Source organism: Roseateles oligotrophus (assembly GCF_025717515.1).
GTDB classification, from domain to species: Bacteria; Pseudomonadota; Gammaproteobacteria; order Burkholderiales; family Burkholderiaceae_C; genus Paucibacter_A; species Paucibacter_A oligotrophus.
The window spans coordinates 1-461,373 of record NZ_JAJIRN010000002.1 but is presented as its reverse complement, the minus strand read 5'-3'; the positions used below and the strand labels follow the sequence as shown (position 1 = coordinate 461,373).

Below are 461,373 nucleotides of genomic sequence, written 5' to 3'. Positions count from 1 at the left end.
AGCAAGAACGGCGAATACAGGTATCAGCGGTAATTTCATTCAAGGGCTCCTGGGATTGGCTTCTTGTGTGCACAGGCCCAAAGCCAAGGCGGCGTCGGTGCAGGTGCCAATATTGGGTTGCTTCAAATCAAGGCCCTCGCCGACGCCGCTGCGCGTGCGCGGTCGGCTGCCATAGGGCTCCGTCACCGAGTTGGCGGCGGCGGCTGCGGCAGCCGCTGCCGCCGCGGCCTCGCGCCTGGAGATGGCTTTGCCGGCGCCGGGCGGCGTCAACTTGGCGATCGACGCGGCGAAGGCGGGCGAGGCGGGTGTAGTGACCGCCTCCTTTGCTTGCGCCAAGGCGGGGTCATTTGGGGTCGCGCTGGCGGGTTCTTCCCGGACCGGCAATGGTGCGGCGGAGGCGGCGGGCTCGGCCGCGAGCACAACCGCAGCCGTCTCGACGTTGGCGGGCTTTGTGGGCGCCGGCACTTCGCTTTGCGCCAGCTTGTTTGGCCCGGCCTCGGGCGCTGGGCGCAAGCCGAAATAGGCGGCCGCCGCGACGCCAAGCAGGGCCATGGCGATCAGCGGCGCCCGGCTCGTCTTGGCTTGACCAAAGGGTTCGGCGTGTTGCAAGAGCGGTGGCGCGGACTCAATATTCCCCGCTGTCTGTGGCGGCGCATTGGTGGGCGTGGTTTCGACAACCGCCTCGGTAGCGCCGGCCGCCTCGACGCCGGCCGCTTCGCTGAAACCGAGATCACCGTTGCAGCGTGAGCATTGCTCGCTCAGCGTAATGTCGTTGACCGAGCCGCAATGCGGGCAAGGCCGCAGGTGCAACGCGGCCCCGCAGTCATTACAGAATTTGGAGCCGGCCGGACTCACATGGTCACAGTACGGGCATAGAGCGTTTGATCTGGCTATGGGCATGAATTGTTTGAATCCGAAGCTCAAGCTACAAGCTGATGGTTCAGTGTATTGCCCTTATGGACCAGTTTTGTCGCGGAGGAATGGCAATATTGCTGTTCCCCCTTACTTGAAGTCGCCGGCAAAAATCAACGTGAAGTTCGGCAGACTGAAATAACGCCGCAGCGCAGCGTTGACCTGCTCCGGGCTGAGCTTGTCCAAGGCATCGTCGAGGGACTGTATCTTGGCCATCGTGCGCCCAAGCTCGGCGTTACTGGCCAATTGAGCGCCGAGCTGTTCGTCTTGCGCCAGGGCCAGTCTGCGATCATTCAGCAGCGCCTGCTTGGCTTGCTTGACTTCACGCGGGCTGAAGCCGTCTTTGAGTGCGCGGGCGACTTCCTCGCGCAAGGCCTTTTCCAGCTTGGCGCGATTCTCCGGCGCGAAGATGGCATAGATCCATAGCTCCGCCAGCGGGTCGCGGGCATCAAAGCGCAGTTCTGAACCCACGCCATAGGACAGGCCTTCCTGCTCGCGGACGCGCACCCAAAGACGCGAACTGCTGGAGCCGCCGAGCAAATAGTTGGCCATCGTCAAGGCGGGGCGGTCGGCATGCTCGTCCGTCATCGGCAGTTGCAGCTTGCCCAGCAGGGTTGCGTTAGGCTTGTCCGGCGTGGCCAGCAACTGCAGCGAGCCGGGCCGGCCCGCTACGCTTTGTGCGATGTATTGGCTGGGGTCGACGCTGTGCCAGTCACCCAGCAACTGAGCCGCTGCCGCCGCGACCGCGCCGGCATCGAAGTCGCCGACCATGGCCAAATTTGCCTGTTGCCCACCGTACAGCGAAGCATGCAAGGCCCGCACATCGGCCAGCGTCACCGCCTTCAGATCGGCCAGCTCCTCGTCGAAGCTGCGGGCATGGCGCGGGTCGCCCGCCGGGTAGTGATCCAAGGCAGCGGCGAGCGCGCGGCCGGCCACGCCTTGCGGGTCATCGCGCTGCGCTTGCACGGCGGCCAAGGCCTGGCTGCGCACCTCCTCCAGCACGCTTGCCTCCAAGCGTGGCCGGCGCAGCATGTCGGCGACCAAGGCCAGCGAGCGCACGGCATGCTCGCGCTTGCTGCTCCAGCTCACTGTGACTCGGTCGGCCCCGGGCGCCGCGACGGCGAGTTCCACGCGGGCGGCGTCCAGCGCGTCACGCAGGGCCTCGCGGTCCAGTTGCTCGGTGCCCTTGCTGAGCATGGCGGCGCTCAGCTGAGCCACGCTTTGCTTGCCGAACAGCGCCTGCTCGCTGCCCAGGCGCAAGGTGATGACGGCCTGGAAGGCCTGACCCCGGCTGGGCTTGGCCAGCAGGGCCAGTCGCATGCCATTGGCCAATTGGTTGGATCGGGTTTGTGCGTCGATATGCGCCGGCGTGGCATTGAAGGCCGGCACGGCCGCATCCGCCGTGGTCGCTTGAGGCTTGAATCCCTGCATTTGTGCGGCCAAGTCGAGCGCGGCCGGCGCCGGCGCACGCTGTACCTTGGCGGTCGGGATGTACTGTGCTTGCGTGCGGTTGGCCGCCAGGAAACGCTCCTCGGCCACACGCTGCAGGTCCTCCAGCGTGAGCGCCTTGACGCGGTCACGCAGCAGAAAGAACAAACGCCAGTCGCCCTGCGCGATCGTCTCCGACAGCGTTACGCCGACCTCCTCGGGGCTTGCGAAGCTGTGATCCCAGCGGTTCAGCCAGCGCGTCTGGGCGCGGCGCAATTCCTCGGCGGTGATGGGCAAGGCCGCAAAACCCTCCACCACGGCGACCAATTGACGGTTCAACTCGTCTTGCGAAGCGCCCGGCGCGGCCTCGGCGATCAGCATCGAGAACCCGGGCTCGGCCAGTGCGAGGCCGAAGTTATGTACCGAGGTGGCCAGCTTGCTTTCTTCGACCAGACGCTTGTGCAGGCGCCCGCTGGGAGCCTCGCTGAGGATCAAACTCAGCAACTCGATGGCGGCGTAATCAGGGTGCCCGCCGGGCGGCACATGATAGGCGGCGATGGCGAGCGGATTGCCGCCGACGCGGCGAACCGTCAGCATGCGCTCGCCGTCCTGGCTGGGATCCAGCGTGTATTGCCTGGGGCGCGGCTGCCTGGATTTGGGCAGCTTGCCGAAGCTCTGCTCCACCCAGCCCAAGACCTGCTCGGGTTTGAACTTGCCGGTCACGGTCAGCGTCGCGTTGTCGGGTTGGTAGTACAGGCGGTAGAAGGATTGCAGGCGCTTGATATCGACGTTCTCGACATCGGCGCGCGCGCCAATCGTGTCCTTGCCGTAGTTATGCCATTGGTACATGGCCGCCAGCACCCGCTGCGTCGTCACGCTTTCGGCATCGTTCTCGCCTTTTTCCATCTCGTTGCGCACCACCGTCATCTCGGTGTCCAGATGGCGGCGAGCGATGAAGCTGTTCACCATCGCGTCGGCCTGCCACTGCAAATACCATTTCAAATTCTCGTCATTGGCGGCAAAGGCGGCGAAGTAGTTGGTGCGGTCAAACCAGGTTGATCCGTTGGCCTGCAGGCCGCGCCGGCTGAACTCGCCCCATGGGTCGGGCGTCTTAGGGCTGCCCTTGAAGATCAGATGCTCCAGCAGATGCGCCATGCCGGTCTCACCGTAGTTCTCATGCTTGGAGCCGACCCGGTAAGTCATGTTGACGGTGGTGCTGGGTTTGGAATCATCCGGCGCCAACAGCAATTGCAGCCCATTCGGGAGCCGGTATTCGGTGATGCCCTCGACCGTCGTGACGGGTTTGAGGCCGTGGGCCTGGGCCGTTAGAATCCCGCTGGACAAGAGCAGGGCGAGGCAGAGGTCGCGTATCGAAGTCATGTCATCTCCAGGGCCATTTTTCGGGCAGATTAACAGCCCGGCAAAACAGGGGCTTAACGGTGGGCGACGCTCCACTCCGCGTCATTGCGCGGCAGGCCGGGGTCGGGCGTCATCATGGCAGCGATGGCCTCGGTCAAGGCGTCCAGTTCGCGCACGGCGCTGCCGGAACTTGCCGCACAAATGGCGCGCGAGTCCTGCATATTGCCGAGCAATTGGGTCAGCGAGGCCGTCATTGCTGCGTTCATCGCCGGCAGTTCGGCCAAGCTTGCCGGCTCAAAACCGGCGCAGCCATCGCGCAAGGCAAACGCAATCAGGTTATAGCTGTCGGGCGAGCGGCAGCACCAGACGCGCGCATCAAAGCGCGCTCGCAGCCGCTGCAAGGCGGCCGCCAGTTGTCGGCGCTTGCCCCACATATTGACCACCAAGACACCGTCGGGGCTGAGCGCTTGGTGGCAGGCGGCAAAGAACTCGCTCGTCGCCAATTCCTCGACCATGCCGACAGCGTCAAAGCCGTCCAGCAGCAAGGCATCGACTTGCAAGGGCTGGGCGTTCAGGTAGTCGATCGCATCGCAGTGGATGATGCTCAGCCGCTCGTCATCGACGGGAATCATGAATTGATCGCGCAAGGCGATCACATCGGCGTCGATCTCCAGCACGGTGATGTGGCTGTCGGGCAGCAGGCTGCGGCAAAATTTGAGCAAAGAACCCCCGCCCAGCCCGACCATCAAGATCCGCTTCGGCGCCGGCTTGACCCACAAGAACGCCATCATCGCGACCGTGTAGCCGCACAGCAACTCATTCGGCGCGTCCAGCTTCATTGCACTCTGGATCGCTCGCTGATTGAAGTACATAAAGCGCAAATTGCCCTCATCAAACACAAAGGGTCGGCCTTGGTGCTGTAGCAGCAAGTCTGCAAGTTGCGCGCTGCCGATCCGGTCCGTCGAGGGCGCCGGCCTGGCGACGCGCTGCAGCAGCCAGCGCCCTGCCTTGTTCAAAAAATGGCTCATGGGGCCAGCGTAGCAGGGCCGAAATATTTGGAAGCGCAAGACGGGCAAATTCGCGCTTGCTTCCAAAGCGCGGCTCGAATCGGCTACTCTTGCGGCTTCGCCATTGATGACTCTCGAATGAATGCCGCCTCCTTGTTGTCGCTCTGCCTGCCTTTGCTGTGGGCGAGTAGCGTTAGCGCCGCTGCACTCAGCTGGCCCGAAGCCGTGCAGTTGGTGCAGCAAAACTCCGATCAGTTGGCCGGAGCGCGCGCGGCGGTGGCGCAGCGCCAGGCCCAGGCCGAGGGTATCGCCAATGCGGGCGGCCCCATCATCAGCGTCTACGGCGCGGCCTATAGCTACAAGGCCAGCGTCGATCTGAATCTCGATCCGCTCAATCAGGGGCTGGGCAATGTGATCAGTTTGCTGCCGCCCGGTCTTGCCGGCCAGTTGCCGCCTTTGCCGCCGCTGCCCCACAACGCCACGCTTTCGCGCAGCAATGCCAATCAGGCCGCGCTGCTGAATGCCGTCTGGCCGATTTACCTGGGCGGCGCCACCGATGCGATACGCGGCATGGCCGCGGCGCAAAGCGCCGAGGCGCAGGCCGAGTTGAACCACAGCGAGGAAGAGGCGCTGTCCCTGCTGGCGCAACGTTATTTTCAGACCCAGATGGCGCGCCGCGCGGCCAGTCTGCGCGAGGCCGCCGCCGCCGGCGTGGCCGAGCATGACGCTGCGGCCGAGAAGATGCTGTTGGCCGGGGTCGCCTCCAAACTGGAGCGCCTGCAGGCGCGCGCCGCCTTGCAAGACGCTCAGCATCAGGCCCGCAAGGCGCGCAGCGATGCCGAATTGATCGCCATCGCCTTGGCCCGAACCGTCAAAATGGATGGTGCACCGACGCCGAGCACGCCGCTGGCGCTGAGCTCCCAGCCGCTGCCGCCGCTGCAAGACTTCCTCACCACCGCGCTGACCTTGCACCCGGGCCTGGCCAAGGTGGCGGCCAAACGCTCGCAGGCCGAACAATTGAAAGCCGGCTCCAAAGCACTTGAGCGGCCGCAGGTGTTTGCCTTCGGCCAGCGTTCCTTGACCCATAACGGCGACTGGCTGGCCGGGGTCGGCATACGTGTCAATCTTTGGGACTCGCTGGATCACGACGCGTTGAATCGCTCCCACCTCAATCAGCTTGCCCAGGTCGACGCGGCCGAAGCGCAGGCCCGCAGCGACATCACCCTGTTGGTCGAGCGCCAATGGCGCAGCGCCGAACAAGCGCGCTCGCAATACCTGAGCCTGGCCGCGCAGGATGAGTTAGGGCTGGAGCTCTTGCATCTGCGCCGGGTTGGCCTGAAGCAGGGTACCAGCACCGCTTTGGATTTGATCGACGCCGAGCTGAACCTGGCCAAGCTGCGCACCGAACGCGCGCAGGTTGCCTACGAGCATGTGATGGCCTTGGTCGGCCTGCTGCAGGCCAGCGGGCAGATCGAGAGCCTGGGCGATTACCTGGCCCGCGCCGATCTGCGAGTTGAATAGAAGAAGACGAGATAGCCGATGAACTTGCCTAAATTTCTAGTGCCCGCAATTGCCGTGACGGTGCTGGGCGTCGGTGTCTATGCCATGCTGCAGCACAACCCTCCCGCACCCGAACAACTGCAGGGCATGATGGAAGCGCGCGAGACCGACATCGCGCCCAAGCTGACCGGCCGCGTGATCGAACTGCTGGTGCAAGAAGGCCAGCGCATAGAAAAAGGCGGGTTGATTCTGCGTATCGACAGCCCCGAGGTGGCGGCCAAGATGACGCAGGCCAGCAATGCCGCGGCGGCGGCTGCAGCGGTCGCGCAAAAAGCCAAGAACGGCGCCCGGCCGGAAGAGATCCGGATGGCGCAAGCTAATTTTGAGCGCGCACAGGTCGGGGTCGACCTGGCGCGCAAGAGTTTCGAGCGGGTTGACGGTCTTTACAAAGAAGGCTTGGTGGCGGCCCAAAAGCGCGACGAGGCCGAGGCCAATTGGCGCTCAGCCCAAGGCCTGGCGAATGCCGCCCGTGCCCAGGCCGATATGGCCAGGGCTGGCGCGCGCAGCGAAGACCAGGCCGCCGCTAACGCTCAAGCCGCTCAGGTGGCCGGTGCCGTTCAAGAGGTGGAAGCGGCCCGTGCCGAGACCGAGCTGAAGAGCCCGGTGGCCGGCGAGGTGGCCAAGCTCTTGGCCAAGGTGGGCGAGTTGTCGCCGGCCGGCGTGCCGGTGATCACCGTGGTGGATCTGGCCGATCAATGGATGCTGCTGAACGTGCGCGAAGATCAGCTCAAGCGCTTTGCTGTCGGACAGGAGTTCGATGCCACGCTGCCGGCGCTTTCCTATCAAGCGGTGCGCTTCAAGGTTGTCGGCTCGCAGGCCTTGCCCGACTTTGCCACCTGGCGCGCCACCCGCAACAACCAGGGCTATGACCTGCGCACCTTCGAGGTCAAGGCGCAGCCGCTGAAGCCCATCGCCGGTGCGCGGCCGGGCATGAGCGTGTTGGTCAAGTAAATGGAAGTCTTGGGCAGGGAATGGGCGCGGCTGCGCGCCAGCCCTTTCGATCTGGCCATGCTGTCATGGCTGCCGCTCTTGATGGGCCTGCTTTTGATCTGGACCTTTGCCGCCGGCCTGCCGACGCGCTTGCCGATCGGCATCCTGGACGGCGACCACAGCGCGTTGTCGCGTCAGTTGAGCCGCATGCTGGACGCAGCCCCCGGCCTGCAGATCGCGGCGCAATTCAGTGACGAAGGCGAGATGCAAAGGGCGTTGCGCGCCGGCCGAGTTTATGGCGCGCTGGTAATGCCGGCCGGCTTCAGCGACGAGATCAAGCAGGGCAGAGCGGCCAAGCTGGCTCTGCTGCATAACGCCCAATTCGCGACCCACTCGGGGCTGATTCAGAAAGATGTGCGCACGGTGGTCGGCACGCTGTCGGCCGGCATCGAAATCATTGCGCGCGAGAAGCGCGGTCAAAGCGCGCTGGCCGCGCACGAGGGCTTCGAGCCGCTGCGTGCCAATCTGCAGGCGATCTACAACCCGACGCTGAACTACCAGCAGTTTCTCGCCGCCGCGCTGCTGCCGGCGCTGCTGCATATGTTGGCGATGGTGGCCGGCGCCTGGGCCGTGGGAGTCGAGTTGCGCGATGCAACGGCGCCGCAATGGCTGGCCGCCGGGCAGGGGCAGGTCTTGCCTGCGGTGCTGCTCAAGCTGCTGCCGGCCACGCTGCTGCTGAATGGGGTCAACCTGATCTTGTGGTTGCTGATGTGGCAACTGGGCTTGGTGCAGCGGGATGCGCTGGCCGTCTTGCTGGGCTTGCATGCGCTGATGCTGGCGCTGTACTGGGGCTTGGGTGCGTTTGTGGCCCTGGCCAGCAGAAGCTTGCGCACGGCGCTGTCGGCCGCAGGCTTCATTACCGCGCCGGCCTTTGCGTTCTCGGGCCTGGCCTTCCCTTTGATGGCCATGCCCGGCGGTGCCCGGCAATGGGCCGAGGCCTTGCCGCTGGCCTGGGTACTGGAGGCGCAGGTCGGCCTGCTGCAGCAGGGCCGCGCGGCGGCCGCGCTCTTGCCATTGGCGGGTTGGCTGAGCCTGGTCACAGCGCTGCTGTTGCTGGCCAGCGCCGCCCTGCTCAAACGTGCGGCGGTGACGCCGGCTTGCTGGGGCAAGCGCTGATGTGGGCCTGGTTCAAAACCATCGGTGAGACCTGGCGCAGCGCCTTGACGGACAAGGGCTGTTTGCTGATGTTCATCGTCGCCCCGATCATTTATGCCTTCTTCTACCCCTGGCCTTATCTGACGCAGGAGTTGCGGCGCGTGCCGGTGGCCATCGTCGACCAGGACCACAGCAATATCGCGCGTCAGATCGGCCGCTTCACGCAGGCCAGCCCGCGCTTGGACTTGCGCTTTGTCACCAGCAGCGAGGCGGAAGCCAAAGCGGCGCTGGCCCGGCGGGAGATTGAGGCTTATGTCTTGTTGCCCAGGGATATGAAGCGTGATGTCCTGCATGGCCAGGGGGTGGTGCTGCCGGTCTTGGCCGACGGCGCGTATTTCCTGATCAACAAGGTCGTGTTGAGTGGTTTTGGCGAGGTCATAGGCACGGTCTCGGCCGGCGCCGAGTTGCGGCAAATGCAGGCCAAGGGCGCGTCGCCGCTGGCGGCCGCAGCGAGCCGCAGCCCTTTGAACTTGAGCTTGGTGGCGCTCTACAACCCGACCCAGGGTTATGGCAGTTATGTGGTGCCCGCCGTGTCGGTGCTGATCATTCAGCAGCTGATGTTGATCGGCACTGCGATGTGGGTCGGCACCTGGTTTGAACGCCGGCCGGCGGCCGATTCGCTCGCTACCTGGGCCGCGCGGACGGCTGCCTTTGCCGGTTTTGGCTTGCTGTCCGCTGCTTGGTTCTTCGGCCCGGTTTTCCGGTTTTTCGACTATGGTCACGGCGGAAATCTGTTGGGCGCGGCCTTGCTGCTCTTGCCCTATTGCTGGGCCATCGCGGCCCTAGGCGTGGCTTTGGGGGCCTTGCTGGCCGACCGTGAACGCAGCATGCAAGCACTCTTGTGCACCTCGCTGCCGATCGCTTTTTTGAGCGGCTTTTCCTGGCCGCGCGAGGCCTTGCCGGCGCCGCTATTTGCGCTGGGTGATTTGATCCCGGCGGTGGTCGGTATTCAAACCTTTGTGCGCCTGAACCAGATGGGTGCGACGCTGGCCGAAGTCAAACCTTTTGCCGAAATATTGCTCTGGCAAGCGCTGGGTTTCAGTTTGCTGGCGGTATGGGCACTGCGGCGGCATAAGTTGAAGGTTTGATGGGGCCTCACCAACTTCCGACGCTCTTGCTGCCTGCAGGGCAACGACTGCTCCGGGCACACTGCCGCCGCCCCTACTGCGCATCCGAACGACAGGAATTGGCCTGGAGCGTCAGTATGCGAAAGTGCCCGGCAGTTGCCCCCCCCAGGTGCACCAAAACTCCCTGACCAGCGGCTACCGACGGCAAAATCCGCGACCGGGCTGTCTCGACTGAGGCTGTGTAAGAACACCTCCGCAGGGAGTTTTCAAGCACGATGATCCGCGCTGTTCGAAGCCAACAGCAGTTGGATGCTATTGCGTATCGGGCGGTTCTTTGTCCCGTTTCGGCAAACGAGCCGCAACTTGTTCTGTCGCCCACGCCAGCCCTCTCTTCGCCGCATCGGCCGCCCGCTCGGCGGCCAAGCCCGCGACTTCGGCCGCTTGCGTCTTCACATGCTCCGCACTCGGCAACCGCTCGCGCGTCGATGCCGTAACCTTGCGGGCCGCGGCGAGCGCCTGCGCGGCCGCTTCACCCGCGACTACTTTCACCTGATCGCCGCTCGGCAGGTGATCCTGGGTCCAGTTTGCCGCTTGCCGTGCAGCAACATAGGCCCGCGTTGCAGCTTCACTCGCGCCGGCCTTTACTTGTTCGCTGGGCAAGCGCTCCAGTGCCCAGCCGGTCGCATCGGTCAGCACGGTCTTCACCTGCCCGGCGGCGCCGCCGGCGAGCGTCATGGCCTGCGACCAGGCCTTGGCCATCTCGCCCGGTGGCGCGGTGGCGATCAGTTGCAGAGTGCTGGCAAGAGCCTCCTCTTCGGCATCGCTCAGCGGCCCACAGGTCTCCAGCATCGCGCGCAGGAAAACGCCCAAATCCTTGGCGATGGCCTGGTGCTTGCAATCCGGGTTCAGATGCAAGAACTCGGCAGCCTCCGCCGCCATCGATTCGATGGAGCCCTCTGTCAGCCGCGGCTCGATTGCTGCCACCGCCTGCTCAACGAAGCTGCGATTCATGCCCCAGTCGTCCACGAGATGGCGGATCAGGAAGGCGCGTTCCGCAGCCTCGATTTCGCCATCGACCGCAGCCAGCCGAAGCGAGAGTGGCGCGATCAGGTCGAAGATCGCCAAGCCCAAGGTGTCCAGCGGCGTATTGAGGTACTTGGGGATCTCGATGACCCGCTCACCCTTGGTGTTACCCAGCAGCCGGTACATCCCGTAGCAGGCGCCACCGGAGGCCAGTGCCGCCAGCGCCACCCATCCGATCGGCGTAGCCGATGCGCCCAGCATTCCCGCAACCATGCCAGTCTTGGCCACCGCCGCGCCTGCGCCGGCAGCGCCCAGCACATCCCACATCTCGCGGGTGCGGCTGATCATGCGCAGCGAGGTGTAAGCGTCCTCGCCGATGGCCAGCCGGGCTTTGAAGCGCAAAGGCTCGGCGACGACCTGTTCGACTTCGTCTAAAGATGGTGCGCAAAGCAGGGGCGGAGTGTCCATGGGTTGGTGTCGATCGCCGGTAGGGGGTGAAAGGAAACCGAGAGGTCCAGTCTAGCGACATCCCTGCGCGAGGTAATACCGGCCATGAGTGGACGTTTGGCGACGGCCGGTCCGCAGACGCTCAGCTCAAGACCGAATGTAGTTCTCAAGGTGGGAGATCGTGGCCTCATGCTCGGCAATGATGAGTTCCATCAGGTCGCGGATCGAGATCATGCCCAACACGGTGTCGCCGTCCACCACCGGCAGGTGGCGGATGCGCTTGTCTCTCATCAGGGACATGCATGCGTGTGTGCGTGTGCTCGGCGTGACGGAGATGACGTTGGTCGTCATGATCTCGGCGACCGTAGTGTCCTTGGAGCCGCGGCCTTGCAGCGCGATCTTGCGCGTGTAGTCGCGCTCACTGAATATTCCCACTAGGCGCCCGCCTTCCATGACCATGAGCGCGCCCACGTCATAGCGTGCCAACAATTCCAGCGCTGCGTACACCGAGTCTTCGCGGCGCAACTGCCACAAAGTACCATCGCGTGGTTTCAATAGTTCGGACACAGGTTTCATGGGTAGCTCCTCGGGGAATTCAAGTTTATAGACTAACCGAACTGTGGCGGCCGCGCAGGCCGCGCGGCTCGCCTCCAGTCAGCTTCTTGCACATAGCCGCAACGGCGGCATGGGGTGCGCCAAGTGCCTTTGGCCTGGTGGCCAAGCGGCGCTCTTGGTGGTAGTGCTCCTGCATGCTGCTCTCGCGCAAGTACCGCGAAGCCTTGCCTCCGAACCCGTGGTTGCGAGCTCGGGCAAGCTGGCAGTTCCTGGCGCACCGGCGGCAGATCGATGGCCTTGTCGTATTCGTCGTCTTCCTCATTGGGTGACCGGTGGATCAGTTGATCGAGTCGACAAGCAATTGCGGGCGCCGATGTACCGCTTCGGAGGCACTGCGCGCGCCGTTGTTTGCCACTCACGCCAACGTTGAGCAGCAGCCTTGCGGCGTTGTGGTTCGCTGTTCTTTGGACAGCCGTGGGTCGATAGCGGTCATCAAATCCATAGCGGCAGGTGCACATGAGCGTCTGCCCGCAGCCGCGAGATGGTTCAGGCTTGTGTTCGCCAGGCGTCAGGCCCGGCTGTAGATAGAAGTCAGCAAGCCCAGTTCGCGTTGCGGCCAGTGGCGCGTCGCTTTGAGACTCTGCCAGGCGCGGCGTGATAGGTGGCGTCATGTGGACTCGGCGATAGAGGACTGCTCGCGGGTCTTCCACAACGACACCAGCACACCACCGGCAATCAGCCCGAAGGTCACGCTCAGCGAGATCACCGCCGGTATCTTGCCGATGATGCCTACCAGGAAGATCTTGCTGCCGATGAACACCAGCACCAAAGCCAGGGCGTACTTCAGGTATTTGAAGCGGTGGATCATTGCGGCCAGCGCGAAGTACAGCGCGCGCAGGCCGAGGATCGCGAAGATATTGCTGGTGTAGACGATGAAGGGGTCGGTGGTGATGGCGAAGATCGCCGGCACCGAATCGACCGCGAACACGAGATCGACGAACTCGACCAGCACCAGAGCCAGGAACAAGGGCGTCGCAAAACGCTCCACTTTGCCCGTCTTCGGGTCGGTCTCGCGCACCCAGAAGGCATTGCCGCGCAGGCCCTCGGTCACGCGTATATGCCGTTTCAGGAACTTCAGCAGCGGGTTGTTCGCGATGTCGGGCATGTGGTGGGCAATGATCCACATCTTGATGCCGGTGAAGATCAGGAAGGCACCGAACAGGTAGAGCACCCAGCTGAACTGGCTCACCAGCGTCGCACCCAAGCCGATCATGATCGCGCGCAGCACGATCACACCCAAGATGCCCCAGAACAGCACCCGGTGCTGATACTGGCGCGGGATGGCGAAGAAGCTGAAGATCAGTGCGATGACGAAGACGTTGTCCATCGACAGCGACTTCTCGATCATGAAGCCGGTGTAGTAGTCCATACCGCTTTGCGCGCCCAGATACCACCAGATCCAGGCCCCGAAGAGCAAGGCCACGCTGATATAGCCGGCCGAGAGCAGCAGGCTTTCTTGCACGCCGATCTCGTGGTCATCCCTGTGCAGGACGCCCAGGTCGAAGGCCAGCAGCGCGATGACGACGCCGACGAAGCTGAGCCAGATCCAGGTGGGCGTGCCCAGGAAGTCGGCCATGAGGAAGGGGAGTAGAAAGTCCATGCCTTGCTTTCAGATTTGCAGAACCGCCGAATCAGCCTGCCGCGAACGACGGGCCAACTTTCGGGCCGGCTCCGCTGCGGCGCAGCAGCGCGATGAGCAGGTGCAGCCCAGCACCCAAGAGCACGAGCAGCACGCTGCCGATGCCCCAGATCACCCAGGTCGCCACCGTCAAGCCACCCGCCAGTGCGGGTGCTGCCTGCAGCAGGCTGTCAATGAAAGGCGCAAGGCCTCCCAAAAGGGAGCTGGCCCACTGTGCCACTTCCGGCGGCACCCAGGGTGCCAGCCAGTCCGGCAGGGCCATGCTGCCGGTGCCCGAGGTAGCGTCGGTGAGCGCGCCGGCGTTCGAGACCGTCCAGACCGCCACTGCATGCAGCGCCCAGGCCGTCAGCGACCACAGCGCCAGCAGAGCGATGACGAAGAACCAGCTGAGGGCGTAGAACATGACAGGACTTTCTTTGGTGAACGAATGACCCGGAGTGTGGAGATTTATCAGCTTCGAACAAACCAGATTGAAACGCACTTAAACTTCGGTTTTCCCGCACTGGAGAGCGCATGCTGAACTATCGCCATCTTCATTACTTCTGGGTTGTCACCAAGGAAGGCGGGTTTGCTCGCGCTGCCGAACGACTGGACATGGCAGTGCAGACCATCAGCGCGCAGGTGCGCGAGCTGGAGAAGTCGCTGGGCCACCAGCTCCTCAAGCCCTCGGGCCGGGGCGTGGCCCTCACCGAGGCAGGCCAGGCCGCCTTCGCACGCGCCGAGGAGATTTTTCAGCTCGGCCAGGGCATCCCCGACGAGGTGCGCGAAGCGGCCAGCGGCAAGGTGGCCCGCCTGGCGGTCGGGCTCTCCGATGGCATCTCCAAGCTCGCCGCCTATGCCTTGCTGGAGCCGGTGCTGAGCACGCCCAATCTTCGGCTCGTCTGCCACGAGGGCGAGTTCGAGCAGTTGCTCAGCGAGCTGGCGTTGCATCACCTGGACCTGGTGCTGGCCGGCCAGGCGGCGCCGCGCAACCCGAATCTTCGTCTTAGCAGCGAGCGGCTCGTCGATTCGCCGGTCGAGTGGTACGGGCCCGCCCGGCTGGTCGGCAAGACCGAGCGCGACCGGTTTCCGCAAAGCCTGAACGACCTGCCGGTATTGCTGCCCACCGGGCACTCGGCCCTGCGCTCGGCGCTGGACCGCTGGTTCGAGACGCAGGGCCTGCGACCTCGTATCGTCGGCGAGTTCGAAGACAGTGCGCTGCTGGCGGTGTTCGGGGCCCGCGGGCTGGGCGTGTTCCCGGTCAGCCGGCTGGGCGCAGGAGACGTCGGCTTGATGCGCGGCCTGCGCTTGCTGGGCAGCAGCGATGGCGTCAAAGAAGAGATCCATGCCATCCGCTCACGCCGCGGCCAGCACCACCCCTTGGTGATGCAGCTGATGGCTGCGTCACAGCCTTGATCGCGGATTGAAGATGGCCGCTCAGGCGTCGCGGCGGCGGGCCGGCTTGACGGCGCTCGGCTCCTCGCCATCGACGAGCTTCCAATGGTGCCGGGCGGCCTCCAGCACCAAGGTTTCGCCATCGGCCAAGTGACCATCGGCCCGCGCCGCGGCCAGGGATAGACGCAGCACCTTTCTTTGCAGCGCCGGATCCGAGATCTCGGCCATCAATGACGCCAGCGCGGCGTCATCGACATGGGCCATCAGCGAGCCTGTCGCGTAGCCACCGGCCAACAGTTCCTCACACAAGGTGTGAACGATGTGCGGCAGCAGATCGGGATCGAGCCCAAGTTCGCGCTCCGCGCCCAGTTGCTTGAGGACATCGAACTCGGAACTGCACACATGACCGTCGGAGATCAGCACCAAGGCGACGATGCGCGCGGCGGCTTCTGGGCTGTTATGGGGGTAGTTGCGCACGATGGATTTTCTTTGCAGGAGCTCAGTTTGAGGTGAACGACAGAGATGCCGAACGCTGCAATGTGCACCCGAATCAACTTCGGAAGAAGCGGCTCTTTCGTGACTTGGGCTCAGGAAAATACGAAGCTGGCTTGGCGACCTAGTACAGCGTCCCGCAAGTAGAGACACAAAATGAAAGTGATGGATTCGCCCACAGGGCAAGGCGCAAACCGCAGCGATACCGGGGGTATCGAGAGGATTTGCAACGCCGCCATGCGGGTGAAGGCGCGCTTTCATGTGTCGATACTGACGGGACGCTGTACTCGTTAGGCCCTGGCCGGCCGGACCTCGGTGACCTTGGCGCGCAAGAAGGCTTGGATGTCAGCCGAGAAGTCCCATTGCTCGATCCGGCAGCACCCAGGCGCCGAGTCTGCGCCCCAGCGCAGCAGGTTCACCGAGTTGGGCACGCCCCTGCGCAGCCGAGACGAGACGGCCGTGCCCGCCTGCACGGCCCACAGAGGACGCGCCAGGCCTTGCAGCGGCATCACGTAAGGCAGGTGGATGTGCCCGCCCATGATGAGGTCGGCCCCGGCCGCTGCCCAGCGCTCGAGCGCGGCCGCATGACCGCGCAGAAGGTTGGATAGATCCTCGTCACGCGTCACGGCCACGGGCTGGTGCACGACCACCACCCGCAGCTGGGCAGCTTCGGCGCCCTCCAAAAGTTGGGCCACATGTTCTATCTGCGGCCCGGAGAGCTCGCCATGCTTGTGGCGCCAGGGCCGCGTGGTGTTGACGCACACGACCATCAGCTCGGGCGAGCGGTGCACCGGTTCGAGTTCCGCGCCGAAGGCAGCGCTGTAGCGGGCATAGGGGCGGCGCAAGCGCGCCCACAGGTCGAGCAGCGCGATGTCGTGGTTGCCTGGAACGGCCAGCACCGGCGCGCCGAGGCGGTCCACAAATGCACGTGCGGCCCGGAACTGCGCCGGGCGGGCGCGCTGAGTGATGTCGCCGGACAGCACGACCAGATCGGGCCGCTGCTGCCGGGCCAGCGCGGCCAGCGCTTCGACGACCGGCGCCTGCTCGGTGCCGAAATGCGTGTCGGAGATCTGCAGCAGGATGCTCATCCGCCTGCCTCTTCGGTGCGGGATGCGGCGTCTATGGCGGCCGCCTTGCGATGCGGCCTCAGCAGGTACAGGGGTTTGGCGAGCACGCGGAAGTCGAGTGGCGCGCGCATCATCGTCACCTCGCCGTCGAAGGCCACCTTCACCCCGCGACGACCCTGCGGCAGCGTGGGCTTGACCACCAAATGCTCGAACTCGAAGCGCTCCACGCCGGCAGCCTCACCCAGCCTGCCCATCGCGCCATGCAGCATCAAGCCCATCATCGACAGTGCTCCGATCGGCCGCAGCACCAGCGCGGCCATGCTGCCGTCGCCGGGCGTACCGGCCAGGGTATCTTCCGGCTCCGCACCGAACTGCTGCAGTTGCAGCCGGTTGTTGCCCACGAAAAGCGTCAAGGTTTGCAGGTCGCGAACCGTGCCACCAGTCTCGATATGCAGTCGCAGCCGGCGCTGTGCCCGCAGCAGCGTCGCGCAGGCCGCCACGAACGCCACCCAGCGGCTACGGCCGAAGCGGGCTTTGTAGGCTTCTCGGTCTTCCAGCAGGTCGGGATAGAGCCCCAGGCTGGCGTTGACCAGGAACACGCGCTCGTTGATGCCGGCCACCTGAACCGGCACCGGCGCTGCATGCAGCAACAGGCGGACCGCTTCGGCCGGGTCGGCGGGAATGCCGTGGGTGCGGGCAAAGTAGTTGAACGTGCCCTGCGGCACCACCCCCATGGCGCAGCCCGCCGCATGAGCGGCCTGCGCGACGGTGTTGAGCGTGCCGTCACCGCCGACGGCGACCACGGCCGTGCGGGTCGACAGGGCCCGCTGCGCCGACTCACGCGCCACGCCGGCCAATTGGCCGGGTGTGCAGAAGTGCAAGTCGCCGCACCTGCCTTCTGCCCGCAGCACCGACTCGATGACTTCGCGCTTCATGTCCGCATCGCTGCTGCCCGCAGCCGCATTGATCACGAATTGAATCGGCGCAAAAGGATCGAGTTCGGGAGCATCTGCCATGATTGATTGAGACAACTTGCGGTGAACGCCCTCAATCGTGGCGCAGCAGGTCGCCGAAGACGGCGTGCTCGCCGTCCTTGCGATCGGCACCCGGCGCGTCGTACAGGACGAGCCAGCTTGCCTTGCCTCCGGACAAGGCCGGCGGCAGATCGCAAATCGCCTCGGCGCGGTTGCTGCCGCGACCGTGCGGCAAGGGAACCGACTCGGTCAACGCCTGCTCGAAACGCACGGGCTCGCGGTTGGCGGCCAGCAGGGTGCGTGCGCCGGGCCATTTGAAGACGCGGATGTCACCGTTCAGCACCATCGTCGGGCCGGCCAGAATGTAGAGGTCATCGCCCGAGAAATGCAGGTCGCGAACGCCCAAGCCGTCGAGCTGCAGGAAATGTTTGCGGATCAGCGTGCCGCTGTCGTCCAGTGGCAGCAGTCGCAGTTGCTCACCGCGGGCTTCAACCGAGATTTCCAGCAGCGCCGACCAGCCGCGCAGCACCGGCCCGCGCAGGCCCAGCAGCAAGCGGCGGCCGTCGACGGCCAGGCCTTCGATGTCAAAGCCGTTGTCCTTGCCCGGGATCGCCATATAAGGACCGAAATGGGGGTCACCAGCCAGCGCACGAGTGAGCAGGTTCGATTGGGCATCCCCTTTCAGTCGCAGCGCCTTGCGGCCATCCTGGGCCTGTCGCACCAGGCAGGGTTCGCCCTGGGCATCGGGCTCGATCGGCAGACAGGCCAGCAAGCGCCGGTTGCCGTCGAGCGCGAGCTTGGCCAGCCGCTTGGCGTTGTCGGCATGGTCCCGGTCCGGCTTGACGTTCTTGCGCTTCAGGCCATGCGAGCCGACCACCCAGAGGTAGCCGTCGGCCACGGCCATGCCTTCCAGATCGGCCTCTTCCTCGGCCGTGCCGGGCAAGTCCAGCAGATCGGCGAGCGGGAAATCGCGCGCCTCGCCAAAGCGCAAGGCCTCGCGCCCGACGGGTTCGAGCCGGCGCAGCCGGTCCAGGCCACAGGCTTCGTCACCCGCCACCCAGAGCCAGTCGCCGGTGAAGGCGGCGCCCGACAGGTTGGATTGAACCAGGGAGCCAGCAGCGAACTCCAGACGGACGGCATTGGCGGTTCGAGTGTTGGGCATTGGATGGTGCTCCAGAGGGTGAGGTACCAAGAAGGTTTGGGCGCTGCAACTCTTGCTCGCTGCGCCCGCGAAAGGCTGAAGTGTGAGCTCAAAAGCCCGCCTCTTGTTCAGGTTTATCCGATGTTCGAATTCCTGAAAAACTGCTTTTTCGGAAGCAATGGGTGCCCGACATTGCAGCCGTGACCCAAGCCCATCAACCATCAAACAGGACTCCCTATGCGCCACTATCCCGTCAACAGCCCACAGGCCGCAGCCCGCATCGTCGCGCTGACGGTGGTCGCCGACGGCGACATCGCGGAGGCTGAGATCGAGTGTCTCGATCGTCTCGCCGTGCATGAGCAGCTCGGCCTGACAAGGCATGAATTGCTTGCGCTGCTGGACACTTTCTGCGAAGACTTGCTGTCGAGCGGTCAGTTGAACTGGGCCGATACCTGCCCGGTGGATGAGCGCACGCTGGCGGACCTGATGGGTGAGATCCAGGATCCCGCGCTGCGGCTGAAGGTGCTGCGCATCTGTGTCGAACTTGCCGAAGTCGATGCCCAGGTCGACGACGGCGAATCGAACGTACTTATCGCCGCCGTCGAACATTGGGGCTTGCACCACGAGATGTTCCGGTCATCGACCCGGAACTGATCGGCTCGCCCGGCCCTTGCGTGCTGCGGGTCGGTGGGGTGGCGGATCGGCATGCGGGGTGCAAATCCCCAACGGGAGTACATCATTGCCTTGTAGTCTCGGGACCAGCTGTACGCTATAGAAACACAAACGCGATGACTCTTCATGACCGGCAAGGGACATGCGTTCACTGCCGCTGAGCGGCTTTGGGCACTGACTTGCCACGCGGTCAGTGCCCTCGAAATGTCCCGGTCTGCGCCAGGCCTACAGTTCGAACAAGCGCCGTATAGCTGACGCTCGGTTCGCCGACCGTTTTGGTCAACGGCGGCTTAATGAAGATGATGCGGCCTCACGGTCCCGGCCAGTTCTTATCATTCAAATGGGTAGCGGCGGCGGCAGGGCGCCCCAAGCTGAACTTCACTGGCAGTTGCGTTGGGAGGAGAGAATAGATTGATGAACTAGTCGAAAAATGACTCGCAAACAGTCGCCACCTCCGGCGACTGCCGGCATTAGGTGACCGTCGCGCAGGGGCGCCGCCTGTCGCACACGATGGCGGGGCGCGCCTCTGATGTCCTTACCGCCCTCGGTCATCGTTATTGCAAGCACTTGCGCCGAAGTTGACGCCAGGGCACCGCCCTCATGGTGGCAGGCCCGAAAGCCGGGGCCGCACTCGCGGCTCAACAGGGGCTAAGCGCTATTCCTGGTGCGGGACGACGCGGATGGCCTGCGAACAGAGGGATACGGCCGACTGTTTTGCGCCCCGGACGGCATGCTCTCAGACCAGCCAAGATAGACCGCAACGCCTGGGATGCGTTTACACCTTGCGTCATGCGCTTTCAGCCCGAGCCCCCCTGCTATGGCGCCGCAGGTGCCCGCACGACGAGTACTGCGCCGTGGAAGTTATGGATGACCTGCTGCGCGACGGAGCCGAGCAACAGACCGTCGAAGGCCGAAAGCCCGCGCGCGCCGATCACGATGCCGCGAGCACCGAGCAACTCGCTCTGCTCGATAAGGCGTTGTGCGGGCTCCCCCATGAGTGCATGTAGCCGCCATGCAAAACCCCGCGAGTCGAGCAAGGCACGCGCATCCGCACTCGTGGCCAAACCACGGACCGCAAGTTCCGTCTCGGCGGCTTCGGTGCTCAGCCAATGATGCACGGTGGCGATGTCGAGCGTGTTGGCACCGCTCTCGGTCGCCAATTGCATGGCCTGGGTCAGCGCATGCATCGAATGTGCTGAGCCGTCGATGGCAACGCACCAGCAATTCGCAGGTGGAGCGACAGGCCGCACGCGGGTGGATTCAAAGGTCAGCGCGATGCGCCGGCCATGCTCGTCACGCCGCTCGCCGGTGGGCGCAGCATGAGCATCCGCATCGGACAGGGGTCCTGCGGTGCTTGATAGGGTTGACATGGCAAAGGTCCTTTTCATTGTGGAAATTGTCTTTACGGTCATTGTGTCGTCCCTCAATGCATCAAACAACTCGAATATGGTTCTGTGATTGTTCGGAAAAACGGATGCCTCGAACAAACGATCCTGGGGTTTCACTGCGAGCAACTGCGGCGGGCAATCAAGGAGTCCACAACGGAGCGCAAGATTGGCTTTGGGCGCCGCTTTGCCGTCCGGTTAGCACACAAGCGGGTGCTCATGTGCAAGTGATGCTCGCCATTTGTCATATCGTCGCGCCAAGCTCGCATGGCGCCGGATGAGACGCCAACATGCGCACGCCTGTATTGACTCAATCAACGACGCGAGGAGGAAGCCATGCAAGCATCCAAGCAGAAACTTCAGACCTGGGGCGCAGGGGCCGCCCTGTTTGAGGCGCAGGCCTATATCGTCGGCTTCGGCGCCATTGCCACCTAGCTCAAGCCGGAGAACGCCGAGGGCTGGGACGCGGCTCGCAAACTGGCCTTTGCGCTGAAGCGCCAAACCGCCTTTCAAACCGTCAATCTGCTCGTCTATGTGGCTTTCGGACTGGCATTGGTGCTGCTCACCACGGCGTTGCACGAGCGCTTTCGTACCGGCAACGAAGATCTGATGCGCGTCGCCACGCTGCACGGCAAAGATCCCGCGCTGGCCTTGACCGTTTGGCATGTGCTGACCATCATCCAAAGCAGCCTGGGCGGTGTGTGGGTGCTGTTGCTGGCCATCACCGGGCTGCGCCTGTCGCGCAAGTCCGCACTGGCCTGGCTGGGCGTGTTGGTTGGCAGTTGTGGCGTGCTGACGCTATTGCCGCCTTTGCGCGATCTCGGCGCCGTTTTCGGGATCACCCAGATCCTGTGGTTCGCCGCGGTCGGTATCAGCATGCTGAGCACAGGCAAAAGCGCCTGAACCCGCCAGCGCTCATGGAGGCTCATGCTGCCAGCGCTGGACCTGGCTCATGGCACAGACCGCTCCGAGGCTGACAAGAAGAGGATGGCCCGCCCCGACATTTCTTGACCCCCTTGGGGGCGGACGACTTAGGTCTTCGGTCAGGCATAGGTCCGAGTACAGCACCAGGGAGTGAGCGTTTGACACATGTTGAGGTGCGGTCGTTTAGCCGTTCGGCGTTACTCGGATTGCAAGGCCCGGGTTGCCGGTCTGAAAGCGGACGTTGTTCAATGACGGCCTACTGCCAAGGCTCAGGATGGAAGAGGCTCAGTCGGACGACTGCTCCGGGCACTTTGCAGTCGCCCACAGCCGCAGCCCGCAAGCTTCACAGTGCCAACTGGAAATACCAGCGCACCGAATGAAAGAACACCGGCGCGGCGAAGCAAAGCACCGCAATGCGGTCCAACAAACCGACCGCGCCGGTGATCGAGCTGAGGTTGCCCCAGTTGTGCACCCCCGCGTCGCGCTTCAATGCTTGCATGATCAAGCCGCCGAAGCTGCCGGCGCCCGAAGCAACGAAGGCCATCAACATCGCTTGCCCGGCCTTGAATGGGGTGATCCAGAACAGCGCTGCGCCCACCATGCCGGCGGTCAAGGCGCCGACCCACCAGGCGCGCATGGAAAAGTCACGGCTGATCTGACGCGCCAGCGGCCGCCGGCGCAGGCGTCGGCTGGCGGCCAGTTGGGCCGATTGGCCGCAAGCCACCACGGCGACCAAGAAGAACAGCAAGAAGGCGCCGCTGCCCAGGTAGCCCGGAAACTCCAGGAGCAGCAAGGCCGGCGCATGCGAGAGGCCATACACGCAGACCATGATGCCCCAGTGGATTTTGGCGTTACGTTCAAGGAATCTCGCCGGGTCGCCGGCCAAGGCGCTGACGACCGGAATCGCCAAAAAGCTGTAGACCGGGATCAGCACCGAGAATAAATCGAAGTAACGCCCACCCGTCAAGGCGTACTGCACCGGCAGGATCACAAAGAAGGCCAGAAGCAGGCTGCGGTGGTCAGCGCGCCGCGTGTGCAAGAGCGTGATGTATTCGCGCAGTGCCAAAAATGACAAGATGCCGAATAGCAGCGTCGCGCCGACAGCCCCGGCCACCCAGGCCAACCAGAAGACGCTCGAACCGAGCCAGGCGAGCCGCAATTCATGTGCGAAGCGCTGACGGCGTTGCCCGATTTGCAGGGCGGCGGCGCTGCCGTCCAACTCGCGCAGGCCGCTCAGGAAGCTGCCAATGCTGGTCAGCAGCAGCACCCCGAACAAGATCACGAACAGCAGCCCGACTTGTTGCGACGGTGTCCATGAGCTCAACGGGTTAGGTGCACTCAGCCAGGCCCAGTTCATGCGCGACCTCCGTCCGGGCGTTGCGCGAGCACGGCGGCACGGGCGCGCTCCAGAAAGGCCCGTTTGTCTTCTTGTGGCTGCAGCTGAATCGGCGCGCCGAAGGTGACGGTGCACAAAATCGGCACCGGCACCACTTCGCCTTTGGGCATCACGCGCTGCACATTGTCGATCCAGGTCGGGATCAGCTTGACCTGCGGGAACTGCTCGGCGAGGTGGAATAGACCGGCCTTGAAGGCCTGCGGCTCGCCCTTGTTGGAGCGCGTGCCCTCGGGGAAGATGACCACCGAGTCGCCTTTGTTGAGCGCTTCGATCAGCGGCTCCAAAGGGTCTTCATCCGGCGTGGCGCGGGTGCGCGACACATAGATCGCGTTGAACACGGCGCTGGTGATCCAGGCCTTCAACGGGCTGCTGGTCCAGTAGTCGCGCGCGGCGATAGGCCGGGTTTGCGCGCGCAAATCGCCCGGCAGCGCGGCCCAGATCAGCACCCAATCGAAATGACTTTGATGATTGGCGAAATAGATGCGCTGCTCGGCCATAGGCGGGCAGCCCTTCCAATGACCTTGGGCGCCGGTGATCAGGCGTGCGATGCCGGCAAGGGCCAGACCCGTGAATTGAGCTAACGACATGAGGCCATGGTAGCGAAGTTTGGTCGGGGCCTGATTGACATCGCAATACCCAAGCTCTCCCGCCCAGCCTCGCGTCCGGCGTCGAATTTCAAGTATGGGCTTGATGCCCGAGCCGAATCAGCAGCTTGGGGTGGCGCGCCGCCAGCGCTTTCAAGGCCTGCAAGCTCCGCAAGTTGAGTGCCTGGTCGGCGGTGTAGTCGCCCGGTTCGACGCCGTGCTGCCAGCCCCAATCGGTGTGTGAGGTGTCGCCGACCAAGAGCACCGGGCCTGCGGCGGTGCGGGCGAGATAGGCGGTGCTGCCGGGGGTGTGGCCGGGCACATGGATGGCAAACAGCGAGCCATCGCCGAACACATCCAAGACGCTGGCCAATGAGCTCGCGGCGCTACCGACGGGACCAGCGGGGCCGGCGGGCGCCGTGAAGCCCCATTCGCGCAAGCTCAGCGTGGCCGGCATCAGCCCGTCGCTGGCGCCGCGTACAAACATGTTTTGGAACGAGGGGGTGCTGGATTCACCCTTGCCCACATAGACCGGCACGCTGCTGGCAATGTCGGGCATGCCGGCGATATGGTCGATATGCATATGGGTCAGAAACACGCCCCGCAGCGGCCCCGGCAGTTGCCGCAGGATCTCCTCGGTCGACTGCTTGATCTTGATCTTGTCCAGCGGCATGAACTGCCGGATCAGCCAGTTAACGCCATATTTTGACGGCTCGTCGAGCAAGCGGCGCGAGACCCCGGTGTCGATCAAGAATGCGCCCTGGCTCGGGTGTAGCAGCACATGCGTGTAAATCTGGATCGGCTCGTCATGATCCTGCAACTGCGCGGAGCGTGCGGCCGCTGACTTCAGATTGAGCAGGCCGCTCAAGGGGACCTGCCAGTCTGCGCTATTGATGCTTTGCAGGCTCAAGGGGCCGGGCTGGTCCATCAGCGCTTCCATTTTTGCCAGGCTGGAGCTTTGGCCGAGTGGGCTCGCCGGTGCGGGCCGATGCGAACTCAGGCTGCAGGCTTGGCAGAGTATTGCGAGGCACAGAACCAAAGGGCGCAATGCGCCGATGGCTCGGTTGCGATTCGACGAGGGGAGCGCATACATGAGGATTCAGTCTTTCGTTTCGGGGCGGATGCCTTATCGTAGTCATTCATATACTGGCGGTAAATCCGCTGAAAACCGATGTGTCTATCCATTTTCGGATGACTAGAGCCGGCGGACGGAAGGGCGAGATGCAGCTGAGTTGGGAAGATTTACGCTTGTTTTTGGCCGTCTACGAGGCCGGCAGCCTGAGTGCGGCGGCACGCGCGCTTGGGTTGGGGCAGGCGACCCTGAGTCGACGCATGTCCGAGATGGAGTCCGCTGTGGGCGAGCCACTGTTCGTGCGGGGGGCGCAGGGTGTGCGCTTGACCGCGGTGGCTCAGCGTCTGCTGCCCTCGACCCAGCGTATGGCCGAATGGGCAAGCGAGGCGAGCCTGAGCCTTTGCGCGCCGGCCGATCGTCCGGCCGGGCGGGTGCGGATTGCCGCTCCGCCCGGTTTGGCGCAGAGTTTTCTGGCGCCTTTTGCCGCCCGGCTTCAGCAGCAATATCCCGAGCTGCGGCTGGAGGTGCTGGCCGGCGAGGCTGTCTTGAACTTGTCGCGTGGCGAGGCCGATCTGTCCATGCGGGTGATGCCGCCGAGCGACCCCGAGCTGATCTGCCTGGATCAGATCTCGGGGCCGATTCGCGTCTTTGCGGCGCCCAGTTACGCCAGCAGCTTGCGGCGCCCCTATGGTCTGGCCGATTTGCGCTGGATCAGCTGGGCCGCGCCGTTCGAGGGTTTGCGCATGCATCAGGCCTTGGTCGAGGCGATTCCAGGCTTCACGCCGAGCTTCAGCGCCGATGACTACAACGTCCAGTACGCAGCCTGCGTGGCCGGTGTTGGCGCGCTGCTGGTGGCGGACATACGCCACCGTTACTCGCAATTCGAGCGGCTGCTTGATCTGGGCCTGGACCTCGGGCCAACGGCCGTCGGCACCATGTATCTGGTCTGCCATCGACGCCAGCGCCAGTTGCCCAAGGTGCAGGCGGTGATAGACGCCTTGCGAGAGGAGCTGGAGTGGGCGCGGCAGGCCAGCGCAAATTGAGGGCGCAATCGAAGTAGACTTAAACCATGACTCGCCTCAAAACCGCCGCAGGGCTGCGTTGGCGATTCATCAAAAACATGGCCTCTATGCTCAAGATCTTTGCCTGTGTTTTGCTGAGCGGTCTGGCTTTCGGTGTCGCCGAGGCTGCTGCACCTGAGACCCCAGCCGCCGAGATTCGGCTCGGCAGCTCGGCCGCGCTGAGTGGCCCGGCCGCATTGCTGGGTGGCCGCTTTCACGCCGGCGCCCGAGCCGCTTTCGCCCAAGCCAACCAACATGGCGGCGTCCATGGCAGCAAGCTCACCGTCGATTTGCTTGACGATGCTTATGAGCAAACCAGGGCCGAGGCAAATACCAGTCGTCTGGTCGATGATGAACGCGTGTTGGCATTGTTCGGCTATGTGGGAACCCCCACCAGTTGGGCCGCGCTGCCCTATGTAAAACGCAGCCGCATTGCCTTTGTCGGCGCCTATACCGGGGCCGAAATCCTGCGCGACCCCGCCAATCATCATGTGTTCAACGTCAGGGCCAGCTATGTAGATGAGTCGAATAAATTGGCGCAGGCCATGCAGGCGGCCGGGGTCAAGACGCTCAATGTGCTGTACCAGGCCGACATCTTCGGGCGCAGCGGTTTGGAGGCGATCAAGGCCGCCGCCGCGCCCTTGGGGCTGCAGATCAAGGCCGTCGTGACGGTGAAGCGCAATACCGCCCAGGTCGCCAATGAAGTTCGTGCCTTGGTCAAGGATGGCAAGGCCGATGCCGTCTTCATGGTCAGCACTTATGGCACCTGTGCGGCCTTCATCAAGGCGGCGCGCTTGGCCGGCTACAACGGGCATTTCTACACCCTGTCATTTGCCGGCCGGGAGCCGCTGTGGGAGGCCCTGGGCAAGAGCTTGCGAGGCGTGACGATTGCGCAGATCGTGCCCGACCCGCAGGACTCGGCCGTCCCGGTCGTGGGCGCTTACCAGCAGGCGATGCGGGAAACCGGCGAGAAGAGTTTTGATTCCATCAGCCTTGAGGGCTATATCGCTGCGAGGGTGATGGTGGAAGGCTTGCTGCGCAGCAAGCCGCCGTTGACACGCGAGGGAATCAGGGCCGGTCTGGCATCGCTGGGCAAGCTCGATCTGGGCGGCTTCCCGCTTGAATACGGGCCCAATACGCGCGGCGGTTCGAGCTATGTGGAGCTCAAGGAAAAACCCTGATCGTTTGTGCCCCGCTGCAGGTGCATCCAGCGCACCCGGTGGGAGCGCCAGATGCTACTTTGGCCGGTTTGATTGCGCCGCTTAAACGTGACTGCCAGACTGCTCGGCAAGTAGCGAGTTTTCGCTGCTGCACTCCCACCGAGGCCAGTCCCATGACGCGCTCAACGCCATCGATTCGATTCGTCAACGACCTTCATTCCAAGCTCAACTGCACGCCCGTTGGCTGCATCTCCATGGTGCGCAGCGTGGCCGACATTCGCAGCGATCTGGCCGAGGCCAAACGTCGCGGCATGGCGGTGGCGGTGGCGGGCGGGCGGCATGCGATGGGCGGCCAGCAGTTTGTGTCCGGCGGCATGCTGCTGGATACGCGGGAGTTTTCTCGCCTGCTTGGCTTTGATGCGCAGCGCGGCCTGGTGACCGTTGAGGCCGGCATGCAGTGGCCGGAGTTGATCGCTCATTTGCAGCGCTTGCAGCCGAGAGCCGCGGGCGATGTTAGCCCCGCTTGGTCAATCGCTCAGAAGCAAACCGGCGCCGATCGCTTCAGCATAGGCGGCAGCCTGGCGGCCAATGTGCACGGGCGCGGCCTGACGATGAAGCCCATCATTGCCGACGTCGAGAGCTTTGATTTGATCACGGCTGACGGTGAACAACATCATTGCAGCCGGGCCGAAAATCCTGATTTGTTTGGTCTGGCAATTGGCGGTTATGGCCTGTTCGGCATCATCAGCGCGGTGACGCTGCGCCTAGTGCCGAAGCGCAAGTTGCTGCGGGCAGTTGAACTCGCCTCGGTCGAAGGTCTGTGCGCCAAATTCGATGCCTGCATCGCGGCGGGAGCGCAGTACGGCGACTTTCAATTTGCGATCGACCCCGCCAGCGACGACTTCTTGTCGCTGGGCGTGCTGTCCTGCTATTTGCCTATGCCGGACGACACGCCGATACCGGCCGATCAGCTCGCTTTGGCGCCGGCCGACTGGATGGCCTTGCTTGAGTTGGCGCACACCAATAAGAGCGAGGCGTTTCGGCGTTATGCCGATTTCTATCTGGCCAGTGCCGGGCAGATTTACGACTCCGACACCCAGCAACTTTCTTTCTACCGCGAGGACTATCACCTGGTGCTGGATGAAAAGCTGGGCCATGTGGGTTCGGAAGTCATCAGCGAGCTTTACGTGCCACGCCATTGCTTGAGCGAATTCATGCGCGCAGCAGCAGCCGACCTGCGTGCTCACGATGTGGATGTGATCTACGGCACCGTGCGTTTGATTCGGCGCGACGATGAGTCGTTTCTCCCCTGGGCGCAACAAGATTCGGCCTGCGTTATCTTCAATCTTCATGTCCAGCACAGCGCCGGAGGTTTGGCGGCGGCGGGGGAGGCTTTTCGGCGCCTGATCGACTTGGCGGCCTTGTTGGGCGGCTCGTATTACCTAACCTATCATCGGCATGCCACGGCGCGCCAGTTGCGCAAATGCCATCCGAACTTCGAGGCCTTCCTGGCGCTCAAACTCGAGCATGATCCCGAGCAGCGCTTTCAAAGCGACTGGTATCGGCATTGCAAGGCCTTGCTGGCCGGCGATGGAGCGAGCCAAACTGGAGCGAGTCAAACTGGAGCGAGCCAAACAGCGGCCGCAATGGGACTGGGTGCGTGAGGGCGCAGCGGGCCAGTTCGACCGCGCTGGTGATTGCGGCAGCCCAAGTGCTGGCCCGCAACGACCGCCGCTCGGCGGCCTTGGTCAGCGAGCAGGCTGAGCGTTATTGCCGGGCTTGTCTGCGGGCGGCGTCGTCGCCTTGGCGGCGCTTGGAGAGCCAGGTTGGGCGCGCCAGCGTGCGCTGGTTGCTGAAGCTTGTGGAGCGGCTGACGCTGCCTGGCATTGTCGATCACTACCTTTATCGCAAGCGTTTGTTGCGTCGCTGGGCCGATGCGGCCGTTGGCTGCGGCTGCCAACAGTTGGTGGTGCTGGGCGCCGGCTTTGACACGCTGGCCTTGGAATTGGCTCATTTGCATCCTGCGCTGCGCTGCATAGAAATCGACCACCCGGCCACACAGGCCGTCAAGTTGCGGGCCTTGCGTCGGCTCGGCGAGTCGACCGCGCTGGCCTGTGCGGGCAGCGATTTGGCCCATCAGCAGTTGGCGGCGGCGCTGGCCGCGGCCGGCTTCGAGGCTCGGCGTTCAACGCTATTTGTCGCCGAGGGGTTGAGCATGTATCTGCCTTTGGAGCGGGTGCTGGCGCTGCTGGATTTGTTGCGCGCCAGCTGCCCGCAGGCCAGCATTGCGTTCAGCTTCATGGAGCCGGATGCCAAGGGGCGGGCCCGTTTCGCCGGTGCGCGGCCGTGGCTGCAGGCCTGGTTGGGGCTGGTCGGTGAACCCTTCCGCTGGAGCGCAAGTCGCCTCGAAGTGGCGGCCTGCCTGGCGCAAAGAGCAGTGACGGTGCAGCAGGTGGTGGCCAACTCCGACCTGCTGCGCGAGCATGCACCGTTGATGCGCAGCGATTCGTGCGAAGGCGAGGTCTATGTGCTCGGCCGCTGGGGTGACTGGCCGGGCCCGATAACCACCCCGGAACAGCCCTCAACAGGCGCGCCGCAGCGTCAGATTGATACGCCGTCGGCCCAATAGGGGGTGGTCACCGTCGGCCAGTGGCAGCACGCCATGAAACCGCAGTCTTGACGGGCCGCCCCAGACCAGCACATCACCATGGCGCAGCGTCAGGCGGGCCGGTTTGTCCGCGCGCGTCAGCCCGCCGAACAGGAATACGGCCGGCAGACCGAGTGAAATCGATACGATCGGTTGACTCAAATCCTGCTCGTCAAGGTCTTGATGCAGGCTCAGGCGATTGCCCGGCAGATAGCGATTGATCAAGCAGGCATCGGGCCGGAAGTCGGCAAAGCCGGCTCGCTGTGCGGCCTCGGCGGCCAAGTCCTTGATCAATGCGGGCATCGCCGGCCAGTGGCGATCGGAGTTAGGGTCGAGCGCTTGATAGCGGTAACCTCGGGCATCCGAGACCCAGCCCAAGTCGCCGCAGTTGCTCATCGCTACCTGCATCAATTGGCCGCCGGGTGTGTGCAATTGGCGCAGCGGCGCCTCGGCGGTCACAGCGGTGATGGTGTCCAGCAGCGCGGCTGCTTTGCTCAAGGCGAAACCCGGCAGCAGCAGCGCGCCCGGCGCAAAAGCTTGCTCGTCTTCGCTGGGGAAGAGTTCGGCGTTCATCAGGGTGAATGGGCAGAGTTGGAGGGATTACGCCATGAGTATGGCGCGGCCCGCGAATTCGAACCGGCGGCCAAGTAGACTGCGCCTAGTTGAGGCTTTAGCTCGGTTCGCATTGTTCATCCAGTCATCCCCTCGTTCGGCGCCGGCATGGCCGCCTCAGATCGCTGCCAAAGGCCAGCCGGGCCAGCTGCGTCAATGCTTTGCACTGGCCCTGCTGCTGCATATCTGGCTGGTGCTGATGTTTGGCAACGCGACCGGCACGGCGCGGCCCGGCGCAGGTGTGTGGGGCCGGCTCAATGTGACCTTGGCGGGCGAACAATCAGCATCGGGCAGCCTTGCCCCTCAGCCGCTGTCAGCGCTGCCGAATGGGCCGGTCGGGCCGGCCAAGCAGCAGCGTTTTGGCGGCACGGTCAGGCCGCTCGAGGATCAGTCGAAAAAGACCATGAGGCCGATGACGCCTGGTGCCGCCGAGCTTGGCGCCTGGAGCGAGCGGCGCAGTGATCAGCGCGCTGCGCCGCCGGTTAACGCGGAGCCGCCGCCGGCCGAACAAAGCCAAGCCAGCCCGGCACTGATGATGGCCGCCCCTGCTGCTCAGACGCAAGTCAAGCGAACGCTGCAGACGCCCGTGGCCGGCCTGCTTGCCAGCCCCAGTCAGGCGCCGACGCCGTTGGATCAAACGCCGCTGCCCCAGTCGCGCGTCATGGTGATGGAGGCGGCACCCGCTGCCACCCTGAGTCGCAGCAAGCCAGCGCCAATGGGCCGCGTCGGCGATGAGCTGCGCGGCTTGAGTCAGCAGCCGATCACGCCCGGCCCGCTGCCGAGCTTGCCACAGTTCAAGCCGGTCGCTCCACCAGCACCCAAGCCGTCAGCGCCCTTGCCGGTGCCCGTCGAGACCATGGCGATGGCTGCGCCGGCGCCGACAGAAGAGGCCGTACCCGTGGCCGTACCCGCCGAGCCGCCGAAACAGCTGGCCGCGCCACTCGAACTGAACCGGCAGGCACTCCGCGAGGTGACGGCCTTGGCGCCGGCGTCGGCCATACAGCCACAGGCTGCGGCGGCGCCTTTGGCCGCATTGGCCGCCTCGGCGGTGGCCGCACCGAGCCCGCCCGCGCCCGCGCCCGCGCCCGTGCCAGCACAGGCGAGCAGAACAATGCCGCCCGACGCCAACGCGGCCCTGGCAACGCCGGGATCGATGCAGGCCGCCAAGCCCGGTATGGTGCCGGCGCTGCCGCAGCCGGGGGCGCCCGAGGCCGGCCCGCGTTTGGGTGTCGATGTGGCCACACCGGCGTCGACGCCGGCGAATCAGCCACGGCTGAATTTGAATCTGCCGCGTCCGCGTGGTGGCGAGCTGTCGAGTCGGGGTTCGAGCGGGGTTTTGCAATTGCTGCCGGCGCCGCCCGAGCGCAAGTCCAAGTTGACCGAAGACCTGGAGAAGGCCGCCAAGGACGACTGCCGCAAGGCTTATGGCGAGAAACTTGGCCTCTTGGCGGTGGTGCCCTTGGCGCTGGATGCGGCCCAAGCCAATAAGGGCTGCCGTTGGTAGCGCAGACCGGTCAAACCCTAACCCCCTAAGCCAGGGATTCAGGGCCACCGGCTTGCATTTGCAGTCGGCGGGGCGGGCACAATAGAGTGATGACGGCGCCCGACGGTTTTGACCCCAATTCGATTCTTCAGGAATTTACTGAAAAGCTGCGCGAGCGCGACAAGCCGGTAGACCTCTCCATCTCGCAGGCGACGCTGAACGCCAATAGCGCGGCGAAGTCGGGGTCCGGCGCCCCGCATGCGGCCTTTGCCGGCCAGGCTTCGGCCTACGCCTCGGCCAAGCGCTCGGGCCCGCATGGCGGGGCGGGGCGCTGGGATATGCGGGACGTTACCGACGTTGAAGATTTACGTGAACGGCGGCCGGCCTTGAGCGGGCCCAGCCTGCCGGCGGCGGCCGTTGAAATCGAGCTTGTGGACGAGTTGCCAGTCGAGATTGAAGCCGATCCCGAGCAGGACGAATTGGGCGAATTGGCCGAATTGGCCGAGCTGGAACGCATGGCCGCCGCCGCCGCGCAGGCAGCAAAAATGGCCGCCGAGCGCCTCGCCGAGGGGCGCAAAAAACGCGCCGCTGCGGAGCAACAGGCGGCCGAGGCCAGAGCTGCCGAAGAGCGGGCCGCTGAAGAACGAGCTGCCCAACTGCGGGCCGAGCAGCAGGCTCAAGCCGAGCGGGCTGCGGCAGCGGAACAGGCGGAGATTGTTCGTCTAGCCGCCGAGCGCGAGGCGGCCGAGAAGCTGGCCCAGGAGCGCTTGCTTGCCGAGCGTTTGCTTGCCGAGAGTTCGGCCCAGTTGGCCGAGGCCGAGGCCGAGCAAGCCAGATTGGCGGTCGAGAAAGAACGTGCCGCCCAGGCTGCCGTCGTCGCCGGCAAGCAGGCGGCCCTTGAGGCCGCAGCCCGGGCAAAGCAAGAAGCTGCGGAGCGCAAGGCGGCAGAAAAGGCCGCCAAAGAGCAGGCAGCGGCCGAAGCCAAGGCGATCAAGAAACAAGCCGAGTTGGCGGCCAAGGCGGAGCGCGCAGCTCGGCTCGCCGCCGACAAGGCCGAAGCCCAGCAGCGCCGGGCCGAAGCCGCCGCCGAAAAGGCACTGCAACTGGCGCAGCAAGCCGCCACCCGCGATGCTGCAGCGGCCAAAAAAGCCGATGCGGCCAAGCTTGCTCAGGAGCGCAAGGCGGCCGAACGAGCCGCCGCCGAACAAGCCGCTGCGAGGGCGGAACAATTGGCCATTGAGCGGCAGGCACAACTTGAGCGAGAGGCCGCACTGGACCGGGCTAGCGCAGCACAGCAAGCGCAACAACAAGCAGAACAACAAGCAGAACAACAAGCAGAGCGCGAGCGCGCCGAGGCTGCGGCACAAGCAAAAGCGGCCGCAGCAGAAGCAGCAGCGGATGCCGCAGCAGCAGCGGAGCGTGCGGCCGCCTTGGCACAGGCACAGGCACAGGCCGAAGAAGAAGCGTTGCGCGAGCGAGCCAGCGCCTTGGCGCAGGCCAAACTGGCGCAGGCCGCTGCGGAAGAAGCATTGCGGCTAGAGCGGCTGGCGGAGCAAGCCGCAAAGTTGGCGGCAAAGCAAGCCGCAGAACTAGCCGCGAAGCAAGCCGCAGAACAAGCGGCCAGTGAAGCAAATGCCTTGGCGGAGGCCCAAGCCCAAGCGCGGGCCGAGGCTAAAGCAAAGGCCGAGGCGCAAGCCAGGCTGGACGCAGCGCCCTATTTGCGCGTCGAGTTGCCGCGCGCGGCTGCTCGGGCCGACCTGGACTTGGCCAGCATCAGTCTGCCCAAGGTGGCGCCCGCAGCGGCTAGCCAGAGCAGCGGTCTATTGGACCTGGGGGGCTTGCTGGCTCAGGTCGCCGGTACGGCGCGCCAGGCGGCCAAGACCGATGCCGAGTGGCAGCCGGGTGCGGCACTGCGCGAGGCGCTCGATGTGCAGCGCCGCCCGCGTGAGCAGGACGATCTGGACCTCGGCTCTTTCGGCAGCAAGCCCGGCAAGCCTTGATTTTCTCGCCTGGCTTGGCCCCACAATGCCAGGGCTTCAGCATCGCATCAAAGCACACTTGGCCGCGCGACAGCCGCCAATCAGGGATAAATAACTAGATGACAACAACGATCACGCCGGGGCTGCTGGTCCTGCATGGCAACCGCGCCGAGCTGCTCGGCGAGGCGGTGTTCGAGTGGCTGCGCCGCCAGCCCTTGGGGCCGCTGGAGGAAGAGATATTCCTGGTGCAAAGCAATGGCGTGGCCGAGTGGTTGAAGATGACGCTGGCCGAACAGAACGGTATTTGCGCCGCCACCCGGGTCGAGTTGCCGGGGCGATTTCTCTGGCGTTCCTACCGGCAGATGCTGGGTCGCGAGGCCGTGCCGGCGCAGTCGCGGCTGGATAAGTTACCGCTGACTTGGGGGCTTGTGCGCCTGCTGCCCGAACTGCTTGACCGCCCCGGCTTCGAGCCTTTGGCGGGCTTCTTGCGGCTCGGCGGCATGGAGCGGCGGCTGCAACTGGCGTCGGCCTTGGCCGACTTGTTCGACCAATACCAGGTCTACCGCAGCGACTGGCTGGAGGCCTGGGCAGCCGAGCGGGACATATTGCCTCGGTTGGCCTTCTCCGATGCAACCGAGGCAATGGCATTGCCACCCGACCAGCGCTGGCAAGCCGCCTTGTGGCGCGAGCTGCAAGCGCCCTTGAGCCCGAGCGAACGCTGCGGCTCGCGGCCGCAATTGCATCAGCGCTTTGTGGCAGCGGTGCAGGCCGGCCAAGCGCCGGTCAGCCCGCTGGCAAGGCGTGTCGTCCTGTTCGGCATGACCCATGTGCCCATGCAGACACTGCAAGCGCTGGCCGCCTTGTCCGAGCATTGCCAGGTCGTGTTGGCGATTCCGAATCCTTGCCGCTATCACTGGGCCGACATCATTGATGGCCGCGAGTTGCTGCGTGCCGAGCGGCGCCGTCAGCCCTTGCGGCAAGGGCTGGATCTGGCGGCCTTGTCGCTCGAACAGATGCATGCCCATGCCCATCCCTTGCTCGCCAGTTGGGGCCGCCAGGGCCGCGACTTTGTGCGCCAGCTGGATGCCTTTGATGATGTGGTGCAGGCGCAAGAACGTTTCAATGTCAGCAAGGTCGACCTGTTCGATGAGGCCCCCGGCGACACGCTGTTGACACAGGTGCAAGCGCATATCCGCGACTTGCTGCCCTTGGCCGAGCACCCGCGCCCGGCCTTGGCGGGCGATGATCGGTCGATCGTCTTTCACATCGCCCACAGCGCGCAGCGTGAGGTCGAGATCCTGCATGACCAGTTGCTGGATCTGCTCGCCCAGGCCGCTCCCGACGCCGGGCAAGCCCTGACCCCAAGAGATATCGTCGTGATGGTGCCGGACATCGAAACCTTCGCGCCGGCCATTCGTTCCGTCTTCGGTCAATACGCGCGCAGCGCCGACAAACGTTTCATCCCCTATGACATTGCCGACCTGAAGGAGCGCGCCAACAACCCCTTGGCCGTGGCGCTGGAGTGGCTGCTGCGGCTGCCGCAGCAGCGCTGCCGCTTGAGCGAGGTGCAGGCCTTGTTGGAGGTGCCCGCGATTGCCGCTCGCTTCGGTTTGACGGCCGAAGACCTGCCGCGCCTGCATCAATGGATGGAGGGCGCCGGCATTCGCTGGGGGCTGAATGCCGAGCAGCGCGCCGAGATGGGTTTGGCCGCTTGCGGCGAGCAGAACAGCCTGGCCTTTGGACTGCGCCGCATGCTGCTCGGTTATGGCGCCGGTGAGGGGCCGGAGTTTCAGGGCATTCAGCCCTACCCGGAAGTCGGCGGTCTGGATGCTGCGCTGGCCGGCTCGCTGGCGGATTTGTTGGCGGCGCTGGAGGCCTGGTGGCGCTTGGTGGCCGCGCCGGCGGCGCCTGCCGAATGGGCCGAGCGCGGGCGCCAATTGATGGCCGATTTTTTTGCGGCCTGCGATGAGACCGAAGGCCTGACCCTGGCGGCCTTGCAGTCGGCCATCAGCGCCTGGCTGGACGTCTGCGCCTTGGCCGGGTTTGAGGAAGAGATTGAGCTGGCGGTCGCACGCGAGGCCTGGCTGGAGGGCTTGGATGCGCCGACGCTGAACCGCCGCTTCAAGGCCGGCGGCGTGACCTTCTGCAGCCTGATGCCAATGCGGGCCGTGCCCTTTGAAGTGGTTTGCCTCATGGGCATGAACGACGGTGACTACCCGCGCCGCGCCAGCCGCAATGACTTTGATCTGATGGGCCTGCCCGGACTGGCGCGCCCCGGCGACCGCTCGCGCCGCGATGACGACAGGCAGCTGATTCTGGAGGCCTTGCTGTCGGCGCGGCGCAAGCTCTACATCAGCTGGAGCGGCCGCAGCGTGCGTGACAACAGCGAGCAGCCGCCGTCGGTGCTGATCTCGCAGCTGCGCGACTATTTGCGCTCCGGTTGGGGCGAGGCGGTGCTGCATCCGCTGAGCACCGAGCACCCCTTGCAGCCCTTCAGCCGGCGCTATTTTGAGGGCGCACAAGCCGCACTGTTTACCCACGCTCGCGAGTGGCGCGATGCCCATGCGGATCAGCAGTTAGCGACACCGGATGATGCAGGCGCAGGCATCTCCGCTGCCAACCGGCTTGAAGCAGGCGAGGCGCCGCAGGTGTTGACGGTTGCTGAACTGACGGCCTTTTTGAAAAATCCGGTCAAGGCTTTCTTCAAACAACGGCTGCTGGTGCAGTTCAGTCAGCAGGCCTTGGCGGCCGAGGACGATGAGGTCTTTGCCGTCGCGGGCTTGCTGGAATATTCAATGCTGCGGGAGCTGATGGACGAGTTGCTGGTGGGGCTGGACGGCGAACAAGATCTGGCCATGCGAGTCGCGGCCTATGCCGCCCGCCTGCGCCGGGCCGGCCGCTTGCCTATGGCCGAGCAGGGTCGGCGGGTGGAGAGCAGATTGATCGCAACCCTAACGCCAATGTTGCAGGCCTACCTGGAGCTGCGTGCGCTTTATCCGCTGGCCGCGCCCAAAGAGTTGCTGCGCTTCCCGTTTGAAAGCGAGGCTGAGGGCGAGGGCCCGACATTTGAAGACTGGCTGGCCGATCTGCAATGCCAGCAATTGGGCGGGCAGCGGGTCTGGTTGGAGCTTGTGCCGAGCCGGCTGTGCCTGAATGAGAAGAGCTTGACGGCGCGCCCCGATCGCTTGCTTGAGGCCTGGCTGCGCCTGCTGGCGGCGAGTGCTTGCGGTGTGCCGCTGCGTGGCGTGCTGCTGGGACAAGACGCCACGGTGACGCTGGAGCCCTTGCCGCGCGAGTGCGCGCAAGCGTTGTTGGGCGAGCTCTTGATGGCCTGGCAAGAAGGCATGGTTGCGCCGCTGCCGCTGGCGCTGAAGACCGGCTTGGCGCAGGTCAGTGGCAAGAACGAGATGAGTCTGGTTTTTGAAGGCGGCCCTTACCGCAGCGCCGCCGAGGGTGACGAACCCTGCCTGGCACGCCTGTTCCCCGACTTTGCCGCGCTCAGTGCCGATGGTCGCTTTGAGGCCTTGGCGCAGCGGCTTTATGGGCCGCTATATGAATGGGCGCAGGGCAGCGCCAAGCTGACATTGCATCCGGCGATGGCGGCGCCGGCGGCGCTCACGGAGATGTCAGCATGAGCCGAAACAAGCTTCTGGATGCAGCCAGCTTCCCTCTCTGGGGCAGCCGTTTGATTGAGGCCAGCGCCGGCACCGGCAAGACCTGGACGATTGCTGCGCTTTACCTGCGCCTGGTGTTGGGCCATGGCAACCAGCAGGGTGCCGAGCAGGGCTTCGGGCGGCCGCTGCTGCCGGCCGAAATTTTGGTGATGACCTTCACCCGCGCCGCCACGCGGGAGTTGTCGGACCGCATTCGGGCGCGTTTGCTGGAGGCCGCCAAATGCTTTCGCGGCGAGGCGCAAGTCGCCGACGGCGATGCTTTGCTGGCGGCTTTGCTGACCGACTATCCGGACGGTGCCCAACGCAGCGCGGCCGCCTGGCGCCTGAGCCTGGCGGCCGAAAGCATGGACGACGCGGCCGTTCACACCATCGATGCCTGGTGCCAACGCATGCTGCGTGAGCATGCGTTTGACAGCGGCTGCCTGTTTGATGAAGAGTTGATTGGCGACGAGCAGGCGCTGCTGCAGGAGGCAACGCAGGATTACTGGCGCGCCCAGCTCTATCCTCTGGGCGCGGCGGGTTTGGATCAGGCGCTGGCAGTATTTCGCGATGTCGAGGCCTTGGGGCAGGATGCGCGTCAACTGCTCGGCCAGGGCTTGCCTGCCGAGGCCCAGCAACTCGCGCAGCTGCCGCTGGCCGAGCTGATCGAGCGGGTCGCCGCCGAGCGTGCGGCCGCCTTGCTCGCTTTGAAGCAAGGCTGGGGCGAGCGTGCGGCCGCCATGCAGGCCTGGCTGGACGCCCAGATGGCGGCAGACAAAGCCTGCCCCTTCAATAAGAGCAAGCTCCGTGCTAACTACTACGAGCCCTGGTTGAAGGCCTTGGCCGAGTGGAGCCTAGACGCAGATCTGGCCGAGATCGAAATGTCGGACAAGGCGCAGTTCCGCTTGACGCCGGCCGGCCTGCAGGACGCGTTGAAGGCCGACGCCGCGCCGCCCGCCTTGCCCGAGCAGTTCGCCGCTTTCGAGACCTTGTTGGCCGGCTTGGCCGGCGTGCCCGCCCTGGCGCCGCCGCTGCGTTTGCATGCGGCCAGCCGCATCGAACAGCGCTTGACTGCCTTGAAGGCCCAGTCGGGCTTGTTCGGCTTTGCCGATATGTTGACCCGCCTTGACCGTGCGCTGGACACTAGCCTGGGCGCCAGCGCCGAGCGACTGCGCGCGCGCATGCTGGCGCAATACCCGGTCGCGCTGATCGATGAGTTTCAGGACACTTCGCCCCTCCAGGCCCGCATCTTTGACCGGCTCTACCGGATCGAGGACAACTCGCCGGCCAGCACCTTGCTGTTGATCGGTGACCCCAAGCAGTCGATCTACGGTTTTCGTGGCGCCGACATTTACAGTTACCTCGACGTGCGCGCCAAGACCGCCGGCCGCCACTATGTGCTGGGCACCAACCACCGCTCGACGGCGGACCTGGTGGCGGCCGTGAACCAGGTATTCGAGTTTGCCGAAAGCCGGGCGGGCGAAGGTGCGTTCAGGTTTCGCCCGCTTGACCCGCAGGCCGAGAATCCGCTGCCTTTTGCGCCGGTGGCGGCGCGTGGCCGGGCGGAGGGTTTCGTCAACGCAGATGGCGTGCTGCCGGCGATCGGTCTGGTCGTCGATGACAGCCTGCTCGACGCCGGCAGCAGCCAGCGTTTGTTTGCGGCGCGTTGTGCCGAGCAGATGGTGAGTTATCTGAATGACCCCAAGGCCGGCTTTCTGAACGCCGCCAGCGGCGAATTCAGGCGTCTGGCGCCGGCCGATATGGCGGTGCTGGTGCGCACCGGCCGGGAGGCTGCCGCCGTGCGGCGTGAGCTGCGCCGGCGCGGTGTGGCGTCGGTCTATTTGTCGGACAAGGATTCGGTCTTCGCCAGCGCCGAGGCGAGCGATCTCCTGCGCTGGCTGCAGGCGGTCGCCGCACCGCTGGATATGCGCCTGGTGCGGGCGGCCCTGGCCACCCGCATGCTCGGGCTGAGCCTGGCCGAGCTGGGTGTTTTGGCCGCCGACGACGAGGCCTTCGATGCGCGCAGCGACGAGCTGAAAGCGCTGCAAGGCATTTGGCAAAGCCAGGGTGTCTTGGCGATGCTGCGTCAGACGCTCCATCGCCTGGGCTTGCCGGCTCGCTGGCTGAGGCAAGCCGACGCGGGCGAGGGCGAGCGTCGGCTGACCAACTACCTGCATCTGGCCGAGTTGCTGCAGGCGGCCAGTGCGCATCAAAGTGGCGAGGCCGGTTTGATGCGCTGGTTGGCCGCGCAGATCGAGCAGAGCAATGCGGCGGGAGCCGGTGCCGCCGAAGATGCCGTGCTGCGGCTGGAGAGTGATGCCGATCTGGTCAAGGTGGTGACGGTGCATAAATCAAAGGGGCTGGAATACCCGCTGGTGTTCTTGCCCTTTGCTACCGGCTTTCGCGGCGTCGACAAGGCGCGCACCCGCCATGTCAAGCAGCTTGACGATGACGGCCTGCCACATCTGTATCTGCAGCCCTCGGACGAGCAGATCGCGCAGGCCGACAAGGAGCGCCAGCGCGAGGACTTGCGGCTCTTGTACGTGGCGCTGACGCGGGCCCGCCATGCGTTGTGGGTGGGGCTGGCTGCGCTCAAGGTTGGTCAGGGCAAAGATTGCGTTAGCCACCGCAGCGCATTCGGCTATGTGCTGGGCGGGGCGGAACCGTTCGAGGCGGATCGCCTGCCCTTGCTGGCGCAAGAACTGGCAGGCGCTAACCCGCAAATTGCGCTGTTGAAGGCGGCGCGAGCGCCGGCCCTGGGGCCCACCCAGGCCCTGCCGCGCGGCGCGCCACCGCCCTTGCTGGATGCCCCGGCTTATCAGGCCGAATTCGAACGGCGCTGGGGCATCGGCAGCTTCTCGGCCTTGGTGCGGGCCTTGCCAAGCCAGACTTTGTTGTCGCATGCCGCCGCGCGTCTGGATGAGCCAAGCGACGCGGCCTTGGTGCTTGAGCAGGCCGGGGCTGAGCCTTGGCACAGCTTCCCGCGCGGCGCGATGCCGGGCAACTTCTTGCATGATCAGTTGGAATGGCTGTCCGAAGAAGGCTTTCACAGGCTGGCCGAATCGGCGGACTTGCAGGCCCAACTGCTGCGCCGCTGTGAGCGCCAGAGTTGGGGGCATCACGCCGAGGCGGTGCTGGCCTGGATGCTGCAGGCGCTTGCCACAACGCTGCCGCCGGTCGGGGTGGGCTTGAATGAGATCCGCCGGCCTTTGGCCGAGATGGAATTCTGGTTCCCTTCAAATCAGCTGCAGTCGCAGGCCTTGGACGCCTTGTGCCGACGCCACTTGCTGCCCGGCCTGGCGCGTCCGACGCTGCCGCAGCGGCAGATGCATGGGCTCTTGATGGGTTTTGCCGATCTGGTGTTCGAACATCAGGGGCGCTTTTTTGTGCTGGACTACAAGTCCAACTATCTGGGCCCCTCGGATGCCGATTATGGCGAGCCGGCGCTCGCCGCTGCCATGGCGGAACACCGTTATGACGTGCAGGCCGCGCTCTATTTGCTGGCGCTGCATCGGCTGCTGCGCGCCCGCCTGGGTGTGGCCTACGAGCCGGAGCGCCAACTCGGCGGCGCGGTCTATTATTTTTTGCGCGGCATGCGGGCCACCAGCCATGGCTGCTTTCTTGTCAAACCCCAGATGCAGATGTTGGAAGAACTCGACTTGATCTTGCAAGCCGAAGAGGCCTTGCCGCCGCTGACCGAGGGCGCGCCATGACGGCCGGACCGGGGTTTCAAAATGGCGCTGCGGCCACGCTGGCGAGCTTGAAGCAATGGAGTGAGCAGGGTTGGATCCGTCGACTGGACGCCGCTTTTGCGCGCTTTGTCGACGAGCAGCAAATCGGCGCACCGGCGCCGCTGCTGCTGGCGGCGGCCTTGGTCGCGCATATGGAAGGGCGTGGCCATAGTTGCGTGGACCTGGATCTTTTGCTGCAAGACAGCGATGCCGTCCTTGGCTGGAAGTCAGAAGCGGCGGACGCCCTGCGCCAATTGATGGCCAGCGCCATGCCGCTTGAGCTAGGGGTTTGGCTGGACGCGGTGGGCAGCAGCTCGCTGGTCTGGGTCGAACGCGTGGATACCGCTTCGCAAGGCGGCAGCGAGCCATTGGTCTTGAGCGGAGCCAAGCTCTACCTGCGCCGCATGTGGGCTTGTGAACAGCGGGTGGCGGCTCAGGTCTTGCTGCGTGTGGATGTGGCGGCGGCTTGCCGGCCTGAGCCGCTTGAAGTGCGGCGCTGGCTGGACATGCTCTTCCCGGCAAGCAGCGCCGAGTCGTCACTGGACTGGCAGAGGCTGGCCTGCGGCATTGCCTTGAATGGCCGCTTGGGCCTCATTACCGGCGGGCCTGGCACCGGCAAGACCTACACGGTCGCGCGTCTGCTGGCCTTGCTGTTTGCAGTGGACGAAGATCCGCTGCGGCTGAGGGTTGGCTTGGCCGCGCCGACCGGCAAGGCGGCTGCGCGCTTGAAGCAGTCGATCGATTCGGCGCTGGGGGACTTGCAAACGCAGCTGGGCGCCAAGCTGGAGCTGCAGCAATTGGCGGCGCAGATCGGCCCGGCTCGCACCCTGCATTCGCTCTTGGGTGCAAGGCCCGACACGCGCAAGTTCAAGGCCGATGCGGCCCACCCCTTGGCGCTAGATGTGCTGATCGTCGATGAGGCCTCGATGATTCATCTGGAGATGATGGCGGCGCTCTTGGATGCGTTGCCCGCCAGTACCCGCCTGATCTTGCTGGGCGACAAGGATCAACTGGCCTCGGTCGAAGCCGGCGCCGTGCTCGGGGATCTTTGCACTGACGCCGAATTGGGCCGTTACTTGCCGGCCACGGCGGCCTATGCCGAAGCGGTCTGCGGGCAGGCGATAGCGGACGAATTCCTGGCGGTCGAAGCCTCCAGGCTGGCGCAGCAAACCGTCATGCTGCGCAAGAGCCATCGTTTTGGCGGCCCGATCGGGCAGCTGGCGCTGGCGGTCAATTGCGGCGATGCACGCGCCGCGACCGAGCTGCTGCGCCAGGGCGAGCGGCAGATCCTGCATGAGTTGCAGGCACCGACTCTGGCGGCCTTGTTGCAGTTGGCGGTCAATGGCAGGGCCGGCGCCTTGGGCGGCTACCGGGCCTATCTGGAGTTGGTGAAACAGCGCCCAAGGGAGACCGGGGGGGAGTGCGACCGGGCCAGCTTTGAAGCTTGGGTCGGCGCGGTGCTGTGCGCCTTCGAGCGTTTCCGATTGCTTTGCGCGGTGCGTGAGGGTCTGTTCGGCGCGGCGAGCTTGAATCTGGCGGTCGAACAAGCCTTGGTCGAGCAGCGGCTTTTGCTCAAGCGCGGCGAATGGTATGAGGGGCGGCCGGTGATGGTGACGCGCAACGATGTGAGCCTGGGCGTCTTCAACGGCGACATCGGCATCGTCTTGCGGCCGTTCAGCCAAGCCAGCCAAGCCAGCCAGGCCAGCCAGGCCGCCGCCGGCGAGGGGAATGGCGTTCGGCTGCGGGCCTATTTTTCCGATGGCGGCAGTTTGCGCTCGGTGGCCGTGAGTCGCCTGGCCGATGTGGAAACCGCCTTTGCGATGACGGTGCACAAGTCCCAGGGTTCGGAGTTCGAGCACACCGTGCTGGTGCTGCCGACCGAGCCCAGCCGGGTGCTGACGCGCGAGTTGGTCTACACCGGCATTACGCGCGCGCGCAAGGCCTTCACCCTGGTCAGTGGCTGGCCAGCTGGCTTTTCCAAAGCGCTGGCGCAGCGCACACGGCGTGCCAGCGGGTTGCTGGAACGCCTGACCGACGAAACTAATAAAGCCACATGATCAAGTTCATCCACACCGCCGACATCCATCTCGACAGCCCTTTGTGCGGCCTGGCCAGCTATCAGAATGCACCGACGCAGCAGCTGCGCGGCGCCAGTCGGGAGGCCTTCACGCGGCTGATCGATGCGGCGATCGACGAGGCGGTCGACTTCATGGTGATCGCGGGCGACCTCTATGACGGTAACTGGCGCGACTACAACACCGGACACTTCTTTGTGCGTGAAATGGGCCGGCTGAATCAGGCCGGCATACCGGTCTTTCTGCTTTATGGCAATCACGATGCCGAGAGCGAAATGACCCGCCGCCTGACGCTGCCGGCGAACGTGCATCTGTTCGACAGTCGCAAGCCAATGACGCATCGGATCGAGGCCTTGAGGGTTGCCTTGCATGGGCGCAGCTTCAAAGATGCCGCCACCACCGAGAACCTGGCTGCTGGCTACCCAGACCCATTGCCCGGCTGGCTCAATATCGGCGTCTTGCACACCGCCTTGGAGGGCTACGCTGCGCATGCCCGTTATGCGCCTTGTTCCTTGGCCGAGCTACAGGCCAAGGGCTATGACTATTGGGCGCTCGGCCATGTGCATGAATATGCGATGTTGAGCGAATCGCCCTGGGTGGTTTTTCCCGGCAATCTGCAGGGCCGCCACATACGCGAGGCCGGCCCGCGCGGAGCGGTGCTGGTGACGGCGAGCGAGGCCGGCGTCCAAGGCGTAGAACGCCTGATCGTCGATGTGTTGCGCTGGGAGCGGCTGCAGGTGGACGTCAGTGAGGCCGCCGATCTGCCGGCGGTGCTGGCGCTGGCGGGCCGTGCCTTGGAGCTGCTGTTGCTGGCGCAGACCGGCTCTTGGCCGCTGGCGGTGCGAGTCAATATTTGTGGCCGCACGCCCGCGCATGGGGCTTTGTTCGGCCTTGAGGCGCAACTGCGAGAGGAAATTCTCGCGCTGGCTTCCGCCCTGGGCGGCGAGCGGCTGTGGATTGAAAAACTCAAGCTCGAGACCACTGCGGCCTTGGGCGCCGAACAGATTGGCGCGCGTGCCGGAGCAATTGCCGATCTGCAGGCTTTGTTGGCCGAGGTGCCGCAGGACGCCGACTTCATGCGCGGCCTGGCCGAGGATCTGCAGCAATTGACCGCCAAGGCGCCGCTGGAGTTGATTGAGGCGCTGCCCGAGTTCAAAGCCATTCGCGTCGGCGATGTTGCGGCTATCGTGGCGACCGTGGCGCCCGCCTTATTGGCGCAGTTGGCGCACGCGGAGCAGGGCCAGCCCTGACGAGCTCGCCGGCATGCGCCGCTTGCTTTGGCCGTTCTGATACAGAATCAGGTGGCCTTGACCTGGATAGTTATGTCACTACACTAGATTCGATAGAGGAGTCTTCCAATGCGTAAATTCAATATTGGCAGTGCGGTGCTGTTGTCTTTGGTGATCTGGGCGGCGCCCTTGCATGCGGGCGCGGCAGGAAAAATCTTCACCAAGGAACTCATCAGTCATGATGGCTTGGAACAGATCAAATCCAAAGATGCCGATCTGGTCTATGCGCGACCGGGCGCATCCTTGGCCGGCTACACAAAAGTGATGCTGGGGCCGGTCGATGTGGCCTTCTCCAAGAACTGGGACCCCAAACGCCCAGGCAGCCATTTCAAGATCAGCAGCGAAGAACGCGAAGAAATCCGCAGCGGTGTGGCCAACTTGGTCCGGGATGAATTCTTCAAGACCCTGCAGGCCAAGGATGGCTATCAAGTGGTCGATGTCGCGGGGCCGGACGTGCTCAAGCTCAAGGTCAGCATCATCGAGCTCTATGTCAATGCCCCCGATGTGGCTACGGCCGGACGGAGCAAAACCTATGTCACGTCCGCCGGCGAGATGACGCTTTTTTTGGAGGCCTTTGACTCCGAAACGGGGCAGGTCTTGGCACGGGTGGTCGACCGCCAGGAGTCGAATATGCGCGGCGGCCAGCTGACTTGGAGCAACCGCGTGATGAACCAAAGCGAGGGTGAGTTGATCGCTTCGGGATGGGCCCGCAAGCTGCGCAAGGCGCTCGACAAAGCGCATGGTCTTGGCAAGAAGTAAAGTAGCGCCCAATTCAATCGCAAGGAGCAGTTCATGGCCACACAATCCCCCGCCCAAAAAATCGACATCAAGGCCATTGCGTCGGACAGCGGTGTCGCCGTTGAGGCCTATGACACCTATGACACCGATGAGGAAACGCTGGCAGCGGCACACCGATTCGCTGCCGGCATCCTGAACCGGGTGGCCCTTATCTGCGAGCAAAGCCCAGGCAAGACCTTGGACGCTGCCGCGCTGCGCAAGCTGGCGCAGGGTTTGCTGGGTTGACAGCGAATGCGCCTACCAGGGCCAAGGCCTGATCGGCTTCGGTTGATCAGCAATACGCGCACCATGCAGGGAGTCCGCCCCGGCGGGCGATCTTCTTTCTTGTCCGCGCAAGAGTGAAGGTAGACAAAGTGCCCCAGTGAAGCCGCCCGGCGTTGCGCGCCGGCTTCCTTGTGATGATCGAAGCCTGCGCCGCGCCCAAACACTGCGCTCCTGCGGCCGCTACGGCCTGGGAAGTTTTGGAACGAGTTTGAGCGGGGTTGAAGACTGCGCCGAACAAGGGCGCCTGACGTAAGTCTTGGCGCCTATCAGGTCTGGTCCGGACAAACTTGTGTCGAACTTAGATCTTGCTTGCAGGTGCAGGCTTCGCCGGCACAATTGCAACGCGCGCAGCCTGTACTTCGACGCCTTGTGCGGTCGGGCGCAAAACCCAGAAGGCCGAGAACTCGACCAAGGCGTTCATGCTGCCATCGTCCTTGATGCGCCCGATGACGGCGCGGCTGTCCATGGTGCAGAAGTTGCCCATGCTCTTGACACGGCTGACCCGCATCTTGTGCTTCAAGTCCGCCGGCAGGGTCTGAAAGGAGTGGGTGAAATAGGCTTGTACTTGCTTTCGGTCGCTCAGGTGCAAGTTGTCGGCGGCGACGGCAAAGCTGGCATCGCTCGCGTACAGGGCGGCCAGCGCGCTGGCGTCGCGGGCGTTCCAATAGATGTCAACTTTTTCGGCGAAGGCTTGCAAGGCAGCCTCTGAAACGTCGGCAGCGCAGCCCGCGAAGGCATCAACGGGCGGAACATCTGCGGCCAACACAGGGGTGCTGAGTGCGCTTGAAAGCAGGGTCGACAGTAGGAGGGTGCGAGCGAGTGACATGAGTAGACCTTTGGAAAATCGCCGTGGCGAAGTGGAAGAGGCCTAACGGTACTGTTTCACGGTCTTGGCCGGCAAACGCCTTGCGACGAAGCAATGGAATTGCAACCCGAAGGGCAGCGGGGCGGCGCGACTAACGTTTCCTCGTGCCTATTGCCTATTGCCTATTGCCTATTGCCAACTTGGCCAACTTCAGCTCCGCGCACCTGCAGTCGCTCAAAACCACGGGCAGACCGGCGGCACAAGCCGGTCCGCAAGTCGGCCCGCTTATTAATTCACCAGATCTTGATCCGCTCGGACTCGGGCTTATGCATCTTGTCACCCGGCTTGGTGTCAAAGGCTTGATGGAAACCATCGTGGTTGATCGCCGTGCCATTGGCGCGGAACTCGCCCGGTGAGTGGGGGTCGGTGGTCAGCATCTGCAGCGCACGTTCCTCACGCGCCTTCTCACGCCAGACCTGCGAGAAGCCGAGGAAGAAACGCTGCTCGCCGCTGTAGCCGCCGATCACCGCCGCCGGCTTGCCCGCCAGCGAGCGCTGGTAGGCCTTGTAGGCGATTTGCAGGCCCGACAGGTCGGCGATGTTCTCGCCCAATGTCAGCTTGCCGTTGAGCTGCTTGCCGGCGATGGGCTCGTAGGCCGCGAATTGCGCCACCAGGCGGTCGGCGATTGCATCGAAGGCCTTGCGGTCGGCCGGCGTCCACCAGTTGCGCAGCACGCCGTCACCGTCGAACTGGCTGCCCTTGTCATCAAAACCATGGCTGATCTCGTGGCCGATGACCGCGCCGATGGCACCGTAATTGACCGCATCATCGGCATTCATATCGAAGAAGGGCGGCTGCAGAATGGCGGCCGGGAAGACGATCTCGTTGTTCTGGGCGCTGTAATAGGCGTTCACCGTCTGCGGGGTCAACCACCATTCGGCGCGGTCCACCGGTTTGCCGGCCTTGGCAATCATGCGCTCCCACTGGAAGCGCCCGGCCCGCTCGTTATTGCCGAAGGCATCGCCGGCGCGCACTTCAAGCTTGCCGTAATCGCGCCATTTGTCGGGGTAGCCGATCTTGGTCACGTACTTGGACAGCTTGTCCTGCGCCTCGGCCTTGGTCGCAGCACTCATCCAGTCGAGGCCGTTGATCGAGTCCTTGTAGGCGGCCATCAAATTGCCGACCAGCGTCTGCATGCGGGCCTTGTAGGCGGGCGGAAAGTGGCGCGCCACATAAAGCTCGCCAATCGCTTCGCCGAGTGCCTGGTTGACATCGTTGGTGGCTTTTTGCCAGCGCGGCAACTCGGTCTTGGCGCCCGTCAGCGCCTCGCCGCGGAACTTGAACTCGGCCTCCCGCAGCGCTTGTGGCAAGACCTCGGCATGGGCATTCAGCGTGTGCAGGGTCAGGTATTGCTGCCAGTCGGCCAAGGGGACCTCGCTCAGCAAGCCGGCGATGGCGGTCATCGCGCTCGGCTGCGTGACGGTGATGCGGGCGTCTGCGCCCAATCCGCCCAAACCGGCGCCGCGCAGATAGCCCGCCCAATCAAAGCCGGGGGCCTTGGCGCTGAGCTCGGCCAAGGTCATCGGGTTATAGGTTTTGACCGGATCACGGTTTTCGACCTTGTCCCATTGCACGGCGGCGATGCGTTGCTCCAGCGCCATCACGCGCTCGGCCGCTGCGGCCGGGTCTTTGCGGTCGCCGCTGAGCGTGGCCAGCGTCGTCAGATAGGCGCGGTAGGCGTCGCGCGCCTTGATCATGCGCGCGTCATCTTTCTTCAGGTAGTAGTCGCGGTCGGGCAGGCCCAGACCGCTTTGCACCATGCGCACGCTGTTGAGCAGCGGCTGCTTGGCATCGGCCATCACGTAGACACGTACCGGCGAGCTTGCCCGCATCTGCTTGGCGCCCAACCAGGCGGCCAGATCCGCGCGGGTCTTCAGCGCGGCAATCTCGTCCAGCAAGGGCTTGATGGGAGCCAGGCCCAGCTTTTCGATGGCCGCGGTGTCGAGAAAGGCCTTGTAGTAGTCGGCGATTTTTTGCGCCTTGCTGCCGGAGGCTTGCGGCTGGGCGCTGAGCTCGTCGATCAGCTTGCGCACATCGGCATCGGACTGGTCACGCAGCAGCTCGAAGCTGCCGAAGCGGGACTTGTCGGCCGGGATCTCGGTGGCCTTGATCCAGCCGCCATTGACGGCCTTGAACAAGTCGTCTTGCGTGCGCACGCTTTTGTCAAAGCCGGCCGTGTCCAGACCCGCGCTGGGTGCGGCGGCGGGGGCGCTGGCAGCAAAGCTGGCGCAGGCCAGCTGGGTCAACAGGGCCAGCGTGCAGAGTTTGAGTTTTTGCATATTGCTATGAGGTTTTAGCGAAGGTGAAGGGCAAGCTTGTGGCTCACCAGATGCGGATGCGCTCGGTCGTTGGTTTGAACAGCTTGTCGCCCGGCTTGGTGCCGAAGGCCTGGTGGAAGGCGTCGTGGTTGACGACGCCACCATTGGCGCGGAAGGCGCCCGGTGAGTGCGGGTCAGCCGTTAGCTGCTGGAGCATCTGCTGCTCGCGCACCTTCTCGCGCCAGATCTGCGAGAAGCCGAGGAAGAAGCGCTGCTCCCCGCTGAAGCCCGCCAACACGGGTGCTGCCTTGCCGCCCAGCGAGCGCAGATAGGCCTTGTAGGCGATCTGCAGGCCGGACAGGTCGGCGATGTTTTCACCCAGGGTCAGGCGGCCGTTGACCTTTTTTCCGGGCAGGGCCTGGTAGGCGTCGTACTGAGCGGCCAAGCGCGAGCCCAGCGCATCAAAGGCCTTGGCGTCGGCCTCGGTCCACCAATTGCGCAGCATGCCGTCGCCGTCGTACTGGGCGCCTTGGTCATCAAAGCCGTGGCTGATTTCATGGCCGATGACGGCGCCGATACCGCCGTAATTGACCGCATCATCGGCATTCAGATCGAAGAAGGGCGGCTGCAGAATGGCGGCCGGGAAGACGATCTCGTTGACGGTTTCGTCGTAATAGGCATTGACGGTTTGCGGCGTCATGCCCCATTCCGTACGGTCGACCGCTTGGCCGGCTTTCGCGGCCTCGCGGGCCCAGGCGAACTGCGCGGCGCGCTGGCGATTCAGCAAGGCCTCACCGGCCGTCACTTGCAGCGCGCTGTAGTCGCGCCATTTCGTCGGGTGGCCGATCTTGACCGTGTATTTGGACAGTTTGTCCTGCGCGGCCGCTTGGGTCTGCGGGCTCATCCAGCTCAGACCCTTGATGGACTCGGAGAATTCCGCCATCAGGTTATCGACCAGGCTTTTCATGCGGGCCGCGTGGGCGGGGGTGTAATGCCGCTCGACATAGAGCTTGCCGACCGCTTCGCCGAGCGCCTCATTGACCTCGGCCGAGCCCTCCATCCAGCGCGGTAGCGGCGCCTTGCTGCCCTTCATGGCCCGGCCATGGAAGGCAAACGAGGCCTCGCGGAAGGCCTTGGGCAAGACCTCGGCATAGGTGTTCAAGCTGTGCAGCTTGGCGTAGAGCTGCCAGTCGGCCAGCGGCGCCTCGTTCAGCAGCTTGGCGATGCCGATGACGGCACTGGGCTGGGTGACCGAGAGCCGGTCGATAGGGTTCAGCTGTGCGGCGCCGAAAAAGGCCGGCCAGTCAAGGCCCGGCGCCTTGGCGGCCAGCTCGGCCGGCGTCATCGGATTGAAGGTTTTTTGCACATCCCGGTTGGCAACCGCGTCCCAGTGCAGCTCGGCAATCTGGGTCTCCAAGGCCAAGACGCGGCGCGCGGCGTCGGCGGGTTGAGCCTCGCCGCTCAAACGCGCCAGGCTTTGCAAATAGCTCAGATAGTCGGCGCGGGCGCGCGCCATGCGCTTGTCGGTCCGGTTGAGCAGATAGTCGCGCTCGGGCAGGCCCAGGCCGCCTTGGCTTGCCCGCAGCCGGTTGACTAGCGGCTCCTTGGCATCGGGCCCGACGCTCAGCTGAATCGGGGTGTTGACCATGCCTTGCGCGCGGCCCAACCATTGCGCCAGTTGCTGGCGGTTGCCAATCGCATCGATCTCGGCCAGCAGCGGCTTGATCTTGCTCAGGCCGGCGTGGTCGATGGCGCCGGTGTCCATGAAGCTGGCGTAGAAGGCACCGATCTTCGCCTCGTCGCTGCCGGCGGCCAAGGCCTCGACGATGGCGCGTACCTGCGCGTCCGACTGCTCGCGCAGAATCTCGAAACTGCCATGCGAGCCCTTGGCGGCCGGGATCACCGTCCGCTTGATCCAGCCGCCGTTGACGGCTTGGAATAGGTCGTCCTGCACGCGCACCTTGGCATCGAAGCCGGCGAGGTCGAGGCCGCTATTGCTGGCGGCGACAGGGCTGCTGACGCTGGTCGGGTTGATGATGCTGTTATTGGCGGCATGGGTCAGGCCGGCCAGCGGCAATAACAACAGGGTCAGCGCGCGGAGTTTGAACAGAGATTGCATGGCAAAAAGGGGGCTAAATATGACTTTGGGGGCCATGCCGGCCTTGCTGGGCGATCTCCAAGTGATAGCGGCAAGGCAGGCAGAACAAGGGCGAAAGCCTAATCGCTGCTCACCAGAATGACGAAAGTCAGCGCTCAGGGCTTTCCCGGGGGGCTCTCATCTGCATTCCTTCCGATTGTTTTGGCTTGCTCGGTTTGAATATCCAGCGCATGCCCTGCAAGGCCGCCGGGGTGATAGAGGCTCGTATGCGTTTCGTCGGACATCTGGACGAATTTCCAGGGCAGGGAAGGCGCCGCCGTCTGTTGCAGGATTTCGGCAAATTGGAGCGCCGGCGGGCCGATCACGTCATCGTTGCCGATGGTCATGATCAGCGGCTTGGCTTGGCCCGCGCTGACCTTGCTCTGCGGGATCAATTCCGCGCGCAGCAATTCTCGGAACTTGGCCGAGCCGCCAATGCGGGGCCCGGTGCCTTGCTCACGCTCGACCTCGGCCACTCCCTGTCGGGTTGATAGGGCGCCGGCAAGCCTAGCGCAGGATTCTCCAGATTGGCGGGCGGTGCGTAGACATTCGATTCGGCGGAACAAAGACAAGGGGTGATAGTTAACCGAAGGCTGGGCTTGGTGAGGCCCTCGGCATCGCTTCTGGCTTGTGTTGCCGGCTCAGCGCATAGTGAAGCATTGCTGCCTTGGGTAGCCACTCACAGCTATTTCCGGAAAACAAGGTATATATTCACAATCCTTTCCGCCCCCGGAAGCTGCCCATGTCAAGCCTGTCACGTCGCGCCTTGTGTTTGGGAATGGGCCTCCTGCTGCTGACCGGCTTGGGCCGGGCAGATCCCTTGCGAATCGGCTCCTGGAATCGCAAGACGGATTCACTGGTCAGGGTCAGCGAAGCGGTGTTGACACAGGCCTATGCCGAGCTTCATCAGCCGGTCGAGTTTGTCGAGTTGCCGGTTCGTCGCGCGATGCAGATGATGCTGAGTCGCGAGTTGGACGGCAATGTCTACCGCGTCGCCGACGTGGCCTTGTCTCAGCCGGCGCTGTACAGAGTGGCGACACCGATTGGGGATGCCGAAGTGCGTGCCTATGCGATTGATTCGAACCTCAAGACCGTGAGTTGGTCCGACTTGGCGGGGCTGCGAGTGGCCTATATGCGCGGAACGCTGCTGGTCGAGAAGAATCTGCCGGCGGGCAGCCGCCCAATAGAGGCTAGCTCTCAGGCAGAAATGTTCCGTATGGTCAAGCGAGGCATGACCGATGTGTTGCTGTTCGTCGAGCCGGCGCAAGCCGAACCCAACCCGCTCGCCACCGACGCGGGTGTTCGCAGGTTGGAGTCAGCGCTGGAGCGCCTGCCTGTGTTTCACTACTTGAGCGGCCGGCACCAAGAACTCGGCAAGCGCCTGGACGCCGTGCTCAGTCGCATGGAAGCCAGCGGTGAGTCGCAGGCCATCCGGATCAAGACCCTGGATTTGATGAACCAAGACTGAGCCTGGTTCACATGCATCAATGCGCCTGCAAATTGACCGGCGTGCCTTGACGGTTGAAGGGGATGAAGCCGGCGATCCGGCCGGCCTTGATGGACTCCACCATTGCCTGCAAGGCCTTGTCAGCCTGCTCAGGGCCGGGGGCCTGACCGGGGCTGCCCGACAGGCTGGCGATGAAGACGATCTGCCAACGCTGTTCGGTGCTGAGCAGTTGATCGGCTTCCTGCGTCAGCGCTTCGAAGCTGCCGAGTTCCTGCGGCAGCTTATCCACACAGATCAGCGGCGCAAGTTCGCCGCCCTGGCCGGCCTCGAACTCGGCTTTTTGCTGGGCCGATGCGTCGGCCGGCAGCGTGGCGCCGGCAAACACCATCAGCAGCCGTTGAGCATCGGACTGCATGGCGGCTGCGTTGAGCAGGTCCTGGAAATTGGCAATTTGCATGGTGATGGAGGCGATCAAACAAAGGTGGGATTGCCGCTACTGTAGTTGGTAGCTGGCCAGACCTTGGGTGTTGAGGATGCAAATATCGCGGCGGTCAATCTTGATCAGCCCTTCGGCTTCCAACTCATGCAGCACACGCGAGAAGTACTCCGGCGTCAGCGACAGGCGCGAGGCAATGGTGGCCTTGCTGACCGGCAAGGAAATGGTGATGGCCCGGCTTGCCAGCTTGTCTTCGACCCCATCATTCAACAGATGGTCGCGCAGCAAGTAACCGATTACCCGCTGGATGCCGCTGTGCAGGCAGTAGGACTCGACATCACTGATCATCCCGTGCAGGCGCTTGGAGACGCCGGCCAGCATGCGCAGCGAGAAGCGCGGGTCACGGGCGATTTCTTCCATCACCGCCTCCTTGGCGATGGTCAGCAAAAAGGTCTCGCTGAGCGCCTGCGCATTGACGATATGGGCCTTGCCGGAGAACATCGGCGCTTCGCCAAAACTGTTGCCGGGGCCGATCAACTCGATCACTTTCTCGGCACCGCTGCTTGAAATGGCGAACAGCTTGACCTGGCCGGTGACCACCACATGGAACTCGTCGCAGCTCTCGCCGACCCGAAAAATCGCATCGCCCCGGCTCAAACGCTGCATGCGGCAACCGCTGGCCGCCAAACGTTGCAACTCGCCGGTCTGCATGTCGGCAAACAGGGGCAGCACGGACAGATAACGGGGCAGGTCGAAGGCGACTGACATTGCAAATTCTCCATGTGAGGCCTGGTGGGGCCTGTTGGAGCGCGATTTTGCGCAGCGAACGCGTGCAGAACTTGTGTTAGATCAAGTCCGACCGGTGCCTAGTTCTTTAGAACGATGGCAGCGCGGTGGCCTCTGTGGCGCGCTAGTTCTTGCGGACGAGGCCCGAACAGCGCTTGTTCAGACTTTTTTCAGGCACGAGTGAGACTTGCGTAGAGCTTGGGCAGCCGAGACAGCAAGTCCTGCGGCCGATGCACCAAGGCGTAGCCCTGCGCGCCGAAGAGATAGGGCAGGTAGTCATGGGCGCTGGTATCGATGGTGACGCAGAACGGCGTCAGCCCGGCCTGGCGCGCCGCTTGCACCGCATGCCTGGTGTCCTCCAGGCCGAAGCGACCCTCGTAATGGTCGAGATCATTCGGCTTGCCGTCGGTCAAAAGCAGCAGCAGGCGCTGGCGCTCGGGCCGCTGGCTCAGCCGCGCCGTGGCGTGGCGGATCGCCGCGCCCATGCGCGTGTAATAGCCGGGTTTGATCGCGCCGACGCGCGCCTTGGGCGCTTGCCCCCAGGCCTCGTCGAAACCCTTCAGGTGCTGGATGCGTATGTTTTGACGGCGCACCGAGGAGAAGCCCAGCATCTCGAACGGGTCGCCGCTGCCGTCCAAGGCCTCACCAAAGACAAACAAGGCCTCGCGGATGACGTCGATGATTCTTGAGTTGTTGTTTGCGTAGGCGTCGGTGGACAGACTCAGGTCGGCCATCAGCAAGGATGCCAGGCTTCGTTCTGTTTTGGCGGCGCGGGCATAGACGGACGGGCTATCGCTGATATTGCCTTTGCTGCCTTCGGCGGCATAGCGCACCCAGGCGTCAAGGTCGATTTCTTCGCCGCTGTCCATGCCGCGCTGCCAACTCGGTGCGGCGCGCAGCGTCTCCAGGCGCCGGCGCATACGCCTGGCGGTCTGGCGCAGCGCTGGGCTGGCGGCAAAGGGCGGCGCCTCGGCGTTGACAAAGCGCTGCACCGAGCAATGCTCCGGCAGCAGCAGGCGCTGCCGCCAGTCCCATTCCGGCAGACGCTCGCCGGGCCCGAGCGGGCGGTCGTCGGCGGCGGCGCTGGGCAGGTCGAGGTCGAACTTGACCCGGGCCGCCAGCGTCTGGCCGCCGTCGGTGACGGTCAGCGTTTGCATATCGTTGGCGGCGGCGACGGCATTGCCGTCCTCATCGTCATCGCTGGCCCGGTTGACCTTCACATATTCCGACCAGCTCAGCAGCGACTCGGTGCGAAAGAACATCAGCAAACCGTCTTGGCGGCTGTGCTCGCTCTGCTTTTTGGCCTGCCTGCGGGTCTTGTCCTGCTCGCCGGGTTTGGCGCCCAGTCTGGCTTCATTGGCCGCCTCGCCGCGCGCTGTCGCAGCGCTGAGCTTGCCCGCGCCGGGCAGTAACCACAGCCAGACCGGGGCCAGGTCTTGCGGCAAAACCTGACCCCCTGGGAGAGGGAACAGCTCGCCCGTCAAAGCCGCCCGCAATGCTGCCTCGGCAGTCGCGGCCGGCCCTTTCAAGCTGCTCAGGGCCGGGCGTTGCGCCAGATGGGCTTGCAGCAATTGTTGGTAGCGCAGCTGCAGGCCGGGGAAGACGGTCAAGGCACGCAGGGTGGCGGCGCGGTTGTCTGCCAACCAATCGCCGCTGTCGATATAGACCGCGGACAAGGCGGCCAGCCAGAGATAAAGCGCGCGGTTCAGTTCGGGCTCGGCGAAGACGGCAATCTGCGCCGGCAGTGACAACACATCCGGCTCCAGCCGGGCCAGATGCTCGCGGCCGTCGACGCCGCCGAGGCGCTGCAGCCAGCCGCGCGGCCCTCCCGTTTGGGTGGCCGACGCCTCGCCCAGCCTGACGGCCGCATCGCCGCCAGCCGCGCGGAACAGCATGCCTATGCTGCGCCGCATGTCCGTCAATTGCACGGCAGCGTCCAGATGGCGTTGATCCGCCGCGCGGGTGACGAAACGGTGCCAGACTTGGCCTATCCATTCTTCCATGTCATTGCGGCCTGTCTTGGCGGGTTTGTTGATCAAGTTTCTTTTGCCGCAGCGTCTCGCGCACCGCGTCCAGCCCGACCTGCCATTCCAGCAGTTGGCCGCGGCCCTGCTGGCCTTGGGATTTGTCACAGGCCTCAATGCACTGGCCGCATTGCACGCAGGAGAACATCATGCGTTTGATATTGCGCGGGTGCAGGCGCATCGGGCAGACGCTGTCGCAGGCCGAACCGCGCGGTTCGTCGCAGCTGCGGCAATCGCGCGCCTTGTCGCGGTCAAAGGCGACCACCATGCCTTTCGGATTGGCCATCCAGGCCAGGCTTTGGAACAGGCCGACGGCACAGCCGAAGCGGCAGAACAGATGGCGGGCGAAGGCGAATTCGGCCGTGAAGATCAAGGTGGCGATGCCCAAGAAGCGGGCCTGATTGGCGGTCAAGCCGCCGTTCAATAAATTGCCCCAGATCTCTGCCGGTGGCAGCAGGTAACTGAGCAGGGTGACGGCCCAGAGCGCGCCCATCAGCAAGCAAGCCAGGCCAAATACCGGCCACCAGCGCCGATCCGGCTCGCGCCCTTGGCGCTTGATGCGGACACGGTCCCAGAGGCTGAACTTGGCCGTAGCCCGGTGCAGCAAGTCATTCAGCAACTCGACACCGGCGAAATGCGGGCAGAGCCAGCCGCAATAGAGCCGCCCATAGCGCCAGGCGATGAATAGAAAGCCGGCAATCAAGAGGATGGCCGGCAGAAAGGCGCGGGTAAAGATATTGATCGCGGTCTGCGCGGCCGTGGTTTCGCCGGCCTTGAAGGCGTCCAGACCCAGCGACCAGCGCTGGCCCAGGAACCAGAGTTGCGTTTCGTTCAGATCAAAGCGCAGCAAATTCAGCGCCGGCGCCAGCACGAAGAGGGCGAAGAAGCCTAGTTGGAGCGAGCGCCTGAGGGTTTGGCGCTGGGCTTGATTAAGCGCCGTCACCGCAGACCGCCCGCACCAACTCGCTCAAGGCGGCGGCGGTGTCGGCGTCGTCGGTCAGCGCGTCAACAATCGCCGCTTGCACCGCTTGGCGCAGCGACAGCCCCGAGCCCACCAGGCGCGCCGCCACCACCAGCAAACGCGTGCTGACGGTTTCTTCCAGATCATGGTCGGTCAGGCGGCGTAGCGCCGTGGCCAGTTCCACCAATTGGGCCGCCAAGGCCGGCGGCACCTGAGCCTCGGCCTCGATGATGGCCTGCTCGATAGCTGCGTTAGGGTAGTCCATGCACAGCGCCACGAAACGCTGGCGTGTGCTGGGTTTCAGACTCTTGAGCAGGTTTTGATAGCCGGGGTTGTAGGAGATCACCAGCATGAAACCGGGTGCCGCCTGCAACTGCTCGCCGGTGCGCTCGATGGCCAACATGCGCCTGTCATCGGCCAGCGGGTGCAAGACGACCGTGGTGTCGCGTCTGGCCTCCACCACCTCGTCCAGATAGCAGATCGCCCCCTGGCGCACCGCCCGTGTGAGCGGGCCGTCCGACCATTGGGTATTGCCGCCGCTGATCAAAAAGCGGCCGACCAGGTCGGACGCGCTCAGATCATCGTGGCAGCTGACGGTGATCAGCGGCCGGCCCAGTCTGGCCGCCATATGCTCGACCAGCCGGGTCTTGCCGCAACCGGTCGGGCCCTTGATCAGCAAGGGCAGGGCGCTGGCATGCGCATGTTGAAAAAGCCGGCATTCATCGCCCTGCGGGGCGTAAAAAGGGATTTCCCGCCGAATCTCCCACAGTTGCTGGGCGCTGTGCATTTCCACTTCGCTTGCTCCCGCTCAGGCGCCGCGCAGGGCCTGCGTTAGGTGGCCGGCATTGTCGGCCCCGCTGCGCTCCACCACCGGCTCGCCACCGATGAAGAAGCTGCTCAGATAGGTGAGCAAGCCGGCCAGGAACATCACACCGCCTGCCATCCGCGTCCAGTAGAAGAAGCGCAGCTGATCCTGCGTGGCCATGAAGCCCATCGCGTTCTCGGTCGGCATGCGCTGCAGCCATACCTGCAGAATGCCCGCACCGGTCAGCGCCAACACCATCACGCCCATGCCTATGGTCATGATCCAGAAGCTCCACATTTCGGCGTTCTGAGCACGCTGGCTGTTGGCGATGCGGCCGCGCAGCGTTGGCATTGCATAGCTGATCATCGCCAGCACCACCAGCACATAGGCGCCGTAGAAGGCCAAATGACCATGGGCGGCGGTGACTTGCGTGCCGTGGGTGTAGTAGTTGACCGAGCTCAGCGTATGGATGAAGCCCCACAGTCCCGCACCCAGGAAGCCCACCACCGAGGTGCCGACGGCCCACAGCAAGGCGGCCTGGTTCGGATGCTCACGGCGGCGGCGCTGCACCATATTGAAGGCGAACACCGTCATCATGAAGAAGGGAATCGGCTCCATCGCGGAGAACACGCTGCCGACCCAATGCCAGTAGCCGGGCAGACCGATGAAGTAGAAATGGTGGCCGGTGCCGAGGATGCCCGTCATCAAGGCGAAGGCGATGATCACGTACAGCCATTTGTCGATCACCTCGCGGTCGACGCCGGTGGTCTTGATCAAGACGAAGGCCAACAATGCGCCGAGGATCAACTCCCAAGTGCCTTCCACCCAGAGGTGAACGACGAACCACCAGTACATCTTGTCGCGCACCAGATTGTGCGGGTTGACGAAGCTGAACAAGAACATAATCGTCAGGCCCCACAGGCCCAGCAGCAGCACCAGCGAGATGCTGGTCTTGCGGCCCTTCAACATCGTCATCGAGATATTGAACATAAAACCCAGCGCCACCACGACGATGCCGAGCTTGGTCGGCAACGGCTGCTCGAGGAACTCGCGCCCCATCGTTTGCAGCAGATCATTGCCGGTCAATTCGGCCAGCTTGGCATAGGGCACGACCAAGTAGCCGACGATGGTCAAGGCGCCCGCAGCCAGGAAGATCCAGAACAGCGCCAGCGCCAGCTTGGGGCTGTACAGCTCGGTCTCGGCCTCTTCCGGCACCAGGTAATAGGCCGAACCCATGAAGCCGAACAGCAGCCACACGATCAGCAAGTTTGTGTGCACCATGCGGGCCTGGTTGAAGGGGATGTAGGGGAACAAGAAGTCCCCGACCACATATTGCAGGCCCAGACCCAGGCCGAACAAAATTTGCGCGGTGAACAGGGCCAGCGCGGCGATGAAGTAGTACTTCGCGACCGCCTGTGATTTGTATTTGAGTGTTGTTGTAGTCATCTGCTGTGCTCCTATCAGCCTTCGATGTTCGGTGGCCAGTTTTCGGTGTTGATCTCGCCGGTCCATTTCAGGAACTCGACCAGATCACCGAGTTGCTGCTCGTTCAGATCGAACTGCGGCATCTGGCGGCGGCCGGGCGTGTGGGTCGGCTGAATCTTCATCCAGGCCTTGATGAACTCGCCGCCGCGGCGCTTGTAGACATTGCCGAGTTCGGGCGCGAAGTAGGCGCCTTCGCCGAGCAGCGTGTGGCAACCGATGCAGTTGCGCGTCTCCCAGATTTTTTTGCCCGCGACCACGGCAGGCGTGATGTTTTGTGCGTTGGAGCGCGCCGGTATGCGCTGCTCGGTATCGAAAATGATGGCGGCAAAGACCAGAACGAAGAACATCGTTCCGCCCCAGAAAATATTGCGCGCCATTTGCTTGGTAAAACCCACTCCCTTGCCCATATGACTCCTTAACCTTGGTTCCTTCAACGAGATGCTCGCTAGCCTAAAAGAAGGGGCAAAAATAAACCTTGAACGGGTTCAAGAAGGGCTGCGATGTGAGGTTTGGACAGACTCATTCGCGGCTATGCTGGCAGCCAAGGTCACAAGGTGAGCGTGGAAACGATGGCGGAGGCCGAATCAGCGGAGCAAGACAGCGCAGCGGCCACGCCGAGGATCGAGCATCAGCCGCTGGAAAGCGGGCCCGGCTTGGCGCGCCTCCAGGGGGACTGGAGTTTGCTGCCCTTGCGCGGAAACTTTGAAACTTTGAGTGCGCAAGCCGCCGGACTTTGGCGTGAAGGTACGGCTTGGGATCTCCGCTCTTTGCGGCGACTGGACAACGCCGGCGCGATGATGCTCTGGGATGCCTGGGGGCAGCGCCTGCCGGCCCAAATCGACTGGCTGCCCGAGCATCAAGCCATGTTCGCCAAGCTGGACCTGCCCAAACTGCCGGTGCCAAGGCGCGGCCGCATGCCGGCCGGTGTGACCGCCTTTGGTCGTGACCTGTTGTTGATGGCCGAACACTTGGTCGGGGCTACCCGTCTGCTGGGCCAGTTGGCGATCGACTGTTGGCAAATGCTGCGCCGCCCCGGTCTGATCTCCTGGCGTGATATTTCAATCAATATCTACCGCACCGGCGCGCAGGCGATGGGCATCACCGCGCTGGTGGGCTTCTTGGTCGGCGTCACCTTGTCCTATTTGACTTCGCGCCAGTTGCGCTTGTTCGGGGCGGATATCTATGTCATCAATATTCTGGGCTTGAGCGTCTGGCGCGAGCTCGGGCCCTTGCTGGCCGCGATCCTGGTGGCCGGGCGCAGCGGCTCGGCGATGACGGCCCAACTGGGCGTTATGCGGGTGACCCAAGAACTCGACGCCTTGTCGGTGATGGGGATATCGCACACCATACGTTTGGTTTTGCCGAAGATCTTTGCCCTCGGGGTTGCGATGCCCTTGGTGGCCTTGTGGACCAGCTGCATGGTCTTGGCCGGTGGCATGGTGGCCGCGCGCGCCACCCTGGGGCTCGACTATGTGCAGTTCTTGCAGGGGATACCGGCGGCGGTGCCCGAAGCAAATTTGTGGTTGGGCCTGGGCAAGGCCCATGTGTTTGGTCTGTTGATCGCCTTCGTGGCCTGCCATTTCGGCCTGCGCATCAAGCCCAATAGCGAAAGTCTGGCCATCGGCACGACCAGCTCGGTCGTTAGCTCGATCACCGTGGTGATCATCGCCGATGCGGCCTTTGCGATCATTTTTCAGGGATTGGGCATTTAGATGGCGAGTCAGCAAGCGGCCCCGCCGCCCGTCCCGGTGATCGAGGTGGCGGCTGTCACGACGATGCTGGGCCGCGCGGTGATCCACCGTGACCTGAGCCTGAACGTGCTGACCGGCGAGGTGTTGGCCATTATTGGTGGCTCGGGCAGTGGCAAAACCACCTTGCTGCGCCTGATGCTGGGCCTGCAGCGGCCGGCGGCCGGGACCGTCAGCATCTTCGGCCATCAACTGAGAAATTGCGATGCATCGGACCTGGCGCAGGTGCGCAATCGCTGGGGCGTGCTGTTCCAGCAGGGCGCGCTGTTTTCGGCGCTGAATGTGTTCGAGAACATCGCCTTGCCCTTGCGTGAGTTGAAGGATATCCCTAAGCGTTTGATCACCGAGTTGGTGTTGCTGAAACTCGGCCAAGTCGGCCTGAGTCCGGCCGATGCCTTCAAGAAACCGGCCGAACTATCTGGCGGCATGATCAAGCGGGTGGCGCTGGCCAGGGCGTTGATTCTTGATCCGGCGCTATTGTTTCTGGATGAGCCGACCGCCGGCTTGGACCCGGCCAGCAGCAAGCGTTTCGTTCGCTTGATCGAAGACCTGCGCAGCGAGATGAGTCTGACCGTGGTGATGGTCACGCATGATGTGGATACCTTGTTTGCGCTGGCCGATCGGGTGGCGGTGCTGGCCGATCGCTGCTTGGTGGCCATCGCGCCCTTGAGCGAGGTCGTGAAACAGCCGCATCCCTTCATTCAGGAATTCTTTCTCGGCCACGCGGCGGAATGCAATGAAGACTACATTCAAAGCTATCGCAGCAGCTTGCGCCAAGCCTCGGGGGCAGCCCCGGTCGCAGCAAAATCGATGGAGCTATAGGCGAAATGGAAAACCGTGCACATGCCTTGGCGACAGGCATCTTTATACTTTTCTTGGGCGGCGTGCTGGCCTTGGTCGCGGCCTGGTTCCAGGGGGATCAGGGGGAGAAGATCGACTTTACGATCGTCTCGCGCAGCGGCGTGTCGGGCTTGAATGTCAAGGCGCCTGTGAAGTTGCGAGGCGTTTTGATCGGCAAGGTCGAGTCGATCGGCTTTGATAGCGCCGACGCGGCGCGGATTCTGATCGGTATTCGGGTAGCCAAGACGGCGCCCTTGACCGAGGCCACGGTGGCCAGGCTCGGTTATCAGGGCATCACCGGGCTGAGCTATATCGATCTGTCCGATCCCGTCGAGGGGAAAGCCGCGGCGCCCTTGTTGAAGGCTGGGGCCGCGCCGATCGAGCTGCAAGCGTCGATGCTGGACCGGCTCAGCAGTTCCGGGCCGCAATTGCTGGAGCGCTTCAGCGAGGTGGCGGTGCGGCTCAATACCTTGCTTGGCGAGGGCAATCAGCAGGCTTTCAGTCGCAGTTTGAGCAACTTCAACGAAGCCGCGACGCAGGTTGCCGCTCTCGGCAAGGCGCTGGGGCCCACGGCAGCGGCCCTGCCGCCCTTGACCGCACAGACCCGCCAATTGATGGCGGGTGCCGGGGCTTCGTTGCAGCGCATCGACAGCCTCACCACCGAGTCCACCTTGTTGGCGCAGGAGCTGCGTCAGCGTGCCGAGTTACTTGATCGCATTGGCCTAGCGTCCACGCAGGTGCAAATGACGGCGCAGCGCTTGGACGCGGCCTTGGTGGGCGGCAAGGGCTTGCGCAGTCAACCCCTGGTCGATGTCTGGAGCCAGAGCGGGCGGGCGGTCGAGCGGGTGGCGAATCAAATTGGCGAGCAACCACAGAGTGTTCTGTTTGGCCCTCAGCCCGCGCCGGCGGGCCCGGGTGAGGCCGGCTTCGATGCCGAGACAAGGAAGGTAAGCAAATGAGGCTGGGTCTAGCGAGGGTCATGCTATATGCAGGCGCGGCTGCGCTGCTTCTCGGGGCCTGTGCCTTGGGTGGCAAAACGACGGCGGCTCCGGCCGTCTTCGACTTGGGGCCTGCGTTGGCTGCCGAAAGGACGCAAGCGCCGCTGGTCGATCTGCAATTGACCGAAATGAGCGCGCCGCCCTGGCTGGCCACGCCGGGCATTGCCTATCGTTTGGTCTACCTGAATGAATTCCAGGCCCAGTTCTATCGTGACAGTCGTTGGCTAGCACCGCCGGCCGCTCTGCTGAGTGAGCGCCTGCGGCAAAAGGTGGCACAGGGGGGGCGCAATGCGGCCGGTAGAACCGTCGCACTGCGGCTTGAGTTGGTCGAGTTCGAGCAACGCTTCAGCTCGCCCACGCAGTCGGAAGTCAGAGTTAGCCTGCGAGCCCGCTTGGGCGAAGGGGCAGGCTTGACGCAGGTCTTTGAGCTTGTGAAGCCCAGCCCTAGCGCGGATGCGGCTGGTGCGGTGCGGGCCTTCAGCGAGGCCAGTGATCAGCTACTGACTCAGGTTTTGACCTGGACGGCTCTCAATGGCAAGCCCTGAGCCGCTTTAGTTGGTGCCGGCCGCCGCTCCCATGCGCTCGATGCGGCGGTGCAAGAAGGCTTGCGCCAAGCCCGACAGAGGCTGCAGGCGCTGGCCGATATACAACTCTTGGCGACGCTCCCCAATCTGGCTGCGCAGTCGATTGGCCATCACGCTCAATGGGTCAAGGCCTTTGACTTCGGCCTGCGCGATGGCCAGCCAAAGCCGGTGCATCGGATGCACCGTCAACAGCGCCATATGAGCTTGCACGACCCGCAAGCGACCCTGCACCAATTGCTCACAGCGGCTCAGCCAGTTGCGCAGCGCATCGGCATTGCCGCCGGTGACCCTCACCGGATCTTCGCCGGCGGCCAGCAGTAGCACCTCAAGTTGCGCGCGGTTGGAGGCCGCGTAGGCCTCGTTGACCAGCATCATGTTTTGCTCGCGGGCCCGCCGGTCGGTTTCGTTGCCGGCAAAGTCGGGGTGCAAGCGCATTGCCGCGCGACGGTAGAGTGTCTTCAGCGTCGGCGGTGCCATTTCGACCTGGCCGCTCTGAGGCTCGGGTGGCAGGCTTGCTCCGACCGGGAGTTGTGGCAACACGGGCAGCGCGGTGGCCTGTGGCGCCAAAGGTGAACGAACATCGATGCCGCTGTTGCGCAGCGCTTCGGCCAAGCCATTGGTGGCGCTATGCAATTGCGACTCCAGCGCATCCAGCTCAAGATAAGACTCGCCCAAAGCGGCCACATAGCGCCCGACAAAGCCTTGTACCTGCGCGCGCAGGTCGTCAAATTCTTGCTCTTGTGCTTGCAAGTAGCGGCGCAAATCGTTCAATTGCGAGCGCCGCCGTTCCAGTCCGTGCCGTGAGATCGCTGTGTTCGTCATGGCTGTTTGAGAGTCCCTGTGCTTGAGCGCTATTGTGTCGCGGCTTCGGCCGTGCTCAAAGCAAAAACAGCCTGCAAGCAGGCTGCTTTATCCTTGGGCCGAGCCTTGCGGCAGCAGCGGCTTGGTTCGCATTGGCTCGGCCTTAGTTTCCTTTGCGCATGTAGTCGGCCGCGTTCGTCGCGGACATCGCGTCAACCTCTCGTTTGACGTCTTCTTTATTGACCGACTTCGCATTGGAGGCCGGCGGGCCGCGGCGGCCCAAGTTGGAACCGGTGGTGTAGTTCAGTGGTTCGTAATCTTCTTTAGGAGCCTCTGTAGTCGGCGTGGCGGCGCAACCGCTCAAAGCCAGCAAGCCGCTGGCGATCAATAGTCCAATCCAGCTAGATGTCGTGGTTTTCATTTTTTCTCCCCTTTTCGGTTGTTTGGCACCGGCCAACAGAGCAAGGAATCGCGCTCCGTTTTGGTGCACCGGAATTTTGCCGAAAAGCGCCACAGTGTTGGCTGGGGATTACCCGCTGAAATAGGGTGAAAAGGACCTAAGTCGGATTGATAAGTCCCAAAAAAACAGCCCGCGCATGGCGGGCTGTCAGGGTTTGAGCGTGGCCTTTGAGGTCCGCTCTATCAGGGTTGCGAGGCGGCCTTCATCGGCTCGGACGCGGCCAAGGCGCTAAGGTCTGACGCGGCCGGCATCGCCACGGGCGCCGTTGCTGCGGCAGTCGCATGCTGGGTTGCGGCGGCCGTCGCCGGGGTCACTTGCATCGGCAGCAAAGGCACGATCAAGAGCGCGACGATATTGATGATCTTGATCAGCGGGTTGACGGCCGGGCCGGCGGTGTCTTTGTAAGGGTCGCCGACGGTGTCGCCGGTGACGGCCGCCTTGTGGGCTTCGCTGCCCTTGCCGCCGTGATGGCCGTCTTCGATGTATTTCTTGGCGTTATCCCAGGCGCCGCCGCCGGTACACATCGAGATCGCCACGAACAGACCGGTCACGATGGTGCCCATCAGCAAGCCACCCAAGGCTGCGGGGCCTAACAACAAGCCCACCAGCACCGGCACGATCACCGGCAGCAGCGAAGGGATGATCATTTCCTTGATCGCGGCGCTGGTCAGCATGTCGACGGCGGCGCTGTAGTCGGGCTTGCGTTTGCCGGACATGATCAGACCATCGGCGAATTGGCGGCGCACTTCCACCACCACGGAGCCGGCCGCGCGGCCTACGGCTTCCATCGCCATCGCGCCGAACAGATAGGGGATCAGGCCACCGATGAAGAGGCCGACGATCACCTTGGGGTCGCTCAGATCAAACGACACATGCATGCCGCGCGCTTCGAGCGAATGGGTGTAGTCGGCGAACAAGACCAGCGCCGCCAGACCGGCCGAGCCGATCGCATAGCCCTTGGTGACCGCCTTGGTGGTGTTGCCGACGGCGTCCAGCGGGTCGGTCACATCGCGCACGCTGGCGGGCAGTTCGGCCATTTCGGCGATGCCGCCGGCGTTGTCGGTGATCGGACCATAGGCGTCGAGCGCAACCACGATGCCGGCCATGCTCAACATCGAGGTGGCAGCGGTGGCGATGCCGTAGAGACCGCCCAGTTGGTAGGAAGCCAAGATCGCCAGGCAGACGAACAGCACCGGCCAGGCGGTCGAGCGCATGGACACGCCCAGGCCCGCGATGATGTTGGTGCCATGGCCGGTGGTCGAGGCTTGGGCAATATGCTTGACCGGCGAGTACTGGGTGCCGGTGTAGAACTCGGTCACCCAGACCAGCGCGGCGGTCAGCACCAAGCCGACGGCACAGGCGCCGAACAGGCGCATGCGAGTACCAGCGCCCAGCGCGTCATCCGGCATCACCGCGTTGGTGACGAAGTAGAAGGCGATCAGCGACAGCACGCCGGCCACGGCCAAGCCCTTGTAGAGCGCCGGCATAACGTTCTTCATGCCCGGCGAGGCCTTGACGAAGTAGCAGCCGATGATGGAGGCAATGATGGACACGCCGCCCAGCATCAGCGGATAGAGGATGGCGGCCATCGGGGCGGCCGTCACGACCAAGGCGCCCAGCGCCATGGTGGCGATCAGCGTCACCGCGTAGGTCTCGAACAGGTCGGCGGCCATGCCGGCGCAGTCGCCGACGTTGTCACCGACGTTGTCGGCAATAACTGCCGGGTTGCGCGGGTCATCCTCGGGGATGCCGGCTTCCACCTTGCCGACCAGGTCGGCGCCGACGTCCGCACCTTTGGTGAAGATGCCGCCGCCGAGCCGCGCGAAGATCGAAATCAGCGAGGAGCCGAAAGCGAAGCCGAGCAGCGGTTTGAGCGTGGCGGCGTCAATCTTCTCGCCACCGCTCAAGAACCAGAAGAACAGGCTGACACCCAAGAGTCCCAAGCCGACCACCAGCATGCCGGTGATGGCGCCGCCCTTGAAGGCAACGTCCAGTGCCGGGCCAATGCCCTTGGTGGCGGCCTGCGCGGTGCGCACATTGGCGCGCACCGACACATTCATGCCGATGAAGCCGCAAGCGCCCGAGAGCACCGCGCCGAGCACGAAGCCGACGGCCGACATAGGGTCCAGAAAGACCGCGATCAAAATCGCCAGCAGCAGACCTACGGCCGCAATCGTCTTGTACTGACGGGCCAAATAAGCGGCAGCTCCTTGTTGGATAGCGGAGGCGATCTCCTGCATGCGGGCATTGCCCGCGTCTTGACTCAAGATCCAGCTTCTTTGTATGAAGCCGTACAACACAGCCGCTAGGCCACAGGCCAGAGCGAAATACAGCGCCAAACTCGTCGACATGTAGATGTCTCCTATCGTTCTATCTGCAGTTGGAGGAAAAACTTAGGCCCGGCACCTCTGAACATGAGTCGAACATGAGGGTCAGGTCGCCCGAATTGATGCTACGAGAAGGTGAGGGCGTGAGCCTTGGGTGTTTACCCAAGGTTTGCGGGTAAACGATGGGGGTGTGTTGATGCGGGCGCCGTCAGCCAGCGGCAAGGCCTGCCCTTAGAATGCGGGTTTCCCCTTGTCGACTTACGGATAATCATGAGCCTGCACAACGTCACCCCCGGCGCCAAAGCGCCCGAACAGTTCAACGTCATCATCGAAATTCCGATGAATGCGGATCCGATCAAGTACGAGGTGGACAAGGAAACCGGCGCGATGTTTGTCGACCGTTTCATGACGACCGCGATGCACTATCCCTGCAACTACGGCTACATCCCGCAAACGCTGTCGGATGACGGTGACCCGGTCGATGTGCTGGTCGTAACGCCGTTCCCACTGACACCCGGCGTGGTGGTGACTTGCCGCGCGGTCGGCGTCTTGAAGATGGAAGACGAAGCCGGCGGCGACGCCAAGCTGCTGGCCGTGCCTATCGACAAGATTCTGCCGATGTACCAGCATTGGCAAAAGCCCGAGGACGTCAACAAGATGCGCCTCAACGCGATCCAGCATTTCTTTGAGCACTACAAGGATCTGGAGCCGAACAAATGGGTCAAGGTGCAAGGCTGGGAAGGCCCGGACGCCGCCAAGGCCGAAATCGTGGCCGGCATCGAGGCTTACAAAAAGGCGTCGCAGGGCTGATCTCGGCGTTGTTTGACCGCATAAAGCGCCCCGCCGGGCGCTTTTTTATTGGGGGCAGGCCTTGAAGGGCTGGTGCTCTTCCAACTCGTTCACATAGCCACGCATGGCCTGACCCTCCTGGGCCAGGAAGTCGGCCACCGCCTGGCTGAAGTCTGGATGCGCTAACCAATGGCTGGAATGGGTGGACACGGGCAGCAGGCCGCGTGCCATCTTGTGCTCACCCTGCGCGCCGCCCTCGAAGCGGCTGTACCCATTGGCAATGCACCAGGCCAGCGGCTGGTAGTAGCAGGCATCGAAATGCAGGCATGACACGCTCTCGACCGCACCCCAGTAGCGGCCATAGGCGTGACCCTGCACGGGGTCGAGTGCGACCAAGGAGGTGGCGATGGCCTCAGGCCCACGTTTGGCGGTGAAGAGCAGCCAGTTCTCGGTCATGTCGCGGCTCATCAAGCGGAAGAACTCGCGCGTCAGATAGGGCGTGCTGCGGTGGGCGCGGTAGGTCAGCTGATAGCAGTGGTAGAAAAAGTCCCAGTCACGCTCGCTAATTTGTGAGCCTTGGCGGACTTCGAAATGAATCTCTGCCTCACGCACCTTGCGTTGTTCTTGTTGAATTTTCTTGCGCTTTTCCCGCTGCATCGAAGCGAGAAATTCCTCGAAGGTGGCGTACCGCAGGGGTGATCGGTTTTGCCAATGAAACTGCACACCTTGGCGCTGCATCCAGGCTTGGCCCTGCGCGGCCGACAGGTCGGCCGAGTCGCCGAACAAGAGGTGGGCCGAACTCAGGCCAAGCTTTGCCGCCATGGCCTGCAAACCGTGCATCAAGAGTTGGCGCGCCTCGGCATTGATGGCCAGCAGGCGGCTGCCCGGCACCGGCGTGAAGGGCACGGCCACCAGCAGCTTGGGGTAATAGCTGAGGCCATGCCGCTGGTAGGCATCGGCCCAGGCCCAGTCGAACACATATTCACCATAGGAATGGCTCTTGAGGTAGGCCGGACAGCAGGCCAGCAGTTGTCCCTGCCGCCAGAGGCTGGCGAACCGGGCCTGCCAACCGGTGGCGGTGGTGGCGCTGCCGGATTCATGCAGGGCGCTGAGGTATTCGAGCCGCATGAAGGGCGTCGGCTGTTGCTGGGCGGACAGCAAGGCATTCCATTCGGCCAGCGGCAACTGGCCAGGGCTGTCATGCACCCGGATGACATAATCGCCCAACCCTGTTGGCCCTATTCCCATCTGTATTTCATCGGTGAAATCCATGTCTGTGATCGTCGCGCTCGCGCAAATAAATGTCACCGTGGGTGATCTTGAAGGCAATGCAAAAAAGATCGTCGAATATGGGCGGCGCGCCCATGCCGCCGGTGCAAAACTGCTGCTGACGCCCGAGCTGAGCCTGTGCGGCTACCCGCCCGAAGACTTGCTTTTGCGCCCCGCTTTTATGCAGGCCGCAACTGCCGCCTTGCAAAGCATTGCTCAGGAATTGGCCGACTGTGAGGGCTTGAGCGTGGTGGTTGGCCATCCCTTTCAGCAGCCCTCGCAGCGCGATCTTAGGTCCAAGAGCTGGGCCGTGCCGGCGCGCTTCAATGCGGCCTCTGTTTTGCAAGGGGGGCAGGTCTTGCTGACCTATTGCAAGCGCGAGTTGCCCAATTACCAGGTCTTTGATGAGCGGCGCTATTTTGTCTCGGGCCGCGATGCCGGCGAGCCAGCGGCGGTGTTCGAGGTCGGCGGCCTGCGCTTCGGTTTGAATATCTGCGAAGACGCCTGGTTTGACGAGCCCGCGCGGGCGGCCAAGGCGGCCGGCGCGCAGGTGCTGTGCGTGTTGAACGCCTCGCCCTTCCACGTCGGCAAGGCCGAGGAGCGCGAGCAACGCATGGCCGAGCGGGCACGCGATGTCGGCTTGCCGCTGCTGTACTCCCATCTGGTCGGCGGGCAGGACGAGGTGGTGTTTGACGGCGCCTCGTTTGCACTCAATGCGGATGGCGACTTGGCCGCGCGCGCGCCTATCTTCGAGGAGGCGCTGACGCTGCTCGAGATCAATGCGTCGGGGCAGGTCAAGGGCCAAGTCTTGCCATTGCCGAGTCTGGAGGCACAGGTCTGGGCCGCCCTGGTCACCGGTGTGCGCGACTATGTCGGCAAGAACGGTTTCCCCGGCGTCTTGCTGGGCCTGTCCGGCGGCATCGACTCCGCCTTGGTTTTGGCGGTCGCGGTCGACGCCTTGGGTGCCGACAAGGTGCGCACCGTGATGATGCCTTCGCCCTACACGGCCGATATCTCCTGGATTGATGCGCGTGACATGGCCGAGCGGCTCGGCGTGCGCTATGACGAAAAGTCGATCTCGCCGATGTTTGATGCGTTCAATGAGACTTTGGCCGATGAGTTCAAGGGCTTGGCTCTGGATGCGACCGAGGAGAACATTCAGGCGCGTATCCGCGGCACCTTGCTGATGGCCTTGTCGAACAAGTTCGGCGCCATCGTGCTGACCACCGGCAACAAGAGCGAAATGGCAACCGGTTATTGCACGCTTTACGGCGATATGGCGGGCGGCTTTGCGGTGATCAAGGATGTGGCGAAGACGCTGGTGTTCCGGCTGGCGCGCTGGCGTAACGAGCAAGCTACCTTGCGACCCGATGGATCGGTGTTGACGGCGGCGCCCATCATCCCCGAGCGCATCATCACGCGCCCACCATCGGCCGAGCTGCGGCCCGATCAGAAAGACCAGGACAGCTTGCCGCCCTATGAGGTCTTGGACGCGATCCTGGCCCGCTATATGGAAGAAGACCAGTCTGTGGCTGAGATCGTGGAGGCCGGCTTCGACGTGGCCGATGTCGAGCGTGTCACAAGGCTGATCAAGATCAATGAATACAAGCGCCGCCAAGCGCCGATCGGGATACGCATTACGCACCGCGCCTTCGGGCGCGACTGGCGCTATCCGATTACATCGAAGTTCCGTGCTTAAATTAAGTCAATCCCACCTGTTTTGGAGTCAGAAACCATGAAACAAATCACCGCCATCATCAAGCCCTTCAAGCTGGACGAAGTCCGCGAGTCTCTGGCCGAGGTGGGTGCGTCGGGTCTGACGGTGACCGAGGTGAAGGGTTTTGGCCGCCAAAAAGGCCATACCGAGCTTTACCGTGGTGCCGAATATGTGGTCGACTTTTTGCCCAAGGTGAAGGTCGAGGTGGTGGTCAAGGACGAAGACGTCGAGCGCTGCATCGACGCGATTTTGAAAGCCGCCAAAACCGGCAAGATCGGTGACGGCAAGATCTTTGTCACGCCGGTCGAGCAGGTCGTACGAATTCGTACCGGCGAGACCGACGAAGAGGCGGTCTGAGCTAGTAATTCAGCCGGCAAGGCGCTGCCATAGCGCCGCGCCCCAGATGCCGGCGCTGAGCAGTAGCGACAGCAGCACTGCCGCGCTGGCCAGGTCTTTGGCTCGCTTGGACAGGTCGTGCAACTCGAACGAGACCCGGTCAATCGCCGCCTCGATGCCTGAGTTCAGCAGTTCGACAATCAGCACGAGCATCAGCGAGCCGAGCAGCAGCGCGGTCTGCACCCAGCCTTGGCCCAGCCAGAAGGCCAGCGGCGTGGCGACGATCAGCAGCCACACCTCTTGGCGGAAGGCGCTTTCGCCGGTATAAGCGGCGCGCAGCCCGGCCAAGGAATAGCCGGTCGCGTGAAGTATGCGGTTCAGGCCGGTTTTGCCTTTGTAGGGGTTGCTCATCGTTTGATGGGTTTTTGAGTAATCAGTTGAGTGCCGCAAATCACATCGTGCAGGAATTGCCCGCTGGGGTGCAGTCGACTTAACAAGGCATAGGCGGCGACACCCGCTATCAGCGTGCTGAACATGGCGCCGGTATTGCGGAGCTCAAGCAGCCACACGCTCAGCAGGGCCGGCGCAAACCAGAGCCAACTCAGGCAGTAACGCGCCAAGGCGCGCATCCGATTCAGAGGCTGGCCTTGCAGGTCAACGAGTCGGATATGCCATGCCTTCATCGCCACGGTTTGTCCGCCGCGCGTCCAAAACCATCCGAAATAGATACCGAGCACGATGAACAAGACGGCTTGCAGGCTGTGTTGGCCATGCAGGGCGTGACGTTGCTGCGTCAAGATGCCGAATAAAAAAGCAGTGGCAAACACGACGCCAAACAGAACCACGCCCTCATAGACAAAAGCGGCCATGCGCCGCTTCAGGCTTGGCAGCGCCTCGTTTTCAATTGTCATGGGGCCGATGCGCTGTGCTGAGGACGTTTGGGCAGCAAGGTCTTGCTGTCGACCAAATCTGGGTTGGCCAGTACCTTGGTGTGGCCGGCCTTTTGATGAGTGGGCACCAATTTATCCTGGGTCATCAGCACCGTGGTGGCGCCCGGTTTGGCTTGCAGCAAGGATGGTGCGACCGCTTTGAGTGCCTGGTTAGATACTGCTGTGGGCACCAAATTTGACTTCGCCAGCGGCGCAATGCGGGCCTTGTCGGCACTGCTATCCAGCGCAGCCTTGCTGGCTTGCGTTGCGAGTTTCTTCGCCGCTTTGTCGGCCAGTTGTTGGCGTTGCTCCTGGGGAAGCGCTTGATAGGCCTCCCACTTGGCTTGGCGTTCCTCGGCGGTGATCTTTTTTGCGCCTTGAAAACTGATCCGAGCTTGTTGGCGCTCGGCCGGGCTTAACCTGGCCCATTCACGCATGCGCTCTTGCGCACGTGCCTGCTCCTCGGCCGACAGCGCCGAAAAACGTGTCGCCACTTCCAACCACTGACTCTTGCGAGCGGCGTCGAGCGAGTCCCAGTCTTGCTCCAGCGGCAGCAAAATTGCCTTTTGCGCGGAATTCAGCCGAACCCAAGTCGGTGCGGGCAACATGGCATTGGGGGCGGCAATCTTGCTCGGGGCAAGGCGCTGCAGTGGTTCTGCAGCGACCGGCGCCGATGCTGGAGGGCTAGCCACCAGGGGCGCGCTGCTGGCCGCGCCGTCTGCGGGCAGAGGGGTTTGCGCAGAGGTGACCTGACTCGCCAATAGAGTCAGCGCCGCCAGCAGCAAGTCAAGTCGCTGTGAATTGCGGCGCTTTGAACTCCGGCAGTCGTCCAATCTCGTCATCGGCATGAAGTCATTGCTCTTCTGGCTCATCACTCAAATATTCTTTGAATCCGGGGTCGCCATAGGCTGCCGGCGGCAATTTATCCGACAGCAGACCGGTGTCAACTTCAGCTGCGGCCAAAATCTGCTCATACCATTGGCTGTGTTGAATCAGCATCAAGCCCAGCACCAACAAGATCAAAGGCAGCAAGGAGGTCAGCTTCAGCCAACGCGGCGAGTCGCCGCCGCGCCCCAAGCTCAAAGCAGAACCCGAGCGCATGACCGCCGCCGCAGGGGCCGCCTGGGCCTGGCTTGCGCGGGCGCTGCGGGCCTTCAGCAACGCTTGTTCGCGCGCAAAGCTCAGGCGTTCGGCGACATTGGCGGGCAAGGTCTGCGCTTGCTCGTTCAAACCGGCCGCCACGCGCAGGCCGAAGCGGGCGACGCGAGCGTCCTCATTGGACGCTTGATCCATTCCAAATTGCGACTTGTTCATAAGGTAATCCCCTTGGCCTTCAGCGACTTTGCCAATGCATGCGTGGCGCGGGAGCAATGCGTTTTCACGCTGCCTTCCGAGCATCCCATGACGATCGCGGTTTCAGCGACATCCATTTCCTCCCAATAACGCAGCAGGAAGGCTTCCCGTTGACGTGCCGGCAATTCAGCCACTTCGGCGTCGATGGCTTGCAAGATTTGGCCCCTGGAAACCTCATCGGCGGCACTCAGCGCGCCCAGCGTGCCTTCCTGCGCTTCAAGGACCTCAAGTAGATTGAAGTCGCCATCCGGATCGCTGGACTCAAAGTCCGACATATTTTGCATGACGGCATTGCGAGTCTTCTTGCGGCGGAAGAAATCCATCGTCGCGTTCGACAAGATGCGTTGAAACAACAGCGGCAACTCGGCGGCGGGGCGATCGAAGTACTTTTCCGCCAGCTTGATCATGGCGTCTTGCACGATGTCCAGCGCCGAATCGTCATCGCGCACCATATAAGCGGTGCGCTTGAACGCTCGCCGGTCGACGGCGCGCAGAAAATCGTTGAGTTCTTTGTCGGTGGCCAAGGAGAGGGGAGGGGCATGAGCCCGATGCTGGCAAAACAGCGGCGAGTATCGCATTACGGCAGACATCACTTGCTATTTTGGCCGGGGCAGCGAAAGTCCAGTGCATAATGCTGCTTCGCACAATGAAATTTTTGGTCTTCAGCTGACAGCCCGACCGGGGCACCAGTTCTTTGATCGCGCAGGTTCCGAGTCCGCCTCACGAGGGCACGAGTAGGAACACCAATGGTTTTTCGTTAGAGAAATTCACAAAGGTTCTAAATGGATATGTCAAGCGCGGATGTCAAGCGTGCCGGTTCGGCAGCGCTAAATTCCCAAACACAAAATTCTTCCTCCGAGCTCAACGGCTCCGAGATTCTGGTTCGCTGCCTGCAGGCCGAAGGTGTCCAATACCTTTGGGGCTATCCGGGTGGCGCGGTGCTCTACATTTACGACGCACTGTACAAACAAGAGACCATTCAGCATGTGCTGGTGCGTCACGAGCAGGCCGCCGTGCATGCCGCCGACGGCTATGCCCGCGCCACCGGTGATGTAGGCGTCGCCCTCGTCACTTCCGGCCCCGGTGTCACCAATGCCGTTACGGGTATCGCCACCGCGTACATGGACTCGATCCCGATGGTGATCGTGACCGGCCAGGTGCCTACGCCCGCGATCGGCCTCGACGCTTTCCAGGAATGCGACACCGTCGGCATCACCCGTCCCATCGTCAAGCACAACTTCCTGGTCAAGGATGTGCGCGATCTGGCGATGACGATGAAAAAGGCCTTCCACATCGCCCGCACCGGCCGCCCCGGCCCGGTGGTGGTGGACATCCCCAAGGATGTCTCGATGGCCAAGCTGGGCGCACCTTTCGAATACCCCAAGCATGTGGAGATGCGCAGCTACAACCCGGCGCGCAAGGGTCACACCGGCCAGATCCGCAAGGCGGTGCAACTGCTTTTGCAGGCCAAGCGGCCTTATATCTATTCGGGCGGTGGCGTCATCTTGGGCGAGGCCTCGGCCGAGCTGCGCGAGTTGACCAATCTGCTCGGCTATCCCTGCACCAACACCTTGATGGGTCTGGGCGCGATTGCCGCCAGCGACCCCAAGTTCCTCGGCATGCTGGGCATGCACGGCACTTACGAAGCGAATATGACCATGCAGCACTGCGATGTGCTGCTGGCCGTGGGCGCGCGTTTTGATGACCGCGTGATCGGCAATCCCAAACATTTCGCCCAGGTCGAGCGCAAGATCATCCATGTGGACATCGACCCTTCGTCGATCTCCAAGCGGGTGCGGGTCGACATCCCCATCGTCGGTGATGTGAAGGACGTGCTGCAGGAGTTGATCTTCCAGATCAAGGAAGCGCAGGCCAAGCCGGACTCTGCTTCGATCAATGCTTGGTGGAGCCAGATCAATGAATGGCGCCGCCGCGAATGCCTGGTCTACAAGACCTCAAGCGAGGTGATCAAGCCGCAGATGGTGGTCGAAACCCTGTGGAATCTGACCAAGGACAGCGACGCCTACATCACCTCGGACGTCGGCCAGCATCAAATGTGGGCGGCGCAGTTCTACCGCTTTGAGCAGCCGCGCCGCTGGATCAACTCCGGCGGCTTGGGCACCATGGGCGTGGGCCTGCCCTACGCGATGGGCATCAAGATGGCGCGGCCCAAGGCGGATGTGTTCTGCATCACCGGCGACGGCTCGATCCAGATGAATATCCAGGAGCTCTCGACCTGCAAGCAGTACGAGACGCCGGTGAAGATCTTGTCGCTGAACAACCGCTATCTCGGCATGGTGCGGCAGTGGCAGGAGCTGGACTATGGCAAGCGCTACTCGCACAGCTATATGGAAGCGCTGCCCGACTTCGTCAAGCTGGCCGAGGCTTATGGCCATATCGGTCTGGTGGTCGAGAAGCCCGGCGATGTCGAGGGCGCGCTGCGCGAAGCGATTCGCCTGAAGGACCGCACGGTCTTTCTGGACATCCGCACCGATCCGACCGAGAACGTCTGGCCCATGGTGCAGACGGGCAAGGGCATCTCGGAAATGCGCCTCGGGTCCGAAGACCTTTGAGTTGAGCGAGCAGGGCCGGGGCTGTTGCGTTACCGCGCGCGGTCAGTGGCCTTGTGAAGTCAGCAAGAAGTTGGACCCACTCCCTTAAATCGAATAGCGTGGCCAAGAACCGTCAGTTACCGCTGCCGGTTTGAAGAGCGCGAAGGACGAGAAAATGAAGCACATCATTGCATTGCTGATCGAGAACGAGCCGGGCGCGCTGTCGCGCGTGGTGGCGCTGTTCTCGGCGCGTGGCTACAACATCGAGAGCCTGACCGTGGCGCCGACCGAGGACCCCTCGCTGTCGCGCATGACCATCGTCACCACCGGCTCGGACGAGGTGATCGAGCAGATCACCAAGCATCTGAATCGCCTGATCGAGGTGGTCAAGGTGGTCGATCTGACCGAAGGCAATTACACCGAGCGCGAACTGATGCTGATCAAGGTTCGCGCGGTCGGCAAGGAGCGCGAAGAAATGAAGCGCACAGCCGATATTTTCCGCGGCCGCATCATCGATGTGACCGAGAAGACCTACACGATCGAGTTGACAGGAGATTCGTCCAAGCTGGACGCCTTCATCGATTCGATCGACCGGGCTTCTATCTTGGAGACGGTGCGCACCGGCACCAGCGGCATCGGCCGCGGCGAGCGAATCCTCAGAGTCTGATCTTTCTTCCCCACACCACCCTTTTTTCGAATTTTTCCTGGAGCACGATATGAACGTTTTTTATGACAAGGACGCTGACCTGAGCCTGATCAAGGGCAAGAACGTCACCATCATCGGCTACGGCTCACAAGGCCATGCCCACGCATTGAACCTGAACGACAGCGGCTGCAAAGTGACCGTCGGTCTGCGCCGCAGCGGTGCGTCCTGGGCCAAGGCCGAGAACGCCGGCCTGAAGGTTGCCGAGATCGCCGACGCCGTCAAGGCCGCCGACGTGGTGATGATCTTGCTGCCCGACGAGCAGATCGCTGAGGTCTACAAGAACGAAGTCGAGCCGAACATCAAGCAAGGCGCTTCGCTGGCCTTCGCTCACGGCTTCAACGTCCATTACGGCCAAGTCACGCCGCGTGCCGACCTCGACGTCTGGATGGTCGCGCCCAAGGCCCCTGGCCACACCGTGCGCGGCACTTACGCCCAGGGCGGCGGCGTGCCTCACCTGATCGCCGTCTACGCGGACAAGTCGGGCAAGGCGCGTGATCTGGCCCTGAGCTACGCTTCGGCCAATGGCGGCGGCAAGGCCGGCATCATTGAAACCAATTTCCGGGAAGAAACCGAAACCGACTTGTTCGGCGAGCAGGCCGTCTTGTGCGGCGGTGCGGTGGAACTGATCAAGGCCGGCTTCGAGACGCTGACCGAAGCCGGTTACGCGCCCGAAATGGCTTACTTCGAGTGTTTGCATGAGTTGAAGCTGATTGTTGATCTGATCTATGAGGGCGGCATCGCCAACATGAATTACTCGATCTCCAATAACGCCGAGTATGGTGAGTATGTGACCGGCCCCAAGGTCGTCACTTCCGCCACCAAGGACGCGATGCGCCAATGCCTGAAGGACATCCAGACCGGCGAATACGCGAAGAGCTTCATCCTTGAGAACAAGGCCGGCGCGCCCACGCTGCTGAGCCGCCGCCGCCTGACCGCCGAGCATCCGATCGAGCAAGTCGGCGAGAAGCTGCGCGCGATGATGCCTTGGATCAAGGCCAACCGTCTGGTCGATCAGTCGAAAAACTGATTGTTGTAGGTGTCAGTGAAAGCCGCGTTGCCGACAGGTTGCGCGGCTTTTTCTCTGGCGCCATGTTGTATCCTCCCGACCCATGACCGATCTCAAGAAAAAGACCCAGGCCGAATTGCCCGACGATGATGACGAAGCGGTGCCGCACCAGCCTCGGCCACGCCGCAAGGGCATCTATGTGCTGCCGAATGCAATCACGCTGGCGGCATTGTTCTCGGGCTTCTATGCCATCGTGATGGCGATGAATGGCCGTTTCGAGGTCGCTTGCATCGCGATTTTCTGCTCCGCTGTGCTCGACAGCCTGGACGGCCGCGTGGCCCGCATGACCAACGCCCAAAGCGCCTTTGGCGAGCAAATGGACAGCCTCTCGGACATGGTCAGCTTTGGCGCCGCACCGGCGCTGATCGTCTATATCTGGGCCTTCAAGGACATGGGCAAGCTGGGTTGGATCCCAAGCTTTGTCTATATCGCCGGAGCGGCGCTGCGCCTGGCGCGCTTCAACGTCAATATCGGCGTGGTCGACAAGCGCTTTTTCCAGGGCCTGCCCAGCCCGGCGGCGGCGGCCATCGTGATCGGCATGATCTGGGCCTTTGATGACTATGGTTTTCAGCGGGTGACGAATCTGCCTTGGGTGGTCTGGACTGCTTTTGGCATGACCTTGTTTGCCGGGCTGTCGATGGTGACGAATGCGCCTTTCTACAGTTTCAAGGTTGTCGGTGCGCGGCGCACCGTGCCCTTTGTGGTGCTGGTCGCGATCGCTTTGGCCATTGTGCTGATCAGCCAGAACCCGCCGCTGGGCCTGTTCGCGATCTTCTGTGCCTACGGTCTGTCGGGTTATGTGATTTACTTTTGGCGCAAGGCCAAGGGTCGGCCGGTCAGCATGATCGCCACCTCGACCGATGATCCCGATGAGCAGGGCCTGCACCGCTGATTTGGCGTGCTATATTGGCCTTCATGAACATTGCAAATGCGATCAGCTTGCTACTACTAGGAACCTCTCGGGTTCGCTGATCGCTAACGTCAAAAGCTTTCCGCATCAAAGCCCGCCAAGCAAACGCTTCGCGGGCTTTTGGTTTTTTTAGTTCTGTATTTTGGAGTTCACCGTGGCTGACCAACTGATCATCTTTGACACCACCTTGCGTGACGGCGAACAAAGCCCCGGCGCTTCGATGACCAAGGACGAAAAACTGCGCATCGCGCGCCAGTTGGAGCGCCTGCGCGTGGATGTGATCGAGGCCGGCTTTGCTGCGTCGAGCAATGGTGATTTCGAGGCCGTCAAGGCCATCGCCGACGCGGTCCGTGAAAGCACGATCTGCTCGCTGGCGCGCGCCAATGACCGCGACATCGCCCGCGCCGCCGAGGCGCTCAAGGGCGCGGCGCGTTCGCGCATCCACACCTTCATCGCAACCAGCGAGTTGCATATGGAGAAAAAGCTGCGCATGACGCGCGAGCAGGTGCTGGAGCAAGCGATTCAAGCCGTGCGCTTTGCGCGTAACTTGAGCGGTGACATCGAGTTCTCGCCCGAGGACGGCTACCGCTCGGACCCGGACTTTCTGGCCCGCGTGGTCGAGGCCGTGATCAAAGAAGGCGCCCGCACCATCAATATCCCCGACACGGTCGGTTACGCGATCCCCGAGCTGTACGGTAACTTCATCAAGACCCTGCGTGAGCGCGTGCCCAACTCCGATCAGGCAATCTGGTCGGTGCATTGCCACAACGACCTGGGCATGGCGGTGGCCAACTCGCTGGCCGGCGTGCAGATTGGCGGCGCGCGCCAGATCGAGTGCACGATCAATGGTCTTGGCGAGCGGGCCGGCAATTGCTCCTTGGAAGAGGTGGTGATGGCGGTCAAGACGCGGCGGGACTATTTCGGGCTCGATGTGAATATCGACGCCACACAGATTCTGTCGGCCTCCCGGCTGGTCTCGCAGACTACCGGTTTCGTCGTGCAGCCGAACAAGGCGGTGGTGGGGGCCAATGCCTTCGCCCATGCCTCGGGCATTCATCAGGACGGCGTGCTGAAGGCGCGTGACACCTACGAAATCATGCGCGCCGAAGATGTGGGCTGGAGCGCCAACAAGATCGTGCTGGGCAAGCTCAGTGGACGTAACGCGTTCAAGCAGCGGCTGCAGGAGTTGGGCATCTCCTTGGAGTCCGAGGCCGAGGTGAACGCGGCCTTTGTGCGCTTCAAGGACCTGGCCGACCGCAAGAATGAAATCTTCGATGAAGACATCATTGCTTTGGTGATGGACGAGTCGGTCACGTCCGAGCATGAGCATTACCGTTTGATCGCCTTGGCGCAGCGTTCCGAAATGGGCGAGCGGCCGCATGCCAGCGTGGTGTTCGCGGCAGGCACCGTCGAGCACCGGATGGAGAGCGACGGCAACGGTCCCGTCGATGCGGTGCTCAGAGCGATCGAGTTGGCGGCGCAAAGTGGCGCCGAGATGTTGCTCTATTCTGTCAATGCCATCACCAGCGGCAGCACAGAATCGCAAGGCGAGGTGACGGTTCGGCTGCAATTTGCGGGTCGTGTCGTCAACGGTGTTGGGTCCGACCCCGATATCGTCGTTGCTTCGGCCAAGGCATATTTGAGTGCCTTGAACAAATTGCAAAGCAAGATCGAACGAGTGGCGGCCCAGGGTTGACCTCGGGGCGCCATTTTTTAACGCAATGCGGAGCTTGAAGAGCCGCGTCTAAGCTTTTGATCTTGCTAGTATTTTTCCTTTCACCTAAACTGCCTGTCAGTAGCTGGGGCCCGGATTGAAGAATTTTTCGAAATATTTGACAAGCATCACATCGCGCATGACCTTGAGCGCCTTCGCTGTGTGCTGTTTGGCAATGCCGGTTCAAAAGGCTGAGGCAGCGTCGGCGCCGGTCAAGAAGGCGGCGCAGAAGCAAGTGGCGAAAGATGTGCGCAAAGCCAAACCGGCCACGCGCACGCCTCGCAAAGCCGTCGCTTCGATTACCGCGGTGGCGGCCAAGCCGACCTTTGGTCAGCTCTATGGCTTGCATGACGCGGCCGACCCCTTGGATCTGAAATCCAGCGTGGCGCTGGTGATGGATCAAGACACCAATGAAGTCTTGTTCGCGAAGAATTCGCAGGCGGTGCTGCCGATTGCGTCTATCACCAAGTTGATGACGGCCTTGGTGGTTGTCGAAGCCGGTCAGTCCTTGGACGAAAAGCTGACCATCAGCGACGAAGATATCGATACCGAAAAACGTACCCATTCACGTTTGGTGGTGGGCACCACCTTGACGCGCGGCGAGATGATGCATCTGGCCTTGATGTCGTCGGAAAATCGTGCCGCCAATGCCCTGGGGCGCCATTACCCGGGCGGCTTGGAAACCTTTGTTGCGGCGATGAATCAAAAAGCCCAGGCCTTGGGCATGGTCGATACGCATTATGTTGAGCCGACCGGCTTGTCGAGCCGCAACCAGTCCAGCGCCAGGGATTTGGCAGCCCTGGTCAAGGTCGCGCATGAGTTCCCCTTGTTGCGCGAATTGTCGACCTCGCGCGAGCATCAAGTGGCCTTGGGCCGCCGCCAAGTGCAGTTTCACAGCACCAATGGGTTGCTGAGCAGCAAGTCTTGGGATATCGGGTTGCAGAAGACCGGGTTCATCAATGAGGCGGGCCGTTGTTTGGTGATGCAAGCTCGTATGGCTGGACGCAAGGTCATCATGGTCTTGCTTGATTCAACCGGCAAATATTCGCGAATTGGCGACGCCGAGCGAGTGCGTAAATGGGTACTCAGCAACCCGGCGGTTTTGAGTCAGCCCTTGAAGGCCGTGCTCTAGAGATTCCTCTCCAGCAGAAGAAAAAAAGGCGCTCATTGAGCGCCTTTTTTGTGGCTCAAGCAAAGCAGCGTTTCAGCCTCGATAGCCGAGTGCCAGCGAGATCTGCGCCACCGTGTCTTTGAGCCGCTGCAGCCATGACTCTTCCAGCCGGTCGGCCGGTGCCGAGATCGACAGGCCGGCGATCAGTTTGGCCTGATCATCGTAGATGCCCGCCGCCATGCAGCGCACGCCCAATTCCAATTCCTCGTCATCACGTGACACCCCCCGTTGGCGTACCAGCGCCAGCTCGCGCTCAAGCGCCGTGATGTCCGTCAGGCTGTTGCGGGTGTGACCGGCCAGCCCTGTCCGAGTGGCATAAGCGCGCACCCGCTGCGGATCATCGCTGGCCAAAAACAGCTTGCCGACCGAAGTCAGGTGCAAGGGCGCACGCCCGCCCACCGCACGCACGACCTGCATGCCCGAGCGTTCGCTATAGGTGCGTTCGATGTAGACAATCTCATCGCCCTGGCGTACCGATAAATTGACCGGTTGCAGCGTAAATTTATGCAACTCCCGCATCGGGCCCAGCGCTGCGTCGCGCACATCCAGCCTTGCCTTGACCAAATTCCCCAGTTCCAACATGCGCATACCCAAGCGGTAGCTGCCGGCTTCCGGGCGATCAACGAAACGACCGAGCGTCAAGTCGTTGAGAATACGGTGCGCGGTGGAAGGATGCAGACCGGTGCTGGCGCTGATTTCCTTCAGCGAGACCGGATCCTGATGGCTGGCGAGCACGTCCAGCAGCGAAAACATTCGCTCCAAGACCTGAATCGCCGGCGTTTGATCCTCTTTGTTTTTCATGCCTTGATTGTGCTGGAGATTGACTTGTTTTGCATTGCGAAAATTAGATTCACCCGTCGAAACGGTTTCGGCCGCGCAACAGCTTGGGCGATAGGCGTGCTTGGCTCGGTGGTTTTGCGCGCTGGTCTATCTATCGCCTTGCTGCTGGCATTGCCGATAAGGGCCGAGGAGGCTGGTGCGGCGTTGGCGGCTTCGGCGCCTCAACCAGCGGCAACGGCTGTTGCTTCGGCTCCGGAGGCGCCGGCTTGGCTGCGCGTGCCGCGCCTGCAAGGCCGGCTGACCGCGGCCGATCTTGGCTTGCTGATCAATACGGCCGATCCCTATTCGGTCGCGGTCGGGGCTTATTACGCGAGTCAGCGCGGCATCCCTGAGGCCAATATTGCGCGCCTGGTTTTGCCGATGAAAGCGAGTTTGAGCGCCGCGGAATTTGCGGCCTTGCAGGCGCAAGTGCAAGAACGCCTGGGCCCGCAGGTGCAGGCCTTGGCCTTGGCGTGGCGAGTGCCTTACGCGGTTGAATGCAATTCCATCACCAGCGCTTTGGCGATGGGTTTCCAGCCTGAAATTTGCCAAAACTCCTGCGGGCCGAGCAAGGTCAGCCCCTACTTTTCTTATATCGGTGCGCGGCCATTCACTGACCTGGGCATGCGGCCGGCGATGATGCTGGCCTCGCACAGCGTTGAAACCGCGCAGGCCTTGATCGCGCGCGGCATCGAGGCCGATCAAAGCCTGCCCTCGTTCGCCAGCAGCAATGCCTTCTTTGTCAACACCCCCGATGCGGCGCGCAATGTGCGGGCGACGCTGTTTCCTCCAGCGACCTTCCTGAAGCCCTGGGGTGTGGACGTTAGGCGCGAGTCCAGCCAAGCGCTGCCGGCCATGCAGCGAACGCTGTTGTATACGACCGGACTGCTGCGGGTTGAGGGCTTGGCCTCGGTGGATTGGTTGCCCGGTGCCTTGGCCGATCACCTGACCTCGTTCGGCGGCCAATTGGACGCCGTGTCGCCGAGCGGACAGATGAATGTGCTGGATTGGCTGCAGTCAGGGGCCACGGCCAGTTATGGCACCGTCAGCGAGCCCTGTAATCACAGGCAGAAGTTCCCGCATCCGCAGTTGCTGCTGCTGTTCTATCTGCAGGGCGTGACGGCGCTGGAGGCCTATTGGCACAGCGTGGCATGGCCGGGGCAGGGCGTGTTTGTGGGTGAGCCGCTGGCGGCGCCGTTCGCGCCCAAATTCTTGCCTCGTTAAATCGGCGGCAGATTTGCAGCCGCGTTGAAACCCGCTCGAACCGCACCTTCCAAGGTCGCCGGGTAGGGCCCGTCCACATAGTCACCCGCCGCCCATAGCCCTGGCTTGATACTGGTGGGTGGGCGCTGCAGGCCCGGTATGCAGGCAAAGGTGGCGCGTTTTTCAGCCAGCACGCGGTGGATTTGCGGCGGGTTGTGCCAAGTGAATTGGGCCAAGGCCTGCTGCAAGGTGGCCTCGCCGCTTGCGGCCAAACCTCGCTCAACCCAGTTGGCCGCACCGCTGATCACGAAGGCAAACAAGCCCGGGTCATGGCCGAGCTGCCCCAGATCGAAGGCAAATTGAGCCGGTGCTTCGGCGCTCTCCTGCAAGGCCACCATGGCTGCGGGTAACTGCGAGCCGGCGCTGCGCAGATAGACGGTCATGATCGGTTGGTATTGCAGCGCGCCTGCTTGACTTGCCCATGCGGGGGCGATCTCGGCACACAGAATTGCCGCTTGGGCCGAGGTGCAGGCCAGAATCACTTGCTCAAAAGCTTGGCCGTCGACGCTCCAGCCTGCTGGACATTGGGTCAGCGCTTGAACTCTTGTGTTCAGGTGAATTTTGACCCCGCGTGCGCTTAGCCAAGTGGCCGCCGGCTCGGCCAGCAAGGCGCTCAAGGGCAGCTTGGGCAGCAGCAAATCGGCGCTGCCTCGTCCGCTGAAGAGCGCGTCTCGCAGCACGCGCAAAAACACTTGCGCGCTTGCTTGGTCTGCCGGCGTGTTGAGCGCGGCCACGCAGAGCGGCTCAATCAGCTCTTGCCGCACGATGGCTGGCAGGCCGGCGCTCAGCGCTGCGACATTGAGCATTGGCGCGCATTCAAAGCGCCGCAGCAGCCAGCCGGTGGCGGTCAGCAGCAAACTCAGGCGAGCCGCCAAGGGCCAGGCGCGATAGGCAAGGATGCCGCGCACAAAGCTGATCAGCGCAGGACCCGGCGGCAAACACAAGCCTTCATGCCGGGGGTAGCGCAGGCGCAGAGGCTGGCGCAGAAAACCCTGCTTCAGGTCTACGCCGACGGCTTCCAGAAGGCTGAGGCTGGCTTGGTAGGCGCCAATCAGAATATGTTGGCCGTTGTCCAGCCTCGGGCCCGCATCGGGCGCGCCTAAGCTGCGCGCCCGGCCGCCCAAATGCTGGGCCATTTCAAACAAGGTAACTTGGTAGCCCAACTGACTCGCCTTGACGGCGGCGGCCAAGCCGGCCCAGCCACCGCCGACAATGGCCACCCGTTTTGCCGTCAACGCCCGGCCCAGTTGGTGCGCATGGCGATCCAGAGCTTTCTGACCGGGGTCAAGGCAATGCGCTGCTCCAGCACGCGGAAGTTTTCGGCCTCGATTTCCCGCAGCAAGGCGCGGTAAATATTGGCCATCATCAGGCCGGGTTTTTGCGCACGGCGGTCGGCCTCGGGCAGCAGCGCGAAGGCCTCGTCGTAAAGCTGGTGCGCCCGCTGCGCTTGGAACTTCATCAAGGCGGTGAAGCGCTCGCTATAGCCCCAGGGGCTTTTGCGCTGCAGGATTTCATGCGCCTTGACGTCGAACTGCTGCAGCTCGGAGATCGGTAGATAGATGCGGCCGCGTCGCGCGTCGTCACCGACGTCGCGGATGATGTTGGTCAACTGCATCGCCAGCCCCAGCTTGTGGGCATAGGCGATGCTATCGGCATGAGTGCGGCCAAAAATTCCCGAGGCCACCTCGCCCACCACGCCGGCGACCAAATGGCAGTAGCGCTGCAGACCGGGGTAGTCGAGGAAGCGGGTTTGCTCCAGGTCCATCTGGCAGCCGTCGATCACCGCCGTCAGATGTTCGAGGCGGATGTCATAAGCTCCGCAATGCGGCATCAAGGCCTTCATCACCGGGTGCTGAGGCTGGCCGGCGAAGGCGCTGCTGGCCTCTTTGCGCCACCAGGCCAGTTTGGTCGCCGCAACGCTGGGGTCGCTGATCTCGTCCACCACGTCATCGACCTCGCGGCAAAAGGCGTAAAAGGCGGTGATGGCGGCGCGGCGCGGCGCCGGCAGAAATAGGAAGGCGTAATAAAAGCTGGAGCCGCTTTTGGCCGCCTTGTCCTGCACATACTGCTCGGGACTCACAAACTCTCCTCTTGCTGGACTATCGGTTTCTTGCCACTTTGGCTCATGCGCAGCGCGCCCCATAACAGCGCCGGGGCATCCAGGCTGTGCAGGGCGGGGCGGTGGATAAGGCTTGCGTAATGCATGGTCTTGATTTTCGCAAGAATTCGCAGGCCGCCTTGTACCACCAGACGCAATTCCCAGCCGGCACGGCCCGGTATTTGATGCACCAGTGGCGCACCCTCCAGCATCAAGCGTTCGGCCCATTCGCACAGGTTCTTGATCAGGGCGCGGGCGGCGGGGCTGTCGCGGCAGGCCAGCAGGTCTGCAGCGTTGACGCCGTGGCGCTGCAGGTCGGTCAAAGGGGCGTAGACCCGACCGAGCGGCCCGTCGCGGCTGAAGTCCTGCCAGAAATTGATCAATTGCAAGCTGCTGCAGATCGCGTCGGAGCGCTGCAAGGCCAAGGGATCATCAATGCCGTAAAGATGCAGCAGCAAGCGACCAACCGGATTGGCCGAGCGACTGCAGTAGTCAAGCAGTTCGGGGCGGTCGTAGTAGTCGTTTTTCTGCAAATCCTGCTCGAAAGCGCTGATCAAATCATTCAGCAATGGGAGTGGCAGTCGATATTGACGCAGGACAGCGGCCAGCGGAGTGAAGACGGTCGCCGCCCAGCGAACTGAGGGCTGCCGTCCGGCGGCAGTAGCCAGCATGTCCTCGCGGTAGGCCTGCAAGTCGGCTTGTCTTTGAACGGGGCCAGCGTCGCCTTCATCGGCTAAGTCGTCGGCAGTACGCGCAAAGTGATAGATGGCAGCAACAGCCGGCCGCAAATGTTTCGGACACAGCCAAGAGGCGACGGGGAAGTTTTCGTAGTGTTCTATGCTCACAAAGTTGATTGTCTGTCCTTTGGCTACGTCGGCAGGCTTCGCAGGCAATTTCGGCCGGCCAGTAGGCCCTGCGTTTGACAGCTGGCGAGGCCTTGACTACATTACTGACCAATTGGTCAGTAATTTGACGGTAAATCGGTTCCTCCGCGCTTCGCAGCGAAGGCCGATCGCCATTGGTATCGATTTTTCAGGGTTTCTCATGCCTAAAAGCCTTTCCCGAGCTTCGCTCCTGTTGCCCTTGTTTGCCATTTTGGCCGCCTGTGGCAGACAAGAACCGCCGCCTGAGCCGGTGCGCGCGGTGCGCACGCTGGTTTTGAGCGCCGATTCGGCCGGCATGAGTCATGAGTACGCGGGCGAGATCAAGGCCAGAACCGAGTCTCGTTTGTCTTTTCGGGTGGGCGGCAAGGTCTTGGCTCGCAAGGTCAATCTTGGAGACGCGGTGCGGCCTGGGCAGCTCTTGGCTCAGTTGGACCCGCAGGATTTGATCTTGGGCCAAGAGGCCGCGCGCGCGGGCGTATTGGCGGCGCGGGCAAACCGCGATCAATTGGGTGCTGACTTCAAGCGTTTTATCGAATTGCGCGAGCAGGGTTTCATCAGTGCAGCCGAACTGGAGCGACGCGACAACGCGTTCAAGGCCTCGCAGGCGCAGTTGGATCAAAGCAAGGCCCAAGCCAACTCCCAGGGAAACCAGTCCTCTTACGCCCAACTGCAGTCCGATGTGGCCGGTGTTGTGACCGGTGTGGAGGCCGAACCTGGGATGGTGGTCGGAGCGGGTACGCCTATCGTGCGCATCGCCCACGACGGACCTCGGGATGTGGTGTTCTCGGTGCCCGAAGATCAACTCGGGCCCTTGCAAGCGCATGCGGCCAAACCCGGCGCCCTGACCGTCAGGCTTTGGGGGGCGGCGGCGGGTCAGGTCGGTTTGCCCGCAAAATTGCGTGAGATCTCGGCCTCGGCCGACCCGGTCACGCGCACCTTTTTGGTCAAGGCCGAAGTTGTTGGTCTGGATGCCAAGCTTGGCCAAACCGCGACGGTCAGAATTGAAGCGCCACGTCAGACACAAATCATCAAACTGCCATTGGCGGCGGTGTTGCAGCAGCGAGGGCAGTCCTCGGTTTGGCTGCTTGATCCGGCGCAGATGACGCTGAAGGCGCAGCCGGTCCAGATCGCCGGGGCCGATGGCAATGAGGTCGTGATTGCTGCGGGTTTGAGCCCCGGTCAAGAGGTGGTGGTGGCGGGCGTGCATGTGCTGCAGTCGGGTCAAAAGGTGCTGCGTTATCAGCCAAGCCCGGCCCTTGTCAAAGCCGCACCTGCCGCTCCGGCAGCCTCCCGTTGAGCCTGGAGCCGCACGCATGAGTCTCAACAAGCCTTCGCCGTCTTCTAAACCGCATATCGGCAGCCGTTTCAACATTTCTCGCTGGGCTCTTGAACACCCGGCGCTGACCCGTTACTTGATGGTGGTGTTGATGCTGATGGGCTTTGCAGCCTATTTTCAACTCGGCCAGGATGAAGACCCTCCATTTACCTTTCGCTTGATGGTGGTGCAGGCCTTTTGGCCGGGCGCTACCGCTCAGCAAATGGCCGAGCAGGTTACCGACAAGATCGAGAAAACGCTGCAGGAGGTGCCCTATTCGGACAAGATCCGCAGTTCCACCAAGCCGGGTGAGTCGCTGACGATCTTCCAACTGAAGGACAACACGCCGGCCAAGGAGGTGGGTGAGGTCTGGTATCAGGTGCGTAAGCGCGTTGGTGATATGCGGCAGACCCTGCCTCAAGGCGTCATTGGTCCGATCTTCAATGACCAATTCGGCGATGTCTATGGGTCGATTTTTGCGCTCTCAGCAGACGGTTTCAGCCGCGAAGAGTTGCGTGAACACAGCGAGCGTGCGCGCTCCGTCTTGCTGAAATTACCCGATGTCGCCAAGGTCGAGGTTTTTGGCGCACAGGCGGAAAAGCTCTTCATTGAAATCTCACAAAAGCGCCTGGCCAACTTGGGTCTGGACTTTGGCCAAGTGATCAACCAGCTCGGCGCACAGAACGCGGTCGAGGGTGCCGGCGTGATGAATGCCGGCAGTGGTAATTTGCAGGTGCGGGTGCAGGGTCAGTTCAACTCGGTGCAGGCCTTGAAGGACTTCCCGATTCGGGCCGTCAATTCCGTCAACGGGTTGGCGAGTTCCCTGCGTCTATCGGACATCGCCGAGATCAAACGCGACTATGTCGATCCACCCTCCATCATGGTACGTCACCAGGGCAAGGACGTGATTGCGTTGGGCGTATCGATGACCAAAGGAGGCGATATTGTTGCGATGGGTAAATCGCTGCAGAAGGCCGTCACGCTGATTCGGCGCGACTTGCCGGCCGGCATTGAATTGGCTCAGATCCAGGATCAACCGCAGGCGGTGACGCGCTCCGTCAACGAATTTGTGCAGGTCTTGATCGAGGCGATCGTGATCGTGCTGCTGGTCAGCTTCATCGCCTTGGGTTTGCATACAAGGCCGCTGCGACTGGATATTTGGCCGGGTTTGGTCGTGGGTATCACCATCCCACTGGTGCTGGCGATTACTTTTGTGACGATGTTCTATTGGGGCGTCGGGCTGCACAAAATATCGCTCGGCTCGCTCATCATTGCCTTGGGTCTGCTGGTTGATGACGCCATCATTGCCGTCGAGATGATGGTGCGCAAATTGGAGGAGGGCTACGACAAGATGCACGCCGCCACTTTTGCTTATGACGCGACGGCAATGCCGATGTTGACCGGCACCTTGATCACCGCGGTGGGGTTCTTGCCGATCGGCATGGCCAAGTCGGCGACCGGCGAATACACCTTTGCAATTTTCGCGGTGACGGCCGCAGCCTTGATGATCTCCTGGGTTGTCTCGGTCTATTTCGTGCCCTATCTGGGCTCGCTTTTGTTGCGCACTCACCCGGCCAACGAAGGTGAGGCGCATGAGATGTTCGACACGCCGTTCTACAACCGTTTCCGCATTCTTGTGCGCTGGTGTGTGGAGAATCGGTGGAAGACCATCGCAATGACCCTGCTGGTGTTTGCTCTGGGCTTGTTTGGCATGGGGCGCGTTCAGCAGCAATTTTTCCCCGACTCGAGTCGGCCCGAAATTTTGGTGGATTTTTGGCTGCCCGAAGGCGCAACCTTTGAGCAAAGCGCCGAGGTGGCTAAACGCTTCGAGGCTCGCATGATGATCGAACCCGGGGTGGCCACGGTCAGCACCTGGATCGGTAGTGGTGTGCCGCGGTTCTATCTGCCAATGGATGTGGTTTTTCCTCAGCCAGGAGTTAGTCAGGCGATTGTGTTGCCAAAGAATTTGACTGAGCGTGAGGCTTTGCGCAAGCGCTTGCCTGCCATGTTGGCGGCCGAGTTCCCCGAGGCTCGGGCGCGGATCAAGTTGCTGCCAAACGGGCCGCCGGTAGCCTACCCGGTGCAATTCCGGGTGGCCGGCGAGAAGCCCGAGGAAGTACGGAAGTGGGCCGATCAGGCAAGGGCGATTCTGACCGCCAACCCGAATATTCGCGGCGTCAACGACAACTGGAATGAGCCTATCAAGGTGCTCAAGCTCGAGGTCGATCAGGATAAGGCGCGCGCCTTGGGTGTCAGCAGCCAGAGCTTGGCGCAGGCCTCGCGCACCTTGCTTTCGGGCAGTACGATCGGGCAGTACCGCGAGGCCGACAAATTGGTCGACATCGTGTTGCGTCAACCGCTGGACGAACGCAATGCCATCACCGACATCGGCAGCGCTTATGTGAGCACATCGACCGGCCGTTCGGTGCCTTTGACGCAAGTGGCCAAGGTCACTTTCGACTGGGAACCGGGCGTGCTATGGCGTGAAGGGCGCGCCTATGCGGTCACCGTGCAGGGTGATGTGGCTGAGGGTCTGCAAGGTGCAACCGTGACGGCACAGGTGTGGCCGAAGTTGCAAGAGTTGCAGGCCAAGATGCCGGCCGGCTATTCGATTTCGGTGGCCGGTGCGGTCGAGGAAAGCAGCAAAGGCCAGGGCTCGATCGCTGCCGGCCTGCCGATGATGTTGTTCATTACATTCACCTTGCTGATGCTGCAGTTGCAGAGCTTCTCGCGCGCGATGTTGGTCTTCCTGACCGGGCCGCTGGGCATCGCCGGAGTGGCCGGGGCCTTGATGCTGATGAACAAACCGTTTGGCTTTGTGGCCTTGCTGGGCGTGGTCGCGTTGATGGGCATGATCATGCGTAATTCGGTCATTTTGATCGATCAGATCGAGCAAGACCGTGCGCGTGGCGTGCCGACCTGGGTTGCAATTGTCGAATCCGCAGTGCGGCGCTTCAGGCCCATCGTGCTGACCGCTGCGGCCGCCGTGCTGGCGATGGTGCCTCTGTCTCGCAGCGTGTTCTGGGGGCCGATGGCGGTGGCCATCATGGGCGGCTTGATCGTAGCCACGGCCTTGACCTTGTTGGCCCTGCCGGCGATGTACGCGGCTTGGTTCCGCGTCAAGCGGCCGGAAGGGCAATCGCGGTTCTGAGGTTCTGATCTTGACCCGAGCCGCAAGCATTTAGAATGCACGGGCGGACATTGAATCTGACCTGGGGTTTTCCTTCTTTTTGGATTTTCTGCCTTGCAAGTGGCTACAATCCACGGTTCACCTAATTACCACGGGCTTGAATGGCGTTGATTCTTTGGAATCCAGCCAAACAGGCCTGATCCACTTAGCGCGGGTGGCGAAATTGGTAGACGCACCAGGTTTAGGTCCTGACGCCTTCACCGGCGTGCCGGTTCGAGTCCGGCCCCGCGCACCAGATAACTTTGTATTGAGTCAAAAATGGCTGTCACCGTCGAAACCCTAGAAAAGCTCGAACGCCGCATCACGCTCACGCTGGCGGCCGCTGACATCAACAGCGAAGTCGAGACACGTCTCAAGAAATTGGCCCGTACCGTCAAGGCCGATGGCTTCCGCCCGGGCAAAGTGCCGATGAGCGTTGTCGCTCAGCGTTATGCCTATTCGGTCCAGTACGACGTCATGAACGACAAGTTGGGCGAAGCTTTTTCCAGCGCCGCCAACGAAGCGAAATTGCGCGTCGCCGGTGCCCCGAAGATCGCTCAGAAGGACGAGTCCCCCGAAGGCCAAATGGCTTTTGACGCGACCTTCGAGATTTACCCCGATGTCAAAATTGGCGACCTGTCGGCCGCTGATGTCGAGCGCGTCGCCAGCGATGTGACCGATGTTGCCATCGACAAGACGGTTGAAATCCTGCGGAAGCAGCGTCGCAGTTTCGCGCAGCGCGCGGCCAACGAAGTGGCCGCCGATGACGACCGCGTGACGATCGATTTCGAAGGCAAGTTGGACGGCGAGCCCTTCCAGGGTGGCAAGGCCGACGGCTTCCAGTTCATCATCGGCGAAGGCCAGATGCTCGAAGCGTTCGAGAAGGCCGTGCGCGGCATGAAGGCCGGCGACTCCAAGACCTTCCCGCTGGCATTCCCTGAGGATTACCACGGCAAGGATGTGGCCGGCAAGGAAGCCGACTTCCTGGTGACGCTGAAAAAGATCGAAGCTCAGCATCTGCCTGAAGTGAACGAGGCATTTGCCAAGTCCTTGGGTATTCCTGATGCCAGCATCGACGCGCTGCGCGCCGACATCAAGAAGAACCTCGAGCGTGAAGTCAAGTTCCGCGTCTTGGCTCGCAACAAGGGCGCCGTGATGGATGCGCTGGTTGCTAACGCCGAGTTGGATGTGCCTACGGCCCTGGTCGAAGGCGAGTCCGAGCGCATGATCGCTGCAGCCCGTGAAGACTTGAAGAAGCGTGGCGTCAAGGATGCCGACAAGGCGCCTATCCCGGCCGAAATCTTCAAGCCACAAGCCGAGCGTCGCGTGCGTCTGGGCCTAGTGGTGGCGGAGTTGGTTCGCGCCAACAATCTGCAAGCCAAGCCCGAGCAGTTGCAGGCTCATATCGAAGAGCTGGCACAGAGCTACGAGAAGCCGGCCGAAGTGGTGCGTTGGTACTTGAGCGACCGTGCGCGCTTGGCCGAGGTTGAGGCCGTTGTGGTCGAAAACAACGTCACCGACTTCGTCTTGGCCCAGGCCAAGGTGAGCGAAAAGGCCTTGCCTTTCGATGAGTTGATGGCTACAGCCAGCTGATCCACAGTGCCGCTGTGAGTCAAGGGCGCCGTGCCGCAAGGTCGGCGCCTTTTCTATTTAGATGTCACGGGCTTGACACGCCATAATCAGCCCCCATACCTAAAGGCTGTAGCGAGGAATCGTTGCAGCAATAGCTGTGTAAGACTGGCTGGCAAAATAGGTCTGCGATAGGAGTGGCGCTGGTGCTGCTCTTTTGGCGGGTTAGCGAATTTATTCAGAGGATTCTTCATGAGCGCGCTGGAAATCAACAATCTGGGCATGGTGCCCATCGTCATTGAGCAGTCGGGTCGCGGTGAGCGCGCCTACGACATCTACAGCCGCTTGTTGCGTGAGCGGATCGTTTTCCTAGTCGGCCCGGTCAATGATGCGGTAGCCAATCTGGTGGTGGCTCAGTTGCTGTTCTTGGAGAGCGAAAATCCTGACAAGGACATCCACCTCTATATCAATTCTCCCGGCGGCAGCGTGTCGGCTGGCATGTCGATTTTTGACACCATGCAGTTCATCAAGCCGCAGGTATCTACTGTGTGCATGGGCATGGCTGCCAGCATGGGGGCTTTTTTGTTGGCAGCTGGCGAGAAGGGCAAGCGCTATGCTTTGCCTAACGCCAAGATCATGATTCACCAACCGCTGGGCGGTACCCAGGGGCAAGCCACAGACATTGAGATTCACGCGCGTGAAATCCTCAAGACACGTGAGCAGTTGAATCGAATTTTGGCCGAGCGTTGCGGGCAGAGCATGGAAAAGATTCAGCTCGATACCGAGCGCGATTACTACATGTCGGCCGCTGAAGCGCAGGCTTACGGCCTGATTGACCAAGTGCACGAGAAGCGGGCTTAAGTACTGCCGCCGTGTGCTGACCGCCAAAGCCAAGGCGGCTGAGCCCAACAGGGCGCGGAACGGGGCCCTTATTCACCGAAGGGCCTCTTGTGCGTTTGAACTATCATCCCAGTAGGCATTAACGCCTGAACCGACAAGCAGATCCATGGCCGAGAAAAAAGGCAATTCCAGCGAAAAAGTTTTGTATTGCTCCTTTTGCGGCAAGAGCCAGCATGAGGTCAAGAAGCTGATCGCTGGCCCATCCGTTTTCATTTGCGATGAGTGCATTGAACTCTGCAATGACATCGTGCGCGATGAAGTGCCCGCCGATACGCCGCAAGGGCGAGCCAGCAAGTCCGACTTGCCGGTGCCGAGCGAAATTAAGGCCAGTCTTGATCAGTATGTGATCGGCCAAGACGTTGCCAAGCGGACCCTGGCGGTGGCGGTGTACAACCACTACAAGCGCCTGCGCCACATGGCTGGCACCAAGGATACGGTTGAGTTGTCGAAGAGCAATATTTTGCTGATCGGCCCGACCGGCTCCGGCAAGACGCTGCTGGCGCAGACATTGGCGCGCTTGTTGAACGTGCCATTTGTGATTGCCGACGCCACCACCTTGACCGAAGCTGGTTATGTGGGTGAGGACGTCGAGAACATCATTCAAAAGCTGCTGCAGAACTGTAACTACGATGTTGAGCGCGCTCAGCGCGGCATCGTCTACATCGATGAAATCGACAAGATTTCACGCAAGGCTGACAACCCGTCGATCACCCGTGACGTGTCGGGCGAAGGCGTTCAGCAGGCCTTGCTGAAGTTGGTCGAAGGCACGATGGCCTCGGTGCCGCCGCAGGGCGGGCGCAAGCATCCGAATCAGGATTTCTTGCAGATCGATACGACCAATATCTTGTTCATCTGCGGCGGCGCGTTTGACGGTTTGGAGAAGGTCATTCAAAACCGTTCGGAGAAGTCCGGTATTGGTTTTGGCGCGACCGTGAAGACCAAGTCCGAACGCCGTGTATCCGAGATTTTCCGCGAAGTCGAACCCGATGATTTGATCAAGTTCGGCATCATCCCCGAGTTGGTCGGCCGCTTGCCGGTTGTGGCTACGCTGGGCGAATTGACCGAGGATGCCCTGGTCCAAATCCTCACCGAGCCGAAGAACGCCTTGCTGAAGCAATATCAGCAGCTGTTTGCGATGGACGGTGTGGAGTTGGAAGTTCGTCCGTCGGCCTTGTTGGCGATAGCCCGCAAGGCGCTGGCACGCAAGATTGGCGCGCGCGGATTGCGCTCGATCATGGAGTTGTCCCTGATCGACACCATGTTCGAATTGCCCGCGCTAGAAGGCGTGGCCAAGGTCGTGCTTGACGAGCACAACATCGATGACAACGCCAAGCCCCTGCTGGTGTATCGCGAGCAGGCCAAGGCTAGCGCCTGATTTGTTTTAATGGGCCGGTGTTTGCCGGCTGATTGAATCATTGCGGCGTCTTGCATTTACCCCCTCAGGCCACATTTGGGTCTGAGAAAGAGAGGTTTTCATGTCCGGTCATCCTGTTTTGCCTGCAGAACTCATCACCTTGCCGCTGCTGCCGCTGCGTGATGTGGTTGTATTCCCGCATATGGTGATCCCGCTGTTTGTGGGTCGCCCCAAGTCCATCAAGGCGCTGGAAGCCGCGATGGAAGCCGGCCGTCAAATCATGTTGGTGGCGCAAAAAGCCGCCGGCAAAGATGAGCCCAAGTCGGACGATATGTTTGAGGTGGGCTGCGTTTCGAGCATTTTGCAAATGCTCAAGCTGCCCGACGGTACCGTCAAGGTCTTGGTCGAAGGCCTGCAGCGCGCCACCACGCACAGCATCACCGATGGTGAGGAGCATTTTGTCGCCGAGGTTATGCCCATCCCTCCCGAGGCCGATGCCAAGCCCGAAGTCGAGGCGCTACGCCGCGCGGTGACTCAGCAGTTTGACCAGTACGTCAAGCTGAACAAAAAGATCCCGCCTGAAATCCTGACCTCGATTGCCGGCATTGATGATGCGGGTCGCTTGGCCGACACCATTGCTGCTCATCTGCCATTGAAGCTCGACGCCAAGCAGTCGGTGCTCAATTTGTCCGAGATTGGCAAGCGCCTGGAAACTCTGCTCGATTTGCTCGAGCATGAAGTCGACATCCTGCAAGTGGAAAAGCGCATCCGTGGCCGTGTCAAACGGCAGATGGAGAAGAGCCAGCGCGAGTACTACCTGAACGAACAAGTCAAGGCCATCCAGAAGGAGTTGGGTGACGGCGAGGAGGGTGCTGACCTCGAAGAGCTGGACAAGAAGATCCAAGCCGCACGCATGCCCAAGGAGGCCAAGAAGAAGGCCGACGGTGAGTTGAAGAAGCTCAAGCTGATGTCGCCGATGTCGGCCGAGGCGACCGTGGTGCGCAACTATATTGAGACCTTGGTCAATCTGCCCTGGAGCAAAAAGACCAAGATCAAGTTTGATCTGGCCAACGCCGTTGATGTCTTGAACGAAGACCATTACGGCTTGGACAAGGTCAAGGACCGCATCGTCGAGTACCTCGCGGTGCAGCAGCGTGTGGACAAGGTCAAGGCGCCAATTCTTTGTTTGGTCGGCCCTCCGGGCGTTGGCAAAACTTCGCTGGGTCAATCGGTGGCGCGGGCCACCGGGCGCAAGTTTGTGCGCATGGCCCTGGGTGGTGTGCGTGACGAGGCCGAGATCCGTGGCCACCGTCGCACCTATATCGGCTCGATGCCGGGCAAGGTTTTGCAGAGCTTGTCCAAGGTGGGGACGCGCAATCCTCTGTTCCTGCTGGACGAGATCGACAAGCTCGGCATGGATTTCCGTGGCGATCCTTCGTCGGCCTTGCTGGAAGTGCTGGATCCCGAGCAAAACCACACTTTTGGTGACCACTATGTCGAGGTCGATTTCGACCTGTCCGACGTGATGTTCATCGCCACATCGAATTCGATGAATATTCCGCCGGCGCTGCTGGACCGGATGGAAGTGATTCGCCTGTCGGGTTACACCGAGGACGAAAAGGTCAATATCGCCCAGCGCTATCTCTTGCCCAAACAGTGCAAGAACAATGGCGTCAAGGAAGAGGAGATGGAAGTCCTCGAATCAGCGATTCGCGGCATCATCCGTTACTACACCCGTGAAGCCGGCGTTCGCTCGTTGGAACGTGAAATCTCGAAGATTTGCCGCAAGGTCGTCAAGGGTCTCGCCCTGAAGACGTTTGAAGGCAAGGCCGTGATCAACGAAGAAAACCTCAATGACTTCCTGGGCGTGCGCAAGTACGATTTCGGGCGCGCCGAGAAGAAGAACCAGGTGGGTCAGGTCGTGGGTCTGGCTTGGACCGAGGTGGGCGGCGATCTGTTGACCATCGAGGCCACGGCCATGCCGGGCAAGGGCAATATCATCCGCACCGGCTCGCTCGGCGATGTGATGAAGGAGTCGGTCGAGGCGGCTCGTACCGTGGTGCGTTCGCGCGCTCGCATGCTGGGCATCAAGGACGAATTGTTCGAGAAGCGCGATGTGCACGTTCACGTGCCGGATGGCGCCACGCCCAAGGACGGCCCGAGTGCGGGTGCCGCAATGACGACCGCTTTCGTGTCGGCGCTGACGGGCATTCCAGTACGCGCCGATGTCGCGATGACCGGTGAAATCACCCTGCGTGGAGAGGTCACGGCAATTGGTGGTTTGAAGGAAAAGTTGCTGGCGGCACATCGGGGCGGCATCAAGACCGTGATGATCCCCGAGGACAACGTCAAGGACTTGCAGGACATCCCGGAAAACGTCAAGAACCAGTTGGAGATCGTTCCGGTTCGTTGGATCGATCGCGTGCTGGAGGTGGCCTTGGAGTCGATGCCGGTGCCGCTGCCAGAGGACGAGCCGGTGGTTGCCGCCAAGGCCGAAGTACTGCCTGCTCAGCCCGCAACTCACTAGGGACATCTCTGTTGAGTTCTATGCAAGTCGCTGTGTTTGCGCACAGGACTTGCAAAGTGTCTGAAAATTAGTATAGAATCGCTGCTTCGATGCAGGCACAAAAGCTTTTGAACGCTTCGGCTTTCATGAGTTTTAGGGCGGTGTTGAAACCATGCGGGAATAGCTCAGTTGGTAGAGCGCGACCTTGCCAAGGTCGAGGTCGAGAGTTCGAGCCTCTTTTCCCGCTCCAAATTAAAAGGGAAGCCCCGGCTTCCCTTTTCCGTCAGTGCCCCGAGTATGGAGGTGGTGGCGGGTGGATTACGGCGCGATAGCAAATCGGTTATGCCCCGGATTGCAAATCCGGTTAGGCCAGTTCGACTCTGGCTCGCGCCTCCAACTCAGTAGTTGGGCCATGATGGTGAATACCAGTGCGGCTCGGTCTCCTAAAGTTGGTTTGCTTAAGAATTTTTCTTGGGCAAAGAAAATTGTTCGAAACACCTTGCGTGTGAGAAGAATTTAAGTATAGAATAGTGGTCTTCGTTGAATGGCTCTTCGCAATACTGGGTGGCACCGGTTAAATGCGAGAAGTTGCTTAACTTGCCAGAATATGGCGTAGTTAAATCAGCGAAGAAAGGGTCAGTTTTAGTGGGCATATTCTTGGTAACAAGAGTTAGTTTGTTGAAGCTGATACTAACGGCTCGTTTGAGTTTTGCAGAATTTGCAGAAGTCATTGAAAGCGAGTTGCTGGTAACTGAAGACATATGCGGGAATAGCTCAGTTGGTAGAGCGCGACCTTGCCAAGGTCGAGGTCGAGAGTTCGAGCCTCTTTTCCCGCTCCAATATGTCGGAACCCTTGCCAAGCTAGGTATAGATGAATAATCTGATACCAAGCAATGCGGGAATAGCTCAGTTGGTAGAGCGCGACCTTGCCAAGGTCGAGGTCGAGAGTTCGAGCCTCTTTTCCCGCTCCAAATTTAATAGAAGGGAAGCCCATAGGCTTCCCTTTCTTGTTTGTGCGTTGATGAACCGACGCCATGAGCGGTAGATAATGCGCTCGCGATGATTTGCCGCCCGGGTGGTGGAATTGGTAGACGCAGCGGACTTAAAATCCGCCGACTTCACGGTCGTACGGGTTCAAGTCCCGTCCTGGGCACCAAATTGGCAATTCACAAGGCATCACGACATATCAAGCCCCTAAGCAAATCAACAGCTTAGGGGCTTTTTCTTTGTCGGGTTGCCTCACGTTGGGGCTGTACAGCGCAACATAAATCGGGGAACAATGCGGGGAACAGATCGGGGTAGCGGTGAAATTGTTCCCCGGTTTGCTCTGTTCCCCGACATTTCCACCTATGGAGCGTGCCATGCTGACGAATGCCGACTGCCTGAATGCCACCTGCCCGCCTGACCTGAAGCGGCGGCGCTTTACCGATGGCGCGGGCCTTTATCTGGAGGTGTCGCCCAACGGGGCCAAACGCTGGTTCTGGAAGTTCTACCCGGACGGCAAAGAATCCCGGCTCGCGTTAGGCAGGTACCCCGATGTGAGTCTGAAGGCGGCTCGGCTGGCGCGTGACGATGCACGCAAGACCCGGCAGAGCGGGGTGAACCCGGTGCAAAAGAAGATGGCAGACAAGCTCGCCAGTTCGACCAGCAGCGAAGCTACCTTTGAAGCAGTGGCGCGGGAGTTCCAGAAAAAGCAGGCCATAGGCTGGAGCGATGCCCACGCTTCCCGCTGGCTGAGTATGTGTAAGCGGCACCTATTCGGCCATATAGGTTCCCTGCCGCTGGACACCATCACCGTGCCGGTGTTGCTGGCGACCTTGCAGAAGGTGGAGGCCAAGGGCATTTTGAGCACGGCGCACGACCTGCGCGAGATTGCGGGGCAGGTGTTCCGCTACGGCGCACAGACCGGCAAGAGCAAGGGCAACCCAGCGGCAGACCTGCGCGGGGCACTCCAACCTATCACCGTCACGCACCGGGCCGCGATTCTTGACCCTATGCAAGCGGGCGACCTGCTGCGGGCCATCGACGGCTACCAAGGGCAACCGACCACGCGGGCGGCAATGCAACTCTCTGCGCTGCTGTTTCAGCGCCCTGGCAACGTGCGGGCGATGGAATGGACGGAGCTTGACCTGGGCGGAGAACAGACCGGGGAACAAGTGGCGGGGCTGTGGTCAATCCCGGCTGAAAAGATGAAGCGCACCAAAACCCAAAAGATCAACGGTAGGCCGCATCTTGTCCCCTTGGCGCGGCAGGCGGTAGAAGTGCTGCGGGCGCTGCGGCCACTGACCGGCGACCGGCGCTATGTGTTCCCGTCCTTGCTCAAAGGCGACCGTTGCATGAGCGACAACACAATCAACACGGCGTTGAGGCGCATGGGGTTTGAGAAAGAAGAAATGACTTCGCACGGCTTCCGCTCAATGGCCCGAACGATCATGGCCGAGCGCTTGTCTAGCGTTCCGCATGATGTGGTGGAGGCGCAATTGGCGCACGGCAAAAGCGGCCCGCTGGGTATGGCCTACGACCGAGCCGATTACATGGAGCAACGCAAACAGATGATGCAAACGTGGGCCGACTATCTCGACCAGTTGCGTGCCGGTGCGCAGATTATCCAGATCAAGGCGGCATGACCTTCGGAAGACATGTAGCCAACGCCTTTCCAACACCATCGTGAACGAGTGAATCGGCATCAAGTCATTGATTGAAATGATGGTGTGCGGAGCTTTGGAAACCAGCCAAAAACGGGCCTTTTTAATGGCGGAGGATGCGTCTCACCTTAACTCCGTAGGACGCATATGAACGCACCACTGACCCAGGACAATCACGGCAAATCAAGCCAACCCCTGCACGTTCTTCAGTTGCAAGACGCGCTGCTGAAAATGCAGACTGTCACCCAGGCGGCGGGCATATCCCCGGCGACCGTCTATCGCGGTGTTGCGGCGGGCACTTTCCCTCAACCCGTTCGCATGGGCAAACGCTGCACCCGCTGGCGTGCTGCTGACGTTCGCGCATGGATTCAAGCGCAGGTGGCCTGAATATGGGCATCCTTGCCAAGACGCTCAAGAAGCACATAGCCGACGATGGCTATTGGGCTGAATCGCGTGGATCAGTGCTTGGGCACAAGACACTGGAACGAATGCTCGCCAAACCGGATCAGGGTAGTCGGCTTCAAGTCCTTGAATCCGCGCTCACCCAACTCACCTACGGCCCGAAAAAGCGACGAGTGAGAGCGGGCTTTGCACTCGCCCTGGTTAACGCCCTAGAGAAAGGCTTGGGGCTGGAGGGCGGGGGATGAATGGCCTGCAACACACTCGCGCCGCGAAAGCGGCAGGCTGCATTCTTCTCATTGACAAACTGAATCGCAAAGAGGATGGCGACCAAATTGTTAGGAAGTCAGCGAAGCATAACCGGCGTGAAATAGTGGCCGAAAACAAGGCCGGGACAAAGTTCGACCCCAAACGATCCCACTTGAACAGCACCATTCGCGGGCCAAGCAATGCAGACGGCGTGGCTGCCCTAGCAAAACAAATGATGAAAGAAGCAGGGGTTACGCCGCGCAAAGACGCCGTGCTAGGCATCGAGTTGGTATTCAGCCTGTCGCTAGGTCATGGGCTAGAAGTGTGTCAGTTCTTCACCAGTTGTACCGAGTGGGCGGGCGGCTACTTCGGCGGCGAACAGAACATACTCAGTTCAGACATTCATCTCGATGAAGAGATGCCTCACTGCCATGTCCTGATATTGCCGCTGAAGGATGGCAAGCTTGCCGCATCAAAGATGGTCGGGGGCATACAACAACTGGCCGCTATGCAAGGGCGTTTTTTTGAGGCCGTGGGAAAGCCCTACGGCCTTACAAAGCCAACTGCGGGGCCGTCATGGGTCGAAAAATCCACGATGGCGGATGCTGTCTTGAATCGCATGCGAGAAGGCGGTGACCCGGCAATGCTTAGCCCCGTATGGGGCGCAATTCAAAAAGGGATTGAGCGTGATCCGGGACCGTATTTTTTGAAACTAGGCATTGATCCAGCCAGCATGCTTACCGCACGCAAGGCGACAAAGCCAAAGGAGTTGGACAAAAAATTCATCAAAATCATGACAGGCAAGGGCCGCGCCACTTCCGAGGATAAACGCCCTATAGAGAGATTAGAGCCGGGAAAGGCAATGCTCTATAGCGTGACGGCCGTCGAAAAGAGCAACGTTCTATCTTGTGTAGAGAGTTTGCAAAAACCAGTCATCCAATCTCAGCCACCAGCGCCAGCAAAGTCTGCGCCGGAAGTTTGCACGGAGCAGGATGGGTGGAAGCGAGAAAGGGACGGGGATCGCCCTGCCTCAGCCTTTGACAGCACGACTGGCGACTTTATTGAGGCACCAGCAAAGCCCCGTCGAATGAAGGACGCGGTGCTGGAGTCGGTGGACGAGATGCTTAGAAGGACGGGGTGATGACGGTGGCACCACTATGCCGACCAAAGACGGGGCCCACCCATCTTTGGCATGAGGCTGGTCCATTGACGCCAGCAAAGGGGCCTTGCTGGCGCTGCTGGCCGCTCCGGCAGGCCCAACTACTTAAGCAGGAAAACTGAACCATGGATGAAGACAACGATGTTTATCTGACCGTGACGCCCTTCGGCAAATGTCGATGTGGTGTTTGGCCCCGAGGAAGACCCGTTCACCCGCTATGAGGGCGACCCGAATGTGATTGCTTGGCTGAAGGATCACATCAATCAATGCACGAATGGTACGGGCGCCAGCATTGACGCCGACACAGTTGATCCGCTGGACTTCGCGGGCTTCTGCCAGTCTGACAAGGTGATGATCTTCCCGCCATTCAGCGCATTGCAGGGTCTAGCCGTGGAGTGGCCGTAAGTCCCTCAAGAAGGCTGCGCCCGAATGAACCGGGAAAGACTGCCAGAAATTCATTCAAGAACCAACCACCAACCAAGCGCCCCGAGGGAGGGGCCAGATAACCATGAATCATGCTGTAAACACAGAACAGACCATTTCACCTTGGGCCGCAACGGCTTTGGCATGAGCGGGCCAGACCGGCTCGCTATGCGTATCGGGCAGCTAGATGCGTATTCCGATCAATTTAGCCACCGGTTCCGATTCAAAGTAGCCGGGCATTCCGATTCAAGCAGGCCACCCCTTTCGATGTGACTACGCGGGCCGAAAGCTGGTGCCGGCGATCTGGTTTCAACGGTTTTGAGCGACTCCAACGTGCCCAAACCGGAAATTCGGTGATCCCTACACAACCGTCCAAGGTGTCGATGTCATTTCATTTCCCCTGTTTCAGTAATTGATCAATGTTCAAGTTGTTAAGAATCTGAGTTTTATCTTTTGGCCAGCATGAGGTTTCTCCATCCAGACCAAGGCCATGACGCATCAAGAAACCGCCTTCTGTGTGAAATCCTTTATAGGTTAAAAACGGTTGTTTCGTATCGGCATCAATGAATTCAACTCGTTGAACACTGATCGGAATAACGTAGCCATCTATTTGAGTGATCGCGTCATCGTTGTCTTGCGCCCGCTTCACCCTCTCCCAGTCCGGCCTCAACGTCACCACAGCCTCCCGCTCGCACAACCGATTGAATTGCCAACTCCCAATCAATTCATCTGCAATGGGGGCTGTGAGCAACAGCGGAAACAACAACAAGCTGGCAACTGTGGCGTGCTTCTTGATCCCCATCCAGCGCGGTATGCGTTTGCTGAGCAAGACGGCGGCCACCAACCATATTGCAATAACGATAAGAAACAGAATTCCGATCATGCTGCAGTCCTCCTGCTGACTTGGTTTTCCCTACTCCCTGGCTGTTCTTGTGCAATTGCACAAACAGCACTTGCCGGCATCGCGGCAACGGCGCTGACCCCTCGATTCATCATTGTCATTTTCTTTGCGGCGCCTTTTGGGACCCCGCTGCGTTCCTGGACGACGGCAGTATCCAGAAAATATATGTCAGCGGGTCACGCTCTTTTTTTGGGGGGGGGAATCGAACTCTGAGTTGCGTAAACCGTAATCAAAGTCACGCCAGCGAGACGGGGCATCAACAGCATCGGGCAGAACTGTGGGGCGCAATGTTGACAAAACTGTTGGCTGCTAACCGATATCGAAGCCGCAAATACTTTGGAGGAAAATACTGCTATGTGGCCCGGAGCGTGATTTCGGCTCTCGGCCGCTAAAGACAGCAGCCTCAACTGCGGTGATCCTCAGCCTTGAAGGTGAACTTCCGCAATGGGCACATTGCAGCCCTGGGGGCCTACCCGACCTGTGCTGATTGAACCGGCTTCGGCTGGCCATCGCGAATCGGAATAGGTGGCAACATTCAATCGGAACAGGCGGCTTTTTGGGTTCGGAATATGCAGCTAGACGCCCTGCTGAGTCTCATTACCAGCAGCACGATACCGGAGGAAGGATTCCAAAGCTGCAATGGGGAAATTCAGCGAACAGCGCTTGAGCTTGCCTCCAGCCTTGCGACCGAGGCGAACGACTTGCAAGAATCATTACTTGTTGCTCAAATGAGTCACGGCCGCATCGCGCTGCAAGAAGTAGCGAAAGGTATAGCCTTAGCGGGGTAGCAAGATACAAATCGGGGAACAAATCGGGGAACAAATCGGCCCAACATCAATCGATGCTCAGTATCCATGGGATTTCTGCGGTGTTATTGGCTTCCCGTCCTGGCACCAAGGCAAATCAACTGCCGCGCAGCTCTACGAGAAGGCAGCCAGCATTCGCTCCAGCACGACCATGAACGGGGTCTGCATCAGTGGCAGCGTGGCAACCATGCCGATCAGGCCGATGCTGATGGTGAGCGGGAAGCCCACCGAAAACACATTGATTTGAGACGCTACGCGGGAAATGACGCCCATCACCAGGTTGACGAACATCAACATCGTGATCAGCGGCAGTGCAATCCACAGGCCCATTTTGAATATCTCTGCCCCCCAGGTTTGAGGCTTGGCGGCACGTAAGAAATGGAAGGGCTCGTCGCCAATCGGGAAGGCATGAAAGCTCTGGATCAAGGCATTGATCAGCAATAGATGGCCGTTGATGGCGATGAACAGAAAGGCCACCATGCTGCCGAAAAACCTCGCGGTTGCGGTGCCTTGGCTGCCGGTCGCAGGGTCAAAAAAACCGGCAAAGTTCAGGCCCATCTGAAGCCCGATCAACTCCCCGGCAAACTCCAGCGAGGCGAACACCAAGCGCACCGCAAAGCCCATCGAAAGCCCGATCAGCAACTGCTGGGCCAGCAGCAGCAAGAGCATGGGGAGCGAGTCCAGCGGTGCCAGAGGCATGGTCGGCAAGCTCGGCTGTGCCGCCATGGAAATGAAGAGCGCCAGCCCGACGCGGACACGCATCGGCACATTGCGCTGACTGAAGATGGGCATGCCGGCGAACAGTGCCAGCGTGCGGATAAACGGCCACAACAGCGGATTCAGCCAGGACAGCAGCTGCGCCTCGGTGACCGCAAACATCAGCCAACCACTTGAGGAATGGACATCAGGGTGCGGCGAATGTAGTCCACCAAGGTGCTTACCATCCAGGGGCCGGTGATTGACAGGACCAGGACGGCCGCGATCACCTTGGGCACAAAGCTCAGCGTGGCCTCATTGATCTGAGTGGCCGCTTGGAACACGCTGACCAGTACACCCACCACCAGCACGGTGATCAGCGTTGGTGCTGCCACCAGCATCAGAATGTAGAGGCCTTGTTGGCCAAAAGTGAAAACTTGTTGTGCGTCCATGGGGTATCTCGTCAGGTCACAAAGCTGGCGGCCAGCGAACCGAGTAGCAAATTCCAGCCGTCGGCCAACACAAACAACATCAGCTTGAAGGGCAGCGCCACCAGCACCGGTGAGAGCATCATCATGCCCAAGCTCATCAAGACGCTGCTGACGATCATGTCGATGACCAAAAATGGAATGAAGATCAAGAAGGCGATTTGGAATGCGCTCTTCAACTCGCTCGTCACAAAGGAGGGCACCAACACCTTGAAGGGCACGTCTTCTGGCTTGATGCTGGCATCCAACTTGGCCAGACGCGAAAACAAGGCAACGTCGGCCTGGCGGGTCTGCTTCAGCATAAAGCTGCGCATCGGCGGCTCGGCCCGTTTGATCGCTTCTTCGAATGCGATCTGGCCGCTGCTATAGGGCATCCAAGCGTCGGCATAGACCTTGTCCAGGGTGGGGCTCATCACAAAGAAGGTCAGAAAGAGCGAGAGCCCAATAATGACCTGATTGGGCGGGGCGGCCTGAGTGCCCAGGGCTTGGCGCATCAGCGAAAGCACGATGACGATACGGGTGAAGCCGGTCATCATCAGGAGCACCGCAGGTAGAAATCCGAGTGCGGTAAAGAACAGCAGGGTTTGAATCGGCACCGAAAAGCTATTGCCGCCGGGCCCTTGGCCAAGCAGCAAAGGCAAGGTGGCTGGTGGTGCATTCTGTGCTACAGCCGCCAAAGAAACAGTCGATATCAAGGATAAGGCGAGGATCGATTTGGCACTTGTTTTGAGTCGCAAAAAAAGTCGAAAAAGTTGACCGCAAAAAGGCAATCGAGCCGACGGCGATGATGGATTCAGCTCAGATTGCACGATGTTCCCCGGTCTTGTCCGCGTCTGTCGCGGTGTCTATGCCCTGACCCCGCAAACGCGCTCCCAACATCTGTGCGAAGGCCGGGGCTGCCTTGCTGGCAGCCGTTTCGACTTGCGGAGGCATTACATGCAAAGTCGTGATCTGTTGCCCGGTCACGCCGAGCACGAGCCAGCGTTTATCGTCGCCTTGACCCACTTCAACCGTCAATAGACGTTGATTGGGGGCAACCGACATTTGGGCCACAACCCGCATCAGACCGCCTCCGCTCGAGGCGCCGATTGGCGTGCGCTTGAGTAACCATAGAACCAAAGGGATCAAGCACAGGACGGCCAAGAACCAAAGCAGGGGCAAAAGGGGCGTATTCATGTCGATGATTGTCGCCCGAGCTGGAGCAGGTGTCAGGTCTTGCTGCGTCGAGTTGTAGCGTCAGCCTTTGCTGAGCCTGCGCATGCGCTCGGATGGTGTGACGATATCGGTCAATCGAATACCAAACTTGTCATTCACCACCACCACTTCGCCCTGTGCGATCAAGTAGCCATTGACCAGCACATCCATGGGCTCGCCCGCCAAAGCATCTAACTCCACCACCGAACCTTGCGCCAGTTGTAGGATGTTCTTGATTGGAATGCGGGTACGGCCTAACTCCACAGTCAACTGGACCGGAATGTCCAGAATCATATTGATGTCGCCGCCCGGCATATTATTCGGCGTGGGCGAGAAGTTGGCAAAGCTGGCCGGAGCTACCTGCTCCGAGACGGAATGCACCTCTTCGGCAACTTCGGCGGGCTGACTTTCTGCAAGTGCTGCGGCCCATTCGGCCGCCATTGCGTCTTGTTCGTCTGAGGATGGGGTATCAGGTGACATTGCGGGCTCCCAGCCAACCCTGGTCGGGGCTGGTCAGCATTTGTTCAACTTTGATGGCGTATTTGCCATTGGATGTGCCGTAGTGGCAGTCGTAGACGGGAACCCCGTCAATCTTGGCTTTGATCATCGCTTCTAGGTCTAACTCTATGAAGTCTCCCGGCTTGAAGGCCAGTAGTTGTTCGACCGTGGCCGGTGCGGTGCCAAGTTCGGCCACAAGTTCGACCTTGGCATCCTGAATCTGGTGCTTGAGCAGATTGACCCAGCGCCGATCCGGTTCGGTCGAATCTCCGACGGTGGTCGAATAGAGTACATCGCGAATCGGCTCCAAAGTGGCATAGGGAATGCAAAAGTAGACCGTGCCGCTGGTTTCGCCAATCTCTAGCGTGAACGAGGTCGAAACAACGATTTCGCTGGGCGTGGCGATATTGGCGAATTGCGGCTGCATCTCCGAGCGCTGGAACTCAAGCTCGAGCGGATAGATGCCTTTCCATGCCTTGTGATATTCGGCCGTAATGACTTCAACCAAACGCAAGATCACACGCTGTTCGGTGGCCGAGAAATCCCGTCCCTCAATGCGGGCGTGGAATTTTCCAATACCGCCAAATAAGGAATCGATAACGGCAAAAACCAGCGTCGGGTCGCAAACGATCAGGCCCGAGCCGCGCAGAGGCTTGACCGAGACGATGTTGAAGTTGGTCGGCACAACGATTTCGCGCAGGAAGGCGCTGTACTTTTGTACCTTGATGCCGCCAATGGCGACTTCCGGGCTCTTGCGAATGAAATTGAACAAGCCGACGCGGATGTTGCGTGCAAACCGTTCGTTAATGATCTCCATCGTAGGCATACGCCCACGAACAATCCGCTCCTGGCTGGCCAGGTTGTAGTCGCGTATGCCGCCTACTTGTTCTTCTTCGGCATCAAGTTTCTGGCTTTCGCCGGTGATGCCTTGCAGCAGGGCATCGACTTCGTCTTGCGAGAGGATTTGTTGATTCATGCTGACTCACCGTTGCGGGGCAGCGGGCTCACTGGACGATGAAAGTCGAGAACAAAACTTTGGTGACCGGGCTCACCACAGGCGGAGCCTTTTTCTTTTTCTTTTTCTTTTTCTTCGGAGTGTCGGCCTCCGAATCTTCCGGTTCGGCCTCTTCGTCCGGTTCGAGTTCGATACCCATAGGGCGGACCGACTCACGCAACACTTCCTTGGATAACTTCTCTTTACCCTCGCGGGACAGCAATTCGGCTGAGGTCTTGTGCGACAGCACCATCAACACATTGCTTCGAATGGCGGGTAGGTAGGCCTTGATTAGATCGGCGGTGTGTGCGTCCATCACTTCTAAAGTGATGCCAATTTGCGCGAATCGGTCAACATCTTTATCCGACAGGTTGACCGTGAAGGGATCCAAGGGCACGAAGACCGGGGGCGTACCGGGTTTGGCTTGCGCGTGGGTGGGCGCGGACTCGTGTGAGGTCTCAGCGCCGTCTTCTTCTCCGTCGACCGGGGCTTTCTTTTTCAACAGTAACAAGGCCGCGCCACCGCCGCCCAGGACCAAAACCAGGACTGCGGCAATGATGATGATGAGCTTCTTCTTGCCGCCGCCTTTGGGGGCTTCGGCTGCGGCAGCGGGTGCTGGTGTTGACATTCGAACTCCTGTAGTCATTGGCCCGAGTTGAAGCGACGCCTGTGCGCCACAGTCGTCAACCCTAAAGAGCCATTCTGGATTCGATTATTGACCCTGCACTCGCCGTTCAAGCCATGAAAAGCAGGCACGAGGCTTGGCTATTCAGAACTGAACTTCAGGCGTAAAGGTCGACCACGCCCTGGCTTTGCCTGATCAGCATCGGCTTCGATTCGTTAACTGCGCTCAATTGCGCTTTGCCGAGTCTGTCAGACCCCGGCGCAGCCTTGGAATCTGTCTCGTTTTGCGAGGATCTATTTTGACCTTCGGCCTGCTGGAAGACGCCGCCGCCACTCAGGGTTAGGCCGGAATCCCGCAAAGCTGCGGCCAAGTCCGGCAGGCTTTGTTCCAGGACATGGCGGGTCTGTTCATGTTCGGCATGAAACGCAATTTGGGCCTGATGACCTTCAACGATGATTTGCACCGAAACCGGTCCCATTTCAGCCGGATTCAAATGCAGGCGAGCCTCTTGAATGCCGTCAGCCGCCAGCACGCTCAAGCGTGCCGCCATCTCAGGGGCGAAGCCGGGTTCAGTCAAGGGATGGCTGAGGGTGACTTCACGGCTTGCCAATACTTCGCTCTTGATCTCGGCAGAAGAGGGGGCAGCAACTCCGGCTGCTGCCAGCAAGCCTTCGAATCCGGAACCTTCGACCTTAGGCGCTTGCGCCTCGCCGCTCGAGTTGGCCGAGTTGCCCGGCGCGCTTAGCATTTCCAGGTTGAAATTGCGGGCGTTGTGTTGAGTCAGTTCAGCTGAGAGCCCGGCGACTATTTGCTTGGCTTGAAGTGTCGCAGAGGGAGTATTTGGCTGGGCGTGAAGCGACGGGCGACCTGGGCTTGCGATGGCCGAAGTTGCCCCAGGGTACGCTGGTGCTTCGCTCTGTTCTGCTTTGGCGGCATTTGTGAATTCATGCGCATTTGCGCTCCCTGCGGTAGCGAGTTGCGATGCAAGACTGACGCCTCTGCTTGCGCTATCGGCCTTGCCTTGTTCCTCCAGGTTTGACCCTGCGGAGCTATTCGGCGCGGCAGCGCCCGCGAGGTCGGGCAGTGAAGCTCCGTTGGAGGCCTGTTGAGCGGCGGCAATCGCAGCGGCTGCATTTGCATCGCTGACCTCCGAGCCCTCGCTTGAGTCGCTGGTTTTTGCCTTTAGGTGTTTTGCTTGCTCCACAGCGTCGGGTGAGGTCGTGCTTGAGCTGATATTCGAGGGCGCAGCCTGACGTTTTTCGGACTCCCCTTTGAGCGTCGCCGCCGCGCTGCCTTTTTGAGCTTGGCCGACAGCCGTTGCGCGGGGTCTTGCGTCCTCACTCTGGCTCGTCTTCTTTTGAGCGAGCTTCTGCTCCTGGCGCTGCGTCTCCGTTTTTCCTTCGGGCGGTCGAGCTACGGCGGGCGGCGGCGAGGGTTTGGCGAGCTTGTCAGTCATTGGTGCCTGCTGGCTCGCTTCCGGCTTAGAAAGCGAGGTCTGAGCGCCGCCATAGCTCTTCATCAATTGAGCGAAATGGGCATTGCTTTCAGCGCTGGGCTTGCTGCCACGCATCAGACCGGGCGCGGTCCCCTCTACGCGAGTTGTTTGGGCGAACGAGGCGCTATTGAGCAAATTGGAGGAGGTCGAACTCATGATGATCGTTGGCTCGTCTGTATTGCAAGAGCACTTCAGGCGGACAAGCGCATAAAGGGGTTGAAGGCGCTGAGCGAGGCTCGAGCGGCTTGCTCGTCGGTGGCCTTTTGCTCTTGGCGTTGGCCGGCGCGGCTGATCTCCAGGCGCCGGCGCTCCATCAACTTGGCGATCGAGGCAACACGCATCTCCAACTCTTGCAGGCGAGCTCTTGCTTGTTCGAGCCTTTGATCCGCATAGTCCGCCACTTGAGTCTGGCTGGTGATGGCTTGATCAAGCCGGCCGCCGAAGGTCTGGTAGCAGACCACGATATCCATCGTGCCGCGGTCGGCGAACTGCTGTCCCCAGCGCTGCTGGTAGTCATTGCGGTATTGGGCCAGATCGCCATGTTGCGCTCGGGCATGGGTGGCGCGTGCTTGCGCTTCTTGCATCTGCTTGCGACCTTCGTCGCGTTCGCTTTCGGCGCGTTCGAGCAAAATGCTCAGTACCTGTAGATTGTTAGCGTTCATACAGCGCACTCCATTTCAGAATCTGGTGAGTCGGCGCGAATTCGGGTCGCCGACCCTAGGTCTATCGGCAGCTTTCAGGCGTCCTTGATGACGCTTGCGAGTTGTTTGAGGCTTTCTTCCAGCACAGCAGGGCTGTGCATGTCTTGTTGCAACAAACGGTTGATATCCGGATGCAGGCGTACGGCCTGGTCCAGCTCGGCGTCGTGGCCCGGGGCATAGGCGCCCAGCTGAATCAGATCGCGCGCTTTGTTGTATTTCGCGAGCAGTTGGCGGCAGCGCCGTGCGGCTTCGATATGAGGCTGCTTGGCGACATTGGTCATCACCCGGCTGATCGACCGTTCAATATCAATCGCGGGGTAATGGCCGGCCTCGGCCAACTCGCGGCTCAGGACGATGTGGCCGTCCAAGATGCCGCGCGCCGCATCGGCAATCGGATCTTGCTGGTCATCGCCTTCACTCAGCACTGTGTAGAACGCGGTGATCGAGCCTTCGCCCGGCAGGCCGTTACCGCTGCGCTCCACCAATTGGGGTAGCTTGGCAAAGCAGCTCGGTGGATAGCCCTTGGTGGCCGGTGGCTCGCCGATGGCCAATGCAATCTCGCGCTGCGCCATCGCGTAGCGGGTCAGCGAGTCCATCAGCAGCAGCACATGCTGGCCGCGATCGCGGAAGTTCTCGGCTATTGCGGTCGCGTAATGCGCGCCTTGCATGCGTACCAGCGGGGGAGCATCGGCCGGGGCAGCGACGACGACCGAACGTTGCAGGCCATCCTCGCCGAGGATGTCTTCGATGAATTCCTTGACTTCGCGGCCGCGCTCGCCAATCAAGCCGACGACGATCACGTCTGCTTGCGTGTAGCGCGCCATCATGCCCAGCAGCACCGACTTGCCGACGCCGGTACCGGCGAACAGGCCAAGACGCTGGCCACGGCCCACCGTCAGCATCGCGTTGATGGCTCTAACGCCGGTGTCCAGCGGTGTGCGGACCGGGTCGCGATCCATCGCGTTGATGGGGCGGCGCACCATCGGTTCGGCATGCGTCATTTGCAGCGGGCCACGGCGATCAAGCGGATTGCCGTGCGAATCAACCACCCGGCCCAGCAGGCCATCGCCCATGGGCAGATGCAGGCCACGGTCTTCGTCGCGCCGCCAGCGTTGCATCGGCTTGCCCAACATCGGTGCCATCAAGGGCAGGGCGCGCGGGATCACCATCGCACCGCTCGACAAACCTTGAATCTCGTCGGTAGGCATCAGGTAAGCCCGGTCGCCCGAAAAACCCACCACTTCGGCATTGACCGGCCGCAGGCCGCGTTGCGGGTTCGAATTGGAGCTGGGCATGTGGATTTCACAGACCGAGCCGACCGGTACCTTGACACCAGTGGCCTCAAGCACCAAACCAGCGACACGAACCAGCTTGCCCTGCGATTCCAGCGGCACGGCTGTACTGGCAAAAGCTTGCAGATCCTCAAGATACTGCTGCCAACGCCCTTGGCGGGTGTCGGCACGGGCTTGTTCCGTCGCTGAGGCGCCGATGTCCATCATGATTGCTCCTCCGGACCCTTGGCCATTGCACTTGCGGCCGCACTGGCTTCGGCCGCATTGCTGCGGCGGTCTTCCCACAGTGAGGCTTGGCCCATCGAGGCCACCGCTTGCTGCCAACGTGTGGCCAAGCTGGCGTCTACGCTGCTGATGTCGGAATCGACCCGGCAGCCGCCGCGCGGCACATCGGCGTCGGGCAGCACCTGCGCTTCACGTGCGCGCATTTCTTCCCCGGCACCGTCCATCACCAGGGGGTAATCGCTCGGGTTGACGCGCACACGCACATGGCGGGCCGACAGTTGCAGCGCCTCGACCGCGTCATGCGCAACCTTGGCAATGTGCTCCGGCCGCTGCTTGATTTCGCTGCGCACGACTTGGCGGGCCAACTCCACCGCGCTGCGTGCCAAGGCCTTTGCCATCTCGCCTTCAAGTGCCCGGAAGTCGGCGTCGAAGTTGCGCACCAGCGTGCCGAGTTGAGCGCTCATCTGCTGCGCGAAGCTTTGCTTGAAGGCGTCAAGTGCCGACAAACCGTCGCGGTAGCCATCTTGATAGCCGGCTTGGCGGGCCGCGTGGAGTTGCTCCTGCAGGCTTGGTTCGGGTTCCGGTGCTGGGGCAGGAGCGCTCTGCTTGGCTTGCGCTGCGGCTGCGGCTGAATTTGTAGCGGGCGAGGGCGCACTGATCGGTGGCCGCTGAGCCGTCGACGCACCTTGCAGCGAATCCGGGTTCCAGGCCGCAAAGCCTTGCAGCTCTTCACGTGGAATGAAACGGCTATAGCTGCTGGTGCGCGGTGCACCGTCCTCGCGGGTGGGGGGCGGCACTTGACGGGGAGGACGTGGACTCATGATGTTAGGCACCTGGAGTTACACGAACTGATCGTCGCCGCCACCGGCCATCACGATCGTGCCTTCGTCGACCAGACGGCGCACGATCTTGAGCATTTCCTTCTGCTCGCCCTCGACCTCGGACAGCCGCACCGGGCCGCGCGAATCCAGGTCCTCGCGCAGCGTCTCGGCGGCACGGGTCGACATATTGCGCAGAATCTTTTCGCGCAGTTCGGCACTCGCGCCTTTCAGAGCCACCACCAAAGATTCGGACTGCACTTCCTTCAGCACGGCCTGGATGCCCTTGTCGTCGATCTTGTCCAGATCGTCGAAGGTGAACATGTTGTCCATGATCTTCTGGGCCAGATCGGCGTCGGCTTCGCGGATGTAGTCGAGCACCGAAGCCTCGACGCTGGAGCCCAGCATATTGATGATCTCGGCCGCTGTCTTGACGCCGCCCAGGCTGCTCTTGCGCATGCGCTCACCGCCGGCCAGCACCTGACTCATCACCTCGTTGAGGTCTTTCAAAGCCATAGGCTGGATGCCGTCCAGCGTGGCGATACGTACCAGCACCTCGTTGCGCTGGCGCTCGGTGAAGACGCGCAGCACCGAGCTGGTCTGATCAAAGTCCAGATGGGCCAGGATGGCGGCAATGATTTGCGGGTGTTCGTTGCGCAGCAACTCGGCCACCGAGGCCGCGTCCATCCACTTCAGACTCTCGATACTGGAGACGTCGCTGCCTTGCAGAATGCGATCGAGCAGCAGGTTAGCCTTGTCTTCGCCGAGTGCCTTGCGCAGCACCTGGCGGACATATTCATCCGTGTCCGAGACCAGGGTGCTCTGCGTTTCAGCGACCAGATCAAAGCGTGTAAGAACTTGTTCGACCTTGTCGCGGCCGACCACCTTCAACTTGGCGATCGTCTCGCCGAGCCGCTGCACTTCTTTCGGCGCCAGATGCTTGAACACTTCGGACGCCTCCTCCTCGCCGAGTGACATCAGCAGAATCGCAGCGTCTTCAACACCTTTGTCGTCCATGATTTTCTGGTCTCTAGATGAGCTGTCGGGTGGTCGGGATCAACCGACTTCGCCGGCGATCCAGCCGCGCATGATGTTGGCGACGGCGATCGGGTTTTCGCGTGCCAGCAGGCGCGCACGCTCCAATTTCTCGTTGACCAGCGGGCCGGCCAGGGCGGGCAGTCCGCCGGGGCCGAGCACCACGGGCAATTCGTTTTCGTCGTCAACGACGGCGTTCAGCTGTGAGTTGGCCTCGGGCTCGGTCGGTGGCAGCGCACGGGCGGCGAGAATGGCCGGGCGCACCATGCCGAAGACGGCAATCATGGCGATGGCGACCAGCGCCAAAGGCAGGGCGGCGGCGCGCACCATGTCGAGTACGAAGGGTTGCTTCCACAGCGGCAGTTCAACCGTGCTTTGCTTGTCAACCATGAAGGGCGCGCTGATGATCTTCAGCGAGTCGCCGCGCTCTTGGCTGAAGCCCATGGTTTCTTTGACCAGGGCTGTCAGCTTGTCCAACTCTTCTTGCGAGACCGGCAGCGTCGTCGTTTTGCCCTTGGGGTCGGTCGTCGTGCGGTGATTGACCACCACGGCGGCATTCAAACGCCGCACAGCGCCCGTGGCGTTGCGCGTGACGCGCACGGTCTTGTCCAACTCGAAGTTGGTTACGGCCTCACGTCTCGTGCTGCTGTTCGGGTTGCCGCCGGCGGCTTGCAGCGGGGCGGCTTGGCCATTGATGGGGGCGGTGGCGGGCGTCGGAGGCTGGTTGGAGGCCGCACCAGGCACGCCAGTCGCTTGCGCCGGAGTGCTGTTGATCGCTTCATTGGTCTGCGAACTGCGCACCGAGGCGCTGGCATTCTGACCCTGGTTGGGCTTGAACTCTTCGGCGGTGCTCTCCACCTGTGAAAAGTCGACTTCGGCGGTCACGCTGGCGCGCAGGTTTTCGCGGCCCACTACCGGCTCAAGCAATTCATAGATGCGTTTGTTGAAGTTGGCTTCGATCTGCTGCTTGTACTGAAGTTGCTGGCTGTCCAGGCCGCTGCCGCCGAGGCTGTCGTTGGATGAGTTGGACAGCAGGGCGCCGGTCTGGTCCAGCACGCTGACGGCCTTGGGCGACAACTCAGGCACGCTGGCCGAAACCAGATGAACGATGCCGGCGATCTGGGCGCGGTCCAGCGTGCGGCCGCCGCGCAGCGTCAACATCACCGAGGCACTGGGCTTTTGCTGCTCACGGAAGAAGCCGTTTTGTTGCGGGATCGCGAGGTGGATGCGTGCATCGGCCACATCGGCCAGGGCGGTGATGGTGCGGGTCAATTCGCCTTCCAGGCCGCGCTGGAAGCTCAGACGTTCGTTGAATTGGGTTTGGCCGATCGAGCTTTTGTCCATCAACTCAAAGCCAACCGTGCCGCCTTTGGGCAGACCGGCCGAGGCCAGCTTCATGCGCACGTCATAAACCTGGGCGGCAGGGACCAAGATGGTGCCGCCCGCTTCGTGGCGGTAGGGCACATTCAAGGTGGTCAACTGGTTGATCACCGAGCCACCGTCTTTGTCAGACAGGCCGGTGAAGAGCGGACGGAAGTCACCTTGGTTGCTCCACAAGGTGATTGCCAAGACGGCGCCGGCCAAGATCGCCAGCCCAGCGCCCAGCATGAATTTGCTGCGCACCGGCATGGCTGCCAGGCGACTGCCAAAGCCCGCATCGGCGCTATTTGTTGCGACCGGCAGGGGGGTAATGGCGGGGCTGATTGCGTTATCCATGGGAGAAGGCCGGGTTGGCTGTGAGCTAAATCACGGAAGCACCAATGGATGCACCACAAGCCTTCCGATGCCTTGAATTATTCTGTTTTGGCCCCTCAAGAAAGCTGCGAACAGGCCGAGGAAGGGCCCGCAGTTCCTGTCTTCATAAACGTTGCTCAAGACTTAGGATTCATCCCATCGCGCCCCACTGACGCGGTGATGGAGTAGTGATGGACCTGAAGCTCAAACCGTTTGATTTCGCCCAAGCCGCCGCCCGCGCCGGTTTGGGTGTCAATGGTCAGCCGCTGGGCAAGACCCGAGCGGTTGAGGGCGCCAGCTTTGGCGATGCGATGGCGCAGGCGATGAAGGGTGTCAGCGCCTCGCAGAACGAGGCGACTCGTCTACAGAGAGAAGTGCAGCTCGACAATCCCAATGTCAGCCTTGAAGAAACGATGGTGGCCATGCAAAAAGCCCAGATCGGCTTTCAAGCCACCTTGCAAGTGCGCAACCGCCTGGTGTCGGCCTATTCTGAAATCATGAATATGCAGGTTTGAGCCTTGGCTCAGGCCGCCGGTTTGTTGCGCAGCATGCGGCTCAGGATCTGTGTCTGATCGATATAGCGCTGTAGGAACAGTGTCGCTTCAGCATCAAGCTGCGTAAACGTCCAGCCCAGCTGGGTATTGCCCAGGGCATCGATAGGCCGCGCATTTTTCAGGCGCAAGCCGGTGTTGAAGCGGATATCGCGGGCCAAATTCACTTGCGCCGATGCCAGCTCACAGCCAGGCGGAAACGGCTCAACTTCGGCCGGCAAAAGCAGCGCTACGCCACCCAAGCTCAGATCCAGAATACGTAAACTCAAATGCAAGTCAGGGTGCAAGGGGTGCACCAAGCGCACCTGCGGCGTACGCAAGCTGTTTTGAACACGAAAGGTCTGGCGGCGCTGAAACCTGTACATCACGATGGGGCTGTTGCAGCGCAATGCGGCATTGATCAACACCGGGTCTTCGAGCTCGAACTGCAGGCGAATTTGGTCCAGATAGGCCACCGCAGTGATCTCGTCTGCACTCAACAAGGCCTGCAGTTGTTCGTTGGCGGGGGCGATGTCAAAGCTCAGTGAGGCCCGCTCCGTGTCGATGTCGATCAGGCTGCAGCTCAAGCTGGCGCCGTTAGGGGTGCTCAAGCTGACCCGCGTCTTTTGAGTTTGCAGCGTGCGCAGCAAGCTCAAAATTTCGCTGGGGGCCTGCACGCGAAAGTCGCTGGTTTCGGCCGTCTCTTGCTGAGCTTCGGAGGTTGCTTGGGCTTTGGTAGACATGTGGGCAAGCCAGGCTGCAAGGTTTCAAACTCAAGATGCGGGACCGGCCGTTCGCTGTATGCAGCGCGCGGCCGGTCGGAGTGGGTGCAGGGTTTAGTGCAGTGTTTTGCTCTTGCCCGTCAGGACCTGATCCAAGTCATCCAGCCAAGGCTCGGCCAGATGGCGGATCTCGGCATCATTGACCAAGATGCGTTGCATGATGCGCGTCTTCAGTTTGCTCTCATCGGGAGCCAGTTTCTCGTTGGAGGCGGCGTGCTTCAGCTGCGAGATCAGCAGCACGCAAGCGCCCTCAAGTTTGACGACTTCGTCCCAATTGCCTGTGCGTGCGGCGCACAACATATCGGCGCTGGCTTGTTCGATGGCTTCGTAATAACTCAGGAGATGGGTGTTCATAGCGAGTTCCGCCGGAGACTGAGGGGTGGATGGGCTGATGCTTGGCTGTGGGTTTTTACGTGGCTTCATGCTGCGCGTAGGACCTCGGGTGATTGGGCGATCGCCGTCCAGGCTTCTCGCACGGGCGTCAGAATGCGTTGGCATTCTTCGATGGCGCTGATGTCTCCGTGCAGATTGGCCTTGGTCAGGCGCATGCACAGATAAGCGTAAAGGTCGTTCAGGTCGTTGGCCAAAGGGCCGGCTTGCAAATTCAGGCTGGCCTTCAGGCCTTCATCCAAAATCCGCACGGCGCGGCTCAAGGATCGATTCTTCAGCTCGGTATTGCCGTTTTCGATTCCAGCGCGAGCCTGATTCATGGCGTCGAAGACGCCGTCAAACAACATACCGACCAAACGGTGAGGGCTGGCGCCTTGTACATCGGTCTCCAGGCCCACTTTGCGGTACATCGAGGCGCGCTGTGTTCGCGATGCAAAGGGTGATGAGGCGTTGCCGTACATATGATTCTTTCCGAATGTGCCGTGTTGAATTGTTTTCGACCCTCGGGCGCTTAACTTGAGTGATCCAAGCCTGCAGAAAACCCTGCAGTGCCGGGTACGAGCATGTCGGCGCTTGTGGCGTGAATTAGTTCCGCTGGCAGAAAGCAAAAAGGCGAACTCGATGGAGTTCGCCTTTGATTTCTTGCCTCGATCGGCCGCGCCGACCGAGGAGGATCTCGCTTTATTTGACCAAGTTGTTCAATTGTTGGGTCACATAGGTTGACAGACCGTTGAGCTTGCCCATCTGGACGTCCAAAGCGGTGTAGCGGGCGCGCAATCGCGTCTCGGTAAGACTGACCTTGGTCTCAAGGCGCTCCGCGCTCTTGCCGTCGTTGTCGATCGCTTTTTGCAGGCCGGTCTGTCGATTGGTGATGCGACCGTTGAAACCAAGCGCCTGGTCAGCAAAAGACTGGAGTTGCTTGGCCAAACCGACATTGTTTGAATTGCTGCTGTCTGCGCCCATGAAGAGCGTCTTCAGGCTGGCCAGATCGCCGAGCGCCGTGTCCAACTTGCTGGTGTTGGTTTTGAATACGCCGCCTGAACTGGGGTCCAGGCCGATCTCGGAAAATCTGGAGAATTTTCCTCCCACGGCGGAAGTCCCACCTGCCAGGCCGCGCATTTCAAACTGAATTCCGACCACCGATGAGTCGCCCTGCAGCGTGGCACCTTTTTTGTTGGCGGCGTCATACTTGGTCTGCTCGGCCATCAAGGTCGCCACAGCGTTGTAGGCGGTGGCGAAGTCGGTGACCGCCTTTTTGATCGAATCCTTGTCCGGCCCTATCGTCAGGTTGATCTCGGTCGTGCTGGCCTTGAGCAAATTGATCGTCATGCCGTCGATGGAGTCCTTCAGCGTATTCGATTCAGAATCAACCGGTAGACCATTGAGCAGGACGTCTGCATTAGCTGCCGATTGGTTCCGCGTCATAAAGGACAAAGGCAAGCCGGGGTCGTAGGACAAGGCCGACAAGCCTTGGTCATCGCTTTGGCCGTCGGCGTCTGCGACACCGACGCGAAAGCCATTTGTGGCGCCGGTTTCGCTCGACCGCATTACCAAGCGAGTGCCGCTGTTGTCGGTGACGATGGAGGCTTGTATGACGCCGGCTGCCTTTAAATTGATCTGGTCACGTATTTGTGCGAGCTGGTCGGTGCCCTCGCCGATATCGATGGTGATCGTGCTGCTCCCGGCCTTTTTGGTAAATGAGGGCAGGTCAGGGGCGGTGGCATCGCCCCACTTTCCCAACTCGATGGTGATCGTGCCTTGGCCGATGGACTCGCCGAGCGGCAGCGTCTTGCTGGCGATGGACTGTGCCGATGCCAGCCGGTTGACGGTCACCGCGACATTCCCGGTCGGCGCCGATGCACCCGGGCTGACCGTCACGGCCGTCGCATCGCTCGAACTGCCCATGCTGGCGGCCCAAGTGTCAGGTTTGGTCAATTTCGCGGCGGCGTCCCGCATGGCGGCTAGCGCGCTCTGGATCTTTCCGTAGGCCGAAAGCTGTGTCTTCAGACCGTCGGTATGCGTCTTCAGTTGATTGATGGGGGTTCGTTCAACTGCGACCAGCTTGCCGATCAAAGACTCGATGTCGAGGCCGCTGCCGATGCCGGCTGAGGTGATGCTGGGCATGTGGATGCTCCATGAAACGCCTGGTGAAGGGCGCTCTTAAAATGACCAATGGTCGATAGGCATCTGCACTATCGACCATATTGGTGACTTCTTGAGAGTCAATGAGACCCTGTTACGGGTCTCATCTCGACGCTTAGCCACCTCTGAGCAGGCTCAATACCTGCTGTGGCAATTGGTTGGCCTGAGCCACCATCGCATTGCCCGCCTGTTGCAGGATCTGAGTCCGACTCAGATTCGATGTTTCCGCAGCGTAGTCGGCATCCATGATGCGGCTTCGCGCCGCGCTTTGGTTTTCCACCGAGACCTGCAGGTTTGAAATCACCGCCTCAAATCGGTTCTGAGAGGCGCCCAATGTGGCGCGCTGACTGCTGACGGTATTGAGCGCCACATCAAGGTTTTCGATCACGAGCGCCAAGTCGGCCGTCGTCGAGGCGTTGCTGATGGAAGATCCAGTCACCGTCGTGATGGTGGCGTCGGCCGTGAGGTCTGAGGTGGCCACCGTGATGGTGTCTTCCGCGCCGGTATTGGGTCCGACCTGGAATTCTTGCGGCAGAGTCGCGTCGACACCCAGAATCTTTTTGCCGTTGAACGTTGTACCGGCCAGCACGCGCGTTATTTCCTGGGCCAACTCGCTGTATTCCGCACCGATCGAGTCAAGGTCGGTGGTGGTGTTGGTGGCATTGCGCGATTGCACCGAAAGCTCGCGCATTCGTTGCAAGGTGTCGCCGACCTTGGACAGCGCACCTTCAGCCGTTTGCGCCAGCGAGATGCCGTCGTTCGCGTTGCGAATCGCCACATTCATGCCGCGTACCTGGGCGTTCATGCGTTCCGCAATCGCCAGGCCGGCCGCGTCATCCTTGGCGGAGTTCACGCGCATACCCGACGACAGACGTTGCATGGACACCGCCAGCGAACCCTGCGACATATTGAGATTGCGCTGCGCATTGAGCGAGGCAATATTGGTGTTAATGGTCTGGGGCATTTGAGCACTCCTACAAAATTCGCTAACTTCCGGTCAAGCCGGCGTCCTGTGGTGGCTGCGAACCCAAGGTTCTTCAGTCGCCATCTCCGCCCGGCCATTTCAAGCTTTATGCCATCAAGGGCCGCCGCTTGTTCCGAACGCCGGGTCGGCAATAAATCCAACCCGATGAACGAATTTTCTGAGTGCTTAGTTGTTTCAAAGCTCCGAAAAAGGGGCGAAACATCGCCCATAAAAAAGGCTCCCGGCCCGACGCTGGGTCGGGGCGGGAGCCATTTTTTGAAAAATCAGGTGAAACCTGGCACCGTCTCTCTATCAGCCGCCACGCAGCAGCGACAACACTTGTTGCGGCATCTGGTTGGCTTGCGAAATCATCGCTGAGCCTGCCTGCTGCAAAATCTGCGCACGACTCAAGTTGGCCGTCTCCGACGCATAGTCGGCATCCATGATGCGACTGCGCGCTGAACTCTGATTCTCGACCGAGACCATCAGATTGGAGATCACTGCCTCAAAGCGATTCTGGGCAGCACCCAGTGTGGCTCGGTTGGAGCTGACGGTGTTGATGGCTACGTCGATGTTGTCGATGGTGGTCTTCAAGTCGGCCGCCGTCTTGGTGTTATCGATGGTATCCGTCGTCACTGCGGTGATATCAGCGTCGGTCGTCATATTTACGGTGGTGACCGTGACCGCATCGTTGTTGGTTGTATTGGCGCCGATTTGGAACAATTGAGCACCTGCTTCGGAGCCCAGAACGGCTTTGCCGTTGAAGGTTGTGCCGGCCAGGACGCGCTGGATTTCGGCGCCCAACTCGGTGAACTCCTTGCCGATCGAGTCCAAATCGGTGGTGGTGTTCGTGGCGTTACGGGCTTGCACCCCCAGCTCACGCATGCGCTGCAAGGAGTCCCCCACTTTTGATAAGGCGCCTTCAGCCGTTTGCGACAAGGAGATGCCGTCATTGGCGTTGCGGACTGCAACGTTCATGCCTCTGATTTGCGAACCCATTCGTTCTGCAATCGCCAAGCCGGCCGCATCATCCTTGGATGAATTGACCCGCATGCCCGAAGACAGGCGTTGCATTGAGGTGGCCAAAGAAAGCTGTGTGCCTGCGGTGTTGCGTTGAGCGTTCAGCGAGCCAATATTGGTATTGATGATGGAGGGCATTTTCAATCCTTTCGGTGTCTAAGACTTGCCGGAAACCCGGTCTCACGGTTCGATAACTAGGCTGCTTGAGGAGGCAGCTTTGCCAGCAATGCACACGGATAATTCCGCTGCTTTGCACCGTCCGCCGCCTGTCCTGTTAACCCCCGGAATTGGAGGTCTGTACAGGGCCGGTTAACCGGACCACGTAGTCCATTCACTTCCTCGGACCCGTTGACTTGTTATCGGAGACACCTTGGATTGACTTGAATAGTTTCTTTCAAAAAAACGCCACCCATCGCTGGGATGCTGCTCAAAGGCGGCATTATGGGTGGCGTCAAGGGGCTTGTGCTGGAGGGGTGAGGCTATCCGTTCCTGCTCCGACGGGTGAACTCAGGGCCAGCTGGGCTGGCCCGGGGTCATCGAAGCAAGGAGAGCACGTTCTGTGGCATCTGATTGGCTTGTGCAATCATGGCCGTACCGGCTTGCTGCAGGATCTGCGATCGACTCAGATTGGCCGTCTCGGTTGCGTAGTCTGTGTCCAGAATCCGGCTGCGCGATGCAGTTTGGTTTTCCACCGACACCATCAGGTTCGAGATCACCGCGTCAAAGCGATTTTGCGAGGCACCCAACGAGGCGCGTTCTGAGCTGACCGTACTGATGGCCGTATCAATATTGTCAATGGTGGTTTTCAGGTCGGCCGCCGTTTTTGTGTTGTCGATCACATCGGAGGTCACCGCTGTGATGTCGGCGTTGCCGGCCATGTTCGTGGTCGTCACCGTGACCGAGTCGTTGGTCGTTGTGTTCGCCCCAATTTGGAATAGCTGAGCCCCCGCTCCTGCGCCGATGATTGCTTTGCCGTTGAAGGTGGTGCCGGACGCGACGCGCTGAATTTCCGCGCCAAGTTCGGAGAATTCCTTGCCGATCGAGTCCAAGTCGGTGGTGGTGTTCGTCGCGTTACGGGCCTGTACACCCAATTCACGCATACGCTGCAGCGAATCGCCGATTTTGCCTAAGGCGCCTTCAGCGGTTTGCGACAAAGAGATACCGTCATTGGCGTTTCGAACCGCGACGTTCATGCCGCGTACTTGAGCGGTCATCCGTTCGGCGATCGACAGACCGGCGGCATCGTCTTTGGCGGAGTTGACTCGCAGTCCAGAGGACAAGCGCTGCATGGCGACAGCCAGCGAGTTCTGCGAAGTTGCAACATTGCGTTGCGCGTTCAGTGAGGCAATATTGGAATTGATGATTGCGGGCATGATGTGCTCCTGTTTCAGCTACGAAGATTCCCGGCTAAGCGCCGACGTGATTCGGTCATTCGGGTGAATTTCCGAGATTAGGGTCTTCGGTCTTGCGACCTTGACCCGCCTCGCCCGGCGCCAGGTAACCGTTGCTGCTCCGTGCTCCATCAGATGAAGTACTCAACTTGGCGGCCTACCTACCGGACCACGCATCTGTTTCCAGACCCGTTAAGTTGGTATCGGCCTGCGCAAAGGCGAACTTAAGCGCTTTTGTCAAGAGGCTTGATCTGTTGATAAGCGCCGGGGTTCTGGCCCTGTTCTTGGATTCGCTGCCGCCGACCTGGTTTGGAGGGGGGCGCGAAGCTGCTGGGGCAGGTCGGCGCTGGTTTTGCTCGGGCTTTACGGTTCTTGCGGGATCCTTGAAATCTAGGTGATTCTGAGTAGCTGAAAGAGGGCAAGAGAGAATGAGCTTCTTGTCTTGCGCGCCCTGACTTGTTTTCGGCTGGCTCGGCCAGGTAGAGGTTTTGATAAGCGCCAGCTTCGGCGCGCTTATTCGTCGAATGGCTTTCGTGCTCCACCCTAAAGTCCCCCACATTGCCGTCGAGACGTGCGCGCAGGCGCACCTCTCAATCTGCAAGCTGTTTGGCGCTAACGTGCGACTGCATGGATTGGGACCAAACTGATTTTGATCTTTATTGGAACGCTGGGCTCCGCCTATCCTCTTTGGCAAAACTTGCCGCTTGGATCGGCAGATGGCGCAGGCGATGACTGGACTTAACCTCTCGGAGATTCACATGCATGCAATGACGCAAGCGATGACGAAAGCCCCCCAGCAAGCCATGGCGCTGAAGCCTGAAGCTAGGGAAATCAGCGCCGAGGCCGCTTGGCTGCTGGCGCAGGCACGTAATGCCGCCTACGCCGAGGCTGCCCACGGGCGGGTCGGAGAGGGTTTGATGGTATTGATGGATGCGCTTGAGCAAGAGCCTATGGCTCATGAGTTGCTCAGTGATATGGCTGCCCTGCTGCTGAGTGCCGGCGAACTTAAGCATGCCGAGTCCTATGCTAGGCAGGCTCTGGCGATTTCCGCAGAGCATGGCGCCAGCCTATACACGCTGGCATTCGCTCAAAGCGGCCAGGGCTCGGCCCTGCTGGCCAGGCAAACGCTGCGTCAGCTTTTGCAAGGTGAAGCCCTGTTGAGCTTGATGAGTGAAGCTCCGGATCTGTACCCGGTGGCACAAACCGAGCTGGCCAGGCTCGATAAGTTGTTGGGATGATTGGCCGTGCGCTGACATGGCGCGCTCCGGGGCAGCGCCTGCATTTGCGAGCAGCCCTGTAGGAACTTACCTGACAAGGCTCTGGGAAGAAGCCGGACTCAAGGGCTGGATTTAGGCTGATGTTGCTGCCTTGTTTGAGTCTTCACAATCCGTATCAAGTTGTTACGAATCGTGAAGACAAAAACCGGAGCCTCAAATGAACGCAGACCAAATCCTCGCCGAAATCCGTGAAGCCAATCTGTCCTACCTGATGTTGGCGCAGAACTTGATTCGCGCCGACCGCGAGCAGGCTCTCTATCGTTTGGGAGTGTCCGAGGACACGGCGACGCTGATCGCCACGCTGAGCCCGGCTCAGTTGATGAAGATCGCCTCCGGCAATACCTTGCTGTGCCGCTTCCGCATGGATGACGATCTGGTCTGGGGCTTGCTGACCAGCCATAGCAAGACCGCGTCGAATGACGGTGTCTCACGCTTGCATGCCAGCATTTTGATGGCCGGTCGCCATCAAGAAGCGGCTTGATTTCAATCCCCCAGTCAATTAGAAAACCGAGACTCCATCATGCGCGCAAAAAGCATCCTCACCGAAGCAGTTCAGATCAACCGTGCCGTTACTTTGATCAACCTGGGTGCACGCCTGCAGGTGCTGGAGTCGGAGACAGACATGTCCTACGAGCGTTTGTTGCGCTTGTACAAAGAGGTCTCGGGCAAGAGTCCGTCCAAGGGCCAACTGCCGTTCTCGACCGATTGGTTCATGACTTGGCAGCCGAACATCCATGCTTCGTTGTTCTTGAATGTGCACGAGTATCTGAACAAGGTGTCGGAGCTGGACGAAATCGACGCCGTCATCAAGGCCTACCAGCTCTACCAGGAGCAGACACAGGCCCAAGGCTTGGAGGCGATGCTGTCGGTGACGCGCGCTTGGCGCTTGGTGAAGTTCATTGATAACGGCATGTTGACGATGACCAAGTGCTCGGAATGTGGTGGCCAATTCGTCACTCATCCGCACGAAATCGCTCGCCACTATGTTTGCGGTATGTGCAAGCCACCGGCCCGCGCCGGCAAGGGTCGCTCCCAGGGCTCGATTCAGATGCATTGAGCGAGAGAGGCGGTGATGGTCTGCCCTGCCGCTGCTGCGACGCGAACCTGCCTGGTGGTGATCGCGCGTGATGAGGCCGCCCGCATCGAGCGCTTGCTGAACAGCGTGCGGCCCTGGGTCGATCAGATGCTGGTGCTGGACACCGGTTCGGTCGATGCGACACCGGCCTTGGCTGCGGCATGCGGTGCCCGCGTTGAACGCTTTCATTGGTGCGACGACTTTGCCGCCGCACGCAATGCCGCCGTCGCCGCAGCGGATGCCGATTGGCATCTGCTGCTTGACGCCGATGAATGGTTGATCTCGGGCGGGGAGGTGTTGGCCTCCTTGCGTCAAACGCCGCCCGACTTTGTCGGCACCATCGACTTGCTGGACCAATTCATGGACGGCGAACTCCGCCATGCGCATTCGAGACTGTCGCGCGTGTTGCCCGGAGCGCTGCGCTACCGCGGGCGCATTCATGAGCAGCCGGTCCATGCCTTGCCGATTCGTGCCTTGAACATCAGCGTCGGGCATGACGGCTATTTGCCCGAGTTGCTGCAATCCAAGCGTGGGCGCAATCAGCGACTGTTGATGCAGGAGTTGCAGGCGTATCCCGAGCAAGCCTATCTTTGGTACCAGCTCGGCAAAGACTGTGCCGTCTATGACGAACATGCGCATGCCGAACAATACTTCGAGAAAGCCGCGACGCTGCCGCATCCCGAACAGGGGTGGTGGTTTGATTTGGTTGCGCGCCGACTGTTTGCGCTCAAACAACTGAAGAAACATGAGGTGGGTGTGCAGTTCGCACAAACGCAATTGGAGATTTGCGCAGCGTCGCCGGATTTTTTCTTCGCCTTGGGCGATCTGCTGCTGGACTTTGCCGCCGATACGCCTGAACAAGCGTCGCAACTGCTGCCGATGATTGAGGATGCTTGGCGGCGTTGCCTGGAGTTGGGTGAACGGCCTGATTTGACCGGAGCCGTGGCAGGGCGGGGCAGTCATCTGGCTGCGCACAACTTGGCTTTGGTGCTGGAAGGCACCGGGCGTGAGCAAGAGGCAAGCGATTTGCGCCAGGCCTTTCCAGCTTGACAAGCCACGCAACCGGCGGCAGCCCTGCTGACGCTCATCAAATGGTGCGGATGCGGGTTTCCCGGGCCTGCCGAGTTCTACCGTGGGTTAGGCTCACCGCCGTCATCTTGTTTTGACTTGAGGTTCACACCGATGGGTAAATTCAGTCCGGTCGCTCAGGCACCGCGCTATCTGCGGAGTTTTCAATGCATTGGGGCCGCTTGCATTGAAAACTGCTGTACCGGTTGGCGCGTTTCCATCGATAAGCCGACTTATCAGAAGTACCAATCGATCAAGGGCGAACCGCTGGCGAGCCTGATGCGGCAGCATGTGCAGAAAAATACCGGCTCGATCTCGGTGGGCAAGAGCTACGCGTCAATCGCGTTGAACGGCGAGCAGGCATGCCCCTTTTTGGATGAGGCCAAGCTCTGCCAGATTCATGCCGGTTTGGGTGCCCAGGCTTTGTCCAATACCTGCAGCCAGTACCCTCGCATCTACACCCTGGAGGGAGAGCAAATTGGCGTGGCTGCCAGCCTGAGTTGCCCGGAAGCAGCGCGCTTGGCCTTGGCCTCGGCCGACGCTGTGGAAATGGAAGGCCTCGCCTTGCCATTCGCCAATGCCAGTCTGGTGCCCATCAACCGGCGCCTGGGCCCCGTTGCGGCCGGTGAGCCCGACTTGGTGCGCCGCCATGCTCGTCTCTTGCGTGAGGCCTTGACAGTGGTGATCAAGCATCCCGATCTGAGCGCTGCGCAGGCCTTGGTCGTGAGCGGGCTTTTGTTGCGCCAGGTTGCCAAGGTGGCGGCCGATGTTGCGACTGATGTTGCGGCCCAGTCCGCAAAGCCGGACGCTGCTGCAGCGCTTGCGGATCAGGGTCTGTCCGATGCCTTTGCACAGTATCTGGATCCAGACTTCTTGGCCCATGCCGGTGCTCATGTGCAGGGCCTGAATATTCCCCAGCAGGTGCAGGCCTCGCTGCTGATGGGGGCCACGCAGAAGTTCTTGACTGACCATGGGGGGCGCCCCTCGTTTCGGGCCTTGATCGCTGAAGTGCGGGAGGGCCTGCAAGGCGAGGCGCCCCGGGGTGCTACTCGGTTGAAAGAATTCGACGCAGCGCACCCCTATGCTTTGAAGAACTATTTACTCAATAGTCTGGTCATCACCATGTTCCCACGCAATGACACCGCCGCACTGGAGTCCGACTTCATGGCGCTGGCGGTTCGCTTTGCGCTGATCAAGTTCTATTTGCAGGCTCTCGCAGCGCGCCCTGAGCATCCATTTGGTCTGGACGAGTGCGTCCAAGTGACCTATGTCGTGGCGCGCAATATCGAACACAACCATCGCTTTATGCCGATGGTTCTGCAGTCCTTGAAGGACAACGATGCCTTGCGCATGGAAGTGCTGGCGACGCTGGTTGGCTGACAGCTTTTGCCCTACAAGGACAAGATCCTCCTGGGAGACTCGCCAAAACAGAGTCGCCCGTGTAGGAAGTTACCTGACAGAGCCAAGGGAAGAAAAGGGACTCAAGCGCTGGATTTAGGCTGATGTTGCCGGCTTGTTCAAGTCTTCACAATTCGTATCAAGTTGTTACGAGTTGTGCAGCCAAACAAACTGGAGCCCGAACATGAACGCAGACCAAATCCTCGCCGAAATCCGTGAAGCCAATCTGTCCTACTTGATGTTGGCGCAGAACCTGATTCGCGCCGACCGCGAGCAAGCGCTGTACCGTTTGGGCGTGTCCGAGGACACGGCGACCCTGATCTCGACCCTGAGCCCGGCGCAGTTGATGAAGATTGCCTCCGGCAACACCTTGCTGTGCCGCTTCCGCATGGATGACGACTTGGTCTGGGGTCTGCTGACCAGTCATGGCAAGACCGCAGCCAACGACGGCGTGTCGAGACTTCACGCCAGCATCCTGATGGCCGGCCGTCACCAAGAAGCTGCCTGATCCCTTTCCCCGCACAAGACAAAGAATCGAGACTCCATCATGCGCAACAAAAGCATCCTCACCGAAGCCCTGCAGATCAGCCGTGCCGTTACCCTGATCAATCTGGGTGCGCGCCTGCAAGTGTTGGAGTCGGAGACCGATCTGTCCTATGAGCGCCTGCTGCGCCTGTACAAAGAGGTCTCGGGCAAGAGCCCGTCCAAAGGCCAACTGCCGTTCTCGACCGATTGGTTCATGACATGGCAACCCAATATTCATGCGTCGCTGTTCTTGAATGTGCATGAATATCTGAACAAGGTGTCGGAACTGGATGAAATCGATGCCGTCATCAAGGCCTATCAGCTCTACCAAGAGCAGACACAGGCGCAGGGACTGGAAGCGATGCTGTCGATCACCCGTGCATGGCGCCTGGTGAAATTCATCGATAACGGCATGTTGACGATGACCAAATGCTCGGATTGCGGTGGCCACTTTGTCACCCATCCGCATGAAATTGCCCGCCACTATGTCTGCGGCATGTGCAATCCGCCGGCCCGTGCCGGCAAGGGTCGGGCTCAAGGCTCGATCCAGATGCACTAAAGGACGCCTCGCTTCAACGCCCATCCGTCCGCTCGCGCCGCCGTAAATGCACTTGCTGCGTTGGCCATTGCCCGCTTTATTGAGTTGGGCTGTCGCGTGGGTGGCCTTTACGGGCTTGACGGCGACGGGATTCGCGCTCGGCCCGGCTGTGTTTGCCGCGGCTCTCTTGGGTGGCGGCTTGGCTCTGCTGCATCAGGCACGATGGCGGCGTCTGATCGTTGCCCTTGGTTTCCCTTTGTCGATGCTGGTGGTTCTGCGCGCAGCGGCCTTGCCGGCTTGGGCTTGGCTGTTGCCGTTGGCGTTGTTGGCCCTGGCCTACCCGCGCCGTACTTGGACCGATGCGCCTTGGTTCCCTACACCGCAGGGGGCCCTGTCGGCGCTGCGTGGCTGGGCGCCCTTGCCAAGCGGTGCTCGGCTGCTCGACGCCGGCTGCGGCCTGGGCCATGGTCTGCGGGAGTTGCGCCTGGCCTACCCCGACGCGTGTATAGAGGGTATCGAATGGAGTGGTTTGTTGGCGCGCATGGCGGCTTGGCGCTGCCCTTGGGCAAAGATCCATCGGGGCGATATGTGGACGCAAGACTGGGCGCCGTTTGCGCTCGTCTATGTGTTTCAGCGCCCCGAGACGATGGAAAGGGTTTGGGCCAAGGCCAGCCTTGAGATGGCGGCCGGGGCATGGCTGATCAGCCTTGACTTCGAGATTGCCGGTCAGGTGGCACACACCACGCTGCCTTTGAGTCGAGGACACAGTTTGTGGGTCTATCGTCTACCAGTGTCTGAGCATGCTCGGCATGGGGCAATAGGCTCGATTGAACCGTCAAAACCGGTTTGATGCGCAGACCGCCCGCAAAAACTGTTGCCACACTCAAGGCCTCAACTATCCCGCCGATAAGGGCAGGAAACCCTCAAAAGAAAGCATTATGTTTGTCTTCATCGGTTGGGCCGTCGCGATGGTTTGCATCTTCGGCGTCTACATATTCCACGGCGGCAATATCATGGTGATCTTGCACGCGCTGCCGTTCGAGATGATCACCATTTTTGGTGCCGCCATCGGGGCGTTTCTGGCCAACAATCAGATGAAGGTCGTGAAGGGCACCTTGGCCGGTTTGGGCCGCTGCTTCAAGGGCAGCAAGTTCAGCAAGGCTCGTTATATGGAGCTGCTGGCGCTGATGTACGACATCTTGCAAAAAGCCCGTAAAGAAGGTCTGATGTCAATTGAAAAGGACGTTGAAGATCCGCATAGCTCAGCGCTGTTTCAAAAATATCCGACCGTGGGCAACGACCACCATGTCACCGAATTCATCACCGACTACCTTCGTATGATGGTGTCGGGCAACCTCAATGCACATGAGATTGAATCCTTGATGGACAACGAGATCGACACGCATCATGCCGAAGAGCATGCCGCTGTGGCCGCGATTCAGCGCATTGCCGGCGGTCTGCCGGCATTCGGCATCGTGGCGGCGGTGCTGGGTGTGGTGAATACCATGGGCTCGGTGGGGCAGCCCCCAGCCGTGTTGGGCGGCATGATCGGTTCGGCGCTGGTCGGAACCTTCCTCGGCATTTTGCTGGCCTATGCCTTTGCCGAACCTTTGGCTGGTCTGCTGGAACAAAAAGTCGAAGATGCGGGCAAGGAATTGCAGTGCATCAAGACCACCTTGCTGGCTAGCATGCAGGGCTATGCCCCGCAGGTGGCGATCGAGTTTGGCCGCAAGGTACTCTTCTCCGGCGACCGCCCGACCTTCGGCGAACTGGAAGCCCATGTGAAGGGCAAGAAGTGATGGCCGAGCCTCTGATAGAAGTGACGGCCATGGGGGGCTACAAGTCCGCTGCCGGGCCGCTCCCAAAGCGGACGGCACCCCAGGGCCATGAAATGGACCTGTTCCGGTCCATGGGGGCAGGAACCGTACTTGACGACGGTGGGGCAAACAGAATCAAGTTCGCTGCCGGGCCGCTCCCAAAGCGGACGGCACCCCCTCGGGGGGCAGGAGCCGTAACCGGCGACGTGGGGGCTCCATATGGCCGGTGACGCAAAAAAGCTCCAACCCATCATCATCAAGCGCGTCAAGAAGGGCGGGCACCCGAGTCATGGTGGCGCCTGGAAGATTGCCTACGCCGACTTTGTGACCGCGATGATGGCGTTCTTTCTATTGATGTGGTTGCTCGGTTCTACCACCGAGGGTGACAAAAAAGGTATTGCCGACTTCTTCGGCTCGCCGCTCAAGGTGGCGATGCAGGGCGGCTCCGGCTCGGGCGACTCCTCCCACGTGGTCAAGGGCGGCGGCAAGGACTTGAGTCGCGAAACCGGGCAGGTCAAGTCAGGTGACGTCGATGCGCAAAAGCGCACCTTCAATCTGCGTGCGCTGAAAGAAGAGCAACGAAAAGCCGAGCGTGCTCGGCTTGAGGAATTGAAGGATAAAGTCGAAAAGGTCTTGGCCAATAATCCACAGCTGAGCTCTCTCGGCGGTCAGATCAAACTTGATATGACACTGGAAGGTTTGCGGATTCAGATCGCGGATGAAGAGGGCCGGCCGATGTTCGATAGCGGCAGCGCCGTCGTAAAACCTTATATGAAGCAATTGCTGCGCGAATTGGGCGGCGTGTTGTCTGAAGTGCCCAATCGCTTGACGCTGGAGGGGCATACCGATGCGCAGCCCTTCTCTGCGGGCGACCGGGGCTATAGCAATTGGGAGTTGTCGGCCGACCGGGCCAATGCTTCGCGCCGGGAATTAAGTGCAGGCGGTCTACCGGAAGCGCGTACGCTGAGGGTGCAGGGCTTGGCGGCGAGCAAATTGCTTGACCCCAAACAGCCCGAAAGTCCGATCAATCGACGCATTAGCATTATTGTGATGAACCGCGATGCCGAGGATGCTGTGTTGAAGAATTTGCCTCAAGAAGAATCAACCCCGGCTCCTGCGGAAGCCGGAGTTGAAAATAGTCCCTCAAGTTCCGCCACCAAGCCCCGATAAAACTCTCTAGCCCTGCGAGGAAAGCCATGAGCACAGACATGAAATTTTTGGTTGTTGACGATTTCTCTACGATGCGGCGCATTGTGCGCGGCCTGTTAAAGGAGATTGGCTATAACAACTGCGATGAAGCCGAAGATGGTGTTGAGGCCCTCAGCATGCTCAAGGTGGCCAAGTACGACTTTGTCGTCAGCGACATCAATATGCCTAATATGACCGGCTTCGAATTGCTCAAGGCGATCAAGGAAGATCCCAATTTGAAGCATCTGCCGGTGCTGATGGTGACCGCCGAAGCGCGCAAGGAAGACATTGTGCTGGCGGCGCAGTCGGGCGCGGCGGGCTATATCGTCAAGCCCTTCACCAAGGCGACCCTGGAAGAAAAGGTCCTGAAGATCATGCAAAAACTGGCCGCAGCGGCCTGATTCCGAGGGAGATACAACATGTCTATTGAAGCATTGAGCAAATTGCATACGGGCACCGATCCGCTGTCGGTCTCGCCCGAGGTTTTTCAGCAGATCGGTACTATCACGCGGGTGTTGCACGACACCATGCAGCAACTCGGTGTGATGCCCAAGTTGCAGGTGGCAACCGACGGCTTGCCTGATGCGCGCAGTCGCCTCAGCTACATCGCCACCAAGACGGCGGCGGCGGCCAATAAAGTGTTGAATTCCGTCGATGAGGCCAAGGTCGACCATGCCTACATCACCAACGCGACCAACGAAATTGCAGCGGCCCTGGTGGCCGATCCGGTCAAGGCGGTGGCCAGTGGAGCGGTGCTGAACTTCGTCAAGGAAGTCGAGGCCCGCACGGCGCGCATCGACGGCCATCTGACCGACATCATGATGGCGCAGGACTTTCATGACCTGACCGGCCAGGTGGTTGCCAAGGTGGTGACGCTGGCGAATGATCTGGAAGACAGCTTGGTCAAGTTGCTGGTGTCCATCGTGCCGCCCGAGCAGCGCGAAAAGGTCGATCCCAATATTCTGCAAGGCCCGGTCGTCAACCCAGAAGGTCGTACCGACATCGTGGCCGACCAGGGCGAAGTTGATGATTTGTTGGCGAGTCTGGGCTTTTAAGTTCTCAGACCGCAAGACAAGAACCCGCGACAGGCGGGTTTTTTTACGTCTGCTGTTTTCTTTCGCCGGATGACCTCTGTTTTTACCGAGCTTATCCGCCTTAAGTTTTTGGTCGGCCCGCCAACAATGGCTGCACGAGCTTCGCCCCTGCTCGTTCAACCTGATCCATCATGGCCGACCAAGACGCACAAGACAGAAATTTACCGGCCTCAGCCAAAAAGATCGAGAGATCTCGGGCCGAGGGCCAGCTGCCGCGTTCGCGTGATTTGCCTCATTTCGCAATGATGGTGGCCGGGGCCGCGGTAGTGAGTGTCGGCGGGCCCGTCATTGCCGAGTCATTGCAGGACATGCTCGGTTTTGCGCTGCGCTTTGACGCGCGCATGTTGGCTCAGCCTAACTTTATGGCTGAGCGGCTATGGGACTTGTCGCTGCGGTTTTTGATGGTGATGCTGCCTGTCAGCGGTTTTTTGATGCTGGTGGCGATTGCCAGCAATATCGCCTCGGGTGGTTGGAACTGGACCATGAAGCCGCTGACGCCGAAGTTCTCGAATCTCAACCCACTCACCGGTCTGGGACGGCTCGTGTCCGGCCAGGGCGTTGGCCAGGCGCTGAAGGCGGTTGCCTTGGCCTTGATCTTGGGGGTCATCGGGGCCGTAGTCTTGAAGGACAGGATGACCACCTTCGTCGGCATCATGTCGGTGCCGTTGCCCGCCGCGCTGGTCTATGCCGGTCAGCAGTTGATGGGCGGACTGACCTTGCTCGGCGTGGCGCTGGCCTTGTTTGCGGCCATTGATGTGCCATTGCAGCAGCAGCTTTACAACCGACGCATGCGCATGACGCGTGAAGAGGCCAAGCAGGAAATGAAAGAGGCCGAGGGCAATCAGGAGATCAAGGCCAAGATCCGCGCCAAGATGCGCGAGATTGGCCGTCGGCGCATGCTCGCCGCTGTGCCCACGGCCGACTTGATCGTGATGAATCCAACCCACTATGCGGTGGCCTTGAAATACGACGATGCCAGCATGGCCGCGCCGCGTGTGGTGGCCAAGGGTGCGGACTTGTTGGCGATGAAGATTCGTGACCTGGCGACCGAATGCAAGGTGCCGGTTTTGCAGTCGCCGGTGTTGGCGCGAGCCTTGTATGCCCATGCCGAGATTGACCGCGAAATCCCGGTCGAGTTGTTCTCGGCCGTGGCGCAAGTGCTGGCCTATGTGTATCAGTTGAAGGCTGCCATCAAGAACCGCAGCGCCAAGCCCGCCATGCCCAATCCGCCGGTTCCGCCGGAACTGGATCCGCACAACAAGCCGGTCCCGACGGACAGCGATCTGGAGGATGAAGCCCTATGAATGCCCTGATCGCTCAACTGCAGGCCCTGCTGGGGCCACGTGCCGCCGTGCTGGGTGCCTTGGGTGCTCCGGTGGCGGTCATCATGGTGCTGGCCATGATGGTGTTGCCGCTGCCGCCCTTCATGCTGGACTTGATGTTCACCTTCAATATCGCGATGGCGGTGATGGTGATGATGGTGGCCGCGCACATGATCAAGCCGCTGGACTTTGCGGCCTTCCCGACCGTGCTGCTCTTGACCACCTTGCTGCGCCTGTCGCTGAACGTCGCGTCGACCCGCGTGGTCTTGATGGAAGGCCATACCGGCACGGGGGCGGCCGGCAAGGTGATCGAGGCCTTCGGGCATTTTCTGATCGGCGGCAACTTTGCCGTCGGTCTGATTGTTTTTGCAATTCTGGTGGTGATCAACTTCATCGTGGTGACCAAGGGTGCGGAGCGTATCGCCGAGGTCGGCGCGCGGTTCTCCTTGGACGCGATGCCGGGCAAGCAGATGGCGGTCGATGCCGATCTGAATGCGGGTCTGATCGACGAGAAAGAAGCCAAACGCCGGCGCGCCGAGTTGGGTGACGAGGCCGACTTCTTCGGTTCCATGGACGGTGCCAGCAAGTTTGTGCGCGGCGACGCGGTGGCCGGCATGTTGATCCTGTTCATCAATATCATCGGCGGCTTCATCATCGGCATGGTCCAGCATGGCCTGAGCGCGGGCCAGGCGGCCGATTCCTACATCTTGCTGGCGGTCGGCGATGCGCTGGTCGCGCAGGTGCCTGCCTTGCTGATTTCGGTCGCGGCGGCGATGGTGGTGTCACGCGTTGGTACCGACAAAGACATTGGCAGCCAGATCGGCCGCCAGGTCTTTGGATCGGCCAAGTCTTTGGCCGTCACCTCGGGGGTGATCGGTCTGCTGGGCTTGATTCCCGGCATGCCGCACCTGGTGTTCTTGTTCATCGCCGGGGCCCTGGGCTATCTGGCCTGGTGGCTGCGAGTCAAAGATCAGCAGCAGGAGCGCGAGGCCAAGACCAACCAGGCGATCACGGCTTTGGCGCCGACCGAGCCGAATTCAGAAGCGACCTGGGACGATTTGATCCCGGTCGATACCTTGGGCCTGGAGGTCGGTTACCGGTTGATCAGCCTGGTCGACAAGACCCGCGAGGGCGACCTGCTCAGTCGCATCAAAGGCGTGCGGCGCAAGTTCGCGCAAGAGGTCGGTTTCTTGCCGCCGTCGGTGCATATCCGTGACAACCTGGAGCTGCGGCCCAGCCAGTACCGTTTGTCGCTGCGCGGCGCGGTGGTGGGTGAGGCGGAGGCTTTCCCCGGCATGTGGTTGGCGATCAACCCGGGTCATGCGACCCAAAAGCTGATCGGTACCCAGACCACCGACCCCGCTTTTGGCCTGCCGGCGGTCTGGATCGACGACCGGCAAAAGGAAATGGCGCAAATGGCCGGATTTACCGTGGTTGATTGTTCGACCGTGGTGGCCACACATCTTTCACACTTGATGCAGGTCCACGCAGCCAAGTTGCTGGGCCGAGTAGAGACCCAGGCGCTGGTTGAACATCTGACCAAACAAGCACCTCAACTGATTGAAGACGTGATACCCAAAATGATCGGCATTGCCACCTTGCAAAGAATTCTCCAGCTGCTGCTGGAAGAGGGTGTGCACATCCGTGACATGCGTTCCATCGTTGAGAGCCTGGCCGAAAATTCCACCGTGACCGATCCGGGCGAACTGGCCCGGCGCATCCGCACCCATATCTCACCGGCCATCGTGCAGCAAATCTACGGCCCGGTGAAAGAGCTGGATGTGATCGCTTTGGAGCCGGAGTTGGAGCGTCTGGTGACCCAGGCCTTGAATTCGCCGCATGGCGCCGCGCTGGATCCCGGAGTGGCCGACACGCTGGCCCGCAGTGCGGCCGAGACGGCGCAGGCGCAAGAAGACCGCGGTGTGCCTGCCTGCTTGCTGGTGCCCGACCTGATCCGCGCACCGATGGCCCGCTTGCTCAAACGTGCCGCTCCGCGCCTGAAGGTGCTCGGTCACAGCGAAATTCCTGAAACCCATTCCATCCGTATTGGTTCCATCATTGGAGGCACGGCATGAACGTCAAACGCTTTACCGCTAAAACCTCCCGTGAGGCGATGGCCCTGGTGCGCCGCGCCTTCGGCAATGACGCAGTCGTCTTGTCCAACAAGCCATGTGCCGAGGGTGTCGAGGTGCTGGCGATGGCCCCGGAAGGTATGTCGCAGATCGAACGCGTGGCGGCCACCGCTCCGCGCGTTGCTGCACCAAGCCGCTTGCAAGCTCGCCCGGCCGCCGGCCAAATCGATCCGGCAGCAGCCAATCCACGCAGCTTCGCGGCGCGTACAGGCCAGCGCAATGAGCCGAGCTTTGGCTATGCCGATCCAGCGGACGATGTGGCGGGCGATGTACAAACCTTGGCGATGAGCACCTTGTCGTTCCAAGACTATGTGCGCGAGCGAGTGCTCAAACGCCGCCAAGCCGAGTTGGATGGCGTGCCCGATCCCTTGGCCCCGCAAATGGCCATGGAGCGACATCAAGATGCCGTCGGCGTCAGTTCTTTGAATGCGGCGCGTCAACAGCGCGCCCAGAACGCATTGCAAGCGATGCAGCCACGCCGGGCCGAACCGGTTGCGCAGCCGCCAGCCCCGGCACAGCGTCGTGCACCGCCGGTACTGCGCGACGAGATTCGTGTGCCCGCGATGCAGCGTGAAATGGCCGACCTGTCCGGTCTTGGCAATTCGAACGAGCTGAACGACTTGCCGGGCCGCGGCCGCCGCGATCAGCAAGACATGATGAACGAGTTGCGCTCGATGAAGGGCATGATCGAAGAGCGTTTCGGCGCCCTGGCCTTCATGGAGAAATTGCAGCGCCAGCCGATTCAAGCCCGTCTGACCCAGAAGTTACTCGAGATCGGCTTTTCGCCCGCCTTGGTGCGCAAGCTGGTTGAAGGCTGCCCGGCCGAGTTCAAGGGTGGCCCCGGCGAGGCCGCCGACGAAACCACTTGGGCCGCCAATGTGCTGTCGCGCAATCTGCTGACCGACGAACACAGCCCGGCGCTGGAAGAGCAGGGCGGCGTGTTCGCGCTGATCGGCTCCACCGGTGTCGGCAAGACCACCACCACCGCCAAATTGGCCGCAGCCTTTGCTACCCGCCATGGTGCCGCACATCTGGGCCTGATCACGCTGGATGCCTACCGGGTCGGCGCGCACGAGCAGCTGCGCGCTTATGGTCGCATCCTCGGCGTGCCGGTGCATACCGCGCATGACAAGGCCTCGCTGGAAGACCTGCTCGAGTTGCTGTCGAGCAAGAAGATGGTCTTGATCGACACCGCCGGCATGGCTCAGCGCGATAGCCGGACCAACGAGTTGCTGGACATGCTGGCCCACCGCAGCGTGCGCAAGATTCTGGTCATCAATGCCGCTCAGCAGGGCGAGACGATTGAGGATGTGGTCAGCGCCTGGCGTGCCAGCGATTGCCACGGTGTGGTGCTGTCCAAGATCGACGAGGCCGTCAAGCTGGCCCCGGCGCTGGACACCTTGATTCGCCACAAGCTGAAGGTGCTGGGCGTCACCAACGGTCAGCGGGTGCCGGAAGACTGGCACCGTCTGTCCAGCCAGGCCTTGGTACAACGCGCGCTGCGTGCGGCCGCGGCCGGCGCCTGGCGCATGGACAGCGCCGATGTGAATTTGATCTTTGCCGGGGGGCCCGCGCTTGGCCTCAAGCATCCCGCAGCCATGGGTGCTTTTTAGTCCCCACTTCAAAAGAGATACAGGACAACATCATGCGCGACGCTCACCCTACTTACTCTCCGCAAGACCAGGCCGATGGCCTGCGTCGGCTCTTCGCCAGTTCACGGGTTCGTTTCATTCCGGTGGTCAGCAACCCTCATGTGATGGGTGGCGGCGTGCTGCTGGAAGGGCTATGCGCGGCCTTTGCCGAACTCGGCCTGCATACGCTGGTGGTCGATGCCGGCGAGAGCGCGCCGCTACCCTCTGAGCTGGCTTCGGTCGATTTGGGTTCTTGCGTCGAGCGCTTGTCCAAAGATGTGTCCTATCTTGCGGCGCGCGGGCTGCCGATGCGCTATATCAACGCCAACGGTTCCGCCGCCCAGTTCCTGGAAGTCGTCAGCGACGCGGCACCGTTTGCCGATGTGGTTTTGCTGCATGCCAGCGCTGCCGAGTTGGCCCGTGTGGTGGCGCTGCGCGAGGTGCGGCCGGTCTTGCTGGCCGATACCGACAGCATGAGCGTGACCCATGCTTATGCCGGCATGAAGTGGCTGGCCAGTCGGGCCGGCCTGATGGTCTACAGCCTGCTTCTGGCCTGTTCGCCGCAGCTGCGCTTGTCCGACCGCATTGCCCAACAAATCAGCAGCTGCGCCGATGGTTTCCTCGGGGCGGTGCTGCGCGATTGGGCCTGCATGGATCCCAAGAGTCCGTCCAGCGCGCCCATCTCGGCTGAAATCCGCCATTTGGCGCGCGAACTTCTGATGGCTGCACCTCCCGGCGCAGCGCTGGAGGCTTCGGTCAATGCCAGTCCTCTGCGTCCGCCTGTGCGGGCCCAGATGCGTAATGCTGTTGCCACTGTTTGATTACCGCTGGAGCTGATGATGTATACCGCCAAAGGCCGCCTCGATAATTCCTCCCTGATTCGGCAATACAGCCCTCTGGTCCGCCGCTTGGCGCATCAGATGATTGCCAAATTGCCCGCCAACATCGAAATCGATGATCTCATCCAGGTCGGTTTGATCGGCCTGACGGACGCCTTGAGCCGCTTCGACATTGGCCAAGGCGTGCAGTTTGAAACCTTCGCCACCCAGCGCATTCGCGGCGCCATGCTGGACGAATTGCGCGGCGGCGACTGGATGAGCCGAGGCTCGCGCCGCCAACAGCGGGAGATCGAGAGTGCGGTGCGCAAGCTCGAGCAAAAGCTCGGCCGTGCGCCGCTGGAAAGCGAGATCGCCATTGAGATGGGCGTGCCACTGGAAGAATATCAAGAACTGCTGGGCAAGGTGCGCGGCACCCAGTTGGTGTATCTGGAGGATATGTCGGGCGACGAGGGTGATGAGGATTTCCTTGATCGTCATGTCGCCGACAACAGCAATAACCCGATGCTCAAACTGCAGGACCACCGCATGCGCGAAGCGTTGGTGGGGGCGATCAAAAATCTGCCCGAGCGCGAGCAATACATGATGAGCATGTATTACGAGCACGATATGAACTTGAAGGAAATTGCGGTGGTGCTCAAGGTCACCGAGTCGCGCGTGTGCCAGCTGCACAGCCAAGCGATTGCGCGTTTGCGGGTCAAGCTGCGCGACTGGTAGACCATTTGCCAAGCCTTTTGCGAATGGATTTGGAGAGCCAATGTCATTTTTCGGGTGGAAGCGACAAGAAAATAGTTCTGGCGTGACGACGCCGGTCGGATCAAGAGCCTCAACGGGCTCGCCAAGCTCGGGGGCGGAAGCCTTGATGGAGCTGATACGCAAGGTGGCCCGGTCGGTTTCCAGCGTGGGAAAAGATGCTGCCGAAGTCCGGGGGGTGCTCGAAGATACTCAAAAAATCGTCGTCGCGCAGTGCCAGGCGATGGGCGCTTTGTCCAGCGACTTGGCTCAGGTGCGCATCGCGCAGCAGGCGATCAGCCATTCGACCGAGCGGTCGAGCAGCGCGGTCAGCCGGGCCGCACAAGCTTTGGAAGGGGTGGGCAACGAGGTTGGTGGGATAGTGCAGACGCTGCGGCTGGTCTCCGACGCCGCCTCCGAAATCACCAAAATCGCCTTGCAGACTCGTTTGGTAGCCTTCAACGCTTCGGTCGAAGCGGGTCGAGCCGGTGAGGCGGGCCTTGGTTTCGGCGTGGTGGCCGATGCCGTCAAGGCCTTGGCGGGCCAGGTCGAAAATTCATCCAAGTCGATCATGGGCACGGTGGCGACCTTGGACGCACGCATCGAGACCTTCAGCCGCGAGTTGCGCAACGATCCTGCGCAGGCCAAGAAGAGCTTGATCCATCAAGCTTTCGCCGATGTGCAGGCCAATGTCGGGCGGATTGCCGAGTCGGCGTCGCAAAGTGCGCTGACCATAGATTCCTTGTCCACACGCGCCGGCGAGTTGGAAAGCGAGGTTCAGCAGGCGATGATCAGCCTGGATGCGGCGTTTGTTTGCAGCGACCGTTTCCTGAAGCTGTCCGAGCAGTTGATCGAGCAGATAGCGGGTTCGGGTGTCGAGGTGGATGACGCGCCCTATATTCGCGCGGCGCAATCTGCGGCGCTTGAAATCTCGACGATTCTGGAGGCGTCTTTGAAGAGTGGCGCGGTCAAGCCGGCGCAACTGTTCGATGACAACTACCGTGCTGTCGCCGGCTCCAATCCGCCTCAACATCTGACCGGTTTTGTTGATTTGGCAGACCGCCATTTTCCCGCCGTGCAGGAGAAATTACTGAGCTTGAGCGACAAGGTGGTCTATTGCATTGCCGTAGATCGCAATGGTTATGTGGCGACGCACAATAAAAAGTACTGCCAGCCTCAGCGCAGCGGCGATGTGGTCTGGAACACCGCCAACAGCCGTTACCGGCGTATCTTCAATGACCGTACCGGCCTGGCCTCGGCCCGCAATCAGCGGCCATTCCTGTTGCAAACCTACCGCCGCGATATGGGCGGCGGCCGTTTCGTGTTGTTGAAGGAAGTCTCGGCGCCCATCGTGGTCAATGGCAAGCATTGGGGCGGCTTGCGGCTGGCGTTTAATTTTTAGAATTTGCGGGTTGGACCTTGTTGTACCCGACAAGCTCCGACCCCAATCGGTTGAGCTCTCAGGGCGCCACGCAAGCCCGGTTCTTGCCGGTGTGCTTGGCCTCGTACAAGGCCAGATCGGCGCGGTCGAGCGCGGCTTCCAAGGTTTCACCCAGCCTGTAATGGGTGACTCCGGCCGAGAAGGTGACGAAAACGTCTTTGCCTTCATGCATGAACAAACTCGCGGACAAGGCCCGCTGCAAGCGCTGTAACACCGCCTGAGCTTCGTCCAACGGTGTGTTGGGCAGCATCAAAACAAACTCCTCGCCGCCGTAGCGGGCGACCAGATCGCCGGGCCGCAACTCGTTGGAGACGCGTTCGGCCAGTGACTTCAGGGCGATGTCACCGGCGCCGTGGCCCAGCGTGTCATTCAGGCGTTTGAAGTTATCGATGTCGAGCAGAGCGAGCGCGATCTTGGCACTTTCGGCGCCCGCAACATTGTCTTCCCCGCTGACGCGCTCCAACTTGGCCTGTTCGGTCGCAAAAGCCGCCAATAGGCCACGCCGGTTGGCGATTTGCGTCAGTTGATCGGTCTGCACCTCGTTTGACATACGGCGCAACTCGCCCTCCAACTCCTCAACCTTCTGGCTCAGGCTGCTGGCCCGGTCATGTTCCAGGCTCAAACGGTCTTGGGTCTGGCGCACCAGTGACTGCACGCTGCGGCTTTCCTCCACCATCTCGCGCACGACGCCGGCCAGGCTTTCCAGCGAATCGGCCTTTTCAATCACCTCGGCATAGCGACCAATGCTGTTTTGGAATCGGTCGGTGTGCTGACCCAACTCGCCCAACTCGGCCAGCATTTGGTGTATCAAAGATTTCAGCGAATCGCGGGCCCGGCTGCGTTCATCGCGCAGCAGGCGCTGGCGTTCGCGGGTGCCGCCTAGCATCTCGGTGACCGAGCGCACGCCGCGGCCGCTAAGCCCTTGTTCCAGCGTGTCGTTCATCGCCTCGCATTGCCCGCGCGCCCATGAGTCGTCCTCGGCCAGATCGACCAGGCTGGCGCTCAGTTCGCGGCAAAGTTCACCCAGTTCGCCGAACATATGCTGGCGATGGTCGAGCATGTGGCGGGCGCGTTTGCACAGCGCTTCGATTTTCGCGGCAGCCTCGGGCGTCGCGCCGCCACTCGAGAGCTCGCGGTGGGCGAGGTCGAGTTCGGCCATCAATTCATCGGCATAGCCTTCCGGGCTCTTCAGCGCATGCTGAACCGTGTCGTGCAGCGAAGCTCCGACCCTGGGCCAGGCGTTTGGGCCGGCTGCCGGCGCCGCCGTGATCGATGCCGTCGCAACAGGCTTGGGTTCTTCGGCTTGATCGAATTGGCTGGCTGCAAAGTCATCGCTCATGAAGAACTGGCTCGGCGAGCCGCCGTCTTCTTCGCTGGTGTCGATGCTGGCATCGGCGATGTCTGAATCCCAACTGCTGACCAGTTGCCCCATCCGTTTAAGCAGGCGCTGCGTATCGCTGCGGTTGCCTTCGAGCACGCGCTGCAGACCATCTTTCTTTTTCGCCAGCGTCCATTGGCGGCCGCCACGCTCGAGCCCACGCACCAGCCGCTCAATCACTTGTGCCAGCGCCTCGGCCTGTGCGGCCGGGCCTTCTTTTTGCTGCAAATCTTCAACCTGGCGGATCGCATCCGCCCAACGCAACTCGCGAATGCAGGTCTGCAAGTCCACTCGAGTCTGGCTGCTGCTAACGCCTAAGGCAAGCAGCTTGCTGAGCAGGGTTTGGGTGGCTTCCGGTAGGGCCGCAGGCGCGGCCTCGGTGCCCGATTCGACCGCATAGGCGCGAGCGTAATTCTCCGGCGTGGGTTCGAGTTGCGCTTGCCCGAGGCGAACCAAGGCGGCCTTGGCAATCTGTGCCGCAGGCACGCGGGCCGAATTGGGGCGGCGCTCATCCATCACTAACTCCTATCGAATACCGCCGGTGGGGCGATGGGCGTCGGACGGGTTGAATTCAATGCCTGCGTTGATGTCGACGTTGGCTCGCGCGATCCAGGGTGCCTTGCGCGGCAGCACCGTTTGCGCCAACCACAACTCAACTTCTTCGGGTGGCAAGGGCTTGCTGAACAAGAATCCCTGCATCAAGCTGCATCCCAGGCGGTGCAATACATCCATCTGCCGCATGGTCTCAACCCCCTCGGCAATAACGCGCAAACCCATTGCACGGGCCAAGGCAATGATGGCGGTGACGACGGCCGAACTCTGCGGCGTGATTCCGAGATCACGCACAAAAGTACGGTCAATCTTGACCTCTGAAATAGGCAGCGTGGTCAGGTAGGCCAGCGAGGAATAGCCGGTGCCGAAGTCATCGATGGAGATCTCCACCCCCACTTCATTCAGGCGGTGCAAAGACGGGATGACGTTCTGCAAGTCCTTCATCAAATTGTTTTCGGTGATCTCCAATTGAATCGCCCGGTGCGGCACGCCATAAGCGCTGACACATTGATGAATATGCTCGACCAGATCGGAGCGCTCGAACATGCGGCTCGGCAAATTGACCGCGATCGAGTCGGAGAAGCCAAAGTTGAGCTGCCACACCTTGGCCTGCCTGGCGGCTTCTTTCAATGCCCATTCAGACAGTGGGACGATCAGGCCGGTCTCTTCGGCGAGAGGAATGAAGTCGCCGGGCGGAATCAACTTGTCGCCACGTTTCCAGCGCATCAATGCCTCGGCGCCCACCATGCGTGCGCCTCGAACATCCACCTTGGGTTGGTAATGCAGGACGATCTCACCGCGTTCCAGCGCCTTGTGCAAGGCGCTCTCCAGTTCGAGCTTTTCCCGCCCCCGGCCGGCCAATTGCGGGGTGTAGAGCGCCGAGGAATTGCGCCCTTGAGACTTGACCGCGTACATGGCGACGTCGGAGTTGCGCAGCAAGTCGGCCATGGTTTCACCGTCGCGCGGAAAGATCGCGATGCCGATGCTGGCGGTGACAAAGCACTCCTGGCCGGACAGGAAAATAGGTTCCCGCAAGGCTGCCAACACACGTTCGGCGACGCGTTCGGCGTCACTGTCGTCCGCCACCTCGGGCAATAGCGCCACGAATTCATCGCCGCCAAGTCGGCCAACCGCTTCCAGCGTTCGATGCGAGCGCCCGCCAATGGTCTCGAGCATGCCCTCCATTACCTGATCGGAATGTCTGACGCAGCCGCGCAGGCGTCGCCCCACCTCCACCAACAACTCGTCGCCGGCGGCATGACCCAAGGTGTCGTTGATGATTTTGAAACGGTCCAAATCAATCAGCAGCAGGCCAACTTCATGGCCGCCTCGCCTCGCCTGTTCGATCGCCCGTTCGACTCGCCAGATCAGCTGACGCCGATTGGGCAGGCCGGTCAAGGCGTCGAAATGAGCCAGTTGGCGAATCCGGTCCTCGGCATGGCGGCGGTCGGTGACGTCCTGCATCACGCCGGTGTAACCATTGGCATTGCCGAGTTCATTGAATTCGGGTTCCGCTTCGATGTGTACCACGCGCTGGCGCCCATCCAGCAGCGTCACGGTGAGGTCGGTCACCAGCACCGAGTTGTGCGCAATCACATCGCGCAGCAAGCGCAGGAACAAGGCGCGCTCCTCATGCGGCACCATGCGCATCACGCCGATGAAGTCCAGCCCTTCATGCGGGCCGCGACCAAAAACCCGTAAAGCTTCGGTGGCCAAAGTGAATCCGCCACCCGCGTGCCACTCGAAACTGCCCATGCGGGCGAGGTCTTGAGCACGCGCCAGGCGCGCCTTGCTGCGCTCCAACTCGATTCTCGTGCGTGATGAACGCAGCAGATAGCGCAGTCGGCCGGCCAGCAAGCTCCACTGCGTTGACTTGACGAAAAAATCGGTAGCGCCGACTTGGTAGGCATGGTTGATCGAGGCGTCGTCATCAAGGCCGGTCAACATCAACACCGGCGTTGACTCGAAACCGGGCTTTTCGCGCAGCAGCTTGCAGGTCTCGAAGCCATCAAGTTCCGGCATCATCGCGTCCAGCACGATCATGTCCGGCGACATCTCGGCCATCAAGGCCAGTGCTTCGCCGCCGCTGCGTGCCTCGGCAATCGCAAAGCCACGCCCGCGCAGGGCCACGGCAGTCAGCAGCAAATTGACTTCATCATCATCGACGAGCAACACCTTGGGTTGCTCAGGCAGATCGTCTTCGAGGTGGGGCGGGGCGGCGTTCATGGAGTATTGGGTAGCAGGCTCAACAATGCATGCCTGACTTGGATCACTTCCAAGAGCATACCGTCTAGCAAGGTCTCCATGCCGTCTGTTTGCCCAATCCTTGCCATTGTTTCTATCTGGGCGCAGCGCTCACTCAGGCTGAGCGCGCCAAGGCTGGCCGATGATGACTTCAAAGTATGGCTGACATGGCGCACCACGTTCAAATCCAAGTTGTCCCCCCGTGCATTTTCAAGGTCAGGCAATAGCCTCTCGAGTGACTTCACGTAGGCAGCAATGACCCGCTCGATCAATTTGTTGCTGCCATTGGGGTCGAGTTCTTGCAAGCGAGCCAATGCTTGCGCGTCGAGGCAGGTGCTTTCAGCGGGATTGATGACTGGAGTCGGTGTTAAGGGCATAGGGCTTCCAACTGGGCTGGTGCACTTGAATTTGTCAAAGCGCTTGTGCGCAGAGTGATTGTCGTTGTTTGGTGGTTTTGGCGGTTTCGGTTCGGGCTGCCCAGCATATCTGGCATGTTTGACACTCCGTGCCTGTGCAAGTCAAGTTAGGGCGCTGTCCGCACCGATTGTTGATCGAGTGGCACAGGGATGAAGCGGAACCCCATCAGGTTCGATTTTTTTACGGCTTTGAGTTTTCCCTGGAGAGAGGATCCCGACGCTGGAATCCCCGGCACGCAAACGGCTTGGCCGACCGACCAAACAGTTAAATCTGTTTCGGGTATCGGCGGCCCATCGGTGAACTTGAGTTGGGTTCTAGCGCTTGGTCAACTGCCAATATTCAAAGACGAAAAAAGCGTGCACCCCGTCTCTACAATGCTCGGCATGAATAGCCTTAGCGAAGTGCGCATCAGTAGCCACCGGTTGCCCGGTTGGGGTGCTGTGCTATGGCTGGGGCTCGGCTTGGCGGTGGGGGTTTTATGCCTGCTGGCGCTGCTGCTGCTTTCTCGGCCGGCCGCTGGGGTCGGCCTGTTGACAGTGCTTCTGACGGCGCTTTGCACGGTCTTGATTTTGCTGGGTGTGGCGGGGCTGGGTTGGCATATCGGTGTGCGCTTGACTCGCCAGCAGCTTGGTGATGCCTTGAGGGAATCGCGCATGCAAGCGCAGATGCTGGCGCAAATGCAGCCGCATTGCCAATGGGCGAGCGATGCCAATCATCGTCTTGTGCGGTGGCAGTCCCCGCGGGCCCTGTTGACATCCCTTTGGTCGGGCGCCGCCGCCCCGCAAACGATGTGGGAGAGATTCGAGCTAGTTGACGGGGGCGCTGATGGCCTGCGCAAGCAACTCGAAAGTGGCGCCGCCAACTTTGACCTGAGTGTTTCAGCCAGAGACGGAGGTGAGCGTTGGCGATTGCGTGGCGTAGCCTGTTTGGACGGGCAAGGGCGCTTCAGCGGTTATTACGGCATGGCCGAAGCGCTGCCCGATGAATTACCCGCTGTTGCGCCTTGCGTGCCGGTTGGAGTCCCCAATACCCAATGGATGGAGGCGCTGCCAGGTCCGGCTTGGCTATTGAGTGAAGAAATCGGCAAGGCTGATGCCAACGGTGCGACGGTGCTGGCGGTGAATAGCCAGGCTGCGGCTTTGGCTTGCGCTGAAGAGCAGATTGGCGTGAACTGGGCCAACTGCATGGCTCGTTTGCCGGCGCCGTTGGCCGAGGCCTTGGCGGCTCAAGCCGTGCGCAGCTTTGTGGCCGACAGCGGCAATTGCGGCTTGGTCGGCTTGTGGCGGCAAGCAAACCCGGTGCTTGGTTCGGCGCAGGCGGATAGCTCGGCCCCGTCGCGGCAAACGCAGCAAATGGCGAATGAGCATGAGTCCTTCAGCTACACCGTTTCGCATGATTTGCGAGCGCCGTTGCGGGTGGTCGAGGGCTTCACCCGGATTTTGAAGGAAGACTACGGTCGTCTGCTGGACCGTATCGGCAATGATCATCTGGACCGTGTGATGGGCGCTGCGGCACGCATGAACAGCATGATCGACTCTTTGCTTTCGCTGGCGCAATTGTCGGCTCAGCCGCTGGCGCGGCAGCCGGTCAATCTTTCGCAGTTGGCCGGGTTTGTGGTCGAGGAGTTGGCGCGAGCGACACCCGAGCGCAAGGTCAATGTGCATATCCAGCCGCATATGCTGGTGCAGGGTGACCCCACACTTTTGCGCATGGTGCTGGAGAACTTGCTCGGCAATGCTTGGAAGTACAGCGGCAAGTGCATGCAGCCGCTGATTCGCTTTGAAGCCCAGCAAGAGTCGGGTCACTGGATCTACCGCGTCAGTGATAACGGCGCGGGTTTTGACATGCGCTTTGCCGATCGCTTATTTGGCGTGTTCCAACGCTTGCACAGTGCCAGTGAGTTTCAGGGCACCGGGGTCGGCTTGGCTTCGGTGCGTCGCATCGTGCGACGCCATGGTGGCGAGATCTGGGCCGAGGCGGTGGTGGGCGAGGGCGCGCAGTTCTATTTCACACTGGCGGGTTGAGCCAACATCTCGACCGCCTCAACCAGCAGCCGAGCTTGTTGCGCCAGGTCGCGATTCTCGACCACGGCCAGTTTTTGCAAGCGTTCCAGTGCATCTTGGCGTGACAGCGAATAACGGTGCATCAGCACCCCCACCGCCACCGGCACCAGTTCGCCCAAGACCGGGGCAACTGTCTCGATCACACGCGGCGCATTGACTTGAGCTTGCTGGCTGCTTTGCTGACTGTTGGCAAATGCCGCCTCGACAGCCGGGACAATTTGATGAATGTCCAGCGGCTTGACCAGATAGGCCACGGCCCCCAATTCCTTGACCTTTGCGACGGTTTCTTCGTCGGCGAAGGCGGACAAGAACATGAAGGGGATGTGCAAATATTCGCGCAAATAGGCGGCAACATCAAAGCCGCTCAAGCCCTCCATGCGGATATCCAGCAAGGCCAGTTCCGGCTTATGTTCCCGCGCCAGCAGAATAGCGTCGTCGCCGTTGTCGGCGTCGATGACCTCAAAACCGGCTTGCGCCAAACCATAGGTCAGCGTGGCCAGCACCAGCCGGTCATCGTCTACTACGAGAATCTTGCCCTTGTTGCTCACCGTTGGAGGCCCCCCGCTGTGCCATGTCATGGCGGGCTGCTAGCCCCCCTTGTTTGTGCCATTGTCGCCCAAACGGTGTCGGGCGCTGAAGTACAGGCCGTTCTTGTCCTCAGTCCTCGCTCAGCAGGCTGACACTGGGGGCCAGCAACTCAACCCGGCACACCACAAATTCATCGCGCTGAACGAGCGTCAGCATGGCGCTGCGGCGTGGCAAGAGTGCTCGCACCAGCCCCAGACCGGAGACACCGCCGGGCACTTGAATCAAATTGAAGTCAGGGGGCAAATGCCCCGGATTGACGATTTCAACCGCCACGCTATTGCTCCCGCAGAGCAAGGTGCAGGTCACCATGCCGTCAAGGCTGTGCTTGATAGCATTGCTCAACAACTCATTCAAGGTCAAGGCGACGGGGATGGACTCCGCCTCGGGCAGCGCCCATTGGTTGACTCGATCGGCGCTTTCGCCTTCGATATGGGTGGCGATGCTGCGCCCCGACATGCGTTGCACCGAGCCAATGATGGCGTCCATCACCCTGCGTATGCGCAAGGGCCCGGAACCTCCGACCTGCAAACCATAGACCTGGGCGATGGCATGAACCTGGCCGACCGCTTCATTGATGACCCCGGCCACCTCGGGCCGACGCGCCGCGATTTGTTGCAGCAGGCCCGCCACCCCTTGCAGATTGTTCTTGATTCGGTGGTGCACCTCGCGCACCAGCAACTCCCGCTGAGAGATCGCCGCGTTGAGGCGTGCCTCCTCGGCGGCACGGTGCTCGGTCACATCACTGGCGACCAATAAGAGCTGTTCGGGCGCGCCGACTTCCGCCGACTCCGAGCCTTCGCTGGTGCCCGCCAAGTGCAAGAAGCGGGCATCCCAGACCCGCATTTGCTCGCCGCTGCCCAGTCTGTATTCGCGCTGTGTCACCGCGCTCGCCTGTAGCGCCTCCAACATATCGCGACGAATCAATTCACCCTGCTCGCGGCCGAACAGATCCTCTGGGCTGGCGCCCATCAACTCCGCTTCACTGCGGCCGGCCAGTGTGGCGGCTGCCTGGTTGATCTGCTCGACTCGCAAGGTCTTCGCGTCATGCAAGCTGATCGCCAGTGGCGCAGCCTCAATGATTCGGCTCAGGCTGGCCTGAGCTTGCTGGGTTTGCGCCTCGGCTTGGCGGCGCCGGTCGATGTCCAGCAAGGCGTAGGTCAGCTGGCGACCGGTGGCCCTTGCCCCGGTCACGACGGCATTGCCGACGACCCAGAACTCACGCCCGTCACAGGCCTTCAGCCGGCATTCGAAGGCCTCGGTCTGGCCTTCGGTCAACTCATCCAGGTAATGGCTTTGGCGAAACGGGTGGTCGGACGCGGGCGTGGCGACGATGCTCATCGGTTGACCGGCGAACTCGCTCAGGTCGCCGCCGAACATGCGCCGCGCCGAGCGGTTCATCCACTCGATGCCGCCGCGCCCGACCGTCACGATGCCGACCAAGACGGAGTCCAGCACCGCCCGCTCGCGTTCGGTCTGCAGCATCAATGATTGCTGGGCACGCCAACGGTCATCCACATTGACATAGGTGGCGATCATCCCTTCGTCGGGCGCGCCCTGGCGCATCACGCGCTTGCTGACCTGCATCCACAGGCCGCTGCCGTCTTGTCGCCGTACGCGGCGCTCGCCGCGCCATAGCCCTTGCGTGCGCAGCGCGGATTCAACCGCCTCGTTCTGGTTGTCAAAGTCCAGCGAGTTGTCGAACAATTCCTGATGATCCAGGCCACTCAGTTCGTGAATGCGATAGCCGGTCAGGTGCGCCAGCGCATCATTCGCACGCGTCACTCGTCCGTTGCGCAAGATCGCAATGCCGACATCAGAGAGGCTGAACATCAATTCCCGGTCCTGTACCAAGGCCTCCAACTCGGCTTGTTGTGCCTTCAGTCGGCTGATGTCGCTGATGACGGCAATGCTCTCCTTGACCCCATTCGAGTCGGCGATTTCGCCTTGGTCGCCCGGCGGCGTGACGCGGCGCAAGCTCAGTGACAGCCAGCGAGGCTGCCTCTCCTCGCTGCCGACCTGCAAGAACTCGGCCTCGAAAGTCTGTTGGTTTTCCAAGTTAGGTAATGCAGCCAGAACCTGGCCGGCAAGCTCCGGCAGCGCAGCGAACAAGCTGCTGACGGCCGTGCCGGCTGATTGTGGGTCGGTCAGCCCCAGCATCTGTTCGAAGCCGCGGTTGCAGCGCAGCAGTTGATCGCCGCGCAGATAGGCTAGGCCCAGGCTGGCGCTGTCCATGATGGTGGTGAGCTCGTGCAGCAGCTGTTCACTGCGGTCCTCGGCCTGCGCCTGTGCCGTTACATCCAGGGTGACCACCGAGGTGGTGCGTTGGCCGGACTTGAGCTGCCCCGGTTCAACCCGGGTGAGCAACCAGCGCCGACCCAGTTCGGGGTGGCGCACCGCGTATCTGACCTCGATTCGGTCGCCTTTTTTCAGCGCCTTTTGCAGGCGCTCAAACTCGGGCAAGGAGGCCGCTTCGACGATGTCGCGGCCAATCCCTTGCAAGCTGGCCAAAGGATTACGTGTGGCGTTGCCCACGCTGGCGCTGGATCGGGATGCGCGTGGGCGCAGCCAGCCGGCGTCTTGCTGAAACGTGGCGAGGCCAACCCCGGCGGTATCCATCAAGGCATCGAGTTGCTGATGTGCAAGGTCTCGTTCTTGCTCGAAGGTGCGATCTTCCAATACCGCAAGAAAGCGCCTGGGCAGCTTGCTCTGGGTGCTGCTATTGCTTCCGCTGAAGGCTTGCAGCCGACCTTGCATCCAATGCGTGCGCCCATTGCCCCCGAGCAAACTGGCCTGCGTGAGCAGCGAGGCCTCGGGTTCGGTCAGCGCCTGCAATTCATCCGTCAAGCGTCCGCTGTGCCAAGCCAGCAGTTGTTGCAAGCCCGGCTCGGCTTCATGCAAGGTGGACGGCAATTGCAGGCAAAGGGCCGCAAAGGCCGCGTTGCTCTTCAATAACAAACCTTGGGCGTCGAACAAGACCATGGGCAAGGGGCATAGCTTGAACCATTGCGCCAACTCGGCGTGTTCGCGCGCGCTAACTTCACTACTGCAGGCCTGTTGCAGTGCGGCACTGGATGACTGCTCCAGCGCTGCGGCCGGCACTGCGGTCGGAGCTGTCAGGCTGGCCGCGATCTTGGCGCGTGGTTTGTCTTCTGCTTTTGCATGCAGCAGCCAGCGCGCCAGATCGGTTTGATCCTGGGGCGGCAAGGCCACCAAGGTCAGTAGGGCGCGTTGGCCGCTGCCGAGTTTGATGCTGGGGGCCGGCGGGCCGCGCCGGCCGTCAATCAAGGCCCGGCTTGCCAGGCGCAGCCAGTCGCCCAAGCGCCCTCCGTGGCTGGTTTGTAAACCGTGCAGACCCTTGGCCGAGCCCTGGCCTGGCGCCTGTTCCAGTAGCCCCAAGGCGCTAGGGTTGGCCTCCAGCAGTTCAAGTGACTCGCCCAACAACATCAAGGGGTCGTTGATCAAACCAAACAGGCCGCGCAGGGCGGCCAAGTCTTGGGGCAGGAGTGAAAGCTGTTCTGACATTGGCTCCGAGTTTACGGGCCAGCCGAGCTTGGGTGTGTTCACTCCAGTTGCGCTGCCTTGCTCAGGGCGCGCAGTACGCACATATTGATTTCTTCCGCCCCCAGCATCAGCTGTTCGGCGGCGCTGCGGTAGTCATACACCGAGGAATGCTCAACCGCGCGCACCAACTCCAAAAAGGGCTGATAGGGCCCGGTCTCATCGACCAAGGCTTGGCGCACCCGTTCGGGCATAGGAATTGATTGCAGCAGCTTGCTGAACGGCTGTTTCAGCATATGGTCCAGCAGCGAAAACAGGCCGCAGATGAACATTTCGTCGCGAGACTCTGCGTCGCTGGTGTCCTTGGCCAGTTCTTCCATCAACAGGCCCCGGCGCAAGGCCGCAAACATGATCGGGCGCATGCTGTGGTCCTTGCTGGCCGTCGTCAGCAGCAGGGCCAGCCAGCGCTTCATTCGGGCATAACCGAGCAACATGATGGCGTGGCGGAACGAGGCAACTTCGACCGGCAAGCCGAACGCGGCCGAGTTCAGATAACGCAATAATTTGAACGCCAGGCTGGGGTCGCGCTTGAGTGTTTGCTCCAGTCGTTCGACGTCTTCGCCTTGGTCGATGCGCGACATCAATTCAACAATGACCTGCAAATCAGCCTGCACCTCGGTCTTGCCGGGTACCGCCGGTGCCTCGTAAACACCTTGCATGGGCCAGCCAATCACCCCGGTGGCGCCGCGCTTGAAACTGGCGTCGATGTCGGCCGCGCTGCGCAGACCCGATTGCAGCTTGGGCAAACCGGTGTCGGCGCCGCCGCGACTCTCGTCGTCCAAGTCGAGCACCACGTACTTGAAGCAGGCCTTGATGTCGGCCGCCAAGGCCGCACTCGGCAAGCCCTTCAGCAGCAAGGGCGTGGCGCGTTTTTTCAGCGCCAGCAAGAGTTCGCTGCGCGAAGCGTCTGCGGCCATAAACGCCGGCACCTCGATCATCAAGTTGGCCGAGGGCTCGGTCCGCAACAGGCCCTCCAGCAAGTCTTCACTCAAGACATTGAGGATCACCGTGCCGCCGCCGGCGGGCCAAACCTCGGCCACGGCAGCCAACAGTTCGGTGGCCTCCAGCTTGGCATCGGGGCGCAGCGGAATCACGGTCAGGCGGGTCGCCGTGACCATGCGGTGTTGGTCAATCAAGGGGGTGTAACCCAGCGCAACAGCGCCCAGAATCTGATGGTTCATTGAGTTTGGCGGGTCGGGTGGTTCGGATGGAGAAGCGCGACCAGGAGTCAGGAGTTAATGTATTGGAAGAGCGACATGCGTTGCACCATGGCATAGGTCTTCAAGGCAGTGTCATAGCCATTTTGCTGGTTTTGAAAATCGGAGATGCCTTGCACCATATCGAGATCCTCGGCGGCCGAGCGCTCGGCTTGGTTGTACTGCTTCAAGGCCGCCATACGTCCCTCGGTGCCGTCCAGATTATTCAGCCGCTCGCCCAGTTGGCTGCGAACGTTTTGCAAGTTGACCATTACCGCATCGATGTCACGCACCCGGCCGGAGTTGGATTGGGTAATTTCGGCACCGGCACGCAAGGGCATGCGCAATTCGGCCACCGTGCGGTCAAGCACGTCAAAGAGCTTCAGTGAGTTGGTCGAAGGCGTCAAGTCAAATTGATCGCCGTCGGCCAAGGCGCCGGTCAGCGTCACCGCCATGCCGTCGAAGGTGATGGCCTTGCCGGTGAGGTAGGGGCCTGATTGAACCGAGCCGCCCGAATTGAGGTCGATCACGTCATAGGTCGTAGCAGGCGCGCTGCCGCTGATGTTGATCTGGTAGCTGTGACCGGTCAGCAGGGCCGGGTCGGCAACTCGACCGGCGTCGATCCAGCCCTTGGGCGGCCCGCCCGTGAATTGGTTTGGCTTCGGGATGGTCTCAAAGGTGCCGTTGCCGCTGCGCGCTTGCTCAAAAGCCATTCGGCCATCGACGGTCAAGGGAAAGCTGTCGATATTGCCGGTCTGGATGCTGCCGGAGATGCCGTTGAAGCGCACGCCGCCGGCCTGGTCGAGAAAGGGCGGGTCGCTGGAGCCCTGGCCCGAGAACAGAAAGCCCCCGGCGCCATCGCCGCGGTTGGCAATCGCCAGCAATTGATCCCGCAGTCCTGAAATCTTGTTGGCCAAACCTACGCGTTCGGAGTCGCTATAGCTGGCATTGCCTGCCGAAACCATGGTTTCGCGCATTTGTTGCAGCAGCTCATTGGCGTCGCCCAGTGCCGCTTCACCCAAGTTTGTGCCGTTGCGACTGGCTTCCAAAGCGCGCTGATTGGCATCCACCCGGCTGATGGTCGCCATCGCTCGTTCGGCACGCGCAGCGCCGGTCGGATCGTCGCTGGCCAGGGCGATTTTTTTGCCCGAAGTCAGCTGAACTTGGGAGTTCTGCATTTGCTGCTGGCGGCGCTGCAGGGTGGCGATACTGGTGTCGAAAATATTGGCGGTGGACAAGCGCATGATTAAAAGCTCCTTGGCTGATCTGATTTAGCGGGCTGCGATCCGCATCAGCTCATCAAAAATGGATTGGGCCGCCTGCAGCACTTTTGCAGCCGCTTGATAGCCCTGCTGGTACTGCATCAGGCGCGAGGCCTCTTCATCGATATTGACGCCGGCTTGGCCGGCCCGGCTGGCCTCGGCATCGGCCGCCACGCTGACCGATACGCCGGACAGGTAGGTAGCGCCTTGCACGCGCGAACCGATCTCGCTCATTGAAGAAGCGTAGGACTCATTGATCGTCGATCCGACCGCCAGGCTGCCGTCCGGTTGGAGCCGTTGGCCGATGAACTTCTCGCCTTGAATGTTCAAAAATGCCTTGGCATTGCCATTGTTGGTGGCGGGGTATTTGGTGACCTCGATCGAAATCGTGTCGTCTTTTCGGGGCACACCGTTCAGACTCAGCTCGAAGCCAAGGTCTATGGGCGGCACCGCATTGGGTTCATTGCCGATACGCTGGCCGGCCGACCAAGTGCCGTTCAGCACCGATCCATCGGCCAGAGTCAGCGTGTATTGCAGTTTGGCGGGGTCGACCGGGTCGGGGTCGCCGAAGGTGATGGTCATCGGGGCCAGCGTCTTGTCCAACTTGTCGTTGACGGCATACATCGAGTTGACCGTGGTCGAACCCTTGTTGTCGATAATGGTGGAGGCGGTCAACGGGGACGCGGCGGCGATGCCGGAGGTCTGATCCAGCACCCTGCGCATATCAAGCGCGGCTTGCCCGACCGGCTCAAGGATGAAGCTGTCGCCATTGCCCGGAGGGCCCGCGGTGAAATCGAATTTGAAGCCATCGACGGTGTCCCCGTCAAAGACAATGCGCTGGTCGCCATCGCTCAAGCGGGTCAGTTGGTAACCCCCGGCTACACCGGATGGGTCGGCTTGCAGCTTGTAAGCACTGGCCTGCAACTGGTTGGCATTGGTGATGGTGAGTTTGATGTCGGTCAAAAAACGCCCCGTGGCATCGCGCCCATTGGTGGCCGCAGGCAGGCTGCGTGCCGCGCCAACGGCAAACAATGGGACACCCTTGCCTGCGGGCACCGAGAGGTCCAGGCCGAGTGCTTGCTGGCTGTTGACTCGGTTCGACAGCGCCGCAGCCATTTGGCCCATCAGATTGCGAGCGTCCTGCAAGTCCTTGTTCTGAAATCTCAGCAATGCGGTCAATGATCCGCCGGTCATCACGCTGTCGTCCAGCGTGCGACCGTTGACGGCGCCGCCAATACTCAGCGTGCCGCGTTTGTCGTCATAAGGGTCAACCGTGACGGACAGAGTCTCCGCGTTGGCGCCCAGCACCAGATTTTGGCCTCCACCAATAAAGACCCCGACGGAGCCATCGTTCGCCGCCAGCGTCGAAACCTGGACGAATTCGCTGAGCTTGGAGATCAACTGCTCGCGTTTGTCCAGCAGGTCATTGGGCGTGTGGCCGGTTCCGATCGCGCCGGATATTTCCCGATTGGCCATGGCAATTTGCTCGGCCAACTGATTCACGACATCCACATTGGTGCGCATATCGCTGACGACACCGGCTTGCAGTTCGCTCAGTTGTTGGCCGGCGCTGGAGAAGCGGGACGCCAACTCGGTGGCCTTGCCCATCACAACCTGCCGCGCCGATGGGTCGGACGGCCGACTGGTGACGTCGACCATCGCGCTCAGGAATTGCCCTGCGGAGGCGCCAATGCCGGTCTCGCCCGGGGGGAAAACTTTTTCCAGCTGGGACATTTTGTCCATGCGGGTGGAGTCCATATGGGCAAGCGCTTTCGAGTTCACGGCCCGACTGGTCAAGAACTCGTTGTGAGCCCGTTCCACCGTTTGGATATTGACGCCGCGGCCGAAAAACCCGCCACCGCTGAATTGGCCGTTAGGCGTGGTCAAGACCACCGATTGGCGTGAATAGCCCGGTGTGTTGGCATTGGCAATGTTCTGACCCACCGTTTGAATGGCGGCCTGGTTGGCCATCATCGCGCGGATGCCGATCGAAAGCAGCGATCCCATGCTCAGTGCTCCTCAGCTCTGGCTCTCACGCCAGCGCGCGTTGCACACGCACGGTGGTGTTGATCACGCGGGCGAGCTTTTGCGCGTATTCGGGGTCGGTTGCGTAGCCGGCCTTTTGCAGGCCGCGCGCAAAGCCCTCGGCGCCGCCGCTCTGCGCTTGGGCCAACACCTTGCTGTAGCGCTCGTTCGAGCCAATCAGCTTGGCATAGTCTTTGAAGCCCTCTTCGTAGCTTGCGTAGGCACGGAATTTGGCCATCACTTTTTGCGGCTTGCCGTCGATGAACTCGGTGGTTTGTACCTCGGTCACCCGACCGGTCCAGCTTGATGTCGCTTTGATGCCGAAGACGTTGAAGGAGGGGGTGCCGTCCGCCCCGGTGATCTCGCGCTTGCCCCAACCCGACTCATGCGCGGCCTGCGCCAACATGAAGCTGGCCGGGATGCCGGTCTGTGTCTCGGCGGCACGGGCGGCGTTGTCATGCTTTTGAATGAAGCTCTGGACATGGGGCGCGATGCCCTTTTTTGCCATCGCAGGCAATGGCTGCAGCGCGGCTTTCTCGCCGGGCTTTTCACTGATGCCCATTTGGCGCTGCAAATGGCGTTCGATCGCGCCCGACAAGCCGCCGGGCAGGCCTGTCATCTTGCCGGCGAACTGGGTGTCCAGCATCTCGGTACCCAGCTGGGTGGCCGAGTTGTCCATCATGCCTGTGGACATGGTCGAGGCACGCATGCTCTTCATGACCTCTTGCATGAAGAGTGATTCGAATTGCTTGGCGGTTTCACGGATGCTTGACTTGGGGTCGCGGGCCGCCGATCCGCGCAGCGATTCGATCGAGCGGAAGTCGTTGCCGCCCGAGTTGAGTGTGGTGGGAGACAGGGCCATTTCAAATCACCTCCAACTCGGCATTCAAGGCGCCCGAGCTCTTCATCGCTTGCAGAATCGCCAGCAGGTCTTGCGGTGTGGCGCCCAACGAGTTGAGCGCCTTCACCACATCGGCCAGCTTGGCTCCGGCCGGCAATTGGATCAGGGCGCCGGGTTCCTGTTTGATCGCGATATCGGTCTTCTCGGCGACCACGGTCTGGCCGCCGGAGAGTGCATTGGGTTGACTGATCACGGGGGTCGAGCTGATCGTCACCGACAAGCTGCCATGCGCCACCGCACAAGCCGCCAAAGTAACGGCTTGATTGATCACCACCGAGCCGGTGCGCGCATTGATGATGATGCGGGCCGCGGGTTCGGAGAGTTCCAGCGTCAGGTTCTCCATATCGGCCATGAAGTTGACGCGTTCGTCGGGGTCCATGGGGGCGCGCACACGCACCACTCGGCCGTCCACCGCCTGCGCGACGCCGGCCCCTTTGGCCTTGTTGATGGCTCTGGCCACCGCGCGAGCGGTGGTGAAGTCGATCGAATTCAAATCGAGCTGAATGAAATCGCCTGTTTGGAGTGCTGTGGCCACACTGCGTTCGACCAAGGCGCCCGACGGTATCCGGCCGGCGCTGAGATGATTGATCGTGACCTTGGATCCGCCCGCAGCGGCGCCGGCACCGGCGATGATCAAATTGCCCTGCGCCATCGCGTAGACCTGACCGTCCGCGCCGCGCAGAGGGGTGGAGATCAAGGTGCCACCGCGCAGGCTCTTGGAGTTGCCGATCGAGGCAACGGTGATGTCGATCTGTTGACCGGGCTGTGCGAAGGCGGGCAATTGGGCGGTCACCATGACGGCGGCAACATTCTTGGGCTGAATCGTGACGCCCGGCGGCAGGGTCACGCCAAACTGTTGCAGCATCGCGGACAGGCTTTGTCCGGTGTAGGGCGCTTGGGTGGTTTGGTCACCGGTGCCGTCCAGACCCACCACCAGTCCATAGCCGGTCAAGGCATTGCTGCGAACTCCCTGGACGGAGGCGACCTCCTTGATGCGGGCCGCCTCGGCTGCATGTGGCCACCAAAGCAGGGCGCTGAGCAGCAGCAGGGCCGGGAGGAGCTGGCTGATCGAGCTGCGGAAGGTGGTTTTTGAGGAGGTTTGCATGATGGTCGTGAAGGGGGACTTCTACGACCGATTCTGCGCAAACTTAAATCGGCGAAAGGTTCAAAAAGAAGCGTGAGAACCAGCCAATTCCATGGGCATCGGAGATCGATCCACGACCCTTTTGTTCGATCCGCACGTTCGCGACCGAGGCCGAGGGAATGATGTTGCCCTGGGTAATCATGTGGGGGTCAACCTGGCCCGAAAAACGCAGAACATCAACGTTATGGTTGACGCCGATCTGCTTTTCGCCGCTGATCAATAGATGCCCGTTGGGCAGCACGGCCGTGACCACTGCGGTGATGCTGCCGGAGAAGTTGTTGGAGTTCTCGTTGCTGCCCTTGCCGGCTGCGGTGGTGGCCGAGGTGCCGGCGGTCGAGGCGCGGGCAAAAGCTTTGGGGCTGATGAAGGGCGCGGCCGTGACCTCCGCGCTGATGGTTCCGCTCTTGTTCAAAGCGCTGGTCGAACTTTGGCTGGCGCTGATCTTCTCGACGATCTGGACGATCAAGGTGTCGCCGGCAATGCGTGCGCGGTGATCCTCAAACAGCGGCCGGTAGTTGCCGGCCTGGTAGATGGCGCCGTTGCTGGGGCTGTTCTGCGGCAAGGACGGCAAGTTCACAACCGGGCCCGGTTGCAGGTCGACCTGGGGTTCTTTGTAGAGCGTGCTGCAGCCGCACATAAGGAAGCTCAGACCGAGCGAGAAGCTCAGTGTGAACAAACGCTTAGGGGATGGTTTTGGCATCATGATGGGCCTCAAATCTGAGCGAGTTTTTGCAGCATTTGGTCCGAGGTCTGTATCGCCTTGGAGTTCATTTCATAGGCGCGCTGGGTTTGAATCATCGCCACCAGTTCCTCCACCACATTGACGTTGGAGGTCTCGACATAACCTTGCTGCAACACGCCCAAGCCGTCCGATGTCGGCGAGCCGCTGGTGGGCGTGCCTGAGGAGGCTGTTTCGGTAAAGAGGTTCTGGCCCTTGGGGTCCAAACCGGCCGGATTGATGAAGTTGGCCAATTGGATTTGACCCACCGTCTGCGGCGTCGGCGACCCCGGCACCGTGATGCTGACCGTACCGTCATTGCCGACCGTTACGCTTTGCGCATTATTGGGTATGGTGATGCCGGGGAGCAGCGTGTAGCCATTGTTATTGACCATTTGGCCGCTGGGGTTGAGTTGGAACGAACCATCGCGCGTGTAGGCCGTGGTGCCATCCGGTTGCTGAATCTGGAAGAAGCCATTGCCCTTGATGGCGATGTCCAGATTGTTGGTGGTTTGTTGCAGATTGCCCTGGCTGTAGATTCGCGCTGTGGCGACCGGGCGCACGCCCAGACCGATTTGCAAACCGGTCGGCAACTGGGTTTGCTCGGTCGTGTTGGCTCCGCTTTGGCGCAGGTTTTGATACATCAAGTCCTCAAAAATCGCGTGCGAACGCTTGTAGCCATTGGTCGAGACGTTGGCCAGATTCTGCGAGATGGTGTCCAGCTGAGTCTGCTGGGCCTCCATGCCGGTCTTGGAGATGTAGAGGGAGCGAATCATGATGCCTATCCTTTCGGGGTGGCTTTAAGTGGAGCCCAGCAATTTGGACGACTGCTGGCCCTGAGTCTGGGCAATCTGCAACAGTTTCATTTGCTGTTCGAACTGGCGAGCGGCGGCAATCATGCCGACCATGGTTTCGACCGGGCTGACGTTGGAGCCCTCAAGTGCGCCGTCCTGCAAACGCGCAGTCTCATTCGCGGACAGGTCTCCTTCGGCGGCTCTGAACAGGCCATCGGCACCGCGCGTCATCGGCGCCTCGGGGGTGACGAGCTTGAGCTTGCCGACCGTGCTGCTTTTGCCTTTGCTGTCCTTGGCGCTGATGGTGCCGTCAGTACCAATGGCGATTTCGGTGTTCTGCGGCACGGTAATAGGGCCGCCGTCTCCAATGACTTGCAAGCCATTGCGCAGCACCAGCAAGCCCTCCGCATTGACGTCAAGCGAGCCGGCGCGGGTGTAGGCCTCGGTACCGTCCAGACCTTGCACGGCCAGCCAGGCGTTGTTCTTCATGGCGACATCCAGATTGCGCCCGGTGGCCTGCACCGGGCCACCCTCGGGGTTGTAGCCGGTGGTGGTTTCGAGCGCATAGGCGCGCGTACTGGCGCCGTCGCCATTCACCGGCACCGACCGAAAGGCCTGCAACTCGGCTCGAAAACCATTGGTCGACACGTTGGCCAGATTGTTGGCGAGCACATCCTGGCGCTGCATCGAGGCCTTGGCTCCGGCCATCGAGAGGTAAATCATGCGGTCCATGGCGGCTGTCCTTCAATCCGAATTGCTTAGGCTTGCCGCTGCATCAGCGCAGGTTGACGATGGTCTGCAAAACCTGATCCTGCGTTTTGATGGTCTGCGCGCTGGCTTGGTAGGCGCGCTGCGCTGTCACCATATTGACCAATTCCGCTGTCAGGTCGATATTGGATTCCTCCAATGCGCCGGCCTGTATGCGACCCAGATTGCCATCGCCGGCAACTCCGACGACCGCTTCACCCGAGGTCAGCGTGCGCGCCCAGCGGTTGCCGCCCAAGGGTTGCAGGCCTTGCGGGTTGATGAAGTTGGCCAACTCAACCTGCCCCGCCGGCTTGGATTGACCATTGGAATAGCGCGCAGTGACGGTGCCCGTGCCTTCGATCACGATGCCCGTCAATTGAGCGGGGGCGTAGCCGTCTTGAGTCAAATTCGTCACACCAAAGCCGGAGCCGTTTTCACTCGCGCCCAGCATATTCAAGGAGGCGCCAACGATCTCCAGGGTGTTGCCGGTCGCCGGGATATAGAGCGGCAACTCCTTGGTTGGAACAATCGGTTTGCCGCCTTTGGGGTCAAACTCGAGCGTGGTGTAGGGCGAAACCATTCTCGCCACGGTCGGGGGAACGGCTGCTGGGTCGGCCGGCGTTATGGTGGAAGGGTTGCCGTCTGCACCTTTGGTGAAGAACTCACCGTTGGCGGTCGCGAACACATTCCACTTGGTGGTTTCGAGCGGATCCAAAGGGATGGTCGGATCGCTGGACAGAGGGCCGGTCAGTGGCTGAGCCTTCTGGAAGTAGAAGGTGACGGCAACGCTCTGGCCCTTGGCGTCGTATGCGGTCATCGACGTGGCATTGTTATAGGTCTTTGCGTCCTTCAAGTTGATGCCTGGGTCAGCGGTCTTGCCGGAGAAGCTGGCCCGGGAGTCAAGATTGAATTCCATCTTGACCGCGGTGGTCGGTTGCGGTGAGATGCCGCTGGTCGGCAGGCGCAGGGTTTGGGCCAGTCCCGGTTGAATGACGCCGGCCGTGTCGGCAGGGTAGCCGAGCAACTTGAGCCCTTCGCCATTGACGATGTAGCCCTCCTGGCTGACTTTGAATTGCCCATTGCGCGTATACGACACCGGGTTCTTGCCGTCGCCGACTTGGAAAAAGCCGCCACCATTGATGGCCAAATCCATCGGGTTGTCGGTTGCGGTGACATTGCCCTGAGTGAATTGCTGGGCGACCGTTGACAGCGTTACGCCGATGCCGATGGGGCTGCCTTGGCCACCGCCCAAGGCCCCCGCATAGACCTCCTTGAATTCGGCCCGCGAGGACTTGGCGCCGTAGGTGCCGGCATTGGCGATATTGTTACCAATAACGTCGAGATTTTTGGCTGCGGCATTGAGACCGGATAGACCTTGTTGGAAGCTCATGATGGTTCCTTGTTCTGTATAGCGAGAGGAGAAAGATCAATCGATCGTCTTGATGCTGCCGTAGTCAACCAGGCCGGCGTTTTGCAGTTGCAGTTGCAACTTGGACCCGCTTGTATTGACTGCGATCACTTTGTCGAAGCTATAGGGGATGCTGGCCACGGCGGCAGTTCCCTGCGTGGCGGTGATGCGGAAGTTGTACTTTGCGGCCGGATCGCTTTTGTCGCCGGACCATTCGAAGTTGTGCCTGCCGGACCCTTGCGCCCCTAGCTGAACCGTATCGATGACGTTGCCACCGGGGCTAAGTACCTCCAGCTTGACGGCATCGGCGGGCGATCCAAGCTCGAAGACGCCGGTGCCGATGCCGTTTTCCATGTCGAGGCGATTGCCTTCGACGGAAACGTCACGCCCGACCAGTGAAACGCTTTGCAGCGCTTGCATCTGTACGAACTGTGATGACAGTGACTTGATGCTGGTGTCCAGCGTGCTGACCCCGGTGACCGTTTGGATCTGCGCCATCTGGCTGGTGACTTGCGCGTTGTCCATCGGATTCATCGGGTCCTGATTCTTCATTTGAGCGATCAGTAACTTCATGAACCGGTCTTGCGTATCGGCCGCGGTTTTGGTCGCGGTCTTTTCTACCGGACTAGTGATCGTCGTGTTGGTGACTGAGCTGACTGTCATGATGTGCTTTCTGTTTCAGCCCTTAGGACTGACCGAGTTGCAGGGTTTTGAGCAGCAGACTCTTGGCCGTACTCATCACTTCGATATTGTTCTGATAAGAGCGCGAGGCCGAAATCATGTTGACCATCTCTTCGACCGTGTTGACATTGCTATAGGTCACATAGCCCTCGGCATCTGCCTTGGGGTGCTTGGGGTCATGCACGCGGCGCCCGGGTGTCTGGTCTTCACTGATGGTGCTGACCCGTACGCCGGCACTCGCCGGGTCGTTGCCGGCTCCCACCAAGGCGGTCTGGAACACCACTTGCCGTGCCTTGTAGGCTTGGCCGTCGGGGCCGGCCACGGTCTCGGCGTTAGCGAGATTGCTGGCCACCACATTGAGGCGTTGGCTCTGCGCGCTGACTGCGCTGCCGGCGACATTGAATATTTGGAACATTGACATGGGGTACTCCTGTTCTCAATGACGGGATCAGGCGGCGTTATGAGACTTCATCGCATCCAGCGCGGTGCGCACCGAACCGCTGATAAAGCGCAGCGTCGCCTCGTACTTGACCGAGTTGTCGGCGAAGTTGGCGCGCTCGCGATCCATGTCCACCGTGTTGCTGTCCATATTGGTTTGGGCTGCGGTGGAGTAGAGTTTTTGTGACTCACTGCGCGCCCCGGGCGGCGGCGCCATATGACCGCTTTGCGTCGTTCTGAGGGCGCCTGCTTGGGCGTTCTCGGAGCTGGCTTCACGCAATGCGCGGGCAAAGTCCATGTCTTTGGCTTGAAAACCCGGTGTGTCGGCATTGGCGATATTGCTGGCCAGCAAGCGCTGCCGCTCCGACCGCAGGGTCAGCGCCTGGGTTTGGAAGTTCAAGGCATCGGTAAGTCGGTTCAGCATGATGAATACCCCTTTGTCGCTGCCGGCTCAAGGTGAGCACTTGGCGGTCTATTCCTTGCTCCGGACGAAGGTCGGACGGGGGAATAGGCGATGTGAACGGATTGTGTTGGCCGGCTTCTAAAAACATTAGCGGGAATAGCAAGGGCTTTGCTGCGCAATTCGGCGCACGTCGATCGCTAGGCAGGGTCTAAAGTTCAGACATGTTCCAGATTCGCCCACCTTCCCCCAGAAGCACCTGCCTCGTGGCCCGTGTTTTGGGTCTTGCTTTGGGCACTCTAGGGGCAGCCGTTCAGGCGCAGGACCTGGGCAGCTTGAACACCGAGTTGACCTCGGAGGTTCAGAAAATCGCGCTGGCCGGTGCTCGCGTCGGCATGCCGGAGCAGGCAAGAGTTGAAGTGCAGATAGGGCGGCTTGACCCAAGACTCAAACTCGCCCCCTGTGCGCAAGTGCAACCCTACCTACCGCCCGGTTTGCCGATGTGGGGGCGGACCCGTATCGGATTACGCTGCCTTTCGGGCTCGGTACGCTGGAATGTCAGCCTGCCCGTGACAGTAAAGGTCTATGCTCGCGCGCTGGTGGCCGCCGATGCCCTGCCGGCCGGGTCCTTGCTCACTCAAGCTCTGCTCGGTTCGGCCGAAATAGATATAGCGGCCGAGACTGGTGCGGTATTTTCGGATGCCAACAGTCTGGTCGGACGTACGCTCAGCCGCCCTTTGGCGGCCGGGGAAGCGGTGCGCAGCAGTAGTTTGAAGGTGCGGCAATGGTTCGCCGCTGGCGATACCGTGATGGTGCGGGCCGTAGGCTCGGGCTATGCGGTTGCCAGGGAAGGCCAGGCATTGACGGCGGGACTGGAAGGACAAAGCGTCAAAGTTCGTTTTGAGAATGGCCGGATCATCTCCGGTCGGGTGGTTGGTGATCGGGTTGTGGAGATGCTGCTATGAAAGCAGATCTTTTAGGCCGGTCGCCGGTACACAGGCAGTCTTGTCGCCATGGCTCGGTCGCCATGACGCAGGGGTGGTTTTTTGTCGAAAGTTCTAAAGTTTTCTTTTCCCGTGTCGATACACCAAGAAAACAGGTCGGTCTTGTAAGAAGGCCGAGCTGGTTTGAGCAAAACCTGGAAAGATTTGGGCCCCTGCCAAGTCTATGGAGAACACCATGAAGATCGGTAACAGCCCTGAAGTCGCGTCAGCCCCGGTGGGGGTAGACAAACCCGCTGCGGGCCAAACGGGGCGGGCATCAGCCAATGGCGGCAGCGCTCCGGTCGGGAACAAAAAAGCTCCCGAAGCGAGCGCCAAGCTTGAGTTGTCCAGTAATGCCACCCAGCTACTGCAAGGCGTGCCAGAAGACGGCAGCTTTGATGCAGCGAAGGTGGGCCGCATATCTCAGGCCATCACCGAAGGCAAGTTCACCGTTAATGCCAACGTGATTGCCGAGAAATTGATTGCCAATGCACAGGAAATGCTCGGTCGAATGACGCCGCATTGAGGCGAGGCCATGGCTTTGGCCATGGTGGTATCGATTGAGTCTGTTTTCTCTTGGACCTGAACGCGGACCCTGCGCGTTCTCAACGCCTTATGGCGGGGATTGTCATGCAAGCTTTGCCCACCTCAGATCCAAACGCCGCGGCGGTCAGCCTGCAGCTTGAGCAGCCTTTGTTGGAGGTGGAAAGCTGTTTGAATTTGCTCGGCGATGCTTTGCTGCGTCGTGACACCGGCGCCATCGAGCAATATGCAGGCAAACTGCACCAGGCCTTGGCGCAAGCCATCAGCCGCTTCAGCGACGCGGCACGCAGCGGCTCCGTCCCGCCTAATTTGCGTCATCGTTTGGCGCTGGCCGGCGGTCGTGTGGCTGCGCAGCGTGAGTCACTGGCGCGCGCCACGGCCGCCCTGGATCGTGCCATTGATGTGCTGATGCCGGGCGAGAACACTGGCCTCTATTCGGCCTCTGGCAAGAACGAGCGCAAGACCTTGGGCGGCTCTATCCAAGCCTGAGCGAACAAACGCCCTGCTCAAAAAGCCAAGCAAAAAAGCCACGCCCTAGCGCGTGGCTTTTTTGCTTACACAGTCAAGATAAAGGTGCCCATCCGGCGGCAAGCCACTGCGCTGCGATGCCCAGATCATTTCACCCAGGCAGTCCATCGCGACATGATGGGCTTCGTGCAAAGAGTTGCGTTTCGCGGCCAGCAGCTCGATCGCTTGTCGAACTCCATGCGGCTGGTCGATTGATTGCTGCTCGCTGATGGTCAGATGCATCGATAGGTGCAAAAACGGATTGGTGCGCCCCTCCTCGACGCTGTAGACGGCAGCCAAGGCCGCTGCCTCATCCGCGAGCTCGGCGTGATATTCCGGGTGTTGGTCTATCCATTCGGCGGCAATCGCCTCCATGGGGATCAAGGGCAGCTTGTCGCGCAGCTTGCGATAAGTGGCGCAAAAAAAGCGCCGGACGTCGAGTTGGGATGGGGCAAACATGAGTAATTGTCGCAGCGCCGACGCGCGTTTGACGCTTGACGCGCCCGCGGTGCAAATGGGCGGCTAATATGGCCTGCCCCAACGCTAAGCAAGGAGTTGTTGTCATGCCTGTGATCCTGATCGCCAATCCCAAGGGCGGGGTGGGCAAAAGCACGGTCGCTACCAATACCGCCGGCTATCTGGCTCGGCGCGGTCATGCGGTGATGTTGGGCGATGTGGACAAGCAGCAGTCGGCACGCCGTTGGCTGGCACTTCGCCCGGCCGACCTGCCCTTGATCCAGGGCTGGGACTTTGACGGTGAGCAGACCGTCAAACCGCCCAAGGGCGTCAGCCATGTGGTGATGGACAGCCCGGCCGGTTTGAGCGGCAAGAAATTGCGGGCTTTGTATAAATTGGCAGACCAAATTCTGATTCCGCTCCAACCTAGCTTGTTCGATATTCAAGCCACCTTTGATTTCGTTCAAAAGCTGCAAGAACTCCGTGCCGAAAACGGTGGCAATGACAAGCGGCCGCAATTGGCCATTGTTGGCATGCGGGCCAAAGAGGGCACCTTGTCGGTGCAGCAATTGCAGGACTTCTTGCGCGAGTTGGGGGTGCCGGTGTTGGGCCTGCTGCGCGACACGCAGAACTATGTGCAATTGGCGGCGCGCGGCTTGACGCTCTGGGATGTGGCTCAGAGTCGGGTCGAGCGGGATTTGGCGCAGTGGCAGCCGCTGACGGCATGGTTGGAAGGCCGGCATGCGTAAGTTCGAACGTCTTCTCGACTTGGCCGAATTGCGAGGGCAGGAGATTGGCTGCAGCGAGTGGATTCTGGTGGATCAAGCCCGTATTCAGCGCTTCGCCGATGCAAGCGATGACCAACAATGGATTCATACCGATCCGCTACGGGCGGCTGCCGGCCCCTTCGGAGGCTGTATCGCGCATGGGTTTTTGACGCTGAGTCTGATTCCGCGGTTTTTTGAAACCGCCTTCAGGGTGAGCGAGAGTCGTATGGGGCTGAACTACGGGCTCAATCGGGTGCGTTTTCCAGCGCCGGTGCCGGTCGGCAGCCTATTGCGTGGGCGCTTCAAGCTTTTGGACTGTGAGCCCATCGAAGGCGGCATGCAGTTGAACATCGAGGTCAGCGTCGAGAGAGAAGGCGCCGTCAAGCCGGTGTGCGTTGCCGAGGCACTGGTCCGGCACTACAGATAAGTGTGAGCCTTGGCGCAGATTGCCCAAGTGGGCAAAGCGCAACGCACCCAACCTGACCTATCATTTGGACCTATATGAAGACATTGGCAAAAAGCAAGAAAGGGCGAGCATGAAGGTCTTGCTCATCGACGATCACCCGCTGATCTTGTCGGCGCTGAAAACTGTCATTGAAGGTCTGGATGAAAGCGTCGAGGTGATCGGTGCCGATAGCGCCGCCGCCGCTCGCTTGGAGCTCGGTAAACATAGCGATTTCGATCTGGTTTTGCTTGATTTGCAGCTCGGCGATGCCAGCGGCTTCGATGTTCTGGACGAGTTTCGGGCCGCCTATCCGGCCTTGCCGGTGGTGGTCATCTCGGCTTCGGACCGGTCCAGTGATGTGATCAGAGCGATTGATCAGGGTGCGATGGGTTTTGTGCCCAAACGTGCCGGTACCGAGTTGCTGTCGCAAGCCTTGAAGCTGGTGATGGCGGGGGGGATTTACGTGCCACCGATGGATTTGGGCGCGGAAACAAGCCCAAGTTTGAGTGGCAAGGCTTTGTCAAAGCAAGCCAAGTTGGTGCAGATTCAGCAACAGGCGATGTCTTCGAACTATCAGGTTTCGACCGGGCTGGAGAGCTTGGCTTTGACCCCGCGTCAAACCGATGTCTTGGCGCTGCTTTTGCAAGGCAAGCCGAACAAGATCATTGCCCGCGAACTGGGTATCACCGTTGAGACGGTCAAGGATCATGTCGCGGCAGTTTTGAAAGCACTCGGCGTGGGCTCCCGAACTCAGGCGGTACTGGCGGTCGGTCAGATGGTGCAACACCAGCCGGAAACGCTTTTTTCAACCTGGCGCGGGGCCACCACGCCATAAGTTGCGGCGCAATTCAGCTGGGGCTGTAGGCCAAACGCACATAGATGGGAGCGAAGGCCTCGGCCTGCGTAATTTCCAACAGCCGTTCGCGCGCCAATTCCAGCATCGCGATAAAGGTCACGACCAGCACCGCTTGGCCGCGGCTGACGTCAAACAGATGCTCGAACTCCAGAAAACGCTGACCCTGCAGGCGCCGCAGCACAATGCTCATGTGCTCGCGCACCGACAACTGTTCGCGGGTGATCTTGTGATGCTGATTGAGCTTAGCGCGGCGCAGGATGTCGGCCCAGGCATCGCGCAAGTCGTTCGCATCAACGTCCGGAAAACGTGGCTGCAGCGACTGCTCGATATGAACTTGAGCGAGCTGAAAGTCGCGCCCGGCGACCGGCAGCGCCCCTAGGCGAGCCGCGGCCAGTTTGATCTGCTCGTATTCGAGCAAACGCCGCACCAACTCCGCGCGCGGGTCTTCGGGCTCGGAGCCGTCTTCGGTCTTCTTGGGCGGCAGCAGCATGCGAGATTTGATCTCGATCAGCATCGCCGCCATCAGCAAATATTCGCTCGCCAACTCCAGATTATGCTTGCGCAGTTGGTCGACATAACTCAGATATTGCCGCGTCACGTCGGCCAGCGGGATATCCAGGATATTGAAATTCTGGCGCCGGATCAGGTAGATCAGCAGATCCAGCGGCCCTTGAAAGGCCTCCAAGAAAAGCTCTAAAGCGTCCGGCGGGATGTACAGATCCAGCGGCATCTGGAACAGCGGCTCGCCGTATAGCCGAGCGACCGCCACGCTGTCGACCGTCTCGGGCAGGCCCGGCAAGGCGGGCACCGAGGGATCCAGCACCGGCAGGCTCAATGGCGCGGTGCTTTCCGGTAAAGCGCTCATCCAGCTGCTTGGCTGCGCCGATATCTACTTGGTCTGATAGACGTAGGGCTGCTGGGCCACGCGGGCGGCGCGAAAATCGGCCTGCTCGGCGCGGTCAACCGGCTTTTCCCACAGCAAGGCGCGCCCGTCGCGTTGCTCTTGCTCGAGCGTCGGCTTCTTGGCCTTCAATGCATCGATGAAGTTGCTGACTTCGGACTTGTAAGGCTTCCAGAACAATGGCATGGCGTAAGGTCAAAAGCGTGAAAGGGGGGAGTTTACAGGCCGGACGGCCTTAAGGAGGCCAGTCCGGCCTGCAAATCGGCATGAATACCATCGGCGCCCAAGGCATCGGCCAAGCCGCCGCGGCGAACCAGGCTGGCCACTTGATCTTGCAAGCCGCAAAGCAGCAGGCGGCGCTGTTGGCGGGCGAGAGCGCGCTGCAGCTGCAGCAAGGCGTCCAGCCCCGAGGTGTCTATGGAAATCAGCAAATGCATGTCCAGCAGCAGGACGCGGCAATCGGCGCTCAATTGCTCGGCCAGATCCTCGACCTTGCCGACCGCGCCGAAGAACAGCGAGCCGTACAGCTTCATGCATTGGGTGTCGGCAGGCTGCTCGGGCATCTGTATGGGCTCGACGCGAAAGAGTTGGCTCATGCGGTAAATGAAGAACAGACAGGCCAGCAGCAGCCCGACCTCAACGGCGACGGTCAAATCAAACACCACGGTCAACACAAAGGTACCGAGCAAGATTGTTCGGTAAGGCAGGCTGAATTGACGCAGGCGGGCGAATTCATGCCACTCGCCCATATTCCAGGCCACCACCAACAAGATACCCGCCAGTGCCGCCAAGGGGATATGGGCCGCCAGCGGCGCCGCCAGCAAGATGATGAGCAAGAGGCTCAGCGCATGCACCATGCCGGCGACCGGGCTGGTGGCGCCGGCGCGCACATTGGTGACGGTGCGGGCGATGGTGCCTGTGGCCGGGATACCGCCGAAGAAAGGCGTCACGATATTGGCGATGCCCTGAGCCATCAGCTCCTGATTCGGATCATGGCGTGGTTGTTCGCTGAGGTTGTCGGCCACGCGCGCGCAGAGCAGGGATTCGATCGCACCGAGCATGGCAATCGTCAGCGTCGGGATCAGCAGCAGCTTGACCGTCGCCCAACTGAATTCGGGCAGGGCGAAGACGGGCAGCGCCTGCGGGATGCCGCCAAAGCGGCTGCCTATGGTCTCGATCGGCAAAGAGAACCAGTAAGTGGCGGCAGTGGCGCCGACCAGTGCAATCACGGTGCCGGGCAGTTGTGACATCCAGCGCTGCGTACGCGCGCGCAAGGACGGGTTGTCGCGCTGCATCTCGTAGGTCTTGGGCCACAGCATGACGATGCCGATGCAGGCCAGCCCTACGAGCGGAGCCCAGGCCTCGGCCTCGCGCCAATGCGCGCTGAGCACGGTAATCTGGCTGAAGAAGTCGGCCGGCATTTGGGCGATCTTGAGGCCGAAAAAGTCCTTCAGCTGCGACAGCCCAATCAGAATTGCGATGCCATTGGTGAAGCCGATCACGATGCTGACCGGGATGTAGCGCACCAGGACGCCCAGCCTCAAAGCCCCCATCAGAACGAGCAAGCCACCCGACAAGATCGTCGCAATCAGCAAGTTGGCCAGGCCGTAGCGCTGCACGATGCCGTAGATGATGACGATGAAGGCCCCGGCCGGGCCGCCGATCTGAACGCTGGAGCCGCCCAAAGCCGAGATCAAGAAACCGGCAATGATGGCGGTGAAGATGCCTTGCTCGGGCTTGACGCCCGATGCAATCGCAAACGCAATCGCCAAGGGCAGGGCGACGATGCCGACCGTCAAACCGGCGCCGATATCGCCAATTAGGCGCTGCTTTGAATAACTCTGCAGCAGCGCCAGGGAGCGCGGGCGGAAGCGATGCAAACGACCCGGCTTGATTGGCATTGGTCGCCGTTTCAGCGCACCCGCATGCCGGGTTGCGCGCCTGGGAAGGGCTCCAGCACGAAGATGCCGGGGTGCCTCTTCTCGTCGGCGTGAGAGGCCGCCAGCACCATGCCTTCGCTGATGCCGAACTTCATCTTGCGCGGTGCCAGATTGGCCACCAGCACGGTCAACTTGCCTTCCAACTGCTCCGGCTTGTAGGCGCTCTTGATGCCGCTGAAGACATTGCGCAAGCGGCCCTCGCCGGCGTCCAAGGTCAGGCGCAAGAGCTTGTCCGAACCTTCGACGGATTCCGCTTTGACGATCTTGGCAATGCGCAGATCGACCTTGGAGAAATCATCGATCTTGATTTCCGGTGCCAAATCCTCGCCACCCGGGATCACCTTGGGTGCCTCGGGCGCTTCGAACAAGGCCTCCAGCAACTTGGCGTCGACGCGCTGCATCAGATGCTGATAGACGCCGATCTGGTGCGGGCCCATCGCGCGCGCGGCATCGGCAAACTGCAAGGGCTCGATGCGCAGGAAGGCCTCGACCTTGGCCGCCAACTCGGGCAAGACCGGCTTCAGGTAGATCGTGAGCAGGCGGAAGGCCTCGATGCAGACGCTGCAGACGTCATGCAGCACGGCGTCCATGCCTTCCTTCTTGGCCAGATCCCAGGGCTTGTTCTGGTCCACATATTCATTGACCCGGTCGGCCAGCAACATGATCTCGCGCAGCGCCTTGCCGAACTCGCGTTCCTCATATAACTCGGCAATCGCGGCCGCTTGGGCGCGCAGGCCGTCCAGCAGCGTGCGGCCCTCGACGCCCAAGTCGCCGGACAAATGGCCGTCAAAACGCTTGGCCAGGAAGCCGGCCGCGCGCGAGGCGATATTGATGTATTTGCCGACCAGATCGCTGTTGATGCGGGCGCAGAAGTCTTCCGGATTGAAGTCGATGTCTTCGACCTTGGCGTTCAGCTTGGCCGCGATGTAGTAGCGCAGCCATTCGGCGTTCAAGCCCAGGCCCAGGTACTTCAAGGGGTCGAGGCCGGTGCCGCGGCTCTTGCTCATCTTCTCGCCGTTGTTGACGGTCATGAAGCCATGCACATAGACATGGTTGGGCGTCTTGCGGCCGCTGAAATGCAGCATCGCCGGCCAGAACAGCGTGTGGAAATAGGTGATGTCCTTGCCGATGAAGTGAATCTGCTCCACCGTCTCGTCGGCCATATAGGCATCAAAGTCGCCGCCGGTCTTGGCGAAATAATTCTTCAGCGAGGCCAGATAGCCGATCGGCGCGTCCAGCCAGACGTAGAAATACTTGCCCGGCGCGTCCGGAATCTCGATGCCGAAATAGGGCGCGTCGCGGCTGATGTCCCAGTCTCCGAGGCCGCCCTTGCCCTCTTCATCCTTGGCGAACCATTCCTTGATCTTGTTGAACACCTCGGGCTGCAAGCGCCCCGGAGTCTGCGTCCACTCTTCCAGGAAGGCGACACAGCGCGGGTCGCTGAGTTTGAAGAAGTAATGCTCGGAACTCTTCATCACCGGCGTCGCACCGGACAGCACCGAGAACGGATTCTTCACCTCGGTCGGCGTGTAGACCGCGCCGCAGACCTCGCAGGAGTCACCGTACTGATCCTTGGCGCCGCATTTCGGGCATTCGCCCTTGATGAACCGGTCGGGCAGGAACATCTGCTTTTCGGGGTCAAAGAACTGATCGATGGTCTTCACGTCGATCAACTCATTGCGGCGCAGCGCGCGGTAGACGTCGCGGCTCAGTTCGTGGTTTTCCGGCCCATCGGTCGAATGCCAGTTGTCGAAGCTGATGTGGAAACCGTCGATATAGGTCTTGCGCCCGGCGGCGATATTGGCGACGAAAGCTTGCGGCGTGATGCCGGCTTTTTCGGCCGCGATCATGATGGGCGCGCCATGCGCGTCGTCGGCGCAGACGAAGTTCACATGCTGGCCCCGCATGCGTTGGAAGCGCACCCAGATATCGGCCTGGGTCCATTCCATGATGTGGCCAATATGGCAGTTGCCGTTGGCGTAGGGTAGGGCGGTCGTGACGAAGAGCTTACGTGTCATGGTGTGTTTGCGGGCCTGGCAACAGTGCCTGGCAGCAGTGCCGGGCAGGCCGGCATTTTAGGGCCTGCGCTGGCGCAAACCTTGGGCCGATTCGCAAAACACCCGGCCGACCCAGCGCCGGCCAGCGCTCGGGCGGTGCGGGTCCGACTCTGAAGTCAGACTTCAGGCGGCAGTCGGAGGGGTGCCGTCGCCGCCGTCCGGCTCAGCCGATGGGCCGCCGTCGGGGCTCTCTCCGGCCTCGCCGCCTTCGGTCGGTTGACCGTCGCCGTCAACCTTGCTGACCTTGCGTTGGCGCTTTTCTTCGACCTTGCGCTTCTTGGCCAATTCACGTTGGCGTTTTTCGTATGAGTAGTTGGGTGTGGCCAATGCCGTGCTCCTGCAAGAGTCCGCGAGGCGCGGATTTGCCTTCACTGTAACCGCTGCGCGGCTTTTTGCCCTCGGCCGATGCGCGCAGGCAATGTCTTTTCCTTCTGTTCGAGTTAGCGCGGAATGCTCTATTCGAGTTTAGGCATGACGGGTAAGTCCATGATTTTTAACGGCTTGAAAGACTATCCACCTTTGCTGTGGATAACTTTGTGGACAAGGCCGCCGGGCTGGCGCTAAGCCCTTGAAGCGCGGCGCTTGGGCTTAGCCTGCCTCTTTTCGAAGCACTGAGGCGAGCCTTATATAAATCAATGACTTAGCGTGATGGCCGGGTGTCTTTGCAGGTCCTTACAAAATCTCTGCCATTGCACTTGACCCTGGCGTGAAATGGGGATAAGTCAAGCCTGCAGTGGCATATGTCACGAAAATCGATGGCAAACGAGCCGCCTTGGCGTCAGTTTTTTCCACATTGGCTGTGGATATCCATGTGGGTCGCCTTAGCAAAGCGTGTTTAAGTGCTTGATTGCGCTGGAATTTTGTTGGTTTGCCTGAATTTGTTGCAGTCTGTTTGAGCGACTTGGGGGCAATGCCTAGGGCCGGTGTCGCGCGGCACGGCTAAAATCGCGCCCTTTGCACAACAGCGGCTCTCGATGTCTCAGGCACAGCAAGGTAAGACGGCGTCAAAAATCGCCGATGTATTCGAGTTGAAGAGCGCCTCTTTGAGCCTGCTCTCCTTGGTCTTGAAGTCGGCCGATTTGTCGGCGCTGGCGACGGCGCTGCACGAGCGTCTGGGTGATACGCCGGATCTGTTCAACCACGAGCCGCTGCTGATCGATTTGACCCATCTGAATCGCAGCGCGCCGAGGCTTGGTGTTGACGGATCCGAGCCGGCGCAGATGAGCTTGGAGGACGAAGCGGCGACGGAACTGGATTTTGCGCCCTTGCTGCTGCTGTTGCGACGCTACAACATGCAGCCGGTGGCCGTGTTGGGTGCGACGGCGGCCGAATTGGCTCAGGCCTTGTCGCTGGGCTTGGCCGAATCGCCCGAACCCGATATGGCGCATGGCCATCAAACGCAAGCGGCGGCCGTCCAGATTCAGGTTCAGGAAGTCGTCAAAGAGGTGCGTGTCGAGGTCGTCCGTGAAGTTGCGGTGCCCGTCGAGGCGGCCAAGACCATGATCATCGACAAGCCTTTGCGCTCGGGCCAGCAGATCTATGCCAAGGGCGGCGATCTGGTCGTGCTGGCCTTGGTCAATCATGGTGCCGAGGTGATCGCAGATGGCAGCATCCATGTCTATGCACCGCTGCGTGGCAAGGCCATTGCAGGCGCCAAGGGCAACACCGAAGCGCGGATTTTCGCCACCAGCATGGAGGCCGAGTTGATCGCCATCGCGGGCACCTACCGCACGACCGAGAATCCGCTGCCCGACACGGTATTCGGCAAAGCGGCGCAAATACGCTTGGAAGGCGAAAAGCTGGTGATGGAGCCGCTCAAGCTTTGAAATGAATGCAATCGAGGCAGCGAATTCTTCGCGGTCTCAGTGGACTGTCTTTTTTAGGGAATTGATTCGATGACAAAAATCGTCGTGGTGACTTCGGGCAAGGGCGGCGTCGGCAAGACCACCACCAGTGCCAGCTTCGCAACCGGCTTGGCCTTGCGGGGACACAAGACCTGCGTGATCGACTTCGACGTCGGCCTGCGCAATCTGGATCTGATCATGGGCTGCGAGCGCCGCGTGGTCTATGACCTGATCAACGTCATCAACGACGAGATCAAGCTGAGCCAAGCGCTGATCAAGGACAAGCAACTGGACAAGCTCTTCATCCTGGCCGCATCGCAAACGCGCGACAAAGACGCGCTGTCGGTTGAAGGCGTCGAGCGGGTGCTGGAAGAACTCAAGGCGATGGATTTCGAGTTCATCATCTGTGACTCGCCGGCCGGTATCGAAACCGGTGCCTTGATGGCCATGCATTTCGCCGACGAAGCGATTGTCGTGACCAACCCGGAAGTCTCGTCGGTGCGCGACTCCGATCGCATCCTGGGCATGCTCAATAGCAAGACCAAGCGGGCCATCGAGGGCAAGGAGCCGATCAAGGAGCATCTGCTGATCACGCGCTACAACCCGAACCGGGTTGAGGGCGGCCACATGCTGTCACTGGAAGATATTCACGAGATTCTGCGCACGCCCTTGATCGGCGTGATCCCGGAGTCCGAGATCGTCTTGCAAGCCTCCAACCAGGGCTCGCCGGCCATCCATATGCAGGGCAGCGATGTGTCCGAGGCCTATAAGGATGTGGTCCGCCGCTTCCTGGGTGAGGAGCGGCCGATGCGCTTTGTCGAGGCGATCAAGCCGAGCTTGTTCAAGCGCCTGTTCGGCGGCAAGTGAGGAGGCAGTTATGGGATTTCTGAAATATTTCCTGGGCGAGAAGAAGACCACCGCCAACGTCGCCAAAGAGCGCCTGCAGCTGATCCTCGCGCATGAGCGCAATGGCCGCGCCGCCAGCCCGGACTACCTGCCTCAGCTCAAGAACGAGCTGTTGGTGGTAATCTCCAAATACATGAAGATCGATCCGGACGACATCAAGGTTAGCCTCGAGCATCAGGGCGATCTGGATGTGTTGGAGCTGAAGATCGAAATGCCCGACGGGCGTTGATTTTTAGTTGCGCTGCCCGCGTGTTTGTTCGCGAGACTGCTCGCGAGATTGTTCGCGCAGCATGAATAAGTACAAGCTCTCCACCTTGGTGCGCGCCCAAGGTGTCTTGCGCAAGAACTTCAGGCTTGAGGCCACGCTGGGGTCGATCACAAAGGATCGAATCTCTATCCTTTGCCCCAGCTCCTCCCAGCCGAAATAGTCGACCAGGGCGGTCACGATGGCTTCCAGCGTTAGGCCGTGCAGCGGGTCTTTCGGTTTGACTTGTTTTTGTTCGCTCATTTGTTCGCTTATGGCGGGCTTATTGGTGATCGAACTGTTGCCAGTTCTTGCCTTTGAATTGCGCGTAAAAGGCCTTGATGGCCAGCATATCGGCATCGATATCGCCGCTAGGTTTGAACACCGGCCCGAGGCCACTGAGCTTGCGCGGATAGTCCATATAAGCCATCACGATGGGCACTTGCGCGGTGTGGGCGATCCAGTAAAAACCGGTTTTCCAGTAGCGCGTCTTGCTGCGCGTGCCTTCCGGCGGCACGATCAATTGCACCGGGCCATCGGCCGCCAGCAGCGCCTCAGCGGACGCGGCGACCAGATTGGTGGACTGCTCCCGGTTCACCGAGATGCCGCCCAACCAGCGCATCAGGCCGCCAAAAGGCCAGCGGAAAATCTGGCTCTTGCCCATCCAGTAGGGCGTTAGCCGCAGGGCAAAGGCAACCATCAGCGTGTACGGAAGATCCCAGTTGCTGGTGTGTGGTGCGGCGATCAGCACGCATTTGGTTTGGCCGGGCGGCAGGCTGCCATCGATCTTCCAGCCCTTGAGCTTGAGGAAGGCCAGCGAGCCAGCGCGCAGCAAGCTGTTGATGACAGGCGTGGTGAAAATGGTTCGGTGCATGAAGCGAGCCTGTTGGCAATCAGATCAGCGCGGCCTAGAAAAACTTCTTTGGCCACGCAACAGGCTGGGATTATCCAGCGCCCACCGGGGCCACTGCCCGCTTTTCGGGCGCAGCAAGAAAGATTGACGGTTTTCAAGCATTTGTGGGCGCAAGCGCCATGAAAGCATGAATTGCTCAATGCGCCCCTGCTTCCTCCGCGATTGCGGTCCGCCAATTTCGTGCACACTGCGGCATCGCCACGGAGTGTTCGCGTGCAAGCAGCGGTCGTCGCAACAAAACTAGCCAATGTGTGGGCGGGACTGAGTGGCAAGACCTGCCCCTTTGTGGCGGCGCCTTGCCTGCCCAGCCTGCGGCCCGATGACGCCTGTTTCTCCTTGCCGATTGCCGACTGCATCACCGGCTTCTCCAGCCATCCGCATGCTTTGGTCTTGCTGATGCTGGGGGCTGCCGACGCGCAGGCACTTGCCGCGGCCATGTTCGGCTGCCCCCGCGAGCAACTGCAGCCGGCTGATGTGCAAGACGCCGGCATGGAGCTGTGCAACATCCTCAGTGCTTGCTTGCTGCAATGCCTGGAGGACAACAGCCTGACCAGCCTCGGCTTGCCTGAAATGCTCAGCCAGCCGCAGTGGCAAGTTTCCAGCCGTACGGGTGAGCCGCGCGCGCTTTTCGTTTCCGCCGACCAGACGCAACGTCTGGCGGTGATGCTGACCGATATCCATGCCCAAGCCGATGAGGCCATGCCTGGCGATGCGAGGCATCCGGGCGGCCTTTCTAGCGAGAATTGAACCTATGCAAACAGCCACACATGCGCCGCTACGCGTTTTGATTGTTGATGACAGCCGGGCTATTCAAGCCATCATCCAGCGGGTCTTGCAGACCGCGGGGCTTGGGCCTTTGCTGGTCGAGTTGGCGATGGACGGCGAGCAGGCGCTGCGCTTGGTGTCGTCGTTTGAGCCTGATCTGGTGATCTCCGATTGGCATATGCCCAAGGTCGGCGGCCTGGAAATGCTGCAGACCTTGCGGCAGATCGGCAGACATGAGATCAAGGTCGGTTTTGTCACCACCGAAACCGCCGCTCGCCATCTTGACCAGGCGCGCAGCAATGGCGCGCTGTTTGTGATCAACAAGCCCTTCAAGGACGAGGACTTGCTGCGCGAGGTACAAAAGGCCCTGGCGGAGCGGCTGGCCGAATTGCAAGCGCCACCCGGCCCGCCGCCGGCGCTGCAGTCGGTCGAGGCGCTGAGTCACCTGATCAAGTCGTTCTTGCATGACATCCCGTTTCGCTTGATTGCAGCGCCGGGTCAGCAACTGAGCGAGCTGAAGCTGCCGCACAACCTGGCCATGTATGTGGCTGCCGGCCATAAGTCGCCGCACGCGCTGGGAGTGCTGGATGTCAACTGCTGCTGCATCCTGGGCGGCGGCGGGGCGCAAATGCAGCCCGCTCCGGTGCGCGCGGCCATGCAGGCGGGCGTGCCGACGGCCGAGATGATGAAGTTTGCCGATCAGTTCATGCATTCCGCCGCCGGCCTTTTATTGAAGTCAAAGGACTCGCCCGAGGTGGCGCTCAAGGTGGCCAATTTGATGAGCAAGCCGTTTGAAAAAATGAGCGTGTTGATGGAGCGCGGCAATGGACGCAGCGACTATCGGCTCTCGGTGCCGGGTTACGGCGAGGGCCGACTCGCCTTCGTGCGGGTTTAGGAGCTTGACGGTATGAACTTGACGCTCGAAAGCCTGGCGGCGCTGTCGCTGTTTTTGGCCAATGTGATCGTGATCATCGTGGTCATCGCGACCTACTGGCGGATGACCCGCTACGAGGAAAGCAACCATATCCATATCGTCAATGCGCTGCGGGAAACCCGCGAGGCGGGGCGAGCGATGAAGTCGGCGTCGAATGAACTGATGCGGGTGGCCGAACGCGGCCTCGGCGCCGGTGGTGGCGTGGCCGCGGGCAATCTGTCGCCGGCCGATGTGCGCGGTTTGACCGAGCTGCCCTTGCTGATGCGCCAATTGCTCAATACCTTCGGCATGGAGGCCGGCAGTACTGCCGCGCAGCAAGAGTCCGAACGCCTGCCTTGGCCCGAACATGCCAGCGACATGAATGAGGAGAGCCTTGAAGCACTCAAGCGCAGCCATCGCAATGAGGTCGAGCGCATGGTGGCGCAGCGCCGCCGTGTGCAGGTCGAGTTGGCCCAGGCCCGTGAGCGCCTTGAAGAAAGCTCGCGGCTGCTGAATTCCTTTCGGTCCCGGACCAGTCAAACGCTCAACGATCAGGCCGAGATCAACGCAGCCCGCCAGCGCGCCGAACAAGCGCGCACGCAGATGCAGCAGTGGCAGGAGAAGCATGGCATGGCCGAGACCCGCGCCGAGCGGGCCGAACGCACCGCCGCCCGCCTGCAGCGCGAGTTGGAGACCCTGGCCTTGAATCCGGACACTGTCGCGGTGTCCGCCGGCGAGGCTGCTGCTGCCGACCCAGGGGCGCTGAAGAAACTCGAACGCGAGGCCAAGGCCCAGCGCGAGCAACTGGCCGAGGCGGGCGAGACGATTGAAAAACTGCGCCGCGATCTGGCAGTGCTGTCGGCCGATCCGCCGCAACATGACGATGCCGAAGCGGCCCATCCAAGCGATCTCGACGAAGCCCGCTCGCGGCTTGAAAAAGAGATTGAGCAGTTGAACGGTCGGGTCGAGGAGTTGGAGGACTCACTGCACCGCAACTTGGTCGAAAAGAATTTCATAGAAGAGCATTACCTGGCCGAAACCCGCAAGCAGCGCGAGGACGCCGCGGCGCTTGAGCAGGGCTTGGGGGAAGCTGCGCCGCCTCCAATCCCGGCTCTGACTCCTTCATCCGATAAAACCGCTTGAATAATCCCGCCTAATCTTCTGCGGGCCTCAGCAGGAGCAGATTGCTGCGCGGCTGGGCGACGCAGGGCAGTATCCAGCCCTCGGCCTTTTCCTCGGCGCTCAGGCCTGGCCATTCAATCAGATAGCTGATTTCGCCCTCCAGCAGCCGGCAGCGGCAAGCACGGCAAGTGCCGCTGCGGCAGGAACTCAGCAGCCCGCCGCCGCCTCGCAAGGACGCTCGCAAGATCGTCAGCTCGGGCTCGGCCCAGAAACTGATAGCTTCGCCCGCAAGCGTGATTTGAAAACGTTTCGCCATGGCGGGAATCATCCCAGAAAAGCCATGCAAAGCCTGCAGGCGCTATGCTCTCGGCCCTTGCAGACTCCACAAGAGCATTGTTTCATGCAATCAGCGCGCGATTTTTTTCATCATTTGAACCTTGAGTACAACCGGGTCCACAAGACCAAAGAGGATTTGTTCTGGGCCACCTATATGGCCACAAGCGCGGACCAAGCCGGCTTTGCCAGCGCCGAAGGCGCTTACAAGGATTTCATTTCCGACCCCATCAAGCTGAGCGACACGCGCGCCCACATCGCGCAGTTGCAGGCGCTGCCGGCGGCCGAGCAAGATGCATCGCTGCTGCATGGCCTGAAGGGTTGGCTGGCGCTGTTTGAGGCCAATATCATCGACAACGACATCGCCCGTGCCTTGATGAGCGACATCATCCAGGCCGAGGCGACGCTGTTCGCCAAGAAGCGCGAGTTGCAGCCGCGACACCTGAATCAGCATGGCGAGTCGGAGGTCGCGACCTTGTCCATGCTGGCGACCAATCTGGCAACCAACCCGCTCGAAGCTTGCCGCCGCAGCTCCTTCGCGGCGTTTCAGGAGATCGAGCATTGGGTGCTGGCCAATGGCTTCCTGGATCTGGTCAAGCTGCGCAACCGCTTTGCACGTGCCTTGGGCTTTGCCAATTATTTTGAGCTGAAGCTGCGCAAGAACGAGCGCATGACGCCCGAGCAGTTGAAAGCCATCTTGGACGATTTTGTTGCCCGCACCGACGCGGCGCATGCCCGCAGCTTGGCCGATCTGCAGGCCAGCCATGGAGCCGAGGTGCTGGCACCCTGGAATCTGCGCTTTCGCTCCAGCGGAGATGTGGTGCGGCGCATGGACGAGTACATGCCTTTTGGCCCGGCGCTGCGCCGCTGGGTCGAATCGTTCCGCCGGCTCGGTATTCAGTACCGCGGTGCCACCATGCAGCTAGACCTGCTGGAGCGCGAGGGCAAGTACCAGAACGGCTTCTGCCATGGGCCCATCCCGAGCTATGTGAACGAGCAGGGCGAGTGGGTGCCGGGCCAGATCAATTTCACCGCCGAGGCCAAGCCCGATCAGGTCGGCAGCGGCCTGCGCGCGATCAATACCTTGTTCCATGAGGGCGGCCATGCCGCGCATTTCGCCAATGTGGCGCAGAACTCGCCTTGCTTTTCGCAGGAGTTCGCGCCGACCTCGATGGCCTATGCCGAGACGCAGTCGATGTTCTGCGACAGCCTGCTCGGCGATGCCGATTGGCTCAAACGTTATGCCAAGAATGCCGCCGGCGAGGCGATGCCCGATCAACTGATCCGCGACCGCATTGCCAGCAGCCAGCCGATGCGCGCCTTTGATGAGCGTTCGATCGCCGTTGTGCCTTACTTCGAGGCCGCGCTGTATGCCTTGAGCGACGAGGAAATGACGGCCGAGGCGGTGCTGGCGCTGGCCCGTGCGACAGAGTTGCGGGTCTTGGGCGTCGTCAGCCCGCGTCCGTTGTTGGCGATTCCGCATCTGCTCAATCAAGAGTCGGCGGCCAGCTACCAAGGCTATTTGCTGGCGCATATGGCGGTCTATCAAACCCGCGCCCATTTCTTGCGCGAGCATGGGTTTTTGACCGATAACGTGGCGATCGGCCCGGAATTGGCCAAACATTACTGGCAGCCCGGCAACAGCATCGATCATGACGCGACGCTGCGCAGTCTGACCGGCGAGGGCTTCTCGGCCCGCTATCTCGCCGAGGCCTGCAATCAGTCGGTCGAGTCTTGCTGGGAGCAGGCGCAGGCCTGCTTGGCAGCGGCGGCGGCGCGGTGCTATGCCGAGTCGGTGCCGGCTGCGCTTGATGCGCAGATCCGCATCGTTCACGGCGATCAGTTGCTGGCCGACAGCAGCGCCGGCGAAGAGGCCATGTGCGCGCGCTTTGAGGCCTGGGTCGGCGAAAATTACGCCACAGCAACACCTTAAGGACTCAGTGAAGCCATTGAAGTATCTGGCCGGCTATCCCGCCGAAACTCTGCAGCAAGTGCAATCTCTGATTGATGCGGGGCGCTTGGGCGAGTTGCTGGCCCGGCGCTATCCGGCGGGCCATGAGGTGCGCAGCGACAAGGCCTTGTTCGACTACACGCAGGATTTGAAGCTGCGCTTTTTGCGCAATGCCGAGCCGCTGTCCAAGGTCTGTTTTGATGCCAAGCTGAAGGTCATTCAGCATGCGCTGGGCACCCACACGCGGGCGTCGCGGGTGCAGGGCAGCAAGCTCAAGAGCAAACGCGAGATCCGCATTGCCGGCCTGTTCAAGGAGGCCCCGGCCGAGTTCCTCAAAATGATCGTCGTGCACGAGTTGGCGCATCTTAAGGAGCTTGATCACAACAAGGCCTTCTATCAGCTTTGCCAGCATATGGAGCCCGGCTACGGGCAGCTGGAGTTCGATCTGCGCCTGTACCTCACCCAGCAAGACTTGCTGGCCGGAGCGGCGGCGTGATGGGGTCGAGCGCCGGGCCGCCCCAAGCCGACCCACATCCCCTCGGGGGATCGACCGCCGTACCCGGTGGGCGAGGGGCCATTCTTCTTGCGCCAATGGAAGGCTTGCTCGACCATATGCTGCGCGATGTGCTGACGCGCGTCGGCGGCATCGATCGCTGCGTGTCCGAGTTCATCCGCATCACCGACCGCTTGATGCCTAACCGCGTCTTCACGCGGATCGTGCCCGAGCTGCTGAATGGCGGGCTGACGCCGGCTGGCGTGCCGGTGCGCGCGCAGCTTTTGGGTTCGGACCCCGTCTGCATGGCCGAGAACGCGGCCAAGCTGGCGGCCTTGAAACCGGCCGGCATCGATTTGAATTTCGGTTGCCCGGCCAAGAACGTCAATCGTCACCGGGGCGGCGCGGTGCTGCTGGATGAGCCCGAGCTGATCCTGCGCATCGTCGGCGCGGTCAAACGCGCGATGCCGCCGGGCATGCCGCTGTCGGTCAAGATGAGGCTGGGCTATATGGACGATTCGCGCACGCTCGAATGCGCGCAGGCGATGGTGGACGGCGGCGCCGAGGAGCTGGTGATCCATGCCCGCACCAAGGCGGATGGCTACAAGCCTCCCGCTTACTGGGACCGTATCAACGCGGTGCGAACGCAGGTGCCGGTGCCGGTGGTCGCCAATGGCGAGGTCTGGACGGCCGCCGACGCGCAGGCTTGTTTGCAGCAATCCGGCTGCAGCGCTTTGATGTTGGGTCGCGGCATGGTGGCCGATCCGGGGCTGGCGCTGGCGATCTGCGCGCCTGCCAGCGCGGCCTTGACTTGGTCGCAGTTGCTGCCCTTGATGCGGCTCTTTTGGGGTCAGGTGATGATTCATATGCCGCCCAAGCACCAGGCCGGGCGGCTCAAGCAATGGCTGCATTATTTGCGCCGCCGCTACCCGGAGGCCGAGGAGGCCTATCTGCGCGTACGCACCATCAATTCGCCCTTTGAGCTGCATCTGCAATTGTTCGGCATGCCAGCGGAGCACTTATGAAATCAAGCAAAACATTGTCCGGACTTGGCGCCCTGGGCGCATTGACAGGCCTGGTCTATTCAACTGATGCGGGCCGCACCTGCCCGGACTGCCGCCAGGCCAAGGCCGATTGCCGCTGCGGCCGGCCCGTCTTGCCAAAAGGCGACGGCGTCGTGCGCGTCTCGCGTGAGACCAAGGGCCGCGCCGGCAAGGGCGTCACCCTGGTCAAGGGCGTGCCGCTGGACGCCGAAGGCTTGGTCGCTTTGGGCAAGGAGCTCAAAACCGCCTGCGGCTCCGGCGGCACGGTCAAAGACGGCGTGATCGAGGTGCAGGGCGATCATTGCGAGCGGGTCGTCGAGCTCTTGAAGAAGAAAGAGCCCAAATGGCAGGTCAAGCGCGCCGGTGGTTGAGCCGGCGAGGTTCAAGCACTGACCAGCGGAATGGTCAGCGTGAATCGGGCGCCATGGCCGAGTTCCGACTTGACCACCAGGCTGCCGTGCATCGCCTCGGCCAAGCCGCGTGACAGCGCCAACCCGAGGCCGGTGCCGCCATGTTCGGTGCTGATCTGCGCATTGGCCTGCCGGAATTTTTCGAAGATATGTTCCTGCACTTCCAGCGGCATGCCGGGCCCGGTGTCATCGACATGAAAGGCCAATAGGCCGTCCGAGATCTTCTCGACCGATAGCGTGACGCTGCCGCTGGCGGTGAACTTGATCGCGTTGGAGAGCAGATTGCTGATGATCTGCTTCACGCGCAGACCGTCACAGAGCAAATGGAGCGGCGCGGCCTCGGCCACGATCACTCTCATCTCCAGACCCTTGTTGCTGGCGCTGAGGGTGAAGAAGTCGGCACAGCCCTGCACCAGGGGGCGCAACTCATGCAGTTCCAGCGCCAGCTTCAGCCCGCCGGCCTCGACCTTGGACAGATCCAGAATCTCGGTCAGCAAGGTATTGAGATGCTCGGCGCCTTTGCGGATCAGGCCGGCCTGTTTGCGGAATTTGGGGTCCTCCAGGCGCTGCTCCATCAGCTCGGCAAAACCGCGAATGCTGGTCAAGGGCGTTCTCAACTCATGCGACATTGCGGCCAAGAACTCGCTCTTGGTTTGATTGGCGGCATGCGCCTTGGCTTCGCTTTGGCGCAGCGCTTCCATGCCGTCCTGCTGGCGCCGCAGGCCGGTCAAGAGGGCGGCCGCAGCACCTACCATCACGGCCGACAGCAGCAGGGTCAGGCCGAGGGCAACATTGCGGAAGTGGCGCCACTCGTTCAGCGCCTCGTTCAGGCCGGACGCCACCAGCAGGTAGAGCGGGTAATTGTTGATCTGGCGCGAGGCGATGATGCGGCTGGTGCCGTCAACCGAACCGGCGCCCATGAAGGTACTCTCGGGCTTGCCCAGGCCTTCGCGGGCAAAGGCCGAAGTTGCGTCCAGCGTGATCCCCGGCTTTGAGCTGACGCCACCGATCACCCGGGCGCGGATGCTCAGGTCGGCGCCAATCAAGGTCATCGCACCCGCGCTGCCGAGATCGACCCGGCGGTAGACATCCTCCAGATAGCCCGGGTCCAGCGAGGCGATCACGACGCCCAGGAAGCGGCCGTCGGGCGCGATGATGCGGCGGGTCAGTTGAATCGTCCATTTCTGCGAGACCTTGCCCAGCACCGGCTTGCCGATGAAGAGCTGATCCGGGTCGATCAGACGTGCTACTTCCGGCGGCTTTTGCTGGGGCAGATGGATCTTGATGTGCTCGCGTTCGGACAGATCCATGCGCTTGCTCTTGCTGCCGTTCGGATCCAGGTTGCTGGCCATCATCAGGCCATCCGCATCGACCCAAGCCAGTTGCGCCAGGATCTTGGGCGCCAGTCCGGTTTCGTTGGCGTAGCGGATCAGATCGGCACTGGAGGCATTACCGGCCGCCACCTGATCGCGCCAGCGAATCGTGGCCTGATCAATGGTGGCCAGCAGGCGCTCGGTCTGGGCGTCGAAGACCCGAGCCAGATTGGTGTTGGCCTTGATCTCGTTGTTGAGTTCATCCCGGCGCAAAACCAGAATCAGCGTGATGACGGTGGCCCAAGCCACGATCAAGCCCAAGACAGCGCCAGCAATGATAATGCGGCGCAGCTTGGCGTGTGCCGTGGGGTCATGACTGTCCGGCTGAGCTGTGGCTTCTGCGTCTGCTTGGAGCATGGGCACTTCCCTGTGAAGAACTGGTGCTTGAACTCTGAATTGGCCAAGTAGTTCGGCCGAGCACCAACTTGTTTGCGGATTTGATCATAGACATGGCGGCCCCGTCTGAACGGCAAACAGCTCCCCGATTCGGGGCCAGATGTCTTGTTGCTGCGGCGCCGCGCTCGGTCGGCAGGCGCTCGCGGCGGGCGTGCAGGGATAATCGGCAGATGAACGCACCCATCAACGACAAGCAATCTTTCGCTCAACTCCCATTGAGCGCCGCCATGCAGGCCAATCTGGCCCAGCTCGGCTACACCGAAATGACGCCAATCCAGGCCGCCAGCCTGCCTTTGGCTTTGGCCGGGCAAGACCTGATCGCGCAAGCCCAAACCGGCAGCGGCAAGACCGCCGCCTTTGCCCTGGCGCTGCTGCACAAGCTCGACGCGGCGCGTTTTGATGTTCAGGCGCTGGTGTTATGCCCGACGCGCGAATTGGCCGACCAGGTCACGCAAGAAATCCGCCGCCTGGCGCGCGCCGCCGACAACATCAAGATCCTCACGCTGTGCGGCGGCACACCGATGAAGCCGCAGATGGACAGCCTCGGTTTTGGCTGCCATATCGCGGTGGGTACGCCGGGTCGGGTGATGGACCATCTGGAGCGCGGCAGCCTCAATTTGAGCGCCTTGAACACGCTGGTGCTGGACGAAGCCGACCGCATGCTGGACATGGGCTTTTTTGATGACATCGTCGTTGTTGCCAAACAAGCGCCGAAGAAGCGCCAGACCCTGCTGTTCTCGGCCACCTATCCGGAAGGCATCGCCCGCTTAAGCGCCCAGTTCATGCGGGACCCCAAAGAAGTCAAGCTCTCGGCGGCTGCGCAACAGGCGCCGACCAGCATTCGTCAGCTGGCCTTTGAGGTTAGGGAGGACGAGCGCCTGCATGCGGTGTCGCTGCTGCTGAATCATTTCCGCCCGGCCAGCACGATCGCGTTTTGCAATACCAAGGCGCAATGCCGGGATCTGGTCGATGTGCTCGCCGGCCAGGGTTTCGTTGCGATGGCCTTGCATGGTGATCTGGAGCAGCGCGACCGTGATCAGGTCTTGATCCAGTTTGCCAACCGCAGTTGCTCGGTCTTGGTGGCCACCGATGTCGCCGCGCGCGGCCTGGACATTGCGCAACTCGAATGTGTGATCAACGTCGAAGTAACGCCGGACATGGAGGTGCACACGCACCGCATCGGCCGCACCGGCCGCGCCGGCGCCGACGGTCTGGCGCTGAGCCTGGCCAGCCTGGACGAGATGGGCCGCATCGGCCGCATCGAGCAGATGCAGGGCTATGCCTTTGTCTGGCAGAAGCTGGACACTTTGATCCCCGCCCCGGGCAATGTGATGCAGCCGCCGATGGACACGCTGCAGATCCTGGGTGGCCGCAAGGAGAAGATCCGCCCTGGCGACATCCTGGGTGCGCTGACCGGCGAGGCCGGCTTCAAGTTCGAGCAGGTAGGCAAGATCAATATCACCGAGTTCCACAGCTATGTGGCGGTAGAGCGCAGCATTGCTCGCGAGGCCGTCAAGCGGCTGTCCGAGGGCAAGATCAAGGGCCGCAAGGCCAAGGTGCGGCGCATGGCCGATCTGGCCGATCTGGCTGATTGATCTGGGGCCGAGGGCAAGGTTTTTGTGTGACAAATTGTTGTCAGCGAAAGTCTTAGTCCACCGAGGGAGTTCATCCGACGTTTTCTTGAGACCTATGCACATGGTCACCCCCTCAGATGGGGTCTAGTCTTCACACATGCAGACCGAGATCATGGTGACAGCTCAGGAGTACACAAGATGGACACCCAACAAATGCATAGCAGCCCCAAGCAAGCCCCGCAACAGACCGTTCAAATAGACGGTCAGTTCGAGCTGCGCTTCCAGTCCCTGTTTCACTCGGGCAAGGCCTTGGCCTTCCCCTGCGATTCGCATGGCGATGTGATGCTGGACGTGCTGAGCGACAAGGCGCTGGAGAACTATTTGTTCGCCCGCGCGGTGGTCGGTCATGAGTACGCGAACCCGGTCATCCAGGTTCGCGAAGACTGAAAAATCCTGTCTATTTCGACCAGCCGTCCTTCAGTCCGGTGATCTTGTTGAAGACCGGTTTGCCGGCTTGATGATCGACGCGGTCGGCGACGAAATAGCCATGCCGCTCGAACTGGAAATGAGTGCCGGCCGGCACCTTGGCCAGTGACGGCTCCAGATAGCCGGTCACCACGCGCCGGCTTTGCGGGTTGATGAAGCTCAAGTAATCACCGTCACCCGCATCTGGCTGCTCTATGGTGAACAGGCGGTCATACAAGCGCAGCTCGGCCTCAACCGCCTCGTGCACGCTGACCCAGGTGATCGCACTCTTGACCTTGACCGCGTCGGCGCCCGGCGTGCCGCTCTTGGTGTCGGGCACCACGGTGGCGAGCACGGCGGTGATCTGGCCTTCGGCGTCTTTTTCGCAGCCGGTGCACTCGATCACATAGCCGTATTTCAGCCTTGTGCGGTTGCCGGGGAAGAGGCGGTGATAGCCCTTGACCGGGACTTCCATGAAGTCATCTCGCTCGATCCAGACCTCATGGCCAAGACCGAATTCGCGCTGACCTAACTCCGCAAGCTGAGGGTGTGCCGGCGCGCTGCTGCGCTCGACATGGCTGCTGCTGCCGAACAGCTCGACCCAGTTCGTCAACTTCAACTTCAGCGGATCCAGTACCGCGCAGGCGCGCGCGGCCTTTCCTTCCAGATCGGCGCGCAGGCAACCGTCCATCACCGAGTAGTCGAGCCAGGCATTGCTCTTGGTCACGCCGGTGGCTTCGACCATATTGCGGATGCTTGTGGCGGTGTAGCCGCGCCGGCGCATGCCCACCAACGTCGGCAGGCGCGGGTCGTCCCAGCCGTCCACATGGCCTTCGTCGACCAGCTGGCGCAGCTTGCGCTTGGAGGTGACGACATAGGTCAGGTTCAAACGGCCAAATTCATATTGATGCGGCAGCGGATGCGCCAGCAAGCCGCCCTCGGCGAGGTGGCCCAGCAGCCAGTCGTAGAAGGGGCGCTGGTCTTCGAACTCCAGCGTGCACAGGCTGTGGGTGATGCGCTCCAGCGCGTCTTCGATCGGGTGCGCGAAGGTGTACATCGGGTAGATGCACCATTGGTCGCCGGTGTTGTGGTGGGTGGCGCGGCGGATGCGGTAGAGCGCCGGGTCGCGCAGATTGATATTGGGCGCGGCCATGTCGATCTTGGCGCGCAGAATCATTGCGCCATCGGCATGTTGTCCGTCCTTCATCTCGCGAAAACGCGCCAGGTTTTCGGCCGGTGTGCGTGCACGGAACGGGCTGTTGACGCCGGGGCGGCCAAAGTCACCGCGGTTGGCGCGCATTTCTTCCGGCGTTTGCTCGTCTACATAGGCGAGGCCGGCCGTCACCAGGTGCTCGGCCGCACGGTACATGAAGTCGAAATAGTTGCTGGCGAAGAACAGGTGCGAGGTACCGCCCGAGTGCCAGTCCCAGCCCAGCCAGGCGACCATCTCCTGGATCGCGTCGACATATTCCTGCTCTTCTTTTTCGGGGTTGGTGTCGTCAAAGCGAAGATGGCAGATGCCGCCGTAGTCGCGCGCCATGCCGAAATTCAGGCAGATGCTCTTGGCATGGCCGATGTGCAGATAGCCATTGGGCTCGGGCGGAAAGCGGGTGCGAATCTTGGCCGCATCCAGCGGGCCGGCCGCGTGATGGGCGGCATCGCCGGGGGTGCCAGCAAAGTGACGCTCGGGCTGGCCAGTCTGTGCCAAGTCACGCTCGATGATGCTGCGCAGAAAGTTGTTGCCGGGGGCGGGCTTGTTGTCGTCGGACGGATGAGACATCGGGTAGGGGCAGGGCAGCAGGGCTGCGCCGTCAAAGTGGCTGGTTTGGGCTGATTTTATCGGTGTCAGCGTCAAGCCCCGGCCAGGGCTACATGCCCTTGAACAAATGGGCGTACATACGGCTGACGGCCAGGCGGTCTTTGCTGCCGTGCAGATGCAGGTTTAGCTTGCCTGCTTCATCGCGCACGGCTCGGTCGATGGCGTCGCTGCGCACCACGACGCTGCGGTGGATTTGCCAAAAGCGTGTGGTGTCGAGTTGGGGTAGCAATTCGCGCAAGGAGATGCGCATCAAATGCTCTTTGCCGGCGGTCAGCACGCGCACATATTTGTCGGCCGCCTCGAAGTACAAGACTTCGTCCACCGGCAACATCTGGATCACGCTGCCCTGCGCTATTTGCAACAGGCGCAAGGGCGGTGGCGCTGCTGCGGCCGAGGGCACAGCGGCGCCGAGCAGCAGGCGCAATTGCTCGACGGCTTGATTGATTTTTTCCTCGCCCTTGTTGTCTACTTCGGCTGGCGCGCTGGCCTTGCGCAGCGCCAGCGCCGCCTGCAAGCGCTCACAGCTCAGCGCCAGCCGCTCGGGCTGCACCGGCTTGAGCACATAGTCGACGGCGGCGCGCTCGAAGGCTTGCAGCGCATATTGGTCGTAAGCAGTGACGAAAACCAGCAAGGGAAAGGGCTGCCCCTGCGGCCAGTCTTCGGCCATCGCCTGCGCCGCCTCCAGGCCGCTCAAGCCCGGCATGCGGATGTCGAGGAAGCAGATGTCGGGCAAGAGGCGCAGCGCGGCGTCCAGCGCCGCCTGGCCATGCGGGGCCATCGCGACGATTTGCAGCTCCGGCCACAGCCGCGCCAATTCCTGGCGCAGGCCTTCGGCCAACAGGGATTCGTCTTCGGCAATCAGGGCGGTGGGATTCATGGTGCTTGGATTGGAATTTGAAGGGTGACGACGGTGCCGGATTCAGCAGCCGGGGTGATGGTCAAACTGGCTGCGGCGCCATATTGGGTCGCGAGGCGCTCGCGCACTTGGTGCAGACCGAACTGCGTGCCTTGGGCTGAACTGCTGGCGCTGGCCGCATGGGCCAAGCCAACGCCGCTGTCTTGCACGACCAGCAGCAACACCTGACCCTCACGCCGCGCCGAGATGCGCAGCTCGCCGCCTTCAATCGCCGGCTCCAGCCCATGTTTGATGGCGTTCTCGACCAGCGGCTGCAAGAGCAGCGGCGCGACGGCCAAGTCACCGAGCTCGGCCGGCAGGTCCAAGACCGGCCGCAGCCGGCTGCCCATGCGGATTTGCATCAGGGCCAGATAGTCGCGCAGGCGAGCAAACTCCTCGCGCAAGGGGTGGCTGCCGCTGCGCGACGCGTTCAGGGTGGCGCGCAAAAAGCCGATCAACTGGTCCAGCATCGCTTGCGCGCGGGCCGGGTCCAAGCCGATCAGCACGCGCAGATTGGCCAGGGTGTTGAACAGCATATGCGGCTCCAGCTGCGACTCCAGCAGCCGCAGTTTGTTCTCGGCCGCCAGGCGCTGGGCGGTCTGGGCGCGCAGATTGGCTTCGTCCAGGTGGCCACGGGCGACGAAGTAAATCGTGATCAAAATGCCTGGAACAAGGGCGATCAACAGCATGACGGTGCCGCTGCGTGGCCCGGCGCTGAGTGGGTTTTTGTAGTTATTGCCCAGCAGCCAGTTGCCGACCTCCATGCCGATGCTGAAGCCGGCCAGCGTGCCAAGCAACAGGACGCTCACCATCAGCGGCCAGCCTATCCATTTCTTGGCCGGCTTGCCGCTGCGGGCACGCAGACGGTTGCTCAGCATGGTGGCCAGATGCGTCAGCCCTTGAATGATGCTGGAGCAAGCGGCGCTGATCAGCAGTGTGTAGACGAACTCGGATCTGAAAGTGGCGCGATATTGGGCCCAGCTGGCTCCCGAGAACAGCAAGAAGCTGAGGTTGACAAGCAAGGCAATGGTCAACACCAGCAAGGCTTGCCTGAGCAACCACAGCCAGCGTTTGCCGGTGTAATTCTGGAAATTGAAGATCGAGCCGCCGGCCGCGACAGGCTCGGGCGCTAGCGGTTCAGGGCTTGGGTCAAGAAGCTTCAAATTGGCCTTCAATCATTGGGGTGTTGCTGTTCAGGATATTGCGCGAGCGACCCAAGAAAGCGCCGCCGAACGCGCCGAACAAGGCGCTGAAGCTGCTGGCGAACGCGCTGGAGTCGAGCAGCTCGGGCTGCAGGGCCGAACTCATGCCAAGCGCAAACTTGGCCATGAATATGCCCATCATCAGCGTCAAGGGCAGCCAGCTGCCGGGTACAAAGAATTGGCCACGGGCGCTGTCGAAGCGGCAGCCACCCGGCCAGCCGCTGCGGCGCACCAGCGACTGGCTGGCGAGCAGGCCAAACACCCAGGGCACAACCGCGCCGGCCGAATAGCCGAAGCTGCCGACGACGCCCCAAACGCCATAGGCCAGCCAGATCATTGGCACCAGCTTCAAGCGGCTCTTGCTCATCCATTGATCGCCGCTTTGCAGCAGGCCCATGATCACGATGAAGGCCAGAATGGCCCAGACAAAACTGGGTATGTGACTGAAAATTTCGCCTGCGCCTGCGCTGTTCATGCTTGGATTCCGTATCGGTCTGAAGAAGGGATGCAGGCATTTTTAAGCCTTCGGCAGGCCGGCGACAGCGGCTTGCGACCAAGTGCCGCCGCCGGGCGCCAAGCGCCTTTCAGCGGCGCCGGCTGCCGCTGCCCCCCAGCAAGCTGCCCAGCACGCCTCGCACAATCTCGCGGCCGACCGAGCTGCCCATGGTGCGAATGGCCGAGCGGGCCGCCACCTCGGCCAGGCCCTCGTGATGGGCGCCGCGCGGGCCGGTGGTGCCGAAGAGCAAGTCCTTGAGGCCGCCGAGCATGCCGCCATCCTCCGTGTTGGCCGGAGCTGGGGTGCTGCCGGCCGGCGTTGAAGCCCTTGCAGGCCCGCTCTTGAGCTTTTCGAATGCCGATTCCCGGTCAACCAAGGCCTCATACACGCCGGCCACCAGCGAATTCTTGATCAAGGCCAGGCGCTGCTCGGCCGTGATGGGCCCGATCTGGCTGCCCGGCGGCAGCACGAACACGCGCTCGGTCACGCTGGGTCGGCCCTTTTCGTCCAGCAGGCTGATCAGCGCCTCGCCGACGCCGAGCTCGGTGATGGCGGTGGCGATGTCCAGCCCGGGCTTGGCGCGCATGGTGTCGGCCGCCGCCTTGACGGCTTTTTGGTCACGCGGCGTGAAGGCGCGCAGCGCATGTTGAACCCGGTTGCCGAGTTGGCCCAGCACGGCGTCGGGAATGTCGAGCGGATTCTGGGTGACGAAATAGACGCCCACGCCTTTGGAACGCACCAGTCGAACGACGAGTTCGATCCGCTCGACCAGCGCGGCCGGCGCGTCCTTGAAGAGCAGATGGGCCTCGTCGAAGAAGAACACCAGCTTGGGCTTGTCCAGATCACCGACCTCGGGCAGGGTCTCGAACAGCTCGGACAGCATCCACAGCAGGAAGCTGGCGTACAGGCGCGGCGCGCTCATCAGCTTGTCGGCTGCCAAGACGTTGATGACGCCCAGGCCCGCTTCGGTCTGCATGAAGTCGGCGATATTGAGCATCGGCTCGCCGAAGAATTTGTCGCCGCCCTGAGCCTCGATCTGCAGCAGGCCGCGCTGGATCGCACCGATGCTGGCGGCCGAGACATTGCCGTATTGGGTGGTGAACTGCGCGGCGTTGTCGCCGACATGCTGCAGCATCGCACGCAGATCCTTCATGTCGATCAACAAGAGCCCGGCGTCATCGGCGATCTTGAAGACCATCTGCAGCACACCTTGCTGGGTCTCGTTCAAGGCCAGCATGCGGGCCAGCAAGAGCGGGCCCATATCGGAGATGGTGGCGCGCACCGGGTGGCCTTGCTCGCCGAATACATCCCACAACGTGGTCGGGCAGGCCAAGGGGGCAGGCGCCTCGATGCCGCGCTCTTTCAAGGTTGCCAAGAGCTTGGGCGAAGGTGCGCCGGCCTGCGAGATGCCGGTCAGGTCGCCTTTGACGTCGGCCATGAAAACCGGCACGCCGATACGGCTGAAGCTCTCGGCCAAGGTTTGCAGGCTGATGGTCTTGCCGGTGCCGGTGGCGCCGGTGATCAGGCCGTGCCGATTTGCTAACGCTGGCAGCAGATGGCATTCAATTTGACCGTGGCTGGCCAGCAAAATTGGGTCGGGCATGAGGGCTCCAGAAGGCAGGGCTAAAGCGTTTTTACGCTTCAGAGAAGACTCATATCGCAAAGCGATGTGATGTCGGAACTAAAATTGAAGTCTATCCAACTAATGTGGGTCGCAAATTTGCAGACCCAGCAGGAGCAAAAGCCACATGGCTGGTCATTCCAAATGGGCCAATATTCAGCATCGCAAGGGCCGCCAAGACGAGAAGCGCGGCAAGATCTGGACCCGCATCATCCGTGAAATCACCGTCGCCGCTCGCTTGGGCGGCGGCGATATCAAGGAGAACCCACGCCTGCGTCTGGCGGTGGAAAAGGCCAAGGGCGCCAATATGCCGGCCGACCGCATCAAGTACAACGTCGACAAGGCCACCGGTAATCTGGACGGCATCCACTACGACGAAATCCGCTACGAAGGCTACGGCATCGGCGGGGCGGCGGTGATCATCGACACGATGACCGACAACAAGGTGCGCACCGTCGCCGAAGTGCGGCATTGCTTCAGCAAATGCGGTGGCAATATGGGCACCGAGGGCGCCGTGGCCTTCCAGTTTAAGCATTGCGGTCAGCTGGTTTTCGCGCCCGGCAGCTCGGAAGACAAGATCATGGAAGTGGCGCTGGAAGCCGGCGCCGAGGATGTCATCACCGACGATGACGGCGCCATCGAGGTGCTGACCGCGCCGGCCGATTTCGAGACGGTCAAGAACGCGCTCGAGGCCGCCGGCCTGAAGGCCGAGGTGGCCGAGGTGACGATGCGGGCCGAAAACACCGTCGAGTTGAGCGGTGACGACGCGGCGCGGATGCAAAAGCTGCTGGATATGCTGGAAGACCTGGACGATGCTCAGGCCGTTTACAGCAATGCCAACATCAACGAATAAAAAGGGAAGTCTGCGCATGAAGGTTTTGGTAATTGGCAATGGCGGTCGCGAACATGCGCTGGCCTGGAAGCTGGCACAGGGTGAGCGGGTCAGCCAGGTGTATGTGGCGCCCGGCAACGGTGGCACCGCGCGTGATTCGCGTCTGACCAATATCGCCATCACCGATGTGAAGGCGCTGGCCGACTTTGCCGTCGAGCAAAAGGTCTCGCTGACCGTGGTCGGCCCGGAGGGCTATCTGGCTGCCGGCGTCGTCGACGAGTTCCGTGCCCGTGGCCTGCGCATCTTCGGTCCCACCAAGGCCGCCGCGCAACTCGAGTCGTCCAAGGCCTTTGCCAAAGACTTCATGAAGCGCCACAACATTCCGACCGCCGCCTACGAGGTCTTCAGCGATGTGGCAGCGGCCCACGCTTATGTGGACGCGCAGGGCGCCCCCATCGTCATCAAGGCCGACGGCTTGGCCGCAGGCAAGGGCGTGGTCGTGGCGATGACGCTGGCCGAGGCTCATGAGGCGATCGACTGGATTCTGGAAGACAACAAGCTCGGCGTCGTGCATAACGAAGGTGTGGCGCGGGTGGTGATCGAGCAATTCCTGCAAGGCGAAGAAGCCAGCTTCATCGTCTTGTGCGACGGCAAGAACGTCGTTTCGTTGGCCACCAGCCAGGATCACAAGCGCCTCAAGGACGGCGACGAAGGCCCCAACACCGGGGGCATGGGTGCTTATTCGCCGGCGCCGGTGGTGACGCCCAATGTCCACGCCAAGGCGATGCATGAAATCATCATGCCGACCATTCAAGGCATGGCGCGCGACGGCATCCCTTTCACCGGCTTCCTCTATGCCGGTTTGATGATTGACGCTCAGGGCCAGCCGCACACGGTCGAATTCAATACCCGCATGGGTGATCCCGAAACGCAGCCCATCATGATGCGGCTCAAGAGCGATCTGCTGGAAGTCTTGCTGCACGCAACCGACGGCACGCTCGACCAGGTCGAGCTGCAGTGGGACCGGCGCGTGGCGCTTGGCGTGGTGATGGCCGCTGCGGGCTATCCGCTCAGCCCCCGCAAGGGCGACGCGATCACTGGCCTGCCGGCCGATGCGGAGGACCATATGGTCTTCCACGCCGGCACCGCCGAAGTAGACGGGGCTTTGCAGACCTCGGGCGGGCGCGTGCTCTGCGTGACCGCTTTGGGCGAGTCGGTGCGCAAGGCGCAGGCCTTGGCCTACGAGAGTCTGGTCAATATCCAGTTCGAAGGCAAGCAGTACCGCCAGGACATCGGTTACCGGGCGGTGAAGCGTTGAATACGCAACTCGTACGTGACTATCTGCTCGACCTGCAGTCGCGCATCGTGTCGGCCTTGCAGGCCGCGGACGGCGGCGAATTCATCAGCGATGGCTGGACCCGTGAGCCGGGCAGCCGGCTGGAGGGCGATGGCCTGTCGCGGCTGATCGAGGGCGGCGCGGTGATCGAGCGCGGCGGCGTCAACTTCTCCCATGTGCGGGGTCGGGTCTTGCCTCCATCGGCGACGCAGCATCGTCCCGAACTGGCCGGCGCGCCGTTCGAGGCGATGGGCGTGTCGCTGGTGATTCATCCGCACAACCCCTTTGTGCCGACGGTGCATATGAATGTGCGCATGTTCGCCGCCTTCCCCGTCGATGCCGAGCCGGTCGTTTGGTTCGGTGGCGGCATGGATCTGACGCCTTATTACGGCTTCGAGCGCGACGCGCAGCATTTCCACCGTACGTGTGAGGCGGCGCTACAGCCGCATGGTGAGGAGCTGTATGGGCGCTTCAAGCCCTGGTGCGATGAGTATTTCTATCTGAAGCACCGGGACGAGCCCCGTGGCATCGGCGGCATCTTCTTTGATGACTTTTCCTTGCCTGAAAGCGAGGGCGGCTTCGATGCTGCGTTTGCGATGCTGCGTTCGGTCGGCGACGCCTTTGTGCCGGCCTATCTGCCCATCGTCGAGCGCCGCCACGGCCTGGCCTACACCGAGCGCGAGCGCGACTTCCAAGCCTACCGGCGCGGTCGTTACGTCGAGTTCAATCTGGTCTTCGACCGCGGCACCTTGTTTGGCCTGCAATCGGGCGGGCGCACCGAGGCGATTTTGATGTCGATGCCGCCCATCGTAAAATGGCGTTATCAATGGGCGCCCGAAGCCGGCACGCTGGAGGCCAAGTTGTACAGCGACTTTTTGCGGCCGCGCGATTGGGCGCATGAAGCAGCTACCCATTTATGGCTGTAACGCTCGGCGGAGCGGGCCGCACCGGCCTGTTTGGCGGGAGTTTTGATCCACCTCATCTGGGGCATTTGAGCCTGGCGCATTGCGCCTTGACTCAGCTGAGTTTGGATCAATTGCTGTGGCTGCCGGCCGGGCGACCCTGGCAAAAGACCGGACGCGGTCTGGCTGCACCCTCGCACCGGCGCGCCATGGCCGAGCTGATGGTGGCGGGCGAGCCGAGGTTTGCGGTTGACGACAGCGAGCTGGAGCGCGATGGGGCGAGCTACACCATCGACACCGTGCGGGCACGCTTGGCCGCACATCCTGGTGAGCAATTGTTCCTGGTGATAGGCCAGGATCAGTTCGAGCGTTTTCATACCTGGCGTGATTGGCGCGAGTTGTTGAGCCTGGTGACGCTGGCGGTGGCGGCACGTGCGGGTCAAGAAGTTCAGGGTTCGGCCGAAGTCATGGAAGTCGTCCACGCCGAACCCAACAAAATGCTGAAACTGGCGATGCCGGCGATGCAGGTTTCATCCACCCAAGTGCGCGAGTTGGCCTCGCGCAACGAGGAACTAAGCCCCTTGGTGGGCGACGCGGTGGCGGGGTATATTGCCCTCCACCGTCTTTACAGTGAGTAGGTACTGAATGGACATTCGTAAGCTGCAACGCGCCATCGTCGATGGTTTGGAAGATGTGAAGGCCCAAAATATTTTGGTCTTCAACACCGAACACCTGACACCGCTGTTCGAGCGCGTGATCATCGCGTCCGGCACCAGCAACCGTCAGACCAAGGCCTTGGCTTCGGCCGTGCGGGTCACGGTCAAGGAGCGCGGCATGGATGTGCTGCGCTGCGAGGGCGAGGAAAACGGCGAATGGATCATCGTTGACTGCGGCGCCGCCGTCGTGCACGTGATGCAGCCGGCCATCCGCGACTACTACCACCTCGAAGAGTTGTGGGGCGGCAAGCCGGTCAAGATGGCGCTGGGCGACGGCAAGACCAAGCTGGTCAAGGCCTCGGAAGAGGACGACGAAGGCGAAGAAGAGGCCGCGCCCAAAAAGGCCGCCAAGAAGACTGCGGCGAAGAAGACTGTCGCTGCCTCATTGCCGGGCAAGCCGGGCGTGGGCAAGAAGGTTGCCGCCAAGGCCGCTGCCGAAAAGCCCGCCGTTAAGAAGCCTGCGGCCAAGAAGCCGGTCGACCGCTCGTCCACCAGCAGCCGCGAGGTTGATCACAAGACGCCGGCCACCAGCACGCTCAAGGTCGGTGCGGCCAAGCCGGCGGTGAAGAAGGCCGCAGCCAAGAAGTCTGCCGTGACCAAGACCGTCGGTGTCAAGCGCGCTGCGGCCAAGCCAGCGGTCAAGGCTGCGGTCAAGAAGGCCGCCAGCAAGAAGAGCAGCGACGCCTAAGTCGCCGGTCTGTAGTCGGCATGCGTTTGCTTTTGGTGGCCGTGGGCCAGCGCCAACCGGCCTGGGCCGATACGGCCTATGAAGACTTCGCCAAGCGCTTTCCACCGGAAATGCGCTTGGAGTTGAAGGCCGTCAAGGCCGAGACGCGCGGCAGCAAGACGGCCGAACAATTGATGGCGGCCGAAGCGCTGCGCATCGAGGCCGCCTTGCCGCGCGGTGTGCGCCGGCTGATTCTGGACGAGCGCGGTGAGCGCCGTACCAGTATGCAGTTAGCCGAACGGATGAAGCTGTGGATGGGCGACGGCCGCGATGTGGCCTTGATCATCGGCGGGCCGGACGGCTTGGCGCCCTCGCTGAAAGCGACTGCCGACGAGACGCTGCGTCTGTCTGATTTGACCCTGCCGCATGCCTTTGCCCGCGTGCTCTTGGCCGAGGGGCTTTACCGGGCTTGGACGGTGATGACGGGTCACCCCTATCACCGTGAATGACCGCGAATGAGCATCGCCATGGATTTCATCTATCTTGCTTCGCAGAGCCCGCGCCGACGCCAGTTGCTGGAGCAACTCGGTGTGCGCTACGAGCTCTTGTTGGCGGGCGCCGAGGAAGATGCCGAGAGTCTGGAGGCAGAAATTGCCGGCGAGTCGCCCGAGGTCTATGTGGCACGAGTCACCGAGGCCAAGCTGGATGCGGCCTTGGCTCGCTTGGCGGCGCGTGGTTTGCCGCCGGCGCCGATTCTTTGCTCGGACACGACGGTGGCGGTCGACCAGCAAATCCTCGGCAAGCCGCTGGATGCCGACGATGCGTTTCGCACCCTGCGCCTGCTGTCCGGCCGCAGCCACCGCGTCATCACCGCCGTGGCGCTTGGCTTGGGTGCGCGGCGCAGCGTGGCCCTGAATCTGTCCTGGGTGGACTTCGCGCCACTCAGCGACGCGCAGATTCGGCAATACATCGCCAGCGGCGAGCCTTTCGGCAAGGCCGGCGCTTATGCGATTCAAAGTCAGGCGGCGGCCTGGATTTCTCGCATCGAGGGCAGCTATTCAGGCATCATGGGCCTGCCCTTGTTCGAGACCGCGCAATTGCTGCGGCAATGGGACGTTCAGTTTTGACGCATATCGGTCGGCGCTTGCAGATGCTTGCCGATATGCGTCAACATTAGAAATTAGGGCCATGGAAGATATTCTGATCAACTGGTCTCCCCAGGAGACGCGTGTGGCCGTGGTTGAAAACGGCTCGGTGCAGGAGTTGCATGTCGAGCGGGCGCTGGAGCGCGGCCTGGTCGGCAATGTCTACTCCGGCAAGGTGGCCCGCGTGCTACCGGGCATGCAGTCGGCCTTCATTGATATTGGCCTGGAGCGGGCGGCCTTTTTGCATGTGGCCGATCTGCATGTGAACGGCGCACCCGGCCATGTGCGCAGCCAGCATGCCGAGGGCGGCGCGGCGACGCCGATCGAGCGCCTGGTCTTCGAGGGTCAGGCCTTGACCGTGCAGGTCATCAAGGACCCGATCGGCAGCAAGGGCGCGAGGCTGTCGACTCAGATCAGCATTGCCGGGCGCATGCTGGTGTTCTTGCCCCAGGACGATCACATCGGCATTTCGCAAAAAATCGGTTCGCCCGAGGCGCGGGAGTTGCTGCGCGCGCGCATGCAGTTGCTGGTGGGCAAGCCCGAGGATGGCGGCGGTGGCGGTTTCATTTTGCGCACCAATGCCGAGGATGCCAGCGACGAGGAGTTGGCATCCGACATCGCCTATTTGCGCAAGGCTTGGGCCGCTATCCGCGAGAAGGGTTTCAACTCCCCGCCCGGCAGCTTGTTGCACCAGGATTTGAGTCTGGTCGAGCGCGTGCTGCGCGATTTGGTCAATGAGCGGACCGGCTCGATCCGCATCGACTCCAAGCTGCAGTACGACGTGCTGCACAGTTTTGGCGAGCTTTTCATGCCGGCGGCTACCGCCAAGCTTGAGCATTACAAGGGCGAGCGGCCGATTTTTGATTTGAACAATATCGACGCCGAGTTGAGCCGGGCGCTGGCGCGTAGGGTCGATCTGAAATCGGGGGGCTACCTGATTTTTGACCAGACCGAGGCGATGACGACGGTGGATGTCAACACCGGCGGTTTTGTCGGCGCGCGCAATTTTGACGACACGATCTTCAAGACCAATCTCGAGGCGGCCGGCGCCATCACAAGACAGCTGCGCCTGCGCAATCTGGGTGGCATCATCATCGTCGACTTCATCGACATGACGCGCGAGGAGCACAAGTCGGCGGTGTTGACCGAGTTCCGCAAGCAACTCAGCAAGGACCGCACCAAAGTGACGCTGGGCGGCTTCACGCAGCTCGGCCTGGTCGAGATGACGCGCAAGCGCACGCGCGAATCGCTGTCCAGAATGCTCTGCGAGCCTTGTCCGACCTGCGAGGGCAGGGCGCAGGTCAAGACCGCTCGAACCGTCTGTTATGACATCATGCGCGAGATCCTGCGCGAGGCGCGCCAGTTCTCGCCCAAGGAGTTTCGTATCGTTGCCGCCGCCAATGTGGTGGAGATGCTGCTGGACGAGGAGAGTCAGCATCTGGCCGGCTTGTCTGACTTCATCGGCAAGCCGATTTCCTTGACGGCCGAGCCGACCAATCAGACCGAGCATTACGACATCGTGTTGCTGTAGCCGCCTGAGCAGCTGGCATGGTTGCTGGCGTGCTCAGGCAAAATGCCTCGGCGAATATTTCAACTGTTGATTGCAAAACCAATGCCCGAGCAGAATTCCCAGAATCACCCATCGCGGCGGCGCCTGCTGCAGCAATCCGTCGGCGCTTGTTCCGCGACATTGCTTGGCTTCAGCCCGCTGGCCAATGCTCAATTCCGTGTCGATATTTCTGGGGTGGGCGGTACGCAGATGCCGATCGCGCTGCCGGATTTCCGTGATGAGGCGCGCGCCGGCCAACCTGTGGCGGCCATCATTCGCTCCAACCTGGAGCGCAGCGGGCAGTTTCGCATCATTGACGCCCCGGCCGGCATGTTCGAAGGCAGTCAGCCGGTGTGGAGTGAATGGCGGGCCCGCAATGCCGATGCCTTGGCAGCCGGCTCCGCCGCTCGCTTGGCCGACGGCCGCGTTGATCTGCGCTACAAACTCTGGGACGTGGTCAAGGGTCAGGATCTGGGCGGCGAAGCCCATGCCGTGGCGCCCGAGGATGTGCGTCTGGGCGCGCACCGCATCGCCGATACCATCTACCAAAAACTAACCGGCGAGCGCGGCATTTTTGCGACCCGCATGGCCTATGTGACCAAGGCAGGTGGGCGTTACAGCCTGCGCATCACCGATGCCGACGGCGAAGGCGGGCAGGTCGCCTTGGCAAGCCCTGACCCCATCATCTCGCCGGCCTGGTCGCCGAACGGCAAAGAGCTGGCCTATGTGTCGTTTGAGAGCCGCAAGGCGGTGGTCTGGATTCAGGATGTGCAGACCGGCCGGCGCCGGGTATTGGCGGACTTCCGCGGCACCAATAGCGCGCCCACTTTTTCGCCCGACGGGCAGCAGGTGGCATTGACGCTGTCGCGCGAAGGCGGCTCCCAGCTCTTCATCATGAACCGAGACGGCAGCGGCTTGCGGCGCTTGACGCAAAGCTCGGCGATCGATACCGAATCGGTCTTTTCACCCGATGGCCGCTCGATCTATTTCGTCAGCGACCGTGGCGGCGGACCGCAGATCTACCGCATGGCGGTGAGCGGTGGCGCGGCCGAGCGAGTCAGCTTCAGCGGTGCTTACAACATCAGCCCGGCCATCAGCCCTGATGGCCGCAGCATGGCCTTCATTACGCGGCAGGGCGGCAATAGCTTTCGCCTGTGCGTGATGGATCTGGGCTCGGGCGCGGTGCAGCAGATCAGCGATAGCAGTGATGACGAAAGCCCGAGCTTTGCGCCGAATGGCCGTTTGCTGGTCTATGCCACGCGTGCGGGCGGGCGCGACGTGCTGATGACCAGCACCTTGGACGGCAAGATCAAGGCCAAATTGATCTCGACTGCGGCCGATGTGCGCGAGCCGACCTGGGGTCCGTTTGGTCGCTAATTCCGAGTTCATGTGTATGCGCGGCCAGCCTGTCAAGTTGGCCTCTTGACTTGTTGGATAATTGCCACTGAGGCTTGCTGACTGTTTGTCGTCCGGCGAGTTATTTTTTGTAGATCTTTGCGATCGTTTTTGAAGGAGTGACCCGAATGAAGATGACCCGTTTTGCTGTGAGTTTGTTGGTGCTTGCGGCCATGGCCGGTTGCAGCTCGACCGTCAAGCTGGATGATCCGGCGCCCGTTGAGACCCGTCCGGTGTCGCCCAACAGCACGGCCAATAGCGGGGCTAACAGCACGCCGATGGCCGAATCCAAGGTGCAGACGGTCGACTTGGGCGCGCAGTTGACGGCCGCCGTGGCAAGCCAGCGCGTCGTCCTGTTCGACTTCGACAGCTATGTTGTCAAGGACGAATATCGGGGCTTGGTCGAAGCGCATGCCAAGCGTCTGTCGAACGATCGCAAGCTGGCACTCAGCCTGGAAGGTCACACCGACGAGCGTGGTGGACGCGAGTACAACTTGGCGCTGGGCCAACGCCGTGCCGAGGCGGTGGCCAAGTCCTTGAGCCTGATGGGCGTGGGCGCTGCGCAGGTTGAGGCGGTCAGTTTCGGTAAAGAAAAGCCGGCTGCGCAAGGCAGCGACGAAGCGGCTTGGGCCAAGAACCGCCGCGTTGAGTTGAAGGATAAGTGAAGTGAGCTTGCAGCGTCGTAGTCAAGGTATTGGCCGTACCTTGTCCGCAATGGCGGCAGCTGTTCTGTTCAGTTTGCCGGCGCACGCCGCCTTGTTTGATGATGACGAGGCACGCAAGGCCATTCTTGAATTGCGCAATCGGGTTCAGCAAAGCGAGGATGCACAGCGCCAGCGTATCGAGCAAATCGCAGCGCAGACGCAGGACCAGTTAGGTCCCTTGCGCCGCAGCATGCTTGATCTGAATGCCCAAATCGACACTTTGCGACTTGAAATCGCCAAGCTGCGCGGACAAAACGAACAACTGGCTCGTGATTTATCTGAAACCCAGCGCAAGCTGGGTGATCAGGCACAGTCCTTGGACTCGCGTTTGAAACCATTGGAGCCGCAAAAGGTGCAGCTCGATGGGCGCGAGTTTCAGGTCGAGCCGGAAGAACGCAGGCAGTACGACGCGGCAATGGGGCTGATCAGGCGCGGCGACTTTGCCGAAGCGGCGACCGCGATGGCGGGTTTCTTGCGCCGCTTTCCGGCCAGTGGCTATGTCGACTCGGTGCGGTTTTGGCTCGGCAATGCGCAGTACGGCAAGCGGGACTACAAGGACGCGATTGCAACTTTCAAGACCTTTATCTCCGGTAATCCTCAGCACCCCAGGGCAGCCGAGGCTTTGCTTGCATTGGCGAACAGTCAAATCGAGTTGAAAGACAACAAGTCGGCACGACGCAGCTTGGAAGACTTGATCAAGGCTTACCCGGGTACCGAGGCCGCGCAAGCGGCCAAAGAACGCCTGGCGGCATTGAAGTAATTCGCGCAAGAAAGTTGCTTGAAGAGGCCCTGCTCGCGGGGCCTTTTTCTATTTTTGTCACCCGGCCTGTGGGCCTTCCTAGAATTGCGCCATGCAAGACAACCCTCAGATCAAGCTCGAGGACCAAAGCCTCATTGTTGACTTGCCGATTGAGGCGGACTCGGAGCGGCGTTTTGGAGGCCTGCGCAGACTTTATGGCGACAGCGACTATCAACGCTTGCGCGGCGCCCATTTTGCGGTCGTAGGCCTTGGCGGCGTGGGTTCTTGGGTGGTCGAAGCGCTGGCTCGCAGCGGGGTAGCGGCCCTGACTCTGATAGATTTTGACCAAGTCGCTGAGTCAAATATCAACCGTCAGGTGCAGGCTCTTGGCTCGACCGTTGGCATGGCCAAAGCGGAGGCGCTGTGGCAACGGATTCAAGACATTCATCCCGGCTGCCGAGTTCGAATCATCGAAGAGTTCGTTGATGAGCAGAACTGGCCTGCGATGCTGGACGGGGCCGATATAGCGCTGGATGGTTTGGTTGATGCTTGTGATCAGGTTCGAGCCAAGGCTCATTTGGCGGCTTGGGCAATACAGCAGCGCCTGCCGTTTGTTGCTGTCGGGGCGGCCGGAGGTAAGCGAGAGCCGCATCTGATGAGCATTGAGGATTTGGCCGACACGACGCATGACCCCCTATTGGCCTCTTTACGTCAGCGTTTGAGGCAACATCATGCGGCTCCGCGCAAGGGCAAGATGGGGCTCGCTTGCGTGTTCTCTCGTGAAGCGGTTCACCGCCCGACAGTGCAGGGCGGCGAGGCCTGCGCAGTCGATGGCAGCCTCAATTGCCACGGTTATGGCTCCAGTGTTGCTGTCACCGCGAGCTTTGGCATGGCCGCCGCAGCGGAGTTGATCAAGATTCTTTTGAAAAATTCACGCAAGCCTATTGCGTGAAGCCATGAATTGAGATTAGAATAGTGAGCTTCGCTTGATGGGTCGTTAGCTCAGTTGGTAGAGCAGCGGACTTTTAATCCGTAGGTCGCAGGTTCGAGTCCCGCACGACCCACCATATCTAGCAAGTATTAATATGCGTTCACTGAAAAGTGAGTTTGTATAAAATATTAGCTATACTGTGAAGATTGATGGAATAAAATAAATTGTTGAGAAATTGACGATTTAAATAAAGAGTAGGGCTCTTAGCTCAGTTGGTAGAGCAGCGGACTCTTAATCCGTAGGTCGAGTGTTCGAGTCACTCAGGGCCCACCAAAAATAAGAATGAAATCAAGCACTTAGCGCCGCAGGGCTCTAGGTGCTTTTTTCTTTTCGGGTGCTGGTGCCAGTCTGGTGCCAGTATTTGCCGGATTGACCCCGTTTTGGGCTGTTGTTGCGCCATCGCTGAAAGACTGCGCCGATCTAGCTGGCGCTGAATGCATCGCCGGATCAAACACCCGGAATGTCAGGGATTTGCGAAGTGAGGAATTCTCACTTTGGCCCATTGCGGGAATTTCCCGTATTTGCAAGGGGGCGCAGCTTGTGCCCATCCTCGCCGCCCGCAAATGGAAAAGCCCGCACAGTGGCGGCAAGCTGCTGGTAGCGGCTGGATTCGTCGCGGGTCAGGCCCATGTCGGCTAGGGTTGGCGTCGAAGGTGTCGTATCGTTCGACACCTTTGGAACATTCGCGCCGCCGCAAAACTGAGGGGGCGGTAGGTCAATCCAAAATTGGAGAGTCCAGCAGCGCCAGCCCTCGCTAGCTACCAAGGCCAGCCGTTCGGAAACCTCGCCGTCATAAATGCGCAAAGTGCGCGGTCGCGCTGTTCCTCGCAGGCATGAATGACGGTCAGCAGCTTGGCCCGCGTGGCGTGGTGCATTCCCTTGGGGCGCACATGGTACTTGTCGAGCTTGGCCTCTGCTTTGTATTGCTTGAGCCATGTTCGGCCCACTGCATCGGTGGATTGACTGGCATAGCGCAGTCGCCCGCAGTGTCGGCAAATGAAACCCGCACCGGATCGCATGAATAGCTTTGCGACTCTCCGGCAGCAGTTCGGACAGGCAAACCACGTTCTCGCGCCGCCGAAGTTGCAGCCGGTATGGGTTAGCTCTATGTGCTGGTGCATTTGCTTGTCACCAATGCTGTATTGCAGAACTACCGCATCACCAAGCCCTCGATAGCTAATGGTCGCGCTTGGCTTCCCGGTGTATGGGTCGCGCCATTGCCAAGTACCAGAGCGGCCAGCGGTAAAGATGCCTTCACGCTGCCAGCGCCTTGAATCAATGCTCAAGCAATGCTCGGCCTTCACATGCTGGGCCGGTCTGCCGGCGCCGCACCTATTGCCACCTTTGCCCATTTTTGAAACTCACAGATTACGAAAACATTAGGGAAATAGGCGCAGCATTTGAGCCTCAATCGCCCGCTATGCCGCGCCGTTGCTGGGTTTGAGGCACTTTGAATAAATGCCTACTTTTCCGGGTATTTAGCCGTTCAGCTTGCGCCTTAAATACCGCCAAACGGTGGCATTTGATCTAGCGCCAGGGTGCCGTCATCGCCTCTTGAATAAGCTCATCACCTGAGCCTCCCCCCGTCGATGGTTGCCGGGTCGGTCGCCGTTGAAGTGTGCGCGTGCCACTGCATAGGCTTCATCGATGTACTCGGCAGGAGCGTGCCTGACGATCTCAGCGAATGCGGCCTGAGCCTGGGCAGACTCCGCGCCATGCTTCACTACGACAATTTTGTAGTGAGCCATCGCGGCCTTGAACTCGGGTGAACTGCTCATTGTGTCGACCCCTTTCGATAGCCCGGACACCGCTGCAACATCGCCGCCAAGTCTGACCCGACTTCTTGACCTACACCGGCTTGTTTGAAGTTTGAACAAGTCTTGCGCCTGGGGTTGAAGTGCTGGCACAAGTGGCAAGTTACTTGGCCGGTCTGTTGCCGGTCGGCCTGCAATAGCTTGTCAGCCAGTTGATCGGCTTCCGTGTCGGCCATGCCGCGCCGTGTAAACAGCATCATGCGGGCCTCCATCGTGTCCAGCTCCGAATCGTTCGCGTGCTGGGTATTTGGCCAATAGGGGGTTTGGCTTGTTGCGTCCGTGGTGCGTTCTTGTTGCAGGGGCGTTGCGTGGGCGGGATCATTCGCCGCCTCAATTGATGGCCCTGAATTTGCAAAAGTGCCCGCCGGGGTACCTACGAAACCTACGAAACCTGGTTTTGTAGGTTTTGTAGGGTCGGCTTTAGGGCCTTCTTTGTTTTTCAGCCTTGCTAGCCAGTTCATGCGCAAGCCCTCCGCATTGCCGCCGGGTTGATGGTGTACCGGTCGCTTGGCCTGCCTCCTGCTGCACTCGCTTGGGTTTGATCGCGCCGCAGATAGTCGAAGTCGGCCAGCACATCGGCAGACTTGCGAACAGCGTCCGGGGTGTTCAAGCCAGTCCACCCCTTTACGGCAATTTGTCGGGGTGTGAATGAATCAGAAAACACACCGTCACGGTCGGCCAGCTTGCCCGCCTTGATCTTGTTCAGCAGCGCCCGTGCCCCCGATGTTTCAGGCACTACCGCCGCCGCATAGAGCCGTTCTGCATGAGTGCGCAAATAGTCGCCCCAAGCCAATGCCCGCATAAGCTCCCGCTCCTGAATCACGCCGCCGGTTTCGGGGGTGTCAATCAATGCGAACACCAGCGCCAGGGCCGGGATCAGTTTCCGGTATTTGCTCAGGTGCGAAACCATCGCCGGGTGTAAGTCCTCTCCGCGTATCTCGGTTTCAAAGGGGACTAGCCATTCAACGAACAGAGCTTGCGCCGCTGAATCGAAGCGCCATACGGTCGGCTCGTCGTCGGTCGCGGGTTGCAACTCCGACAGCCTTTCAAACACCGCCCAAGCGCCTTGCTTTGCTGGCGTGTCTGGCCATTGGTCAACGTGCACAAACTCGCCGCAGGTGTCAGGCCAAACGGTCAAACCAAACCGCTGCAATAGGCCGTCGTCGCCGCTGCCGCCTGCAACAGCGCCGCGCACATACTCCTGAATGCGCCCGGGCTGAATGCCTCCGATCATGGCGAGACAGACTCGCGGTATGTGGACAGTGCCGCGCCCGATGCGGTCGAAGGTATAGCCCTGATTGCCGTCGTAGGACTGAAGGTAGAAAGCCCTTGAACCCTCTTGGCCTTGCTTGTCTAATCCGGTTAACAGTCCATAAAGCTCGTCGCGGTAGGACAGCGTTCCCCAAGGGTTTTGCTGCATCAGTTCGCCAAGCTTTTCGACAGTGGCGTCATTGACGACAAAGCGCCGCGCCAATGGTTCGGGCGGTAGCTCGGCAGGTTCTTCCAATGCTCGCCGCGCTGCTGCCGGGTCTTTTGCTGCGAGTCCCTTGGCTTTTTTCTCGCTGGCGTCGGATTGCATTTCTGCGACCTTGCAATCAAGCGCCCAATCGTCATGCGCCAATTGCCACTTTTCAAACTCGGTGGTTTGCAAGCGGTTCAACGGGCGCAGGGCTTCGCTCAGTGCGGGGCTTTTCTTGACGCCTGGGCGGCCCACCGTCATGCCCCAAAGGTTCGGCACAACTTGCCAATCGTCGCGGGCCTTGGGCTGAATAACGGCGCGCGCGCCGATCAGGCTGGAAACCGCCACCAGCGCCGCCACAGCCGGGAAGTCGGCAGGGCATTGCATTCGATGCGCTATGTCCATCACCCAGCCTCTCAGCGACTCGGGCAACAGTTCGGCGTCCATAGCCATAACTGGGGGCAAGTCATTGGGAAGCGGGGTAGGTTCTGGCCAGCCTGATTCCTCGGTATTGCTGGCGGCAGGGCTGGCGCTGGTCGCAGCCTCGATGCACCGAGCCACCATAGCAGCGCCGCCGATCTGGTGCAGGTCGTTAAAGTCGGTCGCCTTGTCGGGTCGGTCTGCGCCGAAGTCAGGCACAGCCAGGACAGCGCCCGCAGCTCGCGCCGCCTGGGTGGCCTTGGTGATGCCTGGGTTTCCCTCGGTCTGAAAATCATCGTCTGCCGCTATGACGATCTTTAGCGCCGGGTATTTGGCCCGCAGTGCTACCGCCACCGCTTCCAGGTTGCCCGCATTGAAAGCCACCGCTACAGCTTGCCGGGTTGCCTCGTGAATGCTTGCGCCGGTCGCGTAGCCCTCGCAGACGATCAGAGCGCCGTTAGGCTTGCCGATTGAGTGATAAAGCCCCGTTCGCTTGCCTCCGGGCAGCCCTCGCTTGTCCTTGGTGTCTTGCGGGTTGATCCGCTCCACGTTCCACAGCTTGCCCGCCGCATCGCGCATGGGAACCAGCAGAGCGCCCGCTGAATCAATCCGCAGGCCGTAGGCGGCTATGCCCTTGGCCGACAGATAGCCGTGCGCTGTAGCGAGTTCTGCCGCCTCCCATCGGTGTGATGCTTCGATTGCTGCCGCTGCTTGTGCTGCCGCCTTTTCTGCATCGCGCTGGGCCTGGGCTTGCTGATTGCGTTGGCGTTGTGCCTCGCGTTCTGCCTGGGTCATTGCCGTGGCGGGTTTCTCACTCCATGCTGAAGTAAGGCCCGCACGCCAGCAGCCGAAAGAGCCGCCCGGTACGCCGTCCAGGTGCAGGACATACCAGCCGGAATCGTCGCCCCGTTTGCCGCTGCTGCTGAATCGGTGCAGCTTGCCGTCTGCCTCGATTGAGTCCGGTGGCGGCAGGCCAGCATTGGCGATAGCGGATTGGAAAAGTTGTTCAGTGTTCATCGTGCACCGCCGATCTGGTGCAGGAATTGCGCCGCCTGAGCCAGGCTGTCGAGCTGGCGAATGAATCCCCATCGCTCGGCCAATATCACGCCATCAGCCATGCGCAGCAGGGCGTAACCCTTCAGCGAGAACTGAGCTTGAAGCGTGGCAAAGGCTTTTGGGTCGGCGCTGGCGTCAGTATCTGCGGCGCTCATTCTTGCCCCCTTTTCAGCGAGTAAACGCCGACTCGGTGTGTTGCGCCTGATTCGGTTTGCACAGTGCGCCATGTCGTTTGGATCGCGTGGCCCTGTTGCAAAAGGTTCAGTTTGCGGGCTGGCGGGTAGTACATATCGAGATAGCGCGAAGCCTCGAACGTGGTGCAGTGTCCGAGTGATTGCATCGCCTCAAGTAGTCGGGCGCATTGCTGGCTTGAGCTGTCGCCGAGATAGCGGTCGCGGATTGCGTGCAGTGCCGCGATGCGCTCGGGCGCGGTGGTTTGCAGGCTCAAAGCCGATGCAATAGGCGTGACTTGTCCCGGCTTCGCGCCGTGCTTTTTGCTCGTCATGGTGGCCTCCGATCAGGCCAGGGCGGCAGTGCGTTGCTTGGAAAGCCATGCGTCCAGGTCGGAGCGCAGGACACCGCTGGCACGTTCGCCTAGCTTGAGAATCGGGAATTCTCCCGACTTCGCCAAGTTGTAGAACTGTGAGCGGGAAACGCCGATGTATGGCGCAGCTTGGGCGCAGCGGTACACGGCAGGCTGAACGGTTTGAGCGTTCTTTGGGGGGGTTTGGGCTACGGTCATCAAATTGCTTTCGCGTTGATGCCGGTGATGTAGTTGTCCGGCTGCCGTGCTAAGTCAACAAAAAGTTGACTCTTTCTAGCTGGCAGCTAGACATTTTCGGCTTTCAGAAACTACACTTGTCCTGTTCTGCTGTCGAAGTTGAACAGGATCGCACCAGCGGTCTTTTGGGATGGCCTGGGGAATCTCACCTCCCACAGGCCATTTCTTTTTACGCAACGTTTCCACTTGTCCGGTTTGAATTCGGGGCCGAAGGATAGCTGCGTGTTTGAATTCTAAGGGCTGTTCTTAGCAACATCCAATAGCGTCCGTAGCCCGCAAGTAAGTGCACTAATCAAAAGTTAGCTGATAGTTTAAGAATATTAACTGGCAGTATGTGTTTCGGTAGTTTTTATGCCGTAAGTGCGCGCATTTTTGCGGTAGTGACTGCTAACTTTGCGACTCGGTTTCTTTTTTCTTCGTCGGGAAAAATCTCACTGAGAATACTGGCGGTTTCGGGTTTTTCCGACGGTTTCCGCCTTGAATCGGCGTCAATGTCGATGTCTTCCTCGTAGACACTTGTCGTTCTTGGGGATTTATCAGAGGACTCGCGCGAAGTTGTCGGCCTTTGATTGGCGCGGCTCTCCGGGCATTTATGCGCTGTAAGCCAATGCCGCTGCGGGTCTGCCTCTCGGCCAGCGGTCACGCCGCCTTGATCGCCACCACGTTGCCAGCCTTGACGCTGTTCAATTCCCTGTCCAGTGCTTCCAGCGCCGTGCGCAGCTCGGGCAGGTAGTCGTAACCGTCATAGTGGCGGTCTTGCACGCCGCTGATGCCGTGGCTTTGAAGCCTGCCGCGCATTTCTTTGCTTATCTTGCCCGCCAGGATGGTTTCGACTCCGCTGCGGATTCGCTTGGCCTGAAAGTCGGTGATCTTGTCGCCCACAGCGTCGACGGCCCAGCGGCTCAGTGTTGAGCTAACCAAATGGATAGTGCCGATCTTGTCGCCCACCTCGGTGGTGATCGCATATTCGCCAGATAGGTCTAAGAGCTTGATGGCTTCGGCGGCTTGAGCGGTCAGCGGCAGGGTATGTCTCCGCGCCGGTTTGCCTGGGCGTCCCTTGCCGTCGTAAATGGCGATTGTGTCGGCGGTCACATCGGCAGACTTCAGCCTTACCAATTGTTCGATCCGCTGCCCGCCAGTGAGTAGGTGCAGTTTGAGTGCCGCGCCCTTGATGCCGCCAATATCCTTAATGCAATTCCAGTAAACGCGCATCTCGTCGGCTGAAAGAGGGTTCTTGTCGGCCTTGTTGGATTCACTGTTAGCGGCTGTCTCTGCGGCTGGATTGTGTTTGACTTCATAGCCCTTGAATGCGACCGGAATCTTGGGGTCTGTCTTTGCTTTGCGGGCAGTCTCATACGCTGCGCCCATGTAGGCCCTGAGCTTGTTGGCTGTGCGCTCCTTGCCCGCCTCGATCAGTCGGCGGCGCATGTCGGCTATTTGCTCGTCGGTCACTTCCGAAGCCGGTAGGCAGGCAATATCTGGAAATGCCGCTATCGCGTGATTGGTCAGGATTGACTTGGCATCGGTGTGTGAGGATCGGCCAAGCGCCTCAAGATTGAGCCAATAGGCTTTCAGGAGTTCGGCCAGCGTGTACTTGCTGCGCCGATCAATCTCGGCTTGGGCCAGGGCTTGCGCTGCGGCCTCGTTGGTGATGGCTTGAGCTTGGGCGTCGGCCTTGGCTTTGACTAGGCCAGCGTGCCCGCCTTGCTCCTTGCCGTCCTCGTGCGCCTGGGCCAGTCGTGAGGCTTCATCCATCGCCGCCGCAATAGTCCAGCGGCCATCCTTGGGGGTCAGGGTCTTGGGTGGCAGTTTGCCGTCATACAGGCCGATTTCTACCCGATCAGACTCGCCCTTGAACGTGTAGCGCCAATACAGCTTCACCGCTCCGGTGGATAGCTTGCGGGCCTGCAATGCGCCGCTCGGGATGACTTTCGCCAGCGTGGTGAATTGGCCTTGCTTGAGTGCGCCGACTATCTCGCCCGGTGTCTTGTCTGCCTTGGTTGCCATCTCTTGCCCTGCTCATCTGGTGTCAGTCTGGTGCCAGCAGTGGGCCAGCTTTTGGGGCTGGTGCCAGTCTGGTGCCAGTCTTGGCGTGGTTGATGCTGGACATTCTAGGACGGTGTTGGAGACTTTGCTTGGTTAAATCAACGACTTAGATTAAATTGCTTGTCCAGTAGTGACCACGCAAAACCAGGGCGGTCGGACTCTTAATCCGTAGGTCGAGTGTTCGAGTCACTCAGGGCCCACCAAAAATAAGAATGAAAAAAAGCACTTAGCGCCGAACGGCACTAAGTGCTTTTTTCTTGCCTTTCTAATACTCGACGGACTGTCAGGCGGCTGTTTCGACCTGTTCTGTCTCACGCACGTTGGGCTGAAGTGGCTTTACTAAGTGCCTCTTGATATAGATCTCGGTCGTGCAGCAGGCACAATACTTTGGCCTTTCTCGACCTGGCGAGCCACCTCCACCTTGAATTCCATCTTGTACCGCGACCTTGTCGCACTGCTTGTCTTCTTCTTCACCTCCATTCTCCTCGCTTGAATTTAAACACTCAGCAAGCGCTATGTTTTTCGAGGGCAAGGTCAATAGTCCGGATGGCGCACATCACGTATCCCTAGTTAATTGTGACGTCACCGACTCTTGCGACAGTGCGGACTCTGAGATGAATCAAAGGGAGAGCGTCATGATTGTTGAGCAAGGTCACAAGTTTGGTCGTGCAGCACTGCCGGTCGCAGTGGCCTCCGCAGTCTTGCTGGCCGGTGTCGCGGGCTTGGTCTGGGTGACGCAGGCCAAGGCTTCAGCGGCGTCGTCCAGTACACCCATCACGCCTGCATCGCCCGTCGGCAGCCCACCAGAGTCAAAGGCGGCGCTGATCAAACGCTATGCCGCGAGTTGCGAGTTGGCCGTCCGCGAGCGCCAGTTCGACAAAGCCCTTGAGTTGTGCCGCGAGTTCACTCAATTCGAAGAATTGGCCGGCAAAGCCTATTCCAGCATGGCCGTGGCCAGCATGCTGAGCGAGAACAATGATGTGGCCGCCCTGGCCTTGAGCGCCCGCCATGCGGAGGCCGCCGCCAAGCTGAACGATGCGCTCGGCAAGATGATCTGGGCCTATCACGGCCTCAACGGTCATGGCAACGCCGCGATTGCTCCTGAGAACGCGGAGGTCTTGTTGATCGAAGCGCAAAAGGATGGTGTAGCCAAGGCCGAGGTCTTGCTCGCCAGTCTTAGGCAGAACAAGGAATGCCGTGAACATGCACAGGTGGCCTTGTTTGAATTGCCGGTGTTTTGTATGGCGCGCGGCGAACTTCGCAGCGCGCTGACGGCTTTGGGCATGCGCGAGCAAGAGCAAAGCGCTGGTGCAGAACGTGAAATCTATTCGCTCGGAAAGATGCTGCCCGGCGCAAGGCAAATGAGTCTGCAATATGGCAAGCAGGCGGGCTCGCAGCTTTTGGTTCCCGTCCATGTGAGCTACCGCTTCGGGATCCAGGAGGCTGCATTTGCAAGCCAAACCCTGCAACGCTTGCAGGACAGTTTGCGCAAAAAGTACGGCGCTCCCTTGCATGCCGAAAGCGAATCCTTTGGCCGCTGGCGCAGCAGTGATGGCGTGCTGATCGAGCTGAAGCGCGATGGCTCGGGCGACCTGCTTTTAAGTTATCGACATGAGCAACGTGCGATTACTCTGCAGGAACAATCGCTAGCGCTTGAGGCGCGACGCGCCGAGCGCCTCAGTGCGCTCACTTTGAAAGCCTTGTAGAAGGCCTAACGCTTGCCGTATGGCGGCCGATAGGCCAGTAGCAGTTTGTTGGCCGAAACGTTGACCAAGCCCTGGGAAGGGTCTTGGTCGCCATTGCCGCAAAGAGTTGACTTCGTACGAGGCCTATGCCGATACCGTCATGCCTGCGGATTAGCCCTCGACCATTTGCCTGAGGGCAGCTGGCCGGCAGCCCTTGTCTGCCGGCCAGCTGCTCAAGACTAGCCTTGTTGCGGAGAGGCTTGCCGGCTGCGTTGAGTGCGTCGCAGCAGTAAAGCAGCCAATCCCAGACCGGCCACCCATAGCGGCGAGGCTGCGCCGCCTCCGCCATCACCTGAAGGTTCGGGCGTTGGTGTGGGCGTCGGAGTTGGTGTTGGTGTTGGTGTTGGCGTTGGCGTAGGTTCAGGTGTAGGCACGGGCGGCGTGAAGGCGGTGCTGCCCTGCAGCGTGCCACAGTTCTTCAGGGCGGGGCTGCTTAAGACCAGGGCGTCACGTTTTGGTGCCGTATAGCTGCTGGGTGTGCGGGCGAATTTCAATGCTTCCTCGGCATCCAGCAAGCCCACTCCGCAGGTGTCGGCGGTACAGGTGCAGCGGCTCTTATTGGTGGCCGAGCAGTAACCCAAGGCGGGAGCCAGCACGTGAGGCCGTGCGCTCGCCTTCAATCCGGCTTCGACTTGCGCCAGCGTCAGGGTTGGATTCAGGCCCCACATCAAGGCCGCGGTGCCTGCAACTTGCGGCGCAGAAAAACTGCTACCGCTGACGGCAGCATGGTACGAGGGTGGTGTAGTTGTGAGGTCGGGCTTGTAGGTCGAAACAATCCCGCTGTCGGCTAATGAGCTGTCGCAGGTGGCGCCGCTGTCACGGTCGCCGCCCGGAGCTGCCAGCGCAATCTGTTTGCCGAAGTTGGAATAGATGGTCTTGAAGCCTTGCTTGTTGACGGCGGCGACGCCCATCACGCCGGCGCAATTGGCCGGCCGGCCGACCGCGCCGCGCAGATTGCCGGCCGCTGCGACGATCAATGCGTTCTTGGCACGCAACTCGGCAATGGTGTCGGTGTAGAGCTTGGCGGCGGCGGCCACATCCTTGTCGGCATCGTTGATGTCGCAAGAGGTCAGGCCGGCATAGCCAATCACCAGCACCTTGGCCGGATGAGGGTTGGTCGGCACGCCGATAACGGGCAAACCCACCGACCAGCGCATGCCGTCGACCATATCGGCCACGGCCGCGCCGCATTTGCCCGACACCCGCACCGGCATCACTTGGGCGTTCCAGTTGATGCCGGCCGAGCCCGCTTTGTTGTTGGTCCAGGAGCCGATCTGGCCGGCCACCAGGGTGCCGTGCCAACTGTTCTTTTCGTTCACCAGGCAGCCGTCCCAGAGCGCCTTGTTGGCGTCGAACTCGGACTGCGTCAATGCATCGCCGGGGTCGATGGTGTTGGCGCTGCGCCCGACGCCATTGTTGTTGGCGTAGTCGCGGTTACTGACGAAGTTATAGCCGGCCACCAGCTTGCCGGGAGGCAATTCGGGATGATCAACCAAGCCCGAGTCCAGCACCGCGACGACGGGCGAGCCCGCGCCGGTGCTGATGTCCCAGGCCTTGGTGAAGTTGGCCGCGGCCGGGTTGCTGCTGGCGTTGTAGTCATCCAACCACCACTGTGCGTCTTTGGCGTCGGCGGCGCGGAATAAGCTGTCATCCGGCACCATGGCGCGCTGCTCGCGCGCATTGACGGTGACGTAGGCGACGCGCTTGTCGCTGCGCAGCCGATTGGCCAGCGCCGTGGTTTGAGGGCGACTCAGCGCCTCCTGGGATTGCACCAAATGCCAGCCCGAGCCCATGCTGCGCTGGTAGTCGAGTCCGACTTTCAGATCGGCCAGCAAGGCCTTGACTTGTTCAGCCGAGCCGGCCGATGCGCTCAGCTGCAGCAGCAGCCCTGGGCCTTGCGTCTGCTTCGCTTGGGCATTGGCCAGTGCCGGCGTGGCGGGCGAGGCCGATTGGGCTGCTAAGCACAGCAGGCTTGTTGCCGCCAATGCAAGCAGTTGGAGACGGGCGCGGCCGGCGGCAGCGCGCAAGGTGGGGGGTGTTTTGGTACGCATACCGGCCAAGTTAGCGGCCTGGCGTGAAACGGCTGTGACAGATGGGCCTTTCGGCACATGGCTGAATAAATTCAAGCAAGGTGCAACAGCGCTGATCGGCTTGCCTCTGTCACGTCACCGTCATTCACGGCGCGGTCACAGCAGATGAATACAGTCGCGCCACTCATAGCTCCTTCGGCTCATGACTCCTTGCCCTTTTCAGTGTTTTGCCCGCCATGCCTCAGTTCCTCGTCAGCTATCTCGACTCCGCACGCCGCCCCGCCCAAGCGCAGGTATCGGCCGTGGATGCGCAGGCCGTGGCGGCGGCTTTGGGCATCGCCCCCGCTGCACTGATTTCGGTCAATCCCTTGGGGGGTGGCGCGAACGAGGTGAACCTGGCGCGCGCGGGGCAGAGCTTTCCTTTGCGCCAATTCGCCCAACAACTATCGGTCTTGTTGAAGGCCGGCATTCCGCTCTTGGAAGCCTTGATCACCTTGAAGCAAAAAGAAGAGCAGGGTGGCGCGGGCAGTGGTGGAAACAGTACGGCGGCCCTCGACGGCGTGATCGCCCGCATCCAGCTCGGCGAGGCCTTCTCGACCGCTTTGCGCAGCCAGCCGCAGGCCTTTGATGCGCTCTTTATTGCGGTGGTTGAATCCAGCGAGCGCAGCGGCCAAATGGCGCATGCGCTGGCCGAGCAGGCCGACTACCTGGCCTGGGCCGAACAGCTGCGCAGCAAGCTGGTGGCGGCCACCATTTACCCGGCCACGCTGATCGCGGCGGGCACGGCGGTGGTGATGTTTCTATTGGTGTTTGTGGTGCCGCGCTTCGCCGGTTTGCTCGAAGGCGTGGGTGGTGATCTGCCCTGGGCCTCGCGCATGCTGATCGCCGTTGGGCAGTTCTGCGGCGACAACCCTTGGGTGGTGCTGGGCCTGGGTTGCGCGCTGCTGGCCGGGCCGGTCTGGGCCTGGCAACGCGGCCTGCGTCAAGCGCTGCTGTCTCGTTTGTGGAAGTTGCCTTTGCTGGGGCCGAAGTTGCATTTGCTGGCCTTGGCGCAGTTCTATCGCAGCCTGGCGATGTTGTTGCTGGCCGGTGTGCCGGTGGTGCCGGCGCTGCAGACGGCGCGAGGCGTGATTGCCGGCCATTTGCAGGCTCAGTTGGACCGCTGCATCGCTTCGGTGTGCACGGGAGAGAGACTCTCCCAAACGCTGGAGCGCGAGGGCCTGAGCACGCCGGTGTCGCTGCGCATGTTGCGGGTCGGCGAGCACAGCGGCGAGATGGGCTCGATGCTGGCACAGGCGGCGGCTTTTTACGACGAGGAGTTGACACGGCTGAGCGATCTGGTCACGCGCCTGATCAACCCGGTCTTGATGCTCTTGATGGGCTTGGTGATCGGCACCGTCGTCGTGCTGATGTATTTGCCCATTTTCCAGTTGGTGGAGCAGGTCAATTGAATACGGCATTAGCTTTGAATGCCGCACTGGGGCGCCTGCCCGTTGACGAGGCGCCTTGGGGCTTCAGCTTCGAGCAATGGACGCAGGCCGAAGCGCAGCGTTGGCGGGCGGTGCTGGCGGTGTCGGCGGCGGGCCGCCTTGCGCTGCTGGCGGATCGTGAGCATGACAGCATGCTGCTGCAGCGCATCGAGGCCAGGCTGCAGCGCGCGCTGCGCTGGGTCAGCGGCACGGCCGAGGATGTGGACGCGGCGCTGGGCGCTGGCGAACAGGATTTCCGCGCGCTGCAAGACCTGGGCGAAGGCTTTGCCGGCGGGGCGGTGGGCGAACAAGCGCAGGAGCTGTCGGCGCTGAACCTGAGCGAGCAGGCCAGCCCGGTGGTGCGCCTGCTCGACGCGACGCTGTATGACGCACTGCAAGACGGCGCCAGCGACATTCATTTCGAGACGCATTTGCGTGGCCTGAAGGTGCGTTTTCGGGTCGACGGTGTGATGCTGGAGATCAAAAATCTCGATGGCACGCTGGCGGCCGAGCAACTGGTGTCGCGCCTGAAGGTGATGGCCGAGCTGGACATTGGCGAGCGACGCCTGCCGCAAGATGGCCGCTTCAAGCTGCGCATGCAGGGGCGCGAGATCGACTTTCGCCTGTCCATCATGCCCAGCGTGTTTGGCGAGGACGCTGTCGTGCGCGTGCTCGACCGGGCGCAGATCCAGGCGCAGGGCGCACTAACGCTGGATTCGCTCGGCTTCGAGCCGGAGGCGCGGCTGGCGATCCGGGCGCTGGCGCGTCAACCGCACGGCATGCTTTTGGTGACCGGGCCAACCGGCAGCGGCAAGACGACGACGCTTTATGCGGCGATCTCCGAAGTCAACACCGGCCAGGACAAGATCATCACCATCGAAGACCCGGTCGAGTACCAATTGCCAGGCGTGGTGCAGATCCCGGTCAACGAGAAAAAGGGCCTGACCTTCGCGCGCGGCCTGCGCTCGGTCTTGCGCCACGACCCCGACCGCGTGATGGTGGGCGAGATCCGTGACGCCGAAACCGCGCAGATCGCGGTACAGGCGGCGCTGACCGGTCACCTGGTGTTTTCGACCGTGCATGCCAACAATGCCTTCGATGTGGTCGGCCGTTTCATGCATATGGGGCTGGACCTCTACAACGTCGTGGCGGCCTTGAACGGGGTGCTGGCGCAGCGCCTGATGCGCATCAACTGCCTGCATTGCCGTCGGCTGGTCAGCCCCACTTTGGCCGAGCTGCAAGCGCAGGATTTGCAGCCGCTGGCGGGGGACAACTTCATGCAAGGCAGCGGCTGCCCGCATTGCCGTGGCACCGGTTACAAGGGCCGCCGCGCGGTTTCCGAACTGCTCTGTCTGGACGATGAACTGCGCGATCTGATCGCGGCCCGTGCGCCCATGAGTCGAATCAAAGAAGCCGCGCGAGAACGCGGTATGCGCACGCTGCGCGAGGCCGCTGTCGCCTTGGTGCGGCGCGGCGAATCAACCCTGGAGGAACTTGACCGTGTCACGCTTGCAGACTGATTCCGTGCTCTATTCCTTTCCTTCCCGCATTTTGCAAAAACTCAAAGCTTGGCAAGTTGCGCGCAACTTGCCGGTCGCCTCGCTGTACTGGGGCGAGTCGGGTTTGTGGAGCTATGAGACCCAAGGCGCCGGCCAGCGCTGGCCCGACTTCGAGCAATGGTGCGACGCGCATCCGCGCCAGCAATTGCGCATCTGGGTCGGCGGTGCCTGGGTGCACAACGTTAGCGTCCCGGCCGATATGCCCCTGGCCGACGCGCAGGCGGTGCGGACCTATGCGAGGCTGCAAATCGTTCACTACTTCGGTGCCGCTGCGCAGGCTTGGCCTTTGGCCGTCTGGTCGCAGGGCAAGCAGCGCAATGCGGTGGCACTGCAGGAGCAGTCGGGCTTGAGCCTGAACGCCTTGACCGCGGCATCCCTGACGCATGGTGTGCGTATCTTGTCGGTGCGACCCGCCTGGAGCCATGCTTTGGCCTTGGCTGCGGCCGCCGACAGCGCCTGGGCGCAGGCCGAGAGTTCGGGCCTGGGTTTACTGGAAGGGCGCATGTTGAGTTGGTTGAGCCTGGCACGCGGGCAGGTGATGGACGTGCAACAACGCTATCTGGATCAAGGCGACGGCGCCGAATTGCAGGCCTTGCTGCAGCGCTTGCAGCCGGCCACCGCTGGTTCCGGCTATAGCCATGCACCCAAGCTGATGGGCTGGGGCGGCAGCGCGGCCATTTTGTCGCAGGATTCGATCTCGGAAGGTCCGCAAAGCGCTCATTGGTTGGCGGCGGGAGCCCTGAGTTGATGCAGCGGATGGCAAGGAACGCAAGGCCTGCCTCCTCCTGGCCTCAACCCGACTTTATGCCGGCGCCTCAGCGCCCGGGCGCACTGATATGGGCCTGGTTGTTGGTCGTCATATGCGTGCTGATGGCATTGGCTTGGCGATGGCATGAGCTGCAGGACCAGCGCGCTGTGTTGTCGGAGCAGGCCGGTCTTTTGAATAAATTGGCCGACCGTGAGAGTCGGGCCACCGGAGCCGTGGCACCTGCTAACGCGGCCGACCAGCAGCGTCGAGCCTGGGGCCTGCACGCCCAGCTCAGGCCCAAACAAGGTGAGGACTGGGCGAGCCGCTGGCTGGCCGTCGAGCAGGCCTTGCCAGCGGGATTGCAAATTCAGGCGCTGGAGATGGAAGGCGCCAGCCTGCGCTTGGAGGGCTTGGCTCCGACGGCCGATCTGGTGATGCAATTGGTCGACGCCCTGGCCACGCAGGCGGCCAACCATGGGCCGGGCCCTGTCAGTGAGGTGGTACTGACGCGCTTGCAACGTCCCGAAACTCCGGCAGAAGCCGCGGCCGAGTCGAACGCTTTGCGTTTTGAGGTGGTGCGCCGGCGCGCAAATGGGCGGCCCTCATGAGCGGCGCGGCTTCCTACCTCAATGGGTTGGTGGAGTGGCTGCCCGAGCCGCTGCGAAAACTGCTGGCGCAGCTCGGCTGGCCGGGAGGCATGGCCGCCTTGTTGAGTTTGTTGGCCTTGCTGGTTGTGCTTTGGTTTTTGCCGGCGCAAGAGCGGGCACTCGAGCGGCAACGGGAGGATATGTCGGCCCAACGCCAGGGGCTCAAACAGCAGCAACAACGGCGCGAAAAACAGTCGCCGCAGCGCTTCGTGAATAGCTTTCCTCAAGACAGCGAACGTCAAGCCCGTACGGCGGCGCTGCTGGCCTTGGCCAGTGAGTTGGGTCTGCCTTGGCCGCGCAGCGAGTTCCGCTACGCGGCCGAGCCGGGTCTGGGCTTGGCCCAATATCGCATCGCAATGAATGTGAATGGCAATTATGGCCAGATCAGGCGTTATGTCGGCGAGGCTTTGCGGCTTGACCCGGCTTTGAGTTTGGAGCTGATCAAGCTGCGCCGCTTGCAGCCGAGTTCGCCCGAGTTGGCGGCCGAGCTGAGTTGGGTCTTGCATATGCAAATGCCGGTTCAAGCCCTGCCGACGGCTTCGGCCAGGGAGGGGCGCAAACCATGAGGGCGCAACTGCGTGGCCGCTTGCTGATGGCGGGCCTGGCCTTGAGCCTGGCTGCCACGGCTTGGGTGGCGAGCCGGGACGAAGAGGGGGAGGCGTTCAGCGCTGCTCCTCAAAACCCGACTCGACCGGGCGCGGTCAAACCGGCTTCGCCAACGGCTTGGCCTGAAGCGCTGCTTGCGGCTCCGAACCAGGATGGCCCGGCCTGGCCCGATCCCGCCGCGATAGCGCGCCAAAGCTGGGGCCTTGCCGCCGGCACTGCGCCGGAGGTGGCAACGGTGTCGCCGGCTGCCAAGGTCGTCGCAGCCAAGGCCGACAGCGAGGCCGAGGCCGCGCCGCCGGCGGCCCCGCCGCTTGCCTATCAGTTGGTCGGCCGCATGGACGAAGCGGGTCGGCCTCGCATCGTGCTGAGTAACGCGCAGCGCACGCTGGTGCTGGGCGTGGGCGAGTTGATCGACCAGCAATGGCGCATCGATGCCATTGGCCCTGCCGGCGCTCAGCTCACCTGGCTGGCCGGTGGACAAAAACAAAATCTGGCCTTTTCGAGCCCCCAATCATGACTTTTTCAGTCCCGTCACCTCGGCAGCTTGCCTGCCTGAGCCTCGTCTTGATGCTGGTGGCTTGCGCCGCCCCGGCGCTGCGCGAATCCGAGGCGTTGCTGCAGCGCGGCGAGCATGAGGCCGCTTGGCGCATATTGCGTGACGCCAGCGCGGCCGCGCCGCAAGAAATGTCTTTGCGCCTGGCCTACGCACGCCAGAGCGAGCGCAGTCTGTTGGCTCTGGCGACGCAGGCGGAAACGGCGCGCGCCGTCGGCCAGCTTGATCTGGCGGAGGCTTTGGTGCAGCGCATGGAGATGGTTGATCCTCAGTCGCCTCGCAGCAAAGGCTTGCGTCAGTCCGTTCAGCGCGCCCGTCTGCATGAAGCGCAGGTACGTCAGGCCAGCCAGCAGTTGAAAGCCGGGCAGCTTGACCTGGCGCGAGCCACCGTGCAGCAGGTCTTGGCCGAAGACCCCGGCCAGTCGGGCGCCCTGGCCCTGAACCAGCAGTTGCGGCAAAAGTACGCGCCGCCGCCGCTGCCCTCTGCGCTGGCGGCGGCCTTCCAAAAACCGATCAGCCTGGAGTTTCGGGATGCGCCGCTGCGTACCGTGTTCGAGGCCATGGCGCGCGGCGCGGGCGTCAACTTCGTGTTCGACAAAGATGTGCGCGGCGACGCCAAGGTAACGATTTACCTGAAAGACGTCACCTTGGACGAGGCGATGCGGGTGATCCTGTCCACCCAGCAGTTGGAGCGCAAGCTGCTCAATGACAAATCGGTGCTGATCTACCCCAATACCCAGGCCAAGCAGCGCGAGCATCAGGAGCTGGTGACACGCAGCTTCTATCTCAATAACGCCGACGTCAAGCAGGCGCAAGCCTTGGTGCGCATGATGGCCAAGACACGCGATATCTTCATCGACGAGCGGCTCAACCTGCTGGTGGCCCGCGACACCTCTGAGGTGATCGCGATGATCGAGCAACTGATTGCCGGCTTGGACCTGCCCGAACCCGAGGTGATGCTGGATGTCGAGGTACTGGAGATCGAGACCAGCCGGGACGATCAGTTTGGCCTGCAATGGCCTTCCGAAGTCAGCTACGGCTTGCCCGGCGTTGGTGGTTTGGCCAATGGCCTGGTCGAGTTAGGCCAGCGCAACGCTTTTCGCAGCATGGTCGCCAATCCGGTGCTGACGGCCAAGCTCAAGGGTGGCACGGGGGCCAGCAATGTGCTGGCCAACCCCAAGCTGCGCGCCCGCAACAGGGAAAAAGCCAAGATCCAGATTGGCGACAAGGTGCCGGTGTTCACCAGCACCTCGACCGCCAATGTCGGCGTGTCCACCTCGGTCACCTATATCGATGTGGGCCTGACGCTGGAGGTGGAGCCCAGCATCCAGCTCGACAACGAGGTCGTGATGAAGGTCAATCTGGAGGTCAGCAATCTGGGTCTGAAGGAGAGCTCGGGCGGGGCCCAGCCGACCAGCGCCTACCGCATCGGTTCGCGCAAGGCCAGCACCTCGCTGCGCCTGCGCGACGGTGAAACACAGGTGTTGGCGGGCCTGATCAGCGACGAAGATCGCAAGAGCATCAGCGGCCTGCCGTATTTGTCGGAAGCTCCGCTGCTGGGTCGGCTGTTCGGCGTACAGGGTGACAACCGCAAAAAGACCGAGATCGTTTTGCTGATCACGCCACGCGTACTGCGCAATCTGAATCTGCCGGAAGCCAGTCGCACAGTCTTGGCGTCGGGCTTCGACAGCAACCCCGGCGCCGAAGGAGCGCGGCTGCGGCCGGCGGCGGCGGTGGCGCTGCCGATGGCGGGTGGGGGCGGGGTTAGCGGGATCAATCTGGCGGCGCCGGCCGCTCCTGTCTCTGTGGCAGGTCAAAGCTACGGTATGGACGCTGTCTCTGCCCAGCCAACGCTTGAGATTCAAACCACCGGCAACACCACGGTGGGAGACACCTTGTCGGTGACGCTGCACAACAAGTCGCCGCTGAAAGTGCGCGGCGAGATGCGCTTTGATGTCAGCGCTTTTATGCTGGCCGAGGCCGGCAATGCAGGGACCAACGGGGTGATTGAGTTCGACTTGGCGGGCAACGGTGAGCGAGTGCTTGTGCTGCGCGCCCGGCCCGGTTCGGCCGGCAATCGTTCCAATATCGAGCTGAGTAATTTGATCGGTATCAATGCCCAGGGTGATGTCTTGACGGTGCAGGTGGAGGGGGATGCCGGTGTGTCGGTCACCAGCAACTAGCCGAGGCTTCACCCTGGTCGAAATGCTGGCCGTGGTGACCATCGTCGGAATCTTGGCGGCCGCCGCCCAGCCGCTCAGCGTCTGGATGAACAAGCGCCACAAGGAGGGCGAGTTGCGTCAGGGCCTGCGCACGCTGCGGCTGGCGCTGGATGCTTACAAGCAGGCGAGCCTGAGCGGCCAGGTTGCGGTGGCGGCGGATGCCAGTGGCTATCCGCCGAACCTGACAGCGCTGGTCGAAGGTGTGCCCGACGCCAAAGATCCCAAGGGCCGCAAGATCTACTTTCTGCGCCGGCTGCCGCGTGACCCGCTGGCCGACCCTTCGCTACCGGCCGCACGCTCATGGGGCTTGCGCAGTTATGAATCGCCGGCCGATGCGCCGCAGCCCGGCCGCGATGTGTTCGATGTCTACTCGCAGGCCAGCGGCATTGGCCTGGACGGCACGCGCTACCGCGATTGGTGAGCAATATGTTGGTACGCCAGATTGCCCTAGTGCGCCGAGGCTTTACGCTGATCGAGTTGATCGTCGTGATGGCCATCGTTGCCTTGCTCGCCAGCATTGCCGCGCCGCGCTACTTTGCCAGCGTCGACCGGGCGCGCGCCAATAGCTTGCGGGCGTCCTTGCAAGTGATGCGCGGCGCGATCGACCATTTCGTCGCCGACAAGGCGCGCTATCCCGAATCACTGCAAGAGCTGGTCGATGCCCGCTATTTGCGCCAGATTCCCGAAGACCCGCTGACCAGCAGCGTGTCGACCTGGCTTGCGCTGGCGCCACCGGCGGAGCTGGAGACTGCTGGCCAAGTCTTCGATGTGCGCAGCGGCAAGGCCGGCCGCGCGGCGGACGGGAGCTTGTATGCGGAATGGTAGCAAGTCTGTGAGGCCCCCCAGGCCGACGACCTGCGTCGTCCGCCCCCCGAGGGGGGCACGAAAGGTCGGGGCGGCCCTTCCCTTTCTTGCGCGCAGTCGCGGTTTTACCTATCTGTGGCTGCTCTTCGTGGTGGCGCTGGGCGGGGTCGCCTTGGCGAGCTTGGGCCAGCGTCAGCAAACCTTGCAGCAGCGCGAGCGCGAGGCCGAATTGCGCTTTCGCGGCGAGGCCATTGCCAAGGCTATAGCCGCCTATATGGGGGCCAGCCCGGCCGGCACTAACAGCTTGCCTCAGCGGCTGGAGGACTTGTTGGAAGACCGCCGCAGCGGCACCGTGCAGCGCCATCTGCGCCGGCTTTATGCCGACCCTTTCACGGGGCGTACGGATTGGCAGCTGATTTTGGGCCAAGCGTCGGTGAAGAAGAAACCGGATCAGGACGATGCTTCGAGCGAGGTGCATGAAAAAAAACCACCTGCCTCCGCCAGTCAATTAGGCAGCGCCGCAGCCAGCGAGGAGCAGGGCACGCCCATGGTCAGCGGCATCGTCGGTGTCAGCAGCCGTTCGCGAGCATTGTTGTTGGCAAGCAGCACTTTGGGCAGCGCTGCTGAGGCAGCCAGTGCGCCAACCAAAACCCGTAAGCCAAGGGTGTCTGAGCTGCATTTCATGGCCCCGACCGAAAGTCTTGCGCCCGAATGAGCCGAACGGCTCATGCGCATAAGGATTTTTAAACACCCGGTCATCTGGCCTCACTACAGTCCACGCGCCAAGCCACTCAGGCCGTGTTCTTCCACTCTTTGTCGCGCCCATGCAAACCATGCACAACCCTGAACTGAATGACGCTGTGCTATTGAGCAATAGCCATATCGAAGCCATCGTGCGGGCGGCCGAGCAGTCTTTGGACGTGCGGCGCCGTTACCAGTTCTTCGTCTGGACGCAGAGCAATCTGCAGCTGCTGATTCCGCACCAGGTCGCCATCTGCGGCGCCTATCAGCGTGCGCAAAGAGAGTTGGTCTTCGACGCTTTCAACAACGTCACCATCGCCGATGAGGTGCTGCTCAGCCTGACCGCACCGCGCTGCGTGCTGATGCAGCAGTTGCAAGGCTTGTGGCTGGAGGCGCGTTGCAAGCCGGTGCGTGTGACGGTTGAACAGTTGGAGGGTCAGGCCTTGCAGCCGCAGCTGGCCGGCCTGCGCGCGGCCGGAATTTTGGAATTGCTGGTGCACGGCGTGTCGCGCCCGCAGCGGCCCAGCGAGATCGAGAGCTTCTTTGTCTTCGCTTTGCAAAACGCCAAGCTAACGCCTCAGCACAGCAGCTATCTGGAGCTGATGATGCCGCATATCCACGCCACCTGGCAGCGCGTGCAAGTGGTCGAGCGCGAGGTCAATGCCTCGCCGCAACCGGTGCCGGTCAACGGTGCACGCCAGACCGGCATCACCGAGCGCGAGCGGCAAATTCTGTCCTGGCTGCGCGAGGGCATGAGCAACCAGCAGGTCGGTGAGGTTTTGGGCATCAGCGCGCTGACGGTCAAAAACCATGTGCAAAAAATCCTGCGCAAGCTCAATGCTGCCAACCGAGCTCAGGCGGTGGCGCGGGCGATGTCGATGAATTTGCTGGACCGCGCGCCGATTGAGTTGGTCAAAGCGCCCGCCTAAGCCCCCATATTTTTGGAGAAAGAAGTTCAACCCGGACTTCCCCCTAGTCCGTTTGGACTGTGAATTAGTACCAAGGCCCCGAAACGGTGTCACGGGAGTCGGTCAAAGTTCGACTTGTTCCTGAGAGTCTTGTTTTTGGCATGTGCTCTCAACTTGTTCTTTGTTTGAGGGTCACCCGACCCAGGCGCCCAAAGTCACCGCCAATCGCAGCGATCTTCCTGCATAGAGGAAGCTTGGCAAAAAGCGATTCAGGGGAGGCGGCACAGGCGTAACGGGCAGGCGCGGGATGGTCCCGTTGCGCTGCCAGTCTTTTTTTAGAAGTTCATTTATTTCCTAACGGAGAAAATTATGCAAATCAAGAAAATCGCCCTGGCCGCTTTGGCCGTTGCCTCGTTCACTCCTGCTTTCGCTGAAATCATCGGTGCCGGTGTTGCCATGGGCCAAGCCGAGCTGGTGTTCGTTGCTTACAACGACAAGGCTTCCTTCGTCAAGGATCTGGGCATCACGACCGACGCCTTCCTGGCTCAAATGAACGCCACTGGCACCTTCAGCACCTCGGTGTTGGGCAGCGAGTACAGCCGTTTCTTGGGTCAAAACGGCAGTTCCACCGAGTGGGCAATCATTGCAGCTAACCCGATCGAGTTTGGCTTCAACCCAGGTGAGATCAACTACTACGGCACCAAGAACGTCGCCCAAGCCACTTTTGGCGTGAACAACCAGTTGTTCAACGATGGCGTGCAGAACTTGGCTCAGTTCTTCAGCAACACCGATGACTTCGCCGAAAACGCAGGCATTGGCGCTAGCGCAGGTATCAATAACATCGAGTACACCGGTCTGGCCGGCACCATCGAACACGCTGTGGGTTACTCGAACCTGGGTAATGCATACAACAACGGCAATGCCGTTGGTGTGGCTTCCGAAATGGTCTATCTGACTTCCAGCAGTGCCAATGGTTCGCACTTGGTGGTTGGCGGTGCTATGGGCAACCAAACTCTGCGCGCCAACTTTGACGGCGTCAACATCACCGCAGTTCAAGCTGTTCCAGAGCCAAGCACCTACGCCATGCTCTTGGCTGGTCTTTGCGCCGTGGGTTTCGTCGCCCGCCGCCGCCAAGCTTAATTTCACCTGCTTGATCTGATGTTTGAGGCATGGCCGTCTGGCCATGCCTTGGGCGCAGCCTTGCCCAGTTTTTCGCAATCCCCCCTATATACCGAGAACTCATCATGATGAAATTTCGCAGCTCCCTGATCGCCCTGGCCGCATTGGCCGCTATCGGTTCGGCCCATGCGCTGACTCCTACCGAAGTCGCCGCCGAGCGTGCCGCCGGTAACCTGAAAGAAATCAAGATCACCGGCGCTTCCGCCCTGCGTTTGGCTCTGGGTGGCTTCATCCAGGCTGACCTGGCTCAGCCCGGCACGCTCGACGTGTTCTTCAACGACGCCACTGGCGCCAACCACCGCGCCTACTCGTTCCGCCTGAACACTGCCATCGGAAGCTGGGCTGTTGGCACGCCCATCTTGATCACCAAGCGTGACCAAGGCGGTTCCGGCGAAGGTGTGGGTCCGCTGATCACGGCCCAAGCTACTCAGTTACACATGAAGGTTGACGGCGCTTGCTCGGTCGCCGCTGGTGGCGTGTCGCCTGCCACCGACATCCAGAAGCCTGGTTTCCTGTGCTCGGCTACTGTCCAAGGCATGGCCGACGCTGGCTTGTCTGACGTGGAGCCAGCGCTGCTGGAAGCTGGTATCAATAATGGTGGCGCTCGTTCGACTACCAATCTGGACTCCGAAGGTTTCGTGCAAAACATCTTCGGCGTCGCCGTCAATAAGAAGCTCTACCTGGCCCTGCAAAAGGCCCAGGGCCTGGTTGACGCCAGCGCTACCGTCGTCGACGAAGATGCAGCCAAGCAGCCTAGCCTGCCGGTTCCTTTCGTTCGTGGCGCCTTGACAGGTCAGCTCTTGGGTAACGACCCATTGACCAAGAAGGGTTGGAACTTAGTCGTTCCCGGCGCTTTTGACAAGAAGATCAACGTTTGCCGCCGCGCTGCCGGTTCGGGCACACAAGCCGCTTCGAATGTCTACTTTGCCAACAACCCTTGCGGCGGTAACGACGTCTACATTCCGTCGGTTGCTGGTGGCACCATCGCCGCCGTTGGTTCGCTGGCCGTCAATGCCGGCTCCAGCACCGGTGCAGTTGAAACCTGCCTTGGCACGACCGCTCAGAACGCCGCTGGCGATGCTTACGCTTTGGGCGTGATCGGCCGTGAGAACAACCCACGTGCCGTCGTGAACGGCGTGCAGCAAGACAAGGGCTATCGCTTTGTCAAGCTGAACGGCGTCGCTCCTGAGCGCGCCAATGTGATCAACGGTTCGTACGAGTTCGTGGTCGAGTCGACGATGCAATGGGCCAAGACAGGCGCCAATGCACCTGCCGGCGAAAAGCTCGACCTGCTGAAGCTGCTGCGCGGCAATATGGGCAAGGCTGCCGTCTTGGCTGGTTTGGATGTTGACTTCCAAGCCGGTCTGGCCGCCAGCCCGTCGACCATCGTTGGCGCATGGGCCGACCTGCCTCCTGCAGTCCAGGCCTTCACGTCGCATTCGAGCCGCAAGGCAGCCGCTTCATGCACACCGGTGCGGATGACCAAGTAATTGCCTTGTTGGCAATGCAAGAAGTTGACTGCAGCTTCTTGCTGGCTTATTTGATATGAGCCAGGGAGGGGAGGGAGAATTTTCTCTCCCTTCCTTTTTACCTTGAGTGCAGTACTTTATTAAAAATTACTGCCAAGCTTTGCTGAAACTTTTTTGAGCATCAAACCATGAATAACCTTGCCCGACACTCACTTCTTCGCGCCAGCTTTGTTGGGCTGTCATTCTTGGCAGCTGGCAACGCCAATGCCCTAATTGCAGCAGGGGAAGTTGATAAAGGTGGTGCTACACCAGAGTTGGTGTTGGTTGTTTTTGATCCAGTCAAGCAGGTGTCCTTCACCAAGGATTTGGGTATCTATGCCGCTCCGTTTGATCCGGTCAATGACAATAGCAAAAATTTCTTTGTGCAAGCGCAGCAAGATGCCGGCTACCAGAAGTTTTTTGATCCCTTGAATAGCGATGCCAATTTCAAGGAATTTCTCAAAGCTTCGACGAACGCGGCCGATCAGGTTTGGGCTGTTTACGCAGCAGGAGCGCCAGATTTCTTCGGGCCGGGCTCGAAAAACCTATTTACGACTTTGACCAATGGTGCCGGAGGTGGAGTCATAAATCCAAACTACACAAGTTTGATTGGTATTCAAAATACAGTTTTTGCAGATATGACTGCGGGTGCATTTGCGGGAATATTTTTTGGAAATCTTAATAGAGGTCAGAATTCAAATGGCGAGGCAGGAAATTCATTTAATAGTCATTATCTAGAAGGTGAAGTTTCCGATCCTGGCGAATATTTGCTACTTAATGGCTCAAGTTTTGATGTGAAAGGTGAACAGGCGCCGTATTTTGGCGCCTTGGCGGGAGCGACCGGCTATGGGTCGATAATAGGCGTGCTGCCTTCCAGTGTAAATCCGGTGGGAAGTTCTTCATGGTTCTACTACTTGACGCCATCGGATAACAACAGCACAAATAAAGTCTTAGTCGACGAGTTTGATAATCTCGGCCACGACGGCTACTGGGGTTTGGCCGTTGACAGCAAAGGTGATTACATCCTCAGCTTCACGATGGAGGCGCATTTGACCTCTGCCACCACGGCCCAAGGCCTCGCCCGCCGCAATCGCACCGACTTCTCGGCCCTCTACGGCGGCGTACGCAGTTTGACCGCGCCCAGCGATGAATTCATCGGCTGGCAGCCTAATGGCAGCTTTGGTGCGGTGACTGCCGTGCCGGAGCCATCGACTTATGGCCTGTTCGCAATGGGTTTGCTGGCGCTGGGACTGCGCGCAAGGCGCCAAGCTAAGGCCTGACAGCCGTCGGCGCCCGAACAAGGGGCCGACACATCGGTCGGCATGGATCGGCATGAGCCGAACGGCTCATGCCTTTCACAACGGATTCACCGGCCCTGGTGACACTGCGTTTATGGAACTTTTTCACAAGATCCGCGCCCCCTTTCGGGCGCGGCTTTATTTTCGGGCGGGCGTTTTGTCTTGTTCCTTGCTGCCTCTGGCTGGCCTGGGGTTGCTCGCGCCGGTTCAAGCTCAGCAAGCCACGGAAGGCGCGAGCGCAGCCATTGCCGTGCCCAAGTTCGACATTCTTGAATTCGAGATCGACGGCAACACCCGTCTCAGCGATCTGCAGATCGAAGCGGCCGTATTGCCCTTCCTGGGTCCGCAGCTGGGCATGACCGAGGTCGAAGCGGCCCGCGCCGCGTTGGAAAAGGCCTATCAAAGCGCCGGCTACCTGACCGTCTTTGTCGATGTGCCCGAGCAGCGCGTCGACGGCGGCGTGATCCGCCTCACTGTCTTGGAAGGCCGCGTCGGCGCTTTGTACGTGACCGGTTCGCAGTATTACGCGCAGGGCCGCATCCGCTCGGCGGTGACCGAGCTGGCCCCCGGTCAGGTGCCTAACTTCAATACCGTGCAGCAGCAAATCGCCTCGGTCAGCCGGGGTGATGAGCGGCGCGTGCAGCCGGTGCTTAAGCCCGGCCGCGCGCCCGGCACGGTTGAGGCGGAGCTGAAAGTCGAGGACAAATTGCCGCTGGGCGGCAGCATCGATTTCAGCAATGCGGCGGCACTCGGCACCGACCCTTTCCGCATGGCCGCCAATCTGCACTACGACAACTTCCTGCAGCGCGATCATGTAATTTCGCTCAGTCTGATGGGCGCGCCGGCGAGCCCCAAGGAGTCACGCGTGGTGGTGTTCAACTACACCGCGCCGCTGGCCGATGGCGACACGCTGAATTTCACCGCGATCGATTCCAGCAGCGATCTGGAATCGCTGGGCGGCACCCGCGTGCTCGGTCGAGGCACCACCTTGGGCTTTCGTTATGGCATGAGTAAGCCTTTGCCTGACTCGGTGCATTCCTTGAGTGTTGGTTTTGACTACAAAAATCTGACCGAGGACGTGCGGACCAGCGGCGGCGTGATCGCATCGCCGCTGCAATACATGCCTTTTCAGGCCGGCTACAACGGCGCCTGGTGGGGCGACACGCTTCAGCAGCAGCTCAGCGTGACGGCCGTGCTGGGCCTGCGCCCGCTGCTTCAGAACACGCGCGGCGACTGCCAACTGCTTGACGGCAGCTTTGGCCCGGCCGATCAATTCGCCTGCAAGCGGCGCGGCGCCGACGGTGGTTTCGCGACGCTGCGTGGTGATTGGCGCGTGACGCAGCGCTTGGGCCCGGCCGAGCTGGGCCTGCGCCTGAGCGGCCAGCTCGCCAACCAGTCGCTGACCAGCGCCGAGCAGTTCTCCGTCGGCGGCGCCGACACGGTGCGGGGTTATGACGAGGGCGCGGCGACCGGTGACCGGGGGCTCTTGGCGTCGCTGGAGCTGCGCAGCCGCAATCTGGCACCGGGTCTGTTGGCCGCCTTTGAGGGCGCCACGCTGCCGGCCTTCAGCGAGATTGTTTTTTATGGTTTTGCCGACGCGGCGCGGGTCAATCTTTACAACCCGGAGCCGGGCCAGCAAGCCCGCACACCGCTCTTGGGCACGGGCCTGGGCTTTCGCCTGGCGGTGCAGCAGGGCCTGAGTCTCGCGCTGGACTGGGGGCAGCGGCGCAAGCCGGTGCCGAGCAACCCGGCGGCGTCCTCCGAGCATGTGCATGTGAGGGCGGGGCTGCGCTTTTAATTAAGCCGGCGCCTGAGCCCAAGCCTTCCAGCACTTCTATTTGTCTCCACCGAATCGATCGCAGCAGCAGTAACAAGACCAGCGCCATGACCACCAAACTCAACAACATTACGCCGCAAACCAAGTCCAAGCTGGCTTTGCCGCGTAGTCGCGCCTGGGGCCCTTGGATGTTGAATCCGCTGGTGGCGGCGCTGTCGGCGGCGCTGCCGCTGCACACCATGGCCCAGGGCAAACCGCTGCCATCGGCGCTGCCGGTGCCGGTCAATTCGGTGGCAGGCTGGCGTATCAGCGGGCAGGGCCAAACCGGTCTGCCTACCGGCGTCAGCAACAGCCTCGGCGGCCGGGACATGCGCATCGAGCAAAGCAGCCAGCGCGCGATCTATAAGTGGCAGAGCTTCAATATCGGTGAGACCAGCTCGGTCACCTTCGATATGCAGCAGCCGGGCGCCAGTGCCTTGAACCGCGTCGGCGGCACGGCGCCGAGCCAAATTTTCGGCAAGCTCAAGGCCACCAATGGTGGCGAATTGCTGATCTACAACCCGAACGGTATTTTGTTCGGCGCCAAGTCCAGCGTGGACGTGGGCAGCTTGCTGGCGACGACGCTGAGCCCGAAGAACGCGGACTACCTGAACGGCTTTGTCGGCAATATCACCGGAGGCTCGGCGGCGTTTCGTTATGACAGCGCCGATGGTGCGCCTTATGTCGCCAGTTCCAGCTTTGTTCATGTGCAGCCCGGCGCCGAGCTGAAAACCGCCGAAGGCGGCCGCATCTTCTTGTTCGCCAAGCAGGTCATCAACGAAGGCACACTGACGGCACCGGGCGGCCAGGTGGTCATGGCCGGCGGCGCCGAGGTCTATTACAAGCAGCCCAAGGACGAGGCGATCTATGCCTCCGAGGTGAATGCCAATGTGCCGGCCTTGCGCGGCTTGCTGGTCGAGGTGGGCAAGGCCGGCATGAGCGGCGAAGTGAGTGCCGGGGCCGTGATCAACAACACCGACGGCGTGATCAACACGCCGCGCGGCAACACCACCCTGGTCGGCATGGCGGTCAACCAGTCCGGCCGCATCAGCGCCAGCACCAGCGTCAGCCAGAACGGCTCCATCATGCTGCTGGCCCAGGGCGGTGCGCTGGATGCGGTGGCCGACAACATCAGTACCGGCGACCCGCGCTACAAGCGCGCCGCGGCCAGCGGCGAACTCGTGATAGGCGCAGGCAGCCGTACCGAGATCAAGGCTGACGGCCTGGGTGCCGATGGCAAGCCGCTGCTGGCGGACGATAACGCGACCTTTGTGCGCTCGCGCTTGGATCTGGCCGGCGCCAATATCAGCATCGCGCAGGGCGCCGAGATCGTCGCGCCCGGCGCGCTCGCGCAGTTGCAGGCGCTCAAGACCCCCAACTATGTGGCCGGCCTGGTCGACAGCCAACGTCTGGATATGGCCGATCAGGGCGGACGCATCACCATCGACGCGAATGCCCGCATCGATGTCTCCGGCACCCGCGACACCGAGCTGAGCGTGGCGCGCAACTTCGTCACCACCGAGTTGCTGGGCAGCAATGATTTGAAAGACGCGCCGCTGCAAAAAGAAGGCCTGTTGTATCGCAACAAGGTGACGCTGGACATCCGCCAAAACTCAGCCATCCTGGGCGATCTGGACAGCTATCGCAAAGGTGTGCAGCGCAGCGCCAGCGAGCGCCTGGCCAGCGGCGGCAGCCTGAGGTTGCTGGCCGGCGAGGGCGTTTATAGCCATGCCACGTCGATGCTGTCGGTGGCCGGTGGCCAAGTGAGTTATGTGGCCGCCGAGGTGCGGCCGACTCAGCTGTTCGGCAGCAATGGCCAGGCCTATACGCTCAACAATGCGCCCAAAGATCTGCTTTACACGGGCATCAGCAACGCCGGCGCCAGCAAGGTCAAGTACGACCGTTGGGGCCCGGTGGTGGCTTATGGCAGCGTGTTGTCGGCCCAGCTGGAGGCCGGCTATGTGGAAGGCCGGGCTGCGGGCAGCCTGAGCATCATCGCGCCACGGGTGACGCTGGACGGCGGCCTGGCAGGCGGCACGGTGCTGGGCCGCCGCCAAGCGGCCGGCCTGGACGTGCTGGCAGCCGCCGGGCAGTTGCGCCTGGGTGCGCTCAAACATGTCAGTGATTTTGGTGATGGCAGCTACGACGGCGCGATTCTTCAGCGCTTTGTGCTGGGCGATAGCGCCGCTCGGCTGAGCGAGGCGCAATGGGCCTATTTGCGCAGCGGCGCGAAGGCGCCGCTGGCCGCGCAGTCCGGTTTGTCGGCCGCACGTCTGATGGCCTCGGGATTTGGTGATGTGGTGGTGGTGGCGCAGCAAGCCGTCAGCCTGAACGAGGATTTGACCCTGGCCAGCGGTGCCAAGCTGAGCTTGCTGTCGGAGCAGGGCTTGGTCAAGGCGGGTGCCGATGTGCGGGCGCCTTCAGCTTCGCTGACGCTGCGAAGTTTGAGCGGCGCGGTCGAGGTGGCGCCGACGGTCAAGCTCGATGTGTCGGGCCTGTGGGTCAATGCGGCGCTGGATCCATTGGCGCCGCTGCAAGGCTTGACCGGCGGCAACCTGACGCTGCAGTCCGGCGGCTCGGTCACCTTGGGCCAAGGCGCGGTATTGGATATATCCGGAGGAGCCTTGGTGACGGGGGCGCTCAAGCGGGCCGATTGCGCCGTCGACCGTATCTGCGGCGCGGCCGCCGGAGCTATTGTGCTGAGCAGCGGTGTGGCCAGCTTCACCGAGGATGCGGCGGCGCGGGTTCTGAACTTGAACAAAGCCGAGCTGCGCGGCTACTCGATGACACAAGGCGGCAGTCTGAACCTGGTGGCCGCCTCGGTGCAGTTGAGCGATGGCGTTAGCGCTAGCAGTGACAAAAGCAATAGCTCGGCCGCCAACCTGAATCTGGGCAGCGAGTTCTTCAGCCAGGGCGGGTTCCAGAACTACACCTTGGATGGCCGCAGCTTTCTGAACATTGCGGCAGGCTTCCAGCTCAAGCCAAAGCTGCAACTCTGGCAGGCATCCCCTGAGGCCCGCATGACGGGCAGCACGTCCGACAGCAACAGGCTTCAATCGCTGATGCAGGCCGGCCCGCAGAAGGCCGGTTTCGCCAAGCCTGTCAACGTCAGCCTGGCCTCCAGTGGCTTGGGTGTGGGTCGCCCGGAAGGTCAGCTGAGCATGGCCACCGGCAGCGCCATCACGCTGGACCCGACGGCCAAGCTGAACTTGGGGGCAGGCACCCGCCTGATGGTGGATGGCAGCCTGACGGCCCCTGGCGGCCAAGTCAATTTGCGTTTGGCCCGCAGCACCAACGCCGAGGACATCAACACCGCCCGTTATCTGTGGCTGGGTGCCAATAGTCGCATCAATGTGGCGGGCCTGCGGCAACTGCAGCCCAGCAGCGACGGGCTCTTGCAGGGTCGCATCCTGCCCGGCGGCAGCGTCAGTTTGGAGGCGGCGGGTAGCCAGGCCACCAGTCTGATCTGGCAGAGCGGTGGAAAGATCGATATCAGCGGTGCGGCGGGCGAGTTGGACCTCAAGCAACGCGTGGCGGGCAGCGAGCAGCTAACGCGTCAGTCCATCGCCACTGCAGCCGGCAGCCTGGCGGTGCGCGCCAATCAAGACCTATTGCTGGAGGGGGATTTGCGGGCCTTTGCCGGCGCCAAAGATCAGGCCGGGGGCAAGGTCAGCGTCAAGCTTGAGCTCGGCACGGTCAGCGGCAGCACCGATCAACTGCCGCCGCTGCGCGAGCTGCGTGTGGGTCAGCAGCAGACGCAAATTTCGACCAAGCTCAGTCCCGAGCAGCTGAAGGGTGCTGCCGATTTGACGGGCAGGGCGCTGCTGTCGGCCGCCGCCTTGCAAGCGTCCGGGGCGGACGAGTTGAGCCTGAGCGCGCGTGAACGCATTGCCGTTGATGGCGGCGTCAGCCTGAATCTGGCCCGTGCCATCAGCCTGGATGCGCCGGTGCTGGCCATGTCCGCTGATGCAAGCGGCGACAAGCGTGGCGCTTCCGCCAGCTTGTCTGCCGCCAATCTGGTCTGGGCCAACACTCAGGCGGTGGTGGAAGCCACTGCCGCCAAGCGACCGCTGCCGCAAGCCAGCGCCGGGACGTCTATGCTGACGCTGCAAGCTAGCGAGCGCCTGCTCTTGGACGGCGAGTTGGTCACGCAGGGTATGGGCAATTTGAACTTGCTCAGCGGCGGCGACCTGCTGCTGCAAAGCCATAGCTACAAGCAAGGTCTGCTGTTCGGCAGCCTGACCACGCTGGCCGACACGCGTCTGAGCGCGGCACAGATATTCCCGGCCACGGACACCCAATTTCTGCTGTCCGCCAGTGGCCATAGTTTGACTTTTGCCCAACAAGGCAATGCCACGCCTGCCGCGCCCTGGAGTGCCGGCGGCACTCTGTTGGCGCAGGCCGACACGATCGTACAAGGTGGACGCTTGCGCGTGCCGGCCGGGCGCATCGAGCTGCAGGCCGGCAAGGGCGTGAGCCTGCTCAGTGGCAGCGAAACCAGTGTCAGCGCCGCCGGCCAAGACCTGCTGTTCGGCACTTGGTCGGGCGAAAAATGGTTTGCACCGGGTGCCGAGTCGGCCGTGCTGACGGCCAGCGCCGCGCCGGCCAAGGCGGTGGTGCTGAGCTCGGCCCAAGGCAAGGTGCAGGTCGATGCCGGCGCAAAGTTAAACCTGAGCGGCGGCGGCAGCCTCCAAGCCTGGCAGTTCGTGCCCGGGCCGGGCGGCTCCAGCGATGTGTTCAGCGGCAGTGACGGCGCCTTTGCGATCGTGCCGGCCATTGCCAGTGGCGGCAGCGCCGATATCGGCTTGCTTGGCAATGCGCCAAGTTCCGGTCGTCAGATCACGATGGGCGCAGGCGGCCCGGTGCCGGCCGGCACCTACACCCTGTTGCCGGCGCGATATGCCTTGCTGGACGGTGCATTTTTGCTGCGTCCGGCCACTGCGGGAACGCCGCTGGCGATTGGCACGGCGCTGCAGCGCGACGACGGCACGGTGCTGGTGGGTGCGAAGTTAGGTACTGCTGGAACGCAAATGCTGGACGCACAGAGCAGCACCTGGCAAGTCCTGACCCCCGCGCAGGCACGCAAGGCCAGCGAGATCCGGATAGTCGAGGCCGACACGTTCTTTACCGCCTTGGCGGCCAAGCAGGACCGCGCCATGCCGGCGCTGAGCCGCGACGCCGGCAGCCTGGTGGTCGCCGCGCAGCGGGTTGACCTGCAAGGCGCGATGCGCTTCGATGCGGCCAAGAACAAGGCCGGCCTCCAGGGCAGCGGCGGCGCGGCCTTCTTTGCAGCCGATCGCATCCAGGTCGGCGGCACGCCATCGGTGCCGGTCGGTGACACGCTATGGCTGAGCCCGGCCCAGCTCTCCGGCTTGGGTGTGCAAAGCCTGGTGCTGGGCGCCGTGCCGTCCAGCCCGACTGATCCGCTCAAGCTCGATGTTCGTAGCAACACGCTGCAGGTTCTGAATGACGTCAGCCAGCCCTTGCAATCGCAGTCGCTGCTTTTGCTGGCCAAGGATAGTTTGAGCTTGGCGCAGGGCGCGACTGTCAGCGCCTTGGTCCCGGCGGGCACAACATCCACGAACGTCACTCAGGACTGGCGCGTCGCCGGCGACGGCGCGGCTCTCCTGCTGAGCGGCAATGCCGCCGACGGCCTGACACGCAGCGAGGCCAAGCGCGTGGCGGGTCGCCTGGGGGTTGCCGATGGCGTGAATTTGCAAGCTGGCAGCTTGCTGCTCGATGCTACCTTCGCCAGCAGTTTCGGCGCGAACGTGAATCTGGCTGCGTCGCATATCGGCGTCGGTGCGCCGCGCATTCAGATCGGCGGCAGCGCTGCGCTGTTCAGCGACAGCTTGCTGCTGGACAGTGCTTTGCTGTCCAAGGTCAGCCAGGCCGATCAGTTGCTGTTGCGCAGCTATTCCAGCATCGACTTGCTGGCCGGTGCCAGCCTGGGCTCAGCCGGCTTAGGGCGGCTGAGTTTGGATGCGCCGATGCTGCAGGTGCTGGGCGATGTCAGCGTGGGTGGCGCCAGCGTCGGGCCCGCACATGTGCAAGCCGCCAGCTTGGTGCTCGGTAACAGCACCGGCCTGATGGCAGCAGTGCCGGCTGCGGGTGAGCTGGCGCAAGGCCGCTTGCTGCTCGTCGCCGGCGACAACGCCGTGGCCACCAAGGAAACCGGCAGCCTGACGCTGGCCGCGGGCGAGCAGCGCTGGCATGTTGCGCAGGCCGAAGTGTCGGCCGAGCGCTCGCTGTTGCTCAGCGGCAAGAGCCGTTTGAAGGTGGACGGTGACCTGCTGGTGCGCGCGCCTGTCTTGAAAGCCAGTGCGCTCGCCGATGCCGATTGGCAAGTCAGCGGCGCGGCCAGCTTGCTCCAGCAGCCAACGCAGGCTGTCGCCACGGGCGCGGCTGCCGATGCGCTTGTGGCGAGCCGGCTTGCCATCAAGGCCGAGTCGCTGCGCCTCAACACGATGATTGACCTGCCTGCGGGGAACTTGAACTTGCAGGCGACGGGCCAAGGCGCAGATGTGGTTTTCGACAGTGTGGCGCGGGTCAATCTGGCCGGCCGCAGCGTGACGATTGGCGCGGCACCGAAGGCGCCGGTAGCGCATGTGGCGGCTGGTAGTCTGAAGGCGCGCAGCGAGCATGGCGACATCGAGATGCGTGCCGGGGCGCTGTTTGATCTGTCGGGCGCAGGTCTGGCGTTTGGGGTTGAGGGCGGCGACGCCGGCAGCCTCGATCTGAGTGCACCCGAGGGTCGCTTGCAGCTCGGTGGCGAGCTGCGTGCGGCGGCGGGTTCCGCCGAGCGCGGCGGCAACCTCAGCCTGGTCAGCGCCGAAGCACTGGACTTGTTGGCCTTGAGTCAAGGCCTGCAGCAGGCCGGCAGTTTCGCTTTTGCCGACAGCATTGCGGTACGCAACCGCGTCGGGGATCAGTTGCTGCCCGCAGCGGCCACCTTGAGCGCGCAGCGGATCACACTGATCGCTGACGGGGGCGGGTTGACTGTGGCCGGCAATCTGAGCAACGCGTCGAAGGCCGAGGCGGGCTATATCGCCCTCAATGCCCGTGATGACATCACGCTGAAGTCGGGAGCCAAACTGAACGCCAAGGGTGGCGATGGCGGCACGGTCAGCCTGAACAGCCAGCAAGGTTGGCTGCATCTGCAAACCGGCGCGAGCATTGATGTATCCAATGCGGCGGGTCAAACCGGCAGTGGTGAGCTGTTGTTGCGCGCATCACGTGACGGACAAGATGTACGGGTCGCGGCGATTCAATCAAACTTAACCGGCGTCAGTCGCGTCGACGTTGAGGCCTTCAAGGTCTATGACGGCGTCAAGCAACTGTATGACGGTGTCTTGCCGACCGTGGCGCCAACGCCTGCTCCTACTGCGGCGCCGACGCCGGCCCCGACCAAGGTGCCGACGCCGGCGCCGAGCCCAGGTCCAACCACCGAACCCACGACGCCGCCGACCACGCCCTCTGATGGCAATGGTGCGACGACAGGCAAGGAGCCGCCACCAGTACCGCCCACGCCAGCGCCGGGCGTATCCGCCCGGCCCAGTGATGGCGGTGGTGCCGCAGGTCCGAGCGATCAACCTTCGCCGGGCAATGGAGCGACGACCCCGACCAAGAAGCCGCCGTTGCCCCCGACCGGGCCGACTGTTGCGCCTACGGCTGCGCCGACCGCTTCGCCTACGGCTGCGCCGACCGCTGCGCCGACCGCTGCGCCTACGGCTGCGCCTACGGCTGCGCCGACTGCTGCGCCGACCGCTGCGCCTACGGCTGCGCCGACTGCTGCGCCGACTGCTGCGCCGACTGCTGCGCCTACGGCTGCGCCTACGGCTGCGCCTACGGCTGCGCCGACTGCTGCGCCGACTGCTGCGCCGACTGCTGCGCCTACGGCTGCGCCGACTGCTGCGCCTACGGCTGCGCCTACGGCTGCGCCGACTGCTGCGCCTACGGCTGCGCCGACTGCTGCGCCTACGGCTGCGCCTACGGCTGCGCCGACTGCTGCGCCTACGGCTGCGCCTACGGCTGCGCCGACTGCTGCGCCTACGGCTGCGCCGACTGCTGCGCCTACGGCTGCGCCGACTGCTGCGCCTACGGCTGCGCCTACGGCTGCGCCGACTGCTGCGCCTACGGCTGCGCCGACTGCTGCGCCTACGGCTGCGCCGACTGCTGCGCCGACTGCTGCGCCTACGGCTGCGCCGACTGCTGCGCCGACTGCTGCGCCTACGGCTGCGCCGACTGCTGCGCCGACTGCTGCGCCTACGGCTGCGCCGACTGCTGCGCCTACGGCTGCGCCGACTGCTGCGCCGACGGCTGCGCCTACGGCTGCGCCTACGGCTGCGCCGACTGCTGCGCCTACGGCTGCGCCGACTGCTGCGCCGACTGCTGCGCCGACTGCTGCGCCTACGGCTGCGCCGACTGCTGCGCCTACGGCTGCGCCTACGGCTGCGCCGACAAACCCCTCTGCCGGCAATGGCGGTACGACTGGTACCGTGAAGCCTCCAGCGCCGCCCTCGGGGCCAACTGTTGCACCCTCCGCAGGCCCAACCGCAGCACCAACCGCTGCACCAACAGCGAGCCCAACCGCAGCACCAACCGCTGCACCAACAGCGAGCCCAACCGCAGCACCAACTGCTATACCAACAGCGAGCCCAACAGCCTCACCAACGGTTGCTCCGACAATGGCTCCCACCGTGGCGCCAACTGTGCAACCAACGGCTGCTCCGACGCCCTCACCAACGGTCGCTCCGACGGTTTCACCCACGGTCGCACCAACGATTGCCCCGACAGTTGCACCCACGACCTCGCCCACCAACCCCTCGGCCGGCAATGGCAGTACGACGGGTACTGTCAAGCCGCCTTCACCGCCGACCGGGCCATCGACCGCACCTACAGTGGCGCCAACTAGCGCGCCGACCGATCCTTCGGCCGGCAATGGGGGCACGACCGGAACCGTCAAACCGCCGGCGCCACCCACCAAGCCAACCGTCGCGCCGACTGTGGGTCCGACCGTGGGTCCTACGGTCACACCGACAGTTGCACCGACAGTTACCCCGACCGTAGCTCCAACGGTTGCGCCAACCATTGCTCCCACGGTCGCACCGACTATCGCGCCAACTGTGGCGCCAACTGTGGCGCCGACATTGAACCCGACCGTAGCCCCGACCGTGGCGCCAACCCTGCAGCCAACGGGTGATCCGGCAGTGCTTTCACTCAGCCAAGTGGTGTCTGAGAACCAAGCCTTTATGGGCGCGGACAACGGCAGCGCCGAGCAAATTGCAGTCCGACTCAGCGCCGGCAACACCGACTTGAAACGCATCTTGCTGCTGCGCCCCGGCGTCGAAATTCGCGCGGCCGAGGACTTGAAACTGCAAAGCAATTGGGCCATGCCGGTGCTGAGCAAGGCGCAAAGACAGCAAGCACCTCATGCGGGCGAGGCGGCAATCACGCTGCGCGCGGCCGGCGATCTGCTGCTGCAGGCGAGTCTGAGCACCGGCTTGCGGCCCTCACCGATCGAGGGCCAGGACTTGATCGGGACATCGGAGCGCGCCGGCGCGATCCGCTTGGTGGCAGGCGCCGACCTGACAAGCGCGGACCCAATGGCAATCCAGGCGCTGGACCCGCAATCACAAGGCAAGGGTTCATTGCTGATTGGCCAGGACTCTGGCGCGGCGGTCAAGTTGCGCAGCACGGTCGGGCGCATTTCGCTGGCGGCAGGGCGAGATATTCAATTGCTGAACACGGCAGCTACGGTGCTGAGCCTGGGTGCGCCGGTCGGCGTTATTGAGGTGGCACTTGAACCGACCGATCCGACAAATCCCGAAGTGCCGACGCCCGAAGCAGGCGCTGAGGGCCTGGTCGCCGCCAGCGAGTTGCTGCGTGCGCAGGCTGCTGCCAATGTGCGCATTGCAGCCGAGGGCGATGCCACCGAGCCCTCGCCTGGCAATGGCAACAGCACCGGTAACGTGAAGCCGCCAGCACCGCCGACGGCACCGGGTCAAACGGCCGAGCCGACTATTACGCCCACGTTGCAGCCAACCCAGCCTCCGACCGCAGCGCCCACGACCAAGCCAACTCCGGCACCGGTTGAAATCGACCCCTTGCCGGTCACCGTCCATCAAGTCATCCTCGAAAGTTTGAGTCAGGACCTGGGCATCAGCGGCATCAGCCCCTTCACTCAGGGAGGCCGCGGCATCACGCTGCTGGCCGGCCGCGACATCAAGGGTGCTGCGCCTGTTGAAGCCCAGCGTTATGTCAGCGACTGGCTGTGGCGCGCCCGCAGCAGCGAGGTCAATCGTGCCTGGTTTGCCCGTTCCGACAAGTTTCAGCAGGGCTTTGCGACCTTGGGCGGCGGCGATATCAGGGCCGAAGCGGGCCGTGATGTCTCACAACTGCGCGTGGCGGCTGCAAGCAGCGGCTATGCCGGCTTGTCGGCCGAGGCGGCAGCGGGGGTGGGGAGTTCAGCCAACCAGCAATACGGCGGCGGCTCGGTCACCGTGTTGGCCGGGCGTGATGTGATCAGCGGGCAGTTCATGGCGGCACAGCGAGGCTTGGATGTGAAGGCCGGCGGCCAGCTGCGCAGCGACACCGCACTCAGCACCAATCTGGACCCCGGCCTGCAACTGATTTATCAGGACGGCGCGGTGCGGGCGCAGAGCGGCGGCGATGCGACCGTGGCCAGCGTGCGCAACTTTGCCTACGCCTATATCAACCCCGACAACAATCTGGGCCGCGATCTGAGCTTGCCGGCGCTTGATTTCAATGCCAGCTTGTTCTTGCAAAGCGGCGGTGGGGTGATTGACTACCTGGGTGCCGATCAGGTGCGGGCGACGGGGGTCAGAGGCAATGAGCTGTCTTATGTGTTGCCGGTTGATCTGCGTGTGCTGGCGCCGCAAGGTTCGATCAAGATGGGCACAGCGCTGCAATGGAGCGCTGCGGCCGACCCGGCCCAGGCGCGCACCTTGCTCGCGGCCGAGCAAGACTTGAGCTTGGGTCGCCTTGAGGTCTTGGCGTTGGCAGCTAAGCCGGTCAGCGCTGGCTCTGACATCCTGGGCTTGGCACTGGGTCTGCAGGAGGGCCGTACTTTCAGTCGCGCTGCCGATGGGCAGGCTATTTTGGATCAAAGCAATAGAAGCGCGGTCCAACTGGTGTCGGGTGGCGGCGATTTGCGGGTCGACAGCGTGCTGGTTTCGGCCCGCCCGCTGGAACTGAGGGCCGGCCGGGATGTGCGTTTTGCCCAGTCCGGTCAAGTGTCTGTTCAGCATCAGCCAGCGGGTGAGGCGATGGCGCAGGAGAGCTCGGTCATCAAGGCCGGCCGTGATCTGGCCTTCAGCAGCAGCAACAGCACCGCCGGCATCAACATCGCCGGCCCCGGCGAGCTCTTGGTCTTGGCCGGGCGTGATGTTGACCTTGGCGGTGGCGCCGGCATTGTCGCCAATGGCAATCTGGCCAATGGCGTGCTCTTGCCCACGCAGGGCAGCAATGTGACCGTGCTGGCGGGTCTGCGCGAGGATGGTGCCGACTACCGCGCCGCCACGCAGCAGGGCTTCCATGTGCTGGGGGCGTCGGGCTTGAGCGGCAAGCAGGGCTTTGCCTTCAAGCTGCTCGGCGGAACCGTCGCCGATTTCGATCGCCTGAGCAGCGCGGCTCAATTGGATGCCTTGCGTGGCTTGCTCGGCGAAGCCCGCATGGACGCAGCCATGGCCAGTTATGTACGCGGCTTGCCGGCGCGTGCCAATGCGGCCGAACAGCGCTTGCGCATGGCCAGCCTGCTGGGTAAGCCGGTCGGTGATGCTGCGGTGGATGCCGCCTTGAAGGATGCGAGCAGCCTGGTTGAGCCGGCTTGGGCAAACCTGAGCACAGCGCAGGCGCTCAAGTTCAGCGCGGCTATGAGTGAGGCGCAGCGCGCGCAAGCGGTGAGCCGAGTCTTGCTCGCCCAGCTCGGCGCCTTGCCAAGCTCGCAGCGGGCCGGCTTGCTGCAAACCTTGGGCGACCCGGCGCAGCTGAAGGCGCTGGCCAGCTATGTGCAGCTCAATACCGGCGAGGCTTTGGCGATCGCGCCGGAGCAAGCCTTGGCGCGCTTTGAGGCCCTATCCGTCGAGCGCCAAATGCCCTGGCTGAACCGGGTGCTGATGGGCGAGTTGCGCGCGGCCGGCCGGGCTGCCTCGCAGCTCGACGGTGACGAGCGTTGGGCGCGTTATGGCAGCGCCTATATGGCGATCGACATCTTGCTGCCGCAGGACCGACCCAAGTCGCAGATCTTGATGTCGTCCAGCCAGATCAAGACCATGCAAAAGGCCGATATCACCGTGCTCAATCCGGGCGGCGGCGCTGTCGCCGGCGACCTGGTGGCCAAGTCGGTCAAGGCGGGCGGCAAGAGTGCCACCGATCTGGGCCTGGTCACGGTCAGCGGCGGTGACATCAACACCGTCGTGGCGGACAGCTTCGAGGTCAACTCCTCCCGCGTCTTCACGCTCGGCAAAGGCAATGTCTTGATGTGGTCGTCGGCCGGCAATATCGACGCCGGTCGGGGCGCCAAGACGGTCAGCGGCGCGCCCGCGCCGGTCTTGCGCCTGGACAGCGAAGGCCGCTTGGTCTTCGACACCTCCGGCTCCTTCAGCGGCAGCGGCATCGCCGTCTTGAGCGCCGGCAGCGACCTCGATCTGTACGCACCGACCGGCGAGATCAATGCCGGCGAGGCGGGTATCCGCTCCAAGGGCAATGCCTTCCTTGGCGCCGAGCGCCTGGTCAATGCGAACGACATCAAGGTCGATGGCGCGCGCGCCGGCGCGGCGCCCGAGGTGGTGGCTGCGGCCCCGATCACGCTGCCGGCCAGCGATGCGATCACCAATGCGGCCGGCGGCCTCAATACGGCCGAGAAGGACGACGACGAGAAAAAACGTCGACGCAGCCGCCGCAATCTCTTGCTGGAGTTCCTCGGCTTCGGCAATAGCTGAGCCCGAATCGCCTTCGACCTATTCACGCAATCACTTGTATTTTTTGGATCATCAAAATGCGCAACGCAAGCTTATCTAAGGGCCTGATGGCCCTGGCCTTGATCGCCTCCACCTTGCCGGGCGTCGCCCAGGCGTGGTGGAACCCCGATTGGAGCGGCCGCACCCGCATCACCTTGAATACCTCGGCGCAAGGCACCGAGACCAAGGAGGCCGCCAGCAATGTGGCGGTGGCGGTGCGTCTGCATTCGGGCAATTTTGATTTCACGGCCGCCAAGGAAGATGGCTCCGACCTGCGCGTGATCGCGGCGGACGACAAGACGCCGCTGAAGTTCAGCGTCGAGCGCTTTGACGGTATCAATGAGTTGGCGGTGTTGTGGGTGCAAGTGCCCAGCGTGCTGCCGGGCAGCGACAAGAATCAGTTTTATGTTTATGCGGGCAACGCCAAGGCTGCCGCCGAGCCGGGTGACTCGGTCGCGGCGGCCGGTTTTGACGCCGCCACCGTGGCGGCCTTCCACTTCAGCGACAAGGTCTCCGCAGGTGCCGACCATCAGGGCGCGGTCAAGCCGGAATCTGCCGTAACGCTCGAAGCCAACGGCTTGCTGGCGGGCAGCGTCAAGCTCAGCGGCGCGGCCATCGTCTATCCCTTGAGCGACAAGACGATTGTCGACGGCGGTAATCAGCTGACCGTCAGCCTGTGGGTCAAGCTCGATGATGTGGCGCGCGCGGGCGTGTTGAACTGGGGCGGCCTGAGCCTGAGCGTGAAAGGCGGCAAATTGCTGGCCAATGTGGGCAAGACCGAGTTGGCGGGCGGCGAGATCGCGGCGGCCAAATGGACCCATCTGGCCCTGCGTTTGGGCCTGGGCAAGGCGACGCTGTTCGTTGGCGGCGTGCAAGTGGCGCAGGGCGATATGGTCACGCCCGTGCTGGGCAGCAGCCTCAAAGTCGGCGAGGGTGCGCTGGGCATGCTGGACGAGTTGCAGGTCTCCAATAACTTGCGTAGCGCCGAGTGGCTGGCGGTGTCGGCCGGCGCGCAAGGTGCCGAGAGCCGCTTGGTGGCCTCGCAGCGCGAGACTGCAGAGAGCGGCGACGGCGAAGAACATGCCGGCCACTTCGCCATCCTGGTCAAGAACCTGACTACCGATGCCTGGATCGTCATCATTATTTTGGGAATTATGTTTGTGGTGGCCTTCTGGGTCACGGTCAGCAAGGCGATCCTGGTCAGCCGCGCGGCCAAAGACAATCTGAGCTTTCTGAAGCGCTTTCGCGATGCCGACAAGGACTTGTTGACGCTGGGCGCAACGGCCAAACACAAGCATTCCCCGCTGTTCCGTCTTTATGAAGCCGGCATCGCGCAGCTGGACAAGCGCAAGGTCGGCCATGTGGGTGGCCCGGTCTTGAGTGGCCCGGCGATGAATGCGGTGAAGGCCTCGGTGGACGCCGACTTTGTGCGCGAGAACGCGCACCTGAACTCGAACATGGTGCTGCTGACGATCGCGATTGCCGGCGGCCCCTTCCTGGGTCTGCTGGGTACGGTGGTCGGCGTGATGATTACCTTTGCCGCGATCGCCGCCGCCGGTGACGTCAACGTCAACGCGATCGCACCGGGTATCGCCTCGGCCTTGTTGGCCACGGTGGCGGGCCTGGCGGTGGCGATTCCGGCGCTGTTTGCCTACAACTACCTGGCCGCGCAGATCAAGAACGTGTCGTCCGACATGCAGATCTTCATCGACGAGTTCATCACCCGCGTGGCCGAGCTGCACGGCGCGCCTTGAACTCAAGTCTGAACCGGAACAATAACCATGTCGGCCGACGTCAAAAGTGATAACCAACCCTATGACGACATCAACGTCACGCCGATGTTGGACCTCGCCTATGTCTTGCTGGTGGTGTTCATCATTTTGACCACCGCCTCGGTGCAGGGCGTGAAGGTGAAGTCGCCGACCACGCATGCGACCAGCAACCTGGCCAAGCCGCAAACGCGGGCGATCACCATCACCGCCGATGGCGCCGTGTATTTAGATGCCTATCCGGTCGACATGGATCAGTTGCGTGACACATTGGCGCAGTACAAAGCAGGCAATCCGGCATTGCCGGTGGTCTTGAAGGCCGACGCGACGGCGCAGTACGACAAGGTGATGCAGGTTTTGGAGGTGGCCAAGAAGCTGGACATCACCGAAATCGGCCTGGTCACCAAGCGCGCCCAAACTGAGTAAATCAAGGCCGCAGCGTTCACAGAGAAGCTCATGCAAGTACAAAACGAAGTCAAACCGATCGACACCATCAACGTCACGCCGATGTTGGATCTGGCCTATGTGCTGCTGGTGGTGTTCATCTTGATGACCACCGCCTCGGTGCAGGGCGTGAGCATCACCATGCCCAAGCCCAGCAACAAGCCCAGCACCGAAAAGCATGATTTGAAGATCGTGCAGGTGATGGAGGGCGGCGGCGTGCTGATCAACGGTGTCGGCGTCACGCTCGATGAGTTGGAGGCGCAACTGCTGCAGGCCAAGAGCCGTGATGCGCAGATGTCGGTGGCGATCAAGGGCGATGCGCGCACGCAGTACGCCAGCGTCGTCGCGGTGATCGATCTGTGCAACAAGCTGCAGGTCAATATGGGCTTGGTGACGGCCCGTATCGGCACCTAAGGATTGATGAGCATGAGCGGATTAGCAGAAGATCATTTGGATGACGCCCCCAGCCGCAAGTGGCTGATTCGTGCCGGGGTGGCCCTGGGATTTTTGGCCGTCGTGGGCGCCGGCATGTGGGCCGTCAAGGGTTTGAAAAACAATGATGCGCCGAAGCAAAAGGTCGCCAAGATCACCATCTTGCCGGACACCCCACCGCCACCTCCACCGCCCAAGCCCGAGCTGAAAAAGCCCGAGCCGCCCAAGGACGAGCCCAAGCAGGTGATGCGCGAGGACCAGATCAAGCAGGCCGAGGCGCCCAAGGCGGCGAACGAGCCGCTGAAGATGGAAGGCGCGGCCGGCGACGGGCCGAGCGCTTTCGCGGCCGGTTCGGTCGGCAAGGACTACAGCGGCGGCACGCCGGCCAGCGGCCCGGCCGGCGGCAGCGGCACGCCTGCCGACCGTGCGCAAGAACGCTTCTACGCCAACAGCGCCAAGCAACTGTTGCGCGATGAACTCGAACGTCGGCTTAAAAGCGATGCCGCGCAGCTGACCGCCACTTTTGCCATCTGGCTTGATCGTGACGGCAGTATTCAGCGTTATGAATTGACACCCAGCGGTGATAACGGTAATGACTCGGCGATGCGTCTGGCGCTGGACGAAACCAGCCGACTGTTCAAGCTGCCGCCGCCGCCGGCGCTCACTCAACCGATGCGCTTTCGACTCAGCGTGCGCCCGCAGGCTTGACGCTTGAAGACGCGCGTTCGACCGTAATTTTCTTTCCCCTATTTGTTCCCCATCATGACCAAAGCCAAGCAGAGCACGCTGTGCTCGCCAAAAATCCCCCTCGTCTGGCCGCTTTCCGCGTTGGCCCTTGCCACCGCCTTGAGCTGCGCATTGCCGGCCCAAGCGCAAGGCATCAATGCAGACGAGAAACAAGAACTCGCGGCGCTGCGCGCCACCACCCAGGCGCTGATTGAAGCATTGGTTGGCCAGGGCTTGATCACGCGCGAGCGCGCCGACGCGATCGTCAAGCAAGCACAACAGCAACAAGGGGCACCGGCCGTTGCCCAATGGGGCACCCCGTTGGCGGCCTCGGCCGGCGCTGCGGCAGGGGCGGGCGCCGCGCAAAAGGTCGTGCGCGTGCCCTATGTGCCCGAGACCGCGCGCCAGCAAATGCGCGACGAGATCAAGACCGAGGTGCTGGCGCAGGCTAAGAGCGAGCGCTGGGGTGAGCCGGGGGCCATGCCCGACTGGTTGGGCCGCATCCGCCTGGGCGGCGATATGCGCGTGCGTGCGCAGGGCGATATGTTTGACGAGGGCAATGTGCCGGCAGCCATTTACCGCGCGCAAACCAGCTCGCCCGCCTGGGCCCCCGACCTTAGCAACACGACGACCAACCGTGAGCGCATGACGCTGCGCGCGCGCCTGGATGTGGATGCGCTCTTGTCCGATCAGGTGCAAGCTGGCATGCGTGTGTCGACCGGCGGCCTGACCGGGCCGACCTCGACCAGTCAGACGCTGGGTGGCGGTGGCGGGGGTTTCAACCGTTATGCCTTGACCTTGGACCGGGCTTGGCTGCACTGGCAACCTCCCGTCGGCTTCCAGGGTTTGAGTGCCGACTTTGGCCGCATGCCCAACCCCTTCTACAGCAGCGATTTGACCTGGTCGGATGATCTGAACTTTGACGGCATTGCCGCCAATATGAAGCATTATGTTTCGCCGCAGCAAGGTTTTTTTGCCAACGCGGGTCTGTTTGCACTGGAGGAGCTGAACCTGAGCAGCCGTGACAAATGGCTGATGGGGGCACAGGTCGGCGGCGAATTCACGCTGGCCAAGGGAATGCAGCTGAAGCTGGGCCTGGCCATCTATGAGTTCAAGAGCGTTGAGGGCGTGCGCGAGACCGAGCCCTTGCCGAGCGGCCCGCGCGTCGGTACGGTCAATTACTTTGCCAGCCAATACCCGGCGGGCTGGCGCCAAAAGGGCAACACGCTGATCAATATCAATGACCCGACCAGCGTGGCCGCGCCGACCTGGGGCCTGGCTTCCAAGTTCCGCCCGGTCAACCTGACGGCGGGCCTGAGCTTGGCGGCTCTTGCGCCGGTCATGCTGAATTTCAATCTTGACTGGGTCGAGAACACCGGCTTCGATATCAAGGATGTACGTCAGCGCGCCGGCATGGCGTTGACCGATCTTGAAGCCAAGACCACCGCCGTGCAAGCGCGTGTGCAAGCGGGCAGCGCCAAGCTTGCCAAGCGCGGGGACTGGCAGAGTTTCCTCACCTATCGCTATATGGAGCGTGATGCCTGGGTCGATGCATTCACCGACACCACCTGGCACCTGGGTGGCACCAACTATAAGGGCTGGTCGATGGGCGCTAACTACGCCTTTGATCGCAATTTCTGGTTGAGCGGGCGCTGGACCAGTACTCGCAATCTGGATGACAACGTGCGTTTCTTGGCGTTGCCGGGCGACCCGACTTCAGTCAGCGGCAATCTGAGCAGCGCGCCGTTGCGCATCGACGTGATTCAGCTTGATCTGAATGCTAGGTTCTGAGGGCTCGACGATGAAGACGCTGTCATTGAGATTGAAAAGAGGGCTGTTGGTGGCCTGCTGTGTGGGCTTGGGTGCCGTCATGCCTGCGCAGGCGCAGGACGCCAAGGTGAGCAAGGAACGCGAAGCCTTGCGTCGCACGCAAACAGCGCTGAAGGCTGCGCAAGAGCAACAGTCAAGCTTGAGCGCCGAGAAGGCCAAGCTGGAGCAAGAAAAGCTGCTGGCCGAGCAAGTCGCCGGCAAGGCGCGGGCGCAAGCCTCGGGCCAAGCGGCCAAGCTCAAGGCGCTGGAGCAGCTGACGCAAAAGCTGCAAGCCGAGTTGCAAGCGGCCGAGGCCGCGAAATCAGCCTTGGAAGCAGCGGCCGGGACGCGTGAAAAAGAACTGCAGCAGCAATTGTTGGCGGCCCGCCGCGAAAGCGCCGAGCGTCAGCAAGCGGTGCAAGTCACGGCGCGCCTGTTGGAGCGCAGCACGCTGGCCTTGCAAGACGCCGAGGCCAAGAACCGCAAGTTGCATTCGGTGGGCGAAGAAGCGATCAAGCGTTATCTGAGCCGCACCCCCTCGGAGATCACCGGCGTCAATGATCCGCTGTTCGGTTTCAACGACATCCGGCTGGAGAACGTGGCCGAGGAGCTGCGTGGGCGGATGGACGCGCAGCGGGTCAGGTAGCTTGGTAGGAACTTGAAGTGCTGTCTATGGATTTGAAGTCGGTGGTGCAGGAGGCTCGAGACCGCTTGTTGGGCATTGACGTGGTTGAAGACAACCCGTACGCGCCGCAGCCCTATGTCTTCTCTGAGTTGGCGGCCTGTCTTTGCGCCTCGATTCGCCAACTTGGCTTTGCCGACTGCAAGCATGTCGTCAACCAGGTGGATCAAGACCGTTTAGCCTTGGTGTTCATGCCGAATCCAGGCTGGGAGAGCTTGGTGTCGCGACTGAATCCGCGCCTGACCGTGCTGATCAACCTAGAACAACTAGGCAGTGAATCGGCCTTGATCAGCAACGGCTATATTGACGAGCTGGCTCGCTGGCCGGTGCTCGACTACAGCAGCGCTAACATCGAATTTTTACGGCAACGGCATGGCGCCAAGCAGTTGGCTTTTGAGCTGCCATTTGTGCCTGGACCGGCGGCGATATTCCGGCCCGCGTTGGCGGTGGAGAAGTCGGTCGATGTCTTGTTCTTTGGCACCCTCAGCGACCGGCGCAGCCTGATCATCGAGCAACTGAGGGCCGCTGGCTTGTCTGTGGAGGTCGTGGCGGGGGCCTATGCTTGGGAGCTCAGCCCGGCAGTGATGCGGGCGCGCATGGTGTTGCATATTCACTATTACGCTACCAAGCTGTTTCCGATCTCGCGCATGCTTCAGCCGGTCGCCAACGGCGTACCGGTGGTGTGTGAAACGTCGGTGCACGCCGCCCTGTCGGATTGGTCGAGCTCAGGCATGGTGTTTGCTGACTACGAGGAGCTGGTTGCGACTTGTCAGGCGCTGCTGCATTCACCGCACCGGCAATTGGATGCTGTCCAGCGGACGCTGCGATTCGCCCGACATTTGGACTTTGAGACGCCATTCATGGCCTTGCTGCAGGGCTTGTCGCAGCGCGATGCGCAGACACCGGCCAAGGTTTGCGCGGCCGCCGCGGGGGGGGGCTTGTCCCATGAGGAAATTGACACCATCTTGCGCCTGGAGGCCACCCAACTGCCGCCGCCTGCCGACACCCGACCTGCGCCTATCGCGCTGGCTCAGCGGCGCCCCAATGACGGCCGGTTTGGCCGCATCGGCATGCTGATCTATCTGGCGTTTGTGTTGTTCTCGCTCTGGCAGACACTTAAGTAGGCCGGATCTGAGTCATTGATGAGCCACCAAGACTCTCCTTGATCAAACCGTGACTCCCAGGGGTCAGCGTCGATCTCGATCACTTCTCCATGACCGACCCACCAGAATGTCGGCACCAGCGCTCAGAGTGGCTTTATGTCGCGTCGGCAAGCGTCGGGCCGAAACCGTCGGTGCGCCCGATTTGACGCACCAGGTCAATGCGAGCCGGATGAACGTCGTCAAGCACCAGCCGTTCGCAGCCGTCGGTGTTGACGCAGAAGTCCCTGGCCGGCTACATGGCCTCCAGCACCCTCCCCACATCGACATAAGCGCACTTGGGGCTCTTTACCTACACCCGGTCGCCTGAAGCTAGCTGCTACAGCGTCGTGCTGTACCAGGCCCCGCCGCCCGCGCTGATGAAGCAGTAGCGCCGGGCGTACTCCCCGCTGCGGCCGTGGCTGCCAGGGTGCGCGCCGCATGCATTCAACGCAAGGAATCGCCGGCTGTCACGACGTTGGTTTGCGCTAGCCGCGGGCTTGTCAGGTAATCGGCGCCGGGTTGAACAGCACCAGCGCGTTGTGCAACTGCCATTGCTCGGCCCAGGTCTTTTTGCGCCCACTGGCCACGTCCAGCAATAGCCTGAACATCTCCCAGCCGATGTCCTCGATGCTGGCTTCGCCGCTGGCGATGCGCCCGGCGTTGATGTCCATCAGGTCATGCCAGCGCCGTGCCAGATCATTGCGGGTGGCGACCTTGAGCACCGGGCAAGCCGCCAGACCGTAAGGAGTGCCGCGGCCGGTGGTGAAGATATGCAGATTCATGCCGGCCGCTAATTGCAGCGTGCCGCAGATGAAATCGCTGGCCGGGGTGGCGGCAAAGATCAAGCCACGCAAGCCCTTCGTCTGCGCGCGCTCGCCCGGCGACAAGACGCCGCTGATGGGCGCCGTGCCGCTCTTGATGATGGAACCCATGGCCTTCTCGACGATATTGGACAGGCCACCGGCCTTGTTGCCCGGCGTGGTGTTGGCGCTGCGGTCGGCGCTGCCGCGCTGCAGATAGGCGTCGTACCAGGCCATCTCTCGCTTGATTGCCTCGGCGACCTCGGCGGTCGCGGCGCGCCCGGTCAGCTGATCCACGGCGTCACGCACCTCGGTCACTTCCGAGAACATCACGGTAGCCCCAGCGCGCACCAGCAAATCGGTGCAAAAACCAACGGCCGGGTTGGCGGTGAGGCCGGAGAACGCGTCGCTGCCCCCGCATTGCACGCCGACTACCAGCTCGGACGCCGGCACGGTCTCGCGCCGGCGCTGGTTGAGTCGCTGCAAATGACGCTCGGCGCTGCGCATGATTGAATCCAGCATCGATTGAAAGCCGATATGCGCGTCATCCTGCAGGCGCACCACGTCCAGTTCCTCCTCTCGTTGATCGGCGATCGCAATGCTGCCCGGCGGCAGCAAGCGTTCCGGCTGCAGCTTTTCGCAGCCCAGGCTGACCACCATCACTTCACCGCCGAAGTTCGGATTCAGGCTGATATTGCGCAGCGTGCGGATAGGGATGATGGCGTCAGGCGCGTCGATCGCCACACCGCAGCCGTAGCCATGTTCCAAGGCCACCACATCATCCACATAGGGGAACAGCGGCAGCAACTCGGCCTTGATGCGCTCGAGCGCCAACTCCAGCACGCCGGCCACGCATTGCACGGTGGTCGTGATGGCCAGGATATTGCGCGTACCGACCGAGCCATCGGCGTTGCGGTAGCCTTCAAAGCTGTAGCCCTCCAGCGGCGCCAAGGCTGGGCTGGCCTCCGTGCAGATCGGCAACTCGTCCAAGCTGCGCGCGGTGGGCATGGCCAGCAGCTTCTCATGCACCCAGGCGCCGGCCTTGATGTCTTGGATGGCCAGGCCAATGCTGACGCCGTAGCGCAGCACCGGCGCGCCGCTCGGAATGTCAGTTAGCGCCACCTTGTGACCCTGCGGCACGCGCTCAAGCAGGGCGAGGCCGTCGGCAAATTGGCTGCCGGCATGCAGGCCGCCATCATTGACGACGATGGCGACGTTGTCGCCAATTTGCATGCGGATGTAGAGAGGCTGCTGGCTCATCTGGAATAAGTTGCTGTCTTGTCAGGGTTGCGCCCCAGTTTGACCTGGGGCGCTGGGTTCAGAACGACTTGCGCAAGCCGACTTGCATCACGCGTTCTTGCGAGATGTACTCCTGCAGATCGCCGCTGGCAAAGGAGATGCTGGAATACACAAAGGTGTTCTTCGAGAAACCATATTTGACGCCAAAGCCCAGCTTGCCCAAGGTGGCGCTCTTGCCGGTCTTGTTGGCGGCGACGCCGCTGTACTCTACGCTGGAGTAGTTGCTGCCCAATAGAAAATCGCCCAAGGGAACTTCAACGCCGAGGGTGTAGCCCTTGATGGCGTCGGCGGTAAAGACGCCGTTCGGGCCGGTCACGGTCAGGCCGATACCGGCCGCCGCGCCATTGCCGCTGGTGGTCGTCAGCTCATCGTTCTTTTGGTAGCCGCCCAGCAGCTTGAACAGGCCGAAGTTGTAGTTGGCGGCCAGCGTCAAGGACTTGTTGGTGTCGGAGCCGCTGCTGCGCGACTTGTTCCATTCATAGGACAGCGCCGAATTGAAGTTGCCCAGGGTGTAGGCGGCCTTCAACCCGTGGAAGCGGTCGGCGGTGGCTTCGCCAGGGGCAATCTGTACTGTGCCGGTAAAGCCGGCCCAGGTCGGCGTCGCGTATTGCACGACGTTGTCGGCCCGCGGTGCATTCAGCCAAAACGGCAGGCTCTTGCCCATATTCGTGACCGCGGTGCCCTGGTTCAAGGTCAGCGCGTTGACGAAGGGATTGCTCAAACCCATCACGCTGTCTTCCAAGATGTACTGGCGACCCATGCGCAGCTCGCCCAAGCTGGCCGATGTCAGCGACACAAAGACTTGCCGACCAAAGGCCCGCCCGCCCTGGGCCAGCGCGCCGGTGTCGGCCAGCAAACCGCCTTCCATGACGACGCCTGCTTTGAGATCGTTGCCGAGGTCTTCCGTGACGCGCATGCCCCAGCGCGAACCATTGAGGCCGTTGACGGTGCCGTCCTGAACCAAAGTTAGGTTGCCGGCCTTGGCCTTGGCGCCGCTGTCGTAGTTGCTGACGTTGACGTCCAGCAGACCATAGAGCACGACGTTGGAAGACTGGGCCTGAGCCGCGCCTGCACATAGCAGCATGGCCGCGTAGCCAAGAGAGTTGATTTTCATGGTGATGTCTCCGTTATAGATGTTGGAAATTCGAAACGGCCGGGCAAATCAGCACGGGTCAGCGTCGGCAGGACGAATTCCGGCATGCGTCCCGGCCATGGCCATGGTCGGGACAGCGGAGCAGACTTGGGCGCGGCATGGCGCCGAAGATCAGGTTCCCAAAAATCAGGGAAAAACGATGCCGGGCAGCCACAGCGAGAACGCCGGCACAAAGGTCACCAGCATCAGTGCGGCGATCAAGGCGCCGTAGAAGGGCCAGATGGTCTTCATCACCGTTCCGACCGACACCCCGCCGATGGCGCAACCAACCACCTGCGTGGTGCCGACCGGCGGCGTGTTCAGGCCCAAAGCGCAGTTGATCAGCATGACGATGCCGAACTGGATTTCGCCCATGCCGTATTTCATGCAGATTGGCAGGAAGATCGGTGTGCAGACCAGGATGGTGGCGGCCATGTCCAGGAAGGTGCCCAGCACGAACAGAATCAAATTGACCAGCAGGAAGATCACCCAGGGGCTGGAGCTGAAATTGGTCAGCGCGCGGCCGGTCAGGTCGGCCACTTCGTAGAGGCTGATGATGTAGCCGAAGGCCGATGAAATGCCGATCAAGAGCAGCACCACGCCGGTCGTCTTGACCGCCTTGGCCGCCGCCTTGACGAACTGCTCCAGCTTGAGCGAGCGGTAGATCACCACGCACAAGAACAAGGCATACAGCACAGCCACGGCGGCCGATTCGGTGGCCGTGAAGACGCCGGACATGATGCCGCCCAGGATCAGCACGACGACGAACAAGCCCGGCAAGGCCGCCGCAAGTGAGCGCGCGACGATGGCCCAACCGGGGAAGCTGCCGGCCGGATAGCCACGTTTGACGGCCACGCCGTAAGCGGCGACCAGATTGCAGATCGTCAACACCAGGGCCGGGATCAGACCGGCCAGAATCAGCTTGGCGATCGAGACCTTGCCGCCGGCCGCCAGCGAGTAAATGATCATGTTGTGGCTGGTCGGCATCAAGGCCCCGACCAGCGCGGCATGGGTGGTGACGTTGACGGCGTAGTCGGCGCCATAGCCTTCCTTCTTCATCATCGGAATCATCACCGCGCCCATGGCCGACACATCGGCCACCGGGCTGCCCGAGACGCCGCCGAACAAGGTGCAAGCGACCACATTGGACATGCCCAAGCCGCCGCGCACATGGCCAACCAAGGCGCGGGCGAAATCGACGATCTTGTCGGCGATGCCGCCGTAAAGCATCAACTCGCCGGCAAAGATGAAGAAGGGGATCGCCAAGAAGGAGAACACATTCATGCCCGATGTCATCTGCTGGAAGATGACGGCCATCGGCAAACCCTCATAAAGAATCGTCGCCAATGCGGATAGGCCAATCGCGAAGGCCACCGGCACGCCCAGAATGAGCAGGCCGAAGAAGGCGATACAAAGAATAGTCAGTGCCATGCGGGCTTCACCTCTTCGCCGCGCTGCAAGGCGACGATATGTTCAAAAGAAAAAAGCATGATCAGCAGCCCGGCCAGCACCATGGGCACATAGCGCAAGGACTCTGAAACGCCCAGAGTGGGAATCAGGTAGCTGCGCACGGAGAGGAACATCTCTGCGCAGTTCCAGGCCATCAGTCCGCCGAACAGCATGGTCAGCAAATGGATCAAGATCTCCAAGGGACGGCGCCAGTTGCTGGGCAGCAGGCCGTCAAGCAGTTCCATGCCGATATGCCCGGCGTCGCGCACGCCGACGGCGCAACCTAGCATCGTCACGTAGAGCACCAGCAACAAGGCCAGGCTTTCCGCCCAGGTGGGCGTGTTGTTCATCACATAACGGCCGAATACCTGGTAGCTCACGGCCAGGAGTAGCAGCAGCAAGCCGAACACGCCTAGGCGCAAGCAGGCCTTGGCGATGGCCGCACAAAATTTGGTCAACATGGTGTTTCCGGTTCGGTCGGGGCGCGGCCCGACGCACAGATGAAATCAATGCGAGCACAAGTCACCCGCTCGGCCTCTTGATGGAAGGCCGGGCGGGTAGCGGTCCTTGGCTACTTAGTTTCTTGAATCCGTTTGACCAGATCCTTCAGCTTGGCATCGGTGATGAATTTGTCGTAGACGGGTTTCATCACGGCCTGGAAGCTGGCCTTGTCGACCTCGATGATCTGGGCTCCACCGGCCTTGACCGTGGCGAGGGACTTCTCTTCGCGCTCATCCCAGAGCTTGCGCATAAAGGGCACCGAGTTCTTGGCGGCTTGACGCAGCGCTTTTTGGTCCTCGGCGCTCAAGCCGTCCCAGATCTTTTTGGAGAACAGCAGCATTTCCGGCGCCATCGAATGCTCGGTCTTCGAGTAGTACTTGGCGACTTCGAAGTGGCGCGAGCTTTCATACGAGGGGTAGTTGTTCTCCGCCGCATCGACCAAGCCGGTTTTCAAGGCCGTGTAGACCTCTCCGAAAGGCATCGGTGTGGCGTTGGCACCCATGGCCTCCAGCAGCGAAACCCAGAGGTCGGATTGCTGCACGCGCACCTTCAAGCCCTTGGCGTCGGCCAGGCTCTTGATGGGCTTCTTGACGGTGTAGATCGAGCGGGCGCCGCTGTCGTAAAAGGCCAGGCCGATGAAGCCCTGCGCTTCGCAGCTCTTCAAAATCTCTTCACCAATCGGGCCGTCCAGCACTGCGCGCATATGTTCCTTGGAGCGGAACAAGAACGGCATGGTCGGCACCACGGTGGGCGCGCAGATATTGTTCATCGGCGCGATGTTCACGCGTGTCATCGCGATCGCGCCGATCTTGGCCTGCTCGATGGTGTCCTTCTCGGCGCCCAGGGCGCTGTTGTTGAAAACCTTGATGCTGTGGCGGCCGTTGCTGAGCTTGCTCAGTTCCTGGCCCATGAACTTGACGGCGTCGACGGTGGGGTAGCCGTCAGGATGGATATCGGTGGAGCGGAAGTCGGTCGCTTGGGCGCTCAGGCTGGCGCCAAGTATCAGTCCGGGCAGCAATTTCGTGAACAATTTGGCATTGGGTTTCATTGGGTCTCCGTTTGATTTTGTGGGTGTTTCTTTGGAGTTTCGCCATCAATCCGCGTAGGGCGTTTCGGGCAATCCTGTCACTCCGGGCCGCAGCGCAAACAAAGCGCCTGCCAGAGTTGCTTGAACGCCGGCGCCGGCAGGGCGCATCGACGTGATCAGAAGGGTGGCCATGTCGGCGCCGCCAAAGGCGCACATGGTGGGTTTGGCGACGGGCAGCTCAATCCGGCGGTCGAGCTGCCCGGCGGGTGTGTAGCGCAGCACGGCGGCGCCGTCATTGGCGCAGATCCAGTAGCAGCCCTCGACGTCGACGGCTGCACCGTCTGGGCGGCCGGTTATGAGGCGATCGATGAAGACGCGCGGCTCGCCGGCTTGGCCGCTGGCCAGGTCGTAATCACAGACCCAAACCTTCGCAACGGCCGGAGCCGAGTCGCTGAAATAGAGCTTGTCGCCGCTGGGGCTGAAGGCTAGGCCGTTGGGCACCAGCATCGCCTCCCGCAAGGCAGGCGCCCATCTGCCTGTGCTTTCTGAAGGAGTAGCCAGCCGGGCCAAGCGGCCGAGTGGCAGTCGCTCAGGTGCAGCCGGGTCCTCATGCATGCTGCCGACCCAGAAGCGCCCCTGACGGTCGCAGCGGCCATCGTTGAAGCGCAAGCCTTTGCCATGCAAAGCGGCTGCCAGCAGCGTCATTTGGGGCTGTGCCGCTGCACCGAGTTCGAGGGCGTAAACGCCGTCTTGCAATGCCGCCACCAAGCCGCCGCCAGCCCGCAAGGCGATGCAGCCGACCGCTTGATCCAGCTGCCAACTTTGGGCCGGCCGGGTCGAGCCATCGTGACGCCAGATGCGCTGGCCGGTGATGTCGACCCAATAGAAACAGGCCTGCTCTGCGCACCAAAGCGGGCTCTCGGCCAAGGCCGCGCCGCCATCCCACCACAGCTCGGCCTGGCTCATGGCTGGGGCTGTGGCTGTGGCTCAAACGGCCCAAGGCCGAGGAAGCGCCCGCCCTGCAAGCGGGCCATCGGCGAGCCGGCGGCAAAGTCAATGCCTTGCACGCGCTCGCGCCAGGCCTCGGCATTGTCTTGCGGCTCGTAGCCGATCCTGTCCCAGCCTTCGGCGCTCCACCAGCGCTCGCTATTGGCCGAAACGCCGTAGACGGTCAGGCAGCCCACGTTGGGCGCGAATAGCGCCGCCCGCACCAAGCGCTCGAGATCGTCCGGGCTGATCCAGGTGGACAAGGCGCGGCGGTCTTCGGGCTCGGGCGTGGCCGTGCCTATGCGCAAAGAGACCGTCTCGATGCCGTAGCGATCCCAGTACAGCTGCGCCATGTTTTCGCCGAACAGCTTGGACACGCCGTAATAGCCATCGGGCCGCGGCTTGTCGCCGACGCTCAGGGGCTGACCCTGCTCATAGCAGCCGGTGGAGTGGTTGGAGCTGGCAAAGACGATGCGCTTGCAGCCGCTCAAGCGCGCTGCCTCATACAAGTTGAAGACGCCGTGCAGATTGCTCGCCGCCACTTGTTCGAACGGGCTCTCTACCGACACGCCGCCCAGATGAACCACGCCGTCAACGCCTTGTAGCAAGGCCAGCATGGCCGCCCGATCGGCGAGGTCGCAGATCTGTTCGGTCTCATGGACCCCGATCTCGCCGCAGCTGATGCGGTCCGACAGCAGCAGCAACTCGCAGCTGGCCTGCAGGCGTGGGCGCAGCATGCGGCCCAGCGTGCCGGCAGCGCCGGTCAGTAGCAGGCGCTGCAGTCGTTGATTGGGCATGCAGGGCGGGTTGGCAGCGGTGGTCCGGTGGTCACTCATGAATAAAGCTATGTTGGGTTTGGATTTGCCGACTGGATTTGCTAAAGTTCGACCACGGATGATCTTCGTCATCAGTTGTCGTACAACTTGAGCGATGTTCGCTGAGCCGATCAAGGGTGTCAAGAAACTTAATCACAGGGAATTCCCTTAAACATGCCGAATGCGAAGACCGCCCCGCCTGGGGCTTTGGCCAACATCGCTCCCGCCGGGGCTCTGCGTCGTCCGCGCAATCTCGCCTTGGCCTTGGTTGATGCCTTTGGTCTGCGCATCCGTGAAGGTTTGCTCAAGGTGGGTGAGCGGCTGCCGACCGAGGCGGCCATCATGGCCGAGTTCGGGGTCAGTCGCACGGTGGTGCGGGAGGCGCTGTCCAAGCTGCAGGCAGCGGGCTTGGTGGAGACGCGGCACGGCATCGGCACCTTTGTGTTGAGTGTGGGTGAGCAGGCCAACTTTCGGATCGCGCCGGAGCAGCTGGCGACGCTGCGTGAGGTGATCGCGGTGCTGGAATTGCGCATCGGCCTGGAGGCTGAGGCGGCCGGTTTGGCGGCCCAGCGGCGCAGTGACGAGAATCTCCGGGTGATGCAGGCCAGTTTGGCTGCGTTTGCAGTGGCCATAGAGGAAATGACCGATGCGGTGGCGGCCGATTTCCAGTTGCATATGGAAATCGCGCGGGCCACGCAAAATGTTCATTTCGTTGATTTGATGACTTATTTGGGGGCCATGCTGATCCCGCGCAACCGCATCAACACGGCGGGCTTTGCCGGCGAAGACAGGCGTGACTATTTGCGCCGGGTGCATGTCGAGCATGAGAGCATCGTCAATGCGATTGCCAGCAAAGATTCGGAGGCGGCAAGGGCTGCCATGCGCACCCATTTGTCGAACAGTCGTGAGCGCTTGCGGCGTGCGCAGGAGGCCGCCGCAGACTGAGCCGGGCGGCGCTCGACTATTTGGGTGGCGAATGTTCTGGTCGGCTCGGCAGGGTTGGCAACAAGCCTGCTGCCCAAGTTGGGCTTGGTTTGAGTTGTGCTGGGGTCTTGGTTGATTCTTGGGTGGAATAGGGCTCAGAGTGCTGCATTTTCTAGTTGACTGAATTGCCTTAAGTTGTATGATGACGTACAAGTAGGGCACTGATCAGTACTCGAATCAGGCGATCGTCGGCGCTGCCCGAAGTCTCCCGCCCCATCAATTTGCAGCCACAGGAGCATCCCCATTCATGTCGCCCCAAGATCTCAAGACCGTTCTTCAATCCGGCCTGCTGTCCTTCCCTTTGACCGACTTTGACAGCGCCTTGAACTTTGCGCCCAAGCCTTACGCCGAGCGTCTGGAATGGCTGCAGCCTTATGGTGCGACGGTCTTGTTCGCGGCCGGCGGCACCGGTGAGTTCTTCTCGCTGGAGCCGCAGGAATATGCGCAGGTGATCAAGGTCGCGCTGGATACCTGCCGCGGCCGCACGCCTATCGTGGCCGGCGCCGGCGGCGGCACGACGCTGGCGATCAAATATGCGCAAGAAGCCGAAGCGCTGGGCGCGCAAGGCATTTTGCTATTGCCGCATTATCTGACCGAAGGCAGTCAGGCCGGCTTGATCAATCATGTCGAGGCGGTTTGCAAGAGCGTGAAGATCGGGGTGATTGTCTATAACCGCGGCGCCTGCCGCCTGACGCCGGCCAGCTTGCTGGTGTTGGCCGAGCGCTGTCCCAATTTGGTCGGTTTCAAAGACGGCTTCGGTGATATCGAGAAGTTCGTCGCCATCCGTCAGACCCTGGGTGAGCGTTTTGCCTATCTGGGCGGTTTGCCAACGGCCGAGCTGTTCGCAGGGGCTTACAAGGCGATGGGTTGCCCGGTCTATTCATCGGCGGTGTTCAACTTCATTCCGAAAACGGCAATGGACTTCTATCGCGCTCACGCCGCCGGCGACACCGCCACATGCGATCAATTGATCCGCGACTTCTTCTTGCCCTATATCGCCTTGCGTAACCAGGGCGAGGGCTACGCGGTGTCCATCGTCAAGGCCGGCGCGACGCTGGTCGGCCATGGCGCCGGCCCGGTGCGCCCGCCTTTGTCGGACCTGCTGCCGGCCGAGGTCGAGCAGTTGCGCGGCCTGATCGCCAAGCTCGGCGCGCAGTAAGGTGCAAGCGGTTCGCCACAGAGCAAGCCCGTCGTGGCTTGCCGGAGCATTGCAATGAGTCTGTCGGCCACCCCCGTCATCATGGATCTGCGGGTGATCCCGGTCGCAGGCCACGACAGCATGCTGCTCAATTTGAGCGGTGCCCATGGCCCGTTCTTTACCCGCAATTTGTTGATCCTGACCGATAGCGCCGGGCGCACCGGCGTCGGTGAGGTGCCGGGTGGCGAGTTGATTCGCCGCACGCTGGAGGATGCGCGCGAGCTGATCGTCGGCCAGCCGCTGGGCTCACAGCAGCGCCTGATGGCGAGCGCGCAGCAGTGCTTTGCCGACCGCGACAGCGGCGGGCGCGGCCTGCAGACTTTTGATTTGCGCACCACCATCCATGCGGTCACTGCGATCGAGTCGGCTCTGCTGGATTTGCTGGGTCAGCATCTGAATGTGCCGGTGGCCGCGCTTTTAGGCGAGGGTCAGCAGCGCGACGCCGTGGAAATGCTGGGTTACCTGTTCTTCATCGGCGACCGCTCGCGCACCGATTTGCCCTACCGCAGTGAAGCCGGTGCTAGCGATAACTGGCTGCTGCTGCGGCATGAAAAGGCATTGGACGCCGAGGCCCTCGTGCGCTTGGCCGAGGCGGCGCGTGAACGTTATGGCTTCAACGACTTCAAGCTCAAGGGCGGCGTGCTGCGGGGCGAACAGGAGGTCGAGGTAGTGTGCGCGCTGCACGAGCGCTTTCCGCAGGCCCGCGTCACGCTGGACCCGAATGGAGGCTGGCTGCTCAAGGATGCGATACGCCTGATGCGCGATATGCGCGGGGTCCTTGCCTACGCGGAAGATCCTTGCGGCGCCGAAGACGGCTATTCCGGCCGCGAGGTGATGGCCGAATTCCGCCGTGCCACCGGCTTGCCCACGGCCACCAATATGGTCGCCACGGACTGGCGTCAACTCGGCCACGCGCTGGCCTTGCAGGCGGTGGATATTCCCCTGGCCGACCCGCATTTCTGGACCATGGCCGGCGCGGTCCGGGTGGCGCAAACCTGCCGCGACTGGGGCCTGACTTGGGGCTCGCATTCCAACAATCATTTCGATGTTTCGCTCGCCATGTTCACCCATGTGGCGGCGGCGGCGCCCGGTCGGGTGACCGCCATCGACACCCATTGGATCTGGCAAGACGGCCAGCGCCTGACCCAGCAGCCGCTGCAAATCGTGGGCGGGCATGTGCAAGTGCCGAAACAACCGGGTCTGGGCGTGAGCCTGGATATGGTCGAGGTCGAGAAAGCGCACCAGCTCTATCTTCAACATGGCCTCGGCGCGCGCGACGACAGCATGGCCATGCAATACCTGCTACCCGGCTGGAACTTCAATCCCAAGCGGCCCGCCCTGGACCGATAAAAAGGCAATTCCCATGTTCAAGAATTTCATTGCCGGCGAATGGCTGGACGGCGCACGCGTGTCGCGCAATATCAACCCCTCGGACACGCGTGACTTGGTGGGCGAGTATGCGCAAGCCGATGCCGCTCAGGCCAGGCTTGCCGTCGCTAGCGCCGAGGCGGCGTTCCCGGCCTGGAGCATGTCAACGCCTCAACAGCGCTTTGACATCCTCGATGCCGTGGGCAGCGAGATCCTCGCCCGGCGCACTGAGATCGGTGATTTGCTGGCGCGCGAGGAAGGCAAGACGCTGCCCGAGGCGGTGGGCGAAGTGACGCGGGCCGGCCATATCTTCAAGTTCTTTGCCGGCGAGGCCTTGCGCCCGGGCGGCGAGCTATTGCCCTCGGTGCGGCCCGGCGTTGGGGTCGAGATCACACGCGAGGCGCTCGGCGTGATCGCCATCATCACGCCCTGGAATTTCCCTATCGCCATACCGGCCTGGAAGATCGCCCCGGCCCTGGCCTATGGCAATTGCGTGGTCTTCAAGCCGGCCGATCTGGTGCCGGGTTCGGCCTGGGCCTTGGCCGAAATCCTATCGCGCAGCGGGCTGCCGCAAGGGGTGTTCAATCTCGTGATGGGGCGTGGCTCGGAAGTGGGCACTGTGCTGCTTGAAGATGCGCGTGTTTCGGCGGTTACTTTTACCGGCTCGGTCGGCACCGGGCAAAAAGTGGCAGCGGCTTGTGTGGCGCGCATGGCCAAGTTCCAGCTCGAGATGGGCGGGAAAAACCCGTTGATCGTGCTGGATGATGCCGATCTGGATGTGGCGGTCAATTGCGCGGTGCAGAGTGGCTTCTACTCAACCGGCCAGCGCTGCACGGCTTCTTCCCGCGTGATCGTCAGCGAGGGCTTGCAGCAGCGTTTCGTCGCGGCCATGGTCGAGAAGATGAAAGCGCTGAAGGTGGGCAACGCCCGCCAGATCGGCATCGACATTGGCCCGGTGGTCGATCAGACGCAACTCAATCAAGACCTCGACTATGTCCGCATTGCGCAGCAGGAAGGGGCCAGTCTGGCCTTTGGCGGCGAAGCCTTGGCCGAAAACGAGCAAGGGCAGCCCGGCTTTTACTTGCGCCCGGCCTTGATCACCGAGACCTCGCCCGAGATGCGCATCAATCGCGAGGAGGTCTTTGGCCCGGTGGTGAGTGTGCAGACCGCGCGCGACTACGAACATGCTTTGGCGCTCGCCAATGACACGCCGTTTGGCCTGGCCGCAGGCATCGTCACCCGCTCGCTCAAACATGCCACGCATTTCAAACGCCATTCACAGGCCGGCATGGTGATGGTCAATCTGCCCACGGCGGGGGTCGACTACCACGTGCCCTTTGGCGGCCGCAAGGGCAGCAGCTACGGCTCGCGGGAGCAGGGCCGCTATGCCGCCGAGTTCTACACGGTGGTGAAGACGGCCTATACGCTGCCCTGAACAAGCCTGAGCAAGCCTGCCTCGCCGTATCAGGGTGTTTGCTGTTCCAAATATTTATTTGATCGATATAAAATAAAGAAACGCTGTTTCAAAATATAAAATATCCGATGAAAACAAGTAGAACGATGCAGGTGGCCCTGGTGGGGGAATGCATGCTGGAGTTGCAAGGCCAGGCCTTTGGCGCGATGCAGCAGAGCTACGGCGGAGACACCCTCAACACGGCGGTTTACCTGGCGCGCTGCGGCGCCGCAGCCGGTGTTCGCAGCCATTACGCCACGGCTTTGGGCGACGACAGCCTGAGCAGCGGCATGCTGGAGCGCTGGGCCGCGGCCGGCATCGAGACCGATTTGGTGCGGCGCATTCACGGCCGCATGCCGGGGCTCTACATGATCGAAGTCGATGCGCAGGGCGAGCGCCGCTTCAACTATTGGCGCGACACGAGTGCCGCCAAAGCCCTGTTCGATGATGGCATCACGGCGCTGGAGCAAGGCCTGTATCGCTGGGACGCGCTCTATCTGAGCGGCATCAGCCTGGCGATATTGCCGCCCGGCGGGCGCCAACGGCTGTTGATGTTGATGCAAGCGATGCGTGAGCGCGGCGCCATGGTCGTGTTCGACAACAACTACCGGCCGCGCCTGTGGCAGGGTGTGGCCGAAGCGCAAGCCGCTTTCTTGCAGGCGTTTGAGCTGGCCAGCATCGCCTTGGTGACGGCGGACGATCATCAAACGCTGTTCGGCCTGCCCACCCTGGAGGCGGGCGTGGCCGCCGCGCAAGCGCTGGCGCCGCCCGAGCTGGTGATCAAGCGCGGCAAGGCCGCGACCTTGGTGCGTGCGCCGGACGCGATCGAGCTGGGCTGGCAGGAAGCGACCACCGAGCATGTGCCCAAGGTGGTGGACACCACGGCCGCCGGCGACTCCTTTGCGGCCGGCTATCTGAGCCGCCGCCTTGTGGGCGCTTCGGCCTTGGAGGCGGCCCGCTTCGGCAATCGCCTGGCGGCACGGGTGATACAGCACCGCGGCGCCTTGATCGCGCCCGAGTTGATGGCCGATCTGTTGGCTGAACAGCAGGCGGCTGCGCAATGAAGAACAGCACCTACCGGAATCGGCCAGCCAAAGAACACCCAATCAGCAAACTGATCAGCCTCGCCGTTGGTATTGGCCTTGGTGCCGCCGTGTTGATGACGGTTGCTTCGCCGCCATTGAGTGAGCCTGCCAGCAAGCCTGCTTCCGCAGGTCAGACCTTGGCGTTGCCCGCAGCCGATTCAGCGCAGGGAGCCTTGCGCGTCTTGGCGCAGCTCAACCCCGCCAGTTACGACATCCTCGGCTGGGCCGCAGGCACGGTGGGCGGGCAGGGCGGCCGCATCATCCGAGTGAGCAATTTGAACGAATCGGGGCCAGGCTCCTACCGGGAGGCGGTCGAGGCCGAGGGGCCGCGCATCGTTGTCTTCGAGGTTGGCGGCGTGATTGATATGGGCGGCAAGAACATCACCATTCGCCACCCCTATTTGACCGTGGCCGGCCAGACCGCGCCCAAGCCCGGCATCACCCTGATCAAGTCGGAAACCAATATAGCCACCCATCAGGTGATCATCCAGCACTTGATGTTCAGGCCGGGTGAGTTCGGCCGGCCCAAAATGGGCGGCGGCGATCAGGACGGCATCTCCACCACCGGCGCTGCCCACCACATCATCGTCGACCATTGCAGCCTGTCCTGGGCGACCGATGAGAATCTGTCGGTCGGCGGCCCGCGCTTTGACGGCGCCAACCCCGACGAATGGCGGCGCAATACCTCGCATGCGATCACCTACAGCTACAACCTGATCTATGAAGGCCTGGCCAATTCGGTCCACAACAAGGGCGAACATTCCAAGGGCAGCCTGATTCACGACAATGCCAATGGCATCCTGCTCTACGCCAATATCTACGCCTCGAATCAGGAGCGCAATGCCTTGTTCAAGGGCGGCGTGCGCGCGGCCATGGTCAACAACCTGATCTACAACCCCGGCGCCAAGGCGGTGCACTACAACCTGGTTGCGCATGAATGGGCAGGTCACGCGCCGCAAACCGGCAGGGTCACGCTGGTGGGCAATGTCTACCGCCAAGGGCCGGACAGCAAGCCCAACACGCCGTTGTTCGCGCTCGGCGGTGTTGGCGATGTGGAATTGTTTTTGCAGGACAACCTGGCGGTTGACGATGTCGGCAAGGCACTCGCGCAGACCGGCGTCTACACGGCCAGTCAGGCCCGAATCCGCCCGGCCAGCAAGCCCTATCTGCCGGACGACATCCAGGTTTACCCGGTGCAAAAACTTGAGCGCGAGCTGCCACTGGCGGCAGGCGCGCGGCCCTGGGACCGTGACCCCATCGACTTCAAGCTGCTTTCCGACGTGGCCGAGAGTCGCGGCAAGATCATCGATTCGGAAGTGGAGAATGCCAGTGGCTATCCGCGCTTCGCCCCCACCAGCAAGGCCTTCAATCCGGCCGAATGGCATCTGAAAGACATGAGTCCAAAGGCGGGCTGGGCCATGCTCTGGCCTCGCAATTTGGAGGGCGTGAAATGAAGCTTTTACGCTGGGGTCCAACCGGTCATGAGAAACCCGGAGTGTTGGGTTCGGACGGCCAACGCCGCGACCTGTCCATGCTGCTGAGCGATATCGGCCCGGCGCAGCTGAGCCCGCGAACCTTGGCCGCTTTGGCCCTGCTGGATGTGGACAAGCTGCCACTGGTGCCTTTGTCCGAACGCTACGGCACGCCTTTTGGCGGCACCGGCAAGATTGTCTGCGTTGGCCTCAACTACGCCGACCATGCGGCCGAGGCCGGGCTGGCCTTGCCGCCCGAGCCGGTCTTGTTCTTGAAGCCCAGCAGCGCGATCTGCGGGCCCTATGACGACGTGATCATTCCGCGCGGCTCGCGCAAGACCGATTGGGAGATCGAGCTGGGTGTGGTGATAGGCAGTACCGCCCGCGACGTCACCGAAAAGCAGGCGCTGGCCCATGTGGCCGGCTACACCATCGTCAACGACATTTCTGAGCGTGAATTTCAGCTCGAGCGCAGCGGCCAATGGGACAAGGGCAAGGGCTGCGATACCTTTGCGCCGATTGGCCCCTGGTTGGTGACAGCCGATGAAATCGCCGATCCGCAAGACCTGACCCTGTGGTTGGAGGTCAATGGCCAGCGGGTACAAAACAGTTCGACCCGGCAATTGGCGTTCGGCATCGCCGCCCTGGTCAGCTATATCAGTCGCTTCATGACCTTGCAGCCCGGTGATGTGATCAGCACGGGCACCCCCCCCGGGGTCGGTCTGGGCCAGAAGCCCGAGCCCTGGTACCTCAAGGTCGGCGACCGCATGAGTCTGGGCATTCAGGGCCTGGGCCTGCAGGAGCAGCGCTGCGTGGCGGCCAGCGATCCGCTGATGCCGCATGTCTGAGAGGCGGGGCCTTGATTTGTTTGTGATTGCCGGCAGGTGGCTCCGTTCGTCGCTGCTGATGCTGGTGCTGGCAACCTTGAGCCCAGTCCATGCGGACGATCTGGTGGTCAGCTATCGTTCGCCAGAGAGCGATAACGATCGACGGCTCGACTACACGACCGACTTGTTGCGCTTGGCGCTCGACAAGACGGTGGCCAGCCATGGCGGCTACCGCTTCGAACACCAGGACCGTATGAACAAGGTGCGCAATATCCGGGTCGCCAAGAGCAATGTGCACCCCAACTTCTTTGCGGTCTTGTCCTTTGATGAGGCCTTTGGTAAGGACGGCCTCGACTATGTGCGCTTCCCTTTGCATCTGGGCGTTGTCGGCTACCGCGTCTGTTTTACCGCGCCGGCCGCGCGCGCGGCAGTGGCCAAGATTGACAACGTGGTTGAGCTCAAGAAATTCAGCATCGGCCAGGGAGCGGGTTGGCAAGACGTGAATGTGCTGCGCAGCAATGGCTTCGAAGTTGCAGAGGTGCCTTCCTATGAAAGCCTGTTCGCCATGCTCAACAAAGACAGGTTCGATTTGCTGTGCCGCGGCATCAATGATGTGGCGGGAGAAATGCAAGCCCATCCCGAGCTGGTGCTGGACCACAGCTTCATGCTGAGCTATGCGATGCCACAGTTTTTCTATACCCACAAAGACAATCAGTCAGCCCGTCAGCGTGTGGAGTTAGGGCTCAAACGGGCCTATGCCGATGGTTCGCTGTTGAGCTTGTTCAAGCTGCATTTCCGCCAGAGCATTGAAGCGGCTGAGCCGCGCAAGCGCCGGGTGTTCAAACTGAGTAATTCAGCGGTGACCGGCATTGACTTTGATTTCAAGAAGTATGACCTCGATTTGAATGACGTTTCGCATTAGGCGATGCGTTGCAGTCACCCCAAAGGAAAGTGAACAGCAGTGATCGTGAAATTTCCTCCATCCCGTTTGCGCTGGGCTGCAGCGCTGTTGCTGGGCCTCGCGTCCACTGTTCAATCCGCCGTGATTGGCGTCAACGCCCCGGTCGTGCCGCTGACGCCCGAACGTCTGGGCGAGCTCGAATCGGCCGATCTGCGGCGGGCTTGGGGCCAATATCTGGAACACTCAGCCCAGCAACGCGCCGCCGACAAGGCCGCGTTGGCGGCCGAGCGTGCGGGCAAAGTAGCCTCGCCAGCCGGCCCCGATGGGGGCAATAGCGAAAAGAGCATGCCGCTGAATCAGCCGGTGGCTTGGTACGGCTCGGCCCAGGCCTTGCTCGTGGCCAACAATATCGTCAGCTTTCAAACACCCGCCGGCGGCTGGGGCAAGAACCAGCCGCGTGATCGGCCGGTACGCCTGCAGGGTCAGGACTATGTGGCCAATAGCAATTCAAAGCACCCGGCGCAGGGCGATTTTGACCAAGCGCTGGAGCCCGACTGGAGCTATGTAGGCACCATCGACAACGATGCTACGGTGACCGAAATTCGCTTTCTTGCCAAGGTCATGGCGCAATTGCCGCCGGAGCAAGCAGCAGTCTTTCGACAAAGCTTGCTCAAGGGCCTGGACTATGTGTTCAAGGCCCAGTTCCCAAACGGCGCCTGGCCACAAGTCTGGCCCTTGCAAGGGGGTTATCACGACGCCATCACTTTGAACGACAACGCCATGGTTGCGGTGGCCGAGTTGATGGGCGTGGTGGCGCGCGGCGAGCAGGGGTTTCATGGTCTGCCCAAGCGCGTGCAAGAGCAAGCTGCGCTGGCGGAGCGCCGTGCAATCGAGAGTCTGTTGGCGACGCAAGTTAGCGCGCAGGGCCGCAAGCTGCTGTGGGCGCAGCAATACGATGCCCTGAGCTTGGCGCCGGTGTCTGCTCGCAACTATGAGCCCGCTGCCTTGAGCAGCGCAGAGAGCGCACAGGTATTGATTTACTTGATGAGCTTGCCGCAACCGTCGCCGGCCGTGGTTCAGGCCGTCGAGGCCGGCGTTGCCGCCTTGCGTGCGCTGGCCATTGAGGGCATGGTGTGGGGCAAGGTTGACGAAGCGCAGGGCCGCCGCTTGCGCCCACGCGCCGGCGCCGCTCAGCTCTGGGCACGCTACTACGACATTCAGACCTTGAAGCCGGTGTTCGGTGACCGTGACAAGAGCCTGCATGACGATGTCGACGACATCAGCCTGGAGCGCCGCAATGGCTACGCCTGGTACGGCACGGGGCCGGCCAAGGCGCTGGCGGCTTATGCCGAGTGGCTGAAGTCATGCTGTGCGCCGCTGCAGTCGCAGCAGGGTCATGATATTGGTCGCAGCGATGGTCGCCTCCAGCAAGCTGCCGCCAATCGAGCCGACAATTAAGTTGTTGGCAAGCCAGAGCAGCGTGCCCACCAGCATCAGCAAACGCATCTGCATACCTTTGAGAAAAAACAGTGCTGTCGTGCCTATGCAAGATGCGGCGATCGGCAGCAGCGATTGCCATCCGGTTTGCAGCCAGGCGCCCAGACCCAGACTGAGTGCAATGAAGAACCCTGCGACCCAAGGTGAGCGGCTGCGAATCGCCGCCACCGAGCGGCTCAGCGAAACCAGGCTGCTGGCTACCGCGGTGGGCTGGCCCAGCAGGCTGAAGTGCAGGGCGTAGCTCAAGCACTCCAAGGCCATGAAGATCTTGAAACGTCTGTCGTCGGTCTGCGCAAAGCAGGCCACGCCGAGGCCGAAGGCCGCATAACCAAAAAGCTGAGCGGTCTCGAAAGGGTTGGTGATCGGGAGTTGCGGCATCGGCGGGCATTGTGCCCGAGGGTCAGCAGATCAAGTAGCAGCAAGCCGCCTCTGTTGGGCTTAGGCATCGCACAAATGCCGGCGAAACTCAGCTTGCCGGCATTCCATTGGCCGAGCGGCTAGATCCCGCTCGAGCGCGATTCCATATACAGCGGCAGATTCAGGTCAAAGCGGCATCCAAACCCTGGCTTGCTGCTGACTTCGATGCTGCCGCCCAAGGCGCTGGTGACAAGGTTGTAGACGATGTAGAGGCCCAGGCCGCTGCCGCCCTGGCCAAACCTCGTCGTGTAGAAGGGCTCGAAAAGATGTCGCAGCGCGGCTGACTCGATGCCGCATCCGTCGTCGGCATAACTGATGGAGACGGCGGAGCCCTGGGCTTGCGCTTGAATGGTGATGCGGCCCTCGGCCTGTGCTTCAAAGCCATGCTTGATCGAGTTTGTCAGCAGATGTCCGAGGATTTGTTCCAGCGGCCCGGGGAAACTATGCAGGTGAATGCCAGGGTCGATATCGACTTGAACCTGCACCTGGCCCAGCAGGTGGCTGCTGCTCAGCATCGACAAGGTGTCATTGACCAGGTCTCGCAGGGCAAATTCACGCCGGTGTGTGCTGCTTTGATCCACCGCGATTTGCTTGAAATCGGCCACCAGCTTGGCCGCGCGCTTGGCGTTGCGCTCGATCAGCAAGCTGGCATCATGCAATTGGTCCAAGCTGGCCTGAACCTCGGCGCGGCGCAGGCGGCCGCCGAGCAGTTCTTGACCAAAAGTTTTGCTGGCGTCTGCAATCGTCGTGGCGACGGTCAGCACATTGCCAAGCGGCGTATTCAGCTCATGCGCCACGCCGGCGACCAAACTGCCCAGCGCGGCCATCTTGTCGGCCTGCAGCAGTTGTTCCATGGCTAATTCAAGCTCCTGGCTGCGCGCCTCTACGCGGGCCTCCAACTGTTGATTCAGCATGAGCAGGCTTTCTTGCGTGCGTTTGAGCGCCGTCACATCGATCACGGTTTCAATAGCCCCGACCACCTGACCCTGTTCGTCACGCAAAGGCGCCGCGCAAAAGCGCAGCCAAAGCTCGGGGCGTTCGCCCAGCGCGGGAACATAGGACTCCCCTTCCATGGCCCCAAGCACTTCATCGCTGCTGCGGAGTTGGTCACCGTAGAGTTGAGTCAGGTTTTCGACGCCCAAGCCATCCACCACCGCATCAACCAGGCAAGGCCGGGCCGTGGGGTAGATGCCGCGCCAAGCTTCTTGACTGCCAATGATGTCTTTCGCCGCGACTCCGGACAAGCGCGTCATCTGCTCATTCCAGAAGGTCACTCGGTGCTGCGCGTCGATGACAAATACCGCCACCGGCAGGTTTTGAAAGATCTGCTTGACTTGGTGCTGGAAGGCCTGCGCCTGGGTTTCCAACTGTTTGCGATCGGAAATATCGCGTACCGTGGAGATAATGCGTTCGCCCTTCGGCAATTTGAACGAGGTCAGCGACACATCGGCCCAAAAATGGCTGCCATCTCTTCGGCGCGAACGCCACTCAAAAAACTGTGGTCCTTCGGTTCTGGCCTTGTTGATTCGCTCTGTAATCATCTCCCCGGTGTAGAGATTGGCCTCGTCGCTGAGCTGCGACGCGCTGAGCAAAAGGGCTTCGGCCGGGCTATAACCATAGAGGCTGCAAAAGCGCGGATTGACATCGACGATGGCCAGGCTTTTACCGTCGCGCACCAGGATGGCGTCGCTGCTGCCGTTGAACAGCGCCAGATAATTCTGCGTGCTTTGCCGCAATGCCTGCTCCGAACGGTGGCGCAGTCGAATTCCGTTGACCAAGAGCGCGATGATGACCAACAAGCTGCCAAACAGGCTCAGCAGCCAGCCCAGATAGGGCCGCAGATCGGCCCACCAATCGGCTGGGCGATGCAGCACCACGGCATTGCTGGGCAGGGCCGCAGCGTCTATACCCCAGCGACGCAATTGCTGGTGCTCGAAAGTCGGCTCGCCCAGGCCGGCCAACATGGGCAGGTCATCCGCACGCTGATCTTGCAGAACCTGTAGGGCCAGGCGGCCCAGAACCTCCCCTTGCTGGCGCCCGGTGATCAGATAGCCACCCAATACACCCGGTCGCATGCTGACGTCACGCGTGACCGCCAATGGGGCCGCCGCCGCTGCGGCCCAGAGTTCACTGGCTTCTTCATGGCTGATGACGCGGCCCTGGGCGTCGAGATTGAAGGGCAGGGCCAGCACAAGATCTGTCTCGCTCAATGCCCGCAAATGGGCCTGCACCTCCTGTACCGACATCCGCGTCAGATGTTCGACCTGAAGACGCGGATGCAAGGCCAAGGCAGGCGCGAGGCTGGCCACTTGGGCTAGGCTGGTGCGGCTTTGGTCATGCACGATCACAACCCGTTTGGTTCTTGGCAGCAAGCGCAACATCAAGGCGAGGTTTTGGCTCTCGTCGGCGTCATCGAACACACCGCTGATATTGCCCTCAGCCTGCAGGCTCGCTCGGCGACTGCCCGAGACGCCGGAGAACAATATCGGCACAGCCGGGAAATGGCGGGACCGTAGGCGCAGCGCGAAGTCCAGCGCATCATCATCTGTGGCCAGCAGCAGGCGCGGCGGCGAGAGGCCGTACTTGGTCAGCAGCAGGTCTTCTATTTTTTCGAGATAGCCTGGCAGCGGCTGCACATTCTTGGCATCAAGAAAGTCCAGACTCAGCTTGATGGGCCGGTCATAGCGGGCCAGTTCGCTGCGCAAGCCGGCGACTTGCTCGTCGCTCCAGGCCATACCGGCGTGGTAGGACACCAGCAGCATGATTCTCGCGGCAGGCGCTGACTCGCTCGTTTGTTGGGTGGGCTGCGTGTCAGCCTTGGCCACGCCAACGAGCCAGAAAGCAAGCAACAAAACCTTCAGCATGGGCCCCAAAAAACCAGCGAACCAAGCCGCGCCAGCAAGCCTGATGGGCCGTGGTGTGCGCATGGGCAATGCTCAGCGTTTACCGCGCCTGTCCGCCAACTTGAAAAATTCCATCACCTGAACCAAGGCTCGAGCTTGGGTGCGCAAGCTGCTAGCCGCTGCGGCCATCTCTTCGACCAAGGCGGAGTTCTGTTGGGTCACTTGATCCATTTGTTGTACCGCACCGCCGATCTGCGCGACGCCCGAGCTTTGCTCGCTGCTGGCGGCGCTGATCTCGCCCATGATGTGGGTAACTTTTTGGATCGAGGCCACCACCTCGGTCATCGTCACACCTGCCCGGTCGACCAAGCTGCTGCCCAGCTCGACCCGCTCGACGCTGGTGCTGATCAAGGACTTGATCTCCTTGGCGGCCTCGGCCGAACGCCCCGCCAGGCTGCGCACCTCGGACGCCACCACCGCAAAGCCGCGCCCTTGCTCGCCGGCCCGCGCCGCCTCGACGGCGGCATTGAGCGCCAGGATATTGGTCTGGAAGGCGATGCCGTCGATCACGCTGATGATGTCGGCGATGCGCTTGGAGCTGTCGTTGATGCCCTTCATCGTCTCGACCACTTCGTTCACCACATCGCCGGCCTTGATGGCTACGCTGGACGCCGTTGCCGCCATCTGGTTGGCTTGGCGCGCGTTCTCGGCGTTTTGCTTGACGGTGGCGCTCAACTCTTCCATCGACGCCGCCGTCTGCTGGATGGCGCTGGCCTGCATCTCGGTGCGCGCACTCAAATCATGATTGCCCTGCGCAATCTCGGCGCTGGCGGTGGAGACGCCTTCGGCGTTTTCCCTGACCTCGCCGACGATATGGGCCAATTTATCTCGCATGGCCAGCAGCGCTTGCAGCATCTGCGCGGACTCGTCACTGCCCTGCGCGGCAATGCTGACGGACAGGTCGCCGTCGCTGATCGCTTGAGCCGAAGATACCGCTTGGCTGATCGGGCGCGTGATCGATCTTGTTGAAAAAAGGGCAAACAGTAGACCCAGGCCCAAGGACAAAACTGCACCCAGACCCAAGATCCATTGGCCGGCCTGCGCGACGGCATTGGTTTCGGCCTGGCTCTTGCTCAGCATCTGATCCATATGCTGATCGAGCTTGTCGAGTGCGGCCAAATAGGTAGTCGCCAAGGGTTGCAAAGTTGACTTGACCGTTTCGGCCACATCTTCACCCGCCAGTTTCTTTTTCATCAATTCGCTGCGTGGCCCGCGGTACACCTCGCGCGCCTTGCTGATTTCGGCCAGCAAGTCTTTGCCCTTGGCGTCGGTAATCAAGGGCTCCAACTGCTTTTGAGTCTCGCCTATCAGCTTGGAGGTGGTTTCCATGTCGGCTTGCAAGGCCTTGACATAAGCGGCGTCGCTGGCAAACAAGGCGGCCGAGGTGCGCACCCAGTTCAAGTTGATATTGGCCGACCAGCGCGCGGCCAAGGTGCTGCGGTCCATCTCGGTGGTGGCCAAGTCATGGGCTGCGGCCTTGAGTGTGCCGAGTCGCCAGACGCCAATGCCCGCAATCAAAGCCGTGATCAACAGCACCGCGCTAAACGCCAAACCTAAGCGGGTACCGATTTTGATATTGCTGCCAGATCCCATGTCAGTCTCCGTTCTCATCAGCGCCGTGATGACGCATTTTTTTGTGTTCGAACAATCCGCTCTTGCCACGGTTCTTCTTACCGGACGAGCCCACGGTATGCTCGCGCCAGCATAGCGCCAGACAGGCTTGATGGAGAAGGCAAATTTGGGTGGAAACATGAGGGCGGCCAAGCATGTGTAGTTTTAACGCAGGGAAGGGTCAGATCTTGCGTCTTTGGCGATCAGCGGCCCTGGCCTTGCCCTCGTTAGCCCTGCTTCAAAGCGGCCTGGCCCAGGCCAATTTTCAGAACCCTGGATTGCTCGCCCCTGAAAGCCAGTTGCCGGTTTTCCACCAACAGCTGCGCGACAGACTGGATTTCAGTCTGGGCTGGACGAAAGAGCATCACGCGAAGCCCCAGGCCTGGACCCAGGCGGGCTTGCGCAAGGCGCGTGAATTGATGTTGTTGCCAGGGCAAGACCTGACCCCGTTCTCGGCCCACGTGATTGAAGAGCAGGACCGCGGCAGCTATGTTGCCCGCAAGCTGGAGTTCAACGTCAGCGCAGATAGCCGTGTCGCGGCCTTGTTGCTGCTGCCAAAAGGCAAGGGGCCGTTTCCGGCCGTCTTGGCCTTGCATGACCACGGCGCGCGTTTTGATATCGGCAAAGAAAAACTGATCCAGCCTTGGGGCGACGAGGCCCGTGAACGCGCGGCTGCCGCATGGGCTGGCCGTTACTTTTCTGGCCGCTACCCCGGCGACGAATTGGCCAAGCGGGGCTATGTGGTCTTGGCAGTCGATGCGCTGGGTTGGAGTGACCGCTCTGGCGCGGGCTTTGAGCGTGATTCGCAACAAGCGCTGGCGGCCAATCTGTTCAATCTGGGCAGCTCCTGGGCCGCGTTGATCGCGACCGAAGATATACGGGCGGCGAAGTTTCTGGCAGAGATGCCCGAGGTTGACGCTCGCCATATTGCGGCGCTTGGTTTTTCGATGGGCGCGCAGCGGGCTTGGCAGGTGGCAGCCTTGTCCGACGCGGTGACGGCCAGCATTGCCGTCAACTGGATGGCTGGTCTGCAAGGCTTGATGGTGCCGGGCAATAACCAGCTCAAGGGTCAGTCCAGCTTCGCCATGCTGCACCCCTATTTGGCGCGTTACCTGGACTACCCCGATGTGGCCGCCTTGGCGGCGCCCAAGCCCATGCTGTTGTATGCGGGGGCACAGGATGCCTTGTTTCCGCTCGCTTCGGTGAGCCAAGCGTTCGCCAAGATGGCGCAGGTCTGGTCGGCCTATGGTGCCGTCGAGCAGTTGCAGACTTGCGTTTGGCCCGGCGGACACGAATTCACGGCACCGCAGCAGCAAGCCGCTTTTGATTGGCTGGATGGGCAATTCAGACGCCTGGAGCAGGCCCCGCAGCAAGCCTGCGGGGCGAGCACGTTCACACCTCTCAAGAACGACTAGGGCCGCCCCGAGCTTTCTTTGGCAGCCTGAATCTATGGTTTGGCCTGCGGCATCGCCCCGGGGCCCAAGACCTTCAGCAAGAAAGCATCCAGCTCTTGCAGCAGTTGCAGATGGTAGGGCTGGTGGCTCAGTTGATGGTCGCCGCGGTCTTGGCTGATGAAGCGATAGTCTTTGCCGGCGGCCTTGAGTGCGTCGGCCATCCAGACGCTGTGCTCGTAAGGGGTTTGGCGGTCCAGCGTGCCGTGCACCAGCACCACCGGGACTTCGATCTTGGCCGCTTGCAGCCTTGGTGAAGTGGCTTCAAGGCGAGCCCGGTCGGAGGCCAGGCTGCCGATCTGCCGCTCAAGCGCATGGGTGCTGATCCACACACGGTTGTTCGCGATCTCGCGCGCGTACTCGACCAGATCGGTGAGTGGCGCAAAAGCGAAGGCGCCGCGGTATTGCTGCGGGGCTTTGACCACCCCCATCAAGGCGGCATAGCCGCCATAGCTGGCGCCGACAATCGCCACGCGTTGCGGATCGACCGTACCGCGTTTGACCAGTTCCGCAACGCCGTCGCTGAGGTCATCTTGCATCTCCAGGCCCCAGCGCTTGAGGCCAGCCTCCATAAAGGCCTGACCAAAGCCGGTGGAGCCGCGGAAATTGACCTGCAAGACCGCGTATCCCCGCTCCGCCAGAAAGGCGGGCCAGGTTTCGAACTCGCTGCCGGTCGATGCTTGCGGGCCGCCATGCGGCAACACCACCAGCGGCAGCCCCTTGCTCGGCACGCCGCGCGGCAGGCTCAAGTAGGCCTGCAAAGGCAGGCCGTCGCGGGCCTTGAAGCGGATGCTGCGCTTCAAGGCCAGATGTTCTGGGTCGAGCTGCGCGTTGAGCTCGGCCAGCACCGCCAATGCGCCCTTGCTGCGCTGACCGACCATGTATTCACCGGGCTTGCCGTTGCCGAAAGAGCGCAGCAGGTAGACATCATCTTGGTCCACCAATTGCACGATGCGATTGGCGCGTTTGGGCAAGGCTTTGTCTATGCGGTCCACCAAGGCTTTGTGGTCCTCGCTCCAAAAGTAGGCGCCAGCATTCTGGCCGTTGGAGACGAAGCCCACCGCCTCACCGGTCTTGCTGGAATACAGCAGGTGGCCGTCCAAGTCTCTGCTGGCTTTTTGCTGGAACTTCAAACTCAGCGGCAATGCCGGATCGCTCAGATCCATGGTGTGGATGGCTTGGAAGCCTTCATGCATGGCAATGACATAGAGCGTCTGCGGATCAAGGCCGAAGCCCAAGGGTGTGATGCGCGCCGAATCCAGCAAGCCGAAGCTTCGAGCCAGCCGCCACGTCTTGCCTTCGGGGTCGCTCACCCAAAGCGATTGTCTGCCCTCGGTGAAACTGACGCCGACCCGCACACGATGTTGAGCATCGGTGACCCAGGTGAGGATGTCGTTCATGGAATCGCGCAGCAATTGCCGCGCGCCGGTGTCGACATTGACTTTGAAGACGGCGGGCGCGCCGCTGAATTTGGCGTTCGGCTGGCTCATCAGGATGTGATGGCCATCGTCGGCCAACCAGTCAATCACCACCGCTTGGTCGAGCGCTTGAGCGATGTCTTCTTGGCCCCGCATTCGGCTGAGATTGATCAGGCGAGAGCCATCGGCGTTGACCGCCAAGAGACGCGATTCCATGCTGTCGGCGCTGCTGAACCAGCTCACTTGGCGCGTGCTGGGGTAGCGCAAGCTGACCACCAAACGATCGGCGTTGACCCAGCGCAGCCAGTTGAACTGGTACTCCAGATTGTCGCTGGCCATCAGTTGCTTGAAGGTGCCGCCCTTGACAGGGCGGGTCACGAGCACACTGAGCTTGCCTTGGTTGAGGACGGCGGCAATTTGTTTGCCATCGGGAGATAGCTGCACATGCTGCAGCAAGGGTGCGCGCGCGAAATCTTCTATGGTCTGGGCCGGCAGCTTCTTTGCGCTCGGGCTGCTGCTTGGCTGCGAGGCCTGCACGGTCGACTGCTCGGTAGGCTCGCTGTCCTCTGCTTGTGCAAATGCAGTGCTGCTGCTCAGGAGCATGAGTGCGCCCAAAGCCAGCGCCCTGGCGAAAAGCTGGTGGGATTTCATGCGGGCTGATCTCGTCGTTGATGGTGTTGGTGGGAGGGCAAGGCTGTAGACCTCAGACAGCGGCTTTCAACCAGGTGCAGAGCGGATGGTGTTGCAGCCGCAGCGTTTGTTCGGCCAGGCCGGCCATGGCGCGTGCACCGGCTTCGCTGAAATGGGTGTTGTCTTGCTTGCCCGCCGGGTAACGTTCAAACTCACCGGGCTTGGCCCAGAGAAACAGGGGTTCGGATTGAGCCGGGCCGAGCGCGTTCAGCAGTACCGCGCTGGCACGGTGCAAGTCCAGCAAGGGCACCTCCAATTCAGCGGCGACTTCCCGCATCACGACCGGGTAGTCGGCATGCGTGTCTTTCAAACGGCCGGCGGCGTCAAACTCGCGCCGCATCAAGGAGGTCGCCAGCAAGGGCGTGGCGCCGCGTGCACGCACATCGCGCACGAACAGCCGCAGGTTGTCGCGGTAGGCGCCGTGCGCGGCGGCGTAGCGTGCCGGGTCCTCTATTTTTGCGTCGTTGTGACCGAACTGGATCAGCACAAAGTCACCCGGCTGCAGTTGCCCCAGCAGATGAGCCCAGCGGCCTTCGTCCTGAAAGTTCTTGCTGCTGCGGCCATTGACCGCGTGGTTGACGATGCGAGCCGGCTCTTTGACCCGCTCGCGAAACATTTGGCCCCAGCCGCGTTCGGGGTTAGGTGGCGCCAGCGGCTTGTCCGCCATGGTGGAGTCGCCGGCCAGATGCAGGGCAGGGTGGACGGTGGCCAGCGGCGGCGGAGCGGGTGGTGGCGATGGCGGGTTGACGAGGGGTAAATCGGCTGCAGCCCAAGCGGGCGGGCAGGCGCAAGCACCGACCGCCAAAGCCAGCGCGCAACATTGCTGCAATATCGCGCGCCGCTCGCTGGACTTGGCCAGGTCTGCGGACAAATCGTTCGACATGGGATCTCCAAAGCGTCTGCCGAGGCCTCTCTTCAGGGCCCGCAGGCGGCAAAAAAAAAAGGGTGCCAAGCTTGCACTCGCACCCCTTTTGGCTTTGCTGCGCTAAGCGACTCGACGCTTAGAACTTGTAGCGAAAGCCGATCAGGTACTCACGCCCGGTCACGTTATTGACCACCACGCTGTCGCGCTGGCTGCTGATGTATTGATCATTGGGCTGGTTGGTCAGGTTGACGCCTTCCAGGGTGATATCAAGCTTGTCATTGACCTTGTAGGAGATCGACGCATCAACGTTGAAGGTCTTGTTCTTGCCTTCGACATCGTTGTTGTTCTGCCCTGGCACGCGGGTCAGATAGGCCTCACGCGCCGAGCCCGACACCCGTGCACTGAAGGTGCCGTCGTCGTAATACAGCGTGGCGTTGTAGCTGCGCGGCGACAAGTTGATCAGATCGTCGGTGATCGTGGCCGTGCTGGTGGGGGAGACGACGTACTCGATCTGCGACTTCACATAGGTGTAGTTGAACAGCGCGCCAAAGTTCTTGCCGAAGCCGGGCAGGAAGCTGAAGGGCTGCTGGATATTGAGCTCGAAGCCGCTGAGCTTGCCGCCGTTGGTGTTGATAGGTGCTGAGACCGCGAAGACTTCCTCGCCTGTCATGCCCGCCGGCAACAAAGACATCGGCAAGCCGGTCTGGTTGTACGGCACATTGGTCTTGACGGTCTGGATATAGGTCTTGATGTTCTTCTGGAACAGACCCAGGCCGACGAAGGCGTTCTTCTCGTGGTACCACTCGAGGCTGGTGTCGAAGGTGTCGGCGCGGAAGGGCTTGAGCAGCGGGTTGCCGCCGGTATAGCTCAAGGTGCCGGTGGTGCTGAGTGTGCCGCCCGGGCTCAGGTTGGCCAACTGAGGCCTGGACATGACCTTGGCGACGGCGCCGCGCAGGATCAAGTTCTTGCTCAGGTTGGCGGCCACGTTCATCGCGGGCAGCCAGTCGTCATAGCTGTTTTCTGCGGTGACCGCGGTGCCACCGGCCGTGGCCAGATAGCCATCCGCGTTCATCTTGGTCTTCACATAGCGCACGCCGACGTTGCCGCGCAGCGGGATGCCGCCAAGATCGGTGGTGAAGTCCGCCATTGCGAAGCCACCGCTGTCGGTTTCGGTCACCGTGCGGTTGTTGCCGCGCGCGTTGCTGTTGGTGATGGATGTCAGCGTGTAGTCACCGGGGCCGCCGGCCGCGCCGGTTTTCAGGCAGTTGCAATAGATATCGTAGGCGCTGCTGATGGCGTTCAGGTCGGGCAGCACCCAGCTGGTGACGGTGCCGGCGGGCAGGTTTTGGCCTTTGCCGAAACCGCTCAAGCTGGTGACCAGATTGCCTAGCGGCACGGAGGCAGGCGGCGTGTTCATGGTTTCGACCGTGCGGCGTGCCTCATAGGTCTCGAACTTGAACTTCTTGTAGTCGCCGCCGACTTTCAGCGTCAGCTTGTCATTGAGCTCCCAGGCCAGATCCAAATGCGCCAGGTCATTGGTATTGGTGGTGCCGTTCGGGCGGATACGCACTTCGCTGGGGGTGAAGTTGCTGATGCTGGCCGAGCCGACCGGCACACCGATGACCTTCAAGGCCCCATTCGGATCGGACGGGTTGAGCGAGCCGTAGTTCAGGACGGGCAGGCGGTCGCTATTGCGGAAGTCCATCTCATAACCCTGCACATTGGCGGCATCCAAGGTGGTGGTGGTCTGGATCGGGTTCCTGAACTTGGAGGTGGCACGGCCGAACTTGGCGTTGAGCTTCAAGGTATCGGTCAGGTCCTGCTCCAGCGTCAAAGTGGGCTGGGTGAAGGTGGTGGACAGCTGATCGAAACGCGACTCCGAGCGGATATCGACGCCGTTGTACTTGCCGTAGAGCAGGGCGCCGTTGGGTGCATATTCGGTCGCCAGCACGCTGGTCTGAGGCTTACCGCCCTGCGACAAGGAGCGGCTGAAGGAGATTGCTTCGAGGAAGTCTTCCTTGCGGGTTGCGTCGAGCTTGGAGTAGAGCATGTCGACGGTGACCAAAGTGCCTTCGGCCGGCTTGATCTGGAAGGAGCCGGTCAGGCCCAGGCGTTCTTGGTCGTGGGTCAGACGGCCATAGCGCGGCAGGCGGGGGTGGAAGTTCTCGGCTTTGCTGGCCTCCTGGTAGGCGGCTTGGTTGGCGGGGGTATTGGCCAGCCGAGGCACACCGTTGGCGGCCGGGCCGCAGGTCGTCGCGGTAGAGCCCGTAGGCAGCGTGGTGCCAGCGGCGAGGGTTGCGCCTTGCGGCGGGCACCAGCCGCCTGAGGAGATGCCGTTGTCCCAGCGCACGGTGCTGAAGCCTTCTTCCAAGACCTCGCGTTTGGAATAAGCGCCCGAGAACAGAACACCAATTTTCTTGTCGGCGAAGGTGTTCGACAGCAGGAAGGAGGCCTTGGGCGTGGTTTTGCCGGACAGGTCGTTGTACATGCCCTTGATCGACATGGCACCGGTGAAACCTGCTTTGAGGTCCAGGGGGCGGGTCGTTTGCAGGTCAACCGTGGCGCCCAGCGATCCTTCGTCGATATCGGCGGAGCTGCTCTTGCGTACGGTCAGCGAACTGAACAGGTCGGCCGCAAAGACGTTGAAGTCAAAGCCGCGTGAACGGTTGGCGCCGCCCGAGCTGTCGGTGCCGCCGGTGGTGGCCAGCGCCTCGATGCCATTGATGCGCACGCGGGTGAAGTCTTGCCCCAAACCGCGTACGGTGATGGAGCGGCCTTCACCGGCGTCACGGTCGATCACCACGCCGGGAACGCGTTGCAGCGACTCGGCCAAATTGGTGTCTGGGAACTTGCCCATGTCCTCGGCCTTGATGACGTCAACGATGCTGTTTTCGTCGCGCTTGGCGCGCAAGGCCGTCTCCAAGGAGGCGCGAAAGCCGGTCACCGAGATGGTGTCAAGCGATTCGGGCTTTCTGGCCTCGGCGGCGGGCGCTGGCTTGGGCGCTTCTTGCGCTTGAGCGCTGCCGATCGCGCTCAAAACCGCCATCGAAATGACCGACATGACGAGGGCATTGGGACGGAATTTGTTGCGGTGCTTGCTAACGTTTTTGTCGAGCTGAGCTTGCATGGTTTGTCTCCTGCTGTTGTTCAAAGAGTGCGCCGCAGGCAGAGGCGGCGCACAAAGCTGGGGTGCCCGTTTTGACGTGTCTTTGCACGCTTGTAGACCGGTGGTACGGAGCGAGGCAGCGCGCGCAGGGCGCTGTGAATACTTCATTCGGCCTCAGCACTGCAGTGCGCCGGACCGGGGGAGGCTGCTTAGAGGTAATCCTCGCGGCGGGGAGAAAACTGATCCAAGAGGGTGCTGTTGGCGGCAAGCGCGACCACGCCGTGAGTTGTCAATCGCGGGGCGATGAAGGCGTCGCCGACTCGCAAGATTTTTTTGACCCCGCCGACCTCGGCCTCAAACTCGCCGCTGATCACAAAGGCAATTTGGTCATGTTCGTCATGCGCATGCACGGTGCCGACGGCGCCCAGATCAAACTGCACCAGCACCGACATCAACTCGGGCGTGTGGCCGACGATCTTGCGGCGTATGCCGTCGCCCAACTCGGTCCAGGGCGTGGCGGCATTGTCAAAGTAGGCGTTCATCGGTTCGGGGCTCCTGCGGTCATTGCGTTTGTCTTGTCCACTGCCTTTTGTTGCCAATTTGGCAGGACTTGAGGCTGCGATTGGGTTTACTATACCGCTTGTGGAAAAAAATGAAACACTGGTTCACTAAATAGAAACCATTATTCCGGGAAAGCACTAACATGAGTTACGCTTGCACCCAGCAAGACCAAAATCACAAGTTAAAGCGCCAATTCAGGGCGCTTTAGAACCCAGCCGAGCAGAAGGAATACACCATGCAAGTCCGTCAACCCGTTCACAGCGAACATGCCCGCAGCCTCGATACCGAAGGCTTGCGCCGCCATTTTCTGGTGGAGGATATGTTCAAGGCCGATGAGGCCACGCTGACCTATAGCCAGATCGACCGCATCATCGTTGGCGGCATCATGCCGGTCAGCAAGCCGGTGACTTTCGCTGCCGAGTTGGGCAAGTACACAGGGACTGACTTTTTCCTGCAGCGCCGCGAACTGGGGCTGATCAATATCGGCGGAGCGGCGCGCGTCACCGTGGATGAGCAGGTCTTCGAGGTCGGTGCGCGCGAAGCGCTTTATGTAGGTCAAGGCGCCAAGGTCTTGGCTTTCGAGAGCGTCGACGCGGCCGCGCCGGCCAAGCTCTACTTCAACTGCGCACCGGCGCATACCGCTTACCCACACCGCAAGGTCACTTTGGCCGAGGCTTCGCCAGAAACCTTGGGCGCGCCCGAGACCAGCAACCGCCGCACCATCTACAAATTCCTGGTGCCCGATGTGCTGCCGACCTGCCAATTGCTGATGGGCATGACGCAGTTGGAGCCGGGCAGCTTGTGGAACACCATGCCTTGCCACCAGCATGACCGCCGCATGGAGGTGTATTTCTATTTCGATATGAACGAGAACGCCGCCGTCTTCCACATGATGGGCGAGCCGACGCAGACCCGCCATCTGGTGGTGCGCAATGAGCAGGCGGTGATCAGCCCGAGCTGGTCCATCCACTCCGGCGTGGGCACCCAGGCCTACACCTTTATCTGGGGCATGGTGGGCGAGAACCAGGTCTTCAAGGACATGGATCATGTGCCCATGACCGCTTTGCGTTGAAAGGCCGCGATCTTTTTACTGCGCGGCCGCCAGGCGTCGTTGGACGAATGCTCGGAATCCTCACGTACAGGACGTACGTTCCGGTTCCTGTGCTTCGCCCGCCTAGCCTGACGACCGCTCGCTACAAAAGCTCGCACCCTTTTGGAGCTTTGAATAAGAACACCGAAAGCAAACCATCATGATTCTCGAAAACTTCCAACTCAACGGTCAGGTCGCCATCGTCACCGGCTGCAATACCGGCTTGGGGCAGGGCATGGCCCTGGCCTTGGCGCAGGCCGGCGCCGACGTGGTCGGCATCAATGTCACCGAGCCGACCGAGACACGCCAGCAGGTCGAGGCCACCGGCCGGCGGTTTCTGGACTTGCGCGCCAATCTGTCCGACATCAGTTGCATCGACGGGTTGATCAAAGAGGCGTTGACCTTGACCGGCAAGATCGACATTCTGGTCAATAACGCCGGCATCATCCGCCGCGAAGACGCGATCAAATTCAGCGAAAAGGATTGGGACGATGTCATCGACCTGAACCTGAAGACGGTGTTCTTCTTCTCGCAGGCTGCGGCCAAGCAATTCATCGCGCAGGGCAATGGCGGCAAGATCATCAATGTGGCCTCGATGCTGTCTTATCAAGGCGGCGTGCGGGTGCCGTCTTACACGGCCTCCAAGAGCGCCGTGATGGGTATTACCCGCGCTATGGCCAATGAATGGGCCTCGCATGGCATCAATGTGAACGGCATCGCGCCGGGCTATATGGCGACCAACAATACCGCGGCGCTGCGCGCGGACGAGGGCCGCAGTGCCTCTATCCTTGAGCGCATACCGGCCGGCCGTTGGGGTTCGCCGGAAGACTTGGCCGGCCCGGTGGTGTTCCTGTCGTCCAAGGCGTCCGACTATGTCAATGGCTACACGGTCGCCGTGGACGGCGGGTGGCTGGCGAGATAGCCCACCCCCGTAGGCGCTGCGCGCCACCCCCTCAAGGGGGCCGAGCCCGGACACAAACAGTCCTGTGGACTGTTTGAGCCTGGCGAGGGCCAAGGCCTCTGGCCTTGGCGGAACTCAGAGGCCCGGCGAAGCCGGTTCCTCGGGCTCTGCTTGAGGGGTCGAACCCTGCTGCTGCGCAGCGGGGTCTCCAGAAAATACCGACGGAGACTCGGTGTATGTATGAAAACAAAAAACTAGGCTTTCTGTTCGTGCTGCCCTTTGTGTTGGGTGTGCTGGGCTTCAAGCTGTTCCCCTTCGTGATGAGCTTCGCGCTCGGCTTCACGCAATACGACCTGATGGACCCGCCCGTGTTCGTCGGCCTCGACAACTACCGCGAGATCGCCACGGCTGACCCGCTGTTTCGAAAATCGCTGGGCGTCACGCTGCTGTTCGCCGTCTTGGCCGTGCCGCTGCGCGTTGGCTTCGCGCTCTTCATCGCCCATGTGCTGAATTACAAGCTGCGCGGCATCAATTTCTTCCGCGCCGCTTTTTACCTGCCGTCCATACTCGGCGGCTCGATCGCTACCGCCGTGCTGTGGCGCTTTATCTTCGCCAAGCAGGGCCTCGTCAATCTCATGATGATCAAGCTCGGCCTGGAGCCTATCGCCTGGTTGGCCGACGAGCACTATTCGCTCTGGACCATCGTGCTGCTGTTCACCTGGCAGTTCGGCTCGGCCATGGTGATCTTTTTGGCCGCGCTGCAAAACGTTTCGGTGTCGCTTTACGAGGCGGCCGAGATCGACGGCGCCAGCAAGCGCCAGCAGTTCTTCCGCATCACCGTGCCCTTGATCACGCCCGTTATCTTTTTCAACATGATCATGCAGATGGTGCAGGCCTTCCAGGAGTTCAATGGCCCTTACGCCATCACCGAGGGCGGGCCACTTCATTCCACTTATGTGTTGGCGCTGTACATCTATGACCAGAGCTTTCGCTACTTCAATCTCGGCTATGGCGCGGCGCTGTCCTGGGTCTTGTTCGCCCTGGTCGGTGGTTTGAGCGCGATTTCGTTCTGGAGCTCCAAATACTGGGTCTTCTATGCGGGCGAGAAGGAGAGTTCCAAATGAGCGGCGCCGCGAGTTCCGATGCCTTGACCTTGGGCCGCGACCAGGGCCGGCAATGGCTGCGCTATATGGCCTTGTTCACGGTGGCGTTGGTGATGTTGTACCCACTGGCGTGGCTGATCGGTGCTTCGTTCAAGAACAATGTCGAGATCTATAGCGAGGTCGGCTTTTGGCCCAGCCGTTTTGATTTCGGCGCTTATGCCAAGGGCTGGAAAACCAGCACCGAGTACACCTTCGCGACCTATTTCCTGAACAGCTTTCTGATCGTCATTCCGCGCATCATCGTGACGGTGATCTCCTGCGTGCTGGTGGCCTATGCCTTTGCACGCTTCGAGTTCTGGGGCAAGAAGTTTTTGTTCAGCATCATGGTCGGCACAATGATGTTGCCGCTGATAGTCTTGCGCCTGCCGCAATACCTGATGTTCCGCGAGTTTGGCTGGTTAGACAGCTACCTGCCCCTGATCTTGCCCTCGGCATTTGCCACCGATACCTTCTTTGTCTTCATGCTGGTGCAGTTTCTGCGCGGCATCCCGCGCGATATGGAAGAAGCGGCGCAGATCGATGGCTGCAACGCGCTGCAGCTGCTCTGGTACATCATCGTCCCGATGCTCAAGCCGGCCATCATTTCGGTCATCGTGTTTCAGTTCATCTGGACCATGAACGACTTCATGGGCCCGCTGATCTATTTGGCGACGGTGGAGAAATACCCTGTCTCCCTGGCCCTGAAGATGAGCATAGGCGCCACCGAGGAGGTCGAGTGGGCCAGTGTGATCGCGATCTCGGTAGTCGCGCTGATCCCATCGGTCGCGGTGTTCTTCGCCGCCCAGCGCCATTTCATTGAAGGTTCCGCCAGCAGCGGCATCAAAGGCTAAAGAGAGACAAAAACATGGCGCAGTTAAGCCTGAAGAAAATCGAGAAGGTCTACCCGAATGGCTTCAAGGCCGTGCATGGGGTCGACCTGGAAGTCCGCGACGGCGAGTTCATGGTCTTTGTCGGCCCCTCGGGCTGCGCCAAGTCCACGCTCTTGCGCATGATTGCCGGCCTAGAGACCATCACCGGCGGTGAGTTGCATATCGGCGGTAAGCTGGTCAATACCCTGGCGCCCAAGGCGCGCGGCATCGCGATGGTGTTTCAGAACTATGCGCTCTACCCGCATATGAAGGTCTACGACAACCTGGCCTTTGGTTTGAAGCTCGGCGGCGCCAAAAAGGACGAGGTCGACCGGCGCGTACGCCATGCGGCCCAGTTGCTGGAAATGGAGCATCTGCTGGACCGCTACCCCAAGCAGTTGTCGGGCGGGCAGGCGCAGCGCGTCGCGGTGGGTCGCGCCATCGTCAAGAAGCCCGAGGTGTTTTTGTTCGATGAGCCGCTGTCGAATCTGGATGCCAAGCTGCGTGCCTCGATGCGGGTGCGACTGACCGAGCTGCACCGCACGCTGCGCGAATCGGGCCAGCCCGCCACCGTCGTCTATGTCACCCATGACCAGGTCGAGGCGATGACGATGGGTGAGCGCATCTGCGTGCTCAAGGACGGCGTGATCCAGCAGGTCGACACCCCGACCGCGCTGTACGACCGGCCGGCGAATGCCTTTGTGGCCAGCTTCATCGGTTCGCCGGAAATGAATATCCATCCCGCGACGCTGCAAGCGCAAGGTAATGAGCTGGCGGTGTTGCTTGGGGGTCAAGTCTTGCCTTTGCCCGAGGTGAAAGCGCAGCGCATGCGCCTGCGCACCGGCGCTATCAAGTTCGGCCTGCGGCCCGAACATATCTCGGCCGAGGCGCGCCCGCAGGGGGACAGCTTCTCGGTGCCGGGGACTCTGCGTTTCTCCGAGCACATGGGCAGCGAGGTGTTTGTTCATTTCGACATTGGCAACGTACCCATGACGGCCCGCGTGCCGGCCGACCAACTCGGCAGCTTGGCCGGCAAGACGCGCGGCGTGGCCCATACATTTCATCTGCAACTCGGGTGCAGCCATTTGTTTGATGGCGCTGAAGACGGCAGCGGCGCCAATCTGCTGCTCTGAAGGTTGATATGAGTCTATTTGAACGACGCCGTTCGCTGTTCGCGCTGGCCGCCGCCAGTTTGGTAGCTTTGGCCAACGCCCCGGCAAATGCCGCCGATACTGCCAAGCCCACCGTTTTGCGATTCGCCTGGTGGGGCGGTGGAGCGCGCCATCAGGCCACGCTCAAAGCTATTGCCGCCTTTGAGCGCCAGAACCCCGGCCTCAAGATCAAGGCCGAATACATGGGCTTTAACGGTTATCTGGAACGTTTGACGACCCAGATCGCCGGCGGGTCCGAGCCCGACGTGATGCAGATCAACTGGGCCTGGATGGCCATGTTCTCCAAGCGCGGCACAGGCTTTACCGATCTGAATCAATACAAACATGTCTTGGCGCTGGATCAGTTCACACCTCAAGACCTGAGCATGGGCATCGTGGCGGGCAAGCTCAATGCGCTGCCGGTGGGCTATAGCGCCAGAGTGTTCTTATGGAATCAGGCGGCGTTCGATCGCGCTGGCTTGCCCCTGCCCAAGACCTGGGACGAGTTGTTTGCCGCCGGTGCGGTATTCAAGCAAAAGCTCGGGCCCAATGCCTATCCTTTGGACGGCGAGCTGTACGACATGATTTTGCTGTCGCAGGCCTATGTGCATCAAAAGCATGGCATGGCTTATCTCGACCCCAAGCAGCCGCGCGTGGCCATGAGCCCGGCGGCGGCGCTGGAATGGGTGCAGACCTATAAGCGCCTGGTGGATGGTCACACAGCCACACCGCTGCCGCTGCGCGCCAGCCTGGGCGGCGCCGAGAAGGCCACCGAACAGCAGCAGGATTGGGTGGTCGGCAACTGGGCCGGCAACTACACCTGGGACAGTGCGATCTCCTTGCGCGCCAGCACGCTGGACAGTCAGCAGAAATTGGCTTTGGGCGAGTTTCCGACGCTGCCCGGTGCCGCCAACAGCGGCATGTTTGGCCGACCCTCTTTGATGTTCGCGGTCGGGCGCAATAGCAAACAACCGGAATTGGCGGCCCGCTTTGTCAACTTCATGCTGACCGACCCCGAGGCTGCGTTGATTCTCGGCAAGACCCGTGGTGTGCCCGGCGCGCAGCGGCAGTTTGACTTGCTGCAGCGCGAGAAGGCGCTGCCCGCGCTGGAGTTGCAGGCCGATGCGCAGATCAAGGCGCAAAAGCTTGCCGGCCGAATCGAGCTGCCGGCGCCGCTGTTCGAGCATGCTCGCATGCAAAAGTTCATGCGCGAAGTGTTCGAGACAGTCGCTTATGGCAAGACCACGGACGCAGAAGCTGCAAAACGCCTGGTCGAAGAAGGTAATGCCTTACTTAAGCGTATCAAGTAGTTGCAGGCAAGGAAGAAATACGAGAGAGGGCCGAAGAGCCGGAGAAGGAACTGAACGGCGGGCAATCAGCCCCAACCGTCTATGGTCTCCATCCTCAGCCTGCCGCTGAGGGTGGCCCATTTTTCTTGAATTACCCGATGTGCCGAGCAGGCAAAGAAGAGCAATCACCATGAGCAAATCAACGCAGCGACAAATGCAATTCGTCTCCCGCCAGGACCCCGACACCGGTGCCAAAGTGACCCGGTTGACGCCCTTGGACGTGACCTGCCATCGCAATTATTTCTACCAAAAATGCTTTACCAATGACGGCAGCAAGCTTATCTTTGGCGCGGAGTTCGGCCCCTTGCCCAGCCCCAACTGGAACTACCACCTGCTCGATCTGCAGACGCAGGTCGCGACTCAGTTGACCGACCAGGCAGGTGAAAACACCTTCGGCGGTTTCCTGAGCCCGGACGACAAATATCTGTACTTTGTGCGCGCCGAGCGGCAACTGATCCGCCTGCATCTGAGCGATCTGAGCGAAGACATCGCCTACACCGTGCCCGCCGGCTGGGTCGGCTATGGCACTTGGGTATCGAATAGCAGTTGCACCCAGATGGTCGGCATTGAGATCCATGCCGATGACTGGTTCCCGTTAAGTGACTGGCAGAAGTTCCACGAGATGTTCCACAAAAAGCCGCGCTGCCGGCTGATCCGCATCGACCTGGCGACCGGCGCGCGCGAGGTGATTCTGGAAAAAGACGGCTGGCTCGGCCATCCGCAGTACCGCCCGTTTGACGACAACACGGTCGCCTATTGCCATGAAGGGCCGCATGACTTGATCGACGCGCGCATGTGGTTCATCAATGAGGACGGCAGCCATATGCGCTGCGGCAAGACGCATGAAAAGGGTGAGAGCATCACCCATGAGTTCTGGGTGCCGGACGGCTCGCAGATGATTTTTGTGTCTTATCTTGAAGGCCAGACCGATCGCTGGATCTGCACGCTGGACCCGGTCACGCTTGTCTCGCGGCGCATCACGGCCATGCCGCCTTGCTCGCATTTAATGAGTAACTTCGACGGCACGCTGCTGGTTGGTGACGGCAGTGGCTCGCCGGTCGACGTGGCCAATGCCAGCGGCCACGAGATCAAGAACGACCCCTATCTGCACCTGTTCGATTTGAAGACCGGTACGCGCCGCACCATCGCAAGGCATGACAGCAGCTGGCGCGTCTACAAGGGCAATCGTCAGGTGACCCATCCGCACCCCAGCTTCACGCCGGATCAAAAACAGGTCTTGTTCAGCTCCGACGCCGAGGGTGAGCCGGCGCTGTATTTGGCCGACTTGGGCTGAACCATGCTTGCTTGGCTGCCGTTGTCATTGCTGCTGATATTGGCTGCCAGCCCTTTGCTGGCGCAGCCCAGGCCGCAGCTGAGCGAGGCCCAGGCGCGCGCGTATCAAGTCACTGACTACTTGGGTGACTGGCGGCCGCAATCCTTGACGGACCCGGCGCAATGGCCGGCCGACCTGGTGGTGGCTGCCGACGGCAGTGGCACCCACCGCACGCTTCAAGCGGCGATCGATGCCTTGCCGTCCAAACAAGACAACCAAGCCCGGCATTTCATTCGCCTGCGAGCCGGCGTCTACCGCGAGGCCGTCTGCATTCAAGACAAAGCGCCGCTGACCTTGTATGGCGACCCGTCCGATGCTGCGGCGGTGACCCTGGTCGCCGGGCATTACAGCGCAGAGCCCAAGCGCGCCGGTTTTGACGCGGCCAATCGCTGCCAGCCCAATTTGGCGGCCGCCACCTATGGCACCTCGGGCAGCGCCACGCTGGCCTTGTTCAGCGACGATGTGCAGCTGGCACACCTAAGCATTGCCAACGATGCGATGGACGGCGTGCGTGCCGGTGCGGGCTACCCGGCCCAAGTCGGCGAAACTGGCGGCGCGCAAGCGGTTGCGTTGATGACCCGTGGCGACCGGCTGCAATTGCAGAGCGTACGCTTACTCGGCCATCAAGACACCTTCTACGCCGCAGCCAAAGGCAGCGCGCCGGTCAGCCGGGTCTGGGTCTATCGGAGTTTGATTGCCGGTGACGTGGACTTTGTGTTCGGCGATGCCCAATTGGTGATCGAGGAATCCGAAATTCTCAGCCGCTCTGGGCGGCGCAGCCCCGATGAAATTGGCAAGGGCGGCATCGTGTTGGCGCCCAGCACATCGGCGGCTCGGTCACATGGTTTTTTGGTGTTGCGCAGTCGCTTTATGGCCGAACCGGGCCTGCAGGCTGGCTCGGTGGCGATTGGGCGCGCTTGGGATCAATCGGTGCCCAAAGGGGCTTGGACGGCGGGAGTCTCGCCGAACGGGCAGGCGCTGGTGCGCGAGAGCCAAATGGGTACGCATATCGGCCCCTGGACGGCTTCAACATCGCGGCGCCCCTTTTCGGCCAGCGGTGATCAAGCCAATCGCCTGTTCGAATACCGCAACCAAACTTTGCCCTAGGTCTCCTCCCGTCACGGCCTTCGATTGGGGCAAGCCAGCATGGGCTTCTTGACCAAGTCGGGGATAATTCAATTCAAGTGAAACGCTTTACCAAGGCATTTGGAACAAATGGATGATGACTCAAATGATGCCAAGCAGCCGGAGTCGGTTGCCGCAGTACTGAAGGTTTTTGCGATCCTGCAGGCCTTGTCGGAACGCAGCGAGACCGGCATTTCTGATCTGTCGGTCCGTTTGGCCATGCCCAAGGCGACCGTCTATCGTTTCTTGCAGACCATGTTGACGCTGGGTTATGTTCAACAGCAAGCCGACAGCGAGCGCTATGGCTTGACCATGCGCATGTTCGAATTGGGCGCCAAGGCCTTGCAGTACCCGGACTTGGTCGACTTGGCCAAACACCACATGCAAATGCTGGCCGATAAGACCGGGGAAACGGTCCACCTGGGCACCTTGATCGACAGCGAGATCATCTATGTGCACAAGATCGATTCGCGCCACACCCTGGGCATGTACTCCAAGGTCGGGCGCCGCGCGCCTCTGCACAACACCGCCATCGGCAAAGTGCTGATGGCCTGGGAGCATCCGGAGCGGCGTGACCGCATCCTCGACGGCGCAGAGTTCAAACGCTTTCGCGACAAAACGATTGTTGACCGGCAGGCGTTTTTGGTCGAGTTGGAGCGCGTCAAGGCACAAGGGTTTGGCGAAGACCGGGAAGAATTCGATGAGCACATCCGCTGCCTGGGTATCCCGATTTTTGACCGACTGAGCCAGCCGATTGCCGGCATGAGCGTTTCGTTTCCGACCTTTCGCTATGACGAGGAAAAGGCGCCGGAAATCATTGCGATGCTGACTGCGGCCAGTCGCGATATCTCCAGCAAATTGGGTTGCACCAAGTTCCCGCTGGACCGGTAAGGTCGCTCGATTGCCTGGGATGCTGTCATTGCCGGAGTCCACGCCTGCGGGCCATGGTCTTTCACCCGAATAGCTCTGCTCGGCGCTCTTGCGCGCGGTCGACTGACAGCCCCGGTACCAGTCTGCTGCGGCTGGGCGGCGAGGGCAGTTGGTCGAACACGCCGACGGTGACCTACCAGCCGGTCACGGGCGACCGCTTCACCCAATCGCTGCGGCTGCCGGTGCCGTAGGCGGCCGTGATTTAGCTTATTCAGGGCAGCTGGCTGGTGCAAACTGGCCGGGACCTTGAGGCCGCATCACCGCCCGTAAGCCGACGTTGACCAAAACGGTCGGCGAACCGAAGGTCAGCTTTGCGGCGCCTGTTCGAACTGTCGGCCTGTAGCAGGCCGGGACATTTCGAGGGCACTGACTGCGCGGCAACTCGGTGCCAACATGTGACGGTCGACATGGCCAACTGGAAGTTGGCACTGCCGCGATAGCCGATTAGTGCGTGTGACTGGTTTCCCGAAAGGTAAGACTGTGGAATTTGAAGGGATCAGTCCCCCTTTGGGCGCTCAAAAAATTTCAATACTATGAGAACTTTGCTCATTCCGGCAATCCGGCCTTGTGCCACTCGGGCAGATATTGCTCGTTGTAGTACTTGACCTATGCGGAGCCCTCAGAGCCTTTGAGTTTGTGAGCACCGTCTTTTCGCGCGCCGGCCGGTTTGCGTGCCGCCCCAAGCGACTGGCCCGCTCAGATTGAGGCGGGCAGCTGAGGCTTTTCGTTCAAGGTGTTCTGATCAAGTCCACTGCATCAATGGCATAACCGGGGCTCAGGAATTTTGTGCCTGCCGTGCCGCTGATGGGGAAGAGGGTGACGGTGTTTTGACCCACCACCAGTTCCGAGGCCGGAATGTCAAAGGTATACATCGCGTTATTGCCGCGATAGGTCCCAATCGTCAGGCTGCGGCTTTTGGGTTGAGTGGAGGAGGCGGGGCTGCCAGAGGCCCACCCATTGACCTGCACCCGGGGGCGAGCGCCGTTGTAGGCTGCGGTGATGCCCACGCGCAAGCGGTAGGGCAAGGCCTGGCCGCGCCGCAGATTGAACTTGATGTTGATATTGCCGTTGATATCTTTCCACTGGTAGGCGGGGAAGCCGCTGCCGGCTTGCGAGCTGCCGATGATGTAGTCGGGCACGACCCAGTTGCTCATGCGGACGTCCGACGGATGCATGGTGCTGAGTTTGTCGCCGTTGACGAACTCCAGCGGCGTGCCGTCCCAGTTGCCGATGCGCCAGAGCGCCGCGCTGCTGCTCGGGTCGGCCGTGATGACCAGTGGGTTGAGCGCGTAACTGGTGTTGGCGGTCACGGTGACGCTGCGCGTGTCAACCGCCAGCTCGTTTTTGTACACCGTCATGGTGTAGACGCCGGGCAGCATGTCCGATTTGCTGAAATGTCCGTCCACCGCATCGGCCTTCGTCCAGTATTGGGCTGCGGCATTGGCAAAACCGACGGTGTAGTTGTAGTTGCTGTCGCGCCCGCTCAGGCCAGCGACCGTCACGGCGCCCCGGTCTATCGGCGCCACATAGCCGATCAACCCCATATCGGCGACCCAGCTCATATCGGGCAGCGACGGTGCGCTGCCATTGGTGAGAAGCAAGGCGTAGGGGCCGCTCAGACCCATGCGAAACGCCTCGGTCTGGTTATGCCCCGAGTTCATATAGTTGTAGAGCTCGGTATTGCCGCCGCTCTGGTTCTGGATGTCGCGGAAGAAGGGGCCGCCGGAGGCACGCTCGCGCTTGTCGTAAAGCATGAAGATGCCGACGCCCGCGCCGGTCACGCCGCGCACCGAGTAATCGATGGCGCGCTGATTGCCAAAATACTTGGATCGCGTTTGCCCCTGATTGGCTCCGCTATTGAAGCCGAAGATATCCGAGCTTTCGATCGCGCCGGTGGTGCCGATCAAACTCGATTCGATCGGCACGCCGGTCAAGACGCTGGCATTCAGACGTGAAATCCAGCGGAATTCACCCACCGTGGGTTCGGCCGTGATGTGGGTCGCCATATAGATATTTGGGTCGCCATTTTTGACCATGTAGTAATGGGTCAAATTGCCATCGGCGCTGACGACGCTGACGGTGACTTTGATGAAATTGCTATTGACGACGGCGGCGTCAATCGCGACGGCCGTGGTCCCGGTACCGGGTTTTTGGTAGATCCAATCAAAGCCGCTGGCAATTTGCGAGCCGCGCGACGGGTCTTGGATTTCAATGCCATTGAACTTGAGGCTGGCAATATCGCCGGGCGAGGTGGTGGAGCCGCTGTCGATGCGGCGAATCTTGAAGACGGTGCCGGCGCCGGTGTCGATGGTGTGAAACGACGCGTCGGAACTGAGGCCGAAGGCCGCATAGCTGTTGCCGGCGTTCAGCAAGGCGAGCAGCAGCAGGCTTGCCAGGCGAAATTTGGTGTTTGTCATTTGAATCTCCGTTCAGCTGATTTGGTTTATTTCGCCGATTTGGCTGATTGACGCCTTGTTGCCAAGCAGCCCAGGCCGGCCAGCGCAGCCAAAACCGCAGAGCTTGGCTCCGGCACCGAGAAGGCCCGCACGGAATCCAGCGCCGGCGCGCTGAACCTGGTGATGTTCGTGTTGTTGTCGCTCGAGAAGGCGTAGTAGCGCACTTCGTCGAAACCGGCCGCGTCGCTCAGACCAATCACGCCGCCGACGCCGGCCGGGCCCAGATTGAAATTGCCCGAGCCGGTCTTGACCGAATCATTGAAGGTCTGCCAGAAACCAAAAATATCCAGGTATCCGGAATCGACCGCAAACTCGATCGCCGTCAGATCACGCAGTGTGGACTTGATGCTGATGTAGGCGCCGAGGCCGTCGGTGCCCATGTAGTTGCCGCTGAAGGCGGCGCTGAAGTTATCGCCCGGATTGGCTTCGCAATTGACACCGGCGAAACCGCAGCCGCCGTTGTCTTCCGAGCCGACAAAGCCGAACAAGAGACCACCCTCACTGTATTGATTGGCCAGCAGGGTGTTGCCGTCAAAATTCGCCGCATATTGCGCCGGATAGTTGAGAGCCGAGCCGGCCCCGAACGTTTGAACGACGCCGGCCGCGGCCGACAAGCTGGCGGCCGACAAGGCCAGGGTGAGCAAGGCGGAAACAGTAGTTTTTTTCATGATGGTCTTGTGAGTGCAAATTGCAAATAGGAGAGGTGGGGTCACTGCGGGGTTCTGATCAGGTCGACCGCGTCATAAGCAATCCCTGGGCTGAGGAATTTGCTGCCGCTGGTGCCGCTGACCGGAGAAATGCTGATGACGTTCTCGCCCACCACCAACTCGCTGGCGGGGATATTGAATTGATACATCCGGTTGACGCCCCGGTAGGTGCCGACCGTCAGATTGCGTGAAACTTTCGGCGTGGCGGGCGGGATCGCCGAGCTCCAGCCATTGACCTTGATCTGAGGCCGGGCGCCACCCATTTCGGCGGTGGTGCCCACGCGCACCGTGTAAGGCAGGGTCTGGCCACGGCGCAGCGTGAACTTGATCTTGACGATACCGTTGTAGTCCTTCCACTGGTAGGCAGCAAATCCGGTCGCGGGGCTGGATTTGCCCACCACATAGTCCGGAACTATCCAGGGGCTCAGGCGCACATCGGACGGGTGCATGGTGGTCAGCTTGTCACCATTGATGAACTCGTGCGGCGTGCCGTCCCAGCTGCCGATGCGCCACAGTGCGAGCGCCGAGTCGGGGTCGCCGGTGATGGCGATGGCGGGCAAAGCGGTGACCTGCTCGGCCGTCACGCTGATATTGCGCTGGTCGACGGCGATCTCGTTCTTGTAGATCGTCATCAGATAGTCGCCTGGCCGCATTCCCTCGCTGCTGAAACTCCCGTCGACGGGGTCGGCGTCGGCCCAGTATTGCGCCTGGGCATTGGCGAAGCCGGCGGTGTAGCTTGCACTGGACGAGCGGCCGCTCAAGCCGGCCACAGCCACCGCGCCACGTTGCAGCGGGCCGGCGTAGCCGAGCAGATTGAGCTTGCTGAACCAACTGGTGTCGGGCGCGCTGGGCGTCTGGCCGTTGGTGAACATCAAGGTGTAGCTGTTCAGCAGATTGAATCTGTAGGCTTCGGTCTGTGCTTCGCCGTAGTTGACGATATAGGTCAGCTCATTGGTGGTGGCGGTGATTTGATTCAGCAGGCTGCGATAAAAAGGCCCGCCGGAATTGCCCTCGTTGTTATCGCGCATGATCCAGAGGCCGACGTTATTGCCGGTCCCGCCGATATAGGACCAATCCTTCAGCCGCATATTCGAGTAATGTTTGGAGCGCGACTGGCCATAACGGGCGTCGGTGCTGGCGAAACCGAAGACATCGCTGGCCTCGATCGCGCCGCTGGTGCCGCGCAAATCATCGGGCCAATAGCCATCGGGACTCAGGCCTCCGGGCGTGCCGGCCGCCGTGCCATTTGGCAAGACGCCGATCGGCACCCGCACGATATAGCGAACCAAATTGAGCGTATCGGGCTCGGCAGTGAAATACGTGCCCATATAGATATTGGGCTCGCCCTGCTTGACCATATAGTAATGAGTCAACACACCGCCGGCCAGATTGTCACTGGTCAGGGTGATTTTGACATAGTCATTGCCGCTGACCACGCCGCCATTTGCATTGCTGGCCGGTGTTGCGTTGCCGGCTGCATCGACCAGCTCGGCTTTTACGCCCACTGCCGAGATACCCTTGTACAGAAAATCGGCGCCGCTATTGAGCTGGGTGCCGCGGGTCTGATCGGTATATTGAATACCGTTGTAAATAAGGCTGGAAATATCGCCAGCCGACTGTGTGCTGACTTTATTGTCATAGCCGCGCACTTTGAACACCAGGCCCGCATTGGTGTCGACGGTGTACATCGGCTTGGCGGGGTCGCCACCGTCGTGGTTGGTGGTGATACTGAGCGCTGCATGGGCGGCGCCTGACATACCCATAGACGCGGCCATGAGGCTCAGGCCCGACAGGTATGTCAGAATTTTTTGTTGATGCAATTTTGTCTCCGAAATTTATGTATTTCGCGCTTCGCTCGTTGGCGAATTCAGCGCAAAACAATTTACATCTGGAGACGATTTTCGGGCGCTCAATACTTTGATTGTTTGGCGCTCTAATATCCTAGAAATTGGTTTTGAATAATGCCAGCTTAGGGGCGCGGCAAGCCGGGAAAACCCGCCTCACCCCTTGTTTGAAGGGGCGGTTCAGAGCCCTGTGGAGGGTTTTGAAAAATAGGGCTCGAACGGGCTGCCGGGGAGTTTTCCCAAACCATCGGCAAGGCGGGCGGCGTTGAAGCTGGCGCCCAACTCATTGGTATGGGTGCGGGCGTCGGAGAAGAACTCCTGCACTTTTGCCACGCCGACGGCTTTGTAGGCGTCGCTGATCAAGAGCGTCAGATCGATGAACTGGGCGCCGCCTTGCTTGGCCACTTGCTCGCCCCAGGCGGCGAATTGCTCGAAATCGCGGCCGTCGGCCCAGCGATCCTTGTGCGGAATCGGCGAAAGGATGACGACCGCCGCTCCCTTGGCGCGGGCGTCGGCGATGTAGCGAGCCAGGTACCAGCCGAAGCTGTGCACTTGCTCCTGGCTGCCATCGGGCTTGGTATCGGTAACGGTTTCCGGGCCGACGCCGGGCGCGGAGGCGCGGCCCTTCATGGCGGGGTCGCCGATGCGCCCGCCGTCGTTGTGGCCGAACTGGATCAGCACAAAGTCACCCGCCTTCAACTGGGCCACGACCGACTCCCAGCGGCCCTCGGTGAAAAAGGTGCGGCTGCTGCGCCCGCCGATGGCGTGGTTGACGAGATTGATGCGCCGGGTGTCGAAGAAGGGGTCCAGCCGCTCGCCCCAGCCATAGGCGCCATTCTGGCCGGCGCTGCGCACGGTCGAGTCGCCGACGATGTGCAGCGTCGGCAGGCTTGGATCGCGGGCGCTTTGCTTGGCCACCTTGGCGGCGTCGACGACCGGACGTTCATCAGCTTTTGCCGCGTAAAAGGTCGGCGGCAGCGCTTTGAGCCGCTGCAAGCCGGCCACTACCAGCTGCGCGTTGAGCGCGGCGCCGGCCCAGTTGGTGTGGGTGGATTCGTCCGGCGTGACCTGGGGGAAGAGCTGCATCACCGCCTCGCGGCCCAGCTCGTCGTAGCGTTGCGCGGCCAAGGCATTGAGGTCAATAAAGCCGACCTGCTCCTGGCGCGCCACTTCGGCGGCCCAGCCGGCGTAACCCTTGTCGGTCGAGCGGGTGATTTTTCCTTGCTCATCCCAGCGCTTGCGCGGCACCGGCGACAAGATCACCGGCGTGGCGCCGAGCGCGCGGATCTCGGCGATGTAGCGGCGCAGATAGGCGCCGTAGCTGTAGACGGTTTCTTTCTGCAGGGTCAGCAGGTTGTCGATTTCCTGACTCTCGGGGCCTACGCCTCTGAGCGTGCCGCGCGCGCGGCTGCTGTCGTTGATGGCGCTGGCGTCGTTGTGGCCGAACTGGATCAGCACGGTGTCGCCGGGCTTGATGAGGGCGGCGCTGCGCTGCCAATGGCCGCCGCTCAGATAGGTGCGGCTGCTCAAGCCGCCGATGGCGCGGTTGACCAGGTTGACTCGCGCCGGATCGAAAGCGGCGGCAATAGGTGTCCCCCAGCCCCACTGGCCTTCGGCGCCTTTGCCCTGGCCGTCGTCGCGGCCGTTGCGCACGGTCGAGTCGCCGATCAGCAGCAGGGTCGGCAGCTTGGGATTGGCGGGCAGGGGCAGCAGCAGCTCGGAGGTCTTGATCGGGTCGGTGTTGATGGCGGCTGGCAAGGGCGCCTGGGCCTGTGCGCTGGCCGCGACCAAGAGGCTGCAGAGCCAGCCGAATATGGATGTTGCAGACTTTGAGTTCATCGTCAGGAGGTAGGCGGGGCGGTGCGCGATGCTAGGCGCATTCACCGGCGCTGCGGCGCCAAGCTGGCAAAGACGCAAGATCGTGATCGATTCGGGGCGGTGGCTGGCGCGCCCCGTCATGCCCTTGCTTTGAGGGCTAGAGTCGGCCGGCTTCAATTCCACACCCAGCAGAAATTCCTATGCAACAAAAAAACACCGTGATCGCCGGCGCGCTCTTGTACGCCTCAATCTCTTGCGCCTTGCTGTGGCCCAGCCAAGACGCCGCCGCGCAGATCGGCAGCCGCTTCCCGTCCGAGCGCAAGGTCGTCATCGATCCGGTGACCGGCACGCCGCTGACCTTTCTGACCAGCCAGGCCAAGGGCGACTCCAAGATTTACCAGACCCATCCGCAATGGACGGCCGATGGCCAGTGGCTGGTGTTCCGCTCGAACCGGGTCGCCGGTGAGGCGATGGCGGTGCACGAGGCCACGGGCGTGCTGGTTCAGGTGACCGAAGGCGGCTATGCCGGCATGTTGAACCTCGGGCAGAGCAGCCAAACCCTGTACTTTTTGCGCCCTGTGCCCGGGGAAAAACCAGCCGATGGCAAGCCGAGCCCGCGTGCGATGCAGGCGGTGGTGGTCGATCTGGCCACCTTGTTCGCCGACAGCGCGGCCGGCAAATTGCAGCCCGCCGCCCATTACCAGCGCGTGATCGGCGAGTTGCCGGCCGAGCTTGAGGCCGGCGGCGACTCGGCGCTGGACGCCGACGAGCAGTGGCTGTATTTTCGCGTCGGCGCCAAACAGTCGGCTCCGCATCTGCCGCCCGGCAGCAAGATCGAGGCGGCCTTTGGCCCGCGCGGCATGGGCGCTGGCCCCACCGGCATTGGCAAGATCAGCGTCAAGACCGGCGAGTTCAAGCATGTGGTGTCGGTGCCCTTCCAGGTCGGTCATATCCAGACCAATACCTGGAAGCCGGGCGAGCTGATCTTCAGTTGGGAGACCGGCGGCAAGTCACCTCAGCGCACCTGGACCGTACAGTCCGACGGCAGTGGCCTGCGCCCGCTGTACCCCGAGTCCAGCCATGAATGGGTCACGCATGAGGCGGTGATCTCCAAAGATGAGGTGGCGCTGGCCATCATGGGCCACCGCCCCATTCCAGGCGTGCAGGTGGCAGGACCGGCCGACACCGAGGTCGGCGGCGCCAACCCGGGCCAAGAGGCGGCTTGGGGCAACGCCGGCACGCGCGAGAAACCGACCGGCCTGGCCATCGTCAATCTGCGCACACGCGAAATGACCATCGCCGGCCAGACGCCGTCCGGCAGTGGCCTCTGGCATGTGCATGGCTCGTCCGACGGGCGCTGGGCGGTCGGCGATGACTTCAGCCGTAGCATCTATCTGATCGACCGCAAGAGCCGCGAAATGATGTTGTTGAGCACCGGCCACAAGACCACCGCTCGCGACCATCCGCACCCGACCTTCAGCCCCGATGGCAAGAAGATCCAGATCCAGTCCGCCATGCTGGCCGAAGACGGCAAGTCCATGAACATCTGCATCGTGCCGGTACCCGAGTCTTGGCTGCAGGGCCAAGCGCAGTAAGACAGCCATGCCCATATTGCTGCGAAATATTGCGACGCAGCATTTTTGGCGCCTGCCTGCGAGCTATATCAATAATAGTTCGAGCTATATCTAAACTGGAATGCAGTCCTGGTATTAATACTGACAAAACCTCCGGCCTGAGGGGCGGATAAAGGGTTTTTGCTGATGGGTGGCAATCATATATTTGATTCTTTCTTTGCAATTATTTGCAATCAAGGAGGCGCCTCTAGACTGCGCCGAACGAGCCCAACCAAGCATGCGGACTTCGTTCATCAAAATATGGAGATACCAATAATGGATAAGAAAACAAATCGCCTTGAGCTGGCCCTGCGCCAGCAAAGCGGTATTGCGTTGGCGATTGCGTGTTTGTTCGCTGGCAGCCCCGCCTGGTCGCAAACAGCCGCAGCAACAGCTGAGACGCCTAAGCCCGCGAGCGCGCCGGCCAAGGACGAGGATGCTGCGCTCAAAAAGGATGCCGCAAGCGCTGCCGCCAAGAAGGGCGATGCTGCCGCGCCGGCGATCACGGCCGAGCTGGACGCTGTGTTGGTGATAGGCGCACGCGCCTCGCAGCGCTCCAGCATCGAGCGCAAGCGCACCGCCGCCACGGCGGTTGACTCCATCGTGGCCGAAGACGTCGGGGCCTTTCCCGATCGCAATATCGGCGAGGCGATCTCGCGCATCGCTGGCGTGGCGCTGGACCGGGGTGATTTCGGCGAGGGCACCAGTGTTTCCATCCGTGGCAACGGGCCGGAGCTGACCCGCGTCGAGCTTGACGGCATGGGCGTGCGCTCCGGCGCCGGCACCGACTTGCTGGGCGGAGGTGACGGTCGCGGCACCGAGTACCGTGAGCTGTCCTCCGATCTGATCAAGAGTGTGGACATCGTCAAGGGCTCCACCGCCGCGATGACCGAGGGCTCGCTGGGTGGTGGCGTCATCATCACGACCCGCACCGGCCTGGACTTCAAGAAACCCTATTACTCGCTGCGCGTGGCCGCCACGCAAAGCGATCTGAACAAAAAGACCACGCCCAATTTCAACTTGGTGCTGGCCGACAAGTTCCTGGACAGCCGCCTGGGCGTGATCGTCAATCTGAACAAGTCCCACTACAGCAGCGAGCAACATGGCATCTCGCAGGGCGGCAGCAACAATCAGCAGGGCCTGGTGCGGCTGGCCGACTTTGACAACTCGCCCGAGAAGACCTTTACCTTCAACCCGGCTACCGCCGCCGGCGACACCATCAACAACCCGATGGTGGCCACGCCGTTGACGGGCGGCGGCAATTTCAACTCTTCTTCAATCACGGAGCTGCTGACCAAATCGGCTGCCGCGCAAAGCAAGGCGGCCTGCTTCGCCGCCTTCCCTAATCTGAGCGCTGCTCAAACCGCATCGATGGCCGCTGCCGGCCGCACGGCGGCGTACACGCAGCGCCAGAACGAGCAGTCGACTTGTTTGAATCAATGGAACGATTACACGCCCTCGAATACCGCCGGTTTTCGCTATAACTTCAAGAGTCAGGACGACAAGCGCAATGGCGGCGACATCCGCCTGGACTTCAAGGTCAGCGATGACCTGACGGTGTACGGCAAATACAGCGCAGCCACCCGGACGGTCGAAGACGTCGTCGGTTTTCTGGGTGTGGGCAGTAACACGAGCTTCAACGGCGCCGGCACCTTTGTCGACAACGCAAGCAGCAATGTCCGCACGGTCTCGCCCACCAGCCCTTTTCCAACCCTGCTGCTGCCGAATACCTACTCCTGGCGCGCCAATAACCAGCCTTTGATCCAGGGGGCAACGACCAATATTTTGCCCGGCTACACGGTTGACTCGTCTCACCACGTGACGAGTTACTCGACGGCCAACGGCAGCTACAACACCGACACCATCTTCAGCACCATAGACACCGACTCGAAGACCATGGTGATGGGCGGCGAATATCGCAACGGTCGCCTGCGTGCGCAGTTCTTGGGCGGCAGTACCGAGTCGACCGCGCAGCGCTATGACCGCCGCGCGGCCTTTGGTTACAACTACGGAGTCGGCAACTTTGCGCTGCAGCCGAACGGCCTTTGGGCCTTCACCTTGCCCGACGGCAGCAGCAATGACCAGCTGAACTTCGCCAAATATGCGCAGCTGAATCCGGCCGTCGCCACATCAATCTTCGCGGCCAGCGCCACCAATCCGACCACCGTGCCGGCCTTCACGGCGGCGCAGCGGGCACAGTACACCAACAATAGCCTGCTGCAGGTCATCCGGTCCTTTGACAGCGAAAGCAGCGAGAAGACCGGCAAGCTGGATATCGACTACGACCTGCGCAACAAACTGCCCTTCTTCACGTCGCTGAAGGGTGGCCTGAATCTGCGCGACACCGGCGGCTCGACCTGGTGGGGCGGCGGCGGCGCTGTCAAGGATCCGGTCGGCACTTTTGGTCAAGCGGGCTTCGTCCCCGGTGTCTATCTGCCCTCGGTCAACGGGCGCTGGAATGTGATCGGCTGCGAGAACACCCCGGGCTCCAAGGTCGTGGGTGGCGCGGCGCCGGGCCAGCCCTGCGCCTACGGCTATGTACCCAGCAATCAGCTCAACGCCGGCACGCCTGGGGTCGTGGCCGGCACCAACACGCTGACCCAGGCGCAGTATGAGGACCTGGTACGCCAGACCATGACGCAGACGCCAGCCGGCCAGTTCTACGCCGGCTCCAAGGATCGTCCGTCGACGCTGACCAACGGGTGGAATCAGCTTGACGTCGACAAGCTGTTCCAGACTGCCGGCATCCCGGTCCGCCTGGACTGCATGCGCGAATGCAAGGCCAGTGACGGCAAGGTCTATGCCCAGCCGGTTTCCACCTTCAAGGAGAAGACCTCCGCCGCCTATCTGATGACGGACTTCGAGATTGACAACCTGCCTTTTGGCCTGGAGCTGACCGGCAACTTCGGTGCGCGCGTGGTGCGCACCGAGGTCGAAGGCACAGGCTACTTGTCCTTCCGCTCGGTCCGCAAGACCGCGACTTTCGACCCGCTCAACCCGACTGCAGTGGGCGGCACCACCACCACGATGGTCAGCACCAACACCTCGCTCAAGGACAAGAGCACCGATGTGCTGCCCTCGCTGAACTTGGCGCTGTGGCCCATCGCCGACAAGCTGGCCCTGCGCTACAGCCTGGGCCGCACCATCGCCCGGCCACCGATCTCCAAGCTGCTGCCCTCGGGCGGCACCACCGTCATCTGCACCAACAGCCAGGTCATTTTTGAAGGTGCCGGGGAGGGCGACGGCACGCTGACCGACCAGGGCTGCTCCGGCACCATGGGCAACCCGGGGTTGAAGCCGCAGACCAACGTCAACCAAAATCTGTCGCTGGAATGGTTTGCCACCCGCGACACCATGTTCACCGTCGCCGGCTTCCGCCAAAAAGGCATCATCGGCGCCCCGACGCTGGGCATTGCGCGCCAAGACGTCAAGGTGTTCCAGGGCAGCAATGCGTTAGACCCGGTCACCGGCCAGCCCCTGTCCGACCTCGAGTTTTCGTTCAACCAATGGGGCAATCAGGACCCGTCGACCCGCCGCGGGCTTGAGTTCGGCATGAAGACCGCCTTCAACTTTTTGCCGTCCATCCTGCGCTATACCGGCCTGGATGCCAACTACAGCCGCGTCCGGTCCACCCAGGGTGAGCCAAGGCTGGACTTGATCAGTGGTGACATCTTGCCCATCGTCAATGAGCCCAAGTACTCGTACAACGCCTCGCTGTGGTACGACGACGGCGGCTTCTCGGCACGCGTGGCTTTGCAAGTGGTGGCCCCGCGCTATCAAACCTTCTCGCCCAACACCGGCAACAGTGTCGGCGTCAACAACTACCCGTCGGTCGGCACGTCCAGCTGGCGTCTGCCCTACAACCCGGGCGCACCTATCTTCGGCAAGGGCACCTCGTTCATTGACGCCAAGCTCGCCTACCGCTTCAAGAACGGCCTGGAGCTGTTTGCCGATGTGCGCAACCTGACCGGCGAACGCACCCAAACCACGACCGGTGGCTACCAGGACTATGCCGACGGCATTCCGAGCGTCTACAGCGACGGCTACAGCGGCCGCCGCTATATGGTCGGCTTCAATATTCGCACGCCGCAGTAAGTTTCGGCTCTAGTGCGCCGGAGCCGCCCCCAAGCAGTGCCAGCTGCTTGGGGGCGTTTTGCGTAAGTCCTGGCGATGCAGTGCAGGAGATAGCGATGACACAGAAGAACCCATTCCACGCCCTGATGGCCATCGCCTTGTTGGCGGGTCCGGTGAGCGCGCAAACGCCGCAGGCCAAGCCTGCTGAGGCGGCCGCCGCAGCCGCGCCAGCGACACCGACGACGGCCGCGCTGGCGCCGGTGGCGGTCAGCGGCCGGCGCGCCCAGCCGGTCGATGCCGACATCGTCACCAACGCCAAGACCAAGATACTGAACCGCAACTACGCCTCGTCCTGCGCCTTCATGAGCAGCTATAACGCCAATGAAGACGCGGTGACGCTGGCCTATATGAACTCCTTCGGGCTGGGCGACAGCATCTCCAACGAGGCCGAGCGCTTCAGCGACATCAGCCCGAATGGCAACGCCCGCAGCGACGCGGTGGGGTCGGCCATCGAGGGCCTGGCGCCGGCGCTGACCGATCCCAATGCGGCGGCGGCCGGCTGCGGCCCCGGTGACCGCAATCTGGCGGCCGGCCGCAATTTCATCGCCCGCAAAGACAAGACGCTGGACCAGGCCTTCGCTGCCGTCGACAAGGATGACTACGCTCAGGCGCGCAGCCTGTTCGAGGCCGCCTACGACAAGATCGGCTACGAAGAAGCGGCGCTGATGCTGGGCAAGATCCATCTCTACGGCCTGGGCACGGCCAAGAGCACGCCGGCGGCTGTTGCCTGGCTGGAGAAGATCATCGATGCGCGCTATGACCCGGTGGTGGACCGGCTCAAGTTCAATCCCAAGGCGCCGGAGGCGATGAATCCGCGGGTCGAGGCGGCCGTGCTGCTGGCCAAGATCCATCTGGTCGGCATGGGCGCCCCCAAGAGCCCCGAGCAGGCCCGGCAGTGGTACGCCAAGGCGCTGGACTTTGGCTGGGTGCCGGCCGGCAACACCCTGGGCCTGGCCGCGCTGAACGGCTATGGCGGTAAAAAAGACGTCGGCCGTGCGCTTGACTATTTGAAGGACGCGGCCGAGGCCGGCTATGTGCCCGCGCAATTCAATCTGGCCGAGCTCTATGCCAGCGGCGCCGACGGCGTCGCCCGTAACCCAGCCTTGGCCAATCGCTTGTTTGCCCAGGCGGCACAGGCCGGCCATGTCGAGGCGATGCTGGCGGTCGGGCGCAGCTATGACGAGGGGCTGGGCATGCCGGCCGATGCCGCCAAGGCCATCAGTTATTACAAGGATGCGGCGGTGAAAGGCAATGCCGATGCGCAGAGCGCCTTGGCGACCTTCTTCTATGAAGGTCAGGTCGTGCCGCAGGACCTGGCTACCGCCCGCAAGCTGTTCGAAGCGGCCGCGCAGCGGGGCCAGGTGGACGCGATGTTCAACTTGGCGGTGATGTCGGTGCGCGGCGAGGGTGGCCCCAAGGATCTGGCGATGGGCTATGTTTGGCTCAATCTGGCCAAGGCCGCCGGCCATGACGCGACCGACGCGGCGCTCAAAGCCGTGGCGCCGCTGCTGACGCCGCAGGATCAGGCCCGCGCGGACGCGGTGCTGAAGCCGCCAGCAAAGAAGCTGTGATGCGAGCTTTGCTTGTTTTGCTGCTCATGGCTGTGGTCGGCTGTACCGGTACCGGTACCCTGGCGCCCAAGCCGCTGTATCGCGATCCGATCTTCGACGGCGCCGCTGACCCCGCCATCATCTACAGCCAGGCCGAGGGCAAATGGCTGATGTTTCACACCATGCGGCGCGCCAATGTGGCGGGCCTGACGGCGGTCAGCTGGGTGCACGGCACGCCGATCGGGGTGGCGGAGTCGACCGATGGTGCCCATTGGGCCTATCGCGGCCAAATCGACTTTCCTGAAAATATGCCGCCAGATATTCAAGGCAAAGACTCGCCCGCGACTTATTGGGCGCCTGCCCTGCTGCGCCACGGCGATACTTACCATATGTATCTCACCATGGTGCCTGGGATATTCAATGACTGGAATCATCCGCGCCGCATCGTGCATTTAACCAGCGCCGACTTGAAGCAGTGGCAGTATCAAAGCAGTTTGAAACTGGCCAGCGACAAGGTGATTGATGCGGCTGTGATGCAGCTGCCCAATGGCAGCTGGCGCCTCTGGTACAACAATGAAGCGGCCGCCAAAACGACTTTTTATGCCGACAGCCAGGATTTGTATCACTGGGTTGACAAAGGTTCGGCCAAACTACCGCAGGACCGTGGCGAGGCGCCGCTGGTATTCAAATGGAGGGGCCATTACTGGCTGATCAATGATTTGCTGGGAAATCGGGGACTGGGAGTTTATAAATCAAGCGATGCGTCAAACTGGCTGCGCCAGCCCCATGATTTGTTGAGCCAGGCCGGTCGAGGGCTTGACGACCAAAATGGCGGCCACCACCCTGCGGTCATCGTCAGCGGCGACCGGGCCTATTTGTACTACTTTGTCCACCCCGGCGTCGCCGCCGATTCGGACCAGGCCGATAGCAAGCGCAGCAGCATCCAAGTGGTGGAATTGATGCTGCGGGATGGCTGGCTGCGGGCCGATCGTGATGCGCCCAGCTATATCGAATTGCTTCCGCCCGAGCTTGCGCGGCACGATTGATACTCGCTCAAAAAATTGAGCGAAAGCCCTGTCAACAGTTGATATTTGAATCAGACATGACTGCTTTATCAGTATTTTCCCTTGGATTTTGCTGTCTTGTCAGGGTTTACGCTGGCTTGGATTGATCACCGATTTGATTCTTTCGTGGCGGCCAGTTTTGGCCGGAGAAGTGCACCTAGACTTTGTTCAAGCGGGCCGTCGAAGACATATTGAGCCCCTGCGTTGGACAAAATCTTGGAGACATGAAAGATGAAAAAAAATACTGGCCGCAGCACGCCGGCTATGCGCCTGCGGCGCGGTACGGCGGTGGCGATTGCCGCCTTGTTTGCCAACGGCGCCCTGATGGCGCAGGCAGCGCCGGAGACCGCGCCGACCGAAAAGGAGGCCGCCGACCTGACAACCGCCGCCGATCTCAAGGCCAACGCCAAGACCAAGGAGGCTGACACGACGCTGGAGACGATCCGCATCGTCGGCACCCGCAAGTCGATCGCCTCGGCGATTGGCCGCAAGCGCGAGGCCGGCACCGTCACCGACTCCATCGTGGCCGAGGACATTGGTCAGTTCCCCGACAAGAATGTCGGCGAGGCGCTGTCGCGCATCACCGGCGTGCAGTTGTCGCGGGAGTTTGGCGAAGGCAGTCAGGTCTCGATCCGCGGCGTTGAGCCCGACCTGAACCGAATCGAAATCAACGGCGCTTCGGTGCTGGGCACCGGCGGCGGTGGCGGCCGTGGCGCCGAGCTGCGTGAGCTGGCGTCCGAGCTGATCGCGTCTATCGACGTGGTCAAGGGCTCGACCGCCGACCTGACCGAAGGCGGCATTGGCGGCACGGTTCAGATCACCACCCGCAAGCCTTTTGACTTCAAAGAACGCACCATCGCCACCACCATCTCCGGTGAATCGGCGTCCAGCCGTGGCGGTGTGCAGCCACGCGCCAGCCTGCTTCTGGCCGACAAGTTCTTCGACGGCCGCCTCGGCCTGATGGGCAACTTTGTTTATGACAATGTGCTGACCCGCAACGATTACGCCCGCAACACCTCCTGGAATCTGCTGCGCGACTGGGATTTCGCGGCCGACAAGACCCTCACCAGCATGGACCCCGCAGTGGCCGCGGTGAATGCGAGGACGGGCTGCACGGCGGCGGCTGGCCTGAGCGCCAACCAGATTACCGATTGCAACCGCCAGTGGTTTGACTACGCGCCGCGCATCTCCCGCTACGGCATCTGGACGCGCGACCATAAGCGCAGCTCGGCCGAGCTGACGGCCCAGTTCAAGATCAACGACGCCTTGAATGTCTACTCCAGCTACCAGGCCAACACCCAGGCGCAGCGGCTGAATGACCGCAACTACGGCACCGACCTGATTGCCACCACCCGTTTGTCGACCCCCGGTACGGCGCCGGTCTACAACATGGCGACCGGCGTGCCCAGCAGGGCCGGGACTTGTACCGCCATCGGCGCCAACACCACGCCGGCCGGCATGGTGGTCAACAAGCACCATGTGGACGAATATGTGGTCGGCGGCTGCAACTTTGTGGCCGGCGCTGGCGGCCAGGGCGCCTTCAGCACCGCTGCGCGCGACTTCGAGCTTGACATCAAGTCCAAGTACGCGACGGCTGGCTTCAACTACAAAGGCCAGGGCCTGAGCATCGACGGCATGTTGGTCGACTCCAGCTCCAAGTATTCCAGCGAAAGCAATTCGGTGATCCTGACGCAGAATGCGCCGGGCCTGAAGGTTTCGCTGGACTCACAGCGCCTGCCGAGCTTCACTTTCCCTGCCGGCTCCGACCCCGAGAGCGCCAGCTCTTATGTGCAGGCGCAGCTGCAGTACCGGCCGTCCGAGACCGACAACAAGGAAAAGCAGGCCAAACTGGATCTGAAATACGACCTGGACAAGGGCATCTTCAGCAAGCTCTGGGTCGGCGTGCAAGCCCGTGACGCTTCGTCCGAGCAGTACAACGGCGGCGGCTATTTGGCCAGCAATGGTGCCAATCTGGGCTCGTCCGCCGATGACGTAGCGGTGCTGGGCGCCAATATCAACCAGACCCTGGTGTACGACCCCTTCTTCACCGGCACCGCGCAGCGCGCGCCCGATGCGCAGGGTTTCATCAACTCCAATTTCTCGACCCGCTATATCGACGCCGCTGGCATGGCGGCGTTGGTGCAAACGGTGCGCGAACGCTCGCCGGGCAAATTTTTCGACGGCTACAGCGGCGTCAGCGGTCTGCCGTCCAGCTGGATGGCGCCGAGCTACAAAGATGCCAAGGTGTTTTTTGACACCTCCAACTTCAACCATGGCAATGTGCGCGAGGCCAAGGGCAGCGACGGCCTGCTGTACCCGCAGCTGCCGGCCTTCAAGGTCGAAGAAAAGATCAAGTCCGCGTATTTGCGCATGGACTTTGACGCCGAGCTGTTCGGCAGCGAAATCTCAGGCAACTTCGGTGGCCGCTACACCGAGACGCACGACACCTCGACCGGCTCTTACAGCTACCGCGTGCGCCGCGCCGCGAGCAATGCGGCGGGCTATTCCGACTTTGTGGTCAGCAACAGCATCGTCAGCGTCGACAACAAATACTCGGACTTCCTGCCCAGCTTCAATGCCGCCACTTGGTTGATGCCCAACAAGCTGGTGGCCCGGGTCGGTCTGGCCAAGGTGATGGCGCGCCCGGCGATCAATCTATTGGCACCGAACGCCACTTGCACCGAGGGCAGCAACTCGCCGCAGTTCAACGGCGATGGCTCGGCCGATGACTGCACGGCCGGCAATCCCGATCTGGAACCCTACCGCGCCACCAAGACCGACTTCAGCCTTGAATACTATCCAGGCCGCGATAGCCAGCTGAGCCTGGCGCTGTTCCAGAACGACATCGACACCTATGTTCGCAACAATGTGAAGCGTGAGAATGTTGATCTGTTCGGCAACGGCAAGCTGTTTGACGTCACCCAGCCCGTCAACGGCCGTGGCGCCACCACACGCGGCCTGGAGCTGACGGCGCGCACCGCCTTCACCTTCTTGCCGGGCTGGCTGGGCGGTTTTGGCGGCGACGTCAACTACACCCGCATGGACTATGAGTATTCGGCCGGCAACGAGCTGCTCAACATCCTTGACGGCACCGTGCTGCCCTATCCAGGCATGTCCAAGAACAGCTACAACCTAGCGCTCTGGTATGACGAAGGCCAGTTCAACGGCCGCATCGCTTACAACTACCGGGATGCCTATTACACCGGCGGCAATGACGTCAGCGGCAACCCGAACTTCACCGACAAGACCGGCTATCTGGATGCCAAGATCCAGTACCGGATGAGCAAGAACTTCACCTTCTCGCTGGAAGGCAAGAACCTCACCGACCAAGCGCAGACCACCTACTCCGGTGATCTGTACCGCGTCAACGAGCTGGCGTTCTCGGGTCGGCGCTACTTTGCCAGCGTCTCCTACAAATATTGATTGATTGACGAGTGTCTGTCCGGGTGATCCCGTTGGGGGATCGCCTAGCTTTTGATCACCGGCCCTGGCAACGGGGCCGGTGTTTTTTTTAGTCAGTCACGTACAACTGTCACCAGCACCGGCACCCGTCGGCGCAGCGCTTCGGCGGCCACAAACTCGCGCCAGGCGGCTTCGGTCTTGACCTCTGCGGCGCGGCTCCAGATCGCGCCCACGTAGTAACGCAGTACCTGGCCGGAGACCAGCGGCGTGGTGATCAGGCTGTTGGCGCCGTCTACCGCATAGCTAACTTCATCGGCCAGGGGCAGCAGCAGCGCAGTGCCGAAATCACCGCCGCTCTGGCTGACCCACTGCGTCAGGCCACCCTGCGCCGGCAGCTGCTGAGTGGCAATCCTGGGGCTGCGCTCCTTGTAGGCGGGGGATTTGTTCAGCCCCACGGCCAACCTCAGGCGCTGGCCGCCAGTGAAAGTCAAGGTGCTGTCGATCTGATGAAAATAGCGCCCAGCATCGATGGTGAAGCGCTTGGTCTCGCTGACCGGCGTGCTAGCGCCGTCCCAGGCCTCATAGCCGAGTTCGAAAACGGCACGGATCGGGCCGTTGGCGATCACCCGCCAACGCGTGTAGTTGCGGCTGCTGTGCAGGCTGCTGCCGTCCCAGATGCCGGTGCCGCCGGCGCCGCAGCTGCGGCCGACGCTGTACATGTCCAGGCCCTCGCCTTCATCGTGGTGGTAATGCTCGTGGCCCTTGTTGTACCAGCGGTCGATGATGGGGTAAGCGACGCGCTTGAACCAGACATCAATGCCGCTGGTGACCAGCACCTCCTTGCCGCTGCCGGGCGGCGCTGGCGCTGCCAATGCGGCACCGTAGGTGCGGTGGGCGATCTTGTCGTTCTCCCAGGCGAAGTCATCCAGGCGCTCGGGTACAAAACGGGCGAAGACTTTGGTCTCGAAGGGCGGGCTGACCGAGGCCGATTTCTCGACCGTGAAGCGGGCCGATTGTTCGCCGGCGGCAAAGTCATGCTGGAACAGCAGCTCGCCATAGGCTAGGCCCAGGCCCTGCGGATCGCGTGCCAGCGGGTCGAGATTGGTGACCTGGTAGGGCAGCGATTGGCCGGCCGCATTGCGCACGATCAGCTGCTGCAGCAGGGCGCCCGGCAGCGCCCGAGCGACCTCGCTCCAGGCAATGGCCAAAGTCTCGGCCGGGCGGGCGATGTCCAGTGGATGCTGGGCGCTCAGCACCAAGCGCTCGCTGGCGTGGGCTTGACTGCAGGTGACCGCCGCCAGCGCGGCGACCAGCAAGCTGCGGCGGTTCAGTCCGGGTGCCATCAATAAGTGACCGGATAGTCTTTAGGGAAAGGGGCGCCGGAGAACGCTTTCTTTTGCGTCCAGTCCAGCGCCGGGCTGGTCCAGTAGCTGTCGTTCTCGGGCAGGCCCAGGCTCAGCATGCTGGCTGCAGCGATATACATGCTGCCGTTGTTGGAGTACCAATCACCCAGGCTGGGCTGATGGCCGACAAAGCCAATCGTCAAGAAGCCCTCGGGGCCGAAATTGCCGGGCGCGCTCCAGATCGCCTGGTGCACGGCGTGCATAGCGGCGCGCACTTGGCCCTCGGGCAGGCTGGCCGGCAGTTGCTTGCGCCAGGCCAGCAGCGCCAGGGGCTGGAAGGCGGCGGTGCGGTAGGTGAGCGAGCGGCCTATCGGCGGGAAGCTGCCCTGCGGCGAGATGAAGCGCTCCAGGTGCTCGGCATAGCGCTGCATGCGCTTGAGTGACTGCGCCAGCAGATCGGCGGTCTTGGCGTTCCAGAACGGCCCTTTGAACTTGACCAACACCTCCAGCACCTCAAACAACATCGGATGCATGACGAAGGCGCCGTAGTAGTCGAAATGAAAGCTCTCGCCGTCTTTGATCCAACCGTCGCCCACATACCATTCGTTGATCTTGCGGATCGCCACATTCATGCGCAAGGGGTCACTCTCTTCGCCCACCGACAGCAGCCAAGCTTCGTTGATGGCGGCAAACAAGAGCCAGTTGGTGTAGGGCGGGTCGACCCGCCGCAGGCCCTTGATCTCGTGAACGATGCGCTGTTTTGTGGTGGCTTCCAGCGGTTCCCATAACGCTTTAGGTGCGCGCATCAGGGCGCTGGTGAAATAGGCCGAATCAACCAAGGCCTGACCCTTGCCGCGCCACTGCAGGTAGTCGGGGCTTTGCGGGTCGACCGAGTGAACAAAGCTTTGCAGCGCCATTTGCTGCAGGCGCCGGCGCACCAGGCCTTCGGCGCTGTCGCTATCGGGCAGGCCCAGCCAAGGCGCTGCGCCGGCCATCAAGCGTGCGAAGCATTCCATATAGGCCACCCGGCCTCCGCGGTCACGCCAGGTGGGGCTGAGTTCGAGCGCGAACTGCTTTTGCAGCTCACCCCTGGCCATCAGGCTCAACACCGGCTCGGCCATCTTTTGCAGCAAACCGGCCATGAAGGCCCGGTCGCTGTTGGGCTCAGCCGCGCTCCGGGCGGGCAACCCGACCGCCGCTGAGCTGGCTGCCAGCGTGCCTAGAAAGTTCCGTCTGTGCATATCGTCACCTTGATTGTTCGACTGTTCAGTCACTGCTGGCCAAGGCTTGGCCGCAGTAGAGGCGGTATCGCTGAATGCGGCCGGTCACGCCGTCGGCGCCTTGGCGTGGCGTGTAGCGCAGGCCGGCCACCAATTCGTCGCGGCCTAAATCAATGATCAGACGGTGTGGGTAGGCAGCCGCTGCCGCCTCATCACCGTTGCCGCCATAAGCGCTGTGCCAATGGTCGCTGGCCTGCCCATTGATCGCGTTCAGCACCGAGCCATCTTCCTTTTCCAGCTCTTCACTGCTGACGAAGGCAATCGTCCAATTCGACTGGTTCAGCACCCGTCCTTGCGAGTCCAACAAGGCGAGCTCCCCAACCGCCGCAAATGGCTTGCCGTCGAAGGCGCTCAGCGCTTCCAGGCAAAATTGCCGCCCGCTGACCGGGCGGGCAAAGACGATGTCCTGGCGGCCTGCGCCGGCTGCGAACTCGCCTTGATGCAGCGGCCGCACGCCGTCGAGTTGCGCGCGGCCGGTGCGAGCGGGGCGCGGCAGGTCGCGCTCGGGCCGCAGCCGGTCCAGGATGGGGGTGCTCAGGCCCGCCAGCTGCGGAACGTCAGGCCCAGTGAGGTCCAGCACCACCACCTCGTTGCGGCCCGTGCGCATCCAAGGCCCCGGCAAGTACATGGTCTGGGTCGGCCCTATGCTCCAGAAGCGGCCCAGGCAGTGGCCATTCACCCAGACCAGGCCTTGGCCCCAGTTCGAAAGGTCCAGAAAGCTGTCGCCACTGCGCTCGACCTTGAAATGACCGCGCCAGAAGGCCGGGCTCTGCGCCCGGCCCTTGCTTTGCGGCTGCCAATTCAACGGCGGCAGCGTGGCGTCGGCGTCAAAATCAAGCGCCTGGATCTCCCAATTTTCCAGCGCTAGAGGAGCCTGCCCCGGCGCTTTGAAAGTGACGGGGCCGTGCAGGCCCTTGCGGTCATGCACCTCAATGCCAAAGTTCACCCGCGCAATCGTGTAGAGCAATATTTCCAAGCTGACGGCTTGGCTGCGTGCCGGCAGCGCCACCTTGAATTGGCGCGAGCGCGTATCCATGGTGCCGACCATTTGCCCATCCAAAGTCACCCAGGCGAGGTCGCGCACTTTGGCCGCCTCCAGCATGCCGGCCGGCCCTGCCGGCAAATTCAGGCGGTAGACCACCAGGCCTCGGCTGATGTCCTCATGCTCCAGCGGCCGAGGCGACTCGGTCTTGATGATGCGCGCTGGCAGGTTGTCAAACAAGCCGGCCACTTCATTCAGGGTGAAGGGCGCGATGGCGATGACGGGTTTGGGCGCCGGTGGCTGCGGCAGCACCTCGCCTAATGCCAAGAACGGCCGGATGGCGGCGCGGTAGGCCTCGAATTTCTCGCCGATCCAGCCGGCCTCGCTGATCGGGGCGTCGTAGTCGTAGCTGCTGGTGTCGGGCCGAAACGGCCGGTCACAGCCGCCCCACAGGCCAAAGCTGGTGCCGCCATGCGCCATGTAAAGGCTGAACGAAGCATTGGCCTTGAGCATGGTTTGAATATCGGCGACGGCCTTGTCAGCCGAGCCCCGCCGGTGCGGCGTGCCCCAGGTGTCAAACCAACCCGAGTAGTACTCGCCGCACATCAGTGGCCCACTCTGCACCGAAGCCAGCGCCTTGAAGCCGGCCACCGGGTCGCTGCCGAAGTTGGCCACCTGAAACAGCTCCGGCACATGTGATTTGACGACCGCATGGGTCGGGTTGCACTGAAACAGCGGTACGTCGAATTTGGCCTCCAGCAGGATCAGGCGCAACAAGCGCAGATAGTCCAGATCCTGGCCAAAGAAGCCGTATTCGTTCTCCACCTGCACCATCAGGATGGGGCCGCCCTGCGTGATCTGCAGGTCGCCAAGTTCGCGCCCGACCTCCTGCAGCCAGCGCCGCGCCGGCATCATGAAGGCTGGATCGCGGGTGCGCAGATAGCTGTCGCCCTCGTGTTTCAGCAGCCACCAGGGCAGGCCGCCCATCTCCCATTCGGCGCAGGCGTAGGGGCCGGGCCGCAAGATCACCCACAAGCCCAGCGACCGGGCCAAACGGCAAAACTCAGCGGCATCACGCTGGCCGCTCCAATCGAACTGACCTTCGCGCCACTCGTGGTAATTCCAGAATAAATAGGCGCAGACCGTGTTGAGGCCCATCGCCTTGATCAGTTGCAGGCGGTGCAACCAGTAGGCGCGCGGCACACGGGCGAAATGAATTTCGCCGCAGCGGATCTGCAGCGGCCGACCGTCGAGCAAAAAGTCCTCGCCACCAATGACGAAGCGAGCAGGCGGCGGCCGGGCCCCGGTGGCCGGCACAAAGAGACCGCCACCCAGCGCCGCCAGGGCGCCTTGCAGCAGGTGTCGTCGGGGAGGGGAGTGGTGCGTCATGGGTGTGAACTCAAGCTTTCAGGAAGCGGTGCATCTCGGCCGCCGCCAGCAAAAAAGCACCGACACCGAAGCCCGCCGTCGAGGTCTGGCCAACCACTTGGCCCGCAATGGCCCTCTCACCAATGGGCTGCACATAGCCGAACCGGCCGCTGGGCTGCAGCGCGATCTCGCTCAAGAAGCGCCAGCCCTGGGTTGCCACCGGCGCATAGGTCGCGCGGTCAAGATATCCGTGGGTGATGCCCCACAAAAATCCATAAGTGAAGAAGGCCGTGCCGCTGCTTTCGCGCCCCGGCGCATGGGCGGGGTCAAGCAGGCTTCGGGTCCAATAACCTTCAGTCTGCTGGGCGGATCGCAGCGATCGCGCCATGGTCTGGAAGCGCTGCACAAACAAGGGCCGGCTGGCATGGTCGGCGGGAAGGTCGGCCAGCACCTTGGCCAGGCCGGCAAACACCCAGCCATTGCCGCGCGACCAGAAATCTTTCAAGCCATGGGCGCTTTTGTGGCGGGGGTAGACGTACTTGGCGTCGCGGTAGTAAAGGCCGGCTTCGGCGTCAAACATCAGCTGGTCGGCAAAGGCAAAGTAGGCCTGCAGCTTGTCCAGATAGCGCACTTGGCCTGTCAGCTTGTAGAGCTTGGTCAGCACCGGCATGACCATAAAAAGCCCGTCGGCCCACCACCAATAATCAACGTTGGCGGTGGACATCTGATAGTCCATGACTTCCAGGGTGCGGGCGATTTTGCGTGGGTCGCGGGCGCCGTCGAGATGGTGCAGGTCCAGATAGGTCTGAAAGCAAATCTGCCAGTCGCCAAACAACACATAGTCCGCCGTCTCGCCGTAGCTGTACTTCCAGTCGGGCTTGTGCTTGGAGGCGGCGCCGCGCCATTGGTTGTGTTCGGCCCAAGCGGTGGAATAGCTGCGGTAGGCCTCGTCGCCGGTCAAGCGATAGGCCTCGATGTTGCCGCTATGGTAGGCCGCCACATCCCAAAAAGCCCATTGCTCGGCCGCTTGGCTGCGCTGCCAATAGCGATTGGCTAAATGCAGCGCGGCCAGCACCTGGGCTTGGCTGGTCGCCGCCGGGCCTGTCCTTGTCGCCGGGCTTTGGCAGCCCGTCGTGGCGCCGGCCATGCCGACCAAACCCAGCTGCAAACACTGTCGTCTCAACATCGTCTAGTTTCCTGATTGTCATTGCGTAAGCGGCTGCCACTGCAGCACCTGCACCATGCTGGGCGCCCCGTCGCCCCGGCCCTCGCCGTCGAGCTGCTGCACGTCTTGCACGAACAGATGCAGCACGCTCGCGCGCCGCCACAGCTCGCTGTCAAAGCTGGGCTCCCAGGCGCCGACCGATTGCTCGCTCAGATCGCGCAAATGCCATCGCCCGCGCTTCACGTCGGTGATCACCACGGCCGACACCTTGCTGCCGCGCTCCTGATCCCGAAAAATCAGCAGCGCCTTTTGCGCGTCGGCCGGCCCGGCGTGCAAGTCCACCATCAGCTGGGGACGCGAGATCGGGATCGCCTTGGTGCCCTGGCCGCTCAAGCTGAACGCGCTGCGGCGGAAGTCCAGTGGCAGGCGCGCCCAGGCCTTGCCGGTGAAATAAAGCAACTGGTACTGCGGCACAGCGCTGCCGGGCGCGCGCCAATAGCTGGCGATATAGGGCCGCCCGGCGCTGTCAGCCGACATCGAGGTCTGGTTGATCAGCTCGCTGCCCGGCGGGATCTGCCAGGCCACTTCGGCCGTGCGGGCGCTGATTGGCAAGGCATAGGGCGCGCCGCTGCTCGTCTCCCAGCTCAGGCCGCCGTCATGTGAGCGCGCATAGGCCATATCCTGATTGCTGGCGACATCGGGAGAGTCGCGCCAGACCCAGGACAGATGCACGCTGCCCAGGTGGTCCACAAAGGCCTGCCAATAGGCGTTGCGCCGGCCCTCGCCGTCAATCAAACGGGTGTGCAGGCGGCGCCATTGTTGGCTGCCGACGTCATAGCGATTCAGCACCAGATCACCGCGACCCGAGCCGCCATTGCGATAGAAAAACAGCAAGTCGCCACCGGGCAGTCGGAAGAACTCGGGGTAGCTGACGGCCGCTTCATCGCGGCCCAGCATGGGCATTTTTTCGCTCAGATCCAGTGAGCCGTGGCTGAGGCTGCGGGCGTAGCGCAGTACATGGTTGTGGTGGTCCCAGGCCATGTGCAGGAAGCCGGCGCCGTCCACCATGATGCTGATGCTGTTGTGCGCGTCGTCGACGTTGCCGCTGTAGGGCGTGACCTGCAATTGCCAGGCGCTGCTGCCGAGTTGGCGCTTGCCCAGCACCACCCGGCGCTGCGGGTCATAGAAGGCGATGAATTGCGTGTCGCCATGGCTGACCAGCGAGTTTTTGCGAAACACCACCGCATTGACCGAGTTGCTGGCCCAGCCGGGTGCGATGTCGACGCTGCTGATGGAGTCAGTGGCTGCGGCATTGCTAACTGCTAAATCTGGCGGCGACAAAGCGGTTCCACAGGCAGCCAGCGTGCCAAGCGTGAAGCTGCAAAGAAGACTCAAAAAAATCCGCAAGGCCTGACGTTGGAAGCGCTGAATGCTCATGCTGAGGTCGGGCAACTTGGTGGGGTTTTCGGGCTGCGTGAGTGTAGGAGTGAGCGGGGCTGAAAGGGGCTTGCAAACAATCATGATGTCGCTCGTATCGAGTTCGTATTGGCATCGTGGCGATGTGAGAATCAGCCGCGCGGCTTGCGCCGATGAACCCGTGGCGGCCACGCGGTCAAACAGGAAACTCAAGCGATGAATCGACTCAATACAGGCCTGCTGCAGTTTGCAGGCTGCTTGGCTTTGCTGGGCCATGGGTTGGCCATCGCTGCGCCACAGGCGACCGCGCTCGAGTCGGCAACAGTAGCCACAGCGCGTGGCAAGCAGGTCGAGCGACTCGACCGTGGCTTGATTGCTGTGCCGGCGGCGGGTGCGGCCGGTGGCGTCTTCCTCAGCTGGCGCCTGCTCGCGACCGACGCGGCTGACCTTGCCTTCAATCTCTATCGCGGCGCCAAGTTGCTCAACGCCGAGCCGCTGACGCTGAGCAACTATGTCGACCCGCAAGGCAGGGCCGACAGCCGCTACTCGGTACGCGCCGTAGTCGGTGGCCTTGAGCAAGCTCCAAAACCGTCTGAATTTGAGGTTAGTAGTGGCAGCCAGCCCTTCAAGACTATTCCGCTCAAGAAGCCGGCCGACGGCGTGACGCCCGATGGGCAGCGCTTCAGCTACGCGGTCAATGACGGCTCGGTCGCGGATCTGGACGGTGACGGTGTGTATGAGTTCATCATCAAATGGCAGCCCTCCAATGCCAAGGACAACTCGCAAAAAGGCCATACCGGTGCGACCTTGATCGATGCCTACCGGCTGGACGGCACGCTGCTTTGGCGCATTGATCTGGGGCCGAACATCCGCGCCGGGGCGCATTACACGAGCTTTCTGGCTTATGACTTCGACGGCGACGGCCGCGCCGAGTTGATGCTAAAAACCGCCGACGGCAGCGTCGACGGCCTGGGCGCGGTGATAGGCGATGCCAAGGCCGACCACCGCAACGCGGCCGGCTATGTGCTGGCCGGGCCGGAGTTCCTGACCGTCTTCAACGGCATGACCGGCGCGGCTATGGCCAGCGCCGGCTACCTGCCAGCACGCGGCGATGTCGCCGCCTGGGGTGATGGGTATGGCAACCGGGTCGACCGCTTCCTGGCTGGCGTCGCCTATCTGGATGGCGCGCGGCCCAGTGCGGTGTTCTCGCGCGGCTATTACACCCGCGCGGTGCTGGTGGCCTGGGACTGGCGCGACGGAAAGCTGAGCCGCCGCTGGACCTTTGACAGCGACATTGCGGGTCAAGAAGTCAAGGGCCAGGGCGCGCATTGGTTCTCGGTCGCCGATGTGGACGGCGACACCCGCGACGACATTGTTTTTGGCGCCGCCACCATTGGCAGCGACGGCAAGCTGATCTACAGCACCGGCCTGGGTCATGGCGACGCGCTGCATGTGAGCCAGTTCGACCCGGCGCGGCCCGGCCAGCAGATTTTCATGGTGCACGAATCACCGCGCAGCTATGGCGAGCATGGCCTGGAGATGCATGACGCCGCCAGCGGCAAGATACTCTGGAGCATGTCGGGCGAGGGCACCGATGTGGGCCGAGGCATCTGCATGGACATTGACCCGGCCCACGCCGGCGCCGAATGTTGGGGCTCGGTCGGCGGCCTGATGAGCGCCGGGGGCAAGCTGATCAGCGAGCAACATCCGAAAAGATTCAACTTCGCAGTTTGGTGGGACGGTGACCTGCTGCGCGAATCGCTGGACGGCGTGTCCATCGACAAATGGAATCCGGCCCAATTCGCTTTCGAGCGCCTGCTGAATGGCGCCGACTTTGGCGCTGGGTCTATCAATGGGACCAAGGCCAACCCAGTGCTCTCGGGGGACCTGTTTGGCGACTGGCGCGAGGAGGTGGTCTGGCGCAATGCCGACAATACGGCGCTGCTGATCTTCAGCACGAATCTGCCCACGCCGCACCGCTTGAGCAGTCTGATGCATGACCCGCAGTACCGCGTCCAGGTGGCGTCTCAGAACGCCGCCTACAACCAGCCCCCGCACCCCAGCTTTCACCTCGGCGTCGGCATGAGTCAGCCTCAACAAGTGCCGGTGTACGCGCCATAACTAGTTAATTTAGCGGCCTGCGCAGGCCCGCACCTCAAAGTCGCGGATCTGAAAATGCCCCGTCATCGTGCGCAGCCCGAACCAGCCGCGCAGATAGGGCTGCGGGTCGGCGTAGGCGAACACCAGCTGCTGGTCGGCCCACCATTGCAGCGTGAGCGGGTCGGCCGGCGTCGCCCGGCGCGACACGATGCGAACCTGCACCGGCTGCTTGGCATGCAATTGGGTGGCGGGCGTCAAGCCGCCTGCGCGGTCCTCGGCGACGGCGCTGGCCGGCGTCGCATAACCGCTCAATTGGGTGCGCGCGGCGCTGCCGTCGTAGCGGCGCAAGCGCGTGCTGGTATTGCTGTTGGCGCCGAAGCCGACGTAGTAGAGCCGCAGCAGGTTGTAGGACGCGAGCGACGCGTCGCGGCCTTGAGCGCTCGGGTCGCCGTCTGCTACCGCGTCGTCGAGCGCATTCCAGAACATATTCAGATCCGACACGCGCTGGCTGAAGCCACCGGCATCGAGCGGCAGGGCGGTGGCGCTGAAACGGATCTCGTAGTCGCCGCTCAGGGGCGTGCGCCACCATAGCGTGGCGCCCAGCGGCTGGCGGAACTCCAGCACGCCTTCGCTTGCGCTGGCGCTGCCGCTCGGGTCTTGCTGCTCGACCCGCCATTGCGCCAGACCTTGACGGAAGTCGTCGCTGGCGATGGGCTGAGGCTTGCTGCCTTCGGCGCAGTGCAGCGCCTGGGCCTGCTGACCGGCCAAGCAGATCAGCAGCAGCGCCGCGCTCAGACTAGTTCTTGCCGCAAGCATCGGTATGGGGCTTGAAATGCCGCTGGTGTCGCATCATTGCTCGGCCATCAGTTGCATGCACATCGGCATTCAATCTGCCACAGGCTCGCCGAAGTCCGGTGTGCCATCGGCATGCCAGCGCAGCAGTTGGGCGCGTGTATGGCGGTTGCGGTCCTTCAATGGGTCGCCCTTGATGTCGCGGAAGTTGCGCGCGTGATAGAGCAGCACATCCTGGCGGCCGTCCGGCGTGGTGGTGAAGCTGTTGTGGCCGGGGCCGTACTGGCTATGGCTTGCGCTGCTTTTGAACACCGGTTCTGGTGATTTACGCCAGCTGGCTGGGTCCAGCAGGTCAGCGTCCTCGGCCGCACTGAGCAGGCCCAGGCAGTAGTTGGCGTCGGTAGCGCTGGCCGAATAGGTGACGAACACCTTGCCGCGCCGCACCAGCACGGCCGGTGCCTCGTTGACGAGGTGACCGACCTTCTCCCAGGCGTAATCGGGTTGAGACAGCCGCACCGGCGTGCCGCTGATGGACAGCGGCGTGTCCATCTTGGCGATATAGATATGGGTCGGCTTGTCGCCGGGTTTCGGGCCGGTCTGCGTCCACAGCAGATAGCGTGACCCGCGGTGCTCGAAGGTGGTGGCATCCAGCGAGAACGACTCCCAGCCGGTCTTGAGCTGGCCGCGTTCTTGCCAATTCGCATCAAGTGGATTGGCGTCGGATGCTTCCAGCACATAGAGGCGGATGTCCCAGATCGCCTTGGCGCGGCCGGCGGTGAAGTAGACATACCACTTGCCGTTGATGAAATGCAGCTCCGGTGCCCAGATGTGATAACTCATAGGCCCATTGGCATGCTTGCGCCAAATCACCCGGGGCTCGGCCGTGGCCAGGCCGTTGATGGAGCGGGCGCGGCGCAGCTCGATGCGGTCGTACTCGGGCACGGTCGCGGCCAAGTAGTAAAAGCCGTCACTGTGCAGAAATACCTGCGGGTCGGCGCGCTGCAGCAGCAGCGGGTTGTTGAACTGCGAGGTCGGACCATGGGTGGCCACAGTGCAGCCGAGGTTGAGCAGGCCCAGCAGGGCGGCAAGCCACAGCGATATGAGGTGTCTCATGCCGGCCTCGCCAAGCGCTGCGTCATCCAGTCCAGCGCCAACGCGGGCCAATGCTTGTGGGATCCGGCCAGCTCGCGCAGGGCAAAGCCATGCGGTGCGTCGTTGAAGATATGGGCATCCAGCTCAAGGCCGGCGTCGCGGGCCGACTTGATCAGGTTCAGCGCGTGCTCTATCGGCACGATCTTGTCGTGCAGTGCATAGGCCAAGAAAATCGGCTGCGGCGGCAGGCCGTGGGGCTGGCTTGTGATGCCGATGGCCCATTCGTTGTAGAAGGCCTGCTTTTCCGGTGGTGCGAAGTCGGGCTTGCCGGCCGGCGCTTTGTGATCGCGGTGGTTGGCGTTCAGTGGCGCATAGGCGATCAGCAGGCCCAGCGCTTGGCGTGCCTCAGGCTGACAGGCGATCACGCCGGCCAGATGGCCGCCGGATGACAGGCCCATCAGCAACAGGGGCAGCGGCGCCAGCGTTTGCAGATGGGCGATATGGGCCAGCGCCGCTTGGGCGTCGCGCAGCGCGATGTTGGCCGGGTGGCCGTCTGCGCCGGGCAGGCGGTGCACCAGCACATGCACCTCGAAGCCGGCCTCGGCCAGCCAGGCGGCGACCTCGGCGCCCTCGCGGTCATAGGCCAGGCCCACATAGCCACCGCCCACGCACAGCAACACGCGCCCGCGCGGCATCGCTGCGGTCGTGGCGCCGAAGCCATGAAGCTCGGCCCGGGGTACGGCCTGGTAGACGCGGTCTGGCCAGGCGCCAATCAGTTGGTTGGGCACGCCGTCGCTGAGCGCGATCAAGCTGCTTGGGGTCGGGATAGTTGAACTTGTCATAGGTCTACTGCCAGCCGTGATAGTCACTCGACCAGCCCGGCTGCCTTGGCCGCCTCGTCCAGCGAGTCGCCCACCAGGGCCAGGTTCTGGATCGCCGCCAGCCCCCATTGCGCCGAGGCATTGGTGCTGATGCCAGGCTGCTCGATCAGCGGCCGCATCACAGCCACGCCGCCGATGTGCCGCGTCTTGCCGTCGCCTTTCAGCGCGCTTGACGAGAAGAACTCGCGCCAGGCCCGCAAGGCCAGCGCACGGTCGCGCTCGTGGAAGGCGGCATAGGCCGTCATGCGCGAGCCGGTGTCGGCGAGATTCGGTTTGCCGAGGTCTTTGCCAAGCAACTCGAACAGCTCCTGCCTGGGCGCGTTGTAGTAGCGGCAATACTCCAGCCAAGCGCGGCGGTAGGCCGGCGCGTCCACCAGGGGGAGCAATTCCGAACTCATTTCGATGACGCCGAACACGGCATTCAGGTGCGAGATGGCGGGCTTGTCGCCCGGGCCGGCGAACTTGCCGGTCTTGGGGTCGTACGGTGCGGCGGAGGCGAACCAGCGGTGCTTGAGCGCGCCGATGCTCTGCATGCCGGCGACGATCTTGTCGCGCCACTTGAGGTCGCCGGTGCGCTCCCACTCGGTCAGCCAGGCCGCGACCCAGGAACCCCAGGTAGTGCCAAACGAGGCGCCAACCAGGCCCGGCATCGGCGGTGGTACCGCCTCTTCGCCGGGCTTTTGGGTCAGTTTGCGTGAGATGTCGACCTTGTGCAGATCGGCGTCGGAGTCCAGCAGCTCTCGCATCAGGTCGCCGACCCGCTCGTCGGCGGTCAGGTAGTAATAGATGCGTCGGTAGGCGGCGTTAGAGACGCGCGGCTGCTTGCTGGAGTCGGACCAGTGCTGCAGGCCGTGGCGGGTGCCGAAGCCCTTGAAGGGGCCTGCGTGGTAGACGTCAACCTCGCCGGTGTGGCGGGTCATCGCCTCGGCCAGCTTGAAGATGTCGGCCCGGCCGGTGCGCAGATAGCTGTACCAGAGCCACAGGTCGGTGGACAGCTCGGAGTTGTCCCAGGCGTAGCCGCCGATGTCGTAGCGCCACATATGGCGGTCGGCGTCGTAGGCGTGCATCACGTCGCCGTAGTTCCAGAAGCCGTACCAACGGTGCTGCTCGACCTCCTTCAGGTACTGGTCAAGCTGCACCGTCATGCGGTCCTCGATCAGCTGGCGCGCCGGCGTGCGGGTCGTACTGGTGTCTGCGGGGTCCCAGTCGCCGAACACACCCGCCGCGTGCAGGCGCTGCGGCGTCGCCACCGGCCGCGCTGGGTTGGCGACCTGCTCGGCCATGTCCGAGAACACCTGGTGCGACGGTGTGGCGGCCAACACCCAGAGCTGCAGCTCGGACGTGCGGGCCACGCCGACGGAGCTGTCCCAGCCCGGCTCGTAGTCCTCGTAGGTGATGTTGAGGCCTTCGATCTGCTCCGCGAAGGTGTCCATCTCGCCGGCCGAGCGGTAGGAGCGCATGTCCATCGCCGGGGCCGAGGGCGAGTAAAGCCATGCGGTCACTTCGGCCAGATCATTCGCTGCGCCGCGTACGTCCAGCCGCACCGGGGCGCGCTGCCAGAAGTCCTTCAGCCCCAGCGCCACGCCGCCCGAGGCGCCGCCGGCAAATACCAGCCCTTTGGCGCGGCTGCCGCCGTTGGAGGCGATCCAGGCATGGCCGGGCGCGGTGCGCTTGGCGATGGTGAAGCCGTCGGCGCTCAGCTGCGAGAGCGAAAAGTCGCCCCACTCGGGGATCCACTTCAGGCCGTCCTGCACGGTCTTGGCCATGCCGCTCAGTGCGGGCAGGGCCTTGCCCGCGACCTGCGCATCCTTATAAGCCTGGCCTGGGTCGCGGCGCAGGCCGGTGATGGGGCGCACGGCCTCGCCCCACACGCCCACGCCTTCGCCTGAGAAGCGCACATGGCGGTCGTGCGTGGCATTGCTCATAGTCACTTGCGCGGTGACACCGAGGCCGGCGATGAAGTCCTTGGCCGGGTCACCGTCCCAGACGAAGCTGTGGACGATGCGCACGCTTTCCGCGCCGGCATAGAAGTACAGGCGCACCGAGAACGGCAGCCAGTCGTGGCCCTTCTCTTGACCATTCGCACTGTGCGTACCGTCGAGCTTGAGCACCGCGCGCACAGGGCCTTGCTGCTCGACAGTGACGCTAGTGACCCGGCTGGTGAAGGACTGGCGGGCGGTCTTGCCGTCCAGTTCGGGCTCGGTGCCGTCCTGGCGCAGCGCCATGAGCTTGAGGTTCTTCAGCGTGACGCGGCCGGCGCGGGTCGCCTCCTTGATCAGCGCGGCGCCGCTGGTCGGCACGGTCCAGACCAAGTCATCGGCGCTGATGGTGATTTGCGTGGCTGATTGCTCGACGCTCAAGCCGCCCGCTACCGGCTTGCCTTGCTCCAGCTTCAGCTCACCGGCCGGCACCCCGCCGGCCAGCGCATGGGCCGTCCACTTCAGCGAACCATCGGGCCAGAAGGCCAATGGCCAGGATTGAATCGGGTGCTTGGCCAGCTTGAAGTCCAGCGCCTTGGCGGTAGACCGCAACTGGCCGCGCGGCCAGGGCACGCCGAAGGTCGCACCTTCGAAGCGCAGGGGCGCCTTGCCGTCGAGCCAGTGCATTGTGGTGTCGGTTACCGGCGGGATCGCGGTGCCACGGTTGGCGGTGATCGCGTTGGCGGCGGGGACGATGGACGTTAGCGAGGCGGCGGCGCCGGTCTGGAGAAAACTGCGGCGAGAAAAAGCTGAGGGGGTCATAGGGAAATTTCTCGGTAATGTTTGGCGAGTACCTCGAAGGGTTTGGCGAGTACCTCGAAGGCCAGCTTGCGCTGCCCGGTCTCAGACAGCAGACCCTTGCGGTTCCAGCCGTTCTGGAAAATCGGATGCTCGCGGCGCGGCGAACGGAAGTCCTTCAGCACCCAGGGCGACATACCGCGCAGATTCGGGCTGGTCGCCAGAGTTCTCAGCGTCGCGCGGTAGTAGTGGGACTGAAATTCCTCCGACCATTTGCGCGGCGGGCTGCCGCTGTCGTGATGGCCGGCCAGCGCGTCGGCGCCGAACTCAGAGGCAATCAGCGGCTTGTCGGCCGCCAGTGCGGCGTGAAAGCGCGTGCGGTTCTCGGCCACCGGGGTCTCGTTGCCGATGCCCCACAGCACCAGGGCGGCGCGGTTGCGGTATAGCGTCTCGGCCTGCATGGTCCGCGCCTTCTGCAGCACGGCTGGGTTGTCCCAATCGACCGTCCAGTAGACCGGGAACTCGCTCCAGACCAGGAGGCCCAACTCGTCGGTCAGACGCAGCATGGTTTCGCTGTGCGGGTAATGGGCCAGCCGCACGTAATTGCCGTTCAAACTTTGCTTGACTTCGGTCAGCAGGGCGCGGGCGGCGGCCGTGTCGATGCGGCGCGCCGGGTTGGCGCCCAGCTCTTCTTCGTGCAGCGAGACGCCGCGCAGGAAAATAGGATTGCCATTGAGCAGGATCTCGCTGCCTTTGATGGCCCTGGTGCGCAAACCGATGCGGTCCTGGATGCGATCGCTGCAGGCCGAGAACTCGACCTTGTACGGCGTCGGCGTCTCCGGCGACCAGCGCTGCAGCGCGGCCGGTGCGGCGAGGTCGAAGCGGGCCCCGCCTTGGGCGTCGGTGCGCGCATCGACCTGCAGGCTCAGGCCGGCAATGTGGATACGTGCCATCTGGTTGGCAGCCTGCGGGGCATTCAGCTGCAGGCTGCCGCTCAGGTGGCCGACCTCGGTCAGGCGCAACGTCGCGTCGTCGATGAAGGTCGGCGGCGTGTGGATCAGCTTGACCTGCCGCGTGATGCCGCCGTACAGATCCCAGTCGGTGATCTCGCCGGGAATGGTTTGACCGTCAAGCCTGGAGTCGGCGCCGACGACCAGGCGGTTGTCGCTGGCGCGCAGCTGCCCCGTTACTTCCAGTACAAGAGGCGTAAAGCCGCCCTCGTGCCGGCCGACCTCCTTGCCGTTCAGATAGATATGGGCGCCGTAGTTGACGGCCTCGAAGCGCAGAAAGCTGCGTTGGCCGGGCTTGGGGGCGGCGTCGAACTTGCGCTGGAACCAGATCAGGCCATCGTAGTAGCGCAACTCCTGAGCGGCGGTATTCCAGGCCCCCGGAATCTCCACCGCCGGGCCGCGGTCGAGGTCGAACTCGAAGAAGCCGGTGCCGCCTTTGGCCTCTTGCGTCGCAATATCGATGTCACGATGGCGTTGCATGCGTGACTTGGCGAACCAGCCGTTGATGTCGTTCAGGCCAGTGCGATAGAGGTCCTTGGAATAGGTCCAGCGACCGGACAAGTACAGGGCCTCGGTGCGGCCGGTCAGCAGCAGGGCCGGGCGCATTGCGTCTTGCGCAATTACCGGCCGTGACAGCAGGAGCCAAAGCAGCGCCAGCAGGAGCCTGGCCATCATTCGAAATGGAACATCGAAGGCAAGGCCTGTTGCAGCGGCTTGTTGTTGGGCTCAACCTCCATCAGCGGCGCCATGAAGTCCCACCAGCGCCGCATCACTGGCAGCTCGGCCAGCGTGTCGAAGGCGGCCGCGAACTCCGCACCCGACCGGCGCTTCAGAACGGCGAATAACGTCAGCGTCTCTTCGTCCAGGAAGATCGAATAGTCATGAATGCCGGCGCCGCGCAGCGCCTCGGCCAGCTCGGGCCAGAGCTCGTCATGGCGCTTTTTGTACTCAGCCACATGACCGGGCTTGAGCTTCATCTTGAAAGCATGGGTGCTGCTGCTACTCGTCATTTGTTTTGTCTCCGTCATCACTGCTTGTCTTGTTCTTCAAAGCTCAGCGCCGATACGTCACGGGCCGCCAGGCTGCTGACGACTTGCCAGCTGCCCTCGGGCAGGCCTTGCACCTCGTCGGCGGCGGCCAGGCTGACGCGCTCTCCCAAGTCAAGCCGGCAATGCTCGAACTTCCAGTCCTGCGCGTCGCGGATATGGCCGCCTTGTTGTGCGCTGATGTCCAGCTCGCTGAAGCGAAAGCCCTGCAGCGGCGCGTCGGGGTAGGCGTCGACCTCGAACGCGGTCTGCACGCCGCTGGCCTGCAGGCGGCTGATGTGGACGTCGCGCAGCCGCGCCATACCCTGCGCGGGCGGCACCTTGCTTGTCAGCACACGCCAATGCGGTGGCAGGTCAACCAGCTCTGCGGGTAGGCTGGCCAGGCTATAGGCCGGGTTCCAATTCATCGTGATACGCAACGCCACCGCCACATCGACCAGCCTGAAGTCCTGTAGGCGCAGATCATGGCCGAAGCCGCCACGCGTCGGCGCCGACTTGAACAGGATGCCGACCGGCACTGCGCTGAGCACCGTGATGCGGCTGGCGTCGATGTTTCGAAACCCTCCGGAGGTCTCGCTGCCGAAGGTCAGGCCGGCGGCGCCGGCGCGCACGATGCAGTCGCGGATCAGCACGTCCTCGGTGGGCCGAGCGACGCGCAGGCCGTCAGCGTCGCGGCCGGCCTTGATGCAGATGGCGTCGTCGTTGACGGCGATGTCGGCATGCGCTATCAGCACGCGGCTGCTTGAGTCGATGTCGATGCCATCGGTCGACGGGCCGCGCCCGTCTTCGTTGTTGCGGATGGTGATGCGGCTGACTGTCACCTCGCTGGAATAGCAGATATGCAGGGTCCAAAAGCCCGAGCGGCGCAGGAGCAAACCGTCGCCTATCGACACGCGGGTCGACTTGAAAACTTGCAGCAGGCGCGGCCGCTGGGCGTCGTAATCGGAGGCCCAGCGCAGGCCGCGCGGCTCGTAGGCGCGGCGCAGCGTCCAGTAGCTGTCCCAGAAGATCTTGCCGTCGCCGTCAATCTGCCCTGCGCCCTGGATGCGCACATCGGCCTGCTCGCAGACATTGAGCAGCGCGGCCGGCCAGACCATCTCGATGCCGGCGATCCGGGTCGGCAGCAGCGGGTAGTCCGTCAGGTCTTGCGAGCCGCGCAGCGTAACGCCCAAGTCCAGCTGCAGCGTGATGCCGCTTTTGAGGAAGAGCGAGCCTGTCAGATAGACGCCGGGCGAGAACGCCAGAACGCCGCCGGCCAGTGCGGCGGCGTCGATGGCGTGTTGAATCGCGGCGGTGTTCAGCGTCAGGCCGTCACCGACAGCGCCGAAGTCCTCGGCGCGGAACTGAGGATTCATCATTGCCGGTGCGGCGCGATCTTCTTCTTAAACGATGCCGCTGCCGCTGGCGCCTGCCTTGGCCGGGCGAGCGACTGCTGCCTTGGCGCGGTAGCCGGCGGTGCGGTAGCAGGCGACTGGGTCTATGGCGCCGCCCGAGCGTGCGCGCGCCATCGCCAGGATGGCGCTGACGTCGGTGCGGAAGGCGCGCTTGAGGGCCTGCGCGGCCGGCAACACATCATTGCTTTCCTGATGGGCAGCCAGTTCCAGGCGGTTGACCAGGGCCGACTGCACGAAGGCGCGTTGCACCTCGCTGGCGCTGCTCATCAGGCTCTCAATCGGGTCGGTCACGTTGTGTGACTGGTCCAGCATGTAAGAGGGCTTGAAGGCTGCACCTTCGCGCTGCGCGGCATCGGCCAGTTCGTTGAAAACCAGAAAGAGCTGGAAGGGGTTGATCGAGCCCGAGTCCAGATCGTCGTCGCCGTACTTGCTGTCGTTGAAGTGGAAGCCTCCGAGCTTGCCGAATTGGGCCAACCGCGCCACGATCATTTCGATATTGGTGTTGGGCGCGTGGTGGCCCAGGTCAACCAGGCATTTGGCCTTGGGGCCCAGCTCGGTCGCGCAGGCAAAACTGGTACCCCAGTCGGCGATGGTTGTGGCGTAGAAGGCCGGCTCGAACAATTTGTGCTCGATGAAGACTTGCCAGTCGTCCGGCAGCGCCTTATAGATGGACTTCATGCTGTCCAGGTAGCGCTCCAGCGCCCCGCGCAGATTGCTCTGGCCGGGGAAGTTGGCGCCGTCGCCGACCCACACGGTCAGGCCCTTGGAGCCCAGTGCGCGGCCGAGTTCGATGCAGTCGATATTGTGGGCAACGGCCTGTTCGCGGGCGGCCGCGCCATTGGCGGTCAGGCTGCCAAACTTGTAGGTATGGGCTTGGCCGGCCTGATCCTGGAAAGTGTTGGAGTTGACCAGATCAAAGTGCAGGCCCAGGGCGGCGGCCTGCGCGCGCAGCGCGGACGGGTCGCTCGGCTTGTCCCAGGGGAAATGCAGGGACACGGCCGGCGTGGCTCGGGTCAACTGGTTGATGACGGCGCAGTCGTCGAGCTTTTCTTGCACATTGCGCGGCTCGCCAAGGCCGGGGAAGCGGGCAAAGCGGGTGCCGCCGGTGCCCACGCCCCAGCTCGGCAGGGCCACGGCGAAGGTCTGGGCCAGTGTGGTGATTTGCTCGATGTCCTGGCCACGGCGGGCCAGCATGCCGCCCAGGGCGGCATAGTCAGCGTCCAGATCACCCTGCAATTTGGCGTTATGTTCGGCCACTAGGCCGGTGTCGATTTTGTAGTCCATGTTTTGTATCCTGCTTAACGTGTGAACGCCGCGGCGTTGCCGGCGTCGACGTTGATGATGTTGCCGGTGCTCTTGCCCGCCTTGTCGCTGGCCAGGAAGTAGACCGCCTCGGCGATGTCCTCGGGCAGCACGCTGAGCTTGAGCATGCTGCGTTGGCGGTAGAACTCTTCGATGTCATCGGAGCCAATTTTGTTGGACGCGGCGCGCTCTTCTTTCCACTTGCCGTCCCAGATGCGCGAGCCGCGGATCACGGCGTCGGGGTTGACGACGTTGACGCGGATGCCATGGGCGGCGCCCTCCAATGCGACGCAGCGGGCCAGATGGATCTCGGCTGCCTTGGCCGTGCAGTAGGCCGACGCGCCGGCCGAGGCCACCAGGCCGTTCTTGCTCGCCACGAACACCATGCTGCCGCCGGTCTTTTGCAGCTTCATCAAGCGGAAGGCGGCCCGGCTGACCAGGAAGTAGCCAGTCACCAGGATGTTCTGATTGCGCTGCCAGATCTCCAGCGTGGTGTCTTCCAGCTTGGCGGCGGAAGCAATGCCGGCGTTGGAAACCAGGATGTCAAGGCCGCCGAAACGCAGCGAAGTGGCGTGCACGATCGCTTCGATATCGGCCTCGGTGGTAATGTCGGCGCGGCAGCTGGCGACGTTGTCTCGGCTGGAACCCTTGAGCAGGTTCATTTCGGCGGCGGCCAGGGCCTCGGCGTCGATGTCGGTCAACATCACGCAAGCGCCTTCGCTGAGCAATTGGCGGGCCACGGCCTGGCCGATACCGCCGGCGCCGCCGGTCACCAGGGCGACGCGGCCGGCCAGGCTTTTGGGCTTGGGCATGCGCTGCAGCTTGGCTTCCTCAAGCAACCAGTATTCGATATTGAAGGCTTCCTGCTCGGCCAAGCCTACATATTGGTCGACCCCATTGGCGCCGCGCATCACATTGATGGCGTTGATGTAGAACTCGGCGGCGATGCGGGCGGTGGCCTTGTCTTTGGCAAATGACAGCATGCCGATGCCGGGGATTAGATAGATGATGGGGTTGGCGTCGCGCACAGCCGGGCTGTTGGCGCGCTTGCAGCGCTCGTAGTAGGCAGTGTAGTCGGCGCGGTAGGCGGTCAGCTGGGCGTCCAGGCCTGCCAACAAGGCATCAAAGTCTGGCGCGGCCGGATCCAGCTCCAGCACCAGCGGGCGGATCTTGGTGCGCAGGAAATGGTCGGGGCAGGAGGTGCCCAGCGCGGCCAAAGCGGTCAGGTCTTGGCTGCAGACAAACTCCAGCACGGCGGCGCTGTCGTCGAAATGGCCGAGCTTGATCTCATCTTGGCTGATCTTGCCGCGCAGCACCGGCATCAGGCGGGCGGCCAGTTCGGCGCGCACATCCGCGGCCAAGACGGTGGACTTAGGCCCGCCGAAGGCGGGCTGCTTGCTGTTCTCATGCAGCCATTCTTCTGCCAGGCGAATCATGGCCAAGGTGGTTTCATAGCAGGACTTGGCGGTGTCGCCCCAGGTGAACAGACCATGGCCTTCGAGGATGATGCCGTCCAGCTTGGGCTGGTCGCACGACAAGGCTTCAAGCTTCAGGCCCAGGTCGTAGCCGGGCCGCTGCCAGGGCAGCCAGCCGAGCTTGCCGCCGAAGATGGTTTGCGTCAGTGTCTTGCTATTGGCGCAGGCCGCAATCGCGATGATGGCGTCCGGGTGCATATGGTCGACATGGGCACGGTTGATATAGGCGTGCAGCGGGGTGTCTATACTGGCTGCGCGCGGATTCAGATTGAAGGTGCAGTGCGGCAAGTAATCGACCATTTCATCCTCGAATTCGAGGCCACGATACCGTGCCTTCAATGCGCGCAGCTTGTCCATATAAAGAGTAGAGAAACCTTCGAGTTTGATGCTGCCGAGGTCGCCGCCGGAACCCTTGACCCACAGCACTTCGCTGGTTTCACCTGTCAGATAATCATTCATCTGAACCTTGGCCGAGGTATTGCCACCACCGAAATTGGTGACGCGCAGATCGGAGCCGAGCAGATTCGAGCGATACAGCAGCAGCTCCGGCTCACTCATGGCCGCGGCCCGCGCATCGTCCCACAAAGAGTTGATCGATTCCCCGGGTTGGGCTTGAACAAATGCAGTCATCGTTTCACCTAAGTTGAATTCTGGAAGCGGCGGCCATCGCTGCAATTTCGGATTGGCCGGAATGGGTCAGAAAGTCCTTGCTGGGCCGCCTGCAGGCCCGCTATCAGGGCTGCCGAACGAGAGTGTCAGCCCAAATGCACCGGCGTGGTTCGGCCCTATGCGTTAAATCAAAAGGATGATTGATTGCGCGGCAGCGGATGCCGCTGAGCTGAAAGCAATCATGTAATTGATTGCTTGGTGATTGACCTTGGTGCTTCGTTGGCGTAATGTGCGCGTCTGGTCGCGCTTCGAGCGCGCCGGTGACTGAACTTGATTGGCGCTCATGCGCTGAGTTCCCCAAGTTGGTGCCGGCGGGTCGGGGCAGCGATCGGCATTGCGGTAGTCCAAGTACTCGTTGAAGTGCGTACCGGCGATGGGAATTCAAAAACGATCAGAGACAACAAATCATTGGCCCGGGGGGCGAATGGTTTGAACCGGTGGTAATCATGGTGAATCACAAACGGCACAAGCGCATGCTCAAACTGCTCTCCGAGCATGACAGCGCAACGGTGCAGCAATTGATGGAATGGTTGTCCGCTTCGGCGGCAACGGTGCGCCGAGATATTGGCTGGCTGGCTGCAAAAAACCAATTGACCCGTACCCGCGGCGGTGCGCAGAAACTGCAGCAGAAGAAGCGCTCATTCACGTTATCGAGCGAAACATTCCAGAGCAATATTCAAAACCGTGCCGCTGAAAAACGCGCGATTGCCCGTTATGCCTGCACCCTTTGCAAAGACGGTGAAACTATCATCATCAATGGTGGTACGACCACCTATATGATGGTGGAGTTTCTGGTCGAGAAACAGCTGAAGATACTGACCAATTCATTTTTGATGGCCGAGCGCCTGCTCTCGACCAGCGACAATGAAATCATCTTGCCCGGCGGCAAGGTCTACCGCGAGCAGAACGTGATACTCAGTCCGTTCGAGAACGATATTGCCCAGCACCATTACGCGGCCAAGATGTTCATGGGCGTTTACGGCCTGTCCATCCTCGGCCTGATGGAGGCCGACCCCTTGTTGATACAGGCCGAGAAACGCCTGATCAGCCAGGCCGAGGAGTTGATCGTGCTGGTAGACAGCTCCAAATTTGCGCACAAGGCCGGCCTGATTTTGTGCGGCCTGAACCGGGTCTCCTGCGTGATCACCGACACGGGCGCCTCGGACAGTGCGGTGCAACTGCTGGAGCAGTACGGCGTCAAGGTCGTCACCGTCGAGCCGGAGGCATTGAGCGTGGACTCGCTCGATGTGGATGAGGGCCGCGGTGATCTGCTGGATCAAGAAGAGGATCGAGAAGGTCATGCGGACACCGGCTTGCATTTCAAGCTTGCCGCATGACTGAGACGGCGACGATTGTTCTCGACATCGGCAAGAGCAACTGCAAGCTGAGTTTGCTCGACGCGGCGGGCCAGTTGCTGGCCGATGAGCGCTGCCCGAATGCGATTGCCGACGGTGGCCTCTATCCTCACCACGACACGACGCGCATCTGGGCCTGGATGTTGGCCGTGATGGGCCGCTTCTCCAGGCTGGCCCGGGTCGGCGCCATCGTGCCGGTGACGCATGGCGCGACCGCCGCGCTGATCAGCGCGGACGCGCCGGATGGCTTGGCCTTGCCGGTGCTGGACTATGAGTTCAAGCTGCCGGCGGATTTTGACGCCAGCTACCGGGCGCAGCGCCCGCTGTTTGCCGAGACTTGTTCACCGGCGCTGCCGGCCGGCCTCAATCTGGGCCGTCAGCTGGCCTGGCTTGAGGCGAGCTATCCGGCCGAGTTTGGCCGCGCGAGCCAGATTCTGATGTACCCGCAGTACTGGGCCTGGCGCTTGAGCGGCGTAGCGGCCGGTGAAGTGACCTCGCTGGGCTGCCACACCGACCTTTGGAACCCGAGCCGGCGTGACTATTCGAGCCTGGTCGAGACCATGGGCTGGGCAGCCAAGTTGCCACCGCTGCGCGATGCCTGGGCCCGACTGGGGCCGCTGCTGCCCGAGCTGGTCGCCGCGACCGGCCTGCCGGCTGATGCGCAAGTGATCTGCGGCATCCACGACAGCAATGCATCGTTGCTGCGCTATTTGGTCGGCCAGCCGGAAGATCAAGCGCGGACGGTTTTGTCCACCGGCACCTGGCTGATCGCCGCCGCTATTGGCGGATCGGCTGAAGTCCTGGACGAGCATCAGGACATGCTGACCAATACCAATGCGCTGGGTGCGCCGGTGCCATGCATGCGCTTCATGGGCGGGCGCGAATATGCCAGCCTGGCCGGGCCGGAGTTGGCGGCCTGCAGCGAAGCCGATCTGGCTCGCTTGATCGCGCAGCAGACCTTCGCCCTGCCTTGTTTTGCCGAAAGCGGCGGTCCGTTCGCCGGTCGAGAGGGGCGGATTGTTGGTCCGGCTCCGGCCAATCCAGCCGAGCGTGCTGCGCTGGCGACGCTCTATGCGGTGCTGATGACCGATCATTGCCTCAGCGCCTTGGGTGCCAACAGCCCGGTAGTGGTGGAAGGCAGTTTCACCGCCAACCGCTTCTTCGGCTCGCTGCTGGCGGCGCTGCGGCCGGGCCAGCCGGTGACGGTGTCGGATGACAGCAGCGGCACGACGGCCGGCGGCTGGATGCTGGCCCGCTGGGGCCAGAGCCCGGTGCCTTCAGAGACAGCCGCTCAGGCGCTGGACTTGGTTGATTGGCCGGGCTATCGCAGGCAATGGCAAGCCTTGCTGAGCCAAAGCTGATGATCACGGCCCAGTTTGAACCGTGGCCGGGCTAGGCTTGAATGGCTACATTGCCACACACCGCCCCCGTCTGCATCAACTTTTAGGCCTGCTGAAGGAAGGCAAGTACGGCCAGTAGCTTATTGGCAGGCGCTGCAGAGCTCGGGATTGAGCTTCAAGGCCCGCGCCGATTGCTTCATCCGCGCACAGGATTCGAGTCGCTCTGCCTCGTAGCCGTTGAAGCCGAATTTGCGCTTCACACAGGCATTGCTGCTGGCCAGGACACAGAAAGTGTCGAGCTGGGACTCTTGGTAGGGCCGGCCGTTGCGATCGGCTTCTTGCTGGCAAGCCAGTTCTCCGGCGTTAAAGGCTGCTTTGGAGACTGCGCCCGACCCCGCATTGCCTATGCCTCCGTTCCCCCCGTTGCCCGCAGTACCTGTACCGGCACCAGCACCAGCACCAGCACCAGCGTTCTTTGAGCTGTTGATGCTGGCCTGGAAATTGGAGACACCTGATTGGCCTTCAAGACTGTCCTTGACGATGCCGGTCAAGATCTTGGCTTGCATCTCGCCGCCCAGTTTGCCCACACCACCGAGCAGGGCGCCGCCGCCCAAGGCGAGCGCCTTGCCCCATTGAAAGCCGCCCTCGGCTTCGCGTCGCTGTTCGGCCTGGGCGAGTCGCGCTTGTTCTTGCTCACGGGCCAATGCCAGGGCTTGCGCCTCTGCAGCGGCGCGGCGCGCTTCTTCGGCCATGCGCGACTTTTCGTCCGCCATGTTTTGTTGCGAGCTTGCGAGTGCCAGTTTGTCGTCGTTGCCGGTGACCAGCTTGGCCGCTTTGGCAAGCTGGGCATTGCTGCAATCAAAGTCGCGCTTGCGCGTGCATTGGTCGGCGCGCTCGAGTGCGATAGACATGTCCTGCTGATCCAGGCGGTCCAGCTTGTCGGCCATGTCGAGCAAGCCACGCGACGCCGGTTTCGGCCGAGCGCTGGGTGGGTACAAGGGGTTTGGTGCCACGGGCGCGGGTTCCTGGCTGTAGCGGGTGTCTGCCTGCAGGCGGTTGAACAAGTCCCGCATCGACTGGCTGCCGCCCAGATTCTTGGCGCGTGCCCATTCATAGCTTCGTTCGGCGGCAACGCCGATCGCCACACCGGCCCCTGCGGCAACGAGGAACGGGGCCGCGGCGGTCAAGGCCGTGCCGACGGCGACAGTTTCGCCGGCCACAAAGGTCTGCGAGGCCAAGGTGACGGTGAACGCGGCGGCGCCGGCCAGCGCGCCTTTCCACATTTCATGCAGGGGCGCGCCAAAAAAACCTTGCAGCTCTTGCGCCGGGCGGCCAAAAAAACTCTTGACGATGTCATCACCGGCCGAGGTCTGTGCCTGCGCGGCCGGGATCAGGTTGATGCCCTGCCAGCGTGCCTGTAGCCATGCCAGAGCCTGGCTGCCGCGCGATTCAGGGCTGCCCGCCTGCGCACTGAATTTGCTGCTGACATCGACGACGTCACTGAGCGCGGCATAGCCTGCAAAGGCTTCGGTCCGCATCAGGCCCTGCAGCCAGCGGCCGTCCTTGCGGTACAGCACCGAGCCGAGAATGAAGCTGCGATCGGGGCTGTACAACCTGTATTCGATGCGCTCCTGGCCGACGCTGTTCAAGGTGATGCGTTGGCCTTTGTCCATCGCAAGAATGTCCTGCAGGCCGAGCTTGTCATCGAAGATCAGCCGCAGGCGATTGTGGGCCGCACCGACAAACAATGTCCACTTCCCGTTGCCCACGCGACCCTCGCGTACCCAGTGCGCGGCTTGGCCTTGATGCTGGCTGCTGAGGAAGAGCTGGCCGCTGGGCTGCAGCGCGAAACCTAGCGCGGGCGCCCCGTCTTTGGGGCTTTGCGCCAGCGTTTGCGCCTGTGCCGGCACCATCAGGGCGAGCAGCAAGGACCAGAGGCTCAGCAGTCGAAACATATCAATTCGCCGCAGGGCCGATGTTGCTGGCCCGCGGCGTCAGGGGGCGGGCAACGCGCAGGCCGATCAAGAAGCTGGATGCGCGATCCCAAGAGGGGTCGATGTTGATACCGGGGTTGATGGCGGCCAACCAATGGCCGCCCATGGTGTAGCGCTGGTTGCCGAAGATATTTTGATACTCTGGCGCCGGGGTCAGGCATTTTTGAGTAAACGGGCTGCCATCCGTCGGCGCATCGCCCAGGGCGCGCGCGTCGACCGCGCAATCGGCGACCATTTCAGCCACATTGCCGACCATATCGTGCAGGCCCCAATCATTCGCCTTGAAGCTGCCCACCACCATGGCTTGATTGCCACCCGCGCTGACCTCGCAATTCGCGCAGTTGGCATTGTTGCGCCCCACCTCGTCGCCCCAAGGCAGTTTGGAGCTCCGCCCGCCGCGTGCCGTGTAGGTGAATTCGGCCAGCGACAACAGCCGGTAGGGCTGGCCGGTCTTCTTGGAAAGCCAGGCCAGATATTCTTTTGCATCGGCCATGTTGACGTTGATTACCGGCTGGCGGCCGCGTCCCCAATGGGTGTCCACGATGAACCCAGGGGTGACACCCTCGGCCGGCCCCTTCCCGGTGGGGCCTTTGCTGCAGCCGCCCTCGGCCATACATTGATCCCATTCCGCAAAGGTGACTTCGAATTTGCCGACGGCGAACGGGTAGTCGATGCGGACGCGGTTCAACCAACCGATGATGTTGTTGTCGTCCGGGCGCTGCGGCAGCCGGCCCGGCGGCACCCACACCATCTCGGGGCAGTCCGGGCAGTCGCGAAAGGACTTGCCGTCGCCCGGCACGAAGCCTTGTGCCTTCAGTTCGGCCAGGCTGAACGCGATGGCTGCTGCTTTTTGCTGAGCGGCCAAGGCAAGGTCGCGCAGCCGGGCTTCTTCGCGCAGCTTGGCCGCCGCCTGGGCTTGCGCCACCAGCTCTCGCCCCGCCTGTGTCAGCTGTGCCGGGCCCAGGCGTGCGTCGACCCGCTTCACAACGCCGTCGCCGATGCGAACGGTTTGCTCGAAGATGCGTTCGTGGGTCGCGTCCACTGCCTTCACCAGGCGCAACTGCAGACTGCCTTCCTCGACCTGGATATCGAGCGGGCATTCGCCTTTGAACTTGCCGTTGATGGAGACTTCAGCCCCGGCATCGGAACCCTCGCAGCCGATGCGCAGCATGGAACCGGGGCTCTGGGCGAAGCCGACCGGCGCGAACGCCCCGAGCAAGACAGACAAGGCGAGGCAGAAAGCGGGGCTTGTTTTCATGGGCGGTTTTCGACTCGATGGGCTGCCCGCATAGTAACTGCGTGTTTTGTTGTCTTGCCGTCAATAAGTCGAGGCAGTGCCGCAAGAATACTCAGAAGCGCGCCACCCAACTCGCATTGACGCTGGGCTGCGTGTTGCGGTGCATGCTGCTGCCGGCCGAGAAGCCGTCGAGGTCTTCGACGCTGTTCGCAATTTCGCTGTCCGGCGCCAGCAGATTGGTGAAACCGATGCGGATCTGGTTGCTGCGGTCGATCTTCCAGCTGGCAAAGGCGTCCAGCGTTTGCACCGCGCTGCGGTGGCTGAGTTGCAGATCGGTCTGGCGGGTCGCGTATGCCGGCTGCAGCACCAGGCTGGCGCCGACCGTCCAGCCGCTGTTCTTGATGCGGGCATCGAAGCCCAGATTGGCGAGCCAGGGCGGCTGTGCTTCCAGCCGGTTGTCAGGGCCGTCGACTTGATCAACTTCCGAGCGGTAGAAATTCCAGCTGCCACGCAACTGCACGCCGCTATTGGCGGAGAACAGCGCCGGCAGCCATTCCTCGGCGCGGCCCTTGATTTCCAGTTCCAGGCCAAGGCTGCTGGCCTGGCCCAGATTGACCGGCCGCGAGACCCAGCGCGGCACGGCCACCACGCCCGGCGCCGGGTCGGCTTCGAGCGCGATGCGCTGGCGGATCAGATCCTCGATGCGGCGGTAGAACATGCCGACGCTGAACACGCCGCCGCCGGCCGGGTAATGCTCGAAGGACAGATCAAAGCCGGTCGATAGCTCGGGCTGCAGGTTCGGATTGCCGGCCCGGTCGGCCGCAATCGGCGTGTTGCTGACGTCGCGCTCGTAGTTGCCGTTCAGCACATAACGACCCGCCAGTGCGGATAGATCCGGCAGCTTGAAGCTGCGTGTGATGCTGGCGCGCAGTTGGTCGCCGCCCTTTGATTCACCTCCTTGATCGAAGCGGTAGTTGACGTGCAGCACCGGCGCCATCACGCGGGCCGTGTTGTCGATGTCGTAAGCGCCGGCGCCGTTGCGGCCCGGGTCATGGCTGTGCGACTTGACCTGTTCGAAGCGCAGGCCCGGCAGCATGGCCCAACTCTTGTTGATCGCCCATTCGTCCTGCATGAACAGTGCCGTGCGGTCAATGCTGGCCTCGAAGGGCAGGCCGGTCGCGCTGTCCAGGCGCTCGACGCCGGCGTCCCAGATGCGCCGCAAGTCCTCGCGCTGGCGGCGCTCGACGTCCCAGCCGCTCAGCAGGGTGTGATCCTGTGCGATCGGCTGAGTCCAGCGCCCGCCCAGCGCCGCACGGGTTTCCTCGAACTCGCTGCGGGTCTCGCGCTCGATCAGCGATCCGTCGACGCGGCGGCCCGCGTAGTCGTTGAAGCTGTTGCGCTGGGTGTTCTGCCAGGACGACTTCAGCTCGAGCTTGGCACCGTCCTGCAGGCGCCGCTGCCATTGCAGATTCAGGCGCAGCACATCGCCGTCGCTGCGCGTGTGCGACTCATCCGACAGCGTGGACAGGGGCGCGCCCAGCAGGGTCGTGGTCTGCCGCTCACCGTGGTTGCCGGACTGGTTGTGCTGCACAAAGCCGCCCAGGTTCAGCGTGTCCACGTCGCTGAACTTCCACTGCAGACGCGGCGAGAACTGGCCGTTGCTGTTGCGCGAGACGTCCTGTCCGCTGATCGACTGCGACTGCACCTCGCCATCCCGGTTGCGCGAGATCCGCGCGCTGGTGTACTCGCCCGACTGGGCGGTGTGGGCGACGCTGAGCGGCAGCACAAAGGACACAGCCCCTAGCCGGTCACCCCATTGAAAAGACATGCCGCCGCCGGGCTCGACAGCGCGGTAACTGAGGTTGCTGCGCACCTCGCGCTGTTGCGAGCGCGGTGGCTCGCGCAGCACCACATTGATGGTGCCCGCGACGCCGGCATACTCGGCCGTCGCACCCTTGATGATCTCGATGCGTGCCACATCGGCGGGTGACAGGCTATCGAGCGAGAAGCCCGGCGGCGCCGGCTCGCCGTTGACCAGCACTTGGGTATAGCCGCCGCCCAGGCCACGCAGGCGCGGCGCGCCGCCGTCCATGGACACGCCGGGCAGGCGCTTGAGCACATCGGTGACGTCGATATCGCCTTGGCGGTCCAGCTCCTCGCGGCCGTAAATCGTCTTGGCGATCGACTCATTGCGGCGCGCGCCGTCGTCGTCGCTGTCGGCGGAGCCGCTGAGCACGACTCGGGGGAGCTCGGCGGTCGGGGCTGAGGCGGCGGGCGCGGCCGGCTTGGGCGCTGATGCAGCAGACGCTGTCGGAGTGGGCGGCGTTTGCGCCTGTGTCTGCGCCTGTGCCGACGCATATAGGAAAAACGCAAGCGCGACCAGAAGCTTGTTCATCGCCCGGGCTCTATTTGATCAAGGCCTGATAGGTCAGCACCTTGACGCGCTGATTCAGATTGGAGCCACCGGCGGGGCGGTGCTGGGTCATGAACAGCATGATCAATCGCTCCTTGGGGTCGACCAGATACTGCGGGAAATAGGCGCTGCCCCAGCCGAAGGCGCCGGCCGTGCCGACCTCGCCGGCCACGCCGGGGTCGACGGTGACCCAGAAGCCCAGACCGAAGCCGTCGACGCTCTCCGAACTGCTGCGGTACTTGTCGCCGGTATGGTTGCTGCGCATCAGCTCCACCGTCTTTGGCGCCAGCAGGCGTTGGCCGTCCAGCGTGCCACCGTTCAGCATCATCTGCAGAAAGCGTGTGTAGTCGGCGGCGGTCGAGAGCAGGCCGGCGCCACCGGAGAGGCAAAGCTTTGGGCCGTTGACGAAGTCGCTGGTGGCGGCACTTTCCTTCAGTTGCAGCGCGCCGTTTTCATAGCCGTAGACATTGGCCAGACGCGAGGCCTTCTCGGGCGGCAGAAAGAAGCCGGTGTCCACCATGCCGAGTGGCCCGGTGATGCGTTTGGCGATGAATTGATCAAGCGGCATGCCGGACACCACCTCGACCAGACGGCCCAGCACATCGGTGGCATAGCCATAATGGAATTGCTCGCCTGGTTGGCCCTGCAGCGGCAGGGCGGCGATGCGGTCAACCACCTGGGCGATCGTTTCCTTGCGGTCTATCAAATACCAATCGGTGAAGCCCGCCTCCTTGTAGGCGGCGGCGGCCGGGCCCTGGCCATAGCTGAGGCCGGCGGTATGGCGCAGCAGATCGCGGATCGAAATCGGCCGCTTGGCCTTCTCGGTCGTGAAGGCGGTGCCAGTCGGCGATCCCGGCGGGGGGGCGATGGCGACCAGCGGGTTGGCGAAAGCCGGGATGAACTTGGCCACCGGGTCCTTCAAGAGGAAATGCCCTTCTTCGTACAACATCATCACCGCGACGCTGGTCAGCGCCTTGCTCATCGAGGCAATGCGGAAGATTGCGTCGACCTGCATGGGCCGTTTGTTTTCGATGTCCTGCTGGCCATAGCTCTTCACGTGAACCGGCTTGCCGTCGCGGGCGATGACCATGATGCCGCCGGCCAGTTGGCCCTTGGCGACCTCGCTCTCGATGACGCTGTCCAGCCTGTGCAGGCGCTCGGGCGAGAAGCCGGCCGCGTTGATGTTTTCTTGCGCAGGCTTGGCTGGCGTGGCCGCCTGCGTGTTCACAAACACCAGGCTCAGGCCGAGTAAGAAAAGGCTCAGGGGGCGCCTGAATAATGAGTTGGTTTTCATATTGATTTTGCTTGTCAGTCCCCCAGCGGCCGCTGGTGAGTGACCTTGGGGCTGGCGGCCAGCTGGAAGTTTTCTGGCGCGTCCGGCCGGGCCGGGTCCAGCACTGCGAAGTCGTCGGCGATCTCTCTTGCCACCGCCAGCCCGGCCTGACGCAGGCCCTGAACGATCAGGCGGGCGAGCTGGTAGCTACCGTAGTTGTTGTGATGGGTGTTGTCGACCTTGCCGGGCTCGGGCTGGGCAAAGGCCAGCTTGCTGCGCTCTGGGCCCAGCGCCGCGTAGAAAACCTTGCTCTGCGCGTTCAGATCGATGAAGGGCGCGTCCAGCTCGGTGGCAACTCGGGCAGCCGCGTCCGCATAGGCGAGCAGGCTGGGCAAGACCTGACCCTGTGCGTCGAAGCCGCGTCGCTCCATTGGCGAGACGATCACTGCCACGCCGCCGCGTGCACGCACGGCCAGCACATGCTGCTTCAGCTCGGCGCTGTAGCTGGCGGTGTCACCACTGCCGGCCTTGATTTGTTTCTGGTCGTTATGACCGAATTGCAGCAGTACGGTGTCGCCGGCTTGCAGCGCGGAAGCGATTTTGTCGAGCCGGCGCCGGGCCAGCGAGTCGCGCAAGGTCTCGCCTGACTCGGCATGGTTGGCCACCGCGACGCCGGGCTTGAAAAAGCGAGGCAACATCTGACCCCAGCTGGCGTAGGGCTCCTGAGACTGGTCGGCGACGGTCGAGTCACCGAGCAAGAACAGCGTGGGCACCTTGACCGGCGTGATGGAAATCGAGCGCAGACCGGTCGTGTTGCCGCTGAACTCCAGCGTCAGCTTGGCGTCCCAGGCCCAAGCCTCCTCGATGGTTTCGCGAGGAGCCTTCAGCTGGACGCGGCCGGCTTTGATGCCGTCCGATGCGGGGATCATGGGCGTGCGTACATTGACGGTGAAGCTGCGCACGCCGCCTGTCGGGTTCGCAGCGTCCTCCAGCATCAAGCGGCGCAGCTCGGCCCGCACCGTGCTGGCGCTGGCCGCCGGGCCGCCGAAGTCGAGGCTGACGCGGTAGTTGCCCTCGGGCAAGTCGGCCGAAAAGAAAAAGGGCTTTCCGCTGCTGCCTAGGCCCTGTGGGCTCTCCATGAGCTCGGCGCCGGGTTCGAAGCCATAGCCGTGCTCGCGGCTGTATGACTCGCGCGCGCGACTGACGTCCTCGGGCGGGCCGCCAAAGATGATCTTGTAGGTATCGGCTGCTTGCACGGCAGCGCCGCAGAGCAGGCCGGCGCAGAGCATCAGGGGGGTGATGAGCCGCTTCATTCGGGCAAGTGCTTGGCGGTCAAGGCCAGGTTCTGAGTCGCGGCCAAGCCCCACGCCGACCGTGGCGCCGCCGATATAGCCGGTGCCCGGCGCACGGTGGCCCCAGGCGGCCGGTATCCATCCATGTCCGGCTTTGGTGCGTTTGCGAATCTGGAAGGCGTCGGCCGCCAGTTGGCTGAGCGTGTAGTCACCCCAGGCCGGGATGCGCTCAAGATGTTGGCGCACCTGGGCGCCGAACTCGGCCAGTGGCGGGCAGGCCAGGCCGGCCAATTGGGCGGCGCGCACCGCCGCACCGGGGTCACGGCGCAGGCCGGTCAAGTTGCGCACGCCCTCCGCCCACAGGCCCCCGTCCTTACCGGCAAAGCGCACATGGCGGTCATGCGGCGGATCGCGCAGCGGCACCTTCAAACGCAGGCCGATGCCGCGCAAAAAGTCTTTGTGCTCGTCACCGTCGAAGATGAAGGTGTGCCTGACGCGCACCGACTCGGCGCCGGCATAGAAATACGGGCGCACGCTGAAGGGCAGCCAATGGCGACCTTTGCTGGCATGGAGGCCATAGATCTTGGTCTGACCCAGCGACAAGGCCGGCGCTTGGTCGTCCAGCCAGCGCAAGCTCAGCGGATCAGTGGGCGGCTTGAGCTTGGCCGGCGGGGATGTGGTTGCGGCGTTGACTGCTAGGCTGGCCAGCGGCAGAACCGGCGCCGAGCCGGTCTTGAAGAAAGCGCGGCGCGTGAAATCGGACATGGGAGTACCCGATTAAATCTAGCGACCGCGACCCCACAGCGTGGCGTAGCGCCAGCCGGTCAGGTCCTCGACGATCTGGCGATTGGCCTCGGACTCGGCCGTGCGGGCGCCAGCCCGCAACCGCTCGACCTCATGCACCAGCACCGCATGGGTGCGCGCGTTCAGGCGGAAGGACCAGGCGGCAACCATGCCCAGCAGCATCACGACGATGGGGCCGATGACCAGCAGCAGCGCGATCGTCTGGATCGCCTCGGGTGTCTGCACGATCACCTCGCCGGGCCGCGACTTGGGCGAGACATAGCCGCCCCAGCCGATGATCCAGCCGGTGGCCATGATAGCGAGCGACTGCGCCAGCTTTCGCACCAGCGTCATCACGCCGGCAAAAATGCCTTCGCGACGCTCGCCGGTGACGGCCTCATCGATATCGGGCAGGTAGTTGTAGACCGACCAGGGCACGAAGTTCAGGGTGCCCCGGCCCAAGCCCGCCAGGATGATGGGCACAAACAGCCAGAACAACAGCACCGGCTCGGCGGCACCGGGCCCGAAGCCGCTGAAGATATTGCTGCCCAGGGCCTGCAGGCCGGTATCAAAACCGGTTGGGCGCAGCAAGTAGAAGGCCAGATAGACCAGCAGGGCGGCACTGAAAAAACCGATCGCCACGCGGTAGGCCAGGACCGGCCCGGTGCGGATGACGATATTAATGGCGACCATCACCGAGATCAGCTGGGCGATATACATCGTGGTCATCAACTGCGAGATCACCAGGGTGCTGCCCATCAGCACGGTGGCGACAAAGATCGGGAAGGCCGTGCTGAAAATATCCTGCGAGATATAGCCGCCCAGATAGAGGCTCAGGTGCTGGCGAAAGGCGCGAATCTTCAGCGTCGAGAACAAGTCGACGAACATCTTGACCGGGATCATCCACATCACATTGGATTTGAAGACCTGGGACTGGACGCCGCGCTCGCTCTCGGCATAGGGGCGCTCCCAGCTCGTCAGCAGCACGATCATCACCACGGCCGAGAAGATCAGGCCGAAGATCGCCGCCATCCAGAAAAAGGTCTCGGGCGAGTCCTTGCCGCCGAAGTTATTGATGAGCAAGGTCGGCAAGTAGGAGGCCAGGATGGCCGAGCTCTGCGCCACGATCATGCGGGCACCGGCGAATTTGGCTTTGACCTTGTATTCCTTGCTCATCTCGGCCGCCAGCGTTTCCCAGGGGATCAGGAACATCGTGTAGAGCAGCTCGAAGAAGATGAAGACGGCCAAGTAATAGTAGAAGGTTTCACCGGCGCGGAAGAGCAGCGCGAAGCTGGGCAGCAAGGGCAGCACGATCAGCAAAAAGATCTTGCGCCGACCGATGCGCCGGCCTATCCAGGTGTGGCGCAGATTGTCAGAGATATAGCCGATCAAGGGGCAGGTGATGGCCTCGATCAGGCGCGGGAGGCCGATGACCAGACCGGCCTCGGCGGCGCTCAGGCCGCCAAATGCGGTCAGGAAATAGAACAACCAGCCGGTGATGACGGCTTGCGCGCCGGCGCCCAACATGTCGCCCGAGCCCCAGCCCCAGTAGTTGATCCAGGTGGGCGTGCGCATCGCACCGTTCTTGTTTTGGATGGAGGCCATGGTTTGTCTCGTTATGTTCTCTTTGCTTGACACCTGTTTTCAGCCAGGCAGGCGGGATTTTCGTAGCGAGCGGCTGTCAGGCTAGGCAGACGGAGCGCAGCAACCGGAACGTACTTCCTGTACGTGAGGATTGCGAGCATCCGGCCAACGACGCATGGCGGCCGCGCAGTAGAAAATCAGATAAATCGACGCATGAATTCGCCTAAAGCCAGCAGCGCCATCGCTTGGCCGAAGGGCATCGAGGTCAGCGGGATGTCCTTGTATTCCTGGATGCTGTTGAACACGGGTGTGCCGAAGGACACCTGCGTCAGTTCGCCCTCGGCATTGATGTGCGCGCGCACCGCCTTGGCCGCACTTATGCCCATCGCTTCAAAGTCCTTGGGCAGATAGCCCAGGCGCGTCGCCTTCAGGATGCCGTAGGCGAAGCCGGCCGAGGCCGCCGCTTCTTCGTACGAGGTTTCGTCGTCGAGTATGGTGCGCCACAGGCCGGACGGTGCCTGATGCTTGGCCAGGGCCTTGACCTGCGCCTCCAAGGTGCTGACCAAGAACATGCGCAGCGCGTCGTCCTTGGGTAGATTCAGCAGCTCCAGGAACTCGGGGATCACGATGGTGACCCAGGAATTGCCGCGCGCCCACAAGGCGTTGGCGAAGTTGTGTCGCCCGTCAAAGGTCCAACCATGGAACCACAGACCGGTCTTCACGTCGGCCAGGTATTTGATGTGGACCAGGAACTGGCGCTTGGCCTCCTCGACGTAATGCGGCTTGTTCAGCAGCAAGCCGATCTTGGCCAGCGGCAGCACCGACATCATCAGGGTGTCGTCCCACAGTTGCTGGTGGTTGACGCTGTTGTAGACGATGTGCTGGAAGCCGCCTTCTTCGGTGCGCGGCAGGCCGCTATAGACCCACTCGCCCCAGCTCTCCAGATAGGGCAGGTAGCTGCGATTGCCATTGCGCTCGAACAGATAGGCCAGAGTCAGAAAGGGTGCGACCGTGTTGATATTGCGCGAGGGCATGCCCTCCTTGAAGCGGGCCTCGAACCAGTCGCTCATGATGTCCCAGGCCTTGGCATCGCCGGTCATTTCCCAGACCTTGTAGATGCCGTACAGGCCCACGCCCTGGGTCCACTCAAAGCCGTGCCAGCTCTTGGTGTCGATGACGCGGCCGTCGTCCAGACGCAAGAGGAACTTGCCTTCCGGGTCGCTGATATTGATCAGGTTGTGGATCAGACGCTCGATCGCGTCTTGATAGTCGGCGCGGTCGGCGCCGAGCCCGGCGGCGTGGTGCGCCAACAGCGGGTGGATCAGCGAGGAGTCCGTGGGTTGGAGGATCTGATTGCTCATGGTGCTTGGTCAAATGATGGGGTCAACGTGTTTGCCTCGCTTGCCAAATTGCAAGCAGCCCGGCGGCAACATGGGCGAGAACTTAGCGCTCTTAGCGCTGCAGCTGCGTGGGCTGAGGCACGGCTTCCAGCTTCACGCCGCCCCGCGCGGTGTGCAGATTTACCAGCTTGATGGGCTCCAAGGCGTTCTCGGCGCGCCCGTCGGTGGTGATTGCCAGGGTCAGCGTGTTTTCTTCGTTAGGGTTCAAGATGCCGGGCGGGATCACGAAGACGCGTTGCGGGCCGATGTGCGAGATGAACTGACCCATATGCCAGCCGTTGACGAAGATCAGCGCGCGGTTCTCGGCCTCCGAGCGCGGCCGGCTGGTGTCGCCAAAGGCCAAGCCCAGCTGCACATCATGGCCGGTGGGCAAGTCGAGCTTGAAGTTGCTGCGCAGCCAGTACGTGCCGGCAGCGGGCGGGGCGGCGCTCGCTGCGACGCTGTCCCAGCCGCTCTTGAATTGGGCACCTTGGCCCGGCAGATACCAGCCCATGCGCTCGCCATACAGGCCGCCGTTGTTCATCGGCCCGCGCACCAGGTCGGCGATGTCTTCGCCGCCCTTGTTGCCCTGGATCTTCCAGCTGATCGGCGTGGCGAAACGAGCACCGCCGGCGCTGCTGAGCGAGGCCGAGATCAGGCCGCGCGCCTCCTTGTGCACATCGTCGGCAAACAGATCCCAGTTGTGCGAGTTATTGCGCACCAGTACCGACAGCACATGCTCGCCGGCCGTCAAACCAGTCAGCGTCTTTCTGAAACTGTCGGTGGTCTCAGGGAAGGGTCGGCCGGTGTCGTGATCCTGTTGGCCGATGAAGATGCCGTCCAGCCACACCTGTATCAGGCCGGCGCCGCCGCCGCCGAAGAACAGCTCCAGCTTGTTGGCTTTCAGGTCGCTGGTGTTGAAGCGCCCCCGGTACCAGACATCGCCGTGGTGGAAGCCGTACTCGCTCATCGACAGCACCGGTTGCCCCTTGTCGGAGGCGGTGTAGACATGGGCGGCTGAGCCATTGGCGTCGGTCTTGCGCCAGCCGCTGTCGTCGAACTTCGGGTCGGCCTCCAAGGAGTCGAAGCGGCGCGCCCAGCTTAGCGCCATCAGGTCGGTCAGCTTGACAGCATCGGGACCTTTCAAGGCTTTCTGACCACTGAGCAGGCTCTCGTGTTGACGGCTGGTGGCCAATGCTTCGCCATTGAAGCTGAGCTGCTTGACGCTCGCAGGTGCCCAGACGCGCAGGCCGCTCTCGGTCGTGCTGTCGCCGCTCAGATTCAGTGTTTGCTGTTTGTCGATGCTGGCGCTGCGCAGCAGGGCCGGGCTTAGCGCCAGCACCGGGCCTTGGGCCGTTGCCAGGCGCCAGAACTGCCAGCCGGTCTTCTCATCGGCCAGCAGCAGGGTCAGGGCCGGTCGGCCGCCACCGCTGATGCGCAACTCGGTCAGGCCTTGGTGAACATAGTTCAGGCGCAGATCGCCGGTCTTGGCGTCGAACTTGATGTCGGCCTTGCCGGCCAGCACTTCGACTTGGGGTTTGCTTGCGAAGCGCAGCACGGTTTCGCCGTCCTCACCGGAGCGGCCGTAGAGCAGGGCGATATCGCGGGCGCCTTGCTGCAGATGGGTCTGCAGCTCCGAGGTCGAATAGACCAGGTGTTGGCGCTCCATCGTGTAGGAGGCCAGCAGCATCTTGGCGTCCTGACCCGACAGTTGCAGGCGGCCGGCCTGCGGCACGCTGTAGCTGCCGTCACGGGTCTGCAGCGGGAAGGCAAAGGCCTCGGTGCCGGTGTTGCTGGACGGGTTTTGCACCGCAAACACCACATGCGTTCCCAGCGCCTTGTTGAGGTTGTGATACAGCTTGATTTTGGCGTTACTTGGGGCAATCGGCACGCCCTTGTCCATCTGTGCCAGCACCGGTGTGGCGGCCTGCACCATGCTGCCCATCTGCTTGAGCACATAGGCCTTGTCGCGCATCACCCGGGCCTCGTTGATCGGCGCGCCGTAGTCGTACGAGGTGTAAACGATAGGGCCGGGCTGCCAGCCCCAGGTGGTGCCACCGAAGGCCATGTAGATGGAATGTATCGTCAGCGAATTGATCAGACTCGTGCCGTAGAACACCCGCTGATAGCCCGGGCCTTGGCGTTGAGCGGTGCACTCGTAAGTGCCGTTAGAGCCCCAATAGTCGAACCAGCCCGCACCGATTTCGGCCACGAACCCCGGCGTGCCCGGCGAGGCCAACGAGCCGACCCTCGGCACGTTGGTGCCGTAAATGCCCCAATCGGGCGCGGCCGAGGGCTTGCCCGGCTGAGTGTCGACGCCGCAGACCCCGCCCGGATAGCCATCAAAAGCGTAAAGGTCGGTCGGGCCGGGGTTGGCGAAGGGGGCGGTCGAGTTCTTGGGCGTCCAGTCCGGCAGGCGCGAGGCGGCGTTGTGGAACAAGGGCACGGTGATGCCGTCGGCGCGCGCCTTGTTTGCCAGATTTTGCATATGGCGGATGTTTTTGGGCTGGACCGAGAACAGCTCGTTCTCAAGTTGGTAGGCGATCACGGTGCCGCCGCCATCGGTGATCTGGTGGCGGGCAATGATGGCGTTGATCTGCGTCATCCACTCGTCGGCGGCTTTTTGATAATCGGCCGCATCGGTGCGGGCCTCGGCGCGCTGGCGCAGCAACCAGCCTGGGAAGCCGCCGGCGGTCAGCTCGGCGTTCACATAGGGGCCCATGCGGGCGATCACGTAAAGGCCCTCTTCCTCGGCCATTTGAATGGCGCGCTCGATATTGCGCACTTGCGTGAAGTCGTAATGCCCCGGCTTGGCGGAGTGATAGCCCCAGGAGAAGTAGATCGACACGGCGTTCAAGCCTGAGGCCTTCATCTTCTGCAACACATCGCGCCAGAGGCTGGGCGAGGGCAGGCGGAAGGGGTGGAACTCGCCGGCGAAGATCATTTCGCGCTTGCCGTCGATGATGAGCGAATACTTGTCCCAGGCGATGGCTTTGGGCTTGCCTTTGGGGGCAGTGGCCTTGGCCAGCACGGGGGTGTCTTCACTGATCACGGTGAAGTGGCGCACCGTGCCCGACACCCCGCCCAGCTCCATCTTTGGCGTCCAGGTCTTGAAGCCGTCGAAGCTGTCGGAGTACCAGTAGCGCTTGCTGGTGTAGTCGTCGAAATAGAGGCGCCAGCCGTCGCGGCCGTCCGCGCCTTTGATGGTGCTGAGCGACGGCCCCTCTGCCGGCCCGCCCCAGTCGGCCCAGTCGCCGGTCTGCGTGAAAGTCCAAGGGCCGGCCAAGGCGGGCGCTGTCGCCAGCTCGATCAGCTTGGTGGTTTCGTTCTTGGTGAAGGCGCTGTATTGGCCGTTTTGCAACACCACGAAGGTGTCGATGTAGTTGCTTGACAAGCCTTGCATCGGCACCGGTGCCGCGAACTTTGTGAAGCCCGCGTCCAATGGCGACAGGTAGTAGGCGGCGAAGGGGGCGAACTGGCTCTTGGTGCTGCCGGTCGCCAGTGAGACGATCAGCTTCATGCTGCCGTCCGCGTCCTTGAACCATTCGGGTGCCCAGACATTGGTGAGGCCTGGTAGCGCCACCGGGATGTCGGCGACATGGTCCCAATGTCGCAGATCGACCGACTTGGCGATGCCAAGGGTCTGGCCTGACCAATCGGTCGTGTAAGCAATGTAGTAAAGCCCGTCGGCGGCTCGCATGATGGACGGGTCGCGCAGCAATCCTTTGGGCGGCGTGTAGACCTCGGAGCCCAACGAGGTGAAGGTGATGCCGTCAACGGAGCTGAACAGGCTGAGCGTGTTCTGCGAGGTCGCCATGAAGGCTGACATCAAATAAGTGCGGTCGCCCTTGGGTGCCGCCTTTGACGCCAATGGGGCCTGAGTGACTGATTGCGGAGACAGCAACTGACCGGGCAGATCTTGCGCGTAGCTTGAACCGGCAGCCAGACTCAGCAGCACGGCATTCATCAGGCTCGAAGGAGCGGGCAAAGTTTTACTGGTCTTGCGCATGGCAGCGGCACCGAGGTCAGAGCGAAAGGCGCCGGTTCATTTGAATACCGAGCGCCACAAAGTTAGCCGCAGTTTCGCCGCTTTCCTGCGGCCAAAAAATCAACTGTTTGCGAGTTGTCGCTCCGGCATTAATCGACTCGAGGGTAAGTACGGGGAAGCAAAATATCGCGGGTCACCTCGCTGAGCTTTCGGTTGCCGCCGAAGGCCATGCTGAGGTCGAGTTCCTTGTGGATGATTTGCAGCGCCTTGGTGACGCCGGCCTCGCCCAGCGCGCCCAGGCCATAGAGAAAAGCCCGGCCGATATAACAGCCGCGTGCGCCCAGCGCCCAGGCCTTCAGCACGTCTTGGCCGGAGCGGATGCCGCCGTCCATATGCACCTCGATTTGCGAGCCGACCGCCTGCACGATGGCTGGCAGCGCGCGGATGCTGCTCTCGGCGCCGTCCAGTTGCCGGCCGCCATGGTTGCTGACGATCAGCGCGTCGGCGCCCGAGGCGACGGCCAGGCGTGCGTCCTCGACATCCTGAATGCCCTTCAGGATCAGCTTGCCGCCCCAGCGTTTTTTGATCCACTCGACATCGGCCCAGCTCAGCTGCGGGTCGAACTGCTGAGCGGTCCATTCGGACAGCGAGCCCATATCGGCCACGCCCTTGACATGGCCGACGATATTGCCGAAGCCCCGGTTCGGCGTGCCCAGCATGCTCAAGCACCAGCGCGGCTTGGTCATCAGATTGATGATGTTGGCGAGGGTCGGTTTGGGCGGCGCGGACAGGCCGTTTTTCAAATCCTTGTGGCGCTGACCGAGGATCTGCAGGTCCAGCGTCAGCACCAGCGCGCTGCACTGCGCGGCGCGGGCGCGCTCGATCAGGCGCTCGATGAAGTCGCGGTCCCGCATCACATAGAGCTGGAACCAGAACGGCCGCGTGGTCGCCGCCCGCACCGCCTCGATCGAGCAGATGCTCATGGTGGAGAGCGTGAACGGAACACCGAACTTCTCGGCCGCTCGCGCCGTCAGGATCTCGCCGTCCGCGTGCTGCATGCCGGTCAGCCCGGTCGGCGCGATCGCCACCGGCATGGCCACGTCCTCGCCCAACATCTTCACGGCGGTGCTGCGGCCTTCCATGTTCTGGGCGACGCGCTGGCGCAGCTTGATGGACTGGAAGTCGGCGCTATTGGCGCGGTAAGTGCTCTCCGTCCAGGAGCCCGAGTCCGCGTAGTCATAAAACATCCGCGGCACACGTTTCTTGGCCAGGAGGCGGAGGTCTTCGATGCAGGTGATGGTGGGCATGATGGTGGGGCGGCTGAGCAATAGGTTGGTCGATGCTAGCCAGCTTGGGTGCAGCGTGGCCGGAAATTTTGTCGGGTGGCGGCGGAGGAATATTCGGGCGCGACAATCCCGCTCCTCGACCTCCCAAGCTGAAAGCCCTGCCCGCCGATGCCGCATGACCTGCGTTTCCCCTCCATTGATGGCCTGCGTGCCTTCGAATCCACCGCGCGGCTGGGCGGCTTCGAGCCGGCCGCCGCTGCGCTGAACATCAGCGCCAGTGCCGTCGGCAAGCGCATCAATGCGCTCGAAGACCTGCTCGGCGTGAGCCTCTTGATCCGCAGCAGCAACAGACCTTTTTGCTTGACCAGCGCCGGCAAGGAGTACTTGGTGCAGGTCAGCGAAGCGCTGGCGTTGTTGGCCGCGATGCCGCTGCACAGCCGTAGCACCCAGCGGCGCAGCCGTTTGACCATCACCGCGCCGCCCACCTTTGCCCGCCAGATCCTGGTGCCGGCGCTGCCGGAATTCACCCAAGCCCACCCGAAGCTGGAGTTGGAGCTGCTGCTGAGCACGCCATTCCTGGACGAATTCGCCCCGCCGGCCGCTGTTGAAATCCGCATGGGTGCCGACGCCGACGATCAGATCCTGATGCGTGACCGCATCACGCCGATGGCATCCCCTGGCCTGCTGCGCGGGTTGAAGCCGCCGCTGAGCCCCGCTGACTTGACCGGCTTGGCGCTGCTGCGCAGCCCGCTGGAACCCTGGCAGCCCTGGTTTCAAGTGGCCCATCTGGATTGGCCTGAGCCCGAACAAGGTACCCGTTATGTGGATCTGGGCCTGACCCTGGAAGCCGCCGCCTGCGGCCAGGGTGTGGTACTGGGCCGGCTGAGTCTGGCCGCCACCTTGCTCAAGACCGGCGCGCTGCTGCGCATATTCGAGCTTAGCGTGCCGGCCACCCGCAATTACGGCCTACTCTGCCATAGCGACTCAGACGCGGCGCAGGCCTTCTGTGAATGGTTGCGGCGCCATTGTGGAACGCTGGCGGAGCGCTTGAGCGGCGCAGCCTGACGGGCTGCGCCGCAAGCTGGCCGGGTCCGGCCGGCGAGGGTGCTTTGATCAGCGCGGCTCAGTGAGCTTGAAAGCGCCCGGATACATGCAGCAGGGCCATGAACTGCAGCAGGCCGTTGTAATAGCGCCATTTGCCGGTCGGCGGCTCCAGCGCCCAAAGATGATTGACAAAGCGCTCGGCCAGCGGTTGCTTGACCAGCTTCATCGACTTTGAGGTCGGCACTTTGGATGCCCGCATTGGGCACCCTGTTGCCGCCCACTCTGTGCACTCGAATGACAGGAACTGGCCGGAAAGCAGCAGGTCACGGCATCAAAAGTAAGGAGTCCTTCGCCGGTTGAATCAAGGTCGACCGCCGTGGCCGACTGCTTCAAATGCCGCAACAAGACACTGGAGCGTTTGTTGTACCGGTAGCCGGTTCTTTGAGGACTTACTTGCCCAAGCGCTCGGCTGTGAGCGCGCAGCGCCGATTGATCAGCGCGACGATGTCGGAGAGAAGAGGGGCGTCCTGGCCTGCCGCCACCATTTGACCGCGCGTGGCCTCGGCCCGACTGGGTAGGCGATTGGCAATATCCAGCACCCGTTTGCGTACCTGAGCCCGCGACAGATCGGCTTCGTGCGCAAATTGCTCCCAGTGACGCGGCAACAGTTCGGTGAAACGGTATTTGCTTCCGATCTTCATGGCCATCTTGTCGGTCAACTGCGGATAGACGGCGGTGCAAAGCAAGTCATAGAGTGGGGCCAATTCCACGCGGGGCTGTGTAGCGCTGGCGCCATAGAGCAAAGAGAAATTCTTGCCATGGGCGTCGTGGTTGCCGATCAAGGCGTTGAACACGACGGCATCGAGCAGGCGCAGCACTTGCGGCGCATTGGGCCTGGTGACTTGGCGCAATAGTTGAAAGGCCTGGGCCAAGGAGGGGCCACCTTCGTTTTGGTATTTGTGTTCAGGCACGATGCCCATGGCTTGGCAAAAGTCCTCTTGATGCAAGCGTTGTGAAGGCGCATCTGCAGTTCCGTCAGTGGCGTCCATGCCTGCCGCACCGGTGGCAGGCAGACGGTCATAGCGGCGCACCAGCAAAAAGGGCTGTGCGCCGGCATGCCGAATCTCGACCTGGGCAGCCGGCATTTGCATCGCTGCGGCGAGCCGCATGCAAAAGGCCTCGTTATGCACGCTGCCCTCCAAGCTGCTGATGGCCGGTTTAAGGATATGGGTGCTGGGTGAACCATGCAGGGGCAGGCCAACTAGGTGGCCGTCAAACGTCACCGGCAGTTTGTCCTGCGCGCCGGCCAGCGACAGGCGCAGGCCATCGAGCCCGGCGAGCATCGGGCGTTGGGGTAAATCCTTCAGCAATTGTTGCAACTGCGCTTCGTCCAGCCAGCGGACGGATTCGGACCCAGGGGCAAGTTCGTTGCTGGCCGGCTGAGGTAGCCTTGGCTCTCGCAAGCTGACTGCACCCGCGCATTCACCGCCGATCCCGTCAAGCAGGCCAAAGTCATTCTGTCGGGATACATGCAGCGCCTGTGCAACCAAACGGCGCTTATCGCCTTCCGGCAGCAGGCCAGCAAAGAAGGGACGAGTGGCACGGTCGTCAAAGGCTTCGGGTCGCAGGGGTAGCGAATGGGACAGGGCCTGGGAAGCGGGGTTTTGTAACCAATTCGCCGTGTAGGCAAAGCCCAGGCGGCCGTCCACTTGCATCAGCACGCCCAATTGTTCGCCGTTAAGCCAGACTTCGAGTTGTTTGGGCATATCGCTCGGTGCGCCTCTGGTTCAGTCAATCAATCAATCAATCAACCAATCAACCAACCAGGCCTTCCACGCTTAGTCGTCCGCCGAGCGCATCCAGCACCTGTAGCACGCTGGACAAGCGCAGGCTTGGCTTGCCAGCTTCCAGTTCGACGATGAAGCGCACGCCGACACCGGCTGCCAGGGCAAGCTGTGGTTGGGTGAGCCCCATACGTTTGCGGGCGGCGCGGGCGGCCTGGCCAAGATCTGTGGCGCTGCGGATTGCCAGCATGGGTGTGTTGATCAAAGTTGAAATTTCCTGATCGGGAAATTGTGCCAATGAAATGCCCGCATCGCAAGTTGAATTTCCTGATCGGGAAATATTGGTCTTTCCAACTCAGATTAGTGCGAAATTGCCCCGTTCGGGAAATTTCCTGGTCACCGGGCGTAACGTGAAAAGCCCATCCGTCAAATCAAATTGTGCAGCTTGGCAATTCGAAGTGCTAGACGGCGATTGGGGACACCGAGCTTGTTGTTGAGTCGCTGGAACCGGCAGTCGATGGTTTTGGCTTCGGTGTTCAGGGCGGCGGCGACTACTTTGCAGCAGTGGCCGGCTTCCTCATGGCGCAGCAGCGCGAGATCGTCAGCCGTTAGGTGGGATTTGGCGAGCAACTCGCGCTTGATCTGGTATTGCCACCATTGGCTCAACTCCATCGCCAAGGGCAGGCCAACAGTTTGAAGAGCGCATAGCGACCTAAAACAAGTGCTCGCTGAATCCCCGCAAATCGGTAGCGCAGCACCCACGAGGCCTGGCGGTGCGTAGCACTTGACTCCGTCGTCAAGAAGGCAGTGACCTAGCTACAGCTGCAATGCTCTGGCCCTTCTCGACCAAGCGAACCGCCTCCAGCTTGAATTCCATCGTGTACTGCGCCCTCGTCGCGCTGCTCGTCTTCTTCTTCGTCGTCATTTCCGTTCTCCTTGCTTGAATTTAAACACTCAGCAAGGGATACGTTTTTCGGGGACAAGGTCAGACGCTAATTTCCTACACAAATCCATACACACAAAGCGTGCGCTTAAGGGAGATTGCTAGAGGCTGCCTGAGACAAAAAAATCAGCTAAACCATTGATTGGTAAAGTGTTTTGTGGATTCTCTGAGACGCCCCGAAACCCTACTCAATGTTCTGCACTTGCTCGCGCAGTTGCTCCACGGCGACCTTCATCTCGACCGAAATATTGGTCAACTCGAGTGCAGCGGCCTTGGAGCCCAAGGTGTTGGCCTCGCGGTGCAGCTCCTGAATCAAGAAGTCCAGGCGCTTGCCGATTTCGCCGCCTTTTTTCAACAGCCGGGCGATCTCTTCCAGATGCGCGCGCAGCCGGGCCAGCTCTTCAGCTACATCAATGCGGATCGCATAGGCTGCTGCTTCATTCAGCGCGCGCTCCTTCAAATTCTCTTCGGGAATGGTCTGCGCCGCGCCGGTGCTGGCCAGCGCCTCTTGCCAACGCTCCAAGAAACGCTGTTGCTGGCGCTGCACGATGGCCGGCAGCATCGGTTCGGCCGCGTCGGCCAGTTCGCGCAAGCGACTCACTCGCTCCATCAGGATGGCAACCAGCTTCTCGCCTTCGCGCTCGCGCGCCTCAAGCAAACCGTCCACGCAACGTCGCGCCGCATCCATGGCCGGCTCGTCCAATTTCTCGCTTGCCGCGCCGCCACCCTTGCACCATTGCAAGGCCTCGTGCACCGACAGCGGTTGCGCCTTGGGCAGCCAGTTTTGTACCGTGCCTTCGAGCCTTGATAAACGGTTCAGCTGATCGGCTTGCGGCTGCGGCCACGAGCCCTCGCTATCGCGCTGCGTATTGATGCGCAACTCGACCTTGCCGCGTTTGAGCTTTCCCGTCAGCAATTCACGCAGCGCCGGCTCCAGGCCTCGCAAGTCTTCGGGCATGCGAAAGCCCAAGTCGAGAAAGCGACCGTTGACCGAGCGCAATTCAACCGTCACCGCTGTATGCGCGGCATGGCCGATCGGATTGGAGGCCCCGGTGTTTTCCGCGTTCCGGGAAACTGCGTTTTCACTGGGGGTGGATGGCTGCGAGCTGGCGCTGGCATATCCTGTCATGCTGTAGACTGGCATCTAGCGTCCGGTAAGTAGATAAAACTCGATTATGTCAAAGCCTAAACCGGCGCCCCTGCCTGCAGGCACCGTGGTTGGGGGCTACCAGATCATCAAGCGACTGGCAGCAGGTGGATTCGGCGTGGTTTACCTCGCCGAAGACCCCGAACACCACCTCGTAGCCCTGAAAGAATACCTGCCTTCGAGCTTGGCTGAACGATCGCCGGGCGAGTTGACGCCGCGCGTGCGGCCCGAGAAGCAGCCGCTCTACCGCCTTGGACTGAAGAGCTTCTTCGAGGAAGGCCGTTCGCTGGCGCAGATATCGCACCCAAGCGTCGTTTCGGTGTTGAACTTTTTGCGCGAGAACGAAACCGTCTACATGGTCATGAATTACCTGCAGGGCGACACCTTGCAGGATTTCATCGTGACGGCGCGCGATATGAAGCGCGACAAGGTGTTCCGCGAGTCCACCATTCGCAGCCTTTTCGACGAAATTTTGCGTGGCCTTCGCATCGTCCATCAGCACAAGATGCTGCACTTGGATATCAAGCCGGCCAATATCTTCATCACCAATGAAAACAAGGCGGTATTGCTGGACTTTGGCGCGGCGCGCGAGGTGTTGTCCAAAGAAGGTAACTTCATTCGGCCGATGTACACGCCGGGCTTTGCTGCGCCCGAAATGTACCGACGGGATGGCGCTTTAGGTCCCTGGACCGACATCTACGCCATCGGTGCCTGCATCTACGCCTGCATGCAGGGTTATCCGCCTAACGATGCACCTCAGCGGCTTGAAAAGGATAGACTGGCACTGAGTTTGTCGAGGCTGCGCAATGTCTACTCCGACAATATGATCGAGGTGGCCGAATGGTGCATGTCGCTCGACCCCTTGGCGCGTCCGCAGAGCGTGTTCTCCTTGCAAAAGGAATTGGCCCGGGAAACCGAGCGGCGCTATACCAAACTGAGTTTCAGCGAGCGGCTTAAGTTGCAGTTGGAGAATCTCAAGACCGGAGCCAAGGCGTGAGGTTCACCACCTATCAGGTCAGCCGGCGTGGCGGGCGCGAGAAGAACGAAGACCGCATGGGTTATTGCTACACCCGTGAGGCCGGCTTGTTTGCCTTGGCCGACGGCATGGGCGGCCACCCCGAGGGTGAGGTCGCGGCGCAACTGGCTTTGCAAACGCTGGCGGCCTTGTTTCAGCGCGAGGCCAAGCCGGCCTTGGCCGACCCTGCCGCTTTTTTGCAGGATTCGATTTTGGTCGCGCAGCAGCAATTGCTTCGCTATGCCGCCAATAAGGGCATGTCCGACACTCCCCGCACCACCATCGTGGCTTGCGTGCTGCAGGGCCGCAAGGCCTATTGGGCGCATTGCGGCGATTCGCGGCTTTACCTGGTGCGGGCCGGCAAGTTGATTGCGCGCACGCGCGATCATTCCTATATCGAGCTGCAAGCGGCTTTGGGGCGACTGCCGCAAAGTGCCGAGGGCTTTAACCGTAATGTGCTGTTCACCTGCCTGGGTAGTCCGGGTAAGCCGATGGTGGATATCCATGGCCCGATGCTGCTGGAAAAAGGTGATCGGCTGCTCTTGTGCTCGGACGGTCTTTGGGGCACGGTCACGGACGACATCATCACGGAGCAACTTGCCACGCGTCCGATTTCGGATGCGGTGCCGGAGTTGGTCGAGCAGGCGCTGCGCAATGGCGGGCCGCGCTGCGACAATGTGACCGTGCTTGCGCTGGAGTGGGACGGTGTCGGTGAGCCCGATGCTGGCGAGGATTCCGCCACGGTGTCAACCCAGCAACTGGAGGATAGAGGCTTTGCCTCGACCATCCAGGCGCTTGATGGACTCGACTCGGGCGAGGTCGTAGATCGCAAATTTGAAATGGATGAAGCCGAAATTGATCGCTCGGTGCGTGAAATCAAGGAAGCCATCCGGCTGGGCAACGAACGGGCCCGCGCCGTTGAGCAAGCCGCCAAGAAAAAGTCCTGAGAGAGAAATAAATGACTGTTGAAAAAGCCGCCGTGCGCGCCACCGGCCGCGCCGCCAATGCCTTGCGTGCGGTGACCATCACCCGCAATTACACCTGCCATGCCGAAGGGTCGGTGCTGATCGAATTTGGCGGAACCAAGGTTTTGTGCACCGCCTCGGTGGAGGAAAAAGTGCCGCCGCACAAACGCGGCTCCGGCCAGGGCTGGGTTACCGCCGAATACGGCATGCTGCCGCGTGCGACCCATACCCGCAGCGACCGCGAGGCCGCGCGCGGCAAGCAAAGCGGCCGCACGCAGGAGATTCAACGCCTGATCGGCCGCTCGCTGCGCTGCGTGTTCGATTTGAGCCTGCTCGGCGAGCGCACGATTGCGCTGGATTGCGATGTGCTGCAGGCCGATGGCGGCACCCGCACGGCCGCGATCACCGGTGCCTATGTGGCCGCCCATGACGCAGTGACTTGGCTGCTGGCCCAGGGCAAGATCACGCAATCACCGATCCGCGATGCGGTGGCGGCGATCTCGGTTGGCATCTTGAACGGCACGCCCTTGCTGGACCTTGAATACACCGAAGACTCGGCCTGCGACACCGATATGAATGTCGTGATGACGGCGGCCGGCGGCTTTGTCGAGCTGCAAGGAACGGCCGAGGGCGTGGCCTTCAGTCGCAAGGAAATGAATGCCTTGCTGGACTTGGCGGAGCAGGGCGTCGCTGAGTTGCTGGCCGCACAGCGGCGCGCGCTCGGGATTTGATCGACATGGACTTGGTGCTCGCCTCCAACAACGCCAAAAAGCTCGCCGAGTTGCAGGCCTTGTTCGCGCCCTTGGGCGTTAATTTGCTAACGCAGGGCTCGCTCGGCATCCCCGAGGCAGAGGAACCGTTCGAGACCTTTGTCGAGAATGCCTTGACCAAGGCCCGCCATGCGTCCCGCTTGAGTGGTTTGCCGGCCTTGGCCGATGACTCCGGCTTGGCGGTCGAGGCCTTGGCCGGCGCGCCGGGCGTGCTGTCGGCGCGTTATGCGACCTTGTTCGGTCAGCCTAAAACGGACGCCGATAACAACCGCGTGCTGCTGGAGCAAATGGCCGGGCTGAGTGAGTCTCATGAGCGCGGCGCGCGTTTCGTCTGTGCGCTGGTGGCCGTTCGATCCGCGACCGACCCCGAACCTCTGATCGCGATGGGCCGTTGGCAGGGGCAGATCTTGCCCGCGCTGGCCGGCGAGGCCGGCTTTGGCTATGACCCCTTGATGTGGATACCGGCCTTGGGCCGCAGCGTGGCGCAGTTGAGCGCGGCCGAAAAAAATGCCCAAAGCCACCGGGCCTTGGCCGCCGCCGATCTGGTGGGGCAAATGCGCGAGGCCTGGCATCTTGGCTGACATGAAGCCCCCAAGCCCACTTTGTGGGCTGCCCCCCGAGGGCACGCAGCCATTGCTTGGGACGGCCCTGCGCTATGGCTGATGTCCTGCACATGATGCGGCCCGGCACCTTGAGTCTGGCCGCTTTGCCTCCGCTGTCGCTCTATGTGCATCTGCCTTGGTGCTTGCGAAAGTGCCCCTATTGCGACTTCAATTCGCATGAGCTGCCGGGGCCTGCGGGCAAGGTCATCCCTTTGGCGTCCGCAGACAATGCGCCTGTCAGTAAGCAACTGCCGGTCGAGACGGCGCGGGCCTATCTGACCGCCTTGCGCGCCGATCTGGAGGTGGCGCTGCCGCTGATCTGGGGCCGGCCGGTGGTCAGCATCTTCATTGGCGGCGGCACGCCGAGCCTGTTTGCGCCCGAGCAGATTGCCGAGCTGATCTCCGACCTGCGCGCCCGTTTGCCGCTGGAGCCGGGCTGCGAGATCACGCTGGAGGCCAACCCGGGCACGTTCGAGCGCGACCGTTTCAAGGGTTTTCGGGCCGCCGGCATCACTCGTTTGTCGATCGGCGTGCAGAGCTTTGATGATGCCAAGCTGAAGACCCTGGGCCGCGTTCACAGTGCCGAGCAGGCCAAGGCCGCGATTGCCGAAGCGGCGCAGGCCTTCGAGACTTTCAATATTGATTTGATGTATGCCTTGCCGGGGCAAACTCTTGAGCAGCTTGACTCCGAATTGAGTACGGCGCTGGCTTTCAAGCCGCCGCATCTGTCGGTCTATCACCTGACGATAGAACCGAACACGCGCTTTGCCATCACGCCGCCCACCCAGCTGCCGGACGCCGATTTGGCCAGCGAGATGCTGGACCTGATTACGGCCCGCACCGACGCCGTAGGGTTGGAACGTTACGAGGTGTCGGCGTTCGGGCGGGCTGGTCATCGCTGCGCGCATAATTTGAATTACTGGCAGTTCGGTGACTATTTGGGGCTAGGCGCCGGTGCGCACAGCAAGCTGTCGTTTCCGCACCGGGTCTTGCGTCAGGTGCGCTGGCGCGAGCCGGCCGCCTATATGAGCAAGGCGGCCGAGGGGGCTGCGGTGTCGAACGAGAACGAGGTGAGTCGTGCCGACTTGCCGTTTGAGTTCATGCTCAACGCCTTGCGGCTGCGCGAAGGCGTGCCGCTGAGTTCGTATCTGGAACGCACCGGCCTGCCACCGTCCAGCATCCATCGGGCACTGGACGCGGCGCGCGCAAAAGGTTTGCTGGAGGCGGATAGCACCCGCTTGGCCGCCACAGCTCGCGGCTTTGATTTCCTCAATGATTTGCAGGAGTTGTTCCTGGCGCCCTGAGTTGGCGGGCGGCTTGTTCAGGCTGCCATCACGTAAACACTGAGCTGCTCATGCTTGGCATGGCGCTTGGCGGTGGCGGCAGCGGTCGCTACCTGCTCGGGGCGGTGCAAGGTACCGGCGGCTATCCGTACGGCGCCGATGCTGAGGGTGGTGCAGGGGTGAAAGCGCATATCCCCGTGGCGGTCCTCGGCCATGATGCCGCCGGCCTGCAGTGCGGCCGCGTCAAATAGATTGCGCGCCAAGTCATTGAAGCGCTCGACGATCTGCTCACAGCGCTGCTCCCAGTCATCGCTCTGGAACAACATCACAAAGTCATCGCCGCCGACATGGCCGAGAAAATCGCGTTGGCTGTCGCAGTGGCTGCTGGCCACGCGGGCCACCAAGCGGATCATTTCGTCGCCGCGCCAGTAGCCATACTCGTCATTGAAGGGCTTGAAATGGTTCAAGTCGGCGTAGGCGGCAACAAAGCCGCGCCCGCTGGTCAAGAGCCGGCCAATATGCTGGCTGATGGGGATGTTGCCGGGCAAAAATGTCAGCGGGTTGGCATGCCGAGCGGCCTCGATGCGGGCCTCGGTGACCGAGCGCACCAACTGCTCGCCGGTGCCCAAGCCCAGGTAGCGGCCGTCCCGCGTGATGATGAAGCCTTCGCGCAGATAGCGCTGGTCGGACGATGTGAGCACGGTGGTCAATGCTTCGATGCCGGTGTCCGCGTCGACGATCAAGGGTGTCTGATTGGCGAACAAGGTGCAGGCGTGGCGGCCATATAAATCATTGAAGAAGGGCTTGGCCCAGCGATTGATGAACTGGCTGCGGTCGACCAGCGCGACCGGCTCGTCCTTGGCATTCAAGATCGCGATTGCGTGCAGTTGTTCATGCTCATTGAAAATGCGGAATAGTTGCTCATGGCTGGCGTCTTCTCGCACGGTCACGGCTTCCATCATCAAGCGCTCGGCCGTAACGCCATTGCTCGACGCGCGGCGAAGTTCGGGCAGCACGGCGATGTCGCTGCTGGCCAGTACCGTGCGGGCGGCGGCCAAGGCTTCGACGGCGCCTTCGCTGCTGGGTCGACCAATCAGCCAGCCTTGGCCGAACGTGACGCCCAAGTCGCGCAGTACGCGCAGCTCTTCGGCGCTCTCGATGCCTTCGGCAATCAGTTGGGCGCCGAAGGTCTCGGCCAGTTGCAGCAGCGCCCGAAATGTCTGCAGCTTTTCCGCGTGAGCCGGTAGATCGTGGGTGAAATATTTGTCGATCTTGACGATGTCGGGCTGAATCTCGGACCACAGCCGCAGTGATGAGCGGCCGTCGCCGAAATCATCCAGTGCGATGCCCACACCCTGGCGGCGCAGCGCGGTGATGGCTCGGCGCAGGTTCTCGATATCGGTGACGCGTTCATGCTCGGTCAGCTCGATCATGACGCTGCTGGGCGAGACACCGTAGGCCTCGTCGCTGAACAGACCGCCGCTGCCCTGTTCATCTCGCAAGGCGTGAGTCAGCGCGGAGGCGCTCATATTGATCAACAAGCGGCCGCCCAGCTTTTGTCTGCTCCAATCCTTCAAGGCTTGGTTGGCGCAGCGCACTTCCAGCTCGACCGTCAGCCCTTCGCGGCGGCCGGCGGCGAACAGCGCATCCGGATATTCCAGCGCGCTGCCAGCCGGGCCGCGCACCAGCGCTTCATGACCGTAGATCAAGCCGCAGTCCAACTGCACGATGGGTTGAAACAAGGTGGTCAGCAGGTCTTCGGCTATCAGTGTTTGAACCCGCAGCGGAGCGGGGCGCTCCTGGGTTCGGCCGGGCGGTAGTGATGTGATCGTCGTCATGCACATATGCTGCCCGCCGACAATGACAGCGCTGCGAAACGAGGAACAATTTGAAACAGATTGGCGCCGGCCGTGACAAGTTGCCGCCGGGCGAACGCGGCCGAACTCGGCTGATTTCTTAGACCCGGTTCATCGACATGCCGGCCGTGCTGCGCAGGCGTTCGATCAAGCGCGTTGCAATCTGAGGCAAGGGCAAGACCTCATCGGCGGCGCCGGCCGCGATGGCCTCGCGCGGCATGCCGAAGACGACGCAAGTCGCCTCGTCTTGAACGAAGTTGTAGGAGCCGGCGTCCTTCATCACCCTCATCGCCTTGGCACCGTCTGCGCCCATGCCGGTCAGCATGATGCCCAAGGCGTTTTGCCCGACCACGCGGGCGGCGGAATTGAACAAGACCTCGACCGAGGGCTTGTGGCGATTGACCGGTTCGCCGTCTTGCACGCGGGCGATGTAGTTCGCGCCCGACCGCTCGACGCTGAGATGGAAGCCACCTGGTGCGATATAGCCGTGGCCAGGCAGAATTCGCTCACCGTCCGTCGCTTCCTTGACGCGGATCCGGCACAGGCTGTCCAGCCGCGCCGCATAGCTCTTGGTGAAGCCGGGCGGCATGTGCTGGGTGATGACGACGGCCGGGCAATCCGCCGGCAGATTGATCAGCACGTCCTTGGTCGCCTCGGTGCCGCCGGTGGAGGCGCCGATGAAGATGATTTTTTCGGTCGACAGCCGACCCAGGCTGGCCATGGTCACGGGCTTGGCTGGCGCGGCCGCGCCCGCATGGCTGGCGCCCCCGGTAGCGCCTGCGGGCGCCAGCGCCGCATGGCTGCGGCGGATATGGGCTTTTGAGGCGATGCGGATCTTGTCGGTGATGTCGTCGGCCAGCAAGCGGATGCCATCGGCAACGCCGATCTTGGGTTTGGCGACAAAGTCGACCGCACCCAGCTCCAAGGCCTTCATCGTCACCTCGGCGCCGCGCTCGGTCAGTGTCGACACCATCACCACCGGCATCGGGCGAAGTCTCATCAAGCGGGACAGGAAGTCCAGGCCGTCCATCTTGGGCATTTCGATGTCCAGGGTGATGACATCGGGATTGAGGGTGCGGATCATTTCGCGGGCCAGCAGCGGGTCGGCTGCGGCACCGATGCATTCCATATCGGGCTGACGATTGATGATTTCGGTCAGGATGCTGCGCACCAGCGCCGAGTCATCCACCACCACAACAGTGATCTTGGCCATCGAATACTTCTCCTAACGGGGTGGGGCTCAGAACAAGTCGACCGAGCCGCCCGTGGCGACCACCGGTTGAGCTCTCTGTGCCGCGGCACGGTCTTGTTGCACCAAGGCGTCTGTGTTGGTTGGGGCAAGGCGCTTGACCATTGCTTTGCCGCTGTGAGGCAGGAAGCACACCTTGCGGGGGTAAATGTCCATCACGTCTTTTGAGACGATGGGAATGCGCTCGGTCTTCAAATAGTCGATGACGAAATTGGTGTTGCGCTCGCCAACGTTGATGGTGTTCATGCCGGCAATCACCGCTCCACCGCCAAAAATCTTGGCTTCCATGCGGCTCTTGGCGGCCCCACGCTTCATCATTTCGTTGATCAAAAGCTCCATCGCGAATGATCCATAACGGCCAGAGTCACCGCTGCCCTCGGGCAGCATGAAGTGGTTCATGCCACCAATTTGTGCATGCCGATCCCAAAGACAGGCGGCGATGCATGAGCCCAAGGTGGTCATGACCAGGATGTCTTCGTTGTCGACGAAATACTCGCCCGGCAGGATCTTGACCGCTGCGTTCTTGAAATGCGCATCGTAAAAAAAGAAAGAGGCCTCGCCGCTTTTACGCGGCATGGCCTTTAGCTGGGCAACGCGGGCTGCTCCCGGGCTGTTTGAGAACATCGCGCCGGTGCCGGTACCGGTGAAGGCGGGGGAGGTGCTCATGTTTTTTTATCGGCCGCTAGGCTGCTGACTTGAGGGTTGCGAAAGCGACTGACATCAGACGCGCTCGTAAATGGTCTTGCCACGCAAGCGGAACAGATCTTTCGACTCGGTGAAATTCTCCGAATGTCCGACGAAGAGCAGCCCATGCGGACGCATCACCTTGTGAATGCGCTCCAGCACCTTGCGCTGAGTCGGGGCGTCGAAATAAATCATCACATTGCGGCAGAACACGATGTGGAAGGGGTCACCGAGCGACCATTGCGCGTCCATCAGGTTCAGCGATCTGAAGTCAATCCAGCGCTGCAACTCAGGCTTGACGCGAATTTTTCCCGAGTTGTCGCCGGTGCCGCGCATGAAGAAATTGCGCAGCCGGGTTTGATCCAGGCCGCGGGCGTCGGCGTTATAGACCCCGCGCTTGGCGGTGTTGAGTACATTGGTGTCGATGTCGCTGGCGCTGATCTGCACCTGCGCGTTGGCGCCCAGTGCCTCGCTGCAGGTCATCGCGATCGAGTAAGGCTCCTCGCCGGTAGATGCCGCGCAGCACCAAATCCGCACCGGCTTGCCGGCCAGCGGTTTCAAATCATCGATGAGTGCGTGGAAATGATGCTCCTCGCGAAAGAAGGAGGTCAAATTGGTGGTCAGGCAATTGACGAATTCCTGCCATTCCTGGGTGCTTTGCGCTCCAGTGGAACTCTCCAGCCATTGCAAATAGGCCGAAAAGGACTTGTGGCCGGTGTCACGCAAGCGCCGGGAGAGGCGGCTATAGACCATTGCGTGCTTGCCTTCATGCAGGCTGATGCCGGCATGCTTATAGATCAGCGCACGGACACGATCAAAGTCAGCACGGCTGAAACCGAACTCGTGGTCAATCACTTCTGCGCCTGAGGCGCTTGGTGCTGTGGACATGTGTTGGGCTCGCTGGTTGTTCCGCTCACTTTTGGGTGAGCCGGGATCTGATTTTGTATCGGCACCGAGTGTGGCCCGGGAGCCGTTGTCAGCATAGAGCAAACAGGCCGGGCAATGCAGGCTTGTTTGCACGCTGGGGCGGGTTTTTGTGCTGCTAGACTGAATCGCACCAGCTTTGCACTGGCCCTCGAATACCTTGGAACACCTTGGACTCAAGCTCTCAACCCCCTCCCTTCGATGCATGCCGCTTGCAGCTCGACCTTGCCTTGCAGCTCTTGCAGCAGGCGGGGGCTTTACTGCCCGAGGCCGAACCCTATAGCGAGGCATGGGTGCAGGGCGTCATTGACGCGCTGTGCGATTTGTCCAGCAAGGATGCCTTGACCGGATTGGTCAATCGGCGCAGCTTCGAGATGGCCTTGTCGCGCGAGGTCGACCGCGTCGCTCGCTCCGGCGAGTCGGCTTTGTTGCTGGCGGTTGATATCGACCACTTCAAGGCGGTCAACGATACCTATGGCCATGCGGCCGGTGACCTGGTCATCAAGGCGGTGGCCGGGGCCTTGAATCAGGTGGTGCGGCCGATGGATACGGTGGCCCGAGTGGGCGGCGAAGAGTTTGGCATCGTGCTGCCCAAATGCGCACCCAGCTTTGGGGCGATGGTGGCCGAACGCTTGCGTGAGCGAGTTTCAGAGCTTCGGGTCGAGGTGGCCTCGGGGCAGATTTTGGCGGTAACGATCAGCCTGGGCGGTGCTTTTGCGCCGCAGTGGGTCAGGTCGTCATCGCTGTTGTGGATGGAGCGAGCCGATCGCCAGCTTTATCGCGCCAAGGCGGAGGGGCGTAATCGTGCTTGCCTTGAGTCGCAAATTGAGTCCTTGGTCAGTGCCGAGGAAAAGGGCATGTTGTTTGCAGTAACGCAACAGGACAGTGAATGAGTACGACAACAACAGATCCTGCTGTACCTGGTTCGGGCGGTTTCTCGCCGGGCTCATCGCGCCCCGTGACGGGTCGAGGCGGCGCACGCACCTTGGCCGTGACCAGTGGCAAGGGCGGCGTCGGCAAGACCTTCGTGACCGCCAATCTGGCCGCAGCATTGGCCTTGCGGGGCCAAAAAGTCTTGGTGCTGGATGCCGATTTGGGGCTGGCCAACCTGGATGTGGTGCTGAACTTGCATCCCAAGCTGACGCTGCACGATGTGTTCACGGAAAAGGCGACCCTGGAGCAGGCAATTTTGCCGGCCCCATGTGGATTTTCGGTCTTGTTGGCCGGTTCGGGCATGGTCGAATATTCGCGCCTGACGCCGGATGTGCGTGACAAGTTGCTGCATATTCTTGAACTGGTCAAGCCGCGTTTCGACTGGGTTTTGCTCGATACCGGTGCCGGCATTTCGGACGTCGTGCTGTTCTCTATCTCGATGGCCGCCGATGTCCTGGTGGTGGCCACCCCCGAGCCCACCTCGCTGACCGATGCCTACGCCACGATCAAGGTGCTGGCCACTCAGCAAGGTCGGCGTGAGGTTGGCTTGCTCGTCAACCAGGCCAACCGGGTCGGCGAGGGCAAGCTGATTTGCGGCCAGTTGCAGCAAGTCCTGCAGCGCTTTGTCGGCTCGCAGCCCGGCCACCCCTTCAAGCTGGAGTTGATGGGCGAGGTCAAGAGCGATCAAACGGTGCGCCAAGCGGTGCTCAAGCGCCAATTGGTGCTCGAGCATTACCCGGGCAGCGACGCCGCGCAGGCGATCAAGGCCTTGGCCAACAAGCTGTTGGCCCAAGGCCAGGGTTTGTAGGCCGCGGGGCGAGCTTCAAGCGCCGCGATTGCGCATCCAGTCGGCCGTGGCGTGGAACGATTCCCCCAGACGCTGCTGCAAATCGGGGTCCAGCTGGCTGTCTTGCATTGCGAGTCTCATGCAGGCCATCCATTGGTCGCGCTCTGCGATGCCGATCGGGTAGGGCAGATGACGAGCCCGCAGGCGCGGGTGGCCAAAGCGCTCGATATACAGATCCGGCCCGCCCGACCAGCCGCATAAAAACCAATGCAGTTTGTCACGTGACCCGCCCAGTGAAGCCGGGTGAAGCTGGCGGATCAGCGCGAATTCCCCGTCCAGGTCCATATGGTCATAGAAATGATCGACCAGGCTGCGGATGCCGGTTTCGCCGCCGAGCAGGTCAAACAATGTCGTGGGGGTGTTGGTGTTGTCTTGCATCGCTTGATTGTCGATGGGGTCGCAAGCTGCTCAATCGGCTTGCTGCAGCAGCACCATCAAGGCGCCGCTGCCGCCATCGCTGGCGCGGGCTTGCACAAAGGCCAGGACCTGCTGCTTTTGCACCAGCCAGCGCCGCACCTTGGCCTTCAAGATCGGTTCGCGCCCAGGCGAGCCATTGCCCTTGCCATGCACCACGCGTACGCAGCGCAGCCCGCGGCGGGCGCAGTCCTGCACAAAACTGCCCAGCGCTTCGCGCGCCTGGTCGCGGCGCAGGCCGTGCAGATCGAGTTGCGCTTGCAAGCTCCAGTGACCGCGGCGCAGCTTGCGCAAGACTTCGTCACTGATCTCGGGGCGTCGGAAGGACAGGCTGTCGTCGGTTTCCAGCAGCGATTCCACGTCGAAATCATCGGACAGCGCCTGCTGCATCACCAGCCGTTCATCCGCCTCGCGTTGCAGAGGCTCGGGCATGGGGCGCACCCGATGTTGTGTTGCGCGGTCATGCGCCGGCAGCGGGGTGATGGCGCCGACGCTCAATTCGAATAAGCGCCGCTCTTGGTCGGCCGCCCTTGCCGCGGCAGCTTTCCTGGCCGCCTCTTCCTCGGCCAACTGCCGGCGCTGAGACAGTTCGCGCTGAAACAGCTTCAGATCTTGCAGGCTGTGCAGCAATGGGGAGGATTGAGCTTTCACAACAGCCCTCGCTCGGCCATTGAAATCACCTCGCCCGAGCCCACCACCAGATGGTCGAGCACGCGCATATCGACCAAGGCCAGCGCCGATTTCAAGGCCTGCGTCAGCAACTCGTCCGAGCGCGAAGGTTCGGCCACGCCGGAGGGGTGGTTGTGAGCGAGGATGACCGCGGCCGCCCCTAGGTCCAGCCCGCGTTTGACAATTTCTCTGGGGTAGACCGAGGTTTGCGTCAGGCTGCCGCGAAACATTTCCTCCATCGCAATCAAGCGGTGCTGGGCGTCCAGAAACAGCACGGCGAAGACCTCATGCATCAGGCCGGCGAGCTTGAGGCGGACGAATTGCTTGACCGCGTCGGGGGCGTCGAAGACCGGGCGCTGCGCCAGCTCCTGCAGCAATGAGCGGCGTGCGATCTCCAGCACGGCGGCAATTTCGGCCCGCTTGGCCGGCCCCAAACCTCTGACCTTGCCCAAGTCGGCAACGCCGGCATGCAACAAACCATGCCAACCGCCAAACTGATCGAGCAGGTTTTGCGCCAGTTGCAAGACCGGCGTGCCGGCAATGCCGGTGCGCAATAAAAGTGCCAGCAGCTCGGCGTCGGCGAGCGCCTGCGGGCCGCGGGCGAGCAGCTTTTCGCGTGGGCGAGCGTCGGGTGGGAGGTGGGTCAGAGGCATGGGGAAACGGCGGTCCGGTGGGCTTGTTCCGTGGCGTCGAAGCGGGTCGCGAGTGTACTGGCCCTAAAATCGGCGCAGTCTATTCACTATTGTCCCCATGAATCTCATCCAAGTCGGATCCTTTTTGACCCTGCATTACCGCTTGGCCGGCCCGGACGGTAGCGATGTGATCAATACCTTTGCCGATAAACCGGCGACGCTGTCGCTGGGGACCGGGCAGTTGTCGCCGGCCATCGAGGCCCGCCTGATCGGCTTGGCCGAGGGCGTGCGCACGCAAATCGAGCTGGCACCGGGCGAGGCTTTCGGTGATCACAACCCGCAACTGCTGCAGCGCGTCAAGTTGAGCCTGCTGCATGAGCTGGGCGACCCGGACGAGCAATATAGCGTCGGCGATGTGATCCAGTTTCCGACCCCGGACGGGCAGGGTACTTACGCCGGCAGCGTGCGTGAGCTCGGTCCTGATTGGTTGTTATTCGACTTCAATCATCCTTTGGCGGGCCAGCCGGTCAGCTTCGAGGTGCATGTGATCGGGGTGCTTTGAAATGACGGATAGCTTGTTGACACCCCAAGAGGTTTTGCTGGCAGAGCCGCGTGGTTTTTGTGCCGGCGTGGACCGTGCGATTGAAATCGTTGAGCGTGCGCTGCTGAAGTTCGGCACACCGATCTATGTGCGCCATGAGATCGTCCACAACACCTATGTCGTCAATGATTTGAAGTCACGTGGCGCGATCTTCATCGAAGACCTGGCCGAGGTGCCGCCCGGCGCCACGCTGGTGTTCAGCGCCCATGGCGTCAGCCAGGCGGTGCGCGCCGAGGCGACCGAGCGGGGTTTTCAGGTTTTTGATGCAACCTGCCCCTTGGTCACCAAGGTGCATGTCGAGGTGGCCAAGCTACACCGCGAAGGCTATGAGTTCATCATGATCGGCCACAAGGGGCACCCCGAGGTCGAGGGCACGATGGGTCAGCTCAGCGAAGGCATCTATCTGGTGGAAGAAGTGGGCGATGTCGCGCATGTGCGTGTCAAAAACCCGGCCAAACTGGCGGTGGTCACGCAGACCACGCTCAGCGTTGATGACGCCGCCGAGATCTTGCTGGCGGTGAAGAAGCATTTCCCGCTGGTACGCGAGCCCAAGAAGCAAGACATCTGCTACGCCACCCAAAACCGCCAGGACGCGGTCAAGGTCTTGGCGCCGCAGGTGGATGTGGTGATCGTTGTGGGCAGCCCGACCAGCTCCAATAGCAACCGGCTGGCCGAATTGGCCCAGCGTCTGGGAACACCGGGCCATATGGTCGACGCGGCCGAGGACTTGAGGGCCGAGTGGCTCGAAGGGCGCGCCCGCGTCGGCCTGACCGCCGGCGCCTCGGCACCCGATGTGCTGGTGCAGGCCGTCATCAGCCGTCTGCGTGAGCTTGGCGCCACCACGGTGCGCAGCCTGCCCGGCGTGGAGGAGCATGTGCGCTTCCCGCTGCCCAAGGGCCTCGGGGACAAATCCATGGCCGAGCACAGTAATTCGCGATCTTAATCCGGCGCCCCTTGCTTTGATGCGGCGCCAGAGATGGGCGCCGTTTTACCTTTTATTGAATCCTGCAAGTACAAGGAAGCACCATGTTAGACATCACCCTGCTGCGCAAGGACCTCGACGCCGTCATCGAGCGCCTGAGCACGCGCAAGACCCCGCAAGCCTTCCTCGATATCGAGCGTTATGTGGCGCTGGAAACCGAGCGCAAGGGCGCGCAAATGCGCACCGAAGAGCTGCAAAGCCGCCGCAACACCCTGTCCAAACAAATCGGCATGCTCAAGGGCAAGGGCGAAGACGCCTCGGCTCAGATGCTTGAAGTGGCCGGCATTGCCGACGGTTTGAAGGCCGGCGCCGACCGGCTCGACGCCATTCAGCAAGAGCTCAACACCATGCTGATGAGCGTGCCCAATCTGCCACACGAGAGCGTGCCGGTGGGCTCGGACGAGGCCGGCAATGTGGAAGTGCGCCGCTGGGGCAAGCCGCGCGAATTCGACTTCGAGGTGCGTGACCATGTCGACCTCGGCGCCGCATTGGGCCTTGATTTCGACACCGGCGCCAAGCTCAGCGGTTCGCGCTTCAGCTTTATGCGCGGCAGAATAGCCCGCCTGCACCGCGCGCTGGCCCAGTTCATGCTCGACACCCAGACCGAGGCGCATGGCTATACCGAGTGCTACACGCCCTATATCGTCAACCGTGAAGTGCTGGAGGGCACCGGCCAGCTGCCCAAGTTCAAGGAAGACATGTTCTGGGTCTTGCGCGGCGGTGACGACGAGGCCGCCGAGCAATACCTTATCTCTACCGCCGAAATCTCGCTGACCAACTCGGTGCGCGAGCAGATTCTCGATGCGGCTAACCTTCCTATCAAGCTGACCGCGCACAGCCCCTGCTTCCGCTCCGAAGCGGGCAGCGCGGGACGTGATACGCGCGGGCTGATTCGTCAGCACCAATTCGACAAGGTCGAGATGGTGCAGATCGTGCATCCCGAGAAGAGCTATGAAGCGCTGGAAGAAATGGTCGGCCACGCCGAGGCCATTCTGCAGAAGTTGGAGTTGCCTTATCGTGTGCTCGCTCTGTGTACCGGCGATATGGGCTTTACTGCGGCCAAGACCTATGACCTCGAAGTCTGGGTGCCGGCGCAGGCTGCCTTCCGTGAGATCAGCTCCTGCTCCAACTGCGAAGCCTTCCAGTCGCGCCGCATGCAGGCGCGCTTCAAGAACGCGCAGGGCAAGAACGAGTTGGCGCACACCTTGAACGGCTCCGGGCTGGCGGTGGGCCGTACCTTGGTCGCGGTGCTGGAAAACTATCAAAACGCCGACGGCAGCGTCACCGTCCCGGCGGTGCTGCGGCCCTATATGGGCGGCCTGGAAGTTTTGGTTCCGTGAGAAAAAATTCGGCTTTTTGAGCTCGGGCTAAAAGTTCAGCTATACTAGCCGGCTTACTCGCAAACAAACCACTGTGAGTACGAGAATACCGGAGAGGTGGCAGAGTGGTTGAATGTACCTGACTCGAAATCAGGCGGGCGGTCAAACGCCTCGGGGGTTCGAATCCCCCCCTCTCCTCCAGAATAGCCCGCAAGTGATTGATTCACTTGCGGGCTTTTTGCTTTCTGCCTGCGTATGAATGCGGGCGGAGCTTGAGCAGGCTGCTGGGAGGTCGCCGCTCTCGTGAATTTAGTTGACGCCTAAACTATTAAGGCATAAAGTTGCGCGCAATCAAGGAGACTTGCAATGCGCATCAGCTGTATTGGTGGAGGCCCGGCCGGCCTGTATTTCGCGCTGCTGATGAAGCAGCAAAACCCCGCCCACCAGATCACGGTGCTGGAGCGCAACAAGCCCGGCGATACCTTTGGCTGGGGCGTGGTGTTCTCGGATCAGACGCTGAGCGCGATGCGCGAGGCCGACGCCAAGACGGCCGGACAGATCCTCGATGCCTTCAATCATTGGGACGATATCGAGGTGCACATCAAGGGCCGCACCATGCGCTCGGGCGGCCATGGTTTTTGCGGCATCGGCCGCATGAAGCTCTTGAATATCCTGCAGGCCCGCTGCGTCGAACTCGGTGTGGATCTTCGTTACGAGAGCGATGTGCAGGATGACGAAGGCCTGGACGCCGACCTGATCATCGCCGCCGACGGACTCAATAGCCGCGTGCGGCAAAAGTACGCAGCGACCTATCAACCTGATATCGATCTGCGCCAATGCCGCTTTGTCTGGCTCGGCACGGCCAAGCTGTTCGAGGCCTTTACCTTCGACTTTCAGCAGACCGAGTGGGGCTGGTTCCAGGCCCATGCCTATCGCTTTGATGACAGTACCTCGACCTTTATCGTCGAGGCGCCGCAAGCCGTGTGGGAGGCGGCCGGCATCGAGGCGATGAGCAAGGAGGAAGGCATCGCTTTTTGCGAGCGCCTGTTCGCCAAGGTGCTGGACGGCCACAAGCTGATCTCCAACGCCTCGCATCTGCGTGGCTCGGCGCAGTGGATTCGTTTTCCCCGCGTGGTCTGCAAAAATTGGGTACACCACAACGGTGTTGCGCCGGTGGTGCTGATGGGCGACGCCGCCCACACCGCGCATTTCTCGATCGGCTCCGGCACCAAGCTGGCGCTGGAGGATGCGATCGCTTTGGCGCGTGACATCGGCGCGGCCAAGGGCGACTTGGACCTGGCCTTGCCGCGTTATGTTGCCAGCCGTTCCATCGAGGTGTTGCGGATTCAGAATGCGGCGCGCAACTCGACCGAATGGTTCGAGAACGTCGAGCGCCACTCAAGGCTCGAGCCCGAGCAGTTTGCCTATTCCTTGCTGACCCGCTCGCAGCGCATCTCGCATGAGAACCTGCGCCTGCGCGATGCCGGCTATGTGGACCGCTTCGAGGCCTGGCTGGCCGGCGGGCAAGCCAAGCCGCCGATGTTCACGCCGTTTACGCTGCGCGAGCTGACGCTGAAGAACCGCGTCGTCGTCTCGCCGATGGCCCAATACTCCTGCGCGGACGGCCTGCCCGGCGACTATCACCTGATGCATCTGGGCGCGCGTGCCGCCGGCGGCGCGGGCCTGGTGTTTGCCGAGATGACCTGTCCTTCCGCCGACGCGCGCATCACGCCCGGCTGCCCGGGCCTGTACACGGATGAGCAGGGCGCCGCCTGGGCCCGTATCGTCAGCTTCGTGCATGCGAACAGCAGCGCCAAGATTGCGATTCAGCTCGGCCATGCCGGCGCCAAGGGCTCGACCCGGCGCGGCTGGGAGGGCATCGATCAGCCGCTGGATCAGGGTCAGGACTGGCCCTTGATGTCCGCCTCGCCGCAGCAGTATCTGGCCGGCGTCAGCCAGACCTCGCGCGCCATGACGCGCGCCGATATGGACCGCGTGCTGGCCGACTTCTGTGCCGCCACCAAACGCGCTGCGGCGGCCGGTTTCGACTGGCTGGAGCTGCATTGCGCGCATGGTTATTTGCTTTCCAGTTTCATCTCACCTTTGACGAATCAACGCGGTGACGACTATGGCGGCAGCCTGGAGAACCGCCTGCGTTACCCGCTCGAAGTGTTCAAGGCTGTGCGGGCGCTGTGGCCGGCCGACAAGCCGATGTCGGTGCGAATTTCCGCGCATGACTGGGTCGAGGGCGGCACCACGCCGGAGGATGCGGTGCTGATTGCCGTCGCCTTCAAGGCCGCCGGGGCCGACCTGATCGATGTGTCTTCGGGCCAGGTCAGCAAGCTGGAAAAGCCGAGCTACGGGCGCATGTGGCAGACGCCGTTTTCCGAGAGTATTCGCAACCGCGTCGGCATTGCGACGATGGCGGTCGGTGCGATCTCCGAGGCCGATCATGTCAACAGCATCATCGCCGCCGGCCGCGCCGATCTGTGCGCGGTGGCGCGCCCGCATCTGGCCAATCCGGCCTGGACGCTGACCGAGGCCGCAAAGATTGGCTATGCCGGCCCGGACGGGCTGGACTGGCCGCGCCAATATCTGTCGGCCAAGCCGCAGCTGGAGAAAGAATTCGATCGTCAGCGCGCGCAGGCCGGCCAAGCCGCGACCATCGAGCAGGCCAACAAGGCCTTGGGGATTTGAGCGTCATGGCAAACAACAGCGCGCAAGAATTGAAGGGTCTGCACGCGGCGGTCACCGGTGGCGGCAGCGGCATTGGCGCGGCGGTGGCGCGGCGCTTGGTCGCGGCCGGCGCACGCGTCAGTTTGCTGGGCCGCAATATCGACAAATTGGAGGGCCAAGCGACTGACCTGGCGGCCCTGGCTTCGCTCGGCCAGGTCGATGTGTGCAGGGTGGACGTGGCCGACGAGGCCAGCGTCAAGGCCGCCTTTGCTGGAATTGGGCCGGTCGACATCTTGGTCAATAACGCCGGCCAGGTCGAGACCGCGCCCTTGGCCAAGACTTCGCTGTTGCTGTGGCAGACGATGTTGAACGTCAACCTCACGGGCACTTTTCTTTGTTCGCGTGAGGTGGTGACCGGCATGAGCGAGCGCGGCTTCGGGCGCATCATCAACATCGCCAGCACCGCCTCGCTAACGGGTTACGCCTATGTGGCCGCCTATTGCGCGGCCAAGCATGGGGTGCTGGGCCTGACGCGTGCGATGGCGATCGAGTTCGCCAAGAAAGGCGTCACCATCAATGCGGTCTGCCCCGGCTACACCGAGACCGACATCATTGCCCGGGCGCTTGACAAGATCGCCGACAAGACCGGCCGCAGCCTAGGCGAGGCGCGGGACGAGTTGGTGGCCGCCAATCCGCAGGGCCGGCTGGTGCAGCCGCAGGAAGTGGCCGACACGGTCTGGTGGCTGGCGCAGCGCGGCAGCGGCGCGATGACGGGCCAGGCGATTGCCGTCTGCGGCGGTGAGCTGATGTGATGGAAGAACTGGATCTCGAGTCGCGCGCGAATGCGGATGACCATCAGGCGCTGCGCCTGTGGTTGCGTTTGCTGACCTGCACCAACCGTGTCGAGGGGGTGATCCGCAATCGCCTGCGGCAGGACTTTGCCACCACCTTGCCGCGCTTTGATTTGCTCGCGCAGCTGGAGCGCAATCCGGACGGCCTACCTATGCGCGAGCTGTCCAAACGCTTGATGGTGACCGGCGGCAATATCACCGGCATCACCGATCAGTTGGAGACCGAAGGCCTGGTCGTGCGCGAAGCCCATCCGAGTGACCGGCGCTCCTACACGGTCAAATTGACGGCAACCGGCCGGCGCCAATTCAAACGCATGGCCGCCACCCATGAGCAATGGGTGATCGAGCTCTTGGCCGCCTGGTCGGTTGAGGAAAAAGCTCAGGTCTACGGTCTGTTGGCGGGCTTGAAGACTCATCTTGCAAATATGGGTGCGCTGGACATGGCTGCGGCCAAGGAGAAGACAAAATGACGCAAAGAAAAATGGACGGCTTCTTGGAGGCCGGCAACCGGCAAAGTCTGCTGGACTTCAAACCCGCGCATTTCGCCTGGGCCCAGCAGGGCGCGGTTGGCGTGATCACGCTGAACCGGCCCGAGCGCAAGAACCCCTTGACCTTTGATTCCTATGCCGAGCTGCGCGATCTGTTCCGCAAGCTTTGCTTTGTGGACGAGGTGCGCGCCATCGTCGTGCAGGGAGCCGGCGGCAACTTCTGCTCGGGCGGCGATGTGCATGAAATCATTGGCCCCTTGACGAAGATGAGCATGCCCGACTTGCTGGCCTTCACACGCATGACCGGCGACTTGGTCAAGGCGATGCGGGCCTGCCCGCAGCCGGTTTTGGCGGCGATCGACGGCGTCTGTGCCGGCGCCGGCGCGATCATGGCGATGGCCTCGGATCTGCGCGTCGGCACGGCCCGCTCCAAAACTGCCTTCTTGTTCACCCGCGTCGGCCTGGCCGGCTGCGATATGGGTGCCTGCGCGATTTTGCCGCGCATTGTCGGCCAGGGCCGGGCCTCGGATCTGCTCTATAGCGGTCGCAGCCTGGGCGGCGAGGAGGGGCTGAGCTGGGGCTTCTTGAACCGACTGGCGGAGCCCGAGGCCTTGTTGCAAGAGACGGTGGGTTGGGCGCAGCAGATTGCAGAAGGCCCGAGCTTTGGCCACGCGATGACCAAGAAAATGCTGCATCAGGAATGGGCGATGGGCGTCGACGAGGCGATCGAGTCCGAGGCGCAGGCGCAGGCGATCTGCATGATGACGCAGGATTTCCACCGTGCCTACGAGGCCTTTGTGTCCAAAGAGCGGCCCGAGTTCAAGGGGGACTGATCGTGCATTTAAAGCATCTCGAATGGCCGTTTTTCGAGGCCCGTCATCGCGAACTGGCAATTCGGTTGGATGATTGGTGCGACGAGCATTTGCAAGGTTCGCATGGCCATGATGTCGATGCCGAATGCATCGGCCTGGTCAAGGCGCTGGGCGCGGCCGGCTGGCTGCGACACGCGGTCGCCGGTCAGGCTCTGGGCGGCGCGGCCGAGGTCATCGATACCCGCGCCATCTGCATCTTGCGCGAAACGCTGGCTCGCTACAACGGCCTGGCCGACTTCGCGTTTGCGATGCAGGGCCTTGGTTCCGGCGCGATATCTTTGGCCGGCACAGACGCTCAACGTCGGCGTTACCTGCCCGCCGTGGCCCAGGGCGAGGCGTTGGCAGCCTTTGCGCTGTCCGAGCCGGAGGCGGGCTCGGATGTGGCAGCGATGCAGTGCGCGGCGGTCGAGGATGGCGACGGCTATGTCTTGAACGGCGAGAAAACCTGGATCTCGAACGGCGGTATTGCAGACTTTTATGTCGTCTTTGCCCGCACCGGTGAGCAGCCCGGCTCGCGCGGCATCAGCGCCTTCATCGTCGATGCCGATCTGCCCGGCTTCGAGATTGCCGAGCGCATTCAGGTGATCGCCCCGCACCCCTTGGCGCGGCTGCGCTTCAACAATTGCCGGGTTGCCAAGAGCCAGATGATTGGCGCGCCCGGCGAGGGTTTCAAAGTGGCGATGCGCACGCTCGATGTGTTCCGCACCTCGGTGGCGGCCGCTGCTTTGGGCTTTGCGCGCCGTGCACTGCAAGAGGGTTTGCAACAGGCCAAGAGCCGCCAGATGTTCGGCGCTCGCCTTGCCGACCTGCCGCTGACCCAGGCCAAGCTGGCCGATATGGCCTGCACGGTCGACAGCTCGGCCTTGCTGGTCTACCGCGCCGCCTGGCAGCGTGATCAGGGGCAGAACGTGACGCGCGAGGCGGCGATGGCCAAGCTGATGGCGACCGAAGGCGCGCAGCGCGTCATCGACGCGGCGCTGCAACTGCATGGCGGGCGCGGCGTGCAGAGCGGCGAAATCGTCGAGTCGCTGTACCGGGAGATTCGTGCGCTGCGCATCTACGAGGGTGCCAGCGAAGTGCAGCAACTGATCATTGGACGGGATATTCTTAAATGATTGCCTCTGCTCATCTTGATACTTTCACCCGCGACAACTTGCCGCCGCCCGAGTTGTGGCCGGAGTTGATCTTTGAATTGCCGGAGCTGCAATTCCCGGATCGCCTCAACTGCGCGACCGAGCTATTGGACCGCTGGATCGCACAAGGGCAGGGCGAGCGCTTATGCCTGCAAGGCTCGGACGGCAAGCGCTGGACCTATGCCGATCTGCAAAGCCAAGCCAATCGGATCGCCAATCTGCTGCGCTCCGATCTGGGCGTGCTGCCCGGCAACCGCGTCTTGCTGCGCGGCGCCAACACGCCAGAGATGGTGGCTTGCTGGTTCGCGGTGCAAAAAGTCGGCGCGGTGGCGGTGGCGACGATGCCCTTGCTGCGCGCCAAAGAGTTGATCCAGGTGATACAGAAGGCCGAGATCAGCCATGCGCTGTGCGATGTCCGTCTGGCGGAAGAGTTAGCGGCGGCGCAAACGCAATGCCCGCAGCTGCGCAGCCTGGTGCATTTCCACAGCGAGGCGGCCGATGGCCTGGAGCATCGTGCTGCCGGCCACAGCAACCAGTTCAGCAATGTGGACACCGCCGCCGATGATTGCTGCCTGATCGCCTTCACCTCGGGCACGACCGGCGCGCCCAAGGGCACGATGCATTTCCATCGCGATGTGCTGGCGATTTGCCGCTGCTGGCCCAGCCATGTGCTGAAGCCCCAGGCCGACGACATCTTCATCGGCAGCCCGCCGCTGGCCTTCACCTTCGGGCTCGGCGGCCTGGTGCTGTTCCCGATGAGCGTGGGCGCCTCGGCGGTGCTGCTTGAAAAGGCCTCGCCCGACAGCTTGCTGCCGGCGATCGCCAAATACCGCGCCACCATTTTGTTCACCGCGCCGACCTCCTACCGCGCGATGTCTCCGTTAGTCGCTCAGCATGATTTGAGCAGCCTGCGCAAATGCATCAGCGCCGGCGAGGCGTTGCCGGCGGCCACGCGCAAGCTGTGGAAGGATGCCAGCGGGATAGAGCTGATTGACGGCATAGGCGCGACCGAGTTGCTGCATATCTTCATCTCGCATGACGAGGCCCATGCCAAGCCGGGTGCGACCGGGGTGCCGGTGCCGGGCTACCAGGCCTGCATCCTGGATGACGAGGGTCGGGTCTTGCCTGCCGGCCAGGTCGGCAAATTGGCGGTCAAGGGGCCGACCGGTTGCCGCTATCTCAATGACGAACGCCAGCGCGGCTATGTCTTGAATGGCTGGAACCTGACAGGCGACGCCTACCTGATCGATGCCGACGGCTACTTCGTCTACCAGGCCCGCACCGACGACATGATCATCTCGGGCGGCTACAACATCGCCGGACCCGAGGTGGAGTCGGCCTTGCTCGCCCATCCGGCGGTGGCCGAATGCGGCGTGGTCGGCGTGGCCGATGAAGAGCGCGGTCAGATCGTCAAGGCGGTCGTGGTCTTGCGCACAGGCTTTGAGCCCGGCCCGGACTTGGCCAAGACGCTGCAAGACTTCGTCAAGGCGAGCATCGCGCCCTATAAATATCCGCGTGCGATCGAGTTCAGAAACCAGTTGCCGCGCACCGAGACCGGCAAGCTGCAGCGCTTCCGGCTGCGCGTGAAAGACGGGGAGTGACGGGCGATGACAGCATGGGTTTTTGAGCGGACCGAGTTGGTGCGCTTCGGCCATTGCGACCCGGCCGGCATCGTCTTTTATCCGCGCTATTTCGAGATGCTCAATGCGGTGGTGGAGGACTGGTTCACGCAGGGCTTGGGCGTTGACTATGCGCAGCTCTTGGGGCCGCGCCGGGTCGGCATGCCTTCGGTGCGTTTGAGCGCCGATTTCAAGCGCATCAGTCGCATGGGCGATCGCTTGACGCAGCGCGTTGCGATCAACAAGCTGGGCCGCAGCTCGCTGGGGCTAACGATTCATTTCGATGGGGCTGATGGCTGCCGTGTGGTGTTCGAGCAGGTGCTGGTCTGCACCTGCTTGGAGACCCACAAGGCGCAGCCCTTTCCGCAAGATTTACGAGAGGCCTTGGAGCAAGTCTATGGACACAAGCAGTAGCAATAAGCAAGTCCTTCAACCCGCCGGCTGGGCGCAGCCGCGCGGCTATGCCAACGGCGTGGCGGCGACGGGGCGCACCGTCTTTGTGGCCGGCCAGATCGGCTGGAATGGTGCCTGCCAATTCGACAGCGATGACTTCATCGATCAGGTGCGCCAGACGCTGTTGAACATCAAAGCCATTCTGCAAGAGGCCGGCGCCACGCCTGCGCACATGACCCGCATGACCTGGTATCTGCTTGATAAAAAAGAGTACCAGGCGCGCGGCCGCGAGGTCGGACAGGTCTACCGTGAGGTGATGGGCGCCGAATACGGTGTCGCGATGGCGGCGGTGGTGGTGGCCGGTTTGATGGAAGATAGGGCCAAGGTCGAGATCGAAGTGACGGCCGTTTTGCCGGTTGCCGTGCCGGTCTGAATCAAGAAACGAGATACACAAATCATGAGCAAAGCCACTTTCCACTGGGACGACCCGCTGCTGCTGAACGAACAGTTGAGCGACGAGGAACGGATGATCCGCGAGGCCGCCAACAGCTATTGCCAAGAGCGCCTGGCGCCGCGCGTGCTGGAGGCCTTTCGGCATGAGCGCACCGACCTGGAAATCTTCCGCGAGATGGGTGCCATCGGCCTGCTCGGCCCCACGATTGCGCCCGAGTACGGTGGCCCCGGCCTGAGCTATGTCGCATACGGCCTGATCGCTCGCGAGGTCGAGCGGGTCGATTCGGGCTACCGCTCGATGATGAGCGTGCAAAGCTCGCTGGTGATGGTGCCGATCAATGACTTCGGCAACGAGGCGACCAAGCAGAAGTATTTGCCCAAGCTGGCCAGCGGCGAGTGGATAGGTTGTTTCGGCCTGACCGAGCCGAATCACGGCTCCGACCCCGGCTCGATGATCACGCGGGCCAAGGCGGTCCCCGGCGGCTATTCGCTCAGTGGCAGCAAGATGTGGATCACCAACAGCCCGGTGGCCGATGTGTTTGTGGTCTGGGCCAAGGATGATGGCGGGCAGATCCGTGGCTTCGTGCTGGAGAAGGGTTGGAAGGGTCTGACGGCGCCGGCGATTCACGGCAAGGTGGGGCTGCGTGCGTCGATCACCGGCGAGATCGTGATGGATGAGGTGTTCTGCCCGGAAGAGAATGCCTTCCCCGAGGTGCGCGGCCTCAAAGGCCCGTTCACCTGCTTGAACAGCGCGCGCTACGGCATCGCTTGGGGCGCATTGGGTGCGGCCGAAGACTGCTGGCACAAGGCGCGCCAATATGTGCTGGACCGCAAGCAGTTCGGCAAGCCGCTGGCCGCCAATCAACTGGTGCAGAAAAAGCTCGCCGACATGCAGACCGAGATCACGCTGGGCTTGCAGGGCTGCTTGCGCCTGGGCCGGATGAAGGACGAGGGCACGGCGGCCGTCGAGATCACCTCGATCATGAAGCGCAACAGCTGCGGCAAGTCACTGGAGATTGCCCGTACGGCGCGTGACATGCTGGGCGGCAACGGCATCTCGGACGAATTCGGCATCGCCCGCCATCTGGTCAACCTCGAGGTGGTCAACACCTATGAAGGCACGCATGACATTCATGCGCTGATTCTGGGCCGGGCGATGACGGGGATCGCGGCTTTTTAGGCAGCTTCGGCCTGATCCGCTGCAGGGGCAGCGGCAGGGGGCCGCGGCTTCTTCACCCCCGGCTTGGCCAGCAACTCCAGATAAAAAGCATCGGCCTTGTCGGCCGCATAGGCATTGATGCGACTGGTGATGTCGGCGAACTCGATCACCGCCGCGGTGGCCTCGCTGCTGCCGAAGCGGCAATCAAAGTCCCAGAAGTCCACGCCAGCCGGGCGGGCCTTGTTCTGCTCGCGCTTGATGTATTTGCGGATCTCATGCTTGATTGCCTCAAGCAGACGGTCCGGATGCTTGCCTTCGACTTGGAGTTGGAATGTTTTTTTCATGTTTTGCCTTGGTGAGCGCGGGCGCTATGGCCTGGATTATCCGGTGTTTGTGAATCCGTGATGTCGGGCGTTGCCGGTGGCGCAAATATCAGGCGATACTGGCCCCGCCGCATTGCGCTTCCCGTCGCTGCTTGATGGGTGCGAATGGATGGTTTTCTTGAAATATGCAGCCACCCAGCAAGTCGCGCTCGACCCAAAGCTCAAGAGCCGGCGAACTCACACACAGGACATGACCGAGCCTTTGCCTCCTGCAGCGATGACGATGACGACGCTTTTGCCTTCTGCCGCGTCGACCCTGCGGCAGCCCCGGGCGCTGCTGGTTTGGCTTTTGCTAGCGCTGTCTTCGACCGCGTATCAAGCCTCAGCTGCAAATGAGGCCCGGGCCATGCCAAATGGTGGTGCGGCTTCCAAAGCCGTTGATGGGCTGTCCGCACAGGCGACCGCCAAAAACCTGCTGGCGGCTTTGGAGCGCATCGAGCGTTCGGGAAGTGGCCACGCGGCCGAGAATGAGATGGCCTTGCTGGCCTTGCTCCCTCAGACCAAGCCTGGCAGTGCCGAACATATCGAACTATTGGCGTTGCGCGGCAGTGTCAATAGCGGATTGCCTGAGAAGCGGCCGCTGCTGGAGCGCTTGATCGCCGAGCTGGATGATTGGCCGGACGCCAATCATCGCCCCGCCGCACGGCTGGCCGCAGCCCATATGCGGGCGCAGGTCTTGCTGCGCGAGGGCAAGCCGGCGGAGGCCATCAAGAAGCTGGAGCTGGTGGACAGTGTTGGCGAGGCCGATGCCGGCTTGGTGCTCCGGCTACGCAGCCTCACGGCGTTGGCGGGGCTCTTGTCGGATGCCGGTGAGGTGGATGCGGCGATCAACACGGGTGTGATGGCGCTGAAGTTGGCCGAGCAAAGCGGGGCCAATTGGCGGCACGCGCAGGCGCTGTCCGTTCTCTCGTTCAACTACATGCGCGCGCAGCAATTGGAGCGCGCCAAACAATTGATCGGCGAAGCCGAGAGGGTGGCCGCGCTTGATCCCGACCCGATTTTGATGAGCATTCTTTACAACAGCCGCGGCATGATTTATTCGGAGCTGGGTGATGTGCGAACGGCCGGTGAAGCGATGCAGTTGGCGCTTGACTATGCCCGCAAGACCGGCGTGCGCTCGATGCTGGCCTTGGCCTTGGGCAACGCAGCCGACTCGCAGCTACGCAAGGGTGATTTTCAAAAGGCCCGCAGTCTGGCCGAAGAGGCCTTGGCCCTCGCTCAGGCCAGCCACGATCTGGACAGTGAGACCCTGGCCCGGCAAAACATCGGCATGGCCAAGATTGGCTTGAAGCAGATTGAGGAGGGCAAACGCGAGGTCATCGCTGCCATCGGGGTTGCGGAAGACCAGGGCCAAATGGCTTCAGCCGCGGATGGTTGGTTGGAATTGGCTCAGCAGCTTGAGCGCATGGTCGATCTGGACGGGGCGGTGCAGGCCTATCACCATTACCGCAAGCTGAGTGACCAGGTCATGCGTGATGACAGCCGCAAGGCGGTGCTGGAGACGCAGGCCCGCTTCGACAATGAACGCCAGGCCAAGGAGATTGATCTGCTCAATCAGGGCAATCTACTCAAGGCCGAGCAAGTTCGAGCAGGTGATTTGAGACTCAGACTATGGGCGGCTCTGGGCGGTTGCGTGGTCTTGTCGGGTATCTTGATGGGGCTGGCCTACCAACGCATACGCAACACCAATCGTGCGCTGGCCCTCAGCAATGAAACTCTCAAGCTTCAGGGGGAACGTGACCCGCTGACCGGTCTTGCCAATCGGCGTCACTTCCAGTCTGCCGTCAAACGTCTGGCCGACAAAGGCCGGTTCGGCGGCACGGTTTTTCTGATCGATATCGATCATTTCAAGCGGATCAATGACAGCTATGGTCATGCCGCCGGGGACGCCGTGCTGGTCGAGGTGGCTCGGCGTCTGCGGTCCATATTGCGAGATGAGGATCTGGTCGTGCGCTGGGGCGGTGAGGAGTTTTTGATCGTGCTCGATGCTCACCAAGTCGCTTCGGCGGGCATCCTGGCTCAGCGCTTGCTCGACAAGATCGCGCATCCGCCGATCAGTCACGGAGAGACCCTGATCACTGTAACGGCGTCGATCGGGTTTGCCAGCTTCCCACTGGCGCCGCATGGTGTGGTGCTGGCTTGGGAGCGGGCCATCGATTTGGTCGACACGGTGATGTATATGGCCAAAGCGCATGGGCGAAATCGGGCTTTCGGGGTAGCGGCGATGGCCGCTCTTGACGAGGCCGGGGTGGTAGATTTGTGTAGCCGCCTGGAGGCCGCTTGGCATGGCGGTGAAGTGACTTTGCAGGCACTGCAAGGCACAAGCAAGACTGAGGAGAGTGGCAGATGAAGTGGCAACTGTCTTTGTTGCTGAGCGGTTCCATGTTGAGCTTGAGCCTGGGTTTCGGTCTTGGTTTGCCTTGTGCCTCGGCCCAGGCTCAAACGCCGGGCGCGCCCGACCGGGCACTTGCGTCGCAATTGAATCAGCTCCTGCGTCAGGGGTTCGATCGACCTCAGCAGTCTTTGCAAGCCTTGGGGACGTTGCCGGCAGCGCAAAAACCTAGCGCAGATACCCAGCGGACTTTGCGCCTGACCGAGGGCCGGCTGCAGGTGATGGCGGGTAACGTTGATGCGGCGCAGATGATTGCCGATGCGCTGGCCGTGGACCCCGGCGCTGCGCAGACCGTGCTTTTATTGCGGGCCGAAATCGCCGATCGCCTGGGGCAGTCTGAATTGGCCGCCAACTTTGCGACGCAAACGCTCGATGGCTTGGCACTGGATTGCCCGCGCGAGGGCTTGGCCGAGGCCCCTGGGCGTGCGGCCTTGATGGATGCCGTGCAGCGGCAGCGTTGTGACTTCCGTTCCGCCTGGAGTGCGCTGCGTATTTTGGGCCGCACCCAATTCAAAGAGGGTGCATTGCCGCTTGCCCAAGCTTCCGCTCAATACGAGTTGGCCTTGGCGGAGGCTGGGCGAGACGCGGTGTTGACCGCGCTGAGTCTGGGACAATTGGCGGTGCTCGCTCAGTCGCAAGGGCAGGCCGAGCAGGCCGACAGTTATCTGGCTCAGGCCCAAAAAACGATACGTGGCGATGACCTTGGTTTGGCCATTGTGAAGAACTATATGGGTGCAGTGGGCGGGCTGCGCGGCGATTCGGTGAGTCAACTCAAGGCGCTCGAGGAGGGCTTGAAGCTGGCGAAGCAGGCGGATGCGCCGCGTTTGATCGCGCATTTGCAAAGCAATATGGCCGATGCCTATCTGCGCCTGAAACAGCCCGCGCTGGCGCTGGATGCCGCCAATCAAGCGCTGCCGGTGGTGCTGGGCTTCAAGGACTTGCGCATCGAGCGCAGCCTGCGGCAGAACATCTCGCTGGCCTTGATTCAACTCGGCTACTTTGACAAGGCCAGGCAAGAAATTCAGCGCACGAACGACTTGCGCGGCAACTCGGCCGACCAGGGCGTGCGGGCCGATGAATTGAAGGAGTTGGGTGAGGCTTGGGCAGCGGCCGGTCAAGCCAAGGAGGCGATTGCGCTTTTTCACGCCGAGCGCAAGCTCAGCGCCGAGGTGACCGCGAGCAATCGCGAAGCCTCGCTGCAACAACTGAAAGTCAAGTACGACAGTGACCGCAAGCAGGGTGATCTGGCCTTGCTGCAGCGCGAACGCACGCTGGTGGATCAGCAATTGGCCAATCGTGGCCTGGCACAGCAAGCCAGTGTGGCGGTTGCGGTGCTGCTTGTGCTGACCTTGCTATTTGTGGTGTTGATGGTGCGCAAGGTCCGTAGCGCCCGCCAGCGTTTGCAGGCTAATGAGTTGCTACTGCGTGCACAGAGCGAGCGTGATCCTCTGACCGATCTGGCCAATCGGCGCCATCTGCTGGCGGTGATGGCGATGCAGCCCAAAGCGGAGTTCACTGGCGCTTTGCTGATGATAGACATCGATCATTTCAAGCATGTCAATGACCAGCATGGCCATGGTGTCGGCGATCAGGTGATCTGTGAGGTGGCGCGGCGCATCAGCCATGCGGTGCGCGCCGAGGACCTGGTGGTGCGCTGGGGTGGTGAAGAGTTTTTGGTGTTTGCGCCCGACGTCGATCATGAGACCTTGCATCGCTTGGCCAAACGCATCTTGATGGAAGTGGGCGCGCTGCCGGTGCAGGCCCAAAACGGGCCGCTGCGCGTCACCGTGTCGATTGGCTTTGCGCATTTTCCGCTGCCACCGGCGATGTTGGACCTGCATTGGGAGCAGGCCGTCAACTGGGCCGATATGGCGCTCTACACCGCCAAGTCACGCGGCCGCAACCAAGCCATGGGCATCGCCACCGTGTCGGCCGGCGATGCCGAAGCGCTGATGCAGATCGAAGCTGATTTCGACGCGGCCTGCTCTTCCGAGCGGGTCAGCCTGCATCAGGTGCTAGGGCCGGCGCTGATTTAGTCCTGCTTCTTGGGGCGACCGGCCTTGATCGGGGTCAGCGCGGTCAAGATGGCGGCCAACTGCTTGTCGGTCAGCACCATCAAGGCCTGCAGGCCAGCGCGCAGCAACTCGCTCTTCTTGGCCGAACGCTTGAAGCCCATCGCGCGGTCCTTCAGTCGGCCGATCAAATCAAAGTCGGCGCGCGGCATGGTGAAACTGTCGCGTACCAACTTCAGCTTGGGCTTGGCTTCGCTGGCCTCCACCGGCTTGGCCAAGGCAGGCTTTGCGGCGACCTTTGGCGTCGCTTTTCGGGCCACTTTTTGGGCAGCCTTTGGAGCAAGGGGCTTGGCGACCACAGGCTTGACGGCGGCTTTCGCGGCGGCCTTTGGGGCAACCTGTGCGGGCGCTTTGATGGCGGGCTTGACAGTGGCTTTAACAGCGGCTTTGGCTGGCGCTTTTGCCGCAACTTTTGCCGGGGCCTTTGCAATTGGCTTGGCCGGGGCGGGGCTGGTCACAACCGCTGCTGCCGGGGCCGCAGGCTTGGCCGTGGCGACCGTGTCTGTGACTTGAGCGACCGGCCAGGCGGCGGTCTTGCTGGCTGTCTTGACGGTGCGCTTGGCGGCAGGTTTGGCTGCGGCCTTGACTGCAATCTTTGCGTCAGGCGTTACTGCAGCCGCAGCCGGGGTGGCTACGGCTGTTGGTGTTGTCTCTACGGCTGCGTTTGCCGGAGTGCTGGCCTCGGTGACGGTAGTCGATGGGGTGTTTTGCATGGTGCTCCTCTTGGTAAATCGTATAAACAATTTACATCTTAATCGCCATGCGCGGCTTGACCAAGCATTCAAGCGTTTTTCCAAGGGTCAGCGCCTATACCGGCGGGCTGCGGCTGAGCGTAGGATTTTGTTGGCGATACAAATCTAGGGCCTAGGCCGGCGTCTACCAACTGACCGGAGCCGAAGGTCCCACAAAGGAGACTGCCTTGCGCGCAACCGATGCCGACCCGAGCTATTTCCACAAGGTAGTGGACTGCCAATGGGCATGCCCCGCCCACACCCCCGTGCCCGAATACATACGCATGATTGCGGCCGGTCGCTACGCCGATGCCTATATGGTCAATTGGACCTCTAACGTCTTCCCCGGTGTGCTCGGGCGCACCTGTGACCGGCCTTGCGAGCCGGCCTGCCGACGCGGCCGGGTCGAGGAAAACAATGGTGACAAGCCCGAACCGGTGGCGATCTGCCGGCTCAAGCGCGTTGCCGCCGATCTCAAGGGTGATGTGAAGGCGAGGATGCCGGCGCTGCAGCCGCGCAATGGCAAACGCATTGCCTGCATCGGCGCCGGGCCGTCCTCGCTGACGGTGGCGCGCGATCTGGCACCGCTCGGTTACGAGGTCACGGTGTTTGACGCCGAGGCCAAGGCGGGCGGCTTTATCCGCTCGCAGATTCCGCGTTTTCGCCTGCCCGAAAGCGTGATCGATGAGGAGACCGGCTACATCCTCGACTTGGGCGTCAAGTTCCGCGCCGGCGAGCGGGTCGGATCGATGGCGACTCTGTTGGCCGAGGGTTTCGATGCCGTCTTTGTCGGCTGCGGTGCGCCGCGTGGCCGCGACCTGCAGATTCCGGGTCGGGCTGAGGCGGCCGCGCAAATCCACATCGGCATTGACTGGCTGGCCTCGGTGTCCTTCGGTCATGTCACCCAAGTCGCGCCGCGTGTGATCGTGTTGGGCGGCGGCAATACCGCGATGGATTGCTGCCGCTCGGCCCGGCGATTAGGGGCCAAAGAGGTCAAGGTGGTGGTGCGCAGCGGCTTTGATGAAATGAAGGCCTCGCCCTGGGAGAAAGAAGATGCGCAACATGAAGGCATTCCGATCCTGAACTTCCATGTGCCCAAGGCTTTTGTGCATGTCGAGGGGCGCCTGGTCGGCATGAGTTTCGAAATTGTCGAGGCGCGGCTGGACGAGCAGGGGAGGCGGCAGTTGCTGCCGACCGGCGTACCCGATGTCTTCATCGATTGCGACTTGGTCTTGCTGGCGGTCGGCCAGGAGAACGCCTTCCCCTGGATCGAGGCCGATAGCGGCATCGACTTCAATCGCTGGGGCCTGCCGGTGCTGGATGAAAAGACCTTTCAGTCCAGCCGACCCGAGGTATTTTTCGGCGGCGATGCGGCCTTTGGTCCCAAGAACATCATCACGGCGGTCGCGCATGGCCATGAGGCTGCCGTCTCCATGGACCGTTACCTGCACGGCGAGGACTTGAGCCAGCGCCCGCCGCCGCAACACAATCTGATCTCTCAGAAGATGGGTATCCATGAGTGGAGCTACGACAACGGCGTTTCCAATGACGACAGGTTCAAGGTGCCCTGGGCGGCGGCCGAAAAAGCGCTGGCCAGTATCAAGGTCGAGGTGGAACTGGGTTTTGACGCCGCGACCGCTTTCAAGGAGGCGCAGCGCTGCTTGAACTGCGATGTGCAGACGGTGTTCAGCCCCCCGGCCTGCATCGAATGCGATGCCTGTGTGGACATCTGCCCGACCGATTGCATCACCTTTACCGGCAATGATGAGGAGGCCGAGCTGCGGCACAAGCTCAAGGCCCCGGCGCTCAACGAGACCCAAGCGCTCTATGTCTCGATCGAGCTGAAGACGGGCAGGGTGATGGTCAAGGACGAAGACGTCTGCTTGCATTGCGGCCTCTGCGCCGAGCGCTGCCCGACCGGCGCCTGGGATATGCAGAAGTTCTTGCTCAACACCACGCAGGCCGGCCCGGCCTGCCGTGACGCTGTGAGTAAAGGAGTCTCAGCATGAAGCGCCTCGAAGCCCTGAACGACTTTGTCATCAAGTTCGCCAATGTGAATGGCTCCGGCTCGGCCTCGGCCAACGAGTTGTTTGCGAAAGCGATCCTGCGCATGGGCGTGCCGGTCAGCCCGCGCAATATTTTCCCCAGCAATATCCAGGGTCTGCCGACCTGGTACGAGGTTCGCGTCAGCGAGGCCGGCCACCAGGGGCGGCGTGGCGGTATCGACATGATGGTGGCGATGAACCCGCAAACTTGGGCGCAGGATGTGGCCGAGATCGAGCCGGGCGGCTATCTCTTTTACGACAGCAGCAAGCCGCTGCCGGCCAGCGCTTTTCGACCCGATGTGCACGTCATCGGCATGCCTTTGACGACGATCTGCAACGAGAACTACAGCGATCCACGGCAGCGCCAGTTGTTCAAGAACATCGTCTACGTCGGCGCGCTGTCGGTGCTGCTGGGCATCGAGGCCGCGCAGATCGAGCGTTTGTTCGGCGAGCAATATGCGGGCAAGGAGAAGTTGCTGACGTCCAATCTGCGCGCGCTGCAGCTGGGGCGCGACTATGCGGACCAGCACCTGAGTGGCAGCGTCGGCCTGCGGGTCGAGACGCGCGACGCCGTCGGCGACAAGATTTTTGTCGACGGCAATAGCGCGGTGGCTTTGGGATGCGTTTACGGCGGCGCGACCGTGGCGGCCTGGTACCCGATCACCCCAAGCAGCTCGGTGGCCGAGGCATTCCAGAAATACTGCGCCAAGTTCCGGGTTGACAAAGCCACCGGCGAGCAGCGTTATGCAATCGTGCAGGCCGAGGACGAGATCGCCTCGATCGGCATGGTCTTGGGCGCGGGCTGGAATGGCGCGCGGGCCTTTACCGCCACCTCGGGGCCGGGCGTCTCGCTGATGACCGAATTCATCGGCCTGGCCTACTTTGCCGAGATCCCGGTCACCATCATCAATGTGCAGCGCGGCGGGCCGTCCACCGGCATGCCGACCCGCACGCAACAGGCCGACCTGCTGTCTTGCGCCTATGCCTCGCATGGCGACACCAAGCATGTGCTCTTGTTCCCCGAGGATCCGAGCGAATGCTTTGAGCACGCGGCCGCCGCGCTCGACCTGGCCGACCGTCTGCAGACGCCGATCTTCGTGATGACCGATCTGGACATCGGCATGAACCAGCGCCTGTGCGCGCCCTTTGCCTGGGATGACAGCAAGCAGATGGACCGCGGCAAGGTGATGACGGCGGCCGAGTTGGAGGCCGGGCGCGACTTTGGCCGCTACAAGGATGTGGACGGCGACGGCATCCCTTGGCGCACGCTGCCGGGCACGCACGCGAGCAAGGGCGCCTACTTCACGCGCGGCACCACCCGCGATGCCTACGCACGCTACTCGGAGGCCGGCGCCGACTATCTCTACAACGTGCGCCGGCTGCTGGATAAATTCGCGACGGCCGCCAAGCTGGTGCCGCAGCCTGTTCAGCGTGCGGCTTCCAAGCCGACTCGGCTGGGCGTGCTGTATTTCGGCTCCAGCAGCCCGGCGATGAGCGAGGCGCTTGATTTGCTGGCCGCCGACGATATCGATCTCGACGCAATGCGCTTGCGTGCCTTCCCCTTCCCAGACTCGGTGGACGCCTTCATCAAGGCGCATGACGCCGTCTTTGTGGTCGAGCAAAACCGCGACGCGCAGCTGCGCTCGATGCTGGTCAACGAGCTGGAGATCGACCCCGCGCGGCTGCTGCCGGTGCTGCATTTCGACGGCACGCCGATCACCGCGCGTTTCATCACCGCCGCCATCACCCGCGCCGTGCATGCGATGGCGGTCAAGCCGCTGCGCCAAGTGGGCGCTATGGGGAACATCGGACAGGATGACTGAGACATGACTTACATCGCCAAACCCAAGCTACACCACCCCTCGCTGGCCCGCAACAAGGTCGGCTACACAAGGCGCGACTACGAGGGCCGGGTCTCGACGCTGTGCGCCGGCTGCGGCCACGACTCGATTTCGGCCGCCATCATCCAGGCATGCTGGGAGTTAGACATCGAGCCTCACCGTGTCGCCAAGCTCTCCGGCATTGGTTGCAGCAGCAAGACGCCGGACTATTTTTTAGGTGCCTCGCATGGCTTCAACACCGTGCATGGCCGCATGCCCTCGGTGCTGACCGGCGCCAACCTCGCCAACCGCGAGCTGCTCTACCTGGGCGTCTCCGGTGACGGCGACTCGGCTTCGATCGGCCTGGGGCAGTTCGCCCATGTGATGCGGCGCGGCGTCAATATGGTCTACATCGTCGAGAACAACGGTGTTTACGGCCTGACCAAGGGGCAGTTTTCGGCCACCGCCGACCGAGGTTCCAAGTCCAAGAAGGGGGCGATCAATGCGGACTCTCCGGTCGACCTGATCGGCCTGGCCTTGCAGCTCGGCGCCACCTATGTGGCGCGCGGCTTCTCCGGCGACAAGGAGCAGCTGGTGCCCTTGATCAAGGGCGCGATCGCGCATCAGGGCGCCGCCTTCATCGACGTGATCAGTCCCTGCGTCGCGTTCAACAACCATGCCGGCAGCACGCGCAGCTATGACTATGTGCGTGAGCATAACGAGGCAGTCAGTCGGATCGACTTCATCAGCCCAAGGGATGAAATCACCGCGAGCGTGGCGCCGGGCGACTGTGTGGACGTCGAGCAGCATGACGGCACGGTCTTGCGCCTGCGCAAGCTGCATGCCGACTATGACCCCGGCAACCGGGTGGCGGCTATGGCGCATGTCCAGGCCCTGCAGGCCGAGGGCGAGGTGGTCACCGGCCTGCTCTATATCGAGCCCGAGGCCTTGGACATGCATGCCGCGCTGCGCACGCCGCTGCAGGCCTTGAACCGGCTTGGCGAGGCGCAGTTGTGCCCGGGCTCGGCGGCGCTGGAGAAGGTCAACGCGGGTTTGCGTTGAGGATTTGACTGTTTGAGATCAGGCCGGCCGGGCGCTCTGTTCCGCTCCTGTCCCCCGGCCCCGGCCTGAGGCCTGGGCCTCCTCCTTGACCTCGCTTCACAGAACACCCGACCGACCTTCTTTCTGCTATTCGGCCACTTTCACTCGGTCGCTTGCGCGAACTCTTTCTCATGCAACCAGGCCGCGTGTTTGACCGCGCGGTGGGTGCGGCCCCATTCTTCGATCATCAAAGGGGCCAGCTCCCGCAGGCGCTCCAGCTGACCGGGTTTGACGGTGTTGGCCGCCAACTCGATGCGGTGGCCGTTCGGGTCATGCAAGTAGATCGACTGGAAAATTTCGTGATTGGTCGGGCCCAGCACCTCGATGCCCATCGCCTGCAGCTTGGCCTTGCTGCGTTCCAGCGTTGCCACATCTTCGACCTGGAAGGCCAGATGTTGCACCCAGGCGGGCGTGTTCTCGTCGCGGCCCTGAGGGGCTGAGTCGGGCAGCTCGAAGAAGGCCAGCACATTGCCCCGCCCGGCGTCGAGGAAAATGTGCATATAGGGATTCGGCTCCTTGGTCGAGGGCACATGATCCTCGGAGATGGCCAGAATCAGGTCCATATCGAGCGCGTCTTTGTAGAACCGAATAGTTTCCTGCACGTCGCGGCAGCGGTAGGCGACGTGGTGTATGCCTTGAACCAACATGTCTTCTTCTCCTGCTAGGTAGATGTTTAGCTGAATGGGCAAAGATTGCGCTTAGGCTTAGATCACGCCGCGGCGTTCCTGGTCTTTTTCAAGTGAGCGGAACAGCGCGCCGAAATTGCCTTCGCCGAAGCCTAGGTTGTTGGCGCGTTGAATGATCTCGATGAAGATCGGGCCGATGATGTTCTTGGTGAAGATCTGCAGAAGATAGCCCGCCTCGTCCCCGTCGATCAGCACCTGATGCTGTTGCAGCCGGGCATGATCCTCGCGCACGCCTTGAACCCGCTCGAAGACCTCGGCGTAATAGTCGTCGTCGATCTCCAGCGTCTCGATGCCGCTGCCTTCCAATTGGTCCAGCGAGCTCAGGATGTCATCGGTGCTGAAGGCCAGATGCTGCACGCCCGGGCCCTTGTACTCGCGCAGGTACTCGGCGATCTGGTCCTTGTCATCCTTGGGCTGATTGATCGGGATGCAGAAGGAGCCATCGGGTGAGCGCAGCGCGAAGCTGGTCAGGCCGGTCTTGGCGCCCTGGATGTCGAAGTAGCGCACCTCTGTAAAGCCAAAGATGTTCTTGTAGAAATTGGCCCATTTGTCCTGCTCACCGGGCGGCACGTTATTGGTCAGGTGATCGACGGCCAAAAAGCCCTTGTCTGCTTGGATCAGCGGGCTGTCCAGCGCCACGAAGTCGCGCTCATAGATCGTCTGTCCGTTCGCGGCCGGCTCGATGAAATAGATGATGCTTTCGCCAATGCCCCAGACCGCCGGAAAGGCGTGATCTTTCATCGCGTCTGCCACGGCAACGGCGCCGCGTGCCACCGCGGCAGTCAAGGCGGCTTGCGCGTTCTCGACCCGCCAACCCATCGCGCTGATCGCCGGCCCATGCTTGCGGGCGAACTGGGCCGAATGGCCATCGCGCTCGCCATTGAGCAAGAAGTGAATGTCGTTCTGGCGGAAGTAGCTGATGTCCTTGCTGGGGTGGCGGCGCAGCTTGGAGAAGCCGAAGGACCAGAACAAGCTGTCCAAATGTTCCAGCGACGGGCCACAAAATTCGGTGAATTCGATGCCGGTCAGGCCGACCGGGTTGCTGGCCGAATTGCTTGCCGAATTGCTCACATAAGTCATGCTGTCTCCGTCAGGGTTGATCGTTGTAAGAAGGAATGAGCGCAATTTTTATGGGGTTTAGTCACCAAGAAAAGCGAAATTCGTTGTGAAACTTGATCAATAATTTCGAACATGAAATTGGATCTGGAAGCCCTTGCCGCACTCGACGCTGTCGTTAGCCATGGCAGCTTTGCGCGTGCCGCCGAGGCCCTGCACAAGGTCACCTCGGCCGTCAGCTATCAGGTCAAAAAGCTCGAGGAGCAGCTGAATCTGACCCTGCTGGACCGCAGCGCCTACCGGGTCAAGCTGACGCCGGCCGGCGAGGCGGTGCTGGCCGAGGGGCGGCGGCTTTTGCGCCAGGCCTATCAGCTGGAAGCCTTGGCGCAGCAGTTGGCGAGTGGCTGGGAGGCCAGGCTGCTGGTGGTGGTGGACGGCATCCTGCCGCTGGCCGATACCTTGAGGGCGCTCAAAGCCCTGGCCGACGAGGGCGTGCCGACGCGGGTGCAACTCAAGATCGAGTTCCTGCAAGGCGTGCAATACCGTTTCGAGAAAGAGCAGGCCGATCTGATGTTGGTGAAGGAATATCGGCCTTCAAACCAAATGCAGGCCCAAGCTCTGGACGAGATCGAATGCGTGTTGTGTGTGGCGCCCGACCATCAGTTGGCCCATCAATCCGGCCCGCTCAGCCTGGACGATTTGCAAGCCCATGTGGAGTTGAGCGTGCAAGACAGCAGCGAGCGCGGGGATGCCGCCGGGGCGGGCGACAGCCATCGCTTTGGCGGCGAGCGGGTGTTTTATTTGTCCGGCTTTGTCGCCAAGCGCCAGGCCTTGTTAATGGGCATGGGCTACGGCTGGATGCCGCGCTACTTGGTCGACGAAGCGCTCGTGGCCGGGCAATTGTTGGAGCTGCCCTATGCTGGCGGCTCACGTTTTCGCTTCACGCCCTGGCTGGTGCAAAGCTTGGATCGACCGGCTGGGCGAGCGCGGCAACGCTTGGTGCAGTTATTGGCTGCCTCCTAGCGCCTCAATCAAGGACGGAAATTGATTTCACATATTCATTTGGGTGTTGCCGACTTTGATCGCAGCCTGGGTTTTTATTCGGTGTTGATGCAAGAACTGGGCCATCAACTGAAGTTCAGTGATGCCAACAAGGCTTGGGCCGGCTGGGTCGCAGACGATGCACCGCGCCCGCTGTTTCTGATCGGCAAGCCTTTTGACGGTGCGCCGGCCGGGCCGGGCAACGGGCAAATGGTGGCGTTGCTGGCAGCCTCGCGAGCCGCCGTTGACCGCGTACACGCGCTGGCCTTGGGCCTGGGCGGTCGCTGCGACGGCGCTCCCGGCTTGCGCCCGCAATACCACCCCGACTATTACGGCGCCTATTTTCGTGACCTGGACGGCAACAAGATTTGCATCTGCTGCCACCAGCCGGCTTAGGCTTTCAGGCCTTCAAGCCAATGCAGATTTGCGCGTGGTCGAGGCCGAGGTAACGCTCAAAGTCATGGTCATAAGCGCGGACCGGCGCGTCGGCCTGTGCAAAGTAGGCCCAGACCTGGCCCCAGCCCGCGATCAAGGCCGCCGGCATCGGGCCTTGGCAATCAAACACCAGGTATTCGCCGGCAGGAACGGTGACGCTTGGCTGGGTGGCCGGCGCGCCATCGTTCAGCTTGACGCCCGCCATCACCGAATACTCGGCCAAATGGCGGTCGGCATAGTCGAAGTAGACGCCGAAGACCTGGCTCATTTCGGTCAGCAGACCGCTGGCCGCAAAACCCTGCCAGAGCGGTGCTATGCGGCCGCTCAGCGGGTTGAATTCAGCGGCGTTGGTGGTGCGGCATGTTGGGCCTTGGACCTGGAAGCTGGCAATTTTTTCGCGTTGCATGGGTTTGTTCCCTGATTCAGTAAAACGGATTTGTGCTTGTCTCTGTGGTGAGTGTAGATGCCGCGTCAGCAGCAGCAAGCCACAGCGGGGGCGCAGTCGTTCATGCAAAGTTCACGAATTGGCCGAGTATTTGCTGCGAGCGAGGGTTGATCCTGTGCGCTGCCGGTCGATGTCGCAATTACAAGCCCAAGCAGTGCTTTCGAAGAAGAATTAAATCCGCAGGGAATCAAGCAAAAAATTGGGCGTCGAGGCCCGAAGAAGAAAATCGAGGAGACATTCAATTGCTAGAACAGCATGAAGAGCGAAGCCGCGCTGCGGTTTCGCGCGCGGCCTTGCGCACGCTTTTCTTTGCGCCCAAACTGGAGCGAGCCGTGGTCGTGGCCGAGCAGGACGGCACGGTCCATGTGCGGGGGGACTGCCGGCAATTGGAGTTCTCGATTGGCGTGGAACTGCATCCGAAACAGATGCCCGCGCTGCGTGAGCGCCTGCGCCAACTTGGCGTGGCGGTGTTTGCGGCCGAATCCGATTACGCAAAATCGCTGGCGGCCTAATTCCCTGGAGTGGCCAGCAGCGCTTCGACCGCCGCACGCGGGTAGGGGCTGCTTCGGCTGTGCTCGTGCAAGCCGATATAGAAGTCATTGATGAGGGCGGCAATCGGGGCATAGCGTTCCATCGACAGGGCCAAGCTGGGCGGCAGCCCGGGCAGCAGTTGCAGCGCGGCCTCGCCTCGCGCAATGCGCTTGACCAGCGCCATCCGGGCCGGCGCTTCGGCGAGCCCGGGGAGCCAGGCCTTGAGCAGCCAGTTCACCCATTTGCCGCGCACATAGGCGAGGTCCAGGCTGGCGTTGTCATGGAGGTATTGGCGCTCGTCCGCGCCGAGCGCGAAGCGCGTCGAGCTGGCCAGGCCGAGGTCGGCGTAATAGAGCCGCTGTCCATCGGTCAGCATATTGCCGTGATGGGCGTCGCCATGCAGCAGACCCAAAGCATTGATCTTGGGAATGTCTGTGTTCAAACAGTCTTCGACCATTTTGCAGGCCGCAGCCAAGGCCTCGGGCCCGGCGTCTAACTGCTCGTTCAGCCAGACCGAAAGCGTCCAGGGCAGCCGCTCCATCACGATCAGCACGCTGGCCGAGGCGCCTGCCAGCGCCGTCAGGCGCTGCTCGACGGCCGCCGAGTTGCCCCAGTAGGCGCTCATGCGTTTGACATCGGTCCATTCGGGCGGCGGCGGCTTGGCGTGGGGGGAGGCCGCCCCGTCCAGCACCCGCCAGTGCAACATCAGCGGAAAACAGTCGACTTGCTGCGACAGCACCCAGCTATTGGCCAGCGCGTGGGCGGCCAGTTCTCGCCAGACGCCGAAGCCGGCCGAGCCAACATTGCGTTGGTAATGGGGCGGCAAGCCGAACAGGTTGGCCGTCGATAGCAGATGCTCGGGGCGCCGCTCCAGGTCGGTCAGCCGCACGCGTTTGGCGAACAATTCTTGGCCGTCAATGGTCAGCGTCAGCGTGCTGCCGCCAATGCCCGAGCCCAGCGGCTCGGCCGCGTCGGCCATGCGGGTCAGCTCTTGATTGCTCAGCAAAGCGAGTGTGGCCGAGATGCTGGCGAAGCGTTCAAGACGGGCAGCGTGATTCAAGGCGAGGCGGCTTGAGTAAAAGTGAGTCGCAGCATAGCGGCTCGAAGTTGGCGCTATCGCTCAGGGAAAACCCCGTTCACAAACTTTTGGCGCGAGGGCTTCCAGCCGCTAGCCTTGCGTGATCCAAATCCATGCGTGCCTTGCTCTGATGAAACTATTTCCAAAACTTCGACTCTTGCCGCGCTTGTTGTTGCAAGCCGCCTTGTTGAGTTCGATGGCCCATGCGGCGACCTCAGTGCCCTTGACCTCGGGCCTCGATGCCAGCGCCTTCGACACCGGCGTGCGCCCGCAGGATGATTTGTTCCGGGCGGTCAATGGTCATTGGCTGGCGACCTATGAGCTGCCGGCCGACAAGGCGCGCTACGGCAGCTTTAACCAGTTACGTGATCTGTCGGACGAGCGCGTGCGCGCCATCGTCGAGGAATTGGTGAGTAAGCCCTTGGCGAGAAAGCCGGTGATCGGCAGCCTGGAGCAAAAAATCGCCGACACCTACGCCAGCCATCTGGATACGGCCGCGCTTGACCGCGCCGGCCTCAAGCCGATTCAGCCCTTGCTGACCCGCCTGGATGCGGTCAAAGACCTCAAACAGCTGGCGCAGTGGCAAGGGAGCATGCAGGGGCAACTCTCCTTGCCCTTCAATCTGAACGTGTCGGCCGACTATAAGGAACCGAGCATCAACAGGGTTAGCGCGTCCCAAGGCGGCTTGGGCCTGCCCGACCGTGACTATTACCTGAACAAGCAAGAGCCCCGGCTGGCCAAGGCCTTCGCGGCCTATGAGCAATACCTGAGCACGCTGGCTCGGCTGAGCGGCGAAGCCGAACCCTTGGCGGCGGCGCAGCGCGTGCTGGCCATCGAGCAGGCGCTGGCGCAAGCGCAGTGGAGCCGGGTGCAAAACCGCGATCCGGCTAAGCGTTACAACCCCATGAGCGTGGCCGAGTTGCAGGCCCAGGCCGCCGGTTTTGATTGGGCCGCTTTCATGCAGGCGGCTGGTCTGGAGGCTCAGACCAGTTTGTCTGTTAGCCAACCCAGCACGGCCACGGCCACCGCCAAGCTTCTATCCGAGTTGCCGCTGGCCGATTGGAAGCTCTACTTCAAGCTGCGCAGCCTGGACGCGGCGGCGGTCTTATTGCCCAAGGAATTCCGCGAGGCCCGCTTCGCCTTCAGGGACCTGGCCTTGAGCGGCACGCCGGCCGAGATGCCGCGCTGGCAGCGCAGCATTGCCGAGTTGAATGGCGCGCTCGGCGAGGGTGTGGGTCAGCTTTATGTGGCGCGGCATTTCTCGCCCGAGCACAAGGCGGGTATGCAGGCCCTGGTCGCCAACCTGCTCTTGGCCTACCGCGAGTCAATCGACGGCTTGAGCTGGATGAGCCCGGCCACCAAGGCCAGCGCCCAGGAAAAGTTGGCCAAGTTCACACCCAAGATCGGCTACCCCGAGCAGTGGCGTGACTACAGCGCCTTGAAGGTGATTGCCGGCGACGCTTTAGGCAATGCCGAGCGCGCGGCGGCTTGGCGTTGGCAGCGCCAAGTGGCCAAGGCCGGCAAGCCGGTTGACCGCAGCGAATGGGGCATGACACCGCAGACGGTCAATGCGTCCTATAGCCCGAGCTTCAATGCGATCACTTTTCCGGCGGCGATTCTGCAGCCGCCGTTCTTCGATATCAATGCCGATGATGCGGTCAATTACGGCGGCATCGGCGCGGTGATCGGGCATGAAATCAGCCATGGTTTTGATGACAGCGGTAGCCAGTTCGACGGCGACGGCGCGCTGCGCAACTGGTGGGGCGAGGCCGACCGCAAGGCCTTCGAGGCGATTGCGGCCAAGCTGGCGGCGCAGTTCGATGGCTATTCGCCGATTGCCGGCCAGCAAATCAACGGCAAGCTGACGCTGGGCGAGAACATTGCCGACCTGTCCGGCCTGCAAATTGCCTACAAGGCCTATCGGCATTCGCTGCAAGGCAAGCCGGCGCCGGTGATCGGCGGCCAAAGCGGCGAGCAGCGTTTCTTCTACGGCTTTGCCCAGGTCTGGCGCGGCAAGACGCGGGACGAGCAGACCTTGCAGCAACTGCTGTCGGACCCGCATTCGCCGGCCGAGTTCCGCGCCAACGGCACGCCGATCAATCACGACGGTTTTCATGAAGCCTTCGGGACCAAAGCGGGCGACAAGATGTTCAAGCCCGAGGCCGAGCGAATCCGGATTTGGTAGAAGTTTTTTTGCGAGCGATGATGAAAACAAGAAGCGCATTCGGGAGTTTGGCCGCCGTGTTGGTGGCGACCTGCTTGGCCACGGCCATACCGGCGCGCAGCGCCGACCTTGAGCAGACCGGCGCGGCCGGCGAGCTGTCCCGCAAGGGCGTGCTGGGCGTCGGCGCCAAGGCCCTGGACGCCCTAACGGCCAAGACACTTGGCGTAAGCGTTGGTGATGGCCTGCTGATCACCTTGGTGGTGGCCGGCTCCAGCGCCGATCAAATGGGGCTCAAGGCGGGGGACTTGTTGCTGTCGCTGAACGGGCACAAGTTTGCTCGCTTCGAGGACCTGGCCGCCTTCACCCGCAGCTTGCGAGAAGGCATGCCGCTGGAGGCGCTAACGCTGTCGGTGGGTGGCGAACGTTCGACGCGGCAGGGTCAGGCCCAGGGCCGGCCGCTGGAAACTTCCGCGTTCGCGCAGGTCCGCTACGGCGCGGCGCCGGTGTCGCTCGGCAAGTTGCGCACCATCAGCCATATCCCCAAGTCCGGCGCCAACAAGTCGGGCAAGCTGCCGACCATCTTTTGGCTGCAGGGCTATAGCTGCGACTCGCAGGAGTACCCGCCCAACTCGACGCAAGCCGGCAAGCGTTTGATCGACGACTGGACGCGGGCCGGCTATGCGGTGTTTCGCGTCGAGCGGCCGAATATCGGTGACAGCCGCGCCAGCAAGGACTGCCGCGATCTCGACTACGAGGAGGAGTTGGCGCTGCATCAGCAGGTCTATCGCCAACTGCTGAAAGAAGATTTTGTTGACCCTGCGCAGGTCTTTCTCTTCGGCCATTCGATGGGCAGCGTGACGGCGCCGCTATTGGCTCAGCTGCATCAGCCCAAGGGCATCATGGTCTATGGCGTGGTGATGCGCTCCTGGCTGGAGTACTTCATCGACCATGCCCGCATTCAGTCGACTTACACGGGCAGCAGCCATGTCGAAGCCGAGGCCAAGCTGCGGGCAATGCTGCCTGTCTATTACGGCTGGCTGGAACAGGGCCTGAGCCCGCAGCAGTTGAAGGCGCAGCACCCGGGCTGGCGACAGCTGCTTGAATCAGGTAGCAGCGACATCAGCGATGGCGACTATATGTATGGCCGCCACTACAAGTTCTGGCAGCAGATGAATCAGCGGTCTATGGCGGCGGCCTGGAGCCAGGTCAGCGGCAAGGTCTTGGCCATGTATGGCGAGTTCGATCTGCAAGCCCTTCATGACCGCGACGCGAGAAGCATCGCCGCCGTGGTCAATGAGAGTCATCCGGGGCAGGGCAGTTATCTGCTGGTTCCGGGTACCGAGCATGCGTTCATGAAGGTCGGCTCTTATCAAGAGGCGGCGGCCTTGACCGAGCCGGGCAGGATGCTGCCGGCGCTGCAGGAACGCTACAACCCGGAGCTGGGCCGCTTGACGGTGGAGTGGTTGAGGGCGGCCGGCAAGCCTTGAGAAATAGCCGCCCTGACTTCATCAATAGGCGAGGCGGCCGAACAGTGCGTCAAAAGGCTGGGCGACGTTTTTTCTGAACGCCTCGCGCCGCTGCCGACGGCAATGTCGGCCAGCGTGCCGTAGCGCGGCGCAATCGGGTGCGTAGCGATCTCACCAAAAAGGTGAATCAAGTCGAAGCGACCTTCGCAAGCATTCATCGGCCTTCCTAGGCAAAAGTGAGCGGCCAACTGCCGAATCTAGGTTGAACATTGAAGGAGCAGCGCCGGCCCCAGGCGGTGATGTCGCTCTTGCTTGTCAATTTGACCCCTTGTGTGTACCGAGCAATCCAACTGGGAATCTTAGTCAGCTCAGACCGGGCAGCAAGCGGCACAGCCGGTCAAACTCGCGATTGAAGCCTCGCGTGATCGCTTCGGGATCAGGCACCAGATGCGCGTCGGCGATCACGGTCAAGGTGGCCATGCCTTGGTAGATCATGATGCTGATGCCCATGCCCAACTCTTCACCGGGATGAGGCACGCAGAACAGCATCCGCTCCACCGGCGAGCCGGCCAGCTTGACCTGCTCGAGCGGGCCGACCACGTTGGTCAAGGTCACGCTGGCCTTGCTGCCGAAGATGTGGCTTGCCAGATCCTCGACCAGCTTCGGGCCGCGGCCGAAGACATCGAACAGCAGGTGCATCGCGATTGCTTCGGGCGAACGTTTGACCTGGTCCATGCGGGCCTTGCTCAGCGCTAGGCACTGCCGCGCACTCGAGTTGGAAACCGGCAATTCGAGGATGGCTAGACCGAACTCATTGCCGAGCTGACCGATGTGTTCGGGCGGCCGCAGATCAATCGGCACCATCGCCCGCAAATGTGTGTGCTGCACGTCGACACCGCGTCGGCGCAGGTAGCCGCGCAGGGCGCCAGACGCAATGGCGACCATCACATCGTTGACCTTGGCGCCCGTCGGAGCGCCGATTTCCTTGACCCGCGCGATCGGCACCGGCGCCGACCAAGCCACGCGCTTGCCGAGGCCGAACTTGCCCTTGAACGGTGATGGTGGATCGGGCGCGATCAGCAGATCGGCCAATAAGGTGCCGGCCCCCGCGAGCACCAATCCGGCCTTGTCGAGCAGATCGGCGACCGGCCGGTCATGCGCTGGCAGATGGCTGGCGGGCAGGGCCAGCTTGTGCCGGCGGCCGGCCGCAGACTCGAATAGACGGGTGGCCAAGGCCATCATCGCGGTGCCGTCGCCGATGCAATGGTGGTAGCGCATGATCAGCGCGCCGCCCTGGCCGCGGGGCTCGCAACCGTCGACAACATGCACCTGCCAGAGCGGCAGGGCGCGATCAAGCGGCAGCGCGGCCAGCTCGCCGATCAGCGCCCGCAGCGCTGCCTCGTCGCCGGGTTGCGGCAGGGCGGCGCGGTGCACATGCCGCTCGATTTCGAAGTCAGCCATGTCGGCCCACGTCAGGGCAGGAAACAATAGGCCGCTCTCTACCACCCGCTGGCGGAAGCGGTCGAATTCATCGGCGCAGCGCTTGAACACGGCCCGCACCCGCTTGAAGTCCAGCGGCACGCGGGTCAGCGAGATGCCGACCACGATGGCCGGATTGGCCGGACCATCCATATGCAGCCAAGCGGCGTCAACCGCGCTCATCGTGTGAACACCCAAACCCGCATCACGCCCGCGGGTGTTGGCTGCGCCGGCCGCCGCTGCGGTCAGGTTTTTCAACATATGGATACCCCTTTGCCCGCGCCTGCATCGGGACCGAATGCAGCCACAACGGGTCAGCAACTCTGCAACTTGCATTGACCGTAACAAGCAGCATCGACGGCAGCATTGACCGAGCGCAAAGCGGATCGAGGCCGCGCGGGCCGCAGCTCCAAAGGCGGCTCGCGCGGCCCGGCCTCGCAACTCCAACGTTGACCCACGCCCCGCACTCGCTTACATTACTGACCAATCGGTCATTAGTCAGTGCGCCACTTGAGTACAGCCCCCCGCCAACGCCGCAAGGAAGCCCGCCCGCAGGAGCTACTGGCGGCTGCCTTGAGCCTGTTCGTTGAAAAAGGTTTTGCGGCGACCCGCGCCGAGGAGGTGGCGGCACTGGCCGGCGTCTCCAAGGGCACGCTTTACCTCTATTACCCGAGCAAGGACGATTTGTTCAAGGCGGTGGTGCGCGAGAACCTGTCTTCCCGTATTGCCGAGGCCGCGGTGCTGGCCGCGCAGCACCAGGGAACGGTGGCCGATCTGCTCTGCCATGTGATGGGCGAGTGGTGGCGCCAGGTGGGCCTTGGTACGGCCGGCGGCATCAGCAAGATCATGATGGCCGAGGCGCGCAACTTCCCCGAACTGGCGCGCTTTTACGTCGATGAAGTGGTCCAGCCAACGCACCGCCTGCTCGGCAGCTTGATCGAGCGCGGCATCCAGAGCGGCGAGTTCCGCCCGGTGCCGGTGGCCGACACCGTGCATGTGTTGGTCGGGCCGATGTTGCACATGATTCTTTACCAACATTCCTTTGGCGCCTGCAAGCTGCACGGCCCCACGATCGACCCTCCCGCGGTCTTGGCGGTGCAAATGGATTTGATTCTGCGCGGCCTCTTGAGTACCCCTCCGAAAGCATCCGATCAATGAAGACATGGTTGAAGGTTTCACTTGCGGTGATCGCCGTGGCCGCCTTGGGCGCAGTCGGCCTGCGGCAGATGAAGCTGTCGAAGGCCAAGCAGGCGATGCAAGTTGAGACCAAGCCGCGGGCCGGCTTGGCGTTGGCGGACATTGATGTGGCCCAAGTCAGGCGCGAGCGCTTTTCGGCCAAGCTTGAAATCTCCGGCAGCTTGAGAGCGGTGGAGAGCGCGGTGATCAAGGCCAAGGTCGCGGCCGAACTGGCCAACTTGACGGTGCGTGAGGGCGACAGCGTGCGCGCCGGTCAGCCCGTGGGGCAACTCGATGCGGTCGAGCTGGACTTGCGTATGCGCCAGGCCGAGCAAAACGCCAAGGCCGCCAAGTCACAGCTCGATATTGCGCGGCGCAGCTTGGCAAACAACCAGGCGCTGGTCGGCCAGGGTTTTATTTCGAGCACCGCGCTGGACAATGCCGTGGCCACGATGGCGGGCAGCGAGGCGAGCTTTTTGGCCGCCCAATCTGCCGTCGATTTGGCGCGCAAGGCGCGTGCCGACGCGACACTTGTTTCCCCCATCAATGGCCAGGTCTCGCAGCGCCTGGCCCAGCCGGGTGAGCGCGTGGCCATCGATGGCCGGGTACTTGAAATCGTCAATCTGAGTCAGCTGGAGCTGGAGGCCGCGATTGCGCCAGAGCAGGCCGCAGGTCTGAAGATCGGTGCCAAGGCGCTGCTGCAGGTCGATGGCATGGCAGCGGAGTTGCCTGCCACCGTGGCGCGCATCAACCCGGCCGCACAAGCGGGCTCGCGTGCGGTGCTGGTGTACCTGAAGGTGGCCGGTCAGGCCGGCCTGCGCCACGGCATGTTTGCGCGTGGGCGACTGCTGCTGGATGAATTCGAGGGTTTGGTGGCGCCCCTGTCCGCGGTGCGTTTCGACAAGGCGCGACCCTATGTGTTGCAGGTCGTGGACGGCAAGGCGCGCGCCCACGATGTTGAGCTTGGCCGCAGCGGCGAGCTGCGCGGCCAGGCCGTGCTGGAGTTGCGCGGCGGTGTGCCCGAGGGCGCGCTGCTGCTGACCGGCACGGCGGGGCAGGTGGCGGACGGCACCTTGCTGACCTTGCCGGCTCAGCGCGCTTCGGCCGCAGCGCGCTGAGCCGGAGTCGCAACAATGTGGTTCACACGCATTTCGATCCAAAACCCGGTCATGGCGGTGATGCTCATGCTGGCGCTGGTGGTGCTGGGGCTGTTCAGCTATCAGCGTTTGTCGGTCGATCAATTCCCTAACGTTGATTTCCCCACCATCGTGGTGCAGATGGACTACCCCGGCGCCTCACCCGAGATCGTCGAGAGCGAGGTCAGCAAGAAGATCGAATCGGCGGTCAACACGGTGGCCGGTATCAGCAGCTTGACCTCGCGCTCCTACGAGGGCACTTCGGTCGTCATCATCGAGTTCAATCTCGATGTCGATGGCCGCAAGGCGGCCGAAGATGTGCGCGAGAAGGTCGCGCTGATACGCCCGCTTTTGCGTGAGGAAGTGAAGGAGCCGCGGATCTCGCGCTTTGATCCCCAAAGCGCGCCGATCTTCAGCGTGGCGGTCTTGGCTGACGATAAGAGTCGTAGCACTCAAGAGCTGACCACCTGGGCCACCCAGGTCTTGCAAAAGCGCTTGGAGAACGTGCGCGGAGTCGGTTCGGTCAGCGTGGTGGGTGGCCTGCAGCGCCAGATTCAGTTGCAATTGCGCCCGCGAGACATGGAGTCGCTTGGGGTCGGTGTTGATCAGGTGCTGGCCGCCGTCAAAAGCGAGAACCAGGAATTGCCGCTCGGCGCTATCCGCTCGAATGAGCAGGAACGGGTAGTGCAGATCAATGCGCGGCTGAAGGTGCCGGCTGATTTCCGCGATATCGTGGTGGCGCGCAAGGGCGGCGTGGCCATCAAGCTCTGGCAGCTCGCCGATGTGATCGACGGGCCGCAGGAAGTCGAGAGCCTGGCACTCTATAACGGCCAACGCACGGTGCTGCTGAGTGTGCAAAAGAGCCAGGGCGAGAACACCATCGCGGTGGTCGACGGTTTGATGAGCGCGCTGAAAGACTCGGCCAATGTGACGCCGCCGGGCATTCGCACCGAGATCAACCGCGACAACTCGCGTGCCATCCGCGTCTCGGTTGCCAATGTGCAGCGCACCTTGTTCGAGGGTGCGGCGTTGACGATTCTGATCGTTTTCTTGTTCCTCAATTCCTGGCGCTCCACCGTCATTACCGGCCTCACGCTGCCGATTGCCTTGATCGGTACATTTTTGTTCATGTATGCCTTCGGCTTCACGATCAACAACATCACGATGATGGCGCTGAGCCTGTGCGTGGGGCTCTTGATCGATGACGCCATCGTCGTGCGTGAGAACATCGTGCGTCATGTGCAGATGGGCGCCAGCCCTAGGCAAGCCGCCCTCGACGGTACCCAAGAGATCGGCCTGGCGGTGCTGGCCACCACCTTGTCCATCGTGGCGGTGTTCCTGCCGATCGGCTTTATGGGCGGCATCGTCGGCAAGTTTTTCCATGAGTTCGGCATCACCATCGTCGCGGCGGTACTGATCTCGATGTTCGTCAGCTTCACGCTGGACCCGATGCTGTCGAGCATTTGGCATGAGCCTGCCGGCCGCTCGGGCTGGTATGACAAGACGCTGGGCCGCGTGACCCAGCAGGTGGACCGTTTCACCGAATGGTTGTCGGGCGCCTATCAGCGTATTTTGAGCTGGTCGCTGCGCCACAAGGGCGCCACCTTGTGGCTCGCTTTTGCAAGCTTTCTGTTCAGCTTTGTACTGCTCGGCGGGGTCGGCAAGGAGTTCGTGCCCAAGGCCGATCTGTCCGAAACGCAGATCAATTTCTACACGCCGGTGGGCTCCGCGCTGGAGGTCACCGAGGCACGGGCGCGCCAAATCGATGCGCTGCTGCGCGAGTTGCCCGAGGTGCGCTACACCGTGACGACGATCAATAGCGGCTTCGCGGCCGGCAAGATTTACGGTGCGATTTATGTGCGGCTGGCCAGCCGGGCCGAGCGCAGCCGCAGCGTGGCCGATCTGGCTCAACCGATGCGCGACAAGCTTGCCGCCGTGCCGGCCATCACCATCACCAATATTGGCCCGACCGATTTGGGCGGCGGCAAAAGCCTGCAGTTTTCGATTCAGGGAGCAGATCTGGGCGAGTTGGAGCGGCTCTCTCGGCAGATTCAGGCCGAGATAAGCAAGATTCCCGGTCTGGTGGATCTGGACAGCTCGCTGAAGGCAAATCGGCCATTGATCGCGATCGAGGTCAAGCGCGACGCCGCTGCCGACGCGGGCTTGAACGTGAATGCCCTGGCCGGCTCGCTGCGCACCTTGCTGGCCGGCACCACGGTGGGCAACTGGCGTGCGCTTGACGGCGAGAACTATGACGTGATCGTGCGGCTGGGGCCGGCTGGCCGCAAGGCCTTGGCCGATCTTCAGCAGCTGCCCATCAATGTGAGCGCGGCGGCCGATGGCTCGGCGCGCGTCGTGCGCTTGTCTCAAGTGGCCGAGATCCGCGAGTCGAGTGGACCGAGTCAGATCAATCGGCGCGATATGAGCCGCGAGATCACCATCGATGCCAATGCCTTGGGTCGCAGCTCGGGCGAGGTCTCGGCCGATATCAAGGCGGTGCTCGAACGCACCGCTTTCCCGCCCGGCTACCGCTACACCTTCGGCGGCTCGACCAAGAATATGAACGAGTCGTTCCAATACGCGGTTGGCGCGCTAGCGCTGGCGATCGTGTTCATCTACATGATTCTGGCCAGCCAGTTCAAGAGCTTCTTGCAGCCCTTGGCCCTGATGAGCTCGCTACCCCTGACCTTGCTCGGTGTGGTGTTGGCGCTGCTGATGTTCCGCTCGACGCTGAATATGTTCAGCATCATCGGCATCGTGATGCTGATGGGGCTGGTGACCAAGAATGCGATCTTGCTGATCGACTTTGCGATCCGGGCGCGCGAGGGTGAGCATGGTCACGGTGTTGATGCCGAACCGATGGGCCGTGAGCAGGCCTTGCTGCATGCGGCCCAGGTCCGCTTGCGGCCGATTTTGATGACCACGATGGCGATGATTTTCGGCATGCTGCCCTTGGCCTTTGCGCTCAGCGAAGGCTCGGAGCAACGCGCACCGATGGGGCAGGCCGTTATCGGCGGCGTGATCACCTCGTCGCTGCTGACGCTGGTGGTGGTGCCGGTGATCTATTGCTATCTGGACGACCTTGGTGCCTGGGCCAAACGCAGATTTATGGCAGCTGGCAGGCCCTAGAATCCCCGGCTGATGGAGTAACAATTCCCTGAGGAATAGACATGAATATCGAACAAGCCCGCTTCAATATGATCGAGCAGCAGATCCGGCCCTGGGATGTGCTGGATAGCAGCGTGCTGCAACTGCTGGCGGTGGTCAAACGTGAGGATTTTGTGCCGCCGTCCTGCAAGGCCTTGGCCTTTATGGACGTCGAGATTCCCTTGCCCGGCGGGCAGTGCATGTTGGTGCCGCGTGTCGAAGCGCGCTTGCTGCAGGAGCTGAAGGTGGCCAGGCATGAAAAAGTGCTGGAGGTCGGTGCCGGCAGTGGCTTTATGGCCGCCTTATTGGGCCACCGGGCGCAGCGCGTCATTTCGCTCGAGATTAATCCCGAGTTGGCGGCGCTGGCGACCGCGAACCTGAAGCGTGCCGGCCTGTCGAATGTGACCGTGCGCGAGCAAGATGGCGCCAAGGGCTTTGCTGCCGAAGGGCCGTTCGATGTGATCTTGCTGTCCGGTTCGGTGGCCGAGGTGCCGGCCGAGCTTTTGAATCAGCTCAAGCTGGGCGGTCGTTTGGCGGCCATCGTTGGGGATGAGCCGGTGATGCAGGCTCAGCTGATTCAACGAGTTGGCGAGCAGGATTTCCGCACCACCAATCTATTCGACACCGTGGCGCCGCGCTTGCAAGGCTTCGCGCCGGTCAGCGCGTTCAGTTTCTGAATCCAATGATTCAAATCGCTGCCGATGAGCTCCTGGCGATGTGCGCCGGCAGCTCACCGCCCTTGCTGCTGGATGTACGCGAGCCTTGGGAGGCGCAGTTGGCCAGCATTGCCATCGACGGCGCGGGCAGCCAATTGATACCGATGGGGCAGATTTCGGCGCGCTTGGCCGAGCTTGATTCGACGCAGCCCATCGTCTGTTATTGCCATCACGGGGTCAGAAGTCTGCAAGTCGTCGCATTTTTGCTGCGCGCGGGCTTCACTTCCGTTTATAACCTTGCCGGTGGTATCGATGCATGGTCCTTAGGGGTCGATGTGGCGGTGCCGAGATATTGAGTCTATGGCCTAGGCTATGACGCTTGAATTCTGTAATAAGTAAATGCTAATCACGAGGAAGTTCATGTCAGACCATCGCGCATCCCATTCGCACCGCCCTTTGAGTCGCCTTGGCTTTGCCTTGGTGGTCGCCTTCGCTTCCTTCGGTGCTGCCGGTGTGGCCAGGGCGCAGAGCCTGCTCGAGCTGTACGACGCAACCCGCGCCTTTGATCCGACCTATTTGTCGGCCCGCGCGCAGGCCGATTCGGCCCAGTACAAGGTGGGTCAAGTTGAGGCTCTGGAGAAACCGAGTCTGGGCGTGGGCGGCACGGCCAAGCACGAAGAGATCAATATGCCCAAGCGTGATTGGCTCGGAGCCAGCACCGTTCAAGCCGGGCTGAATGGCAAGTATTCGCTCTACAACAAGGGCAATCGTTTGACCGTGGAACAGGCGCGTTTGGGTCTGGATATTGCTGCCGCCGATCTTGAGGCCGCCGAGCAAGACCTGATCGTGCGGCTGGCGCAAGCCTATTTTGATGTGCTGGGCGCCCAGGACACCTTGACCACGACGCAAGCGGCCAGAACGGCGTTTTCGGAGCAATTGGCGTCGGCCAAACGCAATTTCGAGGTTGGCACCACCACCATCACCGACACGCGTGAAGCGCAAGCCAAGTTCGACCTGGCCACCGCAGCCGAGATCGCTGCCGACAATGATTTGCGAGTCCGGCAGTTGAAGCTGAATCATGTGGTCGGCAAGCCGGTCACGCCCAAGCGGCTGGCATTGCCGGTGGCTTTGCCGGCCATCATGCCTGCGGCCGTGGAGCCCTGGGTTGAACGGGCCGAAGAGCAGCATCCGCAGATTCGCAAGGCCCGCATCGGCGTTGACTCCTCGGTGCTGGAGACCGGCAAGGCTCGCGCCTCGGATGGCCTGACGGTTGATTTGAGCGCCACCGTAGGCGCCGTCAATGCGCGCGGTAACGGCGCGCAAATTCTCGGCACAACCGGCAGCGGTAATGTCGCCTTGTCGGTGAACCTGCCGCTCTATACCGGCGGTGCCACGCAGAACCGGATCAAGGAAGCCTTGGCGCTCGAAGAGAAGGCCAGGCAAGATTTGGCCAATGCCCGCCGCGGGGTGTCGGAAGGGACGCGAAGCAACTTCTATGGCGCTTTGTCGCAGGCAGCCCAAGTCAAGGCGCTGGAAGCGGCCGAGTCATCTACCAAGTTGGCGTTGGATGCGACTCAACTGGGCTTCAAGGTCGGCGTGCGGGTCAATCTTGATGTCTTGAATGCGCAGACCCAGCTCTTCACGACTCAGCGCGATTTGGCCAAGGCGCGCTATGACGCGGTGCTCTTGAACCTGAAACTGCGTCAGGCGGCCGGCGTCTTGAAGCCCGAAGACGTCGCCGCAACCAATCAGTTGCTGGTGAAATAGGCTTCGCTTCTAAAGTGACCCCGATGACCCGCTACGGCGGGTCTTTTTTTGTTTGGGCGCGGCTTCCGGGTCGCCGCTTGCTGCCTCGACAAGCGGGGGCACCGGGCGCAACGGCGCATGCTCGCGCAAACATCTGAGGATGATTGCAGTCGAGGTTTCTGCCAAGCTGCAATAACGCTGCAGCACCTGCTCCAGATGCGCCACATCGCGCACGGCGATCTCCAAAATCCAGCTGTCTTCGCCGGTCACGTTGAAGGCGGTCAATACCTCGGGGCTGGCCTCCAGGGCCCGCAGCACACGCGCCTCATCGCAACGCCCGACGCGGATCACGGCGCGTATCGCATAGCCCAGCTTGGCGCTGTTGACGATCGCCTGGTAGCCGCTGATGACGCCCAGGTCCTCCAGCTTGCGCACCCGCTCGGTGACGGCCGGTTGACTCAGATGAACCCGGCGGCCCAACTCGGCCATGGTCAGGCGGGCGTCGGCTTGGAGTTCGGCCAAAATGCGGTGATCGTGGCTGTCAAAGTCGTTATCCATGATTTTGAAGGTAATGGTGCTGGTGTTCCTTTAATGTTAGTTGATTTTCCGTTTTTTGCCTTTTAACTTGTATTCAAGAACGCAGCTGTTTTAACTACGATAACGGCTATGAATACCGTCACCATCTCTTCTCCGCAAACGGGCCTAAGCCCGCGTGTTCTGGCCTGTTTGGCCGCCACTTGGCTGGTCTGGGGTTCGACCTATCTGGCCATCAAATATGCGCTGATCAGCTTTCCGCCATTTTTCCAAATGGGGACTCGCTTCTTGGCGGCCGGCCTTGTATTGGCGGCATGGATGCGTTGGCGCGGCGCAGTGTGGCCGGCCCCGCGCCAATGGCTGAATGCGCTGGTGATCGGCGCTTTGATGTTGGGCGGCGGCATGGGTTTTACGGCCACGGCCGAACAAACAGTGGGTTCGGGACTGGTGGTGGCCTTCATCGCGGTGATTCCCTTGATGACGGCGGCGCTGAATTTGTTCTGGAAGGTGATGCCGACACGTCTGGAGTTGGTGGGCATGTCGGTGGGTTTGGCCGGCGTCTTGATGCTGATGCAGGGCCAAGGTTTCAGTGCTTCGCCCATCGGCTTGTTGTCGATCAGCATTGCTTGTGTGACTTGGTCCTTGGGCAGTGTGTTGTCGCAGCGGGTGTTTCCCTTGGCGCCGGGCGCAATGGGTTTTGCCAGTGAGATGCTGGCCGGCGGCGTGGTGCTGATCATGATCAGCCTGCTGCGCGGCGAAGCCATGCAGTGGCCGCCGCAGCCGCAAGCGATAGGCGCTTGGGTCTATCTGGTGATCTTTGGTTCCTTGATCGGATTCAACGCCTATATGGTCTTGCTGGCCGAGGCGCCGTCGGGCTTGGCGACCAGCTACTCCTTCGTCAACCCTGTCATCGCGATGTTGCTTGGTGTGGCGATTGCCGGCGAACACATCAGTTCCTTCGAGTGGGCCGCCGCCGGCGTGGTGCTGATCGGCGTGATCTTGTTGCTCAAAGGCCGTCGAGGGTGAGAGTTTGGGCCTGAGTCGTGAAAAGGGCGGCGACAATCGCGCCCATGCTTTATTTGCTCTCCCCCGCCAAGTCACTCGACTACGACACCCCAACGCCGCCAGCGCTGCTGGACCTGGCCAGTCAACCGCAGTTTGTGCCCCAGTCCAGTGAGTTGATCAAGCTGCTCAAACCGAAGACGCCGGCCGATATTGCGGCCATGATGAGCTTGTCGGTGCCGCTGGCCGAGCTGAATGTGGCGCGCTTCAGCGCTTGGAAGCCAAGCTTTACCCATAGCAACAGCAAGCCGGCGGTCTTGGCCTTTAACGGCGATGTCTACGAGGGCTTGTCGGCCCCGACGCTGAGCACCGCGCAGTTGCAGTGGGCGCAAGAGCACCTGGCAATTTTGTCGGGGCTTTACGGCGTGTTGCGGCCCTTGGACTTGATTCAACCCTATCGGCTTGAAATGGGTAGCCGCTTGGCCAACCCTGCCGGTGCCAATCTATATAAATTCTGGGGCGAGCGACTGACTCGGCATCTGAACGCGCGGGCGACAGCCGCGCAGGTGCCGGTGATCGTCAATCTGGCCTCGCAGGAGTACTTCCGGGCCGTCGATCGCCCCGGCCTGCAGCCGCGCGTGATCGAATGCGTATTCGAAGATTGGAAAAACGGGCAGTACAAAATCATCAGTTTTTTTGCCAAACGCGCGCGCGGCCTGATGGCCCGTTACGCCATCACCGAGCGGATCGATACGCCGGCGGGTCTGCATGGTTTTGCGGCGGAGGGTTATGCCTACCAGGCTGATCTGTCTGAGCCGGGGCGTTTGGTGTTCAGGCGCAAACTGGAATCGTCAAGCCTATGAGTGGCCATCAACAACAAAGCATCAGCCCCGAGTTGCGGGAATGGATCCGGGAGCAGCTCGGCCAAGGCTTTACACGCGAGCAGGTCTTGGCCGCGATGAAGAGCAGCGGCTGGCAGGAATCGGTGGCCTTGCGGGCGCTGGATGAGCCCGTCGGCGATGGGTCCGACGCTGCGGTGCAGGTGGCCAGCCGCGTTCCGGAGCCTGACCTCAGTGGCGGTCGGCCCACCTTGTGGATTGATGGGCGCGAGGTGAAGGTTTTGCTGACCTTGAGTCAGCCGCGCATTGTCGTGCTGGGCGGTCTTTTGTCCGATGAGGAATGCGATGCGATGGTTGCTGCGGCGAGCGCGCGCTTGGCTCGCTCGGAGACGGTCGCTAGCAGCGAGGGCGGTAGCGAGATCAATCCGGCGCGGACCAGCGATGGTATGTTTTTTGAGCGCGGCGAAAGCGAGTTGATCCGCAAGGTGGAGTCGCGTCTGGCCGAGTTCCTGAATTGGCCGATCGATCATGGCGAGGGTCTGCAGGTGCTGCGTTACCGCCCCGGTGCGGAGTATCTGCCGCACTATGACTATTTCGACCCCGAAATGGATGGCGCGGCGGCGATTCTCAAGCGCGGCGGGCAGCGCGTTGCCACGCTCGTGATGTACCTCAATACGCCGGCGGCCGGCGGCGCGACAATCTTCCCGGACATTAAACTTGATGTGTCTCCGATCAAGGGTAATGCGGTCTTCTTCAGCTATGACAGGCCGCATCCACAGACCCAAAGCCTGCATGGCGGAGCGCCGGTGCGCGAGGGTGAAAAATGGGTCGCAACCAAATGGTTGCGTGAAGGTGTGTTTGTCTAGATTCGAGTTCGCGGGCCACCGAGTTGCCGCGAGTTTTGTTTGTTTTTTTGTCTCGCTTCTTGAAAGTTATTCCATGAGGAAAATCATTGCTCTGGCCCTGTGCGGTTTTGTTTCCAGCCTGGCCTTGGCTCAATCGCTGCCAAGCCAAGCCGGCACGACGCAGATGCAACAGCAGCGCTATTCGGTTCCTGCGGCCAAGGCTTCGACAAAGAAGTCAAAGAGCTTGAAACTTGCCACCAAGCGCGGCAAGCATGCGAAGAAGTCGGGCAAAGTGAAGGCCAAGAGCGGCCACGGCAAGGTCAAAGCCAAGAGCGCGCACAAGGTTCACTGAGTACTTCTTGGCGCCTCCGAGCTTCAGCGCCTCAGCGGTAGCTGACTTTGCTTCAGTTGTCGCAAAACGAAGCTTGATTTGCTGTGGCGTATGCCCGGTATCTTGTACAGGCGCTCGCGCAACAAGCGCTCGTAATCGCGCGTGTCGGCGACGGCAATGCGGACGTAATAGTCATAGTCGCCCGAGACCAAAAAGGCCTCCAGCACCTCTGGAATTTGCTCCAAGGCCTGGCCAAATTCGAACAAGGCCTCGTCCGAATGGTTGTCCAGTGTGACCTGCACGATGACGGTGTCGGCCAAGCCTATCTTGGCGGCGTTGACGCGCACCGAATAGCCCTCGATCACGCCGGCTTCTTCCATCCGTTTGATCCGGCTCCAGCAGGGTGAACTGGTCAGGCCGACCGTTTGGCTCAGGTCGGCCAAGCTCATGCGGGCATCCTGCTGCAAGGCAGCCAGAATGGAAAAATCGAATTTATCCAGTTTCATGCTGGTAAATTCTAGCTTGGCAGAAAATTTTGCTTAATCGAGTGAATTTCTGAGGAAATTCGGCAGCCTTTGCTGCTCAAGTTTTGGCACAGTGCTGACATGAAGCCCATGCCCGAAAAATCCCTCCATTCATCGGCCGCTGCAGCGCTGCGGCCCCAAGTTCAACTCAATGGTGCTCAGGCGCTGATTGCCACGCTTTTGAGTCTGGGGGTCGATACCGTCTTCGGCTATCCAGGCGGCGCGGTGCTGCCGCTCTATGACGCGCTGCACGCCGAGCCGAGATTGCGCCATGTGCTGGTGCGTCATGAGCAGGCCGCTGTCCATGCGGCCGAAGGTTATGCGCGCAGCACCGGCCGGGTCGGCGTGGTGTTTGTGACCTCGGGTCCGGGCATGAGCAACACCACGACCGGCTTGCTCGATGCCTTGTGCGACTCGATTCCCGTGCTTTGCATCAGCGGACAGGTGGCCACCGGCGCCATCGGGACCGATGCTTTTCAGGAATGCGATGCGCTGGGAATTTCCAAGCCGGTGACCAAATGGAATGTGCAGATCCGCGCCGCCGCCGAGGTGGCGGCGGTGGTGATGCAGGCTCATGCCTGCGCGGCTGGCGGGCGGCCCGGGCCGGTCTTGGTGGACTTTCCGAAAGATCTCCAGTTGGCGCCCAGCACGAGTCAGCTAGGCGCAGAGGGCGAGGCCGACATCGTGGCGCTCAAGCCGGCTTGCAATGCCGAGTCCTTGAATCGGGCGATTGATCTGCTGAGCCAAGCCAAGCGGCCGATCTTTTATGGCGGTGGCGGCTTGATCAATGCAGGCGCCTTGGCGTGCGCCTCCTTCAAGCGCTTGGTCCACCTGAGCCGCGCGCCTTGTACGCTGACGCTGCTGGGTTTGGGCGCCTTCCCAGCCTCGGACCCGCAGTTCCTCGGCATGCTGGGTATGCACGGCACTTTGGAGGCCAATCTGGCCATGCATGAGGCGGACCTGATCGTCTGCGTCGGGGCGCGTTTTGATGACCGGGTGACCGGGCGCCTGGATAGTTTTTGCCCGCATGCGAAGGTCATTCACCTGGATATTGATGCGCGCTCGATTGGCAAGGTGGTGCGCACGGAAGTCGGTCTGCTGGGTGACTGCACGGCCAGCCTCTTGGCCTTGGAGCGTCTATGGGCCGAGCGTGCCTGTCTTGCCGTGGACCTGAGCGATTGGTGGCAGCGCATCGAGCGTTGGCGTGCGGAGAAGTCCTTGAGCTTCGAGGATGCGGCTGAGGGTCGGATCTTGCCCCAGGCCTTGATGGTCCGGCTGCAATCGGCCATAGCTGGGCGTGACGCCGTGGTCGCGACCGATGTCGGTCAACATCAGATGTGGGCCGCCCAACACCTGAAGATTGAAGGCCCGGGGCGCTGGCTGACCTCGGGTGGCGCCGGCACCATGGGCTATGGCCTGCCGGCCGCGATCGGCGCGCAGATCGCGCATCCAGACAAGCTGGTCGTCTGCGTCAGCGGCGATGCCTCGGTGCTGATGAATATTCAGGAGCTGTCGACCGCGATCCAGCACCGTACGCAGGTCAAGTTGGTGCTGTGCAATAACGGCCGCATGGGCATGGTGCGGCAGTGGCAGGAGCTGATCCACGGTGGCCGCTACAGCCACAGCTATACCGAGGCGCTGCCGGACTTTGTGGCGCTGGCCAAGGCCTTTGGCTGGCAGGCGGCAAGGGTAGAGCGGCGTGAGGATCTGGATGCCGCCTTGGCCGAATGCCTGGCCGCCGATGGGCCGTTTTTTCTTGATGTGGTGGTGGCGGCCGAGGAAAACTGCTTCCCGATGATCCCGGCCGGCGCCGGCCATCACGAGGTCTGGCTGGCCAAGGATCGCGGCTACCGCCCCAGCTAAGCCTGACGCCATGCAAAAAGGCACCCGAAGGTGCCTTTTCTTTTGCGTCAACGCTGTGCGCTCGAATTGAGCGCTAGCGGCTTTAGACGCGCTTGCGGTACTCGTGCGTACGGGTGTCGATTTCGATCTTGTCGCCTTGAGCAACAAAGATTGGCACCGGGATTTCGAAGCCGGTGGCCAGCTTGGCAGGCTTCAAGACCTTGCCCGATGTGTCGCCCTTGACGGCGGGCTCGGTCCAAACGACTTCGCGCACCACCGAGGTAGGCACTTCAACCGAAATGGCCTTGCCGTCATAGAACACGACTTCCACCGGCATCGCGTCTTCCAGATACTGGATCGCGTCGCCCATGTTCTCGGCCTCGACCTCGAATTGGTTGTAGTCCTGGTCCATGAACACATACATCGGGTCAGCGAAGTAGGTGTAGGTGCAGTCCTTCTTTTCCAGCATGACCTGGTCGAGCTTGTCGTCGGCCTTGAACACCACTTCGGTGCCCGAGCTGTTCAGCAGGCTCTTGAGCTTCATGCGCACGGTGGCTGCATTGCGGCCGCCGCGGCTGTACTCGGTCTTCAGCACGACCATGGGGTCCTTGCCGTGCATGATCACGTTACCGGCGCGAAATTCTTGTGCAATCTTCATGAGTGTTCCGATGAGGGAGAGGAATGTTTGAGGCAGCCTAAGTTCGAAATATCGGATCGAAATGCTGGCTTGAGCGTTTCGCTTGAAGTCATGGTTGCCCCTGTTTCAAGGCGGAAATCTCTCAAACCGGAGCAGACATTCAATGCAGAGGGTCCGTCCAAATCAAGGTGTCTCGGTGCCTGCTCACACCATCGATCCCCCAAGAGGTTTACCCAAGAGGTTTCCAGTGGCGCAGCAAAGCCGCTGATTTTAGCTTGATTTGTGTGCGAGGGTCAGGAGTTGGCTGACCAAGTCCTGTTGGGTCGTCAAATGTTCACGCCATTTGATGGCCCGGCCCCGGGCTGCTTCCAGGTCAGGCATTACGCCGCTCCAGGCCTGCAGGCCATTCCAGCCTCGCCAAAGCGCGCGGGTTTGTTCGGCCAGGCTTGCCTCGCTGCCGGCCAGATACAAGTCCATGAAGGCCTCCAGCTTGGGGGTATGCGCGCCATCGGTTTGAAAATAGATTTGCCAGGCAAAGGGCTTGCCGGCCCATTGGGCGCGCACAAAAGAATCCTCTCCACGGACAAAGTTGAGGTCGCAGGTCCAGAGCAGGCGGTCGTAATCGGCCTGGCTCAGATAGGGCAGCGCATGCCAGCGCAAGTGGCCCGTCGGCAGTTCTTGTCGGCGCTGCAAGTCGAGCATTTGTGCTTGGGCGGCGCCGGGGCAGACCAAGAGCAGGGTCGGTTCTTTGGCCAATTCGGCCAGCAAGTCCGGCAAGGCTGGGTTGGCGTAGGCAAACAGACTGACAATGAGCTCGCCGGCTTGGCGCTCGAGTTGCCGAGCGGCCAGCCAGGCACAAGCATCAAAGCCGGCTTGCTCGACCAGCAGGCCGGGCTCACGCAACAGGCCGCCGGTGCGTGCACTGAAGCCGGGATAGAAAAATTGCTTGCGCAGCCCCCGCCCGGCACCCGTGAATTGCGGTGAGGCTAGCCCGTGGCTGCGTTCGACATAGGGCTCGGCGCTGAGGTATTCGAGATTGAGCCAAAGCGGCGGCATGCTGCGCTGCGCCATGCGGCCCAGGAAAGGCTGGGGCAACTCGCAACCGAAGGTCTCGATCACCACATCTCCGGCCTGCGCCTCGCTCAAGCTCTCGTCCCAGTACCTTACGCTGATGCCGGGCGGCATGCCGGCGCCGGCCATCCATTGCAAGGCGCTGGTGTCATCGAGCCAAAGCCTGACCGTCTCGCCGCGATCGGCCAAGTCGCGGGCGAGCCGCGAACTGACGCCAATGTCGCCAAAGTTGTCGATGACGCGGCAAAAAATGTCCCAGATGAGTCCCATGGCGGAATTATCGGCTGCGGTTTGGCGGCGCGATGTTGGCAGGAGGCGGCACAATCCCGCACCATGCAAGAGCCCGATGTCTCCCCTACGAATGATGACGACGCGACCGCCGCCGAACTCGGCGCCCAACAGCAGGCGCAATGGACGGCTGAACGCAAACTGGTCGAGGCCGCCGAGGCGCAGCGCGTTGTGGAGGTTGAGCAAGCCGCCAGCGATGGACGCGCGCGCCTGCTGCTTGAGGTGGCGGCCTTGCCGGGTTTGCCGGGCGTTTATCGCTACTTTGACGTGCAGGGGCAGGTGCTTTACGTGGGCAAGGCCAAGCACCTGAAGAAGCGCGTCTCCAGCTACTTTCAGAAGGACCACGGCGGCACCCGCATCGGCCTGATGGTGGCCCGCATTGCCCGGCTGGAAACCACCGTGGTGCGGACCGAATCGGAAGCCTTGCTGCTGGAAAACAATCTGATCAAGACCTTGAACCCCAAGTTCAATATCTTGTTCCGCGATGACAAGAGCTACCCCTATCTGAAGCTCAGTGCGCATGAGTTCCCCAGGCTCAGCTATTACCGTGGCGCGGTGGATCGGCGTCATCGCTACTTCGGGCCCTTCCCGAGCGCCTGGGCGGTCAAGGAGTCGATTCAGCTGATTCAAAAAGTATTCAAGCTGCGAACCTGCGAGGACACCGTCTTCAATAACCGCAGTCGGCCTTGTCTGCTCTATCAAATTCGCCGCTGTTCGGGGCCTTGTGTGCCCGACCTGCAAAACGACGGCAATGGCGGCTATGCCCGCAATGTCAGCAATGCCGAGCGCTTTTTGCTGGGCGAAACCCAGGAGGTGATGGACGGCCTGCAGGCGCAGATGATGGCCTTTGCCGACGCGCTGCAGTTTGAGTCGGCGGCCGAGGTGCGTAATCAGATTTCTGCCCTGGCGCGGGTCTTGCAACAGCAATCGGTGGACGAAAACAGCGCCACCGGGCGCGACCGCGATGTCGATATCCTGGCCGCCAAGGTACAGGGCGGGCGGGCCTGCGTGAATCTGGCCATGGTGCGCGGTGGGCGTCATCTGGGGGACCGGGCCTTCTTCCCCAAGCATGTTGAGGAGGCGACCGCCGTCTTGCTGTCCGAAGAGGAGCAGACCGACAGCGTGTCACCCGAACGCTTGGTGCTTGAGGCCTTTATGGCTCAGCATTATCTGGAGGCTCATGTGCCGTCGCTGATCGTGCTTAGCGAAGCGGTCGACGAGTCGCTGTGCGCCGTTTTAACGGAGCAGGCCGGCTACAAGGTGACGACGCAGGCTCAGCCGCGCGCGCAGCGGCGGATCTGGCAGGAAATGTGCATCAAGGGCGCGGAACTGGCGCTTGCCCGCCTGCTCTCGGAGGAAGGCTCGCAGCAGGCGCGTACGCGGGCGCTGGTCGATGCCTTGGACCTCTCGGTGCAGGATGTGGATGCCTTCAAGATCGAGTGTTTCGATATCAGTCACACGGCGGGAGAGGCCACGGTGGCCTCATGCGTGGTGTTCGAGGGCCATCAAATGCAGAGCGCTCAATATCGGCGTTACAACATCGACGGAATCACCGGCGGTGATGACTATGCGGCGATGCGCCAGGTCTTGACGCGCCGTTACAGCAAGATGGCGGAGGCGGCGCAAATGGGCAATGCAAGGCTGCCGGACTTGGTGCTGGTGGACGGCGGGCGGGGCCAGGTTTCGATGGCCAGGGAAGTGTTCGAGGAATTGGGCTTGGACTTGAGTTTGATCGTCGGGGTAGAGAAGGGCGAAGGCCGCAAGGTCGGCCTGGAAGAATTGGTGTTTGCCGATGGTCGGCCCAAGGTCTATCTGGGTCGTGACTCGGCCGCCTTGATGCTGGTGGCGCAGATTCGCGATGAGGCCCATCGATTCGCCATCACCGGCATGCGCGCCAAGCGAGCGGCGGTACGCACCGGCGGTTCGCGCCTGGAGGATATCGACGGCATTGGCCCCAAGAAGCGTGCGCAGTTGTTGCAGCGTTTCGGTGGCGTGCGAGGCGTCACCGAGGCGAGCGTGGATGAGATCGCCACCGTCAAGGGTATTTCAAAGGAATTGGCGGAGGAGATTTACCGTGTCTTGCACTGATCGAATCAATTTGAAAACATTGCGTCACAACACCGCGCTGAGTTCATGCGCCAGACCCTTGATGGCCGTTGCCGGTTTGGGCTTGCTGGTCTTGATGACGGGTTGCTCCGACAGCCCGCGAACACCGGCGCCCGGGGTCGCGGCAGCGACCACGAGCGCAAATTTGCCTGCCGCCGGTGAGCAAATCAAGCCACAGCCGGCGAAACCTTCACCCTCGGGTGCGGGGCAGGAAACCGCAGCCACCCTGGCGCCCCCAAAGTCACCTCGCACCCATGACGAGTTGCGCGTGCAGGCCGCACATCGCTTGGTCGCCGCAAATCCTCAGCAAAGCTATATGGGCGCGGTGCCTGAGATTTTGCTGGCCATCCCGGTTCTTGAGGTGGACTTGAACCGCGATGGTTCCATCAAGCGCATCGTCGTGCTGCGCCGGCCCAGGCAAGAGCCCGGCACGGTTCAATTGGCCATCGACGCCGTGCACCGCGCCGCGCCGTTCGGTGATCTTTCTCGCCTGCCGGCGCCATGGAAATTCACTGAGACGTTTCTCTTCAATGACGAGCGCCGATTCAAGCCGCGCACGCTCGATTGACCCCATGCCTGGGCGGGCTTGCGACATTAATGCCACATAGTTCTTGTGAGGGGTGAAGGAGTAGCACTTTGCCGGGCACAATCTCCGCATGTTTCTGACTCTGCCAACACTCTTCACCTGGGCTCGCATCGTAGCCATCCCCTTGATCGTTGGGGTGTTTTACCTGGACCTGGCGAAAGAAACCCAAAACCTGTTCGCGACGGTTCTGTTCGTGTTGGTGGCGCTAACGGATTGGCTCGACGGCTATCTGGCGCGCAAGCTGAATCAGACTTCGGCCTTCGGTGCATTTTTGGATCCGGTCGCTGACAAGATCCTTGTTTGTGCGGCGCTCTTGGTCTTGCTTGAACTTGGCCGTGTCAATGCGCTCGTGGCGCTTGTCATTATTGGCCGGGAGTTGGCGATTTCGGCCTTGCGCGAGTGGATGGCGCAAATCGGCGCATCGGGCAGCGTGGCGGTTCATATGGTGGGGAAGTTGAAAACCACCGTGCAGATGATCGCGATTCCTTTCCTGCTTTTTGACGGCACTCTATTCGGCCTGTTGCACACGCGGCTCTGGGGGGCTTGGATGATGTATGTGGCTGTCTTGCTGACCATATGGTCGATGGTCTATTACCTCAAAAAGGCTTTGCCGGAGATTCGAGCCAAGGCCAGGTAAGGCAATAAAGTGGCCTTGCTCGGCCTCTGAATTGCGAGTCTTTGCCGACTTTTTGGGGCTTGCATTTACTTGTTCTGCGAGGCTCGAAAATGCGCTTAGAATGCGCTTCCTCGAGAAATTTGAATGGCGCTACGACCAGCGGTCTGGCTGTAAGCGATGTCGATTCTCAGGATCGATTTTTGCGTGAGTGCCAAGCCTTTTGAGAGGTAATTAAGTGAACAAGTCCGAACTGATCGAGCACATTGCCACTCAGGCCGATATTTCCAAGGCTGCGGCAGGCCGTGCTCTGGAAGCGCTGATCGGTGGCGTCAAGACCACGCTGAAGAAGAATGGTTCGGTTTCTCTGGTAGGCTTCGGCACGTTCAGTGTGACCAAGCGTGCAGCGCGCGCCGGTCGTAACCCACGTACCGGCGACGCGATCAAAATCAAGTCGGCCAAGGTGCCAAAGTTCCGTCCAGGTAAAGCGCTCAAAGACGCGTTAAATTGAACGCGTAGTTTTTTATTTAATACCGGTTAATCCGGGTGCTTAGCTCAGTTGGTAGAGCATCGCCTTTACACGGCGCAGGTCGGCGGTTCGAGCCCGTCAGCACCCACCAAAATTGCCCTTGGCCCAGATTATTTTGGGCGTGGGCTGTGGCTAGAGTGCCATCCCCCGCAAAGGCGAACCCCGGTTCGCCTTTGTCGTGTCTGCATGTCTGAGGTTTTAGATGTTTGAATTCGTCCGTAAGCACACGCGCCTGTTTCAGTTCATTTTGCTGATTCTGATCTTGCCGTCCTTTGCTCTGGTGGGCATGCAAGGCTATACCAGTTTCATGGATGGATCAAATTCTGGGGTGGCGACGGTGAATGGCCGCAAGATCACCCAAGCCGAGGCCGACGCCGCGCACCGCGATCAGGTGGAGCGCATGCGCCGCCAAATGCCCAATCTGGATGCCAAACTGCTGGATTCGCCCGAAGTGCGGCGTGAATCGCTGGACGGCTTGGTGCGCGAGCGCGTGATGCAGGCAGCCGCCGAGAAGCAACATCTGGTGGTGTCCGACGAGCGCTTGCAATCGATGTTTCTGAACGACCCTCAGTTCGCCTTCTTGCGCAATGCCGATGGCTCTATCAATAAAAGCGTGATTGCAGCTCAAGGCATGAGTTCGCAAATGTTCGTTGAGCGTTTGCGGCAAGACCTGACGCTGCGTCAGGTGGCCGCCGGTGTGACGGGTACGACGGTGTCTGCCGAAGCGAACGCGGTCGTCGCGTTTGATGCCTTGTTGCAGCAGCGCGAAGTGCAATTACAGCGCTTTGAGGCAAAAGACTTCGCTGCCCGCATCGAGCCGAGTGACGCTCAGATTGAGGCTTTCTACAAAGACCCGCTCAATGCTGCGCAGTTCCAAATGGCTGAAAGCGCCCAGATTCAATACTTGGTTTTGGACCTGGAGGCCTTGAAGGCTGGTGTCAGTGTCAATGAAGATGATTTGCGCAAATACTTTGACGAAAACGCGTCGCGTTTTTCTGTCGCCGAAGAGCGCCGGGCCAGTCACATCTTGATCAAATCCGAGAAGGGTGCCTCGGCGGCCGAACGTGCCAAGGCCAAGGCGCTGGCCGAGGACATGTTGGCGCAGGCTCGCAAGACTCCGAACGCCTTCGGCGACTTGGCGAAGAAGAACTCCCAAGATGAAGGCTCGGCTCCGAACGGTGGCGATCTCGACTTTTTCGGCCGGGGTGCAATGGTCAAACCGTTCGAAGATGCGGCATACGCTTTGAAAAAAGGCGAGATCAGCAATATTGTGGAGTCCGATTTCGGCTTCCATGTGATTCAGTTGACCGGTATTCGTGGCGGCGACAAGAAGACTTTTGAGTCGGTCCGGGCTGAAATTGAAGCCGATGTGCGCAAACAGTTGGCGCAAAAGCGTTTCTCTGAAATGGCAGAGCAGTTCAGCAATATGGTTTACGAGCAGTCCGACAGCCTTCAGCCGGCCGCCGACAAGTTCAAGCTGGCAATTTCGACTGCCACCGTGCAGCGCAATCCGGCGCCCGGTGCGACCGGCCCATTGGCCTCGGCCAAATTGCTTGATGCCTTGTTTGGCAATGAATCCTTGCGCAACAAGCGCAATACCGAGGCGGTTGAGACCGGCGCAAATCAGTTGGTTGCAGCGCGTGTTGTGCAGCACAACCCTTCGCATTTGCAAGCGCTGGCCGATGTGAAGGTGCAAGTGCGAGCGCAACTGGTGCGTAAGCTGGCGATCGCTGAGGCGGTCAAGGCCGGTGAGGCGAGGCTGGCCGCACTCAAGAAAGACGGCGATGTGGCCGGTATGAGCGCTGCTGTTGTTGTCTCGCGCGCGCAGCCACGCGAATTGCCACGCAAGGTGCTGGACGGCATTCTTGCTGCCGATGCAAGCAAGCTGCCAAGCTTTGTCGGTGTGGATGCCGGCGATGGGGTGTTTGTGGTTGCCAGCCTTTCTAAGGTCTTGCCGCGTGACCCGGCCGTGGTTGACACCAAAAGGGCTGCGCAGCAGTACGCACAAGCGTGGAATGCAGTCGAGTCAGATGCGTTCTTTGAAGCGATGAAGACCCGCTTCAAAGTCACCTTGAAGGCGGCTTCCTCGGCCGCCTCGGCTGCCACGCGTTGAGTTGATTTGAGGTAACTCGATTCATCGTCCGGCAGTGAAGGGCAAGTCCTGTGCCTAGGCTGGGTGTGTAATTAAAAGGAAATTTCATAGACCGCTTGCTTTTTCAGTAAAAGTCGTTCTATAATCTTAAGCTCTGCGGTGGTTGTAGCTCAGTTGGTAGAGTCCAGGATTGTGATTCCTGTTGTCGTGGGTTCGAGCCCCATCAGCCACCCCAAGTAAATCAAGGGCCTAGAAGCGAAAGCTTCTAGGCCCTATTACTTTGCAGCGACGATTTTCGGTTTTGATCGCCTTGTAAAGGCGCTTCTGTACGGGCAGAGCAAGGCAGGTGCAGGCGCCTTGACCTACCAAGTGACTGACCTACCAAGTAACAAACGGCCACATTGCCAACTGTGAGTTGAAGTAGCGCACGTCTTCGGTGACTTCTTGGCCCAACCAAGGCGGCGGCTCAAAGTGCTGCTCGGCGGACTCCAGCTCAATCTCCGCCACCACCAGGCCAGCGTTGTCGCCCAGGAACTCATCCACTTCCCAGTCCATCCCGGCATGCGGGACGATGCGGCGGATCTTTTCAACCAGCGGCCCCTCGCACAAGGTCAGTAGCTGCTCCGCATCCGCGAGCGGAATTGCATATTCGAACTCGGCGCGGCTGGCCCCGACGCTTTGACCCTTGATGGTCAACCAAGCCTCGGCGCCTTTGACTCGAACCCGCACGGTGCGGCAGGGATCACGGCTCAAATAGCCTTGGCTGATGAATTCGCCGGCGCCTTGCTTCCAGGCATCGCCGATGACGAGGAATTTGCGTTCGATTTCAATGGCCATGGCGCCGACTCCATTTGGGCTCAGATTCGAGCCATGGCGGCCGCGCATTCGCTGACCAGGGCCGGGCCTTTGTAAATCAAGCCGGTATAGATTTGCACTACATCGGCGCCGGCTTGCAGCTTGGCGACTGCATCGGCGCCACTCAGCACGCCGCCAACCCCAATGATGGGGTAGTTGCTGCCCAGCGCCGCCCGCAATAGGCGGATCACCCGGTTGCTGGCCTCAAACACCGGCCGGCCGGACAGGCCGCCGGTTTCGTCGGCATGGGCCATGCCCTTGACCGCTTCGCGCGAGATCGTTGTGTTGGTGGCAATGACGCCGTCGATGCCATTGTTCCGCAGCGTTTGCGCGATCACCGCGACTTGAGCTTCGTCCAAATCGGGCGCGATTTTGACGAACATCGGCACGCGCCGTTTGGCGGCGGCTTCAAGCTTCAGCTTCTTTTCCTGCAAGGTGGACAGCAAGGCATCCAAGGCCTCATCGCTCTGCAAAGCCCGTAAATTCTTGGTGTTAGGGCTGGAGATGTTGACGGTAACGTAATCAGCATGGGGGAACACGCCTTCCAGACCGATCAAGTAGTCATCGGCGGCGTTTTCGATCGGCGTGGCGGCGTTTTTGCCGATGTTCAAACCGACCAGACCACCGGCCGCGCGAAACGTTCGAGCGCGCTGCACATTGGCCAGAAAACTCGCCAGACCTTCGTTGTTGAAGCCCAGGCGGTTGATCAAGGCCTGCGCTTCGGGCAAGCGAAACATGCGCGGCTTGTCATTGCCCGGCTGGCCCTTGGGTGTGACGGTGCCGACTTCGATGAAGCCAAAGCCCATGGCGCCGAGGCCGTCGATGCAGCGACCGTTCTTGTCCAGGCCGGCGGCGAGGCCGATGCGGTTGGGGAACTTCAGACCGGCCAATAGCAATGGGTCTTGCACGCGGGCTTGTGACCACAGGCATTGCGCCGGCGTGTTTTGCAGCTTGGCGATGGCGGCCAGAGTCAGCTCATGCGCATGCTCGGGGTCGAGGCCAAAGAGGAATGGGCGGGTGAGGGCGTAGGGGATCAGAGGCATGGCTGAATTGTCGCATTGCGCTTCGGTCGCATCCCCTATGGGCCCGCGTAGATAATCAAGGTAACTGAAGGAACTTGTAGATGAACGCTCTGGATAACCCGACCCAAGATCGCGAAGTAGGCTCGCGTGATGAGACCCGCGACACCACCCGCACCGACGACACCCGCATCGGCGCGGTGCGGCCCTTGATTTCGCCCGCCTTGCTGCTGGATGAGTTGCCGCTGCCTGATGCTTCGCTCGAGTTGGTGGAGAAAGCGCGGGAAGATATCAGCGCCATCTTGCATGGGCGTGACGACCGCTTGCTGGTGGTGGTCGGGCCTTGCTCGATACATGACCACGATCAAGCGATGGACTACGCCCGCCTGCTCAAGGGCCTGAGCGACGAGTTGGCGCGAGACCTGTTGATCGTCATGCGGGTCTACTTTGAGAAGCCGCGCACCACCGTGGGATGGAAGGGTTATATCAATGACCCGCGCCTGGACGGCAGCTTCCATATGAATGAGGGCCTGCGGCTGGCGCGCCAATTGCTGTTGGACGTGACCGCGCTGGGCCTGCCGGCGGGCACCGAGTTTTTGGATTTGCTGTCGCCGCAATACATCAGCGATTTGATCGCCTGGGGCGCGATCGGTGCGCGCACGACCGAGAGCCAAAGCCACCGCCAGTTGGCCTCGGGGCTGAGCTGCCCGGTGGGTTTCAAAAATGGCACCGATGGCGGCATCAAGGTGGCTTCGGATGCGGTCTTGGCGGCATCGGCAGCGCACGCCTTCATCGGCATGACCAAGATGGGCGTGGCGGCGATTTTCGAGACCCGCGGCAATGCGGATTGCCACATCATCCTGCGCGGTGGCAAGGCGCCGAATTACGACGCGGCCTCGGTGGCGGCGGCCTGCGAGGCGATGCGCTCGGCTGGCCTGCGCGAGCAGGTGATGGTGGACTTTTCGCACGCCAATTCGAGCAAGAAGTTCGAACGGCAGATCGATGTTGGGCAGGATGTGGCGGCGCAAATCGCCGCCGGTGACCGGCGCATCACCGGCGTGATGATCGAATCGCATCTGCAGGCTGGCAGGCAAGACCTGGCCCCGGGCCAGAGCAAGGCCGATCTGAAGCCCGGCGTGTCCATCACCGATGCCTGCCTCGGCTGGAGTCAGACTGAGCCATTGCTGCGCGACTTGGGCGAGGCGGTGCGCCAGCGGCGGCGCTGATTCGGCAAGGCAGGCGCCGCCGTTCGCGGCGGCTGCTTGCGTTTCGCGCGCCAAGCCGGCGCTCCGTCGCTTCGCGCTGGCGGGCGCCACGCCGGGTTCTTAGAGTTCAGTCACTTTCACTGTTCTCAAGGATTCCGGATGAAAACCAAGCAGCCCAGCAGCGCCGTTCGGCTCACCTTTCTCGGTCTGGCCTGCGCCATGGCAATGGCCGCGCCGGCTCGCGCCGTCGAGATGGAGGTCGAGGTCGGCGGACTGACGCAGACCGAGGGCAGGGTGATGGTCGGCGTGTTCACCGACGCCGGCAGCTGGCTTAAAAAGGCCATCACCGGCGGGTCGGCCGAGGCCATTCAGCAAAAAGACGGCAAGCTGCTGATCAAGCTGCAAGACCTGCCCGAGGGTAGCTTGGCGCTGAGCGTGTTTCATGACGTCAACGGCAATGGCAAGTTGGACAGCAATGCCATGGGCATGCCCAAAGAGCCCTATGGTTTCTCGAACAATGCGGCCGGAAGCTTTGGCCCGCCCAAATTCGAAAAGGCGGTGTTTGAAGTCAAACCGGGGTCACGCATCGCCGTGCAACTGAACTGATCGCGAGCACAGTCACCATGCTAAGACGCAATCTGATCAGGGCCGGCGCAAGTTGTCTGGCCGGTATTGGCAATCTCGGCCTGCTGCAAGAAGCACTGGCGCTGGGAGCCGCCGCTGGCTTCTCGACGACGGCGCCCGAGTTGGCACCCTTGCAAGGTTTCTCCGGCGCCGAGGCCTTCGATGCGCGAGACCTGCGCATCGAAGGGCGCCTGCCCGCTGGTCTGCGCGGGGTCTACTACCGCAACGGCCCCGGCTTGATGGCACGCGGCGGGGAGCGCTATCAGCATTGGTTTGATGGCGATGGCTTGGTGCAGGCCTGGACCTTTGGCGACGATGGCGTGCGGCACAAGGCGCGCTTTGTGCAGACCAAGAAGTTCCGGGCGGAAGCCAAGGCGGGGCGCTTTTTGCTGCCGGCCTTTGGCACCAGCTTCCCGGATCAAGACAAGCGGTTGCCGGTGCGCTCCGCCGATGATGTCAACGTCGCCAATACCAGCGTGATGAAGATGGGTGATGGCCGGCTTTATGCGCTGTGGGAGGGTGGCAGTGCCTATGAACTCGATCCTCAAAACTTGGCCACCAAAGGCGTGCGCGCTTGGTCGGACGACCTGGCCGGCATGCCGTTTTCGGCCCATCCCAAGGTGGAGGCGGACGGCATGGTGTGGAACTTTGGCACGCAATCGGGGCAGATGGTGCTCTATCAAATCTCGGCCCAGGGTCGGGTCTTGCGCAGCGAGGTCTTCCCCATGCCCGGCCCGAATGTGAACGGGGCGGCAATTGGCGCGGCGATGGTGCATGACTTCGCGGTCTCACAGCGTTACCTGGTGTTTTTATTGGCCCCGATCGGCTTGGACATGCAAGCCTTGCGTGGTGGTGACAGCATGCTGGGATCCATGCGTTGGCTTGGGGCAGACCCGACCCGCGTGCTGGTGGTGGACAAAGCCGATTTCACCCGCCGATGGGTGCTGGAAATGCCGGCGGCGATGGTGTTCCACTTTGGCAATGCTTGGGATGATGGCGCGCAGATTCGCCTCGACTATGTCGAGGCGCCGCCTCTGCCCGTCGTCAATGAAAGACTGCGCCAGATCATGGTGGGCGAGCGCTCAGAGCCGCAGCATTCGACGCCGCGTTTCATGCGCATCACATTGGGTTCAAGGACTGGAACTGGCGCCGGCCTGAGCCAGGGTCGCATCGACGTGCAGACCCGCGACGAAGCGGTTGAATTCCCGGTGGTGGACCCGCGTGTGGTCGCGCAAGCCTACCGCCATGTCTACTATCCGACCGCCATCGATACCGGCTTGCGCTCGGGCTTCAATGGCCTGATGCATCTGGACATCGAGTCCGGCCGGCGCGAGCGCTTTTGCTTCGGCAATGAGGTGGTGCTGGAGGAGCATGTCTTGGTGCCCAAACCGGGCAGCCGCAAGGAAGGCGAGGGCTGGCTGCTGGGCCTGGGCTATGACAGCAAAGCCCGTCGCTCGTTTGCCTCGGTCTTTGACGCGCAAGCCGTCAGCGCCGGGCCGCTGGCCAGGGTGTGGTTGCCGTACTGGGTCCCCTACGGCTTCCACGGCAAGTTCTATTCGGCATGAATAAGGTGAATGGGGGGTGGATGCAAGCCCTCAGAGTTTGCTTGCATCCAGGCTGGCCATTTGCTCCTCGGCCATTGGGGCGGGCGGGTGACTTTGCGCCGGGCTTAATGCCTTGCTGAACTGTGGTCTCGGTTCACTGGGCCTGTCGGCCGATTCCAGGGCGCCGCTGCCGACCCCCAGCAAGGTCAAAACCGCCAGCATCGAGATCCAGGACTGCGGGTCTTGGCTCAAGCTCAACAGAGTTTTCAGAAGGCTTGCGCGCCCATTCTTGCTTGTCATCATCATTGTCATCACTCCCGGCAAATTCGTCGAAGTGATTTAACTGTATATGCGTACAGCTGTATTTGCAACCAGTTATTGCGCGAAAGTGATGCTGGGGCCATCGCTTGGGCATGGCCGATAATCGACGCCTTGCCTTTTCAGCCCTAATTCTTCAAACAGCATGACCCAAGACGAACTCAAAACCCTGGTCGGCCAAGCCGCTCTCCACTATGTCGAGGCGGGCAGCATCGTCGGTGTCGGCACCGGCTCCACGGTCGACAAATTTATCGATGCGCTGGCCGCCAGCGGCATCAAGGTGGCCGGCGCGGTGTCCAGCTCGGTGCGTTCGACCGAGCGCATGAAGGGCTTGGGCATTCCGGTGCTGGACGCGGCCGAGGTGCAGGGCCTGGGCGTCTATATCGACGGCGCCGACGAGATCGACCATGGCGGCCACATGATCAAGGGTGGCGGCGCGGCGCTGACGCGCGAGAAGATCGTCGCCGACCTGGCCGAGCGCTTTATCTGCATCGCCGATGAATCAAAGCTGGTGCAGGCGCTGGGTAAGTTCCCCTTGCCCGTCGAGGTGATCCCGATGGCCGCCGCGCAGATCGCGCGGCGCTTCGCGGCAATGGGCGGCGTGGCCACGCTGCGTGCCGGCGTCGTGACCGATAACGGCTGCCATATCCTCGACGTGACCGGTCTGCAGATCACCGAGCCGCGCGCGTTTGAGGCCAATGTCAATCAATGGCCGGGCGTGGTGACGGTGGGCGTGTTCGCGCGCAACCGCGCCAATGTGTGCTTGTTGGGGACCAGCGAAGGCGTCAAGACTTTGACTTTCGACTGATCGATTTCGGCTCCTGGAGGCCAGCTTGCGTCGCCTATTCAGAGCTTATATGGGCAGCTTCAGTTCAAACCGGGTGCCGCCGATTCGACTCAAAAGTGGCGCGGGGCTGATCACATTGATTTGCCCGCCCATCAAGTCGACGACCAGGCTGTGCACCATGGCCAAGCCCAGGCCGGCGCCGTCTTGGCCGAGGCGGCTTGAGAAGAAGGGTTCAAACACACGCGGCAGATGGTCGGCCGGGATGCCGCAACCATCGTCCTGCCATTGCAGAGTCAATTGCTGGCCATCGACGCGCACGGCCAGCCGCATGAGGCCGTCGCTACGCCCGGCCAGACCATGGTGCAGGCTGTTTTCAAACAGCTGTTGCAGCACCTGAATGAGTGCATGCGGATGGCCGCGCAATGTCAAGGCTCGCGGTATTTCAAGTTGAAGCGTTGCACCGCGCTGTTTCAGCTGGTTTTGCCAGTTAGCACTCAGGCCCTCAATCAGCCCTACCAAGTTGAAGTCACTGCGGGATTCTGAACTGCTGGGTTGATCCAGCGCCTTGAAGCGCAGCACCAGATCACTGACTCGCTCCAACGCCCGGTCCATCAAGGCGCCGCCTTCGCTCAGCCCCGCCAATAGCTCTTGCAACTGACTGCGTTTCAAACTGCCTTGGGCCGCCTGGCTTGCCAACTCCTGGCTGCGCTCCTGGATGGAGCTGGCCGCCATGCGCGCATTGCCCAGTGGCGTGTTCATCTCATGCGCCATGCCCGCCAGCATACGGCTCAAAGCGAGCTGCTTTTCCTGCTGCATCAAGGCGCGCATGGCTTGGCCTAACTCGTCCGTGCGTTGGCGCACACGCTGCTCCAACTCATCATGGGCTTGCTGCAAGGCGGCCTCGGCCGCAGCCCGTACGCTGGCTTCGGCCTGCACCTTGGCCAAGGCCGCGCTGAGCTCTTGATTGCGTTGCGCCAATGAGATCTCGAGCTCACTGCCGTGCTGGGCCAATTGCTCGTTTTCCTGCAGCAGCCTTGGCCGCTCGATCACCGCGTTGACTGTTTCACCCAAGGCGCGCGCCAGTTCACGTTTGCGGCTGCGCTCTTGTTTGAGTTGCATCAGGCTGGCGCGCAATGCTTGGTCCAGATAGCCCCAACGCTCGCCGAATACGCGCATGGCCTGCAAGGTGGCATCGCGGTGGCCGCTGCTATGCGGCGGGCCATTGATCAGTTCGGCATCCAGTGCCAGCAAGGCATGCCAAGCCTGCTCGCGCTGACCTTCATGACATTGCACAAGCACTTTGCTGACGCGCTCCCAGAGCAGCCAAGATGCTTGCATGGGCTGGCCCTGGCATTGCTCATGCAGCAAACGCAGATGCATGCGGCAGTCCGCCGCCCGGCCCAAGGTGGCGTTGACGACGGCCAGGTTCAAATGCGCCACCAGCTCGGCATAAGCCAAGCCATGTTGCTGGGTGAACAGCAGACCTTGTTGATGGGTGCTCAGGCATTCCTGCCAATAGGTCTTGGCCAACAAGGCATTGCTTTCCTCATTGGCCAGGTAATAGGCCGCCGAGGCCTTGTTATTGAGCAGCAATTGGTGTGTGGCGGGCGACAGCGTGGCGGCTTCTTCTTGCAGCAGTTCGGTGCTGGCCTGGCGCAACTCGGCGTACATCTCGGCCATGAACAGCACCGGGCAGCGGCTGACTTGCATCAGCATGGCCAGCGCCGGATGGCCGCCGCGCTGGTAAAGCTCTGCCGCCATGGCGACGCTTTCAAGTGCCGCATGATGCAACTTCAGGCGGGTTTGTACCCACTGAATCGCACGCCAAGCAGCCGCTTGGGCCAATAGGGCAGCGCGCGCTTGGCCCATGCCAAGCAACTCGCGGGCCCTGAGCAGCAATTCATTCGGGTTTGCATCGGCCTGCATGGACAAGGCCATGATCTGCAAGCAATCAAGTTCGATCGCCTGCTCCTTGCTCAAGGTGGCCGCGCGTATCGCTTGCAGGTGCTGGGTGAAATGAGCCTGCTCAAAGCCAGTGACATGGGCCCGGGCTTGCTGCAGGTTGATTTCTACATCGAGATGACCAAGGGTATCAAGCGCGCCGGGTCGCGTTGCCGAAGCCGGATCGATCATGGTCGAAGCCTCTGTTGGCCTTTTTAGCCTGGGTTATCCCTGTGCATATATTAAACGGAACTTTATGGACCGACCGGTTTGCCGATGGATTTGCCCGTGCGGCGGCCGCGCAGGGCAAAACGCGCCGGGTCAATTGCATCCAGCAAGCTGGCTTCGATGGGGCAGGGCGCGCCGCATATTTGCGCCGCCAGCACCTGCGCGCACAAAGCGGCCCAGCCGATGCCACGTGAACCCAGGCCCATGCAAATGCCCAAGCCGGCTTGACGGGGAATAAAGCGCAGCTGCTCGGCCAGCATCGGCTGGCCTTGGGTGTCCAGATGCGGCAGGCCGCCGACCAGAGGCAGGCGGTCCGGCGTCGCCAAACGCCAGCCGACGCGGCCGCCCTTGGCCTGCAGCTCGGCCGACTCGCGCTCGCCGAGATGCGCCAGCCGGGCGAACTGACTCAGGTTGTGGGCGTGGTCGGTGGCCAGCAATTCGGGCCGCACGTCGCCGTCCTGGCTGGTCGCGCCGCACCACAGGCCGCCGCCTTGATCGGCAATCGCATAACCCAGACCAGCGACGGGCAGCAGCGGTCTTGCATCGGCCCGCTCAATATGGCTGAGCTGACCGCGCTGGCTCATCAAGGGCAAGGGCAGACTCGGGGCCAGGTCTTGCAGCAAGGCCTGACCTTGCTGGCCACCGGCCAATACCAGCAGTGGCGCTTCACCGATCAATTGACCGTCTTGGCTCCAGGCCTGCCAAGTTTCTTCACTGCGGCTCAACCGGGCTACCGTCCGCCCGAACAATTGCCGCGCAGCACTGGCTTCGAGCAAGGCCCCGGCATAGGCGGCCGGCTGCAAGGCGCCGCCACCTGGATAAAACCAAGCCGGCAGGCCTAACTGCAGCCCGCTGCGGGCCTCGGCCTCGGTACTGCTCAGCGCCTGCACATAGTCGCAAGGGAGCCCCAGTCGGTCGATCAGCGCTTGCATCTGCGCCAAGTCGCGGCTGCTCTCTATCCGCAACAGACCGCGCTGGCGCCATGGCAGCGCGGGCAGGCGATTCAACACGCGCTCTGTCTCGATTGCGCAAGCACGGTTGAAGCGAGCATGCAAGCCATCGTCTGGATTCAAGGTGCCGTGGAACAGGCCGGCCGGGTTGCCGGAGGCCGCCATCGCCGGCCCGACCTGGGCGTCAACGATGGTGCTGCGGATGCCGTGCTCGGCCAATGCCCAGGCGCAAGCCGTACCCGCCAGCCCGGCGCCGATGATCAGCGCATGGCGGGCCGCTGTAGCCAGGGCCAGTCGCCCCACGGGTTTTTGAATTTGATGTCTCGGCGTGAAGCGAGCCACGCACATGCCGCCCTTGTTGGCAAAGCCGCGCTGACGCAGGGCGCTGAAGCCGGCCGCCGTCAAACCCTCACGAACGGCGGGGGCGACGCTCCAGGATGCGGCGGTGGCCCCGTGAGCGGCGTGGCGCGCAATCGCCTTGAATAGGTGCTTGTCCCACATCTCCGGGTTTTGCTTGGGATTGAAGCCATCCAGATAGAAGGCATCGACCTCGGCCACCAACTCGCGCAGCCAATGCTGAGCGTCACCTAAGCAGAGCAGCAATTGGACTCGCCCGGCGGCGAAACTCAGTCTGTGCAGATTGGGCGTCAGCGGCGGCCAGGCTTGGCAGAGCTGGGTTGCCAACTCGGGCAATTCGGAACTCAGGTGGGCTTGCCTGAGGTCGGCCAGGCGCAGTGGGTGTTTTTCTATGCTGATGAAGACCAAGCGCTGGCTGCGCGCCGGGTCTAGTTGCCAGGCATGCCAAGTAGTTAAAAAATTATTGCCCAGCCCGAAGCCGGTTTCCAGGATCACGAAATCCTGGCGATGGGCCCAGCGCATCGGCAGCTCATTGCCGGCCAGGAAAACATGGCGGGCCTGCTCCAGCGCACCGGCGCGGCTGTGATAGACATCGGCGAAGGCCGGGGCCGAAGGTGCAACGGGGGCGGAGAAGTCGATCTGAGCGGGGATGAGGGGCGGCTGGGTCTTCATTTCAGGGGCGCAGTATCAGCCATAGTGCTGCGGCGGCCAGCGCCCAGCTGCTCAGCAAGACGCCGGCAACGATCAAGGCAAATCGTCGCCCGCCGGTCAGCCAAGCGGTGACGGCGCGGGTCAGGCTATTGCTGGCGATGGCAGCCAACACACCCTTGCACATCAAGCCTTGGTCGATTTGGCCTGCCTGAGCAAGACCCGCCAAGGACGCGACCGGTGAATGCGCGTCGGCCAAGCCGGCCAGCATCACGGCAGCAAAGAGTCCCGAGCTGCCAAATTTTTTCTCGGCCCAACTGACCAAGACCGCAACAGCGCTGAGCAGCAGGGCAATCAGCGCCGCTTCCTTCAGCCGCAGCGGCCCGCCTTGCTGTGGCTTGGTCGGTGCCGAAACCCTGCCGTCCTTGATGCCGCGCCTTGCTTGGCGTGCCAGCAGCAGACCTGCGGCGCCGGCCACCAACATGCCTGCAGCGCCCAAAGGCAAGAACTTGCCTGCTGCCTGTGGGGCCATCGCAAACAGCATCAGGCAGGCTTGCAGCCAGGTGGCGGCGGTAGACATCACCGCGCCCGAGGCGCAGGCCAGCTGCAAATGCGGCTCCGCCTTGGCGCGATGCCCCATGGTGGCAATGGTCGCCGTGCTGGACACCAGACCCGACATCAGGCCCGATAGCGCCAGGCCGGTCTGCGCGCCCAGCAAGCGCAATGCCACATAACCGACGGCTTGCAGACCCAGCAGCAGCAGCAGCAAGCCCATCATGGAATGCGCCTTCATGCCGGCCAGCCAGGGTAAGGGCTCGGTCGGCATGATGGGCAGCACCACCAGCACCAAGGCTGCCAGCAGCAACCCATCATGCAATTCGTCCTCGCGCAGCAGGCGTGTGGCAAAGCGGTGCAGGGCCGTGCGGGCGCTCAGCAAGGCGGTCAGGGTGACGGCGGCCGGCGCGCCCAGCAGCGGGGCTTGCACGCAAAGCACACCGATCAGATAGGTGGCCAGCAAGGCCATTTCGGTGGTCAGGCCGGGATCCCGTTCGCTGCTGCGAAAGTAGGCCATCGCCGCCAGCACCGTGACGGCCAAAGCGCCCACAGCCACCAGGCCCGGCACGGCCATGCCATGGGCCAAGGCGCCGGCCAGCGCGCTGATGGTGAAGGTGCGCAGGCCGGCCGGTTCAAGTTCACGCCCGCCACGGTGGCCGCGGCCTTTGTGCCGTTCGCGCTCAAGACCGATCAGCAAGCCGCTGCCCAGCGCGGCCAACAGACCCATCGCCAACGCGGCGTTGGCGCCAAATGCTTGTTCCAGCAGACTCACAGCTCGACCGTTTCTCCATGTTGAGGCACGCGCACCGGCCAGCCCAGTTCATCCTGAATGCGGCTGCGCAGCGCGTCGCTGGCGGCCGGCTCGCCATGCACGACGAAGACCTGGCTGGGCGCCTTCTTGAAGCCACGCAGCCAGGCCATCAGGCCGTCGGCATCGGCATGGCCGGAGAAGCCCTCCAGATGGCTGACCTCCGCGTTGACGGCCACATATTTGCCGTGCAGCTTGATTTCACGGGCACCTTCGACCATCTTGGCGCCGCGGCTGCCACCGACCTGAAAACCGGGGAAGGCGATGTGATGGCGGGCTTGCGGGGCCAGCGTTTCGATGTAGTTCAAGACACGGCCGCCGGTGGCCATGCCGCTGGCCGAGATGACGATGGAGGGTCGGCCTCTTGTCGAGGCCAACGAGGCGGCCAGCTTGAGCGAGTCGGCGCCCTTGGTGACCAATTGCACGCCCTCGCACAGACCGGCCGCCTCTGAGGCCGCAATGCGCAGCAGCTTTTTGTGCTTGATGGTCAGTTGGGTGGCCTGGGCCGCCATCGGGCTGTCGAGATAGATCGGCACATCTTGAGCCAGCTCGCCCGTTTCGCGCAGGCGCTGCAGCACCAGCAGCAAGGACTGCGCGCGGCCGACCGCAAAGCTGGGCAGCAGCACCGAGCCGCCGCGCTTGAAGGTGTTGCGCAGAATTTGCGCCAGCCTGGTCTGCACATCTTCGGCCGGGTGCAGGCGGTTGCCATAGGTGGATTCGATCAACAGCACATCGGCCGCCTCAATGCGCTGAGGCCCCGGCATCAAGAGGTCGTTATTGCGCCCGATATCGCCTGAATACACCAAGGTCTTGCCCTGGGCGCTAATGCTGATCGCACAGGCGCCCAAGAGATGGCCGACCGGCACGAAGCGAATCTCGGCCTGACTCTCGCCATGCCCCAGCTTCAGGCGACCGTCGCGCGGCAGACCGACAAAATGCGTCAGCGCTTTCTTGGTGTCGTTGACGGTGTAAAGCGGCAGCGCCTTGGCATGCTTGCTGGTGCCTTGGCGGTTGGCGCGGCGGGCATCTTCTTCCTGTAAATGCGCACTGTCCAGCAGCAAGACCTCGCACAGATCGCGGGTCGCACCGGTGGAGAAGATCTGCCCCTTGAAACCCTGGCTGCGCAGCGCCGGGATATAGCCGCTGTGATCCAGATGGGCATGTGAAAGCAGCACGGCGTCAATGCTGGCGGCCGCTAGGCCCAAGCCGGCCCAGTTGCGTTCACGCAGCTGCTTGTAGCCTTGAAACAGGCCGCAGTCGAGCAGCAGGCGCTGCTCCCCAAGATCAAGCAAATGACGGGAGCCGGTCACGCAGTCGGCGGCGCCGAGGAAGCTCAATTTCATATTGCACCCAGGGTTTGCAGATGATCGGATTCCAGCACTTGCAGTGCGGCGCCTTCTTGACTTAAGGCAAGGATGAGGGCGCGGGCGAGCACGTCGGCCTGGATCGGCCGCCATTTGGCCGGAATCAGCGAAGCCATTGGTTTTGTCAGGCGCAGCGCCCAAGCCTCACCGCTTCGCCTGGCTTGGCCCAATTGTTCCCGGTTGCCGGCCAACAGCGAGGGGCGCGCGATCACCAGGCGATCGAAGCGCAATGCCGCCAAGGCCTGTTCCATCTCACCTTTGGTGCGGTTGTAGAAGACGCGGGAAGCCGGGTCCGCGCCGAGTGCCGAAACCACCGCACAAGCGCTGGCGCCGGCCGCCCGCGCGGATCGAGCCACATTCACCACGGCCTCCAGGTCAAGCGCTCGAAAGGCTGCTTGTGAGCCAGCGAGGGCCAAGGTGGTGCCCAGGCAGATGAAGACGGTGTCGGGCTTGGCCAAGTCGCTTGAACCCAAGTCCGGCATGGCGAAATCGACTTGATGGTGATGCAGTCTGGGGCTGCTGGGTAAATCGTTAACCGGGCGGCGCAACAAGGCGTCGATCTGGACCGGCTGCTGTAGCAATTGGGCCAGCAAGGCTCGGCCGACCAGACCAGTGGCGCCGGCCAGCCAAACTCGCTGCTTGAGGTGGCTCATGGCGACTCGCGACCTGGGGCGGCCTTGAAACAGTCCGCTTGCTGGGATCTGATTGCCCCGGGCAGGCTGCTTGACCCCCGGGCCTGACCGCAAAAATCATCGGCGATCAGGGGTAGGGCCGGGATGCTCTCGACGCCATTGCGCCAGCGCAAGTCGAGGCCATCGGGGTTGTGAAGGTATTCGCGCAGTTCCAGGACTTCATTCATGCTGACGTTCGTTCGCGATCCGTCGCGTTGGCGAATTCGGCCATCAAGCAAATTGCCATAGACGGTGGCCGAGGATTGCGGGCCACGGACATCGATGCCGGCGGTGTTGATCAAACTGTTGTGCGCCGCCAGGATGGATGTCGATTGGTTGATGTCGATGCCGAAATCATTGCAATGCGCAATCACATTGCTGCTGGCGACCCCTGCTTGATGCTCGGCGGTACATTGCTCGCGGCAGAAACTTTTATCGGTGCTGGAGCCGCCAAAAGACAGACCCACGCGGATGCCGGGATTGCTGCCGGATTGAGTTGTGCAAACGATCAGATTGCGTTCAAGCCGGCCGCCATGTCCGCCGCCCCTGAGTAGCATGCCGTAAGCAATTTTGTTGCCCTCCGACTTTGAAATATTGCTGATGTGGTTGTCCGTCACTTGCCAGCGGTTGGCGCCGACGATATCGATTGGCGCCACCAATCGCTGCGTCGCCCGCGCTCGGCTATTGGTGAAGGTGTTGAACTGAATCAGCCCATCATCGGGCCAAGCCTCGTCTTCGCCGTTGACACGGATATGGGCGTTGAACTCCTCGATCAAATTGTTGCGCAGCACGGTGCCGCGTGCGCCGCCGACAATATGAAAGGCATGTTCGCAATTGCCTTGCTCCTCGCACAAGCCACGCAGATGCAGGTTTTCAAACACCCAGAATGGATGGGCCACTCGAAAGCCCACCGCGCTGCGAGTTTCCAGTCTCACCGTGCCAGGTTTGCTGGCCCGCACAGTGATCGGGAACTCCGGCTCGCCCGCAGCTTTGGTGACCATTGCTCGGTTGATGGCGTAGCGGCCCGGCGCTATCAAAATCGTTTGACCGGCGCGGACGTTTTGCATCGCTCGAAGCAGCTCGGCGCTGCTGCTGACGCGCAGGTCACTCGCATTGCCGAGTGGCGCGTCGGGGTTTGGCATCGCGGATTCAGCTTGGGCCTGACCTTTGGCCGAAAAATGAATCGGCGCGAAGCTGAAACTCTGCTGGCCTTTGCTCAGGCTGGGTAACTTGGTGTCGGGAATCGGCCGCTCGATGCTGGCTTCCACCGCCGCCAAGACCGGCAGCATGATGCTTTCCAGATACTCATGCCCCAGCAGCCGTATCCTGGCATAACGAATCAACTCGCCGGGCGTGCGCTCCTTGTACTCGTCCCTGAGCTTTTCGAACTCAAACTGACGCAGCAACAAATAGCCGATCAGCAGTCCGACGGCAATGACGGCGGCAACCAGCCACAGCAGCAGCTTTCGCGGGGAGAGTTTCATCTAATGTCTTCACAAGGCCAGCAAGTCCGGCATTGTGGAGCGGCAAGGCGCTGCACGCCGCTGTTTTCATGCGAGCTGTCGCGCCAAGGTGTCAATACTGTCAAGACTGAGGGTTATGACGCTTGCTTGTTTGATCTAAAAATGAAAAAAGCCCGGCTGTTTCGAGCTGGGCTTTTTGCTTGATTGCTGCCGAGGCAGCAAGGGCGCTAAATATTTGGTGTTTAACGCTTGGGCTGGGTCGAGCGGCCGGCGAAGTTGCCACCTCGGCCACCGCCACCGCCACCGGCAGGTCGGCCACCGCCACCGCCGTTCGGGCGTCCACCACCACCACCACCGGCAGGGCGCTGACCCTGCGGCGCGGCCTGACGCGGTGCGCCGCCGTCACGCGAGCCGTGCGGAGCATGGCCAGCCCCGCCACGCGGTGCCGATGAGCGTCCACCGCCGCCGCCACCACCCGGGCGACCACCGCGTCCACCGCCGCCGGAGCGGCTGCCGTTGTTGTTCAGAATCATCCGGCCCAGCACGATGGGCTCGGGCTTCTCGCTCGGATCCGGCGCAAAGCCGGGCACGATTTCCTTCGGGATTTCGCGCTTGATCAGCTTTTCGATCTCGCGCAGGAAGCCGTTTTCGTCCACGCAAACCAGCGACACCGCTTCGCCCAAAGCGCCGGCACGGCCGGTGCGGCCGATGCGGTGCACATAGTCTTCCGACACATTCGGCAACTCGAAGTTGACGACATGGGGCAGTTGATCGATGTCGATGCCGCGCGCGGCGATGTCGGTCGCCACCAGCACTTGCAGGTCGCCGGTCTTGAACTCGGCCAGCGCCTTGGTGCGCGCACCCTGGCTCTTGTTGCCGTGGATGGCCATGGCGCTGATGCCTTGGTCGTTCAGGTAGTCGGTCAGGCGGTTGGCGCCATGCTTCATGCGGGTGAACACCAGCACCTGGTGCCAGTTGCCGGTCTTGATCAGGTGGGCCAGCAATTCCTTCTTGCGCTCGCGGCCAACCGGGTGAACCTTTTGCGCAATCGACTCATTGGTCTGGTTGCGGCGCGCCACTTCGATCAGCGCGGGGGCATTCAGCAGGCGGTCGGCCAGGTTCTTGATGTCGTCACTGAAGGTGGCGCTGAACAACAGCGACTGCTTCTTGGCCGGCAGCAGCGCCAAAACCTTCTTGATGTCGTGCACAAAGCCCATATCCAACATGCGGTCGGCTTCGTCCAGCACCAGGATTTGCACCTGACTCAGGTCCAGCGTGCCTTGCTGCGCATGGTCGAGCAGGCGGCCGGGCGTGGCGACGAGAATGTCGACGCCGTCACGCAGACGGTTGATCTGCGGCTGCATGCCGACACCGCCGAACATGACCATGCTCTTCAGCGGCAGGTACTTGCCGTAGGTCTTGACGCTTTCCTCGACCTGGGCCGCGAGTTCGCGGGTAGGGGTCAAGACGAGCGCACGAATGGCGGGCTTGCCGCGCTTGTTGGTGACGGGTTCGCCGACGCTCAAACGGTGCAACAAGGGCAGGGTGAAGCCTGCGGTTTTGCCGGTGCCGGTCTGGGCGCCTGCGAGCAGGTCGCCGCCTTGCATGACGGCCGGAATGGCCTGGGCTTGGATGGGAGTAGGGGTGGTGTAGCCGGCGTCGGCGATGGCCTTCAGCAAAGGCAGGGCAAGGCCCAGAGATTCAAAGCTCATTGATTTTTTGGTGAGCGCGCATCTTCGGTTGCTGGGCCGCGCTGCAGGATATGCAACGCCAGTCTTCGAGCCTGCGATAGGAGGCGCACTTGATGTCAAAAAAGAAAACGCCGCGGAAGACTGGTAGCCGCGGCGTTGGGCTGCAGTATAGCTGGCCCTCAGGGAAAGCCCGCATCAAACGGGCCAATTCGGGCTCCAGGGCAACGCTGAGCGTGAACTTGTGACGCCCTCATCCGAGGCTCTGGGCGCGAAGCTGCGACAATCGAGCGCTTCGCGTGCGCCAGCGGCTTTTCGGCGCGCCGCACGAGCAATTCAACAAAACTCCAGGACAGGAACTCCCCGCTATGGCGCAATACGTCTTTTCCATGAACCGCGTCAACAAGACGGTTCCCCCAAAACGCCACATCCTCAAGGACATCTCGCTCTCCTTCTTCCCCGGTGCCAAGATCGGCGTGTTGGGCGTGAACGGCTCGGGCAAGTCGACCATCCTGAAGATCATGGCCGGGGTGGATAAAGAGTACGACGGCGAAGCGATCGCGATGCCCGGCATCAAGATCGGCTACCTGGAGCAGGAGCCGCGCCTGAACGAAACTCAGACCGTGCGAGAAGCGGTCGAAGAAGGCATCGGCGGTGTCTTGGCCGCCAAGAAGCGCCTCGACGAGGTCTATGCGGCTTATGCCGAAGAAGATGCCGACTTTGACGCATTGGCCGCCGAGCAGGGCGAGCTGGAGTCCATCATCGCCGCGGCAGGCTCCGAAAACACCGACCTGCAGCTGGAGTTGGCCGCCGACGCGCTGAACCTGCCGCCCTGGGAAGCCGTGATTGGCGTGCTGTCCGGTGGTGAGAAGCGCCGCGTCGCGCTGTGCCGCCTGCTGCTGAGCAAGCCCGACATGTTGCTGCTCGACGAGCCGACCAACCACTTGGACGCCGAATCGGTCGAGTGGCTGGAGCAGTTCCTGCAGCGCTTCCCCGGCACCGTGGTCGCGATTACCCACGATCGCTACTTCCTGGACAACGCGGCCGAGTGGATCTTGGAACTGGACCGTGGCCATGGCATCCCTTGGAAGGGCAATTATTCCGACTGGCTGGACCAGAAGGAAAAGCGCTTGGAAGGCGAGCAGAAGTCCGAAGACGCCCGCATGAAGGCGATGAAGGAAGAGCTGAAATGGGTGCGCTCCAATGCCAAGGGCCGTCAGGCCAAGAGCAAGGCGCGTCTGGCCCGTTTCGAGGAGCTGAGCGACGTCGAGTACCAGCAGCGCAATGTGACGAATGAGATTTTCATTCCCGTGGCCGAGCGCCTGGGCAATGAGGTGATCGAGTTCGAAGGCGTGTCAAAGAGCTTCGGCGACCGCGTGCTGATCGACAACTTGAGCTTCAAGGTGCCGGCCGGCGCGATCGTCGGCATCATTGGCCCGAACGGCGCCGGTAAATCGACGCTGTTCCGCATGTTGCAGGGCACCGAGACGCCGGACAGTGGCACGGTCAAGATCGGCAAGACCGCGCGCATGGCTTTTGTCGACCAGAGCCGCGAGAGCCTGGACGCCGAGAAGACCGTCTGGCAAGACGTGTCGGGTGGCTTGGACAACATCACCGTTGGCAAGTTCGTGATGCCCAGCCGCGCCTATCTGGGCCGCTTCAACTTCAAGGGCAATGACCAGCAAAAGCTGGTCGGCAGCCTGTCCGGTGGTGAGCGAGGCCGTCTGCATTTGGCCAAGACGCTGGCACAAGGCGGCAACGTCTTGATGCTGGACGAACCGTCGAACGACCTGGACGTCGAAACCCTGCGCGCGCTGGAAGAAGCGCTGCTGGAGTTTGCCGGCTCGGCGATGGTGATCTCGCACGATCGATGGTTCCTGGACCGCATCTGCACCCATATCCTGGCTTGCGAAGGCAACTCGCAGTGGTTCTTCTTTGACGGCAACTTCCATGAGTACGAAGCTGACAAGAAGAAGCGTCTGGGTGAAGAGGGCGCACGGCCCAAGCGCATGCGCTTCAAGCCGATCAAGTAATGCGCTAGCGGTCGGGTGGACCGCTGCAGACGAAGTAAATGAAAGGGGCCGCTGGCCCCTTTTTCGATTCCTTCACAGAACTTTACCGCTTGTGCATAGCACGCTTACGTGCGCAATTGAAGATGACTTCACTTCTCCTCTTTTCTTCACTTCCGGAGTACTGAAATGACTGTCATCAACACAAGCAGGCTGTTCCATTTGGGCAAGGCTGTGGCCCTAGCCTCGGCGCTGGCTGTGGGCGGCCTGAGCGCGATGAACGCACAAGCGATGGGCGCTATGGGTGGCCGCGCGGAAATGGGCCCACACGGTGGGTCCGAGATGATGATGGCCGGCCGCATGGAACATATGCTGGACATGGTCGATGCCAGTGACACACAGCGCGCTCAAATCAAGCAGATTATGGCGGCCGCCAGGCAAGACTTGAAATCGCAGCGGGCCGGCGGACGCAACCTGCATGAGCAGAGCATGAGCCTGTTGACCGCCGCCAACATCGATGCCTCAGCCATTGAGGCCTTGCGTCAGCAGATGTCGGCCCAGCACGAGGAGGCCAGCAAGCGCATGAGCCAGGCGATGGTGGATGCCGCCCGCGTGCTGACGCCCGAGCAGCGCGCCAAACTTGCCGAGCGCATGAAGAAGATGCAGGCCCGGATGCAGGAACACATGAGCGAGCGTCAGCAGCATTCGGCCACTCAAGGTCATTGAAATCGATACCTCGATATCTCGCATATGCTTGCTCCTTTGACGACCCCAAACCCAGTTTTGCGCGCGCGCCAACTGGGCCAAAGAACGCTGAACAGGATGATGATGCATAGACTGTTGGTGATCGATGACGATGCCCGGTTGACCGGCATGTTGAGCGAGTACCTCGGTGCTGCCGGCTTTGACGTGGTGGTGGCAGGTTCGCTGGGCGCCGGGCGTGAGGTTTTGGCGGGCGCGCCGTTTGATTTGCTGGTGCTTGATCTGATGTTGCCCGATGGTGATGGGCTGGACTTTTGCCGTGAGCTGCGAGCCGACCCGCACACGCGCCGCTTGCCGGTGCTGATGCTGTCCGCGCGCGGCGAGCCGATGGACCGTATCTTGGGCCTGGAATTGGGCGCCGACGACTATTTGGCCAAACCCTTCGAGCCGCGTGAATTGCAGGCCCGCATCAAGGCCTTGTTGCGGCGTTTGGAGCCCGAAGCGGGCGATGCGGATGTCTTGCGCTTTGGGCGCTTGGAGATCGATTTGGCGGCCCGCATGGCTCGCCTTGACGGCCAGCCGCTGGACTTCACCGGACATCAGTTCGACCTGTTGGTGGTGCTGGCACAAAGCCCGGGGCGGGTGTTGTCACGTGACCTGATCATGGATTCGTTGAAAGGCCATCCACTGGATGCGTTTGATCGATCGATCGATGTGCATATCTCGCGCATTCGCGCCTTGATCGAGGATGATCCGAAGGCGCCGCGGCGCGTGTTGACCGTGCGCGGTGCCGGTTATGTGTTCGCGCGCAAGCAGGACGCCGAACCAAGTTAAGCGAAAGAGCTCAAGTTTGAGTGCCGAATGAAATCGCTCTATCTGCGCATTTACCTGACCCTGGTGGTCTTGTTGCTGGCCTTCGCCTTTGGTTCAACCTGGTTGTTTCAGCGCCATCTGGAAAGCGAGCGGGGCGGCTTTGAGTCGATCGCCAACGAGCGGATGGCCGCTATGGCCGAGTTGCTGTCCATGGCCTTGCCCGCGGCCGACACGGCGCGTGAGCGGCAGGCCGCAGCCTTGGAAGAATGGGGGCTGCGTCTGCGCATGCCGGTGGCGCTGAACGATAGAGGTGGCGAACGGATAGCCGCTTCCGAGCAGTTCGAACGCAGGCTTGAGGAAGACAGCTCCACCCCGACCATCCGACTGCCGCTGAAGGATGGGCGCAGTCTGGAGTTGATGAGGAACCTGCGTTTGCCCCCGGGGCTGCAGCACAAGCCGGGGTCCGGTCGCCAGGCGGGCATGGGCGCGGGCGGGCGGCCGGAACCACCCTCCGGGCTGTCCCCGGTGTTTGGCCCGCGGCCCAATGGTCAAGTCTTGCTGGCATTGTTGCTGCTGCTTTTCGTTGGCGTGGCGATCGGCGCCTACCCAGTGATTCGTCGTCTGACCCGGCGCCTGGAAGGTTTGCGCGCCGGGGTTGAAAAATTCGGCGCCGGCAATTTGGCCCACCGTGTCGATGCCGAGGGTCATGATGAGGTCGCGGTTTTGGCGGCCAGTTTCAACCGCACGGCCGAGCAGATCGAAGCCTTGCTGCGCTCGCAAAAGTCCCTGCTGGCCAACGCCAGCCATGAGCTGCGCTCGCCCTTGGCGCGGTTGAAGATGGCCTTTTCGATGCTGAATGAGAGCGGTGACGGCCCGGCCAGCTTGGCCCAGCGCGAGCGCCTGAGTCGCGAAATTCACACCAATATCGCGGAGCTTGATGCCTTGGTCGAAGAGGTGTTGTTGGCCAGTCGACTTGATTCGTCGACTGTTGCGTTTGAGCGTGAGTCGGTGGATTTGCTGGGGCTTGCCGTGGAGGAGTCGGCCCGCGTTGCTGCCGATTTCGAGCCGCCCGAAGGACTGAGCAGCCTGACCGTGCAGGGGGAGGACAGGTTGTTGCGCCGGGCCATGCGCAATTTGCTCGAGAATGCGCGCCGCTATGGCGGCTCGCAGGTCTTGTTGCAGTTGAGCCAAGCCCTGGATGGCGGGGCCGAGCTACGGGTATGCGATCGAGGCCCCGGCGTGCCCGAGGCGATGCGCGAGCGAATTTTTGAGGCCTTTTTTCGCTTGCCCGGTCATGCCGAACAGGCAGGCGGGGTTGGCTTGGGGCTGAATTTGGTCAAGCAGATCGCGCAGGCCCATGGCGCCAGCGTGCGCTGCGAGCCGCGCGAGGGCGGCGGCAGTTGTTTCGTGCTCAGCTTTCCGTCCGCCAGCTAGGGCGATGTTGCCACCCTGGCCGTCGAATGCGGTCAAGAATTGCCCCCGCGCTCTTCGTTCGGCAATTGGGGGTGATCCAGGCCCTTGAACTCGCGCGCCCGCTCGGCATAGCGGTTGAAGCGCCAGGCCGTGGCTTCGATCGAGATGCGTCGCCAGGTGACGCGTTTTTCGGCCGGCGTCATCGCGGGCCAATGCTGAACCTCGTCAAAGGTGCGGCCGCAGCCCTTGCACAGCGCATCGCCCTGGCTGGTCGAGCAGATCGCGATGCACGGGGCATCGGGTGTGCTGTCATACCAAGTTAGCCAAGCGGACTTGGCCTCGGCCGGCATGCCGTCTTCGGCGCATTCGGTCTCGCGGTAATAGACCAAGAGACCATAGACCTCGGCCAAGGCCCGCACCTCGGTGCAGGCCTTCAGCCCATCCGGCGAGGGCGCGCGCTCGCGCCACCAGTTGATGGCCGCTTCGATATCGGTGATGTGGATGGCGGCCAAAATGTCTACCCCTCGGTCGGCGGGTACGCCGCACTATTCCCCGAGGGGATGGCGGTCCGGCTTGGGGGCGCCCGGCGCTCGGCCCGTCGGCGCGGAATGGCAGCGGCTCTCATCAGTAGGTCAAGCCGATGGCGGCGCGTACTTCGCGCAAGGTCTTGCGCGCCACCGCGCGCGCGCGCTCGGTGCCGACCTCGACAATCCATTGCACCTGCTTGGGGTTGGCAAGGTATTCATTGGCGCGCTCGCGCCAGGGGGCCTGCTCTTTTTGAATCGCCTCGATCAAGGGTTGCTTGCAGTCCAGGCATCCGATGCCGGCGGAGCGGCAGCCTTGGCCGGCCCATTCCAGCAGATCGGGTGTCGAGTAGACCTGGTGCAGCGGCCAGACCGGGCAGCGCGAGGGCTCGCCGGCATCGCCTCGGCGCACCCGCTGCGGGTCGGTCGGCATGGTGCGGATCTTTTGCTCGACCACCTCGGGGGCGTCACGCATCGCGATCGCGTTGCCATAGCTCTTGCTCATCTTTTGCCCATCCAGGCCGCTCAGGCGGGGCTTGTCGGTGAGCAGCTCCAAGGGCTCGGGCAGGATCGCCTTGTCGGGGCTGTAGATGCGGTTGAAGCGACGGGCCACCTCGCGCGTGACCTCGACATGGGCCGTCTGATCCTCGCCCACCGGCACAAAAGCGGCCTTGTAGATCAAGATGTCGGCCGCTTGCAGCAGCGGATAGCCCAGGAAGCCGTAGGTCGCCAGCTCGCGGTTCTTGTCGACCTGATCCTTGTAGCTGGGGATGCGCTCCAGCCAGCTGGACGGTGTGCTCATCGCCAGCAGCGTGAACAACTCGGCATGCTCGGGCATGCGGCTCTGGATGAAGAGCGTGGCCTGCTCGGGGTCGATGCCGGCGGCCAGCCAATCGACCACCATGTCATAGACATTGCGCTCGATGCTGTTGCGATTGCTGCTGTCCTGGTACTGCGTCGTCAGCGCATGCCAATCGGCAACGAAGAAGAAGCAGTCGTAGCTCGATTGCAGGCGCACCCAGTTTTTCAGCGCCCCATGGTAGTGACCGAGATGCAGGGCGCCGGTGGGGCGCATGCCCGACAGCACGCGCTGGCGGGGCAAAAATTCTTGGGGCTGATCGGTACTTGTGGCGGTACTTGTGGCGGTACTCATGTCGGGGCGTTTGTTGCGCCAAAGGCTGCGCTGAAGGAGGTTGGGCATTGTAGGCAGCTAGACTAGCGACCCATGAAAAGCATCGTAATTCTGATCTCCGGGCGCGGCTCCAATATGGAGGCGATTGTGCGTGCCTGCGCGAGTGAGACCTGGCCCGCACGGATTGCCGCCGTGATCAGCAATCGGCCCGGCGCGGCGGGCTTGGCGTTCGCCGCCCAGCACGGTATTGCGACCGCCGTGGTCGACCACAAGGGCTTTGCCAGCCGCGAGGAGTTTGATGCCGAGTTGCAACGAGTGATAGACGGCTACGCGCCCGATCTGCTGGTGCTGGCCGGCTTTATGCGCATCCTGACGCCTGCCTTCACCGCGCATTACGCTGAGCGCATGCTGAACATTCACCCGTCCTTGTTGCCGGCCTTCACGGGCCTGCATACGCATGCGCGAGCGCTCGAAATGGGTTGCAAGTTTGTCGGCGCGACGGTGCATTTCGTCACCGCCGAGCTTGACCATGGCGCCATCGTCGCGCAGGCGGTGGTGCCGGTGTTCGCCGGGGATGACGAGGCCAGCCTGTCGGCGCGGGTGCTCAAACTGGAGCACCGCATGTATCCGCAGGCGGTGCGCTGGTTTGTCGAGGGCAAGCTGTCAATTGCCGACGGCGTGGTCGGCCAACTGGACGGCGAGGCTCAGTCTTTTAGCTGATTGGGCTGAAGCGCTTGACCGTCTGCCCGTCAACGAGCAGCGACTCAAAGAACATCGCATGCGGCCTGAGCCACAGTCCGCTGTCCTTGTAGAGCGGCCGGTAGAGCACCAGCGGCTCCAGCGTTTCACTGTGGCGGGCCACGCCAATGACCTCGTATTCACCGCCTTTGTAATGGCGGTAGCGTCCGAGTGGGGTGGCGGGCAGGGGAGCGAGGTCGGAGGTCATCTTGAACTTGTTTGTGGCAATGGTTTGTGACGCTTTTGGGGCGTGCGGTCACGGTGCGGGATAATCGCCGCATGCATCCTAATGCCCTCATCGATATGAGCTGCGAGCTTTTGCGCGCCGTGCTCCAACTGGACACCCCCGCTGATAGCGTCGTGTCTGCCTTTTTCCGTAAACACAAGGGCCTCGGCCAGCGTGAACGCCATGCCTTGGCAGAGACCGCCTACACGGTCTTGCGGCAGCGGCCCCTGCTGCAGCACCTGGCGCAATCGGGCAGTGGCCCGACCGAGCGTCGGCTGACCTTGCTGGCCTGGCAGGGCAATGCCGCTTTCTTGCGCGGCGCCTTGAATCAAACCGAGTTGCAATGGTTGGAGCAGGTGCAGGCCTTGGACAAGTCCAGCCTGGCGCCCAAGCTGCGCCACAACCTGCCCGAATGGCTGGCTCAGCCGCTGCTGGAGCGGCTTGGCGAGGAACAGTTCTGGCAATTGGCCGCCAGCATGAATGAGCAGGCGCCGCTTGATTTGCGCGTCAACACCTTGAAGGCCAAGCGCGAAGAAGCGCAAGCGGTGTTGGCGGCGGCGGGCATAGAAGCCGAGCCGACGCCTTTTTCTCCGCTCGGCCTGCGCATCCACGGCAAGCCCGCGCTCAGCAAGCTGGACCTGTTCAATAGCGGCGGCATTGAGGTGCAGGACGAAGGCAGCCAGTTGCTCGCCTTGTTGCTCGACGCCAAGCGCGGCGAGATGGTGGTGGACTTTTGCGCCGGCGCCGGCGGCAAGACGCTGGCGCTGGGCGCGGCGATGCGCAATACCGGGCGTTTGTACGCTTTCGACACCTCGGGCCATAGGCTCGCCGCGATGAAGCCGCGGCTGGCCCGCAGCGGCTTGTCGAATGTCTACCCCGCCCAGATCGCACATGAGCGGGAAGAGCGCATCAAGCGCCTGGCCGGCAAGATCGACCGCGTTTTGGTCGATGCGCCTTGTTCGGGCCTGGGAACCCTGCGCCGCAACCCTGATTTGAAATGGCGTCAGTCGCTGTTTGCGATCAAGGAGCTGCAAGCCAAACAGACCGCCATTCTGGCCGGTGCCGCGCGTTTGTTGAAGCCGGGTGGCCGCCTGGTCTATGCCACTTGCAGCCTGTTGAATGATGAGAATGAAGTGATCGCCGAGGCCTTCGGTGCGGCTCACCCGCAGTTCAAGGCGCTGCCCGCCAACGAGGCCCTGGAACGCGCGCATGTCGAACATGCAGACCGCTTGGTCGAAAATGGCTATTTGCGGCTTTGGCCTCATCTGCACCAGACCGATGGATTTTTTGCGGCGGTTTGGGAGAAGCAATAAGCCAAGGCAGTCCGGCATTGCGGGACTTAATGCCTCGCCAATTAGAGAGGCTCGCCTACAATTGGCGCGCTTACGTCCATTTTGTTGCTCTTCTACGGGCAGGGTTAGGAACCAATGAACTTCTTGATGACAATCCATGATGCCTTGGTGCAGTGGTTGGCCCATGGTCTGCTTGACGCGTCTGCGTGGCAGATGGTGGTCTACACCCTGGTGATCACGCACTTCACGATTTTGGGCGTGACGATCTTTTTGCACCGTGCTCAAGCCCACCGGGCCTTGGATCTGGGGCCTATCCCTTCACATTTTTTCCGGCTTTGCTTGTGGTTGACCACCGGCATGGTGACCAAGGAATTTGTGGCCGTGCACCGCAAGCACCACGCCAAATGCGAGACAGAAGAAGACCCGCACAGCCCGCAGACACGCGGCTTGAAGGCCTTGTTGCTGACCGGCGTTGAGCTCTACCGAGCCGAGGCTTTGAATCCCGAGACGATCTCCAAGTACGGCACCGGCACACCCAACGATTGGATCGAGCGCAATCTCTACACCCGCTACAGCTGGCAAGGCGTGGGCTTGATGCTGATCATCAACTTGGCCTTGTTCGGTGCGATTGGCGCGACCATCTGGGCGATTCAGATGGTCTGGATTCCTGTCTGGGCGACCGGCGTCATCAATGGCTTGGGGCACTGGTGGGGTTATCGTAACTTCGAGGCTCCCGATGCATCGACCAATGTCTCGCCTTGGGGGATTTTGATTGGTGGCGAGGAACTGCATAACAATCACCACACCTACCCGACTTCGGCCAAGTTCTCGGTCAAGACGTACGAGTTTGACATCGGCTGGGGTTATATCCGTGCATTCGAAATGCTGGGCTGGGCCAAGGTGCGCAAAACGGCGCCGAAGCTGCGTCTGGGGGAAATCAAGCCCGCCGACAAGGACACCTTGGAGGCCGTCATTGCCAATCGTTATGAAGTCATGGCCAGCTATGGTCGCGGCTTGAAGGCGGCGTGCTCAGCCGAGTTGGCCAAGATGAAGGCGCAGGGCCAGGAGCGCAGTGCTCAATGGGCGCAGTTCCAATCGGCCAGCCGTTGGCTGCACAGGGATGAGGCGCGTATTCCGGTCTCCATGCTGGATCAAATTGCCAGCCTGCGTGCCGCCAGCCCTTCGCTCGACAAGTTGGTAACGATGCGAGAAGAGTTGCGTCAACTCTGGACCCGTACCAATGTGTCGGCCGAGCAGTTGGTCAGCGATCTGCAGGCCTGGTGCCGGCGCGCCGAGGAGAGCGGTATTGCCGAGTTGCGCAGTTTCTCGATGAGTCTGCGCGCCGCGCGCGCCTGAAGAAACTGCGGCTGTCGGCGCCTTCGATTGGCGCTTGATACGAAAAGGACACCCATGGAGGTGTCCTTTTTGTTGGGCGATCGGATGTGCTTGTTCTGGCTCTGCCCTTTGCCGGCCGAACGGGTGCTGAATGAGTTGAGCCGCTTCCGTCTATCTTGGGCGTAAAAAAACCCCGGCAGCATGGCTGGCGGGGTTTTGTCTCTGACTTGAAGGTCAGGGCTGACTTATCTCAGCTTGGTTTCTTTGTACAGAACATGCTTGCGAGCCTTGGGGTCGAATTTCATGAATTCGAGCTTGCCGGTCGTAGTCTTCTTGTTCTTGTCTGTCGTGTAGAAGTGACCCGTACCTGCGGTCGACTCCAACTTGATTTTTTCGCGTGCGCCTTTGGCCATGATTGTGCTCCTTGATACTCAGTGCTAGATCAGAGCTCGCCTTTGGCGCGCAGATCGGCGACGACTTGGTCGATACCGACCTTGTCGATCAAACGCAAAGCAGCATTGCTGATGCGCAGACGAATCCAACGGTTCTCTGATTCAACGAAGAAGCGGCGGTACTGCAGATTCGGCAAGAACCGACGTTTCGTTTTATTGTTGGCGTGAGAAACATTGTTCCCAACCATGGGCTTCTTGCCCGTGACTTGACAGACGCGTGCCATGACGCTTCTCCGGTTTGAATTGTTGACCGGTCAATCCCTTTGTGCATCCTGCGATTGCAGTGCCAAGGGATGACCACATGACCACTTTATGCTTTGCCAAACCCTTCGGTGCAATCGTTGAGATTGAGCGTCGGGGCGCGGTCCATCCAGCAAGCAAGCCTAAGAGTATAGCCGAAAAATGCCAATTTACCGGTCTTGCTCCTGCTCCAGGAAGCGCTGAGCGTCCAGAGCGGCCATACAGCCGGTGCCGGCGCTGGTGATGGCTTGGCGGTAAATATGGTCTTGCACATCGCCCGCCGCGAAAATGCCGGGGACGCTGGTCATGGTGGCGAAACCGTTGGAGCCGCTGCGGGTGAGGATATAGCCATCCTTCATTTCGAGCTGATTCTTGAAGATGTCGGTGTTCGGTGAATGGCCGATAGCGATAAAGCAGCCGTGCAGGGTCAGGTCTTGCGTGCTGCCGTCCTGGGTGCTCTTGATACGCACACCGGTGACGCCGCTTTGGTTACCCAACACCTCGTCCAGGGTGTTCCACAAGTGCAGCACCACATTGCCGTTGGCGGCCTTGGCCATCAGCTTGTCGATCAAGATCGGTTCGGCCTTGAACTTGTCGCGGCGGTGAATGACATGCACCTTGGCCGCGATATTCGACAAATACAGAGCCTCTTCAACGGCCGTGTTGCCGCCGCCGACCACGCAAACCTCTTGGCCGCGGTAGAAGAAGCCATCGCAAGTGGCGCAGCCGCTAACGCCGCGGCCCATGAATGCCTCCTCGGAGGGCAGGCCCAGGTATTTGGCCGAGGCGCCGGTGGCGATGATCAGGGCATCGCAGCTATAGCTGGCGCTGTCACCCTTGAGTTTGAAAGGACGAACCGAGAAATCAACCTCATTGATATGGTCGAAGACCATTTGGGTCTCGAAGCGTTCGGCATGTTTCTGAAAGCGTTCCATCAATTCAGGGCCCTGCACGCCCAGCACATCGGCCGGCCAGTTATCGACCTCGGTGGTCGTCATCAGTTGGCCGCCCTGCGCCATGCCGGTCAACAGCGTGGGCTTCAAGTTGGCGCGAGCGGCGTAGATTGCTGCGGTGTATCCGGCCGGGCCAGAGCCCAAAATCAGCAGCGAATGGTGTTGAGTAGTTTGGTTCATGGCAATCAATATGGGGTTGCTGGCGGTGCTGACAAGAAGAGTAGGCCGTTTTTTACGGCTTTGATCTCGTTTGAATCTTTGCGCGACTGTGCACAATTTGCGCATTCTAGGCATGGCCACGCATTCGAGAGGGCCAGCCGGTTTCAAACCTTAGTCAATGGAGGCTGTTTATGGCGATGCTGTCAAATTTGGACCTGATCCGCAGGGTGCCCTTGTTTTCCCTGCTCACCACCGATCAGGCACAGTCCATTGCGGATAGTGTCGTCAAACGGCGTTTCAAGCGCGGCGAGTTGATCGTCGAGCAAAACACCAAATCGAATGCCTTGTTCATCTTGCTGAACGGGCGTGCGCGCGTGCTAACCGCAGATACACGCGGTCGCGAAGTGATTCTGGCGGTGCTGCAGCCTGGCCACTATGTCGGTGAGATGAGTCTGATCGACCATGAGCCGCATTCGGCCACCGTGCGTGCCGAGGTGCAGACCGATATGTTGGTGCTCGGTCGCAATGAGTTCGCGCGCTGCCTGCCGGACAGCAGCAGCCTCTCCTATGCAATTTTGCGTGGCTTGGTGGCGCGTCTGCGCAATGCGGACCGGCAGATCGAGTCGCTGGCCTTGCTTGATGTCTATGGCCGCGTGGCCCGGACTTTGCTGGATATGTCCGAGGAAGAAAAAGGCATCAAGATCATTCGCGGCAAGGTCTCGCGTCAAGACATGGCCAAAGTGGTTGGCGCCTCGCGCGAGATGGTCAGCCGGGTGATGAAGGATCTGGAAGAACGCGGCGTGATCGAGACCCTGGAGAACGGCTCGGTCGTCATCAAGCAGCGTTTCCCTGATTGAACGATTAGTCGCCATGGCGGCATGAGTTTTGGCGAAACTCTTGCCCAAGAGCGCCTTGCGCTTAGGTCACAATGGCGGCATGAGTTTTAGCGAAACTCATGCACGAGAGTGCCTATCTCTTAGGCCACAATGGCGGCATGAGTTTTCCCCTGGGTTCCATGCTGGGCGGCGATGAAGCCGGCGTCAGCGATAAAGTCTATAAGCGGCAAGGCAAAAAGGCCGCTCCTGCGGCGCCGGTGAAGCAAAACCCTTTGCGAACGCCGGTGTGGCTTTTGCTTGGCGGTTTGCTGTGGTGCTTGGTCTTGATGGCCTTGCTGTCCTATGACCGCCATGACGCCGCCTTCTCGATTTCGGGCAGCCGCGACTTGCATGCGAATCGATTCGGTGCGGTCGGAGCCTGGATAGCCGATTTGCTGCTTTTCAGTTTCGGTTTCTCGACTTGGTGGTTGCTGCTGGTGGGGCTGCGCACTTGGTTGAGCAGTTTGGCCGGCTTGTTGCGCGCCGACTCCGAGCCCGCAGTTCCGAACGCTAAGTCCACCGGCCTGTATCTATTGGGCATCTTGCTGCTGATGTGCGCCAGCTGTTCGCTGGAGTGGACGCGGCTCTACTCTTGGGAGTCGCACCTGCCCGGTCACGCCGGTGGCGTTCTGGGTTATGCGCTCGGACCTTGGAGCATGCGCGCCTTGGGCTTTGCGGGCTCGGGTCTGCTGAGCATTGCCTTGCTTTTGATCGGGGCCGGTCTCGCCCTGAAGTTTTCCTGGCTGCGGCTCGCCGAGCAGTCCGGCCGGTGGCTTGACGACTTGCGTGAACGCTATCTGCAGCGCCGCGAACAGGCCGAGGACCAGCGTGTCGGCGTTCAGGCCGTGCAAGAACGCGAACAAGAGCATGTGGTCGAAGTTGAGCGCCAAGTGGTGGCCGAGCATGTGCCCATCGTGATTGAGGCGCCGGTGTTCGAGGTCCCCAAGTCCACGCGCGTAGCCAAAGAGCGGCAGTCGGCCTTGTTTGTCGACGCCAGCGATAGCAAGCTGCCCCAGGTGGATCTTCTGGACGTGGCCTCGCTGCGGGTCGAGTCGGTGACGCCGGAGTCGCTGGAGATGACCTCGCGCATGATCGAGAAGAAGCTGCGCGACTTTGGCGTCGAAGTCAGGGTGGTGGCGGCCTCGCCCGGCCCGGTGATCACGCGCTACGAGATCGAGCCGGCCACCGGCGTCAAGGGCTCGCAAATCGTTGGCTTGGCCAAGGATCTGTCGCGCAGCCTGAGCCTGGTGTCGATCCGGGTTGTCGAGGTGATCCCCGGCAAGAACTATATGGCCTTGGAACTGCCCAATGCGCGGCGCCAAACCATCCGTCTGTCCGAAATCTTGGGCTCGCAAGTCTATGCTGACGCAACATCTCAGCTGACCATGGGTTTGGGCAAAGACATCGTCGGCCTGCCCGTGGTGGCCGATCTGGCCAAGATGCCGCATTGCCTGGTGGCCGGTACCACCGGTTCGGGCAAGTCGGTCGGTATCAACGCGATGATTCTGTCCTTGCTCTACAAGGCCGAAGCGCGTGATGTGCGCTTGATTCTTATCGATCCGAAGATGCTGGAGATGAGCGTCTACGAGGGCATTCCGCATTTGCTGGCGCCGGTCGTGACCGATATGAAGCAGGCGTCCAATGCGCTCAACTGGTGTGTCGGCGAGATGGAGCGCCGCTACAAGCTGATGAGCAAGATGGGCGTGCGCAATCTGGCCGGCTACAACAAGAAGATCGATGAGGCCAACGAGCGCGGCGAGAGCATTGGCAACCCCTTCAGCCTGACGCCCGAGGCGCCCGAGCCCTTGGATAGGCTGCCCTTTATCGTGGTCGTGATCGATGAGTTGGCCGACCTGATGATGGTGGTTGGCAAGAAGATCGAGGAGTTGATCGCACGCCTGGCGCAGAAAGCCCGCGCGGCCGGCATTCACTTGATTCTGGCGACACAGCGCCCCAGCGTGGACGTGATTACCGGTCTGATCAAGGCCAATATTCCGACTCGGCTGTCCTTCCAGGTCAGCTCCAAAATTGACAGCCGCACCATTCTTGATCAGATGGGTGCCGAGGCCTTGTTGGGCATGGGTGACATGCTCTATATGCCCTCGGGTACCGGCCTGCCGATTCGAGTCCACGGCGCTTTCGTCAGTGACGATGAGGTGCACCGGGTGGTCGAGTACCTGAAGTCCAAGGGCGAGCCCAATTACATTGAGGGCATTCTCGAGGGCGGCGTGCTCGAAGGCGAGGGCGGTGAAAGCGGTGTGCCCGGCTCCGGCGAAGGCGAGGCGGATGCGATGTATGACCAGGCCGTGGCCATCGTCTTGCAGCATCGCCGTGCTTCGATCTCACTGGTGCAGCGGCACTTGCGTATCGGCTACAACCGGGCGGCGCGCTTGTTGGAACAAATGGAAAAATCCGGGCTGGTGTCCAGTATGGGCAGCAATGGCAATCGTGACTTGTTATTACCTAAGCGAGAAGAATGATGCGACTAAAGGTCTTCCTGCTGTGCGGCTTGCTGAGCTTGTTCGGCCATGCCCACGCAGATGCCGTGGCCGCCTTGAAGGACTTCGTGCGCGAGGCCAAGAGCGGGCGTGCCCAGTTCAGCCAAACCGTAACTTCCCCCGACGGGTCTCGCACGAAAGTGACCAGCGGCAGTTTCGAGTTCCAACGCCCCAATCAATTCCGATTTGCCTATCTGCCGCCGACCGAGCAATTGATCGTTGCCGATGGGCAAAAGGTCTGGATGTTCGATCCCGGTCTCAATCAGGCCAGTTCGCACCGGATGTCGCAGGCCTTGGGCGCCACGCCCGCCGCATTGCTGGCCGGGGGGAATTTGGAGCGCGACTTCACGCTCAAGGCGCTGCCGTCCAAAGGCGGCCTGGATTGGGTGCAGGCCCTGCCCAAACAGGCAGACGGTGGCTTTCAATCGTTGAAGGTCGGTTTCAAAGGGCGCGACTTGGCGGCCTTGGAGATCGTTGATGGCTTCGGCCAAAGCTCGCGTTTGGACTTTTCTGCGCTGGCGCTGAATCCTGTTTTGGCGGCCGACAGGTTTCGTTTTACTTTGCCGGCCGGTGCCGATTTGCTTGAGCAATAGCTTGTTTGGAACGTCAGTTGACGATGAGTGATTCCCTGTTCCCCGAGTTGCCCGCAGCGAGCCCGGCGGCTCACCTGAATCAGCCCCTGGCCGAGCGCCTGCGGCCGACCCATTTGGACGAAGTGATCGGTCAGCGCCAATTGCTCGGGCCGGGCATGCCCTTGCGTGCCGCCTTCGAATCGGGTCGTCTGCACTCGATGATTCTGTGGGGCCCGCCCGGCGTCGGCAAGACGACTTTGGCGCGCTTGATGACGCAGGCCTTCGACGCCCAGTTCATCACCATCTCGGCCGTGCTGGGCGGGGTCAAGGAGATTCGTGAGGCGGTCGAGCGTGCCCAAGCGGTGGCGGCGCAAGGGCGGCGCACCGTGGTTTTTGTCGATGAGGTGCACCGTTTCAACAAGTCGCAGCAGGATGCCTTCTTGCCTCACGTCGAGTCGGGCCTGTTTACCTTCATCGGGGCCACCACCGAGAACCCATCCTTCGAGGTCAACTCGGCGCTTTTGTCCAGGGCCAGCGTACATGTGCTGAAGTCGCTGGATGAGGGCGAGTTGTTGGCCTTGGTCGAACGTGCAGTGCAGGTCTTGGCCAGTCCGCCTTTCACGCCCGCTGCGGCCAAGCGCCTGGCGGCCTACGCGGATGGTGACGCCAGGCGTCTGCTGAATGCGGTGGATGCAGCGGTGGCCTTGGCGCCGAAGTCGGCGCAAGAGATCGACGAGGCTGCGCTGGAGCGCGCTTTGGGCGAGCAGTTGCGTCGTTATGACAAGGGCGGTGAGCAGTTTTACGACGTGATCTCGGCACTGCATAAATCGGTGCGTGGTTCTGACCCCGATGCCGCCCTGTATTGGTTTGCCCGCATGTTGGACGGCGGCGTCGACGTGCGCTATATCGCCCGCCGCTTGATTCGTATGGCCAGCGAGGATATCGGTCTGGCCGATCCCAGGGCGCTGCGTATCTGTCTGGATGCGGCCGATACCTATGAGCGCCTGGGTTCCCCCGAGGGTGAACTGACGCTGGCTCAGGCGGTGGTGTTTTTGGCCGTGGCGCCGAAGTCGAATGCGGTCTACAGCGCCTACAAAGCGGCTCGCGCCCTGGTCAAAACGGACAGCAGCCGGCCCGTTCCGCTGCATCTGCGCAACGCTCCGACGCGCTTGATGAGTGAGTTGGGCTACGGGCGTGAATACCGTTATGCGCATGATGAGCCGGGTGGCTTCGCGGCCGGTGTCAGCTATATGCCTGAGGGGCTGGAGGATCAGCGCTTTTACGAGCCCGTTGGGCGAGGTTTGGAGTTGCGCATCGGCGAGCGGCTGACCGAGTTGCGGCGTTTGAATGCAGAGCAAAATGAATCGGTCAAATGAACAAGTTTTATGCTTCAGGCGCTACGGGTAAACACCCGCGAATTTTGCTCATCACGCACTCCTACAATCCCGACCAGCCTGCAGGAATTGATGGCCGATCAAGGCCCGCCGACTTTGCGGCGGGCTTTTTTATTTGCTCATTTTTCAGCCCAATGAAATAGTCGTCCGGCAATCCCTTGCCGGTTCGTCAAACCGGAGACGTCAATGGAAACTTTTTTCCAGCAAATCATCAATGGTCTGGTGCTCGGCAGCATGTATGCCTTGGTGGCCCTGGGCTACACCATGGTCTACGGCATCATCAACCTGATCAATTTCGCCCATGGCGAAATCTTGATGGTCGGTGCGCTGGTCAGCTGGACCGTGGTCAGTGCCTTGGCCGATTCCGGCATGCCGGGCTGGCTGATGATGCTGATCGGCTTGGCCTGCGCCGTCGTCGTCTGCACCTCGCTGAACTTCCTGGTCGAGAAGATCGCCTACCGGCCGCTGCGCAATGCGCCGCGCCTGGCGCCCTTGATCACGGCGATGGGCATGTCTTTGCTGCTGCAGACGTTGGCCATGATCATCTGGAAGCCGAACCCAAAGCCCTTCCCGCTGCTGCTGCCGACCACGCCGATTGATCTGGGCGGCCCCGTCATCACGATCACGCAATGCGTGATTCTGGGCAGCACGGTGATGATTCTGGCG

392 protein-coding genes, 11 tRNA genes and 2 pseudogenes (1 of these 405 only partly in view) are annotated in these 461,373 nt (G+C 61.9%); 220 read left to right on the top strand and 185 right to left on the bottom strand.

Annotated elements, in window-relative coordinates; translation table 11 throughout:
* The 4 genes from LNV07_RS05335 to LNV07_RS05320 form a co-directional block, all read right to left on the bottom strand.
* Positions 1-39, bottom strand: partial view of a TAXI family TRAP transporter solute-binding subunit gene (locus tag LNV07_RS05335; RefSeq protein WP_263570130.1) — the start only. It extends 996 nt beyond the left edge of the window; 39 of the gene's 1,035 nt are visible here — the first part of the coding sequence; it begins with the start codon at positions 37-39; its stop codon lies beyond the left edge, outside the window.
* Positions 40-900 carry a double zinc ribbon domain-containing protein gene (locus tag LNV07_RS05330; protein WP_263570129.1) on the bottom strand — a complete coding sequence of 287 codons (861 nt, stop codon included), beginning with the start codon at positions 898-900 and terminating at the stop codon, positions 40-42.
* Positions 901-1,002: 102 nt separating this feature from the next.
* Positions 1,003-3,720 carry a M16 family metallopeptidase gene (locus LNV07_RS05325; RefSeq protein WP_263570128.1) on the bottom strand — a complete coding sequence of 906 codons (2,718 nt, stop codon included), beginning with the start codon at positions 3,718-3,720 and terminating at the stop codon, positions 1,003-1,005.
* Positions 3,721-3,773: 53 nt separating this feature from the next.
* Positions 3,774-4,727 carry a fused MFS/spermidine synthase gene (locus LNV07_RS05320; RefSeq protein ID WP_263570127.1) on the bottom strand — a complete coding sequence of 318 codons (954 nt, stop codon included), beginning with the start codon at positions 4,725-4,727 and terminating at the stop codon, positions 3,774-3,776.
* Positions 4,728-4,844: 117 nt separating this feature from the next.
* On the opposite strand from LNV07_RS05320, the gene LNV07_RS05315 reads away from it, so the two are divergent.
* The 4 genes from LNV07_RS05315 to LNV07_RS05300 are packed head-to-tail and all read left to right on the top strand — an operon-like array spanning position 4,845 to position 9,499.
* Complete coding sequence (locus LNV07_RS05315; RefSeq protein WP_263570126.1) at positions 4,845-6,227, top strand: TolC family protein; 1,383 nt, start codon at positions 4,845-4,847, stop codon at positions 6,225-6,227.
* Positions 6,228-6,245: 18 nt separating this feature from the next.
* Positions 6,246-7,217, top strand: coding sequence for an HlyD family secretion protein (locus LNV07_RS05310; RefSeq protein ID WP_263570125.1), 972 nt, complete (start codon positions 6,246-6,248; stop codon positions 7,215-7,217).
* Entirely contained in the window at positions 7,218-8,372 is a 1,155-nt protein-coding gene (locus LNV07_RS05305) for an ABC transporter permease (protein ID WP_263570124.1), read from the top strand.
* Complete coding sequence (locus tag LNV07_RS05300) at positions 8,372-9,499, top strand: ABC transporter permease (protein WP_263570123.1); 1,128 nt, start codon at positions 8,372-8,374, stop codon at positions 9,497-9,499. The genes LNV07_RS05305 and LNV07_RS05300 overlap by 1 nt, the downstream gene beginning before the upstream one ends.
* A gap of 291 nt (positions 9,500-9,790) precedes the next feature.
* Here LNV07_RS05300 and LNV07_RS05295 read toward each other — a convergent pair whose 3' ends face one another.
* From LNV07_RS05295 to LNV07_RS05280, 4 genes are all read right to left on the bottom strand, one after another.
* Positions 9,791-10,903 (bottom strand): hypothetical protein, encoded by a 1,113-nt coding sequence (locus LNV07_RS05295; protein ID WP_263570122.1) that lies wholly within the window; start codon positions 10,901-10,903, stop codon positions 9,791-9,793.
* Between the two features lie 192 nt (positions 10,904-11,095).
* Positions 11,096-11,524 carry a CBS domain-containing protein gene (locus tag LNV07_RS05290; protein ID WP_263570121.1) on the bottom strand — a complete coding sequence of 143 codons (429 nt, stop codon included), beginning with the start codon at positions 11,522-11,524 and terminating at the stop codon, positions 11,096-11,098.
* A gap of 646 nt (positions 11,525-12,170) precedes the next feature.
* Positions 12,171-13,163: a TerC family protein gene (locus LNV07_RS05285; protein ID WP_263570120.1), complete on the bottom strand. Its 993-nt coding sequence runs from the start codon at positions 13,161-13,163 to the stop codon at positions 12,171-12,173.
* Between the two features lie 31 nt (positions 13,164-13,194).
* On the bottom strand, positions 13,195-13,605 hold the full coding sequence (locus LNV07_RS05280; protein ID WP_263570119.1) for a hypothetical protein: 411 nt from the start codon (positions 13,603-13,605) through the stop codon (positions 13,195-13,197).
* Positions 13,606-13,715: 110 nt separating this feature from the next.
* On the opposite strand from LNV07_RS05280, the gene LNV07_RS05275 reads away from it, so the two are divergent.
* The gene (locus tag LNV07_RS05275) at positions 13,716-14,597 is read left to right on the top strand and encodes a LysR family transcriptional regulator (RefSeq protein ID WP_263570118.1); all 882 of its coding nucleotides are present in this window, start codon (positions 13,716-13,718) and stop codon (positions 14,595-14,597) included.
* Between the two features lie 21 nt (positions 14,598-14,618).
* Here LNV07_RS05275 and LNV07_RS05270 read toward each other — a convergent pair whose 3' ends face one another.
* The 4 genes from LNV07_RS05270 to LNV07_RS05255 all read right to left on the bottom strand — a co-directional run bounded on the left by LNV07_RS05270 (position 14,619) and on the right by LNV07_RS05255 (position 18,271).
* Positions 14,619-15,053, bottom strand: coding sequence for a tellurite resistance TerB family protein (locus tag LNV07_RS05270; protein WP_263570117.1), 435 nt, complete (start codon positions 15,051-15,053; stop codon positions 14,619-14,621).
* A gap of 305 nt (positions 15,054-15,358) precedes the next feature.
* Positions 15,359-16,156, bottom strand: coding sequence for a metallophosphoesterase family protein (locus tag LNV07_RS05265; protein WP_263570116.1), 798 nt, complete (start codon positions 16,154-16,156; stop codon positions 15,359-15,361).
* Positions 16,153-17,151 (bottom strand): diacylglycerol/lipid kinase family protein, encoded by a 999-nt coding sequence (locus LNV07_RS05260; RefSeq protein WP_263570115.1) that lies wholly within the window; start codon positions 17,149-17,151, stop codon positions 16,153-16,155. The genes LNV07_RS05265 and LNV07_RS05260 overlap by 4 nt, the downstream gene beginning before the upstream one ends.
* Before the next feature lie 31 nt (positions 17,152-17,182).
* Complete coding sequence (locus tag LNV07_RS05255) at positions 17,183-18,271, bottom strand: DUF3616 domain-containing protein (RefSeq protein ID WP_263570114.1); 1,089 nt, start codon at positions 18,269-18,271, stop codon at positions 17,183-17,185.
* A gap of 216 nt (positions 18,272-18,487) precedes the next feature.
* Between LNV07_RS05255 and LNV07_RS05250 the strand changes: the two genes are divergently transcribed.
* Positions 18,488-18,904 carry a tellurite resistance TerB family protein gene (locus LNV07_RS05250; RefSeq protein WP_263570113.1) on the top strand — a complete coding sequence of 139 codons (417 nt, stop codon included), beginning with the start codon at positions 18,488-18,490 and terminating at the stop codon, positions 18,902-18,904.
* An 833-nt stretch (positions 18,905-19,737) separates the two neighbouring features.
* Here LNV07_RS05250 and LNV07_RS05245 read toward each other — a convergent pair.
* Positions 19,738-20,292 (bottom strand): universal stress protein, encoded by a 555-nt coding sequence (locus LNV07_RS05245; RefSeq protein WP_263570112.1) that lies wholly within the window; start codon positions 20,290-20,292, stop codon positions 19,738-19,740.
* 570 nt (positions 20,293-20,862) lie between these two features.
* Here LNV07_RS05245 and LNV07_RS05240 point away from each other — a divergent pair.
* Positions 20,863-21,210 (top strand): hypothetical protein, encoded by a 348-nt coding sequence (locus LNV07_RS05240; protein WP_263570111.1) that lies wholly within the window; start codon positions 20,863-20,865, stop codon positions 21,208-21,210.
* A gap of 364 nt (positions 21,211-21,574) precedes the next feature.
* Here the strand turns inward: LNV07_RS05240 and LNV07_RS05235 are convergent, their stop codons facing one another.
* The 3 genes from LNV07_RS05235 to LNV07_RS05225 form a co-directional block, all read right to left on the bottom strand.
* Complete coding sequence (locus tag LNV07_RS05235; protein ID WP_263570110.1) at positions 21,575-22,588, bottom strand: phosphatidate cytidylyltransferase; 1,014 nt, start codon at positions 22,586-22,588, stop codon at positions 21,575-21,577.
* Complete coding sequence (locus tag LNV07_RS05230; RefSeq protein WP_263570109.1) at positions 22,585-23,214, bottom strand: lysophospholipid acyltransferase family protein; 630 nt, start codon at positions 23,212-23,214, stop codon at positions 22,585-22,587. Before LNV07_RS05230 ends, LNV07_RS05235 begins: the two co-directional genes overlap by 4 nt.
* 88 nt (positions 23,215-23,302) lie before the next feature.
* On the bottom strand, positions 23,303-24,139 hold the full coding sequence (locus LNV07_RS05225; protein WP_263570108.1) for an MBL fold metallo-hydrolase: 837 nt from the start codon (positions 24,137-24,139) through the stop codon (positions 23,303-23,305).
* Positions 24,140-24,432: 293 nt separating this feature from the next.
* Between LNV07_RS05225 and LNV07_RS05220 the strand changes: the two genes are divergently transcribed.
* The 4 genes from LNV07_RS05220 to LNV07_RS05205 all read left to right on the top strand — a co-directional run bounded on the left by LNV07_RS05220 (position 24,433) and on the right by LNV07_RS05205 (position 29,133).
* Positions 24,433-25,326 carry a LysR family transcriptional regulator gene (locus tag LNV07_RS05220; protein WP_263570107.1) on the top strand — a complete coding sequence of 298 codons (894 nt, stop codon included), beginning with the start codon at positions 24,433-24,435 and terminating at the stop codon, positions 25,324-25,326.
* A gap of 26 nt (positions 25,327-25,352) precedes the next feature.
* A complete protein-coding gene (locus LNV07_RS05215) occupies positions 25,353-26,525 on the top strand; it encodes an ABC transporter substrate-binding protein (protein ID WP_263570106.1) in 1,173 nt (390 codons plus the stop codon).
* 152 nt (positions 26,526-26,677) lie between these two features.
* A complete protein-coding gene (locus LNV07_RS05210) occupies positions 26,678-28,168 on the top strand; it encodes an FAD-binding oxidoreductase (protein ID WP_263570105.1) in 1,491 nt (496 codons plus the stop codon).
* Positions 28,165-29,133, top strand: coding sequence for a class I SAM-dependent methyltransferase (locus tag LNV07_RS05205; protein WP_263570104.1), 969 nt, complete (start codon positions 28,165-28,167; stop codon positions 29,131-29,133). Before LNV07_RS05210 ends, LNV07_RS05205 begins: the two co-directional genes overlap by 4 nt.
* Here the strand turns inward: LNV07_RS05205 and alkB are convergent.
* Positions 29,086-29,724 carry a DNA oxidative demethylase AlkB gene (gene alkB / locus LNV07_RS05200; RefSeq protein WP_263570103.1) on the bottom strand — a complete coding sequence of 213 codons (639 nt, stop codon included), beginning with the start codon at positions 29,722-29,724 and terminating at the stop codon, positions 29,086-29,088. The genes LNV07_RS05205 and alkB overlap by 48 nt on opposite strands.
* A gap of 112 nt (positions 29,725-29,836) precedes the next feature.
* Here alkB and LNV07_RS05195 point away from each other — a divergent pair, with 112 nt between their 5' ends.
* The 8 genes from LNV07_RS05195 (at position 29,837) to LNV07_RS05160 (ending at position 44,996) form a co-directional block, all read left to right on the top strand.
* Positions 29,837-31,267, top strand: coding sequence for a hypothetical protein (locus tag LNV07_RS05195; RefSeq protein WP_263570102.1), 1,431 nt, complete (start codon positions 29,837-29,839; stop codon positions 31,265-31,267).
* An 89-nt stretch (positions 31,268-31,356) separates the two neighbouring features.
* Positions 31,357-33,246, top strand: coding sequence for a coiled-coil domain-containing protein (locus LNV07_RS05190; RefSeq protein WP_263570101.1), 1,890 nt, complete (start codon positions 31,357-31,359; stop codon positions 33,244-33,246).
* Between the two features lie 98 nt (positions 33,247-33,344).
* Positions 33,345-36,860, top strand: a complete 3,516-nt coding sequence (gene recC, locus LNV07_RS05185) for an exodeoxyribonuclease V subunit gamma (protein WP_263570100.1) — start codon at positions 33,345-33,347, stop codon at positions 36,858-36,860.
* Positions 36,857-40,591, top strand: coding sequence for an exodeoxyribonuclease V subunit beta (gene recB, locus LNV07_RS05180; protein ID WP_263570099.1), 3,735 nt, complete (start codon positions 36,857-36,859; stop codon positions 40,589-40,591). The genes recC and recB overlap by 4 nt, the downstream gene beginning before the upstream one ends.
* Positions 40,588-42,666, top strand: coding sequence for an exodeoxyribonuclease V subunit alpha (gene recD / locus LNV07_RS05175; protein WP_263570098.1), 2,079 nt, complete (start codon positions 40,588-40,590; stop codon positions 42,664-42,666). Before recB ends, recD begins: the two co-directional genes overlap by 4 nt.
* The gene (locus LNV07_RS05170) at positions 42,666-43,934 is read left to right on the top strand and encodes a metallophosphoesterase family protein (protein ID WP_263570289.1); all 1,269 of its coding nucleotides are present in this window, start codon (positions 42,666-42,668) and stop codon (positions 43,932-43,934) included. The genes recD and LNV07_RS05170 overlap by 1 nt, the downstream gene beginning before the upstream one ends.
* Before the next feature lie 108 nt (positions 43,935-44,042).
* The gene (locus LNV07_RS05165; protein WP_263570097.1) at positions 44,043-44,732 is read left to right on the top strand and encodes a DUF3313 domain-containing protein; all 690 of its coding nucleotides are present in this window, start codon (positions 44,043-44,045) and stop codon (positions 44,730-44,732) included.
* A 33-nt stretch (positions 44,733-44,765) separates the two neighbouring features.
* Complete coding sequence (locus LNV07_RS05160) at positions 44,766-44,996, top strand: hypothetical protein (RefSeq protein WP_263570096.1); 231 nt, start codon at positions 44,766-44,768, stop codon at positions 44,994-44,996.
* Positions 44,997-45,333: 337 nt separating this feature from the next.
* Here the strand turns inward: LNV07_RS05160 and LNV07_RS05155 are convergent, their stop codons facing one another.
* The 4 genes from LNV07_RS05155 to LNV07_RS05140 form a co-directional block, all read right to left on the bottom strand.
* Complete coding sequence (locus LNV07_RS05155; RefSeq protein WP_263570095.1) at positions 45,334-45,861, bottom strand: hypothetical protein; 528 nt, start codon at positions 45,859-45,861, stop codon at positions 45,334-45,336.
* A 272-nt stretch (positions 45,862-46,133) separates the two neighbouring features.
* Entirely contained in the window at positions 46,134-48,179 is a 2,046-nt protein-coding gene (locus LNV07_RS05150; protein WP_263570094.1) for a M13 family metallopeptidase, read from the bottom strand.
* Between the two features lie 43 nt (positions 48,180-48,222).
* On the bottom strand, positions 48,223-50,277 hold the full coding sequence (locus LNV07_RS05145; RefSeq protein WP_263570093.1) for a M13 family metallopeptidase: 2,055 nt from the start codon (positions 50,275-50,277) through the stop codon (positions 48,223-48,225).
* Between the two features lie 134 nt (positions 50,278-50,411).
* A complete protein-coding gene (locus LNV07_RS05140) occupies positions 50,412-50,771 on the bottom strand; it encodes a hypothetical protein (RefSeq protein WP_263570092.1) in 360 nt (119 codons plus the stop codon).
* A gap of 266 nt (positions 50,772-51,037) precedes the next feature.
* On the opposite strand from LNV07_RS05140, the gene LNV07_RS05135 reads away from it, so the two are divergent.
* Positions 51,038-51,763: a substrate-binding periplasmic protein gene (locus tag LNV07_RS05135; RefSeq protein ID WP_263570091.1), complete on the top strand. Its 726-nt coding sequence runs from the start codon at positions 51,038-51,040 to the stop codon at positions 51,761-51,763.
* A gap of 16 nt (positions 51,764-51,779) precedes the next feature.
* Here the strand turns inward: LNV07_RS05135 and LNV07_RS05130 are convergent, their stop codons facing one another.
* From LNV07_RS05130 to LNV07_RS05100, 7 genes are all read right to left on the bottom strand, one after another.
* Positions 51,780-52,199 (bottom strand): ribonucleotide reductase subunit alpha, encoded by a 420-nt coding sequence (locus LNV07_RS05130; RefSeq protein ID WP_263570090.1) that lies wholly within the window; start codon positions 52,197-52,199, stop codon positions 51,780-51,782.
* A 36-nt stretch (positions 52,200-52,235) separates the two neighbouring features.
* Positions 52,236-52,946 (bottom strand): Crp/Fnr family transcriptional regulator, encoded by a 711-nt coding sequence (locus LNV07_RS05125; protein WP_263570089.1) that lies wholly within the window; start codon positions 52,944-52,946, stop codon positions 52,236-52,238.
* 188 nt (positions 52,947-53,134) lie between these two features.
* The gene (locus LNV07_RS05120; RefSeq protein ID WP_263570088.1) at positions 53,135-55,003 is read right to left on the bottom strand and encodes a nitric oxide reductase activation protein NorD; all 1,869 of its coding nucleotides are present in this window, start codon (positions 55,001-55,003) and stop codon (positions 53,135-53,137) included.
* Positions 54,969-55,931 (bottom strand): 4Fe-4S binding protein, encoded by a 963-nt coding sequence (locus tag LNV07_RS05115; protein ID WP_263570087.1) that lies wholly within the window; start codon positions 55,929-55,931, stop codon positions 54,969-54,971. The genes LNV07_RS05120 and LNV07_RS05115 overlap by 35 nt, the downstream gene beginning before the upstream one ends.
* Positions 55,918-56,736 carry a CbbQ/NirQ/NorQ/GpvN family protein gene (locus LNV07_RS05110; protein ID WP_263570288.1) on the bottom strand — a complete coding sequence of 273 codons (819 nt, stop codon included), beginning with the start codon at positions 56,734-56,736 and terminating at the stop codon, positions 55,918-55,920. The genes LNV07_RS05115 and LNV07_RS05110 overlap by 14 nt, the downstream gene beginning before the upstream one ends.
* A 21-nt stretch (positions 56,737-56,757) precedes the next feature.
* Positions 56,758-58,200, bottom strand: coding sequence for a cbb3-type cytochrome c oxidase subunit I (locus LNV07_RS05105; protein ID WP_263570086.1), 1,443 nt, complete (start codon positions 58,198-58,200; stop codon positions 56,758-56,760).
* Positions 58,201-58,214: 14 nt separating this feature from the next.
* Complete coding sequence (locus LNV07_RS05100; protein ID WP_263570085.1) at positions 58,215-58,646, bottom strand: c-type cytochrome; 432 nt, start codon at positions 58,644-58,646, stop codon at positions 58,215-58,217.
* 147 nt (positions 58,647-58,793) lie between these two features.
* Here LNV07_RS05100 and LNV07_RS05095 point away from each other — a divergent pair, with 147 nt between their 5' ends.
* The 4 genes from LNV07_RS05095 to LNV07_RS05080 are packed head-to-tail and all read left to right on the top strand — an operon-like array spanning position 58,794 to position 62,370.
* Complete coding sequence (locus LNV07_RS05095) at positions 58,794-59,951, top strand: MlaE family ABC transporter permease (RefSeq protein ID WP_263570084.1); 1,158 nt, start codon at positions 58,794-58,796, stop codon at positions 59,949-59,951.
* Positions 59,952-60,809, top strand: a complete 858-nt coding sequence (locus tag LNV07_RS05090) for an ABC transporter ATP-binding protein (RefSeq protein WP_263570083.1) — start codon at positions 59,952-59,954, stop codon at positions 60,807-60,809.
* Positions 60,810-60,814: 5 nt separating this feature from the next.
* Positions 60,815-61,786, top strand: a complete 972-nt coding sequence (locus LNV07_RS05085; protein ID WP_263570082.1) for an MlaD family protein — start codon at positions 60,815-60,817, stop codon at positions 61,784-61,786.
* A 20-nt stretch (positions 61,787-61,806) separates the two neighbouring features.
* Entirely contained in the window at positions 61,807-62,370 is a 564-nt protein-coding gene (locus LNV07_RS05080; protein WP_263570081.1) for an ABC-type transport auxiliary lipoprotein family protein, read from the top strand.
* Between the two features lie 6 nt (positions 62,371-62,376).
* Here LNV07_RS05080 and LNV07_RS05075 read toward each other — a convergent pair whose 3' ends face one another.
* From LNV07_RS05075 to LNV07_RS05065, 3 genes are all read right to left on the bottom strand, one after another.
* Complete coding sequence (locus tag LNV07_RS05075; protein ID WP_263570080.1) at positions 62,377-63,231, bottom strand: J domain-containing protein; 855 nt, start codon at positions 63,229-63,231, stop codon at positions 62,377-62,379.
* Between the two features lie 142 nt (positions 63,232-63,373).
* Positions 63,374-63,631: a hypothetical protein gene (locus LNV07_RS05070; RefSeq protein ID WP_263570079.1), complete on the bottom strand. Its 258-nt coding sequence runs from the start codon at positions 63,629-63,631 to the stop codon at positions 63,374-63,376.
* Between the two features lie 221 nt (positions 63,632-63,852).
* A complete protein-coding gene (locus tag LNV07_RS05065) occupies positions 63,853-66,021 on the bottom strand; it encodes a sodium-translocating pyrophosphatase (protein ID WP_263570078.1) in 2,169 nt (722 codons plus the stop codon).
* Positions 66,022-66,267: 246 nt separating this feature from the next.
* Here LNV07_RS05065 and ppa point away from each other — a divergent pair, with 246 nt between their 5' ends.
* On the top strand, positions 66,268-66,807 hold the full coding sequence (gene ppa, locus LNV07_RS05060) for an inorganic diphosphatase (RefSeq protein ID WP_263570077.1): 540 nt from the start codon (positions 66,268-66,270) through the stop codon (positions 66,805-66,807).
* Positions 66,808-66,852: 45 nt separating this feature from the next.
* Here ppa and LNV07_RS05055 read toward each other — a convergent pair whose 3' ends face one another.
* Positions 66,853-68,058: a GNAT family N-acetyltransferase gene (locus tag LNV07_RS05055; protein WP_263570076.1), complete on the bottom strand. Its 1,206-nt coding sequence runs from the start codon at positions 68,056-68,058 to the stop codon at positions 66,853-66,855.
* Here LNV07_RS05055 and LNV07_RS05050 point away from each other — a divergent pair.
* Together LNV07_RS05050 and LNV07_RS05045 are read left to right on the top strand one after the other, a co-directional pair.
* Positions 68,057-69,754 carry an NAD+ synthase gene (locus LNV07_RS05050; protein ID WP_263570075.1) on the top strand — a complete coding sequence of 566 codons (1,698 nt, stop codon included), beginning with the start codon at positions 68,057-68,059 and terminating at the stop codon, positions 69,752-69,754. The genes LNV07_RS05055 and LNV07_RS05050 overlap by 2 nt on opposite strands.
* A gap of 36 nt (positions 69,755-69,790) precedes the next feature.
* Entirely contained in the window at positions 69,791-70,129 is a 339-nt protein-coding gene (locus tag LNV07_RS05045) for a P-II family nitrogen regulator (RefSeq protein ID WP_124452671.1), read from the top strand.
* A 9-nt stretch (positions 70,130-70,138) separates the two neighbouring features.
* On the opposite strand, the gene LNV07_RS05040 is transcribed toward LNV07_RS05045, so the two are convergent.
* From LNV07_RS05040 to LNV07_RS05020, 5 genes are read right to left on the bottom strand one after another with little or no spacing between them, the layout of a single operon-like run.
* Entirely contained in the window at positions 70,139-70,519 is a 381-nt protein-coding gene (locus LNV07_RS05040; protein ID WP_263570074.1) for a diacylglycerol kinase, read from the bottom strand.
* A complete protein-coding gene (locus LNV07_RS05035; RefSeq protein ID WP_263570073.1) occupies positions 70,516-71,019 on the bottom strand; it encodes an RDD family protein in 504 nt (167 codons plus the stop codon). The genes LNV07_RS05040 and LNV07_RS05035 overlap by 4 nt, the downstream gene beginning before the upstream one ends.
* On the bottom strand, positions 71,016-71,909 hold the full coding sequence (locus LNV07_RS05030) for a DUF3106 domain-containing protein (protein ID WP_263570072.1): 894 nt from the start codon (positions 71,907-71,909) through the stop codon (positions 71,016-71,018). The genes LNV07_RS05035 and LNV07_RS05030 overlap by 4 nt, the downstream gene beginning before the upstream one ends.
* Positions 71,890-72,330, bottom strand: a complete 441-nt coding sequence (locus LNV07_RS05025) for a DUF3619 family protein (protein ID WP_263570071.1) — start codon at positions 72,328-72,330, stop codon at positions 71,890-71,892. Before LNV07_RS05025 ends, LNV07_RS05030 begins: the two co-directional genes overlap by 20 nt.
* Before the next feature lie 17 nt (positions 72,331-72,347).
* Positions 72,348-72,914, bottom strand: a complete 567-nt coding sequence (locus LNV07_RS05020) for an RNA polymerase sigma factor (RefSeq protein ID WP_263570070.1) — start codon at positions 72,912-72,914, stop codon at positions 72,348-72,350.
* Positions 72,915-73,172: 258 nt separating this feature from the next.
* Here LNV07_RS05020 and LNV07_RS05015 point away from each other — a divergent pair, with 258 nt between their 5' ends.
* The 6 genes from LNV07_RS05015 to pbpG all read left to right on the top strand — a co-directional run bounded on the left by LNV07_RS05015 (position 73,173) and on the right by pbpG (position 80,470).
* Positions 73,173-74,963 carry an acetolactate synthase 3 catalytic subunit gene (locus LNV07_RS05015; protein ID WP_263570069.1) on the top strand — a complete coding sequence of 597 codons (1,791 nt, stop codon included), beginning with the start codon at positions 73,173-73,175 and terminating at the stop codon, positions 74,961-74,963.
* 154 nt (positions 74,964-75,117) lie between these two features.
* Positions 75,118-75,609 carry an acetolactate synthase small subunit gene (gene ilvN / locus LNV07_RS05010; protein ID WP_263533520.1) on the top strand — a complete coding sequence of 164 codons (492 nt, stop codon included), beginning with the start codon at positions 75,118-75,120 and terminating at the stop codon, positions 75,607-75,609.
* Between the two features lie 49 nt (positions 75,610-75,658).
* Entirely contained in the window at positions 75,659-76,675 is a 1,017-nt protein-coding gene (ilvC, locus tag LNV07_RS05005) for a ketol-acid reductoisomerase (RefSeq protein WP_263533519.1), read from the top strand.
* An 82-nt stretch (positions 76,676-76,757) separates the two neighbouring features.
* On the top strand, positions 76,758-77,606 hold the full coding sequence (pssA, locus tag LNV07_RS05000) for a CDP-diacylglycerol--serine O-phosphatidyltransferase (RefSeq protein WP_263570068.1): 849 nt from the start codon (positions 76,758-76,760) through the stop codon (positions 77,604-77,606).
* Between the two features lie 172 nt (positions 77,607-77,778).
* A complete protein-coding gene (locus LNV07_RS04995; protein ID WP_263570067.1) occupies positions 77,779-79,320 on the top strand; it encodes a 2-isopropylmalate synthase in 1,542 nt (513 codons plus the stop codon).
* Positions 79,321-79,477: 157 nt separating this feature from the next.
* Positions 79,478-80,470, top strand: a complete 993-nt coding sequence (gene pbpG / locus LNV07_RS04990; RefSeq protein WP_263570066.1) for a D-alanyl-D-alanine endopeptidase — start codon at positions 79,478-79,480, stop codon at positions 80,468-80,470.
* Between the two features lie 72 nt (positions 80,471-80,542).
* Here the strand turns inward: pbpG and LNV07_RS04985 are convergent, their stop codons facing one another.
* On the bottom strand, positions 80,543-81,310 hold the full coding sequence (locus LNV07_RS04985; protein ID WP_263570065.1) for an IclR family transcriptional regulator: 768 nt from the start codon (positions 81,308-81,310) through the stop codon (positions 80,543-80,545).
* 138 nt (positions 81,311-81,448) lie between these two features.
* Here LNV07_RS04985 and LNV07_RS04980 point away from each other — a divergent pair, with 138 nt between their 5' ends.
* Positions 81,449-82,552: a TIGR03790 family protein gene (locus LNV07_RS04980; protein ID WP_263570064.1), complete on the top strand. Its 1,104-nt coding sequence runs from the start codon at positions 81,449-81,451 to the stop codon at positions 82,550-82,552.
* Here LNV07_RS04980 and hpnE read toward each other — a convergent pair.
* The 3 genes and pseudogenes from hpnE to hpnC form a co-directional block, all read right to left on the bottom strand.
* Positions 82,549-83,874 (bottom strand): annotated as a pseudogene (gene hpnE, locus LNV07_RS04975) (hydroxysqualene dehydroxylase HpnE); the annotation flags it as partial. The gene LNV07_RS04980 and the pseudogene hpnE overlap by 4 nt on opposite strands.
* The gene (gene hpnD / locus LNV07_RS04970) at positions 83,823-84,671 is read right to left on the bottom strand and encodes a presqualene diphosphate synthase HpnD (protein WP_263570062.1); all 849 of its coding nucleotides are present in this window, start codon (positions 84,669-84,671) and stop codon (positions 83,823-83,825) included. The pseudogene hpnE and the gene hpnD, both read right to left, overlap by 52 nt.
* Complete coding sequence (hpnC, locus tag LNV07_RS04965) at positions 84,668-85,534, bottom strand: squalene synthase HpnC (protein ID WP_263570061.1); 867 nt, start codon at positions 85,532-85,534, stop codon at positions 84,668-84,670. Before hpnC ends, hpnD begins: the two co-directional genes overlap by 4 nt.
* A 199-nt stretch (positions 85,535-85,733) precedes the next feature.
* Between hpnC and LNV07_RS04960 the strand changes: the two genes are divergently transcribed.
* From LNV07_RS04960 to LNV07_RS04880, 17 genes are all read left to right on the top strand, one after another.
* Positions 85,734-86,870 (top strand): efflux RND transporter periplasmic adaptor subunit, encoded by a 1,137-nt coding sequence (locus tag LNV07_RS04960; protein WP_263570060.1) that lies wholly within the window; start codon positions 85,734-85,736, stop codon positions 86,868-86,870.
* Positions 86,871-86,886: 16 nt separating this feature from the next.
* Positions 86,887-90,039 (top strand): efflux RND transporter permease subunit, encoded by a 3,153-nt coding sequence (locus tag LNV07_RS04955; RefSeq protein ID WP_263570059.1) that lies wholly within the window; start codon positions 86,887-86,889, stop codon positions 90,037-90,039.
* 187 nt (positions 90,040-90,226) lie between these two features.
* Positions 90,227-90,313: transfer RNA gene (locus LNV07_RS04950), tRNA-Leu, on the top strand.
* A gap of 23 nt (positions 90,314-90,336) precedes the next feature.
* Positions 90,337-91,650, top strand: coding sequence for a trigger factor (gene tig, locus LNV07_RS04945; RefSeq protein WP_263570058.1), 1,314 nt, complete (start codon positions 90,337-90,339; stop codon positions 91,648-91,650).
* 228 nt (positions 91,651-91,878) lie between these two features.
* Positions 91,879-92,487 (top strand): ATP-dependent Clp endopeptidase proteolytic subunit ClpP, encoded by a 609-nt coding sequence (clpP, locus tag LNV07_RS04940; protein ID WP_318013681.1) that lies wholly within the window; start codon positions 91,879-91,881, stop codon positions 92,485-92,487.
* Between the two features lie 145 nt (positions 92,488-92,632).
* A complete protein-coding gene (gene clpX, locus LNV07_RS04935; protein WP_263533507.1) occupies positions 92,633-93,901 on the top strand; it encodes an ATP-dependent Clp protease ATP-binding subunit ClpX in 1,269 nt (422 codons plus the stop codon).
* 100 nt (positions 93,902-94,001) lie between these two features.
* On the top strand, positions 94,002-96,407 hold the full coding sequence (gene lon, locus LNV07_RS04930; protein WP_263570057.1) for an endopeptidase La: 2,406 nt from the start codon (positions 94,002-94,004) through the stop codon (positions 96,405-96,407).
* 153 nt (positions 96,408-96,560) lie between these two features.
* Positions 96,561-96,636, top strand: a tRNA-Gly gene (locus LNV07_RS04925).
* Positions 96,637-96,708: 72 nt separating this feature from the next.
* Positions 96,709-96,782 (top strand) — tRNA-Cys (locus LNV07_RS04920).
* A gap of 367 nt (positions 96,783-97,149) precedes the next feature.
* Positions 97,150-97,225, top strand: a tRNA-Gly gene (locus LNV07_RS04915).
* A gap of 56 nt (positions 97,226-97,281) precedes the next feature.
* A tRNA-Gly gene (locus tag LNV07_RS04910) sits at positions 97,282-97,357 on the top strand.
* 98 nt (positions 97,358-97,455) lie between these two features.
* Positions 97,456-97,542 (top strand) — tRNA-Leu (locus tag LNV07_RS04905).
* A gap of 154 nt (positions 97,543-97,696) precedes the next feature.
* Positions 97,697-99,013: a tyrosine-type recombinase/integrase gene (locus tag LNV07_RS04900; protein ID WP_318013680.1), complete on the top strand. Its 1,317-nt coding sequence runs from the start codon at positions 97,697-97,699 to the stop codon at positions 99,011-99,013.
* A gap of 165 nt (positions 99,014-99,178) precedes the next feature.
* On the top strand, positions 99,179-99,418 hold the full coding sequence (locus tag LNV07_RS04895) for a helix-turn-helix transcriptional regulator (protein ID WP_263570056.1): 240 nt from the start codon (positions 99,179-99,181) through the stop codon (positions 99,416-99,418).
* 2 nt (positions 99,419-99,420) lie between these two features.
* On the top strand, positions 99,421-99,678 hold the full coding sequence (locus tag LNV07_RS04890; RefSeq protein ID WP_263570055.1) for a hypothetical protein: 258 nt from the start codon (positions 99,421-99,423) through the stop codon (positions 99,676-99,678).
* Entirely contained in the window at positions 99,675-100,820 is a 1,146-nt protein-coding gene (locus LNV07_RS04885) for a plasmid recombination protein (protein WP_263570054.1), read from the top strand. Before LNV07_RS04890 ends, LNV07_RS04885 begins: the two co-directional genes overlap by 4 nt.
* Positions 100,821-101,018: 198 nt before the next feature.
* On the top strand, positions 101,019-101,243 hold the full coding sequence (locus LNV07_RS04880; RefSeq protein ID WP_263570053.1) for a hypothetical protein: 225 nt from the start codon (positions 101,019-101,021) through the stop codon (positions 101,241-101,243).
* Between the two features lie 409 nt (positions 101,244-101,652).
* On the opposite strand, the gene LNV07_RS04875 is transcribed toward LNV07_RS04880, so the two are convergent.
* The 14 genes from LNV07_RS04875 to fliF all read right to left on the bottom strand — a co-directional run bounded on the left by LNV07_RS04875 (position 101,653) and on the right by fliF (position 114,745).
* Positions 101,653-102,144 carry a hypothetical protein gene (locus tag LNV07_RS04875; RefSeq protein ID WP_263570052.1) on the bottom strand — a complete coding sequence of 164 codons (492 nt, stop codon included), beginning with the start codon at positions 102,142-102,144 and terminating at the stop codon, positions 101,653-101,655.
* Positions 102,145-103,082: 938 nt separating this feature from the next.
* Positions 103,083-103,847 (bottom strand): flagellar biosynthetic protein FliR, encoded by a 765-nt coding sequence (gene fliR, locus LNV07_RS04870; RefSeq protein ID WP_263570051.1) that lies wholly within the window; start codon positions 103,845-103,847, stop codon positions 103,083-103,085.
* The gene (gene fliQ / locus LNV07_RS04865; RefSeq protein WP_263570050.1) at positions 103,847-104,116 is read right to left on the bottom strand and encodes a flagellar biosynthesis protein FliQ; all 270 of its coding nucleotides are present in this window, start codon (positions 104,114-104,116) and stop codon (positions 103,847-103,849) included. Before fliQ ends, fliR begins: the two co-directional genes overlap by 1 nt.
* Before the next feature lie 11 nt (positions 104,117-104,127).
* Complete coding sequence (gene fliP, locus LNV07_RS04860) at positions 104,128-104,847, bottom strand: flagellar type III secretion system pore protein FliP (RefSeq protein ID WP_263570049.1); 720 nt, start codon at positions 104,845-104,847, stop codon at positions 104,128-104,130.
* A 103-nt stretch (positions 104,848-104,950) separates the two neighbouring features.
* Positions 104,951-105,328, bottom strand: a complete 378-nt coding sequence (gene fliO, locus LNV07_RS04855) for a flagellar biosynthetic protein FliO (protein ID WP_263570048.1) — start codon at positions 105,326-105,328, stop codon at positions 104,951-104,953.
* Between the two features lie 60 nt (positions 105,329-105,388).
* Complete coding sequence (gene fliN / locus LNV07_RS04850) at positions 105,389-105,826, bottom strand: flagellar motor switch protein FliN (RefSeq protein ID WP_263570047.1); 438 nt, start codon at positions 105,824-105,826, stop codon at positions 105,389-105,391.
* Complete coding sequence (fliM, locus tag LNV07_RS04845) at positions 105,816-106,820, bottom strand: flagellar motor switch protein FliM (RefSeq protein ID WP_263533501.1); 1,005 nt, start codon at positions 106,818-106,820, stop codon at positions 105,816-105,818. Before fliM ends, fliN begins: the two co-directional genes overlap by 11 nt.
* A gap of 28 nt (positions 106,821-106,848) precedes the next feature.
* Positions 106,849-107,466: a flagellar basal body-associated FliL family protein gene (locus tag LNV07_RS04840; RefSeq protein ID WP_263570046.1), complete on the bottom strand. Its 618-nt coding sequence runs from the start codon at positions 107,464-107,466 to the stop codon at positions 106,849-106,851.
* 154 nt (positions 107,467-107,620) lie between these two features.
* Entirely contained in the window at positions 107,621-109,093 is a 1,473-nt protein-coding gene (locus tag LNV07_RS04835) for a flagellar hook-length control protein FliK (RefSeq protein ID WP_263570045.1), read from the bottom strand.
* 56 nt (positions 109,094-109,149) lie between these two features.
* Positions 109,150-109,620: a flagellar export protein FliJ gene (gene fliJ / locus LNV07_RS04830; protein ID WP_263570044.1), complete on the bottom strand. Its 471-nt coding sequence runs from the start codon at positions 109,618-109,620 to the stop codon at positions 109,150-109,152.
* Positions 109,621-109,694: 74 nt separating this feature from the next.
* Positions 109,695-111,158 carry a flagellar protein export ATPase FliI gene (fliI, locus tag LNV07_RS04825; RefSeq protein WP_263570043.1) on the bottom strand — a complete coding sequence of 488 codons (1,464 nt, stop codon included), beginning with the start codon at positions 111,156-111,158 and terminating at the stop codon, positions 109,695-109,697.
* Positions 111,155-111,997: a FliH/SctL family protein gene (locus LNV07_RS04820; RefSeq protein WP_263570042.1), complete on the bottom strand. Its 843-nt coding sequence runs from the start codon at positions 111,995-111,997 to the stop codon at positions 111,155-111,157. The genes fliI and LNV07_RS04820 overlap by 4 nt, the downstream gene beginning before the upstream one ends.
* Before the next feature lie 18 nt (positions 111,998-112,015).
* Positions 112,016-113,011, bottom strand: a complete 996-nt coding sequence (gene fliG, locus LNV07_RS04815; RefSeq protein ID WP_263570041.1) for a flagellar motor switch protein FliG — start codon at positions 113,009-113,011, stop codon at positions 112,016-112,018.
* A gap of 39 nt (positions 113,012-113,050) precedes the next feature.
* Complete coding sequence (fliF, locus tag LNV07_RS04810) at positions 113,051-114,745, bottom strand: flagellar basal-body MS-ring/collar protein FliF (protein WP_263570040.1); 1,695 nt, start codon at positions 114,743-114,745, stop codon at positions 113,051-113,053.
* 209 nt (positions 114,746-114,954) lie between these two features.
* On the opposite strand from fliF, the gene fliE reads away from it, so the two are divergent.
* Entirely contained in the window at positions 114,955-115,278 is a 324-nt protein-coding gene (gene fliE / locus LNV07_RS04805) for a flagellar hook-basal body complex protein FliE (RefSeq protein ID WP_263557446.1), read from the top strand.
* Between the two features lie 8 nt (positions 115,279-115,286).
* Here fliE and LNV07_RS04800 read toward each other — a convergent pair whose 3' ends face one another.
* The 7 genes from LNV07_RS04800 to LNV07_RS04770 form a co-directional block, all read right to left on the bottom strand.
* Entirely contained in the window at positions 115,287-116,036 is a 750-nt protein-coding gene (locus LNV07_RS04800) for a flagellar brake protein (protein ID WP_263570039.1), read from the bottom strand.
* 93 nt (positions 116,037-116,129) lie between these two features.
* Complete coding sequence (locus LNV07_RS04795; protein ID WP_263570038.1) at positions 116,130-116,429, bottom strand: flagellar protein FliT; 300 nt, start codon at positions 116,427-116,429, stop codon at positions 116,130-116,132.
* A 65-nt stretch (positions 116,430-116,494) separates the two neighbouring features.
* A complete protein-coding gene (gene fliS, locus LNV07_RS04790) occupies positions 116,495-116,875 on the bottom strand; it encodes a flagellar export chaperone FliS (RefSeq protein ID WP_263570037.1) in 381 nt (126 codons plus the stop codon).
* Positions 116,876-117,146: 271 nt separating this feature from the next.
* Positions 117,147-118,589 (bottom strand): flagellar filament capping protein FliD, encoded by a 1,443-nt coding sequence (gene fliD, locus LNV07_RS04785; RefSeq protein WP_263570036.1) that lies wholly within the window; start codon positions 118,587-118,589, stop codon positions 117,147-117,149.
* A 133-nt stretch (positions 118,590-118,722) separates the two neighbouring features.
* The gene (locus LNV07_RS04780) at positions 118,723-119,571 is read right to left on the bottom strand and encodes a flagellin N-terminal helical domain-containing protein (protein WP_263570035.1); all 849 of its coding nucleotides are present in this window, start codon (positions 119,569-119,571) and stop codon (positions 118,723-118,725) included.
* Between the two features lie 312 nt (positions 119,572-119,883).
* A complete protein-coding gene (locus LNV07_RS04775; RefSeq protein ID WP_263570034.1) occupies positions 119,884-120,729 on the bottom strand; it encodes a flagellin N-terminal helical domain-containing protein in 846 nt (281 codons plus the stop codon).
* 395 nt (positions 120,730-121,124) lie between these two features.
* Positions 121,125-121,964 carry a flagellin N-terminal helical domain-containing protein gene (locus tag LNV07_RS04770; RefSeq protein WP_263570033.1) on the bottom strand — a complete coding sequence of 280 codons (840 nt, stop codon included), beginning with the start codon at positions 121,962-121,964 and terminating at the stop codon, positions 121,125-121,127.
* 797 nt (positions 121,965-122,761) lie between these two features.
* On the opposite strand from LNV07_RS04770, the gene LNV07_RS04765 reads away from it, so the two are divergent.
* The 18 genes from LNV07_RS04765 to LNV07_RS04680 all read left to right on the top strand — a co-directional run bounded on the left by LNV07_RS04765 (position 122,762) and on the right by LNV07_RS04680 (position 140,017).
* Positions 122,762-123,220, top strand: a complete 459-nt coding sequence (locus LNV07_RS04765) for a hypothetical protein (RefSeq protein WP_263570032.1) — start codon at positions 122,762-122,764, stop codon at positions 123,218-123,220.
* A gap of 196 nt (positions 123,221-123,416) precedes the next feature.
* Positions 123,417-123,740 (top strand): flagellar transcriptional regulator FlhD, encoded by a 324-nt coding sequence (gene flhD / locus LNV07_RS04760; RefSeq protein WP_263570031.1) that lies wholly within the window; start codon positions 123,417-123,419, stop codon positions 123,738-123,740.
* Positions 123,741-123,779: 39 nt separating this feature from the next.
* Entirely contained in the window at positions 123,780-124,316 is a 537-nt protein-coding gene (gene flhC, locus LNV07_RS04755) for a flagellar transcriptional regulator FlhC (RefSeq protein ID WP_263570030.1), read from the top strand.
* Between the two features lie 15 nt (positions 124,317-124,331).
* Complete coding sequence (locus tag LNV07_RS04750) at positions 124,332-125,384, top strand: glycosyltransferase (RefSeq protein ID WP_263570029.1); 1,053 nt, start codon at positions 124,332-124,334, stop codon at positions 125,382-125,384.
* 132 nt (positions 125,385-125,516) lie between these two features.
* Entirely contained in the window at positions 125,517-126,782 is a 1,266-nt protein-coding gene (gene fliB, locus LNV07_RS04745; RefSeq protein WP_263570028.1) for a flagellin lysine-N-methylase, read from the top strand.
* Between the two features lie 202 nt (positions 126,783-126,984).
* Positions 126,985-127,308 (top strand): flagellar transcriptional regulator FlhD, encoded by a 324-nt coding sequence (gene flhD, locus LNV07_RS04740; RefSeq protein WP_263570027.1) that lies wholly within the window; start codon positions 126,985-126,987, stop codon positions 127,306-127,308.
* 39 nt (positions 127,309-127,347) lie between these two features.
* Positions 127,348-127,884, top strand: coding sequence for a flagellar transcriptional regulator FlhC (flhC, locus tag LNV07_RS04735; RefSeq protein WP_263533479.1), 537 nt, complete (start codon positions 127,348-127,350; stop codon positions 127,882-127,884).
* A 148-nt stretch (positions 127,885-128,032) separates the two neighbouring features.
* On the top strand, positions 128,033-128,713 hold the full coding sequence (locus LNV07_RS04730) for a class I SAM-dependent methyltransferase (protein ID WP_263570026.1): 681 nt from the start codon (positions 128,033-128,035) through the stop codon (positions 128,711-128,713).
* A gap of 88 nt (positions 128,714-128,801) precedes the next feature.
* A complete protein-coding gene (gene motA, locus LNV07_RS04725) occupies positions 128,802-129,662 on the top strand; it encodes a flagellar motor stator protein MotA (protein WP_263570025.1) in 861 nt (286 codons plus the stop codon).
* A gap of 237 nt (positions 129,663-129,899) precedes the next feature.
* On the top strand, positions 129,900-130,850 hold the full coding sequence (gene motB, locus LNV07_RS04720) for a flagellar motor protein MotB (protein ID WP_263570024.1): 951 nt from the start codon (positions 129,900-129,902) through the stop codon (positions 130,848-130,850).
* Between the two features lie 26 nt (positions 130,851-130,876).
* A complete protein-coding gene (gene cheY / locus LNV07_RS04715) occupies positions 130,877-131,269 on the top strand; it encodes a chemotaxis response regulator CheY (RefSeq protein ID WP_263570023.1) in 393 nt (130 codons plus the stop codon).
* An 18-nt stretch (positions 131,270-131,287) separates the two neighbouring features.
* Entirely contained in the window at positions 131,288-131,923 is a 636-nt protein-coding gene (locus LNV07_RS04710; protein WP_263570022.1) for a protein phosphatase CheZ, read from the top strand.
* Between the two features lie 170 nt (positions 131,924-132,093).
* Positions 132,094-133,266 (top strand): flagellar biosynthesis protein FlhB, encoded by a 1,173-nt coding sequence (flhB, locus tag LNV07_RS04705; protein WP_263570021.1) that lies wholly within the window; start codon positions 132,094-132,096, stop codon positions 133,264-133,266.
* A complete protein-coding gene (gene flhA / locus LNV07_RS04700) occupies positions 133,263-135,359 on the top strand; it encodes a flagellar biosynthesis protein FlhA (protein WP_263570020.1) in 2,097 nt (698 codons plus the stop codon). Before flhB ends, flhA begins: the two co-directional genes overlap by 4 nt.
* Positions 135,356-137,029 carry a flagellar biosynthesis protein FlhF gene (gene flhF, locus LNV07_RS04695; protein ID WP_263570019.1) on the top strand — a complete coding sequence of 558 codons (1,674 nt, stop codon included), beginning with the start codon at positions 135,356-135,358 and terminating at the stop codon, positions 137,027-137,029. The genes flhA and flhF overlap by 4 nt, the downstream gene beginning before the upstream one ends.
* A gap of 32 nt (positions 137,030-137,061) precedes the next feature.
* Positions 137,062-137,868 carry a MinD/ParA family ATP-binding protein gene (locus LNV07_RS04690; RefSeq protein WP_263570018.1) on the top strand — a complete coding sequence of 269 codons (807 nt, stop codon included), beginning with the start codon at positions 137,062-137,064 and terminating at the stop codon, positions 137,866-137,868.
* Positions 137,869-137,886: 18 nt separating this feature from the next.
* Positions 137,887-138,600 (top strand): RNA polymerase sigma factor FliA, encoded by a 714-nt coding sequence (locus LNV07_RS04685; RefSeq protein ID WP_263570017.1) that lies wholly within the window; start codon positions 137,887-137,889, stop codon positions 138,598-138,600.
* 214 nt (positions 138,601-138,814) lie between these two features.
* Positions 138,815-140,017 (top strand): methyl-accepting chemotaxis protein, encoded by a 1,203-nt coding sequence (locus tag LNV07_RS04680; protein ID WP_263570016.1) that lies wholly within the window; start codon positions 138,815-138,817, stop codon positions 140,015-140,017.
* Positions 140,018-140,075: 58 nt separating this feature from the next.
* On the opposite strand, the gene LNV07_RS04675 is transcribed toward LNV07_RS04680, so the two are convergent.
* The 3 genes from LNV07_RS04675 to LNV07_RS04665 are packed head-to-tail and all read right to left on the bottom strand — an operon-like array spanning position 140,076 to position 144,607.
* Positions 140,076-141,950, bottom strand: a complete 1,875-nt coding sequence (locus tag LNV07_RS04675) for a GGDEF domain-containing protein (RefSeq protein WP_263570015.1) — start codon at positions 141,948-141,950, stop codon at positions 140,076-140,078.
* Positions 141,951-141,959: 9 nt separating this feature from the next.
* The gene (locus LNV07_RS04670) at positions 141,960-144,212 is read right to left on the bottom strand and encodes a putative bifunctional diguanylate cyclase/phosphodiesterase (protein ID WP_263570014.1); all 2,253 of its coding nucleotides are present in this window, start codon (positions 144,210-144,212) and stop codon (positions 141,960-141,962) included.
* Complete coding sequence (locus tag LNV07_RS04665) at positions 144,209-144,607, bottom strand: Hpt domain-containing protein (RefSeq protein ID WP_263570013.1); 399 nt, start codon at positions 144,605-144,607, stop codon at positions 144,209-144,211. Before LNV07_RS04665 ends, LNV07_RS04670 begins: the two co-directional genes overlap by 4 nt.
* A 423-nt stretch (positions 144,608-145,030) precedes the next feature.
* Between LNV07_RS04665 and LNV07_RS04660 the strand changes: the two genes are divergently transcribed.
* Positions 145,031-146,671 carry a sensor histidine kinase gene (locus LNV07_RS04660; protein WP_263570012.1) on the top strand — a complete coding sequence of 547 codons (1,641 nt, stop codon included), beginning with the start codon at positions 145,031-145,033 and terminating at the stop codon, positions 146,669-146,671.
* On the opposite strand, the gene LNV07_RS04655 is transcribed toward LNV07_RS04660, so the two are convergent.
* The 14 genes from LNV07_RS04655 to flgB all read right to left on the bottom strand — a co-directional run bounded on the left by LNV07_RS04655 (position 146,650) and on the right by flgB (position 162,594).
* A complete protein-coding gene (locus LNV07_RS04655) occupies positions 146,650-147,288 on the bottom strand; it encodes a response regulator (protein WP_263570011.1) in 639 nt (212 codons plus the stop codon). The genes LNV07_RS04660 and LNV07_RS04655 overlap by 22 nt on opposite strands.
* A gap of 79 nt (positions 147,289-147,367) precedes the next feature.
* Positions 147,368-150,820: a PAS domain-containing sensor histidine kinase gene (locus LNV07_RS04650; protein WP_263570010.1), complete on the bottom strand. Its 3,453-nt coding sequence runs from the start codon at positions 150,818-150,820 to the stop codon at positions 147,368-147,370.
* Between the two features lie 38 nt (positions 150,821-150,858).
* Positions 150,859-152,037 (bottom strand): EAL and HDOD domain-containing protein, encoded by a 1,179-nt coding sequence (locus LNV07_RS04645; RefSeq protein WP_263570009.1) that lies wholly within the window; start codon positions 152,035-152,037, stop codon positions 150,859-150,861.
* 47 nt (positions 152,038-152,084) lie between these two features.
* On the bottom strand, positions 152,085-153,296 hold the full coding sequence (gene flgL, locus LNV07_RS04640; protein ID WP_263570008.1) for a flagellar hook-associated protein FlgL: 1,212 nt from the start codon (positions 153,294-153,296) through the stop codon (positions 152,085-152,087).
* 27 nt (positions 153,297-153,323) lie between these two features.
* Complete coding sequence (gene flgK / locus LNV07_RS04635; protein ID WP_263570007.1) at positions 153,324-155,321, bottom strand: flagellar hook-associated protein FlgK; 1,998 nt, start codon at positions 155,319-155,321, stop codon at positions 153,324-153,326.
* 25 nt (positions 155,322-155,346) lie between these two features.
* On the bottom strand, positions 155,347-156,201 hold the full coding sequence (gene flgJ, locus LNV07_RS04630) for a flagellar assembly peptidoglycan hydrolase FlgJ (RefSeq protein ID WP_263570006.1): 855 nt from the start codon (positions 156,199-156,201) through the stop codon (positions 155,347-155,349).
* Position 156,202: 1 nt separating this feature from the next.
* Complete coding sequence (locus LNV07_RS04625) at positions 156,203-157,345, bottom strand: flagellar basal body P-ring protein FlgI (protein WP_263570005.1); 1,143 nt, start codon at positions 157,343-157,345, stop codon at positions 156,203-156,205.
* Between the two features lie 43 nt (positions 157,346-157,388).
* Positions 157,389-158,087, bottom strand: a complete 699-nt coding sequence (locus LNV07_RS04620) for a flagellar basal body L-ring protein FlgH (protein WP_263570004.1) — start codon at positions 158,085-158,087, stop codon at positions 157,389-157,391.
* 8 nt (positions 158,088-158,095) lie between these two features.
* Positions 158,096-158,878 carry a flagellar basal-body rod protein FlgG gene (gene flgG, locus LNV07_RS04615; RefSeq protein WP_263570003.1) on the bottom strand — a complete coding sequence of 261 codons (783 nt, stop codon included), beginning with the start codon at positions 158,876-158,878 and terminating at the stop codon, positions 158,096-158,098.
* Positions 158,879-158,902: 24 nt separating this feature from the next.
* Positions 158,903-159,628 (bottom strand): flagellar basal-body rod protein FlgF, encoded by a 726-nt coding sequence (gene flgF / locus LNV07_RS04610; protein ID WP_263570002.1) that lies wholly within the window; start codon positions 159,626-159,628, stop codon positions 158,903-158,905.
* 43 nt (positions 159,629-159,671) lie between these two features.
* Complete coding sequence (flgE, locus tag LNV07_RS04605; protein WP_263570001.1) at positions 159,672-161,033, bottom strand: flagellar hook protein FlgE; 1,362 nt, start codon at positions 161,031-161,033, stop codon at positions 159,672-159,674.
* A 36-nt stretch (positions 161,034-161,069) separates the two neighbouring features.
* Positions 161,070-161,714 (bottom strand): flagellar hook assembly protein FlgD, encoded by a 645-nt coding sequence (locus LNV07_RS04600; protein WP_263570000.1) that lies wholly within the window; start codon positions 161,712-161,714, stop codon positions 161,070-161,072.
* A gap of 22 nt (positions 161,715-161,736) precedes the next feature.
* Entirely contained in the window at positions 161,737-162,153 is a 417-nt protein-coding gene (gene flgC / locus LNV07_RS04595; RefSeq protein ID WP_263569999.1) for a flagellar basal body rod protein FlgC, read from the bottom strand.
* A gap of 27 nt (positions 162,154-162,180) precedes the next feature.
* A complete protein-coding gene (gene flgB, locus LNV07_RS04590; RefSeq protein WP_263569998.1) occupies positions 162,181-162,594 on the bottom strand; it encodes a flagellar basal body rod protein FlgB in 414 nt (137 codons plus the stop codon).
* 311 nt (positions 162,595-162,905) lie between these two features.
* On the opposite strand from flgB, the gene flgA reads away from it, so the two are divergent.
* The 3 genes from flgA to LNV07_RS04575 all read left to right on the top strand — a co-directional run bounded on the left by flgA (position 162,906) and on the right by LNV07_RS04575 (position 164,585).
* Positions 162,906-163,535, top strand: a complete 630-nt coding sequence (flgA, locus tag LNV07_RS04585; protein ID WP_263569997.1) for a flagellar basal body P-ring formation chaperone FlgA — start codon at positions 162,906-162,908, stop codon at positions 163,533-163,535.
* Positions 163,536-163,749: 214 nt separating this feature from the next.
* Positions 163,750-164,079, top strand: a complete 330-nt coding sequence (gene flgM, locus LNV07_RS04580; protein WP_263569996.1) for a flagellar biosynthesis anti-sigma factor FlgM — start codon at positions 163,750-163,752, stop codon at positions 164,077-164,079.
* 104 nt (positions 164,080-164,183) lie between these two features.
* On the top strand, positions 164,184-164,585 hold the full coding sequence (locus LNV07_RS04575; protein WP_263569995.1) for a hypothetical protein: 402 nt from the start codon (positions 164,184-164,186) through the stop codon (positions 164,583-164,585).
* A 45-nt stretch (positions 164,586-164,630) separates the two neighbouring features.
* Here LNV07_RS04575 and LNV07_RS04570 read toward each other — a convergent pair whose 3' ends face one another.
* Complete coding sequence (locus tag LNV07_RS04570) at positions 164,631-165,062, bottom strand: DUF1841 family protein (protein WP_263569994.1); 432 nt, start codon at positions 165,060-165,062, stop codon at positions 164,631-164,633.
* A 104-nt stretch (positions 165,063-165,166) separates the two neighbouring features.
* On the opposite strand from LNV07_RS04570, the gene LNV07_RS04565 reads away from it, so the two are divergent.
* The 3 genes from LNV07_RS04565 to LNV07_RS04555 all read left to right on the top strand — a co-directional run bounded on the left by LNV07_RS04565 (position 165,167) and on the right by LNV07_RS04555 (position 167,106).
* A complete protein-coding gene (locus LNV07_RS04565; protein WP_263569993.1) occupies positions 165,167-165,808 on the top strand; it encodes a ParA family protein in 642 nt (213 codons plus the stop codon).
* Complete coding sequence (locus tag LNV07_RS04560) at positions 165,801-166,253, top strand: MaoC family dehydratase (RefSeq protein ID WP_263569992.1); 453 nt, start codon at positions 165,801-165,803, stop codon at positions 166,251-166,253. Before LNV07_RS04565 ends, LNV07_RS04560 begins: the two co-directional genes overlap by 8 nt.
* A gap of 109 nt (positions 166,254-166,362) precedes the next feature.
* Entirely contained in the window at positions 166,363-167,106 is a 744-nt protein-coding gene (locus tag LNV07_RS04555) for a response regulator (RefSeq protein WP_263569991.1), read from the top strand.
* A gap of 13 nt (positions 167,107-167,119) precedes the next feature.
* On the opposite strand, the gene LNV07_RS04550 is transcribed toward LNV07_RS04555, so the two are convergent.
* From LNV07_RS04550 to LNV07_RS04530, 5 genes are all read right to left on the bottom strand, one after another.
* A complete protein-coding gene (locus LNV07_RS04550) occupies positions 167,120-167,992 on the bottom strand; it encodes a segregation and condensation protein A (protein WP_263569990.1) in 873 nt (290 codons plus the stop codon).
* A 24-nt stretch (positions 167,993-168,016) separates the two neighbouring features.
* Positions 168,017-168,214: a DUF3460 family protein gene (locus tag LNV07_RS04545; protein WP_263569989.1), complete on the bottom strand. Its 198-nt coding sequence runs from the start codon at positions 168,212-168,214 to the stop codon at positions 168,017-168,019.
* Between the two features lie 32 nt (positions 168,215-168,246).
* The gene (locus LNV07_RS04540; RefSeq protein ID WP_263569988.1) at positions 168,247-169,929 is read right to left on the bottom strand and encodes a SulP family inorganic anion transporter; all 1,683 of its coding nucleotides are present in this window, start codon (positions 169,927-169,929) and stop codon (positions 168,247-168,249) included.
* An 11-nt stretch (positions 169,930-169,940) separates the two neighbouring features.
* Positions 169,941-171,986, bottom strand: a complete 2,046-nt coding sequence (gene metG / locus LNV07_RS04535; protein ID WP_263569987.1) for a methionine--tRNA ligase — start codon at positions 171,984-171,986, stop codon at positions 169,941-169,943.
* Between the two features lie 162 nt (positions 171,987-172,148).
* The gene (locus tag LNV07_RS04530; protein WP_263569986.1) at positions 172,149-172,352 is read right to left on the bottom strand and encodes a hypothetical protein; all 204 of its coding nucleotides are present in this window, start codon (positions 172,350-172,352) and stop codon (positions 172,149-172,151) included.
* Positions 172,353-172,999: 647 nt separating this feature from the next.
* On the opposite strand from LNV07_RS04530, the gene minC reads away from it, so the two are divergent.
* The 3 genes from minC to minE all read left to right on the top strand — a co-directional run bounded on the left by minC (position 173,000) and on the right by minE (position 175,004).
* The gene (gene minC, locus LNV07_RS04525; RefSeq protein ID WP_263569985.1) at positions 173,000-173,851 is read left to right on the top strand and encodes a septum site-determining protein MinC; all 852 of its coding nucleotides are present in this window, start codon (positions 173,000-173,002) and stop codon (positions 173,849-173,851) included.
* A 69-nt stretch (positions 173,852-173,920) separates the two neighbouring features.
* Positions 173,921-174,736 (top strand): septum site-determining protein MinD, encoded by an 816-nt coding sequence (gene minD / locus LNV07_RS04520; RefSeq protein ID WP_263569984.1) that lies wholly within the window; start codon positions 173,921-173,923, stop codon positions 174,734-174,736.
* A 10-nt stretch (positions 174,737-174,746) separates the two neighbouring features.
* A complete protein-coding gene (gene minE / locus LNV07_RS04515) occupies positions 174,747-175,004 on the top strand; it encodes a cell division topological specificity factor MinE (protein ID WP_263569983.1) in 258 nt (85 codons plus the stop codon).
* 3 nt (positions 175,005-175,007) lie between these two features.
* Here minE and LNV07_RS04510 read toward each other — a convergent pair whose 3' ends face one another.
* Both LNV07_RS04510 and LNV07_RS04505 read right to left on the bottom strand, forming a co-directional pair.
* Positions 175,008-175,283 (bottom strand): VF530 family protein, encoded by a 276-nt coding sequence (locus LNV07_RS04510; protein WP_263569982.1) that lies wholly within the window; start codon positions 175,281-175,283, stop codon positions 175,008-175,010.
* A 19-nt stretch (positions 175,284-175,302) separates the two neighbouring features.
* Entirely contained in the window at positions 175,303-175,893 is a 591-nt protein-coding gene (locus LNV07_RS04505) for a 1-acyl-sn-glycerol-3-phosphate acyltransferase (protein ID WP_263569981.1), read from the bottom strand.
* A gap of 252 nt (positions 175,894-176,145) precedes the next feature.
* Here LNV07_RS04505 and LNV07_RS04500 point away from each other — a divergent pair, with 252 nt between their 5' ends.
* From LNV07_RS04500 to LNV07_RS04490, 3 genes are read left to right on the top strand one after another with little or no spacing between them, the layout of a single operon-like run.
* Entirely contained in the window at positions 176,146-176,679 is a 534-nt protein-coding gene (locus LNV07_RS04500) for a chemotaxis protein CheX (protein WP_263569980.1), read from the top strand.
* A 4-nt stretch (positions 176,680-176,683) separates the two neighbouring features.
* The gene (locus tag LNV07_RS04495) at positions 176,684-177,592 is read left to right on the top strand and encodes a response regulator (protein ID WP_263569979.1); all 909 of its coding nucleotides are present in this window, start codon (positions 176,684-176,686) and stop codon (positions 177,590-177,592) included.
* A gap of 12 nt (positions 177,593-177,604) precedes the next feature.
* On the top strand, positions 177,605-178,753 hold the full coding sequence (locus LNV07_RS04490; RefSeq protein ID WP_263569978.1) for a coiled-coil domain-containing protein: 1,149 nt from the start codon (positions 177,605-177,607) through the stop codon (positions 178,751-178,753).
* 10 nt (positions 178,754-178,763) lie between these two features.
* Here LNV07_RS04490 and LNV07_RS04485 read toward each other — a convergent pair whose 3' ends face one another.
* The gene (locus LNV07_RS04485; protein ID WP_263569977.1) at positions 178,764-179,048 is read right to left on the bottom strand and encodes a 2Fe-2S iron-sulfur cluster-binding protein; all 285 of its coding nucleotides are present in this window, start codon (positions 179,046-179,048) and stop codon (positions 178,764-178,766) included.
* Between the two features lie 84 nt (positions 179,049-179,132).
* Here LNV07_RS04485 and LNV07_RS04480 point away from each other — a divergent pair, with 84 nt between their 5' ends.
* From LNV07_RS04480 to LNV07_RS04465, 4 genes are all read left to right on the top strand, one after another.
* On the top strand, positions 179,133-180,998 hold the full coding sequence (locus LNV07_RS04480; protein ID WP_263569976.1) for a M3 family metallopeptidase: 1,866 nt from the start codon (positions 179,133-179,135) through the stop codon (positions 180,996-180,998).
* Between the two features lie 7 nt (positions 180,999-181,005).
* Positions 181,006-181,512, top strand: coding sequence for a M48 metallopeptidase family protein (locus tag LNV07_RS04475; RefSeq protein ID WP_263569975.1), 507 nt, complete (start codon positions 181,006-181,008; stop codon positions 181,510-181,512).
* A 95-nt stretch (positions 181,513-181,607) separates the two neighbouring features.
* On the top strand, positions 181,608-182,534 hold the full coding sequence (locus LNV07_RS04470; protein WP_263569974.1) for a tRNA dihydrouridine synthase: 927 nt from the start codon (positions 181,608-181,610) through the stop codon (positions 182,532-182,534).
* Positions 182,531-182,923 carry a translation initiation factor Sui1 gene (locus LNV07_RS04465; RefSeq protein WP_263569973.1) on the top strand — a complete coding sequence of 131 codons (393 nt, stop codon included), beginning with the start codon at positions 182,531-182,533 and terminating at the stop codon, positions 182,921-182,923. The genes LNV07_RS04470 and LNV07_RS04465 overlap by 4 nt, the downstream gene beginning before the upstream one ends.
* Before the next feature lie 11 nt (positions 182,924-182,934).
* Here the strand turns inward: LNV07_RS04465 and LNV07_RS04460 are convergent, their stop codons facing one another.
* A complete protein-coding gene (locus LNV07_RS04460; protein WP_263569972.1) occupies positions 182,935-184,692 on the bottom strand; it encodes a sensor histidine kinase in 1,758 nt (585 codons plus the stop codon).
* 209 nt (positions 184,693-184,901) lie between these two features.
* Between LNV07_RS04460 and dbpA the strand changes: the two genes are divergently transcribed.
* Together dbpA and LNV07_RS04450 are read left to right on the top strand one after the other, a co-directional pair.
* Entirely contained in the window at positions 184,902-186,326 is a 1,425-nt protein-coding gene (gene dbpA, locus LNV07_RS04455) for an ATP-dependent RNA helicase DbpA (protein ID WP_263569971.1), read from the top strand.
* 177 nt (positions 186,327-186,503) lie between these two features.
* Positions 186,504-186,752, top strand: a complete 249-nt coding sequence (locus tag LNV07_RS04450; RefSeq protein WP_318013678.1) for a hypothetical protein — start codon at positions 186,504-186,506, stop codon at positions 186,750-186,752.
* Between the two features lie 10 nt (positions 186,753-186,762).
* On the opposite strand, the gene LNV07_RS04445 is transcribed toward LNV07_RS04450, so the two are convergent.
* The 5 genes from LNV07_RS04445 to LNV07_RS04425 form a co-directional block, all read right to left on the bottom strand.
* On the bottom strand, positions 186,763-188,550 hold the full coding sequence (locus LNV07_RS04445; RefSeq protein ID WP_263569970.1) for a glutamine--tRNA ligase/YqeY domain fusion protein: 1,788 nt from the start codon (positions 188,548-188,550) through the stop codon (positions 186,763-186,765).
* A gap of 88 nt (positions 188,551-188,638) precedes the next feature.
* On the bottom strand, positions 188,639-189,466 hold the full coding sequence (locus LNV07_RS04440) for a LytR/AlgR family response regulator transcription factor (protein ID WP_263569969.1): 828 nt from the start codon (positions 189,464-189,466) through the stop codon (positions 188,639-188,641).
* The gene (locus LNV07_RS04435; protein ID WP_263569968.1) at positions 189,463-190,647 is read right to left on the bottom strand and encodes a sensor histidine kinase; all 1,185 of its coding nucleotides are present in this window, start codon (positions 190,645-190,647) and stop codon (positions 189,463-189,465) included. The genes LNV07_RS04440 and LNV07_RS04435 overlap by 4 nt, the downstream gene beginning before the upstream one ends.
* Positions 190,634-191,161: a DUF6622 family protein gene (locus LNV07_RS04430; RefSeq protein ID WP_263569967.1), complete on the bottom strand. Its 528-nt coding sequence runs from the start codon at positions 191,159-191,161 to the stop codon at positions 190,634-190,636. The genes LNV07_RS04435 and LNV07_RS04430 overlap by 14 nt, the downstream gene beginning before the upstream one ends.
* Before the next feature lie 109 nt (positions 191,162-191,270).
* Entirely contained in the window at positions 191,271-192,785 is a 1,515-nt protein-coding gene (locus LNV07_RS04425; RefSeq protein WP_263569966.1) for a DUF853 domain-containing protein, read from the bottom strand.
* A 145-nt stretch (positions 192,786-192,930) separates the two neighbouring features.
* Between LNV07_RS04425 and LNV07_RS04420 the strand changes: the two genes are divergently transcribed.
* The 14 genes from LNV07_RS04420 to LNV07_RS04355 all read left to right on the top strand — a co-directional run bounded on the left by LNV07_RS04420 (position 192,931) and on the right by LNV07_RS04355 (position 204,052).
* On the top strand, positions 192,931-193,656 hold the full coding sequence (locus LNV07_RS04420; protein WP_263569965.1) for a YebC/PmpR family DNA-binding transcriptional regulator: 726 nt from the start codon (positions 192,931-192,933) through the stop codon (positions 193,654-193,656).
* 16 nt (positions 193,657-193,672) lie between these two features.
* The gene (gene purD / locus LNV07_RS04415; protein ID WP_263569964.1) at positions 193,673-194,953 is read left to right on the top strand and encodes a phosphoribosylamine--glycine ligase; all 1,281 of its coding nucleotides are present in this window, start codon (positions 193,673-193,675) and stop codon (positions 194,951-194,953) included.
* Positions 194,950-195,897, top strand: coding sequence for an oxygen-dependent coproporphyrinogen oxidase (gene hemF, locus LNV07_RS04410; protein WP_263569963.1), 948 nt, complete (start codon positions 194,950-194,952; stop codon positions 195,895-195,897). Before purD ends, hemF begins: the two co-directional genes overlap by 4 nt.
* Positions 195,888-196,511, top strand: coding sequence for a nicotinate-nucleotide adenylyltransferase (gene nadD / locus LNV07_RS04405; RefSeq protein WP_263569962.1), 624 nt, complete (start codon positions 195,888-195,890; stop codon positions 196,509-196,511). Before hemF ends, nadD begins: the two co-directional genes overlap by 10 nt.
* 7 nt (positions 196,512-196,518) lie before the next feature.
* Entirely contained in the window at positions 196,519-197,277 is a 759-nt protein-coding gene (gene rsfS / locus LNV07_RS04400; RefSeq protein WP_263569961.1) for a ribosome silencing factor, read from the top strand.
* 20 nt (positions 197,278-197,297) lie between these two features.
* Entirely contained in the window at positions 197,298-197,765 is a 468-nt protein-coding gene (gene rlmH, locus LNV07_RS04395; RefSeq protein WP_263533410.1) for a 23S rRNA (pseudouridine(1915)-N(3))-methyltransferase RlmH, read from the top strand.
* An 18-nt stretch (positions 197,766-197,783) separates the two neighbouring features.
* Entirely contained in the window at positions 197,784-198,383 is a 600-nt protein-coding gene (locus LNV07_RS04390) for a Maf family protein (RefSeq protein ID WP_263569960.1), read from the top strand.
* 61 nt (positions 198,384-198,444) lie between these two features.
* On the top strand, positions 198,445-199,932 hold the full coding sequence (gene rng, locus LNV07_RS04385; protein ID WP_263569959.1) for a ribonuclease G: 1,488 nt from the start codon (positions 198,445-198,447) through the stop codon (positions 199,930-199,932).
* Between the two features lie 81 nt (positions 199,933-200,013).
* Entirely contained in the window at positions 200,014-201,327 is a 1,314-nt protein-coding gene (gene tolB / locus LNV07_RS04380; RefSeq protein ID WP_263569958.1) for a Tol-Pal system beta propeller repeat protein TolB, read from the top strand.
* A gap of 152 nt (positions 201,328-201,479) precedes the next feature.
* Entirely contained in the window at positions 201,480-202,010 is a 531-nt protein-coding gene (gene pal, locus LNV07_RS04375) for a peptidoglycan-associated lipoprotein Pal (RefSeq protein WP_263570284.1), read from the top strand.
* 49 nt (positions 202,011-202,059) lie between these two features.
* Positions 202,060-202,809 (top strand): tol-pal system protein YbgF, encoded by a 750-nt coding sequence (gene ybgF / locus LNV07_RS04370; RefSeq protein ID WP_263569957.1) that lies wholly within the window; start codon positions 202,060-202,062, stop codon positions 202,807-202,809.
* A gap of 91 nt (positions 202,810-202,900) precedes the next feature.
* Positions 202,901-203,740 (top strand): tRNA threonylcarbamoyladenosine dehydratase, encoded by an 840-nt coding sequence (locus tag LNV07_RS04365; RefSeq protein ID WP_263569956.1) that lies wholly within the window; start codon positions 202,901-202,903, stop codon positions 203,738-203,740.
* Between the two features lie 39 nt (positions 203,741-203,779).
* Positions 203,780-203,855 (top strand) — tRNA-Lys (locus LNV07_RS04360).
* 121 nt (positions 203,856-203,976) lie between these two features.
* Positions 203,977-204,052: transfer RNA gene (locus LNV07_RS04355), tRNA-Lys, on the top strand.
* A 485-nt stretch (positions 204,053-204,537) separates the two neighbouring features.
* Here the strand turns inward: LNV07_RS04355 and LNV07_RS04350 are convergent.
* From LNV07_RS04350 to LNV07_RS04320, 8 genes are all read right to left on the bottom strand, one after another.
* Positions 204,538-205,065 (bottom strand): hypothetical protein, encoded by a 528-nt coding sequence (locus LNV07_RS04350; protein WP_263569955.1) that lies wholly within the window; start codon positions 205,063-205,065, stop codon positions 204,538-204,540.
* A gap of 258 nt (positions 205,066-205,323) precedes the next feature.
* Positions 205,324-205,557, bottom strand: coding sequence for a hypothetical protein (locus tag LNV07_RS04345; RefSeq protein ID WP_263569954.1), 234 nt, complete (start codon positions 205,555-205,557; stop codon positions 205,324-205,326).
* Positions 205,554-206,054: a hypothetical protein gene (locus tag LNV07_RS04340; RefSeq protein ID WP_263569953.1), complete on the bottom strand. Its 501-nt coding sequence runs from the start codon at positions 206,052-206,054 to the stop codon at positions 205,554-205,556. The genes LNV07_RS04345 and LNV07_RS04340 overlap by 4 nt, the downstream gene beginning before the upstream one ends.
* Positions 206,051-208,489 carry a DUF3987 domain-containing protein gene (locus LNV07_RS04335; RefSeq protein ID WP_263569952.1) on the bottom strand — a complete coding sequence of 813 codons (2,439 nt, stop codon included), beginning with the start codon at positions 208,487-208,489 and terminating at the stop codon, positions 206,051-206,053. Before LNV07_RS04335 ends, LNV07_RS04340 begins: the two co-directional genes overlap by 4 nt.
* Positions 208,486-208,683 (bottom strand): hypothetical protein, encoded by a 198-nt coding sequence (locus LNV07_RS04330; protein ID WP_263569951.1) that lies wholly within the window; start codon positions 208,681-208,683, stop codon positions 208,486-208,488. Before LNV07_RS04330 ends, LNV07_RS04335 begins: the two co-directional genes overlap by 4 nt.
* Entirely contained in the window at positions 208,680-209,033 is a 354-nt protein-coding gene (locus tag LNV07_RS04325; protein ID WP_263569950.1) for a helix-turn-helix domain-containing protein, read from the bottom strand. The genes LNV07_RS04330 and LNV07_RS04325 overlap by 4 nt, the downstream gene beginning before the upstream one ends.
* Before the next feature lie 12 nt (positions 209,034-209,045).
* The gene (locus LNV07_RS25500) at positions 209,046-209,270 is read right to left on the bottom strand and encodes a helix-turn-helix transcriptional regulator (protein ID WP_397545523.1); all 225 of its coding nucleotides are present in this window, start codon (positions 209,268-209,270) and stop codon (positions 209,046-209,048) included.
* Positions 209,271-209,948: 678 nt separating this feature from the next.
* Entirely contained in the window at positions 209,949-211,220 is a 1,272-nt protein-coding gene (locus LNV07_RS04320) for a site-specific integrase (protein ID WP_263569949.1), read from the bottom strand.
* 770 nt (positions 211,221-211,990) lie between these two features.
* On the opposite strand from LNV07_RS04320, the gene LNV07_RS04315 reads away from it, so the two are divergent.
* Positions 211,991-213,061: a hypothetical protein gene (locus LNV07_RS04315; protein ID WP_263569948.1), complete on the top strand. Its 1,071-nt coding sequence runs from the start codon at positions 211,991-211,993 to the stop codon at positions 213,059-213,061.
* A 218-nt stretch (positions 213,062-213,279) separates the two neighbouring features.
* Here the strand turns inward: LNV07_RS04315 and LNV07_RS04310 are convergent, their stop codons facing one another.
* The gene (locus LNV07_RS04310; protein WP_263569947.1) at positions 213,280-215,151 is read right to left on the bottom strand and encodes a S8 family serine peptidase; all 1,872 of its coding nucleotides are present in this window, start codon (positions 215,149-215,151) and stop codon (positions 213,280-213,282) included.
* Between the two features lie 215 nt (positions 215,152-215,366).
* Between LNV07_RS04310 and LNV07_RS04305 the strand changes: the two genes are divergently transcribed.
* From LNV07_RS04305 to LNV07_RS04195, 23 genes are all read left to right on the top strand, one after another.
* Positions 215,367-216,581, top strand: a complete 1,215-nt coding sequence (locus tag LNV07_RS04305) for a type II secretion system F family protein (protein WP_263569946.1) — start codon at positions 215,367-215,369, stop codon at positions 216,579-216,581.
* Entirely contained in the window at positions 216,578-218,119 is a 1,542-nt protein-coding gene (locus tag LNV07_RS04300; protein WP_263569945.1) for a GspE/PulE family protein, read from the top strand. The genes LNV07_RS04305 and LNV07_RS04300 overlap by 4 nt, the downstream gene beginning before the upstream one ends.
* The gene (locus tag LNV07_RS04295) at positions 218,100-218,906 is read left to right on the top strand and encodes a hypothetical protein (RefSeq protein ID WP_263569944.1); all 807 of its coding nucleotides are present in this window, start codon (positions 218,100-218,102) and stop codon (positions 218,904-218,906) included. The genes LNV07_RS04300 and LNV07_RS04295 overlap by 20 nt, the downstream gene beginning before the upstream one ends.
* A 56-nt stretch (positions 218,907-218,962) precedes the next feature.
* Positions 218,963-219,514, top strand: a complete 552-nt coding sequence (locus tag LNV07_RS04290) for a PilN domain-containing protein (protein WP_263569943.1) — start codon at positions 218,963-218,965, stop codon at positions 219,512-219,514.
* Entirely contained in the window at positions 219,511-220,119 is a 609-nt protein-coding gene (locus LNV07_RS04285) for a hypothetical protein (RefSeq protein ID WP_263569942.1), read from the top strand. Before LNV07_RS04290 ends, LNV07_RS04285 begins: the two co-directional genes overlap by 4 nt.
* Positions 220,116-220,676, top strand: a complete 561-nt coding sequence (locus LNV07_RS04280) for a hypothetical protein (protein ID WP_263569941.1) — start codon at positions 220,116-220,118, stop codon at positions 220,674-220,676. Before LNV07_RS04285 ends, LNV07_RS04280 begins: the two co-directional genes overlap by 4 nt.
* Positions 220,673-222,895, top strand: coding sequence for a secretin and TonB N-terminal domain-containing protein (locus LNV07_RS04275; protein ID WP_263569940.1), 2,223 nt, complete (start codon positions 220,673-220,675; stop codon positions 222,893-222,895). The genes LNV07_RS04280 and LNV07_RS04275 overlap by 4 nt, the downstream gene beginning before the upstream one ends.
* Complete coding sequence (locus tag LNV07_RS04270; protein WP_397545522.1) at positions 222,867-223,355, top strand: type II secretion system protein; 489 nt, start codon at positions 222,867-222,869, stop codon at positions 223,353-223,355. The genes LNV07_RS04275 and LNV07_RS04270 overlap by 29 nt, the downstream gene beginning before the upstream one ends.
* A gap of 5 nt (positions 223,356-223,360) precedes the next feature.
* A complete protein-coding gene (locus LNV07_RS04265) occupies positions 223,361-223,759 on the top strand; it encodes a type II secretion system protein (protein ID WP_263570283.1) in 399 nt (132 codons plus the stop codon).
* A 151-nt stretch (positions 223,760-223,910) separates the two neighbouring features.
* Positions 223,911-224,453 (top strand): hypothetical protein, encoded by a 543-nt coding sequence (locus LNV07_RS04260; protein ID WP_263569938.1) that lies wholly within the window; start codon positions 223,911-223,913, stop codon positions 224,451-224,453.
* A 118-nt stretch (positions 224,454-224,571) separates the two neighbouring features.
* Complete coding sequence (epsA, locus tag LNV07_RS04255; protein WP_263569937.1) at positions 224,572-225,408, top strand: XrtB/PEP-CTERM-associated transcriptional regulator EpsA; 837 nt, start codon at positions 224,572-224,574, stop codon at positions 225,406-225,408.
* 348 nt (positions 225,409-225,756) lie between these two features.
* Complete coding sequence (locus LNV07_RS04250; protein WP_263569936.1) at positions 225,757-226,527, top strand: FxDxF family PEP-CTERM protein; 771 nt, start codon at positions 225,757-225,759, stop codon at positions 226,525-226,527.
* Positions 226,528-226,634: 107 nt separating this feature from the next.
* On the top strand, positions 226,635-228,056 hold the full coding sequence (locus LNV07_RS04245; protein ID WP_263569935.1) for a type 2 periplasmic-binding domain-containing protein: 1,422 nt from the start codon (positions 226,635-226,637) through the stop codon (positions 228,054-228,056).
* 167 nt (positions 228,057-228,223) lie between these two features.
* Positions 228,224-229,354 (top strand): PEP-CTERM sorting domain-containing protein, encoded by a 1,131-nt coding sequence (locus LNV07_RS04240; RefSeq protein ID WP_263569934.1) that lies wholly within the window; start codon positions 228,224-228,226, stop codon positions 229,352-229,354.
* Positions 229,355-229,466: 112 nt separating this feature from the next.
* Positions 229,467-231,170 carry a ShlB/FhaC/HecB family hemolysin secretion/activation protein gene (locus LNV07_RS04235; protein ID WP_263569933.1) on the top strand — a complete coding sequence of 568 codons (1,704 nt, stop codon included), beginning with the start codon at positions 229,467-229,469 and terminating at the stop codon, positions 231,168-231,170.
* An 86-nt stretch (positions 231,171-231,256) separates the two neighbouring features.
* Complete coding sequence (locus LNV07_RS04230) at positions 231,257-244,150, top strand: filamentous haemagglutinin family protein (RefSeq protein ID WP_263569932.1); 12,894 nt, start codon at positions 231,257-231,259, stop codon at positions 244,148-244,150.
* Positions 244,151-244,206: 56 nt separating this feature from the next.
* A complete protein-coding gene (locus LNV07_RS04225; protein WP_263569931.1) occupies positions 244,207-245,922 on the top strand; it encodes a DUF2341 domain-containing protein in 1,716 nt (571 codons plus the stop codon).
* Between the two features lie 27 nt (positions 245,923-245,949).
* Positions 245,950-246,363 (top strand): ExbD/TolR family protein, encoded by a 414-nt coding sequence (locus LNV07_RS04220; protein ID WP_263569930.1) that lies wholly within the window; start codon positions 245,950-245,952, stop codon positions 246,361-246,363.
* A 30-nt stretch (positions 246,364-246,393) separates the two neighbouring features.
* The gene (locus LNV07_RS04215; RefSeq protein ID WP_263569929.1) at positions 246,394-246,795 is read left to right on the top strand and encodes an ExbD/TolR family protein; all 402 of its coding nucleotides are present in this window, start codon (positions 246,394-246,396) and stop codon (positions 246,793-246,795) included.
* A 12-nt stretch (positions 246,796-246,807) separates the two neighbouring features.
* Positions 246,808-247,521, top strand: coding sequence for a TonB C-terminal domain-containing protein (locus LNV07_RS04210; RefSeq protein WP_263569928.1), 714 nt, complete (start codon positions 246,808-246,810; stop codon positions 247,519-247,521).
* Between the two features lie 54 nt (positions 247,522-247,575).
* On the top strand, positions 247,576-249,330 hold the full coding sequence (locus LNV07_RS04205; RefSeq protein WP_263569927.1) for a putative porin: 1,755 nt from the start codon (positions 247,576-247,578) through the stop codon (positions 249,328-249,330).
* A 10-nt stretch (positions 249,331-249,340) separates the two neighbouring features.
* Positions 249,341-249,994, top strand: a complete 654-nt coding sequence (locus LNV07_RS04200) for a hypothetical protein (RefSeq protein ID WP_263569926.1) — start codon at positions 249,341-249,343, stop codon at positions 249,992-249,994.
* A 26-nt stretch (positions 249,995-250,020) separates the two neighbouring features.
* Positions 250,021-251,154, top strand: coding sequence for a hypothetical protein (locus LNV07_RS04195; RefSeq protein ID WP_263569925.1), 1,134 nt, complete (start codon positions 250,021-250,023; stop codon positions 251,152-251,154).
* Positions 251,155-251,672: 518 nt separating this feature from the next.
* On the opposite strand, the gene garD is transcribed toward LNV07_RS04195, so the two are convergent.
* The 7 genes from garD to LNV07_RS04160 form a co-directional block, all read right to left on the bottom strand.
* Positions 251,673-253,232 (bottom strand): galactarate dehydratase, encoded by a 1,560-nt coding sequence (gene garD, locus LNV07_RS04190; protein ID WP_263569924.1) that lies wholly within the window; start codon positions 253,230-253,232, stop codon positions 251,673-251,675.
* A 58-nt stretch (positions 253,233-253,290) separates the two neighbouring features.
* The gene (locus LNV07_RS04185; protein WP_263569923.1) at positions 253,291-254,385 is read right to left on the bottom strand and encodes a porin; all 1,095 of its coding nucleotides are present in this window, start codon (positions 254,383-254,385) and stop codon (positions 253,291-253,293) included.
* 165 nt (positions 254,386-254,550) lie between these two features.
* Positions 254,551-255,834 carry a TRAP transporter large permease gene (locus LNV07_RS04180; protein WP_263569922.1) on the bottom strand — a complete coding sequence of 428 codons (1,284 nt, stop codon included), beginning with the start codon at positions 255,832-255,834 and terminating at the stop codon, positions 254,551-254,553.
* The gene (locus LNV07_RS04175) at positions 255,825-256,313 is read right to left on the bottom strand and encodes a TRAP transporter small permease (protein ID WP_263569921.1); all 489 of its coding nucleotides are present in this window, start codon (positions 256,311-256,313) and stop codon (positions 255,825-255,827) included. The genes LNV07_RS04180 and LNV07_RS04175 overlap by 10 nt, the downstream gene beginning before the upstream one ends.
* A gap of 110 nt (positions 256,314-256,423) precedes the next feature.
* Positions 256,424-257,401, bottom strand: coding sequence for a TRAP transporter substrate-binding protein (locus tag LNV07_RS04170; RefSeq protein WP_263569920.1), 978 nt, complete (start codon positions 257,399-257,401; stop codon positions 256,424-256,426).
* Positions 257,402-257,446: 45 nt separating this feature from the next.
* Complete coding sequence (locus LNV07_RS04165; protein WP_263569919.1) at positions 257,447-258,346, bottom strand: SMP-30/gluconolactonase/LRE family protein; 900 nt, start codon at positions 258,344-258,346, stop codon at positions 257,447-257,449.
* Positions 258,343-259,203: an NAD-dependent epimerase/dehydratase family protein gene (locus LNV07_RS04160; protein WP_263569918.1), complete on the bottom strand. Its 861-nt coding sequence runs from the start codon at positions 259,201-259,203 to the stop codon at positions 258,343-258,345. The genes LNV07_RS04165 and LNV07_RS04160 overlap by 4 nt, the downstream gene beginning before the upstream one ends.
* 153 nt (positions 259,204-259,356) lie before the next feature.
* Between LNV07_RS04160 and LNV07_RS04155 the strand changes: the two genes are divergently transcribed.
* The 9 genes from LNV07_RS04155 (at position 259,357) to pelA (ending at position 269,928) form a co-directional block, all read left to right on the top strand.
* Positions 259,357-260,127 (top strand): FadR/GntR family transcriptional regulator, encoded by a 771-nt coding sequence (locus LNV07_RS04155; RefSeq protein ID WP_263569917.1) that lies wholly within the window; start codon positions 259,357-259,359, stop codon positions 260,125-260,127.
* A gap of 286 nt (positions 260,128-260,413) precedes the next feature.
* Positions 260,414-261,325: a 5-dehydro-4-deoxyglucarate dehydratase gene (kdgD, locus tag LNV07_RS04150; protein ID WP_263569916.1), complete on the top strand. Its 912-nt coding sequence runs from the start codon at positions 260,414-260,416 to the stop codon at positions 261,323-261,325.
* 54 nt (positions 261,326-261,379) lie between these two features.
* Positions 261,380-262,714: a glucarate dehydratase gene (gene gudD / locus LNV07_RS04145; RefSeq protein ID WP_263569915.1), complete on the top strand. Its 1,335-nt coding sequence runs from the start codon at positions 261,380-261,382 to the stop codon at positions 262,712-262,714.
* 13 nt (positions 262,715-262,727) lie between these two features.
* Positions 262,728-264,167 (top strand): aldehyde dehydrogenase family protein, encoded by a 1,440-nt coding sequence (locus LNV07_RS04140; protein WP_263569914.1) that lies wholly within the window; start codon positions 262,728-262,730, stop codon positions 264,165-264,167.
* A 107-nt stretch (positions 264,168-264,274) separates the two neighbouring features.
* Positions 264,275-265,249 carry a sugar kinase gene (locus LNV07_RS04135; protein WP_263569913.1) on the top strand — a complete coding sequence of 325 codons (975 nt, stop codon included), beginning with the start codon at positions 264,275-264,277 and terminating at the stop codon, positions 265,247-265,249.
* Positions 265,246-266,724 (top strand): pectate lyase family protein, encoded by a 1,479-nt coding sequence (locus LNV07_RS04130; protein WP_263569912.1) that lies wholly within the window; start codon positions 265,246-265,248, stop codon positions 266,722-266,724. Before LNV07_RS04135 ends, LNV07_RS04130 begins: the two co-directional genes overlap by 4 nt.
* Positions 266,721-267,590, top strand: coding sequence for a fumarylacetoacetate hydrolase family protein (locus tag LNV07_RS04125; protein WP_263569911.1), 870 nt, complete (start codon positions 266,721-266,723; stop codon positions 267,588-267,590). The genes LNV07_RS04130 and LNV07_RS04125 overlap by 4 nt, the downstream gene beginning before the upstream one ends.
* Positions 267,583-268,491 (top strand): hypothetical protein, encoded by a 909-nt coding sequence (locus LNV07_RS04120; protein ID WP_263569910.1) that lies wholly within the window; start codon positions 267,583-267,585, stop codon positions 268,489-268,491. Before LNV07_RS04125 ends, LNV07_RS04120 begins: the two co-directional genes overlap by 8 nt.
* A 45-nt stretch (positions 268,492-268,536) precedes the next feature.
* Positions 268,537-269,928: a pectate lyase gene (pelA, locus tag LNV07_RS04115; RefSeq protein WP_263569909.1), complete on the top strand. Its 1,392-nt coding sequence runs from the start codon at positions 268,537-268,539 to the stop codon at positions 269,926-269,928.
* Here pelA and LNV07_RS04110 read toward each other — a convergent pair.
* The 3 genes from LNV07_RS04110 to LNV07_RS25430 form a co-directional block, all read right to left on the bottom strand.
* Complete coding sequence (locus LNV07_RS04110) at positions 269,833-270,345, bottom strand: YgjV family protein (RefSeq protein ID WP_263569908.1); 513 nt, start codon at positions 270,343-270,345, stop codon at positions 269,833-269,835. The two genes, pelA and LNV07_RS04110, sit on opposite strands and share 96 nt — an antisense overlap.
* 119 nt (positions 270,346-270,464) lie before the next feature.
* The gene (locus tag LNV07_RS04105; RefSeq protein WP_263569907.1) at positions 270,465-273,146 is read right to left on the bottom strand and encodes a sensor histidine kinase; all 2,682 of its coding nucleotides are present in this window, start codon (positions 273,144-273,146) and stop codon (positions 270,465-270,467) included.
* 174 nt (positions 273,147-273,320) lie between these two features.
* Positions 273,321-274,880 (bottom strand): methyl-accepting chemotaxis protein, encoded by a 1,560-nt coding sequence (locus tag LNV07_RS25430; RefSeq protein WP_318013676.1) that lies wholly within the window; start codon positions 274,878-274,880, stop codon positions 273,321-273,323.
* Positions 274,881-275,053: 173 nt separating this feature from the next.
* Between LNV07_RS25430 and LNV07_RS04090 the strand changes: the two genes are divergently transcribed.
* Positions 275,054-276,313, top strand: a complete 1,260-nt coding sequence (locus LNV07_RS04090) for a dienelactone hydrolase family protein (RefSeq protein ID WP_263569906.1) — start codon at positions 275,054-275,056, stop codon at positions 276,311-276,313.
* A gap of 32 nt (positions 276,314-276,345) precedes the next feature.
* Here the strand turns inward: LNV07_RS04090 and LNV07_RS04085 are convergent, their stop codons facing one another.
* From LNV07_RS04085 to LNV07_RS04070, 4 genes are all read right to left on the bottom strand, one after another.
* Positions 276,346-278,418, bottom strand: a complete 2,073-nt coding sequence (locus tag LNV07_RS04085) for a S9 family peptidase (RefSeq protein WP_263569905.1) — start codon at positions 278,416-278,418, stop codon at positions 276,346-276,348.
* Positions 278,419-278,470: 52 nt separating this feature from the next.
* Positions 278,471-279,340: a rhamnogalacturonan acetylesterase gene (locus LNV07_RS04080; RefSeq protein WP_263569904.1), complete on the bottom strand. Its 870-nt coding sequence runs from the start codon at positions 279,338-279,340 to the stop codon at positions 278,471-278,473.
* Between the two features lie 118 nt (positions 279,341-279,458).
* On the bottom strand, positions 279,459-282,449 hold the full coding sequence (locus LNV07_RS04075) for a TonB-dependent receptor (RefSeq protein ID WP_263569903.1): 2,991 nt from the start codon (positions 282,447-282,449) through the stop codon (positions 279,459-279,461).
* Positions 282,450-282,637: 188 nt separating this feature from the next.
* The gene (locus LNV07_RS04070; protein WP_263569902.1) at positions 282,638-282,970 is read right to left on the bottom strand and encodes a cupin domain-containing protein; all 333 of its coding nucleotides are present in this window, start codon (positions 282,968-282,970) and stop codon (positions 282,638-282,640) included.
* 254 nt (positions 282,971-283,224) lie between these two features.
* On the opposite strand from LNV07_RS04070, the gene kduI reads away from it, so the two are divergent.
* The 9 genes from kduI (at position 283,225) to kdgR (ending at position 292,840) form a co-directional block, all read left to right on the top strand.
* The gene (kduI, locus tag LNV07_RS04065) at positions 283,225-284,061 is read left to right on the top strand and encodes a 5-dehydro-4-deoxy-D-glucuronate isomerase (RefSeq protein WP_263569901.1); all 837 of its coding nucleotides are present in this window, start codon (positions 283,225-283,227) and stop codon (positions 284,059-284,061) included.
* 178 nt (positions 284,062-284,239) lie between these two features.
* Positions 284,240-285,001, top strand: coding sequence for a 2-dehydro-3-deoxy-D-gluconate 5-dehydrogenase KduD (gene kduD / locus LNV07_RS04060; protein ID WP_273601084.1), 762 nt, complete (start codon positions 284,240-284,242; stop codon positions 284,999-285,001).
* 215 nt (positions 285,002-285,216) lie between these two features.
* On the top strand, positions 285,217-286,104 hold the full coding sequence (locus LNV07_RS04055; RefSeq protein WP_263569900.1) for a carbohydrate ABC transporter permease: 888 nt from the start codon (positions 285,217-285,219) through the stop codon (positions 286,102-286,104).
* Complete coding sequence (locus tag LNV07_RS04050) at positions 286,101-286,973, top strand: carbohydrate ABC transporter permease (protein ID WP_263569899.1); 873 nt, start codon at positions 286,101-286,103, stop codon at positions 286,971-286,973. The genes LNV07_RS04055 and LNV07_RS04050 overlap by 4 nt, the downstream gene beginning before the upstream one ends.
* 14 nt (positions 286,974-286,987) lie before the next feature.
* Positions 286,988-288,124, top strand: a complete 1,137-nt coding sequence (locus LNV07_RS04045; protein WP_263569898.1) for an ABC transporter ATP-binding protein — start codon at positions 286,988-286,990, stop codon at positions 288,122-288,124.
* Between the two features lie 8 nt (positions 288,125-288,132).
* Positions 288,133-289,452 carry an ABC transporter substrate-binding protein gene (locus LNV07_RS04040; protein ID WP_263569897.1) on the top strand — a complete coding sequence of 440 codons (1,320 nt, stop codon included), beginning with the start codon at positions 288,133-288,135 and terminating at the stop codon, positions 289,450-289,452.
* A 169-nt stretch (positions 289,453-289,621) separates the two neighbouring features.
* On the top strand, positions 289,622-290,785 hold the full coding sequence (locus tag LNV07_RS04035; protein WP_263569896.1) for an oligogalacturonate lyase family protein: 1,164 nt from the start codon (positions 289,622-289,624) through the stop codon (positions 290,783-290,785).
* 3 nt (positions 290,786-290,788) lie between these two features.
* Positions 290,789-291,931, top strand: a complete 1,143-nt coding sequence (locus tag LNV07_RS04030) for a pectinesterase family protein (RefSeq protein ID WP_263569895.1) — start codon at positions 290,789-290,791, stop codon at positions 291,929-291,931.
* A gap of 108 nt (positions 291,932-292,039) precedes the next feature.
* Positions 292,040-292,840, top strand: a complete 801-nt coding sequence (gene kdgR, locus LNV07_RS04025) for a DNA-binding transcriptional regulator KdgR (RefSeq protein WP_263569894.1) — start codon at positions 292,040-292,042, stop codon at positions 292,838-292,840.
* A 767-nt stretch (positions 292,841-293,607) separates the two neighbouring features.
* On the opposite strand, the gene LNV07_RS04020 is transcribed toward kdgR, so the two are convergent.
* From LNV07_RS04020 to LNV07_RS04005, 4 genes are all read right to left on the bottom strand, one after another.
* Positions 293,608-295,296: a rhamnogalacturonan lyase B N-terminal domain-containing protein gene (locus LNV07_RS04020; protein WP_263569893.1), complete on the bottom strand. Its 1,689-nt coding sequence runs from the start codon at positions 295,294-295,296 to the stop codon at positions 293,608-293,610.
* Between the two features lie 26 nt (positions 295,297-295,322).
* The gene (locus LNV07_RS04015; RefSeq protein ID WP_263569892.1) at positions 295,323-296,003 is read right to left on the bottom strand and encodes a hypothetical protein; all 681 of its coding nucleotides are present in this window, start codon (positions 296,001-296,003) and stop codon (positions 295,323-295,325) included.
* A gap of 41 nt (positions 296,004-296,044) precedes the next feature.
* A complete protein-coding gene (locus LNV07_RS04010; protein ID WP_263569891.1) occupies positions 296,045-297,862 on the bottom strand; it encodes a rhamnogalacturonan lyase B N-terminal domain-containing protein in 1,818 nt (605 codons plus the stop codon).
* Positions 297,863-298,066: 204 nt separating this feature from the next.
* Entirely contained in the window at positions 298,067-299,725 is a 1,659-nt protein-coding gene (locus LNV07_RS04005; RefSeq protein ID WP_263569890.1) for a rhamnogalacturonan acetylesterase, read from the bottom strand.
* 179 nt (positions 299,726-299,904) lie between these two features.
* Here LNV07_RS04005 and LNV07_RS04000 point away from each other — a divergent pair, with 179 nt between their 5' ends.
* From LNV07_RS04000 to LNV07_RS03980, 5 genes are all read left to right on the top strand, one after another.
* A complete protein-coding gene (locus tag LNV07_RS04000) occupies positions 299,905-301,299 on the top strand; it encodes a TolB-like translocation protein (protein ID WP_263569889.1) in 1,395 nt (464 codons plus the stop codon).
* A 294-nt stretch (positions 301,300-301,593) separates the two neighbouring features.
* Positions 301,594-305,412: a TonB-dependent receptor gene (locus LNV07_RS03995; protein WP_263569888.1), complete on the top strand. Its 3,819-nt coding sequence runs from the start codon at positions 301,594-301,596 to the stop codon at positions 305,410-305,412.
* 95 nt (positions 305,413-305,507) lie between these two features.
* Positions 305,508-307,022 (top strand): tetratricopeptide repeat protein, encoded by a 1,515-nt coding sequence (locus LNV07_RS03990; protein WP_263569887.1) that lies wholly within the window; start codon positions 305,508-305,510, stop codon positions 307,020-307,022.
* Positions 307,022-308,047 (top strand): family 43 glycosylhydrolase, encoded by a 1,026-nt coding sequence (locus LNV07_RS03985; protein WP_263569886.1) that lies wholly within the window; start codon positions 307,022-307,024, stop codon positions 308,045-308,047. The genes LNV07_RS03990 and LNV07_RS03985 overlap by 1 nt, the downstream gene beginning before the upstream one ends.
* 249 nt (positions 308,048-308,296) lie before the next feature.
* Positions 308,297-311,488 (top strand): TonB-dependent receptor, encoded by a 3,192-nt coding sequence (locus LNV07_RS03980; RefSeq protein WP_263569885.1) that lies wholly within the window; start codon positions 308,297-308,299, stop codon positions 311,486-311,488.
* A gap of 92 nt (positions 311,489-311,580) precedes the next feature.
* Here LNV07_RS03980 and LNV07_RS03975 read toward each other — a convergent pair whose 3' ends face one another.
* The 5 genes from LNV07_RS03975 to LNV07_RS03955 are packed head-to-tail and all read right to left on the bottom strand — an operon-like array spanning position 311,581 to position 319,042.
* A complete protein-coding gene (locus tag LNV07_RS03975; RefSeq protein WP_263569884.1) occupies positions 311,581-312,810 on the bottom strand; it encodes a DUF4861 domain-containing protein in 1,230 nt (409 codons plus the stop codon).
* Positions 312,810-314,051, bottom strand: coding sequence for a DUF2264 domain-containing protein (locus LNV07_RS03970; RefSeq protein WP_263569883.1), 1,242 nt, complete (start codon positions 314,049-314,051; stop codon positions 312,810-312,812). The genes LNV07_RS03975 and LNV07_RS03970 overlap by 1 nt, the downstream gene beginning before the upstream one ends.
* A gap of 25 nt (positions 314,052-314,076) precedes the next feature.
* The gene (locus LNV07_RS03965) at positions 314,077-316,461 is read right to left on the bottom strand and encodes a beta-galactosidase (RefSeq protein WP_263569882.1); all 2,385 of its coding nucleotides are present in this window, start codon (positions 316,459-316,461) and stop codon (positions 314,077-314,079) included.
* A 10-nt stretch (positions 316,462-316,471) separates the two neighbouring features.
* On the bottom strand, positions 316,472-317,626 hold the full coding sequence (locus LNV07_RS03960; protein WP_263569881.1) for a glycoside hydrolase family 88/105 protein: 1,155 nt from the start codon (positions 317,624-317,626) through the stop codon (positions 316,472-316,474).
* A gap of 18 nt (positions 317,627-317,644) precedes the next feature.
* Positions 317,645-319,042, bottom strand: a complete 1,398-nt coding sequence (locus LNV07_RS03955) for a BNR repeat-containing protein (RefSeq protein WP_263569880.1) — start codon at positions 319,040-319,042, stop codon at positions 317,645-317,647.
* Positions 319,043-319,237: 195 nt separating this feature from the next.
* On the opposite strand from LNV07_RS03955, the gene LNV07_RS03950 reads away from it, so the two are divergent.
* Complete coding sequence (locus LNV07_RS03950) at positions 319,238-321,142, top strand: rhamnogalacturonan lyase (protein ID WP_263569879.1); 1,905 nt, start codon at positions 319,238-319,240, stop codon at positions 321,140-321,142.
* A gap of 9 nt (positions 321,143-321,151) precedes the next feature.
* Here the strand turns inward: LNV07_RS03950 and LNV07_RS03945 are convergent, their stop codons facing one another.
* From LNV07_RS03945 to LNV07_RS03900, 10 genes are all read right to left on the bottom strand, one after another.
* Positions 321,152-321,937, bottom strand: coding sequence for a DUF6250 domain-containing protein (locus LNV07_RS03945; protein ID WP_263569878.1), 786 nt, complete (start codon positions 321,935-321,937; stop codon positions 321,152-321,154).
* A 69-nt stretch (positions 321,938-322,006) separates the two neighbouring features.
* On the bottom strand, positions 322,007-323,026 hold the full coding sequence (locus tag LNV07_RS03940; RefSeq protein WP_263569877.1) for a glycoside hydrolase family 43 protein: 1,020 nt from the start codon (positions 323,024-323,026) through the stop codon (positions 322,007-322,009).
* The gene (locus tag LNV07_RS03935) at positions 323,023-323,847 is read right to left on the bottom strand and encodes an alpha/beta hydrolase (RefSeq protein WP_263569876.1); all 825 of its coding nucleotides are present in this window, start codon (positions 323,845-323,847) and stop codon (positions 323,023-323,025) included. The genes LNV07_RS03940 and LNV07_RS03935 overlap by 4 nt, the downstream gene beginning before the upstream one ends.
* Before the next feature lie 23 nt (positions 323,848-323,870).
* The gene (locus tag LNV07_RS03930) at positions 323,871-326,627 is read right to left on the bottom strand and encodes an exo-rhamnogalacturonan lyase family protein (RefSeq protein WP_263569875.1); all 2,757 of its coding nucleotides are present in this window, start codon (positions 326,625-326,627) and stop codon (positions 323,871-323,873) included.
* Positions 326,624-328,288, bottom strand: a complete 1,665-nt coding sequence (locus LNV07_RS03925) for a glycoside hydrolase family 2 protein (protein ID WP_263569874.1) — start codon at positions 328,286-328,288, stop codon at positions 326,624-326,626. The genes LNV07_RS03930 and LNV07_RS03925 overlap by 4 nt, the downstream gene beginning before the upstream one ends.
* A complete protein-coding gene (rhaM, locus tag LNV07_RS03920; RefSeq protein WP_263569873.1) occupies positions 328,285-328,623 on the bottom strand; it encodes an L-rhamnose mutarotase in 339 nt (112 codons plus the stop codon). The genes LNV07_RS03925 and rhaM overlap by 4 nt, the downstream gene beginning before the upstream one ends.
* Before the next feature lie 17 nt (positions 328,624-328,640).
* Positions 328,641-330,017 carry a glycoside hydrolase family 28 protein gene (locus LNV07_RS03915; RefSeq protein WP_263569872.1) on the bottom strand — a complete coding sequence of 459 codons (1,377 nt, stop codon included), beginning with the start codon at positions 330,015-330,017 and terminating at the stop codon, positions 328,641-328,643.
* A 24-nt stretch (positions 330,018-330,041) separates the two neighbouring features.
* A complete protein-coding gene (rhaI, locus tag LNV07_RS03910; protein ID WP_263569871.1) occupies positions 330,042-331,337 on the bottom strand; it encodes an L-rhamnose catabolism isomerase in 1,296 nt (431 codons plus the stop codon).
* A 14-nt stretch (positions 331,338-331,351) separates the two neighbouring features.
* Positions 331,352-333,460, bottom strand: coding sequence for a bifunctional rhamnulose-1-phosphate aldolase/short-chain dehydrogenase (locus LNV07_RS03905; RefSeq protein WP_263569870.1), 2,109 nt, complete (start codon positions 333,458-333,460; stop codon positions 331,352-331,354).
* Positions 333,461-333,622: 162 nt separating this feature from the next.
* Positions 333,623-333,784: a hypothetical protein gene (locus LNV07_RS03900; protein ID WP_263569869.1), complete on the bottom strand. Its 162-nt coding sequence runs from the start codon at positions 333,782-333,784 to the stop codon at positions 333,623-333,625.
* A gap of 161 nt (positions 333,785-333,945) precedes the next feature.
* Between LNV07_RS03900 and LNV07_RS03895 the strand changes: the two genes are divergently transcribed.
* On the top strand, positions 333,946-334,836 hold the full coding sequence (locus LNV07_RS03895; protein WP_263569868.1) for a DeoR/GlpR family DNA-binding transcription regulator: 891 nt from the start codon (positions 333,946-333,948) through the stop codon (positions 334,834-334,836).
* Positions 334,833-336,215, top strand: a complete 1,383-nt coding sequence (locus tag LNV07_RS03890; RefSeq protein WP_263569867.1) for an FGGY-family carbohydrate kinase — start codon at positions 334,833-334,835, stop codon at positions 336,213-336,215. Before LNV07_RS03895 ends, LNV07_RS03890 begins: the two co-directional genes overlap by 4 nt.
* Before the next feature lie 119 nt (positions 336,216-336,334).
* Here the strand turns inward: LNV07_RS03890 and LNV07_RS03885 are convergent, their stop codons facing one another.
* The 9 genes from LNV07_RS03885 to LNV07_RS03845 all read right to left on the bottom strand — a co-directional run bounded on the left by LNV07_RS03885 (position 336,335) and on the right by LNV07_RS03845 (position 353,444).
* Positions 336,335-338,149, bottom strand: a complete 1,815-nt coding sequence (locus LNV07_RS03885; RefSeq protein ID WP_263569866.1) for a hypothetical protein — start codon at positions 338,147-338,149, stop codon at positions 336,335-336,337.
* Position 338,150: 1 nt separating this feature from the next.
* A complete protein-coding gene (locus LNV07_RS03880) occupies positions 338,151-339,446 on the bottom strand; it encodes an SUMF1/EgtB/PvdO family nonheme iron enzyme (RefSeq protein WP_263569865.1) in 1,296 nt (431 codons plus the stop codon).
* A gap of 91 nt (positions 339,447-339,537) precedes the next feature.
* Positions 339,538-341,820: a TonB-dependent receptor plug domain-containing protein gene (locus LNV07_RS03875; RefSeq protein WP_263569864.1), complete on the bottom strand. Its 2,283-nt coding sequence runs from the start codon at positions 341,818-341,820 to the stop codon at positions 339,538-339,540.
* 10 nt (positions 341,821-341,830) lie between these two features.
* Positions 341,831-343,132 carry a serine hydrolase domain-containing protein gene (locus LNV07_RS03870; RefSeq protein ID WP_263569863.1) on the bottom strand — a complete coding sequence of 434 codons (1,302 nt, stop codon included), beginning with the start codon at positions 343,130-343,132 and terminating at the stop codon, positions 341,831-341,833.
* A 14-nt stretch (positions 343,133-343,146) separates the two neighbouring features.
* Positions 343,147-345,168, bottom strand: coding sequence for a rhamnogalacturonan acetylesterase (locus LNV07_RS03865; protein ID WP_263569862.1), 2,022 nt, complete (start codon positions 345,166-345,168; stop codon positions 343,147-343,149).
* Between the two features lie 18 nt (positions 345,169-345,186).
* The gene (locus LNV07_RS03860; protein WP_263569861.1) at positions 345,187-346,791 is read right to left on the bottom strand and encodes an MFS transporter; all 1,605 of its coding nucleotides are present in this window, start codon (positions 346,789-346,791) and stop codon (positions 345,187-345,189) included.
* Positions 346,792-346,967: 176 nt separating this feature from the next.
* The gene (bglB, locus tag LNV07_RS03855; protein ID WP_263569860.1) at positions 346,968-348,131 is read right to left on the bottom strand and encodes a beta-galactosidase BglB; all 1,164 of its coding nucleotides are present in this window, start codon (positions 348,129-348,131) and stop codon (positions 346,968-346,970) included.
* Between the two features lie 91 nt (positions 348,132-348,222).
* Positions 348,223-352,158, bottom strand: a complete 3,936-nt coding sequence (locus tag LNV07_RS03850) for a beta-galactosidase (RefSeq protein ID WP_263569859.1) — start codon at positions 352,156-352,158, stop codon at positions 348,223-348,225.
* A 128-nt stretch (positions 352,159-352,286) separates the two neighbouring features.
* Positions 352,287-353,444: an alpha-hydroxy acid oxidase gene (locus LNV07_RS03845; RefSeq protein ID WP_263569858.1), complete on the bottom strand. Its 1,158-nt coding sequence runs from the start codon at positions 353,442-353,444 to the stop codon at positions 352,287-352,289.
* 147 nt (positions 353,445-353,591) lie between these two features.
* Between LNV07_RS03845 and LNV07_RS03840 the strand changes: the two genes are divergently transcribed.
* Positions 353,592-354,488, top strand: coding sequence for a LysR substrate-binding domain-containing protein (locus LNV07_RS03840; protein ID WP_263569857.1), 897 nt, complete (start codon positions 353,592-353,594; stop codon positions 354,486-354,488).
* A gap of 58 nt (positions 354,489-354,546) precedes the next feature.
* On the opposite strand, the gene LNV07_RS03835 is transcribed toward LNV07_RS03840, so the two are convergent.
* The 6 genes and pseudogenes from LNV07_RS03835 to LNV07_RS03810 all read right to left on the bottom strand — a co-directional run bounded on the left by LNV07_RS03835 (position 354,547) and on the right by LNV07_RS03810 (position 358,338).
* Positions 354,547-354,726 carry a hypothetical protein gene (locus LNV07_RS03835; RefSeq protein ID WP_263569856.1) on the bottom strand — a complete coding sequence of 60 codons (180 nt, stop codon included), beginning with the start codon at positions 354,724-354,726 and terminating at the stop codon, positions 354,547-354,549.
* Between the two features lie 190 nt (positions 354,727-354,916).
* Entirely contained in the window at positions 354,917-356,233 is a 1,317-nt protein-coding gene (locus LNV07_RS03830; RefSeq protein ID WP_263569855.1) for a type II toxin-antitoxin system HipA family toxin, read from the bottom strand.
* Between the two features lie 49 nt (positions 356,234-356,282).
* The gene (locus LNV07_RS03825; protein ID WP_263569854.1) at positions 356,283-356,549 is read right to left on the bottom strand and encodes a helix-turn-helix transcriptional regulator; all 267 of its coding nucleotides are present in this window, start codon (positions 356,547-356,549) and stop codon (positions 356,283-356,285) included.
* Between the two features lie 128 nt (positions 356,550-356,677).
* Positions 356,678-356,929, bottom strand: coding sequence for a helix-turn-helix domain-containing protein (locus tag LNV07_RS03820; protein WP_263569853.1), 252 nt, complete (start codon positions 356,927-356,929; stop codon positions 356,678-356,680).
* Positions 356,930-357,056: 127 nt separating this feature from the next.
* A pseudogene (locus LNV07_RS03815) lies at positions 357,057-357,176 on the bottom strand (transposase); the annotation flags it as partial.
* Positions 357,177-357,378: 202 nt separating this feature from the next.
* Positions 357,379-358,338 carry a YicC/YloC family endoribonuclease gene (locus tag LNV07_RS03810; protein WP_263569852.1) on the bottom strand — a complete coding sequence of 320 codons (960 nt, stop codon included), beginning with the start codon at positions 358,336-358,338 and terminating at the stop codon, positions 357,379-357,381.
* Between the two features lie 31 nt (positions 358,339-358,369).
* On the opposite strand from LNV07_RS03810, the gene LNV07_RS03805 reads away from it, so the two are divergent.
* From LNV07_RS03805 to hemW, 5 genes are all read left to right on the top strand, one after another.
* Positions 358,370-359,338 (top strand): serine/threonine protein kinase, encoded by a 969-nt coding sequence (locus LNV07_RS03805; RefSeq protein ID WP_263533307.1) that lies wholly within the window; start codon positions 358,370-358,372, stop codon positions 359,336-359,338.
* Positions 359,335-360,303, top strand: coding sequence for a PP2C family protein-serine/threonine phosphatase (locus tag LNV07_RS03800; protein ID WP_263569851.1), 969 nt, complete (start codon positions 359,335-359,337; stop codon positions 360,301-360,303). The genes LNV07_RS03805 and LNV07_RS03800 overlap by 4 nt, the downstream gene beginning before the upstream one ends.
* Before the next feature lie 11 nt (positions 360,304-360,314).
* Positions 360,315-361,052 (top strand): ribonuclease PH, encoded by a 738-nt coding sequence (gene rph, locus LNV07_RS03795; protein WP_263569850.1) that lies wholly within the window; start codon positions 360,315-360,317, stop codon positions 361,050-361,052.
* A 5-nt stretch (positions 361,053-361,057) separates the two neighbouring features.
* On the top strand, positions 361,058-361,672 hold the full coding sequence (gene rdgB, locus LNV07_RS03790) for an RdgB/HAM1 family non-canonical purine NTP pyrophosphatase (RefSeq protein WP_263569849.1): 615 nt from the start codon (positions 361,058-361,060) through the stop codon (positions 361,670-361,672).
* A gap of 74 nt (positions 361,673-361,746) precedes the next feature.
* Positions 361,747-362,997, top strand: a complete 1,251-nt coding sequence (gene hemW, locus LNV07_RS03785) for a radical SAM family heme chaperone HemW (protein WP_263569848.1) — start codon at positions 361,747-361,749, stop codon at positions 362,995-362,997.
* Between the two features lie 17 nt (positions 362,998-363,014).
* On the opposite strand, the gene LNV07_RS03780 is transcribed toward hemW, so the two are convergent.
* The 4 genes from LNV07_RS03780 to LNV07_RS03765 all read right to left on the bottom strand — a co-directional run bounded on the left by LNV07_RS03780 (position 363,015) and on the right by LNV07_RS03765 (position 367,653).
* Complete coding sequence (locus tag LNV07_RS03780; protein WP_263569847.1) at positions 363,015-364,814, bottom strand: GGDEF domain-containing protein; 1,800 nt, start codon at positions 364,812-364,814, stop codon at positions 363,015-363,017.
* A 118-nt stretch (positions 364,815-364,932) separates the two neighbouring features.
* The gene (locus LNV07_RS03775) at positions 364,933-366,045 is read right to left on the bottom strand and encodes a protein-glutamate methylesterase/protein-glutamine glutaminase (RefSeq protein WP_263569846.1); all 1,113 of its coding nucleotides are present in this window, start codon (positions 366,043-366,045) and stop codon (positions 364,933-364,935) included.
* 27 nt (positions 366,046-366,072) lie between these two features.
* The gene (gene cheD / locus LNV07_RS03770) at positions 366,073-366,705 is read right to left on the bottom strand and encodes a chemoreceptor glutamine deamidase CheD (protein ID WP_263570282.1); all 633 of its coding nucleotides are present in this window, start codon (positions 366,703-366,705) and stop codon (positions 366,073-366,075) included.
* Positions 366,706-366,801: 96 nt separating this feature from the next.
* On the bottom strand, positions 366,802-367,653 hold the full coding sequence (locus tag LNV07_RS03765; RefSeq protein ID WP_263569845.1) for a CheR family methyltransferase: 852 nt from the start codon (positions 367,651-367,653) through the stop codon (positions 366,802-366,804).
* A gap of 248 nt (positions 367,654-367,901) precedes the next feature.
* On the opposite strand from LNV07_RS03765, the gene LNV07_RS03760 reads away from it, so the two are divergent.
* The gene (locus LNV07_RS03760) at positions 367,902-368,582 is read left to right on the top strand and encodes a GGDEF domain-containing protein (protein ID WP_263569844.1); all 681 of its coding nucleotides are present in this window, start codon (positions 367,902-367,904) and stop codon (positions 368,580-368,582) included.
* Positions 368,579-369,430 (top strand): MinD/ParA family protein, encoded by an 852-nt coding sequence (locus tag LNV07_RS03755; protein WP_263569843.1) that lies wholly within the window; start codon positions 368,579-368,581, stop codon positions 369,428-369,430. The genes LNV07_RS03760 and LNV07_RS03755 overlap by 4 nt, the downstream gene beginning before the upstream one ends.
* A gap of 15 nt (positions 369,431-369,445) precedes the next feature.
* Here LNV07_RS03755 and LNV07_RS03750 read toward each other — a convergent pair whose 3' ends face one another.
* From LNV07_RS03750 to radC, 3 genes are read right to left on the bottom strand one after another with little or no spacing between them, the layout of a single operon-like run.
* The gene (locus tag LNV07_RS03750) at positions 369,446-369,847 is read right to left on the bottom strand and encodes a group II truncated hemoglobin (RefSeq protein ID WP_263569842.1); all 402 of its coding nucleotides are present in this window, start codon (positions 369,845-369,847) and stop codon (positions 369,446-369,448) included.
* A 30-nt stretch (positions 369,848-369,877) separates the two neighbouring features.
* Complete coding sequence (locus LNV07_RS03745; protein WP_263569841.1) at positions 369,878-370,534, bottom strand: Smr/MutS family protein; 657 nt, start codon at positions 370,532-370,534, stop codon at positions 369,878-369,880.
* Complete coding sequence (radC, locus tag LNV07_RS03740) at positions 370,531-371,205, bottom strand: RadC family protein (RefSeq protein ID WP_263569840.1); 675 nt, start codon at positions 371,203-371,205, stop codon at positions 370,531-370,533. Before radC ends, LNV07_RS03745 begins: the two co-directional genes overlap by 4 nt.
* Before the next feature lie 97 nt (positions 371,206-371,302).
* On the opposite strand from radC, the gene LNV07_RS03735 reads away from it, so the two are divergent.
* From LNV07_RS03735 to LNV07_RS03675, 13 genes are all read left to right on the top strand, one after another.
* Complete coding sequence (locus LNV07_RS03735) at positions 371,303-371,746, top strand: FKBP-type peptidyl-prolyl cis-trans isomerase (RefSeq protein ID WP_263569839.1); 444 nt, start codon at positions 371,303-371,305, stop codon at positions 371,744-371,746.
* Positions 371,747-371,759: 13 nt separating this feature from the next.
* Entirely contained in the window at positions 371,760-372,728 is a 969-nt protein-coding gene (ispH, locus tag LNV07_RS03730) for a 4-hydroxy-3-methylbut-2-enyl diphosphate reductase (protein ID WP_263569838.1), read from the top strand.
* 83 nt (positions 372,729-372,811) lie between these two features.
* A complete protein-coding gene (serS, locus tag LNV07_RS03725; RefSeq protein ID WP_263569837.1) occupies positions 372,812-374,107 on the top strand; it encodes a serine--tRNA ligase in 1,296 nt (431 codons plus the stop codon).
* Between the two features lie 90 nt (positions 374,108-374,197).
* Positions 374,198-374,287 (top strand) — tRNA-Ser (locus tag LNV07_RS03720).
* A gap of 165 nt (positions 374,288-374,452) precedes the next feature.
* Complete coding sequence (locus LNV07_RS03715) at positions 374,453-376,783, top strand: bifunctional salicylyl-CoA 5-hydroxylase/oxidoreductase (RefSeq protein WP_263569836.1); 2,331 nt, start codon at positions 374,453-374,455, stop codon at positions 376,781-376,783.
* Positions 376,784-376,788: 5 nt separating this feature from the next.
* Positions 376,789-377,574 carry an SDR family NAD(P)-dependent oxidoreductase gene (locus LNV07_RS03710; RefSeq protein WP_263569835.1) on the top strand — a complete coding sequence of 262 codons (786 nt, stop codon included), beginning with the start codon at positions 376,789-376,791 and terminating at the stop codon, positions 377,572-377,574.
* Entirely contained in the window at positions 377,574-378,083 is a 510-nt protein-coding gene (locus tag LNV07_RS03705) for a MarR family winged helix-turn-helix transcriptional regulator (RefSeq protein ID WP_263569834.1), read from the top strand. The genes LNV07_RS03710 and LNV07_RS03705 overlap by 1 nt, the downstream gene beginning before the upstream one ends.
* A complete protein-coding gene (locus tag LNV07_RS03700; RefSeq protein ID WP_263569833.1) occupies positions 378,080-378,934 on the top strand; it encodes an enoyl-CoA hydratase family protein in 855 nt (284 codons plus the stop codon). The genes LNV07_RS03705 and LNV07_RS03700 overlap by 4 nt, the downstream gene beginning before the upstream one ends.
* A gap of 2 nt (positions 378,935-378,936) precedes the next feature.
* Positions 378,937-380,088 (top strand): acyl-CoA dehydrogenase family protein, encoded by a 1,152-nt coding sequence (locus tag LNV07_RS03695; RefSeq protein ID WP_397545521.1) that lies wholly within the window; start codon positions 378,937-378,939, stop codon positions 380,086-380,088.
* The gene (locus LNV07_RS03690) at positions 380,085-381,707 is read left to right on the top strand and encodes an AMP-binding protein (protein ID WP_263569832.1); all 1,623 of its coding nucleotides are present in this window, start codon (positions 380,085-380,087) and stop codon (positions 381,705-381,707) included. Before LNV07_RS03695 ends, LNV07_RS03690 begins: the two co-directional genes overlap by 4 nt.
* Before the next feature lie 6 nt (positions 381,708-381,713).
* Positions 381,714-382,139, top strand: coding sequence for an acyl-CoA thioesterase (locus tag LNV07_RS03685; protein ID WP_263569831.1), 426 nt, complete (start codon positions 381,714-381,716; stop codon positions 382,137-382,139).
* Positions 382,123-382,551: a RidA family protein gene (locus LNV07_RS03680; RefSeq protein WP_263569830.1), complete on the top strand. Its 429-nt coding sequence runs from the start codon at positions 382,123-382,125 to the stop codon at positions 382,549-382,551. Before LNV07_RS03685 ends, LNV07_RS03680 begins: the two co-directional genes overlap by 17 nt.
* Before the next feature lie 21 nt (positions 382,552-382,572).
* Positions 382,573-383,751, top strand: coding sequence for an acyl-CoA dehydrogenase (locus LNV07_RS03675; RefSeq protein ID WP_263570280.1), 1,179 nt, complete (start codon positions 382,573-382,575; stop codon positions 383,749-383,751).
* Here the strand turns inward: LNV07_RS03675 and LNV07_RS03670 are convergent.
* A complete protein-coding gene (locus LNV07_RS03670) occupies positions 383,748-384,074 on the bottom strand; it encodes a DUF6172 family protein (protein WP_263569829.1) in 327 nt (108 codons plus the stop codon). The two genes, LNV07_RS03675 and LNV07_RS03670, sit on opposite strands and share 4 nt — an antisense overlap.
* Positions 384,075-384,459: 385 nt before the next feature.
* Between LNV07_RS03670 and LNV07_RS03665 the strand changes: the two genes are divergently transcribed.
* Together LNV07_RS03665 and LNV07_RS03660 are read left to right on the top strand one after the other, a co-directional pair.
* A complete protein-coding gene (locus LNV07_RS03665) occupies positions 384,460-386,463 on the top strand; it encodes a GGDEF domain-containing protein (protein WP_318013672.1) in 2,004 nt (667 codons plus the stop codon).
* Positions 386,460-388,541 (top strand): GGDEF domain-containing protein, encoded by a 2,082-nt coding sequence (locus tag LNV07_RS03660; protein WP_263569828.1) that lies wholly within the window; start codon positions 386,460-386,462, stop codon positions 388,539-388,541. The genes LNV07_RS03665 and LNV07_RS03660 overlap by 4 nt, the downstream gene beginning before the upstream one ends.
* Here the strand turns inward: LNV07_RS03660 and LNV07_RS03655 are convergent.
* Positions 388,538-389,290 (bottom strand): hypothetical protein, encoded by a 753-nt coding sequence (locus LNV07_RS03655; RefSeq protein ID WP_263569827.1) that lies wholly within the window; start codon positions 389,288-389,290, stop codon positions 388,538-388,540. The genes LNV07_RS03660 and LNV07_RS03655 overlap by 4 nt on opposite strands.
* A gap of 206 nt (positions 389,291-389,496) precedes the next feature.
* On the opposite strand from LNV07_RS03655, the gene LNV07_RS03650 reads away from it, so the two are divergent.
* Genes LNV07_RS03650 through LNV07_RS03640 form a run of 3 tightly spaced genes read left to right on the top strand, consistent with a single transcriptional unit; the run spans position 389,497 to position 394,235 of the window.
* Positions 389,497-391,317: an FAD-dependent oxidoreductase gene (locus tag LNV07_RS03650; protein WP_263569826.1), complete on the top strand. Its 1,821-nt coding sequence runs from the start codon at positions 389,497-389,499 to the stop codon at positions 391,315-391,317.
* Positions 391,314-393,176, top strand: a complete 1,863-nt coding sequence (locus tag LNV07_RS03645) for a 2-oxoacid:acceptor oxidoreductase subunit alpha (protein WP_263569825.1) — start codon at positions 391,314-391,316, stop codon at positions 393,174-393,176. Before LNV07_RS03650 ends, LNV07_RS03645 begins: the two co-directional genes overlap by 4 nt.
* 3 nt (positions 393,177-393,179) lie before the next feature.
* Complete coding sequence (locus LNV07_RS03640) at positions 393,180-394,235, top strand: 2-oxoacid:ferredoxin oxidoreductase subunit beta (RefSeq protein WP_263569824.1); 1,056 nt, start codon at positions 393,180-393,182, stop codon at positions 394,233-394,235.
* A 140-nt stretch (positions 394,236-394,375) separates the two neighbouring features.
* On the opposite strand, the gene LNV07_RS03635 is transcribed toward LNV07_RS03640, so the two are convergent.
* Together LNV07_RS03635 and hppD are read right to left on the bottom strand one after the other, a co-directional pair.
* Positions 394,376-394,921 (bottom strand): VOC family protein, encoded by a 546-nt coding sequence (locus LNV07_RS03635; protein ID WP_263569823.1) that lies wholly within the window; start codon positions 394,919-394,921, stop codon positions 394,376-394,378.
* Between the two features lie 57 nt (positions 394,922-394,978).
* The gene (gene hppD, locus LNV07_RS03630) at positions 394,979-396,040 is read right to left on the bottom strand and encodes a 4-hydroxyphenylpyruvate dioxygenase (RefSeq protein ID WP_263569822.1); all 1,062 of its coding nucleotides are present in this window, start codon (positions 396,038-396,040) and stop codon (positions 394,979-394,981) included.
* Positions 396,041-396,151: 111 nt separating this feature from the next.
* On the opposite strand from hppD, the gene LNV07_RS03625 reads away from it, so the two are divergent.
* Entirely contained in the window at positions 396,152-397,039 is an 888-nt protein-coding gene (locus tag LNV07_RS03625) for a LysR family transcriptional regulator (protein WP_263569821.1), read from the top strand.
* 21 nt (positions 397,040-397,060) lie between these two features.
* Positions 397,061-397,453 carry a VOC family protein gene (locus tag LNV07_RS03620; protein ID WP_263569820.1) on the top strand — a complete coding sequence of 131 codons (393 nt, stop codon included), beginning with the start codon at positions 397,061-397,063 and terminating at the stop codon, positions 397,451-397,453.
* A gap of 4 nt (positions 397,454-397,457) precedes the next feature.
* Here the strand turns inward: LNV07_RS03620 and LNV07_RS03615 are convergent, their stop codons facing one another.
* Positions 397,458-397,898, bottom strand: coding sequence for a GyrI-like domain-containing protein (locus LNV07_RS03615; protein ID WP_263569819.1), 441 nt, complete (start codon positions 397,896-397,898; stop codon positions 397,458-397,460).
* Between the two features lie 281 nt (positions 397,899-398,179).
* On the opposite strand from LNV07_RS03615, the gene LNV07_RS03610 reads away from it, so the two are divergent.
* A complete protein-coding gene (locus tag LNV07_RS03610) occupies positions 398,180-398,449 on the top strand; it encodes a hypothetical protein (protein ID WP_263569818.1) in 270 nt (89 codons plus the stop codon).
* Here LNV07_RS03610 and LNV07_RS03605 read toward each other — a convergent pair.
* Positions 398,446-399,528, bottom strand: coding sequence for a protein kinase family protein (locus LNV07_RS03605; RefSeq protein ID WP_263569817.1), 1,083 nt, complete (start codon positions 399,526-399,528; stop codon positions 398,446-398,448). The two genes, LNV07_RS03610 and LNV07_RS03605, sit on opposite strands and share 4 nt — an antisense overlap.
* A gap of 148 nt (positions 399,529-399,676) precedes the next feature.
* Between LNV07_RS03605 and LNV07_RS03600 the strand changes: the two genes are divergently transcribed.
* Both LNV07_RS03600 and LNV07_RS03595 read left to right on the top strand, forming a co-directional pair.
* On the top strand, positions 399,677-401,731 hold the full coding sequence (locus tag LNV07_RS03600; protein WP_263569816.1) for a M13 family metallopeptidase: 2,055 nt from the start codon (positions 399,677-399,679) through the stop codon (positions 401,729-401,731).
* Between the two features lie 20 nt (positions 401,732-401,751).
* Positions 401,752-403,197: a PDZ domain-containing protein gene (locus LNV07_RS03595; protein WP_263569815.1), complete on the top strand. Its 1,446-nt coding sequence runs from the start codon at positions 401,752-401,754 to the stop codon at positions 403,195-403,197.
* Between the two features lie 342 nt (positions 403,198-403,539).
* Here LNV07_RS03595 and LNV07_RS03590 read toward each other — a convergent pair whose 3' ends face one another.
* Complete coding sequence (locus LNV07_RS03590) at positions 403,540-404,916, bottom strand: wax ester/triacylglycerol synthase domain-containing protein (RefSeq protein WP_263569814.1); 1,377 nt, start codon at positions 404,914-404,916, stop codon at positions 403,540-403,542.
* 249 nt (positions 404,917-405,165) lie between these two features.
* Here LNV07_RS03590 and LNV07_RS03585 point away from each other — a divergent pair, with 249 nt between their 5' ends.
* From LNV07_RS03585 to LNV07_RS03560, 6 genes are all read left to right on the top strand, one after another.
* On the top strand, positions 405,166-405,813 hold the full coding sequence (locus tag LNV07_RS03585) for a TetR/AcrR family transcriptional regulator (protein ID WP_263569813.1): 648 nt from the start codon (positions 405,166-405,168) through the stop codon (positions 405,811-405,813).
* Positions 405,810-406,949, top strand: a complete 1,140-nt coding sequence (locus tag LNV07_RS03580; protein WP_263569812.1) for an efflux RND transporter periplasmic adaptor subunit — start codon at positions 405,810-405,812, stop codon at positions 406,947-406,949. The genes LNV07_RS03585 and LNV07_RS03580 overlap by 4 nt, the downstream gene beginning before the upstream one ends.
* 15 nt (positions 406,950-406,964) lie before the next feature.
* Complete coding sequence (locus tag LNV07_RS03575; protein ID WP_263569811.1) at positions 406,965-410,096, top strand: efflux RND transporter permease subunit; 3,132 nt, start codon at positions 406,965-406,967, stop codon at positions 410,094-410,096.
* A 41-nt stretch (positions 410,097-410,137) separates the two neighbouring features.
* Positions 410,138-410,791 carry a protein-L-isoaspartate O-methyltransferase family protein gene (locus LNV07_RS03570; RefSeq protein WP_263569810.1) on the top strand — a complete coding sequence of 218 codons (654 nt, stop codon included), beginning with the start codon at positions 410,138-410,140 and terminating at the stop codon, positions 410,789-410,791.
* A gap of 5 nt (positions 410,792-410,796) precedes the next feature.
* Positions 410,797-411,126, top strand: a complete 330-nt coding sequence (locus LNV07_RS03565; RefSeq protein WP_263569809.1) for a rhodanese-like domain-containing protein — start codon at positions 410,797-410,799, stop codon at positions 411,124-411,126.
* Positions 411,127-411,190: 64 nt separating this feature from the next.
* Positions 411,191-412,537, top strand: coding sequence for a TolC family outer membrane protein (locus LNV07_RS03560; RefSeq protein WP_263569808.1), 1,347 nt, complete (start codon positions 411,191-411,193; stop codon positions 412,535-412,537).
* Between the two features lie 9 nt (positions 412,538-412,546).
* On the opposite strand, the gene LNV07_RS03555 is transcribed toward LNV07_RS03560, so the two are convergent.
* Positions 412,547-413,074, bottom strand: coding sequence for an Lrp/AsnC family transcriptional regulator (locus tag LNV07_RS03555; protein ID WP_263569807.1), 528 nt, complete (start codon positions 413,072-413,074; stop codon positions 412,547-412,549).
* Between the two features lie 108 nt (positions 413,075-413,182).
* Between LNV07_RS03555 and LNV07_RS03550 the strand changes: the two genes are divergently transcribed.
* The 4 genes from LNV07_RS03550 to LNV07_RS03535 all read left to right on the top strand — a co-directional run bounded on the left by LNV07_RS03550 (position 413,183) and on the right by LNV07_RS03535 (position 416,088).
* A complete protein-coding gene (locus tag LNV07_RS03550) occupies positions 413,183-414,076 on the top strand; it encodes an EamA family transporter (protein WP_263569806.1) in 894 nt (297 codons plus the stop codon).
* 44 nt (positions 414,077-414,120) lie between these two features.
* A complete protein-coding gene (yaaA, locus tag LNV07_RS03545) occupies positions 414,121-414,915 on the top strand; it encodes a peroxide stress protein YaaA (protein ID WP_263569805.1) in 795 nt (264 codons plus the stop codon).
* On the top strand, positions 414,912-415,757 hold the full coding sequence (locus LNV07_RS03540; protein WP_263569804.1) for a 2OG-Fe(II) oxygenase: 846 nt from the start codon (positions 414,912-414,914) through the stop codon (positions 415,755-415,757). Before yaaA ends, LNV07_RS03540 begins: the two co-directional genes overlap by 4 nt.
* 73 nt (positions 415,758-415,830) lie before the next feature.
* Positions 415,831-416,088 carry a hypothetical protein gene (locus LNV07_RS03535; RefSeq protein WP_263569803.1) on the top strand — a complete coding sequence of 86 codons (258 nt, stop codon included), beginning with the start codon at positions 415,831-415,833 and terminating at the stop codon, positions 416,086-416,088.
* Between the two features lie 23 nt (positions 416,089-416,111).
* On the opposite strand, the gene LNV07_RS03530 is transcribed toward LNV07_RS03535, so the two are convergent.
* On the bottom strand, positions 416,112-416,573 hold the full coding sequence (locus LNV07_RS03530) for an Lrp/AsnC family transcriptional regulator (protein ID WP_263569802.1): 462 nt from the start codon (positions 416,571-416,573) through the stop codon (positions 416,112-416,114).
* 108 nt (positions 416,574-416,681) lie between these two features.
* Here LNV07_RS03530 and ilvB point away from each other — a divergent pair, with 108 nt between their 5' ends.
* A complete protein-coding gene (gene ilvB / locus LNV07_RS03525) occupies positions 416,682-418,454 on the top strand; it encodes a biosynthetic-type acetolactate synthase large subunit (protein WP_397545520.1) in 1,773 nt (590 codons plus the stop codon).
* An 82-nt stretch (positions 418,455-418,536) separates the two neighbouring features.
* Here ilvB and efp read toward each other — a convergent pair whose 3' ends face one another.
* Together efp and earP are read right to left on the bottom strand one after the other, a co-directional pair.
* Complete coding sequence (gene efp, locus LNV07_RS03520) at positions 418,537-419,091, bottom strand: elongation factor P (protein ID WP_263569800.1); 555 nt, start codon at positions 419,089-419,091, stop codon at positions 418,537-418,539.
* Between the two features lie 249 nt (positions 419,092-419,340).
* Positions 419,341-420,411, bottom strand: a complete 1,071-nt coding sequence (gene earP / locus LNV07_RS03515) for an elongation factor P maturation arginine rhamnosyltransferase EarP (protein WP_263569799.1) — start codon at positions 420,409-420,411, stop codon at positions 419,341-419,343.
* Between the two features lie 63 nt (positions 420,412-420,474).
* Between earP and uvrC the strand changes: the two genes are divergently transcribed.
* The 7 genes from uvrC to LNV07_RS03480 all read left to right on the top strand — a co-directional run bounded on the left by uvrC (position 420,475) and on the right by LNV07_RS03480 (position 426,590).
* Positions 420,475-422,517 (top strand): excinuclease ABC subunit UvrC, encoded by a 2,043-nt coding sequence (gene uvrC, locus LNV07_RS03510; RefSeq protein ID WP_263569798.1) that lies wholly within the window; start codon positions 420,475-420,477, stop codon positions 422,515-422,517.
* Positions 422,518-422,527: 10 nt separating this feature from the next.
* Positions 422,528-423,103 (top strand): hypothetical protein, encoded by a 576-nt coding sequence (locus LNV07_RS03505; RefSeq protein ID WP_263569797.1) that lies wholly within the window; start codon positions 422,528-422,530, stop codon positions 423,101-423,103.
* Positions 423,104-423,191: 88 nt separating this feature from the next.
* Positions 423,192-423,758 (top strand): CDP-diacylglycerol--glycerol-3-phosphate 3-phosphatidyltransferase, encoded by a 567-nt coding sequence (gene pgsA, locus LNV07_RS03500; protein ID WP_263569796.1) that lies wholly within the window; start codon positions 423,192-423,194, stop codon positions 423,756-423,758.
* Between the two features lie 214 nt (positions 423,759-423,972).
* Positions 423,973-424,245, top strand: coding sequence for an HU family DNA-binding protein (locus LNV07_RS03495; RefSeq protein ID WP_263569795.1), 273 nt, complete (start codon positions 423,973-423,975; stop codon positions 424,243-424,245).
* A gap of 33 nt (positions 424,246-424,278) precedes the next feature.
* A tRNA-Val gene (locus LNV07_RS03490) sits at positions 424,279-424,354 on the top strand.
* A gap of 111 nt (positions 424,355-424,465) precedes the next feature.
* Positions 424,466-426,376 (top strand): SurA N-terminal domain-containing protein, encoded by a 1,911-nt coding sequence (locus LNV07_RS03485; protein WP_263569794.1) that lies wholly within the window; start codon positions 424,466-424,468, stop codon positions 426,374-426,376.
* Between the two features lie 138 nt (positions 426,377-426,514).
* A tRNA-His gene (locus LNV07_RS03480) sits at positions 426,515-426,590 on the top strand.
* Positions 426,591-426,733: 143 nt separating this feature from the next.
* Here LNV07_RS03480 and LNV07_RS03475 read toward each other — a convergent pair.
* Together LNV07_RS03475 and LNV07_RS03470 are read right to left on the bottom strand one after the other, a co-directional pair.
* Complete coding sequence (locus LNV07_RS03475) at positions 426,734-427,192, bottom strand: CYTH domain-containing protein (RefSeq protein ID WP_263569793.1); 459 nt, start codon at positions 427,190-427,192, stop codon at positions 426,734-426,736.
* Between the two features lie 20 nt (positions 427,193-427,212).
* Entirely contained in the window at positions 427,213-428,253 is a 1,041-nt protein-coding gene (locus LNV07_RS03470; RefSeq protein WP_263569792.1) for a quinone-dependent dihydroorotate dehydrogenase, read from the bottom strand.
* An 80-nt stretch (positions 428,254-428,333) separates the two neighbouring features.
* On the opposite strand from LNV07_RS03470, the gene LNV07_RS03465 reads away from it, so the two are divergent.
* The 3 genes from LNV07_RS03465 (at position 428,334) to LNV07_RS03455 (ending at position 431,623) form a co-directional block, all read left to right on the top strand.
* Positions 428,334-429,455 carry a 3-deoxy-7-phosphoheptulonate synthase gene (locus LNV07_RS03465; RefSeq protein ID WP_263569791.1) on the top strand — a complete coding sequence of 374 codons (1,122 nt, stop codon included), beginning with the start codon at positions 428,334-428,336 and terminating at the stop codon, positions 429,453-429,455.
* Between the two features lie 138 nt (positions 429,456-429,593).
* Entirely contained in the window at positions 429,594-430,040 is a 447-nt protein-coding gene (locus LNV07_RS03460; protein WP_263569790.1) for a DUF2141 domain-containing protein, read from the top strand.
* 17 nt (positions 430,041-430,057) lie between these two features.
* Entirely contained in the window at positions 430,058-431,623 is a 1,566-nt protein-coding gene (locus tag LNV07_RS03455) for a carotenoid oxygenase family protein (protein WP_263569789.1), read from the top strand.
* A gap of 30 nt (positions 431,624-431,653) precedes the next feature.
* On the opposite strand, the gene LNV07_RS03450 is transcribed toward LNV07_RS03455, so the two are convergent.
* Positions 431,654-431,908: a hypothetical protein gene (locus LNV07_RS03450; RefSeq protein ID WP_263569788.1), complete on the bottom strand. Its 255-nt coding sequence runs from the start codon at positions 431,906-431,908 to the stop codon at positions 431,654-431,656.
* Between the two features lie 157 nt (positions 431,909-432,065).
* Between LNV07_RS03450 and rpiA the strand changes: the two genes are divergently transcribed.
* On the top strand, positions 432,066-432,728 hold the full coding sequence (rpiA, locus tag LNV07_RS03445; protein ID WP_263569787.1) for a ribose-5-phosphate isomerase RpiA: 663 nt from the start codon (positions 432,066-432,068) through the stop codon (positions 432,726-432,728).
* A gap of 45 nt (positions 432,729-432,773) precedes the next feature.
* On the opposite strand, the gene LNV07_RS03440 is transcribed toward rpiA, so the two are convergent.
* From LNV07_RS03440 to LNV07_RS03410, 7 genes are all read right to left on the bottom strand, one after another.
* Positions 432,774-434,840, bottom strand: coding sequence for a sensor histidine kinase (locus LNV07_RS03440; protein WP_263569786.1), 2,067 nt, complete (start codon positions 434,838-434,840; stop codon positions 432,774-432,776).
* Between the two features lie 62 nt (positions 434,841-434,902).
* Positions 434,903-436,855, bottom strand: coding sequence for an FAD-dependent 5-carboxymethylaminomethyl-2-thiouridine(34) oxidoreductase MnmC (mnmC, locus tag LNV07_RS03435; protein ID WP_263569785.1), 1,953 nt, complete (start codon positions 436,853-436,855; stop codon positions 434,903-434,905).
* 1 nt (position 436,856) lies between these two features.
* Entirely contained in the window at positions 436,857-438,158 is a 1,302-nt protein-coding gene (locus LNV07_RS03430; RefSeq protein ID WP_263569784.1) for an MgtC/SapB family protein, read from the bottom strand.
* On the bottom strand, positions 438,155-439,537 hold the full coding sequence (locus LNV07_RS03425) for an MBL fold metallo-hydrolase RNA specificity domain-containing protein (protein WP_263569783.1): 1,383 nt from the start codon (positions 439,535-439,537) through the stop codon (positions 438,155-438,157). The genes LNV07_RS03430 and LNV07_RS03425 overlap by 4 nt, the downstream gene beginning before the upstream one ends.
* Positions 439,534-440,211 carry an NAD(P)H-binding protein gene (locus tag LNV07_RS03420; protein WP_263569782.1) on the bottom strand — a complete coding sequence of 226 codons (678 nt, stop codon included), beginning with the start codon at positions 440,209-440,211 and terminating at the stop codon, positions 439,534-439,536. Before LNV07_RS03420 ends, LNV07_RS03425 begins: the two co-directional genes overlap by 4 nt.
* Positions 440,208-441,713, bottom strand: coding sequence for a polysaccharide lyase domain-containing protein (locus LNV07_RS03415; protein ID WP_263569781.1), 1,506 nt, complete (start codon positions 441,711-441,713; stop codon positions 440,208-440,210). The genes LNV07_RS03420 and LNV07_RS03415 overlap by 4 nt, the downstream gene beginning before the upstream one ends.
* Positions 441,714-441,934: 221 nt before the next feature.
* The gene (locus LNV07_RS03410; RefSeq protein WP_263569780.1) at positions 441,935-443,404 is read right to left on the bottom strand and encodes a DEAD/DEAH box helicase; all 1,470 of its coding nucleotides are present in this window, start codon (positions 443,402-443,404) and stop codon (positions 441,935-441,937) included.
* Between the two features lie 344 nt (positions 443,405-443,748).
* On the opposite strand from LNV07_RS03410, the gene ettA reads away from it, so the two are divergent.
* From ettA to LNV07_RS03390, 4 genes are all read left to right on the top strand, one after another.
* A complete protein-coding gene (gene ettA, locus LNV07_RS03405; RefSeq protein ID WP_263569779.1) occupies positions 443,749-445,413 on the top strand; it encodes an energy-dependent translational throttle protein EttA in 1,665 nt (554 codons plus the stop codon).
* A gap of 165 nt (positions 445,414-445,578) precedes the next feature.
* Positions 445,579-446,115 (top strand): Spy/CpxP family protein refolding chaperone, encoded by a 537-nt coding sequence (locus tag LNV07_RS03400; RefSeq protein WP_263569778.1) that lies wholly within the window; start codon positions 445,579-445,581, stop codon positions 446,113-446,115.
* Positions 446,116-446,214: 99 nt separating this feature from the next.
* Positions 446,215-446,925 carry a response regulator gene (locus LNV07_RS03395; protein ID WP_263569777.1) on the top strand — a complete coding sequence of 237 codons (711 nt, stop codon included), beginning with the start codon at positions 446,215-446,217 and terminating at the stop codon, positions 446,923-446,925.
* A 27-nt stretch (positions 446,926-446,952) separates the two neighbouring features.
* On the top strand, positions 446,953-448,338 hold the full coding sequence (locus LNV07_RS03390; RefSeq protein ID WP_263569776.1) for a HAMP domain-containing sensor histidine kinase: 1,386 nt from the start codon (positions 446,953-446,955) through the stop codon (positions 448,336-448,338).
* 32 nt (positions 448,339-448,370) lie between these two features.
* Here the strand turns inward: LNV07_RS03390 and LNV07_RS03385 are convergent, their stop codons facing one another.
* Both LNV07_RS03385 and trpS read right to left on the bottom strand, forming a co-directional pair.
* Positions 448,371-448,829, bottom strand: coding sequence for a DUF3717 domain-containing protein (locus tag LNV07_RS03385; RefSeq protein WP_263569775.1), 459 nt, complete (start codon positions 448,827-448,829; stop codon positions 448,371-448,373).
* Between the two features lie 112 nt (positions 448,830-448,941).
* The gene (gene trpS, locus LNV07_RS03380) at positions 448,942-449,994 is read right to left on the bottom strand and encodes a tryptophan--tRNA ligase (protein ID WP_397545519.1); all 1,053 of its coding nucleotides are present in this window, start codon (positions 449,992-449,994) and stop codon (positions 448,942-448,944) included.
* Positions 449,995-450,066: 72 nt separating this feature from the next.
* Here trpS and purN point away from each other — a divergent pair, with 72 nt between their 5' ends.
* Entirely contained in the window at positions 450,067-450,693 is a 627-nt protein-coding gene (gene purN / locus LNV07_RS03375; protein WP_263569774.1) for a phosphoribosylglycinamide formyltransferase, read from the top strand.
* Here purN and LNV07_RS03370 read toward each other — a convergent pair.
* Positions 450,686-450,919 carry a DUF1653 domain-containing protein gene (locus tag LNV07_RS03370; RefSeq protein ID WP_263569773.1) on the bottom strand — a complete coding sequence of 78 codons (234 nt, stop codon included), beginning with the start codon at positions 450,917-450,919 and terminating at the stop codon, positions 450,686-450,688. The two genes, purN and LNV07_RS03370, sit on opposite strands and share 8 nt — an antisense overlap.
* 71 nt (positions 450,920-450,990) lie before the next feature.
* Between LNV07_RS03370 and LNV07_RS03365 the strand changes: the two genes are divergently transcribed.
* Both LNV07_RS03365 and LNV07_RS03360 read left to right on the top strand, forming a co-directional pair.
* Positions 450,991-452,250 carry an RsmB/NOP family class I SAM-dependent RNA methyltransferase gene (locus tag LNV07_RS03365; protein ID WP_263569772.1) on the top strand — a complete coding sequence of 420 codons (1,260 nt, stop codon included), beginning with the start codon at positions 450,991-450,993 and terminating at the stop codon, positions 452,248-452,250.
* Positions 452,251-452,376: 126 nt separating this feature from the next.
* Positions 452,377-453,585, top strand: coding sequence for a DesA family fatty acid desaturase (locus LNV07_RS03360; protein ID WP_263569771.1), 1,209 nt, complete (start codon positions 452,377-452,379; stop codon positions 453,583-453,585).
* Between the two features lie 224 nt (positions 453,586-453,809).
* Here the strand turns inward: LNV07_RS03360 and rpmG are convergent, their stop codons facing one another.
* The 3 genes from rpmG to trxB all read right to left on the bottom strand — a co-directional run bounded on the left by rpmG (position 453,810) and on the right by trxB (position 455,389).
* Positions 453,810-453,977 (bottom strand): 50S ribosomal protein L33, encoded by a 168-nt coding sequence (rpmG, locus tag LNV07_RS03355; RefSeq protein ID WP_263532261.1) that lies wholly within the window; start codon positions 453,975-453,977, stop codon positions 453,810-453,812.
* A gap of 29 nt (positions 453,978-454,006) precedes the next feature.
* Positions 454,007-454,240, bottom strand: a complete 234-nt coding sequence (gene rpmB / locus LNV07_RS03350) for a 50S ribosomal protein L28 (protein WP_056274269.1) — start codon at positions 454,238-454,240, stop codon at positions 454,007-454,009.
* A gap of 186 nt (positions 454,241-454,426) precedes the next feature.
* The gene (gene trxB / locus LNV07_RS03345) at positions 454,427-455,389 is read right to left on the bottom strand and encodes a thioredoxin-disulfide reductase (RefSeq protein WP_263569770.1); all 963 of its coding nucleotides are present in this window, start codon (positions 455,387-455,389) and stop codon (positions 454,427-454,429) included.
* 170 nt (positions 455,390-455,559) lie between these two features.
* On the opposite strand from trxB, the gene LNV07_RS03340 reads away from it, so the two are divergent.
* The 6 genes from LNV07_RS03340 to LNV07_RS03315 form a co-directional block, all read left to right on the top strand.
* Complete coding sequence (locus LNV07_RS03340) at positions 455,560-456,225, top strand: Crp/Fnr family transcriptional regulator (protein WP_263569769.1); 666 nt, start codon at positions 455,560-455,562, stop codon at positions 456,223-456,225.
* 137 nt (positions 456,226-456,362) lie between these two features.
* Positions 456,363-458,723, top strand: a complete 2,361-nt coding sequence (locus LNV07_RS03335; RefSeq protein ID WP_318013670.1) for a DNA translocase FtsK — start codon at positions 456,363-456,365, stop codon at positions 458,721-458,723.
* A complete protein-coding gene (lolA, locus tag LNV07_RS03330; RefSeq protein WP_263569768.1) occupies positions 458,720-459,334 on the top strand; it encodes an outer membrane lipoprotein chaperone LolA in 615 nt (204 codons plus the stop codon). The genes LNV07_RS03335 and lolA overlap by 4 nt, the downstream gene beginning before the upstream one ends.
* Positions 459,335-459,357: 23 nt before the next feature.
* Entirely contained in the window at positions 459,358-460,689 is a 1,332-nt protein-coding gene (locus LNV07_RS03325) for a replication-associated recombination protein A (protein ID WP_263569767.1), read from the top strand.
* Positions 460,686-460,850, top strand: a complete 165-nt coding sequence (locus LNV07_RS03320) for a hypothetical protein (protein ID WP_263569766.1) — start codon at positions 460,686-460,688, stop codon at positions 460,848-460,850. The genes LNV07_RS03325 and LNV07_RS03320 overlap by 4 nt, the downstream gene beginning before the upstream one ends.
* A 43-nt stretch (positions 460,851-460,893) precedes the next feature.
* Positions 460,894-461,373: branched-chain amino acid ABC transporter permease (locus tag LNV07_RS03315; protein WP_263569765.1), on the top strand; the 480-nt coding region annotated here is incomplete at its 3' end.

Excerpts from the sequence above, each read along its gene's own strand:
- LNV07_RS05330 (WP_263570129.1), bottom strand. The coding sequence starts at position 900 with ATGCCCATAGCCAGATCAAACGCTCTATGCCCGTACTGTGACCATGTG.
- LNV07_RS05325 (WP_263570128.1), bottom strand. The coding sequence starts at position 3,720 with ATGACTTCGATACGCGACCTCTGCCTCGCCCTGCTCTTGTCCAGCGGG.
- LNV07_RS05320 (WP_263570127.1), bottom strand. The coding sequence starts at position 4,727 with ATGAGCCATTTTTTGAACAAGGCAGGGCGCTGGCTGCTGCAGCGCGTC.
- LNV07_RS05315 (WP_263570126.1), top strand. The coding sequence starts at position 4,845 with ATGAATGCCGCCTCCTTGTTGTCGCTCTGCCTGCCTTTGCTGTGGGCG.
- LNV07_RS05310 (WP_263570125.1), top strand. The coding sequence starts at position 6,246 with ATGAACTTGCCTAAATTTCTAGTGCCCGCAATTGCCGTGACGGTGCTG.
- LNV07_RS05305 (WP_263570124.1), top strand. The coding sequence starts at position 7,218 with ATGGAAGTCTTGGGCAGGGAATGGGCGCGGCTGCGCGCCAGCCCTTTC.
- LNV07_RS05300 (WP_263570123.1), top strand. The coding sequence starts at position 8,372 with ATGTGGGCCTGGTTCAAAACCATCGGTGAGACCTGGCGCAGCGCCTTG.
- LNV07_RS05290 (WP_263570121.1), bottom strand. The coding sequence starts at position 11,524 with ATGAAACCTGTGTCCGAACTATTGAAACCACGCGATGGTACTTTGTGG.
- LNV07_RS05285 (WP_263570120.1), bottom strand. The coding sequence starts at position 13,163 with ATGGACTTTCTACTCCCCTTCCTCATGGCCGACTTCCTGGGCACGCCC.
- LNV07_RS05280 (WP_263570119.1), bottom strand. The coding sequence starts at position 13,605 with ATGTTCTACGCCCTCAGCTGGTTCTTCGTCATCGCTCTGCTGGCGCTG.
- LNV07_RS05275 (WP_263570118.1), top strand. The coding sequence starts at position 13,716 with ATGCTGAACTATCGCCATCTTCATTACTTCTGGGTTGTCACCAAGGAA.
- LNV07_RS05265 (WP_263570116.1), bottom strand. The coding sequence starts at position 16,156 with ATGAGCATCCTGCTGCAGATCTCCGACACGCATTTCGGCACCGAGCAG.
- LNV07_RS05260 (WP_263570115.1), bottom strand. The coding sequence starts at position 17,151 with ATGGCAGATGCTCCCGAACTCGATCCTTTTGCGCCGATTCAATTCGTG.
- LNV07_RS05255 (WP_263570114.1), bottom strand. The coding sequence starts at position 18,271 with ATGCCCAACACTCGAACCGCCAATGCCGTCCGTCTGGAGTTCGCTGCT.
- LNV07_RS05250 (WP_263570113.1), top strand. The coding sequence starts at position 18,488 with ATGCGCCACTATCCCGTCAACAGCCCACAGGCCGCAGCCCGCATCGTC.
- LNV07_RS05245 (WP_263570112.1), bottom strand. The coding sequence starts at position 20,292 with ATGTCAACCCTATCAAGCACCGCAGGACCCCTGTCCGATGCGGATGCT.
- LNV07_RS05235 (WP_263570110.1), bottom strand. The coding sequence starts at position 22,588 with ATGAACTGGGCCTGGCTGAGTGCACCTAACCCGTTGAGCTCATGGACA.
- LNV07_RS05230 (WP_263570109.1), bottom strand. The coding sequence starts at position 23,214 with ATGTCGTTAGCTCAATTCACGGGTCTGGCCCTTGCCGGCATCGCACGC.
- LNV07_RS05225 (WP_263570108.1), bottom strand. The coding sequence starts at position 24,139 with ATGGACCAGCCCGGCCCCTTGAGCCTGCAAAGCATCAATAGCGCAGAC.
- LNV07_RS05220 (WP_263570107.1), top strand. The coding sequence starts at position 24,433 with ATGCAGCTGAGTTGGGAAGATTTACGCTTGTTTTTGGCCGTCTACGAG.
- LNV07_RS05215 (WP_263570106.1), top strand. The coding sequence starts at position 25,353 with ATGACTCGCCTCAAAACCGCCGCAGGGCTGCGTTGGCGATTCATCAAA.
- LNV07_RS05210 (WP_263570105.1), top strand. The coding sequence starts at position 26,678 with ATGACGCGCTCAACGCCATCGATTCGATTCGTCAACGACCTTCATTCC.
- alkB (WP_263570103.1), bottom strand. The coding sequence starts at position 29,724 with ATGAACGCCGAACTCTTCCCCAGCGAAGACGAGCAAGCTTTTGCGCCG.
- LNV07_RS05190 (WP_263570101.1), top strand. The coding sequence starts at position 31,357 with ATGACGGCGCCCGACGGTTTTGACCCCAATTCGATTCTTCAGGAATTT.
- recC (WP_263570100.1), top strand. The coding sequence starts at position 33,345 with ATGACAACAACGATCACGCCGGGGCTGCTGGTCCTGCATGGCAACCGC.
- recB (WP_263570099.1), top strand. The coding sequence starts at position 36,857 with ATGAGCCGAAACAAGCTTCTGGATGCAGCCAGCTTCCCTCTCTGGGGC.
- recD (WP_263570098.1), top strand. The coding sequence starts at position 40,588 with ATGACGGCCGGACCGGGGTTTCAAAATGGCGCTGCGGCCACGCTGGCG.
- LNV07_RS05165 (WP_263570097.1), top strand. The coding sequence starts at position 44,043 with ATGCGTAAATTCAATATTGGCAGTGCGGTGCTGTTGTCTTTGGTGATC.
- LNV07_RS05160 (WP_263570096.1), top strand. The coding sequence starts at position 44,766 with ATGGCCACACAATCCCCCGCCCAAAAAATCGACATCAAGGCCATTGCG.
- LNV07_RS05155 (WP_263570095.1), bottom strand. The coding sequence starts at position 45,861 with ATGTCACTCGCTCGCACCCTCCTACTGTCGACCCTGCTTTCAAGCGCA.
- LNV07_RS05150 (WP_263570094.1), bottom strand. The coding sequence starts at position 48,179 with ATGCAAAAACTCAAACTCTGCACGCTGGCCCTGTTGACCCAGCTGGCC.
- LNV07_RS05145 (WP_263570093.1), bottom strand. The coding sequence starts at position 50,277 with ATGCAATCTCTGTTCAAACTCCGCGCGCTGACCCTGTTGTTATTGCCG.
- LNV07_RS05135 (WP_263570091.1), top strand. The coding sequence starts at position 51,038 with ATGTCAAGCCTGTCACGTCGCGCCTTGTGTTTGGGAATGGGCCTCCTG.
- LNV07_RS05130 (WP_263570090.1), bottom strand. The coding sequence starts at position 52,199 with ATGCAAATTGCCAATTTCCAGGACCTGCTCAACGCAGCCGCCATGCAG.
- LNV07_RS05125 (WP_263570089.1), bottom strand. The coding sequence starts at position 52,946 with ATGTCAGTCGCCTTCGACCTGCCCCGTTATCTGTCCGTGCTGCCCCTG.
- LNV07_RS05110 (WP_263570288.1), bottom strand. The coding sequence starts at position 56,736 with ATGCACAGCGCCCAGCAACTGTGGGAGATTCGGCGGGAAATCCCTTTT.
- LNV07_RS05105 (WP_263570086.1), bottom strand. The coding sequence starts at position 58,200 with ATGACTACAACAACACTCAAATACAAATCACAGGCGGTCGCGAAGTAC.
- LNV07_RS05100 (WP_263570085.1), bottom strand. The coding sequence starts at position 58,646 with ATGGGCAAGGGAGTGGGTTTTACCAAGCAAATGGCGCGCAATATTTTC.
- LNV07_RS05090 (WP_263570083.1), top strand. The coding sequence starts at position 59,952 with ATGGCGAGTCAGCAAGCGGCCCCGCCGCCCGTCCCGGTGATCGAGGTG.
- LNV07_RS05085 (WP_263570082.1), top strand. The coding sequence starts at position 60,815 with ATGGAAAACCGTGCACATGCCTTGGCGACAGGCATCTTTATACTTTTC.
- LNV07_RS05080 (WP_263570081.1), top strand. The coding sequence starts at position 61,807 with ATGCTATATGCAGGCGCGGCTGCGCTGCTTCTCGGGGCCTGTGCCTTG.
- LNV07_RS05075 (WP_263570080.1), bottom strand. The coding sequence starts at position 63,231 with ATGACGAACACAGCGATCTCACGGCACGGACTGGAACGGCGGCGCTCG.
- LNV07_RS05070 (WP_263570079.1), bottom strand. The coding sequence starts at position 63,631 with ATGAAAACCACGACATCTAGCTGGATTGGACTATTGATCGCCAGCGGC.
- LNV07_RS05065 (WP_263570078.1), bottom strand. The coding sequence starts at position 66,021 with ATGTCGACGAGTTTGGCGCTGTATTTCGCTCTGGCCTGTGGCCTAGCG.
- ppa (WP_263570077.1), top strand. The coding sequence starts at position 66,268 with ATGAGCCTGCACAACGTCACCCCCGGCGCCAAAGCGCCCGAACAGTTC.
- LNV07_RS05050 (WP_263570075.1), top strand. The coding sequence starts at position 68,057 with ATGTCTGTGATCGTCGCGCTCGCGCAAATAAATGTCACCGTGGGTGAT.
- LNV07_RS05055 (WP_263570076.1), bottom strand. The coding sequence starts at position 68,058 with ATGGATTTCACCGATGAAATACAGATGGGAATAGGGCCAACAGGGTTG.
- LNV07_RS05045 (WP_124452671.1), top strand. The coding sequence starts at position 69,791 with ATGAAACAAATCACCGCCATCATCAAGCCCTTCAAGCTGGACGAAGTC.
- LNV07_RS05040 (WP_263570074.1), bottom strand. The coding sequence starts at position 70,519 with ATGAGCAACCCCTACAAAGGCAAAACCGGCCTGAACCGCATACTTCAC.
- LNV07_RS05035 (WP_263570073.1), bottom strand. The coding sequence starts at position 71,019 with ATGACAATTGAAAACGAGGCGCTGCCAAGCCTGAAGCGGCGCATGGCC.
- LNV07_RS05030 (WP_263570072.1), bottom strand. The coding sequence starts at position 71,909 with ATGAGCCAGAAGAGCAATGACTTCATGCCGATGACGAGATTGGACGAC.
- LNV07_RS05025 (WP_263570071.1), bottom strand. The coding sequence starts at position 72,330 with ATGGATCAAGCGTCCAATGAGGACGCTCGCGTCGCCCGCTTCGGCCTG.
- LNV07_RS05015 (WP_263570069.1), top strand. The coding sequence starts at position 73,173 with ATGGATATGTCAAGCGCGGATGTCAAGCGTGCCGGTTCGGCAGCGCTA.
- ilvN (WP_263533520.1), top strand. The coding sequence starts at position 75,118 with ATGAAGCACATCATTGCATTGCTGATCGAGAACGAGCCGGGCGCGCTG.
- ilvC (WP_263533519.1), top strand. The coding sequence starts at position 75,659 with ATGAACGTTTTTTATGACAAGGACGCTGACCTGAGCCTGATCAAGGGC.
- pssA (WP_263570068.1), top strand. The coding sequence starts at position 76,758 with ATGACCGATCTCAAGAAAAAGACCCAGGCCGAATTGCCCGACGATGAT.
- pbpG (WP_263570066.1), top strand. The coding sequence starts at position 79,478 with ATGACCTTGAGCGCCTTCGCTGTGTGCTGTTTGGCAATGCCGGTTCAA.
- LNV07_RS04985 (WP_263570065.1), bottom strand. The coding sequence starts at position 81,310 with ATGAAAAACAAAGAGGATCAAACGCCGGCGATTCAGGTCTTGGAGCGA.
- LNV07_RS04960 (WP_263570060.1), top strand. The coding sequence starts at position 85,734 with ATGCCTAAAAGCCTTTCCCGAGCTTCGCTCCTGTTGCCCTTGTTTGCC.
- LNV07_RS04955 (WP_263570059.1), top strand. The coding sequence starts at position 86,887 with ATGAGTCTCAACAAGCCTTCGCCGTCTTCTAAACCGCATATCGGCAGC.
- tig (WP_263570058.1), top strand. The coding sequence starts at position 90,337 with ATGGCTGTCACCGTCGAAACCCTAGAAAAGCTCGAACGCCGCATCACG.
- clpP (WP_318013681.1), top strand. The coding sequence starts at position 91,879 with ATGAGCGCGCTGGAAATCAACAATCTGGGCATGGTGCCCATCGTCATT.
- clpX (WP_263533507.1), top strand. The coding sequence starts at position 92,633 with ATGGCCGAGAAAAAAGGCAATTCCAGCGAAAAAGTTTTGTATTGCTCC.
- lon (WP_263570057.1), top strand. The coding sequence starts at position 94,002 with ATGTCCGGTCATCCTGTTTTGCCTGCAGAACTCATCACCTTGCCGCTG.
- LNV07_RS04895 (WP_263570056.1), top strand. The coding sequence starts at position 99,179 with ATGAACGCACCACTGACCCAGGACAATCACGGCAAATCAAGCCAACCC.
- LNV07_RS04890 (WP_263570055.1), top strand. The coding sequence starts at position 99,421 with ATGGGCATCCTTGCCAAGACGCTCAAGAAGCACATAGCCGACGATGGC.
- LNV07_RS04885 (WP_263570054.1), top strand. The coding sequence starts at position 99,675 with ATGAATGGCCTGCAACACACTCGCGCCGCGAAAGCGGCAGGCTGCATT.
- LNV07_RS04875 (WP_263570052.1), bottom strand. The coding sequence starts at position 102,144 with ATGATCGGAATTCTGTTTCTTATCGTTATTGCAATATGGTTGGTGGCC.
- fliR (WP_263570051.1), bottom strand. The coding sequence starts at position 103,847 with ATGTTTGCGGTCACCGAGGCGCAGCTGCTGTCCTGGCTGAATCCGCTG.
- fliQ (WP_263570050.1), bottom strand. The coding sequence starts at position 104,116 with ATGGACGCACAACAAGTTTTCACTTTTGGCCAACAAGGCCTCTACATT.
- fliO (WP_263570048.1), bottom strand. The coding sequence starts at position 105,328 with ATGAATACGCCCCTTTTGCCCCTGCTTTGGTTCTTGGCCGTCCTGTGC.
- fliN (WP_263570047.1), bottom strand. The coding sequence starts at position 105,826 with ATGTCACCTGATACCCCATCCTCAGACGAACAAGACGCAATGGCGGCC.
- fliM (WP_263533501.1), bottom strand. The coding sequence starts at position 106,820 with ATGAATCAACAAATCCTCTCGCAAGACGAAGTCGATGCCCTGCTGCAA.
- LNV07_RS04840 (WP_263570046.1), bottom strand. The coding sequence starts at position 107,466 with ATGTCAACACCAGCACCCGCTGCCGCAGCCGAAGCCCCCAAAGGCGGC.
- fliJ (WP_263570044.1), bottom strand. The coding sequence starts at position 109,620 with ATGAACGCTAACAATCTACAGGTACTGAGCATTTTGCTCGAACGCGCC.
- fliI (WP_263570043.1), bottom strand. The coding sequence starts at position 111,158 with ATGATGGACATCGGCGCCTCAGCGACGGAACAAGCCCGTGCCGACACC.
- LNV07_RS04820 (WP_263570042.1), bottom strand. The coding sequence starts at position 111,997 with ATGAGTCCACGTCCTCCCCGTCAAGTGCCGCCCCCCACCCGCGAGGAC.
- fliG (WP_263570041.1), bottom strand. The coding sequence starts at position 113,011 with ATGGACGACAAAGGTGTTGAAGACGCTGCGATTCTGCTGATGTCACTC.
- fliF (WP_263570040.1), bottom strand. The coding sequence starts at position 114,745 with ATGGATAACGCAATCAGCCCCGCCATTACCCCCCTGCCGGTCGCAACA.
- fliE (WP_263557446.1), top strand. The coding sequence starts at position 114,955 with ATGGACCTGAAGCTCAAACCGTTTGATTTCGCCCAAGCCGCCGCCCGC.
- LNV07_RS04800 (WP_263570039.1), bottom strand. The coding sequence starts at position 116,036 with ATGTCTACCAAAGCCCAAGCAACCTCCGAAGCTCAGCAAGAGACGGCC.
- LNV07_RS04795 (WP_263570038.1), bottom strand. The coding sequence starts at position 116,429 with ATGAACACCCATCTCCTGAGTTATTACGAAGCCATCGAACAAGCCAGC.
- fliS (WP_263570037.1), bottom strand. The coding sequence starts at position 116,875 with ATGTACCGCAAAGTGGGCCTGGAGACCGATGTACAAGGCGCCAGCCCT.
- fliD (WP_263570036.1), bottom strand. The coding sequence starts at position 118,589 with ATGCCCAGCATCACCTCAGCCGGCATCGGCAGCGGCCTCGACATCGAG.
- LNV07_RS04780 (WP_263570035.1), bottom strand. The coding sequence starts at position 119,571 with ATGCCCCAGACCATTAACACCAATATTGCCTCGCTCAATGCGCAGCGC.
- LNV07_RS04775 (WP_263570034.1), bottom strand. The coding sequence starts at position 120,729 with ATGCCCTCCATCATCAATACCAATATTGGCTCGCTGAACGCTCAACGC.
- LNV07_RS04770 (WP_263570033.1), bottom strand. The coding sequence starts at position 121,964 with ATGCCCGCAATCATCAATTCCAATATTGCCTCACTGAACGCGCAACGC.
- LNV07_RS04765 (WP_263570032.1), top strand. The coding sequence starts at position 122,762 with ATGACGAAAGCCCCCCAGCAAGCCATGGCGCTGAAGCCTGAAGCTAGG.
- flhD (WP_263570031.1), top strand. The coding sequence starts at position 123,417 with ATGAACGCAGACCAAATCCTCGCCGAAATCCGTGAAGCCAATCTGTCC.
- flhC (WP_263570030.1), top strand. The coding sequence starts at position 123,780 with ATGCGCGCAAAAAGCATCCTCACCGAAGCAGTTCAGATCAACCGTGCC.
- LNV07_RS04750 (WP_263570029.1), top strand. The coding sequence starts at position 124,332 with ATGGTCTGCCCTGCCGCTGCTGCGACGCGAACCTGCCTGGTGGTGATC.
- fliB (WP_263570028.1), top strand. The coding sequence starts at position 125,517 with ATGGGTAAATTCAGTCCGGTCGCTCAGGCACCGCGCTATCTGCGGAGT.
- flhD (WP_263570027.1), top strand. The coding sequence starts at position 126,985 with ATGAACGCAGACCAAATCCTCGCCGAAATCCGTGAAGCCAATCTGTCC.
- flhC (WP_263533479.1), top strand. The coding sequence starts at position 127,348 with ATGCGCAACAAAAGCATCCTCACCGAAGCCCTGCAGATCAGCCGTGCC.
- motA (WP_263570025.1), top strand. The coding sequence starts at position 128,802 with ATGTTTGTCTTCATCGGTTGGGCCGTCGCGATGGTTTGCATCTTCGGC.
- motB (WP_263570024.1), top strand. The coding sequence starts at position 129,900 with ATGGCCGGTGACGCAAAAAAGCTCCAACCCATCATCATCAAGCGCGTC.
- cheY (WP_263570023.1), top strand. The coding sequence starts at position 130,877 with ATGAGCACAGACATGAAATTTTTGGTTGTTGACGATTTCTCTACGATG.
- LNV07_RS04710 (WP_263570022.1), top strand. The coding sequence starts at position 131,288 with ATGTCTATTGAAGCATTGAGCAAATTGCATACGGGCACCGATCCGCTG.
- flhB (WP_263570021.1), top strand. The coding sequence starts at position 132,094 with ATGGCCGACCAAGACGCACAAGACAGAAATTTACCGGCCTCAGCCAAA.
- flhA (WP_263570020.1), top strand. The coding sequence starts at position 133,263 with ATGAATGCCCTGATCGCTCAACTGCAGGCCCTGCTGGGGCCACGTGCC.
- flhF (WP_263570019.1), top strand. The coding sequence starts at position 135,356 with ATGAACGTCAAACGCTTTACCGCTAAAACCTCCCGTGAGGCGATGGCC.
- LNV07_RS04690 (WP_263570018.1), top strand. The coding sequence starts at position 137,062 with ATGCGCGACGCTCACCCTACTTACTCTCCGCAAGACCAGGCCGATGGC.
- LNV07_RS04685 (WP_263570017.1), top strand. The coding sequence starts at position 137,887 with ATGTATACCGCCAAAGGCCGCCTCGATAATTCCTCCCTGATTCGGCAA.
- LNV07_RS04675 (WP_263570015.1), bottom strand. The coding sequence starts at position 141,950 with ATGGATGAGCGCCGCCCCAATTCGGCCCGCGTGCCTGCGGCACAGATT.
- LNV07_RS04670 (WP_263570014.1), bottom strand. The coding sequence starts at position 144,212 with ATGAACGCCGCCCCGCCCCACCTCGAAGACGATCTGCCTGAGCAACCC.
- LNV07_RS04665 (WP_263570013.1), bottom strand. The coding sequence starts at position 144,607 with ATGCCCTTAACACCGACTCCAGTCATCAATCCCGCTGAAAGCACCTGC.
- LNV07_RS04660 (WP_263570012.1), top strand. The coding sequence starts at position 145,031 with ATGAATAGCCTTAGCGAAGTGCGCATCAGTAGCCACCGGTTGCCCGGT.
- LNV07_RS04655 (WP_263570011.1), bottom strand. The coding sequence starts at position 147,288 with ATGACATGGCACAGCGGGGGGCCTCCAACGGTGAGCAACAAGGGCAAG.
- LNV07_RS04650 (WP_263570010.1), bottom strand. The coding sequence starts at position 150,820 with ATGTCAGAACAGCTTTCACTCCTGCCCCAAGACTTGGCCGCCCTGCGC.
- LNV07_RS04645 (WP_263570009.1), bottom strand. The coding sequence starts at position 152,037 with ATGAACCATCAGATTCTGGGCGCTGTTGCGCTGGGTTACACCCCCTTG.
- flgL (WP_263570008.1), bottom strand. The coding sequence starts at position 153,296 with ATGCGCTTGTCCACCGCCAATATTTTCGACACCAGTATCGCCACCCTG.
- flgK (WP_263570007.1), bottom strand. The coding sequence starts at position 155,321 with ATGGGATCGCTGCTTTCGATCGGCATCCGCGCGATGATGGCCAACCAG.
- flgJ (WP_263570006.1), bottom strand. The coding sequence starts at position 156,201 with ATGGCCCTGTCTCCCACCACACTCAACTCGGGCGGCAACGACTTCCGC.
- LNV07_RS04625 (WP_263570005.1), bottom strand. The coding sequence starts at position 157,345 with ATGCAAACCTCCTCAAAAACCACCTTCCGCAGCTCGATCAGCCAGCTC.
- LNV07_RS04620 (WP_263570004.1), bottom strand. The coding sequence starts at position 158,087 with ATGATGCCAAAACCATCCCCTAAGCGTTTGTTCACACTGAGCTTCTCG.
- flgG (WP_263570003.1), bottom strand. The coding sequence starts at position 158,878 with ATGATTCGCTCCCTCTACATCTCCAAGACCGGCATGGAGGCCCAGCAG.
- flgF (WP_263570002.1), bottom strand. The coding sequence starts at position 159,628 with ATGGACCGCATGATTTACCTCTCGATGGCCGGAGCCAAGGCCTCGATG.
- flgE (WP_263570001.1), bottom strand. The coding sequence starts at position 161,033 with ATGAGCTTCCAACAAGGTCTATCCGGTCTCAATGCCGCAGCCAAAAAT.
- LNV07_RS04600 (WP_263570000.1), bottom strand. The coding sequence starts at position 161,714 with ATGACAGTCAGCTCAGTCACCAACACGACGATCACTAGTCCGGTAGAA.
- flgC (WP_263569999.1), bottom strand. The coding sequence starts at position 162,153 with ATGTCAATGTTCCAAATATTCAATGTCGCCGGCAGCGCAGTCAGCGCG.
- flgB (WP_263569998.1), bottom strand. The coding sequence starts at position 162,594 with ATGCTGAACCGACTTACCGATGCCTTGAACTTCCAAACCCAGGCGCTG.
- flgM (WP_263569996.1), top strand. The coding sequence starts at position 163,750 with ATGAAGATCGGTAACAGCCCTGAAGTCGCGTCAGCCCCGGTGGGGGTA.
- LNV07_RS04575 (WP_263569995.1), top strand. The coding sequence starts at position 164,184 with ATGCAAGCTTTGCCCACCTCAGATCCAAACGCCGCGGCGGTCAGCCTG.
- LNV07_RS04570 (WP_263569994.1), bottom strand. The coding sequence starts at position 165,062 with ATGTTTGCCCCATCCCAACTCGACGTCCGGCGCTTTTTTTGCGCCACT.
- LNV07_RS04565 (WP_263569993.1), top strand. The coding sequence starts at position 165,167 with ATGCCTGTGATCCTGATCGCCAATCCCAAGGGCGGGGTGGGCAAAAGC.
- LNV07_RS04560 (WP_263569992.1), top strand. The coding sequence starts at position 165,801 with ATGCGTAAGTTCGAACGTCTTCTCGACTTGGCCGAATTGCGAGGGCAG.
- LNV07_RS04555 (WP_263569991.1), top strand. The coding sequence starts at position 166,363 with ATGAAGGTCTTGCTCATCGACGATCACCCGCTGATCTTGTCGGCGCTG.
- LNV07_RS04550 (WP_263569990.1), bottom strand. The coding sequence starts at position 167,992 with ATGAGCGCTTTACCGGAAAGCACCGCGCCATTGAGCCTGCCGGTGCTG.
- LNV07_RS04545 (WP_263569989.1), bottom strand. The coding sequence starts at position 168,214 with ATGCCATTGTTCTGGAAGCCTTACAAGTCCGAAGTCAGCAACTTCATC.
- LNV07_RS04540 (WP_263569988.1), bottom strand. The coding sequence starts at position 169,929 with ATGCCAATCAAGCCGGGTCGTTTGCATCGCTTCCGCCCGCGCTCCCTG.
- metG (WP_263569987.1), bottom strand. The coding sequence starts at position 171,986 with ATGACACGTAAGCTCTTCGTCACGACCGCCCTACCCTACGCCAACGGC.
- minC (WP_263569985.1), top strand. The coding sequence starts at position 173,000 with ATGTCTCAGGCACAGCAAGGTAAGACGGCGTCAAAAATCGCCGATGTA.
- minD (WP_263569984.1), top strand. The coding sequence starts at position 173,921 with ATGACAAAAATCGTCGTGGTGACTTCGGGCAAGGGCGGCGTCGGCAAG.
- minE (WP_263569983.1), top strand. The coding sequence starts at position 174,747 with ATGGGATTTCTGAAATATTTCCTGGGCGAGAAGAAGACCACCGCCAAC.
- LNV07_RS04510 (WP_263569982.1), bottom strand. The coding sequence starts at position 175,283 with ATGAGCGAACAAAAACAAGTCAAACCGAAAGACCCGCTGCACGGCCTA.
- LNV07_RS04505 (WP_263569981.1), bottom strand. The coding sequence starts at position 175,893 with ATGCACCGAACCATTTTCACCACGCCTGTCATCAACAGCTTGCTGCGC.
- LNV07_RS04495 (WP_263569979.1), top strand. The coding sequence starts at position 176,684 with ATGCAAACAGCCACACATGCGCCGCTACGCGTTTTGATTGTTGATGAC.
- LNV07_RS04490 (WP_263569978.1), top strand. The coding sequence starts at position 177,605 with ATGAACTTGACGCTCGAAAGCCTGGCGGCGCTGTCGCTGTTTTTGGCC.
- LNV07_RS04485 (WP_263569977.1), bottom strand. The coding sequence starts at position 179,048 with ATGGCGAAACGTTTTCAAATCACGCTTGCGGGCGAAGCTATCAGTTTC.
- LNV07_RS04480 (WP_263569976.1), top strand. The coding sequence starts at position 179,133 with ATGCAATCAGCGCGCGATTTTTTTCATCATTTGAACCTTGAGTACAAC.
- LNV07_RS04470 (WP_263569974.1), top strand. The coding sequence starts at position 181,608 with ATGGAAGGCTTGCTCGACCATATGCTGCGCGATGTGCTGACGCGCGTC.
- LNV07_RS04465 (WP_263569973.1), top strand. The coding sequence starts at position 182,531 with ATGAAATCAAGCAAAACATTGTCCGGACTTGGCGCCCTGGGCGCATTG.
- LNV07_RS04460 (WP_263569972.1), bottom strand. The coding sequence starts at position 184,692 with ATGCTCCAAGCAGACGCAGAAGCCACAGCTCAGCCGGACAGTCATGAC.
- dbpA (WP_263569971.1), top strand. The coding sequence starts at position 184,902 with ATGAACGCACCCATCAACGACAAGCAATCTTTCGCTCAACTCCCATTG.
- LNV07_RS04450 (WP_318013678.1), top strand. The coding sequence starts at position 186,504 with ATGGACACCCAACAAATGCATAGCAGCCCCAAGCAAGCCCCGCAACAG.
- LNV07_RS04445 (WP_263569970.1), bottom strand. The coding sequence starts at position 188,550 with ATGTCTCATCCGTCCGACGACAACAAGCCCGCCCCCGGCAACAACTTT.
- LNV07_RS04440 (WP_263569969.1), bottom strand. The coding sequence starts at position 189,466 with ATGAATCCCACCGCCCTGATTGCCGAAGACGAATCCCTGTTGGCCGAA.
- LNV07_RS04430 (WP_263569967.1), bottom strand. The coding sequence starts at position 191,161 with ATGAACAGCGCAGGCGCAGGCGAAATTTTCAGTCACATACCCAGTTTT.
- LNV07_RS04425 (WP_263569966.1), bottom strand. The coding sequence starts at position 192,785 with ATGCCCGACCCAATTTTGCTGGCCAGCCACGGTCAAATTGAATGCCAT.
- LNV07_RS04420 (WP_263569965.1), top strand. The coding sequence starts at position 192,931 with ATGGCTGGTCATTCCAAATGGGCCAATATTCAGCATCGCAAGGGCCGC.
- purD (WP_263569964.1), top strand. The coding sequence starts at position 193,673 with ATGAAGGTTTTGGTAATTGGCAATGGCGGTCGCGAACATGCGCTGGCC.
- nadD (WP_263569962.1), top strand. The coding sequence starts at position 195,888 with ATGGCTGTAACGCTCGGCGGAGCGGGCCGCACCGGCCTGTTTGGCGGG.
- rsfS (WP_263569961.1), top strand. The coding sequence starts at position 196,519 with ATGGACATTCGTAAGCTGCAACGCGCCATCGTCGATGGTTTGGAAGAT.
- rlmH (WP_263533410.1), top strand. The coding sequence starts at position 197,298 with ATGCGTTTGCTTTTGGTGGCCGTGGGCCAGCGCCAACCGGCCTGGGCC.
- LNV07_RS04390 (WP_263569960.1), top strand. The coding sequence starts at position 197,784 with ATGGATTTCATCTATCTTGCTTCGCAGAGCCCGCGCCGACGCCAGTTG.
- rng (WP_263569959.1), top strand. The coding sequence starts at position 198,445 with ATGGAAGATATTCTGATCAACTGGTCTCCCCAGGAGACGCGTGTGGCC.
- tolB (WP_263569958.1), top strand. The coding sequence starts at position 200,014 with ATGCCCGAGCAGAATTCCCAGAATCACCCATCGCGGCGGCGCCTGCTG.
- pal (WP_263570284.1), top strand. The coding sequence starts at position 201,480 with ATGACCCGTTTTGCTGTGAGTTTGTTGGTGCTTGCGGCCATGGCCGGT.
- ybgF (WP_263569957.1), top strand. The coding sequence starts at position 202,060 with ATGGCGGCAGCTGTTCTGTTCAGTTTGCCGGCGCACGCCGCCTTGTTT.
- LNV07_RS04365 (WP_263569956.1), top strand. The coding sequence starts at position 202,901 with ATGCAAGACAACCCTCAGATCAAGCTCGAGGACCAAAGCCTCATTGTT.
- LNV07_RS04345 (WP_263569954.1), bottom strand. The coding sequence starts at position 205,557 with ATGAGCAGTTCACCCGAGTTCAAGGCCGCGATGGCTCACTACAAAATT.
- LNV07_RS04340 (WP_263569953.1), bottom strand. The coding sequence starts at position 206,054 with ATGAACTGGCTAGCAAGGCTGAAAAACAAAGAAGGCCCTAAAGCCGAC.
- LNV07_RS04335 (WP_263569952.1), bottom strand. The coding sequence starts at position 208,489 with ATGAACACTGAACAACTTTTCCAATCCGCTATCGCCAATGCTGGCCTG.
- LNV07_RS04330 (WP_263569951.1), bottom strand. The coding sequence starts at position 208,683 with ATGAGCGCCGCAGATACTGACGCCAGCGCCGACCCAAAAGCCTTTGCC.
- LNV07_RS04325 (WP_263569950.1), bottom strand. The coding sequence starts at position 209,033 with ATGACGAGCAAAAAGCACGGCGCGAAGCCGGGACAAGTCACGCCTATT.
- LNV07_RS25500 (WP_397545523.1), bottom strand. The coding sequence starts at position 209,270 with ATGACCGTAGCCCAAACCCCCCCAAAGAACGCTCAAACCGTTCAGCCT.
- LNV07_RS04315 (WP_263569948.1), top strand. The coding sequence starts at position 211,991 with ATGATTGTTGAGCAAGGTCACAAGTTTGGTCGTGCAGCACTGCCGGTC.
- LNV07_RS04310 (WP_263569947.1), bottom strand. The coding sequence starts at position 215,151 with ATGCGTACCAAAACACCCCCCACCTTGCGCGCTGCCGCCGGCCGCGCC.
- LNV07_RS04305 (WP_263569946.1), top strand. The coding sequence starts at position 215,367 with ATGCCTCAGTTCCTCGTCAGCTATCTCGACTCCGCACGCCGCCCCGCC.
- LNV07_RS04290 (WP_263569943.1), top strand. The coding sequence starts at position 218,963 with ATGCCGGCGCCTCAGCGCCCGGGCGCACTGATATGGGCCTGGTTGTTG.
- LNV07_RS04285 (WP_263569942.1), top strand. The coding sequence starts at position 219,511 with ATGAGCGGCGCGGCTTCCTACCTCAATGGGTTGGTGGAGTGGCTGCCC.
- LNV07_RS04280 (WP_263569941.1), top strand. The coding sequence starts at position 220,116 with ATGAGGGCGCAACTGCGTGGCCGCTTGCTGATGGCGGGCCTGGCCTTG.
- LNV07_RS04275 (WP_263569940.1), top strand. The coding sequence starts at position 220,673 with ATGACTTTTTCAGTCCCGTCACCTCGGCAGCTTGCCTGCCTGAGCCTC.
- LNV07_RS04270 (WP_397545522.1), top strand. The coding sequence starts at position 222,867 with ATGCCGGTGTGTCGGTCACCAGCAACTAGCCGAGGCTTCACCCTGGTC.
- LNV07_RS04265 (WP_263570283.1), top strand. The coding sequence starts at position 223,361 with ATGTTGGTACGCCAGATTGCCCTAGTGCGCCGAGGCTTTACGCTGATC.
- epsA (WP_263569937.1), top strand. The coding sequence starts at position 224,572 with ATGCACAACCCTGAACTGAATGACGCTGTGCTATTGAGCAATAGCCAT.
- LNV07_RS04250 (WP_263569936.1), top strand. The coding sequence starts at position 225,757 with ATGCAAATCAAGAAAATCGCCCTGGCCGCTTTGGCCGTTGCCTCGTTC.
- LNV07_RS04245 (WP_263569935.1), top strand. The coding sequence starts at position 226,635 with ATGAAATTTCGCAGCTCCCTGATCGCCCTGGCCGCATTGGCCGCTATC.
- LNV07_RS04240 (WP_263569934.1), top strand. The coding sequence starts at position 228,224 with ATGAATAACCTTGCCCGACACTCACTTCTTCGCGCCAGCTTTGTTGGG.
- LNV07_RS04235 (WP_263569933.1), top strand. The coding sequence starts at position 229,467 with ATGGAACTTTTTCACAAGATCCGCGCCCCCTTTCGGGCGCGGCTTTAT.
- LNV07_RS04230 (WP_263569932.1), top strand. The coding sequence starts at position 231,257 with ATGACCACCAAACTCAACAACATTACGCCGCAAACCAAGTCCAAGCTG.
- LNV07_RS04225 (WP_263569931.1), top strand. The coding sequence starts at position 244,207 with ATGCGCAACGCAAGCTTATCTAAGGGCCTGATGGCCCTGGCCTTGATC.
- LNV07_RS04220 (WP_263569930.1), top strand. The coding sequence starts at position 245,950 with ATGTCGGCCGACGTCAAAAGTGATAACCAACCCTATGACGACATCAAC.
- LNV07_RS04215 (WP_263569929.1), top strand. The coding sequence starts at position 246,394 with ATGCAAGTACAAAACGAAGTCAAACCGATCGACACCATCAACGTCACG.
- LNV07_RS04210 (WP_263569928.1), top strand. The coding sequence starts at position 246,808 with ATGAGCGGATTAGCAGAAGATCATTTGGATGACGCCCCCAGCCGCAAG.
- LNV07_RS04205 (WP_263569927.1), top strand. The coding sequence starts at position 247,576 with ATGACCAAAGCCAAGCAGAGCACGCTGTGCTCGCCAAAAATCCCCCTC.
- LNV07_RS04200 (WP_263569926.1), top strand. The coding sequence starts at position 249,341 with ATGAAGACGCTGTCATTGAGATTGAAAAGAGGGCTGTTGGTGGCCTGC.
- LNV07_RS04195 (WP_263569925.1), top strand. The coding sequence starts at position 250,021 with ATGGATTTGAAGTCGGTGGTGCAGGAGGCTCGAGACCGCTTGTTGGGC.
- garD (WP_263569924.1), bottom strand. The coding sequence starts at position 253,232 with ATGAGCCAGCAGCCTCTCTACATCCGCATGCAAATTGGCGACAACGTC.
- LNV07_RS04185 (WP_263569923.1), bottom strand. The coding sequence starts at position 254,385 with ATGAAAATCAACTCTCTTGGCTACGCGGCCATGCTGCTATGTGCAGGC.
- LNV07_RS04180 (WP_263569922.1), bottom strand. The coding sequence starts at position 255,834 with ATGGCACTGACTATTCTTTGTATCGCCTTCTTCGGCCTGCTCATTCTG.
- LNV07_RS04175 (WP_263569921.1), bottom strand. The coding sequence starts at position 256,313 with ATGTTGACCAAATTTTGTGCGGCCATCGCCAAGGCCTGCTTGCGCCTA.
- LNV07_RS04170 (WP_263569920.1), bottom strand. The coding sequence starts at position 257,401 with ATGAAACCCAATGCCAAATTGTTCACGAAATTGCTGCCCGGACTGATA.
- LNV07_RS04165 (WP_263569919.1), bottom strand. The coding sequence starts at position 258,346 with ATGAGCCAGGCCGAGCTGTGGTGGGATGGCGGCGCGGCCTTGGCCGAG.
- LNV07_RS04160 (WP_263569918.1), bottom strand. The coding sequence starts at position 259,203 with ATGAGTGACCACCGGACCACCGCTGCCAACCCGCCCTGCATGCCCAAT.
- LNV07_RS04155 (WP_263569917.1), top strand. The coding sequence starts at position 259,357 with ATGCCGAATGCGAAGACCGCCCCGCCTGGGGCTTTGGCCAACATCGCT.
- kdgD (WP_263569916.1), top strand. The coding sequence starts at position 260,414 with ATGTCGCCCCAAGATCTCAAGACCGTTCTTCAATCCGGCCTGCTGTCC.
- gudD (WP_263569915.1), top strand. The coding sequence starts at position 261,380 with ATGAGTCTGTCGGCCACCCCCGTCATCATGGATCTGCGGGTGATCCCG.
- LNV07_RS04140 (WP_263569914.1), top strand. The coding sequence starts at position 262,728 with ATGTTCAAGAATTTCATTGCCGGCGAATGGCTGGACGGCGCACGCGTG.
- LNV07_RS04135 (WP_263569913.1), top strand. The coding sequence starts at position 264,275 with ATGAAAACAAGTAGAACGATGCAGGTGGCCCTGGTGGGGGAATGCATG.
- LNV07_RS04130 (WP_263569912.1), top strand. The coding sequence starts at position 265,246 with ATGAAGAACAGCACCTACCGGAATCGGCCAGCCAAAGAACACCCAATC.
- LNV07_RS04125 (WP_263569911.1), top strand. The coding sequence starts at position 266,721 with ATGAAGCTTTTACGCTGGGGTCCAACCGGTCATGAGAAACCCGGAGTG.
- LNV07_RS04120 (WP_263569910.1), top strand. The coding sequence starts at position 267,583 with ATGTCTGAGAGGCGGGGCCTTGATTTGTTTGTGATTGCCGGCAGGTGG.
- LNV07_RS04110 (WP_263569908.1), bottom strand. The coding sequence starts at position 270,345 with ATGCCGCAACTCCCGATCACCAACCCTTTCGAGACCGCTCAGCTTTTT.
- LNV07_RS04105 (WP_263569907.1), bottom strand. The coding sequence starts at position 273,146 with ATGCTGCTGGTGTCCTACCACGCCGGTATGGCCTGGAGCGACGAGCAA.
- LNV07_RS25430 (WP_318013676.1), bottom strand. The coding sequence starts at position 274,880 with ATGGGATCTGGCAGCAATATCAAAATCGGTACCCGCTTAGGTTTGGCG.
- LNV07_RS04090 (WP_263569906.1), top strand. The coding sequence starts at position 275,054 with ATGTGTAGTTTTAACGCAGGGAAGGGTCAGATCTTGCGTCTTTGGCGA.
- LNV07_RS04085 (WP_263569905.1), bottom strand. The coding sequence starts at position 278,418 with ATGAAATCCCACCAGCTTTTCGCCAGGGCGCTGGCTTTGGGCGCACTC.
- LNV07_RS04080 (WP_263569904.1), bottom strand. The coding sequence starts at position 279,340 with ATGTCGAACGATTTGTCCGCAGACCTGGCCAAGTCCAGCGAGCGGCGC.
- LNV07_RS04075 (WP_263569903.1), bottom strand. The coding sequence starts at position 282,449 with ATGCAAGCTCAGCTCGACAAAAACGTTAGCAAGCACCGCAACAAATTC.
- LNV07_RS04070 (WP_263569902.1), bottom strand. The coding sequence starts at position 282,970 with ATGAACGCCTACTTTGACAATGCCGCCACGCCCTGGACCGAGTTGGGC.
- kduI (WP_263569901.1), top strand. The coding sequence starts at position 283,225 with ATGCAAGTCCGTCAACCCGTTCACAGCGAACATGCCCGCAGCCTCGAT.
- kduD (WP_273601084.1), top strand. The coding sequence starts at position 284,240 with ATGATTCTCGAAAACTTCCAACTCAACGGTCAGGTCGCCATCGTCACC.
- LNV07_RS04055 (WP_263569900.1), top strand. The coding sequence starts at position 285,217 with ATGTATGAAAACAAAAAACTAGGCTTTCTGTTCGTGCTGCCCTTTGTG.
- LNV07_RS04050 (WP_263569899.1), top strand. The coding sequence starts at position 286,101 with ATGAGCGGCGCCGCGAGTTCCGATGCCTTGACCTTGGGCCGCGACCAG.
- LNV07_RS04045 (WP_263569898.1), top strand. The coding sequence starts at position 286,988 with ATGGCGCAGTTAAGCCTGAAGAAAATCGAGAAGGTCTACCCGAATGGC.
- LNV07_RS04040 (WP_263569897.1), top strand. The coding sequence starts at position 288,133 with ATGAGTCTATTTGAACGACGCCGTTCGCTGTTCGCGCTGGCCGCCGCC.
- LNV07_RS04035 (WP_263569896.1), top strand. The coding sequence starts at position 289,622 with ATGAGCAAATCAACGCAGCGACAAATGCAATTCGTCTCCCGCCAGGAC.
- LNV07_RS04030 (WP_263569895.1), top strand. The coding sequence starts at position 290,789 with ATGCTTGCTTGGCTGCCGTTGTCATTGCTGCTGATATTGGCTGCCAGC.
- kdgR (WP_263569894.1), top strand. The coding sequence starts at position 292,040 with ATGGATGATGACTCAAATGATGCCAAGCAGCCGGAGTCGGTTGCCGCA.
- LNV07_RS04020 (WP_263569893.1), bottom strand. The coding sequence starts at position 295,296 with ATGACAAACACCAAATTTCGCCTGGCAAGCCTGCTGCTGCTCGCCTTG.
- LNV07_RS04015 (WP_263569892.1), bottom strand. The coding sequence starts at position 296,003 with ATGAAAAAAACTACTGTTTCCGCCTTGCTCACCCTGGCCTTGTCGGCC.
- LNV07_RS04005 (WP_263569890.1), bottom strand. The coding sequence starts at position 299,725 with ATGAACTCAAAGTCTGCAACATCCATATTCGGCTGGCTCTGCAGCCTC.
- LNV07_RS04000 (WP_263569889.1), top strand. The coding sequence starts at position 299,905 with ATGCAACAAAAAAACACCGTGATCGCCGGCGCGCTCTTGTACGCCTCA.
- LNV07_RS03995 (WP_263569888.1), top strand. The coding sequence starts at position 301,594 with ATGGATAAGAAAACAAATCGCCTTGAGCTGGCCCTGCGCCAGCAAAGC.
- LNV07_RS03990 (WP_263569887.1), top strand. The coding sequence starts at position 305,508 with ATGACACAGAAGAACCCATTCCACGCCCTGATGGCCATCGCCTTGTTG.
- LNV07_RS03985 (WP_263569886.1), top strand. The coding sequence starts at position 307,022 with ATGCGAGCTTTGCTTGTTTTGCTGCTCATGGCTGTGGTCGGCTGTACC.
- LNV07_RS03980 (WP_263569885.1), top strand. The coding sequence starts at position 308,297 with ATGAAAAAAAATACTGGCCGCAGCACGCCGGCTATGCGCCTGCGGCGC.
- LNV07_RS03975 (WP_263569884.1), bottom strand. The coding sequence starts at position 312,810 with ATGGCACCCGGACTGAACCGCCGCAGCTTGCTGGTCGCCGCGCTGGCG.
- LNV07_RS03970 (WP_263569883.1), bottom strand. The coding sequence starts at position 314,051 with ATGCACAGACGGAACTTTCTAGGCACGCTGGCAGCCAGCTCAGCGGCG.
- LNV07_RS03965 (WP_263569882.1), bottom strand. The coding sequence starts at position 316,461 with ATGACGCACCACTCCCCTCCCCGACGACACCTGCTGCAAGGCGCCCTG.
- LNV07_RS03960 (WP_263569881.1), bottom strand. The coding sequence starts at position 317,626 with ATGTTGAGACGACAGTGTTTGCAGCTGGGTTTGGTCGGCATGGCCGGC.
- LNV07_RS03955 (WP_263569880.1), bottom strand. The coding sequence starts at position 319,042 with ATGAGCATTCAGCGCTTCCAACGTCAGGCCTTGCGGATTTTTTTGAGT.
- LNV07_RS03950 (WP_263569879.1), top strand. The coding sequence starts at position 319,238 with ATGAATCGACTCAATACAGGCCTGCTGCAGTTTGCAGGCTGCTTGGCT.
- LNV07_RS03945 (WP_263569878.1), bottom strand. The coding sequence starts at position 321,937 with ATGCTTGCGGCAAGAACTAGTCTGAGCGCGGCGCTGCTGCTGATCTGC.
- LNV07_RS03940 (WP_263569877.1), bottom strand. The coding sequence starts at position 323,026 with ATGAGACACCTCATATCGCTGTGGCTTGCCGCCCTGCTGGGCCTGCTC.
- LNV07_RS03935 (WP_263569876.1), bottom strand. The coding sequence starts at position 323,847 with ATGACAAGTTCAACTATCCCGACCCCAAGCAGCTTGATCGCGCTCAGC.
- LNV07_RS03930 (WP_263569875.1), bottom strand. The coding sequence starts at position 326,627 with ATGACCCCCTCAGCTTTTTCTCGCCGCAGTTTTCTCCAGACCGGCGCC.
- LNV07_RS03925 (WP_263569874.1), bottom strand. The coding sequence starts at position 328,288 with ATGATGGCCAGGCTCCTGCTGGCGCTGCTTTGGCTCCTGCTGTCACGG.
- rhaM (WP_263569873.1), bottom strand. The coding sequence starts at position 328,623 with ATGACGAGTAGCAGCAGCACCCATGCTTTCAAGATGAAGCTCAAGCCC.
- LNV07_RS03915 (WP_263569872.1), bottom strand. The coding sequence starts at position 330,017 with ATGATGAATCCTCAGTTCCGCGCCGAGGACTTCGGCGCTGTCGGTGAC.
- rhaI (WP_263569871.1), bottom strand. The coding sequence starts at position 331,337 with ATGGACTACAAAATCGACACCGGCCTAGTGGCCGAACATAACGCCAAA.
- LNV07_RS03905 (WP_263569870.1), bottom strand. The coding sequence starts at position 333,460 with ATGACTGCATTTGTTCAAGCCCAACCCGGGGAATCGATCAACTCTTTG.
- LNV07_RS03900 (WP_263569869.1), bottom strand. The coding sequence starts at position 333,784 with ATGAGCGCCAATCAAGTTCAGTCACCGGCGCGCTCGAAGCGCGACCAG.
- LNV07_RS03895 (WP_263569868.1), top strand. The coding sequence starts at position 333,946 with ATGGTGAATCACAAACGGCACAAGCGCATGCTCAAACTGCTCTCCGAG.
- LNV07_RS03890 (WP_263569867.1), top strand. The coding sequence starts at position 334,833 with ATGACTGAGACGGCGACGATTGTTCTCGACATCGGCAAGAGCAACTGC.
- LNV07_RS03885 (WP_263569866.1), bottom strand. The coding sequence starts at position 338,149 with ATGTTTCGACTGCTGAGCCTCTGGTCCTTGCTGCTCGCCCTGATGGTG.
- LNV07_RS03880 (WP_263569865.1), bottom strand. The coding sequence starts at position 339,446 with ATGAAAACAAGCCCCGCTTTCTGCCTCGCCTTGTCTGTCTTGCTCGGG.
- LNV07_RS03875 (WP_263569864.1), bottom strand. The coding sequence starts at position 341,820 with ATGAACAAGCTTCTGGTCGCGCTTGCGTTTTTCCTATATGCGTCGGCA.
- LNV07_RS03870 (WP_263569863.1), bottom strand. The coding sequence starts at position 343,132 with ATGAAAACCAACTCATTATTCAGGCGCCCCCTGAGCCTTTTCTTACTC.
- LNV07_RS03865 (WP_263569862.1), bottom strand. The coding sequence starts at position 345,168 with ATGTCCGATTTCACGCGCCGCGCTTTCTTCAAGACCGGCTCGGCGCCG.
- LNV07_RS03860 (WP_263569861.1), bottom strand. The coding sequence starts at position 346,791 with ATGGCCTCCATCCAAAACAAGAACGGTGCGATGCGCACGCCCACCTGG.
- bglB (WP_263569860.1), bottom strand. The coding sequence starts at position 348,131 with ATGAGCAATCAGATCCTCCAACCCACGGACTCCTCGCTGATCCACCCG.
- LNV07_RS03850 (WP_263569859.1), bottom strand. The coding sequence starts at position 352,158 with ATGCGCAAGACCAGTAAAACTTTGCCCGCTCCTTCGAGCCTGATGAAT.
- LNV07_RS03845 (WP_263569858.1), bottom strand. The coding sequence starts at position 353,444 with ATGCCCACCATCACCTGCATCGAAGACCTCCGCCTCCTGGCCAAGAAA.
- LNV07_RS03840 (WP_263569857.1), top strand. The coding sequence starts at position 353,592 with ATGCCGCATGACCTGCGTTTCCCCTCCATTGATGGCCTGCGTGCCTTC.
- LNV07_RS03835 (WP_263569856.1), bottom strand. The coding sequence starts at position 354,726 with ATGCGGGCATCCAAAGTGCCGACCTCAAAGTCGATGAAGCTGGTCAAG.
- LNV07_RS03830 (WP_263569855.1), bottom strand. The coding sequence starts at position 356,233 with ATGCCCAAACAACTCGAAGTCTGGCTTAACGGCGAACAATTGGGCGTG.
- LNV07_RS03810 (WP_263569852.1), bottom strand. The coding sequence starts at position 358,338 with ATGCCAGTCTACAGCATGACAGGATATGCCAGCGCCAGCTCGCAGCCA.
- LNV07_RS03805 (WP_263533307.1), top strand. The coding sequence starts at position 358,370 with ATGTCAAAGCCTAAACCGGCGCCCCTGCCTGCAGGCACCGTGGTTGGG.
- rph (WP_263569850.1), top strand. The coding sequence starts at position 360,315 with ATGACTGTTGAAAAAGCCGCCGTGCGCGCCACCGGCCGCGCCGCCAAT.
- rdgB (WP_263569849.1), top strand. The coding sequence starts at position 361,058 with ATGGACTTGGTGCTCGCCTCCAACAACGCCAAAAAGCTCGCCGAGTTG.
- hemW (WP_263569848.1), top strand. The coding sequence starts at position 361,747 with ATGGCTGATGTCCTGCACATGATGCGGCCCGGCACCTTGAGTCTGGCC.
- LNV07_RS03780 (WP_263569847.1), bottom strand. The coding sequence starts at position 364,814 with ATGACGACGATCACATCACTACCGCCCGGCCGAACCCAGGAGCGCCCC.
- LNV07_RS03775 (WP_263569846.1), bottom strand. The coding sequence starts at position 366,045 with ATGGCCAAGATCACTGTTGTGGTGGTGGATGACTCGGCGCTGGTGCGC.
- cheD (WP_263570282.1), bottom strand. The coding sequence starts at position 366,705 with ATGTTCTCAAACAGCCCGGGAGCAGCCCGCGTTGCCCAGCTAAAGGCC.
- LNV07_RS03765 (WP_263569845.1), bottom strand. The coding sequence starts at position 367,653 with ATGTCCACAGCACCAAGCGCCTCAGGCGCAGAAGTGATTGACCACGAG.
- LNV07_RS03755 (WP_263569843.1), top strand. The coding sequence starts at position 368,579 with ATGAGTACGACAACAACAGATCCTGCTGTACCTGGTTCGGGCGGTTTC.
- LNV07_RS03750 (WP_263569842.1), bottom strand. The coding sequence starts at position 369,847 with ATGCAAGACAACACCAACACCCCCACGACATTGTTTGACCTGCTCGGC.
- radC (WP_263569840.1), bottom strand. The coding sequence starts at position 371,205 with ATGCCTCTGACCCACCTCCCACCCGACGCTCGCCCACGCGAAAAGCTG.
- LNV07_RS03735 (WP_263569839.1), top strand. The coding sequence starts at position 371,303 with ATGAATCTCATCCAAGTCGGATCCTTTTTGACCCTGCATTACCGCTTG.
- serS (WP_263569837.1), top strand. The coding sequence starts at position 372,812 with ATGTTAGACATCACCCTGCTGCGCAAGGACCTCGACGCCGTCATCGAG.
- LNV07_RS03715 (WP_263569836.1), top strand. The coding sequence starts at position 374,453 with ATGCGCATCAGCTGTATTGGTGGAGGCCCGGCCGGCCTGTATTTCGCG.
- LNV07_RS03710 (WP_263569835.1), top strand. The coding sequence starts at position 376,789 with ATGGCAAACAACAGCGCGCAAGAATTGAAGGGTCTGCACGCGGCGGTC.
- LNV07_RS03705 (WP_263569834.1), top strand. The coding sequence starts at position 377,574 with ATGGAAGAACTGGATCTCGAGTCGCGCGCGAATGCGGATGACCATCAG.
- LNV07_RS03700 (WP_263569833.1), top strand. The coding sequence starts at position 378,080 with ATGACGCAAAGAAAAATGGACGGCTTCTTGGAGGCCGGCAACCGGCAA.
- LNV07_RS03690 (WP_263569832.1), top strand. The coding sequence starts at position 380,085 with ATGATTGCCTCTGCTCATCTTGATACTTTCACCCGCGACAACTTGCCG.
- LNV07_RS03685 (WP_263569831.1), top strand. The coding sequence starts at position 381,714 with ATGACAGCATGGGTTTTTGAGCGGACCGAGTTGGTGCGCTTCGGCCAT.
- LNV07_RS03680 (WP_263569830.1), top strand. The coding sequence starts at position 382,123 with ATGGACACAAGCAGTAGCAATAAGCAAGTCCTTCAACCCGCCGGCTGG.
- LNV07_RS03670 (WP_263569829.1), bottom strand. The coding sequence starts at position 384,074 with ATGAAAAAAACATTCCAACTCCAAGTCGAAGGCAAGCATCCGGACCGT.
- LNV07_RS03665 (WP_318013672.1), top strand. The coding sequence starts at position 384,460 with ATGCCAAATGGTGGTGCGGCTTCCAAAGCCGTTGATGGGCTGTCCGCA.
- LNV07_RS03660 (WP_263569828.1), top strand. The coding sequence starts at position 386,460 with ATGAAGTGGCAACTGTCTTTGTTGCTGAGCGGTTCCATGTTGAGCTTG.
- LNV07_RS03655 (WP_263569827.1), bottom strand. The coding sequence starts at position 389,290 with ATGCAAAACACCCCATCGACTACCGTCACCGAGGCCAGCACTCCGGCA.
- LNV07_RS03645 (WP_263569825.1), top strand. The coding sequence starts at position 391,314 with ATGAAGCGCCTCGAAGCCCTGAACGACTTTGTCATCAAGTTCGCCAAT.
- LNV07_RS03640 (WP_263569824.1), top strand. The coding sequence starts at position 393,180 with ATGACTTACATCGCCAAACCCAAGCTACACCACCCCTCGCTGGCCCGC.
- LNV07_RS03635 (WP_263569823.1), bottom strand. The coding sequence starts at position 394,921 with ATGTTGGTTCAAGGCATACACCACGTCGCCTACCGCTGCCGCGACGTG.
- hppD (WP_263569822.1), bottom strand. The coding sequence starts at position 396,040 with ATGACTTATGTGAGCAATTCGGCAAGCAATTCGGCCAGCAACCCGGTC.
- LNV07_RS03625 (WP_263569821.1), top strand. The coding sequence starts at position 396,152 with ATGAAATTGGATCTGGAAGCCCTTGCCGCACTCGACGCTGTCGTTAGC.
- LNV07_RS03615 (WP_263569819.1), bottom strand. The coding sequence starts at position 397,898 with ATGCAACGCGAAAAAATTGCCAGCTTCCAGGTCCAAGGCCCAACATGC.
- LNV07_RS03600 (WP_263569816.1), top strand. The coding sequence starts at position 399,677 with ATGAAACTATTTCCAAAACTTCGACTCTTGCCGCGCTTGTTGTTGCAA.
- LNV07_RS03595 (WP_263569815.1), top strand. The coding sequence starts at position 401,752 with ATGAAAACAAGAAGCGCATTCGGGAGTTTGGCCGCCGTGTTGGTGGCG.
- LNV07_RS03590 (WP_263569814.1), bottom strand. The coding sequence starts at position 404,916 with ATGTTGAAAAACCTGACCGCAGCGGCGGCCGGCGCAGCCAACACCCGC.
- LNV07_RS03580 (WP_263569812.1), top strand. The coding sequence starts at position 405,810 with ATGAAGACATGGTTGAAGGTTTCACTTGCGGTGATCGCCGTGGCCGCC.
- LNV07_RS03575 (WP_263569811.1), top strand. The coding sequence starts at position 406,965 with ATGTGGTTCACACGCATTTCGATCCAAAACCCGGTCATGGCGGTGATG.
- LNV07_RS03570 (WP_263569810.1), top strand. The coding sequence starts at position 410,138 with ATGAATATCGAACAAGCCCGCTTCAATATGATCGAGCAGCAGATCCGG.
- LNV07_RS03565 (WP_263569809.1), top strand. The coding sequence starts at position 410,797 with ATGATTCAAATCGCTGCCGATGAGCTCCTGGCGATGTGCGCCGGCAGC.
- LNV07_RS03560 (WP_263569808.1), top strand. The coding sequence starts at position 411,191 with ATGTCAGACCATCGCGCATCCCATTCGCACCGCCCTTTGAGTCGCCTT.
- LNV07_RS03555 (WP_263569807.1), bottom strand. The coding sequence starts at position 413,074 with ATGGATAACGACTTTGACAGCCACGATCACCGCATTTTGGCCGAACTC.
- LNV07_RS03550 (WP_263569806.1), top strand. The coding sequence starts at position 413,183 with ATGAATACCGTCACCATCTCTTCTCCGCAAACGGGCCTAAGCCCGCGT.
- yaaA (WP_263569805.1), top strand. The coding sequence starts at position 414,121 with ATGCTTTATTTGCTCTCCCCCGCCAAGTCACTCGACTACGACACCCCA.
- LNV07_RS03540 (WP_263569804.1), top strand. The coding sequence starts at position 414,912 with ATGAGTGGCCATCAACAACAAAGCATCAGCCCCGAGTTGCGGGAATGG.
- LNV07_RS03535 (WP_263569803.1), top strand. The coding sequence starts at position 415,831 with ATGAGGAAAATCATTGCTCTGGCCCTGTGCGGTTTTGTTTCCAGCCTG.
- LNV07_RS03530 (WP_263569802.1), bottom strand. The coding sequence starts at position 416,573 with ATGAAACTGGATAAATTCGATTTTTCCATTCTGGCTGCCTTGCAGCAG.
- ilvB (WP_397545520.1), top strand. The coding sequence starts at position 416,682 with ATGCCCGAAAAATCCCTCCATTCATCGGCCGCTGCAGCGCTGCGGCCC.
- efp (WP_263569800.1), bottom strand. The coding sequence starts at position 419,091 with ATGAAGATTGCACAAGAATTTCGCGCCGGTAACGTGATCATGCACGGC.
- earP (WP_263569799.1), bottom strand. The coding sequence starts at position 420,411 with ATGGGACTCATCTGGGACATTTTTTGCCGCGTCATCGACAACTTTGGC.
- uvrC (WP_263569798.1), top strand. The coding sequence starts at position 420,475 with ATGCAAGAGCCCGATGTCTCCCCTACGAATGATGACGACGCGACCGCC.
- pgsA (WP_263569796.1), top strand. The coding sequence starts at position 423,192 with ATGTTTCTGACTCTGCCAACACTCTTCACCTGGGCTCGCATCGTAGCC.
- LNV07_RS03485 (WP_263569794.1), top strand. The coding sequence starts at position 424,466 with ATGTTTGAATTCGTCCGTAAGCACACGCGCCTGTTTCAGTTCATTTTG.
- LNV07_RS03475 (WP_263569793.1), bottom strand. The coding sequence starts at position 427,192 with ATGGCCATTGAAATCGAACGCAAATTCCTCGTCATCGGCGATGCCTGG.
- LNV07_RS03470 (WP_263569792.1), bottom strand. The coding sequence starts at position 428,253 with ATGCCTCTGATCCCCTACGCCCTCACCCGCCCATTCCTCTTTGGCCTC.
- LNV07_RS03465 (WP_263569791.1), top strand. The coding sequence starts at position 428,334 with ATGAACGCTCTGGATAACCCGACCCAAGATCGCGAAGTAGGCTCGCGT.
- LNV07_RS03460 (WP_263569790.1), top strand. The coding sequence starts at position 429,594 with ATGAAAACCAAGCAGCCCAGCAGCGCCGTTCGGCTCACCTTTCTCGGT.
- LNV07_RS03455 (WP_263569789.1), top strand. The coding sequence starts at position 430,058 with ATGCTAAGACGCAATCTGATCAGGGCCGGCGCAAGTTGTCTGGCCGGT.
- LNV07_RS03450 (WP_263569788.1), bottom strand. The coding sequence starts at position 431,908 with ATGATGATGACAAGCAAGAATGGGCGCGCAAGCCTTCTGAAAACTCTG.
- rpiA (WP_263569787.1), top strand. The coding sequence starts at position 432,066 with ATGACCCAAGACGAACTCAAAACCCTGGTCGGCCAAGCCGCTCTCCAC.
- LNV07_RS03440 (WP_263569786.1), bottom strand. The coding sequence starts at position 434,840 with ATGATCGATCCGGCTTCGGCAACGCGACCCGGCGCGCTTGATACCCTT.
- mnmC (WP_263569785.1), bottom strand. The coding sequence starts at position 436,855 with ATGAAGACCCAGCCGCCCCTCATCCCCGCTCAGATCGACTTCTCCGCC.
- LNV07_RS03425 (WP_263569783.1), bottom strand. The coding sequence starts at position 439,537 with ATGAAATTGAGCTTCCTCGGCGCCGCCGACTGCGTGACCGGCTCCCGT.
- LNV07_RS03420 (WP_263569782.1), bottom strand. The coding sequence starts at position 440,211 with ATGAGCCACCTCAAGCAGCGAGTTTGGCTGGCCGGCGCCACTGGTCTG.
- LNV07_RS03415 (WP_263569781.1), bottom strand. The coding sequence starts at position 441,713 with ATGAAACTCTCCCCGCGAAAGCTGCTGCTGTGGCTGGTTGCCGCCGTC.
- LNV07_RS03410 (WP_263569780.1), bottom strand. The coding sequence starts at position 443,404 with ATGAGCTTTGAATCTCTGGGCCTTGCCCTGCCTTTGCTGAAGGCCATC.
- ettA (WP_263569779.1), top strand. The coding sequence starts at position 443,749 with ATGGCGCAATACGTCTTTTCCATGAACCGCGTCAACAAGACGGTTCCC.
- LNV07_RS03400 (WP_263569778.1), top strand. The coding sequence starts at position 445,579 with ATGACTGTCATCAACACAAGCAGGCTGTTCCATTTGGGCAAGGCTGTG.
- LNV07_RS03395 (WP_263569777.1), top strand. The coding sequence starts at position 446,215 with ATGATGCATAGACTGTTGGTGATCGATGACGATGCCCGGTTGACCGGC.
- LNV07_RS03390 (WP_263569776.1), top strand. The coding sequence starts at position 446,953 with ATGAAATCGCTCTATCTGCGCATTTACCTGACCCTGGTGGTCTTGTTG.
- trpS (WP_397545519.1), bottom strand. The coding sequence starts at position 449,994 with ATGAGTACCGCCACAAGTACCGCCACAAGTACCGATCAGCCCCAAGAA.
- purN (WP_263569774.1), top strand. The coding sequence starts at position 450,067 with ATGAAAAGCATCGTAATTCTGATCTCCGGGCGCGGCTCCAATATGGAG.
- LNV07_RS03370 (WP_263569773.1), bottom strand. The coding sequence starts at position 450,919 with ATGACCTCCGACCTCGCTCCCCTGCCCGCCACCCCACTCGGACGCTAC.
- LNV07_RS03365 (WP_263569772.1), top strand. The coding sequence starts at position 450,991 with ATGCATCCTAATGCCCTCATCGATATGAGCTGCGAGCTTTTGCGCGCC.
- LNV07_RS03360 (WP_263569771.1), top strand. The coding sequence starts at position 452,377 with ATGACAATCCATGATGCCTTGGTGCAGTGGTTGGCCCATGGTCTGCTT.
- rpmG (WP_263532261.1), bottom strand. The coding sequence starts at position 453,977 with ATGGCCAAAGGCGCACGCGAAAAAATCAAGTTGGAGTCGACCGCAGGT.
- rpmB (WP_056274269.1), bottom strand. The coding sequence starts at position 454,240 with ATGGCACGCGTCTGTCAAGTCACGGGCAAGAAGCCCATGGTTGGGAAC.
- trxB (WP_263569770.1), bottom strand. The coding sequence starts at position 455,389 with ATGAACCAAACTACTCAACACCATTCGCTGCTGATTTTGGGCTCTGGC.
- LNV07_RS03340 (WP_263569769.1), top strand. The coding sequence starts at position 455,560 with ATGGCGATGCTGTCAAATTTGGACCTGATCCGCAGGGTGCCCTTGTTT.
- LNV07_RS03335 (WP_318013670.1), top strand. The coding sequence starts at position 456,363 with ATGAGTTTTCCCCTGGGTTCCATGCTGGGCGGCGATGAAGCCGGCGTC.
- lolA (WP_263569768.1), top strand. The coding sequence starts at position 458,720 with ATGATGCGACTAAAGGTCTTCCTGCTGTGCGGCTTGCTGAGCTTGTTC.
- LNV07_RS03325 (WP_263569767.1), top strand. The coding sequence starts at position 459,358 with ATGAGTGATTCCCTGTTCCCCGAGTTGCCCGCAGCGAGCCCGGCGGCT.
- LNV07_RS03320 (WP_263569766.1), top strand. The coding sequence starts at position 460,686 with ATGAACAAGTTTTATGCTTCAGGCGCTACGGGTAAACACCCGCGAATT.